This is a genomic window from Paenibacillus silvae (assembly GCF_014639235.1).
GTDB classification, from domain to species: Bacteria; Bacillota; Bacilli; order Paenibacillales; family Paenibacillaceae; genus Paenibacillus; species Paenibacillus silvae.
Map to the genome: position 1 here is coordinate 288,358 of NZ_BMFU01000001.1, position 461,373 is coordinate 749,730.

Here is a 461,373-nt window from a genome sequence, read left to right on the forward strand (position 1 = left end):
AGAAGGTCTGATCCGCCATAATGGTTTCATCCCCGGGCAGGAAAAACGCACGTGTGATCAGTGCAATGATCTCATCCGATCCACAGCCAAAAATAAGGTTGCTACGCTCCACCCCCAGATGCTTTGCCAGCACCTCTGTCAGGTTAGCCGCGCTGCCATCCGGATATATACTCACACTCGCCATTTCCTTCGTAATAGCCTCCAGCACAGCCGGGGAGCTGCCAAAAGGATTCTCATTGGAGGCCAGCTTGATGACTTGCTCCAGCCCCAGCTCACGTTTCACTTCTTCAATCGGTTTGCCTGGCTTGTACACAGGCAGATTGACAATCTGGGATTTCGGTTTCAACTTGACCGCCTCCTGTTGTTCGAATTTAGCGTTCTAACAGAACACCTTTATCCTTTCAATTGTGCCACAAAGTTGCGAATTTGCAACAGTCCCGCCTCGCGTGTATCCGAATTTTCAAGCAGCGGTATCGCTTCCTCCACCTGGCGCACAATGGCACTGCCCACTACAACACCATCACAAATGCGGGAGAAGTGTTTCACCTGTTCGTGACTTGAGATGCCGAATCCAACGGCAACCGGAAGATCAGTCAACCCTTTTACCACTTCAATAAAGCTTTCTACACCATCAAAAAAGGATGCGCGTTCTCCCGTTACACCCAGGGAAGAGACACAATAGATAAATCCGCGCGCGCCGGTAACAATTCGTTCAATCCGTGCATTGGATGTAGGCGCCACGAGTGGAACCAGATGCACCCCCGCCTGATCGGCACGGCGGCGCATGTCCTCTGCCTCTTCAATCGGCAGATCGGGAATAATCATACCGCTGATGTCATGTTTGACCAACTCGTCAAAAAATACATCCAGCCCGGTCTGCAGCACAGGGTTATAATACGTAAACAGAACAAAAGGCAATTTCACACCTGCCGCACGAGCTTTCGCCGCAGTCTCCATCACGGTGCGAATCGTAATTTGACTTTTCAATGCACGTTCAGAAGCACGCTGAATAACAGGTCCATCGGCCAGCGGATCGGAATACGGAACACCGAGTTCCAGAATATCTGCTCCAGCCTGTTCGAGCTGTTTAATGATATCTATCGTTGTATCCACATCGGGATCACCAACGGTCAGAAACGGGATAAGTGCTGTACGATTTTGTTCTTTTAATTGCTGGAAGGTCTGATCCATCAGATTCATTACAAGTTACCTCCCGTATATTTCATAATGGACTCTACATCTTTATCTCCGCGCCCGGACAGACAGATCACGATAACATCCTCTGCAGACATTTCAGGTGCAAGCTTCACAACCTGAGCGACCGCGTGAGCCGACTCCAGTGCAGGAATAATGCCCTCCGTACGGCTTAACAGTTGCAATGCATCCAAAGCTTCCTGATCCGTGATCGGGACATATTGTGCACGCTTGATGTCCTTGAGATACGAGTGCTCCGGTCCAACCCCCGGATAATCCAGCCCTGCGGAGATCGAGTGTGCAGGCTGTACCTGACCATACTCATCCTGCAGCAGATAACTCATGGAGCCCTGGAATACACCGTGTGTACCTTTACTCATCGTTGCCGCATGGTACTCGGTATCGACCCCTTTCCCCGCTGCCTCAACACCAACCAGCTTCACAGCCTCATCCCCGATAAAAGGATAGAACATACCGATGGCGTTACTGCCGCCACCAACAGCTGCAACGATGACATCAGGCAGCCGCCCTTCGATCTCCTGAATCTGACGTCGTGTCTCATCACCAATAATACGTTGGAAATTACGCACCATCATCGGGTAAGGGTGTGGACCAACAACGGAGCCAAGTACATAGAAAGTATCCTCCACATGACTAACCCAGTAGCGCAATGCTTCGTTACCTGCATCTTTCAGTGTGCGTGTGCCAGAGGTCACCGGAATGACTTCTGCCCCCAGCAATTTCATTCGGAATACGTTCAGCTGCTGCCGCTCTGTATCTTCCTCACCCATAAATACTTTGCACTCCAGACCCAGCAGTGCGGCTACAGTTGCTGTTGCAACGCCATGCTGTCCTGCGCCAGTCTCGGCAATAACTTTCTTTTTGCCCATACGTTTGGCAAGCAGCCCTTGTCCAATCGCATTGTTGATTTTATGAGCGCCGGTATGATTCAAGTCTTCCCGTTTCAAATAGATTTTGGGTCCGCCCAGATGGCGGGACAGCTGCTCTGCATAATAGAGTGGGGTCTCCCGTCCAGAGTATTCACTCAGTAAATAGTTCAGTTCCTTGTTAAACTCCTCATCTTCAGAAAAACGGCTGTACGCTTCCTCCAGTTCGATCAGAGCGTTCATTAGTGTCTCGGGTACAAAACGGCCTCCGAACGGACCGAAACGCCCATGCTGATCCGGCAATTGATGTGTCATGCCTGCTTCACCCTTTCAACAAATGCTTTAATTTTGGTTATATCTTTAAGACCTTCCGTCTCCACGCCGCTTGAGACATCTACGCCGTAAGGTCTGTACGTTCGTATTAATTGCTGTACATTTTCTGCCTGAAGTCCTCCGGCCACCAACAACGCAATGCCATGCTGATCAGCCCAGTTCGCATACGCAGGTATGCGCTCCCAGGCAAATGTTTTGCCAGAGCCGCCGCCATACAGCGGATCAAAGGTGTCAAGCAATATTGCATCTATACAGCCTGCGTAAGCATTCAGACTATGCAGTGCTGTATGGTCCGCTTCTTGCCCTGATTCATCTTTAGGAAAAGAAACTGCCTTGAATACGTGCGCATCCCAGCGCTCTTTCACTTGTTTACAAAATGCAGCACTTTCCTGTCCATGCAGCTGGATTACATCCAGGGGAGCGGTTTGCATCACATACTCCAGTTCTTGAAGTGTCGGATTCACAAACACACCCGCAAGTTTTGGCCTCTCTTCAGTCGACCACTCAAACAAAACCGTTCTCAGCTCTGCGGCCTGCTCAGGCGTAATTTGACGTCTGGAATTGGCAAACACAACCCCAATGAAGTCCACAGGCAAGTTTATCATTGATTTTAGCACTTCAACGTCCTGAAGTCCACATATTTTTACGGCCGCTGGAAGCAAGGGTTCCTGCTCCCCTGTACGGCGGCCTGCTTGACCAGATACCGAATTATTCATCATTTTGGCCCCATCAAGTCGTATACAGCGGCTTCCACATCTGGTTTGCGCATAAGATGCTCTCCAACGAGAATACCGTGAACTCCTGCCTCAATCAGCGGTTTTGTAGATGCAGCTCCATCAATTCCGCTTTCGCTGATCAGCGTTACATGGGATGGAATCAGCTCCATCAGATCCAGCGTTGTATTCAGACTGGTTTCGAACGTTTTCAGATTCCGGTTATTGATGCCTACAAGTGTTGCATCTGGGATCTCCAGTACCGTTTCCAGCTCGGCCCGGTCATGTACTTCAATCAAAGCGTCCAGTCCAATGCTTTTGGCAAACGTCAAATATTGACGAATCTGCTGCGGTGTGAGAATGCTCGCAATCAACAGAATAGCGTCTGCTCCCAGCAATCTCGCTTCAGCAATCTGCTTCTCGTCAATCATAAAGTCCTTGCGTAGCAGCGGAATGTTCACCGCCTGATGAATGGCCTGTAAATATTCGTTGCTGCCTTGAAAATAAGAAACGTCCGTCAGCACGGATATACAATCCGCCCCTGCCCGTTCATACGCAGAAGCAATATCCACCGGATGAAAATCCGGACGGATTAATCCTTTGGAGGGTGAGGCTTTCTTCACTTCAGCGATCAGCCCCAGCTTCCGATTCCGTCTGCTGGACAGCGCCTGTTCAAATCCGCGTGTTGCGGGTAATTGCTCAATCTTCTGAAGCGCTTCATCCATATGAAAAGTCTGTGCAAGCACCTCAACTTCTTTATGTTTTGTTGCTACAATGCGATCAAGATACATGATTGTACGCCTCCGTTGTATGAATTAACTGTGCCAGCTTACTGGCAGCTTTACCGGAATCCACTGCGTCAGCAGCGATTTTAACGCCGTCTGCAATGCTGTCCGCAAGGCCGGATACGTAGATACACGCCCCTGCATTCAGCAGCACAACATCCCGGTAAGCACTGCGTTCACCCTGGAAGATCCGATGTATAATTTCGGCGTTCTGTGCCGCATCTCCTCCAAGCACCGCATCCAGCGGATGCAAAGAAAGCCCCATATCGCGCGGATCAATGTCATACGTGCGCACTTCCCCGTTCCGCAGCTCGGAAACCTGAGTGGGTGCAGAGATACTGATCTCGTCCAGCCCGTCATGACTCGCTACGACCAGCGCCCGTTTTAGACCGAGGCGGTTCAGCACTTCCGCAATCATTGGAGTACGGGATCGGTCATAGAGCCCTAGCAATTGCCGATCTGCACCCGCCGGGTTCGTTAACGGGCCAAGCATATTGAAAATAGTCCGCACGCCCAGCTCTTTTCTCGGTGCTGCTGCATGCCGCATGGACGGATGGTAAACCTGGGCAAAACAGAAGCAGATTCCGATCTCATCCAGACATTGTCTGGCCTGCTCCCCATTCAGATGAATGTTAACACCGAGCGCTTCCAATACGTCCGCACTGCCGGCTTTGCCGGAGGCAGAACGATTGCCATGTTTGGCTACCCGAACCGATACCGCTGAAGCAATAATAGCCGATGCTGTCGAAATATTGAATTTGTGAATGCCTGATCCACCTGTACCGCACGTATCCAGCAACCCTCTGCCATCCGTCAATATTCGTCCACCTTGTCCGCGCATCGCTTGGGCAAAGCCGGTGATCTCTTCCACCGTTTCCCCCTTCATGCGCAGCGCCATCAGCAACCCCCCGATTTGAGCCGGAGTCGCTTCACCTTTCATGATCGAATACATCAGCTCACGTGCCTCGTCCTGCTCGAGATGACGTCCTTCCAGAATTTTGGCGAGGCCTTGCTTCATTCCTTCTTCATGGGATATGGATGCTTGCTCTACCACCCTTTGGTCTTTCAAGATCGGGTTCACGTTCATGTCCAGTCTCTCCTCTCTTAGTTCGTTGCAGATGTTGGTGTGACAAAATAATCAGCATTAGCCAGACTTAACTTGCGATCAGCGGCTTTTACCGGGAACATTGCTTCCGCTGTGCGAATCGCCTTTAACAAAGCTTTGGCTTTGTTCACGGTCTCTTCATATTCCTTCTCAGGCACGGAATCCCATACGATTCCTGCACCGGCCTGCACATATGCTTTTCCTTTTTTGAAAATAATCGTGCGAATCGTAATACACGCATCCATGTTTCCCGAGAAACCAAGATAACCGATCGCTCCGGCGTAGGCCCCGCGTGCCTCTTTTTCCAGTTCCGCTATAATCTCCATCGCACGCAGCTTCGGCGCTCCAGATACCGTTCCAGCTGGCAAGCAGGAGAGGAAGGCATCGAAGAAGTCCTTGTCTTCTCTGAGCTCACCTGTAACGTTCGATACCATATGCATGACGTGAGAATAACGCTCGATTTCCATAAACATGTCACATTTCACACTGCCAAAAGTAGACACCCGACCCAGATCATTTCTTCCCAGATCAACCAGCATGAGATGTTCTGCACGTTCCTTCTCATCCTGCAGCAAGTCTGCCGCAAGTGCGCGATCCTCTGCCTCTGTTGCTCCCCTAGGCCGTGTACCTGCTATTGGACGTGTGTCTACGCGGTTGCCATCCACCTTGACGAGCGCCTCTGGCGACGTTCCAACGATAATCTCATCATCCATTTTCAAATAATACATATAAGGCGACGGATTCAGCGTCCGCAGTACACGATACACATGTAAAGGCGAAATTTCCGTATCAATATGGAAGCGCTGGGACAGCACCACCTGAAAAATATCGCCTGCGCGGATATACTCTTTAGCCTGCTCCACATTATCTATAAATTGTTCTTTGGTCAGATTGGAACGAATGTCTCCAAGCTCCACATCGCCCGGAATCGAACGCGGATTCAGGTTTTCACCCGGTCCTTGCTGCTGCAACCGCTCTGCCGCCAGTTCAAGCTTCTCGGAAGTAGCTGCGTATGCCTGACGGATATCTTCATCCGTTGCCCCGTCCTTAACGTGAACATTGCCAACAAGCAGCATATGCTGCTTCACGTGGTCAAACACAACGATGTGGTCGCAGAACATAAAACGAATGTCATCCATATTGAGATCATCCAGCGCGTGAGCGGGGAGCTTCTCATAATATTGCAGCAGATCATATCCAAAAAATCCAATTGCACCGCCGGTAAAGGGGGGAAGGTCATCCTGCTTCGGACTCCGATATTTGCGAAGCAGTGCTTTGAGCTCTTCGATCGGCTTGCCAGGCAACTCGCGAGTTTTTCCTGCTTCCTCCACCACGATGCGGCCTTTTTTGCCTGAAATCATCAGGAACGGATCTGTACCGATGAAGGAGTATCTGGCCCACTGAATGCCTCCCTCTACACTTTCGAGCAGGAATGCACGGTCATTATCCGCATAACGACGGAATATACGAATTGGCGTCTCCATATCAGCCAAAATTCGTTTGACAACCGGAATCAGATTATACTCACTTGCCATTTTCAGTACCTGATCAACGTTTGGCGTTATCATCAGATCACGTCCCTTCAGACTATTGTAATTTTTTTATAGCTTTTTATTGTAACTTTTTGATTGATTTCAAAGGTAGAAGACTGTTATACGACAAAAAACCTCTACCATCAGGTAGAGGTTTGATTTAATAAGCTGTATTCAGGCATGCTGCTTCATAAATAACAAGTCCCTATACTTCCGCTTAAGGATAAATATCAGGCTACTGATCCATATTACCGCATGGTTTCAGATATTGTTATAGAGAGAACATCATCCTGATAACATCTCTTTCGCCATCATCTTTACGAATGCAAAACAACAAGCTGCAATGATGATGTAGAAATCATGTGAAATGTTACTTCATGATATGTGAATAAACAATGTCCTCTTGAACATGTCTACTCTCTCTTCCTGTACTTGCCCTTAGCACGACGTACCGTGAATGCGTTGACCGATTTCAGATGCATCGGCTACCAAACACTGGACTCTGCTATATACTCAACTATACTCAGCTGCTCTCAGCTCAATCTCAGGCTCTACTCAACTTTTTCTCACTATACATGATATTTGTCACTTTGACAACCATTGCCGTTCAAAAAACTTATCGTGCAGCCAGATCAGGGCGCAGTGCCTGCGCACCGTTCAGGTATACGTGATGGATCTCGTTCTGCGCTTTGGTTGTATTCACATGCACCATGAAACGGATACACTTCGCCAAGGCCCCTTCTACAGGCACCTCCAGTGCACACATCAGAGGTACAAGCTCCCAGCCATCCAGTTGACGGATCACCTTTGCGGGAAAAGCCGCATCCAGATCTCCGGTCATCGTAATCCATACACTGCAGATGTCTTCCGGTACAATCTTGTTCCGGTCCACAATCTCCTGCAGCAGCACGGCCGTTTCTTTCAAAATCTCTTCTTCATTATTTTGCGTGACTGTCGTCGCCCCGCGAATTCCCCGTGTAACCATTGCTTTATTCTCCCTTCCTGAGAAGCTCGATAACTTCACGCACTGCCGTCACCGGTACATCCTTCACGATTCGGGCTGCTCCAATCCGATCAGGAACAATAAAGACCATGTGACCTTCACGGAATTTCTTGTCGTGCATCATCGCTTCCATCAAAGCATCCGTACCCAGATGTTCAGGCAGCGTTACCGGGAGGCGGAGTGCACGCAGCATGCGCACCGTCTCATCATACAGGCCTGCTGGCGCTCCAAGCTTCTCTCCTAACAGAGCTGAACCAGCCATGCCGATCGAAATCGCTTCTCCGTGCAAAAATTCACCGTATCCGGCAATCGCTTCAATCGCATGTCCGATCGTATGCCCCAGGTTCAAGAGTGCACGTTCTCCGTTTTCACGTTCATCATTAGAAACAATCTCTGCTTTGATGCTGCATCCGCGTTCGAGACCGTAGCCGAGTGTGTCCGGATCAAGCGCAAGCAGCGCCTCAGCATGCTCTTCACACCAATGAGCGAAGGCTTCGTCACGAATCAGCCCATGTTTGAGCATTTCAGATAAACCTGCTGAAACATCTCTTGGCGGCAAGGACTGCAAGGTATCTACATCATAGAGCACAAGCTCCGGCTGATGAAAAGCACCAATCATATTTTTGGCAAGCGGATGATTCACCGCCACTTTACCTCCAACGCTGCTGTCATGAGCAAGAATCGTTGTTGGAATCTGAACAAACTTGACGCCTCGCATATATGTAGCAGCCACAAAACCAGCCAGGTCACCGACAACCCCGCCCCCGAGAGCGAGGATCGCCGAGCTGCGGTCGAGTTTGCCTTCAATTGCCGCTGTCATCATGTCCTGATATACAGCAAGTGATTTGGAAGTTTCGCCAGCAGGAACGACCGCAGAAACGACGGCATATCCGGCACTACGCAGTGTCTGTTCCAATGCCGCCAAGTATTTCGGAGCCACATTTTCATCGGTGATGATCATCAGCGGACTTTTTTTGGTCAAGCCATATTGCTCGAAAAATTGTGGAGCTTGAGCCAGCAGGCCGCTGCCAATCAGGATCGGATACGAGCGTTCCCCGAGCTGCACTGTCAACTTTCGCATATTAATAGCTCTCCAATTGTGCCTGGTAGCTAGCAACGTTCGCCCGGATCTCCTCCATGGAATCCCCGCCGAATTTCTCCAGGAATGCCTTGGCAATTTCCCATGCAACAACATGCTCCATTACCACGCTGGCTGCCGGAACCGCACAAGCATCGGAACGTTCAACCTGGGCTGTAAAAGCTTCTTTTGTATCAATGTCTACGCTTTGCAGCGGTTTGTACAAGGTTGGAATTGGCTTCATTACGCCGCGCACCACAACCGGCATGCCATTGGTCATACCGCCTTCGAATCCGCCCAAACGGTTTGTTGCCCGGTGGTAGCCGCGTTCTTCGGAATACAGAATCTCATCGTGCACCTGTGAACCGCGGATGGTACCTGCTTCAAAGCCAATCCCGATTTCCACACCTTTAAATGCGTTAATCGACATTACACCCTGAGCAATACGTGCATCCAGCTTGCGATCATATTGTACGTGACTTCCCAAACCGATAGGCACACCTTCAACGATACATTCGACGATCCCGCCGATGGAGTCACCCTCCTGCTTGATCTGATCAATGTAAGCTTCCATTTTTTTCTCGGTTTCGGCATCTGTCACGCGAACCGACGAAGCTTCTGTTACAGCGATCAGTTCGTCAATTGGGAGCTCTTGATAAGGTGCTTCAATCTCCCCGATGCGAATCACACGTCCTGCCACTTTAATGCCAAACTCAGCCAGAAACTGTCGTGCAATTGCACCACATGCCACACGTACTGTTGTCTCGCGTGCACTGGAGCGTTCCAGAACGTTACGCAGATCTTTATGATTATACTTCAAGCCGCCGTTCAGATCGGCATGTCCAGGGCGCGGACGATGCACTCGGCGCTTCTCCTCATCACTGCCTTCGATCGGCTCAATGTTCATAATTTTCTGCCAATGCTTCCAGTCATTATTTTCAACAACGAGTGCTACGGGCGCACCTGTCGTATATCCGTGACGAATTCCGCCAACAAAATTGGCTTGGTCCTTCTCAATCTGCATCCGGCGTCCACGACCATAACCCTTTTGGCGGCGGTGAAGCTGGAAGTTCAATTCTTCAAAATCAATATTCAGGTTACTTGGCAACCCCTCAATAATTGCGGTCAATTGGGGTCCGTGCGTTTCCCCTGCGGTTAAATAACGTAAACTCATAATACGTTCCCCCTTTAAACTGTTAAACTTCACATTGCTAAAATCCCATAATTTCTTTGCTTATTATAGTATAGCTGACCCACTTTGACAAGAAAGCCGCCTTTTCTTATGCAAACAACCGCCTGAGTACATCTGCATGTACCTCAGGCGGTTGATCTTTATGATGCTTTACTTTTTCCGATAGAAAAACGTCTCTGCCGTCTCCAGTCCATATTGACCTGGGGAGAAAATCTGCTCTGTACTGCCTACGAACAGCATACCACCCGGGCGCAAGCTGGCCGCGAATTTGTGATACAACAGATTTTTTGCTTCCTCGGTAAAATAAATCATGACATTCCGGCAGACAATCAGATCATAGCCATCATCAAAGCGGTCCACCAACAAATTCTGTTTCTTAAAGTTGATTGCACTTTTCAGTTTTTCATCAATTCGATACATCATGCCATCCTGTTTAAAATAACGGCTTGCCGTTTCAGGAGGTACATCTTTGAGCGAACGCTCCATATAACGCCCTTCCTTGGCCTTCGCAAGAGCTCCTTCATCCAGATCACTTGCCGTAATGGAGCTTTCTCTCAGAATACCCATCGTATCCAGAATCATCGCAATGGTGTAGGGCTCTTCACCTGTAGAGCAAGCAGCACTCCATACCTTAACCTTGCGTTTGGAACCGACCAGTTCTGGTAAAATCTCATCACGCAGCACTTCCCAGCGGTTCGGGTTTCGCCAGAACTCGGATACGTTAATGGTCATGCGATCAAGAAACTCATAAAATAACGCCTTGTCCTTCTGCATCGCATCGAAAAAGACGGCAAACGTATTAAATCCGTTTTTGTTGCGAAGTGTGGTCAGCCGTCTTTTCATCTGGCCTTCCTTGTATTGAGCAAGATCAATGCCTGTGCTCTCTTTCACTTTACGAATGAATCCGGCATAATCCGGGTCTAGTTGTTCTTGCTCCAGCATCGTATATCACCCTTTGGCTAATAATTACAACCAGGCTGCGATGCTCTTCTCATAACTTACCAGCTCGTCAGGACTGAAAAAGTTGGCTGCTTCACGAGTTGCACTTTCTGGCGAGTCTGCCCCGTGAATTAGATTATGCGGTGTATGGCTGGCGAAATCTCCACGAATTGTCCCTGGAGCCGCTTCCTTTACATTCGTCTTTCCAATGACAATACGTGCAAGCGCGACAATATCGTCACCTTCCCATACCATGGCAAATACGGGACCAGACGTAATAAACCGAACCAAATCATCAAAGAAAGGCTTGCCCTCATGCTCGGCATAATGGCGCTTGGCCTGTTCTTGTGTCATCTGTACCAGCTTCCCTGCCACCAGCTTAAATCCTTTGTCTTCCAGACGGCTGATAATACGGCCGATCAAACCACGCTGCACACCATCCGGCTTCACCATCAAAAATGTACGATCCATTGCCAGTTCACTCCTCACTCACGGTTCAAAGTTAATCACTATGTAAACGCAATCCCTTTGATTGTAACATACAACTCCATTTCCTCCCAATGAGGAATTTCACAAGTCTATGTTACATGTGAGAAAGAACTAAAGAGCAAACATGGCGCATAACGTTTACCACAGGGCGCACACTTCAAACGATAAACGCTGCACAATCAATGTGTACGCTTCACGACAAAATGAGCAATATCACGCAGGTTTTTGGTGGTCTTGATGTTAGGCAGCTGATCGAGAGCATCGAGCGCTTTCTTCATATATCGGTCAGCCAGGGCTTCCGCTTTAGCAATTCCTTGACTTTGGCGAATCATTCCAATTGCATCAGATGCACTGGCCCTTCCGTCCTCATGATGCACACAGGAGATTTCCTTGAGCAGCGGCTCACGCAGATGCTCTTCCTCCAGTGCATACAATACGGGAAGTGTGATGTTGCCTTGTTTCATATCACTGCCTGGAGGCTTGCCAAGCTGCTTCTCCGTGCCGACCAGGTCGAGCACATCATCCTGAATCTGAAAAGCCATACCGACATTATATCCGTACGTATACAGCAAGGACGAAATGTGTGCAGGCGCACGTGTAGCAAGCGCACCAAGCTGGCAGCTAACCGCAATGAGCAGTGCGGTTTTACGACGAATTCGCAGCAGGTAGTTACGCACACTCTGACCTGTGTTGAAGAAGTCGCGAATCTGCTCCATCTCACCAATGGACATCTGCACCATCGCTTTGGCAAGAATACGGTGAATGGCTGGATCAGACAGCCCTGCTGTCATCTCCAGGGCTTTGCCATAGATGTAATCTCCAGTGTACATCGCAATGCGATTATCCCATTTTGACTTGACTGTAGGTTTGCCACGGCGTGTCTCTGCATTATCAATGACATCATCATGAACGAGGGAAGCCGAATGTATCAGTTCCAGCGGAACGGCGATGAGCTTCAAGCGCTCAATATCATATGTACCAAACTTGCCGCCTAACAGCACAAAAACAGGCCGCAGCCGTTTCCCGCCTGCCTTGAGCAGATGAAGTGAAGTTTCACTCAACAGCTTTTGTTCACCTTGAACGCTGCGGTACAATTCTTTTTCAATATAATCCATGTCCTTTTTTAACAATCCGAAAATGTCCAATAGTTTCATTCGTTCACCCGTATCCGCGTATTGTCATTCCAAAATTCCATGCTTATCTTCCATCTTCCCTCCAGCAAGCCGTGCCTTGCAGGTTAATCGTTCACTAAGGCTTGCCGTTCCTGCTTGTCTTCTTAAACACCACGACTAGTTCTGAATCACGTAAGTACAGAAGTTGCCGGAGCATGGGTCAAGGCTGTGGTTGCTACATACGGTCATCAGCACTCACCAACACCCCGGGAGTCGGGGGATTCTACTGCCAAGAAAATCAAATCTGCTAAGCTAAACAGATCTGCTGCTTCGCGTATCATCCCCGTTCGTCCGGTTCTCCCCACCTTGCAAACAATTGATGCGGAATACGCAAACTGTCCAGCACTTTCCCCACCAGAAACATGATCAGATCATCCATGGTCTGAGGTTTATAATAAAACGCTGGCATAGCCGGTATCATTCGCACACCGAGGCGTGAGAGCTTCAGCATATTTTCCAGATGAATGGCATGTAAAGGCGTCTCACGTGGTACAAGAATTAACGTTCTGCCCTCTTTCATCATGACGTCAGCAGCACGCGACATCAGATTATCCGAAGTCCCGTTCGCGATCGATGAAAGAGTACCCATGGAGCAAGGCATGATAATCATGCCTTCAGCCAGATACGAGCCGCTTGCAATGGAAGCACCGATGTCACTCACGGGATGATAGACAAGGGCTCCGGCGCGATGACCGAATTGCTCCTGCAGCACACTCTCCCGATTCGTGACGTCCCAATCCATTTCTTCTTTTAACACACGCCAGCCCGCATTCGAGATGACCAAATGAACGGTATACTCCAGATCAAGCAGCGTTTCAATCAATCGAATACCATATATACTGCCGCTTGCCCCGGTAATTCCGACAACAAGTCGTTTATTCTCCGGCTGCTGCATTTTTACTTCACCGCCAAATCGATGAGTGTAAATGTAAATACGACCAGACTAAGCACACTGTTCATCGTAAAAAATGCCGTTTGTACACGGCTCATATCATTAGGAGATACAATATAGTGCTCATATAACAATATCCCGTACGTAATCAACATACCTGCACCATACCACCAGCTCAGATCAGTCATTAACAGCAGCGCGAGGAAACCGATGGCCGTGATGACATGAAAGAACTTGGCAATCTGCAGCGATTGAACCAGTCCAAAGCGGGACGGAATCGAATGCAGCCCTTCGCCTTGGTCAAACTCCAGATCCTGACATGCATAGATGATATCAAATCCTGCGGTCCAGAATACAATCGTAACGTACAGCACAATCGCTGTCCAATCCATCGTTCCGGTAACCGCAACCCAGCCGCCAAGTGGAGCCAGACCTATCGTCATACCTAACACCACATGACAAAGCCAGGTAAAACGTTTGGTGTATGAATAGAGCACCAGCATAAATACTGCGATGGGCAGCAGCTGCATAGATAATACGTTAAGATTGGAAGATGCCCAGAACAGCAATATAAACGAAATAATGATGAAAACAATCACTTCACCGTTCTTCAGCAAACCTGCCGGAATAGCTCTCATTGCCGTGCGTGGGTTTTTGGCGTCGATCGCCTGGTCAATAATCCGGTTCAAACCGAATGCCGCACTCCGTGCTCCCACCATCGCGAGCAGCACCCACATAATCTGCATCCAGCTCGGGAAGGTATTGTTTACAACCATTGAGCCCAGAATGGCGCCCATAAATGCAAAAGGTAAAGCAAAAAGCGTATGTTCAATCTTGATCATTTCTAAAAAGATGCGAATTTTCCTAAACATTCTGATTCTCCTTGGTTCCAATATGCAGTGCCGCGATGCCTCCGGTCAGAGGATAGGCCTGCACCTGCTGCAATCCGGTTTCAACAAAAATGTTTGCCAGTTCCTTTCTTCCCGGGAAAAGTGCCAGAGAGTCCGGCAGCCATTTATACTGCTCATAACGCTTGGCAAATAATTTGGCCATGTTAGGCAGCACATGTTCGAAATAAAAATAATAAATGCCTTTGAACGGCTGCCAGGTCGGTTTGGATAATTCCAGACAAACGACCATACCGCCAGGTTTTACAACACGCTTCATTTCAGACAAAACCTGTCTAAGATCAGGCACGTTACGCAAGCCGAAGCCAATCGTTACATAATCAAACGTATTATCGTCAAACGGCAGTGCCATCGCATTGCCCTGAACCAGCGTAATTTGCTTTGATCGTTTGACAGCATCAATTTTCTTCTGGCCTACTTCAAGCATGTTACTGCTGAAATCCAGACCGTGCATGTGCCCTGTTTCACTTGCTTCTGCCATCGCAAGGGTCCAGTCACATGTGCCGCAGCACAAGTCGAGCCCGGTGTCCCCTTTAGACATATTCATCTTTTTCATCGTGAATTTACGCCAGGCTTTATGCCTGCGGAAACTCAGGATATCATTCATAACATCATACTTGCCGGCGATACTCTGAAAAACCGAATGGACAAATTCTTCTTTCGGTTTCGTCTCTCCGCTCCCCATTCGTCTGTCTCCCCCTCAATCTTCCCTAACTGCCAAATGTGAAGTCTTTACATAGGTCAGGTAAGGATCAAGAATTGCATCGAACTCACGTACACCTTGGCGCAACCCCTGCTCATCCTGAAGCAAAAGCTGAATCCGTTGTACAGACTCGCGAAGCATGTCCAGCAAAACCTCACTGACACTGTATTTCAGCACCATAACATCCCATGCACGTGCGTTAATTTGCGTCTGGCGTAACTCGTCACGTTCTGAGTCGTTACCGTGCTCATACATATGCCAGAATACATAACTGTTGGTATACTGCAGCTCATCACGCATCCGGTTCAACTCATCCGCAATCGTTTCACAGGTACTAAATTCAGCTAACAGGCTGTTCCATAAAGGCTTTTCTTCTTCACGGATCATGTCTGAAAATGAAAGAAACAGCTGCATCCTCAGCTGTACCGTTTCACGCAAATATTCATCAGCCGAAACGAGCAATTTTTTCATCCGTTCATACAGCGTCATCTTGCGTGCGTTCACTTCAGCAACAGCACCGCTTAACTTACCGATCATCTCAATTTTGCCGGCATGAGCTAACAATTGATAGAAACGGCTGCTCAGATAATCTCCAGCGAGCACGTTCAACTGACGTGAACGCATCTCCTGTTCTCTCCGATCGCCGGATATCGTATCGATTCGATCATGCGTATCCATAGCCAACTGAACGAGCGATGTTGCAAGCGAATATAACTCATGATGCACCTTCTCGTCTGTACGGCCCACAAATACCTGTAGCAGACGCGCCCGGCTATCCGGAAATGACGGGATTTCCGTATATTGTCGAATCATGTCGTAATCCGTATATTTCTTTGCTAGTTGGGGTACGCGATATGAATTCATTTTCATCCTCCGAGGCTATGCTTTGTCAAACCATTTATGCACTACAATCTTATATATTATAGCATATGTTTTTCGGACACGCACTGAAACCTGCTATTTGATTACCCCTGACTTGTCATTTCAAACTGTTTCCTCCACAGTTCCGTCTTCATCAGATGGAACCAGTCTTTTAATTCCTCCGAGAACACTGCGCTTTTCCAGGTGCGAAGCATGTCAATAGCATACATCGGCCACTCCCCCCGCCGAATATCCGCAGCAAGCAGAAGATGACGCTTATGCATCCATTCATCCTCAGCCATGACACGAAGCAGCACCTGCTCCACGTTTTCCAGCTCCCGAAAACTCAGATCAGCTACAGCAGCCATACTTTCATAGATTTCAGTATACGTTGTATCCGTGCCCTTCACTTTGAGATCAATCGTTAATATAGACTGTTTCCATTCCACTCTGGCGATCGGCGTTGACATGTGTAGAGAACGAAGCACATCCACGAGATTGTCATTTGTCAGCTGGACCGGCTGGTGAGAAGCTGTAACAGGCTCTGCCTTTTCCCCGCCCCATGTACGTGTATGCAAGCTCTGAAGGGCCACGAGCAAAATGACCGCCGCAATCGTTGTCAGCATCGATGCAGTTACAATCATACACGGTTTCATACGCTCCTCCTTGCCTTTACCTGTTAGTGTAGTCTGTCCGATAAAGGCTCATACCTCATTGTACAATGAAAAAAAGCAGGCTATGCCTGCAATTTTATTGGGTCCGTCATCTTTTGATTATTCCGATTCGATCTCCCCATGCTTAGTAATCAGCGTCGCTTTGCCACGAATTTTAATAGCAGAGGTGTGTGTTGTGAACTGGGCAATCATCACTTCGCCCTTGTCCAGCTTCTCGGTATGATGAAAACGTGTATCCTGTCCGCGAGTTAGTCCAATCACTTGAACACCATTTTCTTCTGCTTTGATTACGATATAGTCATTGCCCGTAGATTGATCCATCGCGCACGTCTCCTTTTCTAGTATCCTTAGCGTTAATGATGATCAAGATCATTCCATTTGTCAACCAGCCCGCCAGAGGAAATGGAGCGCAAGAAAAGGTCATTTCCCGGTCATACTAGAGCAGAGCAGCCAGGAAAGGAGAACCAACATGAAATACACCCCAGCTCAGCTTACGGACGAGCATGTGCAACAGATTCAGGAGATGGAACAGCATCTGTCCATTGTTAGCGGCAAGGAACTGATATTAATCGCCTACAGTAGTCAGCCGGAGCATTCGAACGAATTCGTAGACGCTGAGCAGAAGCACGAAAACATTCCCCGTTTATAAGCTTTATGACTCTATAGGCAAAAGAAAAGGCCGTGAACAAGTCACGGTCTTTTTTTGACATATGGAATATGTAGAAATCTTATTTAATTCCGTCTTTGAGCGCTTTACCTGGTTTGAACGCAGGAATTTTGCTCGCAGGAATTTCGATTTCTTCACCTGTTTGCGGGTTGCGTCCTTTACGTGCGGAGCGCTCGCGAACTTCGAAGTTCCCAAAACCAACCAATTGTACTTTGTCTCCGTTTTGAAGTGCCTCAGAGATGGCTTCGAATACGGCATCAACCGCTTTCGTTACATCCTTTTTGGACAACTCAGTTGCTTCGGATACGTGTGTAATCAAGTCTGATTTGTTCATTTGTTTTTCACCTCCTGAATCAATGTCCTGAATGTTATACTGTGTTTCCGTTTTATAGGAAAATATACGTTCATACGCAAAAAACGTAAGGACATCCTGAGCGATGAACATGAATCTCCTTCTGCGGTAGACAGTCATTTCCGGCAAATACCGCCAGAAACAACGGATGTTTCTGGGGTCGAACAAATTTTATACTAATACAGACAGCACACAATTTCAAGTGCGACTGCGGTTTAAAACATAAAATGTAACCGCCAGAGCCAGTACCAGCACTCCGCCTTTAACGATATCATGTGTAAAATACTGCACATTCATCATCGTCAAACCGTTGACCAGCACCCCAATCAGAACCGAACCGATAAACGTACCAATGACATTGGGTTTGCCTGCACCAAAAACGGAGAAGCCTACAAATACGGCTGCCACGGATTCCATTAACAACGGTGAACCGGCATCAATCTGACCAGATCCAACTTTGGACGCGTAGATAATTCCCCCGATTGCCGCAAAGATACCTGCTGCTACATAGGCAAGGGTACGCACCTTTTTCACCTTGATTCCAGAGAGTCTTGCCGCCTCCTCGTTACCGCCTGTGATATACATCTGCCGACCATATTTGGTATACGTCAAAAAGATATGAACCGCCGCTACTGTAATCAGCAGCAAAATAACCGAGATCGGCATGCCCAGCCATTTCCCTTGTCCAATTAGCAGAAACGTCGGGTCCATCTCACCGGCAGCCTTGCTGCCATCCGGGAACTGCATATGGTTGTAGATGGTATACCCTTGAGCATAGGTTTTGTGAATCCCCCCGATGATGTACATCGTTGCAAGTGTCGCCAGCAGGTCGGGAATACGAAGTTTAACAATAAGCAGCGCATTCAGCAGACCAATGACAGCTCCAATAACTAATGGCACAATAATGACAATAGCCAGCGGCTGCTGGTACCAGATCATTAGCGATGCCGTAACTACCGTTGTCAGGGAAACGGTCGCTCCAACGGAGAGATCAAAGCCATCCACGATAAGCGACAACGTCACACCAATCGCCACAAACGTAACGATCGAGATTGAACCCAAAATGTCCGTCAGGTTACTGTAGGTAAAGAAATATGGGAGCTTGATCCCAAAAAATGCGATAACCCCTATAATGACAATAATCGCGCCATATCGAAACGCAAAATCCATTGATTTATCCTTCATGCTTCCACCTCATGTCCACCGCTTGCATAATATAGCAGCTGTTCTTGGCTTGTCTCGCCACGTTTGAACTCCTTCACAACAACACCTTCACACATCACCGCAATACGGTCTCCGATTCCCAGACCTTCATCCAGTTCACAGGTGAAATAGATGACGGCCTTGCCTGCGAGAGCCAGTTCGTTGATGATGCGGAAAATGTCGCTTTTCGCCCCGATATCCACACCTTTTGTAGGTTCGTCGAAAATAAATACATCCGCTCCGGTTTTCAGCCATTTGCCGATCGCAACCTTCTGCTGATTGCCACCGCTCAAATACTTCACTTCCTGTTTCACAGAAGAGGCTTTAATACCTAGCTGACTTACGAGCGAATCTGCATGCTGGCGTTCACGCTTGCGATTGACGAATCCAAATGTGCTGAGGTGGGAAAGCAACGGCAAACTTAAATTGCGCTCTACATTTTCCTGAATCAATATGCCCTGCTTGCGGCGTTCCTCCGGCACAGAAACGATGCCCAGAGCAGCAGCATCCGCAGGCTGGGACAAGCGCACAGAATGGTTCTTCAGCCGAATCTCTCCTGCTTCCAGCGGGTCTGCCCCTATCAACAAGCGAGAGCATTCCGTCTTCCCCGCACCTACAAGTCCTACGACCGCAAGCACTTCACCCCGATGTACCTGTAGATTAACCCCCTTGACCTTGACACCCCGGCGCAGACCGCGCGCTTCCAGCAGTAATTCACCCACCGGAGCTTCTGTCTTTGGAAACTCCTCCTCAAACGGCTTGCCCAGCATCTGTGTTACCAGATCATTGATCGTCAGTTCGCTCGTCTTTCCTGTAAATACATGACTGCCATCCCTCATGACTGTAACCCGGTCACAATGACTCATAACTTCTGCAAGGCGATGTGTGATGAAGATACAGGCTACCCCTCGATCTTTCAACAGATGTACGATGCGAAAAAAAGCATCGGTCTCTTCCTGACTCAAGGGTGCTGTGGGCTCATCAAAAATAATGACCTTGGCGTCTTGAATCAGGATACGGGCGAGCAGAATCATCTGCTTTTCGGCCAATGTAAGATCCGAGACCTTGCGATGAATGCTTATGCTGTCAGCACCCAGCTGCTGTAATGCTTCCTTGGCACGCTGCTGCAGCGCTCTCGGGCTTTTCCACCAGCCACCGTCAGCGGAAGCGAGCTGATCCAGCATGATGTTCTCGGCAGCAGTCAGCTGCGGCACAAGCGCAGCATCCACCTCCTGATACACGCAGTGAATGCCGCTGGCCTTTGCCTCTCGCGGTGAGCCAAGCTGGAGCTTATAGCCATTCAGACGAATTGACCCCTCATCCAGCTGATACGCTCCCGACAATATTTTCATCAACGTGCTTTTGCCAGCTCCGTTAGCTCCTAACAGCGCATGAATCTCTCCACCCCTGACAGAGAAATGTACATCCTTCAATGCAGGCACGCCTGAAAACTGTTTAGAAATGTGCTCCATGTCCAGCGATATCGGGTCCTTTGTCATGATGTTGCCTCCCATCTGCTGTAATACCTGTGTATTGAAAAAGCGCACCTTCCGGCGCGCCCACAACGCAACTTACTTCGCAGTAATGCCGTATTCGCTCATCCAGTCCTTGATGCCCTGTGTACTGCCGCCCCAGCCTTTGACATATTCGGACAGCTCTGACGTCGAGATTTGTTTGTCAGGCAAAGCCTCACGCTGCACATAAACAGGGTTAAGCACTACGGAATCTTCAGTCTGGTCTCCATTCAGCTTCTGGTATGCATATCGTACCTGTACACGTCCAATATCAGTCGGATCTACAGCGGCGGAAGCAACCCAAGGATTTTTCGGGTCCTGAATCATTTGCAAATCCTCGTCACTCATATCAATACCGTATACCTTGATTTCATCACGGCCAGCTTGTTGAATGGCGCGTGCTGCACCTTTAGCGAATTCATCCCATGCTGCCCATACAGCTGTAATTTCACCCTTTGGATATTGCTTCAGAATGGCTTCCATTTTCGCTTGAGTATCCAGAGCCGGGTTCTGAGCAGAACCAAATGCTGCAATTTCCTTGATTTCCGGGTTGGCCTTCAGGAAAGCACCGTAAGCAAGCTGACGACGTTCCATTGGCGCAAAACCAGCTACCCACACTTTGACGATGTTGCCTTTGCCGTTAATATCTTTTTTCATCTGCTCCAACGTCAGCTCGGCCATTTTCTGGTCGTCCTGAGACAGCACTGTAGCTCCCGGCACACTGATGTCTGCATCGAATACAACAACCGGGATCTTTTGCTCTACCGCTTTTTTCACACCCGGTTCCAGAAGGGAATCACCGTGATCCGTCAAAATCACATCGAATTTCTGGTTAATGGCACTGTCAAGCAAAGACACCATTTTGGCTTTATCGTTGTCTGCGACAAAAGTGGTAAGCTCACCACCGAATTTGGCAATTTCCTCTTTTACCCCTTGCACATACTGCTGTGAAAAGGTTCCTGTATTGAACTCCATAATCAGCGCCACCCTTTTCCCGCTTAAAGGCCCTGTTACAGCTTCCGTTTTAGGCGTTCCCCCTGCATCGCCCGTTGCCGAAGATGATGCCGGCTCCTTTTTGATTCCGCATGCGGATAATGCCAATGTAAATACCAGTAATACGCTCAGCCATAACCATTTTGAACTTGTTTTTCTCATGTCGGATTCCCCCTGTTTCGCTCTCTGTGACTTCAATCACAATCGTTGAATATTAATATAACGACTAATCCCCAGTATGTAAATATGTTTTAATGATTTAAAGCTGAAACTTGCTAAGTTTTTTTCAAAATCATGCTCCTTTCTACCCATTTCATCCAGTTTTAAGAAAAAAGAGACAGAAAAAGACCATGAGGTTAAGCCTCACGGTCTTTTGGAAGATTAAAGGATAATGGCGATCAAACCGCCTGAACCTTCGTTAATAATTCGTCCCAATGTCTCCTGCAATTTATATCTGGCATTGTCCGGCATCATGGCAATTTTGCCCTGAATGCCTTCACGCACAATGGAGTGCAACGAACGGCCAAACATATCTGAATCCCATACCTTGATCGGATCGTTCTCGAAATCCTGCATGAGATATCGGACCAGTTCCTCGCTCTGCTTTTCTGTTCCGATAATCGGTGCAAACTCTGACTCCACATCCACGCGAATCATATGGATCGAAGGCGCCGTTGCTTTAAGACGAACACCAAACTTGGTCCCCTGACGGATCAGTTCAGGCTCATCCAGTGCCATCTCGGCCAGGGATGGAGCTGCTATGCCATAGCCCGTCGTTTTGACCATCTCCAGCGCCTCCGCAAAGCGGTCATATTCTCTCTTCGCATGAGAGAACTCCTGCATCAGCTGCAACAGATGATCTTTGCCCCGGATTTCGATGCCAACAACCTCTATGAGAATCTGATCATACAGTTCATCCGGCGCATAGAGATCAATCTCTGCTACCCCCTGCCCCATATTCATTCCGCTGAGACCCGCACGGTCAATGAACTCGTATTCCATGAACTGTGCCACGACCCGATCTACGTCACGCAGTCTGCGAATATCTTTTACCGTGTCCCGTACCGAATTTTCATAGTTGCTGCGAAGCCAGTGTGTATCATTCAGCACCATCACCCAGCTCGGCAGGTTGACATTCACTTCATGTACAGGGAACTCATACAGCACCTCACGAAGTACCCCTGTAACATCATCTTCTGTCATGGTGGCAGCGCTTAGTGTCATTACCGGGATGTCGTATTTCGCTGCCAGCTCGCTTCGGAGCTGCAATGCTTCTTCACTGCGAGGACGTGTGGAGTTGATCACAAGTACAAACGGTTTGCCCACTTCCTTCAGCTCGGCGATAACTCGTTCTTCAGACTCCACATAGGAACTGCGGGCAATTTCGGCAATTGTGCCGTCTGTTGTAACCACAACTCCCAGTGTCGAATGCTCCTGTATCACTTTCCGTGTACCAATTTCGGCCGCCTCCTGAAACGGAATCGGCTCTTCGAACCACGGCGTGGAGATCATGCGTGGACCATTTTCATCCTCGTAGCCCTTCGCACCCTCCACAGCGTACCCTACACAATCCACCAAACGTACGTTAACATCGAGCCCTTCAGCCACTTTGATCTGGACTGCGTTATTCGGTACGAATTTCGGCTCGGTGGTCATAATCGTTTTACCTGCTGCACTCTGTGGAAGTTCATCCACTGCACGGGCACGATCAGCCTCGCTTGCGATGTTTGGCAGTACGATCGTTTCCATGAATCGTTTAATAAATGTTGATTTCCCCGTCCGGACTGCGCCGACAACCCCGAGATAGATATCCCCTCCGGTCCGCTCAGCTATGTCCTTAAAAATGTCCACTTTCTCCAATGAAATCCCCTCCTTAAATTACTCCGAAGGAAAAATGCTAAAGAGCATCCGCTTCGTTTTTTCAATCAGAAGACTGAAATCCCTGCAACGGTAGAGCCGCCTTTGTGAGTGCCCGGAAGTCGTCCGCCGCCGAACGTTGCATTCTGATGAAACCGGCGAGAGCGGCGTTAACTCGTACATGCAATTGGACTAGTATCATCTTATGTATCCGTATGCGGCAATATGACGTGTTTTTTTGTTTTTTTATCTCATGATGATGACATTAAGAACATCCCCCGATTCCGGACTGCGCGTCTTTATTTCAATCTACTTTATGAGAAAGGGCCTTCGTTTATGACACCTCTCTCCAGTGCCGCTAATATGGAACGATAAAAAAAGACATCCCGTCGTCTACGGAATGTCTCTCTTTACCCTCTTCAACCCTCTTTACGGTTCGTTCTATCGTGGTTTTAATCCGCCTGTGCGACAGGGGTATTGTTCTGCAGCGCATATGGAAGTGATTTGACAGGCACAAAAAACGAATGGGCCAATAGATGCTCACGTAAATCTGAAGCAAACTTATCCTTGGATGCATCGTCTGCCTTTTCCAAGGCCTGCATAATATCAAAAGCATAGTCTACGTAGACCGTACCTTCGGCGTCCATTATAAATGGCAGCTCCTGACCTGAATACACACTATTCAATGTAACTGCAGGAGCCCCTGCCTGCGCGGCCAGCTTCATATCCACTTCAACCAATCCCGGATACAGCTCTTCACCTGCAGGCAGCTCCTGATTATGTACGGATTGATACTGCTTCACCATGCGCTGTACATCATTTACCTTCTGTACCGTCTGTAAATCCATAACCTTTACTGTCGGTTCAACCTCTTCGTTCTGCACCAAAAAGTAAGCGCTACCGCCGTTCTCAAAAGCAGTTCCTGGTATGTCGTCAAGATAGCCAAGCTGCTTCAGTTTGGGCAGATCGATTCTGAACTTTTCATATTTCGGCGTATCAGCATCTGCATTCAGAATCGGCAATACGCCCTGATCCTTCTGAAACGCATCTATTGCACTCTGAATGCGGTTCACGCTTTCACGGTAAGCTGTTTTGGGATCCGTGTTGTGCTGAGCCTGATATAAGCAACCACTCGTTGTCATGACGAGCAGCATCAACAGGAACATACCTAACAACCGCTGCACCAGGCTTCTGCTTTTTGTTATTCGGCCTGACTTACTTCCATTAGTCATCATCAAGTATCCCCCTCAAACATCTAACACTTTAATATAAGCCTTCTCTGCCCCCGCCATCATACAAACCAGTCGTCATCCTGTTCTTGCCGCTGCCGTTCAAGCTGCTTGCGTATCGCAGCTTTGAGCGGATCTTCAGGAACATGTACAGACAACGAACTACGAACTTTAGCCTGACATGAGAGCCTTGTTCCAGCCTCAAGCAGCCGTCCCAGCTTGCGTTTCTCAGCATCGGTAGGAGGCAATAAAGCCTTACGCTCGTCCTGCTCCACCCCCACCTTACACATCAAACATGCTGCTTTACCATCGCAGCGGGTCGTAATCCTCACACCTGCCCGTCGTGCCGCATGCAACAGGGTCGTTCCTGGCTGGACCTTAATCGATTTATTCATCGGTAAAAATGTAACAACCTCTTGCATTATTGATCCTCCCCGGCTTCTTCCAACCAAGCAAAGCCTACCAGCTCCTCCACTTCCGATCTGAAGCGAGGTGTCCATACGTTATGACGACTTAGTTCAATCATTACAGGCTGATGAATCTCTGGGTCTTTACGCATCACTAAAGAGATTGGTACATACCGATCTTCACGTCCACGAAGCAGATTAAATAACAGTTCATGTGCCAACGGCATCAGTCGCAGCCGGTAATCATGAACTTTGGCTTCAGCAGCATAAGGAGCAAGCACCTGCTCGATTTGCGTACGATACCAGCTTTGGCGGGCCCATATCTCAAACCCGCCTACCAGCTCGAGTGAGCATGCACCCACCTGATAGTGACTTAGCAATGAAGCATACGGGCCTGTTGTGTCCACTACAGGCTCGTCCATTCTTCGTCCCGGAGCATGGTGATGCAGTGCTTTAGCCGCAGTAATATCTGCGTATACATCAATATCTCTTGGCGCTTGACTCAGCTGCACACCTTGAAGAAGCAAGCTGCAGCTGCCTCCCAGCAGCCATGTATGCGGTTGACCGTGCCAGGCTTTGGCCATCTCCAGCAATGCCGAATGTAATTCAGGGTAACACTCCGTCCAGCCCGACGTCTCATTTTGCCCCACAGGCACACACTCCTCTCATCCGTCTTATCCTTGTGTCCGTTCATTAGATGCGCTTATGCGGATGTTCTCTCTCCCGAAAGGGAAATCAAGTCAGAGAAGCGATCCCACCAAAAAAACCGATGAGCATAATTAAAAATGCAATAATCGAAAGGATGCCCCGCACGAGCCCTTTTGTTTTGGCACGAGCAAATGTAATCAGAAATACAGATAACCCCATAATGAGGATGGCAACCAATGACAGCCACATCTTGTCCATAGCGCTCATAAACCAACAGTCTCCCCTTCAAGTCCGATATTCATCACTGACAATGTGACAATTGCAATTATTATAACATGAAATCATGCGTATTTTTCCAATAAAAAGACAAAAAGCAAGTCAGCAGCCGCTGACTCACTTTTCGTTAACGCATTGCCAACTACTCGGAGCAGGCATGATCTATTATTTTTTCATCATCATTTTCATCAACGATTCCATATTGCTTGGATTCAGTCCGCTTTTCTTGACTGCACTCACAATATCCTGAACCGTATCCTCGGATACCGGTATTTTCGCCATGGCGGATACTTGTTTGATCAATTGGCGCAGCTGAGCCTCATTCTGCATCGTTGTTGGTTTCACTGTGCTCGCCAGCTTTTTGACAGCACCTTCCGTGATGGTTTTACCTGTTTTTTTATTAATGGCCTTCAGCGCTTCTTTCGAGATGTTGTTACCCATTCGTCTCCCCTCCTCCGGCAATACTCATGTGTATCATATGAGTCTGGTGCGGAAAAGGTGAATAAGCTTCATCACTTCATACTAGGCTGACGACACACTGAACTGATACACTCAGGAATGCCATTGTTCCCAGGTTTCGAGCTTCATCACTTCCATCTCGGTTTTCGGATCACGGCCCATCAAGGCTTCTACCGCATCCCTTGGCTGTCTGTTCTGGAATAATACATGATACAATTGATCTGCAATCGGCATCTGCACCCCATATTTCTGAGCAATAAAATAGGCGGCCTGCGTTGTTCGAATTCCTTCGACAACCATGCCCATGGATTGCAGCACATCGTCAAGCTTATCGCCCTGTCCCAACATGGAACCCGCTCTCCAGTTCCGACTATGCTGACTTGTCGCGGTAACGACCAGATCACCGATGCCAGCAAGTCCTGAGAAGGTTAATGGATTCGCTCCCATCTCAACACCGATGCGTGTAATCTCGGCAAGACCACGGGTTAACAGAGCTGCCTTGGCGTTATCTCCGAATTGAAGCCCGTCTGACATGCCCGCCCCAAGCGCGATAATGTTTTTGAATGCTCCCGCCAGTTCAACGCCGAGCATATCACGGTTTGTATACACACGAAAATAGGCATTCATAAACAATCCCTGAACTGCCTCAGCAGACTCCTTATCAAGGGCTGCCACAACAACCGTTGTTGGACAGCGCTTTACCACTTCTTCCGCGTGACTCGGACCTGACAATACAACGACCTTACCTTCTTCACATTCCAGTTCTTCCGAGATGACGGTGGACATGCGTTTCAGACTCTCCGTCTCAAAGCCTTTGGTTGCATGAATAATGAGCATCTCCGGTTTGTAGAAAGGTCTGAACTGATGCACGACTGCACGCATTGCAGATGAAGGCGCAACAATTAACACCGCCGCTGCATCTGCAACCGCCGCTTCCATATCACTGGTTGCCCGAATGCGGGGAGACAGCTCCGCACCAGGAAGGTAACGTGTATTGGTATGCTGTGTATTGATCTCGGCGGCCTGCTCTTCACTGCGTGTCCACATGACCACGTCCAGTTCATTTGCGGCCAGTACACTGGCCAGGGCTGTTCCCCAACTGCCGGCAACCAATACAGCAACTTTTTTAGACAACGCGTTTTCCCCCTCCAGGGTTCTTTGATCCCAATTTATTTTCCTGTCCTTTGGCGAGCTTCACAATGTTCGTGCGATGTCTCCAAAAGGCAAACAGACAAATAATCAGACTGCCCCAGAAAATACTCATTGAATATCCGGGCAAAATCAAGATGAAAACAGGAGTTAATGCAACGAAAATCAAGGAACCAAGCGATACATAACGTGTCAAAACAATCGACAAAATCGCAATGACTCCAGCGCAAAGCGCAGGCAAAAAGGCAAGACTTACCATCACACCGATTGCTGTAGCAATGCCTTTTCCTCCACGGAAGTTAAAATAGAGCGGCCAGTTGTGACCTGCAATCGCAGCAATACCACTGAATGCAGCAATCCACGGTGAGCCGCCGCTCAACCATAAGCCAATCCATACTGCAGCAATACCTTTGATTACATCTAGCAGCAGCACGCAAATAGCGGGCCCTTTACCCAGAATACGCAAAGTATTCGTGGCCCCGGCATTGCCGCTCCCGTGCTGACGTATATCAATCCCCCGTATTGCTTTTGCAAGAAGAACACTAAAGCTGATTGAACCGAGCAGATAGCTCAGCACAATCGCAGCGATTGGTAAAATCACAAACTTCTCCCCTAACCTTCGTCGGACTTCCTCCGAGTAAATATACGAATTGGTGTACCTTCGAAATCAAACGCTGCTCGGATTTTGTTCTCCAGATAACGCTCGTACGAGAAGTGCATCAATTCAGGGTCGTTCACAAAAATAACCATAGTTGGCGGTTTAACCGCAACCTGAGTCACATAGTTAATTCTCATTCTCCGCCCTTTATCCGTTGGCGGCGGATTAATGGCAACCGCATCAGACACCACATCGTTCAGCAGGTGAGTCTGAACGCGCAAGGAATGCTGTTCTGCTACACGCTGTACCACAGGCAGCAATTTTTGTAAGCGTTGTTTTGTGAGAGCGGACAAAAAGACAACCGGAGCGTACGTCATAAACAGGAAGTGGTCCCGAATTTTTGTCTCGAATTCTTTCATCGTTTTGTCCGTTTTATCTACGATATCCCATTTGTTCACCACGAACAACGACGCTTTGCCCGCTTCAAACGCATAACCTGCAATATGCTTGTCCTGCTCAATGATGCCTTCTTCGCCATTAATGACGATGAGCACGACATCAGCACGTTCAATGGCACGCATTGCACGCATCACGCTGTATTTCTCCGTGGTTTCATATACTTTACCGCGCTTACGCATACCCGCTGTATCAATCAGCACATAGCGCTGCCCGTCTTTTTCAAAAGGAGTGTCAATCGCATCACGGGTTGTTCCGGCTACGTCGCTGACAATTACACGTTCCTCTCCCAGAATCGCGTTCACCAGTGAAGATTTACCGACATTAGGTCGTCCGATCAGAGCTACACGAATAACATCATCATCGTATGTCTCTTCCTCTAGTTCAGGTAATTTCTCCACAATGGCATCAAGCAAATCACCAATACCTGTACCGTGACTACCGGATACACCAATCGGATCGCCAAAACCGAAGCCATAGAACTCATAAATCAGCTCACTGCGTCCAATATTATCCACTTTATTCACGGCTACAACGATCGGTTTGCCTGAGCGATAAAGCATCTCTGCAACTTCCTCATCAGACTGCGTAATGCCTGCTTTGGCATCACACATAAATACAATCACATCCGCCTCTTCGATCGCTAGTTCCGCTTGCATACGGATGGATTTCATAATGACGTCTTCACCGTCAATTTCGATACCGCCTGTATCAATAATGCTGAATGCTTTACCGTTCCATTCACCGATTCCGTAGATCCGGTCGCGGGTAATGCCCGGTTTGTCTTCCACAATGGCCAGTCTGTCGCCGATAATTCGATTGAAAATGGTGGATTTACCCACGTTCGGTCGGCCGACAATTGCCACAACTGGTCTTGCCATACATTCCACTCCTCCTGTCCATACTTACGTTTCTCATCATAGCAAAAAAGCTATGTCTTGGCTAACGTTTCGTGGCAAAAATCTCGCAATAACAACAATCGGCGAACCCGCTGGGGCTCGCCGATCTTGCTTTTATTGTCAGCAAAATATGCAGTATATAACTAAGAACCATGCATGTATAACTTATTTGAATTTGCTGAGTTTGTCGCCAAACAGTTCGCCGAGCGTAGTGCTCATACCTTGATTGTTCAAGGACACGTTAGGGTTGTTGATTTCTTCACGCGGCGCGTTGTTTCTTGCTGGTCTTTCTGCTTTTTGCGGTTGAGCAGGAGCTTCTTCTGTTTCCTTGATGCTCAGGCTTACACGCTGTTCAGCAGGGTTCATGTCCAGAATTTTAACTTGAACCTCTTGACCTTCTTTCAGCACTTCATGCGGAGTGCCAATGTGTTTGTGGGAGATTTGCGAGATGTGCACAAGTCCCTCAACACCAGGAGCGATTTCAACGAATGCTCCGAAGTCAACCAGACGTTTAACAACACCTGTTACGATGTCGCTTGTGTTGAATTTGTCGCCAGCTGTTTCCCAAGGTCCTGGTTGTACAGCTTTCATGCTCAGGCTGATTTTTCCTTTTTCAGGGTCAACTTTCAGCACTTTAACGTTAACTTTGTCGCCTTCAGACAATACGTCAGATGGTTTGTCAACGTGAGTCCAAGCCAGCTCGGATACGTGAACCAAACCGTCAACTCCGCCTACATCAACGAATGCACCAAATTGAGTCAAACGTTGAACAGTACCTTCGATCACTTGGCCTTCTTGCAAACCAGCCATAACTTGCGCTTTGTTTGCTTCGAATTCTTGATCCAGAACGTCTTTTTGGGAAAGGATCACTTTGTTGTTCTCACGATCGATCTCTTTCACTTTAACACGCAATGTGCGTCCTTTGTAGTCGCTGAAATCTTCAACGAAATGACGCTCAACCATAGAAGCCGGAATAAATCCACGAACGCCAACATCTGCAACCAGGCCGCCTTTAACAACGTCGCCTACAACAACTTCGAAGACATCTTGATCTTCAAAGTGCTTTTGCAGTTGCTCCCAAGCGTTCTCACTGTCAATTGCACGTTTGGACAGAACGAGTTTTTCTTTCTCGTCGTCGATGCTAAGAACTTTAGCTTCAACTTCTTGTCCAACCTCTACTGCATCAGACGCGCTGCCAACGTGAAGCGAAGACAGTTCGCGAATTGGAATAACACCGTCATATTTATATCCAATGCTTACATAAGCTTGGTTATCTTCCAATTTGACGATGGTTCCTTTTACAGTATCTCCTTTTTTCAAGGAAACGAATTGATCCAACTCATCTTGGGTTGCTTCTTGATTTTTCATTTCTTCCGACATGTCAAATACCCTCCTCAATTCAAAAACCCCATTATATTCAAACCTGCCTTGGCAGAGTTCAAAACACTTTCATGCGAATGCATTTGTTATAGCTTCCCACAAAAATATGGAAACATGCATTCATTACAGACAACCTTATTTGCTCGGCACGCCTGTTTTCACCATTTCATTAATTTTGGACATAATCTTCTCGGTAGCTCGCTCCAGAGCATCTCCAGATGGATCCTCCTTGAACTCGTCCAGATTAACCGGTGCACCATATACTACTTTCATCTTACGAAATAACTTGTAGTTACCGATAATAGCAGTAGGGATGACCGTAGCACCGCTGCGGAGAGCAAAGCTCGCTGCTCCTTTTTTGCCAATTCCTCCATCATTGTGACGGCTTCCCGCAGGGAAAATACCGAGCACTTCACCACCTCGCAGAATGTTGAGTGACGTTTTGATGGATTCCTTGCTGACGCCTCCTCGTTTCACGGGGAAAGCTCCTACAGCCTTGATGATTGGCCCCAGCACCGGAACATCAAACAATTCGCTTTTAGCCATAAATCTCACTTGACGGCGAATTTTGATGCCAACGGTTGGCGGATCAAAGTTACTGATATGATTGGAGCATAAAAGTACGCCGCCGTCTTTCGGGATGTTCTCCCGTCCAACTGCCTCCAGGCGAAAAAGAATGGTGTACAAGATCCGCAGTACTGTTTTGCAAAACGTGTAGATCATAGACCGCCCTCTCCTCTGACCATTGTGCAATAAGATACGATTTTGTCAACCACTTCATGGATGTTCATCTCAGTTGTATCCAGAACAATCGCGTCCTCTGCACAACGCAGCGGGGAAACCTCCCTGTTCTCATCCAGCTTGTCACGGGTGGCAATGTCTCGTTCCAACTGCTCCAACGTCAGACCATCGGATGGCTCCAGTTCTTTAAAGCGGCGAAGCGCACGCTCCTCCACACTGGCTGTCATGAAAATTTTCACTTCCGCATCGGGCAGTACTGTTGTTCCGATATCGCGTCCATCCATTACGACGCCCTTGCGCAAAGCCATTTGCCGCTGAATATCCACTAACTGCGTACGCAGCCCCTCGATTTGCGCATATCGAGACACGATTCCCGTTACTTCACGGGAGCGGATTTCCGAGGTTACATCCTCCCCATTACAGAACACTTTCTGTCCACCCCGATCCGGCTGTAAATCAATAACCAAATCCTGAGCTTCCTGAAGTACCTGAGTCATATCATCCGGAGAAATATGTTTCCGAACCATATGCAAGGATACTGCACGGTACATTGCGCCTGTATCGACATAAATGTAACCGAGTGCTTCTGCAACCAATCGGGCTACCGTGCTTTTTCCGGCACCAGCAGGTCCGTCAATTGCAACGTTCATTTTCCCGTTTTCTGATGTGTTCTGGCTTGTCAACGGGGCATTCCTCCTCAAACGATAAACCTCAATAAAAAAACAGGCATTGCCTGTCATCGTGAAAATTATACCACACTCTACACATGGATGCAAAAACAGACAAATCAGCCAACCCGATCTGCTTTTGTGCTTTGCCAATGAATCGGAGTGCCTTCAAGTCGATCAATCGATGTCATTATTTTCTTCAAACCTGGTACAAGCAGCAGGAGCTGGCTCAGCAGAGCAAGAAGCAAAAGGAATGCAACGAGACGCAGCACCTTTCTCTCCATTCGTTTGGAAAACAGAATATAGAGCCGTTCGAACCTCCGGGCAGCAAAACGTTTGTTCATTGGAAGCCATCTCCTTTTTTTGTGGATGTCATCTCCATTTTTGCCTTACGTTGCCCAGGAGGACCTTGCTTTATGCTCGTTAACCATCATGAAAAATTATTTTTTATTTTTATTTCATGCGATAGTCCAGTTGTCGTTCAAAACAAAATTTAATCACTTTCTGACGTTCGGAATCCATAATTTGCGAAAATTTCAGCATAGCCAGATCACGGCCTGATTCCAGGTTTTTGATACGAACCACCTCAGCCTCGAACTGAACATGGTCAATTCCACCATTACGATAAGGCACCAGCAGCCAGCATTTCAGCTTCTGTCCTTCCTGAATTTTGAATTCTGGCTCACAGTATACGGATAAACCTCCACCGCCGATATCTTCAGTCAGCATTACTGCACGGGTAAGATCTTCGCTCTGAACCGCCAGTTCAAGGCTGGCATGCACACGCAGAAAGCTGCGACGCTGAATTTTCGAGATTTCTTCAAGCAGCGGTTTTCGGATGCGGACAAGTCGAATGACATCCTCCTCAAACCCGGTAACATACGTATTGAAATAATGGCGGACACCGCTCTCATTTATGTAAGATATGGACAGTTCTTCTCCGAAAAAAAGTTTCTTCAACCGGCTGTTGCCTTGCTGCATCGGGACTTCAATCAAAAAACTGTTGTCATCCGTGTCTGCGATACGTGATTTGTATTCTTTATGTTCTTCTTTTTCATCAGCCGATGCGATCTGAATGTATAACACTTCGTTTATTTTAGGAAACAATCGGTTCACCGCCACTTATGTATTTATCTTCTTATTGCAAGCATTATTATATCACGACCGATCTTACATGGAACAAGAAAAAAACAGGCCAGCTGGCTGACCTGTTTTCAAAACCCCTTATGGTGCTTTAGTAAATTGCGTTCACCTGATGCTTTAGGAAGTTGCGTTCACCGGTTTAATTTCCTCCACAGCTTCTTCCATTCCGGTATTTGCATTAATGTAAATCCGGTAACGCGAACCGTTAATTCGTCCACCAAACTCATGACAAAGCACTTCTTTGCCGTATTCATTCTCAATTAACGATTTACGCACATAATTTTCTTTGAAATCGGGATTCAGCTTTTGGCGTGCCTGCTCCGCTGTAAGACTTGCTTTTGGAATCTGGCGTTTAGCGTTATGCTCATACACATAATCACTTGCCTCGAAGCCCGTTACTTCACCTGTATCCAGACCTACACGAACGGACATTTTCTCAGGGTAAATGAGTGTATCGCCTTGTTTCCGCACATACGTAAGGTTTCCGAGATTACCAAATTCATCGTAATTGACAGCCTGCATATTTTTATACCCTTTATTCACCAGAAATTGATCTGCCTGCTTCATTGCCTCTTGTCTGGAAACCTTTTTAGCCCCTACCGGCCGGGTGTCACTATATGAGATAAGCATCCCACCGTTTCGGGTGAAATCCATCATCAATTTCCCGTTTCTCGCATGCTCAGCAGTCGCTGTATACGATTCCCAGTCAGTTCCCTTCCCGTTCTCTTGGATCTGGATTTTGCCTGTTTCCATATCCGCAAATTTGGCTGCTTTCGCCTGAATTTGTTCTTTAGATACAGGAAGCCCGCTCAGCTTTTTCACAGATCGTTTGGCAAAAACATTGGCTACGGACGGACCCCAATCAAGCTCAGGGTATTCCTGCACCTTTTTGTTCATTGTGCGGAAGCCATCCACGATTGAATTATCGCTTGTCTGCTCCTGCGTGGCCATAGCCGTTTCAGCATCCATCCAGCGCAGCCGGTCTGACAGCACTTTTTGCTGTACTTGCTTCAGGTTTTTTGTAATTTCCGATGAGTTTTGATACAACGTCTTCAGATTGCCTACTTCCTTTTCACTAAGAGGTTCTTTCGTTAAGTCACGCATGGAAGCATGATACGCAAATTTCGAAATGCGAGAGAGAAACTCTTCCGTTTCGTTAAAAGGCAGCATTGTCAGCGGCAGCTGATTAATCTCATTTTGTGCTTCACTGGTGAGCCTCCAGACATTCATAAGCCCTTTACGATGCATGCCTTGTGAAGTTGCATGCACCGCAAGTGTATTACCAATCTCCGAATGCAATTTGTCCATATGAAACGAGAGATCATGAAATGCACGCTGGTACTGGTTCTCCGCCTTAATCAGTATCGCATTTTTTTCCTGATTCTCCTGATACCCCCACACAAGTGCGCCGATGAGGAGAACTGCAAATATCGGAAACATTACTGAACTTAGTCGTTTGTACACGGTAGATTCTCCTTTCTTCTAAACCACTGCCTTTATTGTGGATCGAAGAAAGAGCTCTTATGCATGCGATTTCCAGTCAGAACGAATTTTGACTTGTAAGAGCATGGCTCATGCCCCACTCGGCGCTAACCCTGTTTAGTTCAGTTGAAACCCGGTGACCATACCTTCTTCTTCAATCTCGAACTGGTCCTTGTTATCGCAAAGACACTGCTTGAACCCTGTTTCAATCCGATTTCGTTCCTTCTTGCCTCTCAGCGTAAACCGCTCACCACATTGCTTGCATCTGATTTTGATTTTAATTCTGCTCATCTGACATCCCCGTTTCATTTCGTCGTTCCCCAAGTGGTAAATACAAAAAAACACACCGGGGTCTAAGCGTTTTCACGCTTTATGTCCACCAGTGTGTCCGTATTTTTATAATTTAACCTCTTCCTCGCGCTTCACGAAACGAAACGGCGAACGATTGTTGGCCCGTGTAATCTTGCCTACTGCCCCGTACCACAGACCGGCCATAAGAGGAGCGATAAACCACAACCAATGATTCACCATCGTATTCATAATGACGTCGTACAAGGCATGCCAGAAGAACGGCAGAACCAGCGACAGTATAATATACCATCGTTTCTTCTTCTCATCATCAATAAATTTGGCCTTACCCATGTAGTATCCCATAATCACTGCAAACATCGCGTGCCCAGATACCGGGAGAAGCGCCCTGAGAAACATGGCCGATACGGATGCATTGCCCGCAATTGCATACAGTACATTTTCGACCGTGGCGAATCCCAGTGATACAGCAACAGAATATAATATTCCGTCATAAGGCTCGTCAAATTCAGTGTGATTATAAATAATATGATAGATCACAAACCATTTGACAAACTCCTCAACCCCGCCCGAGATCAGAATAGATTCGAGATAGGGATTATCCCCGAGCCACAACATCATGCCCCGCTGAATAATCATCACAGGCAACACAATCAGTATACCCATCAGAAAACCCCTGAGAATCATGTGTAATGGCTCGTAATCATACCGGTCTTTAAGATAGAAGTATGTTAACAAGGCGAGACCCGGAGCAACTGCTGCAGCTAAGACCGAAAACAAAAGCACCGAAATTCCCTCCTCTGACTTGTAACGCAATTAGAACCGGTGTTTAATCCTGACGTTTGAAGTGTGTGCAGATCAACTCAACTGCTTGTTCAGACATAACCACTTTCCCATACTCTTCCATTACTGCAGGAGTAACGGAGGAACCTTCACCAAACTCTGCAAGCAGGGCGATCAATGCGGCATGTTTGGAAGTGTCTACGTCATCCGGTTCAAAATGCAAGAACCATTTATTTTTATAAGAATACAGTTTTCCCGCATCCGTAACATGCTGACGTAACATATGGGCAGCCTCGATCAATACCTCGAAATCCTTAAATGCGTATACGATGGAATCACTTTGCTCCAGTGTAACTTCCATTTCATATACTTCTTCGGGAAGATCATCTTCATGACCTGAACCATATTGTTGCGGATCATATTTTCCACGAGTAACGATGACAACCATCCCTTGAGCGGGAAGTGCGAATACTTCAACAGCCAGCGGACCTGTAGCATCAAAGCCAAGTTCAGAATAAGCCTGGTCCATCATTTCAGTGAACAGTTCGTGTACCTTCGGTAGCTCCTGCCACATATCTTCTTTTTGTATTCCGCGCTCGCTCAGATCGTCAAAGGTCAGGAAAATCCGTATCTTATCGTGACTTAGTCGTTCTATTTTCATACAGGATCTCCCCTTTATAAGCAAGTCTTATAACAGATTATGAAGCACAAAACAATATGTGCTGAAAATAAATCTATGTAGTTATGTTATCATTTTATACCTCTAAATGCACGCAGTAAAATCAACAAAAAAAAGAATCAATCCACATCAAATCAAGACTGTGGATGATTCTTAATGGATGCTGTGGGCTATAAACCCGGTACGGTTGTATTTGTTTGACTTAAAATTTGCTCCACCTCATGTTTAACATCCGGGTTGGTACGTATAAAATCTTTCAGCATGTTCATATTTTCTTCTTTTTCTTTTGGCGAGATTACTCTGCTGCTTTTTGATGATGTCTTATGTGGTTCACCATGATGGTCCGGCTTGCTGCTAAAGCTATCCATACCCGGGAAAGTCATCTCCATCATTTTATGTTTGGCCTGGTCAACCATGTTTCGGGATGAACCTGAAGACAACATGGGCACTCTGCCTTTAGCTAACCAGGAACTGGCTGCAACGCCAACGACAATACCCCAGAAAAAGGATGACGCCTTCATTACTCCAACCTCCTTTAAGTGTTAAATCACAAGTAGTGTTTGCTGGAGTGGTCGATATCATTCCGCATAAATACAGGAAAACAAAAAGCCCGGCTTCTAATGATCCGGGCTTTTTGCAGCAGGTGAACGCAATGTGATGAGATGTACCTCGGCGGGACAACCTAGTCTTAAGGGAAGATGATTTGTGCCAAATCCCCTGCTCACCAGCATTTTGCCATTCCGACTATCTTGTTTGTGCCGCTTTAAGGAGAACCAGCCGGATGACACCTTGCGGTAAGCCCTGTTCAGAAATACGGGGCCTAACCATGGCAACACCAGTTGTCCCCCATGGGTATGACCACTTAATACGAGATCAGCATGCACTTCCAGTCTCAGAGCTTCCAGCGGATCGTGAACCAAAACAATTGTGCATTCGTCATGTCCCTGATTTCGAAGCAGCTCCTCTGACTGTTTAGAACGATAATCCAGACCGATCAGCCTTAGCTGATCCGATCCCTTTTGCAAATAAACCGCCTTATCCTGTAAAAGCTGCACGCTGGAATCATCTAAAATCCGTTTCAATTGAGCAGTGCCCGCTTTTTTGTCATGATTGCCGTACACCACAAAAGCCGGTGCTACCCTCGAAAGCAGATTCATATTGTGTCTTACAATCGACCAAGGAATTCCCTCCTCAGCGATATCGCCGCCAATCAGCACCCAGTCAGCCTTCCCCTTCCACTTCTCGAAGTCTGTGGTTGCCAGCAGGCGTTTATGTGTATCAGATACATATAAAATGGTGGCGCCGTCAAATGCTGCTGGAAGATTAATGAGCTCTACGTCATCCTGAACTAGATCGTATGCTCTGGCTTGAAGCCACATATGCAGCAGCAAAGCTGCTGCTGCTGAAATAACGATAGAAATGGTGAACAGCATTACCACGGTAGTGGCAGGAAAGTGTTTAGCGGAGGTGCTCCTTTGATGCCCCACCACACCAATCCAACGGTTAACATGATGAAAATAAAAATGAGTGAGTTAACAAATCTTTTGCTTAACCTCAAACGTCTTGAAGGATGCAATTCGGTCCGAGTGGGCAAGGACCTTGCCTCTGAAACCGAGTCCTCCTGCTGGTTAGCCGTTTTTTTGGAACGACTCGGTGCTCGCTGCGGTAAAACAGGGCTTTCCAGTGCAGATGCATAGGAGTTACGCTGTGACCGAGGTAAAGTGATTGAAGTAATGGGTGGAGTACCACCCGTTTCTGCAGCAGCAGCCGTTTCAGCGACCAGACTGGGCTGGGAAGCTGTGCGGCGCTCGATTTTCTCTTTTTTATCCGAGTGACGCTGACGTTGACTGCCATATGTTTTCATTCTGCTTAGTGGCTGACTCATGATCCCCTCCGAAAACGTATCGCCAAACCGGATACCAAGTCAATCACAAAATGACATAGAATAGGTGCCCACAACGTACCGGACTGCAAATAAATCCAGCCCAATCCGTAACTTGAGAGAAACACCCAGCCTGTAGGAATCCAGTGGCGAAGATAACGAATGTGAATAACAGCAAATAAAATACTTGTCCAGTATGGACCTATGACATGTTGTATCGCACCCCGGAACAGCAGTTCCTCGCACACAGCCACTATGGCTGCTATACATACAATATGCCAGATTGGACGCCCGCGAAACAAAAGCTCGTTAATGCCGCCGTCATCCATACTTTCCTGCGGTATAACATAGGACAGCACCAAATCCATGACAAGCATAATACCAGCCAGACCAAGACCCCACCATAAAAATTGAAGATTCTCAGGCAAAGCCAGAACCTCTAATACATTCCTCTTTTGCAGCAGAATCCATACAACACCAATAATTAAAGTCAACCCTTGAGTAAAATAAAGGTTAATCAATAATAAGCGCTCGGTTAACTGCTGAGGTTCAGCCTTCTGAATTTTGAATTTAGGAAACTTCTTGTTTTTCATTGCATGCGTCTGTCCCTTGAGTTATTTGACATCAATAATTTTTTCATTAGCTAATCCTGAATTATTTCATCGACTAATCCAAAATTATGTCCTTTAACCTATCTAAAATCACTTTTATTCGCCCATCCAAAATTATTTTCATTCGCCAAACCGATAGTATACTAAATGATAGCCAAAAAACCAATCCGGTTCAAGACCTGTCCCAAGTCCCGGATGTTCACCCTGAAACGTTACTTCATTAATGCGATAAAATTAGTTTTATTAACGCAGCGGAATTGGTTTCGCGAAACAGCAGGATTAAGCCATTTTCACTCAGATTCCAGACCTCTTTGCAGAAAGGGACAGCTCAATAAATGTCCGGCAAGCTTAACAAACATGCGTATAATTAAAACATTTAAGCCTATTGACATGCTCATGTCAGCCATGATACATTATGAAAAAATTAGTCACGTTAAACACAGTGATAAAAAAATTATGTTAAACACGATGATGGAAAAAAGACGTTGCAGTGTCTTTCAGAGAGCCGATGGTTGGTGCAAATCGGTGGCAGGCAAATGTTCTTGAGCGCTCCTGAGTTATTGCATTGAAACTGGAGTAGGTGCAATCGGTTTAGACCCGTTATCCTCTTCGGTCTTTCATTAGACCGCTAAGACTGTCGTTGCGAAACGGCAGTGAATTAGGGTGGTACCACGACAACTCTCGTCCCTTATTGCGCAAGCAGTATGTGGGTTGAGAGTTTTTTTGATTGTTTTTGATAAAAAGAGTCCTGTGGAATCACCCTGTTTGTTTACCCTGCCCCTCTGCCACAGTACCGCGTTGTTGGAGGGAAGAATCATTTGGTTTTAAGGACGTTCTCCTGACGGAGATCAATCCTTGACGAATATAGATATACAAATCCAAGGAGGAAGAAACCATGTACAAAGTGTTAGTGTCGGACCCAATCAGTGATCTGGGAATTCAGCAGCTGGTGGATGCAAGTGATGTAGTTGTCGAGAAGAAAACCGGACTTAGTGAAGATGAGCTTGTTGCCATTATTGGTGATTATGACGCACTCCTCGTTCGCAGCCAAACACGTGTTACTGAACGTATAATGACGGCTGGTACCAATCTGAAAGTCATCGGACGCGCAGGTGTTGGCGTTGATAATATTGAGCTTGAACCTGCTACACAACGCGGAATTATCGTTATTAATGCACCTGACGGAAACACCATTACCACTTGTGAGCATACCTTTGCAATGATGATGGCACTCGCCCGTCACATTCCGCAAGCCTACGCCAAGACCATTCAAGGTACATGGGATCGGAAAACCTTCCTCGGCGTGGAATTGAGAAATAAAACTCTGGGTGTACTTGGTATGGGACGGATCGGAAGCGAAGTTGCCAAACGTGCTAAAGCTTTCGGAATGGATATTCTCGCATACGACCCGTTCCTTACAGAAGAGCGTGCAGAAAAACTGCAAGTGAAGCTGGCAAGCGTGGATGATATCATTCGCAATGCAGACTTTATGACGGTTCATACACCGCTGACTCCAGAAACTCGCCATATGATTTCCCGTCCACAGTTCGAAGTGATGAAAAAAGGCATGAGAATCATCAACTGTGCCCGCGGCGGTGTTATTGACGAGATGGCCCTTGTAGAAGCTATTGATCAAGGTATTGTAGCGGGTGCGGCATTTGACGTATTTGAGAGCGAGCCGCCTGCGGCAGATCATCCGTTCCTGAATCACCCAAGCATCATTGTTACACCTCACTTGGGCGCATCGACGGTAGAGGCTCAGGAAAATGTAGCCATTGACGTCTCAGAGCAGGTGCTTCACATACTTCGTAATGAACCATTCAAAAATGCTGTAAATATGCCGCCTGTTGCACCAGCGGTTATGAACAAGCTGCAGCCTTATTTCAAACTGGGTGAAACGCTGGGCAGCTTTGCCGCTCAAATCACACAGAACGCTGTGCAAGAGATTCGCATTGATTATGCGGGTGAGCTGTCCGAGGTAGATACATCACCACTGACACGTTATATTGTGAAGGGTGTTCTGGCCAGACATTTGGGTGGAGAAGCCAACATCGTCAACTCCATGCACCTTGCCAAAATTCGTGATTTGAATATTGTGGTCAGCCAAACCTCGGCTACAAAAGGATTCACAAACCTGATTACTGTTACTCTGGTGACCAATCAGGATGCAGAAGAACGCCGTGTTGCAGGTACGCTTCTTGCGGGATATGGTGAGCGGATTGTTCGTCTGGACAAATTCCCGGTAGATATCGCACCGGAAAGCCACCAGATTCTGATCTCTCATAACGATAAACCGGGAATCATCGGACGTGTAGGTACATTGCTTGGTCAAAATGATGTAAACATCGCCTCCATGCAGGTAGGCCGTAAAATTATTGGCGGTGCTGCGATCATGATTCTGACCGTAGATAAAGAAGTGCCAAAAGATGTGCTGGTTCAGCTCACAGCTTTGCCTGAATTGAACACAGCCGTTGAGATTGTACTGGGCTAATATCGCTGCTTATACTATACAAAAGAGACGGGAACGATTGATGTTCCCGTCTCTTTTGGTACGTGAAAATTTACTTTTTTTTATTAACTTGTGCGTTTTAACTTAATTGAATAATGGTTAATGTTGCACCCGGTGGTGCCAGAACAGCTGTAGCTACAAGGCCGAAAAGCTGCAGCTGGATCGTTGAGCCGGCCGTAACTGTGACGATAAAGTCTGATTGTAGCTGACTCAACGAAAGCGCAGGTGAGACGACACTCGCTGCAACTGATGCACCGTTAAGCAATACCCGAGATTGTATTAAGGCTGCAGCTGTTAAGTTAATTTTATAAGTGATGTAATATCGTCCAGTATTAGCTAAGGTGAACGTATCGTTAGATCCATTAACTGTAATACCTGTGCCGATGTTTTGATTGTTAGGCAGCGGGATCAACGTACCACCCAAAACAACAAGGATCGTACCGCTCGTATTTTCTGCAAAAGAGGAGGTTGCTGTGACAGATGTTCCTGTTGCCCCTGTAGCACCTGTATCTCCTGTTGAGCCTGTGGCTCCGGTGATACTCGTTCCTGTCGCCCCGGTGACTCCTGTTGCTCCTGTTACACCCGTTGTTCCAGTCGAACCCGTAATTCCATTTGCGCCTGTTGCTCCAGTAGCTCCGGTCGTGCCTGTGGCCCCGGTGATACTTGCACCGGTCGCTCCAGTGACTCCGGTTCCTCCGGTTGCACCCGTAACTCCATCTGCGCCTGTTGCTCCTGTAGCACCTGTCGAACCTGTGGCCCCGGTAATACTTGCACCGGTCGCCCCAGTGACTCCAGTTCCTCCGGTCGCGCCCGTAACTCCATCTGCTCCTGTGGCTCCTGTAGAACCTGTCGAACCTGTGGCCCCGGTAATACTTGCACCGGTCGCTCCGGTGACTCCGGTTCCTCCGGTCGCACCCGTAACTCCATCTACACCTGTTGCTCCTGTAGCACCTGTCGAACCTGTGGCCCCAGTTGTACCTGCTGCTCCCGTCACACCCGTCGCTCCTGCGGCAGCCAACAGCGTGTAATCCGCTGATGTACCCGGCGTTCCTGTTGGGGATGCCACATTCGCGATATACGTGCTTCCGTCAAACGTAACCACCTGACCCGCGGGATATGTCGGGGCCACTGCCGGGTCAAATGCTACGATGCCTGTTAAACCAACCCCGGTCGCTCCAGTCAGACCTGTCGAGCCAGTGGCTCCAGTTCCTCCGGTTGCACCCGTAATTCCATCTGCTCCTGTTGCCCCGGTCGAGCCTACAACTCCTGTTGCACCTGTAGTTCCCGTGACTCCAGTAGCACCGATTCCTCCGGTCTCCCCAGTTGTGCCTGCTGCTCCCGTCACACCCGTCGCTCCTGCGGCAGCCAACAGCGTGTAATCCGCTGATGTACCCGGCGTTCCTGTTGGGGATGCCACATTTGCGATATACGTGCTGCCGTCAAACGTAACAATCTGACCCGCCGGATATGTTGGAGCCACTGCCGGATCAAACGCTACGATCCCCGTTAAACCAACCCCGGTCGCTCCAGTCAGACCTGTCGAGCCAGTGGCTCCGGTTCCTCCCGTTGCACCCGTAATTCCATCTGCTCCTGTGGCTCCTGTTGCCCCGGTCGAGCCTGCAACTCCCGTTGCACCCGTCGCTCCTGCGGCTGCCAGCAGCGTGTAATCCGCTGATGTACCCGGCGTTCCTGTTGGGGATGCCACATTCGCGATATACGTGCTTCCGTCAAACGTAACCACCTGACCCGCGGGATATGTCGGGGCCACTGCCGGGTCAAACGCTACGATCCCCGTTAAACCAACCCCGGTCGCTCCAGTCAGACCTGTTGCCCCAGTGGCTCCGGTTCCTCCGGTTGCACCCGTAATTCCATCTGCTCCTGTGGCTCCTGTTGCCCCGGTCGAGCCTGCAACTCCCGTTGCACCTGTAGTTCCCGTGACTCCAGTAGCACCGGTTCCTCCGGTCTCCCCAGTTGTGCCTGCTGCTCCCGTCACACCCGTCGCTCCTGCGGCTGCCAGCAGCGTGTAGTCCGCTGACGTGCCCGGCGTTCCTGTTGGGGATGCCACATTTGCGATATACGTGCTGCCATCAAACGTAACCACCTGACCCGCTGGATATGTCGGGGCCACTGCTGGATCAAATGCTACGATGCCTGTTAAACCGATACCTGTCATCCCGGTTGGTCCCGGTGCACCTGTTGATCCTGTCGCCCCTGCCGCAGCAAGTAATGTATAATCCGGTGATGTGCCTGGCGTTCCTGTTGGTGACGTTACGTTAGTAATATACGTACTTCCATTGTACGTTACTACCTGACCTGCCGGATATGTTGGTGCTACAGCCGGATCGAACGTTACTGAGCCGTCGAGACCAGCCCCAGTGGCCCCCGTCGCACCCGTTGTACCTGCGCCAGCAAGCAACGTATAGTCTGCTGATGTGCCTGGCGTTCCGGTTGGTGAAGCGACACTCGTAATATATGTGCTTCCGTTATATGTCACGATCTGCCCTGCCGGATACGTTGGTGCTTGGGCCGGATCAAAGGTAACTATACCTGTTAAACCAACTCCCGTTGCCCCTGTTGGTCCTGTTGGACCAGCCCCTGCAATTAACGTATAATCAGACGAACTTCCAGGCGTTCCTGTTGGAGATGCCACATTTGTAATATACGTACTTCCATTGTAAGTTACCACTTGAGCCGCTGAATACGTTGGCGCTTGCGCAGGGTCGAATACCATTGAGCCGCCGAGTCCGGCCCCGGTAGCACCCGTTACTCCTGCTGATGCAATTAATGTGTAGTCTGACGATGTACCTGGTGTACCCGTCGGACCTGCTACACTGGTAATATATGTGCTGCCATTGTAGGTAACGACCTGCCCCAATGGATATCCTGATGCAAGCGCAGGGTCAAATGCCACAGCTCCAGAAAGGCCGATTCCTGTTGCACCAGTTGCTCCTGTTGTTCCCGGAGGGTCTGCACCAAGTAACAGGGTGTAATCAGGTGAACTCCCCGGTACACCTGTTGGTCCATTCACATTAGCTACATACAAGCTGCCATTATAGCTGACAACCTGACCTTGCGCGTAAGTTGACCCTGCGGAAGGGTTAAAAGTTGTAATATTGTTTAAACCTACGCCCGGAGCACCCGCTGGTCCTTGTATGCCTTGGGGTCCAGCAGGGCCGGCAGGGCCAACTGGCCCCACTGCACCTGCCGGCCCTCTCGCTCCGGGAACACCTGGAACGCCTGGAACCCCTGGTACACCCGGAGGTCCTGGCGGCCCCGTTACACCCCCGCCAAGAGTCGTTGTTGCTCTGCTTAACGAGATGGATATGGAACGGATTAACCCGACCAGTCTATCTTTGTCTGCCGGCGGAATCTCCAGCAGCAAGGTGACGCTCAGCAGGTCATCCAGCAGATTTTGCAAGTTACCTGCCAGATTGATCAAAGCAACCGGAACAACCTCTGAAGAGGCAATGGTTAGCTCTAGTACAGCTTGAAGCTCTGCTTTTACACCCGCTCGGAACTCAGATTGGTTCACAAATGTAAGTAATTGACGCAGCCCATTCTGTAATGCAAATATATTAGCCGCGGTAGGCTGACTAATCGCAGCTGGAATCGTCACGGCAAGAGAGCGCAGAATAGATTCATATTGCTCCAGTTCACTCGCGGTTATCGGAATAAACGGTGATCCCGCTCGAAATGATCTGCCTTCCAAAAATGCTTTGATGTTTACTCTTTTTCGTCCATCGGACATGTTTGATTCAATCCTCCTTTAGCATGTTGTTTTTCAAGCTTATGAAGGAGATGTACAAAAATTATCTTGGACATTTTTTTCACAGCAAAAAAATAATGTTATCTTTGTTCCACGATGAACAAGATTAAACGGAAGACTTCAACAAAAAACACCCTCCATCAGAGGGTGTTTCGGCATATTTTTTTATTATTTCGAAGAATCCAGAGGAAATTGTAAAATAAACTCTGTACCTTCACCAAGCACACTATTAACTTGAATCGTACCTTGATGAGCGTCTACAATATTTTTTACGATAGCAAGACCCAGACCGGTTCCTACGCTTTCTCCCCGGACGCGAGCTTTGTCTGCCTTGTAAAAACGCTCAAATATAAATGGTACGTCTGATGAGGGAATACCTACACCCTGATCCTTTACACACACTCTGGCGAAAGGAGCACGCATATGTGTGACCAGTTCAGCAGAAATCACTACACTTTTTCCCTCAGGCGTGTGTCTGAACGCATTATCCAGCAAATTCGTAAACACCTGCTCAAGTCGATCCTCATCGGCCTGCTGAAGAGAAATCTCCTGCTTGCATTCATACTGAAGCTGAATTCCCTGCTCCTTCGAGCGTACCATAAACTTTCGATAAATGCGTTCGAGCAATTCGCCAAGTTCAACTTCCCTCATGTTCATATCGGTATGTCCTGCATCCATTCGTGCAAGATCTAACAAATCTTTCACCAGCCTGCCCATTCGCAACGATTCATCATGAATGACCTGAATCAGTTCTTCACTCTCTTCCGGCGATGTTGCCATTCCGTCCAAGAGCGCTTCGCTGTATCCCTGCATCATGGACAAGGGTGTGCGAATCTCATGAGATACGTTGGCCACGAAATCACGGCGCATTTTTTCCATTTTCACTTCTTCCGTAACATCACGCAAGACGGCAACCGCTCCGCGAACAACACTATCCGCATACAGAGGAGCCATCTGAACAGACCAGACCCCTTGCTGCACATGCACGTTGGAATTCTGATCCCCTCCCTGCTCCATCACCAATCTGAATAACGGAACAAGCGGCTCCGGTACATCCCGCGACGGCTTGACAGCAGAATGACCATCCAGACCTTCATGCTCCTGAGCCCAGTCAAGGGCACACCATGCCTGCATGATTTTCTCTCCAGGCGGATTCGTCAGAATCACCTTGCCCTCACCATCAAACGTAATCACGGCATCGGTCATACTCCGAAGCACACTTGCCAAATGTTCCTTCTCATGATTCAAATTCCGGATGGTATCCTCCAGTTGTATAGCCATGTGATTAAACGTGTTCGCCAATTCACCAATTTCGTCATTCGTTCGAAGTGAGAGTCTGGTGCCATAATTGCCTTTACGGATTGCATTGGCAGCCTGAATCAACTGCTGCATAGGCTGCGTAATTTTGGTGAACAGAAACAATGCAAAAAAGGTCGTTAAACTAAAACCGACGATACATATATACGTAAACAACCTCTTGATGTCTCTTGACTCCGTCTCGGCAAAGTTGGTATCGATATAGGGCAACAGAAATAAACCCAGCGCTATAAGTACACAACCCACGAGGCAAATAATTGTAATCCATAACTTCCCAACCAGTGATCTCCAGAAAGCAAAACTATTTCGGTACTTCCAGTTTATAACCGACACCCCACACGGTTGTAATCATCGCTGCCGATTCAGGAGACACCTTGTTCAGCTTCTCACGAAGACGCTTCACATGAGTATCCACGGTACGAAGATCACCGAAAAATTCGTAATTCCATACATCTTTAAGCAGTTCTTCTCTGGAGAAAACTTTGTCCGGTGACGTTGCCAAATAATGCAACAATTCATACTCTTTCGGAGTTAAGCTGATCTCTTCACCGCCCGCAGTCACCCGGTGTGCATCATGCTCAATGACCAGGTGGGGAAATACAATATTGTTGCTTGAATTGCTCTCTTTAGACAAATAAGCAGTAGCCGAAGAGCGGCGCAGAATCGCTTTTACACGATAAATAACCTCACGAGGGCTAAACGGTTTAACGACATAGTCATCCGCTCCGACCTCAAACCCTTGTACCCGGTTGATCTCTTCCCCTTTTGCAGTAAGCATCAATACAGGAGTTGATTTTACTTGACGCAGCCGAGTGCACACTTCAACACCATCCATGCCTGGAAGCATAACATCCAGCAGAATAAGGCCGTAATCACCTGCGGTTGCTTTGCGAAGTGCTGTTTCTCCATCCTCCGCTTCGTCAATCTCATAGCCTTCTTTTTCAAGATACATTTTTAAGAGTCTGCGGATTCTTTCTTCATCATCCACGACCAGTATACGATTCTCATGTTCCGACATGCCACTCCAGCCCCTTTGCAATAACTCCTCAATCACTTCTATTATGTTCGATCCTGCGAACAATATTTGAATACCCCCGTTTAACCTACAGAGTACATCATGAAATTTACCGTTTGTGTGTCCCTCATGTTAATGGACTCTACTAGTCTGCTCCAGCATAGGAATGTAATCCCGCGATAATCAGATTTACGCCAACCAGCGTAAACATCACGACCAGGAAACCGAGTACAGCAAGCCAAGCAGACTTCTGTCCCTGCCATCCTTTGGATAAACGCAAGTGCAGATACACACTATAATACAGCCACGTGATTAATGCCCACACTTCTTTCGGGTCCCAGCCCCAGAAACGGCTCCAGGCAATCTGTGCCCAGATCATGGCAAATATTAAAGCCCCCAGGGTAAAAATCGGGAAGCCAATGGCTATGGCACGATAACTGATCTCATCAAGGTCATCAGCATCAATTCCATTCATCATGGGTTGCAGCGCTTGTCCGAGTGGTCTGCGTACAATTAAACGAATAATACCATATAGAATCAAGCCTACAACAATAGACCATACCACCGTGTTCAGCTTACGTCCTGCATTAACTCCATTCATCCAGGAAGGCGTTTCAAGTAAAGGCTTCTTCATCCCGAGAAACGGTTCCATGCTCTCCACTTCGCTATTATATGGAGCAAAAACAGGAGGCATGCGATAAATCACTTTCTCTATTGTACTATTTCCCTCTACCTCTGTGTCAATGCCGACGGTTTTTTGCACAAAAACAGCCTCATATCCAGCCGAGCGGAAGGCAAACACCGTTCCGATAAATCCAATAACAACAACAATTGTAATCAGCGTAAACTCCACCCATCCGCGTTGACGGCGGGAGGTCTTGTCCTTCCCGCTAAAATCTACCGTACGAAGCAGATACATAAAGCCGGCGGCAAAACCCACTGCAAAAAACGCCTCACCAAGCGCTGCAAGCGTAACATGTATTTTCAGCCAGATGGACTGTAATGCCGGGATCAGGGGCTGAACTTCCTGTGGAAATACAGCGGCATAGGCCATTATGATAATCGTCAGCGGAAGTGCAAACAAGCCCAGCAAAGACTTGCGATAAATAGCGTACACCACGATAAAAGCAACCATAATCATCATGGATAAAAAGGACATAAATTCGTACATATTACTTACCGGTATGTGACCTGCTCCAATCCAACGGGTTACGAAGAAAACAAGATGTGCTGTCAACGCTACCGTCGATGCAATAAAAGCACGTTTGCCCCAGCGATTCATATGAGCCAGCGGATCACGATTACTCCATTTCTTGCCCATGACCGCAACGGCATACAACAAAAATGCAGCACAATATAGGAAAAAAGATATGATAAATGCGTCGCTGCTGAAATCCAGTATACTCATGCTTGGTTCCCCCCGTTATCCAACGACTTCTCATGCACTTCCAGATTCATTTGTTTCAAAATCCCGGCAACTTCCCGCCGGAATCCAAACCAGTTCTTGTTCGTATGTCCGCCAAGCGTAATCCGCTCATCATCAAATCGAATCCATATCCGGCGATGATGCCAGTAAAAGCCCATGACTAGACCCAGCATGACTATACCTGCGCCCACCCAAACAAACGGCATCGCTTTATCTACACGTATATTCAGGTAACTTACCGATTGGATAAGATCCACCTTATCCATGCTGTCTACCTCCAGCTCCAATGGAAGCTCGCCCCCTACAAGCTGACGATTGATTGCATCCTGCTGGAAGCGCTGCTTGTCGATTTGTTTGACAAAATACAAGTATTGCATGCCCTTCTCTGGCAAATCCGGCCCTTCAATGTGGAAAAGAAATGCAGGTGCGTTTGGAGAAGGAGACTTGGATTTGGGCACACCTTTATCGTCCAGTGCAAAATCCATATATTTCTCTTTAACCGTCAAAGTATAAGGTCCGACCTCGAAATTACGCTGCGTATCCGTCATATCAACCTTTAAAGAGCCGTATACCTCACCGGTTTTGGTATTAACCAGATCGGGCGTGACGGAGCGTATCGTTGGCGTCAGATCATAATCAAACTGGTACGCCTTCAGTCCATGGTAATTGAGTGGATGATTGACACGTACATCATGCCTTGCAACCTCAGCGAGCTGAGGTTTTTTGGACGGATCAGAGCAATCTGCTGTACATTCATACAAGACAACCTTCGTTTCAAACAATTTGGGAACCGTTTTATTCAAATTTTTGAACTGCTCCGGCACCTCATCATCACTATAAAATTCCACATTGAACTTCTCATTTTTCAGATACATCGAAGTATTTGGAATCTTTTTGATCTCCCCTTCCGGAAAAGCCACATGCTCATCCAGATTCAGGCCAGGAAGCCCGCGTGCGAGTACAGCTAGCAGGAAGATGATAAGTCCGATATGGATAACATAGGGACCCCAGCGACTGAAACGCTGCTTCTCTGCAAGCAATGCGTCTCCCTGAGTGTGCACACGATACCCCTTCTTGCGCAGCGGAGTAACCGCTTTCTTAATCCACTCTTCGGGTGCCTCTTCAACAGAACCTTGGTACACCAGTCGCTGTCTTGTCAGAAATTGCGGATGCTTGCGAATTCGCTGCTTGTTCAGCGCTTTGTATAGTGGAAGTACACGATCCAGGCTGCAGATGACAAGCGAAGCGCCGATCATAACCAGCAGTAAAATAAACCACCAGGATTCATATGTATGAGACAAGCCCAGCAGATAATAAATATGACCTAACTGACCATAGGTCTCTTTGTAATAAACTGAAGGGTCCATGTTCAGGAACGTGCTCTCCTGCGGATAGATTGTACCCAGCATAGAGCCAACCAGTGTGAGAACGATCATGTACACTGCAATTTTAACCGATGAAAAAAAGTTCCATATGCGATCGATAATATTGGGATTACTGCGCTGTGAGCGCCGGGCCATTCCGTCATAACGCATCTCCAGCACTTCATTGGTTTGGGCTTCAGCCTCAAGCAGCGGTTTGCCACAGGCTTCACATAGTACTGTGCCTACCGGATTCTGATGTCCACACTCACATTTCGTATTTTGGAACACGAATAGACCTCCTGTCAGGGCTGCTTCGCCAGTTGTGAAATTTGAGCGTCAAGTGTACCCAGGTCCAATTGTCCGATGTGAATAGTGGAGATTTTGCCCGTTTCAGATACAAAAAACGTTGTTGGCATAGGAGAAATTCCGAAATCCCGAACCGAATTTTTGTCCCGATCCAGCATGATCGGGAAATCCACACCCACCTGCTGCACAAAATTTTCTACAGTCATCTGATCTTCTCCAACGTTGATTCCGACAAATTGCACTCCTTTTTCTTTCCACTTATCGGCCTGAGCTTGCAGCGCAGGCATTTCCTTCACACAAGGCTCACACCATGTGCCCCAGAAATTGATCACCATCGCTCTCCCTTGGTATTCGTCAGACGTATGAACTTGACCATCCAGGCCCAGCAGTTCAAAAGAAGGGGCTTGATCCCCTTCTTTTGGCTTGCCGTTCGAGCCGGATACCGATGTCGTAATCGCGTACCCGCCCAACACCAGGATCAAGCACAAAATAACGATTTGCACCGTTCTTCTTGATTTCCCCATGTGCTGACTCCCCTTTTTAATGACGATTTCATTCGCTCGTCTGTTTTGCACAGACAACTGTGAACATCCTATGAACAATTATAGCGAATTTCGTCACAAAACTGCGGCGGTTTTATGAAAATTATGTGTCCTCACATTACCTTTTTTTCATTTTTTTGGCGGGTTCGGACTTGGCGAGCGTAATCAAGTTGTTAACTTCCTCTTTGGTCAGCTTACGCGTCAGCCCGCGTTTCAGATTTTGCAGCAGAATGCCACCAAAGGAAATCCGTTTCAGACGAATAACCGGATGGTTGATGGCCTCAAACATACGTCTAACCTGACGATTCCGTCCTTCATAGATCGTAATGGAAATGACAGCCTCATTCGAAGCCGTATCTACATCCTTGTATTCCACTTCCGCTGGTGCGGTCATGCCATCCTCGAGCATAATTCCGTTTTTGAGCTTGTCCAGCGCAGAACCATGCGGCACACCTTTAACCGTTGCCAGATACGTTTTGGGCACGTGATGTTTCGGGTGGGTCAGCAGATGTGCAAATTCTCCATCATTTGTAAGAATTAGTAACCCTTCCGTGTCATAGTCCAGACGACCTACCGGATAGACACGCTCTTTAACCCCTTTCAGATAGTCAGATACAATTTTACGTCCTTCCGGGTCTGATGCACTTGTAATGACACCCTTAGGTTTGTTCAGCATCAAATAAACTTTGTTCTCACTGCGGATCGGCTTACCATTAACCGTAATCATATCCTCTTCGGGGTTTGCTTTCGTACCCAGCTCGGTTACGACCTCCCCGTTAACTTCTACTTTGCCGGACAGGATCAGTTCCTCACTCTTGCGGCGGGATGCAATGCCTGCCTGTGCAATAATTTTTTGTAATCTTTCCATGTTTGTCATGTCACCTCACACTAATGATACCCATCCAACCGGGAAATCACAAGGATTATCGTTTGCACACAAAAAAAGCCTACCTCCACTTGACCGCTTTCGCTGCATCGCGCAAAGGTAAACCTCCTTTATATTCAATCCTTACGAACCTGAAACTTTACCTGCAACCACCACAGGATTTTTGGCCGGAGTCGCAACTTCTTTAATAAACGACTGTAATGTCTTTGAGGTGATAAAATATGTCCGTCCACCATAAACAAACGTCATCATGCCGATAACCTGATTGTTCTGGTTCAGCACCGGCCCACCCGAATTACCTTGAGCCATCGATTTAACGATGCTGCCAATGCCTGCTTTTCCTGGCACATCGGTTGCCTGCGAGCTGAACACTCGACTTTTGGCAATCGTGTTATAGGTCTTAGGGAACTCATCATCCAGCAGCACAAGATCACCAGCAGCATTTTTAGGGAAACCGATGGTATACACCAGTTGATTGTCTTTGGCACTCGCAAACGATACAGGTTCAGCATCAATCGCTTTATCCAGCTTGAGCAGAGCCATATCTGTTACGGGATCGGTTTTTATAATTTTCGCATGAACAGACTGATTCAACGCACCCGGACTCGCTACTGTCAACGTCCCCTCATCTCCAGCGGATAGCTCCGCATAGTCCTGCACAACATGGTAATTGGTCAGCACAACGTCTTTGGATATTAGAATTGAGGTGCCTACATCGTAATAAACCATATCGGGCTCATCTTCTTTAATCAAACGTACATTCACCACCGGAAAAGAATCAGCAGTTATAGCCATTTTAGCTCGCAATGATTTGTCGAAGTAACCGTTAAATTGTATCGTTTGCTCAGCTTGGGCAGCCGCTAATCCTGTGGGACCTGCAAACAAACCTATGGCGAGCATACTTGTCATCCCTAAATGAAGCATTCGTTTCCAACTCTTCTGCATGTCTCACTCTCCTCCGTTATCATTCTAGCATAACTAGTATATCGGAGGGAAAGGAGCGCTAGATTAACCAAAAACGAATAAACATATCGCAAGAGCTGCAATAAATCCAACGACGTCCGAAAACAATCCAACTTTGAGAGCGTAACGGCCGTTCCGTATCCCCACCGCTCCGAAATAAACCGTCAATACATACAATGTGGTATCTGTACTGCCCTGAATGGTCGATGCCATCCGGCCAATCATGGAGTCAGGTCCATACGTTTTGATCAGATCGGTTGTAAAAGCCAGTGAGCCTGTCCCCGTTAGCGGACGTAATATGCCGAGGGGCAACACTTCGCCGGGCACACCCATCCAGGAGACAAGTGGTGTGAACAGACTCATGACATAATCAAGCGCCCCCGATGCCCGGAAGACACTGATGGCTACCATCATGCCTACCAGATGAGGTATGATGCTGATCGCCGTCGAGAAGCCATCCTTGGCCCCATCAACAAAGGATTCGTAAACCGGGACCTTTTTGGTAAACGCATATAATGGAACAAACGCGATAATAACCGGAATGGCCCAGACGGAAATCCAGTTAATGAAGGTCAACAAGGCTGCTCATCCTTTCATGCCGGGATTACCGCTTGAAGTTACACGCGGCGGTCTGCGCAACGTCCTGTTTCGATACCAGCGGTCAGCCATTATGGCAGCCAGCGTGGCAATGATCGTAGCCATCAAGGTCGTGCCTACAATCTCTGTTGCATTGGCTGAATGATAGTTCAGCCGAATCGCAATCAAGGTCGTCGGTATTATAGTAATACTCGCTGTATTCAGAGCCAGAAGTGTACACATGGCCGGGGAAGCCGTCTGTTTGTCTGGATTAAGTTCCTGAAGCTGCTGTATGGCCTTGATGCCCATCGGTGTAGCTGCATTGCCAAGTCCGAGCAGATTGGCGCTCATGTTGGATAAGATGTAGCCCATTGCCGGGTGGTCTTTCGGAACATCAGGAAACAGAAATCGAACAGCAGGTCCAAGCAGCTTCGCGATTCGATCAAGAAGACCGGCATCCTCTGCCATTTTCATCATACCCATCCAGAATACGAGCACACTGATCAAGCCAAAACATACGGTGACTCCTGTTGCCGCACCATCGAATGCTGCCTGAGTGACAACCTCGATCTTCCCATTTACGGCTGCAAAAACAAAACCGATTAATATCATCATAAGCCAGATCAGATTAATCACTGCATCATGCCTCCCCTTCACAGCAAACTGCAAGCTATCCTTTAGGTTTTATTTTCATCAAGGCGATAACAGCCTGCTCAGCACGGCTTTCCATACAGATAACCATGTTGTGACATCCATGGCACTGCCCAGTGCCGCATCTTCCACTTTGGGCTCTGGCGGGATGTAGCTGCCTTTGCGATAAACCGGGATGGAGCCGATAACTTCACCATGCAGCTGCATGTCAATCCGCCCCGCCAATCCAAAGGAAGGACCGGTTGTTGAATTACTCCCGGCTGTCTCAGCCTGTGAACGTTGATCAAGCAAAACCAGCTTTTTGGTTAATGCCTCCTGTTCTCCTTCAGCCAGCGGATATTTAAAGCCGCGTCCCGTGACAAGCTCCATATTTTGCACCGGCTGCTCATGCTTTGCGATTTCAACAAGCGGAAAATGCTCAAAACCAAAGTCCAGCATCTTGGCATGATCATTCCAGTCGTCTCCATCGTTCAGCGTAACTGCGGCAAGCTGTTGTCCATCCCGAGTAGCCGAGCTGACCAGACAGCGGAATGCTTTTTTGGTATACCCTGTTTTCACCCCGTCGGCACCGTCATACAAACGAAGCATTTTGTTTTTGTTATGCCAGGAATATTCCCAGCTTTCATTCGGATTTGGCGCGGATTTGTTCTCTGTTGCCACGATGCGCTTGAACACCGGGTTATGTAGCGCATAAGCCGTTAATCTGGCCAGATCATTCGCTGTAGAATAGTGTCCCTCTGCATCAAGTCCATGCGGATTCATAAAATGAGAATGGGTTAATCCGATTTGCTCTGCCTTTTTGTTCATCAGCAGTACAAAACCTTCCTCCGACCCACCCACATGTTCTGCAATCGCAGAAGCCGCGTCATTCCCAGACCGAAGCATGAGACCATATAACATGTTCTCGAGTGTCATCTCCTCGCCAAGCTTGAGGAAGAGCGAGGAGCCTTCCTTGGCAAAGGCGGAGGGCGAAACCTTAACCTTGTCATCCAGCTTTCCTTCTTCAATCGCAACGATGGCCGTCATAATTTTGGTCAAACTGGCAATACGAAGTTCCTTGTCCCCATCCTTGCTGTACAGAATCCGTCCAGAGGTGACATCAATCAGCGCTGCACTCTGCGCGTGGGTTGAGGGGGGAGTCACCATGGCCTGTACTGGCGATGCTCCTATCGTTGAAAACAGCAACACAGGCATTAGCATACCGACAACAGACTTCATTAATTTTCGCATCCACATTCCTCCGGGTCGCTTGGAATCTTGTACTATCCTATGTTCGGACAACCTGGAGTATGTCCCGAACAGATGAAATCAGCAAAAATCCCTCTCACCCTGAAGGGGCAGGAAGGATTTTCAAAAATTCTATTTTGTTTAACTGTAAGTCGAATGGTCGTTAGGGGTCACCGGGATGCCTGATTCCGTTGTTGTATGGTTCCGATGGCGGAACATGTCCTGAATACGATCGAGCACATAAGGTGTAGAATCAATCAATTTTTCGAACAAGTGCGTCGAATTATCGAGTGGTACGATGTGCACGCCCTGCTTGCCTACGACCAGGAAAGCGATCGGACGGATGGATACACCGCCGCCGCTGCCGCCGCCGAACGGAGAAGCAACCTTGGCTGAGTGTGCATGCTCTGTCGTGCTGGACGTACTGTTTCCTTTTCCGTCGTTTACGTTAAAATCACTGCCGCCTGCAGCAAAACCAAAGCCCACTTTACTGATCGGCAGAATAACCGTGCCATCCGGTGTCTCAACAGCATCGCCAACGATTGTATTGACATCCACCATGGCCTTGATATTTTCCATAGCAGTTTCCATTAAGCCTTGAATTGGATGATCTGACATTTCATATTCCCTCCAGTTTCAATGTAAACTATACAAGCTGAACTCAAGAAGAAATGTAAAGCATTCGTTCAACTTGCAGGTTTTTGATCTAACCATATCATCCCCAAACTTCGGGGACTTATGTAACGAATCCAGGGGAACATACCTTATGTGAGCTGTTCTACTGCCAAGCCAGTGTTCGCAGAACCTCTACGTTTCGGAGGAATGGGGTTCTTTATCCACAATATGCTTGCGCTTTTTCTTTTCCTTGGACTTGCGGCGCTGCTCTTGAATAAGCTTAATCCACATTCGCCAGCCACCTTCAACCTGAAGCACACGAGTCATTAACCTCAAGCCTGCGGACAATAACGAAGCAATCCGCATACGCAGCTTAAAGTCCAGTTCTGTTCGAAACTCCAGTTCATCCGACCAAATCGGAAGAACCTCAAGATCGGGTGCCGTTCTGAACCGCATCTGATACGTTAAGAAACCAACAATTATCGACTTCACGCTCCACAACCAGCCTGACAGCATCGCCGTATATGCAGCATCGCCGACCCCGACTGCAGTAGACCAGAACAGTTTGGTTATATACACATGCTGAAGGGTCTGTTTTACCCATAGCTTCAAGGCCTCGGTTGCACGCAGCATGATCTTGACATCTTTGGCCCAATTTTTCACTTTCCGTTTGTTCACCTGCTGGCTGCCCAGCACTTCACCTCTGGAATGATTCATGGACTGCTCTGTTTTGAGCAGGAAGCCCTCTTTCATATTTCGGAAAACAATGCTCGGAATCTCGTAATTCATACGTATGATGCCGTACAGCAGCCGAATGTTAATATTAGCGTAGTCGTCGCTCTTATGTTTGCGAAACACAACATGTACATGAACATTTGAGATGAGGACTGCGGCAATCAGCAGTGCGATGAACAAACCGATTCCTCCAAGCCAGATCCACACAGGCCTTACCTCCAAGCCCTCAATTCTTTTCATGTCTAGTATGGCTTTCCTTACTGGAAAAAATTCACGATTCGTTTGAAAATTCCAACTTTATCCCTCGCTTGCCTGCTCTTGGCAGAGAATCTAACATAAAAAAGACGAAGCAGGATTATGTCCACTTCGCCTTGGCAGTTCTTTTAATAAAATGTCCTGTAACTACTTCGATGAGTTCCACGGGTCTTCGTCTTCTGTATGTCCAGCAAAATCCTGATCAGTAGATGACCCTTCGTCTTCTTCAAAATCAAATGCATTATTCATATCAGGCTCTTGAGCATCTGGCTGCTGCATGTCCAGCTTGTTGAACAACAGCTGTGTTTCCTCCTCCAGATTTTCAGAGTCTTCAAACAGGCCCGGTTCTGGAAGATCTTTAATCGAGGCAAGTCCGAAATAATCCAGAAACGACTTCGTCGTACCATACAAAATCGGGCGTCCGATCGCTTCCGCTCTCCCCACTTCAACAATTAAATCCTTGTTCACCAAGGTATGAATGGCTCGTTCGGATTTTACACCACGAATCTCTTCAATCTCCACCCGCGTAATCGGCTGACGATAAGCAACAATGGCCAGTGTCTCCAGTGCCGCTTGGGACAAAGACGTACGTGCCGGAGAATACGCCAGCTTCTCGAAATAAGCGGCATGCTCAGGAAGTGTTCCCAGCTGCACAACTCCCGCAATCTTCAGAATCTGCACCCCGCGCCCCTGATTTGAAAACTCGCGGATCATCTCCTCAATCGCATCCGTAACGAGTTCCACGCGCTGATCAACAATCTCGGCAATTTGTTTGACACTCAGGCCCTCTTCTCCGGACAAAAACAGCAGGCCCTCAATAATCGACTTCAATTTCGGAAAATCCATGATTCGTTGCTTCCCCTCTCCACTCCATAACGATATCCTCAAACAATCGCTCCTGATAACACACAATCTGCTTCATCTTCATCAGCTCCAGCACTGCCAGAAACGTCACCACAATCTCATGCCGATAGATCTGGTCATCCATTAGCTTGGAAAATAACAGCCGCCCTCCAGGACCCACACGCTCCAAAGCACCAACAACTTCTCTTATACGGTCCTTGACCGATATTTCATCCCGTTTGATCCGGGTGACCGTTGTACGCTTGTCAGCCTTGCGCAATGCCTTCTGGAACGCCGCGATGAGATCAGAAGTATGCAGACCCTGTACCGGGTTTGATTGCTCCTGTTCAGGCATGTAGGGCCGCAAATCCTCAGGTTCCTTGGAAAAAATAAGACTTCTCTCCCATTCCCGCTCATGGAGATGCCTTGCAATGCCTTTATATTTACGATATTCAATCAGCCGTGCAATCAACTCGGCACGTGGATCATAATCCTCATCTTCCATGTAATCATAATCCTCGAACTCCTCGATAACCGGCGGTTTAGGCAGTAAAAGCTTGCTCTTGATGGACAGCAGTGTAGCCGCCATCACCAGAAATTCACTTGTAATATCCAGTTCCAGCTCCTGCATGGAGTGCAGATACGCCATGTATTGATCGGTAATATCGCTGATGGGAATATCCTGGATGTCGATCTCAGCCTTATCAATCAGATGAAGCAGCAGATCCAAAGGCCCTTCAAAAGTCTCCAGTTTATATGTAACTACCGTCACTAGACGAATCCTCCCGCCAAAAAAATACAAAACCCTGCCAGCCGTTCGAAACCGATCTCCCGATTTCGTCTGCGCAAAGCAGGGCACTACTATTAAATAAGCACTATTTTAGCTGTTTCGTCAAGTTCGCCATTTCAATTGCAGCTGTAGCTGCATCCCAGCCTTTGTTACCAGCCTTCGTTCCGGCACGTTCAATCGCCTGCTCAATGTTCTCTGTAGTAACCAATCCGAAGATGGTGGGCACGCCTGTTTTCAGGTTAATCGCCGCGACACCCTTGGCCATCTCGTTGCAGACATAATCATAATGCGTAGTGGAGCCGCGAATAACTGTTCCGAGTGTAATCACTGCGTCATACTTGCCACTTTCAGCCATTTTCTGGGCAATCAGCGGGATTTCAAAAGCCCCCGGTACCCAGGCTACATCCACTTCATTATCCTGCACGCCATGGCGCTTGAACGCATCCAGTGCCCCGCTAAGCAGCTTGCTAGTAATGAATTCATTAAAACGTCCAACCACCACGCCATATTTTAAACCTTCCGATACTAAATGTCCTTCGAAATAATTAGGCATTCCATTCATCTCCCTGTCCATATATAAGTTGTATGTTTTACGGAAAACGTCCGTGTTCACATGTATTACTGTTCGTTTTGCTCGATATCATCGAACTTGAGCATATGCCCCAGCTTGGCTTGTTTCGTATGCAAATAAGCGGTATTGTCCTCATTCTCCTTCATCTGAATAGGCACACGCTCAACCACTTCGAGCCCGTAACCTTCCAGACCTTTGATCTTCCGCGGGTTATTCGTTAACAAACGAATCTGACGAACACCAAGGTCCTTCAGAATCTGTGCACCGATACCATAATCACGCAGATCAGCGGCGAACCCGAGCTTCAGATTGGCATCCACCGTGTCGAGACCTTCCTCCTGCAGCTTGTATGCCTTCAGTTTGTTAATCAGACCGATGCCTCGGCCTTCCTGCCTCATGTAAAGCAGTACACCGTTGCCCTCTTCATGGATCTGTTTCAACGCTGCATCAAATTGTGGACCGCAATCACAACGATGCGAGTGGAATACATCTCCAGTCAGACACTCCGAATGAACACGAACGAGCACAGGCTTGGAGCCGTCAATCTCGCCTTTGACCAACGCAACATGCTCTTTATTGTCCACAGCATTGGTGTATGCAACCGCCTGAAATTCCCCGAAATCCGTTGGCATGCGAACAGAAACCTCACGCTGTATAAGCTTTTCCTTCTCGTTCCTATACCGGATCATATCCTGAATGCTGATCAGCTTGAGATTATGCTTGCTTGCAATCTCCTGCAAATCCGGCAATCTGGCCATGGTGCCATCTTCCTTGATCACTTCACAGATGACCCCGGCCGGGTAAGAGCCGCACATGATGGCGAGATCTACTGCTGCCTCCGTATGTCCGGCACGACGCAATACACCGCCGTCTTTGGCGATCAAAGGGAACATGTGACCCGGTTTACGAAAATCACTGCTTTTTGCATTCGGATCAATCAAGCCTTTAACGGTAATCGAACGCTCATGCGCCGAGATGCCTGTTGTTGTGTCTGTATGGTCCACCGAGACGGTAAAGGCTGTCCCGTGAAAATCGGTATTTTGCTGCACCATTGGCTTCAGATTAAGCTCGTCTGCACGCTGCTGTGTAATCGGTACACATACGAGCCCTCTGCCTTCAGTGATCATGAAATTGATAACCTCCGGGGTTGCTTTCTCCGCCAAGGCGATAAAGTCACCCTCATTTTCACGATCTTCATCATCAACCACAATAACCGGCTTGCCACGCATCAGATCATAAATAGCTTCTTCAATTGAATCCAGAACAGATGGTTCGGAATGTTCTGACATCGATGCACCTCCTGCTTCCAGTTTTATTTAATGCCTGATCATACGAGTCCTTGTTTAGCCTAGATTATGCAAATCCGTGATTAGAGAGAAACTCCTCACTGATGCTGCGCGGCTTGCCAGCACTTGTCTCTGCATGACCTTTGCCATAGTGCAACAGATGATCTACATATTTCCCCAAAATATCACATTCAATGTTGACGGTATCTCCCGTCTTCTTCACATTCAGTACCGTTTCCCCGATCGTATGAGGAATGATTGAAACGGTAAAGGAGCCTTGATTCGTTTGTACCACCGTCAGGCTTATACCATCTACAGTCACAGACCCTTTTGGGATCAGATACTTGAACAGGTCGCCGTCATCCGGCTTGATCTCAAACACAACTGCATTTTGATCGCGCGTGATATTGCCAATCACACCTGTCCCGTCCACATGACCTTGCACGATATGACCACCAAAGCGCCCACCCGACAGCATGGCTCGCTCCAGATTCACCTTGCTGCCGGACTGAAGCTGACTGAGGTTGGTGTGACGATACGTTTCAGGCATAACATCTGCCGTAAAGCCTCCGCTCTCCAGCGTTGTCGCAGTCAGACAAACTCCATTTACTGCTACGCTGTCGCCAATCTTCAGATCGTGCATAACGACAGACGCGCTGATGTTCAGAACAAGGGCTTCGCCTTTACGACCAATACGCCGAATTTGACCCACTTCTTCCACCAAACCCGTAAACATGCTGCCGCCTCCCTATTTTTAAGCGATGTCCAAATGCCGTTTTATATGCTATAAGACCTCATTTCGTTCAGATGCGTTTTAACCACCCAGTTACTCCGGCCAGACCGGAATGCCGCCAATGCTAATATTATCTCCAACCTGCTCAATTTCCAGCTGATGCAGTTGGATCGCCTGACTCATCCGCTCTACACCTTCAAAACGGAAGCTTCCAGGGGTATCATACCCACCCACGATTTTCGGAGCAATAAACATCAGCAGTCGATCCACCAAACGTGCCTCCAGCATTGCACCATTTAACGTGCCGCCGCCTTCAAGCAGTATTGAACCGATCTCGCGTTCTCCCAGCTTGCTCAGTCCATGCAGCAGATCGACACGAGGTCCAGGGCCACAGCGTATCACTTCAACCCCGTACGCCTCGAGGCGCTCTGCTGCCTCCTGGCTGGCCTCGTCAGTTGTAAGCACCCAGGTTGGTGCAAGCCCGTCCTTGACTATTTTAGAGCCTACAGGAAGTCGCAGCTTGGAATCCACCACGATTCTTACCGGACTGATGCCCTCTACCTGCAAACGCGTTGTCAGCTCTGGATTATCGGCAATGACCGTGTCTACTCCTACCATAATGCCCTGGTGACGGTGACGAAGCGCATGTACAATTTCACGTGCCGGCTCATTGGAAATCCATTTACTGTCTCCGCTGCGCGTTGCAATTTTCCCATCTAGCGTTGATGCTGTTTTCAGGGTAACAAAAGGCAAACCGGTCGTAATAAACTTGATAAACTTCTCATTCAAGCGTCTTCCGCGTTCGCGCAAAACACCCACTTCAACTTCGATGCCTTGTTGACGTAGCATACTGATGCCTGTACCGGATACCTGCGGATTCGGGTCTTCACAACAGACAACGACACGTTTGACCTTCTCATGAATCAATCGTTCACTACAAGGCGGTGTTTTGCCATAATGGCTGCAAGGTTCGAGTGTTACATAAACCGTACTGCCCTCCGCATCACTTCCAGCCATATTCAGAGCATGCACTTCTGCATGGCCTGTTCCTCTCTTCAGATGGCTTCCCAGGCCAACAACCCGTCCATCCTTAACAACGACACATCCCACAACAGGATTAATTCCAGTCTGCCCTTGTGCCCGTTCTGCCATATCCAGTGCTAACGCCATATAAAATTCATCATTGATCATTTCCATATCCGTTCACCCCACGGTTATAATCTTGAACTAAAAAATCCCCGCCGAACAATCCGTTCGAGTGGGGATGATGAGAGACTAATGTCATCTGCAAGAGTAAAAAGAATACACCATACCCGCACTTCACCCAAAATCACATTTCAGGCAAGTGAAAACAAACACATACCCTGATAAATACAACATTCAGGTAAAGAGTTTCTTATAAAACGGTATGGCATACAGGAAGCTTCGCTCAAATACGAACCTTCCCTGCATAGCACCTGCGAGCTATCGCTTGCTGAACGGCTATGCAGCATTACTCCTGCGGAGTGCAGCCTGTCCGGCATGCACACTCTCCTTCTCCCATCCAGACTATACTGTCGGTTCTGGAATTACACCAGATCAGCCATCTGCCACAGGCAGACAGGTCACGGACTTGATTATGTTACAATGTAAACTCTGCTTCAACATAACCTCACCGCCGGTAGGGAATTTCACCCTGCCCTGAAGGATTCGCTTTCGTTATTAATTGGATGTTAGCACTTTAGTGTCAAAAAATCAATTTATTTTTGTTTCTTTTTGTCACATACTAACTTTTAATAAGCATTTATGTACTTAAATCCGCATCTTGCACGAGATACGGATCTTAATCCTAATGCTAAAAACAAGTTCTATAGATCAGGAAAACACCAGCTAGCCATGTGCCTTAACTCCTTTGCAGCATGGAAAGGGATCCTATTCGGTGCTGGCTGGTCAGCAGCAGGAGCTGGCATATCCCGGGCCACTCTTCTAACCCAGCTCGTAGAGTCCATACCGATAGCGGAACACTGCCAGCGTTCATCCGGCCTTGGACGAACAGTCAGAATAAGCTCTTCTTTTCCCGGCATATCTGGGAACACACCATCCAAATACTCGACTCTGGCACGTTTGTCCTTTACTTCATGGCAGTAAACGGTAACCCACGCACCACTAAGTACTTTCACAGCATATACATCTCCTGGCTGCACCTCGCCTGTGCCGGCATCCGGAGATTTTTTTGGTACCTTGGCCTTGGTACCGACACTTCGTCTGCTTTCAAATGCACCAATAACCGTCTCATTCGCTGGTGGATTCGGTTCAGGTCTGTGCTCAAGCGATACATCATTGCAATTAAATTCACTGAAAATCCGGGACAGATTCTGCTCATTAATCCCGAAAGATGAATCCCACCATGCGAGCGGAGCCTGAACCTCAACGCGGGTGTTCGGTCGCTTGTCACGTTCTGCATAAGAAGTGAACGCAGTCACCATGCCTGGCTGCTCTGGTGTGTCCAGAATGCCTGTTAGTGCCAGCGTCTCAAGCAGATCGCGGTACACATATATCTTTTTGGAAGGCAGCAGTTGTGCTTTTTTCATTGCATCCGCGGCCTTGCTGTAACGGGTCTTGGGAGGCAAATTGCGCAGTACAGTAAGGACTGCACGGAGCGTCCAGCGATCGTATTCAGTCGGAGCAGGAATCTCGGGTGAAGCAGCCATTTCTCTCATAGCCAGTGCATGTCCAAACATGTTTCCATCCAGAGGTGTGCCGCTTGTCATCCGCCAATACCACTGAAGTGATGTATCTACTCCGTCATTCACATCCAAACCACAGATCTGGCACTTATGACTGGAGGGATACGGCTTATATTCATGATTCGGTATGCTGGATGCGATCAGTTTACCTGTAAGAAGTGAACGCCAGATCATTGGCGCTGACCATAAAGAAGCCACAAAAGCCCGAGAAGCATCCTGAACTGTCCAACGCTCAGCCAATGTTCTCAGCTCTTGGATCGTATCCTCGTGCTGCGGTCTTACAAAGCGATTAGGTTCATGTCCTGCAGCCTCTAAAGCCTGTAATTGCTCCATCGTTACATCCTCAGGCACAGTCTGTCTTGAAGCGCGCAGCTCCTCGTCCCAAGTGGTACTCTTGCTATAAATATGCTGAAGTAATTTAAGCTGCTGTACAATATTTATACTCAAAGTCAACAACATCCTTTCACGGTAAGGTGTTACATATGTAGTTCATTCATGGCGATATATCCCCATGTCATAATAACTCCATTGTGAGCGGAGAATCACTAATGTCATGTCTTCAACTTAGAGTAACTCAGGTTTTATCGACTCACCAGTTCCTTTAAGCTTATTTTTGACAAGATTACACCAAGTCTTCTACCAAAAATCCAATAAATGCACAAAGCCCCTGGTACTTCTGTAACAGAAGAGTTCAGGGGCTCAATAGTTATAGTTGTTATGCAGCAGGTTGAATTAAACTTCTACAACCTCAACTGTTTCCATTTTGTCACGGCCTTCGAATGCATCTACAAACTCCATACCTTTCGTTACTTTACCAAAAACAGTATGTTGTCCATCCAGATGCGGCTGTGGCTGGTAGCAGATGTAGAACTGGCTTCCACCAGTGTTGCGGCCAGCGTGTGCCATTGCAAGAGTTCCACGCTCGTGTTTGTTCGGGTTGATCTCGCAGTTAATTGTGTAACCAGGGCCACCAGTACCCGTACCGCTAGGGCATCCGCCTTGAGCTACAAAGCCCGGAATAACGCGGTGGAATACAAGACCGTTATAAAAGCCGGAGTTTGCCAGCTTTTCGAAGTTTGCTACAGTGTTCGGAGCTTCCTGATCGAACAGGTCAATCAAAACTTCTCCGCCGTTTGCCAATTTAATTTTTGCTTGTTTCGCCATATGTAAATGACTCCTTTCAATTTTAAGCATAGTGAATTGTGACGCAATACCCACCTTGAGGTCAAGCACTACAGCACTTTTATTAGTGTACACCGAAAAGAGATGAATCGCAAAACAAACAGCATTTTTTTTCGATTTATCCTATTAAGCTAAAAAGCGGAAAAGGGATCACCTCCCTCTTCCGCCTCTTATTTTTTCATGAATCCAATGAATTAACGAGCAACCGGCTGTTTGCCAATACGCGCTGGAACGAGGTCATTCTGGATAATGTCCTGATACGACTCGCGACGTACAACAACATCTCCTTGACCGTCCTTGACAAAAACAACGGCCGGACGACGAATCCGGTTGTAGTTGCTCGCCATTGAGTAGTTGTAAGCGCCAGTGCAGGCGACAGCCAGCAGATCTCCGCTTTCTACTTTTGGCAGGTCCAGATCCCAGATCAGCATATCGCCGCTCTCGCAGCATTTGCCAGCTACAGAAACGGTTTCTGTAGCTGCTTCATTTGCACGATTAGCCAGTACCGCTTCGTATTTGGACTCATACAGTGCAGGACGCGGGTTATCCGTCATACCGCCATCTACCGCTACATATTTACGCACGCCTGGAATATCTTTGCTAGTTCCAACCGTGTAAAGAGTTGTACCTGCTTCTCCCACGATGGAGCGGCCCGGTTCTACCCAGATTTCAGGCACAGCATAACCGATTTGCGCAAAATGATTTTTTACCGCATCCGTAATCGCCTTCACATACTGGGCCACTTCAAGCGGCGTATCTCCATCAATGTAACGAATTCCGAACCCGCCACCAAGATTTACCACCTTGAATGCAACGTTCAGACGCTCATATACACTTGCTGCAAATTCAGCAACACGTTGAATCGCCATCTGGAAGCCTTCAACCTCGAAGATTTGCGAACCGATGTGAGAGTGCACACCGAGCAATACCAGATTAGGTTGTTTGGAAGCCAGTTCAATCGCTTCGAATGCCGTGCCGTTTCCAATATCGAAACCGAACTTGGAGTCCGTTTGTCCTGTCGAGATATATTCATGCGTATGCGCCTCAACACCCGGCGTCACACGCAGGAGAACGTTAACTTTGAGATTTTTGTCCGCTGCAACAGCATGGAGAAGGTGCAGCTCATTAAAGTTATCTACTACGAAGCAGCCAATCTCGGCGTCAAGCGCCATTTCAATTTCTTCCAGCGTTTTGTTATTGCCGTGGAAGTGAATACGCTCCGCTGGGAAACCTGCCTGCAGCGCTGTGAACAGCTCTCCGTCAGATACGACATCCAGGGAGAGACCTTCCTCCGCTGCGAGGGCACACATTGCCATAACACAGAATGCTTTACTTGCATAAGCAACCTGGAAGCCCAGACCGGAAGCGCGAAATGCCTCCATGTATTCTCTGCAGCGCTCGCGAACCAATTGCTCGTCCACAACATAGAGCGGTGTGCCGAATTGCTCTTTCATATCTGTTACGTCTACTCCACCAATCTCCAGATGACCTTGCTCATTTATTCTACTTGTACCGTGTAAATACATCGTCTGCATTCCTCACTTTTTATATACTGGAACATTTGCTATTCCATTGATTTTACACCAGTATACCAAATTAAGCCGGGAGATGAATGGATTTTTCGGCACATCATTTGTGTTTTTTACTTTTTCGCAGCTCACCGTCCGGATCATCTGACATCTTGGTGTTGTCACGTGTTTTGTTGAACGATGGACGTTTCTTGCTGACAAGCAGTGGAACCCTGAACAGAAAGTTGCCAAATGCCTTTGCATTAAACGGTATAAATGGCCAGAGATAAGAAGAATTATAGGAGCGATGAATCGTCAAAGCCACAATCAGGAGTGTCGTTCCAACGACCAGACCTGGCACCTTGAATATCGCAACCGCAACCAGAAGCAGCAGCCTGACCAGTCGATTCGCCAGTCCTAACTCATAGCTCGGTGTTGCAAACATGCCTATAGCTGCAATAGCCATATACAGCACCACTTCATTGACAAAATAACCCGTCTTCACCGCAATATCTCCGACCAGAATGGCTGCAATCAACCCCATGGCTGAAGCGAGCGGTGTCGGAGTATGTACAGCGGCCATTCGCAACAGGTCAACCCCAAGCTCGATCAGCAAGAACTGCAGGATGATCGGCAGCTTTACATTTTCCTGCGGACCGATGAAATCCAGTCCCACCGGTTTAAGTGAAGGTTCAATGACCATGAGCATCCATAGCGGCAGCAAAAACAGCGAGATCAGAATACCTGCAAATCGTACCCAGCGTAAATAAGTACCCATCAGGGCGGTCTGCCTGTTCTCCTCCGCATGCTCACATAGATCAAAAAAGGTTGTAGGCAGGATCATCACACTGGGGGAGGTATCAACAAAAATAACAACACGTCCCTCCATCAGATGAGAAGCTGTAACGTCAGGACGTTCGGAATAACGAACCAGAGGGAAGGGATTCCAGCCTTTGTTAATTATCGCTTCCTCCAGCTGCTTGTCGGCAGCCGGAATACCATCGATATCCACTCGCTGTATTTTTTCACGAACCGAGTCCACCTGCACCTTGTCAACGATATCGTCAATATACACCACACACACATCCGTCTGCGTTCTCCGCCCGACCTGCATGAGTTCAAACTTCAAGCCCGGGTCCCGAATTCTGCGACGTACCAGCGCCACATTGGTCAGCAGTGTTTCCGTAAAACCATCTCGCGAACCGCGAACGACACGTTCAAGTGAAGGCTCCTCCGGTGACCTTACCGGATAACTGCGGGTGTCCATAATCAGAACAGAGCGATCTCCTTCCACAAACATAGCGCTCATGCCCATTAACACCTTGCGGATGACAGCACTCATCTTCTCGACACGTTCCACCTGAATATGGGGAATGTAACATTCGAAATAGGATTTGAGCGCGTGTTCCGACACCTGATCCGGGGAGAGATAGGTTAGTCTTTTTAACACTTCAAGCAAAATTTCATCCTTCGCAAACCCCGTCAGCAGCAGCAATCCAACATGTTTCCCACCCAGCACCATTTCCCGGAGATCGACATCAAAAGACTCGCCAAGTCCGAGTACTAGCCTGAGTGTATGTTTGTTGTCACTCATGCGGGGCGAGATTTCGTCGTTATGCTGCCAGTACTGTACAGATTCTTCAATGCTGTCAGACATCTCGTTTTGCTTTTTCTTCTGGTGGGCCCTCTTCTCTTCTTCCTTCTGAATTTCATAGGCAGACTTGTGGTTCATGTCTTCAGTAATCCCGTCACCCTGTTCGTGACCCGTGTGCTCCGTATGTTCGTCCATGTCCATCCTCCTTTAACCTGTGATGCTGATTTACCGCTGATATATGAAAAAATCAAACAACGAACCTGTCATTTTGCCCAGAATCATCGCCAGCAGCAGTCCAAACAAATACGACCTCATGCCCAGCCTTTTGGCCAGAACGGGAAGTACATTCAGCACCTCTGTCAGCGCAGCAGCCAGCAAACCGATAAATACACCGCAGAACAGCCCTACAATGGGACTTAACAGCATGACCCCATGCATCTTCCAATGCCAGAAATCCGCTACCGTTCCCAGTAACGAACCTCCGATAAGCGCCCCCTCGTACCAATGCGTTTTATCATAGGATTGCGTTACTTGGGCCAGCCTTGGAATCATATCCAGCACCAGAATAAGGGCTATGACACCGCTCCCCACTGCAATGCCACCCGCAATGCCGAGCACAATGCTGATCGCCCCGTTAAGCACGCTCATCGTTGTTCAGCTCCCTGCAATGCTGCTCATGCATTCGTTCGGTCTCTTCAATGACCACAAACTGATCCACATTTTGCTGATATAGAAACATCTCTACTTCCAGCGGTGTCGGTTCCTCATTCCATTTTTTCTTAAACAGATGATTAAAAAAGACCGCCATGCCAAAGCCAATTCCCAAGGAATAGGCGAGCTGGAACAAATACGGATGCTCGTCCCGTTTACCCGTCAACATCTCCACAATCCGGATCTGAACCTCCTGCATGTTGACGTCCGCATGAAAATTCATAATCGTCAGCGCCGAGCCGAAAAACAGCAGCAGCCATACGAGAATAAATAGCGACTTTGAAGCCTTGCCGCTGCCCGCCATCACTTCAACTAACGTATGCCCCGATCCCATCAGCTCTACGTTTACGTCCGGCAGCAACTGCCGAAACCTTGGAATAATCTGCAGAATATCGATGAGAATCAGGTTGCCGTCCTCCGGTCCGGGCCGCAGCAGTTCGAGTTCAAGCAGCTTGTGCTCCTGCTCCTCTGATGAGGCCAGTACGTGAGCTATATCCCGCAGTTTGACCGCTCGCCCTCTCTGGATGCGAATTCGACTGCGCATACGAACGTAGACCGTTGGAGTGGGTGTCTGGGACATCCAAAGCACTCCTTTGCTGCGTAATTTAGGTTAGTATTTGAAGAATGTGCAAATTTATTACATCAAGGTTGGAAAAGAGTGTGGAGGGGGCGCTGGGCGCTGCGGGATGGATCGGTATCGGGCACTGGTTATCCCCGGATTTCTGGTTTTCTCCTCTTCAAGGAGGAAATCCTGTGATAAACGCGCTCGCTTCGCTCCTTTTACCGATTCCATCCCTCCGCTGGCTTGCCTCTCTTCTCAAATAAAAGAAAAAAATTAACAGGTAGTCTGTTTTCCAGAATCCTGTTAATTTTAATGGTTTCTATCGTGTGAGATATAGAGACTTATCATTTCTCAACACTTTTATTGTTGAGGAAGTAATGTTTTGGCATCTGGCATTTCAGGGAATTTTAATCTCAGCTTCTCTACAACTTGTTCAGCATTGGTAGCGTCAGAAGCTGGAGACACGACCTGAATCAAATCTCTATTTGTGCCTTTGTAAGGAGCTTCTCTGAGAAAAAGATTAAATGTTGTAAAACCAGCATCATGAAACATCACACCAGTCACATTGCCCAATTGTTGTGATGAGCCGGAAAATGTAACAAATGAGCTATATATTTCTCCTTCTTTCACCATATACAACGGAAATAACTTATAAGAATTCGTGAACTCTAAAGCGGAAATTTCCATCGTCCCTTCAAAGTAACTTTGTCTAAACAAAGGACGATGTAATTTCCCTTTCATTGTTACCGTCGCGGTATCGCTAATTGTTTTTTCGTTATCTTGAATTACAACTTCGTTAGCCCTGTCAATCGATTTAGGAAATGAGTAGAACCATAAAAAAAGAGCCGACCCTAGAAGTAAAATTCCTAACAAGACGTAAAGAGATTTTTTCATGAACATGGCCCTTTCCAAAGAAGAAATTAGAATTAAAGTTAAGGTTAAGGTAGGAATGTTCAAAATACATTGTCAATTACCTGTCTTGAATCTGAGATGGGAAACTGAATAGAGGCAATGTAACACTCTTGAACACCTTTCCATCAACACCAGTAAAATCTAATTTTGTAACAAACGCTGAGTTTGAAGATCCTGGATTAAGATATGCTGTGACTGCATTTGAACCATTCTTATGCCTTGAAGGAGTATTTTTATATTGTCTACTCCCTGTTATAAAGTTAGTTGCAGTTACAATATTTGTACCCTTTTTATAACTAAAGTTTCTTATACTCCATGAAACAGCACCAAATACCTCTGAAGATTTAAATGATAAATACTGCGAAGTATCTGATTGTCCTTCTTTCTTTACATACATGAAATCAACATTCATATTATAATCCCAATTAAAACTTGAAGTAATATTGGTTACCTCTGTTGTACTACTGAAATCAGTTATGGCTTGCTTTATCGCATCATACAATGTAATAGCAATATCTACCCCCGGAATTAGACTCGCCCCTTCTTTTGCTGAAGTTACTATGAGTCCTGTTGCCGCTGCTCTAACACCCCCATTCGTTGTTTGAACAGTAGTTCCACTTTGACTTATACTACTTGAACCAGTACCTTTAGGACTAGCCACAATATGTTGGACTTCGTATCTCACCGAATCCTTTACCCAAATAGCTCTGTATGTTTCCCAGTGTACATTTGTATAACCTGTGGGCACAACCGCCATTGGACCTATCCCAGCTATTTCAGCTTTTCTGGCTAGCTCTTCACTAGTTACTTCTCTTACCCCTAGATCAAAAAGATTATCATTAATTTTTTGAATTTTAGTTATAAGTTCTTTTATTTCTTTAACTTTTTTAACATCAGTAATATTTGTATCAATACTACTATCTTCGATACTTTTTTGCACAATAGATAGTTTAGTTTGAAGTATTGTTCTTTCAGACATGAGATTATTAATGGTCTCTTCTCTTGAGTCTGCTGGATAGAGATCTTCTTGTGAAACTTCATTGGCATGAATAACAGAGATAGGACTAATTACAAGTAAAAGCACTAATAAAAGAGAAACATATTGCTTTATTGAGTTCAAATTTACCACCACTTATTATTTTTTCCATGTAATTATATCCCAAAAATTAAGTTATATCAAATTAATAACTTATAAAAAAAACCTTCATCGCATTATTTTGCGTAAGAAGGTTGTTAGTTTTCGTATGATTTTGAATGCTGATTTATATCCACCTAAAGAATAGTTGAATATAATCTAAATCTAATTTAGTGTATTACGACATCACTGCGCGATCTGATCGCGGATGGATTGTAGTATTTTTTTCTCCAGACGTGATACCTGCACCTGGGATATACCCAGCCTGCTTGCCACCTCCGATTGTGTCTGATCCCGGTAATACCGCAGATACACAATGAGTCGTTCCCGCTCACTGAGACCGCCGATTGCTTCATTCAGCGCCAGCTTGTCGAACCACTTCTCCTGCGTTTCATCCGCGATCTGATCCATCAGTGTAATCGGATCACCATCATTCTCAAATACCGTCTCATGAATAGAGGTCGGCGGTTTGTTCGCCTCCTGGGCGAAGACCACTTCCTCCGGAGTAACCCCGAGTTCAGCGGCAACCTCCTTGATCGTTGGCAGCCGATCCAGATGTTTGGACAGCTCATCCCGCTTTTTGCGGACTTTGTTAGCCATCTCTTTCAGCGAACGACTAACCTTGAGGGTCCCGTCATCCCGCAGGAAACGCTGAATCTCACCAATGATCATCGGTACCGCATACGTCGAGAACTTTACGTCATAACTAAGATCGAACTTGTCCACTGACTTGAGCAGGCCGATACACCCGATCTGGAACAGATCCTCCGGTTCATATCCCCTGTTCATAAAACGCTGCACGACGGACCAGACGAGTCTGATGTTGCAGTTCACCAGCGTATCCCGAGATACATGGTCACCCGACTGACTGAGCGCAATCAGCCGTTTGACCTCGGCATCGTCCAAGTAGGTCTGTGAAGATGGTTTCACTTCAGCATCCATAAGAATACCAACCCCTAATTATACAATGCTTTCTTGGATTCAATCCTTTTTTTCATCTTGATGGAGGTGCCTCTGCCGGGCTCGCTGCTGACTTCGAATTCATCCATGAAGTTTTCCATAATGGTAAAGCCCATGCCCGACCGCTCAAGTTCGGGTTTGGACGTATACAGCGGCTGTTTCGCCAGATCAAGATCCTCAATGCCTTCGCCGCGGTCCTCTACGATAATCGTAATCATATCCTCACGAATCTCGGCCTGAATGGTCACTACACCTTCCGGGTTGTTGTTGTATCCGTGAATGATACTGTTGGTCACCGCCTCGGAGACAACCGTTTTCAGGTCGCTGAGCTCGTCCATCGTCGGATCAAGCTGCGAGATAAAAGCAGCTACCGTCACCCGGGCAAACGATTCATTCTCCGACTTGGCCGCGAATTGCAGATTCATGAAATTTGTCCCTGTTCCTTCATTCATGAGACGACCTCCAGACCTGAGAGAGCAGTTCCCTCATTTTCGTATATCGGCATGATCTTGAACAACCCCGACATTTCCAGCAAACGATACACCGGCGCATTGACATCGCAGACGACCATTTTGCCGCCTTTATTTTTGATCAACTTGTACCTTCCCAAAATAACACCAAGCCCCGAGCTGTCCATAAATTGCAGATCCTTCAGACTGAGTACCAGGTGTTCACTTTGTCTGCGCTGAATCGCTTCGTCCATCTGCATGCGAACCATATCGGCTGTATGGTGATCCAGCTCCCCGGATAATCGTACAATCAAAATCCCGCGGTGATGCTCCATGTCCACATTCAAGTTCACGTTTGCCCACTCTCCTCCCTGTCTTGAACAAGGATTTCTACGCTGCCAGAAGCTTTTCCTGCCCCCCGACAAAACTAGAAGAAAACCCCTATTTAACTACAAAAACTGTTCAAGGTGCAAGGAGAAAGACGTTTCTTGCCGTTTAATCAAACAAGCCCGAGGTTGTGCGCTTGAACAGCTTCCACCAGCCTGCTTTACCTACATCCTGCGGAGCCTGGATATCAAATTCCTTAATGACTTCGTTGCCCTGATAAACGACAAGCTTGCCCACACTTTGTCCGGCTTTGATCGGTGCTTTCAGTTCCTTGGCGACAATAAGCTCATGACGAATATCATTCGACTTGGCCCCTTTGCGCATCAGAACACTGTAGTTTTGGGAGGCATTCAGCGGCAGCTCGGCGACATCGCCTTTTTCAATTTTCAGACTGCCCAGCAAGTCGCCCGCTTTGTAAAGTGCCTTCATTGTGTATTGAGCAAAGGCGTAGTCGAACATTGAAGAAACCTCACTGTTTCGGGTTTTGGTATTCGGCTCACCCAAAACAACAGCAACGACACGCAGCCCATCCTTCGAGGCGGTAGCCGACAGACAGAATTTTGCTTCCGAGGTGTACCCGGTCTTTAAACCGTCTGCTCCCTGATAGAAACGTACAAGTTTGTTCGTATTCACAAGCCAGAACGGCTTCTCGGAGTCTTTACGCAGGTAATCCTGATAAGCTCCTGTATATTTGGTAATGCCTTGATGTTTCAACAACTCACGGCTCATCACCGCAATATCGTGAGCAGAGGAGTAATGATCAGCCACTGGCAGACCGTTCGCATTGGCAAAACGTGTATCCTTCATGCCCAGCTCCTGCGCACGCTCGTTCATCAGCTGCACAAAGGCCTCCTCCGAGCCGGCCAGCTTCTCTGCCATCGCGACCGATGCATCATTGCCAGAGGCCATAGCGATTCCTTTTAACATATCATCCACGGACATCTCTTCACCGGGCTCGAGAAAAATCTGTGAACCGCCCATAGACGCCGCATATTCACTCGTTCTCACTTTATCCGTTAACTTGAGCTTGCCTGAATCAATCGCTTCCATCGTAAGCAGCATCGTCATAATCTTCGTAATGCTTGCCGGAGGCAGCTGATCATGACTGTTTTTCTCATAAATAACGGTGCCCGTGTCCGCATCCATCAAGATGGCAGAGCGTGCCGATGGAGCCAAATCCGCTCCCCCATTAACCTTGGGTGACTCTTCAGCCAACGCCGGAGCCGCCATTAGAGGCAGCAGCATACAAACGGTCATGAAAGATGCCATTATTCTTTTTCTCACTAGGTTCCCTCCTCAAATGAAATGCTCGGTGTCTATCCTCGCATGTACTGCTAACCATTGTCGGCCCGTTTGCAGTAAATTATTCCATTCTCAGCAGGTTTTCCCTAACTTTTTTTATTGAAATAAAAGACATAGCCCATCTTCATTGAAAGTGTCTGGTTATTGAGGCTGGATATTTACCCGATCGGGAAAGGGTATACGCTCATGTAATGTTTCATTACGGATCGTCTTTTATAGGATTTACCTATGTATGTAATCGTTATTATATATTTCCTCTATGAACAGCACTGATCTATGATGTATATGTCACAAGTTAAATATTTAAGGAGGGAGAATCCAATGTCTTTTTTTGATATGAATATTCATTTCATCGATGGCAGCCCAGCTGATTTAACAATGTACCGAGGCAAAGTACTGCTTGTTGTTAATACAGCCAGTAAGTGCAGCTATGCTCGTCAATTTACGACTCTGCAACAGCTGTACGATAAATACCAGCATTATGGTTTTGAAATTCTTGCTTTTCCTTGCAACCAGTTTAATGAGAAGGAACCCGGGCACAATGCCGAAGTGAAAGCAAATTGTGAAAATCTGTTTAAGCTGACATTCCCGTTATTTGAAAAAATAGAAGTTAGAGGGTTAAACGTCCACCCGATCTTTGAATTCTTGACAGCACAAGCACCCTTTCCAGGTTTTGATACTGAAACGGAAAGCGGAGAGTGGATGGATCGTTTTTTGAAGGAGAAATACCCTGATATTTACGAGGGAGACGGGATCAAATGGAACTTTACGAAGTTTTTGGTTGATCAGAGCGGGCAGGTGTGCGGAAGATATGAGACAACGACTGAACCCATGGAAATAGAGCATATGATCCGATCCTTGCTTTCAATCTGATTGAAGAAGAAAACAACGTACACGCATGTACACAATATCCTTACCCCCTGGTTATCACTAAAAAAGGGAACAAATCATGGAGGTTACCCCCTTCCCTGATTTGTTCCCTGTCCAATTCAAACTTTCCTCTCTCTTTTCAATATTACATCTTCGGAATAACAGCCAGTACAAGCGCAAGGAAAGCTTCGCGAACACGTTCCGTAGTTTCCATCACTTCGTCATGTGACAGTGGCTGATCCAGTATGCCGGCAGCCATGTTGCTGATACAGGAAATGCCCAGCACTTCGAGACCCGCATGACGAGCTACAATGACCTCGGAAACAGTAGACATGCCCACCGCATCTGCACCCAGCGTACGAAGCATTTTAATCTCAGCTGGTGTTTCATAGTTTGGCCCGAGCATACCTGCATATACACCCTCCTGCACCTTGAAGCCCTGCGCAGCTGCCGTATCCTTCGCAAGCGCACGCAAGCGGCGGCTGTAGGCTTCAGACAAGTCAGGGAAGCGTACACCAAGCGCGGCATCATTCGGTCCGATTAACGGGTTTCTGCCCGTCAGGTTCAGGTGATCGGAGATTAGCATCAAATCTCCCGCTTCATAGGATGTATTAACACCGCCAGCCGCATTAGTTACCAGCAGGCTGCTTACACCCAGCGCTTTCATGACACGAACCGGGAACGCTGTCAGCTCCGGGCCATATCCTTCGTACATATGAAAACGGCCTTTCATCATTACAACGGGACGGCCCTGAATCGTGCCAATCAGCAGCTCGCCTTCATGTCCTTCTACAGTAGACACCGGGAAATGCGGAATGTCCTGGTAAGCAATGCTCACACCATCTTCAATCAGCTCGGCAAGCACGCCGAGACCTGATCCGAGAATCAAGCCAACTTCCGGCTTGATCGAGCTTTTACTCTGAATATAAGTTGCCGCTTCTGTAATCATCTGTTGGTTTAAAGCTGTCATAAGATGTAGTTCCTCCTTGAGTAAAAACGATCCGTTTATGAGCAGCGGCTGCATCACCTGTACCCGGTCTTGGGAAGTCCAGTATTCATAACATGCAGCTGCCTATGTATAACGGCGTTTGGTTGGGTTCGAATTTATTTTACCCTAAAATGTTCCATCACTCCGCTGTCCAATTGTGAAGAATATACGGCAAAAGCTATTTTGCCCGCGGATGGTGGGTTTCATAAATTTCCTTCATCGTTTTGCGCCCATGCTGGCTGTATTGCTGTCCGGGCTGCTCGACATGCCCCAGCATGTCCTGCACTGCACGCGTGTCTGCTCCGCTTGCGATCAAATGAGCTGCAAAGGAATGGCGCAGCGTATGCGGCGTAATCTCACCCGAAATGCCCGCATCCACTGCTGCTTTTTTCAGCAGCTTCCAGAATCCTTGGCGGGTTAATCGTCTGCCGGACACGTTTACAAACAGCGCCTGCTCGTCCAATCCGCCCTTGAGCATTTGCTCCCGATACTGATTGATATATACACTGGCCCAGTGAGCAGCAGGAGCACCGATCGGAAGAATACGTTCTTTCCCTGCCCCGCCGCACCTTATGAAACGCATCCCGAGCTGCACATCGCGAACATCAAGCGCAATGAGCTCCGACACCCGTATGCCTGTGGCATATAACAGCTCCAGCATCGCCCGATCTCGTACCCCATGCGGCGAATTGACGTCAGGAGCGGCAAGCAGTAATTCGATCTCTTCCACGGTCAGCACTTGAGGTGGCGTTTTGTCAGCCTTGGGTGCCTCGACATCAAACGTAGGGTCTTGAATAATCTCTCCACGCCGCATCAAAAAATGAAAGTACGAGCGCAGCGATACGATGCTGCGGGCAATCGTTGCATTTGCACGGCCATCCTGCTTGAGCTGGCCGACAAACAAAACAACATGTGTACGTCTTACCTCGCTCGCTTCACGGATGCTGTATTCCTTTCTCACAAATTCCACGAACTTGTCCACATCTCGGAGATACGATTCCAGCGTGCTGCTGGACATCCCCTTATCTTCTTCCAGGTATAACGCATAGGCGTGTATGGTCTGATTCATGTTCAACACTCCTCATCTGACAGCAATGCCAACAGGTTGACTGCTGCTTCCGTATTTGCATCCCTGGCTGCCGCACAGCTCTTCATATGCTGACTGACAGCTATTCCCCGTACCAATAGAAGAGTCGGAGCCGCTCGGCCATCGTAGGACGTGCTTCTCCAATGCCTGACCAATCCGTTTCCTGAAATACCTTGACCGCGTTGCCGGTTGGAATCTGATACTGATCCACAGGTGAGATCCAGCCGTTAAACAGATCAAGCACGTGATAGAACAAATATACAAGCGCTACGAAAAATATAATAAAACGTATAAAACGGAGCCCTCTCCGTACAGATATAATCATCGAACTGTCCCCTTCCGTGTTCAAGTCCAGTATGGCCCTTGAAACAGGGTATGTCCTTACACAGAGGATTATACCTGGGTGAGAAGAACCTCACACGAGGTACGGGACCAAAAAAGCTCCCCCGTCAAAACCGCCGGTGAGAGCTCGAAGATAGGCTATGTTATTCTTCATCTTTGGGCTTTTGTTCATTTTTAGCTTTGCAACGATAACAAATTCCATGAAAGTCCAGTCGGTGATCTACAACCGAAAAGTTAAATTCCCGCTCCAGTCGTTCTTCAAGCGGTCCAAGCCAGTCCTCACGTATTTCATCCATACTTCCGCATTGCACGCAGATTAAGTGATGATGGTGATGCTTGGATGTATCTCCGCGCAGATCATAACGCGCTACACCGTCGCCGAAGTTGATTTTCTCTACAACATGCAGCTCACTCAGCAGTTCGAGGGTACGGTACACGGTTGCCAGACCGATTTCGGGAGCCTTTTCTTTAACGAGCATGAATACGTCCTCTGCGCTCAGATGATCTTCTTCATTCTCCAAAAGGACTCTGACGGTGGCTTCCCGCTGGGGCGTTAATTTATAACCTTGGGACTGTAGTTGCTGCTTAATTTTATCGATCCGTGCTTCCATTTTCTCCCTCCCCCTAGGAAATCACTGCACACTGCAACTTAACCCACTCTTTTCATTATAGGGGGAGTTCAATATTAAAGTCAACATTTTAGACCATTGCAGAACAACCTAAACGGGAAGCAGCATCGGAGTCACCCAGCGCATCATTGCAGGCGTAACCAACGTTTCAAAAGACGCAACGCCAAGCAGCAGCAACGCCATGACCACTGTCAAAATAACGTAGGAAGCAAACGGCCTTTGGCGACTTGGTGCACGATGCATTAATACCCGATTACGAATGATATATAACGAGAACGTCATGGCAGCCACACTGCAGATAAGCAGAATAGGAATGACAAACAGATTATGCGGTGCCACCGACACAAGTGCAAATAACAGCCCTTTCCATGAATACTGTCCCACGAGGTAACCTACCGTAAAACCGATCAGCACCCCTTTCAAAAAATCGAGCACCAGTATGCCCGGTAAGCCGACAACGGACAAGCCAAGAATAAAGATCAGCCCGACCCATTTAAGATGAAGCATGGCGATATCCCAGTAGGTCCCGGTATCCACGCCTTGGGAGCTATGCTGCACAGTCATGAAGAAGTTGCCCAAATATCCTTCAAGATCCTGCCGCTGCTCCAGGGACAGGGCGTTGACCATTAATGCGCCAAAGATAACACCGACCAGAAACAACACAGCGACGAATACATATAACGAGGTTTGTCCTTTAAACGTAAAATAGGAAGAGCGCATTCAGGTAGAGTCCCCTTTCCGGTAATGCTGCTGCAAGGATTCACTACGATCTCATCATCCTTATAGTTCAGCTTATGAACCGGGACTCGCCTGTATGACATCTTGTCCGTTTGGTAGTTCTCTAGTTCCTCTGTACATCTGTTGCAACTCTTCCATACGTACCGCCGCCTCCGGAGGAGAGCACTAGCTTCCCTTCCCGCGCAGCAACAATCAGCTCTGCGAGCACCGGACCAACCACCTCAGCCAGCTGTGCTTCCTCCGTACGATGCAATACTGCCATCTCTTTGCCAAAACGATCCAGCAGCTGACGCAGCTTGGCTTTTCCAAGCCCCGGAATGAATTCCAGTGGAACCTGGTAGTGATAAGGCGGTCTCCCTGCGGGAAGCTCCGGCTGATCGCGATCTGCAATAGCAAGGATCCGATCAAGTACTCCTTGAACCAGCTTCTGGCTGCCGCACAGCGGACAACGCTCCGCTGACAGGTCCTTCTCATCCATAACGCTGCCACATGCTGCACAATAGGTCCGATGATACTTCCCAAGCCTCGGATTCAAGCCGTAATTGGCAGCAATCCGTCTTCCTTCTTTTCCTTGCAGTGCCTTAGCAAATTCATCAAAGGAAGCATTCGCAAGCTGGAGTTCATTATATTCACGTCCGATTTTACCCAGTGAGTGGGCATCCGAATTGGTCAGAAATGGAACCTGATCCAGCTCCCGAATGTAACTGGCCATGGACGAATCCGAGCTGAGTCCCAGCTCAATCGCATCTACAAGGCGGGTATCCAGCACTTCTTCCATACGAGGAGCTGTGCTGCCGTAAATGCCTTTGTGCGGTGTGAACACATGAGCAGGTACAATGAGCCCGCCGCGTGCCTTGATCTCCGCTTGCATCTCCTTGGCAGGGACGTAGACCCGCTGGGAGCTTAGGTTTACATTTTTCATATACTGTGTCATCCAGGCGGTAAAGGACTTCATTGTGCTCAGATCACGAAAATAGGCCAGCATGTGAAATTCGCGCATTTGGGGCTCGCGCAGCTCAATCTCTGTACCAAGCAGAATCGTTGTATCCTGATAAGCAATGCCCCCGCCCTCAATCTCGGCCATCGTACCATTCTCCAGCAGTTCATCAATATCTCGCTGCACCACAGGTGAATGACAATCAATGACACCCAGCAATTGAATGCCTTTGCGATGAGCGGCCTCCCGGGCAATGTTCTCAAAGGTCAGATCACGGCTGCCGCTGATTTTAACCGCTTCACCGCGGGAAGTACGTCCGATGTGGATGTGCAGGTCTGCATAACAGGGCTGCCACAGCGCCGTTGTTCCCGTGTCCTTTGCCATCCTCAAAACCGTCCTGTCGTTCTGTAAATATCCCACGCATACACGGCCATCATCGTCTTGGCGTCACTAATCCGGTTTTCATCCATCAGCTTATAGGCTTCCTCCAGCGTAATCTCCGATACTTCGAGAAACTCGTCCTCGTCCAGTGCCATATCTCCAGCTTCCAGCTCTTCGGCGATGTACAGATGAATAATCTCGTCTGCAAAGCCCGGTGAGGTGTAAAAGGAACGCAAATGGCGCAGCGATCGGGCGGTATACCCCGTCTCTTCCTTCAGCTCACGTGCAGCTGCAATCTCTGGCTGCTCTCCAGGGTCCAGCTTGCCTGCAGGAATTTCGACCTCGGTACGTCCCATCGCCTGACGGTATTGATCCACAACCAGCATTCGGTCTCCCTTCAGTGCCAGCACCGCTACTGCTCCCGGATGTTTGATGATCTCCCGGGTAGCTGTCTGCCCATTGGGCAGCTTGACCGTATCGACTTGAAGTGAAATTACCTTTCCTTCAAAGATCGGCTGTGTCGATATCGTCACTTCATCAAGCTTCGGATTCGCCTGCTGCTTGGCATAGATTGTTTCAGCAGATGTTCTGGATTTCATGTGTACTTCAGCTCCGTTTCTATTGGTGGTGAGTGTAAAAAATATGTTCAATTGAACTGTGATGTATAAAATATTGTTTTTGGGCATATGGTGAGCCTATAGGAAACTAACCGCGCTTTTCTAAAAGCAAACACAATGGTTAGTCACAAGGGGGACGATTTTGATGAAAAGTTATCTTACACCTCAGTCGGCGCATGTTGTTGGACAGGCCAGACAAGTACAGCTCATTCTCAGGCAGTGGATACGCGAATGGGGCCCTGACACCAAATTAAGCGAGATGCTTGCTGGACGCAAGTCTTAACGACAACCGTTGTTCAAAAGTCCGAACCCGGCCTACACCGAATTCGGACTTCTTTGCTTTTTTCAATCGACGCTACGGTTACATCGTCAAATATACAATCATTTACCCGATCGCTTACTTTCCTTTTGCCGTTTCCTGCACAATCGCGATAACGACTTGGGACAGCTTCACAATATCCGCCGCTCGAATGCGCTCTTTGGTTGTATGAATATCTTCATACCCTACCGCAAGGTTCACTGTCGGAATGCCGAATCCGTTAAAAATGTTCGCATCACTGCCGCCGCCAGAAGCAAATGTGCTCGTTTCAAGGCCAAGGCTGCGGATAGCCCGCTGTGCAAGCTGTACCACCTCATGATCATCATGGAAGCCAAATGCAGGGTATTTAATCTCACTGCGGAATTCTGCTGTTGCACCGAATTTACGGCATGTGGTCTCCAGGGCTTCACGCATTTCGGCAATCTGTTGTTCGATCTTTTCCTGCACAATGCTGCGCGCTTCCGCATCGATCTGCACAAAATCACAGACCACGTTCAGCGCAGAGCCACCTTGGAATTTACCAATATTTGCCGTCGTTTCATCATCAATGCGTCCAAGCTTCATCGCTGCAATCGCTTTGGCCGCAACCTGGATCGCACTGATTCCATCTTCGGGATTCACACCGGCATGTGCTGACTTGCCATAGATGTTCATCTGAATTTCCGCTCTTGCTGGAGCAGCCACACAGATCGTACCCACCGCTCCGTTGGAGTCCAGTGCATAACCAAAAGCAGCATCAATGTCCTTTGGATTCATCGCACGAGCACCGACAAGGCCAGATTCTTCCCCGACTGTAATCACGAACTGGATTTTGCCATGCGGGATGTTATTTTCCTGAATGACACGAATCGCTTCAAACAGAGCTGCAATGCCCGCCTTGTCATCCGCACCCAGAATCGTTGTGCCATCACTGCGAATCCATCCGTCCTCGCCAAGCTCCGGTTTAATTCCTTGTCCAGGAGTTACCGTGTCCATATGACACGTGAAGAGCATCGGCTCCACATTTTCCACACCTGAAGCTTCCAGTGTAACGACAAGATTGCCCGCACCGTGACCCGTCTGGTTCATCGTATCGTCCTCATAGACGTGGAGGCCCAGACCCTCAAATTGTTCTTTTAACACCTTGGATATGTTCTGTTCGTTTTTTGTTTCGCTATCAATCTGCACCAGCTCCATAAACTGCTGAATAACACGTTGCTCATTAATCATTAGACTTTCCTCCCTATCGTAGATACGGTACAATAAAGTTACTATGCTTGTTTAAAAGGTTTGAAAGGAGTTCTCTCTTCATGCAAAATAAGAAATGGTTCAAAATAGTGATCTATCTCATGCTGGCCGCTATGATTGGCTCCACCCTGTTCATCGCGCTGGAACCGCTGCTGTTTGGATAATCACTGACCTGAAGCCCTTCAAACGTTCTGTCTACAGACGCTGGAGGGCTTCTTCTTCTGTGCTCCAAGCCATCTCATACGGAAATATACGCTGAAAATAAGGAATAATATCTCTCGCCACCTGCTCCACCGCATAGGTCTTGCCCGTAATATCCTCCAGTGAGGTGACACCATACTGTTCGATCCCGCATGGAATAATTCCTTGAAACCCGGCATGCTGTATGCCCGAAGTAATGTTGAAGGCAAAACCGTGACTCGTTACAAAACCGCGTCTGTGCTTGCATCGATTAAATTTGATGCCGATCGCCGCGATTTTCAGATCACCAATCCACACACCCGTATACCCCTCTTTACGGCCAGATTCGACGCCCTGATCCGCAAGATAATCGATCATCACCTGCTCCAGCCTGCGCAGATAACCGTGTAGATCCAGCTCCTCATCCCTGCCTAGCACCAATAGAGGATAACCTACCAACTGCCCGGGCCCATGATAAGTAATATCCCCGCCCCGATCTATTTGAAACAAGGAGATCCCTTGAGCCTTCAGCTCCTCTTCGCTCCACAGCAGATGCTCGGGATGGTTCTGTGAACCGATTGTATAGGTTGGCGGATGTTGTAACAACAGCAGCTGTTCAGGACCGTCGCCCGCGTCCAGCTGCTGCACGATGGACTTTTGAAGATTCCATGCCTCTTCATAATCCAGCATCGGTATGTATGCTACATTTAGCGATTTGCCCATCATTCCCCACATCCTTCTGCCTCATTGATTAATATATGAAGATAAACCCGTCTGTAGACAGTCAGAAAAGTGCACGGCCAGAGGCACATACACTTTCCCGTCATTTATATTATACACTTAGTAAACTTTCGTCTCCATGTTGTAGCCTTCCAGGTTCTCCTTGACACGCTGCAAGAACCGGCCACAGATTACCCCATCCAGAATACGGTGATCCAGGGAAAGACACAGGTTAGCCATTGAGCGTACAGCAATCATATCGTTGATAACTACCGGTTTTTTCACAATGGATTCAAAAGTAAGGATTGCCGCCTGCGGATAGTTGATAATTGGCTGGGAAAGAATCGAACCGAATGAACCTGTATTGTTCACCGTAAACGTCCCGCCCTGCATATGATCCAGCTTGAGCGTGCCTTCACGGGTCTTGCGAGCCAGATCATCAATCTCGCGAGCAAGTCCTGCAATGTTGCGCTGATCCGCATGTTTGATTACCGGTGTAAGTACAGAGTCCTCTGTACCCACAGCCATCGACAGGTTGATATCGCGCTTCACAATAATTTTGTCAACCGCCCACACCGAGTTCATGATCGGGTAATCTTTAATTGCATTGACGACACCCTTCATCATAAACGAAAGATAGGTCAGGTTAATACCTTCTTTCCGTTTGAACTCATCCTTCAGCTTGTTGCGCAGCATGACCAGGTTCGTTACATCCACTTCGATCATCGTCCAGGCATGAGGAATTTCGGATACACTTTGACGCATATTACGAGCAATCGCGTTGCGCACAGGGGTAACATCAATGAAATATTCCGATCTTCCTTGTCCGCCGCCTTCCACTTCGATCTGCGGAATTTTAGGGCTTTCTGTCAGATGAATGCCGGAATGACGCACCGGAATGCCAGCATCGGATGCTGAAATCGACTGACGTGCATCTTGATTCGCAGAGCCAGCGCTCAAGCCGGAATCCCGACTAATTCCGCTGAAAGGAGATGCAGGCGCTGACTGAGCTGATGAATTAACCGAGGCAGAACTTTGCACCGACGTTGATGCTGCACTTGCTTGACCGCCTTGTGCGACAAATGCCAGCACGTCCTTGCGTGTAATCCGTCCGCCTGCACCTGTTCCCTGAATATGCTGCAGATTCAACCCATGCTCTGCCGCCAGAGACTGCACCGCAGGTGAATAACGATTGCGCATCGGCTGATTCGGATCATATGCAGGAGCGTTCGTACCGGCGGCAGGAGATTGACCCGAATTACGCTGTATCTGCGCTTGCTGTACCGGCTCCTCTTGAGATGCGGCCGGTACTGCCTGCTGCGCTGCCTCTTCATCGGAAGCAGCCACCTGCATACGGCAGATCGCTTCACCTACAGCAATCGTCGTTCCTTCTTCTACCAACAGATCACCCATGATTCCGTCTACTGTAGATGGAATCTCGGCATTTACTTTATCAGTAATGACTTCACAGATCGGCTCATACTGCTCCACAGGTTCACCCGGTTTTTTCAACCATTTGGCTATGGTTGCCGAGACCAGCGATTCTGCCAGCTGCGGCATGATGACGTCGATCCATTTCATACGTTCAGCCATTGATTTATCACTCCAAACTTTACTTTTAACCATTAATGGAATTATATACCACAAAACCATCAATCGTTCAATCGTTGTTAAGATATCTTCTCTAATCAGTATTCGGCAAGTTCACGCATGGCTGCTTTGGCTTTATCCTTGCTCAGCATGTAAAACTTCTCCATCGTCGGGCTGATTGGCATGGCCGGTACATCTGGACCACACAGACGCTGAATAGGCGCATCCAGATCAAACAGACATTCCTCGCTGATAATAGCTGCAACCTCCGCACCTACACCGCCAGTTTTGTTATCCTCATGTACGATCAGCACCTTGCCTGTCAAACGGGCAGAAGCAATAATCGCTTCACGGTCAAGCGGCTGCAGTGTCCGCAGATCAAGTACATGAGAGGTAATGCCCTCTTCACGCTCCAGCTCCTCGGCAGCCTGCATGACAAAGTGCAGTGGTTGACTGTAACCGATGACCGTAATGTCCGCACCTTCACGAAGCACGTTGGCTTTACCAATCGGAACGATGTAATCATCCTCGGGAACATCTTCCTTGATGAGCTTGTAACATTTTTTATTTTCAAAAAAGAGCACAGGGTCCGGGTCGCGGACAGCCGCTTTCAGCAGTCCTTTGGCGTCATACGCCGAATATGGAGCAATAATCTTCAGACCCGGCGTACCGAAAAAGATGGATTCCGGACATTGGGAATGATACAGTCCGCCGAAGATACCGCCGCCGATCGGTGCCCGAATCACGATTGGACAGCTCCAGTCGTTGTTGGAGCGGTAACGAATTTTGGCCGCTTCACTAATAATCTGGTTTGTTGCAGGCAGCATAAAGTCTGAATATTGCATCTCGGCAATAGGCTTCATGCCATACATCGCCGCACCGATCGCAACACCCGCAATGGCTGACTCAGACAGCGGTGTATCCATGACACGCATCTCGCCGAATTGTTCCTGCAGCCCTTTCGTCGTGGTGAATACGCCGCCCTTTACCCCGACATCCTCACCGAGCACAAACACATTCTCGTCGCGCTCCATCTCTTCCTTCATTGCGAGACGAATTGCATCAATATATTCCATCATAGCCATGATTACCGTCCCCCTTCTTCGCTGTCCGCATAGACATGCGTCAGCGTGTCCTCAGGTTTCGGATATGGCGCATTGTCTGCATATTCAGTTGCTTCCTTCATTTCCAGCGCAAGCTGTGAAGCCAGATCCGCATCCCGGGCTTCATCCCAGATGCCGCATTCAATCAAATAATTTTTCATGCGCAGCACGCCGTCCTTCTTCCAGTTCTCCTCAACCTCTTCCTTGGTCCGGTAAGCCAGATCATTGTCCGAAGTGGAGTGAGGAGACAGGCGATACATCATTGCTTCAATGAGTGTTGGTCCCTCACCTGCGATGGCGCGCTTTCGAGCTTCCTTCACAGCTGCATACACTTCAAGTGCATCGTTGCCATCCACGCGCAATCCCGGGAAACCATACCCCAGTGCACGATCAGAAATCTTGCCGCTAAGCTGTTTGTGAATAGGAACCGAGATCGCATATTGATTGTTCTCACACATGATGATTACAGGCAGCTTGTGTACACCTGCAAAGTTGGCACCTTCGTGAAAATCCCCCTGGTTGCTTGAGCCTTCACCAAAGGTAACAAAGGATACAAATTCTTTCTTCTGCATTTTGGCAGCCAGAGCAAATCCAACAGCATGAGGAACCTGCGTTGTAACCGGGCTGGAGCCCGTAACGATCCGCAGCTTTTTGTGTCCGAAGTGACCTGGCATCTGCCGTCCGCCACTGTTCGGATCTTCCGCCTTTGCGAATGCAGACAGCATCAGCTCACGCGGCGTCATGCCTACAGCCAGAACGAAGCCGTAGTCACGGTAATAAGGTAAAAAGTAATCGTGATCCCTGTCCAGACCAAATGCCGCGCCAACCTGCGCAGCCTCCTGACCTACACCGGATACGTGAAAGTTAATTTTGCCGGCCCGCTGCAAGAGCAAGCAGCGCTCGTCAAACTTGCGTGCAAGCAGCATGTATTTGTACATATCCAATACTTCACCATCGCTAAGTCCAAGCTGTTCATGGCGGTGGACCGCATCTGCAGTACCTTGTGAACTCATATGAGGTACCTCCTTTTAGTCAGAGCCTGTTCAGCCTTACTACCCGATCTTATAACCTGGTACTAAGACTTGGCTTAACCTTATTATAATCCCTTTTGCCCAAAAAAGGAAAGGACCTTTCTCATAAGCCTGTCCGGCTTACATGCCAATCGCTTTTCCATCCACGGCCAGCATGGCCTCGCCCATAATTTCAGAGAGCGAAGGATGCGGGTGAATGGTCTGCCCGACCTCCCACGGAGTAGCATCCAGCATCTGGGCCAGTGAGGCTTCTGCAATCAGCTCTGTTACATGGGTGCCGACCATATGTACGCCCAATATATCATTCGTTTCAGCGTCTGCAATAACCTTCACAAAGCCGTCACGGCTTCCATGAATTAGTGATTTGCCGATCGCCTGAAAAGGAAACTTGCCCGTTTTGATCTCATGGCCGCGTGCTTTGGCTTCCTTCTCCGTAAAACCAATGCTTGCCGCTTCTGGTCTTGTGTACACACAGCGCGGTATCCGATGAGCCTCAACCGCGTGCACATGCTCGCCAGCAAGATGATTAACCGCGAGTATGCCCTCATGGCTTGCCGCATGCGCCAGCTGTAATCCGCCGATACAATCGCCAATCGCATAGATGTGGCCTTCACCCGTCTGCAGATGCTGGTTCACTGCAATGAAGCCGCGCTCTACTTTGATATCTGTATTCTCCAGTCCAATATTTTCGACGTTTGCCTGACGTCCAATGGACACCAGTATTTTTTCAGCAGTCAGTGTCTCCAGCTCATCTCCTGCAAGCTGTACATCCACATACACGCTCTGATTCTCTGCACGATAACTGTCTGCGAGTAATTTCGCACCTGTAAGAAAACGGACACCCCGTTTACCCAGCAAACGCTGCATTTCTCTCGCTACATCCTCATCCTCTGCCGGAAGCACATGCTCAGCCGCCTCAACCACGGTCGCACTCACGCCAAAATCATTCAGCATAGACGCCCATTCCAGCCCGATTACTCCGCCACCTACAATAATGATTGAAGCAGGCAGCTCGTCCATGCGAAGCGCCTCATCACTGCTCATAATATATCTTCCATCCGGCTCAAGCCCGGGCAGTACACGCGGACGTGACCCCGTAGCAATGATCAGATTGGTTGGAACGACTGTATCCATCTCGCCATCCTCGAACTCCACCGCTACTGCACCGCTCTGCGGCGAGAAGATCGAAGGTCCAATGACACGCCCCTTGGCATGTACAACCTCGATTTTATTTTTTTTCATTAAATACTGTACTCCCTTGTGCAGCTGCTCAACAATGGCATCCTTGCGTGCCTGTACTTTGGGAAATACCAGGGTCGCTCCGGTCGTCTCAATTCCGTAGTTCTCACTGTCCTGAATCTCGGCGTACATCTCCGCACTTTTCAGCAAAGCCTTGCTCGGAATGCAGCCACGATGCAGGCAGGTTCCACCCAGCTTGTCCTTCTCGATAATAACAACCTTCTTGCCCAGCTGTGCGGCACGAATTGCGGCAACATATCCTCCCGTTCCTCCGCCCAGTACAGCAACATCACATGGTATTGGCATCTTTACGTTCTCCTCTATACATTCATTTTTGGGGTTTCATAGAATAATAAATGGGGTTCTTATAAAATAATAAATAGGTGTGCTTGCATCCCAAACCATGGCATGCCCTCTATCTCATTGTACTCTCCTTGCGCAGTCAACTCAAAGTTTGTGCAATCTCGCATGGACAGCTTGTGCATTCCAAGCTATGATATAAACAGGAATTCTCTGTAAGCGTAACCTTTATATTATGTCTACTCTGGCAGAAAGGGTATAATGCTCATGAATACAAAATTAGTCTTTGCGCGCTTTCTCGCTATTATTGTACTCGTCATCCCTGGCTTGATGGCCATGAAAGGTTTCCTCATGATGAAAGATGCCCTGTTTCTGTATTACGCGGAGCATGGGAATGACTTGATCTCTCCCGGCTTCCAGTGGCTCTCTTTCTTCGGTGGGCTCGTCCTGTTTGCAGCAGGCATGAGTTTTCTCGGCGGCTGGATTTTGTTTCGCGACCGTAAACGCAATTATGTAGGCCCTCGTTTTCGCTCGAAAAAGCAGCCTGAACAGGTCGAAACACCCGGAAGCACTACCTGATTCCGGGCTTTTTTGTTTCTTTCCATTTTACATATAGATCGGAAGGTTGATTATGGTTTCTTTTGTATTGACATTAAAACGCCTGCTTAAAGGCATATTCTATGCATTCAAAGACCCCAAATTTCTGGCTTTGTTTGTTTTAACGGCGGCAACTTTGTTATCAGGCACCTTGTTCTACACACGTGTGGAAGGACTTCACTGGATTGACGCTCTTTACTTTTGTGCCGTTACATTAACCACCGTGGGTCATCCAAGCTTCGTGCCTTCCACGGGATTGGGCAAAGCCTTTACTGTCATTTATATGTTTGCCGGCATCGGTCTCACCTTTGCCATGATTGCCAGAATTACAGCCGGTATTTTATTCCCTCGCAGAATGAAATCAGAACAGGATGAAGAGTAGACTACTCACTCTCTTGCATTAACTGAACTGTACCCCTTACTCGTATAAAGCATCCCGGAGTTTGGTAGACATGCGTGACTCCTTGGAGGAGGATTTCAGAATGGTTCTGCGCAGCGTCAAGTTGCTTGCCTGCAATTTCTCTGCCTCTGCCATCAGCTCAGCAAACAGAGTCTGTACAGCCTCATCCAGCTTGCCTTGTTCCTGCAGCTCCTTGTAACGCTGCTTCAGCGAATTCAAAACTTCGTTCATGGGTAACACCTCTTTTCAAAAAACTGTATAAACTCTGCATCTGCCGTGACCAATATCGCAACAAACCATATCGTAACACAAACTGCTCCATTTTAGTTCTGGCTCTTTCCAAAGCAGATGTGGTAATCTGTAATGGTCGCTTTTTTTGAATTCCGTATGCGAGAGGGGTAGCAGCACCGTGCAAACTGGACGTATAACCGTTATTACTGGACCCATGTTCAGTGAAAAATCCGGTGAACTTATTCGCCGTTGTCAGAAGCTTATTCAATTTGGCCGTAAAAAGGTCGTTGCCTACAAACCAGCCGAGGATGATCGTTTCGCTCAGGACGAGATCGTTAGCCGGATTGGCTACAGACTGCCCGCCCATTCCATTCCCCGGCAGCTGACGCCGGAATCCATAGAGACGATTCTGAAGCAGACCATAGATGCCGATGTGGTTGCCTTTGATGAGGTACAATTTTTCAGCAGTGCAATTATGGAGCTTGTCTCCGAACTGGCCTACTGCGGCAAACATGTTATTGTGGATGGACTGAATATGGATTACCGCGGCAAAGAATTCGGATATATCGGCGGTCTGCTGGCCATGGCCGATGATATTGAAAAATTATCGGCGTTCTGTGCTGTTTGCGGCAGCCCGGATGCAGCGTTCACACAGCGTATTGTCAACGGAGAACCTGTCACATTGGGTCCAGTTGTCATGATTGGCGATTCAGAAGCCTATGAGCCCCGCTGTCGCTGCTGCTTTATTCCTCCTCACAAAGTCGAGTGTCCGTCTTAAAAGCCCTGCTGGGCTTTTTTGTTTACACTGAAGATGTGCATTATGAAGTACTATTTTCAGATCAGCAGTACGAAGCATGCACATCACGAACAAAAAAAGCATCGCATAGGCGATGCTCCAAAATCAATTCCCGCTAATCCCGGGAAACAAAATACTTGTTCGTCATGTAATAAGCGTCTCCGCGCGACGTTTCAACCATTCCTTTTTTGGCATCCAGAAATACAATTTCTTTGCATTTTGTGCAATACCATTTTGTACGCTTATAAGGGGATTCCGTCACGTAAGCCGTGCCACATTTACAATCAATCTTCATCAATATCTCGGTTGATTTATAAGCACTGGACAAACGATCCAGGTTATCCTGCTGCTGCGTAGGCATAATCGTCTGCTGATAATCGGATAGATGATTTTGAACTTTGAAGTCTGCAACCAGTCCTGCGTTTAATCCAAAAAACTCTTTACCGATCTCCGTCACGAAGCGCTTCTCATTTCTATAACAATCGAGCCATTCAATAATCTGCTTGTTAGACAGTGGAACCGTACCCTTGATACCGCTGTTTAAAGTGTAGGTCATGATGTATAAAGTATCGTCTTGTCTTCCTGAGTACATTAGAATCCTCCTTCGAATACATTTGCTAATGTACTACAAAAACGCGCATAAATCAAAATAATATTGTTTCCTGAGCGCATTTCTTCTTATTAAATGGGGAACATGCCCCTTTCATCCGCCAAAGACTTACAGGAACTGCATACACCTGTAACATTTCCCTGCGGAGCAGCGTAATGCAAAATATGATTTACATGTTTCTTGCAAATGGAACAGTAGTACCTCCTTTCCTTTTTTGGAATGTGGTCCGATAGCTTCACTACGTTTTGCTGCCGTTTAAACCTTCGTAAGAAGCTCCGCCAATGCATATTCGCCTCACTCTTTTCTGTTCGCCAGCCTTGTAGTCGCTTCTCAATCCTTGGCCTGTAAATCGCGCCACCTATTATGTATACGATTCCAAGTTGTGCGTGTCTATCTCATAATTTATTCGACGTTTTTGCTGTTTTTCCTGTTTTAATCTCAGTACATATTAAAAAAAAACGACAGCTACCTCTCTCTTTCACAAAAGAGAAATAGGTGACTAGTCGATTTTTTTGCTTGTTTTTTTATTTATAAAATGTGCCCAGCACGTCCAGATCTGCCGAACGCTCAATCCGAAAAGGATAGATGAAACCCTGCTTGATTTTGGAAAATCTGCGCCCCCACAGATCCAGCCCCGACGTGAACTTATATGCCTGGTATATAAATTTGGAACAATAGTTTCGTTCAATGCTCAGAAGATCCGTTTGCAAACGATAATACTTTACCTGCTGGTAATGATCCTCTACCCATTCCGCTGCGCGATCTCCTACTTGACGAAGCCTGGAGCGAAATACGATAAAACGGTCTCCTTGATAGAAACGGGTGAGGTACCAGTCCAGTGTATCTGCAAAAACAGGTCCATAAGGGTGCACATGATACACCTTCCCATCCAGACCAATAATGCCCATATGACCGGCATAATAGGTTGACTCCGAGCTAGGTGTATATACGATGTCCCCCGGCTCAAGCTTCATTGATGTTAGTGAACTAAGAGGCAGGTCCTGCTGTTGTCTTCTCGCTGCTGCGCGCTTACGGCGCCGCTCTACCAATAAACGGTGAATTGCTCCGGCTGCAGCAAGATAAATTTCAGACCATTTGATACGTTTCTTGTTTATTCGATTAAGCATGCGCTGAATGAACGTGACATTTCGTGTTGAAGGTGAATTTTTTTTCATATGCTGTACTCCACTCTTGTCGGTTCGTGAAAACCTGTTATTAAATCCTTATTTTATTGATTTGTTGATTTTGATTATAGTTTGTTTTAAGCTGTTCTTCAATTTGTTCAAGCCCCTTCTATTTTGTGCAGTCTTATTTTCTTCATACCGGCTGCAGACAAAAAAATAACCTCGGGAAATTCCCGAAGTTATCCATAGTACGAAGTCTCCATTTCTCAGTGAATGTGATAATTATTCCTCCACCACACCGAGTGCTTTGTTTTTCTCTTTGAACCGACTGTTATGTGATGATACATAAGCAACCTTCTCTGCAGCCGGGTCCAAGTACAATTTCGCGCTGTTTACTGCCAGAGCTGCATCCGTAAACGTACCCGCAATCAGATATAATTTACTGCCATAATCTACGAAATCTCCTGCCGCAAAAACCCCCGGGATATTGGTTTGCAGTCTCTCGGTTGTGCTGACATGCCACTCACCCAAATCCAATCCCCAATCACGAATCGGACCAAAATCACTCTTCATGCCATGATTAACGATGACCGCATCGACTTCAAGCATCTCTGTCTGTCCGTTTTCCATATGAGTGATGGTTACATGTTCGATCATTTCCCCGCTCAAACTGTGCAGCTTCTCAATCGCGTAAGGTGTCCTCACGTCTACTGACGATTCTTTCATACGCAGCACATTGCGTTCCAGCCCGCCAAAATGATCACGTCGATGTACCACCGTTACTTGCTCGGCAAGGCTCTCCAGCTCATTAGCCCAATCCACAGCTGAATCTCCCCCGCCAGAGATGAGCACCCGTTTACCTCGGAAAGGCTCCAGCTCCTGTACAGTGTAATGCAAATTCGATACCTCGTAGCGATCTGCTCCTTCAAGCTCCAGCTTCGCCATTTTATAAATGCCATAGCCAATTGCTAGAATAACCGTACGTGTCCAATGTTGTTCCCCGCTTGCCGCTGTAAGAAGAATCGTACCGTCATGCAACCGCTCAAAGCCTTCAATCTGTTGTTCAAATACCAAAGTTGGATCGAAGGTTCGGGCCTGCTGTTCGAGCTGCTTGATCAAATCTTCACACAGGATCGGGGTTACTCCGCCAACGTCCCAAATCATCTTTTCCGGGTAAAAAAGCATTCGTCCCCCAAGTCTGTCTCTCGCCTCAATCAGCTTGGTCTTCATATCACGCATACCGCTATAAAAAGCAGAGTACATGCCCGCCGGGCCGCCTCCGATGATGGTTACATCATAAAGCTCCAAATCCTGATTCATCTTTTTGGGACCTCCATCCATTCGACTATCATCGATTATGATATTGATTCTCATTATCGTTTAAGTGTAATGGAAATCTGTTGAAATTACAATGGCTATATCCTCTTTAAATCCTGAATAGCCTTACGTATACGATTTCCTCTTAATTTAGCGCGCTCTTGGAGCAGACAAAAGTTTATCTACGACAAAATCGAGTTGTTTATTGATGGAATAGATGTCCGAATAATAAAAGAAATCAAAATCAATCTCGATCAGACGACCTTCTTTTACTGCCGGAATGCTGCTCCATACAGGGTTATCTGTTAGATTGTCTGCCCCATCATACACAGAGCGAAACACATAGTCACCTACGTATTCCGGAAGAACTTCCATCGAGATTGTAGAACCAGCAGCTTCTGATGCTACATCGATTTTGTCTTGTACTACTTTAGGAGCTTTCATTTCCAGATACTCATAGACTGCCTGAGAACCCCGACCAAATTGCTTGCTCTCCACAACGACCATACCTTTCAGACCGCCTTCAATAATGGAAATGGTCTTGTCCAATATCCCTGCATCTGCAAGTGTTTTCTTGCTCTCCTCCACTTTGCTGTTAAGATCATTAATCAAGACTTCAGCTTCCTTTTCTTTACCAAAGATGCTGGCTATGCTGTGAAGCCGTTCCTCGGTTGTCATTTCCTCATATGGAATGTACACCGTAGGTGCGATATTTTTCAAAGTATTATAGGTTTCTTCCGACGGAACAATAATCAGATCTGGATTGAGATCAATGACCGCTTCAGGGTTCGGTTCGAACCAGGTACCCAGTGAATTCACACCTTCAAGCTCACTCTTGTAAGCAGCCCCGTCGTATACATCTGATGTTGCGATTGGCTTAACTCCAAGTGCAATCACATCACCCTGAAGATACAGCACAACAACCCGTTTTGGATTAGCTGGAACAATAACATCACCTTTTATTGTCGAGACCGTGCGTGTTTCATTATCTTTGTTTACTTGACTTCCCGTCTCTGAGGTTACTGCCTGATTGCCGCTGTTGGAATTCGCACCTGTGCTTTCACCGGCAGATCGAGTAGCAGCTGTCCCCGAAGAACAGGCCGCAAGGAGCATCGTTAAACTCAACAACGCAATCATGATCATGCTGGCGCTCGTTTTTTTACTTTTCATTGATGTAGACCCTCCGTCTTTATATTGATAATGATTATCATAATCAATATATCTCGACTTCAATGTCCAGCCAATGGACGATTCGGATAAATGCAATGGACGATCTTCAGTTCGTGCTTTTTTCCTCATCATCTTTTGATAAAGGCTTGGAGACAGGCCTACATATTTCTTGAAGATACGGCTGAAGTAGTACACGTCCGAATAACCAACCTCTGCTGCGATATCACCGAGCGTTGCATCAGAGCGCACAAGTAAATCCCGAGCCTTGCCAATTCGTGTCTTTATTAAGTAATCGATGGGACTATACCCCGTCTTTCTTTTGAATCGCATCGATAAATGACGAGAGCTATAATTAAATTGCTCTGCCAGCATATCAAGTGTAACCTGTTCTCTGTAATGATTCTGGATGTAACGAATGGTTTGTTTTACCGGGTCCGCAAGTTCTGTTTGAACCTCCTGTGCATACAGTTGAACCATCAACTCATGAATGAACTGATAAAACAAACTTTTAGTATGAAGTAGATCTAATTGGGTTGACTGCGCCCATGCTTTCTCCATCTCACTAAGATATCGTAACAGTCCCAGTGGACTACTCGGTGTAAATCCATACTGCAAGGAGAACGGTGCAGCCTGAGGCTGTGCCAATAACATTTTATTTCGAAAACGAGGAAAGGCAAGGAAGGCCCTGTAATAAAGCAGAATATATTCAAAATCTGCATTGGCTTGGATATCCAGTGAAGCTCCTTTCGTTCCATGAAGCATGTAAAATCGCTCCGCCTGGTGCTCTTGTCCATCCAATTGAAGTTGAGCAGATCCCCGAATCGTATATATAAATCCATTTGCTGGAAGTGAATAGGAACTCAGTTGTGCTCCTGTCTCCATCACGATTCGGCGGATATCCAGAACCTTAACTGCGGCTTGATTCCAGCATTTCATCTGTTCGTCTAATTGCATCAAATACTCTCCAATCCCAGCCTCACCTAAAGACCTTTAATGGTCATCATTCTGCAAAAAATCGATAAGACATATGCCCGCAGAGGTGCGCTATAGTCTGTCAATTATAAATGATAATAATTTTCATTATCAACTAAAATTTAAGATGGATTTGGATTGCTTCTCAGCAAGTAATCTTTCCGTTTATTTTTTTCTAGAGATCTTCGTAAACCACGCAGCCAGTTCCTCTGTTTGATCTAATGTAGCAATAGGGTCAAAGTACCATGAACGATCCTTGCTCCATATGAAGACCCGATCATTTTTAACTGCATCCAGTGAACTCCAGACTGCTTTGGTTTTCAAGTCTTCAAGGGTCAGATTATCTGCTGTTAGAATAATATAGTCTCCGACGAATTCCGGAATTGCTTCAGATGAAACTTCAACCAGTTGGTCTTTCATTAAAATCTCTTTTTTATCTGCAGGTGGATTCAAACCAAGCGCACTATAAACTGCCTGACCTCCACGACCAAAATTATCACCAAAAGCCATTGGTGCTTTCTCATCGAACTGCATAACCGAAACCTCGGCGGATGCATCAAGCGCTTCACCAACGCGCTTTTTGGCATCTGCAATTCTTGCATCATAATCGGCTAACCAGGCTTTGGATTCTTTTTCTTTATTCAGCACTTCACCGAAGTAGGCAACCTCTTCATGAGTGTCTTTAAATTCACCATATGGAATAACAAGGGTAGGCGCTATTTTGCTAAATGAGTCGTATAGATCAGGATTACCTGTCACAATCAAATCCGGTTCAAGTTCTAACACTTTCTCAAGAGAAATCGTTTCATATTCCCCAATATTTTGAACGCCTTCCAGCGAGTCAATAAAATAAGGATTCTTGAGGTTCAGCTCGGGTGTACCCACTGGCTTGATTCCCAGGGCGATGAGGCTTCCCAAATACAAGTCAACCACGATACGTTTAGGCTCATCCGGAATTGTAATATTTCCCTTTACCGTCGAGATTGTACGCACTTTCGATGGCTGATTTTGATTTTCCGCTGTTACGTTGTTCGCGGAACTATTGCTCCCAGATTTATCCCCACCCGTACTACTGGATACACCTGCCGAGCAGGCACTTAGCAGTAATGTAAGGCTCAGCAGAATACTAAGCATCATTCCCGTTCTAGTCTGTCTGTTCATATGAATTACCCCTCCATGTTTATAGTGATAATGATTATCATCATTACTATAAACATACTTCCTGCTTCTAACTCTGGAAATATCACTTCGCGCCACACCCGATGTCAAATCAGGCCAATGTATGGGAGCAGAGTTTTTTTCTTTAAATTGCAAAGGAGAAAGACCCGTATGTTTCTTGAACATGCGTCCTAAATAATATCCATCAGGGTAACCAATGCCTGCTGCAATCTCATCGAGTGTGGCGTCGGTTTGCAACAGCATCTCTTTGGCTTTGAACAAACGAAACTGAATAAGATAATCGATGGGACTGCTGCCAACCGACTGCTTAAACTTACGTGACAAGCTTCTCGGACTGGTGTTTATCATTTCAGCCAAAGTATGAAGCGTAAGTGGCTGCGCGTAGGAAGATTCTATAATTTTGATAATTTTGTCAACCTGTGCTTTAGCACTCAGATCGGGATTGGATGCAAGAGAAATCTGTGAGGCGATCTGCTGCACAAAGAAATAGAACAAACTCTTGGCCTGAAAATGGTGAACGGGTTTTTGGGAATCCCACAAAAAGTGCATCTGTTTCAAATGCTCATATAACATGGTTGGCCTATCCGGGGAAAAACCAAAATTCATCTGAAACGGATTGGAGAGCTCCATCAACTTTTCCAGATAGTTTCTACTTCTTCTAGGCAGTTCGGCCTTATACATCAAGTAATATAAGCGTAACCCGGCTTCTCCGGCTTGAATAACCAGCTTACTCCCCTTTCCCCCATGGAGAACATAAAAGCGACTGACTTCGTAAGTTTCGTTGTCAATTGTCACACCAGCATCACCCTGAAAGGTGAGAATAAAGGTATGTGACGGAAACTTATATTTCATCTCTTCATATGCTCCACATTCAATATAACGGATATCAGTTATATTCACCGCAGCATAATTCCAGAGTGTGTAATATTCATTCCACATGATGATAACTCTTCTCCTTTTAATAGATTGAGGCTTTACTTCCCCTCGTTATTGATAACCATTATCAGTTATTATGTTAAGGTTCGCAATACAAATCGATGTAACTTATGGCCTGGCAATTATGGCTCACGAATCGCTAATCACATAAGAAACAAGAATCACAATTAACTAACGATACCGAACAATCTGCGATGGAACCTATTATTAAACACAGCCAAACTTATAATCATTTAGGGAAGTTGGTAGGCTTACGCGACCGAATGCAAGGCTCAATTCATACCTTAGAAGGGGAGACAAGGTTTGATCGAATTGTATTGGATAACGATACGGGGAATGATCCTGGAAAGTCCATGATGTTAGAAAATGCTGAAGCGACTGTATTCAAAATGAAAAGAGAAATGGTCCAGGATATACATACTCAGCTGAACAAAGTGGACCATCAAATTGGAGAATTAACTAAAGAAATTAATGAAACTGCCTCCATTGCTTCAAAACAGCCTCATTTCAAGGGAAATAATTCAAGTGAGGAACAAAACAGAGTAGAACTTAAAGGAGATCGTGTAAAAGATGATCAAGCCGATCCTAATCCATCGATGATTCAAAATACGATCAAATCCCAAGCGAAAGAAACAAGTAGTTCTTCATCTTTTATAGATATCCAGATATAATCCTCTTATATGTATACATATCTCATCCCATGCCGCTAACCTGAAAGTTAGCGGTTTATGGCATTTAGGCTTAATGAAAATCAGGTGACTTTCTCCGCGTTCATATCATTTGCACAGATAATGCTGCCAATGATGGATTTGCAGCTTTTTTTCACGCGAGTAGCTTCATTGATAATTTGATTAATATCCTCATAGCGTTGTTTCAAGTTGGTGACTACCGCAATAGACACAGATACTAAAGGAATAGGTCGATTCAGCCCAGAACGGCCTTCTCCCATCACATACTGATTACGCCAGTCCTGGTCGTTATAGAAGCTGCGTTTCATTTTCTCAAAACGTGAAATCACCTCTTCACACACCCTCATATACTCATGATGGCCAAGAATGGCAATAAAATCATCCCCACCGATATGACCAAGGAACGCCTCCGGTCCACCAAAATGCTCGCGCAACAAACTGGCCGTTGCCTGTATAAGCTCGTCTCCCATTTTAAAACCATAACTGTCGTTATACGATTTGAATTGATCAAGGTCAATATACAGTACACTGAATTGGTCCTGTGGAAGCATCTGAACTAAGCGATCATCTATAATCCGATTGCCGGGAAGGCCTGTCAAGGGATTCATAAATATAGCCATCTCAGCTCTTACATCCGCCACCGCGAGCAGCAAACGCCGAATGCTTACCGCACCATGGAATCGATCCCCAGATGTTACCAGAACCAGGTCATAGAGATCCGCTTCTTCACGTTCCATTGCAGCGACACTGACATCCGTAATCTGTTCTGCATAATCCACGACAAGTGCATTTACGTTCATCAACAGCTTCACAGGACGTCCCATATACAGATTGTAGCCATACTGTGTTCCGATCTGCTGAAAGAACCGGGTTCTCATCATTAAGGATATGCCGTTTTTCCCTGTCACCGCTACACCTTCCAGATTCGGATTGGACTTAAATAGTTGATACAGGGCATCACACTTGGTTTCTGGCAGTACTACTGGAATCGGTTCAGCAATTTCACCTATTTGAGTAAACAAACTTATCAACTCCCTTACCGCGTAGTAGCAACCATGTCACTTTTGATCTATCAGTGGTCACATCGTACCACTTTTTACCTAAAAAAGCGTTAACTACAGGTAAATTTTTTCGAAAATATACCAACATCACGCCCCATCTTGCATAAAATTAGGAGAAAAGTCATAATTCTGTCCAAAAAACTAAACACCCCTCCAATATACGCTTAAAGCGAATAATTAGAGAGGTGCTGATCCATTACGTGATTATTATTGTTAATTAATCTTTATTGTTTCTTAATCCCGATCCTTTCAGCTCACCTTATGCTCAATTCTGAGCTTATCAGCAACCATGGCGATGAACTCGGAGTTCGTCGGCTTGGATTTGCTGATGTTGATCGTGTAGCCAAACAGATGGCTAATGCTGTCGATGTTGCCGCGTGTCCATGCCACTTCAATAGCGTGACGGATGGCACGTTCGACGCGGGACGGCGTCGTTTTGAATTTTTCGGCAATCGCTGGATACAGCGTTTTGGTGATGGCGCCCAAAATTTCGATATTGTTGTACACCATCGTAATGGCTTCCCGCAAATACTGATATCCTTTAATATGCGCAGGAACTCCGATTTCATGTATGATTGACGTGATGCTGGCATCCAGATTTTTGTGTTTGCCCATCGGCACAACGTTAGATTTGTTCATAAACATGGAGGATGAAGATGATGAGCTGCTGCTGGATGACATCGTTGTTTGCGTACCTACCAGCTGACGTACCCGATTCGCAAGCACTTCCATGTCAAATGGCTTCAGAATGTAATAGGAAGCTCCGAGTTGCACAGCACGCTGTGTGATGTTTTCCTGGCCGAATGCGGTGAGCATAATCACTTTAGGCTGCGGGGAGAGATTCAGACTGCGTAGGCGCTCCAGTACACCGAGTCCATCCAGATGAGGCATAATAATATCCAGAATCAATACATCCGGCACATCACGCGTTTGTTCCAGCAATTGCAGCACTTCTTCACCATTGTACGCAATGCCAGTCACTTCCATATCTTCCTGCTCGGATATATATTCGGCAAGCAAATTTGTAAATTCACGGTTATCATCGGCCAGCAATACCTCAATTTTTTGCAAAACGGTATCCTCCTTTTATTTGAAACATAAGTATCGTACATTTCCTTACAGGTTAAATTTTCGACACGTACAATGAAATTCCTTCTGTCGAAAATTATTTTTCTTTATTTTTTTTTCGTATTCCTTTATAATAAATATTTTATTTCAGCATCCGATATAATATGTTTACTTTCGACAAAAAAACCTTAGGGCTGTCTATCCAGCCTTAAGGTTTTTGGATTGTTCCTTTTTCATCATGACACCTGCATCCTGAAGCATCCACTCAATAAAGCATCCATACCCGGACTTCGGATCATTCACAAATACATGTGTCACTGCGCCAATAAGCTTGCCATTCTGTACAATTGGGCTGCCACTCATGCCTTGAACGATGCCTCCCGTTTTGTCAATCAGCTTCGGATCAGTGATGCGCAGCACAAGCCCCTTTGTAGCTGGCTCTGATTGATCAGCGACATGCACGATATCAATGGCAAAACGCTCGACCTGCTGTCCTTCTACAACCGTTAAAATTTCAGCCGGACCTTCCTTTACCTCATGTGAAAACGCAACAGGAATTCCTTGCTTATATAAGCTGTGCTCTGGATTTTGAGACATTTTACCGAAGATGCCAAATGCCGTATTTCTTTCAATATTGCCTAATATTTTGCTTTCTTTAAGAAAATGAGCACGCTTTTCTCCTGGATCACCTGTCTCACTCTTCGCAATGGAGGTCACATTCGATTGAACGATCTGACCACTCCCTACAACGATAGACGTTTGTGTATTCATATCTGTAATTACATGGCCCAGCGCGCCGTATACACCTTGATCAGGTGCATAAAAAGTCAAAGTACCCACACCTGCTGCTGAATCTCGAATGTACAGCCCCAGTCTCCACGCCTTATCTTCTGCATCATAGGCTGGCGTCAATTTGGTCTTGATCGTTTCATCGCCGCGCTTGAGGACGACATCAATGCCTTTACTCTGCTTGCCTGCAAGCTCCACAGCTTCAGCTACACCCGACACCCCATCCAGACGTTTCCCATCCATGTGAGTAATCAAGTCACCTAATTTGATACCCGCAGCTTCGCCTGGAGATTTTCGCTCATCAGCACCGGAACGCACCAGATGATGTCCGACAACCAGAATGCCGGCGGATTTCACTTTTACGCCAATCGTTTGACCCCCGGGAACGACACGCAGATCAGGGATCACCTTGACATTAACCGTTTTGACGGGAATTTTCCCCCATAGCTTAAGTGTTAATTTGGCATGTCCCGTTTGTTGAGGATGGAGATGTAGAGGCATTTGCCTGGTTACCTTTAATGCAGACTGTTGATCCAGGCCTACAATATCCGGCCGATCCACGACTGCGCTTGAAGCTGCAGGTACTGCCAGCCTGACATCTGTCTGCCTGCCTGCGAACACCTGCACTTCATCAGGCAGGGAAGCATAACTTTGCATCGGCTGTACAGCCTGACTAAGTACACATAGAAAGAAGACAAATAAAAGACCTAGCAATTTTTTCCTGAGGGGGGAATTCAATGGCAGTCACACTCCCTTTGCTTCTTTCGCTTGACGAAAGGTGGTCGCCAATTGCGTACCTATAAGATAACCCTGCCCCCAGGCTTTTATTACTGTCAATCATTACGCCAGTCGTCCGTTTCACCCTTTTTTGGCTTCCGCCAGATTCAACATTTCCTGTGCATGGTGCAGCGTTTTTTCTGTTATTTCCACGCCACCAAGCATACGTGCCAATTCCTTCACTCGACCTTCTTGTGACAACGATTCCACTTGGGTCATCGTACGGCCGTCATACACATGCTTTTCAATCAAATATTGATGATCCGCCATACAAGCCACCTGTGGCAAGTGTGTAATGGAGAACACCTGACAGGTAGAGGAGAGTCGATGCAGCTTCTCCGCAATGGATTGGGCCGCCCGTCCACTGACTCCTGTATCCACCTCGTCAAAAATCAAGACCGGAATCCGGTCATGACGAGCGAAAATGCTCTTCATAGCCAGCATAATTCTGGATAACTCTCCGCCCGAAGCAATCTTGCCAAGAGGTCTCAGAGGCTCACCCGGGTTGGGAGAGATCAGAAACTCGGCACTGTCAGCACCTTGGCGGCTAAAACGTATGCGGCGACCATTCCATTCAATGCCTTTCGGATCTTCTGCCGGTACAATCTGAACACGCAGTGACGTCCGCTCCATCTGCAAGTCCTTGAGTTCGCTCTCGACTTGAGCAGCCAGTTCCTCGGCACATTGCTTGCGCACCTTGCTGAGCTCTTCTGCAGACTCCATCACAAGCACCAGCAGCTTATCCCGCTCGGACCGCAGCTTCTCTAAACGTTCATCTTTGTTTTCAAGCTGGTCTGTTTCATGGCTGATCTGCTCATAATAGTTCAAAATCAGTTCAACACTATCGCCATACTTACGTCTCAGGCCAGAGATCAGGTTCAATCGCTGCTCCACTTCTTCCAGCCTGCCCGGATTGAATTCGATTCGTTCCCGATAATCCCGAAGCTGGAACGTCGCATCTTCCAGTTGATAAAAAGCAGATTGCAGCTGCTCCACAATCGGCTGCAAACCTTTGCTGTCGTAACCTGAAATATCCTCAATACGCGATAAAGCTAGACTGACTGCTTCCAAACCCTTCTGTCCACTAAGCAGTTCATAAGCACCAACAACACTGTCCATCATTTTCTCGCTATGGGATAGTTTGACCCGTTCTTCACCGAGTAATTCATCTTCTCCGCGGGTAAGGCTGGCTGCGGCAATCTCTTCAAGCTGAAAACGGTACATATCCAGCAGCTGATATGCCCGCTGGCTGGATTCTTGAAGTGCCCGCAGTTCCTTCTCTGCGGCGATAAATTTGCTGTAGCGCTCCTGATACTTCGCCTTGACCGGACCAATCACCTCGGAGCCATAGGTATCCAGTAACCCGAGGTGGCTTTCTGCACGCAGCAAGCTCTGATGCTCATGCTGTCCATGAATGTTGATCAGCTTCTCGCCCACTTCCCGCAGCATCGTGAGATTCACCAGCTGTCCATTAATGCGGGACGTGCTCTTGCCCTGCGTATTTAATTCGCGTCGAATGACGAGATGCTCCTCTGGCTCACAATGAATGCCAAGCTGCTCCAGCGTGCTCCACACCGGATGTGTAGGCTCCATCTCAAACAGCGCTTCCATCTCTGCTTTATCACACCCGTACCGAATCAGATCTGCCGAACTTCGTCCCCCCGCGATTAAACCTAAAGCATCTATAATTATGGACTTACCCGCGCCGGTTTCCCCGGACAGCACATGAAATCCCGGATGAAAGACAACATCCACTTCCTCCACCACGGCAAGATTGCGAATGGATAACGTAACTAACATCTGCAAAAACACCTCCGGCTGAATTAAGCAATATATCCCATGATCCTTTCAATGACCGTGACGCTGTTCTCCTCTGTACGGCAGATGATCAGAATGGTATCATCACCACAGATTGTGCCCATCACTTCAGTCCACTCAATATTATCCAGCAGTGCAGCAATGGAATTCGCGGTTCCCGGCAAACATTTCATCACCACAAGATTGTTCGTGTGATCAATATGCAGAAAATTATCCACCAGTGCGCGCTTGAGCTTTTGAATTGGATTATAACGCTGATCCGTCGGTAAAGAGTATTTATATCGTCCGTCATCCATCGGGATTTTGATTAACAGCAGTTCCTTAATATCCCTTGATACCGTCGCTTGTGTAACCTGAAAACCCGATTGACGCAGCGCTTCAACCAGATCATCCTGGGTTTCTATTTCATTTTGACTAATAATCTCACGAATTTTGATATGTCGTTGTCCTTTCATACATGCCTCCAGTAAAATGTATTGCGATCAAGCGGCATTCCATCACCGCAAGCTGTCCTATGTCATATTTCGAGCAGCCTATTTCAAGCTTATTATATATTAGTCCATATCTTCTCCATCATACACGTCTTCCTGATAATCCATAAGCCTGATAACAATAATATCGGAATTTTCAAGGTCCACATACAGTAAACCTTCACATCCAGGATATAAGAGCAGATAAGAAAGGAAACGGTCCCTGACCGAAGGTCCGCTGAGTTCAAGCGGAAGTCTGCGGCGAGATGTTTTTACTAAATATCGGGCATCGTCACGCTCTGCAACATAATCAATGAACAGCCTGCTGTATAATACGGACTCACCTGCTTCAAAAGCTAAAGGAACCTTCATTTTGCCACCAATGACGTCATACCCACTCTCTTCAAGCAGTTCCAATGCAGGAGAAGGCTGAATATGTTCATTCAGCTGCAGCTCTGCCAAACTTACCGGAATGGGACGATTCACCCAGCTGCGCAGTCCAAAAAACAACCATACGATCAAACAGACAGCAAATACACCAATTACAATTGTGTCATATTGCCCGTTCATCACCGCTCACCTCGAAAACATATTCGAGATCAAACAGCAATTTTCCTTTATCCTGAAACATCTTTCCAGCGAAAAGAAACTCATCCTATGATGAGTTTCCCGTGAAAGTATGTGCCGCTTCCTTGGCTACCTGCTCCGCAAGTGCATCAAGTTCAAGTGAAGCCTTGTCGTTCTCTGGTTGTGCGGCCTCTGGTGCTTCCAGTCGCCAATGTGCGAGAAATTCAATGTTACCCTCACCACCTGTAATGGGAGAGAACGTGAGCCCTTTCAGGGTTAAACCAAGCTGACTGGCAAAATGAAGCATCGTTTGCAATACATCCTTGTGCACCTTCCAATCACGAACAACCCCGGATTTCCCTACCTTGTCTCTCCCAGCTTCAAATTGCGGTTTGATTAATGCCACAATATCTGCCGGTTTCTCCAGCAGTGCCAACAGCGGCGGGAGAATAATCCGCAAGGAAATGAAGGATACATCAATGCTGGCAAAGTTTGGCACAGGTCCAAGCAAATCCTCAGGGGTAACGTAACGGAAGTTCGTCCGTTCCATCACCGTGACCCGCTCGTCGTTTCGTAAGGACCAGTCCAGCTGATTGTACCCGACATCAATAGCATAAACGTGGGATGCACCATGCTGAAGAGCACAATCGGTAAAACCACCAGTGGAGGAGCCGATATCCAGCATCACAAGCTGATTCATATCCAGACCGAAGTGACGGATCGCTTTTTCGAGCTTCAGACCGCCACGGCCTACATAAGGATGCACAGAGCCTTTGACCTTGAGCTCCGCATCTCTTGGAATTTTCATACCTGCTTTTTCAATCGGCTCGTTATTGGCATATACAAGACCCGCCATAATTGCAGCTTTTGCCTTCTCACGGCTTTCGTAATAGCCCTGCTCCACCAGCAGCACATCAATTCGTTCTTTCGGGAGTGACATGTCTTTCTCCTATCATTCTTTTCAATTTAAACTGCAATCAAGATGGAAAACGTGTTTTGGACATTCCGTACGATGATTGTACCACCATTTTCCGCAGCTCATTGCACACATTCTCGACCGTAAGTCCAACTTCCTCACGCTGCTCCTTGATGCTTCCATGCTCGATAAACCGATCCGGAATGCCCATCAGATGCACCTGCACATCATGTATTCCTTGCTCCGCATAGAATTCCAACACCGCACTGCCCATACTGCCAGCTTGGGAGGTTTCTTCAAGCACGATCAACTTTGTACCCCGCACAGCGAGATCACGCAGCATCTGCTCATCCAGCGGTTTCAGGAAACGTGCGTTAATTACACCAGCATTGATGCCTTCGCGTTTAATCACTTCCGCTGCTTCTTCGGCGAGCTGCACCATTGAGCCGGAAGCAATGATGGCGTAACCTTCAGCAGGACGCAGCTGTTCCCAAGTACCGATCGGAATAGGCACAAGCACCTCGTCCATAGCTACACCGACCACATTGTTACGTGGATAGCGGTAAGCAATCGGACCATCATTATAATCAAGCGCCGTTTTCATCATATGACGCAATTCATTCTCATCTTTTGGCATCATCAGTACGATATTCGGAATGTGGCGCATGAACGCAACATCGTATACCCCCTGATGTGTCTCGCCATCCGGTCCAACAAAGCCGGCACGGTCGATGGCAAATATAACATTGGCATTATGACGGCAGATGTCGTGCACAATCTGATCATACGCACGCTGCATAAATGTCGAGTATACCGCATAGACCGGCTTCAAGCCTTCCATCGCGAGTGCAGCACACATCGTTGCCGCATGCTGCTCGGCAATACCAACATCAATCATTCGATCCGGGTAAGCTTTGCTGAATGGAATAAGACCCGAGCCTGTAGGCATAGCAGGTGTAACTGCAACAATCCGTTGATCCTCTTTGGCAAGCTCAATCAGCGTTTGCCCGAATATCTCGGTATACATAGGCTTGCCAACGGCTTTCAGCACTTGTCCCGATTCAATTTTGTAAGGCGATATGCCATGCCACTTATGGGAATCTGCCTCAGCAGGCTGATAACCTTTCCCTTTGGTCGTAAGCACATGCACCAGCACTGGACCGTCCACATTATCAGCCTGTTTGAACGCCTCAATTAATTGAGGGATGTCATGCCCGTCAATCGGTCCCAAATATTTGAACCCCAGCTCTTCAAAAAGCACACCGGGAACCATCATATATTTGACGCTATCTTTGATCCAGCTTGCCGACTTGGCCAAACGATCGCCAATGGCAGGAATTTTTTTGAGCATGCCCTCAACATCATCTTTGGCCTTCAAATAATGACGATCGGAACGTATTTTGCTCAAGTATTTATGCATTGCACCTACGTTCGGCGCAATGGACATTTCGTTATCATTCAACACAACCATTAGTTTACGCTGCTCATGACCGATATGATTAAGCGCTTCAAACGCCATGCCTCCGGTCAGTGCACCGTCACCAATGATGGGAATAACCTGATTATCCTCACCCTTCAGATCACGAGCAAGAGCCATGCCCATAGCCGCAGACAATGAAGTGCTGCTGTGTCCAGCTTCCCATACGTCATGCTCACTTTCGTTCCGTTTAACAAATCCGCATAGTCCATTGTGCTGGCGAAGTGTGTCAAAGCGATCCATCCGGCCCGTTAACACCTTATGCACATAAGCTTGATGCCCTACGTCAAAAATCATTTTGTCCTTCGGACTATTATAGCAGTAGTGCAGGGCCACCGTGAGCTCAACCACTCCTAAATTTGGTGCAAGATGCCCGCCTGTAACTGACAGCTTCTCAATGAGAAACTGTCGAATCTCTGCCGACAAAAGGGCAAGATCATCATGGGACATTGCCTTTAGATCACTGGGTTGTTTAATTTGTGGAAGCAGCACGAGAATCTCCCCGCTTTCCTAGAATGTTTGTTTATTTGTTGTATTTCACTGATATAACGTAATTAAATTTTCAATAACATTCAATCATTATACCATAAAAAAACAAGAATCATAATTTACGGCCTTGCGTCCGATCAGGAGCTCCACGCTGCCGATTCATATGCGAAGCTCTGAATTATGTATCCTTGAACTATGAGAAAAGAGGCTTTTACTGGCTGGCATGAAAAGGCCATTACATTCATTACACCAATCATTTCTCATTGAATCAGTAACATTCATGCTATTGTCACGAATTAATGATCACGACTCATCAAGTAATCAGCAATCTCCATTAAACGTGAAGCATCAGGTAGCTCCGCACGTTCAAGAGCATCCTTGGCTGATTGTGTGAGCGACTTCACTTCTGCAATAGAGGCTTCCATGCCGATAAAGTACGGATAGGTTACCTTCTGCTGGTTCACATCACTTTGTGTTTTTTTGCCCATCTTCTGCTCATCACCCGTCAGATCAAGAATATCATCCTGAATCTGGAATGCCAGGCCGAGATCACGTCCAAACACTCGCAGCGCTTCAAGCTGACCTTCTGTTGCCCCGCCGATACGCGCACCTGCAAGGAGTGAAAAGACAATCAGGTCTCCTGTTTTATGCAAATGAATGTACTGGAGCTGCGACAAATCGGTCATGCCCTGCTCGCCTTCCATATCGGCCACCTGACCACCGACCATACCTTTGGCTCCTGCAAGCTCTGCCAGGTCCTCTACAATGGACAATAAAGCATCAGGTCTCACTCCGCTTTGACGCCCCGTCTGAACAATACTGTAAAAAGCATGCGTCAACAGAGCATCTCCTGCAAGAATAGCTGTTGCCTCACCGAAAACTTTGTGATTCGTTAATTTTCCCCTGCGATAGTCATCATTATCCATAGCAGGCAGGTCATCGTGGATCAAGGAATACGTATGAACCATCTCCACGGCGCAGGCTGCCGGCATCGCAGCTTTACGCTCCGCACCGAAGGCTTCCGCCGCAGCAACGACCAGAAGAGGACGAAGGCGTTTGCCTCCGGCCATCAAAGAATACTGCATCGCTTCCGTCAGCGAACGCGGCACATCCCAGTGCTCAGGAACAATATGCTGTAGCGCCTCGGTAACTTCACCAGTAATCTCCTGAAGATATTCATCGAATGAAGCACGGTTACTCATGAAGCTCACCGCTCTCATCATCCGCCGTACCAAAAGGCTTCTTGCGAAGCTCCCCATCTTCTTCTACGATCATCTCGATCTTGCGTTCCACTTGTTCGAGCTTCAGACCACACAACTGGGACAGTTTCATCCCACGCTGAAACAGATCAATTGCCTGCTCAAGAGGAACATCCCCATGCTCCAACTGACCCACGATGTCTTCCAACGCTGCCATTGCCTCTTCAAAATTCAGTTCCGGTTCATTTGCCATGGATGTTGTCGTCCTCCTTCATTCCCCAAACCTGACAGTCGAGCTGCCCGTCCGCTAATTTAATCTTAACCGAATCTCCCGGCTGCACATCTTTTAAAGATTTGACCAATCGCTGCTCATGCTCGTCATACACAAGACTATAACCGCGAGACATTACTTTCAAAGGGCTCAGTGCATCAAGATGCCGAACGGATGATTTCCATTGCTGCTGCTTGCTGCGTGTGATCGATCTCATCGCCAGTTCAAGCTGTTTGCGCGCTGCCGCATGATCGCGACGCGCTGAATTCACCTGTTCCCGAGGATTAAAACGCTGTAGCGCTGCACGCAGGCGTTCCTGCTTCTCCACGGTCCACCTCATGCGTGTATCCACACTGCGCTGCAAGCGCTGCTGCAGCATATCCAGACGCTCCGTGTGCTGCATTAACGTCCTGCGCGGATGCACCAGCACTGGAGAGCGCTGCAAGCGAGTCAGCCGTTCCCTATGATATACAGCACGCTGCTTTAGACTATTTTGCAGTTGCCGCTGTCTCTGAGCGATCTGTTCCAGCAGCTCTGCCCGATTCGGTACAGCGAGCTCCGCTGCCGCCGTGGGTGTCGCAGCGCGTAAATCCGCGGCAAAGTCTGCAATGGTGAAGTCCGTTTCATGCCCGACCGCCGAGATGACCGGAATGGAAGAAGCAGCGATGGCGCGAGCAACCATCTCTTCGTTGAACGCCCACAGCTCCTCCAGTGATCCGCCGCCCCGTCCTACAATCAGCACATCTGCTTCCTTCATAAAGTTCAAGCTCTGAATCGCTTTGACAATGGAAGGTGCGGCGCCCTTTCCTTGAACAAGCACGGGGTATAACACCACTCTCGCAGACGGGTATCTCCGCTGGAGTGTAATCATGATATCACGTACAGCCGCACCTGTAGGCGAAGTGACAACACCGATCGTCTGCGGGTAGCGCGGAATAGGCCTTTTACGAGCAGCAGCAAAAAGCCCTTCCTCATCCAGCTTTTTTTTCAGCTGCTCATAAGCCAGATACAGACTGCCTATGCCATCCGGCTGCATATGTGTGGCGTAGAACTGGTACTGGCCATCCCGTTCATATACCGAAACATTACCACGTGCAATAACCCTTGCACCCTCCTTCGGTACAAAGGGCAATCGCTGATTATGAGAAGCAAACATAATCGATTTGATTCGGCTGTCCTTATCCTTCAACGTAAAATACATGTGGCCGCTGGAGTGATGCGTGAAATTGGAAATCTCTCCGCGCAGCCAGACGTCCGACAGAACCTGATCCGATTCCAGCTTCATTCGAATATAACGGTTCAGGTCCTTGATGGAATAAATTTTCTGCTCTGCCACAGACAAATACCTAAGCCAGTCCGTGAGCGCGTTTGGCCGCGATCAGCGTGTTCTGCATCAGCATCGTAATCGTCATTGGGCCAACGCCGCCAGGGACAGGTGTAATTGGGCCAGAGACCTCTTTAACACTTTCAAAGTCTACATCACCTGCGAGTTTTCCATTATCCAACCGATTCATACCGACATCAATGACTACTGCACCCGGTTTAACGTATTCCGCGTCAACAAAGTTCGCTCGACCGATAGCAACAACAAGAATGTCAGCCTGACGTGTAATCTCTTTCATGTTGGCTGTTCTGGAATGGCACATCGTTACCGTTGCGTTCTCACGCTGCAAGAGCAGAGATACCGGCTTGCCGACAATGTTGCTGCGACCGATTACGACCGCATGTTTACCAGACATTTCAATTCCAGTGCGTTTGATCAGTTCGATCACACCAGCCGGAGTGCATGGCAACAAGCTGTCATCACCGATGACCAGATTACCAACATTAACAGGGTGGAAGCCGTCTACATCTTTCTCTACAGCGATCGCATCAATGACTGCCTTTTCCTCGATGTGTCCCGGGAGCGGGAGCTGTACCAGAATCCCATTAATGGATTCCTGTTTGTTAAGCTTGTCCACCAGAGCAAGCAAATCCGCTTGAGACGTGCTCGCATCCAAACGATGCACTTCGGAATAAAAACCGAGGTCATGACATGCTTTTTCCTTGTTGCGAACATACACCTGAGATGCCGGATCTTCACCAACGAGCACAACTGCCAGACCAGGTACTACCCCCTGTTCGCTAAGCCGTTTCACTTCTGCCGTCATGCTTGCGCGGAGCTCTTGGGATACTTCTTTGCCGTTAATAATAGATGCTGTCATTGTACTCTCTCCCCTATATGAACATATATTAGATAAAACGATCTGGATGTAATCTCAAAAGAAAGCTGGCCTGCCTGTTCTGTTCCGAACGCTGGTCAGGATAATTTCTGCTTGATGCTGTCTACTTCCTGAATCATACGGCCCAGCACACCATTAACAAACTTGCCAGACTCGTCCGTACCAAAATACTTGGACAGTTCAATCGCCTCGTTGACGGAAACTTTCGCCGGAACATCATCACGGAATACCATCTCATATGCAGACAAACGCAAAATTTGACGATCTACACGCGACAAACGGCTGAGCTGCCAGCCTTTCAAATAATCAACCAGCAAACCGTCAATGGCTTCCTTATGACTCCATGTGCCCTGAACCATCTCGGTAACGTAACTGCGCATCACTTCTTCATCACGAATAACAACTTCCGTTTCATTATCTTCAGCCGCTTCATTAATGAGCATATTTACCGCTTCAGCTGCACTCACTTCATTCATTTCCATCTGGTACAGACTTTGTACTGCGATTTCCCTAGCCAAACGTCTTTTCATGTCCTGCCTCCTGCAGCGCTCCTCTCAGAGCGTCATCATGCTTATTTTAAATACAAGGCACCATTAGCTCCCCTATTCAAAGGATACCCATGGTACTTCGCTTCTACTTGCGCTCTTTTCTCACAAAAAAACCTGCAAAACGTTTCCGCCGAAAATCGGGCAACTCAAACTAAAGTTCTATTTTCGGAAGAAACATATTGCAGGGCTCAGACAGGTTATTTGAACGGACGCCAGCGATCCCCAAGCCATTGTCGCAATTCCCCCCAGGGAATAAACGAGCCCAGCTTCGCATCGCTTCGTCTGCCAAACGTATAACCGGTGAACACCAAGAGTGCAAAGAACAACATATCCCAAAAACCGATCCAAACATAAAGAAATCCTAACAAAATACCAAAAGCAACGCCAAGAATGCGGCCCTTGTAATTATCCCAAATCTCTTTCCACAACATCAGTGAAACTCACCTCATTCCACGCGACTCTTGTAGTTAGGCGACTGGGTTACATTAGCAATATATACGGTGACAAAAGAAACCGGAATGCCCGTAATCTCTTGCACATGATCGTGTATTGCCTTTTGCAGATCCGTTGTCAGCGCTGGAATAGGTGTCTCACCATCCACAACGGCCCGAATCTTGATCTCCAGTCCTGACTCCACCACGCGAATACGCGCTTTGACGTCACGTACGCCACGGAAACGGGTAGTTGCCTTCAAACAGAGGTTTTCAATCGTCTCCATTGAAATTTGCACATCCCCGAACTCGGTACGCTGATCCACAGACGGCAGCGAGCCGCGCTCACGCCGAATCGAGATGTAGAAAAAACGCAAACTCAGGACAAACAAAATCGCTGCTGCGACAATCGAGGCCACAATCACGTTTTGTTCCTGCTGGTAATTCAATTCGTATGGCAGCACACCGCTAATCAGTAAAATGACCGCCGCCGATATTGCTCCTACGCTTATGCTGTATATAAACAACAGAAGCCGATCCAGTATTTTAGCCACGAACTGCACAGCCTCCCTTGCTCACTCACATTGCTAAACCTGCTGTAGAGTAGGACAAGCATAGCCTTGTCCAGCCAAAGCAGAATTCAAGACCTGTCCAAGACGGGGTAACCCCCGGCAAGGGTGCCGGGGGAATCTGTCTCTTTTTATTTTACACGCTGCGTGTTCAGGTCAACTTCTTCCACTTTTTCAGGGTTCTTGAACTGAACGTCATGAATATGCACATTCACTTCATTCACGCTAAGACCCGTCATATTCTCAATGGAACGCTTCACGTTTTGTTGAATTTCAGTTGCAACCTGCGGCAGACGGTATCCATATTCGATAATTACGGAAACATCGACTGCGGCTTCGCGTTGGCCTACTTCAACCTTAACCCCTTTGGACAGGTTTTTACGGCCCAGCAGCTCCGCGAATCCGCCAGCGAATCCACCGCTCATGCCTGCAACACCTTTCACTTCCACTGTTGCTAGTCCAGCGATCACTTCAATAACTTCAGGTGCGATCTGGATTTCACCGATATCCGTACGTTCAAATTCAGTCGGTAGTGTACTCATAAATGTTTAACACACCTTTCGCGAGATAAGTTTGCGGCCATCCGTCAGGGCGCCGGTTCATATTCATCAGTTCCAGAACCCTTCCGGTCCGGCTTTACCGGAACTCCTGCAGCCTTCCGCGAATGCGGGCTTATCCTGTGCAGGAGACATGCGCTCTTATTATTACATACTATATCATTTGAGCTGGTTTATGACAAACAAGCCCAATATGACTGTTAAATCTCGTTTTCCTCAAGAAATTTAATATCGAAATCTCCGCGAATAAACGTTGGATGATCCAGCAGTTTTTGATGGAACGGGATCGTGGTGGAGATGCCTTCGATCGCAAACTCTGCCAGTGCACGCTTCATCTTGGCAATAGCCTCTTCTCTGGTTGCTCCCCATACAATCAGCTTCGCAATCATGGAGTCATAGAAAGGCGAGATCGTATACCCGGGATATGCTGCACTATCTACACGAACACCAGGACCACCTGGCGCAAGATAGAATCCGATTTTACCAGGTGAAGGCATGAAATTACGCTCAGGATCTTCTGCATTAACCCGGCACTCGATAGACCAGCCGTTAATAACAACGTCTTCCTGACGGAAAGAAAGCGGATTGCCTTCCGCCACAGAGATCATTTCACGGATCAAGTCAACGCCCGTTACCATCTCGGTTACAGGGTGTTCCACCTGAATACGTGTATTCATCTCCATGAAGTAGAACTCTCCAGTTGGACTGAGCAGGAATTCCAGCGTACCCGCACCGGAATAATTGACAGCAAGCGCCGCACGGACAGCTGCTTCTCCCATCAGTGTACGCACTTCCTCATTCAGCACAGGACATGGTGCTTCTTCCACGAGCTTCTGACGACGGCGCTGAACCGAGCAGTCACGTTCGCCAAGATGCACGGCATTGCCATGTTTGTCGGCCATGATTTGAATCTCGACGTGTTTCATGCCTGTCAGGAATTTCTCCAGATATACTCCGGCATTGCCAAATGCCTTCTGAGCTTCCTGCTGAGCAGCCGTGATCTGTTTCACCAGTTCTTCCTCGTCTTCAGCAATACGAATGCCTTTACCTCCGCCACCTGCGGTAGCTTTGATAATAACAGGATAACCGATATCCCGGCCGATCATAATCGCTTCTTCCGTTGTTTCAACGAGACCATCCGAGCCAGGGATAACAGGTACGCCTGCATCCTTCATCGTCTGCTTCGCAACCGCCTTGTCCCCCATCTTCGTGATCGCTTCCGGTGATGGACCGATGAATGTAATGTTGCAGGAACCACAGATTTCTGCAAAGTCAGCATTCTCCGCCAAAAAGCCGTAACCCGGATGGATGGCATCACATTCCGTTAACGTAGCTACGCTCATCAGGTTAGTGAAATTAAGATAGCTGTCCTTGGACAGCGTTGGTCCAATACAGTAAGCCTCATCTGCCAGACGGACATGCAGGGAATCCTTGTCTGCTTCCGAGTAGACAGCTACTGTCGATATGCCGAGTTCGCGGCACGCACGAATAATTCGTACAGCAATCTCTCCGCGATTGGCAATCAATATTTTATGAAATTTCATTTGGTTATTGTCCTCCTTCGAAGCTCATGCGGCTGCTGTTCGCCCGTTATAACAGGTTATTCCGGTTTTACCAGGAACAGAGGTTGTCCATACTCGACAAGCTGTCCATTCTCAACCAGCACTTCAACGATTTGTCCCTTGATGTCAGCATCAAGCTCGTTCATCAGCTTCATTGCCTCGATGATGCATACCGTTGTTTTCTCAACAACTTTATCACCCACGCTTACAAAAGGACCTGCTTCCGGTGAAGAGGCTCTGTAAAACGTACCCACCATCGGAGATACAATTTTATGTAAATGACTTGTTGTATCGACTTGCGGAGCAGGCTCGCTCACAACTGCTGCAGGCTGTACCTGTTGCTGAGGAGCAGCGATCACTTGCGGCTGAATTGCAGCAGCTTGCACAACCTCCGTTTTGCCTGGCTTACGGATCGATAGACGTGATCCTTCATTTTCAATTTCCAATTCCTGAACGGAACTTTCATCCACCAATTTAATCAATTCTTTAATTTCGCTTAGTTTGAACATTTCCATTATTCACTCCTTCGGCATCATGCCAGTCTCACGAGGACGGTCATATGGCTTTATGTATTATATCATAATCATTAAAAATGGAAAGAGCCCGAGAGTCGAACGAACTCCCGGTGCCCTTATCACATTACTGATTATTGTTCCGTGACATATTGCACACTGATTTTATTTTGCGATACAGACAGTTCTTTCATGACCAGATCAACGATCGAAACCGCTTGTTTTACGTCCAGCTTGTCACTTAACACGACCACTTTGTACTTGTCAGCCTCCTCCTGCACGATGGCATTGGCATACTGCTGGGACAAGGTTTCCTCGATACCTGTAATTTTGGCCTGCTTATCTTCAAGTGCCCGAATTTGCTCGGTTGCCTTGGCATTTTCCTCCGGTGTTTTGCTTAAATCACCCGCCACCGTTGCCAGTTCCTCATACTTGCGATTGTTGCTTTCCTCACGCTGCCACTGGTAATTCTGGAATTGACTGCTGGCCGATACTGCCGTATTTTGCTGTTCCATCTCTTTGAGTACTTCCTCATCGGTCTTGGCTGCATTACCCTCTGTTTTACCTTCTGTTTCAGGTGTCGCAGTCGTGCCTTTTTCCTCAGTTGCTTCCGATTTTTTGCCGCTCTCCCCTTCAGCAGCCCCCTGCTCTCCTGCTGGTGCTTTCTCCGTATTCCCTGATTCCTTCCCCTCTGCACTCGCCGCGTTGTCAGCCGGATCTGCTGCCCCAGCATCATCAGCAACCTGTCCGCCATTCACAACCTCGTTGATGACAAGTCCTTCTGTAGGGTCCATAATTCCAGCTGTCTCTTTCGCTTCCCCTTGCTTCATGCCATCCACTTGCTGGCTGTCAGCCACGGGTGGGTTTACAGGCCCTGAATCTTCAGTAAAGAGATAGTATGCGGACAAAATAACCATCAGACTCAGCATGGAGACAAGCCATATTGTTTGACGTTTGTTATTCATTTAGAACATCCTCCTCAAAATAGGGTTGATTCTGGCGGATCGAGCTTCTGTCTTGCAACTCATAGATGAATGATTTCAATCCTGTTTGCGCGGAACAACCGAAATCCGGTAGGCCGCAACATTCAAACCTTTTTCAACAGCGTCTGTTATCAGATCCTTGACTACCTTGTTCTCTGCACCTCTAGCGACCACCAGCACACCACGTATTTGCGGTTTCAGCTTTTTGGTCACGATCGGTGTCTGATCCCCTGATATTTCATACGTAATTATTTCCCCGTCCCGGGTGTATTGCGTCATATGGCGCTTCCCGCCATTGGCATCCGTCTCCTCGGTAAGCTGCTGTGAATCTTTAACGTTTCGCTGAACGACCAGTTCTTCCGTGGAATCGACGGTAACCATGACATCAACCGTGCCTACACCAACGATATTTTCCAGAATACCTTTCATTTTGTCTTCAAAAGCAATCTCGATGGCCTGAAAAGGATTCTCTTCCAGCAGATCATTCTGCATAGTCGACATCGAAGTTGCCTGCTCAGGCGGCTCACGGCCGATATTCTCGGAATCAATTTTTTTAACGTTGACGAAAGAATTAAACAGCATGATTCCTACTCCGATCAGCCCTAAAATGATCAGCCAGCGGAAGGTCTGGCTTCGCTTTGCCCCATTCTCCCCGCCGCCCATCCAGGTTTCCAGCTTTTTGAGCCACCGTTTCATCGATTTCCCTCCTTCTTCGCGCTGTTACAGCACTTCAGCATGTTTGGCCTCCGTCACCTGCACTTGACTCGCATCAATCTTCCATTGCTCGGTTAGCAGCGTAATAATCTGGACAGCATGTTCAGATCGTGAAGCGCTGGTTGACTGTGTATCATTGCTTTCATCCGAGTTGCGTGCAGCAGCCGGCTCTGACGTTTGATGAGTAGATGTAGGGTTACTGTTTGGAAACTGATCTTGTGACTCCACCTGCACCTTGGAAATTTCTATCGGCTGAATCTGAATTGGCTCAGACCCTGACTGATCTGCTTCAGCTTCATCCGTTTCATGTGTGGCAAAGATCGGTTGATCTACCTGTGCAGTCTCGCCTGATTCCTTCCTCTCCACCCCCGCCATCTGGACTACAACATGCTGAATGACAGGCAGATCAACCGAAGAAGCGATTTCCGCGTCGGTACTTTGTTTTTTCATCGCAAGCTGCACCTCGACAGACTGCACCTTCGCCCCGGTTGTATCCTCAATCTGTCCTTTCATGACGTTAGCAAGCTCCTTTGCCGTCCATTGCAGGGACTGCTGCTGCTCGTTTGCCTGCATCTGCCTTCCCTTGGCCAGAATCTGCTCCAGTGTTGCCTGACCATCTGACGGCGCATCCATTACAGACATCGCTCGTTTCAGCTCGCCTATCGGATCACTCCGCAGCAATTTGGTAATCGGTGAGAGCAAGGTTAGCAGAATAAGGAGGCTCAGCACAAGCTTGACGTAACGCTCCATAGAACGATTTGGAAGCAGCATGTCTACAAATGTCGCTAACAAAACGATCATGATCAGGTCCTGCAGCCAGCTGCTCAGCCACCCCATCCTCACCAGCCCCTTTCTCTGTCTGCAATCATTTATCGCATCATGACGGTCAGATTACCTGCGGTCAGTAAAATGGTAATTGCGAGAAAAAACATCATTCCAACCGCCGCCAGTGCGGCGAAGACATAGATCATGCTTTTGCCAATGGCTTGCAGGCACTCCACAATGGGGGTATCTCCAAGCGGCTGCATAATGGCTCCGGTCACGTTGTAGATTAAGGCCAACGCCAGTATTTTGATTGCCGGAAAAGCACACAGAAACAAAATAATAATGACACCTGTCAACCCAATCGCATTTTTGACCAGCAATGATGCCGTTATGACCGTATCTGTTGCATCTGCAAAGGTTCTGCCGACCACAGGCACAAAGTTTCCAGCAATGTATTTGGCCGCCTTTAAGCTGACGCCATCTGCAACAGACCCCGATGCTCCTTGTACTGAAATCACACCAAGAAACATCGTAAGCAGAATACCCAGCAGGGCTACGCTGATATTGCGCAGCAGATCCGCCATCTGTGTCAGCTTGTACTTGTCTGAGATTGAGCTCACCAGATGCAGCACGGCTGAGAAAAAGAGAAGCGGAAATACCAGCAAGTGAATGAGCGTGCTTACCATATGGATCATAAATATAATCAGCGGGTGGGTTACGGATACGGTAACGACATTTCCCATAGAGGCCAATAGTGTGAATAAAAGCGGGACCATGGCCATCATAAAGTTGATCATGCTGGATATGGCTTCTTTGGCATATCCAATCGCAACGCTGAAGCTGTTGATCGCAATGATAATAATGACCATATAACAGATCGCATAAGCGATTTTGCTAATATTATTTTTCTCAAAGGCCGTCTGCAGCGTCTCCAGAATCATGCTAAGCACCGTTAACATGACAATGGTGACCAACAGTTTGCCGTTATATAAAACTTCATGAAGCATAAATTTTCCAATCGCAGAAAATACCGCTTTTAGACTGAATCCCTCATTCCCGGGAATCAGCATGTCCATGAAAGATGGCGTCTTGCCTTCTGGAAAAAAACCGCCATATTGCTTCATAAGCTGATCCCAGTATTTCTCCACCTGATCCTTCGGAAGCTGATCGGCCTGCTGCTGCATCCACTCGTTCGAAGGTGCACTGGCCGTTATCTGCCCGATCATGCCAAACATCAAACAAATCATCATCACCATCATGAGGTGCCAGCGCGGCTTGTCATGCAGAGATTTCATCGGTTGTCCGCACGCCCTTTCTACACCGGCATCAGTTTCATGACGGTTTCAATAATAATGCTGATGATTGGAATCGCCAGTACGAGAATCAACACCTTGCCAGCCAGCTCAATTTTGGATGCAATGCTTTCCTGACCCGCATCCCTGACAATCTGGGCGCCAAATTCAGCAATGTAAGCAATGCCTATAATTTTCAGAACCGTTTTGAGATAGATGCTCTCCATGCCCGAATGTTCGGCAAGACGCTTGAGCACTTCGATAACGGCTCCTATCTTGCCAATCAGCAGCATGAAAATGACCACACCGGCTGCCGCCGCAATCAGAAAGGCAAACATCGGCTTTTGTTCCTTGATGACAAGAATCAGTACGGTTGCAATGAGTGCCAGACCAACAACTTGAATAATCTCCACGGGTCACCACCATCCGGCTTCATGACCGTTCTCATTGAAAAAGAAATATGGATTTAATCTCTTGCAGCAGGCTGTCCAGCATACGGACGACCATAAACAATACAACGACAAATCCGATGACGGTCACCCAGTGAGCCATATCTTCCTTTCCCATTTGTTTCAGCACCGTATGAATCATCGCGATAATGATTCCAATGCCCGCAATTTGAAAGATTGCGTTCACTTCTAAATTCATGACCTTGGCACCTCGCTATCCCGGCTATTTCAGAAGATCAGAATGACGATTAACGCTCCGACAAGCATCCCCAGGCTGCGGCTCATCCGTTCGTATTTCACTTGATCGGCCTGTGCGCGGGATTCCTCATGCATAAGTTGCTGTATAGCTAATGAAATGTGTTTGGTCTGATCCTGACGATCACTGGTGCCAAGGCTGAAGCTCAATTGCATCATGACTTCACGCTCGTCTGACTTCATGGCCGATCTTCCCCACGCCTGCTCTACACCGGCTTGAAGGCTCTCTCTGGCCGTGAGCCCGAGCGGAGGCTCCATCTGTGATGCGGCGTGCATAAACAGAGTCCTCACCGGTTCTTTCGTCTGCGCACCCATCTTGCTCATGGCGTCCGGAAGCGGCGTTAGACCATAATTAATCTCTGTCATCAACCGCTGGAGTGCGGCGATTAATTCTCGAAGCTGCCTTGGTCGCAATGCATATTGTCTGGCCTTATAAAAGCCTGCAAGCGAGCTGGCAATCATAATCAGCACTGCACCAAACATGTTAACCAAAGGCTTCACCTCCTGCTCCGGCATGCTGCAGCCCTCGCATCTTGCCGTCAGCCAGCTTGAAGCTCATGCCCCGGCTCGTCCGTTGCAGCAGCACATAACGCTGAAACATCTGCTCGGTTATCAACGTTCTCAGTGCAGGTCTGGCCGACAGTTCTGCCAGATTCCGGCCGTGTGCAGTCGCGATGACGGAAACACCTGCATGCAGAGCCTCCATCACAGCTTCGGCATCCTCCGGCCGGCCAATCTCGTCCACTATGAGAACGTCCGGCGACATTGAGCGAAGCATCATCATCATGCCTTCTGCCTTCGGGCATCCATCCATGACATCTGTCCGGGGTCCGACATCAAATCCAGGCACTCCTTTGTAACTCCCGGCGATTTCAGAACGTTCATCCACAATGCCGACCTTTAGTCTCGGACGTATACCTTGTCTCAGTTCGTTACCGGACGTCAGCTTCGTGCCGCTGCTGATCTGTCTTGCCAGATCACGGAGCAATGTTGTCTTTCCCTGCTGAGGCGGAGACAAGATCAACGTATGCAGCACTTGTCCGTTATTCATATCCACCAGATAAGGAAGAACCGGGTCAGCAATGCCTTCAACCTCGCGGGCTATCCGAACATTGAATCCGTTAATATCCCGTAAATATTCTACACGCCCTCCACTCAGCACCGTTCGACCGGCAAGTCCAATGCGATGCCCGCCGGGAATCGTGATGAAGCCTTTTCTCAGTTCTTCTTCCAAGGTATACAGGGAGTGATTACTTATGAGATCGAGCAGTCTGTGAGTCACTTCCTTCTGGGGAATATACGCCTCTTCCGGTTTACCCGTCATCGCACCTTCTGCGGTAAGAAAATGGTAGGTGTTTCCCGCATTAATCTCCAAGGGTCTGCCTTCACGGATGCGGACTTCTTCCAATTTGTCCAATTGGGCAGGCGGCATTCTGCCTAAGATGGTTCGGATCGGTTCCGGAAAAAGGTCCCTCCATTTCACTTTCATGTGTCGGCTCCTCCAACTTTGTCATTCATCTTATTTTTCATCTCTGACGTTTGTTCATATCTCAAGTTTATGCCTGTACATTCATTTTATGACGCTGAAATCTATCATTTCTTTTGGACTGTAAAATTAAGAGACGTCACTTCTTCTCCATGCCAAAAAGCCAAAACAGGAAAGCATCGTTCATGCTTCCGGCTTTGGCTATATGCCTTAAATTACATAAATATAAGTTACATCTTAATCATCTTGTCACTGTAACGGCGACCTTTTCCGCATTCAACGCGGCTACGATAATATGTTGGTAATCTAGCGCTTCCCCGTCCGCTTGACGTATATCAACAGTTCGCTGCTCCCCTGCAAGCAGATCAAAGTAGTTATCACTCATGCGCACATTACCTTGCGGGATCGAAATCTGAACCATTCGGGCTACCGCTTCAGTTGCTTGCACAAGCAATTGCCCAGTTTCTTCATTATATGAAGCTCTAATGATGCTTGGACTAAGCTGTACATCCTTTGCATCACGTAAATAATATACGTTATCCGGGCAGTCCCAGGCAGGCGCAGATAACTTCAACACCGCTTGTTCTGGAGGCAAACCTTGCAACACCTGCTTTTCGTCCCATTCTCCCAGCTTCACTACACCATTGGCCTCTACCTCGGTGTGCAGCTCCATACGATGAATGGAATAACCCTGCATATCAAAAATCTCCATGATGACCAGACCACTCAGCGAAGTTAATTGATCATTAATCACCCATACTTCTAATAACTCATCAGGTTCATGGTTTAAACTTAATAGCAACGGATGATAAAATTTACGTGCATAATAATAGGACGCTTTTGGTAGCAGCTCATAATCGATTAATGACCAGCTGGTTCCAGGCCAACTGTCGCCGTGCTGCCAGATTAAGGAGCCACTTGTACGCTTTTTGTTGCGCCGATAGTGTTCAATTCCATACTTCAATCCCTCAGCCTGAGTAAGCATCGAAAACTGGATATACTCATCCAGATCTTGAGGCACTCCTGTGAACCCTTCCATAAGTAAGATGCCCTTCTGATGGTTCGTATCCTTGTTGCGATAAGCCATCTCTACGCTTCCCCAATAGAATTGATCCTCTGGAATGTTTCGCTCCAACGTATATTTCGTAGCAGAGGCATGCATACCAAATTCACTGCTGAATAATGTGAAATCTTTTTTATAGTTTTTGAACGTGACACCCTCCACACTATAATCTAGCAAAGGCACCTCGCCAAATTTACGTGGATAGACGGAACCATGCCACACTTGCCAGTTGTGACGATCTCCATAATTCGGATCATTCGCATCATTCCCGCCATATGGAGATGAAGGCCAGTATGGACGTGCAGGGTCAAGCTGTTCTAACAACTCTGGTAAAATCTCATGATAAATCGTTTCACCATAAAATGGTGTCGTGATATCGCCGGATGACGATTTCATATCGTACAGCCAGTCAATTTCGTTATTGCCGCACCATAACGCGAGCGAGGCATGATTACGCAATCTTTGAATGTTGCAGATGGCCTCCTGCCGAACATTTTCCACAAAATCAGCATTATAATCAGGGAAAAGCGCATTGGCAAACGCAAAGTCCTGCCACACCAGTAACCCGAGCTCATCACAAAGATCGTAGAAGACGTCTTTTTCATAAATGCCTCCTGCCCAGATTCGCAGCATGTTCATATTAGCTTCTACGCCCAACATGATCAGATGTTTATATCGGGAGTCAGGAGCGGCTCCAATCAGATTATCGACCGGAATCCAGTTTGACCCTTTGGCGAACAGCTTCACACCGTTAATATGAAAAGCAAATGCAGGCTCTCCCTGTTCATCTTTCAGTACCAGCTCTACCGTTCGGATTCCAATTCGCTGCTCTCTCCGATCTACCTCCACTCCGTCTGCAAGCAGTACGGTTTCCAGTTGATAGAGGTAAGGCTTGCCCAGATCATGAGTCCACCATAATTGTGGCTCTGATACATGCAGATTGAATCCGGCCTTTTCACCTTGCAGTTCACCTTCCACTTGAGCCACAGCCTGCTGATCCGCATCAAGTAAACAAGCACGATAGGTCAGATGACCGCACCCGCGATACTTCTTCGCTTCAAGCTCAACATTAATATTGGCCTGCTGTTCGTCACAGTGCTTCGTATACGCATATACGCCCTCGAACTTGGCTTGCACATGACGCTCCAGTCTCACCTTGCCCCAGATTCCAACGGTTACAATGCGCGGCCCCCAGTCCCAACCGTAATTCATCGCTGCCTTTCGAATCCATGGACGCTCCTTCGTGTAAGACGACCACTGCATCAGTGCTTTATCCCTGTGATGAAGATAGAGTGGATCAAATCGGACAGCAATTGTATTTTGGCCTTGATGTATAACACGGGAAACATCATACACATATGTTCGGTGCATATTGCTGGCTGTACCCATCTCAAGACCGTTCACATAAACCGTAGCATGTGTATCTAAGCCTTCGAAAATTAATTCCCAGCGCTCTTGTTTGGTTGGATCGGCATCCATCTGAAAGCGTGTGCGGTACCACCACTCCTTCTGCTCCACCCAGCGTGAACGGATATCGTTATGCCCATAATACGGATGATCTATCAGCTTACGTTCAATCAGAGTGGAATGTACATCTCCAGGCACACTCGCGCTCATCCAGAAACGATCATCCAAATCTGCAGCAGCAATGGTTAGCGGCGGTTTCTCGCCCACCTCATATTGCTGAATTCTCCAATGATCACTTAATAGCATGGTTTCTGCCTCCATTTATATCATTCAATGTCTATATAATAAAATTTATTTCATTTTGGCCTCAGCCTGTTTACCTTTCTCCACCAACACATCATAAGCTGCCTCCAAGGTCACTTTACCAAACATGACACTCTCCATCTCAGACTTATACGTAGCCGTAAAATCTTCAGCACCAGGAGGCGCAGGATAGAAAGGTAAAGCCTTCGGTTTGGCCACATCCAGCAATTCTTTCCCGAAACGTTCTCCATCCGTAAGATTTGTCTCAAGGGACGCGTACACTTCATCATTAATCGGAATACCACGTGTCATCCCCAAAATTTTGCCTGCTTCCGGGTCAGATATGAACCATTTGATAAATTGCTTCGCCTGCTCCACATTTTTGGAATTCGCGCTTATAGAGAAGAAAATCGTCGACTGAGCCCAGCCACCTCCGCTCTCACCGATTGGATTGCTGTTCACTGCCAGTTGACCAGGTTTAAGTGCTTCAATCGCACTAGCCGAGCCAACCGATGCTGTACGAAGCATGACTTTACCAGAACCCAGAGAGTCGAGCTGCGGGTCATTTTCTTTAAAAGCTAGCTGTTGATCTGCTGGCGGTACAACGCCTTCTTTTTGAAATTCGGCATAGGTGTTGTTAAATTCGAAAAAGGTGTCTTTATCCAGATTGAATTTTCCATCCTGAAAAATAGGTCCTTTGCCTTTGGCAGTCTGATAAAATTGATAGAATTCCCAAATGTTGCGCAGGTCGTCGATTGGATATTTATCCTCTGGCAGCTTGCTCCGTGCTTCTTTGGCATAAGCAAAAAAATCATCCCACGTCCAGTTGTTAAAAGGTAATTTGATCCCGTATTGCTCAAGTGTCACTTTGTCATAGACCAAACCCGCACCATTGTAGCTCAAAGGCACGCCATACAGCTTGCCATCAATCTTGATGTTCTCCAGCACCTTCTCATCCACAATGCCACTCAAGTCCAGATCGGACAAATCTGCCAGTTGCCCCCGCTTGGCATAACCATGAATATATGCCGCATCCATCTGCAAAATATCCGGGAGTGAGGACGAGGCGGCAAGGGTGGGAAGCTTCTGCCAATATCCATCCCAAGATGTAAATTCCGTTGTGAGTTTGACATCCGTATGTTTCGATGTGTACAGTTCGATTGCTTTTTTGGTCGCTTCATGCCGAGCATCCGAGCCCCACCACATCATTTTGAGTGTGCCGGAGCCCTGGCCTTCACTTGCGCCCGAATTGGAACCTCCTGCACAGCCGGTCACCATTACTGCAGCCAGCACACCCATCGTCAACGTTTTCAGCCAACGTTTACCTTTGATCATCATTGAATGACCTCCCTTGTATGTGAAGTTATGTGTTACCTGTCATCAGAAATCAACCTTTGATCCCTGTTGTTGCAATGCCTTCCACGAAATGCTTTTGAGCTACAAAAAAGACGATTGCCGAAGGAATAACGGACAATAGTGACATCGCGAGCAATTGACCCCACTGCACCTCAAACTGATCAATAAACATCCGAAGTCCAAGCCCTACCGTAAACTTTTCTACCGAATTGAGGTATAGCAGCTGCGAGAAAAAGTCGTCCCAGCTCCATAAAAAGGTGAAAATCGCTACGGTCACGAGTGCGGGCTTGATTAGCGGAGCAATAATACGGAAGAAAATACCGTAAACGGAGGCGCCATCAATCTGCGCTGCTTCATCCAGTTCACGTGGAATGCCACGAATGAACTGCACAATCAGAAATATGAAAAATGCGCCGCCCCCGAAGAAATGCGGCAATATAAGCGGAACATAACTATCAACCAAGCCAAGTTTGTTAAACAAAATATATTGAGGCACAACGGTTACTTGTGAAGGCAGCATCATCGTTAGAAGCAGCACCGAAAACCAGAAGTTACGAAACCGGAAATTCAATCGCCCGAACCCATAACCCACGAGAGCCGCTGTTACAACACCACCCAATACATTCCAAAACTCCATCATTAACGTATTGGCAAAAAAACGGGCAAACGTAAAGTCAGACGTAAAGCTCCAGCCATTGCTATAGTTCTCCCATAACCAGGTCGTTGGCCATAATGACGGTGAGGAAAGTTCCGCCGTGCTTTTGAAGGAGGCTCCAATCCACCATAACACCGGGTAAATCATAAGCAGGGAAAATGGAATCAGAATAAAATGTGTCTTCCAGGTCTTCTGACTGCTAGTTATCATTTTGATTTACCTCCTTCGGATTCATAGAACACCCAGTATTTCGATACAATGAAATTCAGTGCTGTAAAGACACCGATAATCACAAGCAGAATCCATGCCAGCGCTGATGCATAACCCATCTGAAACTGCTTGAACGCCTTGTCGTAGAGGAACAACACATACATGTACGTGGAATTCGCCGGACCTCCAGCGGTAATGACAAAAGCCGACGTGAACATCTGGAATGAATTAATGATGCCGAGTACAAGATTAAAGAACATCACCGGAGAGAGCATCGGGATCGTGATCGAGAAAAACTTCCGAATACTGCTGGCTCCATCCACAGAGGCCGATTCATATAGATCTTTAGGGATTTGCTTCAATCCAGCTAGAAAAATGACCATGGTTGATCCAAATTGCCAGGCATTCAGCAAAATCAGAGTTCCCAGTGCTGTATTCGGATTGGATATCCAACCGATTCCCGTAATGCCGAACCAGCCAAGCACGTGGTTAATGTAACCATCCATGCCGAACATGTTCCGCCATAAAGCGGACACCGCAATGCTGCCCCCAATTAAGGACGGAAAGTAGATGGCTGTGCGGTAAACATTCATGCCCTTGATATCCTTGTTCAGCAAAATCGCAACCATAAGCGAGAAGAAAAGCTTAATCGGTACCGCTAATAGCACAAATGCAAACGTAACTGTAAGCGATTTCAAAAATAATTTGTCAGATTGTAAAATTTCACTATAGTTGCGCGATCCTACCCATGTTGGCGAATCCAAAAGAGAATAGTCTGTGAACGAGAGATAAAAAGATTGTAGAATCGGCCACAGCGTTAATAACAGAAAACCAATCAGCCAAGGCGAGATAAATACATACCCAGCCACATTCTGATGGTAGATCCAGCCGATTCCCCGCTTTTTGCCGAACATAGCATTACCCCGTTTCCATTGTAGTCTGTCAGCGCGAAACGCTGTATCTGAGTCCATCATAGTCATTTCATAAGTATACTGTCAACTAATTTATTAATATTATTATGTTTACTAAATTTATATTGGTTTACTTTAAGCGTTTACATAGATAAACAAAATGAATATCTCTTATGTGATAGACATTCACCCCATACCAAATAGGCTATCCTTTACATTCACCATGTAATGGATAACCTCATATGGTTGTTTTTTAGACCAGACTGCCAATGCTGCCTTTGATGATTAATTCACCTTGAATGAGACGTTTCTCATAAGGCATGGAGATATGCTTCAGCCTCCATTGCATAATTTCAACCGCCTGAATCCCAAGCACCTCTGTCTCTGCGTTTACAGTACATAATTCCGGGTATTGCGCATGAACTTCAGGATCATTGTCAAAAGCGACCACCGAGATGTCGGCAGGAATCCGTTTACCTTTCTTCTCCAATTCATTCATGCATAAAGAAGCCACCTTGTCGTTAGCGCATATAATCGCGGTAGTGGAAGAATTCTCAATCAACTGTTGCATCGCTATGCGAATCAGCTCCAGATTATCCTCACGATGCGACGGTCGGATCTGTAACAGTTCTTTGTGCGGCATATACGGTATGCCGTTTTCATCAAGTATCGCCTTAAATCCACTCCAACGATCGGCAAAACTACGAGCATATGTCCAGTCTCCTACAAACTGAATATGTCGATGGCCCTTACCTATCAGAAATTTCGTCAGCTTACGATAGATATCGTAATTGTTCATGAACACCGTATCTGAAGCGACCAGTTCATCCTCGTGATCTATGATCACAAAAGGAATACCAAGTGAACGCAACTCAACCAGCATGGCTGTCTCAATCAACCCGATTCCGATTATACCCAGTAATGCCTCTGGTCGCATGAGTTTGTTAAAGTTTTGAGGACTGTCGTCCGTAATCAGCACCGATGAGATCCCATGTCCTTCCAGACCACGAAACACTCCTTCAAGCACACGCCCCCAATAAAAGGAGTCACGATTCTGACTACGGATATCCGGAAAGAGTATTCCGATCATGCGTTCTTCTTCCTCTGTCTGCGTCTTGGAGGCCATCGTGCGTTTTGTTAGCTGTTGATCCAAATACCCCAGATTCGAGGCCACCTCGAAAATTCGTTCACGAGTTGCCGCACTGATGCCCGCCTTGCCGGATAATGCCTTCGATACTGCGTATTTAGATACACCAACCCGGTCCGCAATTTCCTGCATCGTTACTTTTTTCTTCTTGTCCAATGCTGCTCCACCCCGTCTCTTCTGAAGAGGTTTACAAAAGTAATTTTGTAAACCAAACTAATCCGTTACATCATAACAAAAGAGATGCATGCTGTACAGGAGCTGTACTCCTTCGTACAGCTTCTCGCTAATCAACACCAGTTGAGCAGCGCATAACCTGTAAACGAATCAAAAAAGACTAACCGAGATTAACATCGATTAGCCTTTTTTATTCCTATTTGTCTTAGTTAATACTTACGAGACTTTTTGACAAAATAGTTTATTCAATTATCGGCGGACTTGCGGTCCACCGATCACAGCTTGCTCTTCTGTATCCAGGTCATATGCCGTGTGCAATGCTTTAATTACATCATGCAGCTTCTCTCCATCGATAACACAGGAAACTTTAATTTCCGATGTGCTTACCATTTTGATGCTTACACCTTCGCCGGAGATCACTTTGAACATTTTGGCAGCCACACCCGGATGACTTACCATACCTGCGCCTACAATCGAGATTTTAACCAGATTCTCTTCAGAGGTTACTTCACGATATGGCAGGCGGCTGTGCAAGCCTTCAATGACATGCAGCGCTTTCTCGCGATCCGATAGCGCAACCGAGAACGAGAAGTCCGCTTTGCCGTCCATAACACCGCTCTGTACAATGATGTCTACATCGAGCTGTTCGGCTGCAAGTGCGCCAAATACTTCAGCCAGTACGCCCGGCACGTCCGGTACTCCCAAAATGCTGATGCGTGCTACATTTTTATCATATGCAATCCCACTTACTACTACGCCTTGTTCCATTGCTGCTTCCTCCTTAACAACCGTTCCTTCATTATGGTTAAAGCTTGATCTTACGATCAACGGTACACCGGAATGCTTCGCGTACTCTACCGCACGAGGATGCAACACCGCTGCTCCCAGATTCGCAAGCTCCAGCATTTCGTCATAGGAAATTTCCTTCAGCTTGCGTGCGACTTTGACGATCCTTGGATCTGTGGAATAGATTCCGTCCACATCCGTATAGATCTCGCAAGCGTCCGCCTGAATGGCAGCTGCCAGTGCAACCGCTGTTGTATCCGAGCCGCCACGGCCCAGTGTGGTGATCTCACCATCTTCCGTCATGCCTTGGAAACCGGCAACAATGACAATATTGCCATCCGCCAGAGCTGCATTGACACGTTCAGGACGGATATCCTGAATGCGAGCTTTGCCATGTACCGGCTCAGTCCGGAATCCGGCCTGCCATCCTGTGAAGGATACCGCCTTGCGTCCAAGTGCCTGTATAGCCATAGACAATAACGAGATCGAAATCTGCTCACCTGTTGTGAGCAGCATATCCATTTCACGAGCAGGCAGATCACTGTTCAGCAGCTTTGCCTGATCAATCAAATCATCGGTTGTGTCCCCCATGGCCGAGACCACGACAACACATTGATGCCCTTCATCTGCTTTTTCCACAACACGACCGGCTACACGCTTCATGCGCTCTGTATCTCCGACCGAGCTGCCCCCAAATTTCATGACGTACAATGACAACGCAAATCCACTCCCTACCTTGTGCAGTTATGCATAAATTGATGTCTTTCGTCATTATTCTCTCCGAGAAATGACTTTAACCCAGTATATTACGAAAGCGCCTGATAGGCTAATCTTTTTTCAAAAAAACCCTCTGCCAATGAGTTGGCAAAGGGTTTCTCATTCACGCTTTCAAGCTTACAGCGTATGAAAGTTACGCACGGGAGGAATATTTACCTTCACGTGTATCAATCAAAAGCACGTCGCCTTCGTTAATGAACAAAGGTACTTGTACGTTCAGACCTGTTTCAACTTTTGCGTTTTTGGTAGCACCTTGTGCCGTGTTACCTTTAACGCTTGGCTCTGTTTCAATAACTTTCAGCTCAACGCTGGTAGGCAGGTCGATACCCAGGATTTCACCTTGGTAGCTAATGATTTTCACGTTCATGTTTTCTTTGAGGAAGTTCAATTCCCATTCAAGCTGGTCACTTGTCAACGTGAATTGATCGTAAGTTTCGTTGTCCATAAACGTGTGCTCTGAACCACTTGCATACAGATAAGATACACCGCGGTTTTCGATGATTGCACGGCCAATGGTTTCACCTGCACGGAACGTGCGCTCAACCGTGTTTCCGTTACGCAGGTTTTTCAATTTGGAACGTACAAAGGCAGCGCCTTTACCCGGTTTTACATGTTGAAAATCAAGTACAGTGAAGATGTCTCCATCTACTTCTACGGTCAAGCCTGTTTTAAAATCGTTTACTGAAATCACAAAAAATCCCTCCTGGTATAAGTAAAAAGTCAGTGATATGAATGATTCATATCTCAAGTAGCTGGCAGGTTATGCAATAACGGTGAACTTCTTATCCGATTTCGTAAGGATATGGATACCCGTTTCGGTCATAACCACATCATCCTCAATCCGCACACCGCCAAGTCCATCGATGTAAATCCCCGGTTCAACAGTAACCACCATGCCCGGTTTCAACACATCATCGCTGAGCTTGGACAGACGTGGAGCTTCATGAACTTCCATGCCCAGACCGTGGCCTGTGCTGTGTCCAAACTGCTCTCCGTATCCGTAGCCTGCAATGATATCCCGTGCAAGTGCATCTGCTTCCCGTCCGGTCATACCTGGTTTCAGGTTCTCCAGCGTATGTAACTGTGCTTCCAGTACAATATCATAAATCTTGCGCAGCTCGGGAACAGGGTTGCCTGTAGCAATTGTACGTGTCAGGTCGGAGCAGTATCCGTCCAGCAGCGCACCAAAGTCAAATGTAATCAGCTCGTCCTGTCCAATCACCTTGCTGCTTGCCACGCCGTGAGGCATCGCGGAGCGTTCACCCGAAGCGACAATGGTATCAAAGGAAGAACTCGTCGCTCCATGCTTGCGCATGAAAAACTCCATCTCCAGATCCACTTCACGTTCAGTCATGCCCGGTTTGGCAAATTGCAAAACGTGGCTGAACGTGGCATCGGCCAAGTCAGCAGCCCGCTGCATAACCGCGATTTCGTCCGCATCCTTAAACATGCGAAGCTGCTCAACTATGCCGGATACAGCTTTCAGTTTAACCGATTGCAGTGATTCTGCATAAGCAGCATGTGTACCAAATGTGACTGAATCCTGTTCAAAGCCTACTTCCTTGAGGTTAGCAGCTGCAAGCAAATCCCTTACGGAATCCATCGGTTTAACGCCATGCTCCAGCACATTAAAACCTTTGGCTTGCAAGGTTGCCTGCGACATATAACGGAAATCAGTCAACAAATATGCTTCGTTTTCCGTAATAAGCACATAGCCTGCCGAGCCTGTAAAGCCCGTCATATAACGACGGTTGATCGGATTCGTAATCAGCATGGCTTGTAGTTCACGCTCAGCCATGGCCTCGCGTAACTTGTGTACTCGTTTGTTTTCCATCGGTAACCCTTCTTTCTCTCACATTCCCGGGTTCCCGGCTCAGGTTTGTTTGTCCAGATGACGCACGAGAGCCAGCAATCCCAGTTCATAGCTTACTTCGCCAAATCCGGCAATCTGCCCGATCGTTTCTGCTGCAAGCACTGAATGATGTCTGAACGCTTCACGTGCATGAATGTTGGATAGATGAACTTCCACAGTAGGAACCTTCACGGCATTGATTGCATCACGTATAGCATAGCTGTAATGGGTAAACGCCCCCGCATTCAGTATGATCCCGTCTGCCTCACCCATAGCGGCATGAATGCGGTCAATGATATCCCCTTCATGGTTGGATTGATAAAAAGCGATGGAGACACCCAATTGCTCGGCCTGTCTGCGAATATTGTCTTCAATATCCTTCAGACTCATCGTGCCATATATGCCTGGTTCACGAACACCAAGCATGTTCAGGTTCGGGCCATTGATCACAATAATTCGTTTCATTGCTGCTCCACCCTCTCTGCAAATAACCATCTGCTATTTTAACACAGCCATTGCCGGATTGAGAAGCTTTTTTGCGTCTAGGCTCCGGCTTGTTCCGGTTCCCTTTTTCGTTCGTCCGTATACTCCATCGCTACGGTGTAACCGATAAACAAACCCCAGAGCAGGAAGAAACAGATTTCCGTAAAGATAGAATCCCATGTTAACCTGTTCAGCGGCTTCATCATACCAAGCTTGGGACCTAGCAAAACAAAGAGAATCACCCACCAAACGATGCCGTAGACCATACCTGGAATAGGCCCTTTTAATTTTCGAATGGTAAAGGTGTATAGCAGGGAAGCCAAAATAGAAAACACAATAAAACACAGCCATCCTGTCAAATGCCCAGCCGAAGTATAAATGTACTCATGCTTAAAAAAAAGTTCTGCAATAAAACCGACAGGTACTACGGTAAAATGAAGCAGATGGAACAGCCAATGAATTCCTCCCCAGATCAGACCGGCAAAGAACCCCAGCTCCAGTGCAAAGGAGAATGGGTTTGTATAATAATGCGCATCCCCCTGTCTGGGTATGGAACGTCGTCCCATCACCTTGTCATCCCTTCGTCGCGGACGCCGCTGCGAGTGCGGGTCTGATTTTTCATCGTGCTGATCACGAATTGGCATTTCCTTATCGTTATAATCCGTCATCTTTAACGTCCCCTTCTTCGTAAGATGCTCATGCTATGTGCTAGACATTTTCTCACAGTTCTAGGGCGTAGTATGTTCAAAACAGGACAATCTTAACAGCTTCACCTGCGGATTACCTCATAAACTAGAAATTGCTCACAAAATTCGATACAATAAGGATATAAAACTGCCTTTCACTGTAAAGGCGTAGAACAGAATAGGAAGGTGAATGATTTGCCTCAACAATCCAAGCCTGTCAGCTACGGGGGGCAAGCTGTCATTGAAGGTGTAATGTTTGGCGGCAAACACGTCAACGTTACAGCTGTTCGTAGAAAAGACGGCGAAATTACGTATCTGGAAGTTCCCAAGCAAGACAAGACCTGGGTCATGAAATTGCGGCGGATTCCGTTATTGCGAGGAATTGTCAGCATTATAGATTCAAGTGTCAAAGGCAGCAAACATCTGAATTACTCCGCTGACGCTTATGCTGACGATGAACTGGAGCCGGAAGAAAAAGCCAAACAACAAGAGAAGCAAGGTTCCGGCTGGAGCCTTAGTATGATCATTGGTGTGACGGCTGTAGCCATTCTTTCCTTCCTTTTCGGCAAAATTGTGCTGACGTTACTGCCTGTGGTGATCGAGGACTTCTTATTTAAAAATGCATTCAACAATCAATTTTTGCATAATGTATTGGAAGGCGTTATCAAGCTGATTCTGCTGCTCGCCTATCTGTGGTTAATCTCACAGACACCGATGATTAAACGTTTGTTCCAATATCATGGAGCAGAACATAAGGTCATCAGTGCTTATGAAGCCGGGGAAGAACTGACACCGGAAAATGTTCAAAAGTACAGCAGACTGCATTATCGCTGCGGAAGCAGCTTTATCATGCTAACAGTGATTATCGGTATATTCCTGTATTCCGTATTTACCTATGATAACCTTTGGGAACGTATGGGTCAGCGTCTGTTGCTGCTTCCAGTAGTATTGGGCGTTTCATTTGAACTTCTTAAAATTACGAATTCAGTGCGTGACATTCCTGTACTTCGTTATCTCGGGTATCCGGGGCTCTGGCTGCAACTCCTGACTACCAAAGAACCAACGAATGCACAAGTGGAGGTATCCATCGCATCGTTTAACCGCATGCGTGAGCTGGATGCCAAGCTTGCGAACGTCTCTACGGCAGCTGAAGTTCCTGTAGCCACATTTGATCCTGTGAAAGGGTGAATGAAATGAACAAGCAGGCAATTGTATTCTGGGTGGTCATGGTACTGGCTGCTTTTGGAATTATCAGTTTTTTGACGAAAGCCTCATTGTCCAGTATTCTCATCCCTCTGATTGTGTTCGGGGTTGTGTTCCTGCTATACAAATACCCGCCTGCCCGCTGGTCTCGGAAAGCCAAAACACCCAAGATCAAACCTTCGGCAAAAACGATGGCGAAAGTGAATGCACAGAACAATGCTTCAGCCCGCAAAAGCAGCTCGTCCAGAAAACGCAAGGATTATCCTTTCCAGGTCATTCAAGGACAAAAAGGCAAGAGTGAAGAGGATATTCCGAAGTATCACTAATGTCAAAAAGCAATTCTCACCTTGGTGGGAATTGCTTTTTTTGCATCTAACTTGGGAGATAAGCCGGGTACAATCGTTTACCCTTAACATCATTTTCATACGGGAACCAGAGGTGGAGCATCTGTGTTTTTATTCCGCTGTTCTTTGCGTTGCTTCTCTAATTGCTCGTTGTATATTTTCATGTTCCATGCATTAAAAAACTCTCTTCCTGCAACGAGGCCGGAACGAAATAAATTCGTGCTGTCCTGGACTGACAAATTAAACTGAGTCGGCTTGATGCCTAACGTAGGAATTTTGACGGTACGGAAGCGGTTAATCTGCTCAATGTATCGCTCATCATGTGCAGTGAGCATGGTCTCAACAAGAGCCTGCAGCATGGTAAGCGGTCCTTTGATCCGTGCGGGCTGCACTTCGTTTTTGCCCACCATCTTAAAGCCAACGACCGGAATAATATCTCCATCCTCTACTGAGCGCTCTCCGTCAAACAGCCATAGCGGAAAATTACTTAACAATCCTCCATCCACCACATATACAAACTGATCCTGAAAAGGAAGCCCTTTGGACATGACGGGTGATTTGCGTATGACCACCGGATCGAAAAAGTAAGGTATGCTGCAGCTCATCCGTACCGCTTTGGCCACTTCCAGTTTAGACGGTTCAATACCGAACCGACGAATGTCATCCGGCAATACAAGAATGCTGCCATTAGATATATCTGATGCAGTAATGAGCAGTTTGCCCGGCGGTAAATCCGCAAATGTACGTATCCCCTTCTGCAGCAGCATCTTGCGTATCCATGACTCAAGCGCTTCTCCAGAGTAAAGTCCCTTTTTCAAAAACAGTCTTGTTGCAGGTCCAATCCAGCGTGCGTTAAATATAGGTGAACGCTGAAGCAGCGAAGCAAACGGTGTACTTTCTATAATAACCTTCATTTCCTCAGCCCGATAACCTGCCGCAAGCAAAGCTGCTACAATCGAGCCGGACGATGTTCCAGCTACCCGATTAAATTGAACTCCGCAGTCCTGTGCTCCCTGTACCGCACCTGCCAGCGAAATGCCTTTCACGCCTCCGCCCTCAAACACTCCATTAATTAACATAAACCAAAAACCCCCGTTCTCCAGGCAGCCATGCTTCTACTGCCACTGTATGAGAACAGGGGTTGGTCATATAACTGATATATCTATATAAGTTGAACTAAAGATTTTACACAGTCCACTCCGATGACAGAACAGCCTTCCAATCGCTGTTATCCCCAGATTTTTTGGATTCCCTTTTCCAAAGGGAAAAATCCGGTGATAAAGGCGACCGCTCCGCTTTTTCAGGTTTTTCTGTCCTCTCCGTTCACGTGTAAATGAATAGTTCAATTTATATAGATGAATAAGATCAATTTTAATGTGTTACAGACCGTAATAGGTTTTCAAACGTTCAACGATACCCAGCGGGTTCTTCGTCAAATATTGTGAACTGAAATAAATGTCTCCACCAATGGACGGATACTTCTCGTTATAGATTAGTTGATCAATGATCTCCTGTGAGGTTTGCCATCCAATTTCGGGCGTTCCCAATTTGTACGGGGAATGACCAATATACAGTTTCACGTTAGTATTGGCTACCTCATTAACCCACCAATCCACGACCTTGTCGTACCTTGCAGCACTGAGGGTCATACTCCAGTACACTTGTGGGGCCACATAATCAATCCAGCCCTGTTTGATCCAAGTCCGTACATCCGCATTCATGCTGTCATAAGCCGTGACACCTGCTTTGGTGTCCGAACCGGTCAGATCATTGGCCTTGTTACGCCATACACCGAACGGGCTGATGCCGTATTCCACATTAGCTTTGACACGATGAATATTCTGTCCAAGTTGCTGCACAAACTGATTAATATTGTCACGGCGCCAAGCCCCACGATCTGTTGTGTTTAAAGTATTATACGTTTTGAAGGCAGCATCATCGTTAAACGTTACATTGGATGGATAGAAGTAATCGTCCAGATGCACGCCATCAATGTTGTAGTTGTTTACCACTTCCATAATGGTATCCATAATATGCTGTCTTGCTTCCGGGATTCCCGGGTTAATATATAACTTGCCAGCCGCATTTACAATCCAGTCTGGATGAAGCTTGGAAATATGGTTTGCTGCCAGATTGGATGTTGCTGCCGAATTCGTCGCCCGGAATGGATTAAACCAGGCATGGAATTCCAGACCACGCTTGTGTGCTTCCTCAATCATAAAGGCGAGCGGATCATAACCGGGATCTTTCCCTTGTGTTCCCGTCAGCACACTGTTCCAAGGCACCAAATTTGATGGATAGATTGCATCGGCATTTGCTCTCACTTGTACAAATACAGCGTTGATACCCATAGCCTTCAATTGATCAAGCTGGCTCGTATACTCCTGCCTCTGCTTGTCTGCATTGCCTTTCGCTCCAGAAGACGGCCAATCCCCGTTAACGGTCGAAATCCATGCTCCGCGCATTTCATCTGAAGCCGGGGTTACCGCACCGCCTGGCTCTGCCGGAACGGCTGGTGTAGGTTCTGGCTCTGGTGTCGGTGCTGTTCCATTACCTGTGTACAGATCAATGGTCTGAGCCGCCTGATTCCAGTTTACCTGAATGCCGAGATTTTCACTTACAAAGCGAATCGGAACCATCACACGCCCCTGCTTTAATTGCACAGATGCATCCAGATTTACAATGGCGTTGTCCACTGTCGCCTGCTGACGTCCGCTGGTCATCGTAATGACCGAATCGGATTTCTGAATCGTTACCGTACGAGTTGCCTGAGACCATAAAACCGAAGCCCCCAACCCTTCGCTAATCACCCGCAGCGGTACCATCGTTACATTTACCTTGGGTAAAATATAAGGGGACACATCCGACTCCAGACGCTGACCATCCAGAAAGATCGAAATTTCCTTCTGAGCAGCTGCCTGGGCAGTCAATCCTGCTGTCTGCAAACCGAGTACAAAAATAAGCAGAAGCAATAATCCTTTACGCAATTTCATCAACCAATCCTCCAACATCATTAAATTTGCGGTAAAATCTACTAGTTTAATAGACGCTTGGCAGAGCGATTTAGTTGCGAAATTGACCAAATGTTGGTGAATGATCTTGGATCAGATTCAGATGAACATAAAAAAATGCTTCTCGCCATATTAATGGCAAGAAGCATCTCTTTGTTTATGATATAACTTCATTCATGACTCAGGATTCCGTGTTACTCATAATTTCCTGGATATTTTTGAGGTCACGCAAGCGGCTCTCATCCTGACGGAAATATTCCACCAATGACTCGATACAAGTAATAGAGTCCCAGCTCAGATGATGCTCAATACCCTCCACATCGTTGTAAATGTTCTCTTCCTGTACACCGATGGTAGTCAAAAACTGCTCCAGCAGATGATGGCGCTCCATCAACCGCTTGCCCATCTTTTTCCCTTTTGGCGTCAGTACCAGCCCGCGGTACTTCTCATAGATCAGGTACTCGTCCTTGTCCAGCTTTTGGATCATCTTTGTCACGGATGAAGGATGTACTTCCAGTCCTTCAGCTATATCAGACACACGAGCATAGCCCTTTTCATCAATTAATTTGTAAATACGCTCCAAATAATCTTCCATACTGGGCGTTGGCATCTGCTTCCCTCTCTTCTCTCTGACCGGCATTACGTCCAGGTCCCTATCTTCTAATGATACATGTTATCAATACGCATTGGCAAGTCCTACACCCTTCAGTCCGGATACACACAAGGATTTGGCAGGCGTGACTTTACTGCATTCGAGGCAAACTAACTCCAGTTTCACATGAAAGGAGTGTTTCTGTGAGCACTACAACTGCCCGGCCCCCTGCTCGAAAAGCAAAAGGCACTAAACCCTTTATTCCCGATTTGGTATATTTTGAACCCGGTGCACTGGAATATGAGAAAGGCAAACGCATCATGGAGTGGGTAACGTCTCAAAACATCCCTTATCAGATGACAACCTCTCATAACCGGATCACCAATCTGCCGGGTGAGACCGAGCAGGAGAAGTATCGGATGGCCAAGCGAACATTAGTCGTCGGGGTGCGCAAAACGCTCAAATTTGACCAGTCCAAGCCTTCTGCTGAATATGCAATTCCCATCTCAACCGGCTGTATGGGCCACTGTCATTATTGTTATCTTCAAACCACGTTAGGTGCAAAGCCTTACGTTCGCGTGTATGTCAACACGGAAGAAATTATCGAGGCCGCCAAAGGTTATATCGAGGAGCGCAAGCCTGAAATTACACGTTTCGAAGCCGCTTGTACATCCGATCCTGTCGGTCTTGAGCATATTACAGAGAATCTGAGCGATCTGATTCGCTTTATGGCTGATGAAGAATATGGACGTTTGCGTTTTGTAACAAAATATCATCATGTTGATCCGCTGTTAAAACTGAAGCACAACGGTCATACCCGTATTCGCTTCAGTGTTAACGCCGATTATGTTATCAAAAATTTCGAACCTGCAACCTCACGCTTTGAGGAACGGATTGAAGCAGCAGGCAAAATTGCACATGCCGGATATCCGCTCGGATTCATTATTGCCCCTATTATCTGGTACGACGGCTGGCAGGAAGGATATGCTGAACTGTTGCAGAAGCTTGCGGATACACTTCCTGAAGAAGCCACAAAAGATCTGACGTTCGAAATGATCCAGCACCGTTTTACCAAAACGGCGAAAGCAACAATTGAGAAGCGTTATCCCAAAACCAAACTTGAAATGGATATTGAAAAACGCAAAATGAAATGGGGCCGCTGGGGTCAATATAAATATGTGTATAAGGACGACCAGCAGGATGCACTGCGCGAGTTCATTACCGAACGAATCTTTGAGCACTTTCCGTTAGCCAACATTGATTATTTCACCTAAACTTATTCTCCAGATTAAAAAGCAGGTCGCATGAAACCAGAACACTTCTGGCTCAATGCAGCCTGCTTTATCTGCTTTTTTATCCGTCATTTGTTTCCACGAATTCGTTGTATTCTCAGATCAGATAATCATCCACTGAGGTGTGATCTGCTGCAGCCAAATGGTTATTTTGGTCATCTGATCGGTGAACAGCAATACGCCCATCAAAAGCATTAATGCTCCGCCGATCTTCATCATCATGTTGGAATATCTCAGAATCCAGCGTGTGGAGCCAATGAAGAATGCAAGCACAAAAAATGGAAGAGCAAACCCAACGGTATATCCGGTAATTAACGTAAACCACGTGGAGGGCTCACTTGCCGCCATCGCAATTATAGCTGTCAGAATCGGTCCGATACAAGGGGACCACCCTGCCGAAAATCCAATTCCGAAAATAAACGAGCCTAGATATCCCGCTGGTTTCCATTTCATATCAAGCTTGCGCTCTTTCATCAAAAAATGGGGTTTGAAAATACCTAACAGAAAAAGTCCCATCAGCATAATTAAAATCGCTGACAATTGACGGATGAGATTGCGATTCTCATTGAAAAATTCTCCAAACAAACCAGCTCCGAGTCCAAGCGAATAAAATACAGCTGAGAAACCGAAAATAAACGCCAATGTGTGGGTCAACGTTTTAAACCGTACCTCACGCTGATTTCGATCATCCTTTAACTGCTGCACGGTCATTCCTGTAATGTATGAAAGGTATGATGGATACAGCGGAAGACAGCACGGTGAAATAAAAGAAGCGAGGCCAGCAAGAAAAGCCAGCCATACATTAACATCAGGCATGAAGCAATGTCTCCCTTCCTCCGGCTCGCTTGCTCATAGGCATGACGTCAGGCCCGGAACCCTTTTTTTCCGATCATCGTTAAAATCAGCATCATAATGAGCAGCAATACAATCGTTGCTCCCGGCGCGAGATTCCAGATTCCTGCGACGACCAGACCAATCACTACGGCAATTTCTCCAATCACTACTGACAGAATGATGGCTGATTTGAAGCTTCGTGCCATCAGCAGACTGACAGCCACAGGAATGGTAAGCAGGGCCGATACGAGCAATGCCCCGACAATTTTAATCGCCGTACTGATCACAAGTGCTGTCATCACTGTAATCAACATATTCAGCATTCTGACGGGTAATCCCGTAACGGCAGCTGCATCCTCTTCAAAGCTGAGCAGGAAAAACTCCTTATGTAAGAAGGCCACCACGACCACAACAATTAAAGTTACCACTCCAACCAGCTTCAAATCTGTTGCATCCAGCGTGTATATGCTGCCAAACAAATAACTCATGACGTCTGCGTTATACCCTTTGCCCAAGGTAAAGAACAGAGAAGCGAGTGCTACGCCTCCTGACATGATGATGGCAATGGATAACTCCGCATAACTTTTGTACGCCTTACGCAGCTTCTCAATGGCAAATGAGGCGAGCACGGCAAAGATTAAACCTACACCAATCGGGTACACCTCAATCAAGAAACCTAGCGCCACCCCTGCAATCGTTACATGAGACAGGGTATCTCCAATCATCGATAGTCTCCGCAATACAAGAAACAGCCCGATCAGTGGAGCGGTGATGCCAATAAGCAAACCGCCTGCCAGCGCACGCTGGAAAAAATCACTTAATAATATCTCCAAAACAAACTCGACTCCTTCGGCCTGGCTATCTAATGGCCCACTGACATCACTAGCGAACCTGTGCGGTAGTATGCTGCAGGTTAGTCTCTGCACAATCCTCTACCTCATGCGAATGACGAACATGAAAATGAATTTTGCCATTCGTGAGGGCAGCTTCGGAGCCCAGATAACTCTCCATGCGGTCCATATCATGAGACACCATCAGGAAAGTCATCCGATGATGCTCATGCATATGGGTAATGAGTTCAAAAAAACTGGCTTGTGATTCGGCATCAATTCCCACGGTAGGTTCATCAAGGATCAACAGATCCGGGTGATTAATCAATGCACGAGCAAGAAAAACACGCTGCTGCTGTCCACCGGACAGCTGTCCAATGCGTTTGTTCGCAATATCCTCAATCCGCATCACCTGCATGGCATCAGCACACTGCTGCTGTCCCTGACGTGTTATACGGCGAAACATGTTTTTGTTGTTGTACAGCCCGGACATAACCACTTCTCGAACCGTTGCCGGGAACAGTGGATTAAACGCATTTTTTTGCGGAACATACCCGATCCGTTTCCAATCCTTGAATTTGCGGATCGACTGTCCGAACAGCTTGATATCTCCCTGTGCAGGAGGCAGGAGTCCGACCAGCATACGCAGCAGCGTTGTTTTCCCTGCACCGTTCGAACCGATAATTCCTACAAAATCCCGCTGCTGGACCATAAAGTTGAGATCTTGAATCACACGCTGGTCCCCATAGGAAAACGATAGATTTTCAATCTCGATAATGGGATCATGACATAGTGGCATGATTTGCTGCATGGCAAAGCCGCCCTTCATAATAAATAAAAACTCGTAAACCTGTTGCTTAACACTCCAGAAGTCTTCGCCGATCAAACGGCAAAGACTTCTGGACGCATACTCTTATTCTTCTTATTGTAATGCGATCAGCAGATTTTGCAAATTTTTCTGCATCAGGGTGAAATAATCATCTTTATTGTTTACTTGTTCCTGAGTCAGACCTTCTACCGGATTTAACACCATCGTTTGCACGCCCGCTTCGCTGGCAAGTGTTTTCGCCAATTTGTCGGATACCAGCTCTTCAAAGAAAATATATTTGATGCCTTCATCCTTAACCAGCTTAGCCAGCTTCACAATGTCCTGCCCTGTAGGTTCGGCATCCGGGGAAAGCCCCATAATGGCATGCTGCATCAAGCCGTAATCACGGGCAAGATAACCAAAGGCCTGATGTGATACTACAATCTCTTTGTTTGGCACAGACGACAGTTCATTCGTGAAACGCTGATCAAGTGCTTCAAGCTTGGTACGAAGCTCGTTGTAGCGCTGCTCGTAACCATCCTTGTGTGCAGGATCAACCTCCACCAGACTTTTTTTAATATTTTCCGCCATAATCATGGCTGATTTGGGGCTCACCCACGTATGAGGGTCGATATGATGATCGGCAGCCTGCTGTTCATTACTGCTCTCGTCTGCATGATCATCCGAATGCTCTTCACCGTGTCCATGACCGTCATCCCCTTCAGCTGTAAGCAGTTTAACTCCCTCGCTAACCGCAACTGCCTTCACCTTGGTGTCATTATTCAACGATTTCAGAAAATTCGGCACCCAGCCTTCCAGTCCTGCTCCATTATAGAGGAACAGCTGTGCCTTGGACGTATTTACGATATCCTGACTTTTGGGTGTCCAGTCATGCGGCTCTACTCCTGTAGGCAGCAGATTGATAACATTGGCATCCTCTCCGCCAATCGCTGCAGTAAACGCATATACCGGGTAAAAGGTTGTCACAACATTCACTTTGCCCTCTACAATTTTGGCTGTGCTTTCACTATTCTGTCCACACGCGGACAATACCAGTAAACTGAGAATGAGCAAACTGCTCCAAAGCAGCTTCAATGTGCTCCGTTTACCGAGTCGGCTGGAGCGATCCAGTCGAACCTGTGTTTTCTTTTGCATAACTGTCATGTATAATTCACTCCGCATCACTTAATCGTAAACATTACTGAAAGAATTATAGGGAAGACGCCCATACTTGTCAAGGCTCGTATCCTATCATTCTTTCCCGATGAACAGAGTTCATAAACAATATATGCTTGTTCTCTACCTCTTATCTCTGTTTTGGATCATAAAAAAAGTGGCCCGAATCTCTTCGGACCACTCTTCTATCGAACTTGTGACAATCTTCGTACGATTGTGCAAGGTATCGTGGGGTGTGACTTTATTATTTCACCTGCGCGCCATTAGGCATGCTGTCTGGTACGGTAGCAAGCGTCAGTTGATCCCCGTGTGATGCTGCCAAAATCATGCCTTGAGACAGCTCTCCACGCAGCTTCACCGGTTTAAGGTTAGTCACACAGATGACCTTACGGCCAACCATCTCTTCAGGCGAATAAAACTTCGCAATACCCGATACAACCTGGCGCTTCTCATAACCAAGGTCGAGCTGCAGCTTCAGCAGCTTATCTGCCTTTTTGACGGGTTCACATGCAATAACCTGGGCTACACGCAGCTCCACTTTGGCAAAATCGTCAATGCCGATCTCTTCCTTACCCTCTGGTGCAGCGACAGGTTCAGCTGGAGCTTCTGCTTGACTTCCATCGGCTTGTGCAGCCTTTTGTCCACCTGTCATCGCCTCAGAGATGTAGGCAATCTCCTGTTCTGCATCCAGACGTGGGAAGATCGGGTCACCTTTATGCAGCGCATTTCCGGCAGGAATGATGCCCCACTGCTTCGCTGAATCCCAGGACGTAAGTTCCCCTTCCTGAATGCCCAGCTGTTCCCAGATTTTGCGCGGTGCACGTGTCAGGAACGGCTGCAGCAAAATGGAGGCAATACGCAAGCTTTCGATTAAATGAGACATAACGGATGCGAGCTCATCACGTTTGGCTTCATCACGAGCGAGAGCCCACGGTTGTGTCTCGTCAATATATTTGTTGCTGCGGCTTACAAATTGACTGATTGCCGTAAGCGCCACGGAGAACTGCAGGTTCTCCATTGCCTGCTCTACTTTTTCCACAGTTGCATGGCCCGCTTCTTCCAATGATGCATCAAATGCAGTGACGTTGGAGGCAAACGCAGGAGCTTTACCTTCAAAGTATTTATCCACCATAGCCACCGTACGGTTCAGCAGGTTCCCCAGGTCATTCGCCAGGTCGGAATTCACACGCTCTACAAAGCTTTCCGGTGTGAACGTACCATCTGAACCAAACGGTACTTCCCGAAGCAGATAATAACGCAGTGCATCGAGGCCGTAACGGTCAATCAGAGTCACCGGATCAACAACGTTGCCTTTGGATTTGGACATTTTGCCATCCTTCATCAAAAGCCAGCCATGCGCAAATACTTTTTTCGGCAGCGGCAAGTCCAGTGCCATCAGCATGATCGGCCAATAGATCGTATGGAAACGAACGATCTCTTTACCCACCAGATGAACGTCAGCAGGCCAGAACTTGTCATACAGCGACGCATCGGAAGAACCGTAGCCAAGTGCTGTAATGTAGTTGGACAAAGCGTCAATCCAAACGTAAACGACGTGTTTGGGATCACCTTTAACTTTGACGCCCCACTCAAATGTAGTACGGGAAACCGCAAGGTCCTCCAGACCCGGCTTGATAAAGTTGTTGATCATCTCGTTTTTGCGAGACTCCGGCTGAATGAAGCCAGGGTTTTCTTCATAATATTGAAGCAGACGGTCTGCATATTTGCTCATGCGGAAGAAGTATGATTCTTCTTTGACGAGTTCAACCGGGTGTCCGCTGTCCGGACTTTTGGCCGAGATAATTTCGCCCTTTTCATTTTTCTCCACATCCACCAGCTGTGTCTCCGTATAATACGTCTCATCCGGGATGCTATACCAGCCCTCGTACTCACCTTTGTAGATATCTCCCTGCTTCAGCAAACGGTCAAAGATATCCTGAACAACCGTTTTGTGCCGCTCTTCAGTTGTACGAATAAAGTCATCATTGGAAATATCCAGCTTGTTCCACAGATCCTTGATGCCTGCCACAATCTCATCGATAAAAGCCTGCGGTGACAGCCCTTTCTCTTGAGCCTTGCGTTCGATCTTCTGTCCATGCTCATCTGTTCCGGTCAAGTAACGCACTTCATAACCGCGCAGACGTTTATAGCGGGACATTGCATCCCCGGCTACTGTTGTATACGCATGCCCGATATGCAGCTTATCGCTTGGATAATAAATCGGTGTTGTCAAATAAAATGTTTTTTGGTCCGTCATGAATGACTTCTCCTCCTTCAAATGTTCTGAGATGTGTTGCATGTACCAACTTGTAAAAATTTCAGCCTGTAAATGAACACAAAAAAACTCCCGTCCCTATGGGACGAGAGTATCTCTCACGTGTTACCACCCAAATTCCCCGCATTTCTCACAAAACGCAGGCTCTTCCGGTCCTTCGACCGCCCATTAACGCTGGATCACGCCTCAGCCTTACGACAACAGCATACGCTGATTGCACGCTCGAAAGAGGTTCCTCCGGGACCATCTTCCATCCTCCTCCCAGACCGGTTCTCAGCTAATCCGGCTCTCTGCACTGGGGGTGTGTCTGTACTTATCCCTTCACTGGAAATTCATATACAAAAAATATACTGAATTGCCGCCCTGATTGTCAAGGGCTCTGGCTGCCAGGCAGACATTACTGCTCTGAAGCTGCGATTTTCTTCTCCGCTTTGGGCGGTACCAGATCTACGCCGCCGGGGTGGAACGGATGGCATTTCGCAATTCGCTTCGCAGCGAGTAGTGAACCCTTGAATGCACCGTGCACTTCAATCGCCTCCATCGCATACGCCGAACATGTCGGGTAAAAACGGCATGTTGGCGGCTTTAAAGGAGAAATATAGCTGCGATACACCCGTATCGGGGCCTGCATGATTCTACGTGAAAGTTTCATCGTTAATTCTTCCCGTGACTGTGCGCATGCTGATGGGCAGAAGCTTTCTTCGCCGGAACATGCTCCGCACAATCCTTACAATATCCGAACACTTCAAACTTGTGATCCACGATCTGGAATTGATCTGGAGCATCGGCAAGCTGCATGGGGCAAAATACGATGGGATATGTCTTCTGACACTTCAGACAAATCATGTGATGATGATGGTGGTCTTCGCTGCAATGCGCCTTGAATTTCACGCCATCCTCAAAAATCACTTGCTCCAGTACACCAAGCTCCTGCATTACACGCAGGTTACGGTACACCGTATCAAAGCTTAATCCACTGTAGGTCTTGCCCATATATTCATAGACGTCCTTGGGAGTAAGATACCCCGGAGATTCAGCAAATAACCGTGCGAGTGTCTTACGCTGATCGGTTATGCGAAGTCCCTGTGAGGACATGGTGGTTATAATCTGTTCTGTCGACAGCATGATTTAAAGCACCTCCTGTCATACAAACATTTTGCATTCTTCATCATGCGACAGTATCTGGCAAAAGCTTTGCTGCCTCTATCCTGATTGTATACCTCTAATAATGCATGAAATGAAGTCTATAGTCAACGAAGGTGTACAATCAGGGCGTACAGTTCTCCCGCATGCTCGGATTCGTTTAATAAAGAAAGAACCCCATTCTAATGGAGTCCTCTCTTGACGATTCAGAAGATGGTTCATTTAATCGTTTTGGCGACTTTTGGGGTGAACGGGTATATCTAATATAAGCTTTCACTCCAAACCGTACATAATTGCTTTGTCGTATATTAGCTCAGACGTACATTATTTTTCAGCCGGCAGTGGCGTGAACAAAAGGTTGACCGGCAAGTTACTTCCTGGCGCAGCGGAGAAAATAATCGTCACACTCTCACCATAAGAACCTGTGCGATACAGTACACCTTGCTCGTTTGGAGCACTCAGGGAGCGGCTGTCGTTCGACAGCTGTACCAGTTGTCCATTAACCAGTGCGGAGCCATAATACTTGCCTCCACGGGGATTAAACGAAATCAGCGTACGCGGAGCAACGTTGTTCAGCGTGATTTTGTAAAGCACACCGAAGTTACCGGCGTTAGAAGCGATAGTGAAGGCCATCGGATCTGTACCGTCAAGGTTTGGATCACTTGCATCATCTCCTAATGGAAGACGTGCAGGCTTCGAACCTACCTCCTGATCATACGTAATGATCCGGGTTGCATTCGGGTAGGTTCCACGGTTATGAACGCCGTCGCGATCCAGAACAGGCAAAGATGACAACACAGCCATCGGGTCCTTGTTCTCTTCTATCATCACGATGTTGTAATCAAGAATATAGTCACTGAAAGTATCAGAATACAGGGAGATGACTTGTCCTTCTTTCATCGGAATAGCGCTCAACTCAGTCAGGATCAACTTGCTCTCACCAGGCTGGATGTAGATGGTCTTCTGATCTGTACCTGTTTGCATGGACTTGAACCATTTATCAATGGACAATTTACCCGCTACTGTAGCGAAAGGGGTAGGTCCTGCAAAGCCCATGTTTTGTTGTTCGAATACTGCTGTATACGGATTGTTATTTGTTGCAATAACATACATTTTTACTCTTTTACCTGTATTGTTGACATGGTGAATCATGAAACGTGTCTGTCCAGAGGAAGATTCCTTGTATACGATGCCTTCCTGATTAACGGTTTCAGGGCTGTTACTGCGAATAAGCAGGCTTGGCTCATCCGTGTACGTAAATGGCACTTTTTCCATTGCTGGCACTTCTCCGCCATTAAAGGTGAATTTGTCGCCTACAGGTGTGAACAATTGATTGAAATCGGACATCGTGTAGAGCGTTTCACCTGTAATCAAGATAGTTTTAGTGTAGGTATCACTCAGACCGTGTTTGTCTGTAACGGTAAGAGATACCGTCTTGGGTCCCGGGATAAAAAAGGCAAGTGAGTTGTTATCCCACTCTCTTTTTTCGATGGCATTTTCATCATCCGTGCTTTGGTCAATATAGGTGATTTTTTCACCCATTTTGTATTCTTCCTTATCCGTTGTAAACATCGCAACCGGCGGAAGGTTAGGACGCTCGACTTTAATCGTCAGGGTGAACGGGTTACTCCACTTACCGCTGGAATCCTGCACTGTGTAAGTTACCGTGTATATTCCAGGCTGATCAAAGGAATCCTGACGTCCTGTCCACTGCTCATTGACGATGGGCAAGCCGCTCGGAGAACTGCTTTTCGTTGTATAGATGACCTGATCCCCTGCAAAAATTTCATTCTGAACCGTAAAGCTGGCAACCGGCTTGGTGTTAAGCTTCAATACAACCGTTTTGGCCGACTGATTAACGGTATACGTGATATTCAATGCTTGGGTGATTGACGTCAGTGGAATCATGAACGTATTTTTTTCCTGGTAAGCAGGACCTTTCATCGTTCTGGATTGACCGTTGACGGTGTACACATTGCTGTTCGTTTTGAAACGAAGCTCATCCGTACCACTTATAATAATGGTTTCTTTGGTTTTATTATCATACTTCACGTCGTAACCTACCCGGTCTACCAATGCGCGAATAGCTACATATGATACACCATTTTTCACGGCCATTGGCTGTCCAGCCAGGTAAGTCTTGCCATCCTGAACCATTTTATTGCTGTTCATGTACAAAGTCAGGTCTCCGCCCGAGCTTGCAGCTGCGGAAGTTGTTCCTGTCGTTGGCTGCTCCATTTCAGCAGGCACAGGTGAAGCACTTTCTCCGGTTGTTCCCTGCTCTTCGCCAGCTCCGGTTTCAGGTGTCCCAGGCGTAGCTTCTGTTGCAGAAGGAACCGATGTTTCCGGTTTTGTTTCTGTTTTTATTGTGCTTTCATTGTCAGCAGGTTGTGTGTTGCTTGTTGCGTTTGTCGATGGATTGGTTGTTTGTTCCGATGCTGTGCCAGATTTCACTTCGGATTCGGCAATCGGCTGTTCTTTTTTTACAACCTCCACGGATTTCACTTTAGCGGTATTCACTGGTGTCGTTTCGTTTGATTCAGCTGCTTGTGCATTTGCAGGAATAACTGCAAAGGCCTGAAAAACAGCAAAAGCGGTAAGTATGGACAATTTCTTCTTCAAATTCATTCTTTGTCTTTGGCTCCTTCTGCTCCCATTTATTAATATCCCCTCTAAAAGTCATATGATTAGACGCTCAGAAACGGGAAAAGTTGCTAAAAAGATTAAATTACAATTGTAAATTTTATGATAGAAGTGAAAACTATGAAAATAGTTATCTGTTAAAATGAACAAGCTCCCATCTTCGATATAGATAAGCACACAAATAAAAGCAGCCCTCACGAAACGATGTTCGTAAAGGCTGCTTGGTAGCATGTGTTCAAGCCATAAATATTACAAGTTCTGCTTAATTCCCTGAGCAAGTTACACCTGCTGTTTCCGCACGCCCTTGCTCAATCAAGCGGTATGCCCGTTCCACTTCTTCTTCCGTAGGGGAAGGCACGCCATCCAGCGGATAGACCTTGCCCAGTGCTTCCCATTTGTATATTCCCATCTGATGATAAGGGAGAATTTCAAATTTCTCCACGCCATTCAGTGTACCTATAAAACGTCCCAGGTCCAGCAGGTCCTGCTCCTGATCATGAATGCCAGGCACATATACATGTCTGATCCACATTTTGCGGCCATGTTCAGATAACCATCTTGCTGTATTTAATGTACGTTCATTCGATTTACCCGTCAGCTTGATATGCTTCTCATCATCAATATGTTTCAAGTCCAGCAATACAAGGTCTGTGTTATCCAGCAGCTCATGAATTCGATCCGGTTCATTGAAGCCGTTGCTGTCCAGCGTAGTATGAAGTCCCCAGCGACGTTTAACCTCTTTGAACACATCTGCAACAAAGTGTGCCTGGAGAGTTGGTTCACCGCCAGAAACGGTAAGTCCCCCGCCCGAGCTGCGGTAATAGGTCAGATACGGCTCAATCTCAGCCAGTACCTCCTCCAAGCTCATCTCTTTCCCGCCATCCAGTGCCCATGTGTCAGGATTATGACAATACTGGCATTTGAGCAGGCATCCTTGCATAAAAAGCACAAAGCGGATGCCAGGGCCGTCAACCGTCCCGAAAGTTTCGAGTGAATGAATATGTCCTTTAACCATGCTGCCTCTTCCTTTCTGTACCCGCATCCGCCATGCGTTTTTATTTTAAAGATAAAATACTTCTGTATACTGTGTCAGCTTACATCGAACCGTGGAATGTACGGTTAATGACATCAAGCTGTTGCTCGCGTGTCAGTTTAATGAAGTTAACTGCGTAACCGGACACCCGTACGGTCAGTTGCGGATAATTTTCCGGATGATCCATTGCATCAATCAACTGCTGACGATCAAATACGTTTACGTTGAGGTGATGCGCATTTTGACCAAAGTATCCATCCATCATGGCTGTCAGATTGGATTTACGCGCTGCATCTTCTTTACCCAGTGCTTTTGGCACGATGGAGAAGGTGTTGGAGATACCGTCCAGGCTGTGTTCATAAGGCAGTTTCGCTACAGAACCCAGAGATGCCAGTGCACCTTTTTTGTCCCGACCATGCATCGGGTTTGCCCCTGGTGCAAACGGTTCGCCTGCTTTACGTCCATCTGGTGTTGTTCCTGTTTTCTTACCGTACACCACATTGGAAGTAATGGTCAGTACGGATTGTGTTGGCATTGCATTACGATAGGCTTTGTGTTTGCGAATCATACCCATGAAGGATTCAACCAGCTCAACGGCAATGCTGTCTACACTGTCATCGTTGTTACCGTAGCAAGGGAATTCACCTTCAATTTCAAAGTCAACCGCGATGCCTTGTTCGTTGCGGATCGGTTTAACTTTGGCATATTTGATTGCACTGAGTGAGTCGGCCGCAACCGAGAGTCCGGCAATACCGCAAGCCATCGTGCGCAAAATGTCACGGTCATGAAGTGCCATTTCGATCCGTTCGTAGCTGTATTTATCATGCATGTAGTGGATCACATTCAGTGTGTTCATGTACAGTTTAGCCAGCCACTCCATCATCGGTTTGAAGCGTTTCATTACTTCGTTATAATCCAGCACTTCACTTGTAATGGCAGGGTACTCTGGACCAACCTGTGCTCCTGATTTTTCATCACGTCCACCGTTGATTGCGTACAGCAAAGCTTTGGCCAAGTTGGCACGTGCACCGAAGAACTGCATTTGTTTACCGATCTTCATCGCGGATACACAGCATGCAATACCATAATCGTCACCATAGATCGGACGCATCAGATCATCATTCTCATACTGAATGGAGCTGGTTTCAATGGATACTTTACTGCAGTAATCCTTGAAGGCTTCCGGCAGTTTGGTAGACCACAGTACAGTCAGGTTCGGCTCTGGTGCAGGGCCCAGATTGTGCAGTGTGTGCAGGAAGCGGAAGCTGTTTTTGGTTACGCGTGTTTCACCATTAACGGACATTCCCCCGATGGACTCGGTTACCCATGTTGGGTCACCACTGAACAATTCGTTGTAATCCGGTGTACGCAGGAATTTGACAATCCGCAATTTCATAACAAAGTGGTCCACCAGCTCTTGAGCCTGTTCTTCTGTCAGCACACCTTCTTGCAGGTCACGTTCAATGTAGATATCCAGGAAGGAAGACACACGTCCAAGGGACATCGCCGCACCGTTCTGTTCTTTGATGGCTGCGAGGTAACCGAAATACAACCATTGGAATGCTTCTTTTGCTGTTGTTGCTGGCAAGGAAATATCGAAGCCGTGCATTTCGCCCAGTTGTTTCAGTTCTTGCAATGCACGAATCTGTTCAGACAATTCTTCGCGAAGACGAATCACATCTTCATCAATAACATCCACTTCAAGTGCGTTGAGCTCACCTTTTTTGTGACGAATCAGGAAATCTACCCCGTACAAAGCAACCCGGCGATAGTCACCGATAATCCGGCCGCGGCCGTAAGCATCCGGCAGACCTGTAATGATGCCCGCTTTGCGTGCTGCACGCATCTCTGAAGTGTAAGCGTCAAATACACCCTGGTTATGCGTTTTGCGAATGTTGGTAAATATATCAATGACACCTTGAGGCATTTCAAAACCGTATGCTTCACATGCGTCAATCATCATACGAATTCCGCCGAATGGCTGTATGGAACGTTTGAATGGTGCGTCTGTTTGCACACCGACAATCTGCTCTTTGGACTGATCCAGATAACCCGGTTGATGAGAAGTAATCGTTGAAGGGGTATTCACATCCACATCAAGCACTCCGCCATTGTCCCGTTCTTTTTTGGTTAAATCGGATACGATATCCCACAATTCTTTGGTATTCTGTGTAGCACCTGCGAGGAAAGACTCATCCCCGTAATAAGGAGACAGGTTGTGCACCAGAAAATCATTCACATCTACGGTCTTGGTCCAAGTTCCTTTAGTAAAGTTTCTCCAGCCTGTTTGTTGTTTGACATCTTTTTCGATCACCGACATCTTAATCCCTCCGCTTTTTTGGATTTCTGGACACATCACATTGCTGCAGTACACGTATCATCAGATGTCCAGATCCGCGATTGATGTGAATTGTTTCACATGAGCCGGAACACGTTCTCTCTAGTTGGGAACCGGAACCGCGGAATGAATGTTTTTCTTACATTCTCAGTATACGTCTTGGTGCTTTCACCATCTGTGATTTTTGTCACAAAGCCAGCAATATACGTCACTCTGGCTGGGCGTTGTCTTCATTGCACATAGGTTGGAGCTGAGTTCACACTAGGCCACTCCGCGGGCAGAACAACTTCAGATCGCTGTTATCCCCGGATTTTTTCGATTCACTTTTTCCAAAGTGAAAATCCGGGGATAAAGGCGAACGCTCCGCTTCTTCCGTTTGTCCTGCCCGCTCCGTTAACGTGTGAACCTCTATTGTGCAAACAGCCACCTCCCCCTTCCGTTCCTACCTGTTTTTAGGAACCATTGCTCCGCCATGCTTGGGGCAACCCAGGATTTGAATTAGGTTTCTGAAAAACGGACGCTTCGCCTCTCCGTTTTTCTGCCCATTTTTTGTGGGGGCACCTTCCCCTTTCCCACCTCCTTTCCTGCTTCTCTAACCCTTTGGCGACGATACGGCAATCGGGGCTCCCCAGCCTGGGGAACCCTGTACAATTGCCTCAACCTTAGTGGTTGATGTTATTTATGCTGCTTGTTATTCAAACTTGCCGTAAAATGCGTTGCGGTATACGTCAGCCAGCTCAGTCACCAGCGGCAGTTTTGGATTCGCTGTTGTACATTGGTCTTCGAATGCACGATCTGCCAGATAGTCAACATGTGCTTCGAAGTCTTTGGCGTCAAATCCGATCTCCTGGAATGATTCCTCAATGCCCAGTTTTTTGTTCAGATCACGAATCGCTTTGATCAGGCTGTTTACGCCCTCTTCCGTTGTGCGAGCCGGCAATCCGAGAATACGTGCGATTTCAGCGTAACGCTCATCAGCTACGAAGTGCGAATATTTCGGGAACGATGCAAACTTCGTCGGTTTTTTCGCATTGTAGCGAATCACGTGTGGCATCAGGATTGCATTTGTACGACCGTGTGCGGTGTGGTACTGACCGCCCCATTTGTGCGCCAAGCTGTGGTTAATTCCCAGGAATGCGTTGGCAAAGGCCATACCGGCAATGGTCGAAGCATTATGCATTTTTTCGCGAGCCAGTTTATCCCCTTGCAGTGCTGATTGCTCCAGATATTGGAACACCAGTTGAATGGCTTTGATGGCCAGGCCGTCTGTGTAATCATTCGCCATTACGGATACATAGGCTTCGATGGCGTGAGTCAGGACGTCCATCCCTGTATCAGCTACTGCTGTTTTTGGCAAGCTGTATACGAATTCCGGGTCCACAATCGCTACGTCCGGTGTCAGCTCATAGTCAGCCAGCGGATATTTGGTATTACCTTGCTCTTTATCTGTAATAACTGCGAACGATGTAACTTCAGAACCTGTGCCTGATGTGGTCGGGATCGCGACAAATTTCGCTTTGATGCCGAGTTTAGGATATTTGTAGATCCGTTTGCGGATATCCATAAATTTTTGTTTCAGGTTGTTGAAGTCTGTATCCGGATATTCATAGAATAGCCACATCGCTTTGGCAGCATCCATTGGAGATCCGCCGCCGAGTGCAATAATGCAGTCAGGCTGGAAGCGATCCATCATCGCTTTACCACGATCTACTGTTGTTGTGGATGGATCTGGCTCAACTTCAGAGAATACTTCGATGGCAACCGGTGTTTGACGCTGACGCAGATAGTGCTCTACTTTTTCCACATAACCAAGTTTGACCATCATGGCATCGGTAATGATCGCTACGCGAGTAATATCCGGCATTTTGGCAAGATATTGTGTTGCGCCTTTTTCGAAGTAAACTTTGTTCGGTACTTTGAACCATTGCATATTCACGGTACGGCGAGCCACCCTTTTCACGTTGATTAAGTTCACAGCTGTAACGTTCGAAGAAGTTGAGTTACGTCCATACGATCCGCATCCAAGAGTCAATGATGGCATATTGGTATTGTAGATATCACCGATCGCTCCGTGTGTGGATGGGGAATTCACGATAATCCGTCCTGTTTGCAGACGATCTGCAAATTTGTTGATCACTTCTTCATTGTTCGAGTGAATAACGGAGGAGTGACCCATACCACCAAACGCGACCACTTCTGCTGCACGCTCGATCCCGTCTTTCGCTGTTTTTACTTTGTAACAAGCGAGCACCGGGCTTAATTTCTCAGCAGATAACGGGAATTTTGTGCCCACGCCTTCAATCTCGGCTACCAGAATTTTAGTACCTGCCGGCACTTCAATTCCGCACATTTTTGCAATGTTCACAGCGGACTGACCTACAATTGCCGGATTAACCGCACATTTCTCTGCGTTGATTGCACCTGCTGTCAATTTGGCCGCTTCATCCTTGTTTACGAAGTAACAGCCGTTGGCAATCATTTTCTTTTTCACTTGATCAAAGATCGGCTCTTCAATGATTACCGCTTGTTCAGATGCACAGATCATTCCGTTATCAAAAGATTTCGACAGAATCAAATCCGTTACCGCCTGATTGATATCTGCACTTTTCTCAATAAAGCATGGTACGTTACCAGGTCCTACGCCAAGTGCCGGTTTACCACAGCTGTACGCTGCACGAACCATTCCTGATCCACCTGTTGCCAGGATGAGCGCTACATCATTGTGATTCATGAGTGCGTTGGTGCGGTCCATGGATGGATCGTCGATCCACTGGATACAGTCAGCCGGAGCTCCGTGCTTCACAGCAGCTTCGAGCAAGATTTTTGCCGCCTCGCGGCTGCAATTCTGTGCAGATGGGTGGAAACCAAAGATGATCGGGTTACGTGTTTTAATCGCAATCAATGCTTTGAACATCGTCGTTGACGTTGGATTGGTTACCGGTGTAATCCCCATAATGATACCGACGGGTTCCGCAATCTTCTGAAAGCTGTCGTACTCGTTATCTTCAATGACACCTACTGTTTTTTCGTATTTAATGCTATTATAGATGTATTCCGTTGCAAAAATATTTTTAGTGATTTTATCTTCATAAACACCGCGGCCTGTTTCCTCAACGGCCATTTTGGCGAGCAGCATATGTTTATCCAGTCCCGCAAGCGCCATCGCCTGCACAATCCGGTCAATTTGTTCCTGATCCATGGACATGAATGCTGCATGTGCTTTGTTTGCTTTGTCAATTAACGTTTGAATATACTGACCTGCTGTCGGTTCTTTTACTGGGGCGACCTCATTCTTCACAGCCATCTCCCTCATCCTCCTAAAGGTTCGTATTGTTTGTCTCTCTTCTTTACATGCCCATCGTATCATGCGTAAAAGAATAAATATGTGATTTTTTTCACAAAGTATAACAAATTTTATTTAAGTTTTTAACAGCCTTCGGCAAGCCCTCTTCCCTTGCTATTTTGCTTCTTATTTTAAATATAGTGCTGTCAGACTCATACTTCCCTTTCGAAAGTGAATTTAATCACAATGTTTGAAATTTCGCCATTTTTACAGGCTTTCCATGCCACTCAAACCCGAAGATTAGGTATATACTGAACTTAAAAATTGAACCACCGCAATTTGTACCGTACCTCCACACGGCCGAGATGACCAGATCAGGATGGCACAGCTTGCGGCAAACCACGGGGCTGTTTTTTATTAAAGGATAGCCGTCCGATGGATACAAAGGGGAGAGCAACGTATGGGAGATTTAACAAACGTACTGGAAAAACGCGGTAACACCAGCTGTTTCTCGGAAGTCAATTTCAATCATTTGCTCGTCACAATGAAGGACCGTACTTACCCGGAAGGAACACACCTCTACTGGGAAGGTGACGTCTCCGACAAGCTTTATTATATGAAACGGGGGCGTGCCCAGATTACCAAATCCACCGACGAAGGTAAAGAACTGATCATGTACATGTATCAAACTGGTGATATGATCGGGCAGGCTGATCCCTTCTTTGGTTCCAGACACAGCTTTTCGGCAGAAGTGCTGGAGGACAGCGAGATTGGTGTGCTGGAGCACAAGGACCTGGAAATGCTGATCTGCCAGCATTGTGACTTTGCCATTGATTTTATGAAATGGATGGGCATTCACCACCGTCTGACACAAACCAAATTCCGTGATCTGATGTTATACGGTAAACCCGGGGCACTCTGCTCTACGCTGATCCGGCTATCGAATTCATATGGAGAAGCCCATGGAGATCATGTGATTATTCATAAAAAAATTACGCACACGGACCTGTCCAATATGATTGGCGCCACCCGTGAAAGTGTAAACCGCATGCTCAGCGATCTTCGTAAAAAAGACGCGCTCGAATATGACAACGGCATGATTGTCATTAAGGACTTGAAAATGCTGCAGGGCATCTGTCATTGCGAACTGTGTCCGAATGAAATTTGCCGCATCTGATGCGAAAAATCAAGTATTCAAGCAATTCACCGAAGCGTTTAGGCAAATTGGCTGTCATACTCAATACTCAATGCTTAATGCTTAATTACACAAGAAAAAGCCCAAACTGGTTAAACACCGTTGGGCTTTTCATGCTTATTTTATATGTCAGGCTCATTCAGGAAACTTTGGCCAGCTCGAGCTTTATTGCATCCCGCGGACTTAATTTCATATCCAGACCGTTCTCCATTAGCTCCTTGTCATTCACCATAATAACCCAGCGCTCATTCATACCAGGGATAACATTTTCTACGGCAACAACAAATTTGTTATTTTCCGACATACGCACAACACCACTCGATTTCAATACGTCACGAACCGTGCACTCCTGTACATAAATGCCGGCATATTGCCTTTTCAGATTCGGCTTGATGCTGCCACCACTCACTTTCAGCAGGGTTGTCTGATATGCGACTCCATCCCCACCACGATCAGCAGCTTTGACATATATAGTAACTTCATCTTTGGCATGAAGCTCGATATCCCAGTTTTCCTGTTCAATGTCCTTGCCATTCAGCTTCACTGCCCAGGTCAAGGAAGAATCCAGCGAAACCTCTCCAACGGATTGGATCCGTTTGCCGTCTGCCGTAAAATCAACCAGCCCGCTGTTCAGCAGTGCTTTTTTGAGCGTCAGACCTTCACTGAAATCACGTTTGATGGACTTGGTCGCATCAGGTAAAAACGTACTTCCATCAATCGCAACTGTAATTGTATTGGCCGAATCCTTCTCGGACACAACTGGCTGCTCTGCAGGCTGCGGCTCTCGGGTACAGCCCGTTAGAACGGCGAGTATAAGCAAACATAGACCTATGTAACCGGGAATTGTCTTCATCATAACACCACCCTGCGTAAAATCATTTATCCTGTTGTCCATAACCTCTATTATGGCACATTCCTTCATAAAAAACAGTATCAAAGCCGTTACTTTTCTCTACCAGCCTTCTCCTGTAACAGACAAATCAAAAAAGGCCCCGACGAAAAGGGCCCTCTATACCAGCATTTGTCCTGCTTTTGAATCAGACTGATTATTGTACAAAAGCTTGCATATATGTTCGGCCTCCGTCCCCATCCTTCAGATAAGGATTGAGTCCAAAAGATTGAGTCTCTGATACAAATACACCTGTTAACAAACGGCCTTCCAGAAGCTCGCCATCAACCTGTACACAGCAGGAAGGGGCATCTACGTATTCCTGATAAAGCGGAATATATCCGTAGGGCTGATGAATTTTGAACAGCTTCCCCTGCTCATTAAACGGGCGATCCGAGAAATAGGTAGGCACGATATAACGTGCAATGACATCCAGTTCCTCCGCCGTATAGAATGGCTCGTCGCCCAGCCATGGGGCGAGCATCCGAATTTTTTCATATTGTGACCAGACGACAGCCTGAATCAGCATCTCGATCTGCACCCGTTTACCATTCGCTGCCTTCATACAGAGTCGATCGCTAAGGAGCTGTTGTTGTTCATGAGCGCGCTTCCCATCCGGTACCCTCAGCTCACAACCGATACATTTCCAGCCGCCAGGCGCCTGAATCCACTTTTGCAGCACTGCCGGAGACGACACCAAGCCAGTAAAATCGATCATATGATCCTCGGCTTGAGCGGGGTTATCCTGGTCCTCATGTGAATTGGCTGTGCGCCTGAACAGTTCCGCCGTTTTCTGATAAATGAGATGAACCTGAATGGATGCGCTCTCAAGTTCCGCAATATCTTGTTTGCCGTAGCGTATTTCACGGGATAAGCTTTCTTCTCTCATGACAAGTGGCCTCCTTCGCTCCGGCCGCCTGCGGCCATTTTCTATAGATTATACTACATCTCATGACAACATGTGCACAGGGGCGCAAGAAAAAGCACGTTCCAACGGTTTCAAAAGACAAAAAACTCCTGATTCCAAGAAATCAAGGAGTTTTTGTTTTGGCTTGCTTCAGGCCGCATATCTCGGGTTTACTCAACCCAATGCTCTGCCCAGTCTTGAATCTGATTCATTACAGGCTGCAAGGCTTTGCCCTTCTCGGTCAGCTCATATTCAATTCTCACAGGTGTTTCAGGATACACATGGCGCACCAGAATACCTTCGCTCTCCAGGTCTTTCATCCGTTCCGACAACATCTTGTCACTCATGGATGGAATCAGATTAGAGATGTCCTTAAATCGCTTCGAACCACTCATTAATGTCTGGATAATCAAACCGTTCCAACGTTTGCCCAAAAAAGAAAACGCCGTTTCAAAACGCGGACACATCCGCAAATCTTGATCTTCCACTTTCATCACCTCTTTAGAGATCAATCTGCTTACATTTTGTTAGTATATTTCATAATAACATATTTAAACTGTAAAGAAAACGCCTGCCTCAAAAAACTTCAAATTTTAGAAGCGAGACTTCGAACTAACACCTTCAGTATACAACACGTGGCGTCAGGTAACCATGGAAAAAATCGTTTAACAACCATTATGATTATAATACCCAAAAAAAGCCCTTCTGCCACAGTACTACAACCGGGAGAAGGGCTCTTGAGCTATTTCAGGCATTTTATAAAAATCGTCCATGGATAAAACTGCTGCGGCTTAGACCAGCACGCCACCAATTGGTCTTGCAGGTTCACTCTTGCCATATTGCGGCTTGAAGCTGCGGGCTGGATAAGCCCACTTTACAGCGTTGCTGATCACTTTTAAAATCTCGGGATGGTAATAGGTCGGGTATGTCTCGTGGCCTGGACGGAAATAAAAGATTTTACCTTCACCGCGGCGGAATGTGCATCCGCTTCGGAACACCTCTCCACCTTGGAAGTTGCTGACAAATATCAGCTCATCCGGCACGGGAATATCGAAGAACTCACCGTACATTTCTTCTTTTTCCAGAACAATCTTGTCCTCGATGCCTTCAGCAATCGGGTGGGACGGATTGACACACCATACAATCTCCTGCTCATCTGCTACACGCCACTTGAGATCACAGCTTGTTCCCATCAGCGCCTTGAAGGGCTTGGAGAAATGCCCTGAATGCAGCACAATCATGCCCATACCGTTCAATACACGCTGTGTAACCTTCTGTACAATCTCATCACTTACGCGATCATGTGCCATATGTCCCCACCATATCAACACATCTGTGGAATCCAGCACTTCATCACTCAGACCGTGTTCATGCTGATCCAGTGTAGCTGTACGTATTGCAAATCCTTCACCGCCAAGTCCGTCAGCAAGTGCACGGTGCAAACCGTCCGGATAAACTTCTTTGACTTCATCATGGATTTTCTCATGGACAAATTCATTCCAAATGGTGACGTTAATCATATTTAATTTCCCCCTAATATAGCTCTAAACCCACCACATATCGCCCAGCGGCTCTTCAATTAATACTTGCTGGAGATTTTGTACGGCTTTAGAGAAGCCTTCTTCCACGGACATCAAACCGTCTTCATGTTCAATACTTACAACATAATCATATCCAACCAGACGCAGAGCACTCATAATATCAGCCCACGTTTTGTTATCATGTCCGTAGCCTACAGAGCGGAACTGCCAAGCACGATCCAGCATGTTAGTGTAGTCCTGCATATCCGTTACGCCGTGTCTGTTCACGTTTACCGGATCAATCGTTGTATCCTTGGCATGGAAGTGATGGATTGCATTTTCGCGACCCAGAATGTGAATCGCCTGCACCGGATCAATACCTTGCCACCACATATGGCTTGGGTCAAGGTTGGCACCAATGACTTCACCTGCTGCTTCACGCAATCTTAACAATGTTGCTGGTGTATGCACCGAGAAGCCGCCATGCAGCTCCAAACCTACTTTTACATTGCGATCTGCAGCGAATTTACCCCACTCGGTCCAGTAAGGAATAACTTTGTTTTCCCACTGCCATTTCAGCACTTCCTGGAAATCATTCGGCCAAGGCGCAACAGGCCAGTTCGGATATTTCGCATCTTCATGGTCACCAGGGCAGCCGGAGAATGTATTGACAACAGGCACCTCCAGCTTCTCAGCCAGCTCCACCGATTTTACAAAGTCATCGTGGAAACCTTTGGCAATGTCCTTCTGCGGATGCAGCGGATTACCATGGCAGCTGAGCGCGCTAATGGTCAGGCCGCGGGATTCCACTGCATTTTTGAAGTTTTTCAGAGCTTGCGGGTTGCTCAGCAATTCATCAGGCTTACAGTGGGCATTCCCCGGATGTCCGCCTGTTCCGATCTCTACTGCTTTGAGTCCTTTTGAAGCTACAAAATCAAGTGCATCCTCTAGTTTACGTCCACCGAAAAGTACCAAAAACACGCCGAGTTTCAAGTGCAATTCCTCCCAGAATTAGATAATTTATGTTTGCTGTGTTTTGCTCCTATAGCTGTGTTTTGCTCCTATATATGTTGAACAAAAGATCTTTACACGAAGCACTCCGAGGTCAGAATAACCTTTCAATCGCTGTTATCCCCTGATTTTTTTGATTCACTTTTCCTAAGGGGAAAATCAGGTTATAAAGGCGAAGGTAATGCTTCCGATGCAGCTTTCTTTCAGAAAGCTTTCAGCTTCGCTTTCCAGGTTTTTTCTGTCCTCTCCGTTACTGTGTAAATAATTCGTTCAAACTATATAGTTTATCAAACCTGTCGCTGTTCAATTTTTCTGTATGATCACGCTGTCCGTTCTTCTGCTTGTTTAGTTATTGTGGAAAAACAAGCAGGATTCTATCCGAAAATTTAATGTGATTCTACCGTTTTATTTTCGGAAGGGTCGGTTGTTACAACGCTGTCATAGGTGCTCTCCAGATGAATGTGCTTGCCTTCAAGAGAAGAACGCTGGAAGGCATGCATGGCCTCAAGCACATGATACGCCAGTTTGCCGCTTGCCTTGTGCTCGCGTCCCGCCCGGATCGACTGTACCATCTCGGTCACGCCGATGCCGCGCTCGTTATGCCCGCTTTCGAATGCCGGTTTCACCGTTTCCCAGACGTCTTGACCATAACGGCGAATCTTCACTTCGCCATTAAAGAAGTTAGGGTCCGGCACACTAAGCGTGCCTTCGGTACCGTAGATTTCGATACGCGGCAGATCGGAAGCCCCGCGGATATCAAAGCTTGTAATCATCGTCACGATGGCTCCATCGGCAAAATCAATCGTTCCAGCCAGATGGGTCGGTGTTTCTACGCGAAGCGCCGTTCCTTCCTTCGGACCTGAACCGATTTTGCGATCCGCAATCTGAATGCCTGCTGATGCACTGATCCGGCGAATCGAGCCTAGCAAAGTGATGAGAGCCGTCAAATAATACGGTCCCATGTCAAACATCGGCCCGCCTCCTGCCACATAGAAAAACTCGGGATCAGGATGCCAGGCCTCAGGCCCTCCGCCCATAAAGAAGGAAGTTGCGGCAATCGGCTTGCCAATCAGACCTTCTTCTATCGCTTTACGAGCAGTTTGAATGCCAGAGCCCAGGAACGTATCCGGCGCAGAGCCAACATATAGTCCCTTTTCCTCGGCAAGCTCAATCACTTTGCGTCCATCCTCCAGCGAAATAGCCAGTGGTTTCTCGGCATACACATGTTTGCCTGCTTCCAGTGCAGCCAGATCCGTCATGGCATGACTGCCAGGAACCGTAAGGTTCAGCACAAGTTCAATCTCATTATTTTGTAACAACTCATCTACATTGTAAACGTTTGCGATATTAAATTCATCTGCCCGCTCCTGAGCACGCTCACGAATCAGGTCAGCGACCGCCACAACCTCGATATATGGGTTTGTTTTGAGATTCTCCAGGTAGATGGCACTAATGTTGCCACACCCGATGATGCCTGCTTTCATTTTCTCCACAACGATGTTCATCTCCTTACGCACATGTGAGAATGCATGTTCAGCTGTTTGAAATGCTTGTTGGCACTGTGGATCATTATTGCTGCTCAACTCTATATCTATGGTATTCTGTTTGCGCTTCAATTAAAATGAATAATATGATTGAAACATGAACTATCTGGTCATAATTTTTGCAATCACACAAGGAGTAGACTTATGCCAACAGACTTTTCCTGCCAGGTTCTTACAGCTGGCTTTTCATTTCATCGCAAGCCCTACAGCATGGTGCAGCTGGACGGTGTGAAAAATTATTTGATGCGTCTGCAAACGGATGGACGCTGCCGTGCTCGTATTGACGGCTCCATGTCCATGGTGGACGCAGGAGACCTGCTTCTTTTTGACCCGGATGAGCCTTATGAGCTGCGAATAGATAACGAGTATAACCCGATGGGGGAACGACTTGTGGAGAGTGGGGACTATCATATCTTCTTCAATGGTTCCTGGGTGGATGAGTGGTGGAAACGCCATAAACGGCCAACCCGGATCAAGGTTGAATTGTCCGAGAGCCTGCTAACCCTGTTCAGGCAGCTAATTCTGGAGCAGCGCCGCCTTTCCAATCCTTATCCCGAGATTTCGAGCTATTATATGCGGATTTTGTGCCTTGAAGTGGACCGCTTGCTCTCGGAGCATCCGACCAATACCAAGACCAATCATGTAGCCTATGAAATCAAAAATTATATCGAGGAAAACGCTTCTTCGCTGTTCAAGCTGAACGATGTAGCAACCCATCTGGGAATCAGCGTGTCGCGAGGTGTGCACATATTCAAAGAAACGTTTGGCAAAAGCATTATGCAGTATACGCTGGATGTGCGGTTGAATATGGCGAGAGAACGAATTATTTTCAGCCCTATGACCCTCGAACAGGTCGCTGAATCCTCCGGTTTCAACAACTATACATATTTCCACCGCGTATTCCGTTCCCGGTTCGGCATGGCACCGAAGGAGTTCCGGCTGATTCACCGGGAACAGATGTAGCGATCGGGATGGGATAATACAGCTTATTTTCGCGCGGCGATGGCCTCGGACACCACCATGGCGAGGTCATCATTGCCAAACATGGACAGCACACCCAGCACGGTATCATCTGGAATATCTCCAGCCTCTTCTTTGGATACAATCAGCTTCTGCACCTGCTGCAAACGCTCGTTGCTCTGTTGCTTCGGGTAGGCCTGGCGATACATCTCTTCCGGGTCCAGTCCGTTATTCACACACCACTGGGCAAAGACCAGAATCATCATCTCTTCTTCCTGCTTGTAGCTCTCGATCACAGCTTCTTCGATCTGTTTACTGCGTTCCTTTTGATATTCATCCATGCTGTATTGCACTCCTTCGCTTAAACTCCATTTACTTTATCGAAAAGATAAATTTTTGAACATCTTATTCGTAGTCCGCTTCCGATTTATGTTATTCCTTGATCAGCCGCTCAGCCAGCTCATGGCTGTCCATCACATAACTTGCACTGATCAGACAATCATCCGGTGTGTCCAGACAGGCAAGAAAATGATCAACTGCACCTGCAAAACCTCTGCGCACCAGCACCGAATCCCAGCTGCCAAACGTTTCTCTGGATTCCCGTCCACCCTGCTCGGCATAATGAGCTGAATCCATATTCATTACTTCCACCGATCTTCCGCCGCCATGCAGCTCTACCTTCTCCAGATCAGCACCTGCTGCGCGAATCATATCAAAGTGTGCGAGCGCAGTCTTCCCTTGCTTGGCTGTTCCAGCCGCGTGCAGCAGTCTGCCATGCTCATCCACACGAAGCCGCTTGTGCAAAAGCTCCGCATCATTATCGGTGTACCATAACATCAAGTCCAGCAGGTGAATGAGATCATCATAGACAGTCTCGGCGGCAGGACGATCCTGTACGCCCGTGCGATGCTTTGTCAGGGTTAGTGTTTCAACACCGGCTCCCCCTTGCATCCACTCTTTTGCCTTTTGATACATGGGTGCAAACCTGCGGTTGAATCCAACGGCGAGCAGCAATCCCTGTGCCTCTGCAAATGCGGTCATCTCTTCCGATTCTCTAATGGTATAGGATAACGGCTTGTCTACGTATACCGCCAGCCCCCGTTCCAGACACGACATCACAATCTCGAAATGCGCTTCCGTTGCTGTATGTACAAACACCGCATCCAGATCCCAGGATAACAGCTCTTTCAGATCGGTTGTTCCCTGCCCAATCCGGTACGTTCGCTGCATTTCCTTTACCGGCTCTGATGAGCGATTCATGATGCCAACAACCTCAACACCCGGATGAGCGGTGAGCAGCGGCAAATATACTTTACGTGCGATTCCTCCGAGTCCGATGATGGCAATTCGGGTACGCTTGATTGTTTCCATGATGAGCATTCCACCTTCAGCTTAATTCGCTCGTCAGCCTTCCTCATTCACAAGTCCAGCGAGTAACGATCCATGTTCTATAGTGTAACCTTTCTGTATCCCTCTTGCCAACAAGCCACCTCGCTGCTTTTCTGAGATGATGACATTGTTCATGAAACGTCTCGGCATGGTAAACTAAGTTATACGGCAGACTGGACGCTGCTTTATCTCACCGATCAGTCTGAACAGAAAGGAGCGTTTGGCTTTTGCGAAAATGGTTATGGCTCCTCCTGTATGTTTTACTTGCCGGAGTCACGTTTATTTACAGATATGAACTGCTGGCGTGGACAGAGGTTCATCAGTCCATTCCGCTTTTATTAGCCTTGGCAACCTTGTTTGCTCTCGTCCCTGTGATTCCGTACAAAGTCATTATTATCGCTTTTGGATACAGCTACGGCATGACCATGGCCGCGTGGATTTGCTGGCTTGGTACGACATTGGCAGCAATGCTGGTCTACGCAGGCGCAAGAACTGTGTTCAGGCAGCAGGCCCGGGGTTATCTGGAGCGCATTCGCGGTTTGAATCGTTTCACAGCCTGGATGGAGGCGCACCCCTTCATGGGTGTGATGTCGATGAGACTGCTGCCCGTCGTACCACAAATGGCTGTTAACATCTATGCAGGCATCACCTTTACGCCCTTTTGGGTGTTTATGGCGGCGACCGCGATTGGCAAAATGCCTGCTATTTTTGTTTTCGCCTACGCAGGTGCACAAGCTGGTTCCTCGATCTGGCTCAGTCTCGCCATTCTGGCTGGATATATGGTGCTTATGGCCATGGTTCTTTTGCTGTTTCGCTACAGATCACGCAAAAAGGCCTGAGCATCGGATGGAATCATCAAGTCGTATTCATGCTTGCCGCTTGTCCTGCTTGGTTGACTTGACCATTCGGGATATAATAGAAGAGTAAGCCCAATATTTATATTTAAAAATTTAAAATATAACGGGATGGCTGGTGCCAGCACCTGAACAGAGTGAGTATGACCGATTACCAGGTGACCAACCTGTATTTAGGCAGCTTGGCAGTTCGGGTGACGGGCACCGCATCTTCGTCAGAAATGGAGTGAGTATAGCGTGGAACAACAATCATTAGAAAAAGCAACATTTGCAGGCGGATGCTTCTGGTGTATGGTATCCCCTTTTGAGGAGCTGCCCGGTATCCATAAAATCGTTTCGGGCTATACAGGTGGGCATACCGAGAATCCGACTTATGAAGAGGTATGCTCGGAGACGACGGGTCATGTGGAGGCGGTACAGATCACGTTTGATCCTGCCATTTTCCCATATGAAAAACTGGTGGAGCTCTTCTGGCAGCAGATTGATCCGACAGATGCAGGCGGCCAGTTCCATGACCGCGGATCATCCTATCAGACGGCCATCTTCTATCACAGTGAGGAACAGCGCAAGATCGCTGAAGCTTCCAAAGCTGCACTGGAGCATAGCGGACGTTTTGACAAACCCATCTTCACACCGATTCTGCCCGCCAAAACGTTCTACGAAGCAGAGGAGCATCACCAGAATTATCACCGTAAAAATCCAGCCCATTACAAACGTTACAGCAAAGGCTCAGGACGTCAGGACTTTATCGAGCGTAACTGGTCCGGCAAAGTGGATAAAAGCGGTCTGAAGGAGCGCCTGACACCGCTGCAATTCGAAGTGACTCAGAACAACGCGACTGAACCCGCGTTTCATAATGAATTCTGGGATCACCACGGGGATGGCATCTATGTCGATATCGTATCGGGAGAGCCGCTGTTCAGTTCCACGGATAAATACGATTCAGGATGCGGCTGGCCAAGCTTCACACGTCCGCTCCGGGATTATAATGTGAAGGAAAAAACGGATCTCAGCCACTTTATGATCCGTACCGAGGTCCGCAGCCGTGAAGGCGATTCCCACCTCGGACACGTATTTCCGGATGGCCCTACGGAAGCAGGCGGGTTGCGTTATTGCATTAATTCCGCGGCACTTCGTTTTGTACCGAAAGAGGATTTGCAAAAAGAAGGTTATGGCGAGTATCGTGTTCTGTTTGAATAAGTTTACGCAGTAATGCTGAAGAGCAGCGGAATGATTCCGCTGCTCTTTTTTGATTTAGTCCTGACAACAAGCTGTGATGATATGAGCTTCACATCATACTGACAATCCAACCAATCCAGTAGGCCAGCGGAATGAGAAGAACCTGAGCCACCATTGTGCCAAAAAGACGTGAAATCAGCATACAGCCATAAATCTGGTTCATGCGATCCAGCCGAATCTCCCCGCGAAGTGATCTGTCACTGAGCAGCGAAATTCGCGGATCAATAAGGATGGTGAGCAATATAGTGGCCATGCCATTAATCAGTCCAGTCGATTGGGAGGCAGCTACAGCCTGCGCTGGATACAGATACGCAGCATACAGGCTGGATAACACACCCGTGGTGTAGATGGCGGTCACCGCTACATTAAGCAGCATTAAACGTCTTGGCATGCCGTGCTGTACCAGACGTTTAGCCATCTGCCAGGAAGGTGGCGTGATATAATATGCGGCATTGCGTATCTTGCTGCGCTTCAGCAGATTTCGTACCATGCCGGGAATAGAACCAGCGGCTTCGAAATGCACAACCATCCTTGATGAGAGCTTGACCATGGTTGGAAAACAAAATATGGCGATTGCTGTTCCGATGGTCGCCGCCCCCATTAACCAATGAAGCTGCGCGGCAAAGTGCGGATTGGCTCCGCGAGCCGCCGTATCCACCAGACTGCCAATCATAGGGCCCTGCGCCATATTCGAAGTGCGGGATACCAGAAGCAAAATGCCTGCGAGTGATATCGCCAGAGCAATTCTGCGAGTACGCAGGCCCCCAAGACGGAGCGCATATGACAAACTGTCGGCGGCATGAATCAGCATCGTAAACAGCATGGGGAGAGCAAGACTTATACTCAACATCGTGTATGTACTCCTTTATTTTGGATCTGTTGATAGATATATCCTATGAATCTTTGACTTGACGTATTATACGCCTTGCACTCTTAAAAGTATAGAACAAGACTGTAACCATCTAACCGATGTCCCGGTCCCGTTGACTATTCACGAATCAAGCCCAGCTGCCTTTGTCTTTCTGCTGCTGCGGCGTTTGTATTCCAAGTTGCGAAGATACAGAGAGACGGACAGATGACTCTATGGCGACTGGATAGAACCAATTACACCGTAAGAATGGATACACACATATTACAGGTATGATGTGACAGTTATGCAGGTTTGGTAAGAACATATACGTTGACACAGCCACAGTCATGCAGATGCTGGTGAGAACATATTCGTTTGACACAGCCAAGTCATACGATGCTGGCGAGAACATATTCGCTGACACAGCCACAGTCATACGATGCTGGTGAGCCCCAAGTATAATTTGAGTGTGAGTGTGAGTGTGAGTTTAACGATCTCAGATGACCTTATTTGTCGGGTTTTGAACGTTCGGGGATTCTAACGATTCCCAGAGGGCTTATTCCACCTAAAATCAAAGAAACTGCCCTGTTTTCATGCGAATTCCTTGAAATAAGGTTTCCTGAGATCGTTAAAAATTTAAAGTAGAGAAAACACTCCATATAAGGTTTCTACGAATCGTTAGAATTTTTCCATGCTGGAAAATGAGGATTTGTAGGAGGATCATCCCTGGCCGTGACGGGTTTGTTTTCATCCTTCATGTCTCATCTACTAGGGAAGGATTAAGGCTAGTTTCAAATAGTGTGACTGTGATTGGACATGTGTTGAAATTGGTTTGATTACTTCTAAACTCTGTGATCATTGCAATGCTCCTGAGAAAACGTTTCGTTTATCTGCTCATGCAGAGGGTAATATACTAGTAACCCATACGATGTTGGAGGGATAACATATGCCATGGAACAAACAGGATTACCCCGTATCGATGAAAAATCTAAAACCACGTATCCGGCACAAAGCCATTGAAATTGCCAATGCTCTGCTGGAGGACGGATATGAGGAAGGTCGGGCGATTGCTATTGCCACAGCCAAGGCTGAGGAATGGGATGAGAATCACCCTGATCATAAGGCGTCAGACTCTGATTCGTCTTCTCATAAATCATCTTCAGATAAACATAAAGAGTCACCCTCTTTGGAATCCTCCTCTCGGGATCGGCGTCACTCCGAACCGGTCTCCTCATCCAAAAGTCATCATAATATTCATGTTGTGCCTACGGATTCCGGCTGGGCCATCAAACAGGAAGGTGAATCGGACTATTACTCTTCTTACGACACCAAAGCAGAAGCTGTCGATGCCGCAAGAGAAATGAGCAGCAAGAAGCATATTCGAGCTATCATTCATAATCAGGATGGGCAGATCGCCCGTTCTATCAAATCATGATTTATGAGTTCTTTCGTTTCATAATTTATGAGTTTCGTGCCCGTCTCTCTCTTATGTAAGGTGCATTCAGCATAACAAAAAATCCCTCTTGCTGCGAAGTTTGCAGACAAAAGGGATTCCTCTCTAAATCAAAGCTTATGTCAAGCTGATTAAAGCTTGATAACAACCGAATACTTTTCATGCCATCTGAGCTATGGATCACGCTGAACCGCGTGCTCAATGTGTTACGCCTCGTGCCACGGAAGTACGCGATGCCGCAGCATTAACCGCTTTGGCCGCAACCGACGGAATCGGCAATTTTACAGCCGAAGTTGTAACCACTGGACCACGAGCCGGTACACTGACCACAAACGTAATCATTTTGCTGGCAATCCATACCGCCAGAATTGTATATAAAGTTTCTTTTACCGGAAGAAAGAAAAGTGACAATCCCAAAACGAACGCATCACTGACAAAGAACACGGTTCCCAGCTTCCAGCCCTTCCAGCGGCTAACGAGCACAGCGAGAATATCATCTCCGCCTGTCGCTCCGCCGAAGCGCAGCACGATTCCTGCACCAATCCCGGTCAAAACACCGGACAGCACTGCCGGAATCCACAGGTTTCCGTTAAAATTCATCACCAGTGTGGAGTAACGCTCAAAGCCGTCGTAGAACAGAGAAAATGCACCCACACCAAGCAGCGCTTGGATCATAAATTTCCAGCCCTTAATGAACCAGGCCAGAATCATGACAGGAATGTCGAGCAGCAGCATGCCGATCGCCGGCGATAAACCTGTTGCATATTTTCCGAGCAGGGCCAGACCGACAAATCCGCCCTCCGATAAATGATTCTGAAAGTTAATGTGATAATAAGCAAATGCCAAAATAAATGTACCAAGCAACATAATTGCAAACTTGATCGCTTCTGTCTTCACGTGTTGTACGGTTAACGATGTTCTCTTCATACAGGTTCCCTCGCAGTTTGTAGGTTGGTTTTAAACCGACCGTACCCTGCAAAAGGTAAGCCTGGAAGAAATCATCGTGTACGTCCTTCGAATATTCATCCCAATCCCCTCTTTCGCAGAGTCAGCCGTTGTTGAAATACGGTTGGTTTACTCTACAAGGGGCGCTATGTGTATGAGAGATCGTAACGTTTCCAGATTGTCCTTGGGGAGATTGTCCTTCGGGGACTCATGGTATCCTGATCCTTTCTGTGTGTTGTGGTTAGCTGTGCTTGATTAAACGAATGGGAACATTACAGAGATTCAACATTGAACACCTTGTTTCACACCTAACCACTCCGATTGCAGTACCCTCTTTCGATCGCTGTTATCCCCGGATTTTTTTGATTCCTTTTTTCAAAAGGAAAAATCCTGTGATAAACGCGAACGCTCCGCTTCTGCAGATGGGTTCTGCACTCTCCGTTCCTGTGTGAATATAAGTTCAAACATGAATCCATTCGTGTAATCTTTCAATTCTGCTTAAACACCAAAGCTAACTTGCTTGTACTTCTATTATATAACACCAATGTGACCGGGTCTAAACAAGCAACCCAGCAAAAACACGCATAAAGCAGTCTCTGGACTGCTCCAGACGTCATACAGGCACACCAGGATAAGCAATGCTTGCTAATGGTGCTACCTGCTCCTTTATTCTATGACAGAAGTCTTCAAATATAACAGTGCAGTCACCCAACTGTGACAATTACGGGCCTTTTTTTATTTTCTGGTCGTTTGCAAAGGAATCCTTTCCCTGATGCACATACACTATAGCAAACGGTATTGATAAATCGAATTCAAACGTTTCCAGACTTACTCTGCTGTTTATGGTATAATATAACAATTGAATCCCAATACCGTTTAAGCGAGGCGGATGAATGAAAACGTTAAAGCCAAGAGTCTTTATTGGCTGCTCGCTGGAAGCGAAGCCGATTGCAGCCGCTGTACACGAAAACTTGCGTTTTTCAGCCGAAGTCACCCCTTGGTACTCGGGGGTATTTAATCCAAGCAGTTACACCATGGACGATCTGGAAGCCGAGGTGCGCACAACGGACTTTGCCATTTTTATCTTCCATCCGGATGACATATCCAAAATTCGCGGGAAGTACTACGCATCGGTTCGGGATAATACAATGCTTGAAATGGGTCTATTTATGGGCCGTCTGGGACGGAAGCGTATTTTTTTCATTCTTCCCGAGGATATTACGGATATTAAAGATGCCACCAAAGTCGAAGGACTGCGGATGCCCACCGATCTGCTCGGATTGAATCCGCTTGTATATGAGATTCGTTCTGACGGAAAATGGGCACCGGCCGTATCTGTTGCCTGCTCCAAAATTGCAGACAGCATTGAAGAGCAAGGGCGCTGGAGTGATCCCGAAGCCGAGCGTATCATCGAGAAACACAAACGCTCCGAAGATCAGGCACGTCTACAATTATTCAAACTGCTGCGTTTCTTTAGAGAATTGCTGCGCACACGCAAAGCAGATGCCCAGATGTTAGAACGCATGAGCGATGCATTGCGAAGTGCTTTTGTATCGCACCCGCCATTTACTGTTCGTGGTACCGCGATCTATCGTACAGATGGTAATGGTTATATCGAGCAATTATGCGGTAATGTTGGAGAACCCGGCAGAAAGTACGACTTGACCGCTAATGATGATAAATTACCGGATGATCCTAAACGCATTCTTGTTGTCGATTCATATCGGGAAAACAAAATCAAAGTAAATCTGTATGACGATTACCTTGAGAAAGAGTATCTGCTATGCTATCCTGTAGCCAAGAGGTATGTCATTACCGTTCATATTATTGGTCATATCGAAGCGGATGAGGCGGTATTTCAGCACATTGACTTGCAAAATCGTCAACTGTTTAACGCCATCAACGATCTGTTAGGAGGCGAACCGGAATGAGACCGGAAATGAAAAAAATAAGCAAGCGCTGGGGCAGCGAGAAGAAAGTTCGCCTTAGTTCTGCGCCTGATTCATCACGACCGGTTCCGGAACCCAAGGAAAAGGATCGTTTCCACAAACCGGCCGTACCGCTCGTTACAATCGGCCCATCACTGAAGGGCAAGGAGCGACCATACAAGGTCATTTTAGAAAAAGAAGCGTATTACGAGAAACCTCAATATCTCGCTTGAGTTTGGCAACAACTTCACTGAGATATAGCTTTATTCAGAAGACTATCGTTTCATCAAATTTTTTACTTGATGTCTAAAGTTGATGTTCACACATTCCATTTATCTTGCCGCTGCAACGGCAACATGTTTACCAGGCCCGCCGCCCATGGCTGGGCTTTTTTGTTCTTTTGCTACTTTGCTTGATTCATGATAAAGCCTGTATATTGTGCTCCTGTTGCTTGATTCATTCTAAAAATGGCTTGCACGTAAGCTGATCAATGTCATATGACATACATAAAACGTTAGAGTTAAAAGATGTATTTTGACCAACTCATCTGCTGCTTCTGACCTTAGGTTTCCTGCAAAACCCATAAATTATACCTAAATTTTGGAGCTGGCTTGTCCGTTTCTGCTGAACCACTTCGCACTGCGTGCAGCTCCCAGCACGCAGTGCCCTGCTTCATGACGAGGATGGTCAGCCACAATTGACAGCTGTTATTTCCTCATTATATTGCCCATATAACTTTATTTCCGCCGACATACAGACCTCATGCTGAAATCAATTTCCATTATTTATCGGTTGTATAACGTATGCCTATTGCATATATTGATTATAATATAAGAACACATGTTCTGTAAACAATAAATTCCAATTATAGGTTAAGGAAGTGAATGTATGATATCCCCTACTTCCGCCCCATCCCCTGCGGATGAAGATCATCGTCTGATCAAAGGTATAGTTGTACGCACGCTTTTGCTAGATGTACTGGAACGGGATATTCGCACCCTGGATACCTTGCTTCTGAAAATGCCCGAGGTCTATATTCTGTCACTCACCCGTATTCAGAATGATGTACTCAAGGAGATGCTGGAACTGCGCAAACAAATGAGAATCCGCGGCGTGAAAGTTCTGGAGGAAACGCGGCGAAAGGATGGCATCGAAACTGTCTATCTGTGCAGGGGATATATGAAACAGTTCTATATGCTTTGGACCTTTGCGCGCAATGAGGTTAAAAAAGAGCTAAGTCGACATCTGCAGATGGACCTGGCACAAACCTGAGTACGATTGGTATTTTGCCTCACTTTGCATTTGGTACAATCTTTTTCCAAGACAGCAGGTGTAATAAGCAAGGCTCTGCCGCGCATCAACATGCCAGGCAAGTGCTGCTGAACAGGTTGACCATTGCGTGCTCTGTCATTAAGATGGAGAAGACATATCCAACCTTCCCGATGTGGGAAAGGATATTCACACAATGTCAGTCTAATCAAGGAGCTGCACATCATGGAATCGAATTCGAATTCTCTTTATAGTTCAAAAAATAATACACCATCACACCCACTCGTTGCCGCGAATGTGACCGAACTGATCGGCCAGACCCCTGCGGTTCGGCTCAGCAGACTCACAGGCAGTGACTCCGCTGACGTGTTCGTCAAGCTGGAGTATTTCAATCCAAGCGGCAGCGTCAAGGACCGTGCTGCCTACAACCTGATCGCACAGGCTGAACGAGACGGATTGCTGCAGCCTGGAGCAACCATAATTGAACCGACGAGCGGCAATACCGGGATTGGCCTCGCGATGAATGCCGCGGCCAAAGGATACAAAGCGATTCTGATCATGCCGGACAACATGTCCAAGGAGCGCATCAACATTTTGAAGGCATATGGCGCAGAGGTTGTACTTACGCCTGCCGCGGAGCGGATGCCTGGAGCCATTCGCAAGGCGAAGGAGCTTCAGGCCGAGCTGCCGGGCAGCTTCATTCCGCAGCAGTTTGAGAATCAGGCGAATCCGGATATCCACCGGATCACGACGGCGCCCGAGATTTTGGAGCAGATGGATGGCAGACTAGACGCCTTCATCGCTACAGCCGGAACCGGCGGCACGATCACCGGAACGGGCGAAGAGCTGCGCAAGCAGCTTCCCGACCTCCGCATCTATGCGGTGGAGCCGCAAGGTTCCCCGGTGCTGTCCGGCGGCGAGCCCGGACCGCACAAGCTCGTCGGTACAAGTCCGGGCTTCATCCCGGACATCTTGAATACCGACGTATGGGATGCCATCATCCAGGTGTCCGATGAGGACGCACTGGATACGATGCGGCAGCTTGCTGCCCGGGAAGGGCTGCTGCTCGGCCCTTCCTCTGGCGCTTCGGTGTGGGCCGCCCTTCGCATCGCGAAGGAACTGGGGCCGGGGCACCGGGTGCTCTGCATTGCGCCGGATACCGGGGAACGGTATCTGAGCATGGGTATTTTTTAACAAGGCCAAAGGCAAAGATCCCTATCCCGACAATCTCTACACAACAAGCTCTACGTTCATAGCGCATAACAAAATCGAGAACCAAATGAATAACCGAATAGAAAATCAAAACCAATAAGCCCCTGCTCACCTCGGATCATGTATCCAAGTGAACAGGAGCTTATTTTTATTTTCGCAACACAAAAGTAATCACGCAAAGCGCAGGTATCAAACATAAGACATGAGGCGTACAACAGAAACATGAAATACAAGCATAAGTTACATACATAAATGACAAGCATCAATCACAAATCATGAAATCCCTCGCCCCGTGCTACATCCATACTGCGACTACATATTCGTTTAACGCTTAGAAACGGTGGTTACGGATTAATGTGTCAAGGTTGTCCATTCTACACCTTCCGGGAGCAGAGCCGCAATACGGTCTTTGGCTTCCTTTTGGGTATAGATCGACTCATCCAGAATCGCTGCCGAACCGGAGTCACTGCTTGTGCGAATCAAACGTCCAAGACCCTGCTTCACCCGCAGCAGCATATACGGCAGATCAATCTCTTCATATGGCGAAGCCGATGCATTCCGTTTGGCATTGAATACCGGGTCCTGCGGTGGATATGGAAGCGACCAGATCATGACGTTGGACAGAGATGGTCCCGGCACGTCGAGTCCTTCCCACAGATTCACGGAGCAGAGCACACTCTCCTCATCCTGCTGGAATGCCGCAATCAGATCACTGATCTCCCGATCCCCTTCATACATAAAGCGCAGCCCCTGCGCCTCTGGTACATGCACGATATCCTGCTTGAACGCAAGCAGCTCCTCCATCGTACGGAACAGAATCAGCGCACGACCGCCGCTCTCCTGAAGCAAAGCCGCCGCATCACGCAAACGGTTTTTGTTCTCGGCATGACCGGGTGCAGCCTGTTCAGCAATTTTCATCTGCATTTTATCTGCGTAATCATAAGGAGAAGCAACGGAGAACGATACAAAATCGTCAATCCCCAGACTATCCGCCACATATCGGAATGAGTTGTCCACGGACAGCGTAGCCGATGAAAAGACAATCGGAATACCGGTGTTGAACACACGCTCGTTCAGGATTTCTTTTACGGTACGCAGCATGATCGACAATGTCGTCTCATCCTCGCTCTCTTCCGCCCAACAGATGTAACCATCCTCCTTGCGGAACAAAGACAAAGCCGTCTGGATCATATCCAAATGCTCTTCCACGACACGCATCTGATATCCATCCAGCGAGAACAAACCGCTTTCGAATACCAGCTCTTCTCCAATCGCATCCAGCACGCCGTTTAATCGTTCAATCTCACGCAGCAGCGGTGCTTCCACCCGGACTTCTTTCCGTTCCGAGCCAGGAATAGCAACTGTATACGTATCGAGCAGACGGAACAGTCGCTCACTGCTTTCAATTGCCTCATCTACTCGCTCTGCAAGGGATTCACGAATCTCGCCTTCGAGCAGACGTGTGACCAGTTCCTCGAAAATGCGGTGTTTCAGCTTGTAACTCAGGGCGTTCAACGCCGCTTCTTCCAGCAAATGGCCTTCATCAAATACAACCGAGCTGTGATCTGGCAACAAAGGCAGTTGTCCTTCGCGTTTGCGCGCTTCATAAGTCCACACATGCTCCATGTAGTAATCATGGGAACAGATGATGATGTCTTTGGAGCGACGGTAATGATCACGCGACAGCGTCAGGCCGCAGCGTTGTCTTTTTGGACACACGAAACAATCCTGAAACGGGTCCCAGTTGATCTTGTTCCACTGACGGTCGTTCAGATGCGGATACTGCTTGCGGTCACCATACGGGTGGAAAGCCTGAAGTGTTCCCGGCGTATTCACGAATTCCGGCAGGCTCTCGTACACCTCTTCAATCACTGGCGCATCCTCATCGGCAAATCGCACTGCACTCAGCTTGTTCAGACAGACGTACTGATCTGGCGACTTGCCAAGACGTGCGTCCACTTGTAAATCCAGATGTTCAGCGAGCTTCGCAATATCTCCGCCCGGCTTCACCAGCTGTTCAATCAAGGACTCATCGGCACAGGCGATCACCGCCGGTTTGCCCGTATAACGTGCATAACAAACCGCGTAGAGCAGATAAACGAGTGTTTTTCCTGTTCCTACGCCGGCCTCGGCCATAATCGTCTTTTTATCTCCATAGGCCCGTTCGAGCTGGTACGCCATAAAAATCTGTTCGTCCCGTACCTCGAAGCCGGACTCTGGCAAAATATCGTAAAATACATCGGCAACCCACTTTCCCAGACGGGATACAAAAGGTTCAGCCGGATCATATGCAAAAGGGTAACGTTGTGTAGACAATCCTGGGTCAGCCTCCATTCTTAGACAAAGCAGTCCGATTTCTATTTTCCGTTTCAAAAAAGGCCGCTGGGCAAAAGTTAATTATCTCACGTGATGGATCAGGAGACAAGCTTTTTTTCACTTGGTTAACGTAGAAGACTGGATAAGGCTATGTATAGATGTTGACCACAGGGAAAATATATACAGGAATCCAACTTTAGGAAAGGTGGTATATCGCTCCATGGATAAACATTCTTCACCATCCGGGCATTCCTCAGACACATCCAACGAAACGTTGACAGATCGGCAGGGCCATCCGATTACCGACAATCAGAACGTACGAACCGTGGGCAGCCGTGGACCAACCACACTGGAGAACTATCACTTTCTTGAAAAAATTACACACTTCGACCGCGAGCGTATCCCGGAACGGGTCGTGCATGCCCGCGGAGCTGGCGCTCATGGCGTATTTGAAGCGTATGGAACGGCTGGCAATGAACCCGTATCGAAGTATACGAGAGCACGTCTTTTTCAGGAAAAAGGCAAACAAACGCCCGTGTTCGTACGCTTCTCGACCGTTATTCATGGCGGGCATTCTCCGGAGACGCTGCGGGACCCGCGCGGATTTGCAGTTAAATTTTATACCGAAGACGGCAACTGGGACCTCGTCGGCAACAATCTGAAAATCTTTTTCATCCGCGACCCGCTCAAATTCCCGGATATGGTACATGCCTTCAAGCCCGACCCGCTGACCAACGCGCAGGATATGGAGCGGTTTTTCGATTTTGTCTCCCTTAGTCCCGAAGCGACACATATGGTGACCTTTCTCTTCTCTCCGTGGGGCATTCCGGCGAATTATCGGCAGATGCAGGGGTCAGGTGTAAATACATACAAATGGGTGAACCAGGACGGCAAAGGGGTGCTCATCAAATACCACTGGGAACCGTTGAAACAAGGTATTCGCAACCTGCTGCAAAAGGACGCCAGTGAAATTCAGGGTCAGAACTTCAACCACGCCACGCTCGATCTCTATCATGCGATTGAACAGGGCGACTATCCCGAATGGGAGCTGTGCGTTCAGGTGATGGAGGATGGCGAGCATCCCGAGCTGGATTTTGACCCGCTGGACCCGACCAAGCTGTGGCCTCAGGATCAGTTTCCGTTTCTGCCTGTAGGTAAAATGACGTTGAACCGTAATCCCGAGGATTATTTTAATGAAGTGGAACAAGCCGCATTCGGGACAGGTGTGCTGGTGGACGGGCTTGATTTCTCGGATGACAAGCTGCTGCAAGGACGTACCTTCTCCTATTCGGATACCCAGCGTCACCGGGTGGGTGCAAACTATCTACAACTGCCCGTGAATGCGCCGAAGAACCGGGTAGCTACCAATCAAAGCGGCGGACAGATGCAGTATAAAGTGGACCGGGCACCGGGTCAGAATCCACACGTCAACTACGAACCTTCTTCGCTCGGGGGATTAACAGAAGCTCAGCCGCGCGGCAAGGAGCATGAGCCGATGGTGGAAGGCAGACTGGTGCGTGAGAAGATCGAGCGTACGAATGATTTTGGACAAGCCGGGGATACGTATCGGGCGTTCGAGGACTGGGAGCGAGATGAGCTAATCAGCAACATGGTCGGCGCATTGGCCCAATGCAAACCGGATATCCGGGAGCGCATGATCTCTTATTTTACCCAGGCGGATGCGGATTACGGGCGACGTGTGGCAGAAGGACTGGCTGCTGTATCCACAGACGATAGTGAAACAGTACAGCCGAAGCATGATCCGGGGGTTGAGCAAGCTGAGAAGCGTAGTCGGGAGACGGACGGATATTAATTGGCGTTAGACGAGTCGGATGAGTATTGTCCATAACTGGATAAGTATTTTCGCATAAAAAGTTAGATGAAAGTATCGCCCCATGAGTCTGGGTGCCAGTGTTGGCAGCCGCTTATGGGGCTTTTTGTTACGTGACAGCTGTTGATTTTGGAGAAAAAAGAGGTTCAAAGCGGTGGATTAGTGATAAGTCTCGTGTGATCAGCTCATGAAAAACCGGCATATTTACGTTCATTTCAGACGATAGTTCGTTAAAAAAAGGCGATCAGCCAATGATTGGATTACATTTTCCCTTTGGAAGGGATGGGATTCGGAGCGCTTATGCCTGTCCTGCCAGTCTTAAACGCAATCTGATCAAATGATTATTGATGATAACGTTTACAACATTTACCATGAAGCTGTGTTCTGGTGGATACCTTTTAGTTAGCTGGACGGTAGGACGAAGCACGTGACGCAGTATGTTCTGCTCTCATTAAAGGTACGCTCTACTCTACTCTGTTCTGCTCTGTTCTGCTTTGTTCAGTCCATACACGGTTACCGCCCGCCAGCGCTATATTTTATTCCAATTAACCAAGGAGGCTTGCATCATGAAATTATTCCCTTCCACATCTACTCATGCATCTGCACGATCCCAGCGTTCCCTGAAATCCAAAATGACCAACATCTGTCTTAGTGCCGCGTTCCCTCTATTACTGTTAAGCGGTGGTTCCGTGGGTGCCGCAGAACTGCTGGAAGGCGGATTACCTGATACCTCAGCGTCAGAGTCAATGGTGAACAGTTCCAATCTTACGCTGGCTGCGGGTGATTTATATGTGTCCCCTAACGGCTCTGCCAACAATCCGGGAACGATCAATAGTCCTACGTCACTCGCTAACGCTCTGACTCAGATCGCCCCAGGCAAAACGATCTATCTGCGCGGCGGAACCTACAGCTTCTCGCAGACGATTACCATTGAACGCGGCAACAGCGGCACCGCCTCACAGCGCAAAAATCTGGTCGCCTACGGATCGGAAAAACCTGTCTTCGATTTCTCGGCTCAAGCTTTTGCTTCCACGAATCGGGGATTACAAATGTTTGGAGACTACTGGTTCGTAAAAGGACTTGAAGTCAAAGGTGCGGGAGATAACGGCATCTTCATCGGCGGCAGCTACAACCGCTTGGAGCAGATCGAAGCCCATCACAACCGGGACACCGGCATTCAGATCGGGCGTTATGCCTCTACGGCTGCCAAGAGTGAATGGCCTTCGTATAACGAAGTCATTCGTTCCTACTCTCACAACAACTATGACCCGGATGACGGCGAGGATGCGGACGGTTTTGCCGCCAAGCTGACGGTTGGTCCAGGGAACGTATTTGACGGCTGTATTGCCGCCTATAACGTAGACGATGGCTGGGATCTCTATAGTAAAACAGACACAGGCGCCATCGGCGCGGTTACGATCCGCAACAGTATTGCTTACGGCAACGGTGCCACCGCAGACGGAACGTCCACTTCGAACAGCGATGGTAACGGCTTTAAGCTAGGTGGCGAGAAAATTGCCGTGAATCACATTGTCGAGAACAATATTGCGTTTAATAACAAAAAACATGGCTTTACCTATAACAGCAATCCGGGTTCGATCCAGATGACCAATAACACCTCTTGGAACAACGGACAAAGTAACTTTGCTTTTGACAAAGGTACCCACATCTTCACCAACAACCTGTCCTTCCAAGGCGGCGCAAGTGACAAAACCAGCGGAACCGATGTCAGCAAAACCAACGTCTGGTGGAAAAACAAAAAAAGCGTCAACGACAAAGGCCTGCTCGCCAGCGTAGCCGACTTTGTCTCCCTCGTACCTTCGGTAACCCGTGCCGCAGACGGCACACCTGTATTGGGTAACTTCCTGAAGCTTGCAGGTGGCAGTGATCTGATTGGGTCAGGTACGCCAGCGGGTAAGAATATTGGAGCGCGGTAGGTATAGGTTGGTGAGATAAAAGAATAATTTATAAAGCAAAATCCCCTCCCCCATGCCAGCCTGATCGGTGGTAATGAGAAGGGGATTTTTGAATTGCTGTGTATTGTCTGCTCGCTCTCTGCTGGCTCATAAGGCAGATAGATACTCACGGTTTGGCTAAAACCTCAATCATCAGTCTGCCGCCTGTACGAAAACCTTGCTCAAACGCCGCTTCCACGTACATGGATGTGGACTGTCCAATCAAGTCGATCAGTTGCTCCAAGGCATCGTATTCTGTGTCCGGGAGCTTTGTTTTGTAGTTTTGCATGATGTCCGATATTTGGCTGTTAATTTCATGATACTCAGCCTGCTCAGGATGAATCGACTCGTCCAACCGTAGGTTCCCATGAAACAAATCTTCGATCAGGTTTGACATGTTATCCTTCATGGTAAGGTCACCTCAGGAAGATTGTAACTCAAGGGATGAGGTAGGATGGGAATTTAGCGTGAAATACGCTAGTATTTTTTATTGAGTCGAAATTAAACCATGCCTCAAACATCAAACGAAGCTTATCTTGCTGTAGTCAACGCATAAATAGCAAATATGAACGAGGCGAGTTGGACATTCCAACTTATTGATTTAGCTGACTGACTATTATCAGATCAGTACAGATTATCTTTTGAATCGGACGGATATACGGAAACCTTATCCTTAAACAAAAAAGTTCCCTGGCGAACATAATGACAATGAACTCGTATATAAGGCGCTTGCTAAGCAAAAGAAGTGACTGAACTGGTCGTTCACGGGAACCAGTTCAGTCACTTTTTTCTTTCACTTAAAACCTGGACTCTCTTGTTATCTTTGCATCATTTCATGGCTTAGTCTTCTCACAGGTCCAATCTGCTTTTCAAACATTAAATCCCAAATATCTAGACACTCTTGTGCTATACATTTTATCTCTGGTCTCGTATCTTCAGTAGTTTCATCATATAGTCCAATAACTAATTTAGAGATATCATCATGGATACCCCATAGACCTTCATATCCTCTAGTATCATTCTGAATTAAATAGCGACTCATTGATAATATTATATCTTTGAATTCAACTACCGATTTTGCCTCTTCTTCGAGATAATTTACAAATGCATGCAACGTTCTACGACTCAAATCTGAACTCATTAGTTCAATTAGAAAATCCTTATCTCTCTCCAAATCGATTAAATTATCATAAAATAATCTTGAGATCGGCATTTCTAAATCTAAGGTGCTTGTTTTAAATTTAAGAATAATATTTTTAACTAATGCATTGTACTCTTCTTTATCGAAATACAACATAAGCATATAAATAATTCCTTCAGCTTGTAATTTACTCATTTGATCTATGTTGTTCATTTCATTAACAAACTCATTTTTAAGGATGAACATCTCAGATAAACAATGTGCACCTGATCTAATTAGTTCCTCATCGTCGGAATCGTAACATTGTTTAATGATATTTATTATTCGTTGAGGATAGCGAGGATACAACAAAAAAAACATATTTCTTGTATCACGAAATCCAGCTAGTCTATAATCTTGCTCATAAAGATAAAGGATTTTTTCTGAAGCCCACTCCCTATCAATATTGTAGGAGGGCCAGAGTGCGAACAGGCTTGCATACCTTACTGCTGGGTTTTCATCCAATACTAACTTTTCAATGGTATCTTTAAACTCACTGAAAAGGTCGCTTTTTTTCCATAGTAAGTTAGCTATGGCTTGAGCTGCTTCACCTCTCACACAATTTATTGCATTACTTTGTAACATCTCAAAGCTACGCATTTCTTTATCCTCATTATTAGTCACATTTGGCTTTCCAATTTCCGGATTTTTGTGTTTAATTGCAATATTCTTAAGTGAATCCAGTATCTCCTGTGACCATCTTACATCATCACTTTTCTCAATCATTGTACATACAGAATTTGCTCTATATGAAGTGAAGTCAAATGAAAATTTCAAAATAATTGATTCTATTAGTTTTAATGGAATATTTTCAAATGTTTTACTATGTGCTACTCCGCTAAATAGCGAATCAATATAAACATCCAATATCGTATCATTACATGAGAGCAATAATTTTATCATTCTCTCAGGTTCTTCAGAAACGACAGTGCTAAAAGTGCTTGAAAAGGATCGGATCGAACTTTCTACAAAGCCTCCTGGAACCTCGTTCCAGCGCGAACCACTTTTTATTCTTAGTTTTTGATTAGTCAATATAGCTATCCATCTTTTATTACTGAGCTTTTTCCCAGCAATAGGCGAACTTACAAAGCCACCGTGTCCGTTGGAATACTTATATAAAGTAGTTTCATTTGTAAATCTTCGTCGTAACACCCGAATCAAATCTTTGGCTTTTTCGCTAAGTTGATTAAACGGCAACACTTCAAGGATTTCTTTTTGTAAATCCCCCCAAAAACTCCAATAAACTAGAGATCCATTATTTTCTCGGTTATATTCAATTCTATGCTGATAGTGTCTTCTAGCTAACGGAGATACGTAACTGATAACTGTCTTTTCTAGTAAGTCAAAAATAGATGACCTACAGTGTTCAGAATGCCTTGCTAGAACTTGTTTGGCTAACAGCAGCCGATCTCCGTTACCACTAGTGTTATCAAATATATTGTTGTCAAAATCATTGCATAAATATTCAATAATAGAATCACTGAACGAATACGGTAATTTGGTCATTCCATCCAAAATGATTTCATTGTACAAGTTGTTTCCTTTACCCATATATCCTTTATAACGTTCCCAGAATGTTTCTGGATTTGAGGAAATTATTGCTGCGTTTGCTTTTTTTATAATTTGAATACAAGCTCGCTCAAGGCCATTTCTGTGTGAGTTCCTTGCAGACCAATCATTAAAAGATGAGATTTCGTTCTCCATAGTTGGAACATAAGGTAGTAGTAAATTAATAACTTCGCTACCTTCCTGAATTAGAAATTCCGAATCTTCCAGTAAAAATTCTTCTTCGTATCTATACAAAGTTTGAGCATGACGTTTCAGTTTATTTTCTAAAAGAAATGCAAACACCCGTATTGTTCTCATCTCGCATTTTTCTAGCATTGCCTTAAAGTCAAGATAGTTTTCTGCCATGTTCGGATATCGGCGATAAAATTTCATTCTCAATTCGAACATCTCGTCAATATCCATATTAATATCATGTAAGAAACATCGCATGAAATTAGTATCATCTTCTTGTGATTGAAATGCATGTTTCTCTATAAATAGTGCATCTTCTACTTCATATTCAGGTGATTTACTAATAATAAGATTAATTACCATCTGTTTCTTCTCTTTATCTTCAAACCATCGATCAAGAATACCTTTGTTTCTAAGTAAATTAATATATTGAGGTTTGAAATTTACTACATTATTAATTATATGAGAAGCAAACATCTCATTTTCACAGTTATCAATTATATAATTTTGCACATTATGATCTAAATGTTCCAATTGATTTAATATTTCAAAAAAACAAACTTGACGCTGTATCGGATATTCTCAGACACAAGAATCTTTTGCCCAGCGACAAGAAAATCTGCACTGTCAAACTCTACTAAATTTTGTAACATCATCTGAACTTGATATCTTCTTCCAGGCGTTTGCTTCTCCTTGTCTCCAATAACATTTAATATGTTTTCGTTCTCATAATATTGTTTCAGCATCATCTCAGCCAAAAAGCAATCTAATATTGATTGATGAGCAAAAGAAATTTTATTTCCTTGTAACATCAGGAAACCGTTTGAAGATAAAAACTCCAAACTTGACCTGTTGACACTTAATAAATTTATAGGAATAGATATTCTACCTAATTTATCAAAATACTTAATAAGTTGCTCTTTAGTTTCATTAAGAGATCCCTCATTAAGTCCAAATTCAAAACATCTTTTTTCTAATTGTTTCCACCATTCTAAGACCAGATGATTTGCCGTTGAACATTCATTATATTCACTAGTATTATCTAAGTGTTTCCAAATATAAAGATTACTTGGAACTCGTAAAACTTCTTTCAATTTTCTTGTCAAGTTCTCATAACGATTACCGACAATAACTTTGACCGAATCATCAGGCAATTCATTGATTTGAAGCTTATTCCAATGCAAAGCTGTATTGTTGTTATTATCGGTTTTGAAAAGAGATTTAATATTATTATCATTTTCCAAGTCATATGTTCTACATACAAAAACTACTGAAATCTTATTTTCTCTTTCTAAATTTACTCTTTCAACTTGATCTATAATTTGAGTACACACCAATAGTGCATCCCTTGAGTGTGCTTGAGTCCAACGTAGTGCATCTAACTGATCTAAAATAATCACAGCACTCTCAGTCTTGGAAACACTATGGATACAATGAACTATAGAAGAGGGCAACCCTAAATCTTCACCCCATTTCTGAGCACTTACACTGGGAGTACGCTTATCTAATTTTAAAGCTATAAACGTTATAGCTTTTTCTTGACAGTAGTTAATAATGTCTTCTGTACAACCGCTTTTTCCTCTTCCAGCTTTTCCATGTATTATTAATGATTCTCCTGAACTTATTGCCTTTCTGCTCTCATGGAACTCCTTTCTTTCTATAAGTTGACTATTTAATGGAAGAAATAAAGAGGTATATTCACGATTTAGCTCTTCAAATCGTGGGATAATTCGTTTGTCTAATGCAAGATTTTTCAAAATCATTTTTCTTTCATTAATTAACTGATAAATGATGGATGGAGTAATTGGTTTCCCTAAGATATCTCCGTCTATAACCCAAGTAGCCAACGTTTCATATATCTTATTTTCATCGCCTAGAAAAAGGTAATTAATTCTGGATAATATCGTTCTTTTTAAATCACTATCTGGAGTCTGTCGATACGATATTCTCTTCAGAAGTGAAATGCACTTTATTAAATCATGATCCACTTGAGGGGTCAATTCCATTGATTTGCAAAAATTTTCAAAGAAACTTCTCAGTTCTTTACTGGCAGTAAGTATTTGAAATTGATAAAAGTCCTGAGGGGACGTGCTTGTATTATTTGCTCTATTAATTAGATCTTCTAATAGAGTGAATGCTAATGGAGATACTAATGAAACTGTGCTAGACTCATTTCTTTCTAATTGGAACTTCCAATTGGTGAAGATTCCTTTTGCATTAGCTGTGCCATAATCCCAATATTCTTTACTCGCATTTCGTCCTTTACATTGCTGTGCTTCCCTAGTGCCATTCTTTTGCCCGACCCAGATATCGACTCCTTGCTCGTCATCTCCAAGAGCTTCTAATGTAATATAATCTAGTTTTTCATCTAACACTTCAAGGATCTGATTTACTGTCCATCGAATTTCAAATTTATTTCCACTTTTATCTGATCTTCCTCCTAATTCATACGGCACACTTGAAACCTCCATTATCTTACATTATTATAAAAACCGCTTAATAACTAGAATTGATCCATGAACGTAAAAAAGAGACATTCTTGTCTCGCTGTGTAAAATAGAAGTGACGCCAACTATTCTACTTAGCGAGCAAAAGATATGTCTCATAATTATACGTCATCATTTAGAATTTAGTCTCTAGGATTCTGATAACACCAATCCGGGTCATACGGTAAAGATTTCAGTTTTTGTATGTCCTCCAAGCTGTATACCCAATCATTGTCCGCTATCCAAAAATAATCATCAGGATTGAGCTTGAGATATTCATGGATAAAGTTAAGTATTAACTCTTGATTACCATAAATATCTTCAATATGCCCGACTTGGCATAGGGATTCACTAGTATCTAAACCTAAATCTTCGTGATAATAAAATTCAGTACTCGGGCTACTTATGCTGTGAATATGGAAAATTAATGAGGATTCGTTGTCCCCTGTGAATGACTTATTGTTGATATTAAGCGTGGTATACAAAAACTCTCCTTCGTTTGTATACGTTTTGTTGTTATAGAAATAAAGAGCAGAGTCGGAATGAAAAGCTGCAACAATAGTATCAGCCAAGAGTTGCTCTGGAGAATATTTATCTTTGTTCGTTAAAATAACAGCTGAAGTACCCATATTTTACTTCAATACCCCCTTGAGTTCATCTAAAGAGTTCACAACAGTAACACCTTTAGATTTGATTAATTCCAATTTTATCAGATCATTCGGATGTGGATTAGTCAATGGCTTGTCGATATATAAAATGACCTTCTTCTGTTCATAGTTAAAGAAATCTTGGTGTTTTACATTCACGTATTTATCAAACTGTTCCACATCTGTGATGGCTTTCAATGATTTTTTAACTTCAATAATTTCATGTTTCGTTACTACGTCAAAATCCCCTGCCGGATTGCCATCAGCCCTTTGAATTTTTTGGCTGAAGGCTGTAACTTCCTTACTTTCTCTTACAGCGTAAGCTGCTTTGGCTTCAGTTGCTTTTCCTGAGTCCTTACTGTTTAACAATTGATCAATGTCTCGATTAATATTTTTGGGATGCTGATCATCCCAATGCAGAACATTACCAGCTGGATTAGTATATTTCGTTTTGTTTCCTTCTTTAACTAAACTACCAACATTAGAAGACTGTCCTTTAACGCTAGTACCTTCTTTCTTACCATTTCCTTTCCTAGCTTCAGCCGCTTCCAAATTCTTTTTAATCTTCGCCACCGCCGGATCAGAAGCAGGCAAGCGAAACGGCCCTTTCCGACCAGGCATACTTCCGCGAACCATCTGGAAAGCCATAAAGATCTGGCTGAACTTCAGGGAAGTCAGCATCATCTGAGCATACTTATCGGAGACAGGCTCGCCTGTGAAGGGATGGATTCTATTCTCCAAAGATTTAACCTGCAGTTTGAAAATATCTTCCTCTGGCGCTTCCACATGAACTCCTTGCATCCGGTCGATATTCACATTCCCCTGATCCTTCGCATAAGCCTGTACGGCCGTATAATCCAGCTCACCATTCTCGTTCACGGGTACCCACACATACCTACCATAGACATCGACTTTCTTCATCCGGTAGCCTTTATCCTCCGAACCCGCATCACTTGCTGAACTCTTCATCATTGCTGCCGCACCAACAGCACCAATAACACTACCCAGACTCCCTTTCTCCGCATCTGCATTCTCAAACCGAATCGCGATATCCTTTAACTCTTTCGAAGTATACACCATGCTCTCCAGTGCTTTCTGTAGTACGGGACGCGACCGCTCAAAATCATCATAAAAACGCTCCTGTGTCACACCCATCCACATGGCTTGAAGGAACATAATCTGCCTGGAGAGATTATCTTGGATATGCTCCAATTGTTGCCTCGCCTGATCCACCTGACTTGATACGTGATGCAACTGCTCAGGTGTTACTTTGATTGTACTCATCCGTTTTCACCGCTTATTTTTATGTAGGATATACTTATGTTAGCAGAAGTTTGATGGCAATTTCATCCGGCTAACTTCCTGAATTTTGATACATTATCCTGCACCAGATTTAACTACAATCGTGCTCAAGTCTTATAAATTTTTCTTTTTACTATGAATACAATCCATCTAACATTTTGTGTAATTTGTGAACATACTTGACTTCCTTTAACAACAAGAAGTACCATAAGTATATGGAATATATTTCAATTTAAATAATAATTTTGTAATTCAATATCAATTATCAGGCTTTACCTAATATATCATTCTGAACCTGCCAGAGCGCTCCAGCCTGCAGCTTTCTTCCCTCTTCGTGCTATCAATAGAAACAGATATTATGGGAAGAATCATTCTCTCAACGAAAGGAGGATACGTAGGTTTCCATCTGCAAGTTCATCTTTGTTACGTAAGCATGTGTATCTTTATCCGCCAGCTCATCCATTACAAGAAAGGTGGAATTGATCTCTATGAAAAAGTTATTTAGCTTGGCTCTTATTCTTGTTTTAGTCTTCTCGTTTAATGCAGCTGTCTTTGCAGAAGCTCAGACTACTCAACCTCAACCCAAACCTTTAACGAAAGAAGAAGTAGTAAATTCAAAAGAGTTCCTCGAAGCTGTAGAGGCAGCCAAAGCCGAGTTTAAAGCGTAGCAAGAAAATAGCGGTCCTGTGCTGCACGCACCTGCGCCAAAGGTATCACACATTAATGTATACGCTGTCGCTTCCCCTAATGGTGGTCAAAAAATTTACGGCTTCAATAGCAACCCGCTCTCAACTGCCAATGATCACGGCGGGAACTGGATACAGTGTATTACGTTCCAGATCGGTTATGACAGCTCTCACTTCGGCACACTCGCAGGAAATAAAATGACAAACAATTGGTCTGAACCTATAGATCTGGACGGTGATCGTGTTATAGATGCCTTTGCTCATTCTTGGCTATATGAGGCACCTAGTACGGGTGGGCAGTTCGTAGGAACCGTCTATTCCATTAACATTCCAACACAATGGACCGCTTGGATTAATGTTCGTTAAGTTCTAAAGCCCAACACAAAGCAGCACCAAATTAATAATACTGTACCCCGTAAAGAGACATTTTTAAAACGTCTACTTTACAGGGTACAGTATACTTCCCCTAATCAAAGCCTATGACATTGTTTATCGTCTTCCTCACTCTCCAATAAAATCTCATTCGGATTGTACACTTCAGTTACACACCCACTTCATTTCTTGTGATAGCCCTTCTGCAATATCAATCTTATAGACCTTATGTATGCCTAATTTTTCGGTAGTGGTTAGCTTGTATATTTCAGGTTTTTCTGTAGGTTCTAGAACAGTCCACTGCCAATCCGATCCTGGGCCCGTCGTGATGGCCGCGATCTCTTTTCCTTCACTCTCATGAAAAATGCTTTCCTGTATGTAAATCTTCTATTTCTACTGAGAGCTTTTTAGTATGGGGCCCCATGTATTGACCCGCTTTATGTAAAACATCAATATCTCCTCCAAGGTTGTACAATATCGTAGTCGATAATATTTGTACGATATAAAGGTCCGAGTGTAGTGCCATCCATTCAAAAAAACGAAAGAACTTTTCGATTTGCTCAATGTCACTATGCTCCTGAAGCAATCTTTCCACATGAGTAGACACTTCATCTCCGAAGAATACATGTCCTAGAAACTCTTGATTGAACTCCATATGCTCGATATATTGATCATTGAATTCCGGAAACAGTTTTAGAAATTGACTTATGAAGATGTCTTTCTCCATTATTCATTCTCCTCACTTATACACTTTGTCTCATCTGGTATTATCCTTCCTTCCAATCAATAACTCTACTTCATCCGATAATTGTCTGGTTCGTTCACCCATATATTTTTGAGCTTCTTTAAATATAGTGATGTCATCGCCAATTCTTGTTAAAATGGTTGTGGTTAAAACTTGTCTACTATAGAGATCCGCTTCGTTCGCTATATCCTCGAAAAACGCAAAATATTTAACAGCCTTACTGTTGAATGCTTCCAACTTCAATTGATTAATTACTTCACTAGTGACATGATCGCCGAAAAAAACATGGGCTAGCTCCTCATTGTATTCTGAGATATGCTCTTGATAGGCCGCTTCAAACTCAATTTCACTTTTGTGTGCCATCTCATTTTCTCCTCTAAGTTACTTCTTTAACAAAGCCAACGCCTCATCAAACATCTCATTTGGACTTACATCTTTGCACTGCAATATAACATTTATGCAAACCTGTTTCTGCTGCTCGCTTAATTTCTCCGCCACCTTTTCAAATAATAGAAATGACTGCATCCTTACTTCCAAACTCGCATCTCCGATCAATGCCACAATGATCTCGATATCAGGCTCATAATGCATTTCTTCCATTGCGTATAGCAGAGTGCCCCTGCTCCTTCTCAACTGAGCATTAGAAAGAGCATCAATTAGCGGATAAACCGCTCTATTGTCTCCAATGTCTTTTAGTGCGATCGCCACTTCATTTCTGACAAGAGCATTCTTGGTTTCGGTCAAAATATCAATTAGAAACTCAACTGAAGATCGATCTCTTTATAGTAGTTCAATGTTATGATTCCAATGGTCTAAATAAAAGGTAATATTGGATCTGATATTTAACTTTTTCCAATCCTTTTTATCAATCGGAAAGGTTTCTTTGCCAAAAGCAAGAGATATAACGTGAATATAAAAGTAACCCATCATGTTCAATCATTTTAGCAATCACTCCTGTCAAAGGGTCTTTTGTCAATTCTTTATTAATTGAAACGATGTATAGATATTTCCCCTCGTTAAGATACCTATAGGTTATTTCATCCCCTCCTTTTAGCTTGCTGCATGATGGACTTTCGAATGTTTCTGTCTTCGTTCTGTTGTGCCCTTTTGACAGATCGCTAACAGTTACCTTACATGATGAATCACCCTGTAGTTCAACTGAAACAATGTGCGTAGTTGATTCTATCGGCGTAAGATCATTCATTGAATACCATATCCAACCTAGTCCTGCAGCGATCAAAAACATACCGATGAGTAATGCTTTTTTCAAAAAAGTATCCTCCTTTCAGAATCTCTATTTCAATTTCAAAATGGAATCTATTATGTAATCCAAATTAAAAATAGTTGCTAATATGAAGCTCTTGAGTATGATTCTAACTGATATTACCTTTAAAACATGTCTGCTATTCTCTGAATCTATAGATCCTGTTAGAAAAATATCGCCCAAGTAATTATCCCTAATTGTATTTTTGATTCGATCCAAAGACATACACTAACCTCTAAGGGGACTCCATACTAATAAGTGTAAAATATCAAAAAAAGCCACAAAAATTGCGACTTTTTTGATTTCTTATTCACATCTTCACTTAATTTTCATGGTCGATTTAACCTTACTCAATCCGTATAACATTTTTTCATTCATCAGATAAATTAAAGATTCAATTTCTACTTTTGCTCTATAGTTTTCTGGATTCTTTACGAACATTTCATTGGTTTCATTTAATATAACCACTTCAAATTCACTTTCTTTAATTATAAAATGATCAGTTAATTCTAACTTATCTCCAACGAGAGAATGAGTTAGAAAGTTAACTATATCTTGAATTGAGTATTCCTCAACCTCAATATCTATAAAGGATACTAAGGTATGAATAGCGCCATTTTCATTACTCTCATAGAATTTTATTTTATTAAACATATTCAATAAGACACGCTCCTAATTTTTTTTTGGATAGGCACTCCAGATATTCCCCAATTCATCAACAACAATTTTGATGCTTTTTTCATTTCTAGTACCTATTATTTTACCTGCATCAATTATTATTTCATAAGATTTTTGATTTAATGAGCCAAGAGATCCATTATTGTTTGTAACATTCTTTATCTTACCTTTTTTGATGGCATTAGTAATTAATTGTTTAGCTTCTGCTTCCGTAGCAACATTAAACCTCGTCCATGATCCAGTACCACCCGATAGATGCTTGTTTTTTACCCAAATGTTTGGAATGCTCTTTTTTAATGCCGTTTTTCCGAGAGTGGTTACACTTGTGCTAAAGACTGTATAACCTCCAGTTAGACCTCCACCTACTATTGTGGCCCAAAATACTTTCATTTCATAAAGGTTTTGTCCACTTTCGTATGCATCTAATAATTGGCTTTTAGCTAGAATAGCATGGGAAGGTGAATTAATAAGTGCGCCACTGGTTTGTGTTAGCTGCCCATATAAATTATTGAATTTCACACCTTTGTCATTATAGACCTTCGTAAAAACCTTACTTAGGCTCGGTTTAACAGAGTTATCCCCTTTCATTGCTGCATCCAACATTTTTTCAATTTCATAATATGTTGAGGTTTTACTATGCCCACTCGGATCCACATATTTCAACGGATTGTTATGAACATAAGAATACAGATTCAAACTCAGTGGATCGTTGAGTTCCCCTTCATACGTATCCTCACCGATGAAACGGGCCATGCCTGGGTCGTACCAGCGAGCTCTCAAGTATTGCAGACCTACGGTGTCATCCCAATATTCTCCTGCGTAGCGAAGTACATTCGGAACCGATTCTTCTTTGGTTAACGGTCCGCCCCAGATATCGTACGTGTAACTGTTTAGAACTTCGCCTGCATCGTCTACAAGACCAACGACATCTCCATGTCCGTTCAACTGGTAGTATTCCAGTTTGCCCGTCTTTTTGTCCTGACGAGCCCATAGCTGCCCATACAAGTCATAGATATAAACGTAAGTAAGCTCTGATTTTCCTGATGTTACTACAGCCTCAGCCATCAGTTTGGCTTCTTCGTCATAGTAATACCGAATGGTTTGCTCGCCTTCGGTACGTTCGTACAACAATCCATCACCGTTATAGCTATAGGTTACGGTTTTACCTTCTCCGGTAGCTTTAACCATACGATTCTGACTGTCATACGTATACTGTGCATCCTTCAGACCGTATATTTTTCCGCTTCCGGTACTGTATCGGTTACCGTTCTGGTCATAGGTGTACGTTTCTTTTTGCGTGCCCGTTTCAGTCTGAATCCGGCTCAATTCATCGTAAGTGTATTGATCCGTTTTTCCGTTTTGGGTACGGGTCGTAATGTTTTTGTTACCGTCGTACTCATAGCTAAACTGTTGAACTGCGGAAGCTCCTTGAGAGACTGTAACCCCCGACAGGTCATATCCGTTATACTGGTAGCTGGTACTGATCCCTTTACCAAATGACAGTTTTTCCAGTAAGCTATTCGGTTTGTAACTGAACGTCATACGATCTACCGGTGTTGTTCCCGATGAAGCAAGAGCAGAAGCTCCTCCTGTACCCGAGGCAATATCCATGGAAGTGACCCGATTCATCGCATCGAGGTCGCCGTGAATACGCAGGGCTTGTCCCTTTACATCGGTTAACGTGTATCCCAGACGTTGCTGCGTATTATTTTCATAACTCAGCTGTGTTCCGTCTGGAAATGTTAATCCGTCCAACATTCCATCTGATTGCTGATAGCTGTACGTCGTTTTGCCATGGCCGTCGGTCATTGAGGTTCTGCGCCCAACAGCATCATACGTATACGATACGCTCGTATCTGGTGCCTTCATGCTTGTGAGCATGTCGTCACTGTTGTACGTATATTCGGTGACTTTTCCAAGTCGATCCTGCTTTTTGATCAGATTGCTTCTTTTATCATAGTAATAGCTGGTTGCATAGCCATCCAGGATAGGCGGTGTCTGTTTAATCAGCCTTCCCAGTTCATCATACTGTTTGGTAACCGTCTGACCGTTCGCTGATACGACCTGAGTCGTCTGACCTTGATAGCTGTAGAAATAACGGCTTGTCTCTTGCTTCGGTGTTGTTGCCGTTGCAATTTGACCAATAGCATCATACGTATACGTTGTCCGTTCGCCGTTACCATCTATAGATGCCGTCACATTGCCATCCAGATCATACTCCTTCTGTTGCAATGGAACGTATGCACCGTTCTGATACTCTTCCATTACTGTCACGCGGCCCAATACATCTCTTTTTTCTCGGGTTTTGTTGCCAGCAGCATCTTCATACGTTACCGTACGATCTACAGCGTTATAAGCTGTGTTGGCCGTGGTCGTATCCGGGTATTGAGTCTTGGTTGTTCGGCCCAACGCATCTACGACAAATCGGGTTACATTTCCTTCAGCGTCTTCAACCGCTGTGACATTTCCTTCTTCATTATAGGCATACTTATATGTAGCCTCTGCCGTCTGTTCTTCTGCCAAAAGACCTAACGGATTATACCGCTCTTTGGTAACCATACCGTCCGGGGCGGTGTTGGTAATTATATTTCTAACATCATCATAGGCAGTGATTGATTTTGTGCCATCCGCATGGGTGACTTGAAGAACCCGCCCTGCTTGGTCATACTGATACGTTTCTTCTTCACCGGAAGCATCTGTTACTTTTTTCAGTTCACTAGCACCATTATATTCGTACGAATCAACGTAAGGAGTTGCCTTCCCGGCAATATCATTGACAATGGTTGTCCTTGATTGAACCAAATGTCCTGCATTCGCATCATAACTCAGCGTCACAACGCGGTCTTTAGCCAGATAACCCCCTTTATCCGTTGTCGTGACAACTCTGCCTTTGGCGTCGAATTTGATCTCGGAGTCAGATAATATCTGTCCTCCGTATCCGTTTTTGGTTACACTTCGTAATACAGCTCCTTGTCCATTATAAGTCGTTTCTGTGTATCTTTCTAACCTGTCATTAATCTTAGTCGTTGTACGAATAGGTTTGATCCAAAAGTACGGAGACTTCCCGGTTTCATAGACATAAGTGGATTCTTGTCCTGTACTTTGCTTTTCGGAAGTGACCATTCCATTCGTATCATACGTCATCGTAGTGGTCAGCTTATCTCCTGTACGCCCACTTTCGCTAGTCCACTCTGATTGTTCAGTTGGCAGATTCCGTTTATTTTGACTATCGTATTTATACTCCGTGTTATAAATGACACCATCTGCACTTAATTCATGCTTGTCCACCCGGACTAAATCCGGCTGTTGAGCTGCACTGAATGATTTGGAGAACTTCCATGTATCTATCATACTTCCTGATTCTACTTTCGTAGTCCATGATGCGGATTGACCGTAAGACTCCAGATCCTCTCCAGAGTATTCAAAGTTCACTTTATCCAGAGTACCTTCACCATCAGTCGAGCTATAATGACTCTTACGCTCTCTGACTTTGTATACAAATTGTACAGAAGATGTTCCAACCTGCTTCAAAGCCGGTATGTAGGCATAATCTGTTATCGCTGAGGATGGACTCGTAATGCGCGACAACAGCGCCGTATGCATCACACCATGTGCACTCTGATCTTGTTGAAGCTCCGGTAAAAAGTTGAATTTGGCTTCTGGATAATAATACGTATAGGTCGTTGTTCGATCCAGTGCATCCGTAAACTCTCTCAGAATACGAATATTTCCGTCCTCACGCTGTGTATAGGTCACTTTCCGATCCGTTCCAGCAAGCTGAACAGTGATTTTCAGATCGGCATACGTAAATGCCAATGCTTGACCTTCGCTATTTTCAATCCGTGAGATGACTCGGTTACCATTCGAGGTTGCATATTTAAAATTAATCGTATTTCGGTAAGCATCTGTAATCTGCAGCAAATCTCCTGTTTGTGTAAACAAATACTCATACCCGTTTCGGATGGATAAACGATAGCTGCTGGCTACCCCATCGACCGTTACAGTTGCATCTTTTTTAAGTGAAATATCATTCCATACGTAACCTTCTAGTTCCAAATTTGCGTTTAAGCGATAATAACCTGCACCTGGAACATAAATGTATTGATTCTCACCACGTTGATCGATAAAAGGTAAATCCCAACGCCAGCCCTGACCGAGTCCTGCGGCTTCTTCTTTACGCGGTGTTACCGCATTAGAATACGTTTGAGTCGCTTCGTCATACTCCACACCAAGTTGTCCATTGGCTCTAGCCGTATCATAAATACGTGTCAGATCGAAGGGAATCAGACCCGGAAGTGACAGATCGGCACTTTGAATTATCATCTCTCCTGTAGCAGTTGAGATGGACTCAGCTCCATAAGACGTCATATACCGGGATGCTTCATCCCGAAGATCGACATGATCAAGCCCTGTTTGATCCACGGTTGTTCCTTTACCTGGAACTTCATCGTCAACCGCACTGGTTGAAAATGATTGTGTTGATAGGGAAGGACGCAGTTCCTCCATTGGTAGTGGTTCGCTGATTTCTTGTGTTTCAAGCCATTTCTCAGCAGCCTCGCCGCCTGTGCGATCTGTCTGTAAAGCTTTATACAACTGGTACAGCGAGTAACCTTGATCTAGTTTTTTCTCAATCCATTCCTCTTGAATACCAAACTGCTCTTGCAAACTATGAATTGTAATGTAGGTAGCAGAAGGAAGAGAGTCTCTTCCTCCTGACGACGATGCCGCTGCAGCCTGCCCTTCATACGCAAAAGAGCCAAGCCCACTAAAAACCAATATGGCACATAACCAAATAATCGTTAATTTCTTAAACACTCCATCACCTCAACCTAGTTTTAACAATCATTAATTAAATGGGAAAATTTTCTTTGTTCTTTTCGTTAAATTACCGTTACGGTCATACTCAAATACAATCTGATCTCCTGTATACAGCACCACTTTAAGCAATTGGTTCGCATAACCATATTCGTAGCTGTTATCGTTGCGAATGTTCATCCAAGCCGCTTTAATGGCTCCTTTTATCGGTTTGCCATCCTTTTCACTCAGTTTGAGATAGTATGTTTTTCCACCCTGCAGATCCCATTCAAGCACGGTATATTGCTCGCCATACACCTGCTCCTGATCTACAGAAGACACCAGAGGTATACTGAGCTCCTTGTCTTCATACAATTCAATTCGAGGTTCGATGGAAAAATCGTCTGTCTCCTTGATTGCAATTCGATATTTATCAGAGCTATAGGGACTGAAACGGTAGTAGATATTACCTTGCTGCTCTTTCGGAAGTTCCGTTTCTGTATTCTCGTACAAAGTTAGAAACTCTACTTCCACTTGCTTGATTGTAAAATTACGGTAAGGACCAACAAAGTGTATCTTTTGGGATGATACGTTATGCACCTGGATGTTAAACTGCCCAGGAACGAGTTGTACCCCTGTCGTATTTTTCCCTTCACTAACAATCATTTGGTTCTGATTTCGAATAACATAGTCATAGGCTGCTCCTTCCAGTGAAGACTCCGAAAGAAGAATTGCAGTATTCGTTGATTTGTTAGAAAACGATACGGTGTTATTGGGCGCCAAATCCTGTTTGATCAGTGCAGGCTCCTGACTGGTACGAGCTGTAACAGGCGCGTCAAATCGAATTGTTACGGGCTCTGAAGATACTACAGTTACAACAAGTGTGGCTCCAGCTGGAATATCCCATGTTGCATGACTTCTACCTTCAACAAAATATAATGCCGTATCGTTGGCATCATAGACTGTATAATCTACCACGGCATTTTCTCCTTCAGTTCGTTGAAGTTGAGCCGTTTTCGCACCTGGATTTGTGAAGATTGCACTCTGTCCCTGGCTGATCGTAATTTCTGTTTCAGGGGAAGGCACCTGGTCATCTTCTCCACGGAAAATACGATAAATCCCCCCAAATGTTATCGGTTGCTCGGAAATATTAGTAACGACAATTTTTCTACTTCCCAAGACAAGCGGATCAAACGCTACTGCCGTCCTCATGGATGATTCCGTTCCATCTGCGTTATATACGGTATAGTCAAAAACTTTCTGCTGGCTGCTAGAAGCGTCGCTTCTAATTCTCTTTGAATCTGAGCTTATATTTGTAAAGGCATAACTCTCTCCTTTGTTTAACGTTACACGCAAATAAGCCGGTTCCTGGCTATCTACTACAGAAAAATCATCTGTGTATTCAAATAAGACAGGTGTACTTCCTACTACAGTAACAATTGCTTCTCCGCCAGATGGAATATTAGCAAGATTGCCATTGTTATTAAATTTGTCAGTGTATGCTTTGCCGTCTGATTTGTACACAACAATGTCATATAGAGAACCTGCCAATTTCGCATTACTACGGATTGGATTCCAGAGTGAACCTCCGTTATGGAATTTCACCGATTGTCCCGGTTCAACAGTAATCTTACTCAAGGCTTCATTAGGCCGATCCTCTACATCAAAAATCGTATAAATAGCCCCCATGGTAACAGGCTGGGCGGATACACCTGTAATTACGGCTTTATTTCCGTAAAAAACAACTGGTGCAGTCGATGTTGATTTTTTGGTACTGCGTTCCGTACCATCAGGGTAATAGGTTACATAATCAAATAAACGAGATTTGTTAGCCGATGAAGCATCACTGTCGAGGTATTCTCGACTGTTACCATAGTTCCAGAAAGTCACACTCTCTCCTTGGTTCAAGGTTACACGGTGATGGGAAGGTTCCATGCTGTATTCAAAGGAAAAATCATCGGTGTAACTGAATTCAATCGGAACTTGTCCTGCAACGGATACAATGGCGTAACCTTGGGAGCGAATCATCGGATTGATATTTTTGTTAAAACCATCCGAATGAACAACATCTTCCGACGTGTACAGTACATAATCAAAAACAGCTCCGTTGGCACTGCTTGCATTATTTTTTATTGGATTGGCCAATGATCCATTATTCCGAAAAATAACAGATTCGCCAGGGTATACAGTCACTCTTGTTATTGCATCTCCGCCAGCTCTCTGAACATCGAAAGTTCTGTATGGCACACCGTAAGTCACAGGTGTCGAGGTTACCAGTGTCACCACAGCTGTTCGGCCCGCAGCGATCGTCGGCTTTGTGGTTGAATTGGTCCCGGTCGTACTTTCTGTACCATCGGGAAGATAAACAACGTAATCATGTTTATCTTTAGAGGTTCCATCACTCTGAAGCGCATCCGATTTGGAACTAATATTCGTAAACTGATAACTCTCTCCTTGATTCAAAGTTACTCGTGTATACGCTGGCTCGTCACTCCAGTCACCCGTGTATACTTCATAGGGAAAACCAACACTAACAGGCTGTGAACCTGCACCTGTAATAATAACTTCATTTCCTCCAGCAACTGAAGGCTTGCCTGTAGTTTGGAAATTTGAACTTACAAGACTACCATCTTCTTTGTAAACAGCGTAGTCTATCTTCTTATCCTGGGTTGTAGAAGTACCCGCACTTAAAACTCTTGACTGTGATCCTTCATTGAAGAAGCGGTAACTTTCTCCTTTGGATAAAGTCACTCGGTGCATCGCAGGGTTTGTGGACACACCATAGGAAAACTCCGGTCGAACCGTAACGGTGAAAGGATTTTCTCCGCTTGATGTAATTACGATTGTGTAGCCTGCAGTTACCGTTATATTGCCAGTAAAGTCTAAATTATCACCTGAGATATTTCCGTCCGGTCTGTAAATGGCATAATCATATGCACTGCCTCTTGAGGCTGCTGCATTGATACTTAAACTCCTGGCAACACTCCCAGTATTCGTGAATGTATATGATTCTCCCGGATTCATAACTAATATCTCATCCGCCAAGGCTGCTGCCTGGGTAGTGAACATCTGCTCTCCGTATGTATCATCTGTCACCGTGAATGGGTCTTCCACTTCTAAATGTTCTTCATCTTCATTTACATCCTCAGGTTCTTCATAGAAATCTGGGTCCCAACCCTCTACATCCACCTGCTCTAACAACACAGCATCCTCCATAGAATTGTTAGGCTCAATCCCCGTGCTTTCGGACGTTATTATTGAAGCTGATGGATAAGAAAATGCATAACCGCTGGTTGGAAGTATGGTTCCAATAGCGAGCCAGAGAACCAGAAAAATAATAAAGCCTTTTCGTAAATTCATGAAATTTCCCTTCCTCCTTTATATTCATCTTCCAGTTCATCCCTTAAAAGAGATAAACATGGTCGAAATATAAGTATCGTCATTTCCCTTAATTTAGGTAATAGTAAATTAGTCCTCAATTATAGGGACTATTTTCCTTTTAAGGGTGTGGATAAAACAAAAAGGGCCGCCAGATGGCGACTCTTTGATGGAATAAAATTGATTGTTATTCTTTTACTTATAAAATAGGCTTCACTACTACTTTTCCTCTGAATAAATAAACACATAAGTGCTCTCATCCGATTGTTCTTCCGAGAAAACAAACGCTAACCGATTAAACCTTTTGATATCTTCCACTTCTGTGATCTTCCGCTCTGCCATATACCGCACCATCTCACCTCTCGCCATTTTGGCGCGGGTAGCCTTCTCCACCAGTTTTCCGTTAACCATCTGTCCAAATACACATGTGACAAACCGGGTTTCTTCTCTAAGAAAAGGAGTGATGTTTTTGCTGTACTCTTTGGAAGCCAAATTTAGAATGCAGTTGCTTTCCGCCTGAAGCTGATCAGCCAGCTTGCTGCCCCAGAACTGGTAAAGAGATTTGAACCCCGGCCCTTGCAGCTTGCCCTGCATCTCCAACCGATACGGGGTAACCCCGTCCAAAGGACGCAGCATGCCATAAAACCCGGATAATATACGCAAATGCTGCTCCAAATACGCCAGCTCTTCCTGCTGAAGTACACCTGGTGCCATATATTGATACTGAATGCCCTCATACGAATAGATGGCTGGTGTAAGATTTTCTTTTACATTCATGTTCCGAATCCGCTCCATATTCAGTTCCGCAATAGCATCGTTGCACTTCCACAGCGTCTTGAGGTCGTCATAGGATAACGTCTGAAGCAGACTCAGGAGTTGTTCTGACTCTTTTATAAATTGCGGCATGTGTGCGCTAGCCATCAGATCGGTATCGACCTTCATCTTTTTCGCTGGTGATATAATAATCCTCATCGTTTCTAATCCATCCTTAATCTACCGTTATTATGTCGTTATTTATTGTACAGGATTAGGCAGATGAATCCAATCGTGTGGCATATTAAGCTCGCGTCTTCATAAAAGTTTACGAATTCGGATCAGGCGCCAGCTGAATCCATTCATCTTCTCTATAGTAGTAGATATGCTCCTCCGGATTGTCTTTAAATTTAACAACAACAGGATACATCGGCATTTTACTACGGCGAGCTTTGATACTTATAATCGCATGTTCATCTATTCCTTTTTCAACCGTTAAATACGTCCTCAAATTATTCTCAAGTTTCTTCATATCACTCTTGTAGGAGCCATACCAAGCAAAAGAAGCAATCACTATGATTGTGAATACAACACCTATCCCTTTCAGGTATTTCATGTTTTCTCCACCTTAATCCTTCCTGTATTGGTTGCCGTATACTAGAGCGTGTAGCTTGCTTGAGATAAGCTCTTAATAACCCACCTTACTTTATTAAACACAGCTCATTCTTCTGCATAACCGGCATGTCCTGATCTTTTTTTTAAAAGGACACAACAAAAAAAGAACACTGCAAATAAAGTACACAAGATATACGGAATCCCCGGCTGAAATGAGTATAGCGTCGTTCCAATTACCGGACCTGCAAAAGAACCTACACCCTGTGCTGCAGATGCAAAAGGGGTAACATCGGCCTGCTCACGCACGCTTACCGCAAGTGAACTTGCACTGATATAACCTGGCAGCGTGAAACCTATACCCACACCTACTATGGCGTAAGCAAGCATGTAATCGGATGGTGCGATGGTAAATAACAAGAAACCCAACCCCAGGAAAGCAAGACCCAACAGAAGTAACTTGTCAGGCGGCCATTTGGGGAAACGTCCAATCACTAATTGTACAGCAGCAACGATTAATCCGGCAATAGCTGAAGCAAGGCCAATCATGCGAGTTGCCTCCTGTGCCGAGACAGAGAGTTTATCCTGAACGTAGAATCCTAAGGTCACTTGCAAAATAATCATCATGGTGGACAACACCAGACCAATACTTATATACAGCCGAATACGATGATCCAACGGAGACAGCTTCACCTTTCTACGAAGGTTGGAATCTGTTGACTGGCCAGGAATCATAAAAGCAAACATGATGAACACAATGATTAAAAGAAACGCAGAAATGTACATCGGAGCAGTGAGACTATACGATGCAAAGATAGCTCCCAAGACGGGGCCAAACACAAAACCCAATCCATTGGCTGCCCCGAAGAGAGCCATGCCGCCTGTTCGTTTTGCTGCTGACGTCCATTGTATCAAGTATTCCTGAGCAATGGCCGGGATGGCTCCGAAGAAAAATCCGGCGAGTGCACGCAATCCCAAAAACATCCAATACAAAGCAGCCGAATGGGTTAGGGCTAGTTGAGCACGATCCGCAATAAAAGCAAACGCCGTAATCGCTATCGTGTATCCCGATATCGCGAGCAGAAGCTTGGTTTTTCTGCGTATGGTTGTGTATTTTACCCACAGGAAACTTCCGAGAAACCAACAAAATCCGGTTATAGCAACCAAACTGCCAGACTGTATCTCGGACAATCCAAGATTCCGTGTAAGTGGACCGATAATCAAATTAAAATTGGCTATAGAGATCATTGCGGTCAGTACTGTAATAAAGATAACAAGAAAAGATTTCTTCATAACCATGCCTCATTCCTCAAATACTCCCTTGCGTTCCTTGCGCGGAAAGCAGGGTTAGATCATCCGTCCTTTTCCACTTTGATACAAGAGATATAACAGATAGGGAGAGCCAATCAGAGCCACCATCAACCCGGATGGAATTTCTTTGGGTAATGCGATCAGTCGGCCCGAAATATCCGCAGCTGTCAATACGATCGCTCCAATGATTGCAGCGAGAACGACCATCTTTCGATGCTGTTGACCCGTTAAAAGCCTTGCCGCATGTGGCGCAAGCAGCCCCACAAATCCAATGGTGCCTACGGTAGCCACAACCGTTGAAGCCAGAGTCACCCCTATCGCGGCAGCTATTAATCTGGACCGCTGGACATGCAGTCCAAGCCCCAACGCAACCCCATCATCGAAAGCCAATAGTTCTACACGTTTACCAAGCCACCACGCTATCGGAAATAATAAGAAACTAGCCAGCATAAGGGGAATAGCATCCGACCACCCTCGAGCATACGTGCTGCCTGCCAACCAGATTAAAGCTGCGGAAAAACTCGTTGTTTTCAAAACAAGGAACTGAATCAGAGCCGTGCCTACGGCAGTAACACTGACGCCTCCCAAGATCAGTATTCCAGGGTTGAATCCACTTCTCCAAGCAATGCTGAAGACGATCATGGCCGCGATTACAGCACCGATAAAAGCAAAGATCGTCAGCACCCACCCGGGTGCATAAGGCCAAATCACCAATATCGACAATACGCCGCTACCCGCACCTGACGTTACACCAATGACAGAGGGATCTGCCATCGGATTACGAACGGCGCCTTGGATCAGCAGTCCGGCGATGGCCAGTGCTGCTCCGCCAAACAGAGCGGCGGTTAGTCGTGGTAAACGCAAGTTCCACACAATATGCCGAAGCTGCTCATCCCCATATCCAAAAATAGCAAGCCACAGCTGCTTTGCAGATAACGCCATACCGCCTGTGCGCATGATTCCATAGAGTAAAAGCAGGAACAGCAGTACTCCCAGTATCGTACAAAGTAACGGGAAAGCGATTTTAGTTTGGATAGTCCTCCCGGACATTCCTGTTTTGGAATGCGTTGCATGCCCTCCAGCTTTGGATTTTCTCATGCGTATAATCATCCATATCAACCATGGCCCACCGATGGCTGCCGTTACAGCTCCAACCGGAAGATTCCCGTATGTGGCCTGAAACGGATATGTCAGAGCGTCAGCACCGAGTAAAATGCCAGCCCCCAACACGGCACTTGCTGGCAAAAGGATGTGGTGTTTCCTGATTCCCATAAGCCGGATCATATGAGGAGCAAGCAGACCTACAAAACCGATCGGTCCTGCCAGGCTCACACTGACCGTTGCCAGTAGAACTGCGATGACAAACATCATTAGTTTGGTTTGTAGAACCCGCTGGCCCAATGAAGCCGCAGATTCCTCGCCAAACCCTAGCAAATCCAGTGATTTCATAAATGGAACAACGAACGCCAAAGCCAAAATAATCCAGGGCCAAGTTGCCTGAACCCCGTTCCAATTATTTTGAGCAAGTGATCCTGACCCCCACGCAAATAGACTCCTGGCATCTTCCAAAAAAAGAATTTGAGCTACGCTCGTAAAAGAAGACAACAACAAGGTAACAATCATACCTGCCAATACAACACGAATGGGCGTTGAACGGGAGCCACCTGCCAAAACATAGACCACCAACACGGCTCCAAATCCTCCTGCAATTGCAAATACCATCGGAAAATGCGAGATAAAGGCAGGAGATGCTATTGTTCCAACAACGACCGCAAAGTAAGCGCCAGCATTGATGCCTAATGTGCCCGCCGAAGCGAGGGGATTCCGAAGAATCGTTTGTAACAAAGCACCTGCTACGGCCAGCGCCGCTCCACAAAGCAGACCCGCAACAGTTCTGGGAAGACGAAATTGCCAAATCATCTGGTCGGCTGCTGTCCCCTGTCCATGCAAGAGAGCCTGCATAACATCGAACAATCCCATGTTTACTTGACCCTGTGAGAGATTAATCATAAGCATCAAGAGCAAGAACAGGATACAGCCCAATACAATCCCAAATGTCTTCCAGCCCTGTTTATCCGCTAACGAGCTCACAATATATCTTCTCATTGCTTCATAAGTGCTTTCACCGTTTCTTGCACAAGCAATTTGGCACTGATTGGCCCGCCATATCCCCAAATCTGTCTATCCAATGGATACACGTGATTTTGCTTGACGAATTCCAGTCCTTTCCACACGGCATTCTCCTGAAGCTGTGCCTCGAGCCCGCCACTTGAGTCTGTATCCATATAAATAAATTCTGCCTGCTGCAGATCCGTTAGAGCTTCAACATTTGTCGCTGTCCCACCCAGTTGTTCGAATTTCCCTGAATCGTAAACATTGTTCAAACCGATCTTCTCTAAAATATTTGCGCCCTGCGAATTGTCTGTAAAAAGCATGATCGTTGGTCCGGATTGGCCCGGCATTAACTGCGCAAGTACAATATCCTTGCCCTCTATTCCTGCATCTTTTAACTTTACTTTGGCCTCATCATATACGGTCTGCAACGCTTTAAGCTGCTGTTCGGCTTCATCTTTTCGATCCACCATATCCGCAATCGTTCGAAACGTCTCGATCATCTCTTCATACTGATCCTTTCCTTCAGACGGATATGGATCAAATACCATGGTGGGCGCAATGTCCTGTAACATGTCATAGTTCTTTTTTGCAAAATATACATTGGTAAGGATTAGGTCCGGTTTTAATTCCGCAATCCTTTCGAGATTCGGCTCCTGACGGCCACCAACATCCGTTACGGTTGGATCAAGTGCCGGCTCAATGTTAACAATCGTATTGAACCCTGTTTTGGAAGCAATATCGGCTACACCCACGGGTTGAATACCTAAAGCGAGCAAATCCTCCGTATAATTAAAATCCAGTGCGACGATTCGTTTGGGCGTACCCTTCAACTCTAATGTTCCCAGCGGATGCGTGAACGTCCGAACCTCATCCGAAGAAGCTGTCGTACTCTCGTGTGTTGCTGTCTTCTCATCGGGACTGGATGCACAACCAGCCAACAACACCAACGCACTAATTAATACCATGATGTATGAACCCACCTTAAATCTCATCTTGTATGTCCTCCCTGATTTTTTATTTTCCAATGAGAATGATTATCACATGTCAAGGAAGCGTGTTCTACCTGCTGAGGATTTTTCTTCACCTGTAGCGGACTGAACCTAAGAAATGGGGCTATCCCAAAATCGGAACGAAAAGACCTCCAAAACCACGAGTGAAGTGGGCTGGAGGTCTTCATTTTTCTTTTTCAAGTAAAGCTTTCATTCTGCTTGTGTCGAGTTTGTTGTATAAACTCACTCGGATTACAGTTATATTTTTTTCGGAATGCGGATGCAAAATTACTAGGGTTGCTATAACCCACAGATACCGCTGCCTCACATACTTTCATCTGATTGGTTTCAAGCAGCCAAGCCGCTTTCTGGAGACGTTGTTCACGCACCAGGTCGAAGATCGTCATGCCAAACAATTCACGAAAACCTTTCTTCAGCTTCGTCGTGCTTAACCCCACGGTTTTGGATAATGCCTGAATAGAGAGCGGTTGCTCCAAATGGTTTACAATCACTTGCCGAGCCAGATGCAGCTTCTCCAGATCATTCCTGCTTTGAATTGGGATGGTCCTATCAAGTAAATTCCCCTCTTCCTGCTCGCTCATGAATAGCAGAATCAGCTCCAACGTCTTACTTTCTATGAATAAACGCTTCATTGCTCCTGTGTAGCTGCATGCCAACATTTCATATACGATCTTTTCGGTCATCGGATTCAATGGATGATGGCGAATGGTATTTCGATAGTGTTGAATCATCCCTTCCAGCCTGTTCTGTTCAGTCGGTGTCTCGAAATAGTCACTTAATACCTTGGGATCCAGTCTCACCTTCACCCCATAACTTTTAGTCACAGCGCTTGTCTCTAAATATACCTTCGTACGATCTGTAAAAAATACCGTATGTCCCGGAGAAGTGGATGTCGTTGTAGGTGTACTGTTCCATTCACAATATCCTTCTCCGCTTAGTCGGTAAGCAAAACCCAAAACCTGACAATCCTGATCAATACGCAGCTTCAGATTTTCCCGTAATACGAGGTTTTCAACGAGTACCTCCATGCCTGGTCGGATCATCATACGCATAATAGACCCTTGACCCAACCTTTCCGGCAGTTTTAATTGCTGCTCCCACCCTCTCAAAGACAGCTGGCTATCGATACCTTCAGATAAATGATCCATATATTGATGAACATCTGTTAATTGGAATTGGTGTAACATCGGAGAACCTCTCTTTCACGATAAATATCGAGAACCATTCTCACTATATACGATAAAACATGCCGCCTCAAGACAGGCAACACAAAAAAAGCGAAGTGAACACTTCGCTGAAATGGACCCCGGACAAATACATGCAGATGAGCAGTGTACAGCCGGAGTCCCTAGTTGTATCAAAATCTACTATTGCTCTATCTATCACCTAATCAGCCCTTTCCCTACAAGCCCACCTTATCCGGTAAACTTATCTCGTAAAATCATGCTGTCCAATCGTCAGCAGTGTTGGTCTGCTCTTGCTCCACTCGGACGTAGCAATCTTCGGATTGTAATAATACAGTGCACCTTTCGTCGGATCAACGCCATTCAAAGCTTGGCGCGCAGCCTTGAACGAGGTCGCGGTTGGCTTCAGATTAAACTGTCCATCGTCCACCGCGGTGAATTGTCCTTTCTGGAAAATGACTTCCGAGATGGATGACGGGAATTCTCCCGATTGCACCCGATTTAAGACAACTGCCCCTACAGCGACCTGTCCTTCAAAAGATTCACCGCGCGCTTCCCCATGGATCAGCTTCGCCAGTTGTCGCAGCGTTTCTCCTTCGGCTTTGACCTTTTTGTTCAGCCTCTCCAAAGTAATCGGTCCTGCTACACCATCCGCGCTCAGTCCCTGCGCTTGCTGGAACTTGAGAACCGCGCTCTTGGTGATGGAACCATAATAACCGGTCACACCAGCGTCAAAATACCCCAGCTCGCTCAATTGCTCCTGCAGTTGTACCACGTGCTCGCTGCGAATCCCTTGCTCCAGCTTCTGCGCTCCAGCCGAAGGTGCGGCAACGGTAAGTCCAAGCGTCATTGCACAGGCTCCAAGAAGCATACTGATCCGGCCTGCTCTCTTGCCACTCTTTCTCCCCCTGCCATGAGTGACCTTACGACTGACGGTGATAGGAGCTAGATCAATCACATCGCTTCCCGTGTAACCGCTGTGCATCCCACTCTCTTTAATGCTCTCGGTATAGCCATAAATCACATTCACCCCGGCGGCATCATCTATTCGTACCATTTCGTACACGCTATGCTCTTCATTCGCCATATGCTTTTCATTCCATTTTATCTTCTCATCAATGATACCTTCTGAATTTATTTCCTTGATACTTTCCATATTCATTTCATTCTTTTCTGGCAATACATTCATTACAAGCGTCTGATCCATCTCAAATCTATTCTTATTCGTCATTTCCTTAACCCTCCATTTTTCTGAATCCAGATATACGGCTTCCCCCTGAATCCTCACGGTTGGACATCCCGAGTGTCATTATAGGATAACGAAAATAGCACGTCTATCGGACCGATGGAGCATGAAAAAATGAGTCCTGCACATATCAAAAAGAGGCATGAGCCCATGGTCGTATCAGGGTCATACCTCTTCTTATATCAACCTTGTACCGCTTGTCCAGCTGCCATTTCCGTAGGCAAACAGACCCGCACAAAAGTTGCGCTAACATTTTCTGACTATGACTCAGCGAGTTCCTGTCCTTTCGTTTCCCGACCCCAGAACAGCACGGCAGCTGCTCCAATAAGGATCGTTACGAAGAAAATAGTGAAAATCAGGCTGATCGGAACCGCCCGCTGAACGAGCATACCCACCATAAATGGTGCGAGCACGCCCCCAATCCGGCCTACCGATGTAGCCAGACCAACGCCTGTGGAACGTACGGAAGTTGGATATAACTCTGGACTGTACGCGTACAGTCCGCCCCACGCGCCCAGATTGAAGAACGATAAGCAGATTCCCGCGGCCAATATCGTCGCTTCTGTTGTAGCCAGTCCAAAGGCGATCGCGCTAATTGCGGTCAGCGTCAGGTACACAACAAGCACAAATTTGCGGCCAAAACGTTCAATGAAATACGCAGCAGTAAAATAACCTGGCAGCTGTGCAATCGTCATGATCAGCACGTACTGGAAGCTTTTCACCAATGTAAAACCTTTTGCCATCACAACCGAAGGCAGCCACAAGAACATGCCATAATACGAGAAAATAACGGTAAACCACAAAATCCACAGCATTAACGTTGTTCGGCGATGCGGTGCAGACCAGACCGTGGCAACCTTCTCGCGGAATGTGATTTTACGCAATTTCGTGTGGTTTTTGTAACGAGGCGGGTCCTGAATGGCACGGCGCAGATACAGCGCATAGAACGCCGGAAGCGCACCGATTGCAAACGCAATTCTCCACCCATACTCTGGAATGACAAAATTGGCAATGAGCGCCGATACGATCCAGCCCCCTGCCCAGAAGCTTTCCAATAATACAACCGCACGTCCACGTTCGGCTGTAGGCATGGATTCTGATACCAGCGTAGATGCCACCGGCAGCTCACCGCCAAGGCCAATACCTGCAAGCAGACGCAGGGCGCACAATACTGCAAATCCGGTAGCGAGTGCAGACAGACCGCTTGCAATCGTGAAGATGAGCAGCGTCCACATCAGAATCGCTTTTCGTCCAAAACGGTCTGCAAGTGCACCAGCAAGCAAGGCACCGAGCGCCATACCAATCGAATTGATACTTGTCAGCACCCCGACTTGTCCTGGACTAAGACTCCACTCCTTCGCGAGTGCAGCCACGATAAAGGAGATCATGCCGACCTCCATCGCATCAAATAGCCAGCTCATACCGGCACTGAACAGCAGCTTGCGCTGCTTGGGATTCCGCAATACTTCCAATTTGCTCATCAGATTATAGCTCCCTTGATCTCTATGTAGTCATTCTGACACTAAACCATTATTATGCAGAATGAACCAGAAATCAATGCAAAATACGATGTGACGCCAATTTACAACGAATATAGAACAAACTTGGTTTTGCAAACAATCTTTCAGTCGTCTTCTCGTCCCTCACCCTTTGAGTGAACCTGCGGTCAGACCTGCCACGAAATAACGCTGGAGCAGCAGGAACAGCACAATCATCGGGATGGCTGTCACAAGAACGCCGGTCAGCATCATCGGGTAATTGGTCACGTACTCCCCTCGGAATTGCATTAGCGCAAGTGGCAGGGTCAGCTTCGACTTGCTAGTGAGCATAAGCATTTGAATGAGCAAGTCATTCCAGACCATCACAAGCAGAAAAGTCGCTGTTGCCGCGAGTGAAGGTGCCGCCAGTGGCAGAGCAATTCGGGTGAAGAGTCTCCACTCGTTGGCGCCATCCATACTGCCTGCTTCCAAAATTTCCGAATTCAGCATACGCATAAAACCTGTCAGCATGAACACCGAAACAGGCATCAGCATGGCAGCCGACACGATAATCAGACCCGTCAGGCTGTCGGACCATCCGAGCGTACGGGTGAGGGAATAGATCGGCAGCATGCTGACCTGGGACGGCACGATCAAACCTGCCACAAACAGCCCAAACACAATTTTACCTACACTGCCGCCCCAGCGAACAATAGCGTAAGCAATCATGCTGCTGAGCAGCAGCTCAATCGCAACTGTCCCGAGCGTCACAACCATACTGTTCCCGAAATATTGCCACATCGGCTGATTACGGAACAGCCCCGTCACATTATCCCACGTAAACGGGTCCGGCCAGCTGAATGGACTGGTGAAGAAATTGCTGCTTGTTTTAAACGACGATACAAATACAAAATACAGCGGCACAAGGATCAGCAGCGCGTACACAAACAGAATCAGTCGATTGAACCATTTGAAAACCATATAATCTCCCTCCTTTCTCTCAACCTCACACTTATAACTAATCTCTGCATTCAACATCAATTACCAACATTAACATCAGCTAGTTCGTATTTTTCGAACACAGCTCCCGATTCTCTAAAATGACTCTTTCTTACTTCTGCACACATTCTTGACTTATCATTCTCCCCGCTAACACTTACGAAAAAAAGCAATCATCTATCCGTTAATAACTTACCCGGTCGGCACGCAGCGCTTTGAACTGTAACAGTGTCAATAGCGCGAGCAGCACCAGGAAGATCATCGAACCGGCAGAAGCCAGACCAAATGAATAGCTGCCGAAGGCCGTATGATAAATATAGGTGGTCAAAATTTCAGTAGCGTAGTTTGGACCTCCGTCTGTCATTGTGAAAATGAGGTCAAAGGCCTTGAACGACTGAATCGTCGTATAGGCTACAACAATGGTTGCTGAAGGGGCTAGCAGCGGCCAGGTCACGGTACGGAATACCTGCCATTTACTGCCGCCGTCCATACGTGCCGCTTCATACAGTTCTGCCGGAATGCCTTGCAGTCCTGCGATGAACACAATCATCATTTGTCCTGCATGAGCCCATACCTGCACCGCAGCGATGGAGAAGATGGCAATCTTCGGATCACCGATCCAGTTACGAGCCATGCTGCCCATGCCCGCCTCATTTAATCCGTAATTGATCAGTCCAATGGACGGGTCATACATGAACGCCCAGATCAGACCGACCGAAACCGACGACAAAATCGCCGGCAGGAAATACAGCGCCCGAAGCACCACTCTTGTTTTGGTATTGCGTACCAGAAGCAGAGCCAAAACGAGTGAAATAAAGGTTTGTGCGATGACAACCGTTAACATAAACTCCACGTTATTTCCAAAGGCTTTGCGAAATACGATGCTGCTGAGACTGTCCTTGTAATTATCCAGCCCTACAAATGCATACGACGGGGATACCCCGTCCCAATCCGTAAAGGAGTAGAACAGCCCCGTCAATGTAGGAAATACGAACAATCCAACGTACAGCAGCAATCCGGGTAACAGAAACAGGGATAGCTGAAACCGGTTTTTCATCGTTTATTTCCCGATATGCTGATCAATGATCGCTTGTGCCTGCTGTGCTGCCTCTTCTGGTGAAGTGCCGCTCAGCACAGCCTGAATGGAATTGGTTACAGCCTTTTGGTTATCTCCATTCAGAATCGTGAACCGTGGCTGGAACACGGTCTTTTTGTTCGCCCACTCTCCTGCAACCTGAAGCTCAGGTGTGTCATACTTCACGTCATTCACCGTTACATTTTGTCCTGTCTGGTTGGCGTATGCGCCAGCTACATCCGGCTTGCTCAGGAATTCAAGGAATTTCTTGGCTTCTTCCGGGTGTTTCGACTTGCTGTTTACCGCAAGCATAAACGTGGTGGTGTGTACCCCTTCATATTTCGCTTGGTCGGCACTTACCGTAATCGGTGCGAGCAGCTTTTGCTCCAGATTCGGGTTTTGTTGTTTGTTCTGAGCGAGTTGATATGATCCACTTGCGAGCATCGCTGCTTTTTCCTGAATAAACAGTGCACCTGCTGCCGGGTCTTTCGTACCCAGTGCATCTTGCTGGAAGTATCCTTTATCGTTCAGTTCTTTGATTTGTGTCAATGTTTTCACCCAGAACTCATCTGTCAGTTTGGCTTCGCCTGCTTCAACTTTGGTAAAAATGTCGTCACTCGGTGCATTGTTCATCACCATCGTATTCATGAATTGACCTGGACCAATGTCTGCTCCGGCAAAGGCAATCGGAATGATGCCATTGTCTTTCAGCTTCTGGCAAAGAGCGAGGAACCCTTCCCAATCCTTCGGTGGTGTGAGGCCATACTTTTCAAACAGTTTCACATTATAGATCGGGTCGTTATATACAAGCTGGTATGGAATCGCATATTGCTTGCCGTCCTTCTGTCCAGCTTCGATCAGTTTCGGATTGTACGCCGACAGGAAGGATGATCCGGTCAGATCGGTAAATAATCCGGCTTTGCTGAAAGCTTGGAACTGAGCACCCGGGAAAGAGGCAAACACATCGCCCGTAGAGCCGTCACTGATTTTGGATTGTACTGTAGATTGATACTGATCCGAAGGCAGCGTCTGCATCTCCACATGGATGTTCGGATTTTCTTTTTCAAACGCGTCGATCGTTTTGTTGAATGCTTCGGAATCCTCGCCGCGCCAGTGCATGAAGCTAATGGTCACTTTGCCTGAACCTGAGGAGCCGTTCTCTCCGGATGACGCGTTATTTCCACCGCCGCAAGCGGACAGCAGAATGGACATCACCAGCATACTGACAAGCGGCAGAATCATTTTTTTCGTTTTTTTCATGTTTTTCATGAAAGACGACCTCCTAAGGATGATTAACGTAAGTTTAACGAATGTTTTACACAAGACACTCCGAGTGCAGTACCATCTTCCGATCGCTGTTACCCCCTGATTTTTTGAATTTATTCTTTCAATGGTTAAAATCTGGTGATAAAGGCGAGCGCTCCGCTTCTTCAGATCGGTTCTGCCCTCTCCGTTAAAGTGTAAAAAATGTATACTTACTTAAATTGGTAGTAACTAGTTTAGTAGTAACTGAATGTTGCTTCTGTCTAGTTTTCCACTTTTCGCGGATGATGGGCATCACGGTTTTGCCGAAGATTTCGGCTTCTTCCAGGTGCGGATAACCGGACAAAATGAACGTCGTTACGCCCAGGTCTCCGTATTCTATCAACCGTTCTGCAACCTGCTCCGCTGTACCCACAATGAGGATGGCTCCGCCGGAGCGTACTACCGACAAACCTGTCCACAAGTTCGGCCCAACCACAAACTGCTGTTTCTCCGACAGTTCCCGGAGCTCATTTTGTCTGCGCTGGTTGGTGGCATCCGTTTCGGCGAACGCGGCTTTGGCCTTTTCAATCGCTTCCGGCGGTACTTTGCTGATGATCTCCCATGCTGCTGCCCATGCCTCTTCTTCGGTATCCCGAATGAGCACCTGTGCACGCATACCGTAGCGGAGCTGACGATCTTGTCCCGTTTCCTCTTTCACCTGCTCCCGAATGACCTCGATCTCTTCGATCTGCTCCTGAATCCAGTCATGCGGCTCGCCCCACATCAGGAAGGTATCTGCATGTTCAACTGCCACTCGCTTTGCAATCGGAGAACTTCCTCCAAGATAGAATGGAGGGAATGGCTTCTGTACCGTCTCGGGCATACCTACCGGGCCTTTGAAGTTATAATACTGACCGTTAAATTCAGAATTTGGATCGCTGGATGCATCTGCACCTGATTGTGCACCACTTCCGGCAAACTCTGTCAGATTCAGTCCCGTCGACTGCGTCCATGAACGCTTCATGACTTCCATATATTCACTTGCGCGAACATATCGTTCATCATGCGCATGTGCCAGCGGATCACCGAGCTCTTCCAGATCTCGAACCGAACTGCCTGTAACCACGTTAATCATGGCGCGACCGCCGGAGAGCTGATCCAGTGCCGCACCCATGCGAGCAGCAAGTACGGGTGTCACCAGACCTGGGCGAATCGCTACAAGGGGACGCAATGTCTTGGTGTGACTCATTACCGCCGAGCCGACCACCCATGCGTCCAGACAGGCTCCCCCTGTCGGAATCAGTACAAATTCAAATCCGGCCGTCTCCGCCGTCTGTGCCACCTGCACCAGATAATCCAGACTTGGCTCACGCTCTGGCGCTACACCTACATACTTCCCATCTCCGGCGGTTGGTAAAAACCATCCAAACTTCATTTCTTCCTGTTCGCTCACCATCGTCATTCCCTTCTATGGATAAATAAAGTCTCATGTTGAAAATCAAGTCACGTTCGAGCACATTAGACGCTCCGGTTCCGAATCGTTCTTTCAACCGCTGTTATCCTTGGATTTTTTTGATTCCCTATTTCAAAGGTAAACATCCAATGATAAAGGCGGACGCTTCGCTTCTTCAGAATCGATTTCGTCCCCTCCACTACGTTCACACTCGTTAAACCCTATTTTTAAAGTGCGCCTAATTTCTAATCATTTTGTAAAGTATACATTCCAATACCGATTAATTAACTTGGTTTAATAGGTATGGACATCATAACAATTGATTTGTCTGTGATCAATGTCATTTCGCGGCAATTTATTTTTGTCATTTTGTGGTCGTTTTTCGAATTCGGGTTTTACTCGTCTTGAATTTACATAAAACCAACCTGTATAATGGGTTATAAACAATTCTTTTAGATGATATCAACGATACTTAATGATTAAAGAGGTGTTCCTGATGACCGAGCTTGAACGCATGAAGGAGGATCACCACGAGTTTCTGGATATTCTATTCTTCACTCCGTCTGAATTTGAGAAGGCCAGCGGCGCCTGGCCCTTACGCATTGGTCGCAACATTGCCAAAAGCAACTATCATATTGGTCCTCGGACTACGCCATATCACTATTTGTTATTTGTACTGGAGGGGGAGGGCACATTCATTCAGGACGGAAAGCAGTATTCTCTGCGAGCCAGAGATGCCTTCTGTCTGTTTCCGCATGTCACGCATGAGTACTGGACAGATCCCGACCATCCATTGCAAAAAATATTTATCGCCTTTGACGGAGCATATGCCGCTGAACTGCTCTCCCGAATTGGGCTGAGTCCTGATACACCCTATCGTTCAGGTGTACTCACATCCGAAACGGCTAACAGCATGCGTTCTTTTATGGAAGACGTTCGCAAACCACAGGACGGTGCCAGTGATCTGGGGCGACTGACCCGGTTTCTCAGTCTTTTTGACCGTATCGCACGTTCTCCGGCGACCAAAGACTTGCAACCGGATGTGGCTACTCCTTGGCTTCAGAAAGGTAAAGAGTACATTGAACTTCATTTCGCAGGCGGAATTACCGTAGAAGGTGTGTCCGCTCACGCAGGGGTGGATCGAACCCACTTCGCCAAGCAGTTTCGCAAAGCTTACGGCCTGTCCCCTGTGCAATATATTCAGCAGCTCAAAATGAACCAGGCCAAGCTTCTGCTTGTGCAGACCACGCTGAGTTTAACGGAGGTGGCTCATTCCGTGGGTTACCCCGACCTGTTTTCGTTCTCCAAAGCCTTCAAAAAGCAGGTTGGTCTGCCCCCCAACCGTTATCGAATAACAACAACGGAACAGAAGAGAGATTAAATGAGTTGGATAAGAAATTCGGCGCTAACTGTGGCGTTTCCAGTTTCCATCCTGCTTAGCGCTAAATAACCTGAATAAGGAAACTCCCTTTACTAGCGAGTGATCGGGATTTGCCTTATTCAGGTTTTCTTTTCATTTTACTTCCTGAACCTATGTAACTTATGTACTCGGTGTTACGTTACTTCTAATGAATATACCAAAGGAGTGGTTGATCATGCGTCTTTCCAATCGGAAACCAAAACATTCAGGGTTCTCAATGAAGACTTTGCTATTCCTACCCCGTTGTTTCAGTTCAAGGTTGGAAGTGATACGTTCCAGCACAATGATGAGTCATTTCGGACAAATAACCCCGTTCTTTTGATTCAAAACCGCATTTATTTTCCGCTAAAAGATATCGTTTCGGTCTACGACATTAATGTCTCCTATGACTCGCAGACGAGAACGGTTCAGGTTAGTAAGGAGTAGAGTTACACTTAATCTGTTTAGAGAGGTAGGATATTGCCAATATGAGATTAACGGGAACAGTTCTCTCTAATTGATGTGAAAATCCCTTCTGAGCCGTAAAGCACAGGAACGAATACCTGCAGCTTTTGCCCAGAAGGGATCATAACTTCACGTTGAAGCTTAGACTATTCCGTTTGTGATTCCTCTTTCTTCTCCTCCGTCTTGCGCGCCAGCGGAATCCCGTTTTGCTTCGCATACCAGGCCTCATAATGATGCACAGCCACACCTGCAAAAGAAGAATGTGATGCGCCCAGTTTAAACACCTTCTGCATCTCTTCGTCCATATTGCTGATCGGTTTGCGGAAAAAGGTCAGGTGGTCCCCCTCATGCGTATCCGCAAGTTCTGCTCCAATCCAGACCTTCTTGCCCAGCTCATCCGCCTCAGCCAGTTCTTCCTTGGACAGATCATACATCTGCTGCCCTCTATCCCGATAAGCCATAATAGCTACCGCATCAAAACGGGAGATGACCCAGCGACTGAATGTTTCCTTGCCTCCAGCGGACTGACGGGCATCCAGCCAGAATGGAATCGCTGCGCTCATATACAGGCCTGCGGCCTTTCCGGCCTCCGTCCAGACCTCCATATTGTTCTGCCACTCGGCAATGACACTGCTCTCTTCGTTCTCCCAACGTCTTAGCTGGTACGGCTCGACATCGAGCTGAATGCCCACAAAGCGTTCATTCTTCGCAGAAGATGTATTGTATGCACGGACTCTTTCGATAAAAGCAAGTCCTTCTGCGCGCTTTTCGCGATAAGCCCAGTCGGCATGACCGTTAAGGGCGTGCACTTCGATCTCGGCATTGGTAGCAGCTGCAATAAACTTGCGATAGGCCGCATCGGGTACCTCATCCTGAACTTGCAGGAAAATGGTATCCACGCCCTGTTCCTTGGAGAACGCGATAATCTCAGGTGTCTGCTTCGTAATGATCGACGTATCCCACAGCCAGGTTGCCTTGTGCTCCTCGTGCGAAAACCATTTGAACAGCCAGGACAGCAGCAGCAGGCAGAACACCACAGCCACTATAGCCCATTTAGCCTTACCTGCCCACTTGCCCTGTTTTCTCATCAGTCGCCTCAGACGAGAACCGCTTCACTTGGTGCAAACACAGGATGCTGTACCGAGTGACCAATCTTGTAAATGTGTGAATGATTATACGTACGGAATGCATTACGTGTATCCAGAATCGGTACACCCAGCTCCGCAATATCATAATAAGGCAAGTCGCTGTGGTTGGTGATCAGCACGATGCAATCATACGTTTTGAACTGCTCCAGATTAAAAGCCTGGCTGTACACGGTTTCGCCATGTTTATCTCTGAACGATGCTGCATGCGGGTCGTAATAGCTAACGTTTGCGCCGCTTTCCTTGAACAGCTCGTATACTTCCAGTCCTGGTGATTCACGCAGATCGGCAATGTTCGGTTTGTACGACATGCCGAGCAGCAAAATGTTCGATTTGCGAACAGACTTCGCGTATTCATTCAGGATCGTTGACGTTTTATTCAGTACATAGTACGGCATATTGTCATTGGTGGATTGCGCAAGCTCAATAAATTTGCTGTAGAAACGGAATCCTTTGGCCTTCCACGACAGATACATCGGGTCGAGCGGGATGCAGTGTCCGCCGATGCCTGGCCCTGGATAGAATGGCATAAAGCCAAACGGTTTTGTCGCAGCCGCGTCAATAACCTCCCAGATATCGATACCCATCCGGTCGCACATCATCGCCATTTCATTAACGAAGGCAATGTTGACACTGCGGAAGGTGTTTTCCAGCAATTTGGACATTTCCGCTACTTTAGGTGAAGATACCGGAACCACGGTTTCTACATATTTGCTGTATAACGCCGTGCCGAGCTTCAGGCAAGCTTCGGTGGTACCACCAATGACTTTCGGTGTATTATACGTGGTGAAACGGCCATTGGACGGGTCCACTCGCTCAGGCGAGAAGCAAAGGAAATAGTCCTTGCCAGCTTCATGTCCGATCTTGTCCAGCTCCTGCTGGATCAACTCTTCCGTTGTACCTGGATACGTGGTGCTTTCCAGTGTAATCAGCATGCCGGGCTTCATATGAAGCTTGATCTGGTCTACAACGGTCTCAATGTAAGAGGTATCCGGGTCCTGATTTTCGCTAAGCGGTGTCGGTACGCAGATGCTTAATGCGTCAATGACACGCAGCATGCTGTAGTCCGTTGTTGGCTGGAAACGGCCGCTTTGCATTACTTTTTTCAATTCGTCGGATGAAATATCGTGAATATAGGAATCTCCATTGTAGATGCTGTCGACTTTGGAAGCATCCAGGTCGATGCCGATGACGGTAAACCCTTGGTTAACCATCTCCACCGCAAGGGGAAGGCCAACATAACCGAGGCCGACAACGCCCAGTACCGCTTCTTTATTTTCGATCGCGTTCAGTAAAGTGTGAAATTGTTGATTCTCCATGATATTCCCTCCGGGCAGTTTATTTGATGTTGCTTATATGAGCTGAATTAAGGGGATTTACACGGACACTCCGATGACAGAATAACCTTCCAATCGCTGTTATCCCCAGATTTTTTTGATTCCCTTTTATTAAAGGGAAAATCCGGTGATAAAGGCGACCGCTTCGCTTTTTCAGTTTTTTTCTGTCCTCTCCGTTAAAGTGTAAAAGAATAGTTCAGATCATAATAGATGTGGTAGTAGTTTTAAGCGTTGTGACTCTAATTCTACTTATCTTTTAGTGCAGGCAGCGTCTGATCCGGGCGTCCAGCTCCACAGGAGAGAACGGCTTGGTCATATAATCATCGACCCCGCTGCGGAAGCATTGGCTGATCGTTTGCTCGACCCGCTGCTCCGTCAACACAACAATTTTGGGCGGCTGCTCCATCTCCAGCTTCTGAATGTGATGGATAAATGGCAGACCATCGATGCCATATAGATTCAACTCGGTCAGCACCAGATCAGGCGTTACTTTTTCGATCAGCTCCAGAGCGGCGAGTCCATCCACCGCTTCGTAGGTTTCGTATCCCTGCATTTTCAGACGCAGCTGCAAAAATTCACGAACCGTCGGATCATTATCCACGATCAAAATCCGTTCCGGGTCATCCGCCGTATGCTCCAGCGTATAGATATGAATTTCCGATGAATCCACAAGCTTCGAAGATTCGGCCATATGCTGAATCGTTGCCTTCGAAGGGCGCTCCCCTGGCGGGAAACTGGCCAGTGTAATTTGCGGATCAGCACCAGGAACGCTCTCCTGCAGCTCATGCTTGATACGAAGTCCTTCATAGTGAACCTCGTCGAGCGAGAGACCTGGAAGCAGTACAGCAATGGTCTGCGTCTTGCTATCCTGCCATACCTCGAAGGACGCATAACCCGCGTGCTCCAGATGTGTCCTGACCTGCTGCTCTGGCTGAACCTGACCTGCACAGTGAATGAACATTAAGCCGCATGCTTCAGCACCTGTTTCCTTTAATCCCTGTTCTACACTGCGGTACACATCAACGGCAGCCTCACGCTGCAATGTCGCCGTATTTGGCATGTTCTTTTCCACCCTTCTCCTTCAATGATTTATACAAGTTCAACAGGTTGTTTACACGAATACTAAGTTGACAGAACAATCTTCCGATTTATTTGCAGAAAGCTTTTATATAAGTTGAACTAAAGATTTTACACAGCCCACTTCGATGACAGAATAACCTTCCAATCGCTGTTATCCCCAGATTTTTTTATTCCCTTTTCCAAAGCGGTGATAAAGGCGAACGCTTCGCTTTTCCAGGTTTTTTCTGTCCTCTCCGTTAGATGTAAAAGAATAGTTCAACTTATATAGCTTCGCTTTTTTCAGATTATTTCTGTCCTCTTCGTCGTCGTGTAAAAATGGAGTTGAACATCTATACTGTTGTTACTTTATTGCCTGCCTTAGGCAGCTTTACTTGCGTCTTTGGATTCCTCGGACCAGCTTTGGCGGGTCATCGTGCCCCAGGAATTGTTGTTTTGCAAAAACTGAATGTGGCCCTGCAATCTCCATAAAACGCCGAGCTGGTGGTAACCCACAAATTTCAGCGCAGAATAGACGAGCATTTTGACCAGATCGGAGAGCTTGTTGTACCGTTTAAACGCAATCTCCTCCAGAATCAACGCCCCTATACTCAGCAGATATCCACTCACAAAGTTCAGCAAACCGAACAGGACAAGAATCGGCCACTGAGTCATGTCCAGAAGCACGTACCCGGCCAGAGCAATCAGTCCGGTAATTCGGAAGTACGGATTCAGCGCTTCGAAAATGACGTTATATGGCATCGTAATTAATCCCATAACCTTGTATTTCGGGTTGAACAGCATACCGCGATTTTCCAGCATGTTTTTCAGATTCCCGCGGCCCCAGCGCTTGCGCTGGCTGGACAAAATCCGGTAGGAATCCGGCGCCTGTGTCCAGCACACCGCTTCAGGACAGAAGGCAACGCGGTATTTCAATTTATTTTCCAGCATATAGCGATGAAGCTTGATAATAATGTTCATATCCTCACCCGGATAACCGTCGCGGTAACCTCCTACGGCAATTACTGCATCCTTGCGGAACATACCAAATGCACCAGAGACGATGATCAGACCGTTCATATGACTCCAGCCAATCCGTCCGCCGAGAAAGGCTTTGAGATACTCGATAGACTGGAACATCGGCCAGATTTTGCGCGGCAAGGATACGTCCTGTACCGCACCATTTTCGATCTTGCAGCCGTTGGCAATACGCACATCCCCGCCGATCGCTACAGTTTCTTCCGGGTTCTCCATGTACATGCGTGCCATGCGGATCAGGGCATCCTTCTCCAGCAGTGAATCGGCATCAATGGAAGAGATGAGCGGATAATGGGACAGGTTGATGCCCGCATTCAGGGAATCAGCCTTGCCGCCATTTTCCTTGTCGATTACATACAGATCCGGGAACTCCGGGTTGTGGTAAATTCCGCGAATGGTCTGACAAGGGATTTTCCCGCGAAGCTGCATATTCGGCATAGGCTTTAGACGGTATTCCTCAAGCAGCATCTTCAAGGTGGAATCGCTGGAGCCATCATTGACGACAATGACCTCATACGTAGGATAATTCAGTGTCATCAGGCAGTTCACATTTTCAATAATCGTCAGTTCCTCGTTGTACGCTGGCACCAGCAGGGAAACCGAAGGTACCAGCTCCGAGCCGGATAACGTGTTGTACTTGGAGTAATGTGAACGCCGGAAGATGGTCCAGATGTTACGAAATGACAAGGCCAGTATGGAAAAATAAAGTGCATTAACAAACACCACATAATAGATGGCGACCATACCGTAGATGAGCAATAGATCTCTAAGCAGTGTAATCCCCTCCTACTGTTGCAACGCCTGCACGTTTTTTGGCTGGTCGGTTCTCACCGCGCACAGGGCCAAAGTAACGTTCATACAGCAATCTTTTTTTGTTATGTGCAATCATCTGTTCTACCGCCTTGTGGTCAGCTCCCGATTGCTGCATCGTGCTCTCGATCTGCTGCATCGCAATCTCGCGCTCTGCACCTGTTCCCTGCACGGCTGCCTGACACAAAGCCTCGAACCCGGGTTCGCCCAGCTTGCCCAGACTTTCCGCACTGTTGTAGCGCACTCTCCAGTCTGCATCACGAAGTGCCTTGCGCAGCAGCGGTATACTGCCTGAAGCATGCTTCGAGCCCAGCGCCTGCACCACTTCAGCGCGAACTTCCGGGTCCGGATCCTGAATCAGCTTCAGAATCGTCTCATCCCGAAGGGCCGGACTTGCACTGAGATACAGCTTCACCGCTTCGGCCCGTACATCCTGATGCTCTGCTCCAACGAGCCTGTCGAGTGCAGGCATTACTTCAGGCACCGCTTGCCCCCACATCGCTACAAGGCCCACTTTGACAAAGTCAGGATTGCGGTCCTCCAGCAGCTCAAGCAGGACACGGCTTGTATCGAGATTTGCTTCCAGCAGTATATCTGCGGCCAGATGATGAATCGATTTTCCTTTCGTTAAAAGCAGTGCAAGCATATCCTTCAACTCGCCATGCCGGGTCGTACATCTCGCAATTGAACGTCCAATCATAATCGCCATCGGGCCAGGCTTCTCATCTCTGAGCAGCTCCATTAACCCCGGAACCGCTTCGGGACAGCGCATCCCACCCAAACGATATGCCGCGTCAATCTGACGACCGTAACGCAAGCGCCCCAGCTCTTTGAGATCATGCTCGACAAATCCGGCCTCACGGCACAATTCAATCAGCCTCTCCCGATACTCGCCTTTGAACTGGTCAATCCATTCAATGAGCTTGTCCTGAATAACCCGGCGCTCCAGCGGGGCCAGTTTTCCGGGCGGCAGCTTGAGCGGGCTGTTCTCTGTGAGTGCCGTCTGCAAATATGTGAAATAATCCCGCTGCTTCATTTCGTACAAAGCCATTTTGCGCTGTTTGCCATTGTGGGACATTTTCATGGCAAACAGAATGATGACGCCCACAATCACAAGTGCGATGCAGACCATCAGAAACCAATAGGCCAAAGCCAAACTCTGGAACATGTGAAAAAGTCCTCCTTTATGCTGCTTTATGATTTTCTGTGCTGTTCTTTCAAGGAATTGTCTAATTCATCTCATCTTTGTACCTTTTATTCATCCCATCTTTGTACTTTCATTCATCTCATCTCTACACAATCATTTATCTTATTTAATCGATGCGTAAACTAGGCATTTTCTCATAGGTCTGCTTCATTTTCTCATAGCTCAGCTTGAGTCTTTCGCTGTACTTGACCTGTTCCCAAGGCTTCCAGCTGTAGACGGGCAATGCCTTCAGATCGAGGCTTGTCTGTTCACCGCCAGGCCATGATACCTGTTTCGTGGAGCGGTTCGTCAGCCATGGAACGAGTGTGATGCCTTCAACTGTCGTTGTAGAGAACTCACGTCCGTTTTTCAATGGTCCATACTCAATCGCCTGCAAGGAGCTTGGATCACCGAAGCCAAGCAGCATCCATGGGATTCGCATCTCCACCTGATTGCCGTTATACTGCCAGGCTGTTAACGAATCGGTGTCAGTCTGTCCGGGTGCTGTTGTTCCCCGTTTTAACATCCCGACGTTCTCTGTCATAAATGGATGCGCTGAACGTGTATCCGGTGGTGTCATTTTCAAACTAACCGCCAGGTTCCACGAATGGAACGGTTCAGCCGACTTCAATTCCTGATCCGGAATCATGTTATATCCATCCTTGCCGTACAGTCGCTGGTTGAAATCATAATCCTTCGCAATCTGCACCTGTGACTCGTTATCCTTGCCAAGCGTAACGACCGTTTCCAGTCCGTCGCTTAGCGTTTTGCCTGGAAGCATACCGCCAGGCTGACTGCCACCAGCAAGGGTATTGGTACCGATTCGAAGCAGCGTCCGTTCAGGGTCAAATGGCTGATCCAGCGTCAGGCCTATATACAGATAGGCTTCGTCATGGGTCATTTTCATCTCCTGAATGCCCTGCACCTTGCCTTTCCAGACCGTGACCTCCTCAGGCTGCAGATTATTCCAGTCATCCAGCTTGCCGTCGATGGTCAGCTCGTCCTGTTTCCCGGGGTCCATCGCCAGCAGACCAAACATTTTCTCATTCGTCAGCACATTCAGCCAGTACGCCCGGCGGTCAGCCGGAATCTCGATCGGCATCGTGTTCCAGGTTTTTTTGAACCACTCATCCTGCCACATGAACAGAATAGCTCCTGCGTACCCTTCGTCATAAATATCCTGTGTCAGCGAAGCATCAATGTCCCCCTGCTGCACCTCGTTATGCCCGCCCTGATTCCGTCCGCCCATGCCCAGATGGGAAATCCCCAGGGAGGAAGGTACACCGTACTCTGTAACCATTACAGGCATATCGGAAAACTCGGCTTTGAGCTTGCGCAGATAGCTTTTGTACGTGTTGTACTCCCCATTGGCATCCTTGATCGTTTGCAGCGTCTTATCGATGTGGAACAGGTCCGGGTAATACGGATACACATGGTAGGCGGCAAAATAACCTCCATCCCATGCCTCAGGCTTGATATGCCGTGCATCTACACTAACCATATCCTCCTCATACAGCGGCTCGCCCGGATGATCCAGCACATCGGTGGTGACCCAGTTGGTAAAGGTCATCGGGTGCTCCCACCCATACTTTTTCTCCTGAACAGCCGTGTAATCGAGAAGCTCTGCCAGCCAGTTCTCAAACGGAGAGGCTTCTGCTGTCGCTGAGAAGTGCACACCCTTGTACTGCGGCACATCCGCATGCACCTTGTTTGTATTGTCCACCATAGCAGGGTCCCATTCTGTGCCTACATGCCATGCCATCAAATATTTTCCGGCATTGGTTCTGTATTTACCGCTGGATTCTCCATTCTTGGCTGCAATGTCTGCATCTCCGTATACCGCAGATACTGCCTTTTCAATCTCCTGCTTGAACGTCTGCTCAATATGATCGGCATAGGCATCCCGCTTTTCGATCAATTCCTCCTCGGGTGACCATATGCCCTGTATAAAATATAATGGCTGCTCCCGGCCGCGATTATAATCGACCAGTGCGGAGTAAAAAATCGGCTGATGGACCGTATACACACGGATCACATTCGCTCCGAGGTCCTGAATCTGCCCGAACCAGCGCAGATAATCCTGCTCGGTAAGTGGAAATTCTCCCGGGTAATGTCCTGGTGAAGTTGCCCCAAGGTTGACCCCTTTGACGAACATTTCCTTCCATGTTCCATCCTTTTCGTATTGCATGAACCGGTCTCCATCGGTCTTGAACTTCATCTCCGTGCCATTCTCCGCTGTATACGTAACGAGCTTGGGCTGCATATAATGCCATCCGGCCAATATCCCGCCAGTCAGCACCATCGCACCTGTCAAAGCTGTCAGTAACCAGCGTCTTCGTCGTTGTCTGCTCATGACTTCTGATTGCTCACCTCTCTAGTATGCATCCTGCTTCCCTATGCACCGGATTTATAGCATGTATATCAAATCCGGACAGGAAACATACGATCATTCCGCTTCGGATGTCCGCTTTGGTAGAGATGTCAGCGGTGTAGTTCTCACTATAGCGCTAAGCCTCTGTATTGTAACTAGGCTGATGGAAGCAAACACGATATGGAACGTTCTGCCCATACCCGGCCGTTCGCGCCATCCTCCGGAACACCAAGGCAGCAGCTCCGTTTGCGGTCTTTTTACATGTGATCTGCCCAAAAAAGCACAGATGAATGCACCGCTGCTCCTGCGTTACTCCACTCTTTATTGTTATGTGCAACGCGGCCTCAGGCACTCTTCCCCCGTGAAACATATACCCCATTAAACGCAAGTCGATTTTTAAAGTTGCGCTGTTTTTTACAGTATTAACCATAAAGATTACAAAATTGATACTATAGTCCGATAACGCATCAGTGAAAACCCGCGCCACATCAAGGTTTTCTGAAAAGTGCTGAAAATGAAAAAAGGACATCAGTCCCTCATATAGGACTCTGTCCGTTGATCCAGCTTTTACAAAAAGCAAAATGAACTGCTGGTCATCACCCTGCGGTCACAGATCTCTCACATTATATGTAAAAAAGCACTTCTTATTTCCTATTTCCGGGCTTCAATCTGGTCATTCTGTATTTGTGTCCAATTTGCAAAATAATTCCGGTTGCCGCATTTGCAATTGTCCTTTATGCTTATAAAACAAGAACACTTGTTCCATACTGTAAATAAACTGTAAATAATGAGTACTCCGCCTATAGATCACCCGATAGGAACAACAACCAGAATTACAGCAGATAAGGAGTGGAAATAGTATGCCCCGCCAAGACAGACGTGTCATCATGCTGGCAGACTGCCAGTCATTCTATGCCAGTGTGGAGAAGTCTGCACATCCCGAGTACAACGATCGCCCTCTGGTTGTAGCTGGTGATCCGGCAAGACGTTCGGGCATCATTCTGGCGGCCTGTCCTCTCGCCAAGTCCTACGGCATCACGACTGCAGAACGGCTGGGTGAAGCCCTTGCCAAGTGCCCGGATGTTGTCGTCATTCGTCCACGTATGGCCGAGTATATCCGCGTCTCCCTCCACATTACGCGCATTTTGCAGTCGTACACCGATCTTGTGGAACCCTACAGCATTGATGAACAATTTCTCGATGTCACCGGAAGTCTGGATCTGTTCGGCAGTCCCGAAACGATTGCACGCAGCATTCAGTCCAGAGTCATGGATGAAACGGGCGTTTACATCCGAATCGGGATCAGCGATACCAAGGTGGTCAGTAAAATGGCCTGCGACCTGTATGCCAAAAAAGTTCCCGGGGGCATCTACACGCTGCCGCGCAGGGAGATGCCGTCCACGATCTGGGAAAAACCTGTACGCGACATGTTTATGGTCGGTTCACGTATGGCACAGCATCTCTACAAGATGGGAGTTCATACGATTGGTGATCTGGCCAATACGCCGCTGTCTCGTCTGAAGGAGCGCTGGGGTGTAAATGGGGAAGTATTATGGCGTATAGCTCGCGGTATAGACGATTCCCCGGTGAAGCCCGGCACGTACACACACCAGCAGCAGGGCATCGGACATCAGATGACACTGCCGCGGGATTATGAGACCTGGGAAGAGATCAAGGTTGTACTGCTGGAGCTGGCAGAGCTGGTCAGTCGGCGTTCCCGGGACAAATCACTCATGGGGCATGTGGTCTCGGTTGGGTGCCGGGGGCAGGATTACGACAGACCCACAGGCTTTTCCCGTCAGATGAAGGTGAATGAACCCACCAACATTACGGATGAAGTATATGATGCCGCGGCTGCCCTGTTTCTTCGCCATTGGGACGGATTACCCATTCGCCGCATCAGCGTATCTCTGACCGGGCTTGTGCCTGATTCGGAGGTGCAGCTATCCTGGTTTGACGACCGTGAACGCAAAAGAGAACTGGAACGGGCTACAGATGATATCAAACGCAAGTTCGGAGACACCGCCATTATGCGGGCATCCTCCCTCTGTTCGTCTGCACAGGCCCAGGACCGTTCTCACAAAATTGGAGGTCACTATAAATGAGTAAAAAATTGCAGCAGAACGGACTCTTTGAGTCCTCACGCATGATGCTTCCGGAGCATCGGGAAGCTTATATTCTTCATCAGGAGCAGCTTGCCCCGCGTACTCGCCCTTCTCTGGATGCCCAGGCTGCCGAAGAAATGTCCCGGCTGCTGAGCAATTCCATGGTGCTGGGTGATCAGATCACCATCAGCCTGTTCCATGAGCATGACGATATTTGTTATACGGGACGTGTGCTCAAGCTGGATCGGCCTGCCCGTACGCTCAGGCTGCTGACAGCAGATGGAACCCGTGATTTACAGATGAACCTGATTACAGGTGTAACACCCGCCGGTGAATGGCTGGATGAATGAGAGTGGATCGATACAGCGGCTTCAAGTTGTGCAGGAGCGGTATCCCTGTAATAGTCAATGAAATAAAAAACAGTCGATAAACAGTTCCCGGCTCCTGCCTCGTTCGAAAGAAGCAAAATGTCAGAAATCTGATTCATCCACTGCTTATATGTGTAAATGTTATGTTTGCCTTTTAAATTTAGAAGAAACTCCAGTCAAACTCCTTGGAAAGACGCTCCAGCAGATGCACACCAGCAATGCTGTTGCCCTTGCGGTTCAATGCCGGCCCAACCAGGCCGATGCCGAATTGTCCCGGTACGAGCGTCAAAATACCGCCGGAAACACCACTTTTGGCCGGAAGACCTACCTCGATGGCAAATTCACCAGAAGCATTGTACATGCCGCAGGTGGTCATGAACGTTTTGGCAATCTGCACGTAACGGCGGGGAATAAGCTCTTCACCCGTAATAGGATTCGTTCCGTTATACGCCAGAACAAGTGCCATGCGGGCCAGATCCGCACAGGTCACTTCAATAGAGCAGTGGCGGAAATAGACAGCCAGGACATCCTCCACTTCATCCTTGATTACACCGTTGTGTTTGAGAAAATAAGCGAGTGAGCGGTTCAGGTGACCACTTTCGGATTCGGAACGATAAACGTCTTCGTTATACCCCAGTCGTTCATTGTGAGCGAGCTTGCGAAAAAATTCGAGAATGCGGCGGGACTTCTCTTCCTTGCAGTCACCGCCAACGAGGGAGGATACGGTTATTGCACCCGCATTAATGAGGGGATTAAACGGAATGCCCGGTTCAACCAGCTCCAGCTTGATCATCGAGTCGTAATCGTCACCCGTCGGTTCTTTTCCTACATTAAAGAAGACGGCCTCTTCCCCGTGATCCATCAAAGCCAGAATCAGCGTGAACACCTTGGAGATACTTTGCATCGTAAAAGGCACACCGCAATCGCCAGCAGACACATGATTTCCTTCAGCGTCCATAATATGAATACCGAGATCATCCTGTGACGCTTTGAACAGCTCTGGAATATAGGAAGCTACCTTCCCCTGCCCTGTATGCAAGCGGCTGGTCTCCAGCCACTCCGGCAGCAAGGCATTCAGTCGTTCCATCGTTGACTCACTCATATGTCATCTCCTCCACCTTATATCTATAGAAGCACCCTGCACGATGCCTATCCCTATTCTATCCTATTCATTACCCTGCGGCACGGGAAATCACACGAAGGGAAACAGGAGCATGCTCATATGTTTCTTTGATTAACGAAAGCTTCAGCTCGTTCAGCCATGAGCTTCGAATCAATATTGGTAATACCGATTCTGGCAAGTTTATGTACGACCTGGCTCGCTGAATGTGCATTTTCGATAATAATGTCTACCACTTCATCCGCATCATCCACAACGCGGATATAACGCTTGAATTCCTCTTCTGTCATATTGTTCGTGCCCACGAAAAGTGGATAAAGCAAATCCAGAACCGGCATGTGAAGTTCCTGATCCGGGACGTCTGGAACAGTCCAGAACTTGCTATCGAGAAACAGCATGGAAGTAATCGGAGCCTTGCTGTCAACGTCTTTATCACGATAATAGACATGTGAGGCGTCCTGGAACACTTCCTGAATGGTGCCCCCTCTTCCTTCCGAAAAAATGATACCGCATGAAGCCAGGGTCAGGAGAACATCTTCACGTATGCTATTGAGGAAATATTTCGCAACATGGGTAGCAAACGGCGTAAAGGGTTCATGCCCATAATGCCAGGTCGGCAAGGCCAGACTGCGATTGAGCGGGGTGAGCTGGTCCTTGAGTTCATTCACAATTTCCCACGCGGGAAGCATCCATGCATGCAGTTCTCTTAACAGCTCTTCCTGAACGGAACGTCCATCTTTCCCGATGAGATGCTGCATGTTTTGGGGAAATGCATCGTAGGGTGCTTCGGCTAAACGATTAATTGCTGATTCAAGCGAGTCCGCAGACCGACCTGCATGAAGAGCACCAAGATGCGTTGCCTCCATACAACCTGGTCCACCTCCGCTAACGACAACAAAGCCGGACTCGGATAGTTTCTTGGCAATTCGTGCTACTTTACAATACGCTGTACTCCCTCGCTTTTCCTGATGTCCCCCCATGATGGCAACAGGGCGGCGGCCTGCCTCTAACTCCGCTGCGAGAAATGCATTCATCTCGCGCACCACCGATGTGTCATGCATAGCCTCCATCATAGCGGCATACGGGTCCGAGATGGTCGTACCCCCTTGTTGATGAAAATATATAAAACACTGGAAGTCAGGCGTGGTTAGCAGGCTCTGTGGGTTGTCCGGATCAAAGCCCTTCAGCAGCTCAAGTGGATTATAAAGTTTGTTATGAATGGGGTTAAACGGAGGATGAGAGATTTTCTCCAGTGGTGTGATCATAGCGCTCTCCTGCCGGGACGCAGATTTAACTCCAATATCTCACCAGGCAACCCATCGTAGTCTCCCGTCCACGTTGATTCAAAGTTCTGTCTGAGCAAAATCTGTCGGGATGCAGCATTCGAAGGATCAATCACGGCATACAGCAGCTCAATGCCTGCGGCCTGAGCCTGTATAATCAGACGGGACGCAATGGCTGTTCCGTGACCTTGGCCCCAATGCTCCGGCAGAATCATATATCCCATCTCTGCCCGCGACGGATTGTCCTCATCCTGAATTAATTTGGCATAAGCCACACCTGCATCATCCTGCAAGTTTACACGGTAGTGCCCGCACAACGAACGAAGATTGTAATCCAGCATCGAATCAAATTGTGTTCTGGCTTCCGCTTCAGGGATCGCACGCTCGGTAATCTGTTTCATAACGTCCTCATTGGAAACAAGTGCATAATAATGTTCAAAGTCCGGTTCTGTGTATTTCACAAAATTCATGGAAATGCCTCCTTGGAATACATCATTAAATGTGATTGTGCGGCTACTATGGATCAAGATGCAACGTCGTCACCCGAAGTGCACGAAGTCCCCGATTCATCTTGAGTATAACAGAGCGGTTTCCAAAAGCAAAAAAACGGTCTCAATAGAGACCGTTTGCCTGAACTGTTTATTCATTTTGCATAGCATTCTGTGTTCAGTTGGAGAGTTGTTAAACTGAATAGCGAAGAAGCATTACACTATGCACAATACAATATTTTGCTCCGGTTCAGCTTGCGCGTGATGACGGATTCAGCTGCATCTGTTTTTTCTGAGCAGTACGTGTCCGGCGGTTTGAACCCGGAGGTGTAATCATCAGAGCCATCAGAAGAGATACGGCACAGAGTACAGCGATCACAATAAAAGTGATATGGAAGCCACCCAGCAGCGCGCTGATGAATGATCCTGCCAGAGCACCAAATCCAAAGCCTTGATAGATGATGCCATAGTTTTTACTTTGATTTTTCAAACCGAAGTAATCGGCTACAATAGCTGGAAACACAGTAATGTTACCGCCAAAACAGAAGGCAATCGCTGCCACACATGCGAAGAAGATGCCAAAGTTCAGTGGTACGAGACTCAGTGTCATAACGGCTACAGCTGTAACCAGCAGCGCTCCTGCGATGACCTTCATACGTCCTACCTTGTCCGACAAGGCCCCCAGAATGATACGGCCCGCCGTGTTGAAAATCGCGACCATGGCCACCGCATTCGCTGCTGTAGCTACATCCAGTCCTGCGAGCTTCACGCCGATGTCTTTGACGATACCGATCAGATACAGACCACTCATACAAGCTGTGAAGAAAATACCAAAGAGCATGTATGCTTCTTTGGTACGAAGCATTTCTTTGACCGTGTATTCATGCCGGACCTCTGCTGGTTTCACACCCGTACCCGCCTTTACATCTGCCGCCGGAGAGGTCTCGCGAACGACCGCCTCACGGATCAGGAATGATCCTGCAGTGATCAGCACCAGAACGATGATGCCCCAATACATAAACGCTTGTGCTGGACCAACTGCACCAATCAAGGCGGAGTTCACATATTTGAACAATAGACTACCCGTACCGAAGGCGCCAACCGAGATACCCGAGATCAGACCTTTCCGTTCAGGGAACCATTTAATTAAATTCGAAAGAGACGTAATATACGCTGTGCCGTCCGCGAATCCAACAACAAAGCCAGCCAGCAGATACAGCAGCGTTAGTGAGCTGACCTGAGAACTAAGAATCAGTCCCAGCCCGAGCACAATGCCAGCCGTACGAATCAGGCGCTGAAGCCCCCAACGCTCCTGCAGCCGACCTGCAAACAACGTAGAAAAAGCCAAAGCAAAACTCGTAATTGAAAATGTTATCGCAACCGAACTGACGTCCCATCCGAAACGATCAGCCAGCGGCTGGTTAAATAAACTCCAGGTGTAGATTGTGCCAAGCCCCATTTGTACAATGATCGTACCAAGCACAATGAGCCAGCGGTTCATTTTTATAGATGATGTCATGGTTGAATCAGATGCTGATGAAGCGGATGAAATAGCTGCTTTCATCGTAATCTCCCCTTTGCCGATGTCTGTAACCTGTTGAACATTCTGTATGCTGCTCGAGCAAACCTGAACGTTGTTCACAAGCCAATCATACATGAAAGGGGATTCATTCAACCGATTTGAGCATGAGTTGCATCATTTGCGGAATGAAATGCCGTTATATGCGCATGAGCTGCCTGAATTCTTTGACCTTGCCGCGACTGACAGGTACTTCAGCCTCCAAATCACGCAGACGCAGCAAATACGTATTGTTGAACCAGGGTACAATTTCACGTATCTGGGAAAGATTCACGAGATAGGAACGATGACAACGGAAGAAGGCATCCTGAGGCAGACGGCTATGAAAATCAGATATGCTGACCGGCATCGTAAACTCCCCGTTTTTGGTGTACACCTTCGTCACCTTCTCCTGAGCTTCTGCATAATAGATATCCGCCGAATCCGTGACGATAATATTTTCATTGCGCAGCAGATTAATACGTTTTCCAGTCTGGTTGTCCTGTTCATATCCAGGGTCATTGTCTACAGCGTGCCCTTGCGTTCCTTGATTTCCTTGCACGTTTTGCTGCTCCAGCCCACTGACCTGAACTCCATCGCTCAGCTCTTGATCCCGCTTGAAGGTCGCCTCCAGCTTATGTAGCATGGCTGCGATCCGTTTCTCGTCGTAAGGCTTCAGAATATAGTCAAATGCCTCCAGTTCAAAAGCCTCAGCCGCATGTTCCTTGTACGCGGTGGTAAATACAATGTAGGGCTTACGTGCAAACATGCCAATATGATGAGCCAGCATCATACCGTCCAGCGAAGGAATATTAATATCGAGAAAAATAACATCGACCTCCTGCTCCTGCAGAAACTTGAGCACATCGAGGCCATCCTCCAGACACCTCACGATCTGAATGCGGCTGTGCTCCTGAATCAGATAACTAAGCTCCTCACTAGCCAGAATTTCATCCTCTACAATTAAAGCTTTCATAATACCTCTATCTAACGATCCCATAATACCCTCCATTATGCACCCCTATACTACTTCCATCTAACTCCCTCGAAATACTTCCATCTAACTCTCTCGAAATACCTCCATCATGCGCTCTCATAGCACCTGCATCAGATGCTCTCTCATGGTAATTCATCTATATAAGTTGAACTAAAGATTTTACACAATCCACTCCGATGACAGAACAACCTTCCAATCGCTGTTATCCCCAGATTTTTTGAATTCCCTTTTCCAAAGGGAAAAATCCGGTGATAAAGGCGACCGCTCCGCTTTTTCAGGTTTTTTCTGTCCTCTCCGTTCACGTGTAAAAGAATAATTCAATTTATATAGAATCCCTCTTCATTCCATCCTCTTTTACTTTCAAAAATCCCTCATCGTACATTTCATAAATCCTCCATCATGCTCTCTCATAATACCTTTCATCATGCTCTTTCATAAAAACAACATCACGTCAAGACATCTCCTTTGGGCACATCAAATGAAATATCCGTTCCCTGCTCCAGTCTTGTAATTGTTAAGCCTTGTCCATAGATCAGCTTCACACGCCGATGCACGTTATACAGCCCAATCTGATTGCCCGGCATGCGATCATGGTATACCTTCTCAATAATATCGGAACTGATGCCTGCCCCTGTATCACTCACGCTGATGCGCACACAATCAGGAACATCCTGAACGCGAATCCGTACCGCTCCTGGTCCCTTCACCTTGAGAATACCATGGATAATCGCGTTCTCCACAAGGGGCTGAATAACCAGACTCGGAATATGCACTGCCACTTCATCAATCTCATAGATGACGCTAAGTCTGCTGCCAAAGCGAGCTTTCTCAATCTCTACATAGTTGCGGACCTGCTCCAGCTCCTTATGAATATCAATCAACTCATCAGACAGCTCCAGATTGTAACGCATATATCCTGAGAGGTTCACAATCAGCTCCCGTGCGCGGTCCGGCTTGGTACGGATCGATGAAGCGATCGCATTGAGTGCATTAAACAGAAAATGAGGATGAATCGTGGTCTGCAGTGCACGCAGCTCCGCCTTGTTCGCTGCAGCCTTAATCTCCTCTACCCGTGAAACCTCCATCTGAGTAGAGATGATCTGGGAGAGCCCAACAGCCATCGTTTGCAGCGGATACGTAATTCTGTAAGCTTTTCGATAATAAATTTTGAGCGCACCGGTCACCTCACCGCGTTCCTTCAGCGGAATAATCAGCAGCGAGTGAATATCCGGTGTTTTCTCATCCGTCACATCATTACTGATCATAATTTCCCCGCTGGATATCGTGCTTTTGGTCATCTCGCTAATAATCTCATTGCCAATATGATACCGTTCTTCCCCGAAACCGACATAAGCCAGAACGTTCCGCGTGTCGGTAATGGCAACCGCATCAGCCTGAATATCCTCCTGTATTATTCTGCATACGTTACGGAGTGAGTCCTCATCAATCGAGCGAAAATAAGGCAGCGTTTTATTCGCAATCTCCAGTGCCAGCTTGGCCTGACGCCCTGCAATTAATTCCTTTTCCCCCTCCACACTCTGTACCAGAAGTACAATCAGACCGATGTTCACCTCGCCCAGAATCATGGGAAGTGCGATCTTCGATACAATGTCCGCGCCAAGCGGATCAGGATACGAATACAGCAGAATCAGCAGCATCGTGAGTGCTTCAATGATCATGCCTGCACCAATGCCGATGATCCAGCGCTTGGATTTGGGGGTGTATTTGTGAATGTAACCGGACACCAGACCCGCGAGAACACTTGTAATAAGACACGGAATAGCGGTAATGCCGTCCATATCAATGAGGTATCGATGCACCCCTGAGACAATGCCCGTAATGATGCCAACAGGCGCACCAAACAAAATTCCACCCGACAGGATTGCAATAATGCGTACATTGACCAATGAACCTTCCACATTAATGCCTGTATAAGTACCAAAGATGGCAAACGCACAAAATAACAGTGTAACCGCAGCATACTCCTGTCTTCTTAACTTTCCTTTTTGCAAAATCTGCCTGAACCGCGGTACCCGTGACAGAAAAAACAAAAATATAATCAGCAGCGCCGCCCGTTCAAATAGTCCCAGCAGCATTGTAAACATTTCCAACGTACTTCCCCCGCATCTATCTGAAAATAAACAGCAGTGCCTGAGCACTGCCTACTACCCGGCATCCCGGTGCACATTATGACCGCACTACTCGTATGCACCAGTTTACCGTTCCGCTGTCATGAAAGCAAAGGATATCCTGTGAAAATGATAAAAGGCCAATCGGATGGATTCGATTGACCTGAATTTCTGTATTTTGAGACCACATCATAAAATTTCAGAATAAGCATAGTGTGCATAGGTCATGTTCTGATCAGCCTTCCTCACCAGCAAAATAACGTCTAATGAAATAACTCGGCGTGCAGCTCCACGCGTGACAATAACTGTTGATCAGATTGCTGCCATACGGAGAATATGTCTTGTCTTCGGGATTATACAGCTCCCAGAACGTATCTGCTCCATCCTTGATCATACCGCCCCAATAGGTACGAATCTGATCCAAGGCCTCCTGTTGTTGTCCACACTGGAGCAGGGCCTCAACATAGTGATGCATCATGTAAGGGGTATTCATTGGAATCGCCTCGTAATAACCCTTCAACCGTTGCAGCAATGCACGCGCCACCTCCACGTCCACCACTTCGGCCAGAATCATCCACACCTGTGATGCCCAAGACACCTGCCGCTGTTCACCACTCATGAAGAAACCCTGTTCCTCATCCCACAAAAATTGAAGCGCCGCTTCTTCGGCCCGCCGAATCTGCGTCTGAAGCTGTTCCACCTGTTCAGAAAGTCCCATTTCGCGGGCGATGCATAGAGCTTTTTTCAACCCGTAGATCAGCACCGCTTGCGCACCCGCCTGTTTGTTCAGCTGCTCATGCCAATCGAGGAAACAATACCATGTCTCATCATCCTGCACTATCCCACGCTTATCCAGCCGTTTCAGCGCAATATCAACCTGTTCTTTGGCCACAGGCCAAAGCACCTCCAACGTGTCCCGATCCTTCGTTGCTTCGTAATAGTCCCACAGCGTCGTGATAAAAAACAGGGAATAGTCGTACAAATAAATATCGTCTACATACGGTTCAGGTTTTTCATATAGACATGCGCCTACCTGCCCGCCTTCCAGCCTTGACCCGGCAAACAAATACAAGCAGCGCTTCACCAGGTCATTGCAGCCAAACGTCTCATAATTGACCAGTGCCTGTAGACGCAGATCCCCAATCCAGAGACGACGATCACGCTTTGGCCCATCCTCAAACACCGTCTGCATACAATCTCGCAGCGTATGAATGGAAACCTGATCAAGCTGCACCAGTTCCTCATCCACGCTGGCTGGCAGTGGGGTTATGGCATCCATGGAAGCAGACGTTACGGTTGTACAGAACACTTCCTTGAGCTGAAGATCATACCGAATGGACGTTTCCAATATTTCAAGCTTCAAATAACGAAAAGCATAGCGGCGGTTCAGCGTAATCGTACCCGGAAGCACATCGACATTCACGATCTCATCCTGCAGCCAGGAACGACTGAGCCAGCCCTCATATGTGGCAAAATCCTCTCCAACCTCACATGGCATCTCGCCAAAGGTCAGCTTTAATCGTAAAGGAGCATCTGCATTACTTCGCACATTCAGCAGCGACAGTGTGACATAACCGACAAGATGCTGACCAAAATCCAGTGTAATCTCGTCTCCCTTGCGAAGCACCTGTTCGGACATGGCTTCTGCCGGGGCCAGCGGCTCTATTCGCCACCCTTGAAAGGCATCTGCATCACGTATGGAACGAATAAGCTGCTCAGGAAACTACTTTTTGCTCATAAAGCTTCGGAATCCATTGCTGCGCCTGCTCCATCCAGAATGCATTGGTGATATGCGGACTCCTTATTTGCTCACTCTTCATCTGTCCACTCCTCAGCTTATCACTTACATGACTCATCTCCGTTCCCCTCCTTAACCTTTAACAGCGCCAACCGTCATGCCGCCAACAAAATATTTTTGTAAAAATAAAAACACCAGCAACAGCGGCAGTGCGCACAGAAAACAGGCTGCAAACAATACATTCCATTGCGTCGGATTCTGCTGATCCCCCAAAAAGCCAAGCATAGCCAGAGGTAGAGGAGAATCCCCCGCTCCCGAAATAAAGATCATATTAAAAAAGTAATCGTTCCAAATCCATACCCCCTGCGTAATAATAACCGAGACGGTCACTGGAATGAGCAGTGGAAAAACAACCGTCCAGAATCGCTGGAAAAGTCCGGCGCCGTCGATATGTGCAGCCTCCTCTACTTCTTCAGGCACACCGCTGCGAATAAAACCGGTATACAGGAAGGTCGAGAAAGGCAAGCTGCAGGTAATGAACATAAAAATCGGTGTGTATTGATTGGTGGGGATATGCAATGTATTAATCATCTGTACAATAGGAATGAGCACCATCTGCGCAGGTACCACCAGACCCGACAGAAAGAACAAATACATAAACTTGCTGAGTCTTGTTTTCAGCCGTGCCATCGGGTACGAAGCCATCGCCGCGAATACAACCACAAAGATGACCGATACCCCGGTGAGCACGACGCTGTTCCAGAGCGCTTCCGGGAAATGCATACGCTCGAAGGCGGCCTTGTAGCTTGCCAGAGATACGCCTTGAAACAGCACTAGCGGGTTCGTATTGTCTTTCGGATCACGCAGCGACGTAGAAAAGGCAATGATAAGTGGAATCAGATTCAGCGCCATAATCAGTATAACCGCCAGCTGCACAGTACCTTTTCCCATCCATCGACGAAGCATCATGCCGACACCTCCCGCTTGTTCATCTTGAGTACAAACACCGCAGTTATGATAATGATAACGGCAAACGATATGACACCAAGTGCTGAGGCCTTGCCGAAGAGCTGCTCGGTAAATGCCATTTTATAGATCGAAAAGATTAATGTATTCGTTGCTGTGCCTGGCCCGCCATTCGTCATAATAAACGGAAAGTCGAACGCCTTGAGACCGTTGATCAAGCTAAGTGTCACGTTAATGGTGATAGCTGTAGCCAGAAGGGGAATCTTTACATGCCGGAGCAGTCGCCACGGACCACACCCGTCAATCCGTCCAGCCTCCAGCAGATCATTCGGGACCGTTTGCAAACCCGCGAGAAAAATAATCATCGTAGTGCCAATCGTTTTCCAGATTTCCACCAAAATGATCGAATAAAGTGCAGTTGAATAATCACCGAGAAAATTGAGTTCATTAGCAATGCCCAGTTTATCCAGAAAGGAAGAAATCAGCCCGTAATCCGGCATATATACATAGCTCCAGAGAAAGCCCACAACGATAGCACTGAATAACGTAGGAATGTATGCCAAAGAACGGTATATTCCGGTTCCTCTTATTTTCATATTCAATAGCAGCGCCATGGCCAGACCGATGATATTGCCTGCAATAACGGTAACCAATGTATAGATCAATGTGTTCTTGAGGGATACACCGAGAATATCACCGCGAAAGAGCTCCTTGTAATTATCCAGCCCGATATAACTGTACGCCTGAGCATAGCCATTGTAGTCCGTTACGCTGTACTGAAATAACCGCAGGATCGGAAAAATCCAGAAGGTCAGGTAGAAGAGTAATGCGGGTACCGCGAACCAGTACATGGACTTTTTCATGACCGTTGAGTTCATCTTGCTCCATCCTTTCCGAAAAGACCGAAGCCAGGGAAGCTGCCTCGAATGCCCTTCCCCCTGCAACCGGTCGTGTCTCTTAACTCCTGTTATCTAACTAGGAAAATTTCCTGGCTTTGAACAAAAATTCAGCAAACTTGGCTTCCTTCAATGTTTTCAGACACTCTCCTAGTTTTTCCACAGCTCTCTGAATTTGCTTTCCATAGCTTCAGCTACCTGTTCAGGAGTTGTCTTCTGTCCGGCGATAATCTCTGCAAACTTGGCTTGCATCACATCCGACACGCCCGCAGGCCACATCTGATTGCTGAAATAGACCGAATTGCCCGTTTCCTGATAGTTATCATTCACTTCCTTGAACAATTCCCTCTCAAGGCTCACGCCCTTATACACACTGATAGAACTGTTGGAAGCCACAAACGCCTTGAATAGCTCGGATTGTCCGTCAAATAAATAATTCAGCACCTGCTTTGCCGCATCCAGATTGGCCGATTTGGCATTGAGTGCGTAACCCGCCGATGTTGCAGCAGATACATATACCGGTTTGCCGGAATCATTGCCTGGAAGGGAAGCGAAACCACGGGTAAAGTCAGCCGCACCTTTGGAGGTCATGGAAGCATAATCCCATGTGCCCGTCAGGGTCATCGCTGCTTTGCCGTCAATAAACAGCTGTGCAGATTGAGCACTTCCAATACCTAGCGAGTTCTTCACTACATAGCCCTTGTCGTACAGATCTTTATACCTCGAGATCGTTTCAATCCACTTTGGATCGGTCAGCGATGTCTCTCCTTTTTGCAGCTTCACATCAAAATCCATATCTTCCGGGTATACCATGTTGGCCGCGATCTGGTACATTCCGAATTGAATCACCCAAGGGTCCTTATCTCCCATCGCAATCGGTGTAATTCCCGCATCCTTCAGCTTCTGGCACAGTTCCAGGAAGGAAGACCAATCTTTCGGAAATTCGGAATAACCCACCTGCTGCAGCAGTTCCTTGTTGTAATACGCACCCAGAAAAGCGATCCCGCCCGATACGCCGTATGGCTTGCCGTCCACAGACATATCCTCCTTTGCACCTTGACTGATGTTATCCCAGAACTTCAAGTCAGACAGGTCAGCAGCAAACCCGGCTTTGGCAAAATCAATAACTCCGCCTGCTGAATTTTTAGGGAAAATCCAGAAAATATCGGGGCCCTGCCCCGCAGCCAGCTTCGTGCGCACTGACGTATTGTACTGATCATCAGGAAGCTTCTGTACCTCTAGATTAATGTTCGGGAATTTCTCCTTGACCAGACGAGGCAGTGTTTCAAGCTCGAAGTCTTCTCCTTCCGAAGCTTTGTTTCCGGAGAGCATCATCGTCAACGTAATCGGCTTATTGGCATCATCGCCAGCATTGTCGGAACTGTTCTGTTCCTGACCAGAAGAACTGCATGCGCTCAGAAATGTCATAAGCAGCACTAAAGTCAGCGTCCACAGCCGTTTTCTATTTTTCATCTTGTCATTCCCCCGATTCATGTTTATTCTTGCTTTGTGCACATTCTCATCATACGGTGAGCGTGGGTACATTTGCTTTAGCTAGTTTGGTGCACTATTTTTAGAATTGACATCCGCAGGGGGAGCACGTATGATTCTGTTCAACATCAAAACCAAATTGTTTCTGGTCCTCGTTCTCGTATCCATCGTACCTATTATTGTGGTATCCGTCAGTTCCTACCGGAGTTATACTAAGCTGGTCAATGAACAGACCTCACTGGTAACCTCTACAACCATTGGCAATTCGGTTAAAAGCATGGAAGTTATCCTGCAGAACATCGACCGGATTTCGGTCACGCTGCTTCAGCAGTCTTCTAATGCAACCGCTTACAGTACAGTGAGTGATGAATTAATGAAGCTGAACACAACGAATGATCAGTACGAAATCTTTATGATTCGCAGCAAGCTGAAGCTTATTTTTGAGAATATTTTGCTCGGAACCAATTATATTAATGGCCTGTATCTCTTCACACCAGACGGTAAATGGATCAGTTATGGCAGCAGCGGCACGGATCTGCGTCTCGATTACATTGCCCTCCACGATCAATGGTATCTGGATACGATTCAGCGTAAAGGTGATTTGTATGTGGGTGAGGTTGGAGTCAAACCCTATATCATTAATGCCAAGCGGTCCATAGGTTTTTCAAGGGCTCTCTACGACCCGAACAATCACGAGTTCCTCGGGGTGTTTATGCTGGATTGCAGTATGAGTATTTTTGATGGACTGAAACGCAACCCTGCTCCCAGTCTCTCGAACCTGTATTTGGCGGATGATCAAGGCAAAATTCTGTACTCTACCGATGGACAACAGGTCGGTCAGTCGCTTGCTCCCAATCTTACATCAGCCATGGAGCACGTTAACAGCCTGTCACAGTATAAAGTCATTCAGGACAAGATCATGACCGTTATGCAAAAAGTACCCGGACATCCCTGGAGTGTCGTTGCCAATATATCCCTGGAACGGCTATATGAGCAGTACAACATCTCTCAGAAGCTATTGTTATATATCGCTGTAAGCTGTGCAGTTATTTTTCTGTTTCTGTCCTTTTTCCTATCTAACCTGATAACCAAACCGATTATTGAATTAACCAAAATGATGCGTAAAACCAAATCTCACCCTTTTGTGAAGATCAAACCCAAAAGAAGCAAACAGGTCGACGAAATCGGGATCTTGTATCACGAATTCGATAAAATGATGAAGCAGATTGATACCCACATTCGAGAGAGCTATCAGAACAAAATTCTGACAATGGATTCACAGATGAAAGCACTGGAGGCACAGATTAACTCTCACTTTCTATACAACACACTGGAGTCGATCAACAGCATTGCAGAGATTGAGGAAGTCGAAAGTATTGTGGTGATGACCAAATCACTGGGTGACATGTTCCGTTACAGTATCAAAACCGACAGTGAACGTGTACGTGTCAATGAAGAGCTTCAGCATGTTGAAAATTATATGGCCATCCAACAGATCAGATATGATGACAAAATCACCTTCAAGCTTCTTGTGGACCCTGAGGTTAGAAGCCGCCATATGCTGAAACTGCTTCTGCAGCCGCTCGTAGAGAATGCAATCTATCACGGGCTGGAGAACAAACGCGGGAAAGGCTCCATCTCCATAACTGGCAAGCTTCAAGAGGATCGAATTATTTTCAAAGTATGCGATGATGGTGCAGGCATGTCCCGCGAACAGGTGCTTGAACTGCAACAGTTGCTATCACAACCACCCGAGTTCATCGCTGTCGGTCAAAGGCTCAAGCAGAGCATTGGCATCAAAAACGTACATTCACGAATTGTTCTGTATTATGGCGACGGGTACGGACTATCCATCAACAGTGAAATGCATCAGGGAACCCGGATTACCGTCGAAATTCCAAGTCTTTGAGAGCAGAGGTGCCGCTTATGTATACGTTTATCGTTGTAGATGACGAGCCATTGATTCGTAAAGGTTTGTTGAAAAAACTGGATATCTCGGAACATCCGCTAAGATTGGTGGGCGAAGCCGATAACGGGGCCGATGCGCTGGAGCTCATTGAATCCTCCAGACCTGACATTGTGTTCACGGATATGCGCATGCCCGAGGTGGACGGAAAATGGTTGATTCGGACCATAGGCCAGCGATATCCACATATCAAACTTATCGTTATTAGCGGGCACACCGATTTTGATTATATGCAGGAGGCGATCTCGTCCAAAGTGGTTCAATACTTGCTCAAGCCCTTTAGCCGGGACGAAGTTCAACATGCTTTACAACAGGCCATTCATATGCTCCAACAGGAGCACTCGCTGAAGCAGGAGGTTGTTCAGCTCACCGTTGAGACAGAGCAAATGAGAATAGATGCTGATCACCAGACGTTTCTGCATCTGGTGCTGAACTCCCATATGCCTGCGAAACGGCCTGTGTTCCGATCCCGTGAATTCAATGCAATCCTGGATGCCGATCAGCTCGTTTTGATGACGATGTATAGTCCTGAACCCTACACAGCCGCACAACTGCCTTCGTTCCCACAAAGTCTATACATCCCGCATCCCCAATCAGAGCAACTCATGTTTCTGCTCATATATGATCAGGGATGTGCTGCGGAGCGGCTAAAGCAACGATCCATTGAGCATTCAGGACAGATTCTGGCAGAATCTGCTACCGAATGTTGCATTGGCGTCAGCTTGCCTCTATCCGATGTGAACGGTATCCGGGAGGCGCATCATCAAACCATTCTGGCTCTGGATCAACGCTCTATTACCGACTTCGGCAAATATTATATCTATACAGAGCAGCCTCTACCGTTAAATGCCTTGCATTGGGATCGTTCACATGAACTACTGTTTTTCATCGAAAGCGGCAACGTGTCCAAAGTCAAAGAGTTGATTGCTGATTTCTTTGCCTTTTTCATTCGCCAGCCCGACGCTTTGCTTGCACATCTGAAGGAACAGTGCCGGGGTATTGTCGCTGAGACCAAACGAATGCTGCAGCAATATTTGCAAAGCGGCAGCGGGATCGGCATAAGTACAAGCAACGGGAATGCGTCCTCCAGTTTGGAGGCGATGCTGGACATTTCGTTTGATATCGAATCCATACGCCAGTATATAGACAAAGTGCTGTCAGGAACAGCTCTGCTGCTGCAGGAATATAATCCCTATCGCTCCGAACAGGTCATTGACAACGTCAAGCAGTATATTGATCATCACTATGCGAAAGATTTAACACTGGAATGGGTATCATCTCTCTTTTATCTGAATCCGAGCTATCTCAGTTACCTGTTCAAAGAGAAGCAAGGCGAGAATTTTACCGATTATATCAACCACCTGCGCATCGAACATGCCAAACATACCTTGACCAGCACCGATGACAAAATCTACCGCATCGCCAAGCAGCTCGGTTACGACAACCCCAAATACTTTTTCCGCGTATTTAAAAAAATGACCGGCTTAACTCCCGAGGAATATCGGAAACAGCACAAAGGAGAGAAAACAAAGAAACCAAGCCCTGAATAACGGCCTGGTTTCTTTGTTTTGGACTACCTTGAGCCCTGGCCTTTCGTCTTTTATCAAGGCCAGAGGCTCTATCAAAGACGTCAGCTCGTGACGTCGGCTCGTATAGGAAAGCCGATTCCACATCGGCACTTGCTCTGAAGGGAGACTGGTACCACCCTCCGTTAGAATCAACAACCTTACTCCCACATCAAACACGGGCCAGCATGCAAGCAACTTCTCTTCCACCGCCAACACTTGGCACGACCGAGCGCCTCATTCCCTTGCTGAGCACGGCTTAACACGCAATTATTTCTCCATACTTTATCTGTGCACCCAAACCACACCATTATTTCACCAGTACTTTATCTATGCGCCAAACCACACATTTATTTCTCCAAACTTCATCTATGCGCCCAAATCTTCAGCACGTTATTCCTGCGAAACTCCTCCATGCACCCACATCATGCCACTCCAAACTCTAACGATTCTCAGAAGCCTTAATATAGCGTTTTTATCCCTTCCGAAAATGTAACGAATCCCAGTGACGCTATTTCCTCCAAAACTAGCAAAAAACGATGAATCCGGGGCAAAAACAAGGAAATAACGTTTCTCAGAATCGTTACATTTTCCAGCATACTAAAATCGACCAAATAAGCTCTTCTCGATTCGTTAGCCGCAGCAGTAGCGGTAGCGGTAGCGGTACGGTTCACCCACACTACTCCCTCAAAAAGTTATCTCATCATACTGACCCATCGCCGCGACAACCCAACCTATGCGGGCTCCCCTCCCCCTCCCATCTCAGCCTACAGCACCACAGCAAAAAGGCATTCCATCGAGTCACAGATGACTGATAGAATGCCCTTATGCCCTTCACACATTGCTAATCTCCTTGAATGTTATGCGGCCTTTCAACAGAATGTTCGTTCACACAACAACGGAGAGGACAGAACCCTTCTGAAGAAGCGAGGCGGGCGCCTGAAAGCTTTCTCCAAGAAAGAAAGCTTCCTCGGAAGCATCATCACGCCTTTATCCCCGGATTTTCACCCGTATAAGGAGTAATTCCAAAAATCCGGGGATAACACGCCACCTCGTGCCTGGATGTTCAATGCCTTATTGTCTGTGAGCAGAGCGATTGGGCCTTGTGCCCGTGTAAAGAAGGAGCCCTTTTTTCGAAGCGCCACACATCACATTCAAGCCTACCTAAACATGCCCCACAGCTTGATCAAATGGAACGTGTTGTTGGGATCAATCTTCTGTGCGATGACAAAGGCGACAAACTGCTCCTCCTGTGCAGGGGTAAAGTGCTCATTCATAATGACTGCGGAGGATTTGATCAGCCTGCGAACCTTCGCTTTATCCTGCAGATCGGACTTGGTCACGCCATCAATCAGCTTTTTGATGCGTTCTTTGACCGCAGGATTTTTCATCTTTAGTTTGATCCGCTCCACCAGCTGCGGACTGATTCCGTATTGTTGATAACCCAAAACGTACAGCACCTCCCAAAAAAATGAACTCACTTCTTATTCATATGTCGGGAGGGCTTGGTCACTTGTCACTTTTTAATTTGGTTAATCAATCAGATCGCCCTTAAACACCTGCTGCTCCTGAAGAAAATCACGCAAAGGTGCGTAATCCACCGATGTCCAGAACGTGGCATCCGCGATCAACGCAGACACATCATCTCTGGCCTGCTCCAGTACAGCAAAATCCGCTACCATGTCGGCCAAACGGAATTCGGGCAATCCACTCTGTTTAGTACCAAAGAAATCCCCCGGCCCCCGCAGGTCCAGATCGCGTCGCGACACCTCGAAGCCATCCTCGGTTTCGGTCATGACCTTCATGCGCTCCTGTCCAACCTCGGTCTTGGGATCAGCGATGAGCACACAGTACGATGCATGCGCACCACGACCCACACGGCCGCGGAGCTGATGCAGCTGAGACAAACCGAACCGATCCGCATCCATAATCACCATCAACGTGGCATTCGGTACATCGACGCCGACTTCCACTACCGTCGTGGACACCAGCAGCTGAATATCATTATTGTAGAAGTCTCGCATCATTTCTTCTTTTTCCGCAGCAGTCATGCGGCCATGCAGCAGTCCTACTCTATATTTCGGGAAATTCTGCTGCATCTGCATATGCAGATCAATGGCATTCTGCACATCCAGCTTCTCCGATTCTTCAATGAGCGGACAGATCAGATAAGCCTGGCGACCCTGGTCCACCTCTCTGGAGATAAAACCAAGCACACGCTCCATCATGTCATGCTTCACCCAATAGGTAGAGATCGGAATCCGTCCCTTTGGCCGCTCCGATATGGTGGATACCTCAATATCTCCAAAAGCCGTAATCGCAAGCGTCCGTGGAATCGGCGTAGCTGTCATTGTTAACACATCAGGATTATACCCTTTACGTCTCAAAACGCTGCGCTGATTCACCCCGAAGCGGTGCTGCTCGTCCGTTACCACAAGGCCCAGCTCCCGGAAGAAGACATCCTCCTGGATCAGGGCGTGTGTACCCACAACAATATCGAGCATGCCCATCTGCAATGAGGCAATCAGATCCTTGCGTTTGCGCCCGTTCACACTTCCCGTTAACAGCCCCACCGTAACACCAAACGGTTCAAACAGCCTCTGCAACGAACGCATATGCTGCTCTGCCAGAATTTCAGTAGGCACCATGAGAGCCCCCTGAAAGCCTGATCGCACAGTTGTATAGAGCGCAATGGCTGCAATTACCGTTTTACCAGAGCCTACGTCCCCCTGCAGCAGTCGATTCATCGCATAGGGCGAACGCATATCATGCAATATTTCAAGCTCAACCTTCTTCTGTGCAACCGTAAGCTCGAATGGCAGACTTCGAACAAACTCACGGATTGTTGTATTGTCCGTCGTATGCACCATGCCATCCATCCGATTCCGATTCAGTGCACGGAACGCCTGCATTTTAAGCTGGAATAGAAATAATTCCTCATAGACCATCCGCTGTCTGGCTCGCTGGCCCTCCTGATTGTCCTGCGGACGATGAATACCGGCAATGGCCTGCTTACGCGGCATGAAATTATATTTTTTGATCAAGGAATGAGGCAGAATCTCGGGAATCATATCCCCGTATTGAATTAAGCCCTGGTTAATCGTCTTGCGCATCCACTGCTGCGTCAGCTTGCCCGTGACGGAATAAACTGGCTGCAATGTGCCAGAGCGTCCATCTCCTTTATCCGGAAACTCCGAGTCAGATACCGTAAGCTGCATCCGCTTCTGCTCCCATTTACCGGTAAGCACAATTTCCCGATTAGGCGTAAGCTGGTCCTTGAGAAAATGGCGGTTAAACCACGTTGCCGTAATCATCCACTCTTCCGTCATAATTTTGCAGGTCAGACGTGACTTCTTGCCGTAACGCTGCAGCACGGGAACCCCCATAACTTGTCCCTGTACCGTAATTTTGTCTCCGTCCTTGACCTCACTCAGCGAACGCAGACGATAATCTTCGTAACGAAACGGATAATACTCTAACAGGTCTCTCACACTAGAGATGCCAAAGGCGTGAAGCTCTCCCTCTCTGAGAGCACTCACGCCGTTAATTTGTTTCACTGATATATCTTCAAGCTTCATGTCTTAATCCCTCATTCCGGAACAGGCCACATAAAGATCGCAATGACACCGGGTCCCACATGGCTGCCGATGACGGCCCCGATATTGGTATAGATCACTTCATTAAGTGTAAAATGACTCCTTAACTGTTCAGCACAAGCTGCTGCCGATGCAGGATCAGCGGTATGACCTACCGCAACGTTGACCCGTTTTCCAGCCAGATCCTTCTGGAACAGCTCAATGATACGTGCCATTGCCTTTTTATGGCCTCTGACTTTCTCTACAGCGTAGATGATGCCCTCTTCATCAATAGACAGGATCGGTTTAATGTTAAGCAGCGTTCCCAGTATAGCCGAGGCCTTGCCAATCCGTCCGCCCTTCTGCAGATACTCCAGCGTATCCACCAGAAAAAACAGCTTGCGGGATTGCTGCATCTCCTCAACAGCAGCTGAAATCTCAGCTACAGACTTGCCTTGTTCGGCAAGCTCGGCAGCATGTACAACCATTAAACCATACCCGTAGGAAGCCGATTTTGAATCAATGACCGTAAGATCGGCTTCACGTTCCAGAAGAGACTTGCCGAGCATCGCCGATTGATACGTACCGCTCATGCCCGAAGACAGGTGTATGGAAACAATTGGTCTGTCCGGATTTTCATCCAGCAATCGCTGGTATACGCTCATGAAATCCGTAGGAGAAGGCTGCGAAGTTGTAGGCAGCACAGTGCTCTGCCTCAGCTTGTCGTAGAACTGCTCCGAAGTCAGCTCCACCCCGTCCGCATAGTTTTCTTCCCCGAACAACACACGCAGCGAAACCACATGTATATCGTATTTACGAATCAGTTCCTCAGGAATATCCGCTGTACTGTCCGTTACAATCGCAACTTTGTGGTTCATGTGCATTCCTCCTCTTCACCCAAAGTACAATGGAGCCTTTTTCAGCAAACCATCTGTCAGCACCATAAAGTGCAATAATCGGTTTGTGTTTCCAGCTTGACTCAGGACTCGACAGAGAACAGATAATAATACACAGGCTGTCCTCCCTGATGCACCTCAACCTCAGCAGCCGGATACTGCTCTTCCAGCCATGCAGCCAAAGCACCGGTCACCTCGGGATCAGCCTCTTCTCCTTCAAGAATCGTAACGACTTCATCCCCGCTCTCCAGCATTTGTGCAAGCAGCCCTTCACAAGCACGAAGCATGCTCTCGTCTGTTGCAACAATTTTGGAGTTATGAATACCGATATAGTGTCCCGCCTTGATATCCAGCTCATCATACTGCGTATCCCGAACGGCATGAGTTACTTGACCGGACTGTACACGGCTGATCGCTTCCAGCATCTGATCCCGATTAGTTTCAGCAGACTCGTCCTCCTGGAAAGCAAAAGCAGCAGCCATGCCTTGTGGAATGGTCTTGCTTGGAATAACCGTAATACGGCGTTCGTCCTCCAGCAGTTCACGAGCCTGTTCAGCAGCAAGTACAATGTTGGAGTTGTTAGGCAAAATAAACACCTGTTCTGCAGCGATCGAACGCACCGCTTTGACAAAGTCCTCTGTGCTTGGATTCATCGTCTGTCCACCTGACAGAACGATATCCACTCCCAGGCTTTTGAAAATCTCGGCTATACCATCGCCGGAAGACACCGCAATAAAACCGTAAGGTGCCATTTCATCCGCCGGCAACACCGCTTCTTCAAGTGTGCTTGTCTTTTCTTGAGGTATATCAGCAAACAAATCAGGCGAAGCTGCCCCGTCCATGCCCGCAGTCAACAGATCACGATGCTGCTCGCGCATATTCAAAATATGAATCTGTGTAATCTCGCCATATTTCAAAGCCAGATTTAATACATCACCAGGTGTTTTGGAATGAACATGCACCTTGATCACTTCATCATCTGCAATGATGATGATAGAATCTCCATTTATTGACAGCGCTTTCCGGAACGTCTCATCATCAAAAGCTGTTCCGGCATTTTCTCCAAGCTCGCGGTTAATAAAGAACTCCATGTCATACAGAAATTCAATATCTTCCGTTTCCAGACGGGCTTGAGCAGACAACGGCATCTCTGGAGCAATAACCTGTGCCGCCTTCGTTGTCACCGGCTCTGGCTGTGCAGACGGTTTCACAGCTGCTGACGGAACAGACTCTTTTTGTATCATAGATCGTGAACCACCCTCACGAAGCAGCACTTCCATAAATCCTTCATAAATATATACAAGCCCCTGACCGCCTGAATCGACCACACCAACCTGCTTTAATACAGGCAGCATTTCCGGAGTCATCGCCAGTGCTTCTTTTGCTTTTATTAGAACTTCATTCATTAATTCAGTTATATCATTCGTCCGTCTTGCATAGTAGGTGGCATGTTTCGCCGCTTCCTTGGCTACGGTAAGAATGGTGCCTTCTACGGGTTTCACTACAGCTTTGTAAGCTGCGTCCACACCATTTTGCAGGGCGGCAGCAAATTGAATTGTATTCAATTCCTCATGCGCAGCTGCTGAACGGCTAAATCCACGGAACAATTGGGATAAAATAACCCCGGAGTTACCGCGTGCCCCCATAAGCAGGCCTTTGGATAAAATTCCGGCAGCTTCTCCGATGGAGGCAGAGCTTTTCCTTTTAATCTCTGCAACACCGGCAGTCATTGTCAAATTCATGTTTGTTCCCGTATCGCCATCCGGCACCGGGAAAACATTCAGGGAATTGACATGTTCTGCGTGCTGCCCTAGTTGTTCCGCTCCGGCAATGACCATTGCGGTGAAATCTGTTCCATTTAAAGAACGTATACTCAAGTGAGAATTCCCCTTCCTAGCTTGATACACGAACATCTTGCACCAAGAATCATTTTGGTCTGTTCATGCGTAAACGCATCTGCGTTATTCTTCGTCCATACCTTGTCCGGCACAGGCATATTATACAACATGTCAGCCGGGTAAACGGTCTGGGCGGCCGGGCTACCAATATCCTGCATTCTCTGCAACCCGTTTGCGGGCATAGGGATATGCACCGGTATCAGAAGCCGACATGAATGCCGCATGGAGACTGGTGCCAGTGATGGAATGCCGCATCTCACAGCGTTGCCAAAAAAGCAAACCTCCAACCTCTACGTACGGTTTTTTCTCCGGCTTCCCGCGGCAACAGCCTGTTCATGGCTGTACTATGGACTATTCAACATTGTACTATATTAGACAAGAGAAATAAATAAAGTTTTTGGATCAGTTGACGAAGCTTTTTTAATTATGATATTATATTCAAGTATTGTTTTATGCAGGTTAAGTAATGGAAATGATCCGGCCATGCCGGCTTGAACAACGCCATTAGCTACTGAAGCCTGATCTCAGGGTCAGGAAAGAACAATTGAGTCCTTATGGAATGACGTTCGTCTCTCCGAAGGCACTGGTTATTTTAGGATAGGAGGTGTAATCTATGTCTCGCAAATGTTATGTGACAGGTAAGAAACCGGGCACCGGTAACCACGTATCCCACGCTAACAACCGTAACCGTCGTTCTTGGGGCGTAAACGTTCAGAAGGTCCGCATTCTCGTGAACGGCAAACCGAAACGTGTATACGTAAGCACCCGTGCACTGAAAGCCGGTAAAGTGACTCGCGTATAATCACGCAAAGCTACTATAAATCGGATAAGCAAAAAGCACCTTGTTCCTTGCAGGTGCTTTTTTGGTATTTACAAAAAGCCCCTTCAAACCATCTGATTTCATGCAGCAGCAAGAACGTGATGCTGTGGCACCGTGTCCTGAATACACAGGAATGTCCGCCGCATGGCACTTCATGCAGATCCGGTTCTCCAGATGAGCCTTGTGCCAAAGCGGCGGTATTCGCCTAACGATGCTGCTGATCAACGTATAGGTACTGTAGTGCTTATCAATCTTGTAGACCAGATCAGTTCTTTTGAAACGTATTCAGGATCGCCTTTACAAACCCTCCCAAAAACTTCGGCAGTTTGAATGTGTAAAATTTCATACTTCACCCTCCCCATCATGCTCATGCGTCCGCCGTATCCTATGCTTCAGGCCTTTTTCACCCCAACACGACAAAAAAGGCTACATGAGAAACCTGCTCATGTAACCATATTTATGCGGAACCTGCTGTCCCTATTCCACATGACAAGCCTGATCATCAGCCCATTTCGCTTTGCGCGGGAATATACTGATAGACGGCAATCATGAAAACACTCATGAGATAATACAAAATGCTGAATACAACAAAGGTAATCCGAAGTCCCTTCCGATCAAACTTGCGGAAATACATAATGAATACTGCAACCCCGATCAAGGACGTGAGCGCATTGTACGGAGCCTGAAGCACGGCAAACAGCGCAAGCACCAGCCCCGTTACCAGACTCGCAGCCATTGTCCACAGCGTCTCCTTGAAGGTCATGAATTAACCCTCGTAGCTGCTGCGAATCTCGGCAATCGCGGCAGAGCGGTCTTCACGACTGAATACGGCACTACCAGCCACAAGCACGTCAGCGCCAGCTTCCACGACAAGCGGAGCTGTATCGGCAGCAATACCGCCATCAACCTCGATATGTACGTCGTGACGTCCTTTTTCATTCAACCATGTGCGAATCTGCTTGATTTTATTCATTGTGCCAGAGATAAATGCCTGACCCCCAAAGCCCGGATTAACCGTCATAACAAGCACCATATCTACATCATCCAGCACTTCCTGAATGGCACTCGCCGGAGTGCCCGGATTCAGGGCAACACCTGCCTTGACACCCTGCTCTTTAATCAGATGAATTACCCGGTGCAGATGTACACATGCCTCGGCATGAACAGTAATAACCGCCGCACCCGCTTTTGCAAACTCTTCCACGTACCGTTCAGGATTCTCGATCATCAAGTGAACGTCCAGCGGCAGTGTGGTATGCGGTGCAATGGCCTTTACAATTGCCGGGCCCAGCGTAATATTAGGAACGAAATGACCGTCCATCACGTCAACATGAATCCAGTCTCCGCCTGCAGCCTGAGCTTCAGCAACTTCCGCGCCAAGCTTGGCAAAATCGGCTGATAATATGGATGGAGCAATTTTAATCATGGTTAATACCTCCGCTTCTTATCTTTCATCTCAGTCAGGAACTGCTCATAGTGCTGATATCGGCTTTCAGAGATCAATCCTTCCTCTTTTGCCGCAAGCACCCGGCAGCCCGGTTCATGCGTATGTGTACATCCACGGAACTTGCACTGATCAGCAAACTGGGCAAACTCCCGGAAACAAGTGGATAACTCCTCTACACCAATCTCCAGGAAGTCCAGCTGGCTGAATCCAGGGGTATCCGCGACAAATCCTCCGTTATCCAATGGAATAAGCTCTACGTGTCTGGTCGTGTGCTTACCCCGTCCCAGACGCATGCTGATCGCACTCGTCTCCAGCGTAAGTCCAGGCATCAGTGCATTCAGCATGGAGGATTTGCCCACACCGGATTGACCCGAGAATACACTGATCTTGCCAGCCAGCCGTTCCCTGAGCAGCTCACTGCCTTCTCCTGTCCGGGAACTGGTCGAAATAACCTCGTAACCAATTTGCTCGTACAGTGCCTTCACTTCAGCGACAATGTTTCGATCCTCGGCCTCCGGGTCGATCAGATCCTGTTTTGTCAATACAATCAAGGCATCAAGCCCTGCCTGTTCGATATGAACAAGGAACTTGTCCAGCAGATTCAGATTCATGTCAGGCTCTTTGACCGAAAACAGCAGAACAGCCAGGCTAACATTAGCCACAGGAGGACGAATCAATTCAGTCTCACGCTTGTGAATTTCATCCACCGTTCCTTCTCCGTTCTCTGTCAGCATGTAGCTTACGCGATCGCCAACCAGTGGAGAAGTACCTCTTTTTCGAAAAATTCCTCTGGCTCTACATTGAACGGCGGAACCTTCAACCGAAGGAACCCCGTTGTCTTCCACCGGCATGACATAGTAGTAACCACTTAATGCTTTTACGATGATACCCTCTGGCACAGCTCCGTCGCCCTCCTTCAAGTCAGTTCAGTTACAATCACAATGTCGCTTACGCCTTGGCCTTACGCCAGCATAAGCCGTCCTTATGGACGGCCTGATGCGTTGATAACTCCTTTTTTCTTATCCTCTTTATGCTTGCCCGGACCTTTATCCGTCTTCATGGCCGAGGTGTCACCTTCCTGATTATCTCCTTCCCCATCAACGGGAGTAGAACCAGGGTCCGTTTCCCCGCCATTGTCCACATTACCATCACCATTTCCATTGCCGTTGTCACCATTCCCCGGATCAGGGGTGTTCGCTGGCGGAGCTTGTGTGTTCTGCTCCGGATCAATGGAAGGTACGTTCACTGTACCGTTCTTCGCTTCACTATAAGATACAACATACGTATCCAGGAATTTGCCATCACGATAAACGGACACCGCACCGTTTTCATTTGGTGCTAGCACAAGCGGAATTGTCAGGACTTGAGCAGAATTGATCGTACGTGTGCCCCACTCCTGATTTTTGCCGCGTGCATCTTCATAGGTAATACGGATTTTGCTGTTTTTGCCCACTTCTTTCGGTGATACGTTGATGTTAAACGGATATTCAAGTGCCTGATCCGGATAACCTGTGCTGATAAAGATCGTAATCTTGTCGCCAGGACTCACATCTGCTCCGGCTTCCACAGGCCATTGCTGCGTAACTTTGCCCTGTTCTACCGTATAGCTGGATTCCTCCTGCACCTGTCCGAGCACAAGTCCCTTCTCTTTCAGCATTTGTTCTGCTTCACTGCGTGTATGATTTTTCAGATCAGGCATTTTAACCGTTTCAGCACCCTTGCTCACGGTTAACTCAATTTCATCAACATCAGGATCAACTTCTTCATTTACACCAGGCGTCTGGGAAATAACTGAACCTGAAGGCACTTCGTTGGAGAAGTCATCCTTACGTTTGATCTGGTCTTCTTTGAAGCCCAATGCGGTCAGTCTTTTGACCGCTTCTGTATAAGGGTCTCCCTTAACGTCAATCATTGGTGTCTTTGTTTTCTCAGCACCTACACTCAGCTGCACTTCTGTGCCTTTTTTGACCACATCGCCTGCATCTCTGCTCTGATCAAAGACCGTACCGGGCTCTACATTTTCCTGGTACTGTCGAATGACATCATTACTTACAACCAGGCCTTCAGCCTCCAACATTTGGCGGGCTTTTTCTTCCGTCTGGTTGACCACATCAGGAACGGTGACCTCAGGTACAACGAGCATACCTTTGACATACCATACCACACCAACCATCGCAACCAGAATAAGAAGAGTCAATGATATAAGCAATGTCGGTTTTTTCCAGTTTTTCTTCTTCGGTTTGCTCGAATTCTCATCTGTATCCGTATCCATCACAGGCATTGTCCCTGTAGATGTCATTCCACGCGGCTCCGGTTTAATCGCCGGCATAACACGAGTCTGGTCTATATCATCCTCATCGGGAAAATCAACCTTCGACTCATTGCGTCGCTCTGGCAAAAGACATGTTTCCAGATCATTCTGCATTTCTTTGGCTGACTGATAACGCTCCTGCGGATTTTTACGCATCGATTTGAGAATGACATTTTCCACACTTTGCGGAATAAGCGGATTGAACTTGCGTGGTTCATCAAACTCTTCCTGCAAGTGCTTCAAAGCCACACTGATCGGACTTTCTCCCAGAAAAGGAAGCTGTCCGGTCAGCATTTGATAGAGTACAATACCTAGAGAATATAAGTCCGATTTCTCCCCGGTTACAATGCCCTTGGCATGCTCTGGCGAGAAATAATGCACAGAACCGACAACAGAGCCGGTCTGCGTAATCGTTGTCGAGGTTACGGCACGAGCGATTCCGAAATCCGTCACCTTCACGCGACCATTCCGGCCAATCAGGATGTTATGCGGTTTGATATCCCGATGAATGATCTGATTATGATGCGCGTGGTCCAGTGCGTCCGCAATCTGGGAAGCAATGTGTACTGCCTCGTCAACCTGTAAAGGCGCACGCTCCTTAATAATCTCATTCAGATTTTTACCTTCCACATATTCCATAACGATATAATGCACATCATCTTCCTGACCCACATCATAGATGCTGACCACATTAGGGTGGGAGAGAGATGCTGCCGATTGTGCTTCTCTGCGGAAACGGCGAATAAATTCTTCATCATGTACGAACTGCTGTCTCAGTACTTTAATCGCCACATTTCGGTTCAAAAGCAAGTCCTGAGCCTTGTACACAAGCGCCATGCCGCCGCCACCGACACGCTCAATCACCTCATAGCGTCCGCCTAGCTGGTGCCCGATCATGACTCACACCCCGTTTCCGTATGCACGGCGTTCTGCTGCTGGGGTTCAAACAACGCTACCGTGATGTTATCGTCCCCTCCAGCAAGCAATGCCAATTGCAGCAATCGGTCAGCGCGGTCCTCCAGCGCAAGTTCAAGATTGCCTGCAACCTGAATAATCTGCTCATTGCTGACCAGGTTACTGAGTCCATCGCTGCAGAGAAGCAGCACTTCGCCTTCTTCCAGACGAACGGTATCCATGTCTACCTTTACCTCGGCATCTGTGCCAAGAGCGCGGGTAAGCACATTGCGCCGTGGATGATGAGTCACGTCCTCTTTGCTGATCTGACCATTTTTGTACAATTCATTTACCAATGTGTGATCTTCGGTCAACTGAAATACTTCTTTGCCTGTGATTTTATAAGCACGACTGTCTCCGATATGTCCAATCACACCTTCCGCATCATTCAATAGGGCAGCGACCACAGTCGTTCCCATATTATGATACTTGTCATCCGTAGACGCTGTGCGGAATATGACTTCATTCGCATGATGAATCGCATCGCTAAGTGCAGCTGACAGGGAAGCATGGGACAGGCCTGGCTCAAGTGTGGCCAGATCCTGTACCAGTGTCTCCACTGCGAGACGACTTGCTGTATCTCCGGCAAGATGTCCACCCATGCCGTCCGCGACGATTCCCAGAATATATCCTGTATCGAGATTACGAATCCAGGCTGAATCTTCATTCACCGAACGTACTCGTCCGATATGGCTCACATGAACTGTTTTGATCAAAACGCTCTCACCTCAACTCCATATGCTTTGCACGAAGCTGGCCGCAAGCGGCAGCAATATCATGTCCCTGTTCACGACGAATCGTTACATTAACTCCCTGTTCCGAGAGAATTCTCTGGAAATTAAATATGTCTTTTCTTGACGTTCTGACATATTTGCGCTCAGGCACATGATTGACCGGGATCAGGTTGACATGGCACAACATGCTTTTCAGTACGCTTGCCAATTCTTCCGCATGCTCCGGCTGGTCGTTTACGCCACCAATCAGTGCGTACTCAAACGTAATTCTCCGGCCTGTCTTGGCCAGATAGTAACGAAGAGACTCCATCACATCATCAAACGGGAAACGACGGTTAACCGGCATCAGCTTCGAACGAAGAGCATCATTCGGTGCGTGGATCGAAATCGCGAGATTAATCTGTGTGTCTTCATCTGCAAACTTGTAGATGTTCGGTACAATCCCGCTTGTAGACACGGTAATGTGACGCTGACCGATATTCAGTCCCTTTTCGTGGATCATGATCCGCAGGAACGTCATCGTTGCTTCATAGTTTTCAAACGGTTCACCGGAACCCATAATTACGATGCTGCTGACACGTTCATTACGCTCGTCGAGAATCTTCTGAGCCTGTACAACCTGAGCTACAATCTCACCTGCTGTAAGGTTGCGCTTGAGTCCACCCAGCGTGGATGCACAGAACGTACAGCCGATCCGGCAGCCGACCTGTGTCGTTACACAGATGCTGTTGCCGTAGTTATGCTTCATAATGACCGTTTCAATCGCATGATCATCATGCAGACCAAAGAGGAATTTTACGGTTCCATCCTTGGACTCAAACTTGGTAATTTCTTTGAGGGTTACAAATTCAAACTGGTCTGCCAGCTTCTCACGCAAAGCTTTGGACAGATTCGTCATTTCACTGAAATCATTCACACGCTTCACATAAATCCAGTCAAAAATCTGGCCGCCGCGAAACGCAGGCTCCCCGTTCTCAACAGCCCATTGCTGTAACTGCTCCAGGGAAAAATCGTATATAAAAGGTTTCATTTTGTAGTCAACACCTATTCCTTTTTTCTTTTCATTAGCTTTCCAGCGTTTTACTGCATTCGTCCTATTCTATCACAAACACCACGTTACATCCATGTATACCCGTGAGGCACGTTATTCATGCATTATAACACCTCAATGCTACTATCGCATCTTGACATTATAGCAAACACTTCATTCCGACCGAACCGTTCAGCAAACTTGCCTCTCACAAAGAAATCCGCCGGGGTTTCCCTCGGCGGCCTTCCTTCCGTGCTTTATTAAACGGCTAATTAACGGTTCTTGTCAACCTTGCGATGTAAAAACCGTCACTGTGAGCATACTGCGGCAGAATCTGAACGCCACCGTTCACAGCCTGCCAACTTCTGGTTTCGGGCTGCGACCAGTTAGACGTTTCCATAGCCTGATATTCAGGATGACGGCTCAAAAAGTCAGCCACCATATCTTCATTCTCGGCTGATTCAATGGTACATGTGCTGTACACCAGAATGCCTCCCGGTTTGAGAAGCGGCGCTACACAATCCAGCAGCTCACGCTGGAGGCTCGAGATATCCTCGATGTCCGATGCCGACTTGCTCCATTTGACATCCGGCTTGCGACGAATTACGCCCAAACCGGAGCAAGGTGCATCCAGCAAAATCCGGTCAAATGAAGCTTCGGGGTAGCGCTTGTTCAAATCAAGTGCATCTCCCGTTACCGCATCAATACAGCCGAGTCCGAGACGTTCGGCCTGCTCCAGAATAAGCTCGCGTTTATGTGCGTGAACATCATTAGCTATAATATGACCGCGATCCTGCATCTTCTCCGCCATATGTGCTGTTTTCCCGCCCGGAGCCGCACAACAGTCCAATACACGCTGTCCCTCTTCAGGAGCCACAGCTTCGGCAACCAGCATAGAGCTTTCGTCTTGCACGGAGAACAGTCCATCCCGATACCAGGACGTTAGCGCCATATTACCGCCACTTCGCACGAGAATGCCATCCGGACTAAGACGTGAAGCTTCAACAACTGCTCCGCTTCTCTCCATTTCCTCCATCATCTTCTCCCGTGTAGTCATCGTCGTATTCACACGCACGCTCACGGCTGGAGGTTCATTATTTGCCCGGCAAATGGCTTCTGTCGTCTCTTCGCCGTACTGACGAATCCAGCGTTCTACCATCCACAGCGGATGAGAATGCTCCAGCGAAATCCTTTCAGCAGCAGGCAGATGTGAAGGGATGTGCAGCTGCTCCCGATTACGAATCATATTCCGCAGCACACCGTTCACCATACCGGAGATTCCCTGATGACCCAGCTTCTTCGCCAGGTTCACAGCTTCACTCACGACGGCATGTTCCGGAATTCGATCCAGATAGATGATCTGATAGACACTGATTCGAAGCAGGCTTCGTACCCAAGGCTGTAATTTGGCTACGCCTTTGGCAACAAAACGCTCCAGATAATAATCAATGGTATTCCGTCTTGCTATCGTTCCGTATACCAGCTCGGTAGCAAGTCCTGCATCTGCAGAACTAAGCTCTGCCTCCTTGAGACGGCGATTTAATTCCAGATTGCTATAAGCCCCGTCCTGCTCAACAGCGCTTAACACTTTGACAGCAAGCGCGCGTGCAGAAACTTTCGGCTTCTGCATACGCGTGCTGCTACCCGCATTTCTGGCACCTTTATCCGAAGAGCGGTTTGCCCTAATTTTGCTTTGTGACTTATCGTTGCTTTGTGACTTATTGTTATTTCCTGTTTTATTGCCACTCATCGCAGCACCGTTCCAGGCTTCAATGTTCCGCCACGAGCAAAGTCAGCAGCCTGCATTACCTTTTTACCGGCAGGTTGTACCTCTGTCAGCCATAAGGAGCCATTGCCTGTCTGGACTTCAATACCCGTTTTGTTCAACTGCAGCACCGTTCCCGGCTCGGCTTGTCCATTACCGGATACAGCGGAACTCTCCGTCTGAGCTTGCGCGGGATTGGCCGCAGCCCAAACTTTGAAAACCTGATCGTCCCACATCGTAAATGCTCCTGAAAAAGGCACAAGGCCTCGAATCTGGTTGAACAACTCACGTGAAGTGCGACTCCAGTCGAGCTTCTCGTCTTCACGGGTCAGATTACGAGCATATGAAGCCTCGCTATCGTCCTGAGGCACAGCTGTCGTTTCACCAGCGATCAGGCGCGGCATTTCTGCCTGAAGCAGCCTGGAGCCTGCCTCACTGAGTTTTGCAAACATCGTACCCGATGTATCTTCATCCGTGATGGGCACTTCTACCCGAGAGATCATATCTCCGGTATCCAGTCCTTCTGCCATATACATCAGTGTGACACCTGTCACCGATTCTCCGTTAATAATAGAGCGCTGTATCGGTGCTCCTCCCCGGTACTTGGGCAAGAGAGAACCGTGAACGTTCACGCAGCCACGAATGGGCATATCCAATACCGCTTTGGGCAGGATCTGTCCGAATGCAGCCGTCACAATCAGATCCGGCTTCCATTCCGCAAGACGGGCTACTGCTTCCGGGTCACGCAGCTTAATTGGCTGAAACACCGATAGACCGTAGCGTTCGGCTGCGGCCTTGACCGGCGTTGGTGTCAGCACTTTTTTACGTCCCTGCGGTTTGTCGGGCTGGGTTACCACACCTACGACATGGTAACCTTCTGCCATCAGCATATCCAGGGAAGGTACAGCAAATTCAGGTGTTCCCATAAAAACGATATTCAAATCGATCACTCCTTAATTGCGACGCGGTCCAGTCTGATCGGCTGCAATTTCATATACTTTCTCGGCGATATCCGTGAAAAGCACACCGTTCAGATGGTCAATTTCGTGCTGGAACGCACGGGACAACAGGCCACTGCCTGTAATGATCAGCTCTTTACCTTCACGATCGAGCCCTTTAACTGTTACCGTCTCATAGCGACGGACATCACCGTTAATTCCAGGAATACTCAGGCAGCCTTCCGGCCCAAACTGTTCACCTTCACTGGAAATAATCTCGGGATTAATCATTTTGATCAATCCTTGCTCATCCCCTGCGTCAATGACGATCAAACGTTTCAGTATGCCCACCTGTGGAGCAGCAAGACCTACGCCTTCTGCATCATACATCGTATCTGCCATATCATCCAGCAGCTTCTGCACATTAGGTGTAACCTTGGTTACCTCCTTGGCTCTCTTGTGTAGCACCTCATCTGGTTCTTTAACGATAATACGAATCGACATGTAGTAAGCACCTTCCTAATTCTTATCTTGTTTTCTAAAAATCATTTCTGCTTGTTTTCTCGGCAATCAACTTTATTTCATATGCTGGTTATAATCTATGTTTATACCGCTTGTTCACATCCACATTTTTTTGTATATAAAAAGCTGTGAAATGTTACATTAACATCTGCGGGTCTACATCAAGACTAATGAGCAACTTTTGGGCCTGAACATCATCATCCATGTGCCGGGCCGTTGCCAGAGCCAGACCGATCGCGTCCACATCCCCACGCCATTTTATCATACATTGGAATCGGTATCTATTCTTGATCCGCGGGATCGGCGAAGCGACAGGCCCAAGCACATCAAAGGCATCGTTGCTGAAACGGTCAAGACTGCCCAGCCAGCCAGCTGCATTTGCCTTTTCTTTCAGCAATCGGGTGTAGTTCTCGGCCAATCGGATCAACACAGGGAGCTGTTCATGGGAGAACGTCACCAGAATCAGACGGCAATACGGCGGATACTGTAAAGTTCTGCGATGCAGGAGTTCCTCCCGTACAAAGGATACGTAATCATGCTGGCTTGCATGTCCAATCGAATAATGTTCAGGCGTATAGGACTGTACGAACACTTCACCTGGCAATTGATGACGGCCCGCCCGGCCCGCCACTTGCGTCAATAGCTGGAACGTCTTCTCGGCAGCACGAAAATCAGGTAAATTCAGCGCTGAGTCCGCGGTGATTACACCCACCAGAGTCACATCGGGGAAATCGAGTCCTTTGGCGACCATCTGGGTCCCAAGCAGGACATCGGCCTTTTTCTCCCGAAATTGCTTTAACAGCTTTTCATGTGAACCCTTTTCGGTAGTGGTGTCCACATCCATTCGAATGACACGAATCCCTGGGAAAAGCTTGGCCAGCTCTTCCTCCACCCGCTGTGTTCCTGTGCCAAAGTACCTGATATGCTCGCTTCCGCAATCCGGGCAGGTTTCAGGTGCAGCTTCCGCATAACCGCAATAGTGACAGCGCAGATTGTTGGAGCGCTGATGATACGTCAAGGAGATATCACATTCAGGACAACCGGCCACATATCCGCAGCTGCGGCACATCACAAACGTGGAATATCCGCGGCGATTCAGCAGCAGCACCGTCTGTTCTCCGCGCTCCATCCGCTCCTCGATTCCTTTGTGCAGCGCCCTGCTGAACATGGACCGATTGCCTTCCTTCAGCTCTTCGCGCATATCAATGATACGGACGGTTGGCAGGTTGTTGCCAAGCGCCCTTGTGGGCATTTCCAGCAAAAGCGGAGCAAACTCGTCATTGCTTTGCGAGCGCGCAGCATAATAACTCTCAAGCGAAGGTGTGGCGGAGCCGAGAACAACCACGGCCTGATGCTGTTGTGCTCTTTTGACAGCGACATCCCGCGCATGATATTTAGGCGTCTCCTCCTGCTTGTACGAGGTTTCATGCTCCTCATCCATAATAATCAGTCCCAGCCTGCTAAAGGGAGCAAATACCGCAGAACGTGCGCCAATCGCCACCTTGACCTGACCTTCACGAATTTTGCGCCATTCATCATAACGCTCACCGCCGGACAGTCGGCTGTGCATGACCGCTACTTGATCGCCAAAACGTCCCTTGAAACGTTCCACCATCTGTGGCGTAAGGGCAATCTCTGGCACCAGCACAATCGCCTGTCTGTCCTGATTAATACATTGCTGGATCGTCTGCAGATACACTTCTGTTTTGCCGCTGCCTGTAACCCCATGCAATAGAAAAACGCCGTGACGATGTTCCTGCAAACGACCGTTTATGCTGGCATAAACACCTTGCTGCTCATCGGTCAATGCCAGTGGTTCTGTTGGTTTAAAACGTCTGCCTTGATATGGATCGCGGAATACCTCCACATCCTCCGTAACAACCAGTCCTTTGTCCTCAAGCCCTTTGACGGTTGCCGCCGATACTTGCAAGGTAGCCAGCACTTCTTTCATAGGCATAGGCAGCAAGTCCTTCATCTCCAGCAAAAAAGAAAGAATTTCCTTCTGTCGCTGTGCCTTGGCCGGGAACGATTCAAGCGCCTCTTCTGCGGCAGCAATATCTACAGCCAGATTAACGGATTTCATCGTTTTTTTGCTAAGCTTGTCCTTGATCGCCTGGCTTTCCAGCAGAACACCACTCAGCAGCAGTTTTTTGATCAAAGCAGCATGATTCGGATATTTCCGGCTTAATTGCTGCAGTGGAACCTGCCCCCTGTTTTGCACAAAACGAATAATATCCTGCTGCACCTTCTCGGCGCTAGACTCTTCTCCCCACACAAACAACACGTCTTCGTTAGAGGTTTTATCCAAGGCACGTCCATCGAGCGCATCTCCCAGCGAAATATAACGCTCGGCTTTTCCTTTCAGCGCCGTAGGCACCATCACCTGCAAGGACAAGATGCGATTGCTCGCATAACGCTCGCTCATCCATTCTGCCAGCTCCACCAGGTCCTTCGAGAGAGGCGGCACAATGTCCAGCAGTTCCTGAATAGGTTTCAGCCTGAATGATTCCTCACCTGTGCGCGGAACCAGATCAACGACAAATCCCTGCACCGTGCGATGTCCAAAAGGTACACCTACCCTGCTCCCCACCTCAATCCATTCCTTCATCGAGTCGGGAACCAGATAATCAAAAGGCCGGTCGGTCTGCTTCACAGGCACATCGACAATGACCTTGGCAATCTCCATCTATCAATTCCTCCCGGCAATGCGCTCTGCCGCAATTCGAAGCAAGCGATGCGCCACATCTTGCTTGGACATCAATTCAAGCTCCTCTACCAATCCATCCCGGTCATAAATATGAACCGCATTGGTGTCTGTCCCGAATCCGGCTCCCGAACGGGTGACATCATTGGCTACGATCAGATCACAATTTTTCCGTTCCAGCTTTTCACGTGCATACATTTCCAGCGACTGCGTCTCTGCGGCAAAACCGATCAAATACTGATGGGTTTTCCGTTTGCCCAGCGTCTCCAGAATATCTATATTTTTCACAAGCTCCAGTGACAGTGTGTCACCTGTCTTCTTGATTTTCTCTGTGTAAACTTCCTTTGGTCGATAATCAGCGACAGCCGCTGCTTTAATAACGATGTCCGCATCCTGCCACTCCTTGGATACCGCTTCATACATATCCTGTGCGGACTGCACGGGAATAACCTCCACCTGCTCCGGCGGCTGGGCCTGTGTATTGCCCATGACCAGCTTCACATCGGCGCCCAGATCACGCGCGGCAGCGGCGATGGCAAAGCCCATTTTTCCGGATGAGTCATTGGTAATATAACGAACGGGGTCAATTCGCTCAACTGTACCGCCAGCGGTAACCACGACCTTTTTTCCTTTTAAAAGCAAATCCTGGCCTTGTGTCTGAACCTCGCTCAGAGCTTGCTCCGAACGTCTCATCGAAGGAGTATTACGCTGCGCAAAGAAACGCTCCACCACGTCGACAATCGTCTCCGGCTCTTCCAGACGCCCCTTGCCAACATATCCGCAGGCGAGCAGCCCTTCGCCGGGTTCAATCATTAATGCGCCTCGTTCAACGAGCAGATTCATATTTTGTTTGACCGCCGGATGATCGTACATATGTACATTCATGGCCGGTGCGATCATTACAGGTGCAGTGGTAGCCAGCAAAGTGGTTGTCAGCATATCATCAGCCATTCCATGTGCCATCTTGGCAATGACATTCGCAGTCGCAGGAGCGACCAGCAAGAGATCGGCCAGATCAGCCAGATGAATATGAGACACCACCGCCGGTTCCCGTTCATCAAATGTATCTGTGTACACCGGGTTGCGGGTTAATGTCTGCAGCGTTAATTCGGATATAAACTGTGTTGCAGAAGCCGTCATAATGACGTGAACATCCGCTCCCTTCTGCACCAGCTTGCTGCATAATGCTGCCGCCTTATAAGCCGCTATGCCACCTGTTACGCCGAGCACAATTCTTTTACCGTTCAACATGTGTATATCCCCCGATCATGTTAAGACGTCAAATATCCATTAAAAATAAAAAATAACAGTCCTTAAATAAGGATTAAAGGCTTATTCGTAAAAAAATAACAACCTCGCGGTTGTCAACATAAATTGGGCTTTCGCCGTATGCAGTTGAAGAGCAGCCGCCAGGGCTTACTCTTCTTCTTCATCCTGTCCTTTGAGTACAACCAGATGATCTCCGTAGATTTCTTCCAGTGCAACGCCAACCTGTTTATGGGATTTTGCGTTTCTCAGCTCGGATTTTTCGCCTTCGCGAAGTTGTCTGGCACGGCGGGAAGCAGCGACAACCAGGGAATACTTGCTGTCAACTTTATTCATCATTTCATCAATTGAAGGATACAGCATATTAACAAAACACCTCTTTGCTTTAGTATAATCACAAGTTGCCGCCGGACAGAGCCTTTATGTTGCGCGTCTTCACATTAAGGCATGCGGGCTTAACCCATCCTTAACATGATATGACAACTGCCCCATGAATATCGCTGTATACGGCGGCAAAAGGGATTATTTATTGATCTTACAATGTTCGGCAATAATGATGCTTTCTATTCGCTTGCAAGCGAGTTCGATTTCATCATTTACCACCGCATAATCATACTGTTCCAGCAGATTGATCTCATCCACCGCAACGGACATCCGGTGATCAATCGTCGCCTGACTTTCCGTACCACGGCCCTGAATGCGATCCTTCAGCTCGTCCAGAGAAGGCGGAAGCAGGAACACAAAGATTCCTTCCGGGAATTTCTCCTTCACTTTGAGCGCACCCTGAACTTCAATCTCCAGAATGATATCGCGGCCTTCGTTAATTGTTTTCTCCACAAAATCACGCGGAGTACCGTAATAATTGCCTACATATTCCGCATGCTCCAGCAGCTGATCCTCGGCAATCATCTTCAGAAACTCATCATGCGAGTGAAAAAAATAGTTTACCCCATGCTCTTCACCCAAACGTGGCTGACGCGTGGTTGCTGATACCGAATACGTCAGATTCGGCACCCGTTTACGCAGTTCGCTGCATACTGTACCCTTCCCGACCCCGGATGGGCCGGACAACACTATCAGTAATCCCTTAGACATATTACACTCCATTTTATTCGTCGTTATCATCATCTTTCGAAGAAAGACGATGGGCGACCGTTTCAGGCTGAACTGCAGACAGAATAACGTGATCGCTATCCGTAATAATAACGGCACGGGTACGTCTTCCGTAAGTTGCATCGATCAGCATGTGACGATCTCTTGCCTCTTGTATAATTCTCTTGATCGGCGCCGATTCCGGACTCACGATGGATATAATCCGGTTCGCCGATACGATGTTACCGAATCCAATGTTAATGAGTTTGATTGCCATAATCAGGTTCTTCCCCCTATACATGCGACTCTTCTGCCGAAATTTGGCCGTTCATTCGATGTTCGCTGCTTGCTCACGAATCTTCTCCAGCTCCGCCTTCATCTCGACAACACGGTTCACCAGAGCCAAGTGGTTGGCTTTTGATCCAATCGTATTGACTTCCCGATTCATCTCCTGAATCAGAAAGTCCAGCTTGCGACCTACCGGGTCTTCGCTCTTCAGCAATTCCCTGCTCTGTCCAAAATGACTGAGTAAACGTGTAAGCTCCTCTTCAATGTTGGAACGATCCGCAAACACTGCGATTTCCATACCCAATTTATGCTCATCAAAAGGGAAAGAGCCCTCTTCCTGCATTTCCGTAAGCCGCTGCCTTAACTTGTTGCGGTAATCACTTACCACCGTTGGCGCAAGCGCGAGCATCTCGGTATGCAGTGACTCCAGACGGGTAATCCGCCGTTCCAGATCAGTGGCCAGATGAAGACCTTCGCGAGCGCGCATCTGCTCCAGACTGGAGAGAGCCTCATTCAAACCTGCATGCAAAACCTGCTCCCATTCATGCTTCTGTTCGTCTGGCACGAAGCTCGTCCCATCCGACTGAACCATAACATCCGGCAGCCCCAGCATATCCACAATGCTTGGTTTGCCCTGCAGTCCAAATTGACGTTCCAGCTGCTCTGCAGCCTGCAGATAGGCCCTGACCGCCTGCTCATTCAGAACAGCGGGAAGAGCCTGGTCTTCCTCTTTTTCTTTCATTACATAAACATCAATCCGCCCTCGTTTCAAGCGGCTCTGTACGATCTTCCTCAAACCATCCTCATAGTACGTCCACTCTCTCGGCAGACGCATCATGACTTCACAATAACGATGATTGACTGATTTGATCTCCAATTGTACCTTGTAGCCGCCAAAATGAAAGGCGGATTGACCGTATCCGGTCATACTGAATGACATCGGCATCACATCCGTTTTACTATTGTAATTGATTATTAGGGTGGAAACAAGTAGGACATTGATGCTCCGATTTCTCCCAGACATATTGAGTCAGCTCGGCGGTCATGCCATAGAACATAAACGGAGTCATCAAATAGATCCCCTTGAAATGCTCTGTAGCTACATCCAGCAGTTCTTTCGCAATCGTTACTCCCATCGCACGGCCTTCTTCGCCTTCAAGTCCTGCCATACGAGACCGCACCTCATCCGACAGCTGAATCCCGGGAACCTCATTGTGCAAATACTCCGCGTTGCGTCCGCTTGCCAGCGGCATAACACCGACAAATATAGGAATATCCAGATGTTTGGTTGCCTCACGCATCTTTACGATCAGTTCCGGATCGTATACAGGCTGTGTCATAATATAGTCTGCCCCGGAGGCAATTTTCTTCTCAAGCCGCTGCACCGCTTTGTCCAGATGTTTAACATTTGGGTTAAACGCGGCACCAATCACAAAACCAGCCTTCTGTTTCAACGGTTTACCCGAGAAGGCTACACCATCATTCAGCTGTTTGATCATTCGAATAATCTCAAATGAGGTCAGGTCGTACACCGAGCTGGAGCCAGGTAAATCACCGAATCTGGCAGGATCACCAGTTACCGCAAGCACATGATTAATGCCCAGCGCATCGAATCCCATCATATGGGACTGGGTGCCGATCAGATTGCGGTCACGGCAGGCAATATGCACAAGTGCACGCAGACCGGTGCGGTCCTGCACCAGATGTCCAAGGGCCATGTTGCTCATACGGGTCACGGCAAGAGAGTTGTCCGCCAGCGTCAGTGCATCTGCTCCGGCAGCTTTCAGCGTTTCAGCACCCTTCATGAACTTGGCAATGTCCAGATCACGCGGCGGGTCAAGCTCGACAATGACCGTATGGCGCTGCTTGACCAGATCCACAATCGTTGGCTGTCCCCCGCGCCCTGCACGTTCATCTAGATTCTCATGAAGCACGATTCGCGGCTGGCTCTCGGCTGGATCAGGCTCTGCAATCGGCAGCGGTACATACTCCGCAAGCGCTTGTTTGATGGCTGTAATATGATCAGGCGTTGTACCGCAGCATCCACCGATAATACGGGCACCAAGATCTGCAAACTGCACGGCAGTTTGGCCAAAATATTCAGGCGTGGCGCCATAACGAAACTGACCGTCCACATAATCCGCCGCACCCGCATTCGGATACACGGACATCGGTACACCGATGCGACCAGATACGGTTTCCATCGCACGCATAATCCCGTTCGGACCAGAACGACAGTTGAAGCCGATGACGTCAGCTCCCTGCTCGCGCATAATGCGAAAGGCTTCAGGCATCGTGAAACCGTCCAGTGTATGGCCCACATCTTCCACCGCGAATTGGCCGATAACCGGAAGATCGCTCAGTTTACGCGCCTGCAGAAGAGCAATGTCCATCTCTTCAATATCATAAAAGGTTTCGAGCAGTATGCCGTCCACACCTTCATCCAGCAAAGCAGAAATTTGCTGCTGATAGAAGCGCTTCAATTCACTGGTAGACACGTTCGTTCGTTTACCGCCGCGTATAGAGCCCACAGCGCCGAGAACGTATCCGTCTGAACCGGCAACTTCCTTTGCGATGCGTACACCTGCACGGTTCACTTCCTCGACTCTGGACTCCAGTCCAAACTTGGACAACTTGTCAAAATTGGCCGAGTATGTGTTCGTCTCAAAGATCTCTGTGCCAGCATTCCGATAACGGCGATGCACGTCTGCCACAACTTCCGGTGAAATCAAGTTCAATTCTTCATAGGAAATCCCAACCGGGAATCCCATTTGATATAGAAACGTTCCCATGGCCCCATCACCAACAAGAACACGTTGTTTCATTGCAGTGCGTAAATCCGCCTTCATCCCATTTCCCCCCGCCTAGCTGTGATCATTTCATACTAATGTAACACAAAAAACGCTAAAAAACGAAGAAAAACACAGGATTTTGCTGTTTGTCCGGCTCCAGTGGACATTCCTAGTATTGAACGTCCGAAAGCTCACTTGAGGGGCTGGACCGAGGATGTTCTCATCAAGAGTAAAAAAGAGGCCCGTAGGCCTCCGTGATCATTAATCTCATCGTACGAACTTGATTATGAAGTAACTCCCTTGAAAACAACTTCGGCTGGTCCAGTCATATAGACGTGGTTATCTGCCTCGCTCCACTCAATGTTAAGATCTCCGCCCTTCAAGCTGATTACTGCCGTGCGGTCTGTATGGCCGTTCAGCACCGATGACACGAGCGTTGCACAGGCGCCGGTTCCACAAGCCAGCGTTGGTCCTGCTCCGCGCTCCCACACTCGCATGTCTACATATCCGCGGTCGCGTACAGTCGCGAATTCAACATTGATTTTTTTCGGGAACATCGGATGCACTTCAAGCAGCGGCCCCCAGGTCGTCAGATCAAAGTTCACTGCATCATCCACATAGATAACTGCGTGAGGGTTGCCCATAGATACCGCCGTAAATTTGAATGCATGTCCATTGGCTTCAATGTAATGATCAACTACAGGATTCGCATCTACTGTGGTTGGCACCTGAAGACCATCGAGGATTGGCTCGCCCATATCTACCCGCACCGTTTCCACTTTGCCATCACGCAGGTTGAGGGTCACGGGCTGTACTCCGGCGCCGATCGTTTCAATGGTAATCTGTTCACGGTCAACATGACCGTGGTCGTATACGTACTTGGACACGCAGCGAATAGCATTGCCGCACTGCTCCGCTTCCGAGCCGTCCGAGTTCATAATACGCATCTGAAAATCCGCCTTCTCTGAAGGAAGTATATATACCAGGCCGTCCGCTCCGATGCCGAAGAAGCGATTGCACCATTTAACTGCAAGCTCCGCCGCATCCGAAGGAAGCTCCTTTTCTCCAAATACAATAATAAAATCGTTGCCCAATCCGTGCATTTTCGTAAATTCCATATCCTTGCCCACTCCTTTTGGCAGTCTGCTGCCAAAGCTTTAGTTTATAAATTATTCTCTCTTATTGAGGCTCTTACAGTCAAAACCGATTGAAGCTGTTACAGTCAAACCCGATTGAAGCTGTTACAGTCAAACCCGATTGAGAGTATTACCCGTAAAACCAGGAAGCGATCTTTGATCCACGTTCATGCATATAAAAAAGCTATCCTGCAAAATGTCAAAGCTCTCGCTTTGAATCATTTTGAGGATAGCATACCGAAACAGCTCAGGAATTACTATTGATTTTATGCTGAAAACTTTGTACTTTTCGGTACGAAGCGCCCGGGACCACCCATACGGCGGCGATTACGACGACCTCCCCACACGCTGCCTGCCCCCATCAGGAAGGTAGGAATACCTGCGGCTACGATGCAGATTGCCCATTCACGCAGACCGAGAGGTACGGTTTTGAAAATCGGCTGCAGCGGTTCAACGTACATGACAACCAGCATAAGCACAACAGAGGAAATGACAGCAAGCACGAGATATTTGTTCTGCAGCGGATTTCGATGGAAGATGGAACGCGAGCTCCGGCAGTCAAACACATGGATCAGCTGGGCGAGCACCAGAGTTGCAAAAGCAACAGACTGCGCTTTGATCAATTGACCCGGATTATCCGGAGCCGCCTGAAGAGTAAGCCAGAATGCACCGAGCGTACATAACCCGATCAGCACACCACGGCTAACAATTTTCCATCCTAATCTGCGGGCAAAAATATTTTCCTTCGCTCCGCGCGGCTTATGCTCCATCAGATCTTTTTCCGGTTGGTCGACTCCAAGCGCCATGGCAGGCAGGCCATCCGTCACAAGGTTTACCCATAGAATCTGAATAGGCACAAGCGGAAGAGGCAAGCCCATCATCATTGCAAAAAACATCGTCAGAATTTCGCCTACATTGGATGCCAGCAAATAACGGATAAACTTGCGAATATTCTCATAGATGTTGCGGCCCTCTTCAATAGCTGCCACAATCGTGGAGAAATTGTCATCACTCAGAATAAGGGAAGAGGCTTCCTTGGTTACATCCGTACCGGTAATGCCCATTGCGATGCCGATGTCTGCTGCCTTGATCGCAGGTGCATCATTGACACCATCTCCGGTCATGGCAACAACGTGTCCTCTGCGCTGCAGTGACTTGACGATGCGCAGCTTGTGCTCGGGTGAAACTCGGGAGAACACATAAATGTCGTTCACCTGTTTATCCAGCTGCTCATCCGTCATGCCCGCAAGCTGCTGTCCACTCAGTGAAGCTCCGCCGCGAGGCAGAATGCCCAGCTGATGGGCGATCGCTTCTGCCGTTGTACCATGATCTCCCGTAATCATGACGGTACGTATGCCCGCCTTGCGGCATGTAGCAATGGCATCACGAACCTCACGACGAGGGGGATCAATCATACCTGCAAGCCCGACAAACACAAGCTGGCTTTCTGCTGCATGTTCGTCAGCGACATGTTCCTTCGGTCTGACTTCACGGTAAGCCATCCCGAGCACCCGCAGCGCATTGCCAGCCATGCTTTCGTTGGCAGCCATCACCTTCTGGCGCAATGTGCCGGTGAACGGAACGACTTTGCCCTCCCATAGAATATAGCTGCAATGCTCAATGAGTACGTCAGGCGCTCCCTTGGTATAAATCATTCGCCCGCCCTGATGTTTAATCATTACGGACATACGCTTCCGCTCGGAATCAAACGGAAATTCCTGCTCTCGCACATACAATTCCTTGAGTCCTGCCGGAGTGAGGCCCATTTTGGAAGCCATTGCGACCAGAGCCCCCTCCGTCGGATCGCCCTTTAGTTCCCAAAGCACTTGGCTGACATAATCCTGATTTTCCTCCTGCTGGCCTTTCTTGCGGCCTTTTTTATTTTCTTTTTTTGAATCTTTATTTTTTTTCTTGCTGCCTGGCTCGTTCAGAACCGTTTCTACAATGCTCGCATTGTTGCAAAGTGCACTGATCTGAAGCATTCTTCGCAGGGACTGGTCGCTTTTCAGCTCAATGATCCGATCATTCTCCAGCATGTAACCTTCCGGTGCATAACCGTCTCCTGTGACCTTGATACTGCGTCCTTCAAGCCACACATTCGTGACCGTCATTTTGTTTTGTGTCAGGGTACCTGTCTTATCCGAGCAGATTACGGAGGCGCAGCCCAGCGTCTCTACCGATGGCAGCTTGCGTACAATGGCTTTGCGTTTAATCATTCGCTGTACACCCAGCGCCAGGGCGATGGTCACGATCGCAGGCAGCCCTTCCGGGATTGCCGCTACAGCAAGGCTGACACCTGCCAGGAACATGCCTACAGCGGGTTGTCCATGCAGAATACCTGCGACCACAACCATCACCGTTAACCCCAGCGCAACAAAGATCAGAATTTTGCCCAATTGCTCCAATCTGTGCTGCAGCGGAGTCTCCTGCTCCTCCGTGCTCTGGATCAGGTCAGCAATTTTCCCCATCTCTGTGTCCATACCCGTACGAATAACGATACCTTTAGCCGTACCCCGAGTGACCATTGTGCCCATAAAACCCATATTTCGCTGGTCTCCCAGTGGAACATCTTCACTGGCAATGGGCCTGCAATGTTTGCTGACAGGCACGGATTCTCCCGTGAGTGCAGACTCCTCTACATCGAGACTGCTCGTTTCCAGCCAGCGTACATCGGCGGGAATTCGGTCCCCGCTTTCCACCACGATGATGTCTCCAGGAACGAGCTGTTTTGCCGGAAGATGCACTTCCTGACCTGAACGGAGTACTTTGGCGAGAGGTGCCGACAGCTGCTTGAGTGCGCGCAGGGAACGTTCTGCTCTGAATTCCTGTACAAAGCCTAAGATGGCGTTCAGCACGATAATGGCAACAATCGTCACCGCATCCAGATACTCTCCAAGCAAACCGGATACCAGGGTTGCCCCCATAAGCACCAGCACCATGAAGTCCTTGAACTGATTAAGCAGCAGCGTGATCGGAGATATCCGCTTTGCCTCACTCAGCTCGTTCGAGCCAGCTGTTTTTCGCTTTTCTTCCACCGCTTCCTCTGTTAATCCCTCCTGCGGATCGACTCCAAGAGTGTCACGAAGCTCTTTGTCACTCAGTTGATGCCACTTGGTATGTTCCATGCTACAGAATTCCCTCCCAGTCTCATTTCATCTGCAATGCAAGCTCTCACATGTTTCACCGGCATGCTGCCAGGGCAAGCTGTACACTGTGCCGGACAAACTACCTGCTCTATATGTATTCGGACATGTCCGTGAATAGCACCCGGAAGGTGAATCCTTTCCCTGATGGACAGAATAAGCTAAAATATAAGTCTGCGAAGCTTATGGGTAACTCCTGATTGCAGTAAGAAAGAGGGCAGCCATCCTTTTGTTATGACCCATCTGATTACATACGTCTGGCTGTCTGTAAATTCGTTATAGATAAGGCAATCTGCAAGAACCGTGCAGATGCTTGAATAGAGAGGAAGTGGACAATATGGCACTTGACGGCATCGTAACCCGCGCCATCGTACATGAGCTGCAGGGCTGCATCGGAGGGAGAATCAGCAAAATCCATCAGCCAAACGGTCATGATGTAGTGCTCACCCTGCGTGCCCAGCGCGGCAACAGCAAGCTGCTTGTCTCGGCAAGCCCGACATACCCGCGTGTGCATTTTACCGAGAAAACATTTTTGAATCCGACAGAAGCGCCAATGTTCTGCATGCTGATGCGCAAGCACTGCGAAGGGGCTATCATTGAGAACATCCGCCAGATTGGCATGGAACGGATCATTCATATCGATGTGCGTCAACGGGACGAGCTTGGTGATGTTTCGGTCAAACGCATCATTATTGAACTGATGGGACGTCACAGCAATATCATTTTGCTCGACCCTGCGACAGACACAATTCTGGACGGTATTCACCATGTTACTCCATCCATCAGCAGTTACCGTGTCATCATGCCTGGTTTCTCATACACGGCCCCGCCGGAGCAGCACAAAAGCAATCCGCTGGAGGTCACTTCAAATGAGTTTGCACAGTTGATCTCTACTGCAGTGGAGCAGAACGAGCAAACGTCAGGCGCTGAAGCGGGGAATGAATCAGACCTGCATCCTTCTCGCTGGCTGGTCAATGCATTCAGCGGTATGAGTCCGCTCATTGCGGGAGAGATCACAGCTCGCTCAGCTTCAGAAGCAAACGGTCTGGATGCGGAAACACTCTGGACTGCTTTTGAATCCGTGCTGGCTCCTGTCAAGGAACATCAGTACACCCCTGTATCCGGGCTGAATGCCAAAGGCAAAATGGTCTTCTCTGCCATTCGTCTGCAGAGCATTGAGGAACAGGAAAAAACGTATGATACAATGAGTAAATGTATGGAGGATTATTACGGAGACAAGGCCGAACGGGACACAGTTAAACAAAGAGTCAGCGACCTGCTCCGGTTCCTGCAAAATGAGCGAAGCAAAAACATTAAAAAGCTCGACAACCTGAACAAGGATCTGCTTGAAGCAGATGATGCGGACAAGTACAGACTGTGGGGGGAATTGTTATTTGCTTCCCTGCATCTGGTCAACAAGGGTGATAAAAGTGTAGAGCTGGTCAACTTTTACGACGAAGAGCAGCGCAGCATCACCATTCAGCTTGATCCGTTGCTTACACCATCCGATAATGCGCAGCGTTACTTCAAGCGTTATAACAAATACAAAAACAGCCTGGCTGTCATTCATGAGCAGCTTGGCAAAACGAAGGACGAGATCGCCTATCTCGACAACCTGCTGCAGCAGCTTTCCATCGCATCCATGAACGATATTGAAGAAATTCGGGACGAGCTTGTACAGCAGGGGTACTTGCGTGACCGAAACAAAAAAGGCAAGAAGAAAAAGAAAAATGATCGTCCAACCGTGCATCAATTCACATCCTCGGAGGGCATTGACATTCTGGTTGGCAAAAACAATCTTCAGAACGAGTATGTAACCAACCGACTCGCTTCAGCAAATGATACATGGCTGCATACCAAAGACATTCCTGGCTCACATGTGGTCATTCGCAGCACGGATTATGGTGAAGCTACGCTGGAGGAAGCAGCACAACTAGCAGCTTATTTCAGCCAAGCAAAGGAATCAAGCAGCGTGCCTGTAGACTACACTTACATTCGTCATGTACGTAAACCAAGCGGTGCAAAGCCCGGCTTTGTCATTTATGACCATCAGAAAACGCTGTTTGTCACGCCGAATGACGAGTTGATCAAAAGCCTGCCCTCAACGATCAAAAACGGGTAAGGTAGCGTAGCGCATCTAGTCAGATGGTACGCTTGATAAGCTCTAACGATCAGGAGAAGCCTTATTTGGGCGTTTTCAGGCATTTTATATTTCTAACGATTCACAGAGACGTTATTTCCCTGAATTCGCTCCACCGGAGGCCATTTTTTAGTGTTTTGGCTGAAATAAGGCTCCTGGGGATCGTTAGAATTCAAACAGCCCGAATCGAAGGCAAATAAGGTTCGTGAGAATCGTTAGAATTTGTTGATGGATAGTTCATCTTTTAATCTCACCCTTCTCTCTCGGCTCCTCTCAGAGATCCTAACAGGCCGAGCGAACCGAGCGAAACAAATCATAAAAAGGCCATAAGCACCCTGAAGAACTCCTTCAATGTGTTTATGGCCTTCCTTTTATCTAGGACGTGTCTTGAAACCTACTGAAGTGCATCTTTTACCGCCTTTTCGCCCCATGCTGCGTCACTTTCCCTTGACGTGCCCCGGCAAGCCTGCGGAAAACTTCCTGGCTTGGAACGAAAATTCAGCAAAATCTGCCGTCTTCAGAGTTTTCAGACACGCCCTAAACCCTTGCTTCTAAACTACTTCGCTTTCCTTTTATCCTTACATTGTTGTATCCTTACATTGTCTTATGCTTACCTTGTCTTATACCTACTGTCAGCCACGCTTCATGCGCCTATTTCGATTTTCTCATCGATGATACAGCCCGAAGCTGCTCTACGACCTCCATCGCTACCGTTTTGCTGCCTAAATCTCCGTGAAAAACAACACCTTGCCGTTCTCCGTGATAATCTGACCCACCTGTAACAATCAGATCAAATTCCCTCGCCAGCTCCAAATACCGCTGCTCATCCTCCGGGCCATGATCCGAATGAAACACCTCGATACCGTCGGGCTTGGCGTCCATGATGATCTGTCTTACCAATTCATTATTCCCGTAAATACCCGGATGCGCTATGACTGCAGCACCACCCGCTTCTCTAATCCAGACACAAGCATCCTTCGGTGCAACACGAGGTACAGATACATAGCCAGGCTTGCCTTCCGCCAGATACTGATCAAAAGCATCCCGCATATCGGCGGCATACCCTTTTTTTACAAGCACATCTGCCATATGTGGTCTGCCCACACTTTCATCCGGCTCCAGCGGCCGCCCCAGCTCGTCCAGCACCTCCTGCCAAGTGATATCCAGACCAAGCTCCTGAAGCTTGGCAATCATCCGATGATTGCGCTCCTCTCGCGCCTCTCTCAAACCGCGCAATCGCTGCAGAAAACGTTCATCATCTACGTCTACCTCATATCCAAGGACATGGATCTCCTTGCCGCCCGCGCGTGTACTGATCTCTACCCCGGCAATAACATCAATATCAAGCAGCTGTCCGGCCTGCCTGGCCTCGGTCACTCCAGCCACGGTATCATGGTCTGTCAGAGCTACTGCGGATAACCCTTTTCGCTTCGCAAGCTTCACATTATCTGTCGGGGACTGCATTCCGTCCGAAGCCTGGCTATGTGTATGAAGATCACAGCGTCCCTGATGCTGATTCATGGGCAATCCTTCCTTTCATATCCAATGCTGGACTGTTGATTCTTACCGTTTCTTTTTCACAATCCTCAAGTAAATCCATCTTACAGAACATACTTCCTAAGCCTGCTCTCCCGTCTCATGCTCCTGCTGACGCAAATACCCCAGAAAAGCTACAGCGGACAGCGGCAGCAAGGAGGATTTCAGATGAATGGCATAAAACTGACGCTTGAACTCCAGCCCGCGAATGTCCACCATATGAACAAGCCCCAGAGCCAGCTCATGCTGCACAGAAGAGGGAGACAGCATCGTAATGCCTACCCCTGCTTCCACAGCCGATTTGACCGCTCCTGTACTGCCAAGCTCCATGACCACATTCATGTCACTTGGGTCAATTTTTTTCTTCTGCAGCTGCCCTTCCATCACTTGACGTGTACCAGAGCCTTCCTCCCGCAGTACAAAAGGATAATTCATGACTTCTTCAAGATTGACTTTGCCACGGCCAGCCAGATCATGTCCCGCAGGTACAATCAGCTTCAGTTCATCCTGCATGACAGGTTCCACAATCATATCGGGATGATGTATCGGCGCTTCAATTAATCCAAAGTTCAACTGGTGCTTCAAAATCTCATCCATGATCTGGGTTGTATTCATCACTTTCATAACAATGGAGATATCGGGATACTGCTTTGCAAAAGGTCCAAGCATACGAGGCAGCACATATTCCCCGATGGTCAGACTTGCTCCAAGCTGCAATCTCCCCTGCAGTTTCTGTGTAAAAGCAGACATCGCTTCGTCGGTCTGCCTGACCAGTTCTACACTTCGTTTGGCATGAGGCAGCAATGTACGGCCCGCCTCTGACAATTCTATTTTTTTGGTAGAACGATGCAGCAGCTTGGTTCCGAAATAATCCTCCAGCGATTGAATCTGCATCGTCACCGCCGGTTGTGTCATATGTAGTGCCTGTGCAGCCGCAGAAAAACTGCCCTTCTCTGCCACCGTATAAAAAATGTGCAGCTGATGAAAATTCATATGTTCGCCCCTCTTCCACTTGCTCTCTCTATATTGTAGCCGATTTCCCGTTCTGCAACAAAAAAAGCATGCAGCTTGTCTGCATGCGTAAGTACATAGAATCTCGCATTAAATCTATGATTGCAATATCAAAACAACTTATTATCTGTGCTTCCGGCTATTCTTGACCAGTGTCATTCTTCTGGAGTGTCTAAGCCAGGAATAATACGACTTCAAATCTCGAAGCTCAATCGTCTCCGACATACGTCCCAAAAACGTCACTACAATCATTTTGTGCAATGGATTGCCTGTTATATCATATTCTCCTTCAAGCTCGGAAAACTCAGCGACCATAACCAAATCATCATCAATCAGGTAAACGTCCTGTTCATTGCGGTAATATGGTGTTACCCGGTCCTGCTTCAGACACTCCCACAACCATGCCGCAATATGGTCATCATCACTACGCGCAGCCTCAATACGGTCTGCATACCGCATCTTTGCATGATGGGTAATGACGATGTCAGCCACTTTCTTGTCTCCGAGAGCCACAAAAAACGGCTCGTAGGTGCTCCAACGTTGCATCACCTTATCACGCATGGGAATCACTCTCCACCAGATAGGACTTTCTATCTATTTATTACCAAATATATTACAACATAAGTCCCGCAACCTCAAGGCGTAAGTTTAACTTTTTTCATAAAATTCTATTTATACCGCGTTTAAGAAAAGAGCGACCCACCGGGCCCCTCCTGCGTTTCGTGCTATATTCCGTAATAGCTTGTTTTGTCCATCGTTTTGCTGGCATACTCGGTTTTGATCTCGTTGCGATAAGAGCGCTCGATTTTGCGCACATAGGAAAGCCGCTTTACATTTTTCATCGTATCCTCAGCTCGTTCTGCATTAACATACATGACAACATAATGCATACGGCGGGAGATATAATGCACGGTTCCATATTTTTCGAGATTGCGGGCCGCTTTCAAATCACTAACCCAAATAATGAATCCAGTTCTTTCCGCAAACATCATCGTTCCCCGCCCTTCTATAAATGGAGACCGGCCCTCGAAAGGCCCGGTCCTTCACAATGTAAATCTAATCATTCATAAATCTGATCATTTGGCAGCGATTAGCTGCATCCACATTTGCCGCCGCTTCCGCAGCCACCTTTGGGATTTGGGTCATTACTCGGTACTTTAATGGTGGAGGATACGGCGAAGGCAATCGTCTCCGACATCTGAAACAGCATCTCGTCCAATGTTCGCTCCGCTTGCTTGAACCGCGCTACTGCTTCAAAGGACTCCAGTTCCTTTTCCAGCGCTTTTACCTGATCCTTCGCTGCATGATAGTCTGGGTGAAAGTGGCCAAACCGCTGTGTTTCCTCAAACAATTCTTTCTTGGCATTCAGCCTGCGGATGCCCTCCTGAATCTCGGGACTTGTCTCCACTTGCTGCTTCCAATATAAATAATCCGATACTTCGGCAGATTGGTTAATCATGTCACCCAGTTCATATGCGCCCGTTAACACTTGGGCCATATCGACCGTGTTTATTTCCGCTACGCTCATGAATTATTCATCCTATCTATATATAAAGTTCTACTTAACGTAGACTCCTTCATCATAGCATATCCATGAAAGGTTAAGAAGAGTTTTTCCTGTAATTGCAAGTGAGAAAGTATTCAAAATTCGGTTTTGGTTTCATTTTATCGCGTAAAGCCTTAGCTTTAGACATGTTCTGGCAGAATAAGACGCATTGTATCCCAGCCTTCAGGTGTAAATGTTCGCCATTCTGTCGTGCATACCGATTCTCCATTGTCCAGAAGGCACCAGGCCTCAAGTGTCCAGTGCTCATGTCCCTTAACGTGCTGAGGAATGAGGACGAACGTATTCTCTCCTTTTCGTACGCCGAGCTTCACTTGCCATTCGATGGCCTGCAGTGCAATCTGACGCGCCGTGGACATATGATACTTCCTCCATTCCCTGTGCCATGTCTCGGGTACATCCGCTTTTCTCAAGGACCAGGCAGGTTCATCCTGCTGAACCCCGCCCATATGAAGCAAATCGGCATTTCGACCTGCTGCCATGCCTGTCTTCATACGTCCTTGAAGTAAACCTTGCGCAGCAGAACGATAAACAAAAGAAGGCGACTTATGGATCAAATTCGATCCCACTTCTTTAACGAGACTGACAGTGTTCTGATTCTCCATCTGCGTCTGTGTTTGTGTTTGTTTTTGGGTTTGTTTCATCATCTGTGCTTCCCAATTTCTTGTCCAATCCTTCAAGGCACCCATCACATGCTCTGGCAAACTGCCATAACTATATTTCTCCAGAAATTGAACTGCCGACTGTCTCTCCTGTCCCCCTGCTATTGATTCGGCCTTCTCAACCCGCTCTTTACACAGCCGATAGATCGACATCTGATCACGTATCATTCGTTCACAGTAATGCTCCAGCCCCCAACAGACTCCAGGAGACACATCAGGGGGGACCATCACCTCAAAATCAGGCTGCACATACACTCTCGCGGATGCTTCCTCGACCTCTACCTGAGTATGATGCCGCGCAACATCCGCTTCAACGCTCCGAGTTGATCTTCGGATACCCATAAGCTCAGCCGGATTCATCAGCCAGCGAAACGCCAGCGCTCCATCTGCCGTCTCTCCAACCTCGCCAAACCCCCAGCCCGCTAAAGCCATCAGCCAGCTCTTGATTTTTGGATGGTCCTGCTCATTACTAATTCGATACCATTCATTCAACCCCCGTGTTAACAAGGCAAGCTGATAACGAAAATGCTGCATTATCGGCTCTGAGCCTCCATATCGGTCCATGCACACTTGGAAAATCTCCCGATGCATCTCTGACCATGGCAGCGAGATCCATTGCTGCAACTGCTCTTGTCTTATCTCAAATTCATTATCCGCCTGCTGCACCAAATTCAGGCAAAGCAGCATATCCAGCAGGATAACGACATGTACAGGATATAAATCAGCATGCTCATAAGCAATATTCAGGTCTTCAAAATCAGCAGAAGATAAAATCGTTAATGTGCTTAACTTCTGCACACTTCTTTTATGTATTATGCCTTTGGACGTGAGAGGTAATGCCTCCCTCTCGATCCAGGCGACCAGATGAAGCAGCTCTGCCGCTACATGCGGCTTAGCCTCACATATTACTCGCATAACAGGTTCATTCATCGCTTCAACCATAGGATTGGCATGATCAGTACAGACCAGTGTCAGCACGATGAGATGTCTTTGCGGGATATAATACGTGCATTCGCCCCAGCTTTTGTGAACCGAGCTAATCCACCGTTTACGCCGAAGCATGGCAAAGGCCTGGTTGGCTTCCGCCCCGCTTAAACCTTCCTTGGCCCACACTTCAGGAGGCAGAAGAGAAGAAAAGCTTTGACCCGCATGTTTGTGAAAAAGCAAACCTAGTACCCGCCGCTCTGCTTTTCCAAGCGCAGCCCATGATTCCAGACCGTACTCTTCTCTCGTTGGGGCTTCCTGCTCCATCTCATATTCTAAATCAGACATCACATGTTCCTCCTCCTCTGAGCGTTTAATGGATTACATCTGATTCCTGCACAATCGCATATTCGTACCCCTGCTCCACCAGAAACATCTGGCGATGAAGTGCGAACTCCTGTTCCTTGCTGTTTTCAGAAACAAGCGCATAGAAAAAGGCTTTATTCTCCTCTGCCTTGGGACGCAAAATGCGGCCTAGCCGCTGAGCCTCTTCCTGCCTTGATCCAAAGCTCCCCGAAATCTCAAGTGCAACCGCTGCATCCGGCAAATCAACAGCAAAATTGGCAACCTTGGATACAACAATCGTGCGTATATCGCCTTGACGAAAGGCAGAGAACCACTTGATTCGCTCCTGCTGGGACATCGAGCCTGAGATAAGCGGAGCATCAATTTCCCGGGCAATCATCTCCAACTGGTCGAGGTATTGACCAATGACAATTGTTGGTGCGTTGGCATGACGTTCAAGCAAACGTTTCACAACATTGATTTTGGCAGGATTTTCGGCTGCAAGCCGAAACTTATGCTTGCCCTCGGCTTGCGCATAGGTCGATCTTAATTCAGGCGACAACGGGACCCTGACCTCCTGACACTTCACCTCGGCAATCCACCCTTCCTGCTCCAGCTCTTTCCATGGCATATCGTATAATTTGGGCCCAATTAGCGAGAACACATCCTGTTCACATCCGTCTTCCCGCACAAGTGTTGCCGTCAGCCCTAAACGACGCGTTGCCTGAATGTCGGCTGTAGCCCGAAATACCGGAGCCGGCAGCAGATGCACCTCGTCATAGATGATCAGCCCCCACTTTCGCTCCTGCAAAAGGTGAATATGGCTGAACTCCGCATCCTTTGACTTGCGATGAGTCAAAATTTGATACGTTGCAACTGTCACCGACTTCACCTGTTTCTTCTGACCGGAATACTCCCCGATTTGCTCGGCGGTAATCGTTGTTTTATCCTGAATTTCCTGCATCCACTGCCGGACAGATGTCGTATTGGACGTTAAAATAAGGCATTCGCATTGCAGACGTTCCAGTACGGCTATGCCAATAACCGTTTTGCCTGCCCCGCAGGGAAGCACGAGCAGCCCGCTGCCTCCGATGCCTTCGCCGCCTGTAAAAGCATGCACCGCTTTTTCCTGATATGGACGCAGCGCAAAGCCACCATCTCGTTCTCTCCTTTGGAATGTACCTTCCGTGGATAACTCCGCATCAGAACGCCAGCCAAATGAAAGCTCACTGCCTTTCCGATAACCTGCATAGTCCAGCACCGGATAACCAAGACGTGTCAGCTCCTGCTTCAGCAATCCGCGTTTTTCCCCTGATAGCAGAAGTTCATGGGGATTGACCCGTTCCATACGAAATGCTGCAATCGACCTTATCTCGTTCAGCTCATCCAGCAGCTGTTCATCTTCACTAACCAAACGCATGCGGACATGATCCGGCTCAGCATACAGCTTTAATTTGCCATACTGGTCCATAATTCTCCGCACGTCCTGCATGAGCGCCGAAGGCACACTCCAGCGTGACACCTGCTCCAGACTGGCGATGACTTGCTCTGACGGCCAGCCTAGTGCTGCCGCATTCCACAGGGACAACGGGGTAATACGATAGGTGTGAAAGGCTGAAGGTGTTTTTACAAGCTCGGCATACATGGAGATCTGTGCTCTCGCCGCTTCATATTCAGCATGTCCCGTCTCAAGCAGCAACGTGAAATCCCGCTGAACAATACAGGCACCTGAAGGATTAAACGTCTTCACTTTTCTCTCCCTCCCTCACCATCTGCTAATATATCTCTGTTCTTCCAAAACAAAAATAAGCACCCTGTCCATACCTCGGTATGTTCAGGATGCCCAACTATAAGGTTTAAAATTCGGCTGCGTAACCTTTAACCATGGACACAAACAGCTTAACACCTGTCTGCATGGCGTCCTCGTCAAAATCAAACATCGGGTGATGATGTGGATACACTGCATTTTTCTCTGCATTGCCTGCGCCGACAAACATGAAGCACCCCGGAACCTTTTGCAAATAATACGCAAAGTCTTCTGCCGGCATCAGCATAGGAGAGTTCTGAACCCGATCCGCACCGAATGTCGCTTCAGCCTCGCGGAAGAACCGCGCTGTCTCTCGCTCATCATTCACAACAGGAGGGTAGCCCATAATGTATTTCACCTGAGTCTCTGCACCATAAGCAGCCCCAGTCTGCGCTACCATCGCAAGCACACGTTCCTTCATTGCGTTTCGAGTCTCTTCATCAAAGGTCCGCACCGTGCCGCTCAATTTGCACTGTTCGGCAATAACATTCTGCGCCGAGCCCGCTTGCATCGTACCAATCGTCAGCACAGCCGGGCGTAACGGATCAACCGAGCGGCTGACTACCGTCTGCAGCTGCATGACAAGGGCAGAGCCAGCGACTACACTATCTACTGTAGCTTGAGGCATCCCGCCGTGACCGCCTTTACCTTTGATATCAATATAAAAGTCATCGGCCGCCGCCATCATTGGTCCTGCTGTGCTTGCAACCACCCCTACAGGAATTGGCGTCCACAGATGGATTCCGTAGATAACGTCTACCCCTTCCAGCGCTCCGTCTGCGATCACTTGAACAGCACCGCCTGGAAGCAGTTCCTCAGCCGGCTGGAACAGAAAGCGAATTTCTCCCTGCACCTCCTGCCTGTGACGGCTGAAATATAGCGCCGTTCCAAGCAGCATGGAAATATGCCCATCATGACCACATGCATGCATAGCCCCAGCCTGCTGAGAAGCATATGCTACATTTTTCTCGTCCTGAATAGGCAGTGCATCCATATCCGCTCGCAACATTACAACAGGCCCTGGCCTGTCTCCACGCAGTACACCAATCACTCCATGACCGCCTACATGTCGTTGAACCTCAATACCAAAGCTCTCCAGCATATCTGCCACAAAAGAGGATGTTTTCTCCTCATGAAAGGAAACTTCAGGATTGCGATGAAGGTGACGCCGCCATTCCACCATGTGGATCTGCAGATCTTCCCACCATATATTCGTTGTCATGTAACCCCATCCTTTCGATCATTAACGGCACTTTTCACAGCCGCTAACCTTCCTCTTCAAACCTGTTGCAGTATATTGTAGCAGAATTGCATGAAATCCGATACGAAAGGCCTTTGGAAAGCTTGCACGGGAAGGTGAAACATACTATCATAAACTAGAGTAACATAAGAGAAATATACTCGGAAGCTTATGAGGAGGATCAAACGCTTATGATTTTTGAGAACACAGGCTTGGATGGCTTGAAAAGCGACTTGGCATACCTGGATGAGAGCGCCGAGAAAGTCGGATTTGTCCGGTGGCAGTGGGAATATTACCGTGCTACATATGACTACAAAATCGAAGACGAACAAACTAACTCAGAATACTTTGTACGCATTAATACGCGCGCGGTAGAAGGCAAGCTTGAGAAACCTGATACGGTTCTGGCCGTTGAAGCCGTTTATCTCGGCAAAGCCACTTTTCCGCATGGACTTGATTACGACTCTTCCGTTCCGCAGCCAGTCGTGAAGCTGGCGACCCAAAAACTACAGCAGCTCAAAGAACTGCTCGAAGCTTAGGCGGGCCATGCTATGAAACAACAAAAGGCCCAGACGAGAACGAAGAGAGGCACGCCGGATTTTCAACTGCTAATCCTCACTTTATTGTTGGTGGGCTTTGGACTGGTGATGGTATTCAGCTCCAGTTCCAGCATTGCAATTGCAAGCAAAAGTTTTAACAACGATGCCCTTTACTTCACGAAAAAACAACTTATGTGGGCGATTATCGGTCTGTTTGGTATGTTTTTTGCCATGAACATCCGCTTTAACAAGTACAAAAAGCTGTATGCTCCCTTTTTCCTGTTCACCACGGCGCTGCTGCTGCTCGTACTGATTACAGGAAAAGTGCTGAACGGTGCAAAAAGCTGGATTCATCTGTTCGGATTCAGTCTACAGCCTGCAGAATTTGCAAAAATCGCTATCATTCTTTATTTGGCTGCATTGATCACCAAAAAAGGGGAACGGTTCCGAGATTTCAAAACCGGTTATTTCCCCGTCTTAATTATCGTTGGCTTTATCGCAGGTTTGATCATGCTGCAGCCTGACTTCGGTACCTGCTTCATCCTGGTGTCCACCTGCGGTCTTGTTATTTATGCCGGTGGGGCCAGCATGAAACACATTATGGGCTCCATTCTGCTCGTAGTGCTTGGTGGAGGTCTTGCCTTTGGCGCAAATGTCCTGTTCTCCTCCATGTCTTCAAGCGCTCCCGCACTGGATTCCGCAACAACAGTAACAGCCGAACAGAACTACAAAATCGGCCGGATTCAGGCTTTCCTTGATCCATTGTCCGATATTAACGGTGGAAGTCTTAACCTCTACCGCTCTCTTGTAGCTATTGGGGACGGCGGTGTTACAGGCTCGGGACTTGGACAAGGCACCATGAAGCTGCATTATTTGCCTAACGCCTATAATGACTTTATTTTCTCTGTAATCGGAGAGGAGCTCGGCTTTATTGGCAGTGCCCTGTTCCTGCTGGTATATTTGTATTTTATCTGGCGGGGAATCATTGTCTCGCTGCGGTGTCCTGATCCGTTTGGTACACTGGTGGGTATAGGCATTATGGGACTGATCGCGATCCAGGCCTTCATCAATATCGGTGGGGTCACTCAAACGATCCCTGTAACAGGGGTTACACTTCCGTTTATCAGTTATGGGGGAACGTCACTCTTCGTCATGATGGTCGCGATGGGAATTGTGCTGAGCATCTCACGCACGAACAACCTTGAAGCCATCAAAGAAGAAAAAACCAAATCGGTGACGGTTCAAACCCGCACATCTCCCGCACTTCGTTCCCGGGACTCTATTCGCCGGGTTCGATAAGGCTGGATAAGCATAAAAAAAGACTTTGCATCAGTTGATGCAGAGTCTTTTTTATAGGGTCATCTTTTACAGGTCGTCGCCTCGGAAAGATACACCTTCGACCTTAACATTGACTTCAACGACACGTAATCCGGTCATCGTCTCTACCGCTTCTCTCACATTCTGTTGAAGCATACGTGAAACTTCATGAATCGGGGTTTCGTACAGGACGATGATGCGCAGATCAATGGCTGCTTCGAGCTGGCCGACCTCAACGCTCACGCCCTTCTGCACGTTTTTACCACTGAGACGCTTCGCCCAGCCCTCTGACAAACCTCCAGACATTGCGGCGATTCCAGGCGTTTCCATTGCAGCCATTCCAGCAATTTTCGCAACCACGTCATCGGCAATCCGGATGCTTCCGCTCTCCAATTGAAGTTGTTCTGCCATGCCACATCCTCCTTCACTTCGTTACTCGTATTTTAAATCGTTTCCACCCCAAAAAGCAAATTTAACTGAAAAAGATGCGTTTACAACCTGCCACCATTTGGTTATATTGAAATATGAAATTAATCGCATAGGTACGTTACGTCATTTTTCAAACAAAATAAGTACATAACCGAGGTGTTTTTTTGTGAGAAACCGGATTTCATCCTATTTGCTGATTGCATTTTTTGTACTCAGCGCCATCGCCCACTACATGAAATGGGATTCGATTCTGCAATTCGTTTTATCTGCCATTTCGGTTATTTTTGTCGCCGGCTTTTTAGGCAAGGCTACCGAGAATGTTGCCCATTATGCCGGACAGCGGCTGGGTGGTTTTTTGAATGCTACATTTGGCAACGCGGCTGAGCTAATCATCGCCATTTTCCTTGTCAAAGAGGGTCTGTTCGACATGGTCAAGGCCAGTCTGACCGGATCAATCATCGGGAACCTGCTGCTGGTGCTTGGACTAAGTATTTTCGCCGGTGGTCTGAAGTTTAAAATTCAGAACTATAACGTATCCCTTGCAGGCCTGAACGGCTCCTTGATGATTGTTGCCATCATCGCCCTGTTTGTTCCGGCTGTCTTCCTGAACACGCACTCCATCACACAGCGGGACACGGATACACTCAGTCTCATCGTTGCGGGATTGCTCATTGCCGCTTATATCGCCTGGCTGCTGTTCTCCATGGTTACGCATAAAAGCTACCTTGCAGATGTAACTGACGATAATGCTGAGGAACTGCCTCATGAGCATGCGCCGGAGTGGTCAAAGAAAAAATCCATCCTGTATCTCGTCATCGCAACGGTGATGGTTGCTTTTGTCAGCGAATGGCTCGTTGGCACACTGGAAGTATTCACTTCCGAGTTTGGCCTGAGCGAGTTGTTTGTCGGTGCATTCCTTGTGGCAATTATCGGGAATGCAGCTGAGCATAGCGCCGCTATCATGCTTGCAATGAAAAATAAAATCGGGGCAGCGGTGGAAATTGCGGTAGGCAGCAGCTTGCAAATCGCCTTGTTTGTCGCCCCTGTGCTTATCTTTGTCAGTTACTTTACCGGGCGCACGATGGACATCGTGTTTACCACCATTGAGCTGGTTGCGATCGGCGTGTCTGTGTTTATAGCCAAGTCGATTACACAGGACGGCTCCACCAACTGGTACGAAGGCTTGCTGCTGCTGGTCGTTTATATCATTCTGGGCGTCTCCTTCTTCCTTGTGTAATTGGACAGATGCCCTGTTCCACCGCACTGTCTCATATGAACATCTTGAGCTGACACTACTCAAAAAAGGCATCTATGGGAAACTCATTCCTGATAGATGCCTTTTTTGAATTCACATCATCCTTTTATCTCATACAAAAAAAGCATGCAACGAACATGTGCATGCCTTCTATACTGACCCGCACGACGCAGGCTATTGCTCATTCTTTTTGTTCAGTGCTTCATATAAAATGGCCAGATTCCGTTCAAGCGCGCTAACCATCTGCTTCCCTGTACCTTCTGGAAGGAGCCCTGCACGAACAGCAAAATCCACTTCCTTGGAGAACCCATACATCTGTGTATCCAATACTTCCTCATAGAGAGGGCAGTAGCGGGTAGCCAGATTCTCCATCTGTACTTCGATAAGCTTCTGTATTTTATCTGCATCTTCTTGAAGAAGACTGATTGCTTTCAGGTTCAGCTGGTCCTGCAGATCAGATGAAGTCATGCATCATTTCCCCCCTATGTCCCAAAAATCGCGTAAAGACGTTCTACATCTAATATTAGACGAAATGATGAGCTAATACAAGAACCTGACCAAAATAAGCACACAAGCTATGAGGTTCGCCTCGGCTCATTCCTCGAACTTTAATTTTAACTACTCCGAATATACATTGCGCTCTGGGTCCTTTCCCAGCGAAAGCCAAATCTTTCGAGAAACACTCTTGAAGCAGCCCGAAGGATATTTAGCTTACAGCGTTCGATATCGTCAAGATGTTCTTATGTAATTGGTTCTTGTAGTTAACTTTTATTCTACATCAGTCAGACAGGACTAGAAGATATCAAATTTCATATTACAATCCTAGGTTATGTAATATATTATTTTGTTTTTGTGAATTTTTTCTAGGCTTAATTCAATTAATCTTTATAAAAATAACAAAACCCATAAAATTATTAAATTATAATTTTGTATATTTTTAACATTATATTTTCAGTTAAAGTACATATAATACCTCCGTAACGTTATCCCTACTAAGAAGGAAGGAATTTAATTAAAACTTGACAAGCGTCCATTCATGCAACTTCTCAGGAGCAACTGCATGAATTAGAGAAGCTACAATTTGGATTTACCGCCACCGTTCAAAAATTAAGGCGACACGAGTTATACAGTTTTCAGCTGTTCTAAGACGTGTAATATGGTTTGAATGCGGACTCCATTCAGGCCCCCCAGGATGAACAATCGGAACGTAGGTTAGCCGCTTAATGAGTTCTTGAAGGCTGTGCGTGGCAATTCCTAAACCGTGAAGAAACCGGCCAAGCTCTACTATACCAGTGGCACCAATCGGAATTATGCCTACAGCCGTCATTGGCAGGACCGTTCAGAGCACAAGATATTCAGCCTCACTTTTGAGTTCTGCAAGTAATTCGCCCCCTATCAAGAGATGCGGCTCATTATCAGAGATGGCGCTGCAATGACAGAGCTTTGTTTAGCCGCCTCAGAGGTTCCTCTGACGGAGCCTGTACACACTTGAACAACAAACCAAAATAAGGAGTGTATTGAAATATGACTAACCAAGAGAAGCATTCATGTATGCTCGCCATTCTGCCGCCAGAGCTGCAAGCAGAGGCGAACCGTCTGGCCGTGGAGGAAAACCCGGATAATATGCCAAAGGATAGCTCAGATAACAAGGAATTAGCCATGATAAAGGGAAAGCGTTGGAAACCCGGCAGAACGATTAAGGTTTCCTTTATGGATGGTGATCCCGTTATACAGGCTAATGTGGAGAGACATGCTCGCGAGTGGGAGAAATATGCAAATATTCATTTCTCCTTTGTGAAGGACCCGAACGCGGAAATCCGAATTTCGTTCAAGCATGTCGGCTCGTGGTCTTTTCTCGGCACAGACTGCCTGGCCAGACCGAAAAATGAACCTACAATGAACTTCGGCTGGTTTACCCGCAACACATCGCAGGAGGAATATTCCCGCACCGTTATTCACGAATTCGGACATGCCCTAGGCTGTCCTCATGAGCATTCCAGCCCGTTATCAAATATTAAATGGAACAAGCAAGCAGTGTATGACTACTATATGGGAAAACCAAATTATTGGACGAAGGAACAAATTGATGCGAATCTATTTTTCAAATACACTTTGTCTGAAGCCTTTGCGACCCCTTTTGATCCAAAATCCATTATGGTTTACCCTATCCCCAATTCTCAAACCATGGATGATTTCGAGGTTGCTATGAACTCCCGCCTGTCTGATCAAGACAAGCAGTTTATCTCACAGATGTATCCAGATGGAAACCGGACGGAGGCAGAACCTGTACTTGCGGGCACCGGAGCAGGCAGCAAAGCCGCCCATGTCTTCACTGGAGGTGGATCCAAATGATCATCACCAAGGAGCGGACTCTGTCGCTGGTCGGTAGCCAATTCGCTGTTAGCAATACGGCTCCCTTGTCGCCGGAGGATTACCGCGATCTAGTTAAACGTCGCGCTATATCCATCCTTCATGTTACTCCCGACGAAGAGGCTTGGGCAGATAATGAGCAACTTAGAAGAGAAACGGAACAGCAGATTATTGAGAAAATCCATAAGGACAGCAATCTGCTGCCTATCGATTTTCTCAACAAGGGAGTCGAGAGGGCTAAGGCTGTATGCCGCGTTCTTACCCCCTCCGGTCTTGGCACCGGCTTTCTCATCGATCAGGGCATTATCATGACCAACCATCATGTAGTTCAGAGTGCGGAGGAGGCCAAGAACAGCTTCGTGGAGTTCGGCTATGAAGAAAATGGAACTACGCTTAAACTGAAACTAAAGCCTGAGGATCTGTTCATTACCTCTCCCATGGAAGAATTGGATTTTACAATTGTGGCCTGCGAAACCACCGGTATTGAAGCATTGAAGCCGGTCAAGCTGCTGAGAAGCCCGACAACTATCACAAGGGGAGAATATGTAAACATAATCCAGCACCCCAGTGGACGAATGAAAGAAATTGCCTTGCAGGATAACACGGTCAGCTACGTCTATGACAAAGTAATACACTATATAACAGATACGGAGCCCGGCTCATCTGGTGCGGCCGTATTTAACAATCAGTGGGAGCTGGTTGCCCTTCATCATGCAGGCTGGTATACGAACAAAGCTGAGACTGAGGCAGTTAACGAAGGAATTCGGATTTCCGCTATTGTGGCCAGGTTGGTTGCATTGACTCAAGCCGGAGACAGCACCGCTGCTCGGATTACGCAAAAGCTGGAGGGCACCTCTCCTTATCTCGGCTTTTATGATGTGGAGGGCTTGGTCGAGAATTCCCGCGATTTTGCAGAGATCGAAATTCCTTCTTATAAGGGAGACAAACGTTTTGCGGATATTGGCTTTTGGAATATAGAACATTTCAACGCCAGTGTGAGGGATCAAAGAATCAAGGATGTGGCTGGATTTGTCGCCAATATGTCTATGGATGTTCTCGGAATGGTGGAGGTGGAGGACAAGGCTCTAGACAGGCTGGTGAAGGAATTAAAAACAAAAGGCGCTTCTATGGATTACGTGTATCTTGATGCGGGAAGCGCACAGGATTTGGCTGTTCTATATGACACAACTACTACCCAAGTGGAGCTGCGGAGTGATATCAACCGCAAATATAGTAAGCTTTTAGCCTCCAGAGTGAACGATAAACCAGCATTCCCCGATAAACGGGAGCCGTTGTTTGCACTCTGTACGGTCCGGGAGGAGGGGATGGATATTCAATTTCTGATGATTGTAATTCATCTGAAGGCCATGCGTGACCAATCCAGCACGTCAAGAAGAACCTTGGCAGCCGAGACACTGGCAGTCATCATTGAGGATTTAAAGCAAACGGATGAATTCAAGAACATACCGATTATTCTGGGCGGGGACTTCAACGATGATGCAGGCAGCACGTCCTTGAAACCTATTATGAATTCCCCTTCCGTATTGACTTTAACCCATGATGATGCTGTGGCGGGGCATATCTCCTATATTAAACCACCCTGTTCTTTAATTGATCACATTGTCGTTACCAGCGATACCAAAACAGGAATTATTAGCGATGGAGTAAAAAAGGATGATGTTGCTATTGTCCGTTCTGACAAAACACTGGCGGGTTATGCCAAGAAATTTTCGGACCATGTTCCGTTGGTTCTGCGGATAGTATACAAGGATGGTCCAACTGAGAAGGCTGCACATCACCCCGCTCTTGTTCCGAGCATTGTAAGAAACGAAGCCAGTTCACTGGAAAAGTCATTGCTGAAGCTCACCCAGAACAAATTTCGGCTGGAAGAGGCTCGTAGCTATTACGATGCGGAAAAGGATCGGATAGATACGGTAAACTACTACCGCTCTATAAATCTTCAAAGCAGCGGCAGCCAGCTGTTCCGTCAACTTCACCAGTTGCTGCTTGACACACACACGAACATTTTCTCCTATTCGTCCAGCCGTCAACAGCTCTATTCGTGGGTGGATCTCCGGGAGAATGGCAACCTGCATAGTCTGTATTCAGGCAAGAACCTAGACGCCGAAGCACTGATTCGGGAGGACTACGAGACAGAGCAATTAAGAAGCCGGTTCCTCGAATCTCTGCAGCTTCACGAGAAGGATCAAGAGAATGGTCTGCTGGAAATGCTGGAGGAAAGATTCGGCTTCAATGTGGAGCATGTGGTTCCTCAATCCTGGTTCAATAAAAAAGAACCCATGAAGGGTGACCTGCACCATCTGTTTATATGCGAAAAAGAGTGTAATAGTTACAGAAGCAATATTCCTTACTATGATTTTGAGGACTATAATCCAGAAGCTTACAAGGAAACGATCCGCAACGAATGCGGCAAACGCGGCGGAGTGGAACGCTTTGAACCGGAAAGCGGAAAAGGCGAGGCGGCAAGAGCAGTCCTCTACTTCCTCCTGCGTTACCCTGGCAAGATTCAGCAGCAAAACAAACATGTAGATCTCAATTTGCTACTCGACTGGCACAAAAGACATCCAGTCAGCCTTTTTGAGAAGCACCGAAATCAAGCTATTTATCAACTCCAGGGTAACCGTAATCCGTTGATAGACTTCCCGGCTCTCGCCGGTCAAATTGTCTTTGACGAGTAATCCACAGAAACCGATTAATTAAAGCAACAACACATCTTTGAAGTTTTCATGCCCCCCCTTTTCAATCTTTGATCAAGCCCCTAACTGGTAGACATTGTAAAAATCTGCAGGCAAACGAACGTCGGTACATACCGGCGTTTGTTTGTTTAGTTCTGTTTTTATTCTTTAGTAAAGCCATCCCCTGATTATTTACCTTAAATAGCTATACAAAAATGCACCCCCATGATTTTCATCAGCTAATCCCAAAGGGTCTCCAATGTCTATCTAGGGGGCGCACTTTATATGCCCAAAGGCAATAGTGTTTCTTACAGGCTGTTATTCCGAAGCGATGTTAACATTCAGGCCATGCTTGGCAAATACTTCGGACATTGCCGCCTTCGCCTCATCAGCATCCGGGCCATGAACGTGCAGCTCATAGCTGTGTGTGCTGATCAGTGTTGTAAACAAACCCAAAATACTTTTTACATCGATATACTTGTTCTCTGAATGAAGCACGATTGAAGAAGTAAACTTGCCTGCTGTTTGAGCAATTTCTACTACAGCCGCATTATTACTCGACATAGGAATCCCTCCGTCTTTTCACTTTAGTATCATCTATTAATTACCACTACATGATACCGTGAATCCGCTTTCCTAGCAACTGCAAAATGCAGCTCCTATTTCAACTGGTCCGGATTCAAACATTCCAGCTCAGGGATGACGAAAATGCCATCTTTACGAATCAGCACATCATCAAAATAAATCTCCCCACCGCCGTAGTCCGGGCGCTGAATTAATACGAGATCCCAGTGAATGGATGAACGGTTTCCGTTATCTGTTTCTTCATATGCCTGACCAGGCGTAAAGTGCAGGCTACCTGCAATTTTTTCATCAAACAAAATATCCTTCATCGGGTGCAAAATGTGCGGGTTGAATCCGATAGCGAACTCACCGATATGGCGCGCGCCTTCATCCGAATCCAGAATTTCATTCAGACGTTTCGTATCATTGCTGGATGCCTCAACAATTTTACCATCCTTGAACGTAAATTTAATATTCTCGAACGTAATCCCGTTATACAGCGTTGGGGTATTATAACTGATCGTACCGTTCACGGAATCGCGAACAGGCGCGCTGTACACCTCGCCATCCGGGATATTTTTTTGCCCGGAGCATTTCTCTGCACCAATGTCTTTGATCGAGAAGCTCAGATCTGTTCCCGGTCCTGTAATCCGCACTTTGTCCGTGCGTTTCATGAGACTCGCAAGTGAATCCTGTGCTTTATCCATTTTCGCATAATCCAGGTTGCATACGTCAAAGTAAAAGTCTTCAAATGCTTCTGTGCTTGTATTGGCGAGTTGTGCCATGCTTGCGTTCGGATAACGAAGCACCACCCATTTCGTATGTTTGACACGTTGCTCGCTATGTACCGGATGAGAGTATAGAGCATTGTACAGCTTCATCTTTTCTTCCGGTACATCGGACAGATCGTTTACATTCTCTCCGGCACGAATACCGATGTAACACTGCATTTGTTTCATACGGTTCAGATCAATCTCTGCCCACGTTTTCATCATCTCTTCTGTAGCATGTTTGAGCATCGCACGTTGAACCGTTCGATCCGTCAATTGCACGAAAACGTTACCGCCTTTTTTGCCCACTTCCTCAATAATGGCATTCATCAGATCACGCTCTGATCCAATCATCTCAACCAATACATTTTCACCGGGCTGTACATCAACAGAATAACCGACCAGGTTTGCTGCAAGCTTCTGAATTCTAGGGTCCTTCATATGATAAATCCTCCTGTCATCTGCCATTCAATGAATTGAACAACGGTAAATTACGTTACTATTGTAGCACGCACCAGGCATCCCGTCAGCAGGCAGTCACAGGTTTTAATTTATTGATATGATTTGAAATTGACATCGGTGACCAGGGCCTCCACATTATTTCGGTTGCTGTTATCTTTATACTTCATCTGACTTTCCGAAGAAAGGCGCATGGGCAAGCTTGTTTTACGATCAACTGTAAGGTGGTACACCGTATGAACCTCCGCCTTCTCGAACATCTTCTGCATGGAAGTCTCTCCCTGCTGCCACACCTTCTGCAGCTCCTCCTCCAGTTTTCCCTGATTTGCACCTTTTACCTGGGCCGCCTTATGCATATACTCTGTCCGAATGGCATCCATCTCGTCGGTCAGCTGACTTGCTGCCCAGGCTTTGGCGTCCTCTGGCGCAAGTTCAATGCGTAATATTCGCGTTTGGCGCCCCGATCCATATTCGGATTGAATTGTTTTTTTCATCGTATCAATCTGCTCCAGTTGAGCAATAGGATTAAAACGGGATAGTGATCCACGCAATGGCTCATGCTCCGCTGCCAAGGCAGTCCATTGTCCTCTTTTCCGCTCATACGAAGCACTGAAGCCGCCTGGTTGTCCGTTATGGTTAACTGCATTCATGGAGATGCCTGAACCTGCTGCAGCTACCGAGCCAGGCAAACGGGTCTGCAGCGTCAGCCGGTCATGCTCCTCCAGCTTTCCTTGGAATTTGAACTGATTTTCAAACATTGCACTGTTTTCTCGTCGTAGTCCTGCTTCCCCTTCAAACGTCATCGTCTCCTTCCCCGCTATGCCTGATAAGGCCAAAGCAAAGATCTCTTCCGGTGTCCGATCCCGCTGGAGTATGCCACAACCCGGAACGACTGCCAGCATAACACACAAGGTTAACAACAAAGTCCGCATCGACTCACGGCTCAGCATATGCAATCCACCTTTCGGTCATTTTCTCCATAGATTGCCCCCACCGTATACACTTATACTTACAAAAAAAAGAGAGCCGACTCCGCAACGGGAATAGCTCTCTTAACGTGTGGCTTCCTGCTCTTCGATAACAATTCGATTTCGTCCCCCGTTCTTCGCACTGTACAGTGCCATATCTGCACGGTAAAACAGGGACTCCACACTTACTCTCTCGTCCATCCAATTCCATTCCGCAATACCACTCGACACCGTCACAGACGGCCGGGTTTCAGCCTCCACTCGTGTACGAATCAGCTCAGCATAAGCCAGCGCCTGATGAATTCCGATCTGCGGCATGTAGATGGCCAGCTCCTCCCCACCCCACCTTGCACATATATCCTCAGGCCGAACCGAACTGGTGACAATATCACTCACTTGCTTCAATACCTGATCTCCAGTCTGGTGACCGAAGGTATCATTCACCTGTTTGAACTGGTCAATATCAACGACAACCAATGAACCGCAGTAATCATGAGCCTGACGCTCGTGAATGATGTTATCCAGATAGTGTCTTACGTACAGTCCTGTTAACATATCCAGATTAGCCAGACGTCGTACTTCTGCATGCAAGGTCGCATTGGTTATTGCCAGGCCGAGATGAATGGATAACATCTGAAGCAGGCGATAATTGTCATATGAGAAAAAATGCTCCCGTTCATGGGCCAGCAAAATTGCACTCTTCACCTGACCATCTACACGGATTGGAGCTGCAATCAAAGACATAGCGCCAGTAAGCTCCATAAAGCTGGAGGTGACTTTGTCAAATTGCGTATAATCGGATATGATTAACGGCTCTTCCGTCTGATACATATAACCAGCAATGCCGGAGTCCACCGGATACGTTTTATGACTGATTTCTTTAACATTGGTGGACATGACCTCAAATCGGTTCGTACTGTCATTCAAGCGCAAAATGCAGCAAAAATCAGCTTGAAACGTATGCTTGAGCTCTTGCCCGGAAAATTGATAAATCTCCATCAATTGCAAACTTTTGTTGAGACGTTGTGTGAGATCATTGATTACACGAAGTTCCTGGATGAGCATGTGGGACTGTTCATGCAACTTAGCATTCTCAAAAGCAGTCCCGGCCGTATCCGCCATCATTGCAATGAGCTGCAGATCGGAATCCTCTATCAATTCCTCATTCATCTCGATGTGAAAAACACCATAGATGCCTTGTTTGCCTTTCAGCGGCAAGCCCACTTCAATGATACGCCTCTCCATTCCTTCAGATCGGGATACGATTAGCTTGCCCTCCATAAAGGATCGCACGCAAATGTCCTCTCCGCGCTCCTGTACAAGCAAAGGCTTGATTCTTGGATTAAAATTCCTTTGATCCTGAGACATATACAACATAATGTTCGCTGAAGGATAGAGATAATCCATACTTACAAAAACCTCGTCTAGTATAGCCCCAACATCCATCTTGTCGTGCATCCGCTGTACAATCTGAAAAAGAATAGATCTCCGGTGCTCCTCGCGTGCTGTTTGTTCGTGTGCATGCAGCAAATCCGTCATAAATATGTATTCGAATCTTCGGTAAAAGCAAGTACGATAGTGCAATGCCTCAGATCGAACTACAGCTTCTGAAGTTTCGGATAAGCTGGTTTCAAAAACAAGAGCAATGAACACGGCAAACAAATCTCTATTTGTTCTCGAAAATAACGGCTCGGCAATAAGCAGATAGTCTCCTTGTATGCTGGTCCCGCTTCGGGACAGCGTACTTTTCTTCTCTGCACATTCCAAAGCCAGCAAACGTACATTGATGGCTGGGTCGAACTCCTGACCGGGGTCCTGCCCGACGCACTCACCTTCTGTGTTCCATACACTGTATACAGTAAACGCCCTGTCCAGCGGGGTATGCAGCTGGCTTGTCCAATCCTTGTACGCTTGCCCCAACAAACTGCTTAAATATGAAAAATCAAAAGGGGTAATGTCCATTTTTTGCATCCACAACGCGTGATCATCATGAGATGGCGACACATTAAACGATGTGGAATCGCCCGCACTTCGCGAGTTCAGGCTGGCAGGTATACTTCTTAGATGTTCCAACATGTCAGGCGCTCCTTTGCACCGTTTTTGCATCCGGGTGGATGCATTAATCTGCATTTAGCTATCGCAAATCTGCAAAACAATCGCAAAACCTTGGTACACAAGATTGTTTAAAGTTAAGATACCATCTATTTTACTCTGTTTAAAGCTTTTTTGCATCCATATTTCAGAAAATTGTCCCATTATTTTAGGCCCAATGACCTATCGACAAATTTAGACTATTTTCTGACTTTATCTATTGCTTGACTTTGACGCTTACAGAAGGTAGAATAAATTGTTGATGAAGACTACTTCGGTGTCTTTAAATTTGGGCGTTACCGGTTGTGTCACCCTCATTCTTTTTGTTGCTTTCAGGACAGCGGCTGAACTTTCCTGATTGTTCTATGCGAGGCCAAGCCCGCATCAACAAATTGGAGCGCAAACAGAGCCCTATATGAACTTTAACTAAAAAGGAGCTACTTTAAACATGGCACGTTACACTGGTCCTAAATTTAAATTGAGCCGTCGCCTCGGCATTTCCCTGAGCGGAACAGGCAAAGAATTGAAACGCCCTTTCCCTCCAGGTCAGCACGGAGCTAACCAACGCAGAAAAATGAGCAACTACGGTATGCAGTTGCAAGAAAAACAAAAATTGCGCCACATGTACGGTTTGGGTGAAAAACAATTCCGCACATTGTTCTCCAAAGCGCAAAAAATGCAAGGTATTGCCGGTGAGAACTTCATGTTCTTGCTTGAGTGCCGCCTTGACAACCTCGTTTACCGTCTTGGCTTTGCTAACTCCCGCGCTGGAGCGCGTCAATTGGTAGCACACGGTCACGTAACTGTAAACGGCAAAAAAGTCGATATCGCTTCTTACCAAGTAAGCCCTGGCGATGTAATCGGCTTGCGTGAAAGAAGCCGCGGTTTGTCTTCCGTTAAGGAAGCTTTGGAAAACCGTACGCATCTTCCAGCATACGTTGAATACAACGAAGCAGCTGTAGAAGGTAAATTCATCCGCTTGCCTGAGCGTGCTGAATTGTCCCAAGACATCGATGAAAAACAAATCGTCGAGTTCTACAACCGTTAATCGTTGCACCACAACACAAAGACAACTGCTTGAGAACTTCTCGGCAGTTGTTTTTTTGTGTCTTTTTTTTGTTTTTTCATAGCGTATCTTCATTATTAACCTTTACATAACGATATTATCATTAAACATAAATACAGATTGATCTTTAGAAAACAGTTCATAAAGACATCATGGGGGGCTGCATATGCAATTTTTGAGAAATATTAAACTGGGGGTAAAGCTTGGTGTGCTGCTTGGGATGGTACTCCTCTGTTCGATCGGTGCGTTAATCGCTTTTAACACCAAAGCCATCTATGACAAAAGCCTGCAATACGGCGAGTCTGTTGCGGCACAATCCGCAAATACAGCAGTAAATGATTTTATGGGCGATATCAATCAGTTAAGAAGCTCCTTGGACAGCCTGGGTACAACCATCGTTGATGCCGCTAAAAACGGGTCGATGAGCCGTGAAGATATCGTCCGTATTTTGGAGGAGCATCTGAAGAAGGATGACAAGGTGTTCGGGATTTATACGGGCTTTGAGCCAAATGCCTTTGACGGCAAAGACGCCGAGCATGTCAACAAAAGCAAGTATGATGATGCGACCGGACGATTTATTCCTTATATCGTGCGAGATGGTAACTCGTTACATTACGAGCCGTTGACCACCTACGAAGGAACAGGTGACACAAGTAAATATTATCAGCAGCCCAAAGCCACCAAAGCATTGTACTGGACTGAACCGACAACCTACAAGGTAGCGGGCAAAGAAATCTCTCTCGTCTCTATTGTTCTTCCGCTCCTGGACGAGAATAATACATTCCTGGGCATCATCGGAGTTGATTTTACAATTGATCGCTTCCAGCAAAATATCTCAGCCCTTAACCCTGACCAAGGATATGCGATGTTGATTACCAGCGGCGGGCGCATTGCAGCCCACGGCTCCAGGCCCGAGCTTGTCAAGGAAAACGCTCAGGTCTCAGCGGATACTCAAGCCGTTATTCAGCGTATTACAGCAGGCGAGTCTGGATTCTACAGTTCAATTGACAATGCCAAGCCAGATTTGTTTATCGCTGAGCCGGCGAAAATGCCTGGACTTGAATCAAGCTGGTTTCTGGTATCCGCCTTGCCCAAAGATGTCATTCTGAAGCCGTTCTACGAAAGCCTGAAGTGGTCTGTCATTATCGCTATAATCGCAGTGCTTCTGCTTGCCGGCGTTGTGACGTATACCATCCTCTCCATTGTGAAGCAATTAAACCGTGTAAATGTGGTTGCCGGGCAGCTGGCAGGTGGAGATCTGACGCAAAAATTACCTGTAAGATCGAAGGATGAATTCGGAGTTATGGCTGTTCATATGAATGACATGATGACTACGCTGCGTCATACGATCTCCGTTATTTCCGAGCATGCCTTATCTGTAGGTTCAACTTCACAGCAACTGACAGCCGGTGCGGAAGATACAAGCAAAGCTGCCGAGCAGATGGCACTCACCGGACTCGAGGTATCCAAAAAGGCTGAGAAGCAGGTCGAAGAGCTGCAGCATTCCTCCCGCTCGATGAATGAAATCTCCACAGGGATCGGAAAGATAGCAGATGCCGCTGCCGAGGTAAGCCAGGCCTCCAGATCGGTCACAGAACAAACTTCTTCTGGTACTGACAAGATGAAGGCAGCTATGGATATGGTTGAACGCGCGAATTCTTCTGTCCAGTCCTCCATGACCGCGCTGGAGCATTTCCAGCAGCGCTCGGAGGAAATTGGACGAATTACAGGTATGATTACGGAAGTCAGTCGTCAAACCAATCTGCTTGCACTTAATGCTTCTATAGAAGCTTCGCGTGCAGGTGAACACGGACGCGGATTCGGCGTAGTCGCTGCCGAGATTCGCAAGCTTGCTGAACAGTCCAATCAATCGGCCTCCGACATTGCAGCGTTGATCCAATCGGTGCAGCATGAGGTTCGAGCTATTGTGGACAATATGGAAACGGGAAGTGCTGAAGTAACTCACATCGCAGAGGTAATGAACGAGAGCGGTGAGCTTTTCTTATCCATCTCCTCCCAGATTGCAGACGTGAACGAGCAGATTGAGCAAGTTTCCACTATCGCCAAGCAGATGTCAGACGAATCGCAGCAAGTCGACTCCTCTCTAGAACAACTTAAAGTGATCGGTCATGAAACGGCCGACCATGCCAATCAGGTGGCTTCCGCTTCCGAGAAGCAGCTGGCATCTATGGAGGAAATCACTGCCGCCTCTGCTGCTCTGGCACATCTCACTCAGGAGCTGCTGGAACTCATCCAGCGTTTCAGAACGTAATGACAGCTTTAATGTAATATTTTTCTGAAATAAATGGGAACTCGTATCTCTCCGAAGCTGTCCTGCTCTCATGCAGTGACAGCCTTTTTCCTTTGTTTTTCAACTCATGAAATGTCCCCCGATATCACATGCTATATAGCATAATCCATGCCAGATTGGCAAATTTCGACCAATACTTGTATTTCTCAGGCATGCAAACGGACCTTTTTATGCTATAATAAGTGCTGTTAAAAGGAGGAAGACACTGAATGGGTGATGTTACTAAGAAAAAGCCTGAAGAGCAGCCTGTACGCAAGCGTAGCTTTGCTCGCAGACTGGGCAGCTTCGTTCTATGGATGGCTGTGCTTGGATTAATGGGCGTACTGTTCGTGGGCGGTGCTCTGATGGGTTACGTCAGTTCCATCGTTAAAGACGAACCCGTGCGTTCCAGGGCCCTGATTGAACAAAAAGTCAGCGAAAACTCCATCACAGGCTTTGCTTATTTTTCCGACGGCAGTCCGATTGGTCAACTGCGTACGGAAGAAGACCGGCGTCCGGTCACCTTAGACCAGATTCCACAAAAGGTTATTGATGCCGTGGTTTCGATTGAAGACAATCATTTTTACGAACATAAAGGTGTAGACATGAGCGGAACGCTCCGTGCCGTGAAGCAGAAAGTGCTGAAAGAATCAGTACAAACAGGCGGCAGTACACTTACACAGCAATTAGCAAGACGTGTATTTCTGAATCTGGATCGTACAGAAGATCGTAAAGTGAAGGAAATTTTGTTATCTCTCCGACTGGAACGTTTTCTGACCAAGGACGAGATCATGACAGCCTACCTGAACAAAGTACCTTTCGGTAATGGTTCAAGCGGTTACAACGTATATGGAATCAAAGCAGCAGCCAAGGGACTGTTTAATATCAATGATCTCGAAAAAATAAACATCGCTCAAGCTGCTTATCTGGTTGGATTACCTCAGTCGCCCTCTTCCTACTCCGCCTTTAATGGTAAAGGGGATTTTGTAGAGGAAAAGTTTGATCGCGCCATCAATCGTCAGCGTCTCGTTCTTCGCCGAATGCTTGAACTGGGCAAAATCTCGCAATCTGAATACAGTGATGCTCTTGCCTTTGATATCAAAAGTTCGCTCGCGCCGAAAACCGTTAAAGCTTATAACACTTATCCATACCTTATGATGGAAACGGAACGTCAGGCAGCGCAGATTTTGATGCAGCAGCTGAGCGAGAACAAAACAAAGGCTAGTGGCAAAAGTACAGACGCAGAAACAAACAGCAAGGAGAACAGCGCATTGCTGGAGGAAGCGCAATCCCAGCTGCGTACTGGCGGGTATCGTGTCTATACAACGATTAACAAAAATATTTACAAAACGATGCGTACGATTGCCGAGGATGACAGCAATTTCTCTGCAGATGATCCTGTCAAGGGAAAAGAGCAGACTGCAGCCATGCTCATTAATCACAAAACAGGTGCTATTCTGGGCATGATTGAAGGTCGCAGCTTCAAAGACGAGCAGATGAACTATGCAACACAGATGGTCCGTCAGCCAGGTTCAACAATGAAGCCGATTGCTGCCTACTTGCCAGCTCTGGAGGAAGGTCTTATTCAACCCGCCTCCATTATTGATGATTCACCAATCATCCTTAAAGACGGCTCTAGCGGCTACCATATTGCCAAAAATGCTAACAACCGCTACCAAGGTCTGGTAACAGCCCGCAGAGCATTGAATTACTCGCTGAACATTCCAGCCCTAAAACTTTTCAATGAGGAAGTTGGAATCGACAAAGCCTGGGCTTTTGCGAAAAAGCTTGGAATTACGACGATTCAGAAGCAGGATTATCAGGCACAGACGGGTGTTCTTGGCGGACTTCAATACGGTGTAACGGTTGAAGAGCTGACAAGTGCCTATGGTGCGATCGCCAATAAAGGCGTATACAACGATTCTTACATGATCAGCAAAATTGTTGATTCCAAGGGTAATATCGTATATCAGCATGATCGCGAGCCTGTGCAGGCGTTTTCGGAGCAAACAGCCTATCTGATGACAGATATGCTGCGTACCGTCATCACTGAAGGTACAGCCGATAAAGTGCGGGAAAACTACAAGTACAGATCAAGTGTACCGATTGTAGGTAAAACAGGCTCCACTCAAAACTATGCGGATGTCTGGTTTGAAGGTTACACGCCAGATGTTACGCTCGGTGTATGGGTCGGTTATAAACAGCCGATTAACACACTGGAAACCAAGTCACAACGCAAACGCGCTCAGCAGCTCTGGACAAAAATCATGAATGAAGTCGTGGAAACACAGAAGGATCTTTTCGTGACGAATTCATTCAAAAAACCGTCAGGCATCGAAACCCGGACGGTATCTGCATACAGCGGCAAGCTGCCTACATCGCTGACTGATAAATTTGTTACTGACATTTTCAACAGCAAATTTATTCCGAAGGAGAGCGATGATGCTGTCGCTAAAGCAAAATATATTACGTACAATGGTGTTAATTACATCCCTCGAGATGAAACACCAGATGATATGCTGAGAGAAAAAACGGTCATCAAACGCAAAAAGCCAATCTCGGATCTCATTAAAGAATTGCAAAATGCTTTTAAACGAATGAGCCGTCACGAGTCACTGGCCTACTACCTGCCAGAAGATGCTGGTGCTGATCTGCCGACAGAGGTTGATCCGCGTAGCGATAACGGCAAAGCACCTGATGCACCTGGCAACGTGCGTCTCTCCATCTCGGGAGAGCGTGCAACGATCACATTTAATGCTACACCTGAAAGTGATGTCGTTGGTTATCGCCTCTATCGCTCAGTCAATGGTGCAGGCTTCCAAAATCAGGGCCAGGTCGTGCTGACAGGTGAGTCCAGATCGTTCTCTGCTTACGCAACATTAAGCGGCAACTTTGCATTCTATGTCACTGCGGTAGACGTTGCAGGCAAGGAATCCGCACCAAGTGCAATTGTGAGCAGTGCAGGTGTTACTCCGCCTGCGAATGAAGATAAGGAGCCAATTGAAGTCCCGGGCACTGTGGTAACACCAGGAGAGGCAGTGAATGACAACGCCCCAACAACCGTTCCAGGCACACCAGGTCAAGTCGGTGTCTCTGCGCTCTCCCAAGGCCTTCGGATTCAATGGTCATCCAATCCGGAAGCAGACAAGGTACAAAGTTACGCTGTCTATTACAGTGAGACAGGTTCTGGAGCTTACACCAAAATCGGAACAACCTCCGGTACAAGTATGGATTATGGTGTGCCCTCATCCACCAGCGGCTGGTTCAAAGTATCTGCCATCAACAGTGTTGGCGAATCGGACGCTTCCGTAGCGGTACATTATCAGCCTTGATATGACGGTCTCTCTGAGTCCTCATATCCACAGTAAACAAGCCGCATGTCCAGTGAGTTAAGTACACTGGACATGCGGCTTGTTCGGTTATAAAAGGTGTAAGCATGCTTGTTTATGTTTTGTGCGTCGTCACATGATACGCAATACCTTCGTTAACCGTTAGTTAGTTTAGTTAGTTTAGTTAGTTTAGTTAGTTTAGTTACCGCTTCTCTTCAACAACGTGCAAAGAAGCCTGGTTCACGCTATACGCATGAGCCAGGCTTCTGTTCTTTCAAGCGAGCCATTTCATCTGCTCAGATGATCAGTCTTCGATTGTAGACAAGTCACCCGTTGGCAAATCAAGCTCCCATGCTTTTAAAACACGACGCATAATTTTGCCTGAACGTGTCTTCGGCAGCTTCTCCTTAAACTCAATCTCGCGCGGCGCTGCGTGAGCGGACAAACCTTCTTTGACAAATCGATAGATTTCTTCCTTGAGCTCCGGGGTGGCCTCATACCCTTCACGGAGCGCAACAAACGCTTTGATGATTTCCCCCCGGGTTACATCCGGTTTGCCGATAACGCCCGCTTCAGCAACTGCTGGGTGCTCTACCAGCTTGCTCTCCACCTCAAACGGCCCAATTCGCTCGCCAGAGGAGTTGATCACATCATCAATGCGTCCCTGGAACCAGAAATATCCATCCTCATCCATGTAGGCTGAATCCCCGGATACATACCAGCCTGTTAGCCTGAAATACTCCTCATACTTGGCTGGATTGTTCCAGATCTTGGCCATCATGGACGGCCATGGTGCACGAATGGCAAGATTGCCCATACTGTACGGCGGCAGCTCCTGTCCCCGGTCATCTATAATGGCTGCTTCGATGCCTGGCAGAGGACGGCCCATCGAACCCGGTTTGATCGGCATACCCGGGTAGTTACAGATTAATTGTGCGCCAGTCTCAGTCATCCACCACGTATCATGAATTCGCTGACCGTAAGCCTTCCAGCCCCAACGTACCACTTCAGGATTGAGCGGTTCGCCTACCGACATCACATGGCGCAAGCTGCTCAGATCATGCTTTGCAATTGTCTCATCCCCTGCACCCATAAGCATACGGAATGCTGTAGGAGCACTATACCATACACTGACCTTGTTTTTCTCAATCGTACTGTACCAATCCTGTGGACTGAACCGGCCGCCGCGGATCACATTGGTTACTCCGTTCAGCCAAGGCGCAAAAATGCCGTATGAAGTGCCTGTTACCCAGCCCGGATCGGCGGTGCACCAGTATACGTCATTCTCTCGCAGGTCAAGCACGACCTTGCCTGTATAATAATGCTGAATCATCGCATTCTGGACGTGATATACACCCTTAGGTTTTCCGGTAGAGCCGGACGTATAATGAATCAGCAGTCCATCCTCACGCGTCAGCCATTCGACCTCGATATCATCTGCAGCAGCCGCCATTTCTGCATCAAAATCAATCAGTCCTGCATCAGACTGCGGACCACCGCCGACGACAAAAATATGCTTCAAGTCCGGCAATTCGGAACGTTTGATCCGCCCCAGCAGCTCTGGTGTCGTCACCAGTGCCACAGCTCCACTGTCTTCCAGCCGATCCTTCACCGCTGTTTCCATGAAAGCTTCAAACAAAGGACCAGCTACAGCCCCTATCTTCAGAATACCCAGCAGACTGAAATACAGTTCTGGACTTCGCGGCATAAAAATAAAGACACGATCTCCTTTGGCTACACCATATTTACGCAGCACATTACCAAAGCGGCTGGACTGCTCGCTTAGATCAGCGAAGGTGTATGCTTCCTCACGTGAAGCGTCGCTGTACAGCAGTGCTGTCTTCCCGCCTCTGCCTTCCAGCACATGGCGATCAATCGCCTCATGTGCCATATTCACTTTTCCGCTGGCGTGCCACGTAAAGTGCCTTTCTACCGTTTCCCAATCGAACCGGCTTCTAGCTTCCATATAATCGCCCAGATTCGACTCAGACACCACCGTTTGCAGCATCTCATTATGTGCTTGACTCATGCTTGCCAGCCTCCTTCAACTCGACATTCGATTCCCGACAGGGTTGCTTCGTATTGCCTTTGTGTTGACTGAACTTCCAGTTAGCGCTTACATTAGTAGAGAGAAAACTACTTTCACGTACTTGCCTGACCCAACTGATGCACATGAACGGTGTTGAATTGTGAACATTTTTTGTCAACGCAATTATATCAAATTTGATCAAACATCGTCTATGGCTTTTCAACTTTTCGATTTTTTGCTATAAGTAGGGGGAGAAAGGAGTATGAACCATGGAGCATATCAAGGAGCATCACATGCGTTCCATCTTCAAGTCCGACCACCGAATTACGGTTGAGGGCCCTGTGCATGCAAACCAGATTAGACGTATGGCTTTCCATGCCGATCTGGATGCCTTTCGGCGTCCGGCAGAACAGCAGGAGGCTCTTGCCGAGATTGCTGATTTACCTGAAGGACGCATTATTATTGCACATGAAAACGATATGATTATCGGATATGCCACTTTTCACTATGCCGATGAATCTGAACGCTGGTCTGAAGGCAATATGACAGACCTGATTGAGCTTGGAGCCATTGAAGTCGCAGACAATTATCGCTCCTTTGGTGTTGGCCGTGAAATGCTGCTTACCGCAATGGAAGACAAGTATATGGAGAACTATATTATTTTTGCTACAGAGTATTATTGGCACTGGGACCTGAAGGGCAGCGGATTGACGGTATGGGACTACCGTAAAATGATGGAGCGGCTTATGCAGAACATCGATATGACCTGGTATGCCACGGATGATCCCGAAATCTGCTCTCACCCCGCGAACTGCCTGATGGTTCGGATCGGTAATCAAGTCCCTATGAGCTCGGAAGAACAATTTGACCGTGTGCGCTTCCGTCATCGATTCATGTATTAGTACGAAACGAAATGCCGTTCATTTTATACATAAAAACCGCCTTGCAGAACATTCTCCATCTGAATGGAAGTGGCTCTGAGAGGCGGTTTATATATAGAATCACATATGTTCAAGCATATGCTCCACAATGCGGTGGGAACGCTGTGAAGACTGTACGGTGAATTCGGCAAAATTGACATGCGCGGATCCATCAGCCTTGTCAGACATGCTGCGCAGTACAACAAAAGGCACACGGTTCATATAACATACCTGAGCAACGGCTGCCCCTTCCATCTCGGCACAAGCTCCATCCATTTCCGTATGCAGCATGTTCACGGTCTCTTTGCTCGCGATAAACTGATCCCCTGACAACACCTTGCCAATGCGGTAATGGGCCCCCTGCGCTTTGCAGGCTTCCTCGGCCAGCGCAATCAATGAAGCATCGGCTGGAAATGCTGATGTTTCCTGATATGGAATGACTCCACGCTCGAATCCCAGCGGCGTTACATCCATGTCATGCTGCACACATACCGAAGAAATCACCATATCCCCAATGTTCAGGTCGGGGTGCACCGCTCCCGCTACACCTGTGAAGATGACACGATTCACTTGAAAACGATCAATCAGAATCTGCGTCGTTACTGCCGCGTTAACCTTCCCTACACCTGACTTGCATACAACGATCTGCTTGCCAAGCCACTCGCCAGCAACATACGTAATGCCCGTCTGTTTCACCGTTTCATGCTGTTTCATGCCTTGAAGCAAAAGCTGCACTTCTTCATCCATAGCACCCATAATGCCTATCGTTTCACGCATCGTTGTATCCTCCCTGTTTGCAATTGAATCATCCTGTATGTGAAATCAACGCATGTTCACCAAGCCGTTTTCAGCACAAAAGCCCCGTTTCCGGAGCTTATGCACAACCTAACTCTATGTAGAGAGAATGCCTTCTCCCTTTCTTTTACTTCAGCAAATAAACAGATTAACCCGCGTGGCTTACAGACAGACGCAGAATCGTTTCATGCGGCAAAATCACTCTCGGATTCTCCACATTTTCCTTCTTCATCAGCTTGGTCAGCAAACGCATCGCTACCGCACCCAGATCATACATCGGCTGGGCTACTGTCGTTAACTGCGGACGTACCATAGAAGCCATACGGATGTTATCCACACTAATGATCGAGAAGTCATCCGGTACTTTCAGCCCGTCATCCTGAATGCTGTGAATGGCACCAATCGCCATTTCGTCTGTTGCCGCAAAGATCGCTGTCGGTTTTTTCTTGAGTCCAAGGAAATATTTCATAGCTTCCACACCAGATTCATAACGATAGTTACCGATCCGCACCAGATCCTCCTGGTACTCAATGCCTGCAGCTTCCAGTGCTTTCTTGTAACCTTGGAAACGTGCAAATCCGTTAGCAGGGTCCTGCAGTGTACCACTGATCATTGCGATTTCTCTGTGACCATGGCGAATGAGCGTGTTGACTGCATCAAAAGCTGCTGCTTCATGGTCAATATCAACAGAAGGGAATGTGCCCTTCTCATCACTTGTCGCACACAATACAATCGGCACCGCAGCAGATTGGAACGCTTGAATGTGTTCATCCGTTACCGTTCCACCCATGAAGAGCAGACCGTCTACTTGTTTCTCGAGCAATGTGTTGATTACACGAATCTCTTTTTCCTTCTTTTTGTCCGCATTACACAAAATGATATTGTAATGGTACATATTCGCAATATCTTCAATACCGCGAGCAATCTCTGCAAAGGTCGAGTTCGAAATGTCCGGAATCACGACTCCGACCGTAGTCGTTTTTTTACTAGCCAGACCACGGGCTACCGCATTCGGGCGATATCCCAGTCGTTCAATTGCTTCGTATACTTTTTTCCGCGTCTGCGGTTTGACATTAGGGTTATTGTTGACTACCCGTGATACCGTTGCCATAGACACTCCAGCTTCACGTGCCACATCATAAATGGTTACCGTCACAGTACTTCGCTCCATTACCAGTAAATTTTCATTCCATTTTCATTAAGGTTTATATTACGACAAATTATAGCATTAATCAATTAAAATAGGCTCTAAGCCTCACTTAAAATGTTAGCAAGCGTCCTGCTGGTAATCTGTGAATGGGAAGTATGCCATACGGGCATGCCATTTTTGACCAGAATGACCTGGGGCGATTCGTGCTTCACACTCAGCTTCTCTGCCACTTCATTGGATACAGGGCGGTCTTCTACCACATAAATCATGCCATATTTCACGCTTTCATTCGGAGAGTTATGCAAATAATCATTCATCTCCTGATAAGCATGCGCGCTGATTGGACAGCGGGTGCTATGCTTGAACAGAAGCAAGGGTTGATCCTCCGTTGCCTGCACTGCGGAGTTTAGCTGTTCAATACTTGTCATTCTAGTCATGTCAGCCATTCGTTATACATCCCCCTTTATCAGCAATACCGCCATGTTGAGCGTTTTCACTCTCCGATATCTTAACAAAAAGTGAGCAAAAAATCCAATTTTCATGAAAGCAAGCATTGGGCACGTCAAAACTAGACGGCATTTGAGAAATGCGCCCGCCACACAAACCCGGACAATTGTCCCAGTCTGCGCTGGGTGTCTTCCATCCACGCTTTGTCTTCGGCTTTGTGAGCGTATCCCATAATATCCAGCAGCAGATTGATTCGCTCTTGCACGGCCTCTTTCATTCGATATTCCATCTCCTGATCGCTTGCATCCGGCCAGGCGAGCAGCTGTTCATGAAACAGATCGGCCAGTTCATTCTGCTCTCCAAACGAAAGATCCTGCTTGTCAGGGCGTTCCCCGAGCTTGCTGATACATTCGGTCAAATCCGGTTTCACTGGCTGCAGCACTTCATAGGCTACACACGCTGTACACGCAAAGACGGGTACATTACGAATTTCTACCTTTTTGGCGTATACCACCGTTCTTAATTCCAACTCCATTACATGTCCACATCTGCACGACTTACGCACTATCCTTCACCTCATTCAACTCTGCTCTCTATATAAGTACCATTCGACCTATTTCTGCTTAAATCCTGCTGTAAACTAAAGGTTGCACAAATTACCACTGTCACCAGATGAAGGCTGTCGAAACTCAGACATTACTGGATTAGAAACGGTTCATTGATGTAAACGTTATGCTGTATATGAAGCAGAGCAACGAATCTGTTACAATATACAGTACGATGAAAGGACAACTATCCCAGGCAACAGGAAGGAGCAACAACAATGAGATTAACAGGACGAAAAATCATTGCACTGGTCGATGAAGAATTCGAGGATCTGGAGCTGTGGTACCCGGTGCATCGGGTTCGCGAGGAAGGTGCGGAAGTACATCTGGCTGGTGAAAAAAAAGGGAAAACATACATCGGCAAATACGGTGTGCCCGCTGTCGCTGAATACAGCTTCGATGAGCTCAGCAGCTCCGATTATGATGGAATACTGGTGCCAGGCGGCTGGGCCCCTGACAAATTGCGACGTTATTCCAAAGTGCTGGAGCTTGTGAAGGAAATGCATGCGGACCGCAAGCCCATCGGCCAAATCTGTCATGCAGGCTGGGTGCTGATCTCTGCCAAAATACTGGATGGCGTTACAGTCACCTCTACACCGGGTATTCGGGATGACATGGAAAACGCAGGGGCGATCTGGAAGGATGAAGCCGTCGTTGTGGATGGACATATTATCTCGGCTCGCCGTCCACCTGATCTTCCTCCGTATGGAAAGGCGTTCTGTGATGCACTTGCTGCCCTGCCAGCAAAGTAAAAGGTTGAAGTGAAGTAAGCGAAATCAAGGTCGTGATTAATAGACGTGATTAAGAACACATATAAAAAACCGCTGTGCAGTTTTACATGCACAGCGGTTTTTGTATCTTTTGGAAAAAGTGGTACAAAAATGAATATATTAACTTTAAGAGATTTGACATCTGGTACCAAGTAAATTTTGTTTTGAGACACCCGGTAACTTTGATTACGAAGCGTTTGATCCACTCTGGTCGTCAGGGCTTCCGCTCGCGTCGTTGAATTTCTGCAAGCGCTCCTCGATATCACTGCTTGTTCTTAGTGCGAAACATTTACGCGCTTCCTCTTTCGCATCCGAAGCTGTGGTATTCAATACTCTGTGCTTCACACGCAGCAGGGATTGTGGAGACATGCTCAAGTGACGAATCCCCAGCTCCAGCCATAACGGTATGGAACGCTCGTCCCCTGCCATCTCGCCGCACACACTGACATCGATGCCTGCCGTATGCGCCGCATCCACCGTTGCCCTTAGCATACGCAGGACAGCGGGATGATACGGATGATACATATGAGCAATCTGTTCATTCATCCGGTCTACAGCCAGCACATACTGAACGAGATCATTGGTCCCGATACTGAAGAAGTCCGCTTCTTCAGCAAGCAAGTCTGCAATCATCACGGCTGCCGGGACCTCAATCATGATGCCTACCTGAATGTTTGCATCATAGGCCAAGCCCCGCTCATCCAGATCAGCCATCGCTTCCCGAAGGATTTCGTTGGCTTGCTGCAGCTCCTCGACCGATGAGATCATCGGATACATAATCTTCACATTGCCTGCTGCACTGGCGCGCAGAATCGCCGTCAGCTGTGTTTTGAACAGATCTTTGCGATCCAGACTGATCCGAATGGCACGATACCCGAGGAACGGATTATCCTCCTCTGGCAATTCGAAATAATCCAGCTGTTTGTCGCCCCCAATGTCCAAAGTACGTATGACAACGGGCTGTCCGGCTGTTTTCTCGGCAACCAGACGGTACACCTCATACTGCTCCTGCTCGCCCGGGAAGGTTGCACGATCCATATAGAGGAATTCGGTGCGGAACAATCCAACTCCCTTGGCCCCATGCTTCAGCGCGAGATCAAGCTCCTTCACAGAGCTGATATTGGAAGCAAGCTGCAGCACAGACCCATCTTTGGTTACGGCATCCACCGTAGCAAGTACTTGTAGCTGCTCTTTTTTCTTCAGCTCTTTGTTGCGCAGCATCGTATATCGATCAATCGTTTTGCGGTCAGGTTCCGTAAATACCAGGCCATTATCCCCATCCACCACCAGCAAGTCCCCAGTCTCCACGGGCAGGTCAAGACTCGCCTCCAGCCCGGAAACGAGCGGGATGCCCAGTGCACGTGCCATAATGGCCGAGTGTGAGGTTTTGCCGCCAATCAGTGTAACGATGCCTAATACATAACTTGGATTCAGATGCGCAAGCTGTGACGGAGACAGCTCCTTCGCAACGAGAATGTACGGCTGTGTATCTGACGGAAGTGTAATCTCCGGTGCGCCCAGCAGGTGCTTGAGCAGGCGATTGCCGACATCCTTGATGTCGATCGCCCGCTCCTTCATATATTCATCCTCCAGCAGGTCAAACATGGTGACAAAATGGTCTATCGCTTCTTTTACCGCAACCTCTGCCGCCTTGTACTGGCGCTCAATAATACCGCGAATTTCGTTCATGAACACCGGATCTTCCAGAATCGCCAGATGTGCATCAAAGATGCTGGATTCCTCCGGGCCCACCACTTCCCTGAACTCATTTTTGATATATTCAATCTCATGCTTCGATGTCCGTATACCCTCGTACAGCCGTTCGAATTCCTGGGCGAGATCCACCGAATCCATCTTCTGGTCCGGCAGATCCCATTCCCAGCTGGGCAGGACAAATGCTTTGCCGATGGCGATGCCTGCAGCTCCATTGATGCCTTGTATCTTCATTCTACCCCTCCAACGTTCCTGTCATAGAGCACCACGGACATGACGGATGCCTGACCTTTCTTCACTTGCTTGAATGGAGCAAAACTCCATGATTTTACACGATCCGGGTTGGTGATCACCATCGGAGTCGTGAGTGACGCCGCTTGCTCACGCAATACCGCCAGATCAAATTTGATGAGCAGCTGTCCAGGCTCTACTGTATCGCCTTCCTGTACAAACGCTTCAAAATGCCCCTTCAGCTGCGAGGTATCAATCCCGATATGAAGCAGGACCTCCAGCCCCTCTCGCGTGGAGATGCCAAGGGCGTGCATCGTCGGATACAAGTGCATAATCGTTCCGAACACAGGTGATACCAGTTCTCCACGCTCCGGCACAAAGGCAACACCGTCTCCCACCAGCTTGGCTGCAAAAATCTGATCCGGCACTTCCTCAATCGGCAGCATCTTACCTTGAACTGGCGCTGCAAACAATACCTGCTGCAGATCCCGTTCCAGCAGCTTGGCAATCTCCTCCCGAATCAATTCGGAATAGGTGCCAAATACGACCTGCACGTTGCCGCCGCCCAGCTTGATCAAACCTGCTGATCCCAGGTTTTTCATCGCGCCTGTATCGATCAAACGATCGTCATGAACCGTCAGACGCAGACGTGTAATACACGCCTCTACCTGCACGATATTGCTTTTTCCGCCCAACGCTTCGAGAATCAACGGCGCCTGATAAGGGATATTGCCTACCCAATCTTCCAGCATAGACCCTTCTTCCCGTCCAGGCGTCGGTATTTTGAACGTACGAATCGCCCAGCGGAACAAGAAATAATAAACCAGCCCATATAGTATGCCAATCGGAATAAGCTTCCAAGCATTCTCGGACAGATGGAAATTGAGTATGTAGTCAATGACACCCGCCGAGTACGAGAAGCCGTGACGAATATCCAGCCAATAACTTAGCCACATCGCTACCCCGGACATCACTGCATGTACGATAAACAAATACGGCGCCGCAAAAAGAAAGGCAAACTCAATCTGCTCCGACACCCCTGTTAAAAAACAGACGAGTGCAGACGTGAGAAATGTTTTTCTGATCTTTGGCTTCAGGTCTTCCCTGGCCTCCTGAATAATCGCAAGTGCGATTGCAGGAATAGCAAACATCATAATAGGAAAAAGCCCTGCCATAAAAAATCCGGCTGACGGATCACCCGCGAAGAAGCGCGGAAGATCTCCCTGTACAATCTGACCGCCCGGTGTTTCGTAAGTTCCCAGCTGGAACCAGAATACGTTATTAAGCAGATGGTGAAGTCCAAAAGCTACCAGCACCCGGTATAATACGCCATAGATGAACAGCCCGAAGCCGCCAAGACTGTATTCCCAGGTTGCAATGGAGTTCAAGCCCTCTTGCAGGATGGGGGCAAGCCACAACATAAAGCAAGAAAACAGGGCCGAGCAGAGCCCGACGATCAGTAAAACAAACCTCGAACCACCAAAAAATTGTAATATTTCGGGCAGTTTAATGCTTTTGAACCGATTATGCATGCCTCCGGCAAAGGCGCCGAGAATAATTCCAATTAATGAAGCAGGCTGTACTGTACCATCACCGAAGTGTTTGGTGACCTGATCATAAATAACGATACCAGCCAGCGCTGCGAGTCCCGCTTGCCCGGCCTGATTGGAGAGTCCAAGCGCCACGCCAACAGCGAACAAATACGGCAAAAAATAAAAAATACCGTGTCCGGCCACGGTAGACACTTCACCAACCACTCCCAAGCCCCAGGCGTTCCAGGGCAGACTGCCCACGCTGAGCAGAATGGCGGCAGCGGGCAGGACCATTGTAGGCAGCATAACCGCTCTTCCGAGCTGCTGCAAGGATCCGAGCCAATTCATGGCGACCTCTCCTTTCTATCCTAGATGGTAAGCTTTGCGCAGCATTTTGTCAAAGCAAAAGCGACATGTCGAACATGAAAAATCCCGTGATTTCAAAAGATCACGGGATGCTCATTAGAATTCTAAGTTGAATATGCGTTCCATGAACGAATTCATGACGACAGCACGGCCTGTTAGCCACGACCAGCGCCGCGCAGAACGATGGAATCCTCTACCTTGATACAACGATTGGTTACTGCCGTCATACCGTTCTCTGCGGCAATCTGGACAGCCTCATCACTATGAATACCGAGCTGGAGCCATAACACATTAGCCTTGATTGCAGCAGCTTCCCGAGCGACTTCCGCACAAAACTCATCACGCCGAAAAACATTCACAATGTCCACCGGCTCCGGGATATCTGCAAGGGTGGCATATACCTTTTCGCCAAGAATCTCTCCTTGTGCCTGTGGGTTCACAGGAATGATGCGATACCCCCTGCTTTGCATCGCTTCCGCAACCATATACGAGGTACGATCCGATTTGTCCGATAAGCCGACTACGGCGATGTTGCCTGCATTGCGCAAAATATGTCCAATTTCTTCGCGAGTAGGGTTGTTAAATTCCATGTTCAAGCACCATCCTTTTCTGCTTAACGTGTTAATTTACTCTTTTACCCATTCAACCGAGGCGCCAAGCGCCTGCAAATGATCAAAATATTGCGGATATGACTTGGCTACATGGTGTGCATCCCGAATACGGAGAGGCTGCTTGGCACGAAGACCTACGACCGTAAGGGCCATAATAACGCGGTGATCATAGTGAGCATTGATCTCTACGCCGCCCTCGACACCTTCAGGACGTCCGTGTACGATAATCTCGGCCTGACGCTCCTCAACGTTCGCTCCTGCCTTGCGCAGTTCATTCAAATAATCCGTAATTCGGTCACATTCCTTGTAACGCAGGTTCTCTACATTATAAAACCGTGACGTGCCTTCCGCAAATACAGCCGCAGCTACCATGGCCAATACAGCATCTGTAGCAGCATCTCCATCGAACTCAATCGCCTTTAATCGGCCGTTTCCTTGAACGTGAACGATGTCATTCTCATGAGTAAGCGGCACTTCCATCATGCGCAGCACATCAACAATGGCACGTTCCCCTTGTTTGCTCTGCTCCATCAATCTGAGGATCTTCACATCCGAATGGGTAACCGCTGCAGCAGCAAGTACAGCAGCAGAGCCCGGATAGTCTCCTTGAACGGTGTATGTTGTTGGCTTGTATGCTTGTCGGCCAGGAACCTGGAACGACATGTAGTCCTCGCTTGCATGAATAACGATGCCGGCTTGTTCAAGCACTTCCAGCGTTTGCCCGATGACCACTTTCGATTTCAGATCGTTCAGAACCTCGATGGTACTGTCTTCAGCAAGCAAAGGTGTCACAAACAGCAGGGCGCTCAAATACTGGGAACTTACGGAGCCGGACACCCGAATGTGTCCACCCTTGGCCTCGCCGCCTTTAATGGTGATTGGAAGACGTCCTTGCTGATGTTCGACCTGTACACCCATTTGACCCAGAGCATCAATCAGATCGTCATGGGGACGTTTACCCAGAGAATCGGGATACGTATTCACAAAGGTAACCTCAGGGCACAGCGCTGTAACACCCATCAGGAAACGAAGCACCGCACCGGCATTGCCAACATTTAATTCGCGCACATCGCGAGGGTGGCTGCCAAAGCCTTGAATAACGATTTTGCTGTCATCCTCTTCCAGCACCGCACCAAGATCGCGAATACATCTTCGCATAGCGTCACTGTCCTCACTATGTGCAGGGAAGTGAATGGTGCTCGTTCCTTCCGCCAGCGCAGCAGCCAGCAAGTAACGAGTTGTGTAGTTTTTGGAGGACAGGGCTCCGATTTCCCCATTCAGCTCAGGGGTAGGGTTAACGATAACGTCCATGGATGATATTCTCCTTTTATAATGTTAGTGAGAAAGCTGTAATAACTAGTGTGAGGCTGTACCAAGGTGCACGGTCAGATAAGGCCAAATTGACATCCCCCGTATCCCTTGGGTATCATGAATAGGCGTTAAGTCCATATAGAAAAGAGGACCTGAATATGACACAAGTCGCTGAAATTCAAACATCTGAGCTGCGCCGCCGTTTACAGGCAGGAGAGAAGCTGCAGATGATCGACGTCCGCGAGGATGAAGAAGTCGCACAAGGCATGATCGAGGGGGCCAAGCATATTCCTCTGGGACAGATTCCCGATCGCTTGTCCGAGATTGATAAATCGGGCGAGATCATTATCATCTGCCGCAGCGGTTATCGCAGCGAACGAGCTTGTGAATATTTGCAGCAGCTCGGCTATGATGGCTGTACAAATATGGTTGGCGGCATGCTTCAATGGGAGCAGGAAAGCTAACCTCCGAAGCGGGCCGCACGGCCCGTTTTTTGATACATTCTACTTACTACGATAATTCTATATAAATTGAACTGTTATTTACATCTTCAATTCAATTTACAACTCATTCAACTGCAGCGATCACAAGCTTAGACGCGGTAATGCGCTAAAATTAAACGAGTCACTTCGGCCGCAGACAGCGCCGTTGTATCCACTGTGTAATGTGCGAATCGATAAGCATCTTTGCGTTCTTCCATAATCGTGCGAATTCGTTCCTCCGCGTTGCCCACCAGCAATGGACGGTTATCACAGCCGCTAACACGTTCTACAATAACTGCAGGGTCTGCTGTCAAGGCAACGACCCATCCGTTGCTCGACATCACTTCGCAGTTCTCTGCCCGAAGCACAACGCCGCCGCCAGTCGCAATGACCTGTGCATCGTTTTCCAGCACCGAGCATAACATTCGGCTCTCGGCTTCACGGAAATATGACTCTCCCTTGGCCGTAAACAATTCCGGAATCGAACAGCCTTCCTCCTGCTCCACCGCAGCATCCACATCAATGAGCTGATACTCCAGTTCCTGTGAAAGCATCTGGGCAACAGTTGACTTGCCGGTTCCCATCATGCCGATGAGAATAATATTTTTAGACTTGCTCAAGGTGTACACTCCTTTAATTCAAGCATTTCGTGAGCATTTTTTCCCTATCATAACACAGCCCTGCGAACGGGGGAAGGCCATGCCTGTACCGACAAGGCTTTCGACCATCTCTAGCACACGCGCTTCCTCCTCTTGGACGCTGTACTTCTCCAACTTGATCGCCTGAAGGTCCAGTTTCCCTCTCAAAAAATAAAGTAAAAAGGACCTGGCGGTGTCCGGAATGAATCCGGCCCTCCAGGTCCCTATGATTATTCTACGGTTGAAGCTTACTCCATCCAGTTGTGGTGGAAGCTGCCTTCTTTGTCCACACGTTTGAATGTGTGCGCCCCGAAGTAGTCGCGTTGTGCTTGCAGCAGGTTTGCCGGCAAACGCTCTGTGCGGTAGCTGTCATAGTAGGACAATGCGCTGGAGAAGCCCGGTACAGGGATACCTTGTTTCACCGCTACAGCAACAACTTCACGCCATGCATCCTGATAGGATTCCACGATGTTTTGGAAGTACGGATCAAGCAGCAGGTTTTTGAGGGCTGCGTCTTTGTCGTATGCTTCCTTGATGTTTTGCAGGAACTGCGAACGGATAATGCAGCCGCCGCGGAAGATCATCGCGATGTTGCCGTACTTCAGATCCCAGCCATACTCGTCAGATGCAGCACGCATCTGTGCGAAGCCTTGGGCATAGGATACGATTTTACTTGCGAACAGCGCTTTGCGCACGCTCTCGATGAACGCTTTTTTGTCACCGGAGAAGGCTTCGGCTTTAGGTCCGTTCAGAATTTTGCTTGCCGCGATACGCTCGTCTTTCATGGCTGACAAGAAACGGGAGAATACGGATTCCGTAATCATGGACAACGGTACGCCGAGATCGAGCGCGCTTTGGCTTGTCCATTTGCCTGTTCCTTTTTGTCCAGCCGCATCCAGAATGACATCCACCATCGGTTTGCCGGTTTCCGGGTCGTATTTGGAGAAAATGTCTGCCGTAATCTCGATCAGATAGCTGTCAAGTTCACCTTTGTTCCAGTCCGTGAAGATTTCGTGCAGTTCCTCTACAGAAACGTTCAAAACGGATTTGAGCAGGTGGTACGCCTCTCCGATCAATTGCATGTCACCATACTCAATGCCGTTATGTACCATTTTCACATAATGTCCGGCACCGTCCGGTCCGATATATGTACAACATGGGTCGTCACCAACTTTGGCCGAAATCGCCGTCAGGATCGGTTCCACCAGTTTATAAGCACTTTCCTGTCCGCCTGGCATAATGGAAGGGCCTTTCAGTGCGCCTTCTTCACCGCCGGATACGCCTGTACCGATGAAGCGAATGCCTTTGTCCTCCAGCTCTTTGCTGCGACGAACCGTGTCAGGGAAATATGCGTTTCCGCCATCAATGATGATGTCGCCCTCATCCAGGTGTGGAAGCAGCTGCTCAATTGTTGCGTCTGTTGCTTTACCCGCTTGTACCATGATCAGAATTTTGCGCGGGGACTCCAGGGAGGATACGAACTCTTCAATGGAGAATGTACCTGTGAGGTTTCTGCCTTCAGCTTCCTTCAGCAGGTCATGTGTCTTCTCTGGCGAACGGTTGAATACCGATACCGAGAAGCCTCTGCTTTCAATATTAAAGGCCAAATTTTTACCCATGACTGCCAGGCCGATTACGCCGATTTGCTGTTTTGTCATCTGGTCCTCCATCCTTTGCTCCAATTAATTTTATTGAAAAAAAATCTCAACAATACACCCATTTTAACGGTTTTATGTATGAAAGTGAACCCCGCTCCCTCGCCGGGCAGCGATAAAACGCCTCAATTTGCAAAGCTGTTCATCGTATTTTCATAAAATACGTTATTATAGTAAGAGCAACGAATCTTTAGCATAAATGGAGGAGCTTGCAAATGGCCTTTGCACAACTTTCAAATGAAGAACAGTTTTCGCTCGATATCCGAAGAACCTGTCTTTTGGGAGCTTATATGAATGAATGGGGCATGCCCGAGAGCAGAATAGTTCTTTCCCAAGCCGTTCGCAACATTCATGTGGAAATTTATTATTTTCCTGCAACGATACAATCAGGCATTTCCCGATTTGTCACTGTGAACTTGTCTCAAGCCACACGACCATCAGGGGAACGAGTCGCCGCAGAGTGGATGCTTGCGCTGCCCACGGAACTAGGGGGTGTAACGGTGGAGCAAGTCAACACTTATGCAGCGGATTTGATTACTCACCATATCGAAAACGCTCCGAACTCCAGCATCCCGCGTGTGATGGAACCAAGTGCACTTGCACCAGCAGCATGGAATGCGAATGCCCTGTTAATCGACGAGCTGCGGGGAGAAAATGAATCTCTCGAACAAATTTACACTGGTCAGGAGACGGTGCCTCTGTTGTGGGTTATCCCGATCACTGCACATGAAGCCGACCTGATTCTAAAACAAGGGATTGAGGAATTCGATGTGCATATAGAGAATAGTGACTACTCTGTCATTGATCCCCTCCGTCCATAGAAAGATACGAAGCTGACCGTTCTCCCCAAACACAAGATGCAGCTTTCATTAAAACATTCATTACAACATTAAAGGGCTGGCCCTTAGCCATGAACATGACCTTTGGGAACAGCCCTTTTCAACGTAAATCGATACTCAAACACCTCTGCCTCATCCTTCCAGCATCAACAGATGTCCGGACAATCGCCGCAGTGCCTCACGGCAGGCGTCAGCCTTCTCTGTATTACGGATCTCTATGGCATCGTGAAGTCGCTCCAGCTCATCATCGATTTCCATGCGCAGCAGCATCAGCCGCTCCTCGCCTTCGCGCGAGAGGAACATCTCTTCCATCTCTTCCGCCGTCGGCGCAGGTTCCTTTTGAAATATAACCTTTTGCTTGAAGCCTGACACTTCCACCAGACGGATCACTTCGCCAAATAAAATATTCTCCACCGTCATCTGCTGATCCTTGAAGCGCTTTACCACCGCATGCCCGCGTGTATCGCCAATCAGCTTCTCCAGCCACTCGGCAAGCCTCGCATCCTTGATCAGATAATCCCCTGTCATTTTGTAATTCCCGCTGCGCGTCTGTTGAAAACGGAGCTTTACCAGCTTGCGTCCGGTGCGGACTGACAGAATAAAGAAGGATTCGTCCTCGCTCCAATATAGTGAATACCCCTCACGGATGAGGTCTTTGATTAGATTTTGGATATGCCGACGGTTGAACCGCAGCTCCAGATTGCAATATTCAACTTCATAACTCTTGTTCACGGCACTCCCTCCATCTGTACCGGATCAACTCCGGCCTCATGTTTCAAGCGCTTTTGTTACATCGGCTTACCCTATTTTATACTTCATTTTATGTAAGGGTACTTGGTTATTTGACTATTTTTCACCGAAACCGAATCCGGACTGCAGCTTTCCGCAAATGCACAGGGGCAAGCTTCCCGATCGATACGCGGTACAACAGATGAAGCAGGCCCACTTTCGTTCGGACTGTGTTGACGCCTTATCACATGACTTGACCTTACATCATCAGATGTTGTAATTTATGCTCCGCTCTGCGAGACAAGACCCATTTGCACTAAATAACATGTTGCTGACATGAGAATCAACCAAAAAAGCCCCTCAGCCTGCCGGCCGATGGAGCTCCCTAGTGATGATATACGTACATGTCCGATAAACGATCATAATGAAACTATCCTGCCGGAGCGGTTCGAAACGGCTTGCGCGCTAATACAAAATGAACCACCGCCAGGCCCGCCATAACAAGAGCACTGGCTATAAACGGAGCCGGATGACTGATATGATCCCACAGCAGCCCGGATACAATAGGACCCACGACCATACCTGACCCCTGCAGCGTTAGAAAAAAGCCCCAGATCGCTCCGCGCTCACCTTCGGGAATCAATGTGGCAACAAACGCATTCCATGCGGGCAGAATCATGGCATAACTGACACCAATCAGCATAACGATGCCAAAAACAACGGGAATAGCTGTCACTGTTGAGAAAATAAACAGGCTGAATGCCGCCATCAAAAATCCGATGTTCAGGAACGGTTTTGTGCCGAACCTGTCTACCATTTTCCCCACAGGCAGCAGTGCAATCACTGTAATACCGCCTCCAGCAATGAGAAGCAGGCTGTACAGGTTAGGTGAGATGTTCAAATCCGTGCGTGTGTACAATGTGATGACCGGGCTGAGCAAGCCAATGACAAACGACTGCATAAACAGAGCCGGATATACGAGCGGATTCACGTTCAGCGTGCTCCGCACCCGATGCAAGGTTCGTCCTACGCTCTGCTGCAGCCGAATAAACGGCGTGAGCAGGTTCGGCTTGGCCGGGTACTTCGGTCTGGCTCCCTTTGCGGCCTCTCCAGCGCTTCCAGTATGCCCTCCCTCAATCACAACTCTGCCCGGAAGAATCATCGCCACCAGAATGACCAGAACAGCACAGCCCATCAAAATCAGAAAAATCATGCGATAATCATGATTAGTCCGTTCCAGCAGCCAGTTCATGCCCACAGGGCCGAGTCCTGTTCCTCCCAGGGCAGCCATCTCCAAAGCACCCATTGCAGTGCCATTTTTGTTCTGGGGGCCTGACATCGCGGTTACGCCCGTCATTGCACAAGGCCACAAGGGGGATGTTCCAATCCCCAGAATCAGACAAGCCATTGACAGGCCTAAGGCACTTTTGAGAAAAAGAATCATAATAACTGCTATTAAAGTACAGATCAGAGCCGTAACCATCGTTGCCCGAAAGCCAATACGCTCTGCTGCCCAGCCTGAGGGTGCTCTGAACAGATTATCTCCAAGATATTGCAGGGCAAAAGCCACACCAATGACACCGGCGGACAGGCCCAGAATGTTATCCATATACACAGGAAGAACAGCTACAAGCAGTGCCCCCTTGATGATCTCTACCAGGAAAAGCGTCAGCCACATCGCAATAAAAAAAGGCGATCTTAGTATTTTGGCCGGTTTGATGTCGGTTTGCATTCTTTTTCCCCTTTCACGGTTCATTTGCCTGTCCTCTACCCTTAGTGTAACCGAAGGCATGATGACCAAATCTCACCAGTTCAAAAATTTGTCGTTCATACCGCTTGCATTCGGTTCTTATTTTGCTATACTCATCTTTGTTTACCATTTTACTTAGGAAGGGTTGTGACAGCACTGATGAATCACCACCGTACGCCGCTGTTTACCGCTTTGAAAAATCATGCGGCACTCAATCCCGTACAGTTTCACATTCCGGGACATAAAAAAGGATTGGGAGCGGACTCCGAATTCCGTGAATTTATTGGCGATAACGCCTTCTCCATAGATTTGATCAACATCGCACCACTCGATGACCTGCATCAGCCTACAGCGGTTATTAAAGAGGCACAGATGCTTGCCGCAGATGCCTTTGGAGCCGATTATACCTACTTTAGTGTACAGGGTACAAGCAGTGCGATCATGACGATGATTTTATCCGTCTGCAGTCCGGGAGACAAAATTATCATACCGCGCAATGTGCACAAATCGGTTTTGTCTGCCATCATTTTCTCAGGAGCGAAGCCGGTGTTCGTCTCTCCTGCACAGGATGTCAACCTTGGCATCGATCATGGCGTAACGATTCAATCGATCCGTCGTGCGCTTGAACGCCACCCGGATGCCAAAGCTTTATTGGTCATCAATCCAACCTATTACGGTGTATGTACAGACCTCAAGGCGATCGTAGAGCTGGCTCACAGCTACCAGGTGCCTGTTCTGGTGGACGAGGCACACGGTGTGCTTATCCATTTCCATGAAGACCTGCCGCTGTCAGCAATGGCTGCCGGAGCCGATATGGCTGCCACAAGTGTGCATAAACTTGGCGGCTCCATGACCCAGAGCTCTGTCCTGAATCTGAACACCAAAAACGGGTTTGTCAATCCACAGCGTGTACAGACCATTCTAAGCCTGCTTACATCGACATCCACTTCATATGTATTGCTTGCTTCGCTGGATACCTCTAGACGCAACCTGGCCCTGCACGGACACGAGATTGCGCAGAAGGCCATTGACCTTGCGGAGTTTGCACGTCGTACGATTAATGACATAGATGGCTTGTACTGCTTCGGCAAAGAATTGCTGGGCACCGAAGCCACCTTTAATTATGATCCAACCAAAGTAACGATTCATGTGCGCCACCTCGGCATCACCGGTTATGAAACCGAAAACTGGCTGCGTGAGCATTACAACATTGAGGTTGAGCTTAGCGACATGTACAATATTCTGTGCCTCATTACACCAGGTGATACAGATGAAAGTGTAAATATCTTGCTGAATGCACTGCAGGATCTTTCTCGCACGTATTACCAGGTCAATCCGGCGCATGAGCTTGTCGTTAAAGTGCCAGACATCCCTCAGCTGATGCTGACACCGCGTGACGCCTTCTACGGGGATACCGAGGTCATCCCATTCAAGGAATCCGCTGGACGCATTATCTCGGAATTCATCTATGTATATCCGCCTGGCATTCCGATTCTGCTGCCCGGCGAAGTTATTACACAAGAGAACATCGACTATATCATTGATCATGTCGAGGTTGGACTGCCGGTCAAAGGACCGGAAGACCGTAGCGTAACCAATGTCAAGGTCATCGTTGAAGCTGACGCTATTTTCTAGATGGACAACAAAAGACTCCTTGAAATTCAAGGAGTCTTCGTGTTATTCCAAAAGATCGACTATTCTTGGGAAGAAGCCACAAGTTCGTTGTAAGCCGCTTCTACACGGTTCCACTCTGCTTCGTCTTCAATATTGTAGAGCACCATTTCCTCGTCTTCTTCTTCCATACGCAGGATGATGCCGTCAGCTTCAGGATTGTTACGTTCCAGCAAAAGAGCATAAACGTTATCTTGTACGTCAAATGTCTCTACCAAAACCATCTCCACGTCTTGACCGTTCTCGTCAGTCAGCGTGAGAAGGATCTCTTCGTGCTCATGATCGTGATCATGGTCGTGACCGCAACCGCAGTTATCTCCATGCTCGTGTTTGTGATCGCTCATTGTAATACCTCGCTTCATCAATAGAAAATGTGTAACCCTGCATATCGTAACATGTTCACAGAGCCAGGTCAATTTAAAGGGTCGCGATGACCAAGCGTTTGTTTAAGCTTTATTCATTCAGCGCTGTAATCACTTTTTCGGCCACCTGCACGTAGCTGCTGTTAGCATTTTCTTTAATGTGGAAACCAATCTGGTACTTGCCTGCGCGACTAAAATCATACGTAAAATCATACGTGCGGAACCAGAAATTATCCTTCTGTGTTGTCAGCTCCTGCGCTTGAATATCCTTCACCTGACCACTCGGGTCCGTTATCGTCACTTTTACAGCAGCGACATCTGTTGTCAGGCTGTCCACTTGTGAGAACACGTTAAACTTCAATTTGCCCACATTAACATTCCCAAATACAGTGTCTCCCTTAAAGAGAAAAATATGTACATTCGGCTTGATCACCGTGACTCGCTTGCTGCTGTTATCCCACCGAGCCAGACCTCCTGCCTCCCGAACAGGTACATATGTCGTTCCATTAATCAAATAGCCTCCGTCTGACGCTTCCTTGCCGTTAATGAGCACACGAATCTTCTCGTTCACAGAGTCAGCAAACAATAAAGACCCGCCCAGCAAGGAGAATACCATGACACATAGCAGTACTCTCTTCCATTTCATCCCGTCAATATTCCCTCCCCTGCTGCTAGCTATTTGTACATTTATACTGCGAACTCAACCACAAAGTTGCGCTGTTTTTCATCATTTTTCATTTTTTATCCAAAATATTTACCACCCATTGGGAAACGTAAAAAAAGGCTACCCTGCCGTCAGGATACCCCAATACTTTTCTTATTATATACGCGTAATTAGACGAAGTGTCATGATGACACATGGCGGGTGAGAATACAGGGAACCCCTTTACCAACCGCTCCGCCTTCTCTCATTCGTGCAGCATATTCCATTCCTCGCGAACATGGTGTCTTGCAGCGCTCACATACATCGGACGTGACCAGCTTCATGGATATACGCAACTTGTCACTTTTTAATGCGGGAGCTTTCTTTCCCTTTGCCTTTGCCATCACGGATTCCCCATTTCCCATAATGCTGACTGAATAATGCATCATATGGGGAAACGCCTAATTGTGTGCCTTTAATTTATATCTTTAGAACACGTATTTGAATAACAGGAAAATGCCTAACAGAATTCCTGCCAGAATTAGCCAATTGCTGATTTCCCACCATATCCCTTTCCCTCCACCAGATATGAGCTGCTGTGATTTCTCTTCATGACGCTGCTGATGAGTGTACACTTCCGATGAGTCCGGCGGCTTGTTGAAGTCTCTGAAATCCATATGACATCCCCCTTTTTTAAGCAATCACTGTTATCGTTAACGGGTTTACACATCTCAGGATTATTTACGTCACTTTGGATGTAAAAGTTTCAACATTTTAACATTTTTATTTGGTTCATTTACATTTGAGATGTTCTCAGCTTCCAGAATAATAATTTGTTTTTAAAACAACAGCAGCGGCAAATAAAACAAAACCTCCGATCACTCGGAGGTCTGTTTCATTGAATTATTTATATTTACCTTTATAAAAGAGGGGACCTTACATCGAAATATTTATGCACGTTCTACTTTAACGTTAACATTTCCTTTGATCGCTTTGGAGTATGGGCAGTAATCATGAGCAAGCTTCACAAATTTCTCTGCAGTTTCTTCGTCCAGGCCGAGAATTTTCACTTCAAGCTCAACATCCAGCTTCACACCACCGTCTGCCGGGTCTGCTACCAATGCTACAGTTGCAGATACCGTACTGCGTTCAATGGTTACGTTATGTTTCTTCAATTGAAACTCCAATGCGGAGTTAAAGCATGCGCTGTATCCTGCCGCAAACAGCTGCTCCGGATTCGTAGCCGTAGTTACTTGTCCACCAAGCTCAGGAGGTGTAGCAACGTCCATCATAAATACGTTATCCGGCGATTGCACGATCCCTTGACGTCCACCTGTGTTAATGACTGTTGTTTCATATAGAGTTTTCATATTCAATCTCTCCTCTTTCAATTTTATATTTGTTATATTGGATAGTCATGATTCCGTTAACTTGTTTACAAATTGATTGTACACAATTAAATTTGGTTTGTAAATACTTTTTTAAATTATAAAAAAAGAGACGCCTTTGAAAGGCGACTCCAGGTATCCTCTAATGAACAAGCTTTAACATTACATAGCAGCAATAGCTGAACCTATTTTGTTGTATCCGATTGCTCCGCTTTTTTAGTTTCCTGGTTGCTTGAGTTGCGCTCGAGGCCTTGCCATGGGCCCCCACCATTCATCCCTTTTCCCTTATTAAGATCATCTCCCAGCTTCGTTAGGTCGATGGAAGAAGAATCGATAAGGGTATTCGGGCTCGATTTTTGTTCCTCCGTAGTAGCAGGAATCGTACCGTCAAGTTGTCCCTGAATACTTTCCGCACGCAGCGTGCCTAATTTGGTCAACTCGGCAACGGCCGCTTTATACTTGTCGTATGTGACAAAAGCCGTTGGATCATTTTTAACATAATCCGTAATCAGCTTGTCTAACGTCTGTACAGTTTGCTCGAACTTCCCGTCTGCGAAATAACCGTCTACAATTTCCTGCAAATATTCATGGTACTTCGCTTTGTACTCAGGTACCTCCAGCAGTTTACTTAATATAGGGCGTTCTTCCATCGTTACTCCGGACAGCGGTGTATCTATCGCAAGATTGACCACATCGGATGCGGAACCCGCCTGGAACCCACCAAAAGCCATATTGTAGTCCCATGGCAGCATACTAATCTTTCCGTTATTCTCATACAAATAATAGTTATGCCCCATATTGGAGGTGTAGCTATCCATGTTAACCACAACGTTATGAGCTGCAAAATATTTGAGCACAGCATCGATATCCACATATTTCTCAAGATCGGTGCCTGCATTCAGGTTTTTAAGCGCCTCTATTACACGTTTTTCATCTTCTTCGGTTGTTTTGGTCTTTGCATTATCAAAAATGCCAGAATAACTGGAAACTTTATCATCTGTATATACCAAGGATACGCCGTTCGTGCCGCCATTCATTCCACCGCCTCTGCCGAATCCGCGACCACCCTCTCCACGAGTGTTGGCTGTCTGGGAGTTGGCAGTGCCTGTTCCAGTTCCAGTTCCAGTTCCTGCATTTGTATCACTTGGTGGCTCCATACCTTCAGGAGGCTGACGGTCTCCCGCCCCTGCTGCATCCCCTTCTGCTGGCGGGTTGCCCATTCCCATTGGATTCCCCATTCCACCCGCTCCCATGTTGCCATCGTTGTTGGGTTTATAGATTTCGCCTTCACCATTCTTTGCACGGTCCAGATACCCGCTGTCTATATCCTCAACAGCAAGGTATAAGCCCCATGTCTTTCCGTTTACGTTGATATTGGCAAAAGCAAACAGCGGTGCGTCAACGCCAATATAACTCATGATGTCGTAGCTCAGATATTCTTTCATATAACTGGCGTCCGAAATCATATTATTTACAACCATTTTGTCGAGTCCATTCCACGTCTGACCTTTAACATATTCATCAAACTTGATTTTGAAACTATACCGATCCGTTGTATCGTCTCCTGCCACTTGTCTCAAACTCGAGTTTCCTTTGGCTCGAATACCCACATTTTCAATGGTTGTCCCGTTAATCGTTACATTGGCTTTGATATAATTCTCCTCTGTCGCTGTGTCCAGCATTTCTTGCCAGGCATCCTCATCCACATCAATGGAGAAGGACATCACCTCGTCTTTATTAAAATTTTGTGCATAAGACGCAGTTTGGGCATTACTCTCACTCGTTTGTTTTTCTGTATTTACAGCTGTTTGTGTTGTCGTCGTTGTCTCCGCTTCATTGCTGCAAGCTGATAACAACATCGAGGCAATCACCGTTCCTGCCATGACGTTTCTCCATTTGTTGTTCATCATCCTTTTTCCCACCTTACATCTCTTTTTTAATTCTGCTACAACGAATTTTAAGGGAGAAACCTTAAATGGAACTGAACAGACAAAAAGAGCCGCCTTTTAGAGTGACTCTTCATAAACATTTCTTTTTTTGCTTTGTTTTTTTTGGTAAAATGCACTACTCTACTTTTTTGCTGGTTTTCAGTTTACCATTGCCATCCAGCTCATAGAATTGATAAAGATCTTTAGAGAGCGTTAGAGATTCCAGAATCTTCTCCATAAAGGACGCTGATGCCTTGGCGCTGAGATGATCCCCGTTCCAATAGTAATGAAGCATGAGACGATTCTGATTATATGGATGTTTAATGACATATGCTCCCGAATGTCCAGATGCGTTCATGGCATCTTTCCAGGCCAAACCGATACCATTTGCCCGAACATTAATGTTTTTTTTCAAAGCTTGAACAATACCATTCGACTTCGCATTACCAACAAGAATAAGGTTACTGCTGCCAATCTCTCCTTTCAGCTTCTGCTTCAACTCTTTTCGATCCCGAACTACATCGTATTTCATGCCAAATACATCAAACATTTGAGTTAACTGGCTGGTCGCTTGTTCCTGTTGTTTCGCTGCTGCTTTGCTCACCTGATCTCCAAGTACAATGGTTAATGGCTCCCCTCGAAAGGACTTCTCCATTAAACGAATCATCACTTCGTAAGGCAGATTTGGAATGCTGTTCACTACGGCTTCATACTGCGGTTGATAGGCATCATGCATATAGGCTGCAAGTTCCTTTTCGGACATTTGATACTCCTGCTTAAGCTCAAAATTAGGCTGAATCAGCGCTTTTTCCATGTCCTGACGCTGTTCTTTACCAAGCACATCCTCAATGGTAGCAAGTAATCCATCAATTGTCGCGTTTTGGTAGACAAAGCGATGAAAATATTCCTTCATAAACGCATCAAATTTTTGTTCACCAACCGAGCGGTATAATTGATAAATGGCCTGACGGCCCTTTTGGTAAAATACATAATCAGCCATTTCTCCTACTTGTTCATTCGTTGAAGCAATAGGTAGATCGATAGGTGACGGATCAAGCTGAATTGATCTGAACCCTCCTACCTTATTTCCCTGCTTTTCCAAAAAATACACCGTTGAGAAATCTGCAAAACCTTCATCCAAAAAGGATTCCGTTTCTGAGTTATTCCCGATTAAAGCATGGAACCACTGGTGTGCTATCTCATGAACAAATGTGGTATCGTTTTCAGGTGACAACTCCGCAGCACGCTCCGGCATTTGGATTAGTCTTGAATATTCCACGCCAAAGCCATCCACATAAGTTTCAATGACACGAAATTCGGGATACGGATATTCACCATATTTCTCACTGTAAAACGCGATGACTTTAAATGCATAATCAATGTATTTGTCCACCGCAGCTTTTTTGGCAGGGTCATCACCTGAATAAAAATATTCCACGGTAAGACCATTACGCGTCTCACGTTCTACTTTTAAGTTGGGACCCGCGAAAAAAACAAATTCTCTCGTGTTCGCGGCGCGCGCCGTAACCACTTTCCGTCCGTGTTCAGTACTGTTCTGGGAAGTGATATCTCCCGGCATGACCACCTGATATGACTCAGGTACATTGAACTCAACATCGAAATCGGACGAAGTATAGTAATCACTCTCGAACGAAGTGCTATACGGTGTCTTATTCCATTGATGTGTATTCTCATCATACACAGACATCACCGGAAACCAGTGTGCTCCGTTGATCTGATCCTTGTAGTATGATAGTCGTTGCATGCCGTAAGGAATGTCGAGCCGATAATCCACCTGGAAGCTAATAGACTGACCCGGTTGCAAAGGCGTTTTCAATTGCACACGTAATGCCTGATTTTTGTGATCGAAAAGAAGCTTCTCCCCCTGCTGAGACACTTTCACAATATCTATCCCGCCCAAGAAATCTGACGCTTTCTTCTCCGGGTGTTCTTTGGCTATTTGCTCATTCTGGCTTGTATACATGATCGTTTGTGTTGCTTTGGATCGATTAGCATCTGCATAGGTATGCATGACCAGCTCTTGAAGTGTATCTTTGCTTGTATTTCGATACGTTACGATCTGGTTCCCCGTTATGGTCATGTCTTTTTCGTCCAGTCGTGCTTTGATCTGATACTGAATCGGGGATTGATCTTGAGACATGGCCTGTTGTGAACGCATGCGAGAAGCTTGTTGCATCTCGAACGCTTTTTGTGTTGTCTCGGCACTAGCAATCAAGCTGGACCAATTCGAAGGGGCAGCATAAGTGGTATGGACGAACGGAGATGCCCCTAATGTAAAGGCAATTGTGCTTAGCATCACCTTTTTAATGGTATTTGTTGGTTTGGTTTTTGAAACGTTCATGTTCTCTCTCCTTTTGCTATATGTTGTATACATACAACGATAAGAGATCAACCTTACGTTAAATTTAGGTTTGATTTAAGTTTTGTTTAAAAAAAGAGAAAAGCCTTGCTGCGCAAGGCTTTAGTATATGATCTGTATTGGGCACGAACTACTGACCCCTACCCTGTCCGAAATAGATCTTCCAATTATTCACTTTCACTAGATAAATGTCCTAAGAATCCTTTAAATCTATCCTTGATTTCTACTGAGATTTTCTCTTTGCTGACGTAAACAACATCAATCAGTGTACTTAACATCATTTTCTTTTTTTCCGTTGATGCTTCATCAAAAACATCTTCCCAAACCGGGATAAATTTTTTTAACATTTCCATCTCAGACAACTCAATTTTTGTAGAGGTTAATATTCTTTCTATTTCAATGATTTCATTGGTAGTTTGCGTAATTTCCAATTCTTTCTTTTCAATAAGATCAAGTACGCGATCCCTCCATATGAACCAGTTAAAACTCGTTCAATATTATCGACATTAACTAAGTTGGCTCCATCAAGAAACCTGAAGCTAGGGAATGATAATTCACATGCATTTAAAGTTGTGAGCACAGTAAAATTACCCGTTCTTGTATAAAAAAATGGGACATTGTAATTTTTAGATGGCTTCCACATTTCGATGCCCATAATATCATTTTCATAAAATGAAAAGCGAGGCCCATATGAGCCATCGCTTTGTACTTCAATACCTATGATTAACCGATCATTCATCAAGGATCACTTCTTCTTCAGTTCTTCTAGCAGTTTCATCGCTCCAACAATACTTTTTCGTTTCTTGGATGATTTTTTTGCCCCTTTAGTAAGGTCAGTACCAAGCATTCTCGCTATTTTCTGATTCAATTTAACCACCTCCTTCACGTTTTGTCCATACTGGAAGAATAAGAATGGCTTGGATAAAGAATGCCAATGTAATTTCTGATGATTTAATCAAGAAATTTCCAAAAACTAGTGAAACTGATATCCATTTCAACCACTTATCCCATTGGGTTGGATTAACATACTCAAACTCATTCGGAGCATCAATCAACATTATTATCAGGCTTACAGTATCTCACAACAGTATAATATTCCCTGCATGTTTAATTTTTGCTTCATTCCGTCCCAAAATCTTTCGAGAACTTCAGAATTAGGAGAATATACTTTTCCCTCTATATCTCCCTGAAGATGTATGTGACTGTTAAAGCGATCCAATACAATAGGCACTGAAACTCTATATCTCTGCCATATTTCGTGCCCATACCGTGATCGAATAAAATCTAAAAAAGGATGATAGGCTTGACTGCTGCTATTTACGTCTAGTGGAATAAGCTAATCCCTTTCCCACAAGCCTTTCATAGAACTTATTTACATCTAAAACTGTTATTTCCCATATAAAATGTTCGCTTTCTTTTAGAAAGTCTAATACTTTAGTTAAATTCAATGCAATTGTAGCATCAGTGTAGCCAACAATTTTTTGCTGTCGTTCCCAAGAAGCCAGTAGTTTTTCTTGAAAGTCAATGAAGTCTTCGTATGTACTAATGCTAGGCTCTAAATTATTTATAAGGGTTAGTTTACTCTTCATATTATGATATCAATTCCTTAGATGATATTTAAAATATTTAGACAGCATCTAATTATCATATTTATTTTCGGAGATAAACATCATATATTCACGGTGACTTGCTTCTGTTCCTGATCTATCTGGCAAACTACGTCCAGCAGGAATAATTGAGCACGGGCCGAATCAAAAACATAAACAGGCCTTCCGTGGCGTTTGCCAGCAGCTCGTAACTGGAGAAGACAAGAAACATGTTTACCTTCAGCCCCGGATTCAAGCGCGGGTCAAGATACGGAGTTGGACTAAATCTGGTTTACTACGTACACCTGTGTTTGAACAATTTATCGTTTGATTATAGATTTACAGGATGTGTGGTAGACTTACAATCACTGATCCTTTGGAAGCGATCATGGAACGGTATTTGGCATCAATAGCAGAAGGGTTCGAATATAAGCCGAATTACAACGCAGCACCTATGCAATACATTCCTACAATCATAGCGGGAAAGGACGGGAATAAGTTAGGTGCTCTCAGATGGGGTCTCGTCCCTTCCTGGGAAAAATATGATAAGATCGGGAATAAGATGATTAATGCTCGGGCTGAGACACTTGCTGAGAAGCCAGCCTTCAAACGCCTGATCAGTTCCAAACGTTGTATCATACCGACAAATGGATTTTACGAGTGGAAGAAAGAAGGATCAGGAAAGCGGCCTATGCTCATCTTGTTGAAGGATGACAGTTTATTCTCGCTTGCTGGCCTGTACGATACCTGGATAGGTCCGGACGGAAACAAACTGAGTACTTGTACAATCATTACTACTGAACCGAATAGTCTCATGGAAGACATTCATAATCATATGCCGGTGATCCTGAATTCCGATGATGAGGCAGAATGGCTTGCGAGAAATAATGAAGATGTTCAATCGTTGCTCAGTCTGCTCAAGCCATATCAAGCTTCGGAGATGAGAGCGTATGAGGTGCCAAAGGAAGTCGGTAACGTGAGGAATAATAACGAAGGATTACTAAAAGAAATAGGATAGAAATTTTCAGCTTTATCGACTTAGAAAGGTCGGTAAAGCTTTTTTATTACACCTAACACTTACTTGAATATATAGGTTTAATTGTTTAGACATGTAACTGATAATTATTTATTCTTATGTAATAAAAAATTATAAGGAGATCACGATGAAAAAATTAAAAATGATTATTACTACTTTATTTACCTTGGTTCTTCTATTAAGCTTCTCGACAAGTACATATGCGGCAACTGTAGATAGTGTACTTAAAGCACCGGAAGAGGGTTGGACGCGTTTCGATGATAGAGCACCTGAACTAGTGTACTCTAAGGATGATTGGGTTTTGTTAAAAAATAGCGAAACAACTGGTGATTATGAGAAAACTATTCTCGGTGCTAAACATAAGAAAAAAAGTGAAATTAAATTTAAATTTGAAGGTTCAAAAATTAGATTGATAATAGCTAAATCTGTAACCTATTCAAAAAATGTTGCTGTCAGCATTGATGGTAACGTTGAATACTTTTCTGCATGGAGTGAAAATTGGATACATCAAATAGTGGCATATGAAAAATTAGACCTTGACTATGGTGTTCATGAAGTAATTATATGGACAGAGACTCCTTCTTCTAATGTTGTGACATATGATTATAGATTTGATGCAATTGATATTGATGGGTCTTTGTTGGACTTCAATTATGTAGAACCTGAAACCCCAACCGATCCAGAACCAACACCTGAACCAGAACAACCTTCTAATCCAGATCCACAGCCTGAGCAACCACCTGTAGACCGAGCAATACTCGTAGTTACCATGACAACTGGTTTAGAGAAAGAATACGATCTTCCAATGAGTGATGTAAATGCATTCCTCAACTGGTACGATGCTCGTGATACAGGAACTGGCCCATCCAAGTTCACCATCAACAAATATAACAATAATAAAGGGCCATTCAGCAAGCGTACAGATTATGTGATATTCGATAAGATACTAACATTTGAAGTAAATGAGTATTCAACTAATTAAAGTGAAAGAGCAGTGAGATTATCCCTCCTGCTCTATTTTTTGAACTTGAATTCAAACGTATTACGAAAGTATCTCCTACCCATGATCTTAATGGATAGCGGCTATACTCTTGTATTGCTCTACATAGTCAATCACCAAAAGAAGGAAGACCCTGCAATATGTCCAAAATTCTTTAGTGTGTTACTTAATGATTTAAGGTATCACCTGCTATATTATTGCTTGAAGCCCAAGATAATATGAAATTTGTACAAGAGCAATTGGGCACGCCAGCATTCAAATTACATCTGACATATATGTCCACATTTCTTCAAAAATCCAAGCAAACAATATGAACAAGCTTTGAATTATTCACTAAAGATTTAATTTTCCATTATATGCTAATGTATGTTCTGTGTACAACAAAAAAGCTCCACCAGCCTAGGTTGATGGAGCATTCCTCATTAGTACTCACTTACTTCAAACGTCAGGATCCGATCAAACAGGATGTAATCCTTGCGGCTCTTGAACGGTCCTTTGTTATTGTCGTGCTTATCAATAGCGTATGATGCCTTACCACTTCCTGTTTGTTTTGTTTCATACCAATCGATGAAACTATTTACTTCTTGCATACTAAGATCAAATTCCTTTTCAAGACCTATTGTCATTGTGACTATAAGGATTGCTCTCCCAGTCTCTGGAATTGGTATTATAGCAGAGGCAACATTTGAAGGTGCACTTACACCATCAGCATTTTTCGCCGTTACAACGTAATAATATGTAATTCCTTGCTCTACGTTTACATCTGAATATGTAGTTCCAGTAACGTTAGTTGCAATTGTTTGATATGGCCCATTGGGTGAGAGAGCTCTTTTGACGTTATATCCTGTCGCCTCTGAGACTTCTGTCCAAATTAAATTAACGTTTGTAGACTCAGCCTTTGCTGAAAGGGTAGGTTCACTTGAATTACTAATTAAATATCCATCTTTGTCTATGTCAATCGCATCAACATCTAATCTCCAATCTCCATTAGTTCCACTGAGCAGTCTAACTTCATGAACACCTAATGCCAGATTCAACTTTTCATAAGTAATTTTCTGTCTAAGGGCTTTATGCGGGATATCGTCACTTTTATATTTCGCTCACGCATGCTTTTACGCTTTATTCATGAATATTAGGGAAAAAATTCGTGGTTTGAGTTCCAAACTTGTACCGTGTAATGTATGCGGACATGAAGTATCAAAAACAGCCATTATTTGTCCCAGTTGTGGAGAAAGCTTTGGAAGAGACAACACATCCTCAATCGCTGAATCAATGTTTGCTATGTTTGTACTGGGCGTGTTTACTAGTGCTTTGGCTGTGTATCTTATTATAGTTATGTTTGAACCTGCACAAGAATTATACCTTTTATTCACTAGTAAATAGAAATTGGGGAGCCTGAAAAGGCTCCTATTTTTCTACCCTAAACTCGAATGTGTTCCTAAAAAATCTTTTCCCCGCCAATTTGACGGATACCACCGTATAAGCCTCCACCGATCCTCCGTAATCAATTAAGTGCTCCTGCTGCTCCAATGGCATGCCAAAAGTACTCTCACCTGGCGCAATGCTACCATGTCTTTTGTAACTCTCGATATGTATTCATTATCCACCAATTTTATTGTGTTTTATTGCACCAACCTTGAATGCCGCATCTATCAGGAGAATTCGTAACAAGAAAAGATCTTCTTTTTTTTCGGGCTCCTTTTTTTTGGGAGCCTCTCGATCTTGAGAATAATCTTCATGGATCTTGTTATATCTAGTTTTAAAGTTCTCATACTCATATTCTTTACAATCTTCATTAATAACCCAAAGAACCTTTCCATAACAACCTTAAATGTTTATGATAACATCATCGAATCTAGATTGATTCCCGCCTTTGGCAATGATCGAATTAACCAGATCTCAACATTAAAGATAATTTCATTTTTCCATGAAATGGAGAAGCCTGGAATGAGAAAACCTCCTAATAGTAAGAGACCCCTCAGCGAAAAACAAAAAGCTAAACTACTCGAACCGCTCGATGCCAGTACTTTAGCCATCTTCTATCGAGTGCTCAAAAACATATTTTCGCTTGCAGTGGAATGGAAAATGATTAAGGAAAACCCCATGGAAGGTGTTAAAAAACCAGTTGCTAAAAATACAAAAGAAAAATTAATTAAACAAAGAGACAACCCTCAGTACTATGACGAATTGGAAGCTCAAAAGGTAGTCGATGCCTTATATAAAGAAACTAGAAAATGGAGGTTGCTAGTCTTGGGGTCGATGATGGGAGGATTCCGAAGAGGAGAATTAATTGGATTAGAGTAGAAAACAACATTCCATTCACAGTGAAAGGTGAGCCTGTCGAAAAAGAACCGAAATTTAAGGCTTCATATAGAGATCGTGGAAAAGATTTTGCAAAAGACATGGGATTCGGTATATTAAGTTTCATGGATTAAGACACAGTTCTGGCACCTTACTACTTGAAGATGAAGAAGAAGCTAATTTCGACTCGATCCTAATCGTGATACAAAGAAGATTAGGACATGCTAGACTCTCCACAACTTCCGACACTTATGTCCATGTAACTAAAAAAGTAAAGACTAGAATAGCTGGAAAACTAAATAAGTTCAATCCTTCAGAATCACGAAAATGATAAAAATCAGTTCGTCCCCAATCGGGTATTTTCCGCTCAATTACATGTGTCTAAAAAAAAGAAAAAACCCTGCTACACAAGGTTTTCGTGCTATAGGACGAGTGGGGATCGAACCCACGACCCTTACCCTGTCAAGATAATGCTCTCCCGCTGAGCTATCGCCCTTCATTAGTTCAACTATGATATCGAATTAAGTAACAGTATCATACCAAGTAAACGCGTTCATTGTCAATCATTAATTTGGTTTTAAATCATCCATATTGGAGAACAATAATGGAAAGATTACGATATTCCGCATGAGGAGAATGTATAAATGATGATCAAACAAAGTGCTAACAAATCGCTTGATAGAAGTCATAACAATAAACACCATAATAAATGCTGGAAGCTCACTGCTGCTAATATAGCAGTTTTAATCGTTCTCTCCTTTGCCTTAACTGGTTGCGGGCTGGAACGGGACGAGCATACGGTACAATTTCAGCAAATGCAACAACCGAACCAACAAAATGAATCGTTGCCCGTCTGGATGGACGTTTACTCCAAATCTGTGAATCAAGAGGTCTATTCACCTCAGGGTAAAAGTGAATTTTTGCCTTGAATAACAGAATAAATTCGATATGAGCCCTATACCAGAGCGCCGTTTTTTTGGTATCTTACGGGTCAAAAATAAATTCTCACTCTTCTTCGTCCCATTTGCGTGAGTATGCCTTCTTGGTCACATAGTATAACAAAGCGATCATTCCCGCTGACATCAGCAATGTAATTGTCATAATAGCCGCCATTCCCATGATTCATCCTCCCCCAAAGTCCCAATATGTACCAGACTTAACTATACAGGAAAAGCATTTTTTTGTATAATGCAGTCTGAACTTGTGCGCATGGAGCAGAAAGAAGGAATTGAATTTGGCAGCGGAGATTAGTTATGTAACGACAGAAGAAGAACTGAAGCAGGCACTTGGAATTCGCCGTCAGGTTTTTGTGATTGAGCAGCAAGTGCCCGAAGAACTTGAAATCGATCAATACGATTTGATCAGTCCTGATGTGCATCATGTACTGCTGTACAAAGACGGACAGGCTGTTGCCACAGGTCGTCTGATCTATTACAGCAAGGATACCGCCAAAATGCAGCGCATTGCTGTACTGGAATCTTACCGTTCATTCGGGTACGGGCGTGTGCTTCTGTTAGCGATGGAGGAGCTTGCCCGTGAGCTTGGATTAACCTATTCGCTGCTGGATGCCCAGTGTCAGGCACAAAAATTTTACGATAAACTCGGGTATGAAGTGATCTCGGAGGAGCCTTTTTATGATGCCGATATTCTGCACGTTCGTATGAGAAAAAGTCTGTAGTCTCGCAGCAAAACTTAACATCACTGGCACTACATAGAGATAGCACAGCTATACTCGAAATGTTGCAGTACATGCATATTTCTCACCAGTTCGGACAGGATAACAGAGTAACCTATTCCCATTTGGTCATAGAAGGAGAGTGTGACATGATGGATCAGACAACACGCGAGACGTTCACAGCAGTGCAGAAAAATGGTGACGGTGACTTAACCGCCTTCCAAACCTCAACAGGCCGTGTCCTGGACTATCAGCAAGCGCTGAACGAGGTGAAGGCCGGAGCTATTGCTGGTGTCAATGTGTTCAAAGGCAAAGACGGAGAGATGTACATTCGCGGCGATGCCGACGGTGATCCGACGAACAATCTGGACCAGCTTCCGACTTTCTAACAGATACGATGCATTCCACATACAGCGCCAATCCTTACGGATTGGCGTTTTTGCTGTGTCATTGATGCCCGTTGTGTCTTGGCCGCATCTTATGCCATCTATCTCTCCGCTCCAATCGCCAATTAATATTCGGTAAAATATTTCACCGCACTGCCGGCTGGCTGGGCTTTACGCACAGGCCCTGGCTCCTGCTCCCATGCCTGCAAAATCTGGATGTTCTCCAGTGAGGACGGGTTCCCCCATGCGATGTAACCTTTCCGTTCAAGCTCCAGCAGCGACTCCCGAATCTGGACGCGGCTGCGGCCTGTCTTGTTCTCCAGTTCATCCATTCGTGGAATTCGCCGCTGCTGTCCTGCATAGTTAACGATGATTCGTAAAATTTTCCGTTCAAAATCGTTCAGCATGCTTCAACTCTCCTCTCCGATTCTGTTCGGTTACAGGACGCCATGCCAGAATGTTTTGCTCCAGAAAGGTCCGGGGTGCACCCTCTTTGCCATCCGCTGCACGAATTCTCCCGCCGCGCATACTGTTAATTCGAATCTGCCGCTGTGTAATCTGTCCCGCACGATCCATATACACAAGCTCCACCATCTGGCCAACATATTTTCCTAGCATAATCATCCCTCCAACAAGAACATTCGTTTGTATTCATTATTATATGCGAACATAAGTTCTTTATTCAATAACAAAAAAAGGAATTTAACAAAATAAAAAACCAGACTTGCTCTGTTAGAAACAGGCATCTGGTTCTTCATTTCTCCAAGCGATTAGCGGCGATCAGATTCGGAAAATTGTACTTTTTTCAACTGCTGCGTATTCGGATTAAAATCCACATGCACATATACAGCAAATTGCTTGCCGTCCTTGGCACGAACCCACAGCTTGAACTGCTCTCTGGACTCACTGGCGCTAAGGGACGAACGGCCAATGTGTTTGTAATCCAAAATGTCTACATTGTACTTGGTTTGAGTCTCCTTCACCGCAATAATTCCCCACTTCGCATAATCGGGGAGTGTGTCCCCGGTTGCGGAAACGGTTGTTGTGATGCCTGCCAAGCCAAGCATAAGTGTTAATATCGTGATTGCCAGCACTCTCATGGGTTTCACTCCCTGGGAACAATGTGTTGCTGATATCGTGCCCTTTTGCATTGCATTTTACACCCACATTCGAAATATCCAGACTGCCGGCCACAGCCAAAATGGAACAAGCTGCATCAGCTTATCCAGCGGCTCCATTGCCAAACAATCGCGCTTCCGGATACTAAATAACTTGTCTGATTGTACATAAATATTGCGAATATGGAAATACCAAACTATAGAGTGGTTAAGCCTGCTGCCGATCCGAAAAGAACTCTGAATGCAAGTTAATCACACATTGCTTTAGACCCATTTCACTACTTATCTGTTTAATAAAACCATTAACCGTGTAATGGACTTTGACTGACTGATCAAGCTGAACCAACGTGCACCCGAGTCTTCTTCACCCCATATTCGAGGAGGTTATATCTGCATGTTCAAACGTCTGGATGAAATTCTGATTGAGATTCCCAACGTCGAAAAGCCTGATCCCAACGCAGCTGCGGCTGTACAGGAATTGCTTGGTGGTAAATTCGGAGAGATGTCCACCCTGAACAACTACCTCTATCAGTCCTTTAATTTTCGCTCCAAGGAAAAATTGAAACCCTTCTACGATCTCGTGATGAGCATCACGGCCGAAGAGTTAGGACATGTTGAACTGGTATCCCACGGCATTAACCATTGTCTCAGAGGGTCTACCGAATATAAAGAGCCTGATCAGACGCCGCTAGGCTCCGTGAAGGATGCTCGGCTGTCGTATCATTTCCTGGCAGGTGCACAAGGTGCGATACCTTTTGATTCCATGGGCAATCCATGGACAGGTGCCAACGTCTTCAACAGTGGCAATCTGGTGGAGGATCTGCTGCATAATTTCTTCCTCGAATGTGGAGCCCGCACACACAAGATGAAAGTTTACGAAATGACCGATCATCCCGCCGCTCGCGAAGTTGTCGGTTTCCTGCTCGTACGCGGGGGTGTGCACGTGGTGGCGTATGCCAAAGCGATAGAAATTGCAACAGGTGTCAATGTGACCAAGCTGATTCCCATCCCTTCACTCGACAACAAAGCCTTCAACGAGGCGCGTAAGTACGAAGAAAAAGGCGTCCACACCAAGCTGTACACTTACAGTGACAAAGACTTCAATGCCATCGGCCAGATCTGGAAGGGAACACATCCCGAAGACGGACAACCTCTAGAGGTTATTCAGGGCATCCCTCAAGGCTTTCCCATTCCCGAAGCTCCAGCGGTGGAGGAGGAATTTGCCCCAGGCATCTCACATGAGGATTTCAAAGAGATTGCACGTCGTCTGAAAATGGCGGGAAATATTACGGATTAAAGAGCAGGTTAAAGCCCTCGCCCCAACTGCTTCAATGCAGAAAAGGTCTGAGGGCTTTGTTATAATAAATTTATGTTCAATTTTATGATGTAAAATAAGTATGTTTTGCGCATGTGATTTACCCAAGAAGTTTGCTGTAAAAGTAAACCTGATCTCTGCTCATGTCGTTAAGCTTAGTTAAACTCTGACACCGATTCCTCACGCTGACTCATGACTTCAATAAGCATGTTGGCACCCAGACGAAAACCTTGTACAAACGCAGCTTCCGTATGCATGCCCTCACATCTCCCCCACAAGTCAAATAACTGTTCAAGCTCAAGAAATTCATTCTCGCTCAAACGATTCTTCCATTGCTCAGTCAGAGCTGCAATCTGCCGCCCTAACACTTGGTATTCAGGATGTGTCGGCATCATCATCTCATCCGGGCGAAGTCGTCCGTTATATAATGCTTCTAATATCGAATTCATATATCCTCCTGTATATCTATTCGCACTCGACTTGAATGAGCGTTCTGCACATGGTAGGATATTTATGCAGTCGCTCGTTCGTAGTGATTGCGGGATAGGAAGCAGCGTTGTTCTTTGTGGGACGAGCGCTGCTTCTTTTTATTTTTGGAGCTCCTCGTAAATCTTCTCAATCCCTTTGCGAACGATTGCAGATCGGTTCGTATTCAGCTTCTCAGCCGCAGCATCCAGCTTACTAAGAATTTCCTCATCGACACGGATCTCAATCGTCTTGCTCTTGGGATTATCAGATTTAGGACGCCCCATCTTTTTGGAGGACATCGCTCCACCTCCTTTTTGTCCTGACAATAATATATTATTGTCAGGACAAAAAGTCAATGTAAATGTAAAACGCTAACAAAGAATCTGCTTTCATGACATACAAAAAAGACGATCCAGCAACACTCGCCGGAAGCCCTCTACTTCTCTCTGCTCCTCTGCCACAAGTACCTTCCCCATACGCCAACAACTCCGCACAGCAAAAGCACACAGTACGCCCAGGCAAACAGCATGGCAAGCCCTAACCCGATGTTGGCGTCCAGACGCTCATCAGTCATGTACGTATACAATGCAAATATAAGCGGCACAGCGCCCACGATAAAAAGTCCTATAAACGAGCCAGCAAAGCTGCGAGAATCGGAGGACGTGTTATGTCCCTTCAATTTACGAATCCCTAAAAATAACAGCCACAAAATTAAAATAAAACCGAGACAGGTGAGTAAAATTTTAGTCATATCTGACATGTCATTTACCTCCTAACGCTCCACATTCTCCAGACGATATGCCTGAAAACTTTTCAATCATTCATGATCCTATCATACACTCCAGCCATAGCCTTGCCCACCATTACCCAATTCTGCCCAGCGTGATCTTGCCATCTTTACCTCCTTTATATACCAAAGCCCTTTTCTCCAAAATAAAAAGACCACCGCCCCGACTTCCTTCCAAGTCATGGACGATGGTTATATTTCCCCTACTATTTCAGCTCGCTTCGCCTACGCACCAAATTGCGCATAGTGCAGGCGACTATAAATGCCGCCAGAAGCGAGCAGTTCATCGTGACGTCCCTGCTCCGTGATACCTTGCTCGGCCACGACCACGATGCGGTCTGCGTTTTTGATCGTCGCCAGTCTGTGGGCAATGACAAGTGTAGTACGGCCTTCGGACAGCTCCGCGAGCGATTGCTGAATCGCCGCTTCCGTCTCGGTATCAAGTGCGGAGGTTGCTTCATCCAGAATCAGAATTGGCGGATTTTTCAGGAACATGCGTGCAATCGACAAACGCTGCTTCTGTCCTCCAGACAGCTTCACGCCGCGTTCCCCAATGAGCGTATCCAGTCCATCCGGCATCGACAGGATTAAAGATTCCATCTGAGCCCGACGAGCAGCCATCCAGATTTCTTCTTCCGAAGCATCCAGCTTGCCGTAGGCAATATTCTCCCGAATTGTACCATCGAAGAGGAATACATCCTGCTGCACGATCCCGATCTGACTGCGCAAGGAATCCAGTGTCATGTGCTGAATATCCTGGCCATCAATCGTGATGCGCCCTTCCAGCACATCATAGAATCGCGGCAGCAGGCTGCATAACGTTGTTTTCCCCGCACCGGACGGACCAACAAGAGCCACCGTTTCCCCGGCACGGATACTCAGATCAATCCCTTGAAGCACACGCTCCTGATCCGAATAACCGAAAGTCACCTGCTCATATTGAATATCTCCACGTAGATGGGATACCGCAACGGCGTTAGGACGGTCTTTGACGTCTGGCTCCATATCCAGCAGGTCCGTATAACGTTTGAACCCTGCAATGCCTTTTGGATATGTCTCAATGACCGAATTAATCTTCTGAATCGGTGTCAGGAATACGTTGGACAACATAATAAACGCGATAAACTCACCATAGGTCATACTGCCGTTAATGACAAACCACGTGCCGCATACGAGTACAAATAATGATACCAGCTTCATCAGCACGTAACTGATGGAAGAGTTCCACGCCATAATTTTGTACGCAATCAGCTTGGTTTGACGGAAACGGCCATTGTTTACAGCGAATTGTGCTTTTTCATGCTCTTCATTCGCAAAAGCCTGAACAACACGAATACCTGTAATATTGTTCTCTACACGAGCGTTGAAATCTGCAATGTCCCCAAACATTCGGCTGAAGGCCTTGGACATTTTGTTCCCAAAATACAAGGAGAGATAGATAATAAGCGGCACAATGATAAACGTCAGGATCGCCAGATTCCCGTTAATGCTCATCATAATGCTGAATGCACCCACGAGTGTCATGACCGCAATAAATACATCCTCCGGACCGTGATGGGCAATCTCTCCGATATCCATCAGATCATTGGTCATGCGGGATACCAGGTGCCCCGTCTTTGTGTTGTCAAAATAACGGAAGGACAGCTTCTGCACATGGTTAAACAGATTTTTACGCATATCCGTTTCGATATTGATGCCCAGCTTGTGTCCCCAATAGGTCACAACATAGTTCAGAAACGCATTGAGCAGGTAGATGCCGAGCAGCACTACACATGCCCATAAAATCCAGTCCCAGCGTCCGCCTGGCAGCAGGTCATCTACTACCCGGTTCACAGCTAGCGGAAAGGCCAGCTCCAGCAACGCGACCAAAATTGCACAGGTGAAATCGAGAATAAACAGTTTTTTGTATGGCCTGTAATAGGCAAAAAAACGACGAAGCATGAACCAAGTTCCCCCTTACGGCAATCCTCCGTCAAGATGATGATTACCTTTTATTTCGTCCTGCTTAATAGATACAGGAAGTATGGAGCTCCAAGAATAGCTACCAGTATTCCAGCCGGGATCTCCGAAGGTTGCAGAATGACACGTCCAAGCGTATCCGCAACGAGAACAAGCAATGATCCGACAAGAGCTGAAGCTGGCAGCAAAAACTGATGTTTCGGTCCTACAAGCCGGCGTGCCAGGTGAGGGCCAATCAGACCCACAAAGCCGATTCCGCCGCTGACCGATACAGATGATGCCGCAAGACCAACAGCAGCCGCAAGCAGAATCAGTCGTTCACGCTCTACGGAGGCACCGAGGCCGCTTGCTGTCTGATCTCCCAGATTTAAAACGTTAAGCACACGCGACTTGGTCAGTACAAACGGAACAAGCACAACAATAAATGGCAGCAGGGCCATAACAAATTTCCAATTGGAACCCCAGATGCTGCCCGCAAGCCAAGTGGCTACAAACTGATATTTTTCCGGGCTAAGCCGCAGTGTTAGAACAATCATGGCCGAGCTGATACCAGCTGCAATACCGATGCCCGTCAGCAGCATACGTGTAGGCATAATGCCTTCGCCTTTTTTGTAGGAAAGCACATAGATCAGAAATGCGGCAAAGCCTGAACCGATCAGGGCAAGAATCGGAAGCAGGAAGACCGGAGCAGCTGTCGTTGTCGGGAAAAAGGAAACAAACAGCATAACGGCGAGTCCCGCTCCTGCATTAATTCCAAGAATGCCCGGATCGGCGAGCGCATTGCGTGATACCCCCTGCATGATACAGCCGGACAGGGCAAGCCCGGCGCCAATCAGCACCGAGATGACGATACGCGGCAGACGGAACTCGAACAGAATCAGCTCCTGCTTCGCTGTACCGCCTCCAAACAGCGTACGCAGCACCTCAAGCGGCGAAAGCTTGGTAAACCCGGTATTCATACTGATAATAAAAGCCGTAATAATCAAAAGACCGAGCACAATGAGCACAAAAATGCTTTTGTTTCTCTTCTTGCGTTCTGCACCAACCATCGTTGAGGAACCCATTACAGCGTCCTCCTTTCTTTCCGCGCGAGATACAGGAAGAAGGGTACCCCGATCAGGGCAACCAGCGCACCAATCGGCGTCTCGTACGGCGGGTTAATCATACGTGCTGCCAGATCCGAGAATACGAGCAGCAGACTGCCCATGACCGCCGAACAAGGAATAATCCAGCGATAATCCACCCCGACGAGCTTTCGTGTGAGGTGGGGAATGATCAGACCCACAAAACCGACAGCACCTACTACCGATACAGCAGTACCTGCCAGAATAAGAACAACGATCAGACCCAGCAGCTTGATCAGACCCGTGCGTTGTCCCAATCCCACCGCAATATCCTCGCCCAGACTGAGCAGGGTAATGGAACGTGAGATGATCAGTCCAACGATAAGTGCCCCGAGCACCCATGGGAACATGACCTGAAGATGCGACCATTTCGTTCCGGCTACACCTCCGGCAGTCCAGAAGGCCAGATCTTGTCCAATTCGGAAGTAAAGTGCGATTCCCTCACTTAGCGCAGACAGCATGGCCGATACGGCAGCACCAGCCAGCACCAGACGAAGCGGCGTCAGGCCTGATCGGGAGGCTGCACCGAAGCCATATACAAGCAGCACGCCAAGCCCTGCGCCGAGGAATGAATACATAATGATGTACATATATGGCATGCCTGGGAAAAAGGCAAAGCAGATCGCCAGTGCAAAGCCAGCGCCAGCGTTCAGCCCGAGCAGCCCCGAATCTGCCAGCGGGTTACGAGTCATGCCCTGCATAATCGCCCCTGCGACAGCAAAACAAGCGCCGACCATCGCCCCGCCAAGCACACGCGGCAGCCGGATTTCCCATATGATCTGATGTGGAGTCAGATCGGGATTAAAATTGAACACAGCCTTCCACACCACACCAAGCTGTATATCTGCAGCGCCGAATGAAATGGACAAAGCCATCCCTAGAAGCAGCAGCAGAATGCCTCCTGTGAGAATGAGCGTAGCTGCCCACGGTCGTGTATGGATTTTGGCTGTTGGTGACTCCGTATTCGATTCGGAATGCACAGATGAAGGATTGGAGCTCATGCTTGTCCACCTGTGTTATGAATGAAGTCTGTTAACCGTATGTACATAACAATCACCTCTCTAATAATGCCGCTTCTTATTGATATTGATTCTCATTCCCATAGAACATTGTAAGTGAAACCTTCCACTCTGACAAGGGACAAAAAGGACATATTTCTTGCAGATATGAATATTTCCACATTTTTATGCACACAAAAAGGCCATACCGAGCTTCAATGCAGCCACATTTAACGGGCTGGGGATTCACTCATTTTTGCGAACTCAATCTGAAAATCAACATAATATAATATCAGTCATAGACAACTGCACTCCGCTGTAAGGAGGTTGCCCTTTGAAACCACTAACCAGGAAGCACTCGGGATCTGCCAGAATTCTCTCCTCTCAGAAGTCTTCACCGCGCCATTCAGTAAAGAACGGAACAGGACCAAGGACCAAATCTAACCCACCACTCGGACATCCTGGATCACGACAAGTGAGTCCGCGAGCTTCCGTTCGAGGACTCGCTATACCTGACCGAACGAGTAATCAGTCCTCTGTCGACGGTCCTAAACAAAACACACTGGATCAGCTGGCCTTAGTTGCAGCCATTCTTGCACTGATTGCTTCAGCTATCGGACTATACATTGCCTGGAAAACACTGATTTTGCCTAGCAGTGGCACTACAGAAATTACGGTATAACCCGATTCTGTCTCGTTAAGGGCAGCCGGGTTCTTTTTCTAAAAAACCAAAAAACCGTTCCCCGGAAACGCCGGCAGCCACCGGCGTCTCTTTGGAAAGGCCATATTGTTCGGGCGCTGCTCCCAGGCAGCCCTCATCCGTCAAGGAATGGTCTGAATTACAGTACGAACGTGCGGGAGATGATAACCAGCAGGATAAACAATACCAAAATGGCGCCTGTAGATGTCCAGGCTCCACCGCCGAAACCTCCGCAGTACCCGTAACCTGCACCTTTGAGTTCGCTCATGAGTGACACTCCCCTCTTCATCAAAGTACACTATAGACTATGTCCGCAAGCGCTTTTTGATTGGGCAGGTGAAGAAGTTTTTCTCTGGAAGAGGGGATCAGCCATTGAAGGTCTTGATCCATTTATTTTTCGCTCAGCTGAGACCATTTCTGGGTTAGCTCCTTGGGAATGTAAGCAGCCATCTGCGCAAGCAGTTCAGCCGGATCAGACTCCAGACTCCACAGACTGAGATGCGATGTATTGGAGAAACCTTCATGTACGCTGTGCTCGACCAATCTCATCAGTGGTTCATAATATCCGTTCACATTCAACAAACCGACAGGCTTGCGATGGATGCCGATCTGTGCCCAGCAAAGCACCTCAAACAATTCTTCAAACGTGCCCATGCCTCCCGGCAGGGCGATGAAGCCATCGGACAGCTGGGCCATCGTTGCTTTGCGTTCATGCATCGTCCCCACCTCAATCAGTTGAGTCAGCCCGCTATGGACTACCTCGCCTCTGAACAAACCTGTGGGCATCACACCAATCACTTCTCCACCTGCCGCAAGAGCAGCATCTGCCACGGCACCCATCAATCCCATGCAAGAGCCGCCATAGACAAGTGCATACCCACTGTCGGCAATCTGTTTACCCAACCCCGCAGCATGCCGGGTATAGTCAGCGTGATTTCCCGGATTAGAACCTGCAAAAACACATATCCGTTTCAATCGGTTTCACTCCTTCTTATGATCTATCCAAGTTGAACTAAAGAGAGGATATAGATAGTTGTTCAACTTCTATATCTCAGTAGTATATAACATAAATGTCATTGCTATGTTACAAGACATGAACAGAACAAAAATACGAAGCAGCTACATCCAGCTCAGATTTCATCCAAAACTCAAAACATTTCCAAGGCGATCCACGTCCCCCTCCTGCTCCTTCATGACAAAAAATCAAAAAAATACCCGACCGTTTGCAGCCGGCCGGGTTCCCAAATCCATACACATTAATTTAGAAGGGGTTGTTATTACCTACTATAAGGTTGAAACATTAATGCCATATGATCGCAGTATGAAAACTGTATTAAATATCAAGTCGAACTACCGTATGCCGCGCCGTGAACGCACGACAAACATATGCTTGTCCTTGCGAAGCAATCGTCCGTCTTCCAGTTCGACCTGATCCTCATCATGTCTTACAATCGTTGTGCATAACGCTACAATTTTGGCCCGCCGCCAGATCATAATCTGCGACTTGAAATAGATCGCATTCTCGAACTGGACTGCCTTCTTCATGACATAACCGATCTTGTGCACTTCCGAACGCGCCTTCTTCAGAGGCAGGCTTTCGTCAGGGAGAGGTCTGATCATTGCAATATTGTCGAACGATACCTTGATCCGTTTCGGTCCGATTCGAACACATTCTGTTTCTTCATCCCACTCCATCAGCGTTCCCTTCAGAGGCTCGCGAATTCCTGTTGCCCGATATACTGCTACTTTTCGTCCAATCCAATGTCGCAATGTGCTCGCCTCCACTATATCTATATCCGTTGAACTAAGGATGTTTACACGGAAACTCCGATGACAGAATAACCTTCCAATCGCTGTTATCCCCGGATTTTTGGATTCCCTCTCTCAAGGGGAAAATCCGGTGATAAAGGCGACCGCTTCGCTTTTCCAGTTTTTTTCTGTCTTCTCCGTTCCTTGTGTAAGTGATTGGTTCAACTTGTCTAGTTTTCAGGTATTGTCCAATCAATCGGTTTAATACCTTGGGAGACGAGAAATTCATTGGCTTTGGAAAAAGGTCTGCTGCCCAGAAAACCGCGATGTGCCGCCAGTGGACTCGGATGTGTTGATTCCAGCACCAGATGTTTGTCTCTGTTGATAAAAGCACCCTTCTTCTGCGCATGACTTCCCCAGAGCATGTACACCATTGGCTCTGTACGTTCATTCAGCTCACGAATAACTGCATCCGTGAACGTCTGCCAGCCCAATCCCTGATGTGAGTTAGGCTGACCTTCCCGCACGGTCAGCACTGCATTCAGCAGCAGCACCCCTTGTTCTGCCCAATGAATAAGTGAACCATGCTTGGGGACAGGCACTCCCAGATCATCCTGAAGCTCTTTGTATATATTTTTCAATGAAGGCGGAACACGCACCCCCGGTCTGACCGAAAAGCTTAATCCGTGCGCTTGTCCTGCACCGTGATAAGGGTCCTGGCCAATGATTACAGCTTTGACCTCGTGATACGGAGTCAGCTTTAACGCTGAGAACAAATCCTCCTTGGGTGGATAAACGGTCTGTGTTTTGTACTCGGCAGCAAGCGCATAACGGATGTTGTTAAAATAGTCAGCCTGCGTCTCCTGCTGCAGTACCTCATCCCAATCATTTCCAAACATATTGTATAGACTCCCTTCCCCTGATGAATGTATACCCGTACAGCCCGTCTGGATGGGCTCTTCCCTGCAAGAACCGACCAATCTGCGGCTCATAGACTATCCACCATTTTAACATAACCGCGGACGTCAGACCAGAAGCGGGGATTGAGGCGTGTGAACGCCTGAAAGGGCGAAACAGTCATGTACACTGCTCCGCCCTTGAAGTTCATCGTATTTTTTTCAGAAAAATCTAAATTGTAAGGGTGAGTGACACCGACTGCTCTGCTATACGGTCACAGACAACATATCCTCCTGCTGCTTCACCAGTACACGACTGATTCGGCTCAAGCCCTCTTTCAGGATCGAACGGGGGCAAGCCAGATTCAAACGGATATATCCTTCCCCATTCGCCACAAACATCCCGCCATCCTCCAGCAGCACACCTGCCTGCTCCGCAAAAAACAGAGGCAGACTTACATCCTTCGGCGCGTAAGGCGCAATATCAATCCAGGCCAGATACGTGGCATCCGGAATGTGAAACACGGCAAGTGGCAGATGCTGCTTTACATATTCGTCAACATACGCAAAATTGCCGTCCAGATATAGCTTCAGCTGACGCAGCCATGCATCACCATGCTCATATGCTGCCTGAGTGGCCGCGATGCTAAGCGGGTTTTTGAAGCCGTAATGACGTGCTTGCCAAATATCCCGAAGACCTTTGTTCGGAATGATGACATTCGAGAACATCAGCCCCGCCATGTTAAACGTTTTGCTCGGAGACATGCAGGTAATGATACGGTCGGTAGCCGGAAACAGCTTTGCAAGCGGGGTATGTGTTTTTCCCGTGCGCAGCAGATCACAATGAATCTCATCTGAAATGATCCATACATCATTGCTCAGACAGATCTCACCCACCCGCTCCAGCTCCTCCGTGCTCCAGATGCGTCCAGACGGATTATGCGGGTTACAGAAAATACATACACGAACCTTCTCGTGCCTCGCCTTTGCTTCAAAATCCTTAAAATCAATCGTATATTGCCCTTGCTCATTAATCATGTCCGAGCACACCAGTTCGAGCCGGTTATGATCCGCTGCCGACTTGAAAAATCCATAGGAAGGCGTCAAGATCAACACCTTCTCGTCCGGCTGGCAGATATATTCCACCAGTTCGTAGAGCGCAGGAATAATGCCATTCGACGTCTCCAAATGCTCCTTCGGGAAGCACCAATCGTAATAACGCTTCATCCAGCTCGCAACCGCTTCGTAATACGCTGGATCAAAAATTTGTGAATATCCCATAATCCGTCGATCCAGCCGCTGCTTCACCGCATCCAGAATCTCGGGCGGGGTCGCAAAATCCATATCGGCAATCCACATGCGGATCATCTCTTCGTCTTTGAAGGGAAAGGTCATCTCACTTGTTGCATTGAAAATATATTGGCGAAAACCGTCCGTATTCATGGCATTGGTTCCGGTGCGATCAATAATCTCGTCAAAATTATAGGACTTGGCGCGCTCCGTACTATTGTTGGTCTGGTTCATCTTCGTCATGTGATTAACTCCTCTGATTGTCTTTTGGTCACTTTTGGTCACTTTGGGTCACTCTCGATTCACTGCTTCTGCCCCTATTGTTCCATGTCGCCGAAGTTGCATCAAATGCAAGAGAATCTACTCTAAAGAAACAGAATCCATTCAATGTTTCCTTAGAATAGTCTTTTTGCTGTAAAAGTGATATATTTCTTATAGGTATTTGCTTTTACGAAAGTTTTTCATCTTTTTCATCTATTCTCAGGAAACATCACCTCTACGAAGGAGCTGCCCTACCCTATGAACAACATCAATCAAGAGGTTGGCAAAAAAATAAAGAACTTCCGCAAATGGCGCGGACTCACCATACAGCAGCTGGCAGACCAGATTTTCAAAAGCAAAGGAACGCTTTCCAAATATGAGAGCGGGGATATTACACTGGACCTGGTGACACTGCACCAGATTGCGGACGCGCTGAACATCCAGGTGGAACAGCTGCTTTACAAAGAACCGAGACATGCCTCACCGCTGATGAATACAGTCCAGTCCAGCTTTTTCAAAAACTCGACCCGCTTCTATTCGTATTTCTACGACGGTCGAAACAACAGCCTCATTCGCTGCGTCATTGACATGATGGCTCAATCGGATGCCAATCGCTATCGCACGGTGATGTATATGAATGTGAAGGATTTTGAGAATTATCAGGAATGTGAAAATATGTACTGGGGGCATACGGAGCATTATGACACGCTCACCACCCTGATTCTGAAAAACCAGGCTACACCGCTCGAAAATCTGTATATTAATATTTTGGCGTCATTTCAGGAGTCGGAGAAAAAATGGGGGCTGATGGCTGGTGTCTCGTTCAGGCCCTTCATGCCGATTGCGCTGAAAATGCTCTTCTCTCGCACCCCGCTGCCAGAAACGCCGGAGCTCTATAATGAGCTGAAAATTTCCAAAGAGGATCTGCGCACACTCAAAATTTACAATATGCTTGCTGTAACCTGAGTCTGGCAAATCACCTGAAGCAGCAATGAAACGACGACAAGCCAAAAACACCTGCCGAAGCTGTTCATTCCAGCCCAAGCAGGTGTCTTTGATGTAAGCTTAAGGATGTTCACACGCAGCACGCCGAGGCAGCTTTCTTACAGAAAGCTTTAAGCAAGCGTTTCTCTTTTCCAGCAAGTCTCTGTTTTCTGCGTTAAAGTTTGAATGTGTTTATGAGCACACTGTAGCGGTGTCGCCTAGTGTTTAATCAGGTCCAGCGTTTCGTCAAACTGCTGCTTCTGCTCCTCAATCTTGTGCTCGTTGCCAATGACGCAGCGCTGCTTCTGCTCCAGAATCGCAGAGACGAGTCCGGCAAAGCCGTTAATGTCGCTCTCCTTCGTACGCAGCACCTCATCCCGCTCCCGCTGCAGGTCCGCTTCCGTCACATTGGACAGATAACATTCCAGCGAGAAGGCCCCTTCACTGTACGGCGTTCTTGGCGTATCCAGATCCTGAATTGCACCAATAATATACCGTGTCATCTCCCGTTCATCTGCACGGAAATCGTTCAAATATTGTGGTATCCCCTCGTATACCTTATACGTTTTATCCAGATTCGGATCACGGTAGGAGGCCAGGTAGCTGTCCCCATTCCGTCTGAAGCCGGACATGCAGCCGTAAGCTCCGCCTTTGGCGCGAATGTTGTTCCACAGATAATCGAGGGACAAGATCCCCTGCAATACACGGAGCGAGCCGGTATAGGCATAGCCCTTGTCGATATAGTTCCCGGTTTGCACCACATACTGGACTTCGGATGGAGAACGGAACCCTTCGTTATGTGTGGCAGGTGTGAACGTAAAGGCTTCCTTCGCTACTTCTTGAGTGAACAGCATGGATTTCAGGCCGGAGACCTGCTGCTCCAGGCCTTCGTATCCTTGATCATCCGCAGTGTAGCTGACCAGCAGATTTTCCGGTCTGAAAATGTAACCCATCAGCTCTTGCAGACTGGCGGACAGCTGTTCTTTTTTCGCATCAAAATTCGACTGCAGATCCTCAAGCCATTGATAGTATGCAATGCCGCTAACTGCTTCTCTGAAATCAGCAACGGCCGAATGCTTCGAGGACGATCTTGCAATCCCCGCCGAATGACCGCTGTTGATCAGGTTGCGCTGCAAGTTACCTTTGACTTGAGAGATGATCTCGAAAAGTCGCTTCGTATTGTCAAAACGGGAGGTAAACACGATCTCCTTGATCATATCAAAGGCAAATCCGAGTTTGTCATACAGTACCTTGGCGTTAAATTCATACGTCGCTTTGAAGTCTTCATGCTGATGTGCGTTCGCATACGTGCCAAGCCCGCTGTTGATACCGCCGGAATGGATGTGAATCTCATTCGACAACTCATTGAAGGAGTAGTTCTGTGTATCCACGTATCCCAGTACATTTTTCAACAAACCAGCATAAGGCAGCAGGCGGCGCGGCACGTCCTTGATATCAAACAGCAGCCTCAAATAACCGATACCGTTCGTATACAGATTGTGATGCAGAATGGTTGTGCCATCAACATTGTTCACCGTTTGGTAGAGCCTGGATGCCTTCGTGTCAATATCCTCAATCGACAGCGTTGGAATCACCTGCTGCTGTTCCTTGGTTGAAGGGGTATTCTGGTACTCCGCGAGTGCCTCCGTACGTTTAATCATCTCCTGCACTTCTTCCGGGCTAAGTCCGGCCTGCACCGATTTCAGACGTGCCTTCAGCGCCTCTTCCTTACGTGCATTCAAGCCTTTGTCTGGCGTCAGTGCCACAAACGAGGTATGTGTGTTTTGCAACAGATATTTCTCGATCAGCTGTTCAAAGTAACCTTGCTTCATTTTCGTGCGAAGCTCTGCAAATACATCATTCGCCTCCAAATGGGTGAAAGGCGCCTCCTTGTCATACAGCCAGCTTTGCAGGGACGAGAATCCGTAGATCAGCCCTTTGGGCATACGGCCAAAGTCCGCTTCCCGGTGATTGAATTCGTACGAATTAATACCGGCAAGCAGCGCTTTCGGGTCAAAGCCTTCCTTGACCACTCTCTCCAGCACTTCCTTGATCGTTCCGAGGAATTCATCCTTGCTTGACAGATTGCTCTTCTTGAGTCCTACCGTGAACACAGGCTGATACAGGCTGTCATCATAAGAGCCATAAACATCCTTGGCGATGCCTTTATCCAGCAGTGCCTGCTTCAGCACAGCCCCAGGTGCATTGAGCAGCGCATATAATAAAATTTGAAACGAAATGTTCAGTTCCTTGTCCAGACTTGTGCCAATTACCGCATTATAGGTCAAAAAGCTGTTGTCCACTTCGGATTCCGTGCTTCCCGCAGAGTACGACTTCACCGTATCCACCCGTGCCGGGAAGGCAGGTTGCAGCTTGATCTCCGATTCAATCTCGATCCGATCATAGCTGCTCAGGTAATTTTCATCCAGCCATTGCAGCTTCTCTTCCATGTCCATGTCACCGTACAGGTAGATGTAGCTGTTGGACGGATGATAGTATCGTTTGTGGAAATCAAGCAGTCCTTCATAGGTCAGGTCCAGAATCGCCTCCGGGAACCCGCCAGACTCACAGGAGTACGTTGTATCCGGGAAAAGGGAGTTCAGCACTTCACGTCTCACCATCCGTTCTGGCGAAGAAAAGGCACCCTTCATCTCGTTATATACAACGCCGTTGTACGTCAGTTCATCATCCGCAGAAGTGAGATTGTAATTCCAGCCCTCCTGCAGAAATATTTTTTCATTCTCATAGATGTTCGTATTTAACACCGCATCCAGATACACATCCATCAAGTTATGAAAGTCATGGTCATTGCGGCTGGCCACCGGATAGATCGTTTTGTCCGGGTATGTCATCGCATTCAAAAATGTATTCAGGGACCCCTTCAGCAGCTCCACAAAGGAATCCTTGGCCGGGAACTTCTTCGACCCGCAGAGCACAGAGTGCTCCAGAATATGGGCTACCCCGGTATCATCCTCGGGAGGTGTGCGAAAGCCAATGCTGAACACCTTGTTATCGTCGCTGTTGGATAGCAGTACAATGTGAGCACCGGATTTCTCATGTTCCAGCAGGTACGCATCCGATTGCAGTTCTTCGATTCTGCGCTCCTGTAACACCTTGAAGGGTTTAAGCTGTTTCAACATAAATAGAGTCCTCCGTCCATTAAATTGTCGTATAGGTTGATGACTGGATACTCGTTCACATGCGAAAATTACACAAGCACTCCAAAGATGTGTAATATTGTATTGGAACTCAATCCGCAGGCAGGGTGAAAGGGAATATATGCCTATGGATAGTATACACCATTGTGATCTTACTTCATAAAAAGACAGCCGAATCCACTTTCTGATATGTATTATGCAAGGGGTGTGTTTATGAGCTATGCGGGGTGAAGGGAGAAATTAGGGAAGTATTATTTTAAATAATTTTCATTGAGTAAGTTTTTTATTTTCTATTTTAAATGCACTTGTTAAAGTCACTAAATTGTGAGAAGTTGGAGATACACTAGTTAAAGCTATTTATGTAAAAAACCTTTCCCCCAGCACTACTGTTTTAGTATTGTAGTATAAATAAGATTTGTGACGAATTGTGAATTATCACTTCGCACAAATCTTATTAAATTTTACGAGAGTAGAAGGTGTCTTTATGAAGACCAAAGTATTCAAAGTAACAATATCTGTGATCGTTATTTTAGGAATTGTAACAGCACTTTTTTTATACTTCTATAAATTCCCCAAAGAGATAAACATAATATCCCCAGCTGTAAGTTTCTATGAGAATGACCCTTCTTCAGTGGAGGGTACTACAATAAAAGTATCAGGAACACTGTACCGACCTTTGTTTCAACAACATGTATTTGAAGGTTCATTAACGATTGATAACTTAGATTTTACCAAAAAGAACGAAACCCTCGATACCTATATACTTGATAGAAAGAATGGCATCAATATGGGAAATCTTGTTTATCATAAACCTTCAACTCCAGGGGAGTTTTTAACTTCAAATATGATCTGGTTTGATGACACTTTCGAACATGTTAATATAGCGAGCGATTGGGGACAGAATAAGAAATTATTTTTTATTGTCTCAGCTTCTTCTTATGAAGAGGGTATTGATGCTCAGAGAAAGATGAGAGATAAGTATGGTTCCTTTTTTGTTCCAAGAGAATAGGCCTAAACATTTACGAGTCACACATTTACAACCGAGTTCAACAAACAAGGCGTAAAAAAACAGCCCACCTCGATGTATTCGATCCTAAAGTTCGTCCCCAATCCGCCCCAAGAATAAAATAGACGCTTAATTCCTGTGAATTCATTTTTTTATTTTGAAGTCATAAAAAAAAGGAAACCCCTTATTTATCAAGGAGTTTCCTTCTCTTTTATGATGCCGAGGACCGGGATCGAACCGGTACGGTAGTCACCTACCGCAGGATTTTAAGTCCTGTGCGTCTGCCAATTCCGCCACCCCGGCGTATGTAATATTTTCTTGGCGACAAGAAATATCTTACCATGAATAAATTAATAATGCAACCCTTTTTCCTAAAATAATGAAACAGGCACTGCAAGCGTCAGCTCACAGTGCCTAGAAAGTCCGAGTTGCGGTCCCGGACTTCCGGTAAACCATCTATATTAAGGGAGGTGTGATATAAGAATACCTCCCCAACATTAAAGAAACCTAAAATCAGCCTTAAATTAAACTAAAAATGCAAAATTGTTTTTACATGCTCTGCCTGTTCCTCGCCGCACTCTACAAAGATCAGAATATGACCTTGTAGCAGCCATTCCTCATAATAACGGGCATCCTCTTCTGTGATGCCTGCATCCGTTAGCGTTAAGACCAGATCATCTGTCTCACTGCCAATCTCATTGCCCGCCAATCGTCGTACCGCTGTTCCGATGGATGCCGTCTGATGCATGCGTTTTCCCAATCCAGCCAATATGCCCTTGAGCGCTCCAAATGCACCATCCGTTCCAGCGCCCTTCAGTGGTTTAGGCAGCCCTGTTTGCTCACTAATCATCTCAAGATCAAGCTGCTCCTTCGCTACAGCACCCAAATGCTTCTCCTCAATGCCTTCTCTTCTAAGATTATTTAATAAAATAATAGCCTCCTGCTCTGTATGAGCAAGCCCTACCAGCAATTTTGTCATCCCGTTCCCCTCCTCTTCCTTATCTACATATAACCCCGAAGACGGTGTTCAGTAACGCTAAACGTCTTTGCTAAGTCGATTCACCTATAATGACTGAATTATTTCTTTACTGGAAATCCATACCTAGTTCTGATAGACTAGATAAAGAAGACAAATTAACCATTGAAAACTTTAACCTTGCAATAAATATCTTATTAATCAGGAGTAATGACATATGAAAAAAGAGGTAGAAATTGCCATTCGACGTAAACAACAGGTTATGGTTCGTAATACGAGCGGGCAGACCGTAACCGGCTTCCCGGAACACACAGCGGACAGTTCCATTCTCTCCTTGCGCACCGTACAGGGCAATGTGTGGATTCCATTTGATGAAGTGGAACAGGTGACTCGCCTGTTGACCCTTCGTTCTCACCATCTGGGTACTATGCAGCTTGTATAACATCTGGTCTCCCAGATGTTGAATCACGCTCCTGGAGAGCAGCACACTTCAACAGATAAAGACTAGCTTCCTGTAGGAATTACCTTTTCCATCAGGCAGCACGACTATATTCAAAAAACCAGACGATAGACGTCTGGTTTTTCTTTTCTTACTTCTTATGCTTATTGTTTCTTGTACCCTGCTACTTCACAACAAATCTGACACGCGTACCGTCCGGATATGTACTTAACTGATTGCCTACCCAAGAGCCTGCACCGCGATTATCTTTGGGTGTAATATACTGGATATCTGCTCCCGTTCCCCCTTCGGCACACATCGCCATAGGCCACTCATCCCGATCCTTGCCCTTTTTCACCGGCACACCTCGGAGTGAGAGCTCTCTGTTCCCTTCAGCACCCTTGCGATCAATCGTGCAGACATCCGAATGCCCCGCCTCGATCGCCTTGCGAATATGGTTCGCCGTCTCGGGATACCGATCTGCAGGGAAAGTAATCGTATGATCAACACCCTTGTCGGTTGCATTGATTGGAGACGGAAATTGCTGCGGCCATTCTCCCCCTGCCCAAGCATATAATGCAATCAACACCATACCTGCTAACGTCACAATTTGCTTGATGTATCGACGGTTTCCTCTGCTGCTTTTTCTGCTGCGTCTTTTACTCATGATGTTCCTCCCCCATATCACACACTAGTATTATAACAGAACGTCAGTTCGCAGAACAATCACATGCATATAAAAAAACAGCCGGATTGCTCCGGCTGCCTCATGTTATGCAATGTTCCTATCCTGCATTAATAATACTCTGTCTGCTTAGGAACGGGACCATTACATGGAACTCCGTTCCTTTTCCTTCCACGCTATCTACTGTAATGCTGCCGTTCATCAGCTCTAATAGCTCTTTGCAAATGGTTAAACCCAGACCACTTCCGCCAAACCGTCTCGCATGGGATATATCGGATTGAGTGAAGGCATCGAACAGTTGATCTATCTGATTTGAAGGAATTCCGATGCCTGTGTCCCGAACCGAGAATGTGAGCATCGTTTCCTCCTGTGAATGCTGCTTCACATCCACTTGCAGCTGGACTTCACCTTTTTCCGTAAATTTAACCGCATTGCTCAGCAGATTATCCAGTACCTGCCGAAGTCTCAGCGGATCACCCCAGAGCACATCAGGCATACTCAGATCCGCATGGCAGTACAAACGGATTTGTTTATTGGCAGCCGCTGGCTCATGGGTTTTCACAATCTGCTGAATCAGCTTGAGAGGCTGAAATTCAATATGCTCCATGCCCATTTTGCCTCTCCCCAGCTTCGCCATATCCAGACTGTTATTTACGATATTCAGGAGTGCTTCCCCGGATTGACGAGCCAGCTCCAAATATTCCTGCTGTTCCTCAGTGATCTCGCCCATGCCAGCAAGCTCAATCATACCCATAATACCGTTCAGCGGTGTACGAAGCTCATGGTTCAACTTACCGATGAATTCCAGCTGCCCTCTACTCGTTTTCTCAGCCGTAGAAGCGGCAAGCTTCAACTGTTGTTCCACAAATTTGCGTTCCGTAATATCATATTGAATCCCCACAAAGTACAGACAATCTCCGGATTCATTGAAAATGGGATCAATATTCAGCTCGTTCCAGAACTTCTGGCCACTTTTGGTATAGTTTAATATCTCCACCTTAATGGATTGTTTCTTCACTAATGCTTCCCGAATTCGGGTAACCGTCTGGGGGTCAGTATCTGTTCCCTGTAAAAATCGGCAATTCCGGCCGATCGACTCTGCGTACGTATATCCAGTTAACGAGGTAAAATGTTCATTAACATACATGAGCGGAAGCTCAGGTGAGGTAGCATCAACTACCGTAACGGAGGATTTTAATTTTGAGATGATAAACTCCCATTGCATGGGGACTTGATTATATAGACTCATGTCTGCTCCTCCATCTCACATCCTTTAGATGGTATGTGTTGATATAATACAATCTATATTATTGTACCACAGTTATTCATTCATTGTAGTTCTTGGGTAATAGTTCTTAATTATACCGCACACAACTGTTGACAATCTCCTGCCTCTTATCAGATTATATAGATATCCATTTATGATGTGTCATCATCGTGCATGTACTGATTGTCTGCAATTCCTAACGCCAGACCTCAAGGCGGGGCCGTTAATGGTTAACGAGGAAGGAAGATCGGTGATGAAAACTCTCTTTTTTATCTTTATGGTGTTATGTATGATCAATCTGTGCTTCCCCAAGTTTGGCTGGTACCTGCGATATGGCTGGCTCGTTCATGGTGAGAGCGAACCTAGCAAATCTTACATGCTTATGGTGCGAATGTCCAGTCTGTTTATGCTGTTAATCGCATTTACTCTTACAATGGCATGAACCGATAATTAATGGCAAGAAGAAGACCAGCTGTCTCTCGGGTAGCTGGTCTTTGCCTTGCACTGACGGGAAAATGATAACTTTATTTGTGGTGAGATTCGAATAAGCGCCGTAATATAGAATTATCGTTTCAGAAAGGACATTACGTTATGAACATTGCATTTTATCCATTCTGGGCTGCGAGCACGTTGCTCTCACTCATCCAGGTAATCTCCATTACTGCACTGACGTGCCTAACCTATAAACAAACAGATTCCCTTATTTATGCTGTATTGCTTCTATGTATTTATGCACTCGGTCATGCAGCAGCCAAGCTAATTTTCCATCGGCTGGCCAAACACTTTGCAGCATCAGGACTAATGCTTGCAATGCCCTTGATCAAAGCACTGCTGCTCATAGCGGCTGCTTTTGCATCGTCTCACCTGACAGAATATGCCGCTTTAATATATATAAGCTTCATTTTACTCTCCGTTGTAACTCGCTGGGAATGCTTGCTTCTGGAGTCTCTTCGGCCACAGCTTATTGAAGGAGAGGACTTGGACAAAACAAACAATCTGATCTCATTTGCAAACAATACTGTAACAGGCATCGGACTGATTATGACCGCAATTACCATCCTGTATGCCGGTATCCCACTGGCACTGTGGATCGCGGCAAGCCTGTCCTTGGCTGCACTGGCGCTAATCGGTACGGTTCAGCGCCTGATTCGCAACTCCTCTCATTCTTCACTAAAGCTCAGCCCCAGGCACGCACATCACAAATAAAAAAGACGAGCACGGTTAACGGGCTCGTCTACTGCTGCCTTCACAATCCTCACAATCTAATCCAAGCGATAATCCGTCAATGGCTTGCCCTGCTTATAATACAAATTCGGTGATAATATATTGAAAAAAATATGCACATCGGGCATGTCCGCCTTCTCCAGGATAGCCTGCATGCATGATGCGATCCGATCATGTATTTCCTGGTCACGCTGAAACATCAAAATCTCGATGGAGGCCGGGGAAGGTGTCAGGGCTTGTACATCATGACGCTCTGCTTTCATTCTTTCCTGAGGAAGTTGAGTGATCAGAGCCATCTGCTCCGTAATCTGAGGTACAACCTCCTCCAGCTCGTGACCTGTGAATCCTTTAAAACGAATAAACGGCATTGCGATCCCTTCAATCTCTATAATAGTCTCTTATGTGATTTTAAGCACATTGTTTTCAGTTGTCAAATGTCACTCATGCAATACATGGCTCTACGAACGAGAGCAAAGCCCCACCAATATGATGGAGCTGATGCTGCCACACCCAAACGCTAGATTACAGCCAGAAAGATTTTGTGATGATTACGAGCAAAATAAAGAGAACGAGAATAGCGCTAGTTGAAGTCCACGCTCCATATCCACAAACATTACCACAACCGTATCCAACATGACTCATTTGATTGGCCTCCTTTGAATTTCAAGGTATGCCATAACATATGCGTTTTTTTCAGCAGTGACCGGGCGAATGTCCAAGTCTAGCCGCCCAATCCTTGGGGGTTGTACATGAGCTCTCGGTCCGAAATCCACATCATGTCTGCCTGATGCCTGCATTAAGAGTTTTCTGCCACACAAGACAAGCGCTTTGACTTGCAGCATAAAAGCCGAATCACACCTCATTCGTTCAGGTATGACACGGCTTATCGTTTTTATTAAACTATGTATCTAACCATTTCTACGTTCAATCTGATCATAGATCGCTTGCCCATCGTAGCCAGGTTCTTGTGCAATATCTTTTCCAAATAATATGAGATCGCTCATACTGGCACTATTACCACCGAGAATGCTAAAAGCCCCCAGAAGCCATAACAACGGATAAAACACAATAGAAAGCCCTTTTTTCATCGCGTACCCTCCTTCTTCTAAAAAGTAAACCTCTGTTAATTATACGTCAACACTTGAGCCAGGTTTCATTTTTATGGAAATAATTGAACAATCCGGTTCTGAACTGAGCGTCACTCCAGACTGTTCAAAAGGACTACAGCATCCTGATGGTTCGGGTCTAACTCAACCACACGAAGAGCATAGCTAAGCGCTTCCTGTTCCAGTTCAAGCTCATAACAGCACACAGCCAGTTCATATAAATGTGTTACTTTATGTTCATCGGAAATAGCTGTGAGTGATTCCTCCAGAAAAGGCTTTGCATCTTCATACATAAACATCTCCATAAACAACTGGCCTGTTATCAAGGCAAGCTGCGCCTGATTCTCCATTCTATAATAAGCGGACCACATCTGCCTGATCCCCGATAGAAGGTCAGACATTTCCTCCTCACTTGCATCTGGCAACAGATATGTAAACCGAGGATAAGCATGCATCAGAAATTCGGCATCGTACCCGCCCAGGCGCCAGAAGGGCAGTAGCTGCTTCAGCTCCATCTGATGAACCTTGGAGTCGCTCCACTCCTTGAGACTGAAAAAATCATCTGGACCGAATCGCTCCACAAAGCGATGATAAGCCAGCCTTGTGTTCACATAACTGTTCGGTTCCTCCAGCATCAAAATCATACCTGCGTTCAGATCCTTATAATGATGGGCCGTAAAATAAGCTTCAGCGCCTTGCTGTTCAAGCACATATTGGATTGCATGATAATTGGCTGACAACGAGAAGCTGCCATGCAGCGCAAATTCGGGCGGCTCCGCATATTTCCAGTAATCCAGCCGATGATCCCCCTTATCTGCCGTAATCAGCATGTAGCCTGACCGGGACAGCTTGCCCAGGCGTTCGAGACAGCTCAGACCCGCATTCGGAAGCAAAATGTGCGAATCCTCCAGTTCAGCCCGATACAGGGCGATCAGTTCGGAGTATGGATCGCTGTTCGAACTATACCCGGGGGCAGCACGATAGGTATAATGTAATGACATCTGTTCCAGCATCTCGGCAGGCTCTTGTGTATTTACATCTTGCGGGAGCTCCACAAGCAGATCACACTCAAATACCTGCCCCTCCCCAATATAGATCAGCTCCTGCGGAATACTGTCAAAAAAATAATTGGCAATGAGCAGCAGCGGCTGCTGCAAATCCCCCTGCCTTATGGTCATTCCCGACACAACCAGATTCAATTCCTTTTCCTGCATCGCATCAAAGCATGCAAAATCCAGCAGTCCCTGAGCTATATAAGCCTGCATGGAGGGATGTTCTCTCCAGCCCATTACATTTTCCATAGCCAGGTCTGTCATGACATACCGAAAAACCGGCAGCTCAATCCCTGCAAAATCTTTCAGTGCACATAGCTTGTATAATACCTGATGCGCTAAACGTCCCGATCCAGCACCAAGCTCAACAATGGTGATCGTCTCGTGCTGTACACCTCTGGCAGCCAAATCCTGCAAAAACGCAAAAATCATCTCCGCATACGCCGTTGCAATGAACGGGTTGCTCGTAATATACTGCGGTACCTGGCTGCCCTCCCAGGCCTGCAAACCCTTGTGTTCGTAGTACGCTCTCTGCCAATCCCAAATTGGTGCCTCACTAAAACGGTAGCGTTGGCTCTCTTTTTCTATGCTCACTTGTATTAAACCTGCTTTCTATGTATATATTCAAAATATGACCTATGTCATCCGTTGCAAAAATATCATTATAGCATACTTCCTTTTCAGTACTTCCTATAAATATTGCCCCGGAAGAAGGACTGCATTCATGATTTCTAAAGCACAAAAAAAGTCTGCTTAATAGATAAGCAGACTCAAATCTCTTAATAGCCAATTCCATCTTAGTCAGAGTACAGGGACCCTTCAAAGTTCTCAGGGCCAACACGGATTGTACCCAGCAAGTTAGAGCTGATAAAAGCAGTATACGTCAGCTGAGGTGTAATTGGCGGGTCAAAGTCACTGGCCGAGAATGTAATTACTTGCGGTGCCAATACACTCAAGCTGAATGTAGACGTAGCCGAATAGATGACCGGATCGGTTGACAGCGTTCCTCTTACAACAGTAATCGTAATGCCTACAAGAGCTAATGGCAGCTGTACTGTTACGGTTCCTGTAAACTGAACACGCGGGTTAGCACCGATATTATCGGTGATCAGACCAATCTGACCAAACAATTGCGGGGTGTTAATCACAAGAATCGGAATTGCAATGGAGTTCGCCAAGCTCGCATTCTGCGACGTTCTTGCGTCAATAAATTGACTCATGAAATCTACCTCCTATGTGTTGGGATAAGATAGTATATGTGAGAATTGTATTCTGGCATGGACATACATACCCTTAGTTAAAAAAAGTCAGATGACTATAAAAGTTAAGCCATTCATTTACACGTAAACGGAGAGGTCAGAAAAAACCTGGGCATAACAGCAATAGGAAGGTTATTCTGTCATTGGAGTAGATAGTTTAAACTTGAAATGCACAAGATCCCTCTATAACCTATGAAATTTCCACTATGAAAACAGAAAAAAACCCTTGCAACGCAAGGGTTTTGAAATATGGGCCCTACAGGACTCGAACCTGTGACCAATCGGTTATGAGCCGACCGCTCTAACCAACTGAGCTAAGGGCCCTAGACAAAATAATATATAACAGTGCAGATGATGGCTGTGAATCATCCAGTAAAGCTATATTGCGGGGGCAGGATTTGAACCTGCGGCCTTCGGGTTATGAGCCCGACGAGCTACCGGGCTGCTCCACCCCGCGTCGTTAAGAATAATAAACAGCGACTTAATTAATATACACCATTAATACATTATTAGTCAAGGGGTAATCTCAGGGAATAAATCGCACACCGTAACGGCCTTTGCGTGAACGGTATACTTCGACTTCTTCGGGCTCGTTATGACCATAAATCCAGCCATCCTGCTCCAGTCTTTTTGCCAGGCAGCCTGCCTGAAATTTAGTTGTGTACAGCTTGCCAAAATATACCCATCTCATGCTGCTCGTCCTTTCCAATGGCATCATATATTGCTGTTAATTGTAGAATGCCCCTTTTTCGTAAAAATAGCCGCCAGAGATTAATAAATCTCCGGCGGCTGTTTAGTAATAAAGATTTCACGCTACATTATATGTTTACCCCGGATATAAACGAGAGCAAACATAACTTATTGGAAGGACGCTTTAGGGTCCTTCTTCAACTTTTCAAGCATTTCGTTGCCTTTCGCTGCCCATTCTGCCAGTGCTTCTTTTGGCGTCTTTTTGTTTTCTAAAACCTGATTAAAGTATTCCATACCTTTGTCGCTTACCTGCCATAAGTTAGGCATCTTTTGATACAGCTTGTCGAGGTTGGTATTGGTTGGCGGTACCGGCTTCAATGTGTAGAATGCCTGAATATTATAGTCCAGACCATCTTTCGGCTTGATAAAGCTCTTCCGGGATACCATCTCGTAGCTGCTGCGTGCCTTGATCTTCGCCCAATCCTCACTGTTCATATACTTGATCAGTTCCCAGGCATCATCCGGATTCTGAGCCGAGCTATTGATCGCCATCAAATTACTCAAGTAGATGTTGCCGCCAATTTCAGGCGCTTCCGGATGAACCGGTGGTGTTACGACGTCCCATTCCACTTTGGTGAAATCCTTCATTTTATCTGCATTTTTGTTTGCATCAATCAGTTGATTAATATAGCTGTAATCGCCGATCGCCATCGCCGTCTTGCCACTCAGGAACAAGTCGCCCTGCATAGGATTGTAGCGCCCTTCTGTCTGTTGATCCTGCTGCTCGTCACCTTTCGGAATGACTTTATCAAGCGCCAGCTTACTGATCGTGCTCCATACCTTCTCCCACTGCGGAGAGTCCACCGTCATCTTTTCTGCTTTATCGTCAAATATCTTCAACTGCAGCGAGTTGTAGTATTGTGCCATGGAGTAATACGAAGAACCGCCTTGATAGGTGGAAAATGCCAATCCGAAGACATGATCCTTTCCTTCCCCTTTTGTAAGGCGTCTGGCCAGATTAAAGATATCATCCCACGTCATATTATCCGTTGGCGGTTCAACACCTGCTTTTTCAAACAGCCCTTTGTTGTAATACAGCGCCGAGGAAGAGAATGTAGGTGTCAATGCATAGATGTTCTGGTCACCCAGATCCTTGATTCCCTCAAGCACACTTGGCACAATATCGCTGGTGTCAAACTTGTCTTCCTGCATCAACGGATCAAGCTGTTTAACCATATTTTCCTGAATTAATGATTTTACTGTAGAGGTATCAGCAATGACAACATCAACCGGATTATCTCCAGTCATAATTTTTTTCAAACTCTCCAGCGTATCCGGGACTTCTTGCTGCTCTTCCGAATTTCCATAGCCATACATGCTGCCCTGATCGACAGCCGGTACGATTTCGACTGTAACATTGCCATGTGTAAGCTCAAAAGCATCCGTGAATTGCTGACGGAAATAGCTGTCATCCTGTCCTCCCCACAGTGTAGCTACACGCAGCACACGCTGCTCGTTATCTTTACTCTCACTGGCTGTACATCCCGCAATTAAAGGCAATGCCAACGTTGCCGTTGCCATAATAGCCAGCACACGTTTTCCCCACAACCTGTTCTTCATCTCACAATTTCCCCCTCATTTATTATCTTGGCGGTGTAATGACAATCCGTTCACCATCAAACTCCAACGTTGCCCGGCTGTCAATCGACAAAGCTTCCAGATACTCTTTAGGCACCTGAAGCCGCCCTGCGCGATCAATAATGACAAAGGCTTCATGAACGTCAGGTGCCCCTGCCTCAGACAGGCCTTGTTCATCGTCAAGATTCGGATTCCGCTTCACAAATTCGGTGCTTGTCAGGCCGTCCCGAATTGCAACAATGCGGTCCACTTTGCCCGCCAGTGTCAAATCATGGGTAACGATAACAATCGTTACCCCCAGTTCCTTGTTCATTTTGCGGAAAATATTCATGATCGTATCACATGTCTCGGAATCCACCGAGCCTGTCGGTTCGTCTGCCAGTAGAATTTTGGGCCGATTAGACAAGGAGATGGCAATGGCTACACGCTGCTGCTCCCCTCCTGACAACTGATGCAGCTTGTTATGCATCCGATCCTTCAGACCAACCCATTCCAGCAGCTGCATCGCATACGCACGATCACGCTTGCCTCCCAGAATCATCGGTGTCTCTACATTCTCCAGCGCTGTGAGATAGGGCAGCAGGTTACGCCCATTGTTCTGCCAGATGAATCCGACCGTGTGACGTTTATACTCGACCAGTTGAGCATCCGTCATTTTGAGCAGGTCCCAGTCACCTACAACGGCTGTGCCGGCAGTAGGACGATCCAGACCGCCCAGAATGTTAAGCAGAGTTGATTTGCCGCTGCCGCTGTTGCCGATAATCGCCATCATCTCTCCTTGATTGACAGTCAAGTTAAGGCCTTGAAGGGCAACGACTTCCACATCGCTGGATTTAAAAATTTTGACAAGTCCCTCGCATTGGATCACGTTTACCTCTCCTCTCCCATTTTGACCGCCTGATGCACTCTCAGCCTGCGAATCTGCCAGAGTAGCATGGACGCTCCAATAATCAGCATGACCACGGTTACGCCGTAGAGCTGAAGCATATCCTGCTGTTCAAAGACGATGCGGAATGGCGGTACCTGTGCGGACACATTATCTGTCGTTTGCAGGAATGGCAGGAAGAGCCTGCTGGAAACCTGACCAATACCGATTCCCAGCAGGATCGAAAGACCCGCCGTGAACACCTGCTCCAGCAGCAACATGCCGCTAAGCTGTGCCCTCGACAGCCCCATGGCCCGCAGCACACCGAACTGCACCACACGTCCCGAAAGGTTAAAGAACCAGTAGAGCACATACCCGATTAACGAGATAATTACAGACACCAGGAAGCCCAGACTCAGGATACCGAACACTCCCCCCCTTGAAGGATGTTTCCCCTGAGTAACCAGTTCTGTTCGCACATCACGAACAGATGACAGCTCAATCCCCTCTGCCGCAAGCTTCTCCATTAATGGAGCCACTTTGGCGTCCGGTTTCATTTTCAACCATACCTCATAAGGCATTAAAGGCACCTGATCATATATATAATCCAGATTGGCCACGAAGAACGGCATCTGATCCGGGTATTGTGAAGGCCAGTATGGAATGATACCAAACACAACAAATTCGATCGCTTGACCTTGAATCCCCATAGAAACCATATCTCCGGTTTTAAGCTTGAATTTGTCTGCAAATTTCGAAGAGATGAGCACAGCCCCCTCATACTTTCCGAGTAAATCCAGATACTTGTACGGATGGGCAGGGAACAGATCGTTTCGGAACCAGGCTACCTTGGCAAAATCAACATTATCAATACCGACTAACATCCCCTGACCGCCAGATTTACCCGAAACAATGATATTCCCCTTCGTTTGCAGTACACGCGCGGCATACTCTACGCCTTGCAGCTTGCGAAACACTTCAAATGGAGGCTCGGAGTAAATAATTTTGGTTGGTTGTGATGAACCACCACCGGCACCGCCGCCCGGCGCTCCGCCACCACCATTTCCTCCTCCGGCACCGCCATTAGCTCCGCCACCACTTCCGCCTCCGCCTTGCTGACCGCCACCTGATCCTCCGCCCTGTCCTGAACCTCCAGGCTTAATCTCCGGCGTTCCTTCCCATACCGTTTGCATAATAACATCCGAACCGTAACGGTACAGTGTACGCTCTGTCGAATTCAAATCAATGGTGCGGGCCGCGGCCGAGTTATACACCCCAAGACCGAGTGTCAGCACCAGCAGAATCATCAGCGGGTAGTAGGATGAAGAGGAACGGGACAACTGTGTCAATGTCAGATACAACGGGACTGGAAGCAGCTTGCGTCCGATGAATTGAATCAGCTTCAGAATCCAAGGGAACAAACGCAGGAAAAACAATCCCAGTGCAAAGATGGCAAGCGCAGGTACGAAGAACAGAAACGGCTGTACCTGTAACTGATCTGTGGTCATGCCTGTCTGGAACGTCAGCATCTGACGTTCATAGAACAGATAATAGCCGTATCCCGCCAATCCCAGCAGTCCGACATCGAGGAACCAGCGCTGCCACAGCGGCGCACGGTCTGTGCGAGCCTGACGCCGCTTCGCGGATACAATCGTCGCCCGTGCGTAAGTGATTGCTGGAATCAGAGATGCAATGATGGCAACAAGTACAGCTGCCACTCCAAGCAGCACTGCCTCCTTGGATACACCGATCGGAATGGATTTCCGATCGACAAAAGAGAGGAAGCCGCTTGCAGAACCAATGCTTTTTGCCATGAACCACCCGAGAAACGGTCCAACCACCAGCGCTATGGCACCCAGAAAGATGCCTTCCAACAGATACAGCGAGAAGATTTGACGAGCTGAGGCTCCGCGGCTGCGAAGCACCGCAATGTCACTCTCCTGCTTCTGCAGCGATTGTCTTGCATTCATTGCGATAAAATAAAAGACCATTGCAATCATCGGCGCAGCCAAGGTAAACAGCATCGTCTGCAGCTGCAGACTCTGACTGCGGAACTGCTTGAGCAGATCACCGAACGTAATATCCACTTTGGTATCCTTCAACCGTTGATACAGATCAATATCCAGCCTTTCCAGCATCGAGCTGAGACCAGACAGCTGGCTGGTTTGAACGTCTTTCAGGTCAAAGGCATAATACCAACGCGAGTTTTGAAGCGGAACGCCCTTCTCCTTGAGTAATACGTCATTAAAAACCGTATCATTCACATAAAGCCCGTTCATCATGCCATCGAACCCTTGTACCCAGTAAGGACTGTTTACATCGTCCGCTTTGAATGAACCTGTAATTTTGATACGAAGTGTGATGTCAAGACCACTGTATATCGGATACTCCAGAATATCGCCAACATGAAGATCATTCCGGTACATTCCTTCTTCCAGCATCACGGCCTCGATAATGTCGTCCTTGACCTGATTTCCGGGTTTTACACCGGCAGAGTAATTCACCTGTGCATCCAGTCCGCTCATCGTTGCCAGTGTCATGCTCCGTACCCGGCTTGCATCCACTTTGGTTGGGTCTTCAGGACTGACCTCGGTACTGCGAATGGATCTTGTATTCACATACGTACGGAATGGAAAGCCAATGTCACGGGCAACATCCTCGCGAATATAGCGATCGACCTCATCCAGGCCTCTTAAATCTGTCTTTGCACCCCCAGGTGCCTGATAGCTCATCAGCAATGATCCTGCTGGCAAACCCTCACTGTTATCCTGCAGTGTCTGCGCGACAACCCGTTTCAGTGCACCATCGGCATACATCGGAATACTGACGGTGAACGCTACCGCCACAATCAAGCCGATTAGTGTACTGAAGGTCATCCAGCGTGTGTTCCACATTTTGCGGAACAGCAGCCGAAGCAATGGCAGCCCCATTAGCGTCCCACAACCTTCTGACCTACTGTCAGACCTTTCAGAATCTCGACATCGGTCGATGTCTGCTGTCCAACCTCAACGTCCACCTCGCGCTTGCTTCCGTCACTCTCAATGACCTGTACATAGGTTCTGGAGCCGATGGAGCGCAGAGCGGATACAGGAATGACAATTGCGTTCTCGGTACGCTGTGTTACGATGGAAACCGTTAAAGGCGTGCCGCGTTCCACACCTTTCGGCATTTTTGCCAGAGTAACAATGACATACTGATCAAGTGATTCCTTTGGAGGAGGTGATCCTCCCTGGCCTGATCCGTTGCCGTTATTGTTGTTGTTTGAAGCATCAGCGGTAGGCATCACTTTGATTTTGCCTGCCACCTTGCCAGCACCATTAATATCCACTTCGGCCTTCATACCTGCCGTGAATTTCTCCAGATCCTCCTTCGCAAACGTAGCCGCAACAACAAGATTGGACGTATCCGCAATCGTTGCGATGGGATCATAGGCTTTGACCGCAGCCCCCTTCTCAACTTGAACCGCAATAATTGTTCCGCCAAATGGAGCCGTTAATGTGGACTGACCAAGCTGTTCCTCCAGATCGACAAGCTCCTGACGAAGCTCTTCAAAAGCAATGGTTGCTTCCTCGAACTCCACCGGGTCCATCTCGTCTTTTTTGCGTAGTGTTTCCTTCATCTGTACTTCGGACTTGCGAATCTGAAGCCGCTTGCCTCGAATTTCCTTCTCCACACTGGCGACATCAAGTACAGCGAGCACCTGCCCTTTCTTTACTTTGTCCCCCGGTTTAACATTCAGCTCTTTAACATGCATGCCATCCAGTGTAAAATATACCTTCTCTTCGCGCTGACTCATCATCTTGCCGCTTCCGCTAACCTTTTTCTCCAGCGTCTCCGTGCGAACCTCATATTCCGGTTTCTTGGAGATCGTTGGCGGTGTGATCGGTGGAAGCACCTCTTCCTCCGATTCGGATGGCAGCAATGAGCAGCCTGACATCGTTGCAGCGAGTATTGCACCAAGTACAATAAGAGCTGCGCGTTTCCCCCTCTTCGGAGCGGCACCTTTACTTGAGAAATCTGCCGTCCGCCATTTCATAAACATGGTCCGCAACCTCCAAAATTGTAGGATCGTGTGTAGTCATACATATCGTTACTTGCTCTACTTCAATGATATTGCGGAACACCGTCATTACCTGTGCGCCCATCTTGGAATCGAGCTCAGCCGTTGGTTCATCCGCAAGCAGCAGCCTTGGCCGGTGTGCAATCGCTTTTGCGATAGCTACCCGCTGCTGCTCCCCTCCGGACATTTCAAAAGGACGGTGCTTCACCCGTTTGGTCAAACCGACCAGATCGAGGCAGTGACCTACTCTTTCCTTCCATTCCGAGCGCGGCACATCCGCCATGCGAAGCGACAGCTCTACATTTTCCCAAGCCGATAACAAGGGCATAAGCGCATACGCCTGAAAAATAAACCCGATTTCCTTGCGCCGCAAAGCCGTTCGCCGCTGGTCTCCCCAATCCTGCAAGGGCTGTCCGGCAAATAAAATCTCCCCGCTGGAGGGCTGGTCAAGCCCGCCAAGCATATTGAGCAGCGTCGTTTTACCCGAACCCGATCGTCCTTTGAGCATAACAAGCTGCTGCGGCTTCACTTCCATATCAATGCCTTTGAGCACATGAATGATACGACTGCCCGTCTGAAAGCTGCGATGAACGTTGCGAACCTCCAGAACAGGACCATCATACGGAGGAAGCAGCTCCTTCTTTGGCTTTTTTGCAGCCTTCTGAGGTGGTTCCTCGACAGCAGCAGCTGCCGTCTCCTCCACCGCAGCTTGCCCATCCGATGAAACCTCGGCGACGACAGAAGGCTCAGGTTGTATTATGTATGAAGATGCTTCCGCTGCTGCTCCCTCCTCCGGCTTAGGCTGCTCCAGTTGATGTTCATCGCCCGATTGGCTCTTGGCAGGTCTTTTTTTTGAGAATAACTTTTTCATGCCGGCAATCACGCTCATCCTCTCTTGTCATCCTGCGCATTTCCTTCATGCGCCCTAAAACTAGAAATCTGTTCCATACTACACTGAATTATAAACGACTGCTCTCTACTAAAAGTTACAAGCTTTTTACAACGTCAGCGTGAAAAAGTTAATATTTTGATGAACATAACAAAAAAGCATCCCAACATGCGGGATGCCACTTGAATATTCAATCCTTTTACCGTCATTACGGCAATCATTACAATTTTGATACCGTTTGCCAGACGGCAGCTTGTTGTTCGCCCAATGATATTATTTCCCAAATGAAGAAGGATTTTCGCGCCATGATCGAAGAAGAGCAAAGTCACTTTCCTGAATCGTCCCCTCTGCGAGTGCAACCTCCATCAGCGCTGTATAGTTAGACAGGGTTTGCAGCGGAATGCCCGCTTCCTCAAACGCTTTTACCCCTTTATCCAGCTGATAACTGAAAATGGCCAGCACAGCCAGTGGTTCAGCTCCTGCCGCACGAACGGCTTCAGCCGCTTTAATCGAACTTCCTCCAGTTGAAATCAAATCCTCGATCACAACTACTTTCTGCCCTTCGCTGATCAAGCCTTCAATCAGGTTTTCCTTGCCATGACCTTTTGCTTTATCACGAATATAGGCCATAGGCAGGTTCAGCTTCTGAGCGACCCATGCTGCGTGCGGAATACCAGCGGTTGCAGTACCTGCGATCACTTCTGCATCCGGGTACTGATCCCGAATGATAGCCGCAAATGCTTCGGCAATGTCGTTACGGATCTCTGGATAAGACATCGTCAGGCGATTATCACAATAGATCGGTGATTTGATGCCGGACGTCCATGTGAATGGCTGCTGCGGACGCAGCGCCACTGCTTTGATTTTTAACAGCTGTGAAGCGATATGGTTTGGAATTTGACTTAGTTCGATCATGCGTTCAACATCTCCTTCAAAATAGTTTCTGCTGCTTCACGCGGGTCGGATGCGCCCGTAATGGGTCTTCCAACAACAATGTAATGACTGCCTCTGCTGATGGCTTCACCTGGTGTCAGGACACGTGTCTGGTCGCCAAGACCACTGCCCGCCGGACGAATGCCGGGGGTTACCGTGCGAAAATCACCGCCACATGCTGCCCGGATCGCTGGCACTTCGAGCGGAGAAGCCACCACACCATCCAGTCCGGCCTCCTGAGCCAGTCCGGCATAACGAACGACCGTTTGCTCTACACTCCCAGGGATACCAATCTCGTTATTCATTGTCTCTGCACTGGTGCTGGTCAGCTGTGTTACCGCGATAATCTCGGGTTTCTTCAGAGAAGGATTAGCGGCAAGCGCCGCTTCTGCGCCTTCACACGCCGCACGCATCATGCTGGCTCCGCCCGCTGCGTGCACATTAAACATATCCACCCCAAGACGAGTAATGCTCTCGGCTCCGCCACGCACCGTGTTGGGAATATCATGCATTTTCACATCGAGAAACACGGAGTATCCTTTCGCTTTCAGCTGCCGAATGAAGTCTGGCCCCGCTGCATAGAACAGCTGCATACCAACCTTGAGATAACAAGGGATGCCTTCAAGGGCCTGTACCAGCTTCTGAGCCTCTTCCACTCCCGGATAATCCAGTGCAACCATCAGACGTCCGGCCATCTCATTGAAATTCGGGTGATTCATAACCCAGCGCCCCTTCCGCGTGCTTATTTTTCCGTTTTTGCCCGATATAAAGGACATCCCGCCAGCCCGCAGGCTGACTGATGTCCTTCATCAAGTGACTATTTGTTATACAAAGGCTGGCATAGCCTCCGAGGAGAAGTTGATCGTTTGCAGCATAATCAGCAGCGCGCGAATCGTATCCAGGGAAGTCATACATACCACACCATTCTCTACCGCTTCACGACGAATCCGGAATCCGTCACGCTGCGGTGTTTTACCCTTAGTCAGGGTGTTGAACACAAAGTTCGCTTCACCGCTGCGGATCATATCGAGAATGTTAGGGGAGCCTTCGCTCAATTTGTTCACAACCGTTACCGGAATGTTCGCTGCTTGAAGCGCAGCGGCTGTTCCGCCAGTTGCCATAATTTTGTAACCAAGTCTGTAGAAACCTTCAAGCAAAGGCACAGCTTCGTCCTTGTCTTTATCCGCTACCGTTACCACAATTGCTCCAGTAGCCGGAATTTTCATTCCTGCTCCGATCAAACCTTTGAACAAAGCTTTGGCATAGTTCGGATCACGTCCCATAACCTCACCAGTAGACTTCATCTCAGGTCCAAGCGTAGGCTCAACGCGGCGCAGCTTCGCGAAGGAGAACACTGGAACTTTAACCGATACATGATCTGTTTCAGGCCACAGTCCATCGACATAACCAAGGTCCTTCAGTTTCACACCGAGGATCGCTTGTGTTGCCAGGTTCGCCATCGGAATGTTGGTTACTTTGCTCAGGAAAGGCACGGTCCGGGAAGAACGTGGGTTCACCTCGATCACATAAACCTGACCCTCATGGATAACAAACTGGATGTTCACCAGTCCGACCGTTTTCAATTCCTTCGCAATTTTGATGGTGATTTCTACAATTTTCTCTTTCAGATCAGCAGACAGGTGCTGCGGAGGATATACCGCGATAGAGTCGCCAGAGTGTACCCCTGCGCGTTCGATATGCTCCATAATACCCGGCACCAGTACCGTTTCTCCGTCACAGATGGCGTCTACCTCAACCTCTTTACCCAGCATGTAACGGTCGATCAGAACCGGATGCTCCGGATTGATTTTTACCGCCTGTTCCATGTAAGTCAAGAGTTCTGCATCGGAGTATACAATCTCCATTGCGCGACCACCCAGGACATACGAAGGACGAACAAGTACAGGATATCCGAGCGCTTGAGCTGTTTCCACCGCATCGTCTACGGAAGTTACTGTTTTGCCTTTTGGCTGTGCAATCTCAAGGCGAGAGAGCAGACGCTCGAACTTTTTGCGGTCCTCTGCTTCATCAATGCTTTCCAAGTCTGTTCCGAGAATCGTCACGCCTGCGTTGCGCAGCGGTGCCGCCAGGTTGATCGCCGTTTGGCCACCAAACTGCACGATAACTCCTACTGGCTGCTCTTGCTCGATAACGTTCATGACATCCTCGAAGAACAGTGGTTCGAAGTACAGACGATCCGATGTGTTGAAGTCTGTCGATACCGTCTCCGGGTTGTTGTTGATAATAACTGCCTCATATCCGGCTTTCTGCAAAGCCCATACCGCATGTACGGTGGAGTAGTCAAACTCGATCCCTTGACCGATGCGGATTGGACCGGAGCCAAGAACAACAACCTTTTTCTTGTCGGAAGGCAGAACTTCGTTTTCTGTCTCGTATGTCGAGTAGTAATAAGGCGTTGTTGCTTCGAACTCGGCCGCGCATGTATCTACCATTTTGTATACCGGGCGCAGGTTCTCTTCGTTACGACGTGCTCTGACTTCTGCCTCTGTTGTCAGCGTACCGCCAGGCTGCCCTTCAGCGCGTAACTCAGCGATAGCACGGTCCGTAAAGCCAAGGCGTTTCGCTTGATAGAGCGTTTCGGAAGTCAATTCGGATTCTGCGCGAACGCGATCTTCGAACTTAATGAGCCCTTCAATTTTATCCAGGAACCACCAGTCGATCTTCGTCAGATCCTGAAGCTGCTGCAATGTATATCCTCTGCGGAACGCTTCTGCCACCAGGAACATGCGCTCATCGTCCGCTTTAACAAGTCTTTCATTCAGTGTTTCTTCATCCAGTGTTTCTGCCCCTTTGAGGTAGAGACGGTGTACACCGATCTCCAGGGAACGAACCGCTTTATGAATGGATTCTTCAAAGGTACGTCCAATCGCCATGACTTCGCCTGTCGCTTTCATCTGTGTACCCAGCTTGCGGTTCGCTGTTGTAAACTTATCGAACGGCCAGCGCGGGATTTTACTTACGATATAGTCCAGCGTTGGCTCAAAGCAAGCGTACGTCTGACCTGTAACCGGGTTAACGATCTCATCCAGCGTATATCCCATGGCAATTTTGGCAGCCATCTTCGCAATCGGGTATCCTGTTGCTTTGGAAGCCAAAGCGGAGGAACGGCTTACCCGTGGATTAACCTCGATTACATAGTATTGGAAGCTGTGCGGATCAAGCGCAAACTGCACGTTACATCCACCCTCGATGTTCAGGGCACGGATGATTTTCAGGGACGCTGAGCGCAGCATTTGGTATTCGCGGTCAGACAACGTTTGGCTTGGTGCCACAACGATACTGTCCCCTGTATGAACACCTACCGGGTCAAAGTTTTCCATGTTGCAGACAACGATACAGTTATCGTTCTTGTCACGCATAACCTCGTACTCGACTTCTTTCATCCCGGCAATGCTCTTCTCGACCAGACACTGACCGATCGGGCTGTAACGAAGTCCGGCTGCTACGGTTTCACGAAGCTCTTCTTCGTTCGCACAGATACCGCCCCCTGTTCCACCAAGCGTGTAGGCAGGACGAACGATGATTGGATAACCGATCTCACCTGCAAATTGCAGGGACTCTTCCAGGGTTGTCACGATAACACTTTCAGGTACCGGCTGTTCCAGTTCACGCATCAGATCACGGAACAGATCGCGGTCTTCCGCTTTTTCGATGGATGTGAGCTGTGTTCCGAGCAATTTCACATTTTCACGTTCAAGTACGCCTGCACGCGCCAGCTCTACCGCCATGTTCAGCCCCGTTTGACCACCGAGTGTTGGCAGCAAGCCATCTGGACGCTCCTGACGAATAATCTGAGTTACAAAATCGAGTGTAATTGGCTCAATGTAAACTTTGTCTGCCATATTTGTATCTGTCATGATTGTCGCAGGGTTGCTGTTGATGAGTACAACTTCCACGCCTTCTTCTTTCAGAGCCTGGCAAGCTTGCGTACCGGCATAGTCAAACTCGGCCGCCTGACCGATGACAATTGGACCGGAACCAATCACCAGGATTTTTTTGAGATCTTTGTTAATCGGCATGTTATTGCGCTCCTTTCACTGCGGCTGCCAATACGGCTTGACGCGGCTTTTGCGGGTTAGTGATCTTGTGCTGACGAATCATCTCGATGAAACGGTCAAAAAGGTAGCTGTTATCATACGGTCCTGGCGCTGCTTCCGGGTGGTACTGCACGGAGAAGGCAGGATATGTTTTATGTTTCAGACCTTCAATGGTCTTGTCATTATTGTTGATGTGTGTAACTTCAAGATCTGTGCTCTTCACAGACTCTTCGTTTACTGTGTAGCCATGGTTCTGGGATGTGATGAAGCAGCGTCCGCTCTCCAGCTCTTTAACCGGGTGGTTACCACCGCGATGTCCGAACTTGAGTTTTTCCGTGTCCGCACCTGCTGCCAAAGCGAACAGCTGGTGACCAAGGCAGATGCCGAAGATCGGGTATTCGCCCAGCAATTCACTGATCATGTTTACCGCATGAGGAACGTCTTTCGGGTCCCCAGGGCCATTGGACAGTTGAATGCCATCCGGATTCAGTCTGCGAATCTCGTCAGCCGTTACGTCATGAGGTACGACAACAACGTCACAGTTACGTTTGCTCAATTCACGCAAAATCCCTGTTTTTGCACCGTAGTCAACTAGAACGATTCGTTCTGCTGTACCCGGGCTGTTGTACACATGCTCTGTAGATGTCATAGGCACCTGGTTACGCAATTGCTCAATCGTAGTGTCCCCCATCATCTCCAGCAGTTCTTCGACAGGCTTCGATCCTGTTGTGAGAATTCCCTTCATTGTACCGTGGTGACGAATCCGGCGAGTCAACATACGTGTATCAATCTCGCTGATGCCTACGATGCCGTATTCTTTCAGCAGATTATCCACGCTGTATTCCGCACGCCAGTTGCTTGGTGTTGGCTCATGGCGTCTTACGACAAAGCCATGCACATAAGGACGAATGGACTCAAAGTCATCCCGAGTAATACCGTAGTTACCAATCAGCGGGTATGTCATCGTCACGATCTGTCCGCAGTATGAAGGGTCTGAAAGCACCTCTTGATAGCCTGTAATTCCCGTATTAAAAACGACCTCACCTGTCGTTTCACCTTCCGCACCAAATGCTTTACCGGTGAACAGTGTGCCGTCTTCCAACAATAATCTTGCCTGTCCCTGCATCCCATCTCACTCCCTCTGTGTTTATCAAAGTTGAATACTTGGAGTTGAACATAAGCGATGTTACGTAGGTTGATGCTTCGTGGTCAGAAAACCCTGCGATCGCTGTTATCCCCGGATTACTCTCTTTCCATTTTTCAAATGGGGTAATCCGGTGATAAAGGCGAGCGCTTCGCTTCTTCGGGTCTTTTCTGCCCACTCCGCAGTTACGTTCGAGTCTATGTTCAAAAGCAGGATTCAACTTTTCTTTGTTGCGTATATTTTGTCTCAAGGCTTGACTTGCCTTGAGTTTGTTCATAAAAAGTTATTACTGATCAAGCTTTTAATTCGTTAAAAAATATATGTTATAAGTGCAATTGTATCTTTTTAACGATGTATTACGTCATCATACTGCTGTTTTATTGCTGTAACGTGTTATTCCATACGCTTTTGCCATCCACCCATGTTTGTACCGGCCAGCCTTTCAGCTTCCAGCCTGTGAATGGTGTGTTTCTTCCCTTGGTCGCAAACGTTGCCGGGTCAACCGCTTTCTCTTCACCCAGATCAATCATGGTCAGATCGGCAGGTGCTCCCGCTTCCAGTTTACCCGTATCCAGTCTGAATACACGAGCAGGATCAGTCGTCATGCGTTTCACCAGGAAATCCAGTGTCCATAATCCCGTTTCAACAAACTTGGTGTAAAGCAGTGGGAAGGCTGTTTCGAATCCAACGATACCGAATGGTGCGAGCTCCATGCCTTTTGCCTTCTCTTCTTCACTGTGCGGTGCATGGTCGGTCACGATCATATCAAGTGTTCCGTCCAGCAAACCTTCGATACAAGCCTGCACATCACGTGGCGAGCGCAGTGGCGGGTTCATTTTCCAATTCGCATCCATACCTGGAATATCTTCATCCGACAGCACCAGGTGATGAGGACAAACCTCTGCCGTCACCTTGATACCGATGGATTTCGCCAGACGGATCAAACGAACCGATTGCTCTGTGCTGACGTGGCACACATGGTAGTGTACACCTGTTGCTTCAGCCAGCAGAATGTCGCGGCCTACATGAATCGCTTCGGATTCATTTGGAATACCTTTGATCCCGTGACGCTTGGAGAATTCACCTTCAGTCACATATCCGCCAACAACCAGTGAATCATCCTCGCAGTGAGCAATGACCGGCATATCCATGCTGGCTGCCAGACTCATGGCATCCTTCATCATCTGTGCATTCTGTACACCTACTCCGTCGTCCGTGAACCCAATCGCGCCTGCGGCTTTCAAGGCAGCAAAGTCGGTCAGCTCGCGTCCGAGCTCGTTTTTGGTTATTGCCGCATAAGGCAGTACTTTAACGAGATCCGCTTCCTTCGCTTTGTTCAGCACCAGTTCTACAACCTCTGGGGTGTCGGTTACAGGTCTTGTGTTTGGCATGCAGGCAATCGTTGTAAAACCACCCTGTGCAGCGGAGCGTGCGCCTGTTTCAATCGTCTCTTTGTGTTCGAATCCAGGCTCGCGTAGATGCACATGCATATCGATCAATCCAGGAATGACCAGTTTTCCTGAAGCATCTGTTACATTTTGCGCTGACTTCTCGGCGTTCCGTACGATTTCACTTTCCGGGTCAGCGATCGTTTTAATTTTACCTTCTTCTATAAGAATGGTTTTCCGTTCAAGCTCCCCTTCTTGATTCAAGACGTTTGCGTTTTTAATCACCTGTACCATAATTGACCTCCGCTTCAGTTCTGTCCAGCAGATTGAATCCGCTGAATGAATGGTTTATCGTCTACTCTGCTTGTTATTCTGCAAAAAACATCATCTCGCCAGCCTATGACTTTCGTTTAGACCCTGTTACAGCTTCATCGCACGTTCCATAACCGCCATGCGGATCGGAACTCCGTTAGCCATCTGCGGGAAAATTCGTGAAGCTTCGCTCTCCACAACCGCATCATCCACCTCGACGTTACGGTTTACCGGAGCAGGGTGCATAATAATCGTGCTTGGCTTCAGGCGGGATGCCCGTTCTTCCGTCAATCCGTAGTGTTCACGATAATCCTCAGCTGAAGTGATCAGTCCATGCTGGTGACGTTCAAGTTGAACCCGGAGCATCATGACTACATCAGCATCCAGCGCTTCCTCAAGAGCCACATAAGGTGCGTGCGGTGCAAGCTCGGGAGCTTGCATCGTTGGCGGTGCACAGAAGCGCACATCTGCACCAAACTTTTGCAATGCCCACAGATTGGAGCGCGCGACCCGGCTGTGCAAAATATCTCCGATGATCGACACTCGCAAGCCTTTCAGTTCACCGAAGGTCTTCCGCATCGTATAGAGATCAAGCAGTGCCTGTGTTGGATGCTCATTGTTCCCGTCTCCCGCATTCACAAGTGGCACGTTCACTTTCTGGGCCAGCTGCTGCAGCACACCAGCCGGTTTCAGCCGGATAACCCCTGCATCAATGCCCATTGATTCCAGTGTGCGAACCGTATCGTAGATCGATTCTCCCTTTTCCACACTGGATGCGGCTGCCGTAAAGTTCAGTACTTGAGCTCCCAAGCGTTTCTCGGCCATCTCGAAGGAGAAGCGGGTACGCGTGCTGTTCTCAAAGAACATGTTGGCTACAAAGCGAGATTCCAGAATCGGAACCAGCTTTTCTTGCTGGGCTTCCCAGTGGGCTGCACGATTCAGAATGGATTCAATCTCTTCACGGCTAATGTCCTTAAGTCCAAGCAAGCTTCGGTCTTTCAACGCTGTCTGTGTAATCATCATGCCTGCTCCCCCCGGTTCTGAATGATTTTGACTTCGTCCTGTCCATCCGTTTCCATCAGCGCAACCTCGATCTCTTCTGATTTGGAGGTCGGTACGTTTTTACCGATAAAATCAGGTCTGATCGGAAGCTCCCGGTGTCCGCGGTCTGCGAGTACAGCCAGCTGTATGTTCTGGGGTCTCCCGCAGTCCATCAGCGCATCCATCGCGGCCCGAATCGTACGTCCGGTGTACAGCACATCATCGAACAAGATCACTTTCTTGTTGTGGATGGAAAGGGATTCAGGTGTCATAATCAACAGTTCCCTGCGGTTCGCCTGATTGTTATCCAGACGGTCATCGCGATAAGGGGTTACATCCAGTTCGCCCCATGGAACTTTGGCGCCTTCAATCTCTTCAATCTTGGCGGCGATTCGTTCGGCCAGGTACACTCCGCGTGTGCGGATTCCAACCAGTACGCAATCGTCGATGCCTTTGTTCTTCTCCAGTATTTCGTGGGCAATCCTTGTCAGTGCTCGGCGGATCGCCGTTTCATCCATAATGACATGTGTTTCTGTGCTCATGCGTTCAGCCTCCTCAGGATGTTCCTTCGAAATCATGGCCCCGTGACGAGGAGAACAAAAAAGACTCCTTGCCGTGTTTATTGGCAAGGAGTCTCCAAACTTCAGACGTCGCTGAAGAACGTTTACTCTCGGGATGCATCTCTTATCTGCCGCAGCAAATAAACGATGTATCATTCACGTTACCTTGCCAGTCTCACGGGACTGATTTAAAGGTGCTATTCATGTCGTGCATATGAGGAACCTCACAGAGTTCTATCTCATTATGCCCGTTTGTCTTCATGAATTATGACAGAAAGACAACTCTCTGTCAACACCTCACCATCTCAGGTGCATATCCTCTGCTTTATCTATGATTAGAATCAGCATTTGGGCCGAAAAACATCCATGTCACATCACATGTCATTCGTCGTTTATAATTATACAACAAACCTGCATATTTATCCATAGACAATTACAGCAAGCCGCTTATCCAATTTTCACCTGTGCAAACCAGTCGTTATTTTAGATGTAATAACATGAATCAGTCCACTGTAAATTGGGGAAAGTTTATACACAGCACCATTTAATAAAAGCTTTCTTTTTCCGATATACATATAGCTTGGGAGCAGACGACGGAAGGATGACCAGCCTTCCTATGCTCAAACTCCCGCACTGTTATAAGAAGGAGGACATCAATGCGTCACATATGGCATATTTACAAGACAGACTGGATGCATATTTTGAAAGTACCGACAGGCATATTTTTGATTGCTGCAATTATTCTTCTACCTGGTGTGTATGATTGGGTAAATGTGGAATCCGTCTGGGACCCGTACAGCAATACACAAGGCATCAAAATAGCTGTTACCAGTGAAGATCAAGGTGCAACCGTCACGGGAACTTCGGTCAATATAGGTGAGGAGCTCATTCGAAGTTTAAAGCAAAACAAAAAGCTGGGATGGACCTTCGTTGATAAGGAAGAGGCAAGCCGCGGAGTTCAAACAGGGGAGTATTACGCCAGCTTGCTGATTCCTGCTGATTTTTCGTCCAAAATAACTGGCATTGTGGAAGGCAAGCTGGACAGGCCGGAAGTAATCTATACCGTTAATGAAAAGGTAAACGCCATCGCGCCCAAAATAACAGGTTCCGGTGTGTCAGCGATTACCAAACAAATTAACGAGAATTTCACCGAAGCCGTCAGTGAAGCAGTGCTCACCAAGCTGAAGGAAGCCGGGATCGAGGTCAATGCCCAGCTTCCAACGCTGCGTAAAATGGAACACGGCATCTTTATGCTGGAGAAAAATCTTCCTGCCATTCAGGCGGCTGGTCAAAAGGTATTGGAAGTGGATCAGGCCATGCCCGAGATTGTGACACAAGCACAAAAAATCGTAGAGCTGGAGAAGCGCTTGCCTGAAATTAATGAAGCGGCCGGATACGTACTGAAGGTACAGCAATACTGGCCGCAGATTAAAGCAGCCGCTGCCGAAGTCGTGGCTCTGGAGGCCCGCATTCCTGACATTCAGCAGGCGGTTGCCCGCATTCAGGAAGTGGATGCCAACTTCGGACAAGTATCTGGCGTAATACAGACTGCGTTGGATAAAACCGACAAAGCACTGGCAATAGTATCTGCTGCCGAGCAGGATCTTGATAAAATATCCGACATCGCTGCAAGTGGAGCGCAGCTGACCGAGGGCCTGGATCGCTTCGTTGATGTCACTCAGGAGGCGTTCCAGACAATTACACCAACGATCAGGCAAAACCTGCTGCTGATCCAGCAAATTACCACTGCGGCTGGTGATGTATCTGCACAATTAAATGAAACCGATCTGAGCAAGCTTCCAAGCGCAGACGATATAGACCGTATTACATCACGTTTAGGCACTGCCTTGAAAATCGTGGACAGCATGGCTGCCCTGCTTGGGAAAATGGATGACTTACTTCCGTCTCATCCGCTATCTGCAAAGGTACAGCAATTGCAAACGATATCCGATCAGCTTCAGCAGCAGATACGGATTGCCGGCATCATCAGTAACGCACTGCGTAACAATACTACGCCCCCGGCAGACATTGTTGCCAGATTAAACGAGATTACAAGTAGTATAAGCAGCGGCATAGATCGGTTCATCAGCACCTATGACAGCGAAATCTCTCCTGCGCTCTCGGCAGGTACGGATCAATTAAAATCGATCCTCTCGGCTTCAGCAACTACACTGGAGGGAGTACAGGAGCGTCTTCCCGACATAGCAGACATTCTTGCAACGGCAAAGCAAGGGATTACGTTTGGGCAATCCGAGCTTGAGAAAATTCAGGGTGATCTGCCTCAGATTCAGGCTAAAATACATGAAATCTCGCAAGCTCTGGGTACAAAAAGCAAAGCCTTCATCCAGGCACTCCATACCGTGTCCTCTCTTGTTCAGCGTGACCTGCCCAAGCTTGAGGACAAGCTGAATGCAGCCGCCGACTTCGTTCGTAATGATTTGCCGCAGGCAGAGAAGCAGATTAGCAAGGCGTCCAGCTTTGTACAGCATCAGCTGCCTGAGGTGCAGAAGGGTGTTCATCGTGTAGCGGGCCTTGTACGTGATGACCTGCCTGCACTGGAAAATGCGATCCGCAAAGCTGCAGTCAAGCTGAGAGAAGTCGAAGGCAATAATCAGTTTGCCGAGCTTGCCAAGCTGCTGCGGGGGGATATCGAAAAGGAAAGTGCCTTTCTCGCAAGTCCTGTACAGATTAAAGAACAGCAGTTGTATCCTATCCCGAATTACGGCTCAGCCATGTCTCCCTTCTATGCTGTATTGTCTTTGTGGGTGGGCTCGACCCTCCTTATATCATTGCTGCGTGCGGAAGCGGAAAATCCGGAGGCACAATATCGCGGATATGAGCTGTACCTTGGTCGTCTCGCCACGTTTCTGACGATTGGACTTTTACAGGCGCTATGCGTCACGGCAGGAGATATGCTGATTCTCGGAACTTACGTGGCAGATAAATGGTGGTTCATTCTGTTTGCAATGCTCGTAAGTGCCGTCTTTGTAACCATCACATACACGCTGCTGTCCGTGTTCGGTAATATCGGCAAGGGCATTGCCATTATTTTTATGGTGTTTCAATTTTCCAGTTCGGGCGGCACCTTTCCGATCAGCATGACATCGCCCTTTTTCCAGGCGCTCAATCCGTTCATGCCGTTCACCTATGCGATCAGCCTGCTGCGAGAAGCGGTTGGCGGCATTCTATGGTCTACAGCCATTAAGGACATTCTGTGGTTATGTCTGTTCATTGCACTAAGTCTGGTTCTGGCTTTGCTGTTAAAACGTCCGTTAAGCAGTCTGACCAAACGATCTGCCGAAAATGCGAAAAAAACAAAAATCATCGCTTGATTGATTTTCACTTCACCGTCTATATAACTTGAACTAAAGATTTTACACAGTCCACTCCAATGACAGAATAACCTTCCAATCGCTGTTATCCCCGGATTTTTTAGATTCCCTTTTCCAAAGGGTAAAATCCGGGGATAAAGGCGAACGCTTCGCTTTTTCAGTTTTTTTCTGTCCTCTCCGTTAAAGTGTAAATATTAGTTGTAAATACTTTCCAATAAATTTACCATAAGCAAATAGGAAAAAATAGGGCTTCCTGAACATCATGTTCAGAGGCCCTTTTCTCATTTATTTTTTTGTTTTTTTCTTTTACTTCTGCTTGATCGAACGCTGCTCTTCCAGCTGCGTATAGGATTGCTTTATTGTGGAAAACATGGAGTCACTGCATATAATCGTTTTATCAATACAAAATCGCAACCTTCGTATCTTTCAACCTGATCCTGTCTATACAAATAACGCAAAGACTTAATCATAAGATTCTTGGTTATTTTTGTTAAGAGAATATAAAGTATATTTTGACAGAAAAAAGAGACCGTTTCCGGTCTCTTTTTTCTTTATGCTTTACATCATCTATTTTACTGAATGTTTCAATTAAAATTCAAACTCTACATCGCTCAGACGACGTTTAATTTCAGCAATAACCCGTTCCTCTTCCTCTTCGCCATTTGCAATAAACGTTACGGAGAAACGAACAAAGTTTCCTGCATCATCCCAAGGTACGGAGGAGATCAGCTTCTCACGGATCAGGAATTGAGAGAAATCCTCACCGGATTCGAAGCGGCGTCCGCCTACAACACCTTTTGGCGCTTCTACGTAAAGGAAGAAGGAGCCTTTCGGTTTCTCAGCCTGGAAGCCAAGTTCGTTCAATGCTGCAACCAGCATGTCATGACGACGGGAATATTTCTCAGCAATTTTCTCAGTAATTTCCGGATGATTCAAGCCATACGCTGCCGCTTTCTGGATTGCGATGAATTGACCGGAGTCATTGTTGTCCTTCACATCACTGAATGCTTTGACAACGAGCGGATTACCAGCAACAAAGCCAATTCTCCAGCCCGTCATGTTGTAGGATTTGGACAAGGAGTGAAGCTCCACACCAACATCCTTGGCACCAGGCACGGACAGGAAGCTGAACGGTTTTTTACCGTCATATGTCAAGGCTGCATAGGGTGCATCATGTACAACAACGACATTGTATTTTTTCGCCCATGCAACAACCTCAGTGAAAAACTCCACTGTAGCACTTGCACCAGTCGGGTTGTTCGGGTAGTTCAGATAGAGCAATTTTGCGCGTTTTGCAATATCCTCAGGGATTGCTTGCAGATCAGGCAGGAAGTTGTTTTCTTTCGTCAATTGAACGTTAAACACTTCTCCGCCTAGATATTTGGTATGCGTACCCATTACCGGGTAACCAGGAACCGTCATAATAGTTACGTCTCCCGGATTGATGAAGCAGGATGGCAGCATCGCTAAAGCTGGCTTGGAGCCGATAGAGTGAACAATCTCTGTATCTGCATCAATTCCATCAACGTTAAATACGTTTTTCAGGTAGGCTGCTGCCGCTGCCTTGAATTCAGGAATACCGTTATCGGCATATCCGCGGTTCTCCGGCTTGGCCGCTTCTGCAGCAAGTGCAGCAACGATGCCTGCATCTGCCATTTCATCCGGTTCACCCACCCCAAGGTCGATCAGCTCGACATCGGGAAAGTCTTTTTTGGCAGAAGCTTTGGCACGTTTGATTTTCTCGAATTTATAGATGTTCGTGTCTTTACCATAGTTGGAGCCGCCGATACGGTCGGCAAAATTAGTTTGGATGTACGTTTCTTGATATTGTTCAATACTCATAAATGCGATTCATCTCCTCATTGTGACGCAAATTTCTCATGTCTTAATATGAAGCATTTGAGCATACAACACCATGGACAAAATATCCGAACATTTGTACTTTCTACAAACGTCAGCGGCTTCTGAGCGAAGCCAGTACATCCTCCATATCCTGCGGGATTGGTGCGCTGAATTCCATGTATTCTCCTGTAGAAGGATGTACGAAGCCAAGCGTTGCAGCATGCAAGGCCTGTCCGTTCATTTTGATCCCTTTGTTGCGTCCGTATGTTGGATCACCCACGAGTGGATGCCCGATAAATTTCATATGCACCCGAATCTGGTGGGTACGTCCTGTTTCGAGCTTTAACTCCAGCAAAGTGTAATCGTTAATGCGCTCGGTCACTGTAAAATGAGTCACCGCATGTTTGCTGTTGCGCTCGGTCACGGTGTACATTTTACGATCATTCGTGTCACGGCCAATGGGTGCATCAATCGTACCCTGATCATGGCTCAGATGACCATGCACCAGCGCAATATAACGTCGGTTCACGCTGTGTTCTTTCAACTGTGCAGCCAGGGAGGCGTGGGCATGATCATTTTTGGCTGCCATAATCAAACCTGATGTGTCTTTATCGATTCGGTGTACAATTCCCGGACGCAGCTCCCCGTTAATGCCGGACAGATCCTTGCAATGATACATCAAAGCGTTCACAAGCGTGCCTGACGTATGACCTGGTGCTGGATGCACAACAAGTCCGCGCTGTTTGTTAATAACAATGAGGTCACTGTCTTCATACACCACTTCGAGCGGGATATCCTCTGCGATAATTTCCACAGCTGCCGGCTCAGGAATATGCAGAACGATCTGATCGCCTTCAGACAGCTTGGCGTTGGCTTTCACAATAGCACCGTTTACTGTAACCGCACCGTCTCCGATCCATAGCTGGACCTGGGAACGGGATACGTCCTCTAAAGCATCGGTAATGTATTTGTCCACGCGTTCTTTCTTATGTTCAGCGGCAACGGTCCATTCCATACGTTCCTCACCGTTAAATTCTTCTTCGTTATGAACCTGTTCTTCATTCACATTACTCATGATGCTCATTCCCTTCAATCTTTGCAGCCGCTTTCTCACGGCGTCCTTCCAATAATGTCTCCACAATAATTAATGCTACCCCGATACAGATCGCCGAGTCAGCAATGTTGAAAATGGGAAACGTGTAACTTCCGAAATTAAGCTGTACAAAATCTACAACTTCCCCTGTCAAAGCCCGGTCAAGGAAGTTGCCGATCGCTCCACCAAGCACCAGGCTAAGAGCTACTGGCAGCAATTTGTGCGGTGTATCTTTTACTTTTTGCAAATACCAGATCAAAGCGACAACCACAATAATTGTAACCACAATAAAGAACCAGCGCTGGTCCTGCAAAATGCCAAACGCCGCACCTGAATTACGATGGGAAGTGATGACAAAAAAATTGCCAATGACCGGAATCTCTTCTCTAAGCTCCATCCGGGTAGCAATCAGGTACTTTGTTCCCTGATCGACTAAAAATACGATAAAAGCAATGATATAATACACCACGTTTGTTGTCACTCCGTTCTTGTCTTTTCCAGCGATAACAACGCATTCGCCAGACTTATTTATTGTAGCACAGCTATTTAGAGATCGTCCATGACGGGCAAACGCTCCGTTCTGCAGATTTCTTGGAAAAAGCCTTGGAAAAAGCGATAACATTTGCCTTCTGTAATCCCGCCTGAAAAGGCACATCCTAGATTGGAGACATCAACCGGATTCCGAACGAATCAGAAAGGGGAAAGCCATGTCACATTTCACAGCCAAGCAACTGCAAGCACTGCGTTCCCAGCTAATGAGCAATAAACGTGATATTGAACATCGATTGTCCGAGAATGAGCACTATGGCTTGGGGGATTCTCTAAAGCTTCAGACCGGAGAACTGTCACCCATCGATAATCATCCTGGCGATTTGGCTACAGAGGTATATGAACGAGAGAAGGATATTTCCCTGCTTGAGCATGATGAGTTTCAACTTGAACGCATTGATTCTGCCCTGCATGCGATCGAGGAAGGTCATTACGGAACCTGTGCAGTCTGCCAGCGGCCGATTCCTTATGAGCGTATGGAAGCTGTTCCGTACACCAAATACTGCAAAAAGCATCAACCCGAAACCGTCGTTTCCGAGAACCGCCCTGTGGAAGAACAATTTCTTGCCCCGGCGTTTGGACGTACCAGTCTGGACGAACGAGAGGACCAGAACGGCTTCGACGGTGAAGATGCCTGGCAGATTGTAGAGAGCTGGGGAACCTCCAATACTCCTGCAATGGCAGAAAGCGGTGATATCGACAGTTACGATGTGATGGCTATTGAAGCTGCAGAAGAGCTGGACGGTTTTGTTGAAGCATACGAGAGCTTTGTGGCAACAGATATTTATGGTCATGATGTATCCATTGTTCGTAATCGGCAGTATCGGAAGTACCTTGAAAATGGTGAAGGGTCAGGACTGCTCGAACCGGGCTCCGAGGAGGATTAATACGTATTCATATCCAGCTGACGCTGCACGATTCGTACAATATCAGCGATGTAATCTCCGACAATCGGCAGATTTAATGCGCCCAGAACCTGTAACACATAGATAATCGTTGCTGCAAAAAAAGTAAATCCGATGGCGATCCCTACACCTCTCGCCGTTCCAGACAACAGATTTAACCAGATGAGCTTCCATGGTCGGTTCAGCAGCTCTGTATATTGTGCAATGCGTGAACGCTCCAGTTCATTCGCGATCCGGCTCGTTAATGTATGTAATTGTTCAATTTTGTCGTGAGACGTATCCACAGGTTCAGCATTAGAGACGGCTGTAGTGGATGCGGCTGGCTGGTCCTGTTTGCTCATATTTCGCTCCAATCGTTTATGATATTGATACAAGCTCACAATTTAATCATTTCCTTATCGTGCAAAAATCAAACGAGCCCAGCTACAGGAATTGCTTCCCTGGCTGCGGCTCGTTTAAGTTGGTTCACTATTTAATTAGTTTATCCTCAATATTAGAAAACTACTCTACAGGCTACGCTTCAATGTAGATTCCGATTGCTTTGCCTCCGGCATCCACACGTTCCATGTTATCAGCCGAACCAAAGGTTACTTCTGTTACAAGTACATTCTCACGCAGAACTTCGTCAAATGCTTGAATTGCTGCTTGAAGATCCGCATCGACTTCCAGCGTCAAACGCACTCTTTTCTCAATTGGCAGATCAAGTCGTTTCCGTGTATCCTGCACAGCTCGAACGACTTCACGCACCCAGCCTTCCTGTTCAAGTGCTTCCGTAATTTCTGTGTTCAGCGCTACGGTAAGACCATAACCTGATGCCGACGCAAACCCGGACTTCGCCTGCTTCTCAACCAGCAGTTCCTCGTTCGTCACCTGCAGCTCCTCTCCTTCTGGAGAAACGACGTTAAATACGCCTTCCGCTACCACTTTGCGTGTCTCATCCGCAGTCATGCCTTTAAACAGGTTTTGCAGGAAACCTACGTTTTTGCCGTATTTTTTTCCCGCAACCTTCAGGTTCAGCTTGAGTGTAAAATCTACGAATTCCGCATCATTATGCTCGGTACGGATTCCTTTGACATTGATCTCTTCCTTGATGATCTCTTCATAACTTGCCAGATCAAAGCCTTTATCCAAAGAAACGATCAGTTCAGACAATGGCTGACGAGTTTTGATGCCCGTTTCATTACGAACGTTACGAGCCAGCTCTACCACGCGACGAGCCGTTTCCATATCCTGCTCCAGCGCTGCATCGATCAAGGCTTCGTTAGCTGTCGGGTAATCGTCCATATGCACGCTCTCACCCGTCGTCAAGTTCAGATAGATATCCTCAGCCAGCATAGGTGTAAATGGCGCCACCAGCTTCGCTGTAGTCACCAGCACTTCGGTCAGGGTACGATAAGCATCCAGCTTATCCTCTGTCAGACCACTTCCCCAGAATCGGTCACGGGAACGGCGGATGTACCAGTTGCTCAGCTCATCTACAAACGCTTCAATAGCTTTAGAGGAATTCAGATAATCATTCACTGCCAGTGCTTTTTCCACAACAAGGATCAGACTGTTAAGTCTCGACAGAATCCAGCGGTCCAGCTTGTGTGCAGATAATTGGAACGGATGCTCCTGCGGATCGAACCCATCGATTGTTGCATACAGCGTCAGGAATGCATGGGTGTTCACCAATGTATCGACCATTTTGGATTTGGCTTCCCCAACGATGCCCTTGGAGAAACGTTTGCTGTTCCATGGCGCGCTGTCAGACAGCAATGCCCAGCGGAACGCATCCGTACCGTATTCCTCGATAACCTCCCATGGGTCAATGACGTTGCCTTTGGATTTGGACATCTTCTGACCGTTCTCGTCCAGTACATGCCCTGTTGCCATAACGGCTTTGTAAGGTGCTTTGCCTGTCAAAAGGGTGGACACCGCGAGCAGGCTGTAGAACCAGCCGCGCGTCTGGTCGATGCCTTCACAGATCATATCCGCCGGATACTGCTGTTCAAATACTTCTTTATTTTCAAAAGGATAGTGCTGCTGTGCAAACGGCATCGAGCCGCTGTCGAACCAGACATCAATCACTTCCGGCGTACGTTTCATCTCGTATTTGCCACATGAGCTTAGCACCTTCACTTCATCCACATACGGCTTGTGCAGCTCGAGATTTTCAGGCACTTCTCCGATCGCACGGGCACGAAGCTCAGCAATGCTGTGTGGTGCAAACTGTTCCCCTGTCTCTTCACATACCCAGATGTTCAGCGGCGTACCCCAGTAACGGTCACGGCTGATGTTCCAGTCCACGAGGTCCTCCAGAAACTTCCCGAAGCGGCCTTCACGCACATGCCCTGGATACCATTCCACTTCGCTGTTATTGGCGATAAGCTGATCCTTGATCGCTGTGGTCTGGATAAACCAGCTATCCATCGCATAGTACAGCAGCGGTGTATCACAGCGCCAGCAGAACGGGTAGCTGTGCTCGTATTTTTCCTTGCTGAACAAACGACCATTTTCCGATAGGTATCTGACGATGTCGATGTCGCAATCCTTCACAAATCGGCCAGCAAAATCCGTCACTTGAGCAACAAATTTGCCTTCCAGATCAACCATATTGACAAAGCTGATGCCGTTCTCGCGGCATACACGATAGTCATCTTCACCGTGTGCAGGAGCCATGTGAACGATACCCGTACCGCTTGCATCCGTTACAAAGGACGCCCCTAACACGATATTTGTTTTCTCTGCCTGAACATAATTAAATGGCGGACTGTAGGTTTTGCCAACCAGATCGGCGCCCTTCAGAGTGCCAATGATCTCATATTCACCTTTGCTGTCCTTCATGACCTTCTCTACAAGATTGGTTGCCATGATGTATACTTCATCGTTCTGACGAACACGGGAATAATCCATGTCCGGGTTGACCGCAAGTGCCACGTGAGAAGGCAGTGTCCAAGGTGTTGTCGTCCAGGCCAGCACGAACTCACCGCTATCATGCAGTTTGAACTTGGCTGTAGCACTCAGGTCTTTGACATCCTTATAGCCTTGTGCAACTTCATGCGAGCTCAACGTTGTCTGACAGGAAGGACAGTACGGGCTAACGCGATGACCGCGATACAGTAGCCCTTTTTCGTGAATGGTCGCAAGGATGTTCCATACACTTTCGATGTAGTTGTTATCGAGCGTGATGTATGGATTATCCATGTCCGTCCAGTAACCGATGCCTTCCGTCAAGTCGCGCCATTGCTGCTCGTATTCAAATACGCTCGCTTTACATTCGTTGATGAATTTCTCCACACCGTAATCTTCGATCTCCCACTTGTGAGAGATACCCAATTTCTTCTGTACTCCGAGCTCTACCGGCAAACCATGGGTATCCCATCCGGCTTTACGAACGACACGGTAACCCTTCATCGTATTGTAACGACCAACAAAATCCTTGATTACACGTCCGAGCACGTGCCCGATATGAGGTTTACCGTTCGCTGTAGGCGGGCCTTCATAGAAGACAAAGTTTGGCTTGCCCTCCCGATTTTCAATGGAACGTTTAAAGGTGTTCTCTGTCTTCCATTTATTTAACATGCGTAATTCTCTCGCACGTGCTTTCTCTTTGACGTCAACTCGCTGCATGCTGCTCAACTTCCCTTCTCTTATTAAACTCAATATTGGATTGCTCGCGACGAGCACTTCAACCTCTTCAGGTTTTCCTTGCCTTCCGTCCAACCGCCGTTTGAGAACACAAAAAAACCTCATCCCTGGAAAGGGACGAGGTTCTGCTCGCGTTACCACCCTAATTCTGTTCATCACAAACCACATTCAGATCACTCTGAGTATGCTCTGTCATCAACAGCGCTTAAGCCCCGCTGTAATGCTGCAGGGTACCGTTATAACGTACGGCTTACGGTTCGGCTTACACACGGTTATGCTTATACCGCTTCAGCGTCACTTCTCCGGGAAGATATTCGGCTATAACTCATCCGTTGGTTTGCACCAGACACCAACTCTCTGAGGGATGAGATCATAACGTACTGAGCCCGTCATGGAATCACTATTCAATATGAATATAGTTATAGCTTCTTTGCCCGCAAAAGTCAACCGGGCGGCAGACTAATAAATTTCTTTCATCTCCCGCTCACGGTCCTTTACTTCCTGTTCCCGGCTCTCCAGCGCTTCCCAGCCATCCTGAGTCAGCAATTCAAGCTGAGCTTCTACAAGCGTGCGGAACCGTGCTCGATAGATCGAAGCCTGCTTTTTCAGTTCTTCCACTTCCAAAGCAATCTTGCGAGACTTGCCAAGCGCTTCGTTCACGATTCGGTCAGCATTTTTCTCTGCTTCCTTCACGATGAGCTGCGCTTCTTTCTTCGCATTATTTTTCACGTCATCAGCAGCTTCCTGTGCAATGATGATTGTTTTGCTAAGCGTTTCCTCAATCGTAGCAAAATGATCCAGCTTCTCCTGAACGGACAGCAACTGATTGCTCAGCTCCTTGTTCTCGCGAATGACGCCTTCGTAGTCTTTGATGACTTGATCCAGAAATTCATTGACTTCATCCTCGTCATACCCGCGCAAGCGTCGGGAGAATTCCTTGTTATGTATGTCCAGCGGCGTTAATGGCATGCTGTCCACCTCCTGTAAAAATTCCTTCCCATTTCAGAGAAGGTTTGCAGCACATGGGTTCCACCCAAGAAGCCGTAACAAGACACCTGTAGCTGGTATCCGGTACGGATGAAGGACCTGTCTCGACTTATCAGAGGTCCATTGACAACATGTACTTTAATGTATATCGGAAACACCAAGTATTTTTTTACCCTTTTACCCTTTACGTTTAACATTTCGACAAGAATTCAGATTATCCTGCAACATGATCAAGCAAATTTCCCGATTTTCACCCTGCAGCGTCCCTTTTTGGTCATTCCTTCCTGCTCCAGCACCTTAAAACGACCAAACCCTTGAATAGACACGATATCTCCTGCCTTGAGCGGTTTCGAGGGATCTTCCACCACTTTCCAGTTCACCTTGCAGCGCCCTGCCTTGATGGGAACCAGCACCTTGCTGCGGCTCAATCGATACACATCCGCACAGATGCCATCAAGCCGCAAGGAAGCAACGGTAATATCTATGGTGTCCAATTTTGTCTCAGACCATTTCATCTGATCCAGCGGCAGCAGCTCCGTGAACACATGTAACCGGTGGACCTGATTCAGTTGAAGCGATAAAAAAGCGCCGGTTTCTGCTGCCACAACCGTGTGGCAGCCTTCCTCCAGCACTTGAATGTCTCCGATCTTGCCACGCTTCATCCCGAGTCCGAGCAGGGAACCCATGTAGTCCCCATGCTCCAGCTCCGAAATCTTTGCATCATCTGACGTGATGCTGAGCACCTGCATTCCCATATCTTCCTCATCGAGATAACGATAGTCCGGTGCAATTAATGCCCGTTTGCGTTCAGCCGCCTCATATCCGCCATCCAGACGAACCTGAACGTCCTGACTGCGATTAACCAAGGATTGCAAAATAAAGACCTGTCTTGGATCAAGAAAGTCGGTGAGCTTCATGTCATGATACTTGCTCGCCCGCTCAATCCAGTCGGAGGCTTTATCTACAAAATCCCGCTCATCATGGCTAAAATGTTCGTAAATTTCATTACTCATCTATGTCACCCTTAGCCTAGTATACAAAATACCGAAGTACCGAGATTAACCCGACAAGCGCAAGTCGAAGAACAAGCAATGCAACGATCGGGGAAATATCCAGCACGCCAAACAAAGGCGGAATAAACCGGCGGAAAGGACTTAAATACGGCTCCACAAATTTGCCTAACAATTCACCGATGAAGCTTTCCCGCGCGTTAGGAAGCCATGACATCAATATGTAGACAATGACCATGTAAAAATAAATCTGATATAGCGTTGACAATATAACTTCAACTTGATACAAAAGCGGCTCACCTCATTCTGTTATAATCTTGCTCGCTGTCAGCCAGTATTTCCGTAATGGTTCCCTGAATTTCAACCGTATCTGGCGTACAGAGAAAAATGTTGCCGCCAATTTTAGATATACCGCCACCCAGTGCGTATACCGTGCCGCTCAGAAAATCTATGACACGCAACGCCTGATCCTGACGGATTCGCTGCAGATTGACCACAACAGTACGATGTGAGCGAAGATGGTCGGCGATCTCCTGTGCTTCGTCATAAGAACGAGGTTCATACAGGACAACTTTAACATTTTTCTGGGAATGAATGCTGACCACATTATTACCCCTTTGGTTTCTACGTTTATCTAACGCAGAGGTTTCATTTTCTTGCTGCTCTGGCTCTTGTTCCTCCTGTGCAGCAAGCCGCTCACGCTCTACAATCTCTTCCTCTTCCTGAAGTCCAAGGAAATTCATAAATTTATTCATTACGCCCATCGTGTTCCCTCCTCTTTTCCTACGAGTATTGATCCAAGCCGCACCCAGGTCGCCCCTTCTTCAATGGCTACTTCGAAATCGTTGGACATGCCCATTGACAGTTCCGTCAGCGGCTGTGCTGTCAACGCTTGTCCATTCAGATCATCTCTCAGCTCACGCAGCCCTCGAAATACAGGACGCGTCATCTCTGGATCTTCCTCATGAGGTGCCATCGTCATCAGACCGATGACATTGAGGTTGTTCAACGATTGAATTTCTTTCAAAAATGAACTTGCCTGTTCAGGCTGCAAGCCATACTTGCTCTCTTCACCCGAAATATTCACCTGCATAAATGTGTTCACCGTCAAGCCGATTGAGCCAGCTTTTTTATCCAGTTCCTTGGCCAGTGACAAACGATCCAGTGAATGAATGTATGCAAACCTGCCAATGACGTCCTTCACTTTGTTTGTCTGCAGATGACCGATAAAATGCCAGGTGCCCTTCTGTCCGAAAGCTTCCCATTTTGCCTGTGCATCCTGCCAGCGATTCTCACCAATATGCTCAAGACCATGTTCAAGCACAGACCCTGTCGTTTGCAATGAGACATATTTCGTGACCGCAATCACATTCACATGCTCACGCTGACGATCGCTGCGCTTGCACGCATCTTCAATCTTCTGATTAACTTGTTGTATACGCTCCTCCAATGACACAGAGGTCACCTCTCTTCCAGCCCAATCCAGCTTGCCATTCTTCCTGTAGTCCCGTTCTCCTTACGATAAGAGAAAAAAATCTCAGGATGACAACTTGTACACCATGTTGTACATTCGATATGATCCGGCAATATTCCTGCTTTCATCATAATGTGTCGATTACATTCTTTCAAGTTTAACATCGTTTTGCCGTCTGCAGCTGGGGTATATATGCTTCTGGATACAGAACGCTCGTATTCATCATTACCCTGGGGCTCATCGAGCCAAACCCGGACATGCTGCATCACAGCCTCATCTACTTCATAACAGCATTCCCCGATCGATGGACCGATAGCCGCCCGGATATCTTCCCTCCGGCTTCCATACTCGCGTTCCATCGTTTCCACCATAGAGACAGCAATGCCTGCTACCGTGCCTTTCCATCCCGCATGTGCAAGGCCTACAGCCTGTTTCACAGGGTCATAGAAATACAGCGGAACACAATCAGCGTAAAATGAAGTCAGTAGCACACCAGGCACATTGGTCACCAGGCCATCCGTATCCTGTAAGGCCGATTGACGATCCAGCAGCCCTCTGCCGCGCTCTGCAGCAGTAATAACAGCTACATGCTTGCCATGCACCTGCTCTCCGCAGGTCCAGGCCTCCAGTGCAAAAGCAAGCTTACCCGTAACAAGACGCCGATTGCTCAATACAGCTTCAGCGTCGTCCCCGACATGATATGCACAATTGAGTGAAGCGTAAGGCGCTTGACCAACGCCACCATGTCTGGTTGTGAATCCGGCCGTCAACCTTTCGAACGATTGCCAAGGTTGAATGTATAACAAAAGTGGATCTTGATCATTACGATACGTTTGCTCAGCTATTTCCTTCGTTACATTTTTGTCCAATACAAATGGTTCCATTCTCTCACCTCACAACTTCCAGTGTACCAAATGAGCAGAGTTCTGTCTCACTCACTTATCATTTATATCGTTCTGCGCTGACTCCGATTCAGGCGTTCCAGCCGTTCTGCACGGTCGGTGCGGCTCTGCCGCTGCTCATCGTATAACCGAGCTTCCCGCTCACGCTCATCATAGGTCTGTTCTTTTACCTCATCCATTTTCACAAGAATGACGTCAGAACCGATTTTCACAATATTTCTCCAGGGAATGATGAGATCCGTCCCCCCGCCGAACAGCCCCATAAAACGACTGTAACCCGGTACAACGATAGCCTCAATTCTGCCCTGCTGCAGGTCCAGTTCCAGATCGCTAATCTGTCCAAGGCGTTTGCCATCCGTGATATTAATAACATCCTTCGTTTGAAAATCGGAAATTTTCATACCGCGCGAAGCCGGCTCATTTGTATTCACTCTCATTCCTTCCGCCCCCTGTTAACACTCGTCTCCCGTTCTTCATCCATCTATATTTAATATATGTCCTTTGGGTGAAAAATGTCCTGTTTTTTCGCTTGTATGCTCCAAAAGCATAAACGAAAGAGTGGCTTCAGCTGCAAATTTTGCTATGGCTATGCACAAAAAAAGGACGATTAATGGAATTGTTATCCGATCAATCGCCCTTTTACTTATTTCACACGATCATACTAAGACTTCACATGTTTCTGCATCTGTTGTATGGCTGATTTTTCAAGCCGTGAAACCTGCGCCTGTGATATCCCGATTTCATCTGCAACTTCCATTTGCGTTTTTCCTTCAAAGAAGCGCATCGACAAAATCATCTTTTCCCTCTGGCCGAGTCGGTGCATCGCTTCGCGCAAAGCGATCTCCTCGATCCAGGACACATCTTTGTTTTTGTCATCACTGATCTGATCCATCACATAGATCGGGTCCCCGCCGTCGTGATAGATCGGTTCAAACAGGGATACCGGGTCCTGGATCGCATCGAGTGCAAAAACAACATCTTCCTTCGGCACGTTCAGCGCCTCGGAAATTTCAAATATCGTCGGTTCGCGTGAATTTTTATTGGTCAGGCTGTCCCGAACCTGAAGTGCCTTATAGGCAATGTCCCGCAAAGAACGGGATACTCGAATCGGGTTATTGTCACGCAGATATCTGCGAATCTCACCGATAATCATCGGTACCGCATAGGTTGAAAATTTGACATTCTGGGATAAATCAAAATTATCAATGGCTTTCATCAGGCCGATGCAGCCGACCTGGAACAGATCATCGACAAACTCCCCCCGATTGTTAAAACGTTGAATGACACTGAGTACCAGACGCAGGTTACCATTCACCAATTTCTCTCTTGCTGAGCGATCATGGTGCTGTTGAAGGGAATGAAATAATTCCCTCATTTCAATATTGGTGAGAACAGGCAGTTTTGCGGTGTCCACCCCACAAATCTCGACTTTGTTTCGGGTCATCGTGATTTACCTCCCAAGGAGAAACATTAATGTACATTATCTCCGGGGCAGGCTTTTTTATTCGTAGTTGGCACCCTTGCCAGTAATACCCATTCTTTCTTTTTAACCCGATCAGACCATTTTGTTGAACTCTTTGCGAAGCCTTTTAATGATTCTTTTTTCCAAACGAGAGATATAGGATTGGGAGATTCCAAGCAGATCAGCCACATCTTTCTGCGTCTTCTCCTCGCCATCGGTCAAGCCAAAACGAAGCTCCATAATCATTCGCTCGCGATCCGTCAGCTTCTCCAGTGCCTTGTGCAGCAGCTTGCGATCTACCTGTTCTTCAATATTTCGATAGATTGTATCGTTCTCGGTACCGAGCACATCGGATAATAAAAGCTCGTTTCCATCCCAATCAATATTCAGCGGTTCGTCAAAAGATACTTCGGTACGAATTTTACTGTTACGCCGCAAGTACATCAATATTTCGTTTTCGATACAGCGTGAGGCGTAAGTAGCAAGCTTGATTTTCTTTTCGGGATCAAATGTATTTACGGCCTTGATCAAGCCAATCGCACCGATTGACACCAGGTCCTCGATATTAATGCCTGTATTTTCGAATTTGCGTGCAATGTACACCACCAGACGCAGATTACGCTCGATCAGCATCGCACGAATAGCGGCATCTCCAGATGATAACTTCTGCAGCAGATATTCCTCTTCTTCCCGTGTCAGTGGAGGCGGGAGCGCTTCACTTCCTCCGATGTAATAAATCTCTTCACTTTTCAGCCCAAACAGGAATAACAAGCGGTAATAATTCAGTTGAGCAGCCAGTTTCCATTTCACAAGCATGTCGGTTCCTCCTATACCACATTCAGCGGCTTTTCTGTAGCTTCCGCGGATTGAGCCGTAGACTGCGCAGAAGCAGCTTCTTGCACAAGCTCAGGATGAATCACGGCCTGATATTTTCCATCGGACGACAAAACGCCCCCATCCAGCCCAATCAAAACCTTGGTTGTCTCATAAGTCATTTCCTCCATCGTCACTCTTACGCGGTCCGGCTTGATGGCCAGCATAAAGGCTGTTCCTTTGTTAATCCCCCGGTAGGGAACCAGCCGCAGTCGGTCCTGCCACTTAAACTGCTGCTGATCCAGCTCCATAATGAGCTTATCCGGTGATTCCTGCTTCAGTCTGTGCTTCCAGGAATCAGGCAGCCACTCCTGCCACAATGCAACCTCCATGACCATCACTGGCATGCGTGACAAAGGATCGGTCAGCTGATTGCCTGTATCCAGAAGGCCTGTACAAGACACAACCTTCTCATCAATGCAAACCTCGACCTTACCCAGGTAGGTGCATAACCGATCCGTTTTCCGTTTGGCACTCTGCACAATTTTGAATAATAAAAGGACCGCGAAGAATATAATGAATGTGAACCAGAACGCAATCTTCAGATCAAATGACATGCCGCCCGAGGCTGTAAACCAGATGCCGTTAAACAGCTCTCCCGAGCTCTGCAGCATGTAATGCACACCCAGAATACCTCCAGCGGCGACAAAGTTGATAATGTAGAATGTGCCCAGTGTTCGTGTAAATGCCTGCAGCCCTTTATATCCAAACGCAATACTTAGCATAACAAGAGAAAAGCCAAACTTGATCAAAAACGTGAACATAAAATCAAACTGCGGTACAAACATCATCACCACGTATAACGCGCCAACAATGGCCGATAACAGCCATCTCCACCAGACCAGCTTCGTTTGGCGCATCCAGGCGGTCAGTCCAATGAGCGCTCCATCAATCATCAGATTGGTCAAAAAAATCAGATCAACATACACTACCACGCTCTTCACCTGCCTGCATCGAACCTACCGAAACAAAAGATTGCAACGATCATAGAGGCATCAAATTGTAATGAATACAGATGCAACCGACTAGACGAACTCAGGTCCATCCAACCTGTAGCTATCTCCGTTGCTTTATCATCTCGATATTTCATGAGCATATTCCCAAGTATACGGAGCCTCCTGTTCAAAGTCTGTCTAAATGTGGGAGCTTGTTTCCAACTTTTTTTGTCGGAATGCGCAGGCGACTTGTTCAGAATTTGTTCATTCCTGTATGTTACGCTATATAAAAAAACAGCAAAAAACCCGGCTGCTTCAGAAGCAGTACCGGGTTTCCAGGTAATGATCAATCATTTATTCGTTATTGTTGTTGCGGGAACGATTACGTAAAAATGTCGGAATATCCAGCTGATCACTGCTCGGCTGATTTCCGAATGGACGAAGATTCGGCGAACGGGTCTCTCCTGTTTCTGCTGCCGCAGCAGGTTTGCGCACTGGCGGAGCCGCTGGTTTATCTTCGAATCCGGTAGCGATGACCGTAACCTTGATCTCCTCTTTCAGATCTTCGTCAATAATCGCACCAAAGATCATATTCACTTCCGGATCGGAAGCCGAAGTGACGATCTCAGCTGCTTCATTGACTTCATACAGAGACAGGTTAATACCACCTGTAATGTTCATGATGACACCGCGCGCGCCTTCAATGGAGGTCTCCAGCAACGGACTCATAATAGCTTTGCGTGCCGCTTCAGCTGCACGATTCTCGCCAGTTGCCTCACCAATTCCCATCAGGGCAGAGCCGCGCTCATGCATGATCGTTTTGACGTCTGCAAAGTCAAGGTTGATCAGACCCGGCACCTTGATAAGATCGGAGATACCTTGTACGGCTTGACGCAGTACATTATCCGCTTGACGGAAGGCTTCCAGCATCGGCGTCTTTTTGTCAACAATCTCAAGCAAACGATCATTCGGAATCACAATCAGCGTGTCCACTTTTTCCTTGAGTGCTTCAATCCCTTGTTCTGCGTGGGTGGAACGCTTGCGGCCTTCAAAAGTGAAGGGACGTGTTACGACACCTACCGTAAGTGCACCGCACTCCTTGGCAATTTCAGCGATGACTGGAGCTGCCCCGGTACCTGTACCGCCGCCCATACCTGCTGTAACAAATACCATGTCCGCCCCTTTGAGAGTGTTCATGATCAGCTCTCGGGACTCTTCCGCTGCTTTTTTACCTACTTCCGGGTTGGCACCAGCGCCAAGACCACGGGTTAATTTATCACCGATTTGCAATTTATGCTCGGATTTTGCCAGGTGTAAAGCCTGAGCATCCGTATTCACTGTAATAAATTCAACACCTTGTACTCCACCTTCAATCATTCGGTTAACCGCGTTGCTTCCGCCGCCGCCTACCCCGATGACCTTAATCTGAGCCAAGCTCTCCATCTCAAAATCAAATTCCAACATATTATTCCATCTCCCCCTCAATGTGCATGGATGGCCCGTCCAATTTTTGATTTGAACCGAATCAATTTCATATATCGACGAACGAAAGCGTTTATTTTAGTACCAGCGCATTCAGACGGCTTCAAGAATGTATGAAATGGATCCAACCTGTTATATAAATTCACTGAACATATTCTTCAGTCGTTCGAACAGACCGGGTTTTTGTTCCGATTCCTGTGCCGTATTCGGCTTCGGACGGTTCGTCGGTTTTTTGTTATTGGTGTTATTGTTGTTACCGCCGTTGCTACTCGAGGGCCTGATGCGCAAACCGCGAATAACATTGTGCAAAATGCCAACACCGCTGGTATATCCAGGATCACGCACACCAATGTAATCCGGAACAGCAACCCGTACCGATGCAGCAAGCTCATGCTGTGCTACTTGCAGTACACCCGGCATGGAGACCGTCCCACCCGTAAGTATATAACCTCCAGGCAGCTCGTTGTAACCAAGGCGTTTCACTTCTTGACCGATCATCTGAAATATCTCCTGAACCCTTGGTTCAATAATAGCCGCCAGATCCTCTTGTGAAAACTCCTTGTCTACATTGCTGCCAATGCGGGTAACTTTAAACATCACATCTGCAGCAGCATCATCGAGCCAGGCGCAGCCGTATTTCAACTTTACTTTCTCCGCCTGATCCGTCAGGGTACGTAAGCCATAGGCAATATCATTCGTTACAAATTCCCCGCCGATTGGCAAAGTTGAAGTTGCAACCATGCTGTTCTCTTCAAAGATCGCGATGGTTGTTGCACCGGCTCCGATATCCACGAGTACCGATCCCATCGTTTTCTCATCCTTGGACAAAGCCAGCTGGCCAGCCCCTAGTGACATGAGAACGAGATCACTCACTTTTAGTCCCGCTTTTTCCACGCAGCGCAAAAGATTATGTATCGCGGTTTTTGCACCCGTAATGATGGTCGCTTCAACCTCGAGACGAACACCAATCATACCCCGCGGGTCCTGTATGCCCTCCAAGCCGTCTACAACATACTGCTTGGCGACAACATCGATAATTTCCCGTTCCGGCGGAACCGCAATGACCTCGGCTGCTTTCAACACCCGTTCCATGTCTTCTTCTCCGATCTCACGATCCTCGTTCGATACTGCCACCACACCGTGACTGCTCATCAGCCCGATATGATTCCCTGAGATTCCAACATATACTTCGGATATTTGAATACCTACCATACGTTCAGCATGATCCACTGCATTGCGGATCGACTGCACCGTCTGATCGATATCTACGATTACACCTTTGCGAATTCCTTCCGAGTCGGCAGATCCAACTCCAATAATATTAAAGGTTCCATTATTAATTTCCCCAATAATAGCGCGAATTTTGGATGTACCGATGTCCAAACTAACAATGATGTCATTGTTGCTCAAGTCTGTGGCACCTCCTGACTTCAATAATAAATTACGTTCGGGTTCAAACACTCATTAAAACATATTCAACACACTTTAGACTTTCCCTCTTTTTTCTACAATTTTTTTGGATGCCAAGTTCTGGTTGCGTAACATAAAACCTTGAAGAAAAAAGAAGGAGGCATTTCAGGTGCCATAAGCTCAAGTGTACCATTTTTTCTTGATCTCAGAAAGAACAAGTTTAACACATCAACCGGGCCCAAAGTCTTATCCCGCCTACACTTTTACGTATTGCACAAAGGAAGGCAGGCAAATGCTCAGGGCTTTGTTCCTGGTTCTGCGTCATTCTCTCCATCATCGGGAATGAACGGCACATACGTATCTGCCTCAAGCATCGTAATTTTGCCCGGCCGCTCTGTTTCAATCACCTGATTCAAATATTCCACTTTATCCGTTAACAACGATATTGTTGTAATCACTTCAAACTGCGATTTGGTGTACATGCGAATCTGATCCGGAAATGAAGGTGTCGGGTTTGGAATAATCTCAGAAATGTCTGTCGTCAGCTCGTTCGGAATTTGAGCCAGCGCCTGACTTAGTTTTGCTTTGAGCGGATCATTCGGCTTCCATTGCGTCAGAATCGGCTTCTCAACTGCAACGCCAATCGTTGGTGGCACATTCAGGCTTGTCCCACTGGACAGGATTGCTTTCAATGCACCGCTGGAGTCGAGTTCATAAGCGACTGTGGGATATTCCTGAACCTTGATATGAATCGTTCCGGGAAACTGCTTGTCCACTGTAACGGTTGAAACAGCTTTAATCGTTTTGAGACGTTCGATGATTTCAGAGGCGGTTGTTCCAAAAAACTGGTCGCCTTCTTTCAAACCGCTTTTATCCAGTAGCTCCGAAGTCGCCGTATATACATTACCCGTAATTTCGATGGCTGATATGCGACTCATCGAAGAACGAAAGAATAATACTGCCAGTAATACAATAAATAATAATAACAGGATAACTACAACTTTTCGGCTTGTGTTTCTTTTTGGGCGATTCTCCTTGAGAACCGGAATTTGACTTTTAGGCATAATAACGCTCCACAAAGCCTCAGGTCCCCCTCCCTTTCAAGAAGGGGACGCCAAGGACGTTAATTGGCAAAATCCAACTGTTTCGAAACAGTTGACTGTCTCTCCACCGAGGCTCCAAGACTCTGAAATAACTTTTCGATCCGATCATATCCCCTGTCAATGTGGTGCACTTGCTCCACAACGGTCTTACCTTGAGCCGCCAGTCCTGCAATAACCAGAGCAGCACCTGCACGGAGGTCTGTTGCTTCTACGGTAGCGCCATACAACCTCGGAACTCCACGGATAAATGCTGCGTTCAGATCCACCGAAATATCAGCTCCCATGACGTTCAACTCATCCACATGTTTGAACCGGCCTTCAAATACCGTTTCTTTCATCACGCTAAACCCGTCTGCCAAACTGAGCAGCACCATAATCTGTGATTGCAGATCGGTGGGGAAAGAAGGGTACGGAGAAGTCACGATACGATCCACCGATTTAGGGCGAGTCATGCAACTCACAGTCATTATATCATTGCAGACTGTGATTTGAACACCAGTGCGCTTCAACACATGTATAAGTGAAGTAAGATGTGACGGATTGCACTGTGTGAGCGTAACATTACCTCGGGTTGCAGCAGCAGCGATCATAACCGTGCCGGCCACAATTCGATCAGGAATGATCTCATAGGTGCATGGCTGCAGCTTCTTAACACCACTGATCGTAATTGTGTCGGTCCCTGCCCCCATAATACGTGCACCCATTGCATTCAGAAAGTGCTGTAAATCCTGGATCTCTGGCTCTCTCGCTGCATTGAATATCGTCGTTGTCCCCTCAGCCAGCACAGCAGCCATCATAATATTCTCGGTTGCTCCCACACTTGGAAAATCCAGATGAATATCCGCACCTGTCAGATGAGCGCCATGACAGATGATTTGCTGATCCTGCTCTTCAATCCGTGCTCCCAGAGCTTCCAGACCACGAAGGTGAAGATCAATTTTCCGTTCTCCAATCGCGCAGCCACCGGGCTGATATACGGAAACCTTCCCGAATCTTGCCAGCAATGGCCCCATTAGAAAAATGGAGGAGCGCATCTGTTTCATCAGATCTTCTGGCACATCATGTGACCGAATCTGCGACGTATTAATCGTCACGGTTCCCTGTTCATGCCGACACGTGCATCCAAGCCGTTCCAGGATATACAGCATTACTTCGATGTCCAGCAAGTGTGGAACGTTGTGCAGCGTAATTTCACCGTCTGCGAGCAAACTTGCGGCCATAATCGGTAAAGCGGCATTTTTTGCTCCATGGATGCGTATGGTTCCTGATAGGGGTCTCCCGCCTTCAATCACCAATTTGTCCAATGTATCACCTCCGGGGTTTACGCTCACCCACTGCGAAGACATACGGTACCAGGAATATACCTTCATACCGTTATGAGATGATATCGTGCTCTGAATAGGCTGCATAAGGGTGAAGACGTCCTCTGCTGTCGCTTGACCTGGATCAACTCCAGTACAATCCCAGCGAATTGAAATATCCGTGACACATCCGATCCATGAGCACCTGCAATCCCTCCTACAGCTCCACCGAACAATACCGGAATATCACACCTTGAGGCCTGGCTCCAAACTCTTCACCTCAACATGCGTTTTCTGCGGCTTGAATGCTGTGCTGCGGTATCATGGAACGATTGTCACGATTTATACGGTATCTTATGTCAGTCCCGCCTGGTGTGTGACAATCGCCCACTAACGCACATTACCGCCGTGAAGCAAGACGTTTGATCTCGTTCACAAGCACTTCAGCGGCATCCGGTTTACCTAATTTTCGCGAGGCCTCTGCCATCTGTTTACGCCCCGATTCATCGTTCATAATACCTGCGATTGCTTCATACAGCGCTTGGCCTGTGAGATCTCTCTCCAGCATAGTGAGCGATGCCCCACCCTTTTCGAGGGTACGAGCATTAGCTTCCTGATGATTGTTCGTCACGTTTGGCGAAGGAATCAGAATGGACGGAATACCAAGTGACGTAATTTCTGCCAGAAATGAAGCTCCCGCCCGATTGACAATCAGCGAGGTGCAGGCCAGCACTTCAGGCATGTTATGCACATAAGGAAGCACATGCAGATGATTAGGCATTGTTCCAAGAGAGCTGCGAATCGCTTCACGGGTTTCATCGAAATAGGTCTCTCCTGTAACGTAAACCACATGTACATCATGCAACTGTTCCAGCAGAGGTGCCATCTCGATCATCGCCTGATTAATGGCTTTGGCTCCCCGGCTGCCGCCAACAACAAGCACAACCCTGCTGTCCATCGGCACGCCGAGTGTCGCGAAGCCTCGATCCCGACTGGCCTGAGCAACCGTTGTTGCCCGCGGGTTGCCGGTATAAATAACCTTTTTAGCACCCGAGAATGATTTTTCAGAGCCTTCAAAGCTGACCGCAACGGTGTCCACATAACGCATCAAGAACTTATTGGTCAGACCTGGAATTGCATTTTGTTCATGAATTACAGATGGAATTCCAAGCTTCGCTGCCGCATACACTACAGGTCCGCAAACATATCCGCCTGTACCAATGACAACATCCGGCTTGAATTCCTTCAGCATTTTTTTGGACTTGCGTACCCCTTGAACGAAACGCATAATTGTTTTCACATTTTCAAGTGACAACTTACGGCGAAAGCCTGTAATATCAATAGACTTGAACGGAATGTCCTCCTGGGGAACAAGTTTGCTCTCCAGACCGCGCGTCCCGCCAATGTATAGAAATGTCGAGTCCGGGTTCTCCGCCTCGCATTGTCTTGCTATGGCAACGGCCGGATAGATATGCCCCCCCGTACCGCCGCCGCTAAGAACGACTCGCATCGTATAAGTCACCTCGCATAACGGGATAAATTCAATAATATGCCTAGTGCCGTGAGCATAAGCGTTAAGGATGATCCACCGTAGCTAATCAGCGGCAGTGTAATGCCAGTAACAGGCATCAGTCCAATCACGACACCGATATTAATAATGACCTGCACGGCAACCATGCCGATAATGCCCACGCCCAGCAGACTGCCAAAGGCATCTGGAACGGTCATCGCTACACGCATGCCTCTCCACACCAGTACCAGAAACAATAATAAAACGATTATTCCACCAATGAAACCAAGCTCTTCTGCCAAAATGCTAAAAATAAAGTCCGTCTGCGGCTCAGGGACATAACTGTACTTCTGCCGGCTCATGCCCAGACCGAGACCTGCCAGTCCACCCGGACCGATGGCGTAGAGTGACTGAATGATCTGATACCCTGCCCCAAGCGGATCGGACCACGGGTCCAGAAATGCAGTAATTCGCTGCAAACGGTAAGGCGCAGCCGCGATCAATGCCGCAAAGCCTGCCACTCCCCCTAATGCAAGCAAAGCCAGATGTTTCATGCGTGCACCCGTTGTAAAAATGATAAGCATGGAGGCTCCCATCATTACAGTGCCTGTCCCTAAATCCGGCTGCAGCATAATGATGCCAAAGGCGACCCCCATGAGCCCCAAGGGAGGCAGCAGCCCCGTTGTAAAGGTCTGAATCTTGCCAGGATCTTTGCTCAGCCAGTGGGCAAGAAACAGGATCATGCCCAGTTTCATAAACTCGGAGGGCTGAATACCGAAAGACCCGATGCCCAGCCAGCTCCGTGCACCTCCACGAACGACACCAATCCCCGGGATTAACACGGCAATGAGCATAATAAAACAAACAATTAAAATGGGCTTGGCATATTTCCTCCATACCCTGTAATCCACATTCGTTGTTACAAACATCGCTGCCAGTCCCAGTACGGCGAACAAAATCTGTCTTTTCACAAAATAGAATGAATCGCCATAGTTGCGAAAAGCAAGCACCGAACCTGCACTGTATACCATGATGATGCCGATGGCAAGCAAAGCCAAAATACAAATCAGGAGCCAAATGTCCGGCGCCGGTCGCGTCTGTTTCATCAGGAGGCCACCCCTTGCATGGAAGTAGGGGCTTTTCCACCCCCCTACTTACAAGTTATGCGCCGCTTGTTTAAAAATGCGTCCCCGTTCTTCATAGGAAGCAAACATGTCCCAGCTCGCACATGCAGGTGACAGCAAAACAACATCACCCGGTGCAGCAAGCCTTGCTGCTTCCTGAACGGCAACCGTTAATGTACGGGCAGCGTCCTCCTCATTATCGACGACCTTAATTTGCTTTAGTCCGGCAAGCTCCGCGACTTTGGCAATTTTGGCCCGATTCTCACCCAGCAGCACGACCGCTTTGACACGATCTTCGAACACTGGCAGCAGCTCCATCATATCCGAGCCGCGATCCAGGCCGCCCGCAATGAGCACAACCGGCTTCTTAAAGGAATTCAGTGCCATCACCGTAGCCTTGGAATTGGTTGCTTTCGAATTGTTATAATACGCCGAGCCGTTGTGCTCCAGCACATACTCAAGTCGATGCTCAACGCCTTTGAACTCAGCAAGAGGGACAGCCAGCTGTGCAGGATCAGCACCAGCCGCAACGGCGATTGCTACAGCAGCAAGTGCGTTGCCTACATTAAAGCGCCCGGGAAGGCCAATGTTCTCTATGTCCATGATGATATGCTTGTTGCCCTGGTCATCTGCATAGACCACCTGACGTTTCACATCATCCTCCTGATCATCCACATATGGCGGATCAGCATATGCCCCCGTCTCAAGTCGTTCCGTCAGCGAGAACGGGATCAATTTGCTTTTGATATAAGGAACCAGCCCGCGGCAGACCGCATCATCCCAATTCAAAACAGCAACATCATCTGCTTGCTGGTTCGTAAAGAGCTTTGCTTTGGAAGCGACATAATCCTCCATATCTCCATGGTAATCCAGATGAGTCTCTGCCACGTTAAGCAGCGCAGCAATGCGCGGACGAAACTCAACGGTGCCTTTCAGCTGGAAGCTGCTTAGTTCCACCACCATCCAGTGATCGGACGTAGCCTGCTCAGCCGCCTCACAGAGTGGAGTGCCAATATTGCCGGCAACAATAGGGTTCAGACCTGCTTGCTCCAGCATATTGCCTACCCAGGTGGTTGTTGTTGTTTTTCCGTTAGAGCCTGTAATGCCAATCATGGGTGCTGCACAGAGGTGGTACGCCACTTCTACCTCTGTCACCACTTCAATACCTAATTCCAGTGCTTGCTGCACGGGAGCGGCATGGTAAGGAATGCCCGGGTTTTTCACAACCAGCTTCACCTGATCATGAATGAGGTCATTCGGGTGTCCGCCGCATACAACAGAAATTCCCAAAGCCTCCAGTTCGGAAGCTTCGGGACACTGTTCTCTTTCTTTTTTGTCATTTACCGTAACGATTGCCCCGGCACGATGCAGCACTTTGGCAACTTGTACACCGCTCTTCGCAAGTCCAAGCACAACCACTTGCTGTCCGCGATAGGTTTCTGGATGGTTCATAGTTTACAACCCCTTGTTGAGATAAAGTCCAAGAGCGGCCAAAATCGCACCTACCGCCCAAAAGGTAATGACAACCCGCCATTCTGACCAGCCACTCAGCTCGAAATGATGATGAATGGGGCTCATTTTGAATACACGTTTGCCACGAGTCTTGAAAGATATGACCTGGATCACGACAGAGAGAACCTCAATAACAAAAATACCTCCAATGACGAGGAAGAGAAGCTCTGTCTTCGTAACAATAGCAATCGCGCCGATTGCTCCCCCGATTCCGAGTGAGCCCGTATCGCCCATAAAAACCTTGGCTGGATGTGCATTGTAAACCAGGAAACCAAGAACAGCTCCAATCATCGCAGCTGCACACACGGCGGCTGGCATTGACGTTGCCTGCATCGCCACAATAGCAAAGGCTCCAAACGCAATCGCACTGACTCCAGAAAGCAAACCATCAAGTCCGTCCGTGAAGTTCACCGCATTCGTAATGGCAAGCATCATAAATACAACAAACGGATAATAAAACCATCCTGTCCAGTCAAATGAAACCGAGGTTCCGGGAATGGAAATCGCGGTGCTGTGTCCATTTTGAATAAGCAAATAACACATCAGCGCACTGAAGAGCAGCTGTCCCAGCATTTTTTGTCTGGCTGTAAGTCCAAGCGAACGCTTGAATACAATTTTGATATAGTCATCCAGAAAACCAATGAGTCCAAATCCCAGCGTTGCGACAAGCAGCACATAAAAGTCGGTGTTCTTGACCGCAGAGAATTTAAGAAAAGCCAAAGTGAAGGCAAGTAAAATTACAACTCCGCCCATCGTTGGTGTCCCGCTTTTTTTCAGATGGCTCTGAGGTCCATCCTCTCTGACCTGCTGCCCGAATTTCATTCTGCGCAGCAGCGGAATCAGAAGCGGTGCGGCAATCACCGCCAGAATAAATGAAACGCCGATTGTTAACAGTAATACCTGAAAATCCATGGGTTCACCCCTCTAGTCTACTCGATTGTGTAATGGTGCTGTCTGCAGTACTTGAACCACATCCTCCAGCTTCATGCCTCGGGAGGCCTTGAACAGAACAACGTCTCTGGCATGAAGATGCTCAAGCAAATGACGGGTCAACGCTTCTTTACTGTCAAAGGCATGCACAGCATCTGTCTCCATATGCTTCCTCGCTCCCTCGGCAATATGCAAGGATAACGGTCCGTATACCAGCACTCTATCCACTTTGGCAGGGGTAATATACATACCTATCTCATGATGAAGCTGCTCTTCCTGAGGACCTAACTCAAGCATATCTCCGAGCACAGCAACCTTCATCCGATATCCTTTCAGACCTTCCAACACATCAATGGCCGCCTTCATCGAAGTCGGGCTTGCATTATATGCATCATTCAGGAGAGTGAGCCCACTAACCGCCTGTGTCACCTCAATACGCATACCTGTCAGCTTCAGCTGCGATAAACCTGCCGCCATATTCTCTGAGGTAACGCCAAAATGACGTGCCACAGCCATCGCAGCCAGGCAGTTGACCACATTATGCGTGCCCAGCAGCGGAAGCGTATATGCTTGCTCCCCGGACTGCTTCGTTGTAAACACCATGCTATTCTGCGCGTTCATCAGCCCTGTTGCATAATCATCATTCCCGGCTTGCAGGCCAAAGGTAAATCGCTGCATGTTCTCTGGCTGTCTGGTCTCGGACTCACCCAGCACCTGAGCAATCAAAGGCTCGTCTCCGTTGTAGATGAGCAGCCCGTTCTTTTTCAATCCCGCGGCAATTTCAGCCTTGGCTCTCGCAATTTCGATTCTTGATCCAAGCTGCAACAGATGTGATTCACCAATGTTTGTAATGATTGCAGCATCGGGCTGCGCAATAAGCGACAACTCTTTAATTTCGCCCCGGCCGCTCATGCCCATTTCCAGAATGATTATCTCTGTATCCTCGGGCATACTCAATACCGTCAAGGGCAGGCCAATATGATTATTGAAGTTGCCCTGCGTTTTATGCACTTTGAATGTTGTGGAGAGAAGAGCATCTACAATATCCTTCGTTGTTGTTTTGCCGTTGCTGCCCGTGATGCCTACGACAGACGCCTGACTCTCGGCCAGATAGGCTGAAGCAAGTGACTGCAAAGCGGCGAGTGTATCCTCGACGATAATAACAGCGCCCTGCGGCGGAAGTCCGTGATCCTTTTGCCACATGGCACCTGCAGCTCCCTGCTCCAGACATGTCTGCACAAATTCATGTCCATCAAAACGTTCACCAACCAAAGGGATAAACAGACTGCCTTTCACCGGTTTACGGGAATCGGTAAACACCCCTTCGGCCATAACTCCGCTATAGACGGCAGCGTCATTTATTGTACCGCCACACATTTCGGCGATTTGCGCCAATGTTCGTTTTATCAATTGGATTTGCCCCTTATCGCTTCTTTGGCTATGATTCGGTCATCAAAATCAGTCTTGGTCGTACCGATAATCTGATAAGTCTCGTGACCCTTGCCCGCAATCAATACTACATCGTCTGGGCTTGCCATTTCAATAGCTTCCTGGATTGCCAGACGCCGATCCACAATCAAAGTGTACTGCTCAGCCGGAACAGCATCTTCAATCAGCCCCTGTTCAATGTCCTTCAGAATCAAATCCGGATTTTCTGTCCGCGGATTGTCGGAAGTTACCAGCACAAAATCACTATATTTCGCAGCAATTTTCCCCATCAACGGCCGCTTGGTTCGATCACGGTCACCGCCGCAGCCAAACACACAGATCACTCGTCCTGCTGCAAACTCTTTGACGGTACGCAGTACATTTTCGAGTCCATCCGGTGTATGAGCGTAATCGACGATAACGGCGTAAGGCTGCCCTTCATCAACGGCCTCCACTCTGCCATCCACGCCTGGAACAGTTTCCAGACTGCGCTTGATCTCTTCCAGTGGAACCCCCTCTACCAGTGCTGCAGAGATTGCTGCCATTGCATTGTACACATTGAATTTGCCTACCATACGCAGCCCAATGTCAGTGCTGCCTGCAAAGGTATCTACATGGAATGACGTTCCCTGAGCTGTGATCGAGATTTCAGAAGCACGCACGTCTGCCTTTTCCCCCATGCCGTATGTAATCACTTCAGCAGCTGTTACTGAAATAAAATATGCCGCTGCCGGATCATCTGCGTTGATTACCGCATATTTGCGACGGGAAGCTTCATCAGCGTAAGTGTTACCCAGCCGTGCAAAGAAGAGCCCTTTAGCTCCACGATACTCCTCCATCGAGTGATGATAGTCCAGGTGATCCTGCGTCAGATTGGTGAATACCGCTGTGCGAAAATCTGTACCTTTGACACGCCCCTGCTCCAGCGCATGAGATGAAACCTCCATCACGCAGCAGTCCGTACCGGCCTGAACCATATCATGCAGACTGCGCTGCAGATCAAGCGCCTCAGGCGTTGTTCCAGACATCGGATATGTACGCCCATCATAGCGCATCTGAATCGTACCGATTAGCCCCGTTTTCTGACCGTAATCACTCATAATTTTCTCAATCAAATACGTTGTCGTTGTTTTCCCGTTGGTGCCCGTTACACCGATCATTTTCATTTTGCGGCTTGGCGAGTCGAAAAAGAAATCCGAGAGAACAGCCATGGCAAAACGACTGTCTTTGACAATTAACTGCGGCACAGGCAGATCCAGCTGACGCTCCACTACAAGAGCTGACGCACCAGCTTCCACTGCTTTTGCAGCATAATCATGACCGTCCACTGTATGCCCCGGAAGACAGATAAACAGATCACCCGGCTGAACCTGCCGGGAATCTGTCTGAAGGTTGTGGCATTCTATATTGGAGTCGCCTACGAGACGAGCGGTCGTCAACTTGGATTCAAATTGGTTTAAAAGCACATGAATAACCTCACTTTTCAAATAGACTTCTGTAATTAAAGGATACGCTGCATTATTAATATCGGCTATATCACCAAATAATGAAACGCACTTTAAAGAATTTTGTTGCGGTGTAAGCCAGAAACCCGCTCCTGCCCAATCATTCGTCCTTGCTATGGTCATGCCCATCCTTCAGCACGTCACCCATATATATGCGTATCGTTGATCCTTGATCCACCCTTGCCCCAGGTTTGGGTGCCTGATTAATTACATATTTGCCACTGCCGGACTTCGCCAACATAAAATTCATGTTCAGGTCCTCGTACAAATCTGCAACCGTTGCTCCGGTAAGATCAGGAACCGTCACGATTTTGGTTTCACCATATTTATACTCTTTGGAAAGTTGATCCTTGCGTACAGGCACGTTCATGTAGTGCAGTGAATCCTCCAGAATATTTTGCACAATCGGAGCGGCAACCACACCCCCGAATTGAATGCCCTTGGGATTATCCACTGCAGTATATACAACGATCTGCGGGTCATCGGCTGGAGCGAATCCGATAAAAGATACAATATGCTCGGTGGAGGAATAACGTCCATTAATAACCTTCTGAGCTGTACCCGTTTTGCCGCCGACCCGGTACCCGTCAATAAATGCCGGACGCCCTGTACCTTTGGCTACGACACTTTCAAGCGCTTCTCGCACTTGCTTGGATGTATTCTCCGAGATCACCTGACGAACCAGTTCGGGCTTCACTTCCTCCAGTACCTCTCCGGTTTCGGGATGTACCCAGGCCTTCGTCACATAAGGTTTGTAGAGCTTGCCTCCGTTGATCGCAGCGGATACCGCAGCCACCTGCTGAATAGGCGTTACAGATACACCTTGACCGAAAGCAGTTGTGGCAAGCTCGACAGGCCCTACATTGGATAATTTAAAAAGGATACCGCTTGCTTCACCGCTAAGATCGATTCCCGTTTTGGTACCAAAACCGAAATTTCGGATGTAGGAAAACAAGGACTCTTTGCCAAGCTTTTGTCCCAAAGCGACAAAGCCCGGGTTACAAGAGTTCTCTACCACCTGAAGGAAGGTCTGGCTTCCATGCCCCCCCTTCTTCCAGCAGCGCAGACGCGCACCGCCAACCTCCACAAAGCCCGGATCAAAAAATTGATCCTGCTGCAGATTTACCTTTTTTTCTTCCAGCGCAGCAGCGAGTGTAATAATCTTGAAGGTTGAACCTGGTTCATAGGTCATCCAGATGGGCAGATTGCGGTTGTAAATCTCCGACGGGTACTGCTGATAATCTGCCGGCTCGTAGCCCGGGCGGCTCGACATCCCCAGAATCTCGCCTGTCTTGGGATTCATGGCAATTGCCAGAGCGGAATTGGCCTGAAACTTGACCATAGCCTGATCGAGCTCACGTTCCATAATCGACTGAATGGATTTATCAATCGTCAGCTTGAGATTAAGGCCGTCCTTCGGTTCCACATACTTCTCGGATGAGCCCGGCATAAGCCTTCCGGCCGCATCGGACAAGTAGGATACACTGCCATTCAGACCATTCAGCTTGTCATCATACCTTTTTTCCACACCCGTCAGCCCCTGATTGTCGATACCTGTAAATCCAAGAATGTGGGCAGCCAGATCATCATATGGATAGAAACGTTTATTATCCTCGGCAACAACGATACCCGGAAGCTTCAAATCACGGATGCGCTGAGCTTTCTCCATCGTAATTTTGCGGCCGCCGGGTTGTAGTCGTACGATTAGCTCTCTTTTCTTGATGGTTGCCAGCACTTTTTCTTCCGTCATACCCAACAACGGTGCAAGTGCACGAGCCGTCGTCTCGGCTTCCTTGACCTGAGCAGGGATCGCCATAATTGTCGGAGTAGTTACGTTATAGGCCAGAGCGGTGCCATTTCGATCAAGGATCTCTCCTCTTTTGGCTGTGTAGGGTATGTTGCGGCGCCAGGATTCCTCCGCTTTTGCCGATAATTCCGGGCCTTGACCCAACTGTACATAAGCAAGCCTGATCACCAGGGCTGAGAATAACATCACCAAAATCAATAAACTCCACAGCAGCCTGCGCCGCAGATTCACACTTGATCCCTTCACGAAAAGATCCCCCCACTCGTCCCAAAATCATGAACTGTCTCATTCATGAATATTCAGGACAACCGGGGGTTAGAACAAGCTGTCTATGAAGCTTATGGAAGCGAAGCCCCTTTACCGGCTGATGAATCCGAGTTTGCTTCCGGATTCGTCTGCGTTTGGGAGTCACTTTGACTCTGGGTGCCCCCAGACTCGTCTTTCTCCTCCGTTGCAGCAGCCTTATCATCGGTTTTCGCGTTCTCATCCTTCTTCTCTGCGTCCGGATCGGATGAATCTGGCGCTTCATCAGCGATGCCGGTTACGGCGGCCTTTGCTGTCTGTAACGTCAGCTGTACTGTACGCTGCTCGCCTGACACCTGTTCCTTTTGCTTCACAACGTATCCCTCACCCTTGGTCGTAACTCCCACCTTCATGAGTGAAAGTATTTCTAATGCATCACGCAGGGATTCACCGGTCAGATCAGGCACCTTCATCTTGCTGCTTTCCTCAGTGAGCAGATACACACGCTGACCCGGATTCATCGAAGCCCCGGCCTGCGGATACTGTCGAATGACATTTTCGCCCTGACCCAGTGTTACATAAGCGATACCTGAGTTCAGAAGCTGACTTCTGGCCTGCTTCGCTGTTTTACCACTCAAGTCTGGAGCCTTGGCCTGCAATACAACCGTTTCTTTTGACTTTTTGTCATTCGTTTTGGCGGTATCTTTCGGAACACCCATATATTGCAGTGTTTGGCTTACAACCTTTTTGAACACCGGAGCGGCTGCAGTGCCTCCCCCAATGTTGGTACCATCTGGCTGGTCAATAACAATCAGCATGGCAATCTTCGGATTGTTGACTGGTGCAAAACCGATAAACGAAACGACATCTTTGCTTTTGCTGTATTGACCATTAATAACCTTTCTCGCTGTTCCCGTCTTGCCTGCAACGCGGTATCCCTCAATATAGGCATTGCGACCTGTACCGATGGTCTGGTCAGCTACAACCTGTTCCAGATACCCGCTAACAAGCTTGGCAGACTCTTTCGAGATCACCTGACGAACAACTTTGGGTTTGATCACTTCTGTTGAACCGTCATTCGGATTAATAATTTCCTTCACCAGATGAGGTTGAAGCAACTTCCCACCGTTAGCAACGGCCGAGATGGCAGCTAACTGCTGAATCGGAGTTACTTGAACGAGACCGTGACCGTAAGCTGCGGTAGCAATCTCCGATTTATAAATCAGTGGTTTGATTGGCGATGCTGCTTCACTCGGCAGATCAATACCTGTCTTTTTACCAAAACCGAACTGATCTATGTAGTGGCGCAGCCTCTCTCCACCAAGCATGTTATAACCAAGGTTAACAAAGGCAATGTTACTGGAGCGCTTCACACCTTCAAGATACGAGATCCGTCCATATGAATGACCATTATCACTGATGGTAAAACCACCAATACGCGTTGGCTTTGATTCAAACGTTGCATTCGGATCAAACAGTTTCTCTTCCACGGCGCCCGCAAGCGTAACAATTTTGAACGTGGAACCCGGTTCATAGATGGACTGCGTTGCATGGTTGATAAAGTTTTTCTGATCCGGCGTGGACGCGTACGTATTCGGATTAAAGGTTGGCCAATTGGCCATGCCCAGAATTTCCATCGTGTTCGGATCGGCAGCAATGACGGTCATACTAAGCGGATTATACTTGGCAACCGTCTCTTTCATGGCCTCCTCAATATAGAGCTGGATCGTATCATCAATCGTCAGCTTCAGGTTTTTACCGTTTTGAGGCGGCAGGTAGCTGTCTTGTGAATCTGGAAGCTTGATGCCCTTGGCATCCTTCTGATAGTTCAGATAGCCGTCTGTGCCTGTCAACACATCGTTGTATGATACTTCAAGCCCATTGACTGCTTTACCGTCACGGCTCATATAACCGAGCACATGAGAGGCCAGCGTCTGCTCAGGATAAAAACGCTTGGATTCCTGTGTCATGACAATTGCATTACCAGCCTTGTACTCATCCTGCAGCTCTTCACGCAGTGCTTTAACCTTTTCAGCAAGCTCTGGGCTGATTTTGTAACCTTCACTGCGCACTTCACGCTGCTGAAAGAATTCCCCTTTACTATTCTTCGCTGTAACAAGAGCACGCATCTCACTCTCATTTTTTTTCAGCAAAGCGGACAGCTTCTGTGTCACTTCGTCCTCAATACCCAATTGATTAATCAACAGCGGGTTCACTGAAACCGTGTAGGCCGGTGAATCCGTGGCGAGCACATTGCCATTGCGATCTGTAATGGTTCCCCGAGCAGCTTTGATCGTCTGTTCCCTCTCAATCAGACCTGCTGCCCGTTCCTGCCATTCGTCGCCATTTACCACCTGAATGAAAAATATACGTGTTACGAGTACAAGAAAAAAGAGGGTAATAAATCCCCCTATTAACAACGTGCGCATTTTTATTCGTTTTACCATCGAAACACCTCTTTATTTGCTGCTAGCTGCATTCGAGGATGACTCAGCACCCGTTGATGTGTTTGTCGTGGTTGTGCGAGGTACAAAAATGACATCCTTGTCGGAAGCTTCAACATAGCCTAGAGCTTTTGCATTTTCTACTACCTGATTGTTCAGTCTTTCCTTCTCCACTTGCAAATCAGCAATTGCCTTCTGATCTTCCTTGACTTCTGCAATTGTGGACTGGGCCTGCTTGTTCAGATCATAAATATGTGCGTAGCGAGACATCAGCAGCCCCCCCACAACAATCACTGCCATAAGCGTGAGCAGATATAGAAACTTTTCGCGAGCCGGCAGACCCGTTCGACGTGTAACTACTTTGGTGGTTTCCTTATACCTCTGCTGCGTTACACGCTCTTGTGTTTTTGGTTTTACCGCTAGATTGCCACGTGTATATGCCATTCGAAGGCTCCTCCTCCATTTTTGTTCTACAATTTCTCAGCTACACGCAGCTTGGCTGATCGCGCACGAGAGTTTTCAGTAAGCTCCGCCTCCGTTGGAGTCAGCGGTTTTCGGTTCACGAGACGCAGAGTCCCTTTGCCGCCGCATACACATAACGGAAAGTCAGGTGGACATGTGCACTTTTCAAGATAACTGCTGAAGATCTGCTTACATATCCGATCCTCAAGGGAATGGAAGGTAATCACAGATACGCGCCCCCCTGGCGCGAGACAACGAACAGCTTGATGCAGCCCTTCTTCAAAAGCACCCAGTTCATCATTTACAGCAATACGCAGCGCCTGAAAACTTCGTTTGGCAGGATGTCCACCAGTTCGGCGGGCTGCCGCCGGAATACCTTCCTTGATCAATTCCACAAGCTCGCCTGTCGTTTCGATCTCGGACTGACTGCGCTTCTCCACAATGACGCGAGCGATCCGTTTGGAAAACTTCTCTTCCCCGTAACGATAGAGAATCCGGGCAATCTCTTCCTCCGGCCACTCATTCACAATCTCTTTGGCAGTCAGAAAAGCATCCTGATCCATACGCATGTCCAGCGGTGCATCGTGATTGTAGCTGAACCCGCGTTCTCCCTCGTCAAATTGCGGAGAAGAAACCCCCAAATCATACAAAATTCCATCAACTTGCGGTATGCCATCTTTCATCGGAACGTCAAGGTCCTTGAGCACCTGTTCCAAATCCCTGAAATTGGTTTTCACCAATGTAACCTGGTTTTCATAAGCAGCGAGCTTCTCTCGTGCATTGTCCAAAGCCCAATCATCCTGATCGAGTGCGATCAAACGTCCCCCCGGACCTAACTTGGATGCAATGACAGAGCTGTGTCCCGCGCCTCCTAAAGTGCAGTCCACGTATATACCGTCCTGCTTGATGTTTAGTCCCTCGGTTGCCTCTTCTTTGAGTACGGTGATGTGGTGAAACAACCTGCACCCCTCCTTACGTTATAAGTCAAAATTAAAATCGACCAGCTTTTCGGCAATGTCGTTGAATGCTTCCTCGGATTGATTGAAATAACTCTCCCATATGCCTTTGCTCCAAATCTCCACCCGGTTGGACACACCAAGAACAACACAATCCTTGTCCAGTTTGGCGTACTCTCTCAAGTTGCCCGGCAGATTTACCCTGCCCTGTTTGTCCAGTTCACATTCGGTTGCACCTGAGAAAAAAAACCGGGTAAACGCACGTGCATCAGATTTCATCAGTGGCAGTGCTTTGAGCTTCTGTTCCATGACCCCCCACTCCTCCATGGGGTACACGAAAAGACACTGGTCCAAACCTCGTGTGACAACGAAAGAAGATCCGAGTGATTCGCGGAATTTAGCCGGAATGATAACCCGACCTTTATCATCAATGCTATGCTGAAACTCTCCCATAAACATTGGTCCACTCACTCCTCACCCATTTCCCCCACTTTGCCCCACTTTCCACCACCTAAGCATAATAGATTCGGTTAAAAAAATCAAAACCCTTCTTGACATTCCTGTTTTTTATTTATCAATTCATCAAAAAAAACGTCTCTGATCCTGTCATTCAGGATCAAAGACGTTTCCCGGTTACGGGCAATCGTATTATGTGTACCCGCATATGAGCCATATCATCAATACACCATTCTATATCTTTTGAATCAGGTTATCAGCTTGTAATTAATGGATATCGTTTAAAATTTCCAGCTATCCAAGTAATTTTCCTGCTCAGCAGACAAGGTGTCGATCGCGATATTCAAACTTTCCAGTTTGTAACTTGCAACCTGCTGATCAATCTCATACGGAACATTTACTACGTTTTTGCCTAGAGTCTCATAGTTCTCACTTACATAACGCAGGCCAAGCGCTTGCAGCGCAAAGGTGGTGTCCATAATTTCAGCCGGATGCCCGTCAGCCGCTCCCAGATTAACCAAGCGACCTTCTGCAAGAAGATACATTTTACGACCGTCCTTGAAGCGATACTCCTCAATATTGCGGCGAACGGTGCGTATGGAGTCGGAACGTTTGGCGAGCTCCGGTTTGTTAACCTCGACATCAAAGTGACCGGCATTACTCAAAATCGCTCCGTCCTTCATCACATCGTAATGCTCACCTGTAATGACATCCTTATTGCCGGTCACTGCGATAAAGAAGTCTCCGATCTTCGCTGCCTCCAGCATCGTCATTACCCGGAAACCGTCCATATGAGCTTCGACCGCTTTAATCGGATCGATTTCAGTAACAATCACATTGGCCCCCAGGCCTTTGGCACGCATCGCTACCCCTTTACCGCACCATCCGTAGCCAGCAACGACAACATTTTTACCAGCAACTACAAGGTTGGTGGTACGAATGATTCCGTCAAAAGCCGATTGTCCCGTACCATAGCGATTATCAAACAGGTATTTGCAATAAGCGTCATTCACCGCAACCATCGGGAATCTCAGCTGTCCCTCTTTCGCCAAAGCTTTCAGTCGAATAATACCTGTTGTCGTTTCTTCTGCCCCGCCGCGAATCGTAGCAGCAAGGTCAGGGCGCTCCGACGCGATAATCGTAGCAAAATCTCCGCCATCATCTATGATCAGATCAGGCTTCACTTCAAGAGCACGGAGCTGCAATGCCTTGAATTCAGCTGGCTCCGGATTATATTTAGCATATACCGTCACACCGTCTTCAACCAAAGCCGCACAGACATCATCTTGAGTGGAGAGCGGATTACTGTGTGTAATCGTTACATCAGCCCCTCCAGCCTGAATGACTTTTGCCAGATAAGCCGTTTTTGCTTCCAGATGAAGACAAATAGCAACCTTGAGCCCTTTAAATGGAAGATCCTGTTCAAACTGACGGCGAATTCGGTTCAACACCGGCATATGCGCCTCAACCCAATCAATTTTCAAATGTCCCTCTGAAGCAAGTCCCATATCTTTAACGATACTGTTCTGCAGTGAAGATGTGGTCACTCGATCTCCTCCTCATATGTGTCTCTTCTATTAAAACATTCATACCATCAAAACACTTAGTAAAGATTGATATTATCAACATACTTACAATCGAATAACCTGGTGCTGCCCTTTAAATTCAGCAGATGCTTGAATCAATTCCTCAATCCAGTGCGTTCCATAACGATTCAGGTAATAGAGTGCATTATGTACTCGTTCCTGCGGTTTCCCCATCGGGAACAGAGCATGCTGAATACCGTTCCAATGCCTTAAACTCACTGCATGTTTATCTTCGATAGCCCTGCGAGTCTGCCGCTCCAGATATTGAATCTGCCCATGAATTTTAACCAGATTTGCTTCGCCGATTCGACTTAGTCCAGGATGCAGCTCCGCAACCTGCTCCAGCAGCGGTCGGTACAGGGTCATAAACTGCTCACGAACCTGTGTAAACTGCTCATCGACTTGGAACGTTTCCTGCTGTGCAAGCCATTTTTCCTTCTTATCCTGTAAATGATACTGTACTTCCTGGAAAGTAAGTCCATATTGTTGCATATGTTTATCGTGCACATCCTCCAGAATCGTGAAAGAGAGACGCGGCAGCAGTATAGGCATCTGCAAGCCAAATGAGCGGAACGCTTCGCGTGTCAGACCCCAGTATGCAATCTCGCCGTGTCCCAAAATTGCAGCTGCCACAGGCAGTAAAGAATCCTGCATCAATGGACGAGTCAGTACGTTGTTGCTGAAACGTTCAGGATGCTGCTTCAGTTCCTGCAGCAAACGCTCTTCTGTAAACGATACAAGCCCTTTGCGGTCCTGATACAGGTTTTCCTTGAGCGTCAATAACAAACGAACCCCTTCGTGAATATAAAAGAGGTTGGCACCATCCTCTGCCACCTCGGCTGGCATGGCATAACCCGCTTGATCAACTAACGAAGCACCCTGTAAGTAAGAGGTACGTAATGACGCATTTTGCTGAATCATTCTTGCAAATACAGGCTGCTCCAGTTTACGCAATTCCGGATCGGCTGCATCCATAAGAATCAGGCCGCTGCTTGCAAACAAAGCCGATATAATACGGGCAAAAGCATCGCTCAGATTAGAGCTGGCACGATGAATTTCTGTAAGCTGCTTTATTAGTCCAGGCTTATAAATGGTATCCGGCAGCAAATGCTCTACCTGCTTAAGCACATGCTCCCACTGTTCCCGTTTCACCTGCACATGACTGACAGAGTCTCTTCCCGTAAAGTGTCCCTGTAGTTTTACTTTGCGCATGTCCCCCTGTGGTTCAGGCAAATACGTATGGTTAACCTCATCCCAGTCATGATCCTCACCCGCAATCCAGAACACAGGAACAACCGGATGTTTTAATTGCTTCTCTGCTTCACGAGCGGCAGCAACCACGCTCGCAGCTTTGTATATAACAAACAAAGGTCCGGTCAGCAGCCCGCTCTGTTGTCCTCCAGTAACGACCCATGCATTCTCTTCCACAAGACGGGTAATGGATGCATGAACATGATCATGATTGTTCACTCGTTTATTATATATACGTAAATATGACGCCAGTTCATGACGATCAACACGTGTATGCTCCGATTGTTTAAGCCATTCAGCGCGCGCGTGGAGGCCATTTTCCCAGCGAATATCATATTCATACAGGCTTCGCGCAGCATCTGCCGTACAGATATAATCCTCTGCAAGCTTTGATCCGCTGCGGAGCGCCTCAGTAATCCCTTTCATGAGGTCTGCCTCCTATTCTGCTTCAAAGAGCCTTCCTTGATTGTACCGAATTCAATAGCGCTTCGTCAAAGGAAAGTCATAAAATATATAAAAAAAACCGCCGAACATGTCGGCGGTTATGATGTATATAATAGCATATTCTTTTTGTTGACTATTATACGTAAGGCTCTGCGACCCAGTGTCCTTTGGAAACCTCAATCAATTGAGCGTTCTCCAGGTTATATGGATCATTTACAGGACCGCCCGCAGCATTTTGAATCGGGCCGGATTGTTCTTCTGGCAGCAAAATACGGCGTTTATTTGCTTCGACTTCCGGGTCTGGTACCGGAATCGCAGAAAGCAATGTTTTGGTATACGGGTGAATCGGGTTAGAGTACAATTCTTCACTCTCTGCCAATTCCACCACTTTACCCATATACATAACGGCTACGCGGTCACTGATATGTTTAACCATAGACAAGTCATGGGCAATGAAGAGATACGTCAAGCCAAGGCGCTGCTGCAGCTCCTCTAGCAATTTAACAACCTGTGCCTGGATGGAAACGTCAAGCGCAGAAAGCGGCTCGTCGCAGATGATAAATTTAGGGTCAACGGCAAGCGCACGCGCAATACCGATCCGTTGTCTCTGTCCACCAGAGAATTCATGCGGGTAACGCAGTGCGTGACTTGGATTCAAACCTACCAGATCAAGCAACTCTTCCACGCGTCTCTTACGCTCTTTGGAGCTTGTTGCCAAGCCATGAATATCAAGGGACTCCCCGATAATATCCATAACGTTAAAACGTGGATTAAGCGATGCATATGGATCTTGGAAAATCACCTGCATATCCTTACGCATTTCCTTCATTTTGCGTGGGGACAGCTTGTAGATGTCCGTGCCATTGAAGTTCACACTTCCGCCCGTTGGCTCGTAAAGACGCAAAATGGTACGTCCAGTTGTAGATTTACCACAACCTGACTCACCCACAACGCCCAGTGTTTCTCCTTCGAAAATATCGAAGCTTACATCATTAACGGCTTTAAGGATATTGCCTTTACCAAGGTTAAAGTATTGCTTCAAGTTTTTCACTTGTACCAAAGGCTTGTTGCTGCCTTTGACAATACCTGCTGGTGCCGGTTTTTCCTTTTTCGGCTCATCCAGTCGCGGAAGAGCGTTAAGCAATTTAATTGTATATGGATGCTGCGGGTTGCTGAAGATTTCAGCTGTTGTGCCTGTTTCAACCACTTCGCCTTCCTTCATAACTACGACACGGTCACACATGCCCGCAACGACACCAAGGTCATGTGTAATCAGCATAATGGAGGTACCCAGCTTTTGCTGCATGTCTTTCATTACATCCAGAATTTGAGCCTGAATGGTAACGTCAAGCGCTGTAGTCGGCTCATCCGCGATCAGAAGAGAAGGACGGCAAGCAAGCGCGATTGCAATCATGGCACGCTGACGCATACCACCAGAGAATTGGTGCGGATAATGATTCATACGAATTGCAGCATTTTTGATACCTACAAGCTCCAGCATCTCAAGCGCAGCTTTGTCCGCTGCCTGTTTGGACATATTCTGGTGCTTACGTAATACTTCCGTAATCTGTTTACCCACTTTAATTGTAGGGTTCAGGGAAGTCATTGGATCTTGGAAAATCATACCGATATCTTTACCACGAATGGATTCCATCTCTTTATCTGTTTTCTTCAACAGATCTTGCCCGTGAAACGTAATATCTCCGCTCTTAACTTTTGAAGGCGGGGAGGGAATCAATTTCATGATGGTCTGGGCGGTAACACTCTTACCACTACCTGATTCACCTACGATTCCCAGCGTTTCTCCTTTGCCAATTTCAAAGCTTACATTTTTAACGGCATCAAATTCACCCGAGCGCGTCGAGAACGATACACTCAAGTCTTTGACTGTTAAAATCGGCTCCATAATCCCACCTCCTGTTTCTATTTACGTAATTTCGGATCAAGTGCGTCACGCAATCCATCACCGAGCAAATTAAATGCAAGCATCGTAACAACCATCAGACCTGCCGGGAACCACATCCGCCATGGATAGAGTGTCCAGCCTGTAAGTGCGTCGTTAATCATTGATCCCAGGGAAGATCTTGGTGCAGATACACCCAAACCGAGGAAACTCAGGAAGGCCTCAGCAAAGATTGCATTTGGGATGGACAATGTTAGTGTAACGATAATCGGTCCGACCGCATTTGGCAGCAAGTGACGGAACAATTGACGTCCAGTGCTTGCACCCATCGAACGTGCGGCAAGGATAAAGTCTCTATTTTTCAGCTGCATAATCTCACCACGTACAATCCAGGACATGCTGATCCAGCCAGTAATGGTAAGTGCAATAATAATTGTTGTAAGACTTGGCTCCAGAACAACCAACAGCAGGATAACTACCAGCATGTATGGCAAAGAGTATAAAATTTCGGAAAACTTGTTCATGATACCATCAACGCGTCCACCATAATAACCCATGATTGCACCATAGATTACCCCGATCACAAGGTCAATCAACGCTGCAGCAAGACCTACGGTCAAGGATACCCGTGCTCCGACCCATGTTCTTACCCATACATCACGACCCAGGTCATCTGTACCAAACCAGTGCTCCGCACTTGGCGCACTGTTCGCATTAAGCAAATCATTAGAATAATAATTGTACTTTGTAAACAAAGAAGTTGGTCCAATCAAAGCAAAGAGTACAACGAGAACCAATACACCAAGACTGATCATCGCAGCTTTGTTGGTCGCCAATCTGTACATCGCGTCTCTAAAAAGGGATACACTTTCCTGCGGCTTCACCGCTGCCTGACTGTTCAGGTCAGTGTTCGCCGTTCCATTATTGTTATTATTCGTGCCAGACAACGTTATGCCCCCTTCCGGCTTTCCAGCTTAATTCTAGGATCAATTAATACGTAAGCGATATCTGTAAGGAAACGTGCCAACATCAGGAGAATACCATAGAAGATGGTGATCCCCATGATCATTGTATAGTCACGGTTTGTGATACTTTCGACAAACACTTTACCAATACCACCAATATTAAAGATCTGCTCAATAACAACAGAACCCGTAATAATGTTGGCTGTCATTGGACCTACATACGTAACAACAGGCAAAATACCGTTACGAACAACATGTTTGAACATGATTGCAGGCCATTTCAAACCTTTGGCTTTAGCCGTTTTGATATAATCTGCATGTAAAACCTCCAGCATGCTTGAACGCGTCAAACGTGCAATAAAGGCAATTGGTGATGCTGACAAGGCAGCAACAGGAAGCACGTAGTCTAGTGGTCCATCGAAGCCCATAACGTTAAACCAGCCCAGTTTAAATGCAAATACATATTGTAATAGGGACGCCAGCAAGAAGCTTGGTACAGCGATCCCGATAACAGCAAGAACCATGGTTACGTCATCAATCAGTTTTCGGTGATAAACAGCTGCGAGCAGACCCAGCAGCACCCCAACAATGATTGAGATAATGATCGCAAATATACCCAGCTTCAATGAAGCAGTGAATGTTTCCGCAATCATGCCGGACACATCACGGTTCAAATACTTCATTGAAACTCCAAAGTCACCTTTGATGATTCCACCCATGTATTGCAGATATTGTTCATACATCGGCTTGTCCAATCCATATTTGGCTTCCAGGAGCGCACGGATTTCAGGTGAAACTTTTTTCTCCGATGTAAAAGGGTCACCAGGAATGGCCTTCATCAGGAAGAAGGTCATTGAAGCGAGTATGAAAAGCGATAGCAGCATAAATAGCAGTTTTTTCAAAACGTACTTAACCAACCCTTGCACACCTCCACAAACAATATTTTGTATACAAATCGATTGTAGAATTAGACAGAGATAAAGTCCAATCCATTTATCGGAAATTTCAAGAATTATAAGGAAAATCAGTGCACATACAAAAAAATCGGGATATATATGGAATTCCACATATATATCCCGAAGTAAATCATATTAGACTTCAGAACAACTTACTTCTCTTCCAAATATGCGCGAGTGAAGTCAATTGCTCCACTGAAATCAAGTTGTACACCTTTAAGGTAAGGCTTAGTCAAAGATACGTTAGTGTAGTAGTAGATTGGCATTACAGCCATTTCATCTTGAATCAGGACTTTCTCAGCATCAGCAAATGCAGCCATACGTGCAGCTGGATCAGCTGTTTTTACAGTGTCTTTAACATCTTTATCATACTGCTCGTTGCTGAATTTAGAGTCATTGTTTGTGTTGCCAGTAGTCCACATTTCCAAGAAGTTGTACGGATCGTTGTAGTCAGCAGACCAGCCCGCACGAGCGATTTGGAAGTTTTGGTTTTGACGATTCTCAAGGAATACGCCCCACTCTTGGTTTTCTGTTTTCACATCAACACCAAGGTTTTGTTTCCACATATCAGCGATTGCCAAAGCGATTTTCGCATGACCATCACTTGTGTTGTAGATCAAAGTAACAGCTGGAAGTGTAGTGTATCCTTCTTCTTTCATACCTTCTTCAAGCAACTTTTTAGCTTCAGTTACATCTTCTTTGAAGTAATCATCTTTGTGCTCATCGCGGAACTCGCCGTTTTCACCGCGGATACCTGGAGGTACAAATCCGAATGCAGGAATTTGACCGCCTTGTGTTACTTTATCAACAATCAGTTGACGGTTGATGGACATTGCAAATGCTTTACGGATTTTAGCGTTGTTGAATGGTGCTTCATTTACGTTGAACTGGTAGTAGTAAGTACTTGCAATACCAGTAGCTTTAAACTCGTTTGGCAATTCAGCTTTTACAGCTGGAATCTGGTCAGAAGGAATTTCACCGTTAGGTGCACCTGTGTAATCCAATTGTCCTGATTTGTAAGCTTGAAGCTCGGAAGCACTGCTGTTTGTCAGGGACATATCAATTTGAGTCAATTTAATATCAGAAGCTGCATGGTATCCTTCATTTTTCTTCACAACAATTTTTTGACCTTTAGCGTATTGATCCATTACGAATGGTCCGTTAACGATCATGTTTTTGTAATCTGTGAAGAATTTGTCATTGGTGTCAGCAGACTTGTGTACTGGGTAGTATGTGTAGAATGCTGTCAGACCCAGGAAGTAAGGAGTTGGGTTTTCCAACGTTACTTCAAGTGTGTGCTCGTCTGTTGCTTTCACACCCACTTGGGAGAAATCAGTGATTTTAGTCCCTTTGAAGTCTTTGTCTTTGCTCATGTTGAAACCTTCTGCACCCTTGATGTAGTACAATTGGTATGCATAAGGAGAAGCTGTTTCCGGTTTCAAAGCACGTTCCCAAGAACGAACGAAATCCTCAGCTGTTACAGGATCACCGTTGCTCCATTTAGCGTCCGGGTTCAAGTTAAATACATATTTCAAACCATCTTCAGAGATAGTCCAGTCTTTAGCAACACCTGGAGCTTCTTTACCATCAGCACCAATGCGAACAAGACCTTCATACAAGAACTTCAGTACCGTGTTGGTTTGGCTGTCTTTTGCTTGAGCCGGGTCCAACGTAGGAGGTTCAGCTGACAAGTTAATTTTCAGAACCTGATCTTTGGCAAGACCCTTTTCTTCACTTGCAGAACCGTTATCTGTTGTGGTACCTGTGCCTTCATTTTTCGATCCGCACGCTGCAAGTACGGTACCGAACGCCAAGATCAGCGTCAAAAGGACTAATAGACTTTTCCTTTTCATCTAACTTTTCCCCCTAAATTGATGTGGTTTATGTTTATAGATTATACAACCACCGGTCAAAAAAATCTACATTACTTTTTCAGAAAGTAATGTTTTTTTCAGTTTTCGACAAATTCGCCACAATATTTGGGCATTTCACGTTATGTAACCTCACATTTGATTCATAATGTATCTAAATAATCCAAATAAAGTAAACAAAATATATCCAAAACTCATGATCACAAATGACATGCGCCATACGGCCCGGAACATTCTTCCCCCATCAACCTTCCCTTTTAGTCGATTTTGCGCACCTCCGATAAATCCAAGCGCAATTAGTATGAGTATTAAAGTTAAATAAAATCCAAAATTCGAATCAAATGTTAAGTTGAATAACGCTGATACAGAGAAAATAAGAAAAAATGTAGTGACGTCCATCGCTGTTCGAAGCGCAATTGACTTGTCCTTCTTCCAGACAATCATGCCCCAGTACACTAGAAAAAAAGGAAAAAAGGGCAATATGCTCAATACGATGAAAATTTCCATTAACTCACTCCTTCTGATGGCATGCCTTGGATCAGATGAAGCAGCGTTTCATGTGCAGATACATTCAGATTAAACTGCTTCGCCATTTTTACGATTGATCCATTAATCGATTCAACCTCTGTTGTGTGTTTATGCAGTATATCTGCAAGCATGGAGGATGTATTGGAAGCCGTGCTGCGGCACACGCTCATCACTTGTTCCCACAAGTCCTCATCCATTTGTATCCCCATAGCCTTATATACAGCCATTGCCTCATCATACAGCTGCTTCATCATATTTAATCGTTCCGTGCGTTGAAGCAGTTCACCGTTAGGAATTCTCCATATTGCCGTAAGCGGATTAATTACCGCGTTAATTAATAGTTTTCTGAAGATCAGCTTATCGATTTCATTCGACACTGTACAGTCAAATCCTGCCTGCCGCATAACCTCAGCCAAAGTAATTATACTTTGTTCACGCTCCGTATCTCTACCCCTGTTCTTTGAAGTAACACTCAAACCAAGATGTGTCTCGCCTGCTCCTGCCCGATACACCCGCGATACTTCACGTTTCGCGCCCTCTGTTGTAATGGCACTGCATAATATAGCATCAGGTAAAGCGGATTGAAGCATGTCCAGATGTCCCAGACCATTTTGATAGCAAGCTATCCTTACATGCTGCCGGTCTTTCAGCTCTTTCAGAGATTGCATCTGATCTATAAAATCATGCATATGTGTTTGCTTCACCGTAAGCAGCATCCAGTCTCCCGGAGCCTCACGCCAAATCTCTGCCAGCTCCGATACAGGCTTGGCCTGAACAGCCTCTGGTTTGATATAGGTATCTCCGCTTCTCTCCGTGATAACAATACCGCTATGTTGAAGCTTCTCCGCCTGTTCCAAGGTTCTGGTCCAGAACCGAACATCGATGCCAGCCGCCTGCAGCTTTCCTCCAAATAAGAGACCTAATGATCCCGCTCCGACAACGTCTATATTCATATTACCATCCCCACTTTCATGGCCTCGAATCCTTCAGGCTTCCTGATTCCATTTTTGATCTTCCATACCTGACTCATATAACTGGCTCAATCTTTCTTCTTCTATAATAGAACAAAATGCACACACTAAAAACCCGTCATACCTGCCGTAATGTCACGGAGGTGTGGCGGGCTCATATTACAATGTTACATCCGGATCGAATCACACTACTCAATTCGTTCCAAATTTCCGTTAGCATCCATCTTAAATCTTGTTTTGAGTTCCTCTTCTTCTTCCGATAAAAAGGCAAGCCTGCGTGCACGATCCATAATCTGGATTAATGCCTTGTAATCATCGTTGACAACACGATAATCCGTCTGAACCTCGTTGACCTCCTTGGAAAGGCGGTCATTTTCGCAGCGAAGCTCAAGCAGCTCATCCTCCTTCTCACGAAGCTCCTTTTCCAGCATTTTAAGCTGGCGGCTGCTCTCCTGCACGGTACCCTTCCACTGCCGCAAAAAGCGAATTACCGCATCGATGGAGAGAGACTCATCAGACATACCTTCTGTCTTGTAAATTCCCTCTTCAGTTTCCATTGCAGCCAGAGCAGCGACTTGTGGACCAAGCATAGCCGGCTGTTTTCGGAGATAGCTCCGCTTCTGTCTTTGCGCTTTGGCATTACTGATTGCTGATTCATACTTTTTACGTACACAGCTGTTCCAGCGAAATCCGCATGCGGCTGAAGTTCTTCCTATTTTCTCACCCACCTCTTCAAACGCGGCCAGCTGCGTGCTGCCTTCCCGGATATGACGCAATGTAACCTCTGCCAAAATCAAATCGTCCTCTGTACTCCAAGCATCCTGTCTCACTGCAGTCATGCTATAATACCCTCCTAACACCATCCTGAAATAACCGTCCGCATAACCGGTAAACCGTTATGTGAATTAGGTATAAAAGTTGCTTTACTCATTCTTATGCCTCTCATAGAGTTCATAGAATTGATTTTCATACTAAAATGTATTTCCACATTCATGGCCCCGCATACGTAATGGATGCAAATCCTCTTGCTTTTGAGTAGATATACAAAAAAAGAATTCGCTTTCATACCCAAATTTGTTTACACCTTTTTCCTTTGTCGGTATAATGTTGTGTAGACAATCTATGAACGTACATAAGAGAGGAGGATTCACCGTGGCACGCATGTTTCGGGTACTCGGGTTCTTCACGCTTGCGATTGGCCTGATGGCTTTTGCAGGAGACTTGGTCGAAATGGCTTTGCTTTTCTTCCTGCAGACTGCGTTTTTTGTCCTTTTGGGATACTTGAAGTTCACAGAACGCACATACATATTGCTCTTCTGGGGTTATATGATCGTGACGTTCACAGGTTTCAGCTATTGGACTGTATTTCAAATGGGACTGCCGCTCTAATCCGCCAGCAGCATCAAAGCGATCCGGTTATGTCGGATTGCTTTTTTGTTGTCTTCAGATTACATCTAAAGCTATGGTGTTATGTAACCAGTAAGGATATTTTACGTATGGATTTCATATATTGTCTGGAAGAATAAATCAAGTCCGCGGGGAAAGGAGCATGCCTGGTGAAGCTTCGACATAACTTAGCAGCCATCTTATTAACAATTGCATTATTCCTGCAGCCCACACCTTCTTATATCTATGGAGAACCTGCACCTGCAGATACACAAGCCATTTTGCAAAAAACGTTATCTATTGTAGAGATTGATCATGAAATTGAGCGCATCGCTAAAAAGCAGGAGGAGCTGACTGCACAGCATAAGACATTATTCGCACAGCTGAAGCAGCAGGAGCAGGAGATACATATCCAGCAGGACCGGGCAGGAGCCGTTGTGAGATCCTATTATACAGGAGAGCGGGACAGTCTTCTTATGACAGTGCTTGGAGCCAGATCATTTAAAGATTTGTTTGTGCTGTATGACTACTATCAGATTATTATTGGCAGAGATCAAGCCACGCTGGACAAGTACCAGACCCGGTATAACAGCCTTCAGCAAACCTCCAATCAAATTCGGCAAACCTCTGTAGAACTGGCAGAGATGAAAACAAATCTTCAAAATCAGCGCACACGCGTAGCATCACTGCAAAATGAAGTCGATGAGCAAATAACCGCCAGCGGGGACGCGGCAGCTATTCAGAAATTAATGAACGAATTGACCTTGTATTGGGAAAATATCGGAATATACGAGGTGAAGCGTTACTTCAAGGCACTGGCATCCGCGATGCAGAATCTTCCTGATTTTATTCAGAAGCAGAACGGGGCCATCTCCACCACGGGAACAACGTATACGATTCGCATTGGTCAAGACGAGTTAAACACATTTCTGCGTTCGCAAAATGAAATCTTCAACGATTTTGCTTTTACCTTTGATCAGGACAAAATTACAGCATCAGGCCAACGCGACCAACTGCAGCTAAGCATTGAAGGGCACTACACGGTTGAAAACGAGCCGCAAAACGCGATTCGTTTTCATGTAGATAAGCTGGTGTTCAATCAACTTGAACTGCCAGACACAACACGCAGCATGCTGGAGAGAGAATTCGATCTCGGTTTTTATCCGCAAAAAATTCTTTCCTTTGTCAAAGCAACCGATGTTTCCACAGATGAAGGTGTTCTGGAAGTGAAATTAGCAATTTCGTTCTAGGGATTAATCGCATTTCTGATACTGTTCACGTATTGAGCTGCACTTATTTCTCCTTGAAGAACCTGTCTCACCTGTTTTCGGAAACGAACAGGCATCGTTTGACGTTCAGCCAGTTGGAGCGGATTGTCTTCCTTCGAAAACCACAATGGTTCCAACTGCGCGTCATAACGCGCCTGAACCTGTGAAGCTTGCTGGTTTTGCTCCTGCTGCCTGGCGGATAAACGTTTGGTCTGGACATACCATTTAGTCTGAATTGCCGCAGACGTCATCCCCTCAATCCATCGACTGGCCGCATCTGTTTCCGCAGAACCAGCAGTAATGACCAGAGTTCTGGATTTTACCGCCTGAAGCGGTTCCAAGGAAATGGACGCACGAATTGTTGCTCCATCCTGAGCGGATTCATCTTCGTCAAGCATTCGGGACAATGTGGTCACAAACATCGGCGTTTTTACGTTATAATTTGAGGCAGAAACCACCGGAACATCCGCCGTCAGGGTAATATAAGGCTGCAGTTCACTCAGCAATCGGATTCCACGTTGCAGCTCGCCTGCAGTGGATACAGACTGCGATCGAAGCACTTGATCCGGACTCATTCCAGGGGGCAAGTAGCTCAACCATACATTTGCTGCTTCAATATCTCCCATGCCCAGCGAGATCAAAGCCGTGTCCTCCGCCTGTGCTTCCTGAATCAGTTTGGACCACTGCTCTTTATTGTTAGGGAACATGTGCAGCCCGGCTTTATTCAAAAATGACGTCCTGACTCCCATTACATACGGATCAAAATCAAAAGGTTGCCCCCATTGGTACCCGTTCCACTCTGTTATGGCGCGAAGTTCAGCTACCGTTTCTCCTATAGATTTCGACAGCTGCGTCCCGTTTAGCGGAAGCAAATATCCCTTTTTGGCGTATAGCTGTACCTGATCATTTTCGAGCAGAATAACATCTCCGTTCTCTCCCAAAGAAAACTCCTGATCAAGCACATCATTATATTCTCCTGGTTCCACATTCCGAAGATTAATTTCAACATAACGAGAAGCCGCCACTTCTTCGGCCAGCTTCTCAAAAGCAGCAAATTCCTCTTTGGACATCGATACCGTTACATTCAAAGGTGCTCTTGTATCATCAGCTCGGGATAAAGTCCCCGGATATGTATCGTTCTCTTGATTTCGTTCCTGATTATGCTGCGAACCTCTAAAATCAAAGCTGGGGGAAAGGATCGTTAGCGAGAGCAACAGCACTGCAAATAAAACCACTTGATGTCTACGCTTCATTCACTCTCCTCCTTAGATCATTTCTTTTCCTTTGATATTTTCTTGCAACAATCATTGTAACAAATATATAGTGCTGTTGTCCTATCCTGCCAAAAAACACTTTTCATCTCTTTTGCATATTACGAGCATATCCAGTTCTGTATAACAACTCGCTTTTCTTTTTTTAGCAAAAAAAGCCGACTGCTAGAGTCGGCTTTCTTCAAAACATTTTCCGGGAAATAAATCCAGGCTCCATAGGTTAAACGTTCTATTACAACAAATCTGCCGCAAGCTGAGCCAGCTTGGAACGTTCTCCTTTTTCAAGCATAATGTGTCCGCTGATGCCCTCTTGTTTAAAACGTTCTACGATATACGTTAAGCCATTACTTGCAGAGTCGAGGTAAGGATGGTCAATCTGTTCAGGATCACCCATCAGTATTATTTTACTTCCTTCCCCTACCCGAGATACGATCGTTTTCACTTCATGACGTGACAGGTTCTGAGCCTCATCAATGATGATGAACTGACCAGGAATCGATCTGCCGCGAATATAAGTGAGTGCTTCTACCTGAATGCTGCCAAGCCCCATCAAAATTTTGTCAATATCTCCAGCCTTCTTGGTATCAAACAAAAACTCGAGATTATCGTAAATAGGCTGCATCCATGGACGAAGCTTCTCGTCCTTCTCACCTGGCAGATAACCGATATCTTTACCCATAGGTACAACCGGCCGTGCAATCAGCAGCTTTTTATATTTGTGATCATCCTCCACCTTGAGCAGTCCTGCCGCCAACGCTAACAGTGTTTTACCTGTGCCTGCTTTTCCAGTAATGGTCACAAGCGGAATATCATCATTCAGCAGAAGCTCCAGTGCCATCCGCTGCTGTGCATTACGTGCACTTATCCCCCACACATTATCATTGCTGAGGAATAGCGGTTCCAGCTTGGTGCCTTCCGTATTCACTTTAAGCAAAGCGGATTTGTTCGTACCCATCTCATCCTTCAGAATCACAAACTCATTCGGATAGAGCGAGTAGGAGAGCTGCAATGGCTTGATCGGCAAGAAACGATATGTGTAAAACTCATCAATCACGGACGGATGAACCTTCAGTGCGGTATATCCCGGGTACATCTCACTGAGACCTGCCGTACGATCCGATAAGTAATCCTGTGTGAACAATCCAAGTACGTCCGCTTTGATTCGTACAAGAACATCTTTGCTGACAAGAACAACTTGACGCTCCACCACTTCTTTTTCGTTTTCTTCAATCTGATAATTCAGTGCGACGGCCAAGATTCGATTGTCATTGGACACTTCCCCAAACATCTCCTGAACCTTCACAAAGCTGCGGTGATTCAGTTCAACTTTCAGATTGCCTCCATTCGCAAGAGGTACACCGCTGTGCAGATGGCCGAGTTCTCTAAGTCCATCCAGCAGTCTGGACACATTGCGGGCGTTGCGGCCGATCTCATCGGCATTTCTTTTTTTGGAGTCAATCTCCTCCAGTACTACCGCGGGAATGATTACCTCATGTTCTTCAAAGGCAAAAATGGCATTGGGGTCATGCAGAAGCACATTGGTATCCAATACAAAAATCTTTTTCATTCAATCCCCTCCAAAGCGGCGTCGTTAAATGCATGGGCTGGAACGTGTTCTCGGGAATGATGCAGGGGCTCTATGAGCCGTCCGTTTCCCTTCATTCCCGAGTTCATCTTGGTCGTGTGATCTTCAGCAGCGGCATGGACAATCATGCTCCCATACATAAATGTATTCGACTAGGGCAAAATAATTGTCAACCATTCTGAAAAACTCCAAGAAAGGATTGAACATTTATGAAAATGGGGATATGCACACTGCTTCTGATCTTAATAATGACAGGCTGTAGCTCTTCTTCACGCAATGCCTCACAAGAACTACACGAGATGCATCCGAGAAGCTACGGAGGAAACATAACTACACAGCAAGAAGATCGAATGAATGCTTCACGGCTGGATCGTTTGAACGAAAATACGGGTGAAGCCCCTAACACTACCAACGAAACAGAGACAGGCCGTATGTCAAATCAAAACAGAGTGAATCACCTCAAAGCCCTTGCCAAACAAGTTGAAGGTGTCAAAGATGCCAACTGTGTAATCCTTGGTAATACGGCTGTTGTCGGCATTGATGTTGATGGTGATTTGGAACGGGCACGCGTCGGCACCATTAAATATGCAGTTGCAGAAGCCCTGCGTAAAGACCCGGAAGGGGTTGACTCCATCGTAACCGCTGATGCAGACGTCACCGAACGAGTGAAAGAAATTGGTGAACATATCCGCAAAGGACATCCGATCTCCGGTTTTGCTTCAGAGCTGGCTGATATGGTCGGACGCATCATTCCACAGCTTCCGAAAGATGTCAAGGTTCGTCAAAACCCAGATGAACCCGCCCAAGATCAGTATATGCAGCAGCACACCTCTGAAAAAAGACAACAAAAAGCCCAGTGATCTCTCACTAGGCTTTTTTCATGGCTGTAAAAACTTGCTCATCAAGCTTCTCCGCAGCACGCTGATCATATATTTTGACAAATTGAGGCACAGAGGACAGCTGAGCGCCATAAAACAGCGCATTTCTCACCGCTTCAATTGTTATGTCGAAACAGCACATATTAAAAGGTACACCCAGCAACGGATCTTGTCGCACGGAGGCACGTCCGTTCACCGCATACACCATTTCTTCGCCAAAAACGGTTATCGTAATCAGCGGATTCTGAATCATATTGTTCACAAGACGGGATCGATGGTCAATCGCCAAACGAAAAGTAGAAGCATTCTCGGCATAAATCCAGGAGATTGCTGTTGAAGTCGGACCTCCGGTTTCCACATCCACGGTGCTCAGAAGCACAAAGGTCTCATCTTTGAATTGCTGTAACAAAGATTCTGTTAATTGTGTGACGGCTTCGGACATTCAACCAGCCCCCTAACCTTGTTTATGCAATTCTTATCTTGTGATGTTATTATAACACACTGCTAACCCGGCTTCCAATCCCCAAAGCTTGAGTCTATTTGGGTCTATTGAGCTGATGTCGCGGCCTTCACTTTCCCTGCAAGTGTATCTTGAAGCGCTTGTTTCGCATTCGCCAGTTCCGTTTCATTAATATAAACATAAGGACTTCTCCACTCTCCGGTAACCGGAGTAAAGTGTACATCGGTGGTCGAGATATTCCAATAGGTAGCAATGAAATTTTTCATTTGCTCGGATTCCACATCGGTGGTCATATTTTTATCTACCGCACTAATGACTTTTCCAATCTTGGTAATACCACCGAGAGATTTCATCTGATCCAGCATTGCATTCATGACCTGATTTTGTCTTTTATTGCGATCAAAGTCATTGGACTCTGCTGTCTTGGGTTTGCAATTGGATTTACGATAACGCACAAAATCGAGCGCCTCTTTACCATCCAGGTGCTGAGGACCTGCTTTCAAATTAATATCTGTATTGTCAGCGGTGTCTCGGTAACACATGTTTTTATCCACCGTGACATCTACTCCACCCACAGCATTTACTGCATCACGAAAGGCTTGGAAGTTGATTACTGTAGTATAATTAATATCCACACCCAGGTACTGACCCATCATATCCTTCATCTGATCCTCAGCCTTTTTGCCAGAGGTTTTCTCCTGCGCTTTGAATCTTGGATAATAAGCGTTGAGTTTGTTCGACTTATACCCATCAAGCTGAATTCGTGTGTCACGGGGCAGGGATACGACCGTTGCCGTCTTCGTATTTGGATTGAGTGCAGCAACCATAACAACATCGGACAAAAACGTACCTGTTTCGGGACGATTGTCCGTACCCAGCAGCAGCATCGTAAGGGGCTTCGTCGTCGCCGACATGCCAGGAGGAACAGGTTTGTCTATGCCTGTATTTGCCACTTGGTTATAAATCCAGTACAAATACCCCCCACCCACCAGAATACCGATGACAAGTATACTCAGAATAAATTTTACAAACCCCTTCATGCGTTTCTTCTTCTTCGGCTGCTTCCCTTTGCTGTTTCCATTTCCTGAAGTGCCTGATGAATTCGAAGCTTGTCTCCGAGGAGGCAGCCCGTTTGAATTTGAGTTCATATGTTCAACACCTTTATCACATCTGTTTGGTCTAAATAAAACACAACCGCTTTCCCGAAGGAAAACGGATGTATTTATGCATAGACAGCATTATGAGTTTCGAGCGGCAGCTTCCGCTTTTTTCTTTTGACGACCTTCAACGAAATAACGCACGCGCACCAACAGCATCAAACCTACCGCTACCAGCAAACATTGAATGATGGGCAGCTTGTCGATCTGAAAAATAAGTAGCATGAACGTGCCCATCGCCATCAATATATATAACACAATTTCCTTACCGATCGGCAATTTCTGACGTACCCGAAAGACCTTGTTATACACGTAAGTAATCAATACAAAGATGACGATATAGGCGATGATCGGGTGTGATGCAAACCATGCTTGCATGTTAAGGCATCTCCTTTCATGATCATGCTGTACAAAAATCAATTCATTGATTGGACCTTACTGCTGCACCATGAGATTCTTCGTCGCTCGTTCGACCGTTCCGGGTTCGGATCGTTCTTTTGATCGCTGTTGTCCCCGAATTTCTTTTGAACACTCTATTAAGTGTTGAAATTCGGTGACAAAGGCGAGCGCTTCGCTTCTTCAGAATCGATTCCTCTCCCTCCACTACCTGTGGCGAAAGGCAGGAATCATTCAATCGTGCAATGACGTCTCCTCAAACATTGACTTTTGTACCTCTTAGGGTAGTGGGTATTACGCGTTATTTTGAGCCATTTTGCGTTGTTTTTCTGCACGCTCACGCTCGGATTTGTTCAGGATCTTCTTGCGAAGACGAATAGATTTTGGTGTAATCTCACAGTATTCATCATCATTCAAATATTCAAGCGCTTGTTCCAACGAGAAGATAATCGGAGTTTTAATTTTAACCGTATCATCTTTACCTGAAGAACGAACGTTAGTCAGTTGCTTTTCTTTGCATATATTGACAACGATGTCGTTGTCCCGTGTATGCTCACCAACGATCATACCTTCGTAAATTTCTGTTCCCGGCTCAAGGAAGAGCGTACCACGATCCTCAACGCCCATCATTCCGTAGAACGTAGATGTACCCGTTTCAGTTGAGATCAGTACACCTTGGTGACGTCCACCCACTTGACCGGATACGACTGGAGCGTAGCTGTCAAATGCATGGTTCATTACGCCATAACCACGAGTCAATGTCAGGAAGTTCGTGCTGTAACCGATCAGACCACGTGCAGGAATCAGGAACTCCAGACGTACTTGACCGCTACCATTGTTGATCATGTTAACCATCTCTGCTTTGCGAGCTCCCAGGCTCTCCATTACGGAGCCCATGCTTTCTTCAGGGATATCAATCAACAAGCGCTCAACTGGCTCCATTTTTTTACCATCAATTTCTTTGATGATAACTTCTGGTTTGGATACTTGAAGCTCATATCCTTCACGACGCATATTTTCAATCAGGATACCGAGGTGAAGCTCACCACGTCCAGAAACGATAAATGCATCCGGGCTGTCTGTTTCTTCAACACGAAGGGATACGTCAGTTTCCAATTCTTTTAACAAACGCTCGCGCAATTTACGGGAAGTTACCCATTTACCTTCGCGGCCTGCGAATGGACTGTTGTTTACGAGGAATGTCATTTGCAGTGTTGGCTCATCGATTTTCAGAACCGGCAAAGCTTCAGGATTATTCGGATCAGCAATCGTTTCACCGATGTTGATATCCTTAATTCCTGCGATCGCAACGATGTCACCTGCGCCAGCTTCCTCTGTCTCTACACGTTTCAGACCTTGGAAACCGAACAGTTTCTCGATACGAGCTGTTTTGCTTTTGCCATCACGCATAATAACAGTAACGGATTGGCCCTGGCGAATCACACCGCGGTTCACACGACCGATAGCGATACGTCCGAGGTATTCATTGTAGTCCATCAGAGTAACGAGGAATTGCAACGGCTCTTCAACGTTCTCAGTTGGATGGGGGATATGACTTACGATGGTATCGTAGATCGCCATCATGTTGTCATCTTGTTTGGCAGGATCGTCTTCCATGCTGGATGTTCCGTTTAATGCAGAAGCATATACGACAGGGAATTCAAGTTGTTGATCGTTAGCACCCAGTTCGATGAACAGGTCAAGTACTTCATCAATAACCTCAGCCGGACGAGCCGCTGGACGGTCAATTTTGTTTACAATTACGATTGGAGTCAGGTTGTGCTCCAGTGCTTTACGAAGTACGAACTTCGTTTGTGGCATACAGCCCTCATAAGCATCAACAACGAGCAATACGCCGTCAACCATTTTCATGATACGTTCTACTTCACCGCCGAAGTCGGCGTGTCCAGGTGTGTCCACAATGTTGATCAGGTAATCTTTATACGTTATAGCCGTGTTTTTGGCCAAAATCGTAATACCGCGTTCACGCTCCAAATCGTTGGAGTCCATTGCGCGCTCCTGTACCGTCTCGTGATCACGGAATGTACCGGATTGCTGGAGCAACTTGTCGACGAGTGTTGTTTTCCCGTGGTCGACGTGGGCAATAATCGCAATATTGCGAATGTGTTCTCTTGAATGCATGGTTTGTATCCATATCCTTTCCAATTTCAATTCTTATCTACTAAACTTCCCGCAAAAATCGCAGGTTACTCACAAAATAAGCGTCGGTGATAACCCGACGCATGTCTATATCCCTTATATTATAGTTTATCATAGGTAAAAATCAAGATATTTTCGCTCGAAGCTGCTCAGTTCAGGAGCGGAGATGTTTACCATCCCCTGCCGCGGCCTGTACGTCCCCGTCCAACAAGCAACCAGATACCGCCCAGAATAAGCAGGACCGCAAACACATAAATGATACCGGTTTGCAGCAGTGTAAACGCCAGCAGAACAACAGATACCGCCCCGATGATCAGTGCCGCAGGATATACAAATTCGGGTCTTCGCCGCTCAACCATGCCATATCCAAGCAAGCCGACAGCAACGCCCAGCAGCAGAACAGGCCACAGATTTCTCATCAGTCCAGCCCCCCATATGTTCGTTATGCTGAACAGTACACCATACACGCTCAGCACTCCGGCTGGTAACAACGACCAGGCAGGTGTCATACGAGCATAAAATAATACATACAGCGCAATACCCGGTAGCAAAAGCAGAAGAGGCCAGAAATTTCGGCCGACAAATGCAAATACCCCCAGCTTGCCAAGCAAAATCACCAGCCCGGCAACCACTATAAACAGTCCGATCGCTTTTTCATTTTTCATCTTATTCACCTCTTGTTTTCATTAGCTATGTAATTTCCAAGCTGTGCCAACTTTTAGCACTGAACACATTTCTATTCGCAAAAACAAGCTGTCTCACTGTCTCTAGTGTATCTGATGTTCCTGCAAAAAACTATACTTGATGTCGAAAATACGCTCATCCGACAATGCCAGATCAAACACCTCAAAGGTCACTACACTAACCTGATTCCCCTATACACGAGCGTATGGAATCAGAATCCAATATGATTCTGTATTCCCCTGAGCAGGAACATTTATAAATTCAGTCACTCGTATACATTGATTTATTTTTTGCATATGCCAAAGAGGGCGTCTGACTGAGACACCCCGCCTAATATGAATAATCGTTTTATTTCAGAATCATTTATGCGTTGCGGCGAACGAATCTGTGTGCACCTCCTGCCGCAATGACCAGACAAGCCATCGCTGCCGGAAGCATCGCATGTGCTTCCGCCGCCATACCTCCCAACCATTCTCCAAGCTTCGGGTCCTTCATTAACATCTCACCAGCCGTAAATGCGAGTATGCCTGATCCGGCATACACCAGAATAGGGAAACGCTTCAGCAAACCTACAATAATACCACTGCCCCACACAACGATAGGAATACTGATTGCAATTCCGATGACAATCAAAGCCAGATCTCCATCTGCCAGAGCTGCAATAGCCAATACATTATCCAGGCTCATCACAAAATCAGCAACCAGAATGGTTTGAATCGCCTTCCAGGTTGTGGACGCATTGCGAATATGTACTTCGTCATCGTTCTGAAGCAGCAGTTTAAAGGCAATCCAGAATAATAACAATCCGCCAGCCGCCTGAATAAATGGAATGCCCAGCAGCAATACAGCAGCAAACGTAAGCACGCAGCGTAGAAGCACTGCTCCGAACGCCCCCCACCATACCGCCTTTTTACGTTGAGCTGGAGGTAAGTCTTTACTTGCCAGTGCAATGACTACCGCATTATCTCCACTCAGCACCAGATTGATCATTAAAATTTGAGTTAACAGCCACAGTGTATCCATGTCCTCATCCCCCCACTCTAACTTGTATGTCGAAGTTGTACATGCTATTCTTAGTGATTGAAGAATATACAGGGAGTGACATATTGCCATGGAGCTGTTTAGTCCCGCATTCTGGCTGGCTTTGTTGAACGTTGTCTTTATTGATCTGATTCTGGCTGGCGATAATGCCATCGTTATTGGACTTGCTGCCAGAAATCTACACCCTTCTGTACAAAAAAAAGCTATTCTGTACGGCACTGGCGGCGCGCTTCTCATTCGAATCGTGGCTACCGTCGTTGTACTATGGCTGCTCAAAGTACCTTGGTTGCTACTTGTAGGAGGCTTGCTGCTCATATGGATTGCTTACAAGCTGCTGGCTGATCAAGGGGATGAGCACACCGACATTCAGGCAGGAACCTCACTCTGGGCCGCCGTGCGCACGATTATTATCGCGGATGCAGCCATGGGACTTGATAATGTGATTGCCGTAGCGGGGGCTGCGCAGCAGCATCTGGTGCTTGTCATCCTCGGACTGCTGATTAGTGTGCCTATTATTGTTTGGGGCAGCACCTTGTTTATCAAATTGATTAACCGGTTTCCATGGATTATTTATGTTGGCGCGATTGTACTGGGCTACACCGCCTCTAACATGATTACCGAAGAGAAGCGGCTCATGCCTTTTTTCACCGAACACCCGGCGCTGCGCATTCTGTTTATCATTGCGGTGATTGTCGGCATCGTTCTAGCAGGTTATCGCAAACGCAGTGCAAGCAGCAAAGCCCAGGGCGAACGCCAGCGTTCCTATTCATAGCCAGCACAGTAAAAATACAAACTTGCAGCGCATGAATATTCCAAACACAAACAGGACTGTCCGTTTATGTCGGCCAGTCCTGTTTTTTTGTCTATTAACATTTCATTTGTTATGTCTACCCATTCCTGGCTGCAAAGTCCGCAATTTAAAACCAATCATCCTTCATTCCGCTGTCCACAGGCTGCCCTGTGAGCACGGAAGCTTCGCCCGCATGCAAGGTAATCGTTTCAGTCTGTTCAACCGCCTGATCCAGCCATTCCGGCAGCTGGCTCATTGTCGCTTCAATTTTGTCCACGATACGTAGATTTGGATTGGTAGACGGAGATTTTGGAACAAACAGTGTACAGCAGTCCTCATAGGGCAGAATGGAAATATCGTAGGTGCCAATCTGTTTGGAAAGTGTCACGATCTCCTGTTTGTCCATCATGACCAGCGGTCTCAGCAGCGGCAAGTCTGTAGCACGTCCGATGACATTCATGCTTGGAAGCGTTTGGCTCGCGACCTGTCCCAGGCTGTCTCCGGTAATCAGGGCAAGAGCACGCTCACGCTCAGCCAGCTTCGTAGCAATACGCAGCATCGAACGGCGCATCAATGTAATAATCAGATTATCCTGCCCCAACTGGGTGAATGCGGTCTGGATTTCCGTGAACGGAACGAGATGCAGCTTGATCGATCCCGCATGATCGGCAAGCGCACGGGCCAGATCAATGACCTTTTCCTTGGCGCGCTGGCTTGTAAAAGGATAACTGTAAAAATGTACACATTCCACTTCAAGTCCCCGGCGCATGGAAGACCAGGCTGCCACAGGACTGTCGATGCCACCAGATAACAGCACCATCGCCTTGCCATTGGTTCCAAGCGGGAATCCACCTGCCGCAGGGATCACTTCGCTGAAAATGTACGTGCCTTGTTCACGGATTTCCACACGCAGTTCGATATCAGGATTACGCACATCCACCTTCAGCTGCTGAAATTTGCGTAGTATCGGCGAGCCGACCAAATGATTCGTTTCATGCGAGGAATAGGGGAACGCCTTCCATACCCGCCGCGCATTTACTTTAAAGGTTGTATCTTCTCCGAATTCATCTGCACGTTCATCCATAAATGCAACCGCCGTCTGCACAATGGCGTCAATCTCAGACGGTGTCACTTTAACAGGGCTAATTGACATTACACCAAACACTCGTTTCAGTACCGGGATGAGCTGTGTATGGGATTCCCCGCCGAGGTCCACGTAGACCCGTCCGTATTCTTTACGCAGCGAGGCTCCAGGGTAAGGTTTGAGCAGCGCTTTAACTTGAGTAATTATCGTTTTTTCGAAACGTGCACGATTTTTTCCTTTTAACATAAACTCTCCAAAACGGAGAAGCAGCATATCATAATTCAACATTTAAGTTACATCCGCCTTTCGAGTGGCCGCAGCTGTGCCACCATCTGATGCAGTGCCTGTTCCAGCATGGCTGCATCCTCTTCTGTATGTTCATCGCCAAAACTGATTCGTAATCCCCCCGCGGCGCAGGCAGCATCTCTCCCCATTGCAAGCAGCACACGGCTCGGTTCAGCCGAACGCGAGGAGCAAGCAGATTGGGTAGACACCGTACACCCCAGCTGTTCCAGCGTATGAAGTGCCACCTCAGCCTTCATGCCGGGGTAAGAGAAGTTCACGATATGCGGCGCCCCATCTTTGGTGCTGTTCAGCTCCAGTCCAGGAATAACAGCTATCGTATCGATCATTCGATCACGAAGAACTTGTATACGCCTTGCAAAATCAGGCTGTGCCTCCGACGCAATTCGCATCGCTTTAGCCATACCAACGATCATGGCTACGTTCTCTGTACCTGCCCTGAGACCATGTTCCTGCGAACCTCCGGACAGGAGAGGTGTAAGCTCCACACCATCTCGTACATAAAGCAATCCCGTGCCTTTCGGCCCCCGAACTTTATGGGCAGACAGGCTGTACAGGTCTGCTTGCCACCGGGCTGGCGCCACAGGTAATTTTCCAAAGCCCTGGACACCATCTACATGGAAAAGAACCTTTGGTGCCTTTTGCTTCAGCTGCCTGCCAATCTCCTGCACCGGATGAACTGCACCCGTTTCATTGTTCACATGCATTAAACTGACAAGCACTGTATCTGAACGCAAAACGTCTGTCACCTGCTCCGCAGTAACCATACCTCCCGAGTCCACCGGTAAAAAGGTCACATCCCATCCCCACTGCTGAAACTGCAGCACACTCTCATACACAGAGGCATGCTCCGCAGCAGTCGTAATGATATGTTTCCCTCTTGAAGCATACCTAAGCGCTGCCCCTTTAATCGCCAGATTGTTGCTCTCCGTAGCCCCGGATGTAAATATAATCTCATCTGCTTTTACACCGATGGCAGCAGCACAACCCGCACGCGCCCGGCGCAGCAATTGATCTGCACGTTCACCATATCCGTGGATGGAAGAAGCGTTCCCGAACTGGGTTTCCATAATTTCAGATATCGTGCGGACCACGTCAGGATGCGGGGGTGTCGTTGCAGCATAATCAAAATATTTCAAAACGAGGTGTAGCCTCCTTATCAGTTCGTTCATCAGCCCTACAGTGAGCATTGTACCACGATCTCCACACAACACAAAAAGACCAACCAGGAGCAGGCTGCATGTAAGCCCCGCCTTTTGTGTTGGATCTTCGTGCACAGCATGATGTGCCGATTGCTGTGTTTAACATGTTCGATTAAAGCATATATTTAGAGCGAGCCCGCTCTACTTTGGAAATATAATTCTGGGTTTCGACAGGAAGAAGATGAAGCATGCTCATCAGCTCGCTATCACTCGTAATCCCAAGTCTCGATAACCTTCCGGGTCCGGCATTATAAGCAGCCAAAGCCATCTTTTCCTGACCCCCAAAACGCTGGAGCTGGAGTGATAAATATTTGGTTCCCGCATCAATATTTTGAGCCGGATCAAATGAATCACTTACGCCAAGGCCAGCAGCTGTGCCATCCATCAATTGCATTAAACCCTTCGCCCCTGCAGAAGAGACCACATTCGGATTAAAGCCCGATTCGGTATCAATGACAGCCTTGATTAAAGATTCGGGTACACCGTACTTGATGCTTGCCTGTGCGATTAGCGATTCATAATCGGTAGGTACCGATTTACCGGAATCCACTGCTCCTGCATCAGAGGATGCAAGCAGAGCGCTCAAAGCATTCGTATCGGTTGTATTTCCTGTATACATATCCGGGCTATATGTACCGCCAAGCTGCAGCCACAGCAGGCCATCATTCGATCTTTTGGAGAGTATAGCCTGATTCTCCGCATCACTTGCACCGTTAGCATTTGTATTTAACAAACCGCTGATCACATCGGAAAAATCATTCGTTGAATCAGCCGCAGCCGATCCGCTCGTTTGGTTGCTCATATTGGACAATTGCAGCTCCAGTAGCTGCCGCGAACTGCGTGGATCAATCTGCATATGGTATATTCACTCCCGCTTCATTTAACCTTGCTGACTTTATTCTACATTGTTTTACATACAGGTTCCATCATTTTCATAAAAAATAATCAATTTCACATTCACATATGCGTTAATACGAAAAAAACCTTCCGCCTTTCACCATAAACAAGTGAGGACAGAAGGTTACCATTTTCTTCACAGACAAGGATAGCGGCTACCCCTACTGTGATTTGATTTTTTTAACGTGCAAAAGGAATCATAAAAAAGTAACTTAACGTAGCAACAATACCTAGCCCGATCGACCAGGCTCCTGCTGTTTTGCGACCATTCACATACGCATAATACCCAAGCACAGCTGCCGCCGGACCAAGCACGATGGACCACATAAACAAAGATGCGATACCAAAAGCAAGACCCAAATAGCCCGCTGCACGGCCTGTAGATTCCATCACCCTGTCTGCTTCATGCTTCACAGGCACTGCATCTGCTGGCACTTCATCTGTACGATCTGTACGTTCTCTCCTTACAGCTGCTGGTGGTGCCACCTCTGCCCCGTATTCCTCACGGAATGCTTTTCTAGGGTAGTCCACTCGCTGACGTTGATGCTCACCTTGTCCACCCGTGTTGTAACGTTCCAAGCGATTATCATTAGTATCATCATTCTTCACGTGAAAGCACCTCCGTTATTCAATAGGATGACTGCTTACTTGGGTTTGAATGTGTGGCAGCAGGTAGCTGACGAAGTACGCGCATGATCATGATGGTCGGAGTCGAAGGTTTCCCCGGCAAATTCCTCATGCAAACGACGGGTAGCATGCTGGTCGATGTCAATCATGATGGCATCGGCCTGACAGAAGTTGTTTTCTCCCCAGAAATGACAGTTAGATACGCTGCATTTGACGATTGGTTTGTCATGGCTCATTTTTTTATCACCTCGACATGTATTGTTGCCCCGCGTGAAATCCGATATTCTCCGCCTAAATGCCAGATGATAACATGTCGTGAGCAAACCGCTGATTGTCAGCCATTTTTTGCATTTATCACAACACAAAAAACCGCCACAAGGGCGGTTTTCCATTAGAAACGTATTGTCATTCATTAAATAAGTTCAAAACTATAGCAAAATTAAGCGTGATTACGTTGATTTTGCATACGGCGCTGGGTCAGATAATCACTTTCATAATAAGCCAGATCATCGCGAAGTTCCTCATACGTTTTGGAAATTTCAAGAATAACGTCGCGCACCGCACGAACGGGCTTATCACGAAAACGAATCGCATCCTGACCAGTGTAAGCGTATCTTCCGTCTTCGGAGTAGCACTCGTTTTTCGGATAGAAAAAGCTGTTTACACTTTGGTGATACGTATTATAAAGAGCCTTTTCGGCAAATTCGACATCAAAGTTGGCACGACGCAGCACAACGCCAAGTTTTTCGTAAGAAACTTCAGAAAAAACGAGCAAATGACGGAGATCTGAAAGGAATCCTTTGTAGAAGGCTGTTGATTCCTCCGTCTGATTCTGATCCAGTTCAGGCAAAGCATTTTCATTCAAAAACTTTTCGATCCGATCGATCGCCGGTTTTAACTTTTCCCTAGTTGACTCACATGTTTTCTGTACATTGGCTGCTGACATAAAGGTAGCTCCCCCTTAAATAAGTCCTTACATATTTACATATAGTTTGGCCAAACAACATTTGTTCTTGACCTTTTGAATACTCAGATATAATCCTACCATAAAAAGTTGACGAGCGGTATCCCTTAATCTTGCTTTCCATTCATGTCACGGAACCTAATGGGTACCCGGCATAGGAACTGAAACTCTTTTGCATAAAAATATGCCGTTCTCCTAACGCTAACTACAATCCATAACAAGCCCAGATGCGTAAAAAGCACATCCAATGAGCTTGTGCAAAATGAACGAAGGAGGTTCTGTTCCATGTCCAGACCACGATGGATGAACTGGGCGCTTGCCGCAGGCGCTGGCGCACTCGCGCTCACTTTACTGCTTCCCACATCCAACCGCACTGTTCCGAGACCAAGTGCACTGCAAGAAAATCCACAGAAGGAACATGCAAGCAAGCAACGCCTGAAGGTTCAGGATATCAAAGCCACCGATCAGCTTACCCGTGTAGATGCCAAACAGCATCTCGGTATTATGCTGAACAAAACGGCTTCAATGAACGAAGCCCAGCTCAACCGATACTTGAAGCAGCTCCAGGATTCACACGGACACATTCGTTCGATCCAGCTTATGAACATGGATGGCACATCCAGCAAACGATTTGATCGTACAGTCAAACCCGGAAGCAAGCTCGAGCAGCAGAAATTAAATCATACGTTGAATCTGGCAAAAAAGGCAGTCAACAAACGCCAGAGCTTTGAATCCTCTTCGTTTCCGCTGGGGAAAGAGAAATATTTTGTGATGGGACAGCCCTCCAAGGATGGCAAACGGGCAGTCATCGCTTTGTTCAGTCAAAGTGTACTTAATGCCGTGGAAGAACACCAGCGCAAAAATTTGCGGATGATCCCATACCCGCGTGAAGGGAAATTCAAAATCGAATCGGTGCACCCCGATACCTTGAACGAAATTACAGTCAAGACCGGACATGACAACGCGAATGCAAGCCATTTTTACGAAAATGAAATCGTCATACGCTTCCGGCAAGATCCTAGTGAACGCGATATGCGGATCATTCGTTCGGACTTGAAAACACAATCTGCGCGCAAGCTTGGGTATACGTATGTTTTTCGATCCGAGACGATGAATTATAAACAATTGCGGGACTATTTCGGCAGTAAATGGAACCCGCTGTATATGGAGCCTCACTATATGTATTTAACCAATGAAGCACCCGCTGAACAAACCGATGTCACCATCCCCAATGACGTGCTCTTCTCGGATTATCAGTGGAATTTACCTGCAATTGAGACGAATCGCGGATGGAACATTACCAAAGGAAACAAGGATGTCATCGTGGCCGTAGTGGATACAGGGGTTGATGTGAATCACCCGGATCTCAAAGGCAAATTACTCGAGGGATACAATGTCGTAAAACCGGGCAGCAAGCCGATGGATGATGTGGGCCACGGTACACATGTTGCCGGTATTATCGGAGCGATTGTGAACAATAATGAAGGTGTCGCTGGCATGAGCTGGTATAACAAGGTGCTGCCCGTCAAAGTGCTCGATAACTCGGGATCGGGTACAACGTATGCTGTTGCCGAAGGAATCATCTGGGCAGCGGATCATGGCGCCAAAGTCATTAACATGAGTTTGGGCAATTATGCAGATGCCCAATTTCTGCATGATGCCATCAAATATGCCTTTGACCGGGATATCGTACTCATCGCTGCAACTGGCAACGATAATACCGAGCGTCCTGGTTATCCTGCCGCGTATCCGGAGGTTTTTGCTGTCTCGGCTACCGACCCCGATATGAACAAGGCTTCTTACTCCAACTATGGAGACTACGTCGATGTGACCGCTCCGGGTTCAAGCATCGCCAGTACGTACCCGGATAATCAATATGCCGCTCTGTCAGGTACTTCCATGGCGAGTCCGCACGTTGCTGCACTGGCTGGCCTGATTCGCTCTCTGAATCCAGACCTGACCAATACCGAGGTCATGGATTTGATGCGTCAGAGCGTTATTGATCTGGGGGATCCGGGCCACGATAAATACTACGGCTACGGGCAGATTGATGTATACAAAGCGCTGCAGGCCGCCTCGGGCAGCAGTGCCCCGCTGCAATTTTGGCCACAGCATGTCAGACAGCAGTTAGATAATACGTTGAACAAGCATACTCGGTAAATACGTTAAACATCTACACGCGATTAATATGCCGAACAAAATATAATCGATCATACAGCAATGTATTTTGTTCACCTGATTGAATATGAAAACAAACAAAAGCAGCTGCGCCTCGGGGCGTATGCTGCTCTTTGGTTTTGAACCTATTTCCCCGAGGCACTCGCTGCGCCTAGCGCTTGCGAGAGGTTGTGCGGGCTTTGCCTGATTTTTTCACGGATTTTTTCTTATGGCTGGACACATACAGCGGTCCTGGTCCTTCTTCCTTCACAACAACCGGATACATATGGTGAGGGATCGGAACGCAGTGATGCTGCTTTACAATTTCAATCGGGTGAATAACAGGCACGATCTGTGGAATGTAATAATCTTGAACGACCTGGATCGGATCACATACAATTGGAGAAACCTGTGGACAACAATGGTTCATTTCAAACCAACTCCCTTTCAAGTGATACTATAACCTATTGCAGTTCACCCGAAGTGGTATGGATGGATGTCCATAGTCAAAAAAATTATATGAGCGGCAGCCTGTCCGCAGCTGACCCGGCCTGCTGGGAAGTGTATCTTTCAATCACATCGCATAACGTAATTAGCCCTTGCCGCAGCGCTTCTTCGCTGGTCACCGTGAAACAGATACGCAAGCTTGACGTATCACTCTCCCCAACAAAACAGGCTGATCCCGGCAAAAAGGATACACCCGCAGCAAGAGACTGCCGATGAAGCTCATGTATATCGAAATTCCCATGTAATTCAAGCCACAAGTTAAGTCCTCCATCTGGCAGACGCCACTGCATTCCCTTCGCTGCATGCTCATCCAACACCTCGGAAGCAGCGCACAGCCGGGCATACAATTTCTCTCGAAGCTCACGTACATAAACATCGTACTGATTCTGAATGTACGTCTGCAGGGCCTTCTGTGTTAATAGCGGGCTCCCCAGGTCAGCTGTAGATTTGGCGGCCACAAGCCGGGTCAGCACACTGCCATCGGCAATCGCGCAAGCTACACGGCAGCCCGGAGACAGCACCTTGCTGAAGCTTTTGATGTATACGACATGTCCGGCATTATCCATTGATTTAATGGAAGCTGGCGGCGGCTCATGAAAATACAAATCAGCAAAGGGATCATCTTCAAGAATAAGACAGTGATAGCTTTGCGCAATGTTAAGCAGCTGGGCCCGTCTTCTTGCACTCATCGTTATGCCCGTCGGATTGTGATGGGTAGGAACAGTATAAATCAACTTTGGTGCATAGGTATCACACAGACGGGTCAGCAGATCGATACGCATGCCTTCATCATCCATAGGAACTGTGATAATCTTGGCTCCTCTGCTCGTAAATACATCAATTGCTCCAGTATACGTTGGAGCCTCCATATATACCACATCGCCAGGCCCAACAAATGTACGAGCTACCAGATCAATACCCTGCTGTGCACCGCTTGTGATTAACATTCGTTCAGGTGCCGCCTGAAGTCCACGCGAATTGAAATGTGCGGCAAAAGTCTGTCTTAATTCCCAGTCCCCCTGAAATGATCCATATGCCGCCATGCGGTCCGTGTGATCTGATGAAAGATGGTAGGCACTGTCGATGATATCACGGGTAGGCAGCAATTCTGGCTGGATCGCGGACATATGCAGTTCATGACGAACCTGGGGAGAGACGTCAAAGTGCCGCCACAACTGAGCCCTTGGCAAATAGTCGATCAGTGTCATCTGCCAGTTCAGTGCTGCACCTGTATCACTGCTTCTCTTTCTGTGAACATTACCAGTACCATCCTCTTGGGGCTGAGGTGTTGTAGTGGAGGCTCCCAAACCAGTCACATAACAGCCTTTACCCTGGGAACAGCTGATAAGTTGTATAGCTTCGAGTTCAGCATAAGCTTTGCTCACTGTGACCAGGCTTACTCCCAGATCGACAGTCATTTTGCGCACAGAGGGCAACCGGGTTCCCGGCTCTATTAATCCCGAACGGATACGGTCAGCAATCGTTAGAGCAATCTGCACATACAGCTTCGTGCTGCTCCCCCGTTTCAATTCAATATGCATAATCACTCCCCCAACTGTTATGATCGTCGTTTTACTGTTATAGTGCGTTCTATCTATTATAGTTTATAATATTAGTATAACAGTGAATAACAGGAGATGAGAATATCATGAGTACACCTTGGTCTAAAATGGCACAAAACACCCCGTCCTCTGTCGTTCGCGACATGTTACAGGCCGCACAAGCGCCCGGAATGATCTCACTTGCAGGTGGTCTTCCTGCGCAAACTTCCTTCCCGCTTGAAGCCATCCGCGCAGCTTATGAGAAAGTATTTATGAGTGGGTCAGCCGCTCTTCAATATGCAGAAACGGAAGGCTATCGTCCGCTTCGTGTCAAAATTGCTGAGCGTCTGGAAGCCAAAGGACTGCCTGCTTCACCTGATCATATGCTGTTAACGACTGGATCACAGCAATCCATCGACCTGGTCTGCCGCATCCTGCTTGACCCGGGTGACAGCGTACTTGTGGAATCACCTACTTATCTGGCGGCTCTGCAGGTCATCCAATCTTATCAGGGCGTATCACACGGCGTAGCCTGTGACGATCACGGTATGCTGCCAGAATCTCTGGAAGAGCAGCTTCAACTACATCTCCCTAAACTGGTCTACATTAACCCCACGTTCTCTAACCCGACAGGCAAAGTATGGTCCCGTGAGAGAAGACAACAAGCCGTGGATTTGTGCCGAAAATATGGTGTACTTATTCTGGAGGATGATCCTTATGGTGAAATCCGCTTTAACCCTGAACAACTAGATGCACCTGCTCTCGCAGCACTGGATGCTGCATCATATGAAGGACCGTCCAACGTAATCTATACCAGCACTTTTTCCAAAACAGTAGCTCCGGGCCTCCGTACCGGCTGGATTCTCGCTGCTCCCGATATTGTTAAAATTGCTGCTCGCGCCAAGCAAGGCGCAGACCTGCACTCCAGCAGCATTGATCAGCGAGCATTGCACGCATTACTTGAGACGTTTGATCTGGATGCTCATATTCGCCACATTTCTCAGGACTATGAACAGCGTATGAGAACGCTGACCGAACTCATGGCCCGTAAATCATGGGAGGGCATTACATGGAACTCTCCGCAAGGCGGCATGTTCTTGTGGCTGACACTTCCTGAAGGCATGCTTGCCAGCAACCTGTTCACATACGGCATCCAGGAGAAGGTATGTATCGTACCTGGTGATTCCTTCTATGCCGGAACACCAGAGCTTAACCGGATGCGGATCAACTTTACCCATACAGACCCTGAGCTTCTTCCTGAAGCGGTAGAACGTATGGATCGTGCCATTCAGCGCTGGCATGCTTCCAGCCAATCCGATCATGTGGTTACAATGTAACAAACTGTCATTCCGATAGCATAACAGTTGACCGCTTTAGCCTTTTTTTACAGGCTAAGCGGTTTTTCTTTTTCTATAGCCGTGCTGCTTACGTCGGAATAAAAATAAGGCGTCAGATTCAAAAATGAATCTGACGCCTTATTTTTATATAACCTGTTGTGTTGAACAGGAATTCATACATCGTTTTGTTGTTGCAGTTAGGAAAGCTTACCGTAAGCCGGGTTCTGTGCTCTTCGTGGTTCAAACGGGAACTACCCTCCCACCAGAAGCGACAATCATCTATCTAGGCCGTACATTGCTGCACAGCTCAAGCGACCAACCTAGACACACCTCGGGCTAAGGCTGTCTCCTCCGAAGAGGTGACGGTGTCCCTTTAGGTCTTGCTCCAGATGGGGTTTACCAGGAACGAAGTCACCAGCGTTCCTCGGGGTCTCTTACACCTCGGTTCCATCCTTGCCTGTACCGGGGAATACCCGGCCATCGGCGGTCCATTTCTGTGGCACTATCCTTCAACTCGCGCTGACTGGACGTTATCCAGCATCCTGCCCTGTGGAGCCCGGACTTTCCTCTCGTGGCAACGAAGGCCACCAGCGATTGTCTGTCAAGCTTTCCGAACAACATTACATAGTATACAGGCATTTGCCTCCCCATACAAGCTAAATATTAATGGAAATCAGCGTGCAGCCTGCTTTTTACCCTTTTACATGAAACGGAATACTTCTGTATTCACCTCGGATGCAGTCACCTTCGTCTCATATCGCTGATCTGCGAGCTGAGCACGGAGCCAATCTGCAGTCTTGGGCTTCATGATTTTTTCTGTATTATGGCCCGGATCAATGATACACATGCCCGCCATCAGAGCATCATGTGCCGTATGATAGTCAATATCTCCCGTTACAATGACATCCGCTCCCTTGAAACGGGCTGTAAGCACATATCGGCTGCCTGAACCGCCGAGCACGGCGGCTTTTTTGATTTTTTTATTCAAATCACCAACCACGCGTACTTGCGGAACGTTAAATTGCGCTTTGACGACTTCGACCAACTCGCCAAGGGTTTTAGACTCCTTCAAAGGACCAAGACGTCCCAGGCCAAGTGTACGCCCTTTTAAATCGACTGCAAAGAGATCATACGCCACCTCTTCATATGGATGCGCCTTTAACATCGCCTGAATCACTTTGCTTCGCAAGCTTTGAGGTACAAGCGTTTCAATCCGCATCTCTTCGGCACGCTCCATCTGCCCCTGCGCTCCGATAAACGGCTGTGTGCCTTCGCCTGGAACAAATGTGCCTGTTCCTTCCGTGCTAAAGCTGCATTTGCTGTATTGACCAATACTTCCTGCCCCTGCCTCCAGAATCGCTTGCAGCACCTGCTCATGATGCGTACGGGGAACGAACACTGCAAGCTTGTAGAGTTGATCTGTATGCACATCCTCCAGCGATTCCTTGCTCTCAATGCCAAGTGCTTCAGCCATCCAGTCATTAATGCCGCCCTCGGCTACATCGAGATTGGTGTGGGCAATATACACCGCGATGTCGTTTTTAATCAGTTTCTCATACAGCTTGCCCATAGGTGTATCTGTACTCAGTGATTTTACGGGACGGAACATAATAGCGTGATGCGCAATAATCAGATTGGCACCAAGCCGGATTGCTTCCTCCACGACTTCATCAGTGACATCCAGTGCCACAAGCACATGAGTAATTTCTTTTTGCAGACTTCCCAGCTGTAAACCGATGCGATCATCAGGTACAGCCAGATGTTTCGGAGCCAGCCGCTCCATCAGTTGAATTACGGTTTGACCTTTGGCAAACATGCCAACACCTCCTGTAAACTGCTGATCAGCTGCTGCACCTCGGCTGCTTTGTCCCTGGATGATTCCTGATCCGATTTGGAAATGGACTGTAACACGCCCTGAAGCTTGCAGATTTCACTCTCCCATTTAGCAAAAAACACTTCGGTAGCACGGTCCGTCAGATACGGACCCATACGCAGCAGCAAATCTTCGGTCATTTCCACGCCGTCCTTTAAGGGACGAGCACGATATACCTCTTCATTCGCAATTGGACTGCTCGCCTGCGGCATCGCAGTAATGATCTCATAAATTTTTCCGTCTTCCTCCAGAAGCTGCTCCGCCACGACAACCCAATGATGCTCCAGCAGCCAACGTCTCAGAATATCTTCACCTACGTTAGGCTGCAAGATCAGAAGCTGAACACCTTCCAATTTGGACAAGCCGCGCTCTAAAATGGAAGCAATCAATGCACCGCCCATGCCCGCAATCGTAATGACATCCACTTCTCCTGTGGAGATCACATCCAGTCCGTCTCCACGACGCACCGTAATTTTTTCTTTTAACCCGGCATCACTGACCTGCTTGCATGCAGCATCGTATGGACCAGGATTGACTTCCCCTGCTACAGCCGCTGAAGCTTTGCCACTGCGAATTGCGGCAACAGGTAACAACGCGTGGTCCGAGCCGATATCCGCCATCCGGCTTCCTTCGGGAATTTGATCATGTATTCGTTGTAATCGATTCGAAAGTTTCATGAAGCACCTGACCATTCATTTAATTTATTGATTTGCATTGCGTGAAGAAAAACGATAAAATGAAATCCAATCAAACATTTCAAGGATGATTTTCCAAAAGAAAGAAATCTAACTATTCAAATTAAAACGAAAGGAGACCCCGCCGCCGCCAAAGCGTCTCGCAGAAAGTCTCCCATAGTTCAATTATTCGAGGAAATCCTTGAGTCGTTTGCTGCGACTCGGGTGGCGCAATTTACGAAGAGCTTTGGCTTCGATCTGACGAATACGCTCACGCGTAACACCAAATACTTTGCCCACTTCTTCCAGTGTTCTTGTACGTCCATCATCCAGACCAAAACGCAAACGAAGAACATTTTCTTCACGCTCTGTCAGTGTGTCCAGAACATCCTCGAGTTGTTCTTTCAAGAGCTCGTAGGCAGCAGCATCGGCTGGAGCGAGTGCTTCCTGATCCTCAATGAAATCACCCAGATGAGAATCGTCCTCTTCACCAATCGGTGTTTCCAGGGAAACCGGTTCTTGGGCAATCTTTGTAATTTCACGAACCTTTTCAACACTCAAGTCCATCTCCGCAGCAATCTCTTCAGGAGTCGGTTCGCGTCCAAGTTCCTGCAGGAGCTGACGGGATACCCGAATCAGCTTATTAATCGTCTCCACCATGTGTACAGGAATACGAATTGTACGCGCCTGGTCAGCAATTGCACGTGTGATCGCCTGACGAATCCACCATGTTGCATACGTACTGAACTTGTAACCCTTTTTATGGTCAAATTTCTCTACCGCTTTGATCAGACCCATATTACCTTCCTGAATCAAATCAAGGAACAGCATGCCACGTCCGACATAACGCTTGGCAATACTTACAACGAGACGCAGGTTAGCTTCCGCAAGACGACGCTTGGCTTCCTCATCCCCGTTCTCAATTCGTTTGGCAAGCTGTACTTCATCATCAGCAGACAACAAAGGCACGCGTCCAATCTCCTTGAGGTACATCCGCACAGGGTCATTAATTTTGATGCCAGGTGGCAGGCTCAGATCATCATCAAAATGGAACTCATCGTCCCCATCTCTACCGCCGTTTTCGGAATCATCGTTTGGACGAAGGGTAACCTCTTCATCATTTTCGTTAACCACATCAATTCCAAGGTCACTGAGTTGCTCGTAGAACTCATCCATCTGCTCTGCATCCTGCTCAAACGGAGAGAGTTTTTCAATAATTTCCTTGTAGTTCAGTGAAGCTCTTTTCTTACCTGATTCAATCAATTGATCTTTAACCTGATCCAGTGTTAATTCTGTTTCTAGTTCAGTATGCTGATCATTCGCCATAACTCGACTCCCTCCTCCCTAGAAACATCCGAGTAATCTAGATGTTCACTGTCTCTCTAGGGCAATCATCTCAAGTGCAATTTGTGCCGCGCGTACAGAATCACCTGCCCGCTCTGCAGCAATCATTTCCTCTTTCTTCAGGTCGTACTCTTTTTTGCGCGGATACTTCAGAACTTCCCTGATACAATCGTCAAGCACTTGAACACTCCATTCACCTGGACCATCCATCATCGAGATTGAGCTGACCGTCTTTTCCAGACGATCATCATGCAGAGAAGACATAAAACGGCTTGTATCCGGCGGTTTGCCTTGCGCGTAATAGGCA

419 protein-coding genes, 4 tRNA genes, 1 other RNA gene, 2 pseudogenes, 1 riboswitch and 2 other annotated features (2 of these 429 cut by a window edge) are annotated in these 461,373 nt (G+C 47.1%); of the genes and pseudogenes, 68 read left to right on the top strand and 358 right to left on the bottom strand.

The features are described from left to right. From hisC to mtrB, 19 genes are all read right to left on the bottom strand, one after another. A protein-coding gene (gene hisC / locus IEW26_RS01275; RefSeq protein WP_188591055.1) for a histidinol-phosphate transaminase crosses the window boundary here: on the bottom strand, positions 1–346 show its start. 755 nt of this gene lie to the left of the window's left edge; 346 of the gene's 1,101 nt are visible here — the first part of the coding sequence; its start codon is at positions 344–346; the stop codon falls past the left edge of the window. Between the two features lie 47 nt (positions 347–393). Next, on the bottom strand, positions 394–1,200 hold the full coding sequence (gene trpA / locus IEW26_RS01280) for a tryptophan synthase subunit alpha (protein WP_188591056.1): 807 nt from the start codon (positions 1,198–1,200) through the stop codon (positions 394–396). Next, positions 1,200–2,396 (bottom strand): tryptophan synthase subunit beta, encoded by a 1,197-nt coding sequence (gene trpB, locus IEW26_RS01285; protein WP_145401135.1) that lies wholly within the window; start codon positions 2,394–2,396, stop codon positions 1,200–1,202. The genes trpA and trpB overlap by 1 nt, the downstream gene beginning before the upstream one ends. Continuing rightward, positions 2,393–3,076: a phosphoribosylanthranilate isomerase gene (locus IEW26_RS01290; RefSeq protein WP_373288425.1), complete on the bottom strand. Its 684-nt coding sequence runs from the start codon at positions 3,074–3,076 to the stop codon at positions 2,393–2,395. The genes trpB and IEW26_RS01290 overlap by 4 nt, the downstream gene beginning before the upstream one ends. Positions 3,077–3,129: 53 nt before the next feature. Next, on the bottom strand, positions 3,130–3,918 hold the full coding sequence (gene trpC / locus IEW26_RS01295) for an indole-3-glycerol phosphate synthase TrpC (protein WP_145401133.1): 789 nt from the start codon (positions 3,916–3,918) through the stop codon (positions 3,130–3,132). Next, the gene (gene trpD / locus IEW26_RS01300) at positions 3,908–4,948 is read right to left on the bottom strand and encodes an anthranilate phosphoribosyltransferase (RefSeq protein WP_145403626.1); all 1,041 of its coding nucleotides are present in this window, start codon (positions 4,946–4,948) and stop codon (positions 3,908–3,910) included. The genes trpC and trpD overlap by 11 nt, the downstream gene beginning before the upstream one ends. 68 nt (positions 4,949–5,016) lie before the next feature. Further along, the gene (gene trpE, locus IEW26_RS01305; protein ID WP_188591057.1) at positions 5,017–6,585 is read right to left on the bottom strand and encodes an anthranilate synthase component I; all 1,569 of its coding nucleotides are present in this window, start codon (positions 6,583–6,585) and stop codon (positions 5,017–5,019) included. 580 nt (positions 6,586–7,165) lie between these two features. Then, the gene (gene aroH, locus IEW26_RS01310) at positions 7,166–7,534 is read right to left on the bottom strand and encodes a chorismate mutase (protein WP_110894307.1); all 369 of its coding nucleotides are present in this window, start codon (positions 7,532–7,534) and stop codon (positions 7,166–7,168) included. 4 nt (positions 7,535–7,538) lie between these two features. After that, a complete protein-coding gene (gene aroB / locus IEW26_RS01315) occupies positions 7,539–8,633 on the bottom strand; it encodes a 3-dehydroquinate synthase (RefSeq protein WP_188591058.1) in 1,095 nt (364 codons plus the stop codon). Position 8,634: 1 nt separating this feature from the next. Further along, entirely contained in the window at positions 8,635–9,804 is a 1,170-nt protein-coding gene (gene aroC / locus IEW26_RS01320; protein WP_188591059.1) for a chorismate synthase, read from the bottom strand. A 168-nt stretch (positions 9,805–9,972) separates the two neighbouring features. Continuing rightward, positions 9,973–10,764: a CheR family methyltransferase gene (locus tag IEW26_RS01325; protein WP_111271410.1), complete on the bottom strand. Its 792-nt coding sequence runs from the start codon at positions 10,762–10,764 to the stop codon at positions 9,973–9,975. 24 nt (positions 10,765–10,788) lie between these two features. After that, entirely contained in the window at positions 10,789–11,232 is a 444-nt protein-coding gene (gene ndk / locus IEW26_RS01330) for a nucleoside-diphosphate kinase (RefSeq protein ID WP_111271411.1), read from the bottom strand. 197 nt (positions 11,233–11,429) lie between these two features. After that, complete coding sequence (locus IEW26_RS01335) at positions 11,430–12,404, bottom strand: polyprenyl synthetase family protein (RefSeq protein WP_188591060.1); 975 nt, start codon at positions 12,402–12,404, stop codon at positions 11,430–11,432. 295 nt (positions 12,405–12,699) lie between these two features. After that, positions 12,700–13,317, bottom strand: coding sequence for a UbiX family flavin prenyltransferase (locus IEW26_RS01340; RefSeq protein ID WP_188591061.1), 618 nt, complete (start codon positions 13,315–13,317; stop codon positions 12,700–12,702). A 2-nt stretch (positions 13,318–13,319) separates the two neighbouring features. Beyond that, positions 13,320–14,186: a UbiA-like polyprenyltransferase gene (locus IEW26_RS01345; RefSeq protein WP_111271414.1), complete on the bottom strand. Its 867-nt coding sequence runs from the start codon at positions 14,184–14,186 to the stop codon at positions 13,320–13,322. Next, entirely contained in the window at positions 14,179–14,907 is a 729-nt protein-coding gene (locus IEW26_RS01350) for a demethylmenaquinone methyltransferase (protein ID WP_111271415.1), read from the bottom strand. Before IEW26_RS01350 ends, IEW26_RS01345 begins: the two co-directional genes overlap by 8 nt. A gap of 15 nt (positions 14,908–14,922) precedes the next feature. Further along, positions 14,923–15,789: a heptaprenyl diphosphate synthase component 1 gene (locus IEW26_RS01355; RefSeq protein WP_188591062.1), complete on the bottom strand. Its 867-nt coding sequence runs from the start codon at positions 15,787–15,789 to the stop codon at positions 14,923–14,925. 101 nt (positions 15,790–15,890) lie between these two features. Then, positions 15,891–16,442: a hypothetical protein gene (locus IEW26_RS01360; RefSeq protein WP_188591063.1), complete on the bottom strand. Its 552-nt coding sequence runs from the start codon at positions 16,440–16,442 to the stop codon at positions 15,891–15,893. A gap of 117 nt (positions 16,443–16,559) precedes the next feature. Beyond that, positions 16,560–16,781, bottom strand: a complete 222-nt coding sequence (gene mtrB / locus IEW26_RS01365; RefSeq protein WP_111271418.1) for a trp RNA-binding attenuation protein MtrB — start codon at positions 16,779–16,781, stop codon at positions 16,560–16,562. Between the two features lie 148 nt (positions 16,782–16,929). Here mtrB and IEW26_RS01370 point away from each other — a divergent pair, with 148 nt between their 5' ends. Beyond that, a complete protein-coding gene (locus IEW26_RS01370) occupies positions 16,930–17,109 on the top strand; it encodes a hypothetical protein (RefSeq protein ID WP_188591064.1) in 180 nt (59 codons plus the stop codon). A gap of 79 nt (positions 17,110–17,188) precedes the next feature. Here IEW26_RS01370 and hbs read toward each other — a convergent pair whose 3' ends face one another. The 26 genes from hbs to IEW26_RS01500 form a co-directional block, all read right to left on the bottom strand. Further along, a complete protein-coding gene (hbs, locus tag IEW26_RS01375; protein WP_090917341.1) occupies positions 17,189–17,461 on the bottom strand; it encodes a non-specific DNA-binding protein Hbs in 273 nt (90 codons plus the stop codon). Between the two features lie 216 nt (positions 17,462–17,677). Beyond that, the gene (locus IEW26_RS01380; RefSeq protein ID WP_111271420.1) at positions 17,678–18,664 is read right to left on the bottom strand and encodes an ABC transporter permease; all 987 of its coding nucleotides are present in this window, start codon (positions 18,662–18,664) and stop codon (positions 17,678–17,680) included. Continuing rightward, entirely contained in the window at positions 18,661–20,181 is a 1,521-nt protein-coding gene (locus IEW26_RS01385; protein ID WP_111271421.1) for a sugar ABC transporter ATP-binding protein, read from the bottom strand. Before IEW26_RS01385 ends, IEW26_RS01380 begins: the two co-directional genes overlap by 4 nt. 72 nt (positions 20,182–20,253) lie before the next feature. After that, the gene (locus tag IEW26_RS01390) at positions 20,254–21,351 is read right to left on the bottom strand and encodes a sugar ABC transporter substrate-binding protein (RefSeq protein WP_111271422.1); all 1,098 of its coding nucleotides are present in this window, start codon (positions 21,349–21,351) and stop codon (positions 20,254–20,256) included. Positions 21,352–21,570: 219 nt separating this feature from the next. After that, the gene (gene spoIVA / locus IEW26_RS01395) at positions 21,571–23,049 is read right to left on the bottom strand and encodes a stage IV sporulation protein A (protein WP_111271423.1); all 1,479 of its coding nucleotides are present in this window, start codon (positions 23,047–23,049) and stop codon (positions 21,571–21,573) included. A gap of 449 nt (positions 23,050–23,498) precedes the next feature. Next, a complete protein-coding gene (locus tag IEW26_RS01400) occupies positions 23,499–24,281 on the bottom strand; it encodes a YphF family lipoprotein (protein WP_229729602.1) in 783 nt (260 codons plus the stop codon). A 56-nt stretch (positions 24,282–24,337) separates the two neighbouring features. Next, a complete protein-coding gene (locus IEW26_RS01405) occupies positions 24,338–24,697 on the bottom strand; it encodes a 2Fe-2S iron-sulfur cluster-binding protein (protein ID WP_188591065.1) in 360 nt (119 codons plus the stop codon). Then, positions 24,697–25,332 (bottom strand): hypothetical protein, encoded by a 636-nt coding sequence (locus IEW26_RS01410; protein WP_188591066.1) that lies wholly within the window; start codon positions 25,330–25,332, stop codon positions 24,697–24,699. Before IEW26_RS01410 ends, IEW26_RS01405 begins: the two co-directional genes overlap by 1 nt. Before the next feature lie 85 nt (positions 25,333–25,417). Continuing rightward, positions 25,418–25,597 (bottom strand): DUF2768 family protein, encoded by a 180-nt coding sequence (locus tag IEW26_RS01415; RefSeq protein WP_184187216.1) that lies wholly within the window; start codon positions 25,595–25,597, stop codon positions 25,418–25,420. A 174-nt stretch (positions 25,598–25,771) separates the two neighbouring features. Next, positions 25,772–26,047: a stage VI sporulation protein F gene (locus IEW26_RS01420; protein WP_111271427.1), complete on the bottom strand. Its 276-nt coding sequence runs from the start codon at positions 26,045–26,047 to the stop codon at positions 25,772–25,774. Between the two features lie 111 nt (positions 26,048–26,158). Beyond that, positions 26,159–27,199: an NAD(P)H-dependent glycerol-3-phosphate dehydrogenase gene (locus tag IEW26_RS01425; protein ID WP_111271428.1), complete on the bottom strand. Its 1,041-nt coding sequence runs from the start codon at positions 27,197–27,199 to the stop codon at positions 26,159–26,161. Next, on the bottom strand, positions 27,192–27,815 hold the full coding sequence (gene plsY / locus IEW26_RS01430) for a glycerol-3-phosphate 1-O-acyltransferase PlsY (RefSeq protein WP_111271429.1): 624 nt from the start codon (positions 27,813–27,815) through the stop codon (positions 27,192–27,194). The genes IEW26_RS01425 and plsY overlap by 8 nt, the downstream gene beginning before the upstream one ends. 11 nt (positions 27,816–27,826) lie before the next feature. Next, a complete protein-coding gene (gene der / locus IEW26_RS01435) occupies positions 27,827–29,149 on the bottom strand; it encodes a ribosome biogenesis GTPase Der (protein WP_111271430.1) in 1,323 nt (440 codons plus the stop codon). A 183-nt stretch (positions 29,150–29,332) separates the two neighbouring features. Further along, complete coding sequence (gene rpsA, locus IEW26_RS01440; protein ID WP_111271431.1) at positions 29,333–30,547, bottom strand: 30S ribosomal protein S1; 1,215 nt, start codon at positions 30,545–30,547, stop codon at positions 29,333–29,335. A 135-nt stretch (positions 30,548–30,682) separates the two neighbouring features. Continuing rightward, positions 30,683–31,270 carry a lysophospholipid acyltransferase family protein gene (locus IEW26_RS01445; protein WP_111271432.1) on the bottom strand — a complete coding sequence of 196 codons (588 nt, stop codon included), beginning with the start codon at positions 31,268–31,270 and terminating at the stop codon, positions 30,683–30,685. Next, a complete protein-coding gene (gene cmk, locus IEW26_RS01450; RefSeq protein WP_373288390.1) occupies positions 31,267–31,971 on the bottom strand; it encodes a (d)CMP kinase in 705 nt (234 codons plus the stop codon). The genes IEW26_RS01445 and cmk overlap by 4 nt, the downstream gene beginning before the upstream one ends. Before the next feature lie 104 nt (positions 31,972–32,075). Next, positions 32,076–32,300: a hypothetical protein gene (locus IEW26_RS01455; protein ID WP_188591067.1), complete on the bottom strand. Its 225-nt coding sequence runs from the start codon at positions 32,298–32,300 to the stop codon at positions 32,076–32,078. A 109-nt stretch (positions 32,301–32,409) separates the two neighbouring features. Continuing rightward, complete coding sequence (locus IEW26_RS01460) at positions 32,410–33,063, bottom strand: flagellar brake protein (RefSeq protein ID WP_188591636.1); 654 nt, start codon at positions 33,061–33,063, stop codon at positions 32,410–32,412. 153 nt (positions 33,064–33,216) lie between these two features. Next, positions 33,217–34,563, bottom strand: a complete 1,347-nt coding sequence (ypeB, locus tag IEW26_RS01465) for a germination protein YpeB (RefSeq protein WP_145403867.1) — start codon at positions 34,561–34,563, stop codon at positions 33,217–33,219. Positions 34,564–34,698: 135 nt separating this feature from the next. After that, positions 34,699–34,872, bottom strand: a complete 174-nt coding sequence (locus IEW26_RS01470; RefSeq protein ID WP_167434050.1) for a hypothetical protein — start codon at positions 34,870–34,872, stop codon at positions 34,699–34,701. A gap of 105 nt (positions 34,873–34,977) precedes the next feature. Continuing rightward, complete coding sequence (gene prsW, locus IEW26_RS01475) at positions 34,978–35,676, bottom strand: glutamic-type intramembrane protease PrsW (RefSeq protein ID WP_188591068.1); 699 nt, start codon at positions 35,674–35,676, stop codon at positions 34,978–34,980. Positions 35,677–35,719: 43 nt separating this feature from the next. Then, a complete protein-coding gene (locus IEW26_RS01480; RefSeq protein WP_145403869.1) occupies positions 35,720–36,334 on the bottom strand; it encodes a genetic competence negative regulator in 615 nt (204 codons plus the stop codon). Between the two features lie 188 nt (positions 36,335–36,522). Further along, entirely contained in the window at positions 36,523–36,873 is a 351-nt protein-coding gene (locus IEW26_RS01485; protein ID WP_111271439.1) for a hypothetical protein, read from the bottom strand. Positions 36,874–36,969: 96 nt separating this feature from the next. Then, positions 36,970–37,839 (bottom strand): metallophosphoesterase, encoded by an 870-nt coding sequence (locus tag IEW26_RS01490; protein WP_229729603.1) that lies wholly within the window; start codon positions 37,837–37,839, stop codon positions 36,970–36,972. Continuing rightward, the gene (locus IEW26_RS01495) at positions 37,785–38,237 is read right to left on the bottom strand and encodes a hypothetical protein (RefSeq protein ID WP_111271441.1); all 453 of its coding nucleotides are present in this window, start codon (positions 38,235–38,237) and stop codon (positions 37,785–37,787) included. Before IEW26_RS01495 ends, IEW26_RS01490 begins: the two co-directional genes overlap by 55 nt. Next, entirely contained in the window at positions 38,234–38,827 is a 594-nt protein-coding gene (locus IEW26_RS01500; RefSeq protein ID WP_111271442.1) for a type II CAAX endopeptidase family protein, read from the bottom strand. Before IEW26_RS01500 ends, IEW26_RS01495 begins: the two co-directional genes overlap by 4 nt. A 477-nt stretch (positions 38,828–39,304) precedes the next feature. Continuing rightward, positions 39,305–39,537: a binding site (T-box leader), on the top strand. Between the two features lie 203 nt (positions 39,538–39,740). Between IEW26_RS01500 and serA the strand changes: the two genes are divergently transcribed. After that, positions 39,741–41,336 carry a phosphoglycerate dehydrogenase gene (serA, locus tag IEW26_RS01505; protein ID WP_145403872.1) on the top strand — a complete coding sequence of 532 codons (1,596 nt, stop codon included), beginning with the start codon at positions 39,741–39,743 and terminating at the stop codon, positions 41,334–41,336. Positions 41,337–41,433: 97 nt separating this feature from the next. Here the strand turns inward: serA and IEW26_RS30605 are convergent, their stop codons facing one another. From IEW26_RS30605 to IEW26_RS01660, 31 genes are all read right to left on the bottom strand, one after another. Further along, positions 41,434–45,102 carry a BclA C-terminal domain-containing protein gene (locus tag IEW26_RS30605; RefSeq protein WP_188591070.1) on the bottom strand — a complete coding sequence of 1,223 codons (3,669 nt, stop codon included), beginning with the start codon at positions 45,100–45,102 and terminating at the stop codon, positions 41,434–41,436. A gap of 186 nt (positions 45,103–45,288) precedes the next feature. Continuing rightward, positions 45,289–46,683, bottom strand: a complete 1,395-nt coding sequence (locus IEW26_RS01515) for an ATP-binding protein (protein ID WP_188591071.1) — start codon at positions 46,681–46,683, stop codon at positions 45,289–45,291. Between the two features lie 55 nt (positions 46,684–46,738). Next, positions 46,739–47,455: a response regulator transcription factor gene (locus IEW26_RS01520; protein ID WP_110894386.1), complete on the bottom strand. Its 717-nt coding sequence runs from the start codon at positions 47,453–47,455 to the stop codon at positions 46,739–46,741. A 142-nt stretch (positions 47,456–47,597) separates the two neighbouring features. Next, positions 47,598–48,860, bottom strand: coding sequence for a cytochrome c biogenesis protein CcsA (ccsA, locus tag IEW26_RS01525; RefSeq protein ID WP_145403875.1), 1,263 nt, complete (start codon positions 48,858–48,860; stop codon positions 47,598–47,600). Continuing rightward, positions 48,857–50,530 (bottom strand): cytochrome c biogenesis protein ResB, encoded by a 1,674-nt coding sequence (gene resB / locus IEW26_RS01530; protein WP_188591072.1) that lies wholly within the window; start codon positions 50,528–50,530, stop codon positions 48,857–48,859. The genes ccsA and resB overlap by 4 nt, the downstream gene beginning before the upstream one ends. A 14-nt stretch (positions 50,531–50,544) precedes the next feature. Further along, entirely contained in the window at positions 50,545–51,072 is a 528-nt protein-coding gene (locus IEW26_RS01535; protein ID WP_188591073.1) for a redoxin family protein, read from the bottom strand. A gap of 136 nt (positions 51,073–51,208) precedes the next feature. Next, positions 51,209–51,958, bottom strand: a complete 750-nt coding sequence (locus IEW26_RS01540; RefSeq protein WP_145403878.1) for a pseudouridine synthase — start codon at positions 51,956–51,958, stop codon at positions 51,209–51,211. 141 nt (positions 51,959–52,099) lie between these two features. Next, positions 52,100–52,921: a S1 family peptidase gene (locus IEW26_RS01545; protein ID WP_188591074.1), complete on the bottom strand. Its 822-nt coding sequence runs from the start codon at positions 52,919–52,921 to the stop codon at positions 52,100–52,102. Between the two features lie 63 nt (positions 52,922–52,984). Then, positions 52,985–53,518: a spore maturation protein gene (locus tag IEW26_RS01550; RefSeq protein ID WP_111269592.1), complete on the bottom strand. Its 534-nt coding sequence runs from the start codon at positions 53,516–53,518 to the stop codon at positions 52,985–52,987. Positions 53,519–53,524: 6 nt separating this feature from the next. Then, complete coding sequence (locus IEW26_RS01555) at positions 53,525–54,151, bottom strand: nucleoside recognition domain-containing protein (protein WP_188591075.1); 627 nt, start codon at positions 54,149–54,151, stop codon at positions 53,525–53,527. Positions 54,152–54,208: 57 nt separating this feature from the next. Beyond that, the gene (locus IEW26_RS01560; RefSeq protein ID WP_373288394.1) at positions 54,209–55,396 is read right to left on the bottom strand and encodes a D-alanyl-D-alanine carboxypeptidase family protein; all 1,188 of its coding nucleotides are present in this window, start codon (positions 55,394–55,396) and stop codon (positions 54,209–54,211) included. 138 nt (positions 55,397–55,534) lie between these two features. Next, positions 55,535–56,011, bottom strand: coding sequence for a GerW family sporulation protein (ytfJ, locus tag IEW26_RS01565; protein WP_145403888.1), 477 nt, complete (start codon positions 56,009–56,011; stop codon positions 55,535–55,537). Between the two features lie 189 nt (positions 56,012–56,200). Further along, positions 56,201–56,983 carry a DUF2953 domain-containing protein gene (locus IEW26_RS01570; RefSeq protein WP_188591077.1) on the bottom strand — a complete coding sequence of 261 codons (783 nt, stop codon included), beginning with the start codon at positions 56,981–56,983 and terminating at the stop codon, positions 56,201–56,203. A gap of 162 nt (positions 56,984–57,145) precedes the next feature. Beyond that, positions 57,146–57,844: an SMC-Scp complex subunit ScpB gene (gene scpB / locus IEW26_RS01575; RefSeq protein WP_229729604.1), complete on the bottom strand. Its 699-nt coding sequence runs from the start codon at positions 57,842–57,844 to the stop codon at positions 57,146–57,148. Further along, positions 57,813–58,613 carry a segregation and condensation protein A gene (locus IEW26_RS01580; protein ID WP_145403890.1) on the bottom strand — a complete coding sequence of 267 codons (801 nt, stop codon included), beginning with the start codon at positions 58,611–58,613 and terminating at the stop codon, positions 57,813–57,815. Before IEW26_RS01580 ends, scpB begins: the two co-directional genes overlap by 32 nt. A gap of 103 nt (positions 58,614–58,716) precedes the next feature. Further along, positions 58,717–59,184 carry a 6,7-dimethyl-8-ribityllumazine synthase gene (gene ribH, locus IEW26_RS01585; RefSeq protein ID WP_090922403.1) on the bottom strand — a complete coding sequence of 156 codons (468 nt, stop codon included), beginning with the start codon at positions 59,182–59,184 and terminating at the stop codon, positions 58,717–58,719. 65 nt (positions 59,185–59,249) lie between these two features. Further along, complete coding sequence (locus IEW26_RS01590) at positions 59,250–60,491, bottom strand: bifunctional 3,4-dihydroxy-2-butanone-4-phosphate synthase/GTP cyclohydrolase II (RefSeq protein WP_188591078.1); 1,242 nt, start codon at positions 60,489–60,491, stop codon at positions 59,250–59,252. Between the two features lie 64 nt (positions 60,492–60,555). Beyond that, entirely contained in the window at positions 60,556–61,224 is a 669-nt protein-coding gene (ribE, locus tag IEW26_RS01595) for a riboflavin synthase (RefSeq protein ID WP_188591079.1), read from the bottom strand. Positions 61,225–61,314: 90 nt separating this feature from the next. Next, positions 61,315–62,418: a bifunctional diaminohydroxyphosphoribosylaminopyrimidine deaminase/5-amino-6-(5-phosphoribosylamino)uracil reductase RibD gene (gene ribD / locus IEW26_RS01600; protein ID WP_145403892.1), complete on the bottom strand. Its 1,104-nt coding sequence runs from the start codon at positions 62,416–62,418 to the stop codon at positions 61,315–61,317. A gap of 330 nt (positions 62,419–62,748) precedes the next feature. Next, positions 62,749–62,913: riboswitch (FMN riboswitch) on the bottom strand. A gap of 155 nt (positions 62,914–63,068) precedes the next feature. After that, positions 63,069–64,394: a hypothetical protein gene (locus IEW26_RS01605; protein ID WP_229729605.1), complete on the bottom strand. Its 1,326-nt coding sequence runs from the start codon at positions 64,392–64,394 to the stop codon at positions 63,069–63,071. Between the two features lie 285 nt (positions 64,395–64,679). Continuing rightward, positions 64,680–65,111 carry a peptidylprolyl isomerase gene (locus tag IEW26_RS01610; RefSeq protein ID WP_110895194.1) on the bottom strand — a complete coding sequence of 144 codons (432 nt, stop codon included), beginning with the start codon at positions 65,109–65,111 and terminating at the stop codon, positions 64,680–64,682. A 212-nt stretch (positions 65,112–65,323) separates the two neighbouring features. Continuing rightward, positions 65,324–66,655 carry a diaminopimelate decarboxylase gene (gene lysA, locus IEW26_RS01615; RefSeq protein WP_188591080.1) on the bottom strand — a complete coding sequence of 444 codons (1,332 nt, stop codon included), beginning with the start codon at positions 66,653–66,655 and terminating at the stop codon, positions 65,324–65,326. Positions 66,656–66,758: 103 nt separating this feature from the next. Further along, positions 66,759–68,432, bottom strand: a complete 1,674-nt coding sequence (locus tag IEW26_RS01620) for a spore germination protein (protein ID WP_373288395.1) — start codon at positions 68,430–68,432, stop codon at positions 66,759–66,761. Positions 68,433–68,456: 24 nt separating this feature from the next. Next, positions 68,457–68,879: a stage V sporulation protein AB gene (locus IEW26_RS01625; protein ID WP_111269610.1), complete on the bottom strand. Its 423-nt coding sequence runs from the start codon at positions 68,877–68,879 to the stop codon at positions 68,457–68,459. Then, complete coding sequence (locus IEW26_RS01630) at positions 68,866–69,522, bottom strand: stage V sporulation protein AA (RefSeq protein ID WP_188591082.1); 657 nt, start codon at positions 69,520–69,522, stop codon at positions 68,866–68,868. Before IEW26_RS01630 ends, IEW26_RS01625 begins: the two co-directional genes overlap by 14 nt. A gap of 342 nt (positions 69,523–69,864) precedes the next feature. Further along, a complete protein-coding gene (locus tag IEW26_RS01635; protein ID WP_146259724.1) occupies positions 69,865–70,398 on the bottom strand; it encodes a hypothetical protein in 534 nt (177 codons plus the stop codon). Between the two features lie 76 nt (positions 70,399–70,474). Next, a complete protein-coding gene (locus IEW26_RS01640) occupies positions 70,475–71,536 on the bottom strand; it encodes a hypothetical protein (RefSeq protein ID WP_188591083.1) in 1,062 nt (353 codons plus the stop codon). Positions 71,537–71,737: 201 nt separating this feature from the next. Continuing rightward, positions 71,738–72,493 (bottom strand): RNA polymerase sporulation sigma factor SigF, encoded by a 756-nt coding sequence (gene sigF / locus IEW26_RS01645; RefSeq protein ID WP_110895204.1) that lies wholly within the window; start codon positions 72,491–72,493, stop codon positions 71,738–71,740. A gap of 14 nt (positions 72,494–72,507) precedes the next feature. Next, on the bottom strand, positions 72,508–72,963 hold the full coding sequence (spoIIAB, locus tag IEW26_RS01650; protein WP_110895206.1) for an anti-sigma F factor: 456 nt from the start codon (positions 72,961–72,963) through the stop codon (positions 72,508–72,510). Continuing rightward, on the bottom strand, positions 72,960–73,313 hold the full coding sequence (gene spoIIAA, locus IEW26_RS01655; RefSeq protein WP_110895208.1) for an anti-sigma F factor antagonist: 354 nt from the start codon (positions 73,311–73,313) through the stop codon (positions 72,960–72,962). Before spoIIAA ends, spoIIAB begins: the two co-directional genes overlap by 4 nt. A 142-nt stretch (positions 73,314–73,455) precedes the next feature. Then, positions 73,456–74,577 carry a D-alanyl-D-alanine carboxypeptidase family protein gene (locus IEW26_RS01660; protein ID WP_229729680.1) on the bottom strand — a complete coding sequence of 374 codons (1,122 nt, stop codon included), beginning with the start codon at positions 74,575–74,577 and terminating at the stop codon, positions 73,456–73,458. A 393-nt stretch (positions 74,578–74,970) separates the two neighbouring features. On the opposite strand from IEW26_RS01660, the gene IEW26_RS01665 reads away from it, so the two are divergent. Further along, positions 74,971–75,522, top strand: coding sequence for a glutathione peroxidase (locus IEW26_RS01665; protein WP_188591085.1), 552 nt, complete (start codon positions 74,971–74,973; stop codon positions 75,520–75,522). 142 nt (positions 75,523–75,664) lie between these two features. Here IEW26_RS01665 and IEW26_RS01670 read toward each other — a convergent pair whose 3' ends face one another. The 7 genes from IEW26_RS01670 to IEW26_RS01700 form a co-directional block, all read right to left on the bottom strand. Then, positions 75,665–76,489: a purine-nucleoside phosphorylase gene (locus IEW26_RS01670; protein WP_188591086.1), complete on the bottom strand. Its 825-nt coding sequence runs from the start codon at positions 76,487–76,489 to the stop codon at positions 75,665–75,667. Between the two features lie 196 nt (positions 76,490–76,685). Beyond that, entirely contained in the window at positions 76,686–77,576 is an 891-nt protein-coding gene (locus IEW26_RS01675; RefSeq protein WP_188591087.1) for a tyrosine recombinase, read from the bottom strand. A 100-nt stretch (positions 77,577–77,676) separates the two neighbouring features. Further along, positions 77,677–77,919 carry a DUF4227 family protein gene (locus IEW26_RS01680; protein ID WP_184187827.1) on the bottom strand — a complete coding sequence of 81 codons (243 nt, stop codon included), beginning with the start codon at positions 77,917–77,919 and terminating at the stop codon, positions 77,677–77,679. A 160-nt stretch (positions 77,920–78,079) separates the two neighbouring features. Beyond that, a complete protein-coding gene (fur, locus tag IEW26_RS01685) occupies positions 78,080–78,547 on the bottom strand; it encodes a ferric iron uptake transcriptional regulator (protein WP_090922447.1) in 468 nt (155 codons plus the stop codon). A 108-nt stretch (positions 78,548–78,655) separates the two neighbouring features. Next, positions 78,656–79,285 carry a stage II sporulation protein M gene (spoIIM, locus tag IEW26_RS01690; RefSeq protein ID WP_188591088.1) on the bottom strand — a complete coding sequence of 210 codons (630 nt, stop codon included), beginning with the start codon at positions 79,283–79,285 and terminating at the stop codon, positions 78,656–78,658. Between the two features lie 121 nt (positions 79,286–79,406). Beyond that, on the bottom strand, positions 79,407–80,624 hold the full coding sequence (locus IEW26_RS01695) for an endonuclease Q family protein (RefSeq protein ID WP_188591089.1): 1,218 nt from the start codon (positions 80,622–80,624) through the stop codon (positions 79,407–79,409). Positions 80,625–80,626: 2 nt separating this feature from the next. Next, positions 80,627–81,220, bottom strand: a complete 594-nt coding sequence (locus IEW26_RS01700) for an NUDIX domain-containing protein (RefSeq protein ID WP_188591090.1) — start codon at positions 81,218–81,220, stop codon at positions 80,627–80,629. Positions 81,221–81,383: 163 nt separating this feature from the next. On the opposite strand from IEW26_RS01700, the gene IEW26_RS01705 reads away from it, so the two are divergent. Continuing rightward, complete coding sequence (locus IEW26_RS01705) at positions 81,384–81,521, top strand: Z-ring formation inhibitor MciZ (RefSeq protein ID WP_111269623.1); 138 nt, start codon at positions 81,384–81,386, stop codon at positions 81,519–81,521. A gap of 114 nt (positions 81,522–81,635) precedes the next feature. Here the strand turns inward: IEW26_RS01705 and IEW26_RS01710 are convergent, their stop codons facing one another. Next, positions 81,636–82,766 (bottom strand): tripeptidase T, encoded by a 1,131-nt coding sequence (locus IEW26_RS01710; RefSeq protein ID WP_188591091.1) that lies wholly within the window; start codon positions 82,764–82,766, stop codon positions 81,636–81,638. A gap of 80 nt (positions 82,767–82,846) precedes the next feature. Between IEW26_RS01710 and prli42 the strand changes: the two genes are divergently transcribed. Next, positions 82,847–82,948, top strand: coding sequence for a stressosome-associated protein Prli42 (gene prli42 / locus IEW26_RS01715; protein ID WP_188591092.1), 102 nt, complete (start codon positions 82,847–82,849; stop codon positions 82,946–82,948). A gap of 31 nt (positions 82,949–82,979) precedes the next feature. Here prli42 and lipB read toward each other — a convergent pair whose 3' ends face one another. From lipB to lpdA, 5 genes are all read right to left on the bottom strand, one after another. Beyond that, positions 82,980–83,690 carry a lipoyl(octanoyl) transferase LipB gene (lipB, locus tag IEW26_RS01720; protein WP_188591638.1) on the bottom strand — a complete coding sequence of 237 codons (711 nt, stop codon included), beginning with the start codon at positions 83,688–83,690 and terminating at the stop codon, positions 82,980–82,982. A gap of 114 nt (positions 83,691–83,804) precedes the next feature. Then, entirely contained in the window at positions 83,805–85,277 is a 1,473-nt protein-coding gene (locus IEW26_RS01725) for a dihydrolipoamide acetyltransferase family protein (RefSeq protein ID WP_188591093.1), read from the bottom strand. A 95-nt stretch (positions 85,278–85,372) separates the two neighbouring features. Beyond that, positions 85,373–86,359, bottom strand: a complete 987-nt coding sequence (locus tag IEW26_RS01730; protein ID WP_111269626.1) for an alpha-ketoacid dehydrogenase subunit beta — start codon at positions 86,357–86,359, stop codon at positions 85,373–85,375. A 2-nt stretch (positions 86,360–86,361) separates the two neighbouring features. Beyond that, positions 86,362–87,390, bottom strand: coding sequence for a thiamine pyrophosphate-dependent dehydrogenase E1 component subunit alpha (locus IEW26_RS01735; protein WP_111269627.1), 1,029 nt, complete (start codon positions 87,388–87,390; stop codon positions 86,362–86,364). A 138-nt stretch (positions 87,391–87,528) separates the two neighbouring features. Beyond that, entirely contained in the window at positions 87,529–88,953 is a 1,425-nt protein-coding gene (gene lpdA, locus IEW26_RS01740; RefSeq protein WP_188591094.1) for a dihydrolipoyl dehydrogenase, read from the bottom strand. 255 nt (positions 88,954–89,208) lie between these two features. On the opposite strand from lpdA, the gene IEW26_RS01745 reads away from it, so the two are divergent. Both IEW26_RS01745 and IEW26_RS01750 read left to right on the top strand, forming a co-directional pair. Further along, entirely contained in the window at positions 89,209–89,526 is a 318-nt protein-coding gene (locus tag IEW26_RS01745) for a DUF2627 domain-containing protein (RefSeq protein WP_111269629.1), read from the top strand. A gap of 52 nt (positions 89,527–89,578) precedes the next feature. Continuing rightward, complete coding sequence (locus tag IEW26_RS01750; RefSeq protein ID WP_188591095.1) at positions 89,579–89,926, top strand: potassium channel family protein; 348 nt, start codon at positions 89,579–89,581, stop codon at positions 89,924–89,926. Positions 89,927–89,962: 36 nt separating this feature from the next. Here IEW26_RS01750 and IEW26_RS01755 read toward each other — a convergent pair whose 3' ends face one another. Next, entirely contained in the window at positions 89,963–90,175 is a 213-nt protein-coding gene (locus IEW26_RS01755) for a hypothetical protein (RefSeq protein ID WP_188591096.1), read from the bottom strand. A gap of 178 nt (positions 90,176–90,353) precedes the next feature. Here IEW26_RS01755 and IEW26_RS01760 point away from each other — a divergent pair, with 178 nt between their 5' ends. Continuing rightward, a complete protein-coding gene (locus IEW26_RS01760) occupies positions 90,354–90,953 on the top strand; it encodes a thymidine kinase (protein WP_110895245.1) in 600 nt (199 codons plus the stop codon). A 133-nt stretch (positions 90,954–91,086) separates the two neighbouring features. Here the strand turns inward: IEW26_RS01760 and IEW26_RS01765 are convergent, their stop codons facing one another. From IEW26_RS01765 to IEW26_RS01785, 5 genes are all read right to left on the bottom strand, one after another. Then, the gene (locus IEW26_RS01765) at positions 91,087–91,563 is read right to left on the bottom strand and encodes a hypothetical protein (protein ID WP_110895246.1); all 477 of its coding nucleotides are present in this window, start codon (positions 91,561–91,563) and stop codon (positions 91,087–91,089) included. 542 nt (positions 91,564–92,105) lie between these two features. Beyond that, a complete protein-coding gene (locus IEW26_RS01770; protein WP_188591097.1) occupies positions 92,106–92,756 on the bottom strand; it encodes a hypothetical protein in 651 nt (216 codons plus the stop codon). Between the two features lie 231 nt (positions 92,757–92,987). Continuing rightward, entirely contained in the window at positions 92,988–94,025 is a 1,038-nt protein-coding gene (locus IEW26_RS01775) for an NAD(P)/FAD-dependent oxidoreductase (RefSeq protein WP_111269633.1), read from the bottom strand. A 147-nt stretch (positions 94,026–94,172) separates the two neighbouring features. Further along, positions 94,173–96,146, bottom strand: a complete 1,974-nt coding sequence (locus IEW26_RS01780) for an AraC family transcriptional regulator (RefSeq protein ID WP_188591098.1) — start codon at positions 96,144–96,146, stop codon at positions 94,173–94,175. A gap of 183 nt (positions 96,147–96,329) precedes the next feature. Beyond that, a complete protein-coding gene (locus IEW26_RS01785) occupies positions 96,330–98,282 on the bottom strand; it encodes an AraC family transcriptional regulator (RefSeq protein ID WP_188591099.1) in 1,953 nt (650 codons plus the stop codon). Between the two features lie 191 nt (positions 98,283–98,473). On the opposite strand from IEW26_RS01785, the gene IEW26_RS01790 reads away from it, so the two are divergent. After that, the gene (locus IEW26_RS01790; RefSeq protein WP_188591100.1) at positions 98,474–98,950 is read left to right on the top strand and encodes a hypothetical protein; all 477 of its coding nucleotides are present in this window, start codon (positions 98,474–98,476) and stop codon (positions 98,948–98,950) included. A gap of 80 nt (positions 98,951–99,030) precedes the next feature. Here IEW26_RS01790 and IEW26_RS01795 read toward each other — a convergent pair whose 3' ends face one another. The 36 genes from IEW26_RS01795 to IEW26_RS01970 all read right to left on the bottom strand — a co-directional run bounded on the left by IEW26_RS01795 (position 99,031) and on the right by IEW26_RS01970 (position 133,905). Continuing rightward, on the bottom strand, positions 99,031–99,990 hold the full coding sequence (locus tag IEW26_RS01795; protein WP_188591101.1) for a GGDEF domain-containing protein: 960 nt from the start codon (positions 99,988–99,990) through the stop codon (positions 99,031–99,033). A 288-nt stretch (positions 99,991–100,278) separates the two neighbouring features. After that, positions 100,279–101,100 (bottom strand): sporulation transcription factor Spo0A, encoded by an 822-nt coding sequence (spo0A, locus tag IEW26_RS01800; RefSeq protein WP_111269638.1) that lies wholly within the window; start codon positions 101,098–101,100, stop codon positions 100,279–100,281. A 195-nt stretch (positions 101,101–101,295) separates the two neighbouring features. Beyond that, a complete protein-coding gene (spoIVB, locus tag IEW26_RS01805; RefSeq protein ID WP_111269639.1) occupies positions 101,296–102,624 on the bottom strand; it encodes a SpoIVB peptidase in 1,329 nt (442 codons plus the stop codon). A 120-nt stretch (positions 102,625–102,744) separates the two neighbouring features. Further along, the gene (gene recN, locus IEW26_RS01810) at positions 102,745–104,463 is read right to left on the bottom strand and encodes a DNA repair protein RecN (RefSeq protein ID WP_145403915.1); all 1,719 of its coding nucleotides are present in this window, start codon (positions 104,461–104,463) and stop codon (positions 102,745–102,747) included. A 23-nt stretch (positions 104,464–104,486) separates the two neighbouring features. After that, positions 104,487–104,936, bottom strand: coding sequence for a transcriptional regulator AhrC/ArgR (gene ahrC, locus IEW26_RS01815; protein ID WP_111269641.1), 450 nt, complete (start codon positions 104,934–104,936; stop codon positions 104,487–104,489). A gap of 99 nt (positions 104,937–105,035) precedes the next feature. Next, positions 105,036–105,521, bottom strand: coding sequence for a hypothetical protein (locus IEW26_RS01820; RefSeq protein ID WP_145403916.1), 486 nt, complete (start codon positions 105,519–105,521; stop codon positions 105,036–105,038). An 85-nt stretch (positions 105,522–105,606) separates the two neighbouring features. Next, positions 105,607–106,458, bottom strand: coding sequence for a TlyA family RNA methyltransferase (locus tag IEW26_RS01825; protein WP_145403917.1), 852 nt, complete (start codon positions 106,456–106,458; stop codon positions 105,607–105,609). Between the two features lie 37 nt (positions 106,459–106,495). Continuing rightward, the gene (dxs, locus tag IEW26_RS01830) at positions 106,496–108,403 is read right to left on the bottom strand and encodes a 1-deoxy-D-xylulose-5-phosphate synthase (protein ID WP_111269644.1); all 1,908 of its coding nucleotides are present in this window, start codon (positions 108,401–108,403) and stop codon (positions 106,496–106,498) included. Positions 108,404–108,696: 293 nt separating this feature from the next. Then, positions 108,697–109,602 carry a polyprenyl synthetase family protein gene (locus tag IEW26_RS01835; RefSeq protein WP_373288396.1) on the bottom strand — a complete coding sequence of 302 codons (906 nt, stop codon included), beginning with the start codon at positions 109,600–109,602 and terminating at the stop codon, positions 108,697–108,699. Then, positions 109,595–109,852 carry an exodeoxyribonuclease VII small subunit gene (gene xseB / locus IEW26_RS01840; RefSeq protein WP_111269645.1) on the bottom strand — a complete coding sequence of 86 codons (258 nt, stop codon included), beginning with the start codon at positions 109,850–109,852 and terminating at the stop codon, positions 109,595–109,597. Before xseB ends, IEW26_RS01835 begins: the two co-directional genes overlap by 8 nt. Then, entirely contained in the window at positions 109,842–111,206 is a 1,365-nt protein-coding gene (gene xseA / locus IEW26_RS01845; protein ID WP_188591102.1) for an exodeoxyribonuclease VII large subunit, read from the bottom strand. The genes xseB and xseA overlap by 11 nt, the downstream gene beginning before the upstream one ends. Positions 111,207–111,216: 10 nt before the next feature. After that, positions 111,217–112,074, bottom strand: coding sequence for a bifunctional methylenetetrahydrofolate dehydrogenase/methenyltetrahydrofolate cyclohydrolase FolD (folD, locus tag IEW26_RS01850; protein WP_111269647.1), 858 nt, complete (start codon positions 112,072–112,074; stop codon positions 111,217–111,219). A 95-nt stretch (positions 112,075–112,169) separates the two neighbouring features. Continuing rightward, entirely contained in the window at positions 112,170–112,622 is a 453-nt protein-coding gene (nusB, locus tag IEW26_RS01855; protein ID WP_188591103.1) for a transcription antitermination factor NusB, read from the bottom strand. Positions 112,623–112,837: 215 nt separating this feature from the next. Further along, positions 112,838–113,071, bottom strand: a complete 234-nt coding sequence (locus tag IEW26_RS01860; protein WP_111269649.1) for a DUF2273 domain-containing protein — start codon at positions 113,069–113,071, stop codon at positions 112,838–112,840. A 14-nt stretch (positions 113,072–113,085) separates the two neighbouring features. Beyond that, positions 113,086–113,625 (bottom strand): alkaline shock response membrane anchor protein AmaP, encoded by a 540-nt coding sequence (gene amaP, locus IEW26_RS01865; RefSeq protein WP_111269650.1) that lies wholly within the window; start codon positions 113,623–113,625, stop codon positions 113,086–113,088. A 146-nt stretch (positions 113,626–113,771) separates the two neighbouring features. Beyond that, the gene (locus IEW26_RS01870; RefSeq protein ID WP_111269651.1) at positions 113,772–114,182 is read right to left on the bottom strand and encodes an Asp23/Gls24 family envelope stress response protein; all 411 of its coding nucleotides are present in this window, start codon (positions 114,180–114,182) and stop codon (positions 113,772–113,774) included. Between the two features lie 215 nt (positions 114,183–114,397). Next, positions 114,398–115,741 (bottom strand): acetyl-CoA carboxylase biotin carboxylase subunit, encoded by a 1,344-nt coding sequence (gene accC, locus IEW26_RS01875; RefSeq protein WP_111269652.1) that lies wholly within the window; start codon positions 115,739–115,741, stop codon positions 114,398–114,400. A gap of 56 nt (positions 115,742–115,797) precedes the next feature. After that, positions 115,798–116,268 carry an acetyl-CoA carboxylase biotin carboxyl carrier protein gene (gene accB / locus IEW26_RS01880; protein WP_111269685.1) on the bottom strand — a complete coding sequence of 157 codons (471 nt, stop codon included), beginning with the start codon at positions 116,266–116,268 and terminating at the stop codon, positions 115,798–115,800. 137 nt (positions 116,269–116,405) lie between these two features. Then, positions 116,406–117,236, bottom strand: a complete 831-nt coding sequence (locus tag IEW26_RS01885; protein ID WP_111269653.1) for a SpoIIIAH-like family protein — start codon at positions 117,234–117,236, stop codon at positions 116,406–116,408. 75 nt (positions 117,237–117,311) lie between these two features. Beyond that, positions 117,312–117,950 carry a stage III sporulation protein AG gene (gene spoIIIAG, locus IEW26_RS01890; protein WP_111269654.1) on the bottom strand — a complete coding sequence of 213 codons (639 nt, stop codon included), beginning with the start codon at positions 117,948–117,950 and terminating at the stop codon, positions 117,312–117,314. A 24-nt stretch (positions 117,951–117,974) separates the two neighbouring features. Continuing rightward, positions 117,975–118,805, bottom strand: a complete 831-nt coding sequence (gene spoIIIAF, locus IEW26_RS01895; RefSeq protein WP_188591104.1) for a stage III sporulation protein AF — start codon at positions 118,803–118,805, stop codon at positions 117,975–117,977. 32 nt (positions 118,806–118,837) lie between these two features. Then, positions 118,838–119,992: a stage III sporulation protein AE gene (gene spoIIIAE, locus IEW26_RS01900; RefSeq protein WP_373288426.1), complete on the bottom strand. Its 1,155-nt coding sequence runs from the start codon at positions 119,990–119,992 to the stop codon at positions 118,838–118,840. 56 nt (positions 119,993–120,048) lie between these two features. Continuing rightward, positions 120,049–120,438 carry a stage III sporulation protein AD gene (gene spoIIIAD / locus IEW26_RS01905; RefSeq protein ID WP_184187903.1) on the bottom strand — a complete coding sequence of 130 codons (390 nt, stop codon included), beginning with the start codon at positions 120,436–120,438 and terminating at the stop codon, positions 120,049–120,051. A gap of 31 nt (positions 120,439–120,469) precedes the next feature. Continuing rightward, on the bottom strand, positions 120,470–120,673 hold the full coding sequence (spoIIIAC, locus tag IEW26_RS01910) for a stage III sporulation protein AC (RefSeq protein WP_017687585.1): 204 nt from the start codon (positions 120,671–120,673) through the stop codon (positions 120,470–120,472). Positions 120,674–120,702: 29 nt separating this feature from the next. Beyond that, positions 120,703–121,221 (bottom strand): stage III sporulation protein SpoIIIAB, encoded by a 519-nt coding sequence (gene spoIIIAB / locus IEW26_RS01915; RefSeq protein ID WP_184187906.1) that lies wholly within the window; start codon positions 121,219–121,221, stop codon positions 120,703–120,705. After that, a complete protein-coding gene (gene spoIIIAA, locus IEW26_RS01920) occupies positions 121,214–122,218 on the bottom strand; it encodes a stage III sporulation protein AA (protein ID WP_188591106.1) in 1,005 nt (334 codons plus the stop codon). Before spoIIIAA ends, spoIIIAB begins: the two co-directional genes overlap by 8 nt. A gap of 238 nt (positions 122,219–122,456) precedes the next feature. Further along, positions 122,457–124,991: a beta-mannosidase gene (locus IEW26_RS01925; RefSeq protein WP_188591107.1), complete on the bottom strand. Its 2,535-nt coding sequence runs from the start codon at positions 124,989–124,991 to the stop codon at positions 122,457–122,459. Positions 124,992–125,036: 45 nt separating this feature from the next. Next, positions 125,037–126,326: an ABC transporter substrate-binding protein gene (locus IEW26_RS01930; protein WP_229729606.1), complete on the bottom strand. Its 1,290-nt coding sequence runs from the start codon at positions 126,324–126,326 to the stop codon at positions 125,037–125,039. A 49-nt stretch (positions 126,327–126,375) separates the two neighbouring features. Then, a complete protein-coding gene (locus IEW26_RS01935) occupies positions 126,376–127,209 on the bottom strand; it encodes a carbohydrate ABC transporter permease (RefSeq protein ID WP_145403930.1) in 834 nt (277 codons plus the stop codon). Beyond that, positions 127,206–128,123 (bottom strand): carbohydrate ABC transporter permease, encoded by a 918-nt coding sequence (locus tag IEW26_RS01940; protein ID WP_188591108.1) that lies wholly within the window; start codon positions 128,121–128,123, stop codon positions 127,206–127,208. Before IEW26_RS01940 ends, IEW26_RS01935 begins: the two co-directional genes overlap by 4 nt. Positions 128,124–128,373: 250 nt before the next feature. Beyond that, the gene (locus IEW26_RS01945; protein WP_188591109.1) at positions 128,374–129,423 is read right to left on the bottom strand and encodes a substrate-binding domain-containing protein; all 1,050 of its coding nucleotides are present in this window, start codon (positions 129,421–129,423) and stop codon (positions 128,374–128,376) included. 267 nt (positions 129,424–129,690) lie between these two features. Beyond that, on the bottom strand, positions 129,691–130,944 hold the full coding sequence (locus tag IEW26_RS01950) for an aspartate kinase (RefSeq protein ID WP_145403933.1): 1,254 nt from the start codon (positions 130,942–130,944) through the stop codon (positions 129,691–129,693). A gap of 193 nt (positions 130,945–131,137) precedes the next feature. After that, positions 131,138–131,695: an elongation factor P gene (efp, locus tag IEW26_RS01955; protein ID WP_145403934.1), complete on the bottom strand. Its 558-nt coding sequence runs from the start codon at positions 131,693–131,695 to the stop codon at positions 131,138–131,140. Positions 131,696–131,764: 69 nt separating this feature from the next. Continuing rightward, positions 131,765–132,838: a M24 family metallopeptidase gene (locus IEW26_RS01960; protein ID WP_188591110.1), complete on the bottom strand. Its 1,074-nt coding sequence runs from the start codon at positions 132,836–132,838 to the stop codon at positions 131,765–131,767. Between the two features lie 39 nt (positions 132,839–132,877). After that, entirely contained in the window at positions 132,878–133,321 is a 444-nt protein-coding gene (gene aroQ / locus IEW26_RS01965) for a type II 3-dehydroquinate dehydratase (protein WP_111269667.1), read from the bottom strand. Between the two features lie 77 nt (positions 133,322–133,398). Next, a complete protein-coding gene (locus tag IEW26_RS01970; protein ID WP_229729682.1) occupies positions 133,399–133,905 on the bottom strand; it encodes a YqhR family membrane protein in 507 nt (168 codons plus the stop codon). Between the two features lie 315 nt (positions 133,906–134,220). Here IEW26_RS01970 and IEW26_RS01975 point away from each other — a divergent pair, with 315 nt between their 5' ends. Both IEW26_RS01975 and IEW26_RS01980 read left to right on the top strand, forming a co-directional pair. Further along, a complete protein-coding gene (locus IEW26_RS01975) occupies positions 134,221–135,213 on the top strand; it encodes a DUF1385 domain-containing protein (RefSeq protein WP_111269668.1) in 993 nt (330 codons plus the stop codon). Positions 135,214–135,218: 5 nt separating this feature from the next. Next, positions 135,219–135,554: a hypothetical protein gene (locus tag IEW26_RS01980; RefSeq protein WP_145403936.1), complete on the top strand. Its 336-nt coding sequence runs from the start codon at positions 135,219–135,221 to the stop codon at positions 135,552–135,554. A gap of 95 nt (positions 135,555–135,649) precedes the next feature. Here IEW26_RS01980 and IEW26_RS01985 read toward each other — a convergent pair whose 3' ends face one another. From IEW26_RS01985 to mntR, 3 genes are all read right to left on the bottom strand, one after another. Further along, positions 135,650–136,651, bottom strand: coding sequence for a patatin-like phospholipase family protein (locus tag IEW26_RS01985; protein WP_188591111.1), 1,002 nt, complete (start codon positions 136,649–136,651; stop codon positions 135,650–135,652). A 300-nt stretch (positions 136,652–136,951) separates the two neighbouring features. Further along, on the bottom strand, positions 136,952–138,565 hold the full coding sequence (locus tag IEW26_RS01990; protein WP_188591112.1) for a family 10 glycosylhydrolase: 1,614 nt from the start codon (positions 138,563–138,565) through the stop codon (positions 136,952–136,954). A gap of 199 nt (positions 138,566–138,764) precedes the next feature. Next, complete coding sequence (mntR, locus tag IEW26_RS01995) at positions 138,765–139,193, bottom strand: transcriptional regulator MntR (protein ID WP_110895316.1); 429 nt, start codon at positions 139,191–139,193, stop codon at positions 138,765–138,767. 185 nt (positions 139,194–139,378) lie between these two features. Here mntR and splB point away from each other — a divergent pair, with 185 nt between their 5' ends. Beyond that, positions 139,379–140,449, top strand: a complete 1,071-nt coding sequence (splB, locus tag IEW26_RS02000; protein ID WP_111269672.1) for a spore photoproduct lyase — start codon at positions 139,379–139,381, stop codon at positions 140,447–140,449. Positions 140,450–140,569: 120 nt separating this feature from the next. On the opposite strand, the gene IEW26_RS02005 is transcribed toward splB, so the two are convergent. The 11 genes from IEW26_RS02005 to adhE all read right to left on the bottom strand — a co-directional run bounded on the left by IEW26_RS02005 (position 140,570) and on the right by adhE (position 156,851). Beyond that, complete coding sequence (locus IEW26_RS02005) at positions 140,570–141,283, bottom strand: cytochrome c biogenesis CcdA family protein (RefSeq protein WP_111269673.1); 714 nt, start codon at positions 141,281–141,283, stop codon at positions 140,570–140,572. Between the two features lie 47 nt (positions 141,284–141,330). Next, positions 141,331–142,134: a metal ABC transporter permease gene (locus tag IEW26_RS02010; protein ID WP_111269674.1), complete on the bottom strand. Its 804-nt coding sequence runs from the start codon at positions 142,132–142,134 to the stop codon at positions 141,331–141,333. Between the two features lie 49 nt (positions 142,135–142,183). Continuing rightward, positions 142,184–142,942, bottom strand: coding sequence for a metal ABC transporter ATP-binding protein (locus tag IEW26_RS02015; RefSeq protein ID WP_111269688.1), 759 nt, complete (start codon positions 142,940–142,942; stop codon positions 142,184–142,186). A gap of 111 nt (positions 142,943–143,053) precedes the next feature. Further along, complete coding sequence (locus IEW26_RS02020) at positions 143,054–144,103, bottom strand: metal ABC transporter substrate-binding protein (protein ID WP_188591113.1); 1,050 nt, start codon at positions 144,101–144,103, stop codon at positions 143,054–143,056. A 256-nt stretch (positions 144,104–144,359) separates the two neighbouring features. Further along, positions 144,360–146,414, bottom strand: a complete 2,055-nt coding sequence (gene metG, locus IEW26_RS02025; RefSeq protein ID WP_188591114.1) for a methionine--tRNA ligase — start codon at positions 146,412–146,414, stop codon at positions 144,360–144,362. 373 nt (positions 146,415–146,787) lie between these two features. Then, positions 146,788–147,042 (bottom strand): membrane protein insertion efficiency factor YidD, encoded by a 255-nt coding sequence (yidD, locus tag IEW26_RS02030; RefSeq protein ID WP_111269677.1) that lies wholly within the window; start codon positions 147,040–147,042, stop codon positions 146,788–146,790. A gap of 2 nt (positions 147,043–147,044) precedes the next feature. Further along, positions 147,045–147,515 carry a Fur family transcriptional regulator gene (locus IEW26_RS02035; protein WP_188591115.1) on the bottom strand — a complete coding sequence of 157 codons (471 nt, stop codon included), beginning with the start codon at positions 147,513–147,515 and terminating at the stop codon, positions 147,045–147,047. 342 nt (positions 147,516–147,857) lie between these two features. Next, positions 147,858–150,161 (bottom strand): stalk domain-containing protein, encoded by a 2,304-nt coding sequence (locus tag IEW26_RS02040; RefSeq protein ID WP_188591116.1) that lies wholly within the window; start codon positions 150,159–150,161, stop codon positions 147,858–147,860. Positions 150,162–150,438: 277 nt separating this feature from the next. Continuing rightward, entirely contained in the window at positions 150,439–151,191 is a 753-nt protein-coding gene (pflA, locus tag IEW26_RS02045; RefSeq protein ID WP_184187952.1) for a pyruvate formate-lyase-activating protein, read from the bottom strand. Between the two features lie 79 nt (positions 151,192–151,270). After that, positions 151,271–153,529 carry a formate C-acetyltransferase gene (pflB, locus tag IEW26_RS02050; RefSeq protein ID WP_145403945.1) on the bottom strand — a complete coding sequence of 753 codons (2,259 nt, stop codon included), beginning with the start codon at positions 153,527–153,529 and terminating at the stop codon, positions 151,271–151,273. 709 nt (positions 153,530–154,238) lie between these two features. Continuing rightward, on the bottom strand, positions 154,239–156,851 hold the full coding sequence (gene adhE / locus IEW26_RS02055; protein WP_111271566.1) for a bifunctional acetaldehyde-CoA/alcohol dehydrogenase: 2,613 nt from the start codon (positions 156,849–156,851) through the stop codon (positions 154,239–154,241). A 439-nt stretch (positions 156,852–157,290) separates the two neighbouring features. On the opposite strand from adhE, the gene IEW26_RS02060 reads away from it, so the two are divergent. Then, positions 157,291–158,007 carry a Crp/Fnr family transcriptional regulator gene (locus IEW26_RS02060; protein WP_111271567.1) on the top strand — a complete coding sequence of 239 codons (717 nt, stop codon included), beginning with the start codon at positions 157,291–157,293 and terminating at the stop codon, positions 158,005–158,007. 157 nt (positions 158,008–158,164) lie between these two features. Here IEW26_RS02060 and IEW26_RS02065 read toward each other — a convergent pair whose 3' ends face one another. From IEW26_RS02065 to IEW26_RS02090, 6 genes are all read right to left on the bottom strand, one after another. Then, entirely contained in the window at positions 158,165–158,881 is a 717-nt protein-coding gene (locus IEW26_RS02065) for a hypothetical protein (RefSeq protein ID WP_188591117.1), read from the bottom strand. A gap of 190 nt (positions 158,882–159,071) precedes the next feature. Beyond that, positions 159,072–159,803, bottom strand: a complete 732-nt coding sequence (locus IEW26_RS02070; protein WP_188591118.1) for a hypothetical protein — start codon at positions 159,801–159,803, stop codon at positions 159,072–159,074. 188 nt (positions 159,804–159,991) lie between these two features. After that, on the bottom strand, positions 159,992–160,288 hold the full coding sequence (locus IEW26_RS02075; protein ID WP_373288427.1) for a winged helix-turn-helix transcriptional regulator: 297 nt from the start codon (positions 160,286–160,288) through the stop codon (positions 159,992–159,994). Between the two features lie 324 nt (positions 160,289–160,612). Then, positions 160,613–161,341, bottom strand: a complete 729-nt coding sequence (locus IEW26_RS02080; RefSeq protein WP_188591119.1) for a ThuA domain-containing protein — start codon at positions 161,339–161,341, stop codon at positions 160,613–160,615. 24 nt (positions 161,342–161,365) lie between these two features. Further along, the gene (locus IEW26_RS02085; RefSeq protein ID WP_188591120.1) at positions 161,366–162,334 is read right to left on the bottom strand and encodes a sugar phosphate isomerase/epimerase family protein; all 969 of its coding nucleotides are present in this window, start codon (positions 162,332–162,334) and stop codon (positions 161,366–161,368) included. 404 nt (positions 162,335–162,738) lie between these two features. Continuing rightward, positions 162,739–163,845: a Gfo/Idh/MocA family protein gene (locus IEW26_RS02090; protein ID WP_188591121.1), complete on the bottom strand. Its 1,107-nt coding sequence runs from the start codon at positions 163,843–163,845 to the stop codon at positions 162,739–162,741. Positions 163,846–164,040: 195 nt separating this feature from the next. On the opposite strand from IEW26_RS02090, the gene IEW26_RS02095 reads away from it, so the two are divergent. Continuing rightward, entirely contained in the window at positions 164,041–164,859 is an 819-nt protein-coding gene (locus tag IEW26_RS02095) for an AraC family transcriptional regulator (protein WP_145403950.1), read from the top strand. Between the two features lie 23 nt (positions 164,860–164,882). On the opposite strand, the gene yxiS is transcribed toward IEW26_RS02095, so the two are convergent. Further along, on the bottom strand, positions 164,883–165,197 hold the full coding sequence (gene yxiS / locus IEW26_RS02100) for a protein YxiS (RefSeq protein WP_188591122.1): 315 nt from the start codon (positions 165,195–165,197) through the stop codon (positions 164,883–164,885). A 91-nt stretch (positions 165,198–165,288) separates the two neighbouring features. Continuing rightward, entirely contained in the window at positions 165,289–166,227 is a 939-nt protein-coding gene (locus IEW26_RS02105; protein ID WP_188591123.1) for a Gfo/Idh/MocA family protein, read from the bottom strand. 245 nt (positions 166,228–166,472) lie between these two features. Here IEW26_RS02105 and IEW26_RS02110 point away from each other — a divergent pair, with 245 nt between their 5' ends. Continuing rightward, complete coding sequence (locus IEW26_RS02110) at positions 166,473–167,084, top strand: TVP38/TMEM64 family protein (protein ID WP_188591124.1); 612 nt, start codon at positions 166,473–166,475, stop codon at positions 167,082–167,084. A 252-nt stretch (positions 167,085–167,336) separates the two neighbouring features. Beyond that, on the top strand, positions 167,337–168,299 hold the full coding sequence (gene msrA, locus IEW26_RS02115; protein ID WP_111271577.1) for a peptide-methionine (S)-S-oxide reductase MsrA: 963 nt from the start codon (positions 167,337–167,339) through the stop codon (positions 168,297–168,299). Positions 168,300–168,387: 88 nt separating this feature from the next. On the opposite strand, the gene IEW26_RS02120 is transcribed toward msrA, so the two are convergent. Further along, positions 168,388–169,188 carry a lipid II flippase Amj family protein gene (locus IEW26_RS02120; RefSeq protein ID WP_188591125.1) on the bottom strand — a complete coding sequence of 267 codons (801 nt, stop codon included), beginning with the start codon at positions 169,186–169,188 and terminating at the stop codon, positions 168,388–168,390. Between the two features lie 946 nt (positions 169,189–170,134). On the opposite strand from IEW26_RS02120, the gene IEW26_RS02125 reads away from it, so the two are divergent. Continuing rightward, entirely contained in the window at positions 170,135–170,623 is a 489-nt protein-coding gene (locus IEW26_RS02125) for a DUF2188 domain-containing protein (RefSeq protein WP_188591126.1), read from the top strand. Between the two features lie 216 nt (positions 170,624–170,839). On the opposite strand, the gene IEW26_RS02130 is transcribed toward IEW26_RS02125, so the two are convergent. Beyond that, complete coding sequence (locus IEW26_RS02130) at positions 170,840–171,568, bottom strand: YitT family protein (RefSeq protein ID WP_145403955.1); 729 nt, start codon at positions 171,566–171,568, stop codon at positions 170,840–170,842. 911 nt (positions 171,569–172,479) lie between these two features. Between IEW26_RS02130 and IEW26_RS02135 the strand changes: the two genes are divergently transcribed. From IEW26_RS02135 to cysK, 4 genes are all read left to right on the top strand, one after another. Then, on the top strand, positions 172,480–173,517 hold the full coding sequence (locus IEW26_RS02135) for a nucleotide-binding protein (RefSeq protein WP_111271581.1): 1,038 nt from the start codon (positions 172,480–172,482) through the stop codon (positions 173,515–173,517). Continuing rightward, positions 173,514–173,747 carry a hypothetical protein gene (locus tag IEW26_RS02140; RefSeq protein ID WP_111271582.1) on the top strand — a complete coding sequence of 78 codons (234 nt, stop codon included), beginning with the start codon at positions 173,514–173,516 and terminating at the stop codon, positions 173,745–173,747. The genes IEW26_RS02135 and IEW26_RS02140 overlap by 4 nt, the downstream gene beginning before the upstream one ends. A 655-nt stretch (positions 173,748–174,402) precedes the next feature. Further along, positions 174,403–174,786, top strand: a complete 384-nt coding sequence (locus IEW26_RS02145; RefSeq protein WP_188591127.1) for a YhjD family protein — start codon at positions 174,403–174,405, stop codon at positions 174,784–174,786. A gap of 222 nt (positions 174,787–175,008) precedes the next feature. Beyond that, positions 175,009–175,977 (top strand): cysteine synthase A, encoded by a 969-nt coding sequence (cysK, locus tag IEW26_RS02150; RefSeq protein ID WP_188591128.1) that lies wholly within the window; start codon positions 175,009–175,011, stop codon positions 175,975–175,977. Positions 175,978–176,346: 369 nt separating this feature from the next. Here cysK and IEW26_RS02155 read toward each other — a convergent pair whose 3' ends face one another. Then, positions 176,347–178,311 (bottom strand): ATP-dependent DNA helicase, encoded by a 1,965-nt coding sequence (locus IEW26_RS02155; RefSeq protein WP_229729608.1) that lies wholly within the window; start codon positions 178,309–178,311, stop codon positions 176,347–176,349. 220 nt (positions 178,312–178,531) lie between these two features. Between IEW26_RS02155 and IEW26_RS02160 the strand changes: the two genes are divergently transcribed. Continuing rightward, positions 178,532–180,124 (top strand): catalase, encoded by a 1,593-nt coding sequence (locus IEW26_RS02160; RefSeq protein WP_188591130.1) that lies wholly within the window; start codon positions 178,532–178,534, stop codon positions 180,122–180,124. 764 nt (positions 180,125–180,888) lie between these two features. Further along, positions 180,889–182,079, top strand: a complete 1,191-nt coding sequence (locus IEW26_RS02165) for a right-handed parallel beta-helix repeat-containing protein (RefSeq protein WP_229729684.1) — start codon at positions 180,889–180,891, stop codon at positions 182,077–182,079. A gap of 145 nt (positions 182,080–182,224) precedes the next feature. On the opposite strand, the gene IEW26_RS02170 is transcribed toward IEW26_RS02165, so the two are convergent. The 5 genes from IEW26_RS02170 to IEW26_RS02190 all read right to left on the bottom strand — a co-directional run bounded on the left by IEW26_RS02170 (position 182,225) and on the right by IEW26_RS02190 (position 189,434). After that, positions 182,225–182,506: a DUF6809 family protein gene (locus IEW26_RS02170; protein WP_188591132.1), complete on the bottom strand. Its 282-nt coding sequence runs from the start codon at positions 182,504–182,506 to the stop codon at positions 182,225–182,227. Between the two features lie 408 nt (positions 182,507–182,914). Continuing rightward, entirely contained in the window at positions 182,915–185,551 is a 2,637-nt protein-coding gene (locus IEW26_RS02175; protein WP_188591133.1) for a hypothetical protein, read from the bottom strand. A gap of 5 nt (positions 185,552–185,556) precedes the next feature. Further along, positions 185,557–187,473, bottom strand: a complete 1,917-nt coding sequence (locus IEW26_RS02180) for a hypothetical protein (protein WP_188591134.1) — start codon at positions 187,471–187,473, stop codon at positions 185,557–185,559. A gap of 173 nt (positions 187,474–187,646) precedes the next feature. Further along, positions 187,647–188,132 carry a hypothetical protein gene (locus IEW26_RS02185; protein ID WP_188591135.1) on the bottom strand — a complete coding sequence of 162 codons (486 nt, stop codon included), beginning with the start codon at positions 188,130–188,132 and terminating at the stop codon, positions 187,647–187,649. Between the two features lie 3 nt (positions 188,133–188,135). Continuing rightward, positions 188,136–189,434 (bottom strand): WXG100 family type VII secretion target, encoded by a 1,299-nt coding sequence (locus tag IEW26_RS02190; protein ID WP_188591136.1) that lies wholly within the window; start codon positions 189,432–189,434, stop codon positions 188,136–188,138. 506 nt (positions 189,435–189,940) lie between these two features. On the opposite strand from IEW26_RS02190, the gene IEW26_RS30180 reads away from it, so the two are divergent. Continuing rightward, entirely contained in the window at positions 189,941–190,120 is a 180-nt protein-coding gene (locus IEW26_RS30180) for a hypothetical protein (protein WP_229729609.1), read from the top strand. 18 nt (positions 190,121–190,138) lie between these two features. Continuing rightward, complete coding sequence (locus tag IEW26_RS30185; protein ID WP_229729610.1) at positions 190,139–190,504, top strand: DUF4879 domain-containing protein; 366 nt, start codon at positions 190,139–190,141, stop codon at positions 190,502–190,504. 361 nt (positions 190,505–190,865) lie between these two features. On the opposite strand, the gene IEW26_RS02200 is transcribed toward IEW26_RS30185, so the two are convergent. The 19 genes and pseudogenes from IEW26_RS02200 to IEW26_RS02290 form a co-directional block, all read right to left on the bottom strand. Beyond that, complete coding sequence (locus IEW26_RS02200; protein ID WP_188591137.1) at positions 190,866–191,237, bottom strand: DUF7674 family protein; 372 nt, start codon at positions 191,235–191,237, stop codon at positions 190,866–190,868. Between the two features lie 30 nt (positions 191,238–191,267). Further along, positions 191,268–191,618, bottom strand: a complete 351-nt coding sequence (locus IEW26_RS02205) for a DUF7674 family protein (RefSeq protein WP_188591138.1) — start codon at positions 191,616–191,618, stop codon at positions 191,268–191,270. 18 nt (positions 191,619–191,636) lie between these two features. Continuing rightward, positions 191,637–192,020: pseudogene (locus IEW26_RS02210) on the bottom strand (HEAT repeat domain-containing protein); the annotation flags it as partial. A 100-nt stretch (positions 192,021–192,120) separates the two neighbouring features. Continuing rightward, entirely contained in the window at positions 192,121–192,525 is a 405-nt protein-coding gene (locus tag IEW26_RS02215; protein WP_188591140.1) for a hypothetical protein, read from the bottom strand. 312 nt (positions 192,526–192,837) lie between these two features. Beyond that, positions 192,838–193,179, bottom strand: a complete 342-nt coding sequence (locus IEW26_RS02220) for a hypothetical protein (protein ID WP_090922637.1) — start codon at positions 193,177–193,179, stop codon at positions 192,838–192,840. Positions 193,180–193,191: 12 nt separating this feature from the next. Then, complete coding sequence (locus IEW26_RS02225) at positions 193,192–198,012, bottom strand: RHS repeat-associated core domain-containing protein (RefSeq protein ID WP_188591141.1); 4,821 nt, start codon at positions 198,010–198,012, stop codon at positions 193,192–193,194. Positions 198,013–198,042: 30 nt separating this feature from the next. Next, a complete protein-coding gene (locus IEW26_RS02230; RefSeq protein ID WP_188591142.1) occupies positions 198,043–201,351 on the bottom strand; it encodes an RHS repeat domain-containing protein in 3,309 nt (1,102 codons plus the stop codon). 237 nt (positions 201,352–201,588) lie between these two features. Next, on the bottom strand, positions 201,589–202,341 hold the full coding sequence (gene yaaA, locus IEW26_RS02235) for a peroxide stress protein YaaA (RefSeq protein WP_188591143.1): 753 nt from the start codon (positions 202,339–202,341) through the stop codon (positions 201,589–201,591). 109 nt (positions 202,342–202,450) lie between these two features. Further along, positions 202,451–202,738 (bottom strand): DUF3139 domain-containing protein, encoded by a 288-nt coding sequence (locus tag IEW26_RS02240; protein WP_188591144.1) that lies wholly within the window; start codon positions 202,736–202,738, stop codon positions 202,451–202,453. 104 nt (positions 202,739–202,842) lie between these two features. Next, complete coding sequence (locus IEW26_RS02245) at positions 202,843–204,027, bottom strand: MFS transporter (protein ID WP_188591145.1); 1,185 nt, start codon at positions 204,025–204,027, stop codon at positions 202,843–202,845. A 54-nt stretch (positions 204,028–204,081) separates the two neighbouring features. Then, a complete protein-coding gene (locus IEW26_RS02250; protein WP_229729611.1) occupies positions 204,082–206,136 on the bottom strand; it encodes an iron ABC transporter permease in 2,055 nt (684 codons plus the stop codon). 11 nt (positions 206,137–206,147) lie between these two features. Continuing rightward, positions 206,148–207,152 (bottom strand): ABC transporter substrate-binding protein, encoded by a 1,005-nt coding sequence (locus IEW26_RS02255; protein WP_229729612.1) that lies wholly within the window; start codon positions 207,150–207,152, stop codon positions 206,148–206,150. 194 nt (positions 207,153–207,346) lie between these two features. Next, positions 207,347–208,357: a helix-turn-helix domain-containing protein gene (locus IEW26_RS02260; protein ID WP_188591147.1), complete on the bottom strand. Its 1,011-nt coding sequence runs from the start codon at positions 208,355–208,357 to the stop codon at positions 207,347–207,349. Positions 208,358–208,598: 241 nt separating this feature from the next. Beyond that, a complete protein-coding gene (locus tag IEW26_RS30695; RefSeq protein WP_188591643.1) occupies positions 208,599–209,225 on the bottom strand; it encodes a cell wall hydrolase in 627 nt (208 codons plus the stop codon). Between the two features lie 635 nt (positions 209,226–209,860). Continuing rightward, positions 209,861–211,081: an MFS transporter gene (locus IEW26_RS02270; RefSeq protein WP_188591148.1), complete on the bottom strand. Its 1,221-nt coding sequence runs from the start codon at positions 211,079–211,081 to the stop codon at positions 209,861–209,863. 162 nt (positions 211,082–211,243) lie between these two features. Then, entirely contained in the window at positions 211,244–212,059 is an 816-nt protein-coding gene (locus IEW26_RS02275; protein ID WP_188591149.1) for a carbohydrate ABC transporter permease, read from the bottom strand. 202 nt (positions 212,060–212,261) lie between these two features. Then, positions 212,262–213,134, bottom strand: a complete 873-nt coding sequence (locus tag IEW26_RS02280; RefSeq protein ID WP_188591150.1) for a carbohydrate ABC transporter permease — start codon at positions 213,132–213,134, stop codon at positions 212,262–212,264. A 3-nt stretch (positions 213,135–213,137) separates the two neighbouring features. Beyond that, positions 213,138–214,412 carry an ABC transporter substrate-binding protein gene (locus tag IEW26_RS02285; protein ID WP_188591644.1) on the bottom strand — a complete coding sequence of 425 codons (1,275 nt, stop codon included), beginning with the start codon at positions 214,410–214,412 and terminating at the stop codon, positions 213,138–213,140. Positions 214,413–214,605: 193 nt separating this feature from the next. After that, on the bottom strand, positions 214,606–215,853 hold the full coding sequence (locus IEW26_RS02290; protein WP_373288399.1) for an LLM class flavin-dependent oxidoreductase: 1,248 nt from the start codon (positions 215,851–215,853) through the stop codon (positions 214,606–214,608). Between the two features lie 493 nt (positions 215,854–216,346). On the opposite strand from IEW26_RS02290, the gene IEW26_RS02295 reads away from it, so the two are divergent. Further along, complete coding sequence (locus tag IEW26_RS02295; protein ID WP_188591646.1) at positions 216,347–217,231, top strand: helix-turn-helix transcriptional regulator; 885 nt, start codon at positions 216,347–216,349, stop codon at positions 217,229–217,231. 204 nt (positions 217,232–217,435) lie between these two features. After that, a complete protein-coding gene (locus IEW26_RS30700) occupies positions 217,436–217,696 on the top strand; it encodes a stalk domain-containing protein (protein ID WP_188591151.1) in 261 nt (86 codons plus the stop codon). A gap of 164 nt (positions 217,697–217,860) precedes the next feature. Here IEW26_RS30700 and IEW26_RS02305 read toward each other — a convergent pair whose 3' ends face one another. The 6 genes from IEW26_RS02305 to IEW26_RS02330 form a co-directional block, all read right to left on the bottom strand. Beyond that, positions 217,861–218,802 (bottom strand): hypothetical protein, encoded by a 942-nt coding sequence (locus tag IEW26_RS02305; protein ID WP_188591152.1) that lies wholly within the window; start codon positions 218,800–218,802, stop codon positions 217,861–217,863. Positions 218,803–218,810: 8 nt separating this feature from the next. Next, complete coding sequence (locus tag IEW26_RS02310; protein WP_184187622.1) at positions 218,811–220,178, bottom strand: nucleotide sugar dehydrogenase; 1,368 nt, start codon at positions 220,176–220,178, stop codon at positions 218,811–218,813. 274 nt (positions 220,179–220,452) lie between these two features. Next, positions 220,453–221,256 carry a response regulator transcription factor gene (locus IEW26_RS02315; RefSeq protein ID WP_111273447.1) on the bottom strand — a complete coding sequence of 268 codons (804 nt, stop codon included), beginning with the start codon at positions 221,254–221,256 and terminating at the stop codon, positions 220,453–220,455. 377 nt (positions 221,257–221,633) lie between these two features. Beyond that, positions 221,634–223,034: a glycosyltransferase family 2 protein gene (locus IEW26_RS02320; protein WP_186323052.1), complete on the bottom strand. Its 1,401-nt coding sequence runs from the start codon at positions 223,032–223,034 to the stop codon at positions 221,634–221,636. Positions 223,035–223,056: 22 nt separating this feature from the next. Further along, positions 223,057–224,268: a HEAT repeat domain-containing protein gene (locus tag IEW26_RS02325; RefSeq protein WP_145403976.1), complete on the bottom strand. Its 1,212-nt coding sequence runs from the start codon at positions 224,266–224,268 to the stop codon at positions 223,057–223,059. Positions 224,269–224,413: 145 nt separating this feature from the next. After that, positions 224,414–226,639, bottom strand: coding sequence for a hypothetical protein (locus tag IEW26_RS02330; RefSeq protein ID WP_188591153.1), 2,226 nt, complete (start codon positions 226,637–226,639; stop codon positions 224,414–224,416). A gap of 878 nt (positions 226,640–227,517) precedes the next feature. Here IEW26_RS02330 and IEW26_RS02335 point away from each other — a divergent pair. Then, positions 227,518–228,762, top strand: coding sequence for a DNA polymerase IV (locus tag IEW26_RS02335; protein WP_188591154.1), 1,245 nt, complete (start codon positions 227,518–227,520; stop codon positions 228,760–228,762). Next, positions 228,759–229,112, top strand: coding sequence for a YolD-like family protein (locus IEW26_RS02340; protein ID WP_111273452.1), 354 nt, complete (start codon positions 228,759–228,761; stop codon positions 229,110–229,112). The genes IEW26_RS02335 and IEW26_RS02340 overlap by 4 nt, the downstream gene beginning before the upstream one ends. A 178-nt stretch (positions 229,113–229,290) precedes the next feature. On the opposite strand, the gene glsA is transcribed toward IEW26_RS02340, so the two are convergent. From glsA to IEW26_RS02390, 11 genes are all read right to left on the bottom strand, one after another. Then, positions 229,291–230,232: a glutaminase A gene (gene glsA, locus IEW26_RS02345; RefSeq protein ID WP_188591155.1), complete on the bottom strand. Its 942-nt coding sequence runs from the start codon at positions 230,230–230,232 to the stop codon at positions 229,291–229,293. A gap of 116 nt (positions 230,233–230,348) precedes the next feature. After that, the gene (locus IEW26_RS02350) at positions 230,349–231,515 is read right to left on the bottom strand and encodes a hypothetical protein (RefSeq protein ID WP_188591156.1); all 1,167 of its coding nucleotides are present in this window, start codon (positions 231,513–231,515) and stop codon (positions 230,349–230,351) included. Beyond that, positions 231,512–232,003 (bottom strand): GNAT family N-acetyltransferase, encoded by a 492-nt coding sequence (locus IEW26_RS02355; RefSeq protein ID WP_111273456.1) that lies wholly within the window; start codon positions 232,001–232,003, stop codon positions 231,512–231,514. The genes IEW26_RS02350 and IEW26_RS02355 overlap by 4 nt, the downstream gene beginning before the upstream one ends. A gap of 268 nt (positions 232,004–232,271) precedes the next feature. Further along, positions 232,272–233,540 carry an L-lactate MFS transporter gene (locus tag IEW26_RS02360; RefSeq protein ID WP_229729685.1) on the bottom strand — a complete coding sequence of 423 codons (1,269 nt, stop codon included), beginning with the start codon at positions 233,538–233,540 and terminating at the stop codon, positions 232,272–232,274. 199 nt (positions 233,541–233,739) lie between these two features. Continuing rightward, positions 233,740–234,555: a LytR/AlgR family response regulator transcription factor gene (locus IEW26_RS02365; RefSeq protein ID WP_188591648.1), complete on the bottom strand. Its 816-nt coding sequence runs from the start codon at positions 234,553–234,555 to the stop codon at positions 233,740–233,742. 467 nt (positions 234,556–235,022) lie between these two features. Then, complete coding sequence (locus tag IEW26_RS02370; RefSeq protein WP_145404323.1) at positions 235,023–236,672, bottom strand: sensor histidine kinase; 1,650 nt, start codon at positions 236,670–236,672, stop codon at positions 235,023–235,025. A gap of 268 nt (positions 236,673–236,940) precedes the next feature. Continuing rightward, on the bottom strand, positions 236,941–238,413 hold the full coding sequence (locus IEW26_RS02375) for an alpha-L-rhamnosidase-related protein (protein ID WP_373288428.1): 1,473 nt from the start codon (positions 238,411–238,413) through the stop codon (positions 236,941–236,943). Positions 238,414–238,420: 7 nt separating this feature from the next. Then, positions 238,421–238,561 carry a hypothetical protein gene (locus IEW26_RS30195; RefSeq protein WP_229729616.1) on the bottom strand — a complete coding sequence of 47 codons (141 nt, stop codon included), beginning with the start codon at positions 238,559–238,561 and terminating at the stop codon, positions 238,421–238,423. A gap of 14 nt (positions 238,562–238,575) precedes the next feature. Then, the gene (locus tag IEW26_RS02380; protein WP_188591157.1) at positions 238,576–239,412 is read right to left on the bottom strand and encodes a carbohydrate ABC transporter permease; all 837 of its coding nucleotides are present in this window, start codon (positions 239,410–239,412) and stop codon (positions 238,576–238,578) included. Continuing rightward, positions 239,409–240,287, bottom strand: coding sequence for a carbohydrate ABC transporter permease (locus tag IEW26_RS02385; protein ID WP_188591158.1), 879 nt, complete (start codon positions 240,285–240,287; stop codon positions 239,409–239,411). Before IEW26_RS02385 ends, IEW26_RS02380 begins: the two co-directional genes overlap by 4 nt. A gap of 168 nt (positions 240,288–240,455) precedes the next feature. After that, complete coding sequence (locus tag IEW26_RS02390; RefSeq protein ID WP_188591159.1) at positions 240,456–241,778, bottom strand: ABC transporter substrate-binding protein; 1,323 nt, start codon at positions 241,776–241,778, stop codon at positions 240,456–240,458. A gap of 130 nt (positions 241,779–241,908) precedes the next feature. Between IEW26_RS02390 and IEW26_RS02395 the strand changes: the two genes are divergently transcribed. Both IEW26_RS02395 and IEW26_RS02400 read left to right on the top strand, forming a co-directional pair. Next, positions 241,909–243,705 (top strand): sensor histidine kinase, encoded by a 1,797-nt coding sequence (locus IEW26_RS02395; protein ID WP_188591160.1) that lies wholly within the window; start codon positions 241,909–241,911, stop codon positions 243,703–243,705. Positions 243,706–243,722: 17 nt separating this feature from the next. Further along, positions 243,723–245,312, top strand: a complete 1,590-nt coding sequence (locus IEW26_RS02400) for a response regulator transcription factor (protein WP_229729617.1) — start codon at positions 243,723–243,725, stop codon at positions 245,310–245,312. 1,175 nt (positions 245,313–246,487) lie between these two features. Here the strand turns inward: IEW26_RS02400 and IEW26_RS02405 are convergent. The 4 genes from IEW26_RS02405 to fakA all read right to left on the bottom strand — a co-directional run bounded on the left by IEW26_RS02405 (position 246,488) and on the right by fakA (position 251,675). Next, entirely contained in the window at positions 246,488–246,775 is a 288-nt protein-coding gene (locus tag IEW26_RS02405; RefSeq protein WP_111271045.1) for a stage VI sporulation protein F, read from the bottom strand. 84 nt (positions 246,776–246,859) lie between these two features. After that, entirely contained in the window at positions 246,860–248,905 is a 2,046-nt protein-coding gene (recG, locus tag IEW26_RS02410; protein ID WP_188591162.1) for an ATP-dependent DNA helicase RecG, read from the bottom strand. A gap of 11 nt (positions 248,906–248,916) precedes the next feature. Further along, a complete protein-coding gene (gene fakB, locus IEW26_RS02415; RefSeq protein ID WP_145403984.1) occupies positions 248,917–249,780 on the bottom strand; it encodes a DegV family protein in 864 nt (287 codons plus the stop codon). 101 nt (positions 249,781–249,881) lie between these two features. Next, the gene (fakA, locus tag IEW26_RS02420) at positions 249,882–251,675 is read right to left on the bottom strand and encodes a DAK2 domain-containing protein (RefSeq protein ID WP_188591163.1); all 1,794 of its coding nucleotides are present in this window, start codon (positions 251,673–251,675) and stop codon (positions 249,882–249,884) included. Positions 251,676–252,309: 634 nt separating this feature from the next. On the opposite strand from fakA, the gene rpmB reads away from it, so the two are divergent. After that, positions 252,310–252,498 carry a 50S ribosomal protein L28 gene (gene rpmB / locus IEW26_RS02430; RefSeq protein WP_024631107.1) on the top strand — a complete coding sequence of 63 codons (189 nt, stop codon included), beginning with the start codon at positions 252,310–252,312 and terminating at the stop codon, positions 252,496–252,498. A 283-nt stretch (positions 252,499–252,781) separates the two neighbouring features. On the opposite strand, the gene spoVM is transcribed toward rpmB, so the two are convergent. The 19 genes from spoVM to IEW26_RS02525 all read right to left on the bottom strand — a co-directional run bounded on the left by spoVM (position 252,782) and on the right by IEW26_RS02525 (position 274,620). After that, positions 252,782–252,862, bottom strand: a complete 81-nt coding sequence (gene spoVM / locus IEW26_RS02435; RefSeq protein ID WP_019424875.1) for a stage V sporulation protein SpoVM — start codon at positions 252,860–252,862, stop codon at positions 252,782–252,784. Between the two features lie 156 nt (positions 252,863–253,018). Further along, positions 253,019–253,279 carry a hypothetical protein gene (locus tag IEW26_RS02440; RefSeq protein WP_188591164.1) on the bottom strand — a complete coding sequence of 87 codons (261 nt, stop codon included), beginning with the start codon at positions 253,277–253,279 and terminating at the stop codon, positions 253,019–253,021. Between the two features lie 3 nt (positions 253,280–253,282). Continuing rightward, positions 253,283–253,942, bottom strand: a complete 660-nt coding sequence (rpe, locus tag IEW26_RS02445; RefSeq protein WP_188591165.1) for a ribulose-phosphate 3-epimerase — start codon at positions 253,940–253,942, stop codon at positions 253,283–253,285. A 2-nt stretch (positions 253,943–253,944) separates the two neighbouring features. Further along, the gene (gene rsgA, locus IEW26_RS02450; RefSeq protein WP_145403989.1) at positions 253,945–254,862 is read right to left on the bottom strand and encodes a ribosome small subunit-dependent GTPase A; all 918 of its coding nucleotides are present in this window, start codon (positions 254,860–254,862) and stop codon (positions 253,945–253,947) included. 83 nt (positions 254,863–254,945) lie between these two features. After that, positions 254,946–257,171 (bottom strand): Stk1 family PASTA domain-containing Ser/Thr kinase, encoded by a 2,226-nt coding sequence (pknB, locus tag IEW26_RS02455; protein ID WP_188591166.1) that lies wholly within the window; start codon positions 257,169–257,171, stop codon positions 254,946–254,948. After that, positions 257,168–257,944, bottom strand: coding sequence for a Stp1/IreP family PP2C-type Ser/Thr phosphatase (locus tag IEW26_RS02460; protein WP_111271054.1), 777 nt, complete (start codon positions 257,942–257,944; stop codon positions 257,168–257,170). Before IEW26_RS02460 ends, pknB begins: the two co-directional genes overlap by 4 nt. Before the next feature lie 7 nt (positions 257,945–257,951). Beyond that, entirely contained in the window at positions 257,952–258,992 is a 1,041-nt protein-coding gene (gene rlmN, locus IEW26_RS02465; protein ID WP_111271055.1) for a dual-specificity RNA methyltransferase RlmN, read from the bottom strand. A gap of 268 nt (positions 258,993–259,260) precedes the next feature. After that, a complete protein-coding gene (gene rsmB / locus IEW26_RS02470) occupies positions 259,261–260,622 on the bottom strand; it encodes a 16S rRNA (cytosine(967)-C(5))-methyltransferase RsmB (protein ID WP_188591167.1) in 1,362 nt (453 codons plus the stop codon). Positions 260,623–260,738: 116 nt separating this feature from the next. Then, positions 260,739–261,698, bottom strand: a complete 960-nt coding sequence (fmt, locus tag IEW26_RS02475; RefSeq protein WP_188591168.1) for a methionyl-tRNA formyltransferase — start codon at positions 261,696–261,698, stop codon at positions 260,739–260,741. Between the two features lie 12 nt (positions 261,699–261,710). Further along, complete coding sequence (gene def / locus IEW26_RS02480) at positions 261,711–262,199, bottom strand: peptide deformylase (RefSeq protein WP_110898580.1); 489 nt, start codon at positions 262,197–262,199, stop codon at positions 261,711–261,713. 154 nt (positions 262,200–262,353) lie between these two features. Next, on the bottom strand, positions 262,354–264,903 hold the full coding sequence (priA, locus tag IEW26_RS02485; protein WP_188591169.1) for a primosomal protein N': 2,550 nt from the start codon (positions 264,901–264,903) through the stop codon (positions 262,354–262,356). A 3-nt stretch (positions 264,904–264,906) separates the two neighbouring features. Beyond that, complete coding sequence (gene coaBC / locus IEW26_RS02490) at positions 264,907–266,172, bottom strand: bifunctional phosphopantothenoylcysteine decarboxylase/phosphopantothenate--cysteine ligase CoaBC (protein ID WP_188591170.1); 1,266 nt, start codon at positions 266,170–266,172, stop codon at positions 264,907–264,909. 165 nt (positions 266,173–266,337) lie between these two features. Then, entirely contained in the window at positions 266,338–266,550 is a 213-nt protein-coding gene (rpoZ, locus tag IEW26_RS02495) for a DNA-directed RNA polymerase subunit omega (protein WP_110898577.1), read from the bottom strand. A gap of 159 nt (positions 266,551–266,709) precedes the next feature. Further along, positions 266,710–267,282 carry a guanylate kinase gene (gene gmk / locus IEW26_RS02500; RefSeq protein ID WP_110898576.1) on the bottom strand — a complete coding sequence of 191 codons (573 nt, stop codon included), beginning with the start codon at positions 267,280–267,282 and terminating at the stop codon, positions 266,710–266,712. Positions 267,283–267,295: 13 nt separating this feature from the next. Next, positions 267,296–267,556 carry an extracellular matrix/biofilm regulator RemA gene (remA, locus tag IEW26_RS02505; protein WP_006209218.1) on the bottom strand — a complete coding sequence of 87 codons (261 nt, stop codon included), beginning with the start codon at positions 267,554–267,556 and terminating at the stop codon, positions 267,296–267,298. A gap of 51 nt (positions 267,557–267,607) precedes the next feature. Then, positions 267,608–268,507 carry a YicC/YloC family endoribonuclease gene (locus IEW26_RS02510; RefSeq protein ID WP_111271060.1) on the bottom strand — a complete coding sequence of 300 codons (900 nt, stop codon included), beginning with the start codon at positions 268,505–268,507 and terminating at the stop codon, positions 267,608–267,610. 19 nt (positions 268,508–268,526) lie between these two features. Then, positions 268,527–270,416, bottom strand: coding sequence for a bifunctional homocysteine S-methyltransferase/methylenetetrahydrofolate reductase (locus IEW26_RS02515; RefSeq protein WP_145403996.1), 1,890 nt, complete (start codon positions 270,414–270,416; stop codon positions 268,527–268,529). 227 nt (positions 270,417–270,643) lie between these two features. After that, entirely contained in the window at positions 270,644–271,477 is an 834-nt protein-coding gene (dapF, locus tag IEW26_RS02520) for a diaminopimelate epimerase (RefSeq protein WP_111271062.1), read from the bottom strand. A gap of 284 nt (positions 271,478–271,761) precedes the next feature. Next, on the bottom strand, positions 271,762–274,620 hold the full coding sequence (locus tag IEW26_RS02525) for a cation-translocating P-type ATPase (RefSeq protein WP_188591171.1): 2,859 nt from the start codon (positions 274,618–274,620) through the stop codon (positions 271,762–271,764). Between the two features lie 355 nt (positions 274,621–274,975). Here IEW26_RS02525 and IEW26_RS02530 point away from each other — a divergent pair, with 355 nt between their 5' ends. Then, positions 274,976–276,760, top strand: a complete 1,785-nt coding sequence (locus tag IEW26_RS02530; protein ID WP_188591649.1) for an Rqc2 family fibronectin-binding protein — start codon at positions 274,976–274,978, stop codon at positions 276,758–276,760. A 669-nt stretch (positions 276,761–277,429) separates the two neighbouring features. Here IEW26_RS02530 and IEW26_RS02535 read toward each other — a convergent pair. The 8 genes from IEW26_RS02535 to IEW26_RS02570 form a co-directional block, all read right to left on the bottom strand. Further along, positions 277,430–278,299, bottom strand: a complete 870-nt coding sequence (locus IEW26_RS02535) for a PHP domain-containing protein (RefSeq protein ID WP_188591172.1) — start codon at positions 278,297–278,299, stop codon at positions 277,430–277,432. Positions 278,300–278,395: 96 nt separating this feature from the next. Further along, a complete protein-coding gene (locus tag IEW26_RS02540; RefSeq protein WP_111271066.1) occupies positions 278,396–279,307 on the bottom strand; it encodes a selenium metabolism-associated LysR family transcriptional regulator in 912 nt (303 codons plus the stop codon). A 141-nt stretch (positions 279,308–279,448) separates the two neighbouring features. After that, a complete protein-coding gene (locus tag IEW26_RS02545; protein WP_110898569.1) occupies positions 279,449–279,886 on the bottom strand; it encodes a hypothetical protein in 438 nt (145 codons plus the stop codon). Positions 279,887–280,050: 164 nt separating this feature from the next. Next, on the bottom strand, positions 280,051–280,314 hold the full coding sequence (locus IEW26_RS02550) for a YlbG family protein (RefSeq protein WP_056696929.1): 264 nt from the start codon (positions 280,312–280,314) through the stop codon (positions 280,051–280,053). 101 nt (positions 280,315–280,415) lie between these two features. After that, positions 280,416–280,853, bottom strand: a complete 438-nt coding sequence (locus IEW26_RS02555) for a YlbF/YmcA family competence regulator (RefSeq protein WP_111271068.1) — start codon at positions 280,851–280,853, stop codon at positions 280,416–280,418. A 158-nt stretch (positions 280,854–281,011) separates the two neighbouring features. Then, the gene (locus IEW26_RS02560; RefSeq protein WP_188591173.1) at positions 281,012–282,823 is read right to left on the bottom strand and encodes a hypothetical protein; all 1,812 of its coding nucleotides are present in this window, start codon (positions 282,821–282,823) and stop codon (positions 281,012–281,014) included. A gap of 25 nt (positions 282,824–282,848) precedes the next feature. Next, entirely contained in the window at positions 282,849–284,570 is a 1,722-nt protein-coding gene (locus IEW26_RS02565; RefSeq protein WP_188591174.1) for a DNA repair helicase XPB, read from the bottom strand. 106 nt (positions 284,571–284,676) lie between these two features. Next, complete coding sequence (locus IEW26_RS02570) at positions 284,677–285,849, bottom strand: M20 metallopeptidase family protein (RefSeq protein WP_188591175.1); 1,173 nt, start codon at positions 285,847–285,849, stop codon at positions 284,677–284,679. 209 nt (positions 285,850–286,058) lie between these two features. Here IEW26_RS02570 and IEW26_RS02575 point away from each other — a divergent pair, with 209 nt between their 5' ends. Together IEW26_RS02575 and ftsW are read left to right on the top strand one after the other, a co-directional pair. Further along, positions 286,059–286,406: a YugN family protein gene (locus IEW26_RS02575; protein ID WP_090923657.1), complete on the top strand. Its 348-nt coding sequence runs from the start codon at positions 286,059–286,061 to the stop codon at positions 286,404–286,406. 12 nt (positions 286,407–286,418) lie between these two features. Continuing rightward, complete coding sequence (ftsW, locus tag IEW26_RS02580) at positions 286,419–287,705, top strand: putative lipid II flippase FtsW (RefSeq protein ID WP_188591176.1); 1,287 nt, start codon at positions 286,419–286,421, stop codon at positions 287,703–287,705. A gap of 66 nt (positions 287,706–287,771) precedes the next feature. Here the strand turns inward: ftsW and IEW26_RS02585 are convergent, their stop codons facing one another. Continuing rightward, on the bottom strand, positions 287,772–288,134 hold the full coding sequence (locus IEW26_RS02585) for an Asp23/Gls24 family envelope stress response protein (RefSeq protein ID WP_145404004.1): 363 nt from the start codon (positions 288,132–288,134) through the stop codon (positions 287,772–287,774). Between the two features lie 184 nt (positions 288,135–288,318). On the opposite strand from IEW26_RS02585, the gene cax reads away from it, so the two are divergent. Then, positions 288,319–289,389, top strand: a complete 1,071-nt coding sequence (gene cax / locus IEW26_RS02590) for a calcium/proton exchanger (protein ID WP_188591177.1) — start codon at positions 288,319–288,321, stop codon at positions 289,387–289,389. Positions 289,390–289,581: 192 nt separating this feature from the next. On the opposite strand, the gene IEW26_RS02595 is transcribed toward cax, so the two are convergent. Beyond that, positions 289,582–289,875, bottom strand: a complete 294-nt coding sequence (locus tag IEW26_RS02595) for an Fpa/YlaN family protein (protein WP_111271074.1) — start codon at positions 289,873–289,875, stop codon at positions 289,582–289,584. A gap of 1,056 nt (positions 289,876–290,931) precedes the next feature. Between IEW26_RS02595 and IEW26_RS02600 the strand changes: the two genes are divergently transcribed. Continuing rightward, on the top strand, positions 290,932–291,759 hold the full coding sequence (locus tag IEW26_RS02600) for a M12 family metallopeptidase (RefSeq protein WP_229729618.1): 828 nt from the start codon (positions 290,932–290,934) through the stop codon (positions 291,757–291,759). Then, positions 291,756–294,476, top strand: a complete 2,721-nt coding sequence (locus tag IEW26_RS02605; RefSeq protein WP_188591178.1) for an endonuclease — start codon at positions 291,756–291,758, stop codon at positions 294,474–294,476. The genes IEW26_RS02600 and IEW26_RS02605 overlap by 4 nt, the downstream gene beginning before the upstream one ends. 315 nt (positions 294,477–294,791) lie before the next feature. Here the strand turns inward: IEW26_RS02605 and IEW26_RS02610 are convergent, their stop codons facing one another. The 4 genes from IEW26_RS02610 to IEW26_RS02625 all read right to left on the bottom strand — a co-directional run bounded on the left by IEW26_RS02610 (position 294,792) and on the right by IEW26_RS02625 (position 299,310). Continuing rightward, a complete protein-coding gene (locus IEW26_RS02610) occupies positions 294,792–295,037 on the bottom strand; it encodes an HPr family phosphocarrier protein (RefSeq protein WP_090923662.1) in 246 nt (81 codons plus the stop codon). A 95-nt stretch (positions 295,038–295,132) separates the two neighbouring features. Further along, positions 295,133–296,248: an aminopeptidase gene (locus IEW26_RS02615; RefSeq protein WP_145404006.1), complete on the bottom strand. Its 1,116-nt coding sequence runs from the start codon at positions 296,246–296,248 to the stop codon at positions 295,133–295,135. A gap of 110 nt (positions 296,249–296,358) precedes the next feature. Next, positions 296,359–297,216 carry a hypothetical protein gene (locus IEW26_RS02620; RefSeq protein WP_188591179.1) on the bottom strand — a complete coding sequence of 286 codons (858 nt, stop codon included), beginning with the start codon at positions 297,214–297,216 and terminating at the stop codon, positions 296,359–296,361. Positions 297,217–297,318: 102 nt separating this feature from the next. Further along, positions 297,319–299,310, bottom strand: a complete 1,992-nt coding sequence (locus IEW26_RS02625) for a sensor domain-containing diguanylate cyclase (RefSeq protein WP_188591180.1) — start codon at positions 299,308–299,310, stop codon at positions 297,319–297,321. 463 nt (positions 299,311–299,773) lie between these two features. Between IEW26_RS02625 and rpsD the strand changes: the two genes are divergently transcribed. From rpsD to IEW26_RS02640, 3 genes are all read left to right on the top strand, one after another. Then, complete coding sequence (gene rpsD, locus IEW26_RS02630; protein WP_111271078.1) at positions 299,774–300,373, top strand: 30S ribosomal protein S4; 600 nt, start codon at positions 299,774–299,776, stop codon at positions 300,371–300,373. A 184-nt stretch (positions 300,374–300,557) separates the two neighbouring features. After that, positions 300,558–302,663: a methyl-accepting chemotaxis protein gene (locus IEW26_RS02635; RefSeq protein ID WP_188591181.1), complete on the top strand. Its 2,106-nt coding sequence runs from the start codon at positions 300,558–300,560 to the stop codon at positions 302,661–302,663. Positions 302,664–302,911: 248 nt separating this feature from the next. Further along, complete coding sequence (locus IEW26_RS02640; RefSeq protein WP_188591182.1) at positions 302,912–306,013, top strand: transglycosylase domain-containing protein; 3,102 nt, start codon at positions 302,912–302,914, stop codon at positions 306,011–306,013. A gap of 301 nt (positions 306,014–306,314) precedes the next feature. On the opposite strand, the gene acsA is transcribed toward IEW26_RS02640, so the two are convergent. Further along, entirely contained in the window at positions 306,315–308,039 is a 1,725-nt protein-coding gene (gene acsA / locus IEW26_RS02645) for an acetate--CoA ligase (RefSeq protein ID WP_188591183.1), read from the bottom strand. 269 nt (positions 308,040–308,308) lie between these two features. Here acsA and IEW26_RS02650 point away from each other — a divergent pair, with 269 nt between their 5' ends. After that, positions 308,309–308,941, top strand: a complete 633-nt coding sequence (locus IEW26_RS02650; protein WP_188591184.1) for a GNAT family N-acetyltransferase — start codon at positions 308,309–308,311, stop codon at positions 308,939–308,941. Between the two features lie 99 nt (positions 308,942–309,040). Here IEW26_RS02650 and IEW26_RS02655 read toward each other — a convergent pair whose 3' ends face one another. The 4 genes from IEW26_RS02655 to IEW26_RS02670 form a co-directional block, all read right to left on the bottom strand. Further along, positions 309,041–309,736 carry a 5'-methylthioadenosine/adenosylhomocysteine nucleosidase gene (locus tag IEW26_RS02655; RefSeq protein ID WP_188591185.1) on the bottom strand — a complete coding sequence of 232 codons (696 nt, stop codon included), beginning with the start codon at positions 309,734–309,736 and terminating at the stop codon, positions 309,041–309,043. A 166-nt stretch (positions 309,737–309,902) separates the two neighbouring features. Next, complete coding sequence (gene ccpA / locus IEW26_RS02660) at positions 309,903–310,910, bottom strand: catabolite control protein A (protein WP_110898550.1); 1,008 nt, start codon at positions 310,908–310,910, stop codon at positions 309,903–309,905. A gap of 92 nt (positions 310,911–311,002) precedes the next feature. Next, on the bottom strand, positions 311,003–311,350 hold the full coding sequence (gene ytxJ / locus IEW26_RS02665) for a bacillithiol system redox-active protein YtxJ (protein WP_145404013.1): 348 nt from the start codon (positions 311,348–311,350) through the stop codon (positions 311,003–311,005). Between the two features lie 122 nt (positions 311,351–311,472). Next, complete coding sequence (locus tag IEW26_RS02670) at positions 311,473–311,886, bottom strand: hypothetical protein (protein ID WP_145404014.1); 414 nt, start codon at positions 311,884–311,886, stop codon at positions 311,473–311,475. A gap of 288 nt (positions 311,887–312,174) precedes the next feature. Between IEW26_RS02670 and IEW26_RS02675 the strand changes: the two genes are divergently transcribed. After that, positions 312,175–312,708, top strand: coding sequence for a type 1 glutamine amidotransferase domain-containing protein (locus tag IEW26_RS02675; protein WP_111271093.1), 534 nt, complete (start codon positions 312,175–312,177; stop codon positions 312,706–312,708). A gap of 204 nt (positions 312,709–312,912) precedes the next feature. Here IEW26_RS02675 and ptsP read toward each other — a convergent pair whose 3' ends face one another. The 4 genes from ptsP to aroA form a co-directional block, all read right to left on the bottom strand. After that, on the bottom strand, positions 312,913–314,673 hold the full coding sequence (ptsP, locus tag IEW26_RS02680; protein ID WP_188591186.1) for a phosphoenolpyruvate--protein phosphotransferase: 1,761 nt from the start codon (positions 314,671–314,673) through the stop codon (positions 312,913–312,915). Continuing rightward, entirely contained in the window at positions 314,670–316,550 is a 1,881-nt protein-coding gene (locus IEW26_RS02685) for a glucose PTS transporter subunit IIA (RefSeq protein WP_111271087.1), read from the bottom strand. The genes ptsP and IEW26_RS02685 overlap by 4 nt, the downstream gene beginning before the upstream one ends. 173 nt (positions 316,551–316,723) lie before the next feature. After that, positions 316,724–317,158 (bottom strand): CoA-binding protein, encoded by a 435-nt coding sequence (locus tag IEW26_RS02690; protein WP_111271088.1) that lies wholly within the window; start codon positions 317,156–317,158, stop codon positions 316,724–316,726. 36 nt (positions 317,159–317,194) lie between these two features. Next, a complete protein-coding gene (aroA, locus tag IEW26_RS02695; RefSeq protein WP_188591187.1) occupies positions 317,195–318,490 on the bottom strand; it encodes a 3-phosphoshikimate 1-carboxyvinyltransferase in 1,296 nt (431 codons plus the stop codon). A 158-nt stretch (positions 318,491–318,648) separates the two neighbouring features. On the opposite strand from aroA, the gene IEW26_RS02700 reads away from it, so the two are divergent. Then, positions 318,649–318,954: a rhodanese-like domain-containing protein gene (locus IEW26_RS02700; protein WP_111271090.1), complete on the top strand. Its 306-nt coding sequence runs from the start codon at positions 318,649–318,651 to the stop codon at positions 318,952–318,954. A gap of 128 nt (positions 318,955–319,082) precedes the next feature. On the opposite strand, the gene IEW26_RS02705 is transcribed toward IEW26_RS02700, so the two are convergent. Both IEW26_RS02705 and gnd read right to left on the bottom strand, forming a co-directional pair. Continuing rightward, positions 319,083–319,592 (bottom strand): shikimate kinase, encoded by a 510-nt coding sequence (locus IEW26_RS02705; protein ID WP_229729619.1) that lies wholly within the window; start codon positions 319,590–319,592, stop codon positions 319,083–319,085. A gap of 266 nt (positions 319,593–319,858) precedes the next feature. Then, positions 319,859–321,268, bottom strand: coding sequence for an NADP-dependent phosphogluconate dehydrogenase (gnd, locus tag IEW26_RS02710; RefSeq protein WP_184190443.1), 1,410 nt, complete (start codon positions 321,266–321,268; stop codon positions 319,859–319,861). Positions 321,269–321,480: 212 nt separating this feature from the next. Here gnd and IEW26_RS02715 point away from each other — a divergent pair, with 212 nt between their 5' ends. Next, positions 321,481–322,086: a suppressor of fused domain protein gene (locus IEW26_RS02715; RefSeq protein ID WP_188591188.1), complete on the top strand. Its 606-nt coding sequence runs from the start codon at positions 321,481–321,483 to the stop codon at positions 322,084–322,086. 150 nt (positions 322,087–322,236) lie between these two features. Here IEW26_RS02715 and IEW26_RS02720 read toward each other — a convergent pair whose 3' ends face one another. Then, positions 322,237–322,836 carry a YkzI domain-containing protein gene (locus tag IEW26_RS02720; protein ID WP_188591189.1) on the bottom strand — a complete coding sequence of 200 codons (600 nt, stop codon included), beginning with the start codon at positions 322,834–322,836 and terminating at the stop codon, positions 322,237–322,239. A gap of 427 nt (positions 322,837–323,263) precedes the next feature. After that, positions 323,264–324,565, bottom strand: a complete 1,302-nt coding sequence (locus tag IEW26_RS02725; RefSeq protein ID WP_145404021.1) for an MFS transporter — start codon at positions 324,563–324,565, stop codon at positions 323,264–323,266. 177 nt (positions 324,566–324,742) lie between these two features. On the opposite strand from IEW26_RS02725, the gene IEW26_RS02730 reads away from it, so the two are divergent. Continuing rightward, positions 324,743–326,218, top strand: coding sequence for an aminotransferase class I/II-fold pyridoxal phosphate-dependent enzyme (locus IEW26_RS02730; RefSeq protein ID WP_111272275.1), 1,476 nt, complete (start codon positions 324,743–324,745; stop codon positions 326,216–326,218). A 59-nt stretch (positions 326,219–326,277) separates the two neighbouring features. Here IEW26_RS02730 and IEW26_RS02735 read toward each other — a convergent pair whose 3' ends face one another. The 9 genes from IEW26_RS02735 to IEW26_RS02775 all read right to left on the bottom strand — a co-directional run bounded on the left by IEW26_RS02735 (position 326,278) and on the right by IEW26_RS02775 (position 334,544). Continuing rightward, positions 326,278–326,598 (bottom strand): DUF1292 domain-containing protein, encoded by a 321-nt coding sequence (locus IEW26_RS02735; RefSeq protein ID WP_111272262.1) that lies wholly within the window; start codon positions 326,596–326,598, stop codon positions 326,278–326,280. A gap of 109 nt (positions 326,599–326,707) precedes the next feature. Then, complete coding sequence (locus tag IEW26_RS02740) at positions 326,708–327,262, bottom strand: stalk domain-containing protein (RefSeq protein WP_111272261.1); 555 nt, start codon at positions 327,260–327,262, stop codon at positions 326,708–326,710. 485 nt (positions 327,263–327,747) lie between these two features. Continuing rightward, positions 327,748–327,936, bottom strand: coding sequence for a hypothetical protein (locus IEW26_RS02745; RefSeq protein ID WP_111272260.1), 189 nt, complete (start codon positions 327,934–327,936; stop codon positions 327,748–327,750). A 273-nt stretch (positions 327,937–328,209) separates the two neighbouring features. After that, entirely contained in the window at positions 328,210–328,629 is a 420-nt protein-coding gene (locus tag IEW26_RS02750; protein WP_111272259.1) for an organic hydroperoxide resistance protein, read from the bottom strand. A gap of 203 nt (positions 328,630–328,832) precedes the next feature. Next, positions 328,833–330,557, bottom strand: coding sequence for a CotH kinase family protein (locus tag IEW26_RS02755; RefSeq protein WP_229729620.1), 1,725 nt, complete (start codon positions 330,555–330,557; stop codon positions 328,833–328,835). A gap of 154 nt (positions 330,558–330,711) precedes the next feature. After that, complete coding sequence (locus IEW26_RS02760) at positions 330,712–332,937, bottom strand: M1 family metallopeptidase (RefSeq protein WP_229729621.1); 2,226 nt, start codon at positions 332,935–332,937, stop codon at positions 330,712–330,714. A gap of 185 nt (positions 332,938–333,122) precedes the next feature. After that, a complete protein-coding gene (locus IEW26_RS02765; protein ID WP_188591190.1) occupies positions 333,123–333,386 on the bottom strand; it encodes a hypothetical protein in 264 nt (87 codons plus the stop codon). Between the two features lie 314 nt (positions 333,387–333,700). Then, entirely contained in the window at positions 333,701–333,823 is a 123-nt protein-coding gene (locus IEW26_RS30535) for a hypothetical protein (RefSeq protein WP_268237018.1), read from the bottom strand. Positions 333,824–334,268: 445 nt separating this feature from the next. Continuing rightward, positions 334,269–334,544 carry a site-specific integrase gene (locus IEW26_RS02775; RefSeq protein WP_188591192.1) on the bottom strand — a complete coding sequence of 92 codons (276 nt, stop codon included), beginning with the start codon at positions 334,542–334,544 and terminating at the stop codon, positions 334,269–334,271. A gap of 343 nt (positions 334,545–334,887) precedes the next feature. Here IEW26_RS02775 and IEW26_RS02780 point away from each other — a divergent pair, with 343 nt between their 5' ends. Together IEW26_RS02780 and IEW26_RS02785 are read left to right on the top strand one after the other, a co-directional pair. Beyond that, positions 334,888–335,559 carry an SOS response-associated peptidase gene (locus IEW26_RS02780; RefSeq protein ID WP_188591193.1) on the top strand — a complete coding sequence of 224 codons (672 nt, stop codon included), beginning with the start codon at positions 334,888–334,890 and terminating at the stop codon, positions 335,557–335,559. A 145-nt stretch (positions 335,560–335,704) separates the two neighbouring features. After that, entirely contained in the window at positions 335,705–336,559 is an 855-nt protein-coding gene (locus tag IEW26_RS02785; RefSeq protein WP_188591194.1) for a hypothetical protein, read from the top strand. Between the two features lie 440 nt (positions 336,560–336,999). Here the strand turns inward: IEW26_RS02785 and IEW26_RS02790 are convergent, their stop codons facing one another. Further along, positions 337,000–337,614 carry a fibronectin type III domain-containing protein gene (locus IEW26_RS02790; RefSeq protein ID WP_188591195.1) on the bottom strand — a complete coding sequence of 205 codons (615 nt, stop codon included), beginning with the start codon at positions 337,612–337,614 and terminating at the stop codon, positions 337,000–337,002. Between the two features lie 685 nt (positions 337,615–338,299). Here IEW26_RS02790 and IEW26_RS30210 point away from each other — a divergent pair. Both IEW26_RS30210 and IEW26_RS30215 read left to right on the top strand, forming a co-directional pair. After that, on the top strand, positions 338,300–338,881 hold the full coding sequence (locus tag IEW26_RS30210) for a tyrosine-type recombinase/integrase (RefSeq protein ID WP_229729622.1): 582 nt from the start codon (positions 338,300–338,302) through the stop codon (positions 338,879–338,881). A 112-nt stretch (positions 338,882–338,993) separates the two neighbouring features. Beyond that, entirely contained in the window at positions 338,994–339,209 is a 216-nt protein-coding gene (locus tag IEW26_RS30215; protein WP_229729687.1) for a tyrosine-type recombinase/integrase, read from the top strand. A gap of 93 nt (positions 339,210–339,302) precedes the next feature. On the opposite strand, the gene IEW26_RS02800 is transcribed toward IEW26_RS30215, so the two are convergent. Continuing rightward, a tRNA-Val gene (locus IEW26_RS02800) sits at positions 339,303–339,374 on the bottom strand. Positions 339,375–339,522: 148 nt separating this feature from the next. Here IEW26_RS02800 and IEW26_RS02805 point away from each other — a divergent pair. The 3 genes from IEW26_RS02805 to IEW26_RS02815 all read left to right on the top strand — a co-directional run bounded on the left by IEW26_RS02805 (position 339,523) and on the right by IEW26_RS02815 (position 340,942). Next, on the top strand, positions 339,523–339,807 hold the full coding sequence (locus IEW26_RS02805; RefSeq protein WP_188591196.1) for a hypothetical protein: 285 nt from the start codon (positions 339,523–339,525) through the stop codon (positions 339,805–339,807). A 305-nt stretch (positions 339,808–340,112) separates the two neighbouring features. Continuing rightward, complete coding sequence (locus tag IEW26_RS02810) at positions 340,113–340,556, top strand: GNAT family N-acetyltransferase (RefSeq protein WP_188591197.1); 444 nt, start codon at positions 340,113–340,115, stop codon at positions 340,554–340,556. A gap of 149 nt (positions 340,557–340,705) precedes the next feature. Continuing rightward, complete coding sequence (locus IEW26_RS02815; RefSeq protein ID WP_111272271.1) at positions 340,706–340,942, top strand: DUF3892 domain-containing protein; 237 nt, start codon at positions 340,706–340,708, stop codon at positions 340,940–340,942. Between the two features lie 122 nt (positions 340,943–341,064). Here IEW26_RS02815 and IEW26_RS02820 read toward each other — a convergent pair whose 3' ends face one another. From IEW26_RS02820 to IEW26_RS02830, 3 genes are all read right to left on the bottom strand, one after another. Continuing rightward, positions 341,065–341,346: a helix-turn-helix domain-containing protein gene (locus tag IEW26_RS02820; RefSeq protein ID WP_145404024.1), complete on the bottom strand. Its 282-nt coding sequence runs from the start codon at positions 341,344–341,346 to the stop codon at positions 341,065–341,067. Then, positions 341,330–341,557 carry a hypothetical protein gene (locus tag IEW26_RS02825; protein WP_188591198.1) on the bottom strand — a complete coding sequence of 76 codons (228 nt, stop codon included), beginning with the start codon at positions 341,555–341,557 and terminating at the stop codon, positions 341,330–341,332. The genes IEW26_RS02820 and IEW26_RS02825 overlap by 17 nt, the downstream gene beginning before the upstream one ends. A gap of 152 nt (positions 341,558–341,709) precedes the next feature. Then, complete coding sequence (locus tag IEW26_RS02830) at positions 341,710–342,039, bottom strand: DUF3889 domain-containing protein (protein ID WP_188591199.1); 330 nt, start codon at positions 342,037–342,039, stop codon at positions 341,710–341,712. Positions 342,040–342,451: 412 nt separating this feature from the next. Between IEW26_RS02830 and IEW26_RS02835 the strand changes: the two genes are divergently transcribed. Continuing rightward, positions 342,452–343,354 carry a manganese catalase family protein gene (locus IEW26_RS02835; protein WP_188591200.1) on the top strand — a complete coding sequence of 301 codons (903 nt, stop codon included), beginning with the start codon at positions 342,452–342,454 and terminating at the stop codon, positions 343,352–343,354. 173 nt (positions 343,355–343,527) lie between these two features. Here the strand turns inward: IEW26_RS02835 and IEW26_RS02840 are convergent, their stop codons facing one another. The 6 genes from IEW26_RS02840 to IEW26_RS02865 all read right to left on the bottom strand — a co-directional run bounded on the left by IEW26_RS02840 (position 343,528) and on the right by IEW26_RS02865 (position 348,711). Then, positions 343,528–343,821: a DUF6809 family protein gene (locus IEW26_RS02840; protein WP_188591201.1), complete on the bottom strand. Its 294-nt coding sequence runs from the start codon at positions 343,819–343,821 to the stop codon at positions 343,528–343,530. Between the two features lie 138 nt (positions 343,822–343,959). After that, entirely contained in the window at positions 343,960–344,139 is a 180-nt protein-coding gene (locus tag IEW26_RS02845) for a ribbon-helix-helix protein, CopG family (RefSeq protein WP_188591202.1), read from the bottom strand. A 137-nt stretch (positions 344,140–344,276) separates the two neighbouring features. Then, a complete protein-coding gene (locus IEW26_RS02850; RefSeq protein WP_229729623.1) occupies positions 344,277–344,600 on the bottom strand; it encodes a hypothetical protein in 324 nt (107 codons plus the stop codon). A 252-nt stretch (positions 344,601–344,852) separates the two neighbouring features. After that, positions 344,853–346,568 (bottom strand): ABC transporter ATP-binding protein, encoded by a 1,716-nt coding sequence (locus IEW26_RS02855; protein WP_188591203.1) that lies wholly within the window; start codon positions 346,566–346,568, stop codon positions 344,853–344,855. Positions 346,569–346,618: 50 nt separating this feature from the next. After that, on the bottom strand, positions 346,619–347,650 hold the full coding sequence (locus IEW26_RS02860; protein WP_145404036.1) for a FecCD family ABC transporter permease: 1,032 nt from the start codon (positions 347,648–347,650) through the stop codon (positions 346,619–346,621). Beyond that, on the bottom strand, positions 347,650–348,711 hold the full coding sequence (locus tag IEW26_RS02865; RefSeq protein ID WP_145404038.1) for a FecCD family ABC transporter permease: 1,062 nt from the start codon (positions 348,709–348,711) through the stop codon (positions 347,650–347,652). Before IEW26_RS02865 ends, IEW26_RS02860 begins: the two co-directional genes overlap by 1 nt. A gap of 331 nt (positions 348,712–349,042) precedes the next feature. On the opposite strand from IEW26_RS02865, the gene IEW26_RS02870 reads away from it, so the two are divergent. After that, positions 349,043–349,390 carry a hypothetical protein gene (locus IEW26_RS02870; RefSeq protein WP_145404039.1) on the top strand — a complete coding sequence of 116 codons (348 nt, stop codon included), beginning with the start codon at positions 349,043–349,045 and terminating at the stop codon, positions 349,388–349,390. Positions 349,391–349,547: 157 nt separating this feature from the next. On the opposite strand, the gene IEW26_RS30540 is transcribed toward IEW26_RS02870, so the two are convergent. The 5 genes from IEW26_RS30540 to IEW26_RS02890 all read right to left on the bottom strand — a co-directional run bounded on the left by IEW26_RS30540 (position 349,548) and on the right by IEW26_RS02890 (position 353,586). Continuing rightward, positions 349,548–349,676, bottom strand: coding sequence for a hypothetical protein (locus IEW26_RS30540; RefSeq protein WP_260866392.1), 129 nt, complete (start codon positions 349,674–349,676; stop codon positions 349,548–349,550). Between the two features lie 122 nt (positions 349,677–349,798). After that, positions 349,799–350,383, bottom strand: coding sequence for an LOG family protein (locus IEW26_RS02875; RefSeq protein WP_188591204.1), 585 nt, complete (start codon positions 350,381–350,383; stop codon positions 349,799–349,801). Between the two features lie 375 nt (positions 350,384–350,758). Beyond that, positions 350,759–351,178, bottom strand: coding sequence for a hypothetical protein (locus IEW26_RS02880; protein ID WP_145404043.1), 420 nt, complete (start codon positions 351,176–351,178; stop codon positions 350,759–350,761). A gap of 209 nt (positions 351,179–351,387) precedes the next feature. Continuing rightward, the gene (gene ung / locus IEW26_RS02885; RefSeq protein ID WP_188591655.1) at positions 351,388–352,056 is read right to left on the bottom strand and encodes a uracil-DNA glycosylase; all 669 of its coding nucleotides are present in this window, start codon (positions 352,054–352,056) and stop codon (positions 351,388–351,390) included. 264 nt (positions 352,057–352,320) lie between these two features. Continuing rightward, the gene (locus IEW26_RS02890) at positions 352,321–353,586 is read right to left on the bottom strand and encodes a MalY/PatB family protein (protein WP_308423437.1); all 1,266 of its coding nucleotides are present in this window, start codon (positions 353,584–353,586) and stop codon (positions 352,321–352,323) included. A 276-nt stretch (positions 353,587–353,862) separates the two neighbouring features. Between IEW26_RS02890 and IEW26_RS02895 the strand changes: the two genes are divergently transcribed. Then, the gene (locus IEW26_RS02895; protein ID WP_111272242.1) at positions 353,863–354,570 is read left to right on the top strand and encodes a helix-turn-helix domain-containing protein; all 708 of its coding nucleotides are present in this window, start codon (positions 353,863–353,865) and stop codon (positions 354,568–354,570) included. Between the two features lie 236 nt (positions 354,571–354,806). Here IEW26_RS02895 and IEW26_RS02900 read toward each other — a convergent pair whose 3' ends face one another. Next, positions 354,807–357,728 carry an insulinase family protein gene (locus IEW26_RS02900; protein ID WP_188591205.1) on the bottom strand — a complete coding sequence of 974 codons (2,922 nt, stop codon included), beginning with the start codon at positions 357,726–357,728 and terminating at the stop codon, positions 354,807–354,809. A 502-nt stretch (positions 357,729–358,230) separates the two neighbouring features. On the opposite strand from IEW26_RS02900, the gene IEW26_RS02905 reads away from it, so the two are divergent. Further along, the gene (locus IEW26_RS02905; RefSeq protein WP_188591206.1) at positions 358,231–358,755 is read left to right on the top strand and encodes a hypothetical protein; all 525 of its coding nucleotides are present in this window, start codon (positions 358,231–358,233) and stop codon (positions 358,753–358,755) included. A 214-nt stretch (positions 358,756–358,969) separates the two neighbouring features. Here the strand turns inward: IEW26_RS02905 and IEW26_RS02910 are convergent. Further along, positions 358,970–359,055, bottom strand: a tRNA-Leu gene (locus IEW26_RS02910). A 226-nt stretch (positions 359,056–359,281) separates the two neighbouring features. Beyond that, positions 359,282–359,731 carry a general stress protein gene (locus IEW26_RS02915; RefSeq protein ID WP_111272239.1) on the bottom strand — a complete coding sequence of 150 codons (450 nt, stop codon included), beginning with the start codon at positions 359,729–359,731 and terminating at the stop codon, positions 359,282–359,284. A 214-nt stretch (positions 359,732–359,945) separates the two neighbouring features. On the opposite strand from IEW26_RS02915, the gene IEW26_RS02920 reads away from it, so the two are divergent. Then, on the top strand, positions 359,946–360,170 hold the full coding sequence (locus IEW26_RS02920; protein ID WP_188591207.1) for a hypothetical protein: 225 nt from the start codon (positions 359,946–359,948) through the stop codon (positions 360,168–360,170). Positions 360,171–360,351: 181 nt separating this feature from the next. Here the strand turns inward: IEW26_RS02920 and IEW26_RS02925 are convergent, their stop codons facing one another. Together IEW26_RS02925 and IEW26_RS02930 are read right to left on the bottom strand one after the other, a co-directional pair. Continuing rightward, positions 360,352–360,834 carry a NucA/NucB deoxyribonuclease domain-containing protein gene (locus tag IEW26_RS02925; protein ID WP_188591208.1) on the bottom strand — a complete coding sequence of 161 codons (483 nt, stop codon included), beginning with the start codon at positions 360,832–360,834 and terminating at the stop codon, positions 360,352–360,354. A gap of 118 nt (positions 360,835–360,952) precedes the next feature. Further along, on the bottom strand, positions 360,953–362,101 hold the full coding sequence (locus IEW26_RS02930) for a sensor histidine kinase (protein ID WP_188591209.1): 1,149 nt from the start codon (positions 362,099–362,101) through the stop codon (positions 360,953–360,955). Between the two features lie 244 nt (positions 362,102–362,345). Between IEW26_RS02930 and IEW26_RS02935 the strand changes: the two genes are divergently transcribed. Together IEW26_RS02935 and IEW26_RS02940 are read left to right on the top strand one after the other, a co-directional pair. Beyond that, entirely contained in the window at positions 362,346–362,561 is a 216-nt protein-coding gene (locus tag IEW26_RS02935; RefSeq protein WP_229729624.1) for a DUF6199 family natural product biosynthesis protein, read from the top strand. A gap of 149 nt (positions 362,562–362,710) precedes the next feature. Further along, positions 362,711–363,325 (top strand): hypothetical protein, encoded by a 615-nt coding sequence (locus IEW26_RS02940; protein ID WP_188591210.1) that lies wholly within the window; start codon positions 362,711–362,713, stop codon positions 363,323–363,325. A gap of 56 nt (positions 363,326–363,381) precedes the next feature. Here the strand turns inward: IEW26_RS02940 and IEW26_RS02945 are convergent, their stop codons facing one another. From IEW26_RS02945 to pyrR, 20 genes are all read right to left on the bottom strand, one after another. Beyond that, positions 363,382–363,711: a DUF1904 family protein gene (locus IEW26_RS02945; protein ID WP_110898471.1), complete on the bottom strand. Its 330-nt coding sequence runs from the start codon at positions 363,709–363,711 to the stop codon at positions 363,382–363,384. Positions 363,712–363,865: 154 nt separating this feature from the next. Next, positions 363,866–363,985 (bottom strand): sporulation protein YjcZ, encoded by a 120-nt coding sequence (locus tag IEW26_RS30220; RefSeq protein WP_110898472.1) that lies wholly within the window; start codon positions 363,983–363,985, stop codon positions 363,866–363,868. Positions 363,986–364,251: 266 nt separating this feature from the next. Then, the gene (locus IEW26_RS02950; RefSeq protein WP_111272231.1) at positions 364,252–364,431 is read right to left on the bottom strand and encodes a hypothetical protein; all 180 of its coding nucleotides are present in this window, start codon (positions 364,429–364,431) and stop codon (positions 364,252–364,254) included. Positions 364,432–364,541: 110 nt separating this feature from the next. Next, positions 364,542–366,095, bottom strand: coding sequence for a tetratricopeptide repeat protein (locus IEW26_RS02955; protein WP_229729625.1), 1,554 nt, complete (start codon positions 366,093–366,095; stop codon positions 364,542–364,544). Between the two features lie 203 nt (positions 366,096–366,298). Next, positions 366,299–366,721, bottom strand: a complete 423-nt coding sequence (locus tag IEW26_RS02960) for a hypothetical protein (RefSeq protein WP_145404057.1) — start codon at positions 366,719–366,721, stop codon at positions 366,299–366,301. Between the two features lie 289 nt (positions 366,722–367,010). Then, positions 367,011–367,084: transfer RNA gene (locus IEW26_RS02965), tRNA-Ile, on the bottom strand. Positions 367,085–367,143: 59 nt separating this feature from the next. Then, positions 367,144–367,217 (bottom strand) — tRNA-Met (locus IEW26_RS02970). 69 nt (positions 367,218–367,286) lie between these two features. Next, a complete protein-coding gene (locus tag IEW26_RS02975; protein ID WP_167434093.1) occupies positions 367,287–367,451 on the bottom strand; it encodes a hypothetical protein in 165 nt (54 codons plus the stop codon). 167 nt (positions 367,452–367,618) lie between these two features. Continuing rightward, positions 367,619–369,070 carry an ABC transporter substrate-binding protein gene (locus tag IEW26_RS02980; protein WP_111272229.1) on the bottom strand — a complete coding sequence of 484 codons (1,452 nt, stop codon included), beginning with the start codon at positions 369,068–369,070 and terminating at the stop codon, positions 367,619–367,621. 22 nt (positions 369,071–369,092) lie between these two features. Continuing rightward, positions 369,093–369,956, bottom strand: coding sequence for an ABC transporter ATP-binding protein (locus IEW26_RS02985; protein WP_110898476.1), 864 nt, complete (start codon positions 369,954–369,956; stop codon positions 369,093–369,095). 2 nt (positions 369,957–369,958) lie between these two features. Then, positions 369,959–372,883, bottom strand: coding sequence for an ABC transporter permease (locus IEW26_RS02990; protein WP_188591211.1), 2,925 nt, complete (start codon positions 372,881–372,883; stop codon positions 369,959–369,961). After that, entirely contained in the window at positions 372,883–373,995 is a 1,113-nt protein-coding gene (locus tag IEW26_RS02995) for an efflux RND transporter periplasmic adaptor subunit (protein ID WP_188591212.1), read from the bottom strand. Before IEW26_RS02995 ends, IEW26_RS02990 begins: the two co-directional genes overlap by 1 nt. Then, positions 373,958–374,902 (bottom strand): ABC transporter ATP-binding protein, encoded by a 945-nt coding sequence (locus IEW26_RS03000; protein ID WP_229729626.1) that lies wholly within the window; start codon positions 374,900–374,902, stop codon positions 373,958–373,960. The genes IEW26_RS02995 and IEW26_RS03000 overlap by 38 nt, the downstream gene beginning before the upstream one ends. Positions 374,903–375,175: 273 nt before the next feature. Continuing rightward, positions 375,176–375,817 carry an orotate phosphoribosyltransferase gene (pyrE, locus tag IEW26_RS03005; protein ID WP_188591213.1) on the bottom strand — a complete coding sequence of 214 codons (642 nt, stop codon included), beginning with the start codon at positions 375,815–375,817 and terminating at the stop codon, positions 375,176–375,178. Further along, positions 375,814–376,554 (bottom strand): orotidine-5'-phosphate decarboxylase, encoded by a 741-nt coding sequence (gene pyrF, locus IEW26_RS03010; RefSeq protein WP_308423438.1) that lies wholly within the window; start codon positions 376,552–376,554, stop codon positions 375,814–375,816. Before pyrF ends, pyrE begins: the two co-directional genes overlap by 4 nt. A gap of 105 nt (positions 376,555–376,659) precedes the next feature. After that, positions 376,660–379,875: a carbamoyl-phosphate synthase large subunit gene (carB, locus tag IEW26_RS03015; RefSeq protein WP_111272224.1), complete on the bottom strand. Its 3,216-nt coding sequence runs from the start codon at positions 379,873–379,875 to the stop codon at positions 376,660–376,662. 1 nt (position 379,876) lies between these two features. Beyond that, positions 379,877–381,019: a glutamine-hydrolyzing carbamoyl-phosphate synthase small subunit gene (gene carA / locus IEW26_RS03020; RefSeq protein ID WP_111272223.1), complete on the bottom strand. Its 1,143-nt coding sequence runs from the start codon at positions 381,017–381,019 to the stop codon at positions 379,877–379,879. Between the two features lie 395 nt (positions 381,020–381,414). Continuing rightward, complete coding sequence (pyrC, locus tag IEW26_RS03025; protein ID WP_188591214.1) at positions 381,415–382,719, bottom strand: dihydroorotase; 1,305 nt, start codon at positions 382,717–382,719, stop codon at positions 381,415–381,417. 126 nt (positions 382,720–382,845) lie between these two features. After that, the gene (locus IEW26_RS03030; protein WP_373288429.1) at positions 382,846–383,757 is read right to left on the bottom strand and encodes an aspartate carbamoyltransferase catalytic subunit; all 912 of its coding nucleotides are present in this window, start codon (positions 383,755–383,757) and stop codon (positions 382,846–382,848) included. Further along, positions 383,757–384,320 (bottom strand): bifunctional pyr operon transcriptional regulator/uracil phosphoribosyltransferase PyrR, encoded by a 564-nt coding sequence (gene pyrR, locus IEW26_RS03035; RefSeq protein WP_145404067.1) that lies wholly within the window; start codon positions 384,318–384,320, stop codon positions 383,757–383,759. The genes IEW26_RS03030 and pyrR overlap by 1 nt, the downstream gene beginning before the upstream one ends. 674 nt (positions 384,321–384,994) lie before the next feature. Here pyrR and IEW26_RS03040 point away from each other — a divergent pair. Beyond that, entirely contained in the window at positions 384,995–387,670 is a 2,676-nt protein-coding gene (locus tag IEW26_RS03040) for a YhgE/Pip domain-containing protein (RefSeq protein ID WP_188591215.1), read from the top strand. 588 nt (positions 387,671–388,258) lie between these two features. Here IEW26_RS03040 and IEW26_RS03045 read toward each other — a convergent pair. The 3 genes from IEW26_RS03045 to lspA form a co-directional block, all read right to left on the bottom strand. Further along, positions 388,259–389,512 (bottom strand): LL-diaminopimelate aminotransferase, encoded by a 1,254-nt coding sequence (locus IEW26_RS03045; protein WP_188591216.1) that lies wholly within the window; start codon positions 389,510–389,512, stop codon positions 388,259–388,261. A 112-nt stretch (positions 389,513–389,624) separates the two neighbouring features. Continuing rightward, positions 389,625–390,587 carry an RluA family pseudouridine synthase gene (locus tag IEW26_RS03050; RefSeq protein WP_188591217.1) on the bottom strand — a complete coding sequence of 321 codons (963 nt, stop codon included), beginning with the start codon at positions 390,585–390,587 and terminating at the stop codon, positions 389,625–389,627. Beyond that, the gene (gene lspA, locus IEW26_RS03055) at positions 390,580–391,074 is read right to left on the bottom strand and encodes a signal peptidase II (RefSeq protein WP_188591660.1); all 495 of its coding nucleotides are present in this window, start codon (positions 391,072–391,074) and stop codon (positions 390,580–390,582) included. Before lspA ends, IEW26_RS03050 begins: the two co-directional genes overlap by 8 nt. A gap of 238 nt (positions 391,075–391,312) precedes the next feature. Between lspA and IEW26_RS03060 the strand changes: the two genes are divergently transcribed. Beyond that, positions 391,313–392,041: a TraR/DksA C4-type zinc finger protein gene (locus IEW26_RS03060; RefSeq protein ID WP_145404070.1), complete on the top strand. Its 729-nt coding sequence runs from the start codon at positions 391,313–391,315 to the stop codon at positions 392,039–392,041. Here the strand turns inward: IEW26_RS03060 and IEW26_RS03065 are convergent. From IEW26_RS03065 to IEW26_RS03240, 37 genes and pseudogenes are all read right to left on the bottom strand, one after another. Beyond that, positions 392,038–392,400 carry a DUF5665 domain-containing protein gene (locus IEW26_RS03065; protein WP_145404071.1) on the bottom strand — a complete coding sequence of 121 codons (363 nt, stop codon included), beginning with the start codon at positions 392,398–392,400 and terminating at the stop codon, positions 392,038–392,040. The genes IEW26_RS03060 and IEW26_RS03065 overlap by 4 nt on opposite strands. 172 nt (positions 392,401–392,572) lie before the next feature. Further along, positions 392,573–395,671 (bottom strand): isoleucine--tRNA ligase, encoded by a 3,099-nt coding sequence (gene ileS / locus IEW26_RS03070; RefSeq protein ID WP_188591218.1) that lies wholly within the window; start codon positions 395,669–395,671, stop codon positions 392,573–392,575. A gap of 128 nt (positions 395,672–395,799) precedes the next feature. Next, positions 395,800–396,091 (bottom strand) — a binding site (T-box leader). Positions 396,092–396,148: 57 nt separating this feature from the next. After that, on the bottom strand, positions 396,149–396,658 hold the full coding sequence (locus tag IEW26_RS03075) for a DivIVA domain-containing protein (protein WP_111271926.1): 510 nt from the start codon (positions 396,656–396,658) through the stop codon (positions 396,149–396,151). Positions 396,659–396,906: 248 nt separating this feature from the next. Further along, positions 396,907–397,689: a YlmH family RNA-binding protein gene (locus tag IEW26_RS03080; protein WP_145404073.1), complete on the bottom strand. Its 783-nt coding sequence runs from the start codon at positions 397,687–397,689 to the stop codon at positions 396,907–396,909. Between the two features lie 16 nt (positions 397,690–397,705). After that, the gene (locus IEW26_RS03085; RefSeq protein ID WP_184182362.1) at positions 397,706–397,975 is read right to left on the bottom strand and encodes a YggT family protein; all 270 of its coding nucleotides are present in this window, start codon (positions 397,973–397,975) and stop codon (positions 397,706–397,708) included. 7 nt (positions 397,976–397,982) lie between these two features. Then, entirely contained in the window at positions 397,983–398,450 is a 468-nt protein-coding gene (locus tag IEW26_RS03090; RefSeq protein ID WP_111271924.1) for a cell division protein SepF, read from the bottom strand. Next, positions 398,441–399,142, bottom strand: a complete 702-nt coding sequence (locus IEW26_RS03095) for a YggS family pyridoxal phosphate-dependent enzyme (protein WP_145404074.1) — start codon at positions 399,140–399,142, stop codon at positions 398,441–398,443. Before IEW26_RS03095 ends, IEW26_RS03090 begins: the two co-directional genes overlap by 10 nt. 5 nt (positions 399,143–399,147) lie before the next feature. Beyond that, the gene (pgeF, locus tag IEW26_RS03100) at positions 399,148–400,044 is read right to left on the bottom strand and encodes a peptidoglycan editing factor PgeF (protein WP_188591219.1); all 897 of its coding nucleotides are present in this window, start codon (positions 400,042–400,044) and stop codon (positions 399,148–399,150) included. A 62-nt stretch (positions 400,045–400,106) separates the two neighbouring features. Beyond that, complete coding sequence (locus IEW26_RS03105) at positions 400,107–400,499, bottom strand: YlmC/YmxH family sporulation protein (protein WP_229729627.1); 393 nt, start codon at positions 400,497–400,499, stop codon at positions 400,107–400,109. A gap of 224 nt (positions 400,500–400,723) precedes the next feature. Continuing rightward, on the bottom strand, positions 400,724–401,506 hold the full coding sequence (sigG, locus tag IEW26_RS03110; RefSeq protein WP_110898501.1) for an RNA polymerase sporulation sigma factor SigG: 783 nt from the start codon (positions 401,504–401,506) through the stop codon (positions 400,724–400,726). 111 nt (positions 401,507–401,617) lie between these two features. Continuing rightward, positions 401,618–402,340 (bottom strand): RNA polymerase sporulation sigma factor SigE, encoded by a 723-nt coding sequence (gene sigE / locus IEW26_RS03115; RefSeq protein ID WP_110898502.1) that lies wholly within the window; start codon positions 402,338–402,340, stop codon positions 401,618–401,620. An 11-nt stretch (positions 402,341–402,351) separates the two neighbouring features. Beyond that, on the bottom strand, positions 402,352–403,332 hold the full coding sequence (spoIIGA, locus tag IEW26_RS03120; protein ID WP_188591220.1) for a sigma-E processing peptidase SpoIIGA: 981 nt from the start codon (positions 403,330–403,332) through the stop codon (positions 402,352–402,354). Between the two features lie 354 nt (positions 403,333–403,686). Further along, on the bottom strand, positions 403,687–404,796 hold the full coding sequence (ftsZ, locus tag IEW26_RS03125) for a cell division protein FtsZ (protein ID WP_188591221.1): 1,110 nt from the start codon (positions 404,794–404,796) through the stop codon (positions 403,687–403,689). A gap of 150 nt (positions 404,797–404,946) precedes the next feature. Further along, a complete protein-coding gene (ftsA, locus tag IEW26_RS03130) occupies positions 404,947–406,224 on the bottom strand; it encodes a cell division protein FtsA (protein ID WP_111271919.1) in 1,278 nt (425 codons plus the stop codon). Between the two features lie 296 nt (positions 406,225–406,520). Beyond that, positions 406,521–407,288 (bottom strand): cell division protein FtsQ/DivIB, encoded by a 768-nt coding sequence (locus tag IEW26_RS03135; protein ID WP_188591222.1) that lies wholly within the window; start codon positions 407,286–407,288, stop codon positions 406,521–406,523. A gap of 59 nt (positions 407,289–407,347) precedes the next feature. Further along, positions 407,348–408,631, bottom strand: coding sequence for a UDP-N-acetylglucosamine 1-carboxyvinyltransferase (murA, locus tag IEW26_RS03140; protein WP_111271940.1), 1,284 nt, complete (start codon positions 408,629–408,631; stop codon positions 407,348–407,350). A 146-nt stretch (positions 408,632–408,777) separates the two neighbouring features. After that, positions 408,778–408,873: pseudogene (locus IEW26_RS30705) on the bottom strand (UDP-N-acetylmuramate dehydrogenase); the annotation flags it as partial. Positions 408,874–409,028: 155 nt separating this feature from the next. Continuing rightward, positions 409,029–410,138 carry an undecaprenyldiphospho-muramoylpentapeptide beta-N-acetylglucosaminyltransferase gene (murG, locus tag IEW26_RS03145; RefSeq protein WP_188591223.1) on the bottom strand — a complete coding sequence of 370 codons (1,110 nt, stop codon included), beginning with the start codon at positions 410,136–410,138 and terminating at the stop codon, positions 409,029–409,031. A gap of 8 nt (positions 410,139–410,146) precedes the next feature. After that, complete coding sequence (gene spoVE, locus IEW26_RS03150) at positions 410,147–411,244, bottom strand: stage V sporulation protein E (protein ID WP_145404080.1); 1,098 nt, start codon at positions 411,242–411,244, stop codon at positions 410,147–410,149. A gap of 48 nt (positions 411,245–411,292) precedes the next feature. After that, the gene (gene murD, locus IEW26_RS03155) at positions 411,293–412,714 is read right to left on the bottom strand and encodes a UDP-N-acetylmuramoyl-L-alanine--D-glutamate ligase (RefSeq protein ID WP_145404081.1); all 1,422 of its coding nucleotides are present in this window, start codon (positions 412,712–412,714) and stop codon (positions 411,293–411,295) included. A gap of 3 nt (positions 412,715–412,717) precedes the next feature. Next, complete coding sequence (gene mraY, locus IEW26_RS03160; protein ID WP_111271915.1) at positions 412,718–413,686, bottom strand: phospho-N-acetylmuramoyl-pentapeptide-transferase; 969 nt, start codon at positions 413,684–413,686, stop codon at positions 412,718–412,720. Positions 413,687–413,698: 12 nt separating this feature from the next. Then, positions 413,699–415,111, bottom strand: coding sequence for a UDP-N-acetylmuramoyl-tripeptide--D-alanyl-D-alanine ligase (locus tag IEW26_RS03165; RefSeq protein WP_308423445.1), 1,413 nt, complete (start codon positions 415,109–415,111; stop codon positions 413,699–413,701). Then, positions 415,111–416,760, bottom strand: a complete 1,650-nt coding sequence (locus IEW26_RS03170; protein ID WP_373288402.1) for a UDP-N-acetylmuramoyl-L-alanyl-D-glutamate--2,6-diaminopimelate ligase — start codon at positions 416,758–416,760, stop codon at positions 415,111–415,113. The genes IEW26_RS03165 and IEW26_RS03170 overlap by 1 nt, the downstream gene beginning before the upstream one ends. Next, on the bottom strand, positions 416,738–418,690 hold the full coding sequence (locus IEW26_RS03175) for a stage V sporulation protein D (RefSeq protein ID WP_145404082.1): 1,953 nt from the start codon (positions 418,688–418,690) through the stop codon (positions 416,738–416,740). The genes IEW26_RS03170 and IEW26_RS03175 overlap by 23 nt, the downstream gene beginning before the upstream one ends. A 92-nt stretch (positions 418,691–418,782) precedes the next feature. Further along, positions 418,783–421,134: a penicillin-binding transpeptidase domain-containing protein gene (locus IEW26_RS03180; RefSeq protein WP_188591225.1), complete on the bottom strand. Its 2,352-nt coding sequence runs from the start codon at positions 421,132–421,134 to the stop codon at positions 418,783–418,785. 12 nt (positions 421,135–421,146) lie between these two features. Continuing rightward, the gene (locus IEW26_RS03185) at positions 421,147–421,575 is read right to left on the bottom strand and encodes an FtsB/FtsL family cell division protein (RefSeq protein WP_188591226.1); all 429 of its coding nucleotides are present in this window, start codon (positions 421,573–421,575) and stop codon (positions 421,147–421,149) included. A gap of 26 nt (positions 421,576–421,601) precedes the next feature. Continuing rightward, the gene (gene rsmH, locus IEW26_RS03190) at positions 421,602–422,552 is read right to left on the bottom strand and encodes a 16S rRNA (cytosine(1402)-N(4))-methyltransferase RsmH (protein WP_145404085.1); all 951 of its coding nucleotides are present in this window, start codon (positions 422,550–422,552) and stop codon (positions 421,602–421,604) included. An 18-nt stretch (positions 422,553–422,570) separates the two neighbouring features. Next, complete coding sequence (gene mraZ / locus IEW26_RS03195; protein ID WP_091014054.1) at positions 422,571–423,008, bottom strand: division/cell wall cluster transcriptional repressor MraZ; 438 nt, start codon at positions 423,006–423,008, stop codon at positions 422,571–422,573. Positions 423,009–423,286: 278 nt separating this feature from the next. Further along, positions 423,287–424,552, bottom strand: a complete 1,266-nt coding sequence (locus tag IEW26_RS03200; protein ID WP_188591227.1) for an adenosylhomocysteinase — start codon at positions 424,550–424,552, stop codon at positions 423,287–423,289. A gap of 84 nt (positions 424,553–424,636) precedes the next feature. After that, on the bottom strand, positions 424,637–426,268 hold the full coding sequence (bshC, locus tag IEW26_RS03205; protein ID WP_188591228.1) for a bacillithiol biosynthesis cysteine-adding enzyme BshC: 1,632 nt from the start codon (positions 426,266–426,268) through the stop codon (positions 424,637–424,639). Positions 426,269–426,422: 154 nt separating this feature from the next. Further along, complete coding sequence (locus tag IEW26_RS30610) at positions 426,423–428,192, bottom strand: ABC transporter ATP-binding protein (protein WP_188591229.1); 1,770 nt, start codon at positions 428,190–428,192, stop codon at positions 426,423–426,425. A 17-nt stretch (positions 428,193–428,209) separates the two neighbouring features. Beyond that, positions 428,210–429,091, bottom strand: coding sequence for an ABC transporter permease (locus IEW26_RS03215; protein ID WP_373288430.1), 882 nt, complete (start codon positions 429,089–429,091; stop codon positions 428,210–428,212). Positions 429,092–429,138: 47 nt separating this feature from the next. Then, positions 429,139–430,071, bottom strand: a complete 933-nt coding sequence (locus IEW26_RS03220; protein ID WP_145404090.1) for an ABC transporter permease — start codon at positions 430,069–430,071, stop codon at positions 429,139–429,141. A 191-nt stretch (positions 430,072–430,262) separates the two neighbouring features. Beyond that, complete coding sequence (locus IEW26_RS03225; RefSeq protein WP_145404091.1) at positions 430,263–431,963, bottom strand: peptide ABC transporter substrate-binding protein; 1,701 nt, start codon at positions 431,961–431,963, stop codon at positions 430,263–430,265. Between the two features lie 150 nt (positions 431,964–432,113). After that, positions 432,114–432,488 carry a DUF3397 domain-containing protein gene (locus IEW26_RS03230; protein WP_111271904.1) on the bottom strand — a complete coding sequence of 125 codons (375 nt, stop codon included), beginning with the start codon at positions 432,486–432,488 and terminating at the stop codon, positions 432,114–432,116. After that, complete coding sequence (locus IEW26_RS03235; protein WP_188591230.1) at positions 432,488–433,462, bottom strand: ketopantoate reductase family protein; 975 nt, start codon at positions 433,460–433,462, stop codon at positions 432,488–432,490. Before IEW26_RS03235 ends, IEW26_RS03230 begins: the two co-directional genes overlap by 1 nt. A gap of 206 nt (positions 433,463–433,668) precedes the next feature. After that, a complete protein-coding gene (locus IEW26_RS03240; protein ID WP_111271902.1) occupies positions 433,669–434,319 on the bottom strand; it encodes an RsfA family transcriptional regulator in 651 nt (216 codons plus the stop codon). A 313-nt stretch (positions 434,320–434,632) separates the two neighbouring features. Between IEW26_RS03240 and IEW26_RS03245 the strand changes: the two genes are divergently transcribed. Beyond that, positions 434,633–434,869, top strand: a complete 237-nt coding sequence (locus tag IEW26_RS03245; RefSeq protein ID WP_090923772.1) for a DUF2626 domain-containing protein — start codon at positions 434,633–434,635, stop codon at positions 434,867–434,869. A 167-nt stretch (positions 434,870–435,036) separates the two neighbouring features. Next, entirely contained in the window at positions 435,037–436,116 is a 1,080-nt protein-coding gene (locus IEW26_RS03250) for a hypothetical protein (RefSeq protein ID WP_229729628.1), read from the top strand. Here IEW26_RS03250 and IEW26_RS03255 read toward each other — a convergent pair. Together IEW26_RS03255 and IEW26_RS03260 are read right to left on the bottom strand one after the other, a co-directional pair. Further along, a complete protein-coding gene (locus IEW26_RS03255) occupies positions 436,113–437,387 on the bottom strand; it encodes an extracellular solute-binding protein (RefSeq protein WP_188591231.1) in 1,275 nt (424 codons plus the stop codon). The two genes, IEW26_RS03250 and IEW26_RS03255, sit on opposite strands and share 4 nt — an antisense overlap. Before the next feature lie 250 nt (positions 437,388–437,637). Next, on the bottom strand, positions 437,638–438,972 hold the full coding sequence (locus IEW26_RS03260) for a PhoH family protein (protein WP_145404095.1): 1,335 nt from the start codon (positions 438,970–438,972) through the stop codon (positions 437,638–437,640). A gap of 227 nt (positions 438,973–439,199) precedes the next feature. Between IEW26_RS03260 and IEW26_RS03265 the strand changes: the two genes are divergently transcribed. Then, a complete protein-coding gene (locus IEW26_RS03265; protein WP_188591232.1) occupies positions 439,200–439,850 on the top strand; it encodes a YhcN/YlaJ family sporulation lipoprotein in 651 nt (216 codons plus the stop codon). Between the two features lie 7 nt (positions 439,851–439,857). Here the strand turns inward: IEW26_RS03265 and IEW26_RS03270 are convergent, their stop codons facing one another. The 6 genes from IEW26_RS03270 to IEW26_RS03295 all read right to left on the bottom strand — a co-directional run bounded on the left by IEW26_RS03270 (position 439,858) and on the right by IEW26_RS03295 (position 445,748). Beyond that, positions 439,858–440,310: a pyridoxamine 5'-phosphate oxidase family protein gene (locus IEW26_RS03270; protein WP_188591233.1), complete on the bottom strand. Its 453-nt coding sequence runs from the start codon at positions 440,308–440,310 to the stop codon at positions 439,858–439,860. Between the two features lie 104 nt (positions 440,311–440,414). Beyond that, a complete protein-coding gene (locus IEW26_RS03275; protein ID WP_145404098.1) occupies positions 440,415–441,476 on the bottom strand; it encodes an LCP family protein in 1,062 nt (353 codons plus the stop codon). Between the two features lie 90 nt (positions 441,477–441,566). Continuing rightward, positions 441,567–441,863: a YlaH-like family protein gene (locus IEW26_RS03280; protein ID WP_110897963.1), complete on the bottom strand. Its 297-nt coding sequence runs from the start codon at positions 441,861–441,863 to the stop codon at positions 441,567–441,569. 312 nt (positions 441,864–442,175) lie between these two features. Then, on the bottom strand, positions 442,176–444,023 hold the full coding sequence (gene typA, locus IEW26_RS03285; RefSeq protein WP_111271895.1) for a translational GTPase TypA: 1,848 nt from the start codon (positions 444,021–444,023) through the stop codon (positions 442,176–442,178). Positions 444,024–444,211: 188 nt separating this feature from the next. Then, the gene (locus IEW26_RS03290; RefSeq protein ID WP_188591234.1) at positions 444,212–444,706 is read right to left on the bottom strand and encodes a hypothetical protein; all 495 of its coding nucleotides are present in this window, start codon (positions 444,704–444,706) and stop codon (positions 444,212–444,214) included. A 382-nt stretch (positions 444,707–445,088) separates the two neighbouring features. Beyond that, positions 445,089–445,748 (bottom strand): TerC family protein, encoded by a 660-nt coding sequence (locus IEW26_RS03295; RefSeq protein ID WP_111271893.1) that lies wholly within the window; start codon positions 445,746–445,748, stop codon positions 445,089–445,091. Positions 445,749–445,836: 88 nt separating this feature from the next. On the opposite strand from IEW26_RS03295, the gene IEW26_RS03300 reads away from it, so the two are divergent. Then, the gene (locus IEW26_RS03300; protein WP_188591235.1) at positions 445,837–446,538 is read left to right on the top strand and encodes a TerC family protein; all 702 of its coding nucleotides are present in this window, start codon (positions 445,837–445,839) and stop codon (positions 446,536–446,538) included. 145 nt (positions 446,539–446,683) lie between these two features. On the opposite strand, the gene thiI is transcribed toward IEW26_RS03300, so the two are convergent. The 6 genes from thiI to IEW26_RS03330 form a co-directional block, all read right to left on the bottom strand. Then, on the bottom strand, positions 446,684–447,925 hold the full coding sequence (thiI, locus tag IEW26_RS03305; protein WP_188591664.1) for a tRNA uracil 4-sulfurtransferase ThiI: 1,242 nt from the start codon (positions 447,923–447,925) through the stop codon (positions 446,684–446,686). A gap of 8 nt (positions 447,926–447,933) precedes the next feature. Beyond that, on the bottom strand, positions 447,934–449,082 hold the full coding sequence (locus IEW26_RS03310; protein ID WP_188591236.1) for a cysteine desulfurase family protein: 1,149 nt from the start codon (positions 449,080–449,082) through the stop codon (positions 447,934–447,936). A 175-nt stretch (positions 449,083–449,257) separates the two neighbouring features. Continuing rightward, complete coding sequence (locus IEW26_RS03315; protein WP_145404102.1) at positions 449,258–450,001, bottom strand: lytic transglycosylase domain-containing protein; 744 nt, start codon at positions 449,999–450,001, stop codon at positions 449,258–449,260. Between the two features lie 221 nt (positions 450,002–450,222). Continuing rightward, on the bottom strand, positions 450,223–450,651 hold the full coding sequence (locus tag IEW26_RS03320; RefSeq protein ID WP_373288403.1) for a hypothetical protein: 429 nt from the start codon (positions 450,649–450,651) through the stop codon (positions 450,223–450,225). A gap of 35 nt (positions 450,652–450,686) precedes the next feature. Beyond that, positions 450,687–451,082, bottom strand: coding sequence for a DUF1540 domain-containing protein (locus IEW26_RS30615; protein ID WP_308423440.1), 396 nt, complete (start codon positions 451,080–451,082; stop codon positions 450,687–450,689). A gap of 26 nt (positions 451,083–451,108) precedes the next feature. Then, the gene (locus IEW26_RS03330; protein WP_111271888.1) at positions 451,109–451,615 is read right to left on the bottom strand and encodes a YpuI family protein; all 507 of its coding nucleotides are present in this window, start codon (positions 451,613–451,615) and stop codon (positions 451,109–451,111) included. 303 nt (positions 451,616–451,918) lie between these two features. Here IEW26_RS03330 and IEW26_RS03335 point away from each other — a divergent pair, with 303 nt between their 5' ends. Beyond that, the gene (locus IEW26_RS03335; RefSeq protein ID WP_188591237.1) at positions 451,919–453,793 is read left to right on the top strand and encodes a S8 family peptidase; all 1,875 of its coding nucleotides are present in this window, start codon (positions 451,919–451,921) and stop codon (positions 453,791–453,793) included. A 169-nt stretch (positions 453,794–453,962) separates the two neighbouring features. Here the strand turns inward: IEW26_RS03335 and IEW26_RS03340 are convergent, their stop codons facing one another. Both IEW26_RS03340 and pdxR read right to left on the bottom strand, forming a co-directional pair. Further along, positions 453,963–454,220 (bottom strand): hypothetical protein, encoded by a 258-nt coding sequence (locus IEW26_RS03340; RefSeq protein WP_110897974.1) that lies wholly within the window; start codon positions 454,218–454,220, stop codon positions 453,963–453,965. Between the two features lie 85 nt (positions 454,221–454,305). Next, positions 454,306–455,838 carry a MocR-like pyridoxine biosynthesis transcription factor PdxR gene (gene pdxR, locus IEW26_RS03345; protein ID WP_188591238.1) on the bottom strand — a complete coding sequence of 511 codons (1,533 nt, stop codon included), beginning with the start codon at positions 455,836–455,838 and terminating at the stop codon, positions 454,306–454,308. A gap of 107 nt (positions 455,839–455,945) precedes the next feature. On the opposite strand from pdxR, the gene IEW26_RS03350 reads away from it, so the two are divergent. Beyond that, positions 455,946–457,175, top strand: a complete 1,230-nt coding sequence (locus IEW26_RS03350) for an aminotransferase-like domain-containing protein (RefSeq protein WP_188591239.1) — start codon at positions 455,946–455,948, stop codon at positions 457,173–457,175. Between the two features lie 198 nt (positions 457,176–457,373). On the opposite strand, the gene rnpB is transcribed toward IEW26_RS03350, so the two are convergent. The 5 genes from rnpB to dnaG form a co-directional block, all read right to left on the bottom strand. Continuing rightward, positions 457,374–457,785, bottom strand: an RNA gene (gene rnpB, locus IEW26_RS03355) — RNase P RNA component class A. A 90-nt stretch (positions 457,786–457,875) separates the two neighbouring features. Beyond that, positions 457,876–458,991 carry a Nif3-like dinuclear metal center hexameric protein gene (locus tag IEW26_RS03360; protein WP_188591240.1) on the bottom strand — a complete coding sequence of 372 codons (1,116 nt, stop codon included), beginning with the start codon at positions 458,989–458,991 and terminating at the stop codon, positions 457,876–457,878. Continuing rightward, positions 458,967–459,725, bottom strand: coding sequence for a tRNA (adenine(22)-N(1))-methyltransferase (locus tag IEW26_RS03365; RefSeq protein WP_188591241.1), 759 nt, complete (start codon positions 459,723–459,725; stop codon positions 458,967–458,969). Before IEW26_RS03365 ends, IEW26_RS03360 begins: the two co-directional genes overlap by 25 nt. A 183-nt stretch (positions 459,726–459,908) precedes the next feature. Further along, entirely contained in the window at positions 459,909–461,048 is a 1,140-nt protein-coding gene (rpoD, locus tag IEW26_RS03370) for an RNA polymerase sigma factor RpoD (protein WP_110897979.1), read from the bottom strand. A gap of 45 nt (positions 461,049–461,093) precedes the next feature. Continuing rightward, a protein-coding gene (gene dnaG, locus IEW26_RS03375; RefSeq protein WP_111271935.1) for a DNA primase crosses the window boundary here: on the bottom strand, positions 461,094–461,373 show its final stretch. 1,541 nt of this gene lie beyond the right edge of the window; the window shows 280 of its 1,821 coding nt (coding positions 1,542–1,821); its start codon lies beyond the right edge, outside the window; its stop codon occupies positions 461,094–461,096.

Bases quoted from the DNA above. Each gene is read 5' to 3' on its own strand.
- trpA (WP_188591056.1), bottom strand. From the start codon at position 1,200: ATGAATCTGATGGATCAGACCTTCCAGCAATTAAAAGAACAAAATCGT.
- trpB (WP_145401135.1), bottom strand. From the start codon at position 2,396: ATGACACATCAATTGCCGGATCAGCATGGGCGTTTCGGTCCGTTCGGA.
- trpC (WP_145401133.1), bottom strand. From the start codon at position 3,918: ATGTATCTTGATCGCATTGTAGCAACAAAACATAAAGAAGTTGAGGTG.
- trpE (WP_188591057.1), bottom strand. From the start codon at position 6,585: ATGATAACGCCAAACGTTGATCAGGTACTGAAAATGGCAAGTGAGTAT.
- aroH (WP_110894307.1), bottom strand. From the start codon at position 7,534: ATGGTTACACGGGGAATTCGCGGGGCGACGACAGTCACGCAAAATAAT.
- aroB (WP_188591058.1), bottom strand. From the start codon at position 8,633: ATGCGAAAGTTGACAGTGCAGCTCGGGGAACGCTCGTATCCGATCCTG.
- aroC (WP_188591059.1), bottom strand. From the start codon at position 9,804: ATGAGTTTACGTTATTTAACCGCAGGGGAAACGCACGGACCCCAATTG.
- IEW26_RS01325 (WP_111271410.1), bottom strand. From the start codon at position 10,764: ATGCTGGAGCAAGAACAACTAGACCCGGATTATGCCGGATTCATTCGT.
- ndk (WP_111271411.1), bottom strand. From the start codon at position 11,232: ATGGATCGTACATTTTTGATGGTGAAGCCGGATGGTGTGCAGCGTGGT.
- IEW26_RS01335 (WP_188591060.1), bottom strand. From the start codon at position 12,404: ATGAAACTATTGGACATTTTCGGATTGTTAAAAAAGGACATGGATTAT.
- IEW26_RS01340 (WP_188591061.1), bottom strand. From the start codon at position 13,317: ATGCAGCAGCCGGAGAATAAACGACTTGTTGTCGGAATTACCGGGGCA.
- IEW26_RS01345 (WP_111271414.1), bottom strand. From the start codon at position 14,186: ATGTTTAGGAAAATTCGCATCTTTTTAGAAATGATCAAGATTGAACAT.
- IEW26_RS01350 (WP_111271415.1), bottom strand. From the start codon at position 14,907: ATGGGGAGCGGAGAGACGAAACCGAAAGAAGAATTTGTCCATTCGGTT.
- IEW26_RS01355 (WP_188591062.1), bottom strand. From the start codon at position 15,789: ATGAATTCATATCGCGTACCCCAACTAGCAAAGAAATATACGGATTAC.
- IEW26_RS01360 (WP_188591063.1), bottom strand. From the start codon at position 16,442: ATGAAACCGTGTATGATTGTAACTGCATCGATGCTGACAACGATTGCG.
- mtrB (WP_111271418.1), bottom strand. From the start codon at position 16,781: ATGGATCAATCTACGGGCAATGACTATATCGTAATCAAAGCAGAAGAA.
- IEW26_RS01370 (WP_188591064.1), top strand. From the start codon at position 16,930: ATGAAATACACCCCAGCTCAGCTTACGGACGAGCATGTGCAACAGATT.
- hbs (WP_090917341.1), bottom strand. From the start codon at position 17,461: ATGAACAAATCAGACTTGATTACACACGTATCCGAAGCAACTGAGTTG.
- IEW26_RS01380 (WP_111271420.1), bottom strand. From the start codon at position 18,664: ATGAAGGATAAATCAATGGATTTTGCGTTTCGATATGGCGCGATTATT.
- IEW26_RS01385 (WP_111271421.1), bottom strand. From the start codon at position 20,181: ATGACAAAGGACCCGATATCGCTGGACATGGAGCACATTTCTAAACAG.
- IEW26_RS01390 (WP_111271422.1), bottom strand. From the start codon at position 21,351: ATGAGAAAAACAAGTTCAAAATGGTTATGGCTGAGCGTATTACTGGTA.
- IEW26_RS01400 (WP_229729602.1), bottom strand. From the start codon at position 24,281: ATGATGACTAATGGAAGTAAGTCAGGCCGAATAACAAAAAGCAGAAGC.
- IEW26_RS01405 (WP_188591065.1), bottom strand. From the start codon at position 24,697: ATGCAAGAGGTTGTTACATTTTTACCGATGAATAAATCGATTAAGGTC.
- IEW26_RS01415 (WP_184187216.1), bottom strand. From the start codon at position 25,597: ATGAGCGCTATGGACAAGATGTGGCTGTCATTGGTTGCCATCCTCATT.
- IEW26_RS01420 (WP_111271427.1), bottom strand. From the start codon at position 26,047: ATGGGTAACAACATCTCGAAAGAAGCGCTGAAGGCCATTAATAAAAAA.
- der (WP_111271430.1), bottom strand. From the start codon at position 29,149: ATGGCAAGACCAGTTGTGGCAATTGTCGGCCGACCGAACGTGGGTAAA.
- rpsA (WP_111271431.1), bottom strand. From the start codon at position 30,547: ATGTCGGAAGAAATGAAAAATCAAGAAGCAACCCAAGATGAGTTGGAT.
- IEW26_RS01445 (WP_111271432.1), bottom strand. From the start codon at position 31,270: ATGATCTACACGTTTTGCAAAACAGTACTGCGGATCTTGTACACCATT.
- IEW26_RS01455 (WP_188591067.1), bottom strand. From the start codon at position 32,300: ATGAACAAACGTTTTGCTGCCCGGAGGTTCGAACGGCTCTATATTCTG.
- IEW26_RS01470 (WP_167434050.1), bottom strand. From the start codon at position 34,872: ATGAGCAGAATTAAAATCAAAATCAGATGCAAGCAATGTGGTGAGCGG.
- IEW26_RS01480 (WP_145403869.1), bottom strand. From the start codon at position 36,334: ATGAAAATAGAACGACTAAGTCACGATAAGATACGGATTTTCCTGACC.
- IEW26_RS01485 (WP_111271439.1), bottom strand. From the start codon at position 36,873: ATGAAGGCGTCATCCTTTTTCTGGGGTATTGTCGTTGGCGTTGCAGCC.
- IEW26_RS01495 (WP_111271441.1), bottom strand. From the start codon at position 38,237: ATGAGTCAGCCACTAAGCAGAATGAAAACATATGGCAGTCAACGTCAG.
- IEW26_RS01500 (WP_111271442.1), bottom strand. From the start codon at position 38,827: ATGAAAAACAAGAAGTTTCCTAAATTCAAAATTCAGAAGGCTGAACCT.
- serA (WP_145403872.1), top strand. From the start codon at position 39,741: ATGTACAAAGTGTTAGTGTCGGACCCAATCAGTGATCTGGGAATTCAG.
- IEW26_RS30605 (WP_188591070.1), bottom strand. From the start codon at position 45,102: ATGTCCGATGGACGAAAAAGAGTAAACATCAAAGCATTTTTGGAAGGC.
- IEW26_RS01520 (WP_110894386.1), bottom strand. From the start codon at position 47,455: ATGTCGGAACATGAGAATCGTATACTGGTCGTGGATGATGAAGAAAGA.
- ccsA (WP_145403875.1), bottom strand. From the start codon at position 48,860: ATGAGTATACTGGATTTCAGCAGCGACGCATTTATCATATCTTTTTTC.
- IEW26_RS01535 (WP_188591073.1), bottom strand. From the start codon at position 51,072: ATGGGGAAATCAAGAAGAACGGTGCAAATCGTTATTTTGTGCTTGATC.
- IEW26_RS01540 (WP_145403878.1), bottom strand. From the start codon at position 51,958: ATGGAAAGATTACAAAAAATTATTGCACAGGCAGGCATTGCATCCCGC.
- IEW26_RS01545 (WP_188591074.1), bottom strand. From the start codon at position 52,921: ATGCAGAAGAGTTGGAAACGAATGCTTCATTTAGGGATGACAAGTATG.
- IEW26_RS01560 (WP_373288394.1), bottom strand. From the start codon at position 55,396: ATGCGAAAATTAATGAAGTCTGTTGTCGGTATGCTAATGCCTGTGTTG.
- ytfJ (WP_145403888.1), bottom strand. From the start codon at position 56,011: ATGTCAGATCATCCAATTCAAGGCTTAATGGAAACTGCTATGGAAAAT.
- IEW26_RS01570 (WP_188591077.1), bottom strand. From the start codon at position 56,983: ATGAAAAGAATTGAGGGCTTGGAGGTAAGGCCTGTGTGGATCTGGCTT.
- scpB (WP_229729604.1), bottom strand. From the start codon at position 57,844: ATGGATTTTCCGAAATTGAAGTCGATTATTGAGGGCCTGCTGTTTTTG.
- ribH (WP_090922403.1), bottom strand. From the start codon at position 59,184: ATGCCTAATTATTTCGAAGGACATTTAGTATCGGAAGGTTTAAAATAT.
- IEW26_RS01590 (WP_188591078.1), bottom strand. From the start codon at position 60,491: ATGTCAGAACATTCCGAACCATCTGTTCTGGATTCAATTGAAGAAGCT.
- ribE (WP_188591079.1), bottom strand. From the start codon at position 61,224: ATGTTTACGGGTTTGGTGGAAGAAGTGGGTCAAATTCGGCGTATTGGT.
- ribD (WP_145403892.1), bottom strand. From the start codon at position 62,418: ATGGAAATGATCAATGATGAATTTTATATGGCGTTAGCACTGGATATG.
- IEW26_RS01610 (WP_110895194.1), bottom strand. From the start codon at position 65,111: ATGGCGAAACAAGCAAAAATTAAATTGGCAAACGGCGGAGAAGTTTTG.
- lysA (WP_188591080.1), bottom strand. From the start codon at position 66,655: ATGTATTTACACGGTACAAGTAGAATAAATGAGCAAGGTCATCTGGAG.
- IEW26_RS01620 (WP_373288395.1), bottom strand. From the start codon at position 68,432: ATGGACATGGACGAACATACGGAGCACACGGGTCACGAACAGGGTGAC.
- IEW26_RS01625 (WP_111269610.1), bottom strand. From the start codon at position 68,879: ATGAGCGTGCTTAACGGGGCGATCAGCATTGTGCTCGGCATTGCGGGT.
- IEW26_RS01630 (WP_188591082.1), bottom strand. From the start codon at position 69,522: ATGTCCCAGACACCCACTCCAACGGTCTACGTTCGTATGCGCAGTCGA.
- IEW26_RS01635 (WP_146259724.1), bottom strand. From the start codon at position 70,398: ATGAAAAAATCTCTTTACGTCTTGTTAGGAATTTTACTTCTAGGGTCG.
- sigF (WP_110895204.1), bottom strand. From the start codon at position 72,493: ATGGATGCTGAAGTGAAACCATCTTCACAGACCTACTTGGACGATGCC.
- spoIIAB (WP_110895206.1), bottom strand. From the start codon at position 72,963: ATGAATGAAGGAACAGGGACAAATTTCATGAATCTGCAATTCGCGGCC.
- IEW26_RS01660 (WP_229729680.1), bottom strand. From the start codon at position 74,577: ATGGCGGCTCCGGCGTTGGCTGAAGAGTCACCCAAGGTTAATGGGGGA.
- IEW26_RS01665 (WP_188591085.1), top strand. From the start codon at position 74,971: ATGTCTTTTTTTGATATGAATATTCATTTCATCGATGGCAGCCCAGCT.
- IEW26_RS01670 (WP_188591086.1), bottom strand. From the start codon at position 76,489: ATGACAGCTTTAAACCAACAGATGATTACAGAAGCGGCAACTTATATT.
- IEW26_RS01675 (WP_188591087.1), bottom strand. From the start codon at position 77,576: ATGAATCAGACCATACACGCCTATGCGTTATACCTGGAAGAAGATAAG.
- IEW26_RS01680 (WP_184187827.1), bottom strand. From the start codon at position 77,919: ATGATTATATCTGTACGGAGAGGGCTCCGTTTTATACGTTTTATTATA.
- fur (WP_090922447.1), bottom strand. From the start codon at position 78,547: ATGGAAGCACGGATCGATAAAATTAAGCAGCAACTACAGTCCCAAGGT.
- spoIIM (WP_188591088.1), bottom strand. From the start codon at position 79,285: ATGCGCTCTTCCTATTTTACGTTTAAAGGACAAACCTCGTTATATGTA.
- IEW26_RS01695 (WP_188591089.1), bottom strand. From the start codon at position 80,624: ATGGCAAAGGACACGGGAACAACGGCGCTGTGGCAGCCCTGTTATGCA.
- IEW26_RS01700 (WP_188591090.1), bottom strand. From the start codon at position 81,220: ATGAAATCCAGAACATCTGCTGAAACAATCTATGCCAAGCAGCAGGCG.
- IEW26_RS01705 (WP_111269623.1), top strand. From the start codon at position 81,384: ATGAAAAGTTATCTTACACCTCAGTCGGCGCATGTTGTTGGACAGGCC.
- IEW26_RS01710 (WP_188591091.1), bottom strand. From the start codon at position 82,766: ATGATTAATGAGCAACGTGTTATTCAGCAGTTTATGGAGCTGGTGCAG.
- prli42 (WP_188591092.1), top strand. From the start codon at position 82,847: ATGCAAAATAAGAAATGGTTCAAAATAGTGATCTATCTCATGCTGGCC.
- lipB (WP_188591638.1), bottom strand. From the start codon at position 83,690: ATGATGGGCAAATCGCTAAATGTAGCATACATACCGATGCTGGATTAT.
- IEW26_RS01725 (WP_188591093.1), bottom strand. From the start codon at position 85,277: ATGGCTGAACGTATGAAATGGATCGACGTCATCATGCCGCAGCTGGCA.
- IEW26_RS01730 (WP_111269626.1), bottom strand. From the start codon at position 86,359: ATGGCTATGATGGAATATATTGATGCAATTCGTCTCGCAATGAAGGAA.
- IEW26_RS01735 (WP_111269627.1), bottom strand. From the start codon at position 87,390: ATGAGTTCACAAGGTACTGCAGATGCGGTCCACCGCCATGAACAGCTT.
- lpdA (WP_188591094.1), bottom strand. From the start codon at position 88,953: ATGCCAATACCATGTGATGTTGCTGTACTGGGCGGAGGAACGGGAGGA.
- IEW26_RS01745 (WP_111269629.1), top strand. From the start codon at position 89,209: ATGCTCATGAATACAAAATTAGTCTTTGCGCGCTTTCTCGCTATTATT.
- IEW26_RS01750 (WP_188591095.1), top strand. From the start codon at position 89,579: ATGGTTTCTTTTGTATTGACATTAAAACGCCTGCTTAAAGGCATATTC.
- IEW26_RS01755 (WP_188591096.1), bottom strand. From the start codon at position 90,175: ATGAACGAAGTTTTGAATTCGCTGAAGCAGCGTTACAAGGAGCTGCAG.
- IEW26_RS01765 (WP_110895246.1), bottom strand. From the start codon at position 91,563: ATGTACTCAGGAAGACAAGACGATACTTTATACATCATGACCTACACT.
- IEW26_RS01770 (WP_188591097.1), bottom strand. From the start codon at position 92,756: ATGAAAAAAAATTCACCTTCAACACGAAATGTCACGTTCATTCAGCGC.
- IEW26_RS01775 (WP_111269633.1), bottom strand. From the start codon at position 94,025: ATGAATCAGGATTTGGAGCTTTATGATGTAACCATCATCGGAGGCGGC.
- IEW26_RS01780 (WP_188591098.1), bottom strand. From the start codon at position 96,146: ATGCAATTAGACGAACAGATGAAATGCTGGAATCAAGCCGCAGTTAAG.
- IEW26_RS01785 (WP_188591099.1), bottom strand. From the start codon at position 98,282: ATGTGGAATGAATATTACACACTCTGGAATTATGCTGCGGTGAATATA.
- IEW26_RS01790 (WP_188591100.1), top strand. From the start codon at position 98,474: ATGGAACCTATTATTAAACACAGCCAAACTTATAATCATTTAGGGAAG.
- recN (WP_145403915.1), bottom strand. From the start codon at position 104,463: ATGTTAGTTACGTTATCCATTCGCAATCTTGCCGTGGTGGAGGAAGTG.
- ahrC (WP_111269641.1), bottom strand. From the start codon at position 104,936: ATGAAAGGACAACGACATATCAAAATTCGTGAGATTATTAGTCAAAAT.
- IEW26_RS01820 (WP_145403916.1), bottom strand. From the start codon at position 105,521: ATGAACGGGCAATATGACACAATTGTAATTGGTGTATTTGCTGTCTGT.
- IEW26_RS01825 (WP_145403917.1), bottom strand. From the start codon at position 106,458: ATGTCACTCCCGAAAGAACGAATTGATGTGCTGCTGGTGGAGCAGGGC.
- IEW26_RS01835 (WP_373288396.1), bottom strand. From the start codon at position 109,602: ATGAGTAACCGTGCTTCATTCGATGAATATCTTCAGGAGATTACTGGT.
- xseB (WP_111269645.1), bottom strand. From the start codon at position 109,852: ATGGCAAATGAACCGGAACTGAATTTTGAAGAGGCAATGGCAGCGTTG.
- folD (WP_111269647.1), bottom strand. From the start codon at position 112,074: ATGACAGCATCTATTATTAACGGCAAAGAAGTATCCCAAGAGCTCCGC.
- nusB (WP_188591103.1), bottom strand. From the start codon at position 112,622: ATGAAAAGACGTTTGGCTAGGGAAATCGCAGTACAAAGTCTGTACCAG.
- IEW26_RS01860 (WP_111269649.1), bottom strand. From the start codon at position 113,071: ATGTTGTGGAAAGAGATTTGGGATAATTACAAGGGCCGCATTCTTGGC.
- IEW26_RS01870 (WP_111269651.1), bottom strand. From the start codon at position 114,182: ATGAGTACACTACCGACTGAATTTGAACGTACGGATATCGGTGAAATC.
- accC (WP_111269652.1), bottom strand. From the start codon at position 115,741: ATGAAATTTCATAAAATATTGATTGCCAATCGCGGAGAGATTGCTGTA.
- accB (WP_111269685.1), bottom strand. From the start codon at position 116,268: ATGTTCAAACTAAGCGAAATTAAAGAATTGATTAAATTGGTGGATGAA.
- IEW26_RS01885 (WP_111269653.1), bottom strand. From the start codon at position 117,236: ATGAATAACAAACGTCAAACAATATGGCTTGTCTCCATGCTGAGTCTG.
- spoIIIAG (WP_111269654.1), bottom strand. From the start codon at position 117,950: ATGAAACGGTGGCTCAAAAAGCTGGAAACCTGGATGGGCGGCGGGGAG.
- spoIIIAF (WP_188591104.1), bottom strand. From the start codon at position 118,805: ATGGGGTGGCTGAGCAGCTGGCTGCAGGACCTGATCATGATCGTTTTG.
- spoIIIAE (WP_373288426.1), bottom strand. From the start codon at position 119,992: ATGATGGTGATGATGATTTGTTTGATGTTTGGCATGATCGGGCAGATA.
- spoIIIAC (WP_017687585.1), bottom strand. From the start codon at position 120,673: ATGAATTTAGAAGTGAACGCAATCTTTCAAATTGCGGGCATTGGAATC.
- spoIIIAA (WP_188591106.1), bottom strand. From the start codon at position 122,218: ATGAAAGTGAAATGGAGGGACCTTTTTCCGGAACCGATCCGAACCATC.
- IEW26_RS01925 (WP_188591107.1), bottom strand. From the start codon at position 124,991: ATGCTATTAAGTGATCATTGGAGAATTCAGCAATATGAGGTGGGCGAG.
- IEW26_RS01930 (WP_229729606.1), bottom strand. From the start codon at position 126,326: ATGATGATCAAAGGTAAACGTTGGCTGAAAACGTTGACGATGGGTGTG.
- IEW26_RS01935 (WP_145403930.1), bottom strand. From the start codon at position 127,209: ATGATAACTAGCAGTCAGAAGACCTGGAAGACACATTTTATTCTGATT.
- IEW26_RS01940 (WP_188591108.1), bottom strand. From the start codon at position 128,123: ATGTTCGGCAAAAAGCGGGGAATCGGCTGGATCTACCATCAGAATGTG.
- IEW26_RS01960 (WP_188591110.1), bottom strand. From the start codon at position 132,838: ATGGAAAACAAACGAGTACACAAGTTACGCGAGGCCATGGCTGAGCGT.
- aroQ (WP_111269667.1), bottom strand. From the start codon at position 133,321: ATGAAACGAATTATTGTGATCAATGGCCCGAACCTGAACATGCTTGGT.
- IEW26_RS01970 (WP_229729682.1), bottom strand. From the start codon at position 133,905: ATGGGACGACGTTCCATACCCAGACAGGGGGATGCGCATTATTATACA.
- IEW26_RS01980 (WP_145403936.1), top strand. From the start codon at position 135,219: ATGAACAAGCAGGCAATTGTATTCTGGGTGGTCATGGTACTGGCTGCT.
- IEW26_RS01985 (WP_188591111.1), bottom strand. From the start codon at position 136,651: ATGTTAATTAATGGAGTGTTTGAGGGCGGAGGCGTGAAAGGCATTTCG.
- IEW26_RS01990 (WP_188591112.1), bottom strand. From the start codon at position 138,565: ATGAAATTGCGTAAAGGATTATTGCTTCTGCTTATTTTTGTACTCGGT.
- mntR (WP_110895316.1), bottom strand. From the start codon at position 139,193: ATGCCAACGCCCAGTATGGAAGATTATTTGGAGCGTATTTACAAATTA.
- IEW26_RS02005 (WP_111269673.1), bottom strand. From the start codon at position 141,283: ATGCCTGATGTTAATGTATGGCTGGCTTTTCTTGCTGGCCTCGCTTCT.
- IEW26_RS02015 (WP_111269688.1), bottom strand. From the start codon at position 142,942: ATGCAGCAAATCATGCCACTATGTCATGATCCCATTATCGAGATTGAA.
- IEW26_RS02020 (WP_188591113.1), bottom strand. From the start codon at position 144,103: ATGACAGTTATGCAAAAGAAAACACAGGTTCGACTGGATCGCTCCAGC.
- metG (WP_188591114.1), bottom strand. From the start codon at position 146,414: ATGCAACACATCTCAGAACATTTGAAGGAGGAGAAGTCATTCATGACG.
- yidD (WP_111269677.1), bottom strand. From the start codon at position 147,042: ATGAAACTTTCACGTAGAATCATGCAGGCCCCGATACGGGTGTATCGC.
- IEW26_RS02035 (WP_188591115.1), bottom strand. From the start codon at position 147,515: ATGCTGTCGACAGAACAGATTATAACCACCATGTCCTCACAGGGACTT.
- IEW26_RS02040 (WP_188591116.1), bottom strand. From the start codon at position 150,161: ATGAATTTGAAGAAGAAATTGTCCATACTTACCGCTTTTGCTGTTTTT.
- pflA (WP_184187952.1), bottom strand. From the start codon at position 151,191: ATGGTTAAAGGACATATTCATTCACTCGAAACTTTCGGGACGGTTGAC.
- pflB (WP_145403945.1), bottom strand. From the start codon at position 153,529: ATGTCGGTGATCGAAAAAGATGTCAAACAACAAACAGGCTGGAGAAAC.
- adhE (WP_111271566.1), bottom strand. From the start codon at position 156,851: ATGGCTGTGAAGAATGAGGTCGCCCCAGTAAAAGAACCGACAGCAGGT.
- IEW26_RS02060 (WP_111271567.1), top strand. From the start codon at position 157,291: ATGGGAGATTTAACAAACGTACTGGAAAAACGCGGTAACACCAGCTGT.
- IEW26_RS02065 (WP_188591117.1), bottom strand. From the start codon at position 158,881: ATGATGAAGACAATTCCCGGTTACATAGGTCTATGTTTGCTTATACTC.
- IEW26_RS02070 (WP_188591118.1), bottom strand. From the start codon at position 159,803: ATGAGAGAAGAAAGCTTATCCCGTGAAATACGCTACGGCAAACAAGAT.
- IEW26_RS02075 (WP_373288427.1), bottom strand. From the start codon at position 160,288: ATGTGTCCGCGTTTTGAAACGGCGTTTTCTTTTTTGGGCAAACGTTGG.
- IEW26_RS02080 (WP_188591119.1), bottom strand. From the start codon at position 161,341: ATGATTAACGTCACCATTTGGAATGAATTTGTCCATGAGAAAATCCAT.
- IEW26_RS02095 (WP_145403950.1), top strand. From the start codon at position 164,041: ATGCCAACAGACTTTTCCTGCCAGGTTCTTACAGCTGGCTTTTCATTT.
- yxiS (WP_188591122.1), bottom strand. From the start codon at position 165,197: ATGGATGAATATCAAAAGGAACGCAGTAAACAGATCGAAGAAGCTGTG.
- IEW26_RS02105 (WP_188591123.1), bottom strand. From the start codon at position 166,227: ATGGAAACAATCAAGCGTACCCGAATTGCCATCATCGGACTCGGAGGA.
- IEW26_RS02120 (WP_188591125.1), bottom strand. From the start codon at position 169,188: ATGTTGAGTATAAGTCTTGCTCTCCCCATGCTGTTTACGATGCTGATT.
- IEW26_RS02125 (WP_188591126.1), top strand. From the start codon at position 170,135: ATGCCATGGAACAAACAGGATTACCCCGTATCGATGAAAAATCTAAAA.
- IEW26_RS02130 (WP_145403955.1), bottom strand. From the start codon at position 171,568: ATGAAGAGAACATCGTTAACCGTACAACACGTGAAGACAGAAGCGATC.
- IEW26_RS02135 (WP_111271581.1), top strand. From the start codon at position 172,480: ATGAAAACGTTAAAGCCAAGAGTCTTTATTGGCTGCTCGCTGGAAGCG.
- IEW26_RS02140 (WP_111271582.1), top strand. From the start codon at position 173,514: ATGAGACCGGAAATGAAAAAAATAAGCAAGCGCTGGGGCAGCGAGAAG.
- IEW26_RS02145 (WP_188591127.1), top strand. From the start codon at position 174,403: ATGATATCCCCTACTTCCGCCCCATCCCCTGCGGATGAAGATCATCGT.
- cysK (WP_188591128.1), top strand. From the start codon at position 175,009: ATGGAATCGAATTCGAATTCTCTTTATAGTTCAAAAAATAATACACCA.
- IEW26_RS02160 (WP_188591130.1), top strand. From the start codon at position 178,532: ATGGATAAACATTCTTCACCATCCGGGCATTCCTCAGACACATCCAAC.
- IEW26_RS02165 (WP_229729684.1), top strand. From the start codon at position 180,889: ATGGTGAACAGTTCCAATCTTACGCTGGCTGCGGGTGATTTATATGTG.
- IEW26_RS02170 (WP_188591132.1), bottom strand. From the start codon at position 182,506: ATGAAGGATAACATGTCAAACCTGATCGAAGATTTGTTTCATGGGAAC.
- IEW26_RS02185 (WP_188591135.1), bottom strand. From the start codon at position 188,132: ATGGGTACTTCAGCTGTTATTTTAACGAACAAAGATAAATATTCTCCA.
- IEW26_RS02190 (WP_188591136.1), bottom strand. From the start codon at position 189,434: ATGAGTACAATCAAAGTAACACCTGAGCAGTTGCATCACGTATCAAGT.
- IEW26_RS30180 (WP_229729609.1), top strand. From the start codon at position 189,941: ATGAAAAAGTTATTTAGCTTGGCTCTTATTCTTGTTTTAGTCTTCTCG.
- IEW26_RS02200 (WP_188591137.1), bottom strand. From the start codon at position 191,237: ATGGAGAAAGACATCTTCATAAGTCAATTTCTAAAACTGTTTCCGGAA.
- IEW26_RS02205 (WP_188591138.1), bottom strand. From the start codon at position 191,618: ATGGCACACAAAAGTGAAATTGAGTTTGAAGCGGCCTATCAAGAGCAT.
- IEW26_RS02230 (WP_188591142.1), bottom strand. From the start codon at position 201,351: ATGAATTTACGAAAAGGCTTTATTATTTTTCTGGTTCTCTGGCTCGCT.
- yaaA (WP_188591143.1), bottom strand. From the start codon at position 202,341: ATGAGGATTATTATATCACCAGCGAAAAAGATGAAGGTCGATACCGAT.
- IEW26_RS02240 (WP_188591144.1), bottom strand. From the start codon at position 202,738: ATGAAATACCTGAAAGGGATAGGTGTTGTATTCACAATCATAGTGATT.
- IEW26_RS02245 (WP_188591145.1), bottom strand. From the start codon at position 204,027: ATGAAGAAATCTTTTCTTGTTATCTTTATTACAGTACTGACCGCAATG.
- IEW26_RS02255 (WP_229729612.1), bottom strand. From the start codon at position 207,152: ATGAGATTTAAGGTGGGTTCATACATCATGGTATTAATTAGTGCGTTG.
- IEW26_RS02260 (WP_188591147.1), bottom strand. From the start codon at position 208,357: ATGTTACACCAATTCCAATTAACAGATGTTCATCAATATATGGATCAT.
- IEW26_RS30695 (WP_188591643.1), bottom strand. From the start codon at position 209,225: ATGCTTCTTGGAGCCTGTGCAATGACGCTTGGACTTACCGTTGCCGCA.
- IEW26_RS02270 (WP_188591148.1), bottom strand. From the start codon at position 211,081: ATGAGCAAATTGGAAGTATTGCGGAATCCCAAGCAGCGCAAGCTGCTG.
- IEW26_RS02275 (WP_188591149.1), bottom strand. From the start codon at position 212,059: ATGGTTTTCAAATGGTTCAATCGACTGATTCTGTTTGTGTACGCGCTG.
- IEW26_RS02280 (WP_188591150.1), bottom strand. From the start codon at position 213,134: ATGAAAAACCGGTTTCAGCTATCCCTGTTTCTGTTACCCGGATTGCTG.
- IEW26_RS02285 (WP_188591644.1), bottom strand. From the start codon at position 214,412: ATGAAAAAAACGAAAAAAATGATTCTGCCGCTTGTCAGTATGCTGGTG.
- IEW26_RS02290 (WP_373288399.1), bottom strand. From the start codon at position 215,853: ATGGTGAGCGAACAGGAAGAAATGAAGTTTGGATGGTTTTTACCAACC.
- IEW26_RS02295 (WP_188591646.1), top strand. From the start codon at position 216,347: ATGACCGAGCTTGAACGCATGAAGGAGGATCACCACGAGTTTCTGGAT.
- IEW26_RS02305 (WP_188591152.1), bottom strand. From the start codon at position 218,802: ATGAGAAAACAGGGCAAGTGGGCAGGTAAGGCTAAATGGGCTATAGTG.
- IEW26_RS02310 (WP_184187622.1), bottom strand. From the start codon at position 220,178: ATGGAGAATCAACAATTTCACACTTTACTGAACGCGATCGAAAATAAA.
- IEW26_RS02315 (WP_111273447.1), bottom strand. From the start codon at position 221,256: ATGCCAAATACGGCGACATTGCAGCGTGAGGCTGCCGTTGATGTGTAC.
- IEW26_RS02320 (WP_186323052.1), bottom strand. From the start codon at position 223,034: ATGGTCGCCATCTATTATGTGGTGTTTGTTAATGCACTTTATTTTTCC.
- IEW26_RS02325 (WP_145403976.1), bottom strand. From the start codon at position 224,268: ATGTTCCAGAGTTTGGCTTTGGCCTATTGGTTTCTGATGGTCTGCATC.
- IEW26_RS02330 (WP_188591153.1), bottom strand. From the start codon at position 226,639: ATGAGCAGACAACGACGAAGACGCTGGTTACTGACAGCTTTGACAGGT.
- IEW26_RS02335 (WP_188591154.1), top strand. From the start codon at position 227,518: ATGCCCCGCCAAGACAGACGTGTCATCATGCTGGCAGACTGCCAGTCA.
- IEW26_RS02340 (WP_111273452.1), top strand. From the start codon at position 228,759: ATGAGTAAAAAATTGCAGCAGAACGGACTCTTTGAGTCCTCACGCATG.
- glsA (WP_188591155.1), bottom strand. From the start codon at position 230,232: ATGAGTGAGTCAACGATGGAACGACTGAATGCCTTGCTGCCGGAGTGG.
- IEW26_RS02350 (WP_188591156.1), bottom strand. From the start codon at position 231,515: ATGATCACACCACTGGAGAAAATCTCTCATCCTCCGTTTAACCCCATT.
- IEW26_RS02355 (WP_111273456.1), bottom strand. From the start codon at position 232,003: ATGAATTTTGTGAAATACACAGAACCGGACTTTGAACATTATTATGCA.
- IEW26_RS02360 (WP_229729685.1), bottom strand. From the start codon at position 233,540: ATGACATCATCTATAAAAATGAACCGCTGGCTCATTGTGCTTGGTACG.
- IEW26_RS02365 (WP_188591648.1), bottom strand. From the start codon at position 234,555: ATGAAAGCTTTAATTGTAGAGGATGAAATTCTGGCTAGTGAGGAGCTT.
- IEW26_RS02370 (WP_145404323.1), bottom strand. From the start codon at position 236,672: ATGCTGCTGGGACTATTTGAACGGGCGGCGCTGCTGATTATATTTTTG.
- IEW26_RS30195 (WP_229729616.1), bottom strand. From the start codon at position 238,561: ATGAGTCATGTAAGTGATAAGCTGAGGAGTGGACAGATGAAGAGTGAG.
- IEW26_RS02380 (WP_188591157.1), bottom strand. From the start codon at position 239,412: ATGATGCTTCGTCGATGGATGGGAAAAGGTACTGTGCAGCTGGCGGTT.
- IEW26_RS02385 (WP_188591158.1), bottom strand. From the start codon at position 240,287: ATGAACTCAACGGTCATGAAAAAGTCCATGTACTGGTTCGCGGTACCC.
- IEW26_RS02390 (WP_188591159.1), bottom strand. From the start codon at position 241,778: ATGAAAAATAGAAAACGGCTGTGGACGCTGACTTTAGTGCTGCTTATG.
- IEW26_RS02395 (WP_188591160.1), top strand. From the start codon at position 241,909: ATGATTCTGTTCAACATCAAAACCAAATTGTTTCTGGTCCTCGTTCTC.
- IEW26_RS02400 (WP_229729617.1), top strand. From the start codon at position 243,723: ATGTATACGTTTATCGTTGTAGATGACGAGCCATTGATTCGTAAAGGT.
- recG (WP_188591162.1), bottom strand. From the start codon at position 248,905: ATGAAGCTTGAAGATATATCAGTGAAACAAATTAACGGCGTGAGTGCT.
- fakB (WP_145403984.1), bottom strand. From the start codon at position 249,780: ATGAACCACAAAGTTGCGATTGTAACGGACAGTACAGCGGATATTCCT.
- rpmB (WP_024631107.1), top strand. From the start codon at position 252,310: ATGTCTCGCAAATGTTATGTGACAGGTAAGAAACCGGGCACCGGTAAC.
- spoVM (WP_019424875.1), bottom strand. From the start codon at position 252,862: ATGAAATTTTACACATTCAAACTGCCGAAGTTTTTGGGAGGGTTTGTA.
- IEW26_RS02440 (WP_188591164.1), bottom strand. From the start codon at position 253,279: ATGACCTTCAAGGAGACGCTGTGGACAATGGCTGCGAGTCTGGTAACG.
- rpe (WP_188591165.1), bottom strand. From the start codon at position 253,942: ATGATTAAAATTGCTCCATCCATATTATCAGCCGATTTTGCCAAGCTT.
- pknB (WP_188591166.1), bottom strand. From the start codon at position 257,171: ATGATCGGGCACCAGCTAGGCGGACGCTATGAGGTGATTGAGCGTGTC.
- rlmN (WP_111271055.1), bottom strand. From the start codon at position 258,992: ATGAAACCTTTTATATACGATTTTTCCCTGGAGCAGTTACAGCAATGG.
- rsmB (WP_188591167.1), bottom strand. From the start codon at position 260,622: ATGCAGAAGCCGAAAGTTTCTGCACGCGCGCTTGCTGTCAAAGTGTTA.
- def (WP_110898580.1), bottom strand. From the start codon at position 262,199: ATGTCGATTCGTATTATCGTTAAAGAACCAGATGAGGTGCTACACAAG.
- priA (WP_188591169.1), bottom strand. From the start codon at position 264,903: ATGGAGATTGCCAAGGTCATTGTCGATGTGCCTGTGAAGCAGACCGAC.
- coaBC (WP_188591170.1), bottom strand. From the start codon at position 266,172: ATGTTGAACGGTAAAAGAATTGTGCTCGGCGTAACAGGTGGCATAGCG.
- rpoZ (WP_110898577.1), bottom strand. From the start codon at position 266,550: ATGCTGTATCCTTCAATTGATGAAATGATGAATAAAGTTGACAGCAAG.
- gmk (WP_110898576.1), bottom strand. From the start codon at position 267,282: ATGTCTAAGGGATTACTGATAGTGTTGTCCGGCCCATCCGGGGTCGGG.
- remA (WP_006209218.1), bottom strand. From the start codon at position 267,556: ATGGCAATCAAACTCATTAACATTGGATTCGGTAACATCGTATCGGCG.
- IEW26_RS02510 (WP_111271060.1), bottom strand. From the start codon at position 268,507: ATGTCATTCAGTATGACCGGATACGGTCAATCCGCCTTTCATTTTGGC.
- IEW26_RS02515 (WP_145403996.1), bottom strand. From the start codon at position 270,416: ATGAAGGCGGATTTACGCACTGCAATGAAACAACGTGTTCTTGTTGGT.
- dapF (WP_111271062.1), bottom strand. From the start codon at position 271,477: ATGGAATTTACGAAAATGCACGGATTGGGCAACGATTTTATTATTGTA.
- IEW26_RS02525 (WP_188591171.1), bottom strand. From the start codon at position 274,620: ATGGAACATACCAAGTGGCATCAACTGAGTGACAAAGAGCTTCGTGAC.
- IEW26_RS02530 (WP_188591649.1), top strand. From the start codon at position 274,976: ATGGCACTTGACGGCATCGTAACCCGCGCCATCGTACATGAGCTGCAG.
- IEW26_RS02535 (WP_188591172.1), bottom strand. From the start codon at position 278,299: ATGAATCAGCATCAGGGACGCTGTGATCTTCATACACATAGCCAGGCT.
- IEW26_RS02540 (WP_111271066.1), bottom strand. From the start codon at position 279,307: ATGAATTTTCATCAGCTGCACATTTTTTATACGGTGGCAGAGAAGGGC.
- IEW26_RS02545 (WP_110898569.1), bottom strand. From the start codon at position 279,886: ATGCGTGATAAGGTGATGCAACGTTGGAGCACCTACGAGCCGTTTTTT.
- IEW26_RS02550 (WP_056696929.1), bottom strand. From the start codon at position 280,314: ATGTTTGCGGAAAGAACTGGATTCATTATTTGGGTTAGTGATTTGAAA.
- IEW26_RS02555 (WP_111271068.1), bottom strand. From the start codon at position 280,853: ATGAGCGTAGCGGAAATAAACACGGTCGATATGGCCCAAGTGTTAACG.
- IEW26_RS02560 (WP_188591173.1), bottom strand. From the start codon at position 282,823: ATGTCTGATTTAGAATATGAGATGGAGCAGGAAGCCCCAACGAGAGAA.
- IEW26_RS02570 (WP_188591175.1), bottom strand. From the start codon at position 285,849: ATGACAACGAATATATGGTGGGAAGATCTGCAGATCCACATGGTGGAA.
- IEW26_RS02575 (WP_090923657.1), top strand. From the start codon at position 286,059: ATGATTTTTGAGAACACAGGCTTGGATGGCTTGAAAAGCGACTTGGCA.
- ftsW (WP_188591176.1), top strand. From the start codon at position 286,419: ATGAAACAACAAAAGGCCCAGACGAGAACGAAGAGAGGCACGCCGGAT.
- IEW26_RS02585 (WP_145404004.1), bottom strand. From the start codon at position 288,134: ATGGCAGAACAACTTCAATTGGAGAGCGGAAGCATCCGGATTGCCGAT.
- IEW26_RS02595 (WP_111271074.1), bottom strand. From the start codon at position 289,875: ATGACTTCATCTGATCTGCAGGACCAGCTGAACCTGAAAGCAATCAGT.
- IEW26_RS02600 (WP_229729618.1), top strand. From the start codon at position 290,932: ATGACTAACCAAGAGAAGCATTCATGTATGCTCGCCATTCTGCCGCCA.
- IEW26_RS02605 (WP_188591178.1), top strand. From the start codon at position 291,756: ATGATCATCACCAAGGAGCGGACTCTGTCGCTGGTCGGTAGCCAATTC.
- IEW26_RS02610 (WP_090923662.1), bottom strand. From the start codon at position 295,037: ATGTCGAGTAATAATGCGGCTGTAGTAGAAATTGCTCAAACAGCAGGC.
- IEW26_RS02615 (WP_145404006.1), bottom strand. From the start codon at position 296,248: ATGAAGGACCCTAGAATTCAGAAGCTTGCAGCAAACCTGGTCGGTTAT.
- IEW26_RS02620 (WP_188591179.1), bottom strand. From the start codon at position 297,216: ATGCTGAGCCGTGAGTCGATGCGGACTTTGTTGTTAACCTTGTGTGTT.
- IEW26_RS02625 (WP_188591180.1), bottom strand. From the start codon at position 299,310: ATGTTGGAACATCTAAGAAGTATACCTGCCAGCCTGAACTCGCGAAGT.
- rpsD (WP_111271078.1), top strand. From the start codon at position 299,774: ATGGCACGTTACACTGGTCCTAAATTTAAATTGAGCCGTCGCCTCGGC.
- IEW26_RS02635 (WP_188591181.1), top strand. From the start codon at position 300,558: ATGCAATTTTTGAGAAATATTAAACTGGGGGTAAAGCTTGGTGTGCTG.
- IEW26_RS02640 (WP_188591182.1), top strand. From the start codon at position 302,912: ATGGGTGATGTTACTAAGAAAAAGCCTGAAGAGCAGCCTGTACGCAAG.
- acsA (WP_188591183.1), bottom strand. From the start codon at position 308,039: ATGAGTCAAGCACATAATGAGATGCTGCAAACGGTGGTGTCTGAGTCG.
- IEW26_RS02650 (WP_188591184.1), top strand. From the start codon at position 308,309: ATGGAGCATATCAAGGAGCATCACATGCGTTCCATCTTCAAGTCCGAC.
- IEW26_RS02655 (WP_188591185.1), bottom strand. From the start codon at position 309,736: ATGCGTGAAACGATAGGCATTATGGGTGCTATGGATGAAGAAGTGCAG.
- ytxJ (WP_145404013.1), bottom strand. From the start codon at position 311,350: ATGGCTGACATGACTAGAATGACAAGTATTGAACAGCTAAACTCCGCA.
- IEW26_RS02670 (WP_145404014.1), bottom strand. From the start codon at position 311,886: ATGGAGTTGGAATTAAGAACGGTGGTATACGCCAAAAAGGTAGAAATT.
- IEW26_RS02675 (WP_111271093.1), top strand. From the start codon at position 312,175: ATGAGATTAACAGGACGAAAAATCATTGCACTGGTCGATGAAGAATTC.
- ptsP (WP_188591186.1), bottom strand. From the start codon at position 314,673: ATGAAGATACAAGGCATCAATGGAGCTGCAGGCATCGCCATCGGCAAA.
- IEW26_RS02685 (WP_111271087.1), bottom strand. From the start codon at position 316,550: ATGAATTGGCTCGGATCCTTGCAGCAGCTCGGAAGAGCGGTTATGCTG.
- IEW26_RS02690 (WP_111271088.1), bottom strand. From the start codon at position 317,158: ATGGAATTTAACAACCCTACTCGCGAAGAAATTGGACATATTTTGCGC.
- aroA (WP_188591187.1), bottom strand. From the start codon at position 318,490: ATGGACGTTATCGTTAACCCTACCCCTGAGCTGAATGGGGAAATCGGA.
- IEW26_RS02700 (WP_111271090.1), top strand. From the start codon at position 318,649: ATGACACAAGTCGCTGAAATTCAAACATCTGAGCTGCGCCGCCGTTTA.
- gnd (WP_184190443.1), bottom strand. From the start codon at position 321,268: ATGACAAAACAGCAAATCGGCGTAATCGGCCTGGCAGTCATGGGTAAA.
- IEW26_RS02715 (WP_188591188.1), top strand. From the start codon at position 321,481: ATGGCCTTTGCACAACTTTCAAATGAAGAACAGTTTTCGCTCGATATC.
- IEW26_RS02725 (WP_145404021.1), bottom strand. From the start codon at position 324,565: ATGCAAACCGACATCAAACCGGCCAAAATACTAAGATCGCCTTTTTTT.
- IEW26_RS02730 (WP_111272275.1), top strand. From the start codon at position 324,743: ATGAATCACCACCGTACGCCGCTGTTTACCGCTTTGAAAAATCATGCG.
- IEW26_RS02735 (WP_111272262.1), bottom strand. From the start codon at position 326,598: ATGAGCGATCACAAACACGAGCATGGAGATAACTGCGGTTGCGGTCAC.
- IEW26_RS02740 (WP_111272261.1), bottom strand. From the start codon at position 327,262: ATGAAATGGAAGAGAGTACTGCTATGTGTCATGGTATTCTCCTTGCTG.
- IEW26_RS02745 (WP_111272260.1), bottom strand. From the start codon at position 327,936: ATGGATTTCAGAGACTTCAACAAGCCGCCGGACTCATCGGAAGTGTAC.
- IEW26_RS02750 (WP_111272259.1), bottom strand. From the start codon at position 328,629: ATGAAAACTCTATATGAAACAACAGTCATTAACACAGGTGGACGTCAA.
- IEW26_RS02755 (WP_229729620.1), bottom strand. From the start codon at position 330,557: ATGATGAACAACAAATGGAGAAACGTCATGGCAGGAACGGTGATTGCC.
- IEW26_RS02760 (WP_229729621.1), bottom strand. From the start codon at position 332,937: ATGAACGTTTCAAAAACCAAACCAACAAATACCATTAAAAAGGTGATG.
- IEW26_RS02775 (WP_188591192.1), bottom strand. From the start codon at position 334,544: ATGAAGAGTAAACTAACCCTTATAAATAATTTAGAGCCTAGCATTAGT.
- IEW26_RS02780 (WP_188591193.1), top strand. From the start codon at position 334,888: ATGTGTGGTAGACTTACAATCACTGATCCTTTGGAAGCGATCATGGAA.
- IEW26_RS02785 (WP_188591194.1), top strand. From the start codon at position 335,705: ATGAAAAAATTAAAAATGATTATTACTACTTTATTTACCTTGGTTCTT.
- IEW26_RS02805 (WP_188591196.1), top strand. From the start codon at position 339,523: ATGATGATCAAACAAAGTGCTAACAAATCGCTTGATAGAAGTCATAAC.
- IEW26_RS02815 (WP_111272271.1), top strand. From the start codon at position 340,706: ATGGATCAGACAACACGCGAGACGTTCACAGCAGTGCAGAAAAATGGT.
- IEW26_RS02820 (WP_145404024.1), bottom strand. From the start codon at position 341,346: ATGCTGAACGATTTTGAACGGAAAATTTTACGAATCATCGTTAACTAT.
- IEW26_RS02825 (WP_188591198.1), bottom strand. From the start codon at position 341,557: ATGCTAGGAAAATATGTTGGCCAGATGGTGGAGCTTGTGTATATGGAT.
- IEW26_RS02830 (WP_188591199.1), bottom strand. From the start codon at position 342,039: ATGAGAGTGCTGGCAATCACGATATTAACACTTATGCTTGGCTTGGCA.
- IEW26_RS02835 (WP_188591200.1), top strand. From the start codon at position 342,452: ATGTTCAAACGTCTGGATGAAATTCTGATTGAGATTCCCAACGTCGAA.
- IEW26_RS02840 (WP_188591201.1), bottom strand. From the start codon at position 343,821: ATGAATTCGATATTAGAAGCATTATATAACGGACGACTTCGCCCGGAT.
- IEW26_RS02845 (WP_188591202.1), bottom strand. From the start codon at position 344,139: ATGTCCTCCAAAAAGATGGGGCGTCCTAAATCTGATAATCCCAAGAGC.
- IEW26_RS02850 (WP_229729623.1), bottom strand. From the start codon at position 344,600: ATGTCAGATATGACTAAAATTTTACTCACCTGTCTCGGTTTTATTTTA.
- IEW26_RS02855 (WP_188591203.1), bottom strand. From the start codon at position 346,568: ATGCTTCGTCGTTTTTTTGCCTATTACAGGCCATACAAAAAACTGTTT.
- IEW26_RS02860 (WP_145404036.1), bottom strand. From the start codon at position 347,650: ATGGGTTCCTCAACGATGGTTGGTGCAGAACGCAAGAAGAGAAACAAA.
- IEW26_RS02865 (WP_145404038.1), bottom strand. From the start codon at position 348,711: ATGAGCTCCAATCCTTCATCTGTGCATTCCGAATCGAATACGGAGTCA.
- IEW26_RS30540 (WP_260866392.1), bottom strand. From the start codon at position 349,676: ATGAGCGAACTCAAAGGTGCAGGTTACGGGTACTGCGGAGGTTTCGGC.
- ung (WP_188591655.1), bottom strand. From the start codon at position 352,056: ATGTTTGGAAATGATTGGGATGAGGTACTGCAGCAGGAGACGCAGGCT.
- IEW26_RS02890 (WP_308423437.1), bottom strand. From the start codon at position 353,586: ATGACGAAGATGAACCAGACCAACAATAGTACGGAGCGCGCCAAGTCC.
- IEW26_RS02895 (WP_111272242.1), top strand. From the start codon at position 353,863: ATGAACAACATCAATCAAGAGGTTGGCAAAAAAATAAAGAACTTCCGC.
- IEW26_RS02900 (WP_188591205.1), bottom strand. From the start codon at position 357,728: ATGTTGAAACAGCTTAAACCCTTCAAGGTGTTACAGGAGCGCAGAATC.
- IEW26_RS02905 (WP_188591206.1), top strand. From the start codon at position 358,231: ATGAAGACCAAAGTATTCAAAGTAACAATATCTGTGATCGTTATTTTA.
- IEW26_RS02915 (WP_111272239.1), bottom strand. From the start codon at position 359,731: ATGACAAAATTGCTGGTAGGGCTTGCTCATACAGAGCAGGAGGCTATT.
- IEW26_RS02920 (WP_188591207.1), top strand. From the start codon at position 359,946: ATGAAAAAAGAGGTAGAAATTGCCATTCGACGTAAACAACAGGTTATG.
- IEW26_RS02925 (WP_188591208.1), bottom strand. From the start codon at position 360,834: ATGAGTAAAAGACGCAGCAGAAAAAGCAGCAGAGGAAACCGTCGATAC.
- IEW26_RS02930 (WP_188591209.1), bottom strand. From the start codon at position 362,101: ATGAGTCTATATAATCAAGTCCCCATGCAATGGGAGTTTATCATCTCA.
- IEW26_RS02935 (WP_229729624.1), top strand. From the start codon at position 362,346: ATGGTTAACGAGGAAGGAAGATCGGTGATGAAAACTCTCTTTTTTATC.
- IEW26_RS02940 (WP_188591210.1), top strand. From the start codon at position 362,711: ATGAACATTGCATTTTATCCATTCTGGGCTGCGAGCACGTTGCTCTCA.
- IEW26_RS02945 (WP_110898471.1), bottom strand. From the start codon at position 363,711: ATGCCGTTTATTCGTTTTAAAGGATTCACAGGTCACGAGCTGGAGGAG.
- IEW26_RS30220 (WP_110898472.1), bottom strand. From the start codon at position 363,985: ATGAGTCATGTTGGATACGGTTGTGGTAATGTTTGTGGATATGGAGCG.
- IEW26_RS02950 (WP_111272231.1), bottom strand. From the start codon at position 364,431: ATGAAAAAAGGGCTTTCTATTGTGTTTTATCCGTTGTTATGGCTTCTG.
- IEW26_RS02960 (WP_145404057.1), bottom strand. From the start codon at position 366,721: ATGAGTCAATTTATTGACGCAAGAACGTCGCAGAATGCGAGCTTGGCG.
- IEW26_RS02975 (WP_167434093.1), bottom strand. From the start codon at position 367,451: ATGAGATGGGTATATTTTGGCAAGCTGTACACAACTAAATTTCAGGCA.
- IEW26_RS02980 (WP_111272229.1), bottom strand. From the start codon at position 369,070: ATGAAGAACAGGTTGTGGGGAAAACGTGTGCTGGCTATTATGGCAACG.
- IEW26_RS02990 (WP_188591211.1), bottom strand. From the start codon at position 372,883: ATGGGGCTGCCATTGCTTCGGCTGCTGTTCCGCAAAATGTGGAACACA.
- IEW26_RS02995 (WP_188591212.1), bottom strand. From the start codon at position 373,995: ATGTTTATGAAATGGCGGACGGCAGATTTCTCAAGTAAAGGTGCCGCT.
- IEW26_RS03000 (WP_229729626.1), bottom strand. From the start codon at position 374,902: ATGAGCGTGATTGCCGGCATGAAAAAGTTATTCTCAAAAAAAAGACCT.
- pyrE (WP_188591213.1), bottom strand. From the start codon at position 375,817: ATGATCGAACTAAGTCAAATTCCAAACCATATCGCTTCACAGCTGTTA.
- pyrF (WP_308423438.1), bottom strand. From the start codon at position 376,554: ATGAATCACCCGAATTTCAATGAGATGGCCGGACGTCTGATGGTTGCA.
- carB (WP_111272224.1), bottom strand. From the start codon at position 379,875: ATGCCGATTAACAAAGATCTCAAAAAAATCCTGGTGATTGGTTCCGGT.
- carA (WP_111272223.1), bottom strand. From the start codon at position 381,019: ATGCAGGGACAGGCAAGATTATTGTTGGAAGACGGCACACTGTTCACC.
- pyrC (WP_188591214.1), bottom strand. From the start codon at position 382,719: ATGGTACAGGTGATTAAAAACGCAAACGTCTTGAATCAAGAAGGGGAG.
- IEW26_RS03030 (WP_373288429.1), bottom strand. From the start codon at position 383,757: ATGATTACACAGACAGCGTTGAAAGACCGAAGCTTGCTTGGACTTAAG.
- pyrR (WP_145404067.1), bottom strand. From the start codon at position 384,320: ATGAGCACAGAAACACATGTCATTATGGATGAAACGGCGATCCGCCGA.
- IEW26_RS03040 (WP_188591215.1), top strand. From the start codon at position 384,995: ATGCGTCACATATGGCATATTTACAAGACAGACTGGATGCATATTTTG.
- IEW26_RS03045 (WP_188591216.1), bottom strand. From the start codon at position 389,512: ATGAGTATTGAACAATATCAAGAAACGTACATCCAAACTAATTTTGCC.
- IEW26_RS03050 (WP_188591217.1), bottom strand. From the start codon at position 390,587: ATGAGTAATGTGAATGAAGAACAGGTTCATAACGAAGAAGAATTTAAC.
- IEW26_RS03060 (WP_145404070.1), top strand. From the start codon at position 391,313: ATGTCACATTTCACAGCCAAGCAACTGCAAGCACTGCGTTCCCAGCTA.
- IEW26_RS03065 (WP_145404071.1), bottom strand. From the start codon at position 392,400: ATGAGCAAACAGGACCAGCCAGCCGCATCCACTACAGCCGTCTCTAAT.
- ileS (WP_188591218.1), bottom strand. From the start codon at position 395,671: ATGCAGCGAGTTGACGTCAAAGAGAAAGCACGTGCGAGAGAATTACGC.
- IEW26_RS03075 (WP_111271926.1), bottom strand. From the start codon at position 396,658: ATGCCATTAACGCCGCTGGACATACATAACAAGGAATTCTCCCGACGC.
- IEW26_RS03080 (WP_145404073.1), bottom strand. From the start codon at position 397,689: ATGAGTAATGAAATTTACGAACATTTTAGCCATGATGAGCGGGATTTT.
- IEW26_RS03090 (WP_111271924.1), bottom strand. From the start codon at position 398,450: ATGGGCGTAATGAATAAATTTATGAATTTCCTTGGACTTCAGGAAGAG.
- pgeF (WP_188591219.1), bottom strand. From the start codon at position 400,044: ATGGAACCATTTGTATTGGACAAAAATGTAACGAAGGAAATAGCTGAG.
- IEW26_RS03105 (WP_229729627.1), bottom strand. From the start codon at position 400,499: ATGAGAGTGAATACAAATGAGCCGGCTTCGCGCGGTATGAAAATTTCC.
- sigG (WP_110898501.1), bottom strand. From the start codon at position 401,506: ATGACCCGAAACAAAGTCGAGATTTGTGGGGTGGACACCGCAAAACTG.
- sigE (WP_110898502.1), bottom strand. From the start codon at position 402,340: ATGCTTGTGAAATGGAAACTGGCTGCTCAACTGAATTATTACCGCTTG.
- ftsZ (WP_188591221.1), bottom strand. From the start codon at position 404,796: ATGTTGGAATTTGATTTTGAGATGGAGAGCTTGGCTCAGATTAAGGTC.
- IEW26_RS03135 (WP_188591222.1), bottom strand. From the start codon at position 407,288: ATGCCTAAAAGTCAAATTCCGGTTCTCAAGGAGAATCGCCCAAAAAGA.
- murG (WP_188591223.1), bottom strand. From the start codon at position 410,138: ATGCGAGTCGTTCTTAGCGGCGGCGGTACGGGGGGGCATATCTATCCG.
- spoVE (WP_145404080.1), bottom strand. From the start codon at position 411,244: ATGAAACAGACGCGACCGGCGCCGGACATTTGGCTCCTGATTTGTATT.
- murD (WP_145404081.1), bottom strand. From the start codon at position 412,714: ATGAACCATCCAGAAACCTATCGCGGACAGCAAGTGGTTGTGCTTGGA.
- mraY (WP_111271915.1), bottom strand. From the start codon at position 413,686: ATGGATTTTCAGGTATTACTGTTAACAATCGGCGTTTCATTTATTCTG.
- IEW26_RS03170 (WP_373288402.1), bottom strand. From the start codon at position 416,760: ATGACCATAGCAAGGACGAATGATTGGGCAGGAGCGGGTTTCTGGCTT.
- IEW26_RS03180 (WP_188591225.1), bottom strand. From the start codon at position 421,134: ATGGTAAAACGAATAAAAATGCGCACGTTGTTAATAGGGGGATTTATT.
- IEW26_RS03185 (WP_188591226.1), bottom strand. From the start codon at position 421,575: ATGGCATATACACGTGGCAATCTAGCGGTAAAACCAAAAACACAAGAG.
- mraZ (WP_091014054.1), bottom strand. From the start codon at position 423,008: ATGTTTATGGGAGAGTTTCAGCATAGCATTGATGATAAAGGTCGGGTT.
- bshC (WP_188591228.1), bottom strand. From the start codon at position 426,268: ATGAAAGGGATTACTGAGGCGCTCCGCAGCGGATCAAAGCTTGCAGAG.
- IEW26_RS30610 (WP_188591229.1), bottom strand. From the start codon at position 428,192: ATGGAGCCGATTTTAACAGTCAAAGACTTGAGTGTATCGTTCTCGACG.
- IEW26_RS03225 (WP_145404091.1), bottom strand. From the start codon at position 431,963: ATGAAAAGGAAAAGTCTATTAGTCCTTTTGACGCTGATCTTGGCGTTC.
- IEW26_RS03230 (WP_111271904.1), bottom strand. From the start codon at position 432,488: ATGGAAATTTTCATCGTATTGAGCATATTGCCCTTTTTTCCTTTTTTT.
- IEW26_RS03235 (WP_188591230.1), bottom strand. From the start codon at position 433,462: ATGAATATAGACGTTGTCGGAGCGGGATCATTAGGTCTCTTATTTGGA.
- IEW26_RS03240 (WP_111271902.1), bottom strand. From the start codon at position 434,319: ATGACTGCAGTGAGACAGGATGCTTGGAGTACAGAGGACGATTTGATT.
- IEW26_RS03255 (WP_188591231.1), bottom strand. From the start codon at position 437,387: ATGAAGCGTAGACATCAAGTGGTTTTATTTGCAGTGCTGTTGCTCTCG.
- IEW26_RS03260 (WP_145404095.1), bottom strand. From the start codon at position 438,972: ATGAAAAAGATTTTTGTATTGGATACCAATGTGCTTCTGCATGACCCC.
- IEW26_RS03265 (WP_188591232.1), top strand. From the start codon at position 439,200: ATGAAAATGGGGATATGCACACTGCTTCTGATCTTAATAATGACAGGC.
- IEW26_RS03270 (WP_188591233.1), bottom strand. From the start codon at position 440,310: ATGTCCGAAGCCGTCACACAATTAACAGAATCTTTGTTACAGCAATTC.
- IEW26_RS03275 (WP_145404098.1), bottom strand. From the start codon at position 441,476: ATGAACTCAAATTCAAACGGGCTGCCTCCTCGGAGACAAGCTTCGAAT.
- IEW26_RS03280 (WP_110897963.1), bottom strand. From the start codon at position 441,863: ATGCAAGCATGGTTTGCATCACACCCGATCATCGCCTATATCGTCATC.
- typA (WP_111271895.1), bottom strand. From the start codon at position 444,023: ATGCATTCAAGAGAACACATTCGCAATATTGCGATTATTGCCCACGTC.
- IEW26_RS03290 (WP_188591234.1), bottom strand. From the start codon at position 444,706: ATGAAAAATGAAAAAGCGATCGGACTGTTTATAGTGGTTGCCGGGCTG.
- IEW26_RS03295 (WP_111271893.1), bottom strand. From the start codon at position 445,748: ATGGATACACTGTGGCTGTTAACTCAAATTTTAATGATCAATCTGGTG.
- IEW26_RS03300 (WP_188591235.1), top strand. From the start codon at position 445,837: ATGGAGCTGTTTAGTCCCGCATTCTGGCTGGCTTTGTTGAACGTTGTC.
- IEW26_RS03315 (WP_145404102.1), bottom strand. From the start codon at position 450,001: ATGCAGATTGATCCACGCAGTTCGCGGCAGCTACTGGAGCTGCAATTG.
- IEW26_RS30615 (WP_308423440.1), bottom strand. From the start codon at position 451,082: ATGAATGACAATACGTTTCTAATGGAAAACCGCCCTTGTGGCGGTTTT.
- IEW26_RS03330 (WP_111271888.1), bottom strand. From the start codon at position 451,615: ATGTCAGCAGCCAATGTACAGAAAACATGTGAGTCAACTAGGGAAAAG.
- IEW26_RS03335 (WP_188591237.1), top strand. From the start codon at position 451,919: ATGTCCAGACCACGATGGATGAACTGGGCGCTTGCCGCAGGCGCTGGC.
- IEW26_RS03340 (WP_110897974.1), bottom strand. From the start codon at position 454,220: ATGAACCATTGTTGTCCACAGGTTTCTCCAATTGTATGTGATCCGATC.
- pdxR (WP_188591238.1), bottom strand. From the start codon at position 455,838: ATGCATATTGAATTGAAACGGGGGAGCAGCACGAAGCTGTATGTGCAG.
- IEW26_RS03350 (WP_188591239.1), top strand. From the start codon at position 455,946: ATGAGTACACCTTGGTCTAAAATGGCACAAAACACCCCGTCCTCTGTC.
- IEW26_RS03360 (WP_188591240.1), bottom strand. From the start codon at position 458,991: ATGTTTGCCAAAGGTCAAACCGTAATTCAACTGATGGAGCGGCTGGCT.
- IEW26_RS03365 (WP_188591241.1), bottom strand. From the start codon at position 459,725: ATGAAACTTTCGAATCGATTACAACGAATACATGATCAAATTCCCGAA.
- rpoD (WP_110897979.1), bottom strand. From the start codon at position 461,048: ATGGCGAATGATCAGCATACTGAACTAGAAACAGAATTAACACTGGAT.